The 461373-nt window shown below is 46.6% G+C and carries 466 protein-coding genes, 5 tRNA genes, 2 other RNA genes, 7 pseudogenes and 2 riboswitches (2 of these 482 only partly in view); of the genes and pseudogenes, 197 read left to right on the forward strand and 283 right to left on the reverse strand.

Features of this window, described 5'->3' with window-relative positions; all coding sequences use genetic code 11:
• From QUE65_RS07785 to fliF, 19 genes are all read right to left on the reverse strand, one after another.
• Positions 1-1476 carry the 5' portion of a flagellar hook-basal body complex protein gene (locus QUE65_RS07785; RefSeq protein ID WP_215369643.1) on the reverse strand. It extends 453 nt beyond the left edge of the window, so the window shows 1476 of its 1929 coding nt (coding positions 1-1476); the start codon lies at positions 1474-1476; its stop codon lies off the left edge, out of view.
• A gap of 28 nt (positions 1477-1504) precedes the next feature.
• Positions 1505-2197 (reverse strand): flagellar hook assembly protein FlgD, encoded by a 693-nt coding sequence (locus tag QUE65_RS07790; protein ID WP_286280476.1) that lies wholly within the window; start codon positions 2195-2197, stop codon positions 1505-1507.
• Positions 2198-2205: 8 nt separating this feature from the next.
• A complete protein-coding gene (gene flgC, locus QUE65_RS07795) occupies positions 2206-2610 on the reverse strand; it encodes a flagellar basal body rod protein FlgC (RefSeq protein ID WP_286280477.1) in 405 nt (134 codons plus the stop codon).
• Positions 2607-3026 carry a flagellar basal body rod protein FlgB gene (gene flgB / locus QUE65_RS07800; RefSeq protein WP_286280478.1) on the reverse strand — a complete coding sequence of 140 codons (420 nt, stop codon included), beginning with the start codon at positions 3024-3026 and terminating at the stop codon, positions 2607-2609. The genes flgC and flgB overlap by 4 nt, the downstream gene beginning before the upstream one ends.
• A 208-nt stretch (positions 3027-3234) precedes the next feature.
• Complete coding sequence (locus QUE65_RS07805; RefSeq protein ID WP_286280480.1) at positions 3235-4440, reverse strand: carbonic anhydrase; 1206 nt, start codon at positions 4438-4440, stop codon at positions 3235-3237.
• 53 nt (positions 4441-4493) lie between these two features.
• On the reverse strand, positions 4494-5306 hold the full coding sequence (locus tag QUE65_RS07810; protein ID WP_286280481.1) for a hypothetical protein: 813 nt from the start codon (positions 5304-5306) through the stop codon (positions 4494-4496).
• Positions 5296-6081 carry a flagellar biosynthetic protein FliR gene (locus QUE65_RS07815; protein WP_286280483.1) on the reverse strand — a complete coding sequence of 262 codons (786 nt, stop codon included), beginning with the start codon at positions 6079-6081 and terminating at the stop codon, positions 5296-5298. The genes QUE65_RS07810 and QUE65_RS07815 overlap by 11 nt, the downstream gene beginning before the upstream one ends.
• Before the next feature lie 13 nt (positions 6082-6094).
• A complete protein-coding gene (locus QUE65_RS07820; protein ID WP_215369656.1) occupies positions 6095-6364 on the reverse strand; it encodes a flagellar biosynthetic protein FliQ in 270 nt (89 codons plus the stop codon).
• A gap of 2 nt (positions 6365-6366) precedes the next feature.
• A complete protein-coding gene (fliP, locus tag QUE65_RS07825) occupies positions 6367-7110 on the reverse strand; it encodes a flagellar type III secretion system pore protein FliP (protein ID WP_286280486.1) in 744 nt (247 codons plus the stop codon).
• A complete protein-coding gene (gene fliO / locus QUE65_RS07830) occupies positions 7107-7445 on the reverse strand; it encodes a flagellar biosynthetic protein FliO (protein WP_215369658.1) in 339 nt (112 codons plus the stop codon). The genes fliP and fliO overlap by 4 nt, the downstream gene beginning before the upstream one ends.
• Before the next feature lie 7 nt (positions 7446-7452).
• Positions 7453-7830: a flagellar motor switch protein FliN gene (gene fliN / locus QUE65_RS07835; RefSeq protein WP_215369659.1), complete on the reverse strand. Its 378-nt coding sequence runs from the start codon at positions 7828-7830 to the stop codon at positions 7453-7455.
• Positions 7823-8992 carry a flagellar motor switch protein FliM gene (gene fliM / locus QUE65_RS07840; protein WP_286280488.1) on the reverse strand — a complete coding sequence of 390 codons (1170 nt, stop codon included), beginning with the start codon at positions 8990-8992 and terminating at the stop codon, positions 7823-7825. Before fliM ends, fliN begins: the two co-directional genes overlap by 8 nt.
• A 36-nt stretch (positions 8993-9028) precedes the next feature.
• Complete coding sequence (locus QUE65_RS07845) at positions 9029-9772, reverse strand: flagellar basal body-associated FliL family protein (protein WP_286280490.1); 744 nt, start codon at positions 9770-9772, stop codon at positions 9029-9031.
• Between the two features lie 24 nt (positions 9773-9796).
• Complete coding sequence (locus QUE65_RS07850; protein WP_286280492.1) at positions 9797-11305, reverse strand: flagellar hook-length control protein FliK; 1509 nt, start codon at positions 11303-11305, stop codon at positions 9797-9799.
• Between the two features lie 95 nt (positions 11306-11400).
• On the reverse strand, positions 11401-11847 hold the full coding sequence (locus QUE65_RS07855; protein WP_286280494.1) for a flagellar export protein FliJ: 447 nt from the start codon (positions 11845-11847) through the stop codon (positions 11401-11403).
• Entirely contained in the window at positions 11844-13286 is a 1443-nt protein-coding gene (locus QUE65_RS07860) for a FliI/YscN family ATPase (RefSeq protein WP_286280495.1), read from the reverse strand. The genes QUE65_RS07855 and QUE65_RS07860 overlap by 4 nt, the downstream gene beginning before the upstream one ends.
• The gene (locus QUE65_RS07865) at positions 13261-14046 is read right to left on the reverse strand and encodes a FliH/SctL family protein (RefSeq protein ID WP_286280496.1); all 786 of its coding nucleotides are present in this window, start codon (positions 14044-14046) and stop codon (positions 13261-13263) included. Before QUE65_RS07865 ends, QUE65_RS07860 begins: the two co-directional genes overlap by 26 nt.
• Entirely contained in the window at positions 14033-15130 is a 1098-nt protein-coding gene (gene fliG, locus QUE65_RS07870; protein WP_215369670.1) for a flagellar motor switch protein FliG, read from the reverse strand. Before fliG ends, QUE65_RS07865 begins: the two co-directional genes overlap by 14 nt.
• Before the next feature lie 13 nt (positions 15131-15143).
• Positions 15144-17108: a flagellar basal-body MS-ring/collar protein FliF gene (gene fliF, locus QUE65_RS07875; RefSeq protein ID WP_286280498.1), complete on the reverse strand. Its 1965-nt coding sequence runs from the start codon at positions 17106-17108 to the stop codon at positions 15144-15146.
• A gap of 223 nt (positions 17109-17331) precedes the next feature.
• Between fliF and QUE65_RS07880 the strand changes: the two genes are divergently transcribed.
• Genes QUE65_RS07880 through fliE form a run of 3 tightly spaced genes read left to right on the forward strand, consistent with a single transcriptional unit; the run spans position 17332 to position 20337 of the window.
• Positions 17332-18465, forward strand: a complete 1134-nt coding sequence (locus QUE65_RS07880) for a sensor histidine kinase (RefSeq protein ID WP_286280500.1) — start codon at positions 17332-17334, stop codon at positions 18463-18465.
• 13 nt (positions 18466-18478) lie between these two features.
• Positions 18479-19948 carry a sigma-54-dependent transcriptional regulator gene (locus QUE65_RS07885; RefSeq protein ID WP_286280501.1) on the forward strand — a complete coding sequence of 490 codons (1470 nt, stop codon included), beginning with the start codon at positions 18479-18481 and terminating at the stop codon, positions 19946-19948.
• Between the two features lie 56 nt (positions 19949-20004).
• On the forward strand, positions 20005-20337 hold the full coding sequence (gene fliE / locus QUE65_RS07890; protein WP_215369677.1) for a flagellar hook-basal body complex protein FliE: 333 nt from the start codon (positions 20005-20007) through the stop codon (positions 20335-20337).
• A 101-nt stretch (positions 20338-20438) separates the two neighbouring features.
• Here the strand turns inward: fliE and QUE65_RS07895 are convergent, their stop codons facing one another.
• The 9 genes from QUE65_RS07895 to QUE65_RS07935 form a co-directional block, all read right to left on the reverse strand.
• Positions 20439-21689 carry a type II toxin-antitoxin system HipA family toxin gene (locus QUE65_RS07895; protein ID WP_286280505.1) on the reverse strand — a complete coding sequence of 417 codons (1251 nt, stop codon included), beginning with the start codon at positions 21687-21689 and terminating at the stop codon, positions 20439-20441.
• Positions 21673-21990: a helix-turn-helix domain-containing protein gene (locus tag QUE65_RS07900; protein WP_286280506.1), complete on the reverse strand. Its 318-nt coding sequence runs from the start codon at positions 21988-21990 to the stop codon at positions 21673-21675. Before QUE65_RS07900 ends, QUE65_RS07895 begins: the two co-directional genes overlap by 17 nt.
• A 78-nt stretch (positions 21991-22068) precedes the next feature.
• The gene (locus QUE65_RS07905; RefSeq protein ID WP_286280507.1) at positions 22069-22362 is read right to left on the reverse strand and encodes an EscU/YscU/HrcU family type III secretion system export apparatus switch protein; all 294 of its coding nucleotides are present in this window, start codon (positions 22360-22362) and stop codon (positions 22069-22071) included.
• Positions 22359-23393 (reverse strand): hypothetical protein, encoded by a 1035-nt coding sequence (locus QUE65_RS07910; protein ID WP_286280509.1) that lies wholly within the window; start codon positions 23391-23393, stop codon positions 22359-22361. The genes QUE65_RS07905 and QUE65_RS07910 overlap by 4 nt, the downstream gene beginning before the upstream one ends.
• Positions 23394-23520: 127 nt before the next feature.
• Positions 23521-23958, reverse strand: coding sequence for a flagellar export chaperone FliS (locus QUE65_RS07915; protein WP_286280511.1), 438 nt, complete (start codon positions 23956-23958; stop codon positions 23521-23523).
• A gap of 12 nt (positions 23959-23970) precedes the next feature.
• Positions 23971-25389, reverse strand: coding sequence for a flagellar filament capping protein FliD (gene fliD, locus QUE65_RS07920; protein ID WP_286280512.1), 1419 nt, complete (start codon positions 25387-25389; stop codon positions 23971-23973).
• A gap of 80 nt (positions 25390-25469) precedes the next feature.
• The gene (locus QUE65_RS07925; RefSeq protein WP_286280514.1) at positions 25470-25874 is read right to left on the reverse strand and encodes a flagellar protein FlaG; all 405 of its coding nucleotides are present in this window, start codon (positions 25872-25874) and stop codon (positions 25470-25472) included.
• Between the two features lie 73 nt (positions 25875-25947).
• Complete coding sequence (locus tag QUE65_RS07930) at positions 25948-27609, reverse strand: flagellin N-terminal helical domain-containing protein (RefSeq protein WP_286280515.1); 1662 nt, start codon at positions 27607-27609, stop codon at positions 25948-25950.
• Between the two features lie 146 nt (positions 27610-27755).
• The gene (locus tag QUE65_RS07935) at positions 27756-30005 is read right to left on the reverse strand and encodes a tetratricopeptide repeat protein (RefSeq protein WP_286280516.1); all 2250 of its coding nucleotides are present in this window, start codon (positions 30003-30005) and stop codon (positions 27756-27758) included.
• A gap of 70 nt (positions 30006-30075) precedes the next feature.
• On the opposite strand from QUE65_RS07935, the gene QUE65_RS07940 reads away from it, so the two are divergent.
• A complete protein-coding gene (locus QUE65_RS07940) occupies positions 30076-32163 on the forward strand; it encodes a tetratricopeptide repeat protein (protein WP_286280517.1) in 2088 nt (695 codons plus the stop codon).
• 14 nt (positions 32164-32177) lie between these two features.
• Here the strand turns inward: QUE65_RS07940 and QUE65_RS07945 are convergent, their stop codons facing one another.
• The 3 genes from QUE65_RS07945 to QUE65_RS07955 form a co-directional block, all read right to left on the reverse strand.
• Positions 32178-33149: a glycosyltransferase family 10 domain-containing protein gene (locus QUE65_RS07945; RefSeq protein ID WP_286280519.1), complete on the reverse strand. Its 972-nt coding sequence runs from the start codon at positions 33147-33149 to the stop codon at positions 32178-32180.
• Complete coding sequence (locus tag QUE65_RS07950; protein WP_286280520.1) at positions 33112-34125, reverse strand: PH domain-containing protein; 1014 nt, start codon at positions 34123-34125, stop codon at positions 33112-33114. The genes QUE65_RS07945 and QUE65_RS07950 overlap by 38 nt, the downstream gene beginning before the upstream one ends.
• Positions 34126-34203: 78 nt before the next feature.
• Positions 34204-36420 carry a tetratricopeptide repeat protein gene (locus QUE65_RS07955; RefSeq protein WP_286280521.1) on the reverse strand — a complete coding sequence of 739 codons (2217 nt, stop codon included), beginning with the start codon at positions 36418-36420 and terminating at the stop codon, positions 34204-34206.
• Between the two features lie 520 nt (positions 36421-36940).
• Between QUE65_RS07955 and flhA the strand changes: the two genes are divergently transcribed.
• The 4 genes from flhA to QUE65_RS07975 are packed head-to-tail and all read left to right on the forward strand — an operon-like array spanning position 36941 to position 42132.
• The gene (flhA, locus tag QUE65_RS07960) at positions 36941-39031 is read left to right on the forward strand and encodes a flagellar biosynthesis protein FlhA (protein WP_286280523.1); all 2091 of its coding nucleotides are present in this window, start codon (positions 36941-36943) and stop codon (positions 39029-39031) included.
• Positions 39032-39054: 23 nt separating this feature from the next.
• Positions 39055-40569: a flagellar biosynthesis protein FlhF gene (gene flhF, locus QUE65_RS07965; RefSeq protein ID WP_286280524.1), complete on the forward strand. Its 1515-nt coding sequence runs from the start codon at positions 39055-39057 to the stop codon at positions 40567-40569.
• Positions 40569-41387: a P-loop NTPase family protein gene (locus QUE65_RS07970; protein WP_286280526.1), complete on the forward strand. Its 819-nt coding sequence runs from the start codon at positions 40569-40571 to the stop codon at positions 41385-41387. Before flhF ends, QUE65_RS07970 begins: the two co-directional genes overlap by 1 nt.
• A gap of 49 nt (positions 41388-41436) precedes the next feature.
• Positions 41437-42132 (forward strand): FliA/WhiG family RNA polymerase sigma factor, encoded by a 696-nt coding sequence (locus QUE65_RS07975; protein ID WP_286280527.1) that lies wholly within the window; start codon positions 41437-41439, stop codon positions 42130-42132.
• Between the two features lie 16 nt (positions 42133-42148).
• Here QUE65_RS07975 and QUE65_RS07980 read toward each other — a convergent pair whose 3' ends face one another.
• The 11 genes from QUE65_RS07980 to QUE65_RS08030 all read right to left on the reverse strand — a co-directional run bounded on the left by QUE65_RS07980 (position 42149) and on the right by QUE65_RS08030 (position 51855).
• On the reverse strand, positions 42149-42541 hold the full coding sequence (locus tag QUE65_RS07980) for a hypothetical protein (RefSeq protein WP_286280528.1): 393 nt from the start codon (positions 42539-42541) through the stop codon (positions 42149-42151).
• An 81-nt stretch (positions 42542-42622) separates the two neighbouring features.
• Positions 42623-42955 (reverse strand): flagellar biosynthesis anti-sigma factor FlgM, encoded by a 333-nt coding sequence (gene flgM / locus QUE65_RS07985; RefSeq protein WP_215369706.1) that lies wholly within the window; start codon positions 42953-42955, stop codon positions 42623-42625.
• 24 nt (positions 42956-42979) lie between these two features.
• Positions 42980-43735: a flagellar basal body P-ring formation chaperone FlgA gene (flgA, locus tag QUE65_RS07990; protein WP_286280533.1), complete on the reverse strand. Its 756-nt coding sequence runs from the start codon at positions 43733-43735 to the stop codon at positions 42980-42982.
• A complete protein-coding gene (locus QUE65_RS07995) occupies positions 43732-45228 on the reverse strand; it encodes a hypothetical protein (RefSeq protein WP_286280534.1) in 1497 nt (498 codons plus the stop codon). The genes flgA and QUE65_RS07995 overlap by 4 nt, the downstream gene beginning before the upstream one ends.
• The gene (locus tag QUE65_RS08000; RefSeq protein WP_286280536.1) at positions 45221-47023 is read right to left on the reverse strand and encodes a hypothetical protein; all 1803 of its coding nucleotides are present in this window, start codon (positions 47021-47023) and stop codon (positions 45221-45223) included. Before QUE65_RS08000 ends, QUE65_RS07995 begins: the two co-directional genes overlap by 8 nt.
• Positions 47024-47039: 16 nt before the next feature.
• Positions 47040-47444, reverse strand: coding sequence for a hypothetical protein (locus QUE65_RS08005; RefSeq protein WP_215369713.1), 405 nt, complete (start codon positions 47442-47444; stop codon positions 47040-47042).
• Positions 47441-48514, reverse strand: a complete 1074-nt coding sequence (locus QUE65_RS08010) for a PDZ domain-containing protein (RefSeq protein WP_286280537.1) — start codon at positions 48512-48514, stop codon at positions 47441-47443. Before QUE65_RS08010 ends, QUE65_RS08005 begins: the two co-directional genes overlap by 4 nt.
• Positions 48515-48530: 16 nt before the next feature.
• Positions 48531-49328, reverse strand: coding sequence for a hypothetical protein (locus QUE65_RS08015; RefSeq protein WP_286280538.1), 798 nt, complete (start codon positions 49326-49328; stop codon positions 48531-48533).
• Positions 49329-49438: 110 nt separating this feature from the next.
• Positions 49439-50647, reverse strand: a complete 1209-nt coding sequence (locus QUE65_RS08020) for a diguanylate cyclase domain-containing protein (protein ID WP_286282496.1) — start codon at positions 50645-50647, stop codon at positions 49439-49441.
• Between the two features lie 14 nt (positions 50648-50661).
• Positions 50662-51411, reverse strand: coding sequence for a PilZ domain-containing protein (locus tag QUE65_RS08025; protein ID WP_286280539.1), 750 nt, complete (start codon positions 51409-51411; stop codon positions 50662-50664).
• Between the two features lie 24 nt (positions 51412-51435).
• Positions 51436-51855 (reverse strand): surface-adhesin E family protein, encoded by a 420-nt coding sequence (locus QUE65_RS08030; RefSeq protein WP_286280541.1) that lies wholly within the window; start codon positions 51853-51855, stop codon positions 51436-51438.
• A 138-nt stretch (positions 51856-51993) separates the two neighbouring features.
• Between QUE65_RS08030 and QUE65_RS08035 the strand changes: the two genes are divergently transcribed.
• Positions 51994-52374: a hypothetical protein gene (locus QUE65_RS08035; RefSeq protein WP_215369724.1), complete on the forward strand. Its 381-nt coding sequence runs from the start codon at positions 51994-51996 to the stop codon at positions 52372-52374.
• Positions 52375-52402: 28 nt separating this feature from the next.
• Here QUE65_RS08035 and QUE65_RS08040 read toward each other — a convergent pair whose 3' ends face one another.
• Complete coding sequence (locus tag QUE65_RS08040; protein WP_286280543.1) at positions 52403-52666, reverse strand: hypothetical protein; 264 nt, start codon at positions 52664-52666, stop codon at positions 52403-52405.
• 289 nt (positions 52667-52955) lie between these two features.
• Here QUE65_RS08040 and QUE65_RS08045 point away from each other — a divergent pair, with 289 nt between their 5' ends.
• The 3 genes from QUE65_RS08045 to QUE65_RS08055 all read left to right on the forward strand — a co-directional run bounded on the left by QUE65_RS08045 (position 52956) and on the right by QUE65_RS08055 (position 55487).
• Positions 52956-53297: a bactofilin family protein gene (locus tag QUE65_RS08045; RefSeq protein WP_215369727.1), complete on the forward strand. Its 342-nt coding sequence runs from the start codon at positions 52956-52958 to the stop codon at positions 53295-53297.
• A gap of 109 nt (positions 53298-53406) precedes the next feature.
• Entirely contained in the window at positions 53407-54801 is a 1395-nt protein-coding gene (gene rpoN / locus QUE65_RS08050) for an RNA polymerase factor sigma-54 (RefSeq protein ID WP_286280545.1), read from the forward strand.
• A gap of 65 nt (positions 54802-54866) precedes the next feature.
• On the forward strand, positions 54867-55487 hold the full coding sequence (locus QUE65_RS08055) for a flagellar basal body-associated FliL family protein (protein ID WP_286280547.1): 621 nt from the start codon (positions 54867-54869) through the stop codon (positions 55485-55487).
• 19 nt (positions 55488-55506) lie between these two features.
• On the opposite strand, the gene QUE65_RS08060 is transcribed toward QUE65_RS08055, so the two are convergent.
• Positions 55507-55968, reverse strand: coding sequence for a hypothetical protein (locus tag QUE65_RS08060; protein WP_286280548.1), 462 nt, complete (start codon positions 55966-55968; stop codon positions 55507-55509).
• A gap of 132 nt (positions 55969-56100) precedes the next feature.
• Between QUE65_RS08060 and QUE65_RS08065 the strand changes: the two genes are divergently transcribed.
• Entirely contained in the window at positions 56101-57195 is a 1095-nt protein-coding gene (locus QUE65_RS08065; RefSeq protein WP_286280549.1) for a hypothetical protein, read from the forward strand.
• Positions 57196-57199: 4 nt separating this feature from the next.
• On the opposite strand, the gene QUE65_RS08070 is transcribed toward QUE65_RS08065, so the two are convergent.
• Positions 57200-58633, reverse strand: a complete 1434-nt coding sequence (locus QUE65_RS08070; protein ID WP_286280550.1) for a sensor histidine kinase — start codon at positions 58631-58633, stop codon at positions 57200-57202.
• 85 nt (positions 58634-58718) lie between these two features.
• Here QUE65_RS08070 and QUE65_RS08075 point away from each other — a divergent pair, with 85 nt between their 5' ends.
• Positions 58719-59561, forward strand: a complete 843-nt coding sequence (locus tag QUE65_RS08075) for a transporter (RefSeq protein ID WP_286280551.1) — start codon at positions 58719-58721, stop codon at positions 59559-59561.
• Between the two features lie 123 nt (positions 59562-59684).
• Here the strand turns inward: QUE65_RS08075 and QUE65_RS08080 are convergent.
• Positions 59685-59774: transfer RNA gene (locus QUE65_RS08080), tRNA-Ser, on the reverse strand.
• Between the two features lie 124 nt (positions 59775-59898).
• On the opposite strand from QUE65_RS08080, the gene QUE65_RS08085 reads away from it, so the two are divergent.
• A complete protein-coding gene (locus QUE65_RS08085; protein ID WP_286280552.1) occupies positions 59899-60144 on the forward strand; it encodes an AbrB/MazE/SpoVT family DNA-binding domain-containing protein in 246 nt (81 codons plus the stop codon).
• A 5-nt stretch (positions 60145-60149) separates the two neighbouring features.
• Positions 60150-60572, forward strand: a complete 423-nt coding sequence (locus tag QUE65_RS08090; RefSeq protein WP_286280554.1) for a type II toxin-antitoxin system VapC family toxin — start codon at positions 60150-60152, stop codon at positions 60570-60572.
• Here QUE65_RS08090 and serS read toward each other — a convergent pair.
• Genes serS through QUE65_RS08105 form a run of 3 tightly spaced genes read right to left on the reverse strand, consistent with a single transcriptional unit; the run spans position 60569 to position 64901 of the window.
• Positions 60569-61885, reverse strand: a complete 1317-nt coding sequence (serS, locus tag QUE65_RS08095; protein WP_286280556.1) for a serine--tRNA ligase — start codon at positions 61883-61885, stop codon at positions 60569-60571. The genes QUE65_RS08090 and serS overlap by 4 nt on opposite strands.
• 23 nt (positions 61886-61908) lie before the next feature.
• On the reverse strand, positions 61909-62577 hold the full coding sequence (locus QUE65_RS08100) for an outer membrane lipoprotein carrier protein LolA (RefSeq protein ID WP_286280558.1): 669 nt from the start codon (positions 62575-62577) through the stop codon (positions 61909-61911).
• Positions 62578-62594: 17 nt separating this feature from the next.
• Positions 62595-64901 carry a DNA translocase FtsK gene (locus QUE65_RS08105; RefSeq protein WP_286280559.1) on the reverse strand — a complete coding sequence of 769 codons (2307 nt, stop codon included), beginning with the start codon at positions 64899-64901 and terminating at the stop codon, positions 62595-62597.
• A gap of 50 nt (positions 64902-64951) precedes the next feature.
• On the opposite strand from QUE65_RS08105, the gene trxB reads away from it, so the two are divergent.
• Positions 64952-65908, forward strand: a complete 957-nt coding sequence (gene trxB, locus QUE65_RS08110) for a thioredoxin-disulfide reductase (RefSeq protein ID WP_286280560.1) — start codon at positions 64952-64954, stop codon at positions 65906-65908.
• On the opposite strand, the gene QUE65_RS08115 is transcribed toward trxB, so the two are convergent.
• From QUE65_RS08115 to QUE65_RS08125, 3 genes are all read right to left on the reverse strand, one after another.
• Entirely contained in the window at positions 65905-66243 is a 339-nt protein-coding gene (locus QUE65_RS08115; protein WP_286280561.1) for a helix-turn-helix domain-containing protein, read from the reverse strand. The genes trxB and QUE65_RS08115 overlap by 4 nt on opposite strands.
• Positions 66224-66499 (reverse strand): BrnT family toxin, encoded by a 276-nt coding sequence (locus tag QUE65_RS08120; RefSeq protein ID WP_215369756.1) that lies wholly within the window; start codon positions 66497-66499, stop codon positions 66224-66226. The genes QUE65_RS08115 and QUE65_RS08120 overlap by 20 nt, the downstream gene beginning before the upstream one ends.
• A gap of 80 nt (positions 66500-66579) precedes the next feature.
• Complete coding sequence (locus tag QUE65_RS08125; RefSeq protein WP_286280566.1) at positions 66580-68637, reverse strand: sodium-translocating pyrophosphatase; 2058 nt, start codon at positions 68635-68637, stop codon at positions 66580-66582.
• Between the two features lie 185 nt (positions 68638-68822).
• Between QUE65_RS08125 and ppa the strand changes: the two genes are divergently transcribed.
• The 3 genes from ppa to QUE65_RS08140 all read left to right on the forward strand — a co-directional run bounded on the left by ppa (position 68823) and on the right by QUE65_RS08140 (position 71421).
• Entirely contained in the window at positions 68823-69359 is a 537-nt protein-coding gene (gene ppa, locus QUE65_RS08130; RefSeq protein WP_286280567.1) for an inorganic diphosphatase, read from the forward strand.
• 25 nt (positions 69360-69384) lie between these two features.
• The gene (locus QUE65_RS08135; protein WP_286280569.1) at positions 69385-71016 is read left to right on the forward strand and encodes an NAD+ synthase; all 1632 of its coding nucleotides are present in this window, start codon (positions 69385-69387) and stop codon (positions 71014-71016) included.
• A 66-nt stretch (positions 71017-71082) separates the two neighbouring features.
• On the forward strand, positions 71083-71421 hold the full coding sequence (locus tag QUE65_RS08140; RefSeq protein WP_215369761.1) for a P-II family nitrogen regulator: 339 nt from the start codon (positions 71083-71085) through the stop codon (positions 71419-71421).
• Positions 71422-71427: 6 nt separating this feature from the next.
• On the opposite strand, the gene QUE65_RS08145 is transcribed toward QUE65_RS08140, so the two are convergent.
• Positions 71428-72357 carry a helix-turn-helix domain-containing protein gene (locus QUE65_RS08145; RefSeq protein WP_286280570.1) on the reverse strand — a complete coding sequence of 310 codons (930 nt, stop codon included), beginning with the start codon at positions 72355-72357 and terminating at the stop codon, positions 71428-71430.
• Positions 72358-72457: 100 nt separating this feature from the next.
• Positions 72458-73066, reverse strand: a complete 609-nt coding sequence (locus tag QUE65_RS08150) for a response regulator transcription factor (RefSeq protein WP_286280571.1) — start codon at positions 73064-73066, stop codon at positions 72458-72460.
• Between the two features lie 121 nt (positions 73067-73187).
• Between QUE65_RS08150 and QUE65_RS08155 the strand changes: the two genes are divergently transcribed.
• The 3 genes from QUE65_RS08155 to QUE65_RS08165 all read left to right on the forward strand — a co-directional run bounded on the left by QUE65_RS08155 (position 73188) and on the right by QUE65_RS08165 (position 75497).
• The gene (locus tag QUE65_RS08155; protein WP_215369767.1) at positions 73188-73352 is read left to right on the forward strand and encodes a rubredoxin; all 165 of its coding nucleotides are present in this window, start codon (positions 73188-73190) and stop codon (positions 73350-73352) included.
• A 63-nt stretch (positions 73353-73415) separates the two neighbouring features.
• Positions 73416-75122 carry a dihydroxy-acid dehydratase gene (gene ilvD / locus QUE65_RS08160; protein ID WP_286282497.1) on the forward strand — a complete coding sequence of 569 codons (1707 nt, stop codon included), beginning with the start codon at positions 73416-73418 and terminating at the stop codon, positions 75120-75122.
• A 3-nt stretch (positions 75123-75125) separates the two neighbouring features.
• Entirely contained in the window at positions 75126-75497 is a 372-nt protein-coding gene (locus tag QUE65_RS08165) for a hypothetical protein (RefSeq protein ID WP_286280573.1), read from the forward strand.
• Between the two features lie 7 nt (positions 75498-75504).
• On the opposite strand, the gene QUE65_RS08170 is transcribed toward QUE65_RS08165, so the two are convergent.
• The 5 genes from QUE65_RS08170 to QUE65_RS08190 all read right to left on the reverse strand — a co-directional run bounded on the left by QUE65_RS08170 (position 75505) and on the right by QUE65_RS08190 (position 76994).
• A complete protein-coding gene (locus tag QUE65_RS08170) occupies positions 75505-75855 on the reverse strand; it encodes a hypothetical protein (protein ID WP_286280574.1) in 351 nt (116 codons plus the stop codon).
• A gap of 34 nt (positions 75856-75889) precedes the next feature.
• Entirely contained in the window at positions 75890-76201 is a 312-nt protein-coding gene (locus tag QUE65_RS08175) for a hypothetical protein (RefSeq protein WP_286280575.1), read from the reverse strand.
• A gap of 13 nt (positions 76202-76214) precedes the next feature.
• Entirely contained in the window at positions 76215-76484 is a 270-nt protein-coding gene (locus QUE65_RS08180; protein WP_215369774.1) for a hypothetical protein, read from the reverse strand.
• Between the two features lie 95 nt (positions 76485-76579).
• A complete protein-coding gene (locus QUE65_RS08185) occupies positions 76580-76780 on the reverse strand; it encodes a hypothetical protein (protein WP_286280577.1) in 201 nt (66 codons plus the stop codon).
• A 25-nt stretch (positions 76781-76805) separates the two neighbouring features.
• The gene (locus QUE65_RS08190; RefSeq protein WP_286280578.1) at positions 76806-76994 is read right to left on the reverse strand and encodes a hypothetical protein; all 189 of its coding nucleotides are present in this window, start codon (positions 76992-76994) and stop codon (positions 76806-76808) included.
• Between the two features lie 89 nt (positions 76995-77083).
• Here QUE65_RS08190 and QUE65_RS08195 point away from each other — a divergent pair, with 89 nt between their 5' ends.
• Genes QUE65_RS08195 through QUE65_RS08205 form a run of 3 tightly spaced genes read left to right on the forward strand, consistent with a single transcriptional unit; the run spans position 77084 to position 79007 of the window.
• The gene (locus QUE65_RS08195) at positions 77084-77842 is read left to right on the forward strand and encodes a PilZ domain-containing protein (protein WP_286280580.1); all 759 of its coding nucleotides are present in this window, start codon (positions 77084-77086) and stop codon (positions 77840-77842) included.
• Positions 77843-77853: 11 nt separating this feature from the next.
• Positions 77854-78288 (forward strand): surface-adhesin E family protein, encoded by a 435-nt coding sequence (locus tag QUE65_RS08200; protein WP_286280581.1) that lies wholly within the window; start codon positions 77854-77856, stop codon positions 78286-78288.
• A 32-nt stretch (positions 78289-78320) separates the two neighbouring features.
• Positions 78321-79007 carry a tetratricopeptide repeat protein gene (locus QUE65_RS08205; protein ID WP_286280582.1) on the forward strand — a complete coding sequence of 229 codons (687 nt, stop codon included), beginning with the start codon at positions 78321-78323 and terminating at the stop codon, positions 79005-79007.
• 5 nt (positions 79008-79012) lie between these two features.
• Here QUE65_RS08205 and QUE65_RS08210 read toward each other — a convergent pair whose 3' ends face one another.
• The 12 genes from QUE65_RS08210 to QUE65_RS08265 form a co-directional block, all read right to left on the reverse strand.
• Positions 79013-79456: a bactofilin family protein gene (locus QUE65_RS08210; RefSeq protein ID WP_215369785.1), complete on the reverse strand. Its 444-nt coding sequence runs from the start codon at positions 79454-79456 to the stop codon at positions 79013-79015.
• 8 nt (positions 79457-79464) lie between these two features.
• Entirely contained in the window at positions 79465-79911 is a 447-nt protein-coding gene (locus QUE65_RS08215) for a bactofilin family protein (RefSeq protein ID WP_215369787.1), read from the reverse strand.
• A gap of 19 nt (positions 79912-79930) precedes the next feature.
• Entirely contained in the window at positions 79931-80257 is a 327-nt protein-coding gene (locus QUE65_RS08220; protein ID WP_286280583.1) for a bactofilin family protein, read from the reverse strand.
• 160 nt (positions 80258-80417) lie between these two features.
• A complete protein-coding gene (locus QUE65_RS08225; protein WP_286280585.1) occupies positions 80418-80909 on the reverse strand; it encodes a copper chaperone PCu(A)C in 492 nt (163 codons plus the stop codon).
• A 20-nt stretch (positions 80910-80929) separates the two neighbouring features.
• Positions 80930-81343 carry a DsrE family protein gene (locus QUE65_RS08230; protein WP_286280587.1) on the reverse strand — a complete coding sequence of 138 codons (414 nt, stop codon included), beginning with the start codon at positions 81341-81343 and terminating at the stop codon, positions 80930-80932.
• A gap of 58 nt (positions 81344-81401) precedes the next feature.
• Positions 81402-81776: a DUF2946 domain-containing protein gene (locus tag QUE65_RS08235; protein ID WP_286280589.1), complete on the reverse strand. Its 375-nt coding sequence runs from the start codon at positions 81774-81776 to the stop codon at positions 81402-81404.
• Between the two features lie 75 nt (positions 81777-81851).
• A complete protein-coding gene (locus QUE65_RS08240) occupies positions 81852-83339 on the reverse strand; it encodes a tripartite tricarboxylate transporter permease (RefSeq protein WP_286280590.1) in 1488 nt (495 codons plus the stop codon).
• A gap of 39 nt (positions 83340-83378) precedes the next feature.
• On the reverse strand, positions 83379-83894 hold the full coding sequence (locus QUE65_RS08245; RefSeq protein ID WP_215369798.1) for a tripartite tricarboxylate transporter TctB family protein: 516 nt from the start codon (positions 83892-83894) through the stop codon (positions 83379-83381).
• Positions 83895-83966: 72 nt separating this feature from the next.
• Positions 83967-84977, reverse strand: a complete 1011-nt coding sequence (locus QUE65_RS08250) for a Bug family tripartite tricarboxylate transporter substrate binding protein (protein WP_286280593.1) — start codon at positions 84975-84977, stop codon at positions 83967-83969.
• Positions 84978-85161: 184 nt separating this feature from the next.
• A tRNA-Thr gene (locus QUE65_RS08255) sits at positions 85162-85237 on the reverse strand.
• 62 nt (positions 85238-85299) lie between these two features.
• Positions 85300-87963 carry an aminopeptidase N gene (pepN, locus tag QUE65_RS08260; RefSeq protein WP_286280595.1) on the reverse strand — a complete coding sequence of 888 codons (2664 nt, stop codon included), beginning with the start codon at positions 87961-87963 and terminating at the stop codon, positions 85300-85302.
• A 32-nt stretch (positions 87964-87995) separates the two neighbouring features.
• Positions 87996-88583: a TMEM165/GDT1 family protein gene (locus tag QUE65_RS08265; RefSeq protein ID WP_286280596.1), complete on the reverse strand. Its 588-nt coding sequence runs from the start codon at positions 88581-88583 to the stop codon at positions 87996-87998.
• 114 nt (positions 88584-88697) lie between these two features.
• On the opposite strand from QUE65_RS08265, the gene QUE65_RS08270 reads away from it, so the two are divergent.
• Together QUE65_RS08270 and QUE65_RS08275 are read left to right on the forward strand one after the other, a co-directional pair.
• The gene (locus QUE65_RS08270; protein WP_286280597.1) at positions 88698-90035 is read left to right on the forward strand and encodes a heterodisulfide reductase-related iron-sulfur binding cluster; all 1338 of its coding nucleotides are present in this window, start codon (positions 88698-88700) and stop codon (positions 90033-90035) included.
• A 3-nt stretch (positions 90036-90038) separates the two neighbouring features.
• Positions 90039-90644, forward strand: coding sequence for a DUF3501 family protein (locus QUE65_RS08275; protein WP_286280598.1), 606 nt, complete (start codon positions 90039-90041; stop codon positions 90642-90644).
• Here QUE65_RS08275 and ald read toward each other — a convergent pair.
• From ald to QUE65_RS08300, 5 genes are all read right to left on the reverse strand, one after another.
• Positions 90624-91766 carry an alanine dehydrogenase gene (gene ald / locus QUE65_RS08280; protein WP_286280599.1) on the reverse strand — a complete coding sequence of 381 codons (1143 nt, stop codon included), beginning with the start codon at positions 91764-91766 and terminating at the stop codon, positions 90624-90626. The genes QUE65_RS08275 and ald overlap by 21 nt on opposite strands.
• Complete coding sequence (locus QUE65_RS08285) at positions 91763-93190, reverse strand: amino acid permease (RefSeq protein ID WP_458574752.1); 1428 nt, start codon at positions 93188-93190, stop codon at positions 91763-91765. Before QUE65_RS08285 ends, ald begins: the two co-directional genes overlap by 4 nt.
• A gap of 192 nt (positions 93191-93382) precedes the next feature.
• Positions 93383-95416: a fused MFS/spermidine synthase gene (locus QUE65_RS08290; RefSeq protein WP_286280600.1), complete on the reverse strand. Its 2034-nt coding sequence runs from the start codon at positions 95414-95416 to the stop codon at positions 93383-93385.
• Between the two features lie 162 nt (positions 95417-95578).
• Positions 95579-95722 (reverse strand): hypothetical protein, encoded by a 144-nt coding sequence (locus QUE65_RS08295; RefSeq protein WP_286280601.1) that lies wholly within the window; start codon positions 95720-95722, stop codon positions 95579-95581.
• A 175-nt stretch (positions 95723-95897) separates the two neighbouring features.
• Positions 95898-96686 carry a tRNA threonylcarbamoyladenosine dehydratase gene (locus tag QUE65_RS08300; protein ID WP_286280602.1) on the reverse strand — a complete coding sequence of 263 codons (789 nt, stop codon included), beginning with the start codon at positions 96684-96686 and terminating at the stop codon, positions 95898-95900.
• A gap of 22 nt (positions 96687-96708) precedes the next feature.
• Here QUE65_RS08300 and pdxH point away from each other — a divergent pair, with 22 nt between their 5' ends.
• Positions 96709-97356, forward strand: coding sequence for a pyridoxamine 5'-phosphate oxidase (pdxH, locus tag QUE65_RS08305; RefSeq protein ID WP_286280604.1), 648 nt, complete (start codon positions 96709-96711; stop codon positions 97354-97356).
• 10 nt (positions 97357-97366) lie between these two features.
• Here the strand turns inward: pdxH and msrA are convergent, their stop codons facing one another.
• A complete protein-coding gene (gene msrA / locus QUE65_RS08310) occupies positions 97367-97903 on the reverse strand; it encodes a peptide-methionine (S)-S-oxide reductase MsrA (protein ID WP_286282499.1) in 537 nt (178 codons plus the stop codon).
• 31 nt (positions 97904-97934) lie between these two features.
• Positions 97935-98657, reverse strand: coding sequence for a leucine efflux protein LeuE (gene leuE, locus QUE65_RS08315; RefSeq protein WP_286280605.1), 723 nt, complete (start codon positions 98655-98657; stop codon positions 97935-97937).
• A gap of 141 nt (positions 98658-98798) precedes the next feature.
• Here leuE and QUE65_RS08320 point away from each other — a divergent pair, with 141 nt between their 5' ends.
• On the forward strand, positions 98799-100121 hold the full coding sequence (locus QUE65_RS08320; RefSeq protein WP_286280608.1) for a DEAD/DEAH box helicase: 1323 nt from the start codon (positions 98799-98801) through the stop codon (positions 100119-100121).
• A gap of 12 nt (positions 100122-100133) precedes the next feature.
• Complete coding sequence (locus QUE65_RS08325) at positions 100134-100724, forward strand: chorismate--pyruvate lyase family protein (protein ID WP_286280610.1); 591 nt, start codon at positions 100134-100136, stop codon at positions 100722-100724.
• On the opposite strand, the gene QUE65_RS08330 is transcribed toward QUE65_RS08325, so the two are convergent.
• Positions 100651-101511: a uroporphyrinogen-III synthase gene (locus QUE65_RS08330; protein WP_286280611.1), complete on the reverse strand. Its 861-nt coding sequence runs from the start codon at positions 101509-101511 to the stop codon at positions 100651-100653. The two genes, QUE65_RS08325 and QUE65_RS08330, sit on opposite strands and share 74 nt — an antisense overlap.
• A gap of 4 nt (positions 101512-101515) precedes the next feature.
• On the reverse strand, positions 101516-102445 hold the full coding sequence (gene hemC / locus QUE65_RS08335) for a hydroxymethylbilane synthase (RefSeq protein WP_286280612.1): 930 nt from the start codon (positions 102443-102445) through the stop codon (positions 101516-101518).
• A 53-nt stretch (positions 102446-102498) separates the two neighbouring features.
• Here hemC and argH point away from each other — a divergent pair, with 53 nt between their 5' ends.
• Positions 102499-103926, forward strand: a complete 1428-nt coding sequence (gene argH, locus QUE65_RS08340; protein ID WP_286280614.1) for an argininosuccinate lyase — start codon at positions 102499-102501, stop codon at positions 103924-103926.
• 13 nt (positions 103927-103939) lie between these two features.
• Here argH and QUE65_RS08345 read toward each other — a convergent pair whose 3' ends face one another.
• Genes QUE65_RS08345 through QUE65_RS08355 form a run of 3 tightly spaced genes read right to left on the reverse strand, consistent with a single transcriptional unit; the run spans position 103940 to position 107662 of the window.
• Positions 103940-106192, reverse strand: coding sequence for an arginine/lysine/ornithine decarboxylase (locus QUE65_RS08345; RefSeq protein WP_286280615.1), 2253 nt, complete (start codon positions 106190-106192; stop codon positions 103940-103942).
• Between the two features lie 6 nt (positions 106193-106198).
• Positions 106199-106765: a dCTP deaminase gene (gene dcd, locus QUE65_RS08350; RefSeq protein ID WP_286280617.1), complete on the reverse strand. Its 567-nt coding sequence runs from the start codon at positions 106763-106765 to the stop codon at positions 106199-106201.
• Positions 106766-106819: 54 nt separating this feature from the next.
• Positions 106820-107662: a formate dehydrogenase accessory sulfurtransferase FdhD gene (locus QUE65_RS08355; protein ID WP_286280619.1), complete on the reverse strand. Its 843-nt coding sequence runs from the start codon at positions 107660-107662 to the stop codon at positions 106820-106822.
• A 96-nt stretch (positions 107663-107758) separates the two neighbouring features.
• On the opposite strand from QUE65_RS08355, the pseudogene metG reads away from it, so the two are divergent.
• The 4 genes and pseudogenes from metG to panC all read left to right on the forward strand — a co-directional run.
• Positions 107759-109414, forward strand: a pseudogene (gene metG, locus QUE65_RS08360) (methionine--tRNA ligase); the annotation flags it as partial.
• A gap of 70 nt (positions 109415-109484) precedes the next feature.
• Positions 109485-109673 (forward strand): DUF3460 family protein, encoded by a 189-nt coding sequence (locus QUE65_RS08365; protein ID WP_215369832.1) that lies wholly within the window; start codon positions 109485-109487, stop codon positions 109671-109673.
• Positions 109666-110520, forward strand: coding sequence for a segregation and condensation protein A (locus QUE65_RS08370; RefSeq protein ID WP_286282501.1), 855 nt, complete (start codon positions 109666-109668; stop codon positions 110518-110520). Before QUE65_RS08365 ends, QUE65_RS08370 begins: the two co-directional genes overlap by 8 nt.
• Positions 110517-111386 (forward strand): pantoate--beta-alanine ligase, encoded by an 870-nt coding sequence (gene panC, locus QUE65_RS08375; RefSeq protein ID WP_286280621.1) that lies wholly within the window; start codon positions 110517-110519, stop codon positions 111384-111386. The genes QUE65_RS08370 and panC overlap by 4 nt, the downstream gene beginning before the upstream one ends.
• On the opposite strand, the gene QUE65_RS08380 is transcribed toward panC, so the two are convergent.
• From QUE65_RS08380 to QUE65_RS08405, 6 genes and pseudogenes are all read right to left on the reverse strand, one after another.
• Positions 111387-112322, reverse strand: coding sequence for a methionyl-tRNA formyltransferase (locus tag QUE65_RS08380; RefSeq protein WP_286280622.1), 936 nt, complete (start codon positions 112320-112322; stop codon positions 111387-111389).
• Positions 112323-113572, reverse strand: a pseudogene (gene frc, locus QUE65_RS08385) (formyl-CoA transferase). It abuts the gene before it with no gap.
• Positions 113573-113675: 103 nt separating this feature from the next.
• Positions 113676-114107, reverse strand: coding sequence for a PAS domain-containing protein (locus QUE65_RS08390; protein WP_286280624.1), 432 nt, complete (start codon positions 114105-114107; stop codon positions 113676-113678).
• 66 nt (positions 114108-114173) lie between these two features.
• Positions 114174-115424, reverse strand: a complete 1251-nt coding sequence (gene frc / locus QUE65_RS08395; protein ID WP_215369840.1) for a formyl-CoA transferase — start codon at positions 115422-115424, stop codon at positions 114174-114176.
• 37 nt (positions 115425-115461) lie between these two features.
• Positions 115462-117198, reverse strand: coding sequence for an oxalyl-CoA decarboxylase (oxc, locus tag QUE65_RS08400; protein WP_286280625.1), 1737 nt, complete (start codon positions 117196-117198; stop codon positions 115462-115464).
• A gap of 183 nt (positions 117199-117381) precedes the next feature.
• The gene (locus QUE65_RS08405) at positions 117382-117999 is read right to left on the reverse strand and encodes a Crp/Fnr family transcriptional regulator (protein ID WP_215369844.1); all 618 of its coding nucleotides are present in this window, start codon (positions 117997-117999) and stop codon (positions 117382-117384) included.
• A gap of 75 nt (positions 118000-118074) precedes the next feature.
• Positions 118075-118279, forward strand: a riboswitch (cobalamin riboswitch).
• A 125-nt stretch (positions 118280-118404) separates the two neighbouring features.
• Between QUE65_RS08405 and QUE65_RS08410 the strand changes: the two genes are divergently transcribed.
• From QUE65_RS08410 to QUE65_RS08430, 6 genes and pseudogenes are all read left to right on the forward strand, one after another.
• A complete protein-coding gene (locus tag QUE65_RS08410) occupies positions 118405-120330 on the forward strand; it encodes a TonB-dependent receptor domain-containing protein (RefSeq protein WP_286280629.1) in 1926 nt (641 codons plus the stop codon).
• Between the two features lie 52 nt (positions 120331-120382).
• On the forward strand, positions 120383-120919 hold the full coding sequence (locus tag QUE65_RS08415) for a hypothetical protein (protein ID WP_286280630.1): 537 nt from the start codon (positions 120383-120385) through the stop codon (positions 120917-120919).
• A 19-nt stretch (positions 120920-120938) separates the two neighbouring features.
• On the forward strand, positions 120939-121178 hold the full coding sequence (locus QUE65_RS08420; protein WP_215369850.1) for a hypothetical protein: 240 nt from the start codon (positions 120939-120941) through the stop codon (positions 121176-121178).
• Positions 121159-121389: pseudogene (locus QUE65_RS10380) on the forward strand (cell division protein ZapA); the annotation flags it as partial. The gene QUE65_RS08420 and the pseudogene QUE65_RS10380, both read left to right, overlap by 20 nt.
• Positions 121390-121473: 84 nt before the next feature.
• Positions 121474-121689: non-coding RNA, 6S RNA (gene ssrS, locus QUE65_RS08425), on the forward strand.
• 3 nt (positions 121690-121692) lie between these two features.
• Positions 121693-122511, forward strand: coding sequence for a sulfite exporter TauE/SafE family protein (locus tag QUE65_RS08430; RefSeq protein ID WP_215369852.1), 819 nt, complete (start codon positions 121693-121695; stop codon positions 122509-122511).
• Here QUE65_RS08430 and QUE65_RS08435 read toward each other — a convergent pair.
• The 6 genes from QUE65_RS08435 to QUE65_RS08460 form a co-directional block, all read right to left on the reverse strand.
• Positions 122508-124031, reverse strand: coding sequence for a malonate--CoA ligase (locus QUE65_RS08435; RefSeq protein ID WP_286280632.1), 1524 nt, complete (start codon positions 124029-124031; stop codon positions 122508-122510). The genes QUE65_RS08430 and QUE65_RS08435 overlap by 4 nt on opposite strands.
• A 27-nt stretch (positions 124032-124058) precedes the next feature.
• A complete protein-coding gene (locus tag QUE65_RS08440) occupies positions 124059-125045 on the reverse strand; it encodes a Bug family tripartite tricarboxylate transporter substrate binding protein (RefSeq protein ID WP_286280633.1) in 987 nt (328 codons plus the stop codon).
• 128 nt (positions 125046-125173) lie between these two features.
• Positions 125174-126478, reverse strand: coding sequence for a malonyl-CoA decarboxylase (locus QUE65_RS08445; RefSeq protein WP_286280635.1), 1305 nt, complete (start codon positions 126476-126478; stop codon positions 125174-125176).
• A 60-nt stretch (positions 126479-126538) separates the two neighbouring features.
• A complete protein-coding gene (gene lgt / locus QUE65_RS08450) occupies positions 126539-127318 on the reverse strand; it encodes a prolipoprotein diacylglyceryl transferase (protein ID WP_286280636.1) in 780 nt (259 codons plus the stop codon).
• The gene (locus tag QUE65_RS08455; RefSeq protein WP_215369861.1) at positions 127318-127788 is read right to left on the reverse strand and encodes a DNA polymerase III subunit chi; all 471 of its coding nucleotides are present in this window, start codon (positions 127786-127788) and stop codon (positions 127318-127320) included. The genes lgt and QUE65_RS08455 overlap by 1 nt, the downstream gene beginning before the upstream one ends.
• An 18-nt stretch (positions 127789-127806) precedes the next feature.
• Complete coding sequence (locus tag QUE65_RS08460) at positions 127807-129354, reverse strand: leucyl aminopeptidase (RefSeq protein ID WP_458574778.1); 1548 nt, start codon at positions 129352-129354, stop codon at positions 127807-127809.
• Positions 129355-129434: 80 nt separating this feature from the next.
• On the opposite strand from QUE65_RS08460, the gene lptF reads away from it, so the two are divergent.
• The 3 genes from lptF to QUE65_RS08475 are packed head-to-tail and all read left to right on the forward strand — an operon-like array spanning position 129435 to position 132655.
• Complete coding sequence (lptF, locus tag QUE65_RS08465) at positions 129435-130550, forward strand: LPS export ABC transporter permease LptF (RefSeq protein WP_286280643.1); 1116 nt, start codon at positions 129435-129437, stop codon at positions 130548-130550.
• Positions 130547-131701 (forward strand): LPS export ABC transporter permease LptG, encoded by a 1155-nt coding sequence (gene lptG, locus QUE65_RS08470; RefSeq protein ID WP_286280645.1) that lies wholly within the window; start codon positions 130547-130549, stop codon positions 131699-131701. Before lptF ends, lptG begins: the two co-directional genes overlap by 4 nt.
• A 12-nt stretch (positions 131702-131713) precedes the next feature.
• Positions 131714-132655, forward strand: coding sequence for a CysB family HTH-type transcriptional regulator (locus tag QUE65_RS08475; protein WP_215369868.1), 942 nt, complete (start codon positions 131714-131716; stop codon positions 132653-132655).
• Here QUE65_RS08475 and QUE65_RS08480 read toward each other — a convergent pair.
• Positions 132656-132740, reverse strand: a tRNA-Leu gene (locus QUE65_RS08480).
• A gap of 94 nt (positions 132741-132834) precedes the next feature.
• The gene (locus tag QUE65_RS08485) at positions 132835-133812 is read right to left on the reverse strand and encodes a quinone oxidoreductase family protein (RefSeq protein WP_371817077.1); all 978 of its coding nucleotides are present in this window, start codon (positions 133810-133812) and stop codon (positions 132835-132837) included.
• A 149-nt stretch (positions 133813-133961) separates the two neighbouring features.
• Between QUE65_RS08485 and QUE65_RS08490 the strand changes: the two genes are divergently transcribed.
• The 8 genes and pseudogenes from QUE65_RS08490 (at position 133962) to rng (ending at position 140627) form a co-directional block, all read left to right on the forward strand.
• Positions 133962-134681 carry a YebC/PmpR family DNA-binding transcriptional regulator gene (locus tag QUE65_RS08490; protein ID WP_286280648.1) on the forward strand — a complete coding sequence of 240 codons (720 nt, stop codon included), beginning with the start codon at positions 133962-133964 and terminating at the stop codon, positions 134679-134681.
• A 21-nt stretch (positions 134682-134702) separates the two neighbouring features.
• Positions 134703-135974: a phosphoribosylamine--glycine ligase gene (gene purD / locus QUE65_RS08495; RefSeq protein ID WP_286280649.1), complete on the forward strand. Its 1272-nt coding sequence runs from the start codon at positions 134703-134705 to the stop codon at positions 135972-135974.
• Between the two features lie 28 nt (positions 135975-136002).
• Positions 136003-136932 carry an oxygen-dependent coproporphyrinogen oxidase gene (gene hemF, locus QUE65_RS08500; protein ID WP_286280651.1) on the forward strand — a complete coding sequence of 310 codons (930 nt, stop codon included), beginning with the start codon at positions 136003-136005 and terminating at the stop codon, positions 136930-136932.
• A 12-nt stretch (positions 136933-136944) separates the two neighbouring features.
• Positions 136945-137646, forward strand: coding sequence for a nicotinate-nucleotide adenylyltransferase (locus QUE65_RS08505; RefSeq protein WP_286280652.1), 702 nt, complete (start codon positions 136945-136947; stop codon positions 137644-137646).
• 14 nt (positions 137647-137660) lie between these two features.
• Positions 137661-138047 (forward strand): annotated as a pseudogene (rsfS, locus tag QUE65_RS08510) (ribosome silencing factor); the annotation flags it as partial.
• Between the two features lie 5 nt (positions 138048-138052).
• Positions 138053-138496, forward strand: a complete 444-nt coding sequence (rlmH, locus tag QUE65_RS08515) for a 23S rRNA (pseudouridine(1915)-N(3))-methyltransferase RlmH (protein ID WP_286280653.1) — start codon at positions 138053-138055, stop codon at positions 138494-138496.
• Positions 138497-138513: 17 nt separating this feature from the next.
• The gene (locus tag QUE65_RS08520) at positions 138514-139167 is read left to right on the forward strand and encodes a Maf family protein (protein ID WP_286280655.1); all 654 of its coding nucleotides are present in this window, start codon (positions 138514-138516) and stop codon (positions 139165-139167) included.
• Positions 139164-140627, forward strand: coding sequence for a ribonuclease G (gene rng, locus QUE65_RS08525; protein ID WP_286280656.1), 1464 nt, complete (start codon positions 139164-139166; stop codon positions 140625-140627). Before QUE65_RS08520 ends, rng begins: the two co-directional genes overlap by 4 nt.
• Here rng and msbA read toward each other — a convergent pair.
• Complete coding sequence (msbA, locus tag QUE65_RS08530) at positions 140624-142390, reverse strand: lipid A export permease/ATP-binding protein MsbA (RefSeq protein ID WP_286280657.1); 1767 nt, start codon at positions 142388-142390, stop codon at positions 140624-140626. The two genes, rng and msbA, sit on opposite strands and share 4 nt — an antisense overlap.
• A gap of 10 nt (positions 142391-142400) precedes the next feature.
• Here msbA and QUE65_RS08535 point away from each other — a divergent pair, with 10 nt between their 5' ends.
• From QUE65_RS08535 to QUE65_RS08545, 3 genes are read left to right on the forward strand one after another with little or no spacing between them, the layout of a single operon-like run.
• Entirely contained in the window at positions 142401-143174 is a 774-nt protein-coding gene (locus QUE65_RS08535; RefSeq protein WP_286280659.1) for a glycosyltransferase family 2 protein, read from the forward strand.
• Between the two features lie 8 nt (positions 143175-143182).
• A complete protein-coding gene (locus QUE65_RS08540) occupies positions 143183-143977 on the forward strand; it encodes a glycosyltransferase family 2 protein (protein WP_286280660.1) in 795 nt (264 codons plus the stop codon).
• Entirely contained in the window at positions 143974-145101 is a 1128-nt protein-coding gene (locus QUE65_RS08545; RefSeq protein WP_286280661.1) for a glycosyltransferase family 9 protein, read from the forward strand. Before QUE65_RS08540 ends, QUE65_RS08545 begins: the two co-directional genes overlap by 4 nt.
• On the opposite strand, the gene QUE65_RS08550 is transcribed toward QUE65_RS08545, so the two are convergent.
• A complete protein-coding gene (locus tag QUE65_RS08550; RefSeq protein ID WP_108509395.1) occupies positions 145098-145325 on the reverse strand; it encodes a sulfurtransferase TusA family protein in 228 nt (75 codons plus the stop codon). The two genes, QUE65_RS08545 and QUE65_RS08550, sit on opposite strands and share 4 nt — an antisense overlap.
• Positions 145326-145381: 56 nt before the next feature.
• A complete protein-coding gene (gene alaS, locus QUE65_RS08555; RefSeq protein WP_286280662.1) occupies positions 145382-148009 on the reverse strand; it encodes an alanine--tRNA ligase in 2628 nt (875 codons plus the stop codon).
• A 133-nt stretch (positions 148010-148142) separates the two neighbouring features.
• Between alaS and QUE65_RS08560 the strand changes: the two genes are divergently transcribed.
• The 3 genes from QUE65_RS08560 to QUE65_RS08570 all read left to right on the forward strand — a co-directional run bounded on the left by QUE65_RS08560 (position 148143) and on the right by QUE65_RS08570 (position 151992).
• Positions 148143-148601 (forward strand): tripartite tricarboxylate transporter TctB family protein, encoded by a 459-nt coding sequence (locus QUE65_RS08560; RefSeq protein ID WP_286280664.1) that lies wholly within the window; start codon positions 148143-148145, stop codon positions 148599-148601.
• Between the two features lie 20 nt (positions 148602-148621).
• Entirely contained in the window at positions 148622-150127 is a 1506-nt protein-coding gene (locus QUE65_RS08565) for a tripartite tricarboxylate transporter permease (RefSeq protein ID WP_286280666.1), read from the forward strand.
• Between the two features lie 101 nt (positions 150128-150228).
• Positions 150229-151992: a glutamine--tRNA ligase/YqeY domain fusion protein gene (locus tag QUE65_RS08570; RefSeq protein ID WP_286280668.1), complete on the forward strand. Its 1764-nt coding sequence runs from the start codon at positions 150229-150231 to the stop codon at positions 151990-151992.
• Here the strand turns inward: QUE65_RS08570 and QUE65_RS08575 are convergent, their stop codons facing one another.
• Positions 151993-152904: an SDR family oxidoreductase gene (locus QUE65_RS08575; RefSeq protein ID WP_286280670.1), complete on the reverse strand. Its 912-nt coding sequence runs from the start codon at positions 152902-152904 to the stop codon at positions 151993-151995.
• Positions 152905-152942: 38 nt separating this feature from the next.
• Between QUE65_RS08575 and QUE65_RS08580 the strand changes: the two genes are divergently transcribed.
• Together QUE65_RS08580 and QUE65_RS08585 are read left to right on the forward strand one after the other, a co-directional pair.
• On the forward strand, positions 152943-153989 hold the full coding sequence (locus tag QUE65_RS08580; RefSeq protein ID WP_286280672.1) for a CDP-6-deoxy-delta-3,4-glucoseen reductase: 1047 nt from the start codon (positions 152943-152945) through the stop codon (positions 153987-153989).
• 57 nt (positions 153990-154046) lie between these two features.
• Complete coding sequence (locus QUE65_RS08585; RefSeq protein ID WP_286280674.1) at positions 154047-155246, forward strand: acetylornithine transaminase; 1200 nt, start codon at positions 154047-154049, stop codon at positions 155244-155246.
• Here the strand turns inward: QUE65_RS08585 and QUE65_RS08590 are convergent.
• The 7 genes from QUE65_RS08590 to QUE65_RS08620 are packed head-to-tail and all read right to left on the reverse strand — an operon-like array spanning position 155243 to position 161439.
• The gene (locus tag QUE65_RS08590) at positions 155243-155992 is read right to left on the reverse strand and encodes an ABC transporter ATP-binding protein (protein ID WP_286280675.1); all 750 of its coding nucleotides are present in this window, start codon (positions 155990-155992) and stop codon (positions 155243-155245) included. The two genes, QUE65_RS08585 and QUE65_RS08590, sit on opposite strands and share 4 nt — an antisense overlap.
• Positions 155989-156756, reverse strand: a complete 768-nt coding sequence (locus QUE65_RS08595) for an ABC transporter ATP-binding protein (protein ID WP_286280677.1) — start codon at positions 156754-156756, stop codon at positions 155989-155991. Before QUE65_RS08595 ends, QUE65_RS08590 begins: the two co-directional genes overlap by 4 nt.
• A complete protein-coding gene (locus tag QUE65_RS08600) occupies positions 156753-157862 on the reverse strand; it encodes an ABC transporter permease subunit (protein ID WP_353506662.1) in 1110 nt (369 codons plus the stop codon). The genes QUE65_RS08595 and QUE65_RS08600 overlap by 4 nt, the downstream gene beginning before the upstream one ends.
• On the reverse strand, positions 157855-158790 hold the full coding sequence (locus QUE65_RS08605) for a branched-chain amino acid ABC transporter permease (protein ID WP_286280678.1): 936 nt from the start codon (positions 158788-158790) through the stop codon (positions 157855-157857). Before QUE65_RS08605 ends, QUE65_RS08600 begins: the two co-directional genes overlap by 8 nt.
• 45 nt (positions 158791-158835) lie before the next feature.
• A complete protein-coding gene (locus QUE65_RS08610) occupies positions 158836-159990 on the reverse strand; it encodes a branched-chain amino acid ABC transporter substrate-binding protein (protein ID WP_286280679.1) in 1155 nt (384 codons plus the stop codon).
• Between the two features lie 33 nt (positions 159991-160023).
• Complete coding sequence (ispH, locus tag QUE65_RS08615; protein ID WP_286280680.1) at positions 160024-160983, reverse strand: 4-hydroxy-3-methylbut-2-enyl diphosphate reductase; 960 nt, start codon at positions 160981-160983, stop codon at positions 160024-160026.
• A 9-nt stretch (positions 160984-160992) separates the two neighbouring features.
• Positions 160993-161439 carry an FKBP-type peptidyl-prolyl cis-trans isomerase gene (locus QUE65_RS08620; protein WP_286280681.1) on the reverse strand — a complete coding sequence of 149 codons (447 nt, stop codon included), beginning with the start codon at positions 161437-161439 and terminating at the stop codon, positions 160993-160995.
• On the opposite strand from QUE65_RS08620, the gene radC reads away from it, so the two are divergent.
• The 3 genes from radC (at position 161326) to rpmG (ending at position 162680) form a co-directional block, all read left to right on the forward strand.
• A complete protein-coding gene (gene radC / locus QUE65_RS08625; protein WP_286280683.1) occupies positions 161326-162171 on the forward strand; it encodes a RadC family protein in 846 nt (281 codons plus the stop codon). The two genes, QUE65_RS08620 and radC, sit on opposite strands and share 114 nt — an antisense overlap.
• A gap of 97 nt (positions 162172-162268) precedes the next feature.
• On the forward strand, positions 162269-162502 hold the full coding sequence (gene rpmB, locus QUE65_RS08630) for a 50S ribosomal protein L28 (RefSeq protein ID WP_108508948.1): 234 nt from the start codon (positions 162269-162271) through the stop codon (positions 162500-162502).
• 10 nt (positions 162503-162512) lie between these two features.
• Positions 162513-162680: a 50S ribosomal protein L33 gene (gene rpmG, locus QUE65_RS08635; protein WP_108508949.1), complete on the forward strand. Its 168-nt coding sequence runs from the start codon at positions 162513-162515 to the stop codon at positions 162678-162680.
• 46 nt (positions 162681-162726) lie between these two features.
• Here rpmG and QUE65_RS08640 read toward each other — a convergent pair whose 3' ends face one another.
• The 3 genes from QUE65_RS08640 to purN form a co-directional block, all read right to left on the reverse strand.
• Positions 162727-163914, reverse strand: coding sequence for a DesA family fatty acid desaturase (locus QUE65_RS08640; protein WP_458574779.1), 1188 nt, complete (start codon positions 163912-163914; stop codon positions 162727-162729).
• Between the two features lie 69 nt (positions 163915-163983).
• Positions 163984-165429, reverse strand: a complete 1446-nt coding sequence (locus QUE65_RS08645; RefSeq protein ID WP_286280685.1) for an RsmB/NOP family class I SAM-dependent RNA methyltransferase — start codon at positions 165427-165429, stop codon at positions 163984-163986.
• Between the two features lie 13 nt (positions 165430-165442).
• On the reverse strand, positions 165443-166075 hold the full coding sequence (gene purN / locus QUE65_RS08650) for a phosphoribosylglycinamide formyltransferase (RefSeq protein ID WP_286280686.1): 633 nt from the start codon (positions 166073-166075) through the stop codon (positions 165443-165445).
• A gap of 39 nt (positions 166076-166114) precedes the next feature.
• Here purN and QUE65_RS08655 point away from each other — a divergent pair, with 39 nt between their 5' ends.
• Genes QUE65_RS08655 through dut form a run of 5 tightly spaced genes read left to right on the forward strand, consistent with a single transcriptional unit; the run spans position 166115 to position 172120 of the window.
• Positions 166115-167068, forward strand: coding sequence for a bifunctional riboflavin kinase/FAD synthetase (locus tag QUE65_RS08655; RefSeq protein WP_286280688.1), 954 nt, complete (start codon positions 166115-166117; stop codon positions 167066-167068).
• Positions 167061-169925, forward strand: a complete 2865-nt coding sequence (gene ileS, locus QUE65_RS08660; RefSeq protein WP_286280690.1) for an isoleucine--tRNA ligase — start codon at positions 167061-167063, stop codon at positions 169923-169925. Before QUE65_RS08655 ends, ileS begins: the two co-directional genes overlap by 8 nt.
• A gap of 2 nt (positions 169926-169927) precedes the next feature.
• On the forward strand, positions 169928-170425 hold the full coding sequence (gene lspA / locus QUE65_RS08665; RefSeq protein WP_286280693.1) for a signal peptidase II: 498 nt from the start codon (positions 169928-169930) through the stop codon (positions 170423-170425).
• 25 nt (positions 170426-170450) lie between these two features.
• On the forward strand, positions 170451-171656 hold the full coding sequence (gene coaBC, locus QUE65_RS08670; protein ID WP_286280695.1) for a bifunctional phosphopantothenoylcysteine decarboxylase/phosphopantothenate--cysteine ligase CoaBC: 1206 nt from the start codon (positions 170451-170453) through the stop codon (positions 171654-171656).
• 14 nt (positions 171657-171670) lie between these two features.
• Positions 171671-172120: a dUTP diphosphatase gene (gene dut / locus QUE65_RS08675; RefSeq protein ID WP_286280697.1), complete on the forward strand. Its 450-nt coding sequence runs from the start codon at positions 171671-171673 to the stop codon at positions 172118-172120.
• Positions 172121-172140: 20 nt separating this feature from the next.
• On the opposite strand, the gene clpA is transcribed toward dut, so the two are convergent.
• Positions 172141-174450: an ATP-dependent Clp protease ATP-binding subunit ClpA gene (gene clpA, locus QUE65_RS08680; protein ID WP_286280698.1), complete on the reverse strand. Its 2310-nt coding sequence runs from the start codon at positions 174448-174450 to the stop codon at positions 172141-172143.
• Positions 174447-174794: an ATP-dependent Clp protease adapter ClpS gene (gene clpS / locus QUE65_RS08685; protein ID WP_371817053.1), complete on the reverse strand. Its 348-nt coding sequence runs from the start codon at positions 174792-174794 to the stop codon at positions 174447-174449. Before clpS ends, clpA begins: the two co-directional genes overlap by 4 nt.
• Positions 174795-175101: 307 nt before the next feature.
• Here clpS and QUE65_RS08690 point away from each other — a divergent pair, with 307 nt between their 5' ends.
• Positions 175102-175305 carry a cold-shock protein gene (locus QUE65_RS08690; RefSeq protein WP_108508961.1) on the forward strand — a complete coding sequence of 68 codons (204 nt, stop codon included), beginning with the start codon at positions 175102-175104 and terminating at the stop codon, positions 175303-175305.
• A 68-nt stretch (positions 175306-175373) separates the two neighbouring features.
• Here QUE65_RS08690 and icd read toward each other — a convergent pair whose 3' ends face one another.
• Positions 175374-176624, reverse strand: a complete 1251-nt coding sequence (icd, locus tag QUE65_RS08695; protein WP_286280699.1) for an NADP-dependent isocitrate dehydrogenase — start codon at positions 176622-176624, stop codon at positions 175374-175376.
• 91 nt (positions 176625-176715) lie between these two features.
• On the opposite strand from icd, the gene QUE65_RS08700 reads away from it, so the two are divergent.
• Positions 176716-177159, forward strand: a complete 444-nt coding sequence (locus tag QUE65_RS08700; protein ID WP_286280700.1) for a DUF192 domain-containing protein — start codon at positions 176716-176718, stop codon at positions 177157-177159.
• Between the two features lie 3 nt (positions 177160-177162).
• Here the strand turns inward: QUE65_RS08700 and ppnP are convergent, their stop codons facing one another.
• The 4 genes from ppnP to rpsT form a co-directional block, all read right to left on the reverse strand.
• Positions 177163-177468, reverse strand: coding sequence for a pyrimidine/purine nucleoside phosphorylase (ppnP, locus tag QUE65_RS08705; RefSeq protein ID WP_286280701.1), 306 nt, complete (start codon positions 177466-177468; stop codon positions 177163-177165).
• Between the two features lie 24 nt (positions 177469-177492).
• The gene (locus QUE65_RS08710; protein ID WP_215369941.1) at positions 177493-178722 is read right to left on the reverse strand and encodes an argininosuccinate synthase; all 1230 of its coding nucleotides are present in this window, start codon (positions 178720-178722) and stop codon (positions 177493-177495) included.
• Positions 178723-178775: 53 nt separating this feature from the next.
• Positions 178776-179711 (reverse strand): ornithine carbamoyltransferase, encoded by a 936-nt coding sequence (gene argF, locus QUE65_RS08715; RefSeq protein WP_286282503.1) that lies wholly within the window; start codon positions 179709-179711, stop codon positions 178776-178778.
• Positions 179712-179874: 163 nt separating this feature from the next.
• A complete protein-coding gene (gene rpsT / locus QUE65_RS08720; protein WP_108508965.1) occupies positions 179875-180138 on the reverse strand; it encodes a 30S ribosomal protein S20 in 264 nt (87 codons plus the stop codon).
• A gap of 170 nt (positions 180139-180308) precedes the next feature.
• On the opposite strand from rpsT, the gene murJ reads away from it, so the two are divergent.
• Genes murJ through miaA form a run of 3 tightly spaced genes read left to right on the forward strand, consistent with a single transcriptional unit; the run spans position 180309 to position 183699 of the window.
• A complete protein-coding gene (gene murJ, locus QUE65_RS08725) occupies positions 180309-181865 on the forward strand; it encodes a murein biosynthesis integral membrane protein MurJ (RefSeq protein WP_286280702.1) in 1557 nt (518 codons plus the stop codon).
• Between the two features lie 5 nt (positions 181866-181870).
• Complete coding sequence (locus QUE65_RS08730) at positions 181871-182713, forward strand: SirB1 family protein (RefSeq protein ID WP_286280704.1); 843 nt, start codon at positions 181871-181873, stop codon at positions 182711-182713.
• 14 nt (positions 182714-182727) lie between these two features.
• Positions 182728-183699 carry a tRNA (adenosine(37)-N6)-dimethylallyltransferase MiaA gene (gene miaA, locus QUE65_RS08735; RefSeq protein WP_286280705.1) on the forward strand — a complete coding sequence of 324 codons (972 nt, stop codon included), beginning with the start codon at positions 182728-182730 and terminating at the stop codon, positions 183697-183699.
• Here the strand turns inward: miaA and purM are convergent.
• On the reverse strand, positions 183692-184738 hold the full coding sequence (gene purM / locus QUE65_RS08740; RefSeq protein WP_286280707.1) for a phosphoribosylformylglycinamidine cyclo-ligase: 1047 nt from the start codon (positions 184736-184738) through the stop codon (positions 183692-183694). The genes miaA and purM overlap by 8 nt on opposite strands.
• Positions 184739-184821: 83 nt before the next feature.
• On the opposite strand from purM, the gene QUE65_RS08745 reads away from it, so the two are divergent.
• From QUE65_RS08745 to panB, 6 genes are read left to right on the forward strand one after another with little or no spacing between them, the layout of a single operon-like run.
• Positions 184822-185811: an AI-2E family transporter gene (locus tag QUE65_RS08745; RefSeq protein ID WP_286280709.1), complete on the forward strand. Its 990-nt coding sequence runs from the start codon at positions 184822-184824 to the stop codon at positions 185809-185811.
• Positions 185811-186572 (forward strand): DnaA regulatory inactivator Hda, encoded by a 762-nt coding sequence (hda, locus tag QUE65_RS08750; RefSeq protein ID WP_286280711.1) that lies wholly within the window; start codon positions 185811-185813, stop codon positions 186570-186572. The genes QUE65_RS08745 and hda overlap by 1 nt, the downstream gene beginning before the upstream one ends.
• Entirely contained in the window at positions 186569-187249 is a 681-nt protein-coding gene (locus QUE65_RS08755; protein WP_286280713.1) for a histidinol-phosphatase, read from the forward strand. The genes hda and QUE65_RS08755 overlap by 4 nt, the downstream gene beginning before the upstream one ends.
• 20 nt (positions 187250-187269) lie before the next feature.
• The gene (gene pcnB / locus QUE65_RS08760; RefSeq protein WP_286280714.1) at positions 187270-188697 is read left to right on the forward strand and encodes a polynucleotide adenylyltransferase PcnB; all 1428 of its coding nucleotides are present in this window, start codon (positions 187270-187272) and stop codon (positions 188695-188697) included.
• A 43-nt stretch (positions 188698-188740) separates the two neighbouring features.
• On the forward strand, positions 188741-189250 hold the full coding sequence (gene folK / locus QUE65_RS08765) for a 2-amino-4-hydroxy-6-hydroxymethyldihydropteridine diphosphokinase (protein ID WP_215369957.1): 510 nt from the start codon (positions 188741-188743) through the stop codon (positions 189248-189250).
• Between the two features lie 16 nt (positions 189251-189266).
• Complete coding sequence (gene panB / locus QUE65_RS08770; protein ID WP_286280715.1) at positions 189267-190082, forward strand: 3-methyl-2-oxobutanoate hydroxymethyltransferase; 816 nt, start codon at positions 189267-189269, stop codon at positions 190080-190082.
• Here the strand turns inward: panB and dnaJ are convergent.
• The 5 genes from dnaJ to hrcA all read right to left on the reverse strand — a co-directional run bounded on the left by dnaJ (position 190079) and on the right by hrcA (position 196032).
• Positions 190079-191197: a molecular chaperone DnaJ gene (gene dnaJ / locus QUE65_RS08775; RefSeq protein WP_286282504.1), complete on the reverse strand. Its 1119-nt coding sequence runs from the start codon at positions 191195-191197 to the stop codon at positions 190079-190081. The genes panB and dnaJ overlap by 4 nt on opposite strands.
• Positions 191198-191277: 80 nt before the next feature.
• The gene (dnaK, locus tag QUE65_RS08780; RefSeq protein WP_286280717.1) at positions 191278-193206 is read right to left on the reverse strand and encodes a molecular chaperone DnaK; all 1929 of its coding nucleotides are present in this window, start codon (positions 193204-193206) and stop codon (positions 191278-191280) included.
• A 103-nt stretch (positions 193207-193309) separates the two neighbouring features.
• On the reverse strand, positions 193310-193837 hold the full coding sequence (gene grpE / locus QUE65_RS08785) for a nucleotide exchange factor GrpE (protein WP_286280718.1): 528 nt from the start codon (positions 193835-193837) through the stop codon (positions 193310-193312).
• Between the two features lie 65 nt (positions 193838-193902).
• Positions 193903-195000, reverse strand: coding sequence for a ferrochelatase (hemH, locus tag QUE65_RS08790; protein WP_286280719.1), 1098 nt, complete (start codon positions 194998-195000; stop codon positions 193903-193905).
• A 15-nt stretch (positions 195001-195015) separates the two neighbouring features.
• On the reverse strand, positions 195016-196032 hold the full coding sequence (gene hrcA, locus QUE65_RS08795) for a heat-inducible transcriptional repressor HrcA (RefSeq protein WP_286282505.1): 1017 nt from the start codon (positions 196030-196032) through the stop codon (positions 195016-195018).
• Between the two features lie 34 nt (positions 196033-196066).
• Here hrcA and QUE65_RS08800 point away from each other — a divergent pair, with 34 nt between their 5' ends.
• Complete coding sequence (locus QUE65_RS08800) at positions 196067-196972, forward strand: NAD kinase (protein ID WP_286280720.1); 906 nt, start codon at positions 196067-196069, stop codon at positions 196970-196972.
• A 15-nt stretch (positions 196973-196987) separates the two neighbouring features.
• Entirely contained in the window at positions 196988-198652 is a 1665-nt protein-coding gene (gene recN / locus QUE65_RS08805) for a DNA repair protein RecN (RefSeq protein ID WP_286280722.1), read from the forward strand.
• Between the two features lie 6 nt (positions 198653-198658).
• On the opposite strand, the gene glnE is transcribed toward recN, so the two are convergent.
• The gene (gene glnE / locus QUE65_RS08810; RefSeq protein ID WP_286280724.1) at positions 198659-201472 is read right to left on the reverse strand and encodes a bifunctional [glutamate--ammonia ligase]-adenylyl-L-tyrosine phosphorylase/[glutamate--ammonia-ligase] adenylyltransferase; all 2814 of its coding nucleotides are present in this window, start codon (positions 201470-201472) and stop codon (positions 198659-198661) included.
• Positions 201473-201529: 57 nt separating this feature from the next.
• On the opposite strand from glnE, the gene QUE65_RS08815 reads away from it, so the two are divergent.
• Genes QUE65_RS08815 through QUE65_RS08830 form a run of 4 tightly spaced genes read left to right on the forward strand, consistent with a single transcriptional unit; the run spans position 201530 to position 209201 of the window.
• Positions 201530-205678 (forward strand): YhdP family protein, encoded by a 4149-nt coding sequence (locus QUE65_RS08815; RefSeq protein WP_286280726.1) that lies wholly within the window; start codon positions 201530-201532, stop codon positions 205676-205678.
• Between the two features lie 26 nt (positions 205679-205704).
• Positions 205705-206529: a carbon-nitrogen hydrolase family protein gene (locus QUE65_RS08820; RefSeq protein ID WP_286280727.1), complete on the forward strand. Its 825-nt coding sequence runs from the start codon at positions 205705-205707 to the stop codon at positions 206527-206529.
• Positions 206526-208022, forward strand: a complete 1497-nt coding sequence (gene tldD / locus QUE65_RS08825) for a metalloprotease TldD (protein WP_215369976.1) — start codon at positions 206526-206528, stop codon at positions 208020-208022. Before QUE65_RS08820 ends, tldD begins: the two co-directional genes overlap by 4 nt.
• Positions 208023-208079: 57 nt before the next feature.
• Entirely contained in the window at positions 208080-209201 is a 1122-nt protein-coding gene (locus QUE65_RS08830) for a 3-deoxy-7-phosphoheptulonate synthase (RefSeq protein ID WP_286280728.1), read from the forward strand.
• A gap of 45 nt (positions 209202-209246) precedes the next feature.
• Here the strand turns inward: QUE65_RS08830 and QUE65_RS08835 are convergent, their stop codons facing one another.
• Positions 209247-209819 carry a cob(I)yrinic acid a,c-diamide adenosyltransferase gene (locus tag QUE65_RS08835; RefSeq protein ID WP_286280729.1) on the reverse strand — a complete coding sequence of 191 codons (573 nt, stop codon included), beginning with the start codon at positions 209817-209819 and terminating at the stop codon, positions 209247-209249.
• A 34-nt stretch (positions 209820-209853) separates the two neighbouring features.
• Here QUE65_RS08835 and QUE65_RS08840 point away from each other — a divergent pair, with 34 nt between their 5' ends.
• The 5 genes from QUE65_RS08840 to proC are packed head-to-tail and all read left to right on the forward strand — an operon-like array spanning position 209854 to position 215318.
• On the forward strand, positions 209854-211350 hold the full coding sequence (locus QUE65_RS08840; protein ID WP_286280730.1) for an FAD-linked oxidase C-terminal domain-containing protein: 1497 nt from the start codon (positions 209854-209856) through the stop codon (positions 211348-211350).
• Between the two features lie 2 nt (positions 211351-211352).
• Positions 211353-212486 carry a glycolate oxidase subunit GlcE gene (gene glcE / locus QUE65_RS08845; RefSeq protein ID WP_286280732.1) on the forward strand — a complete coding sequence of 378 codons (1134 nt, stop codon included), beginning with the start codon at positions 211353-211355 and terminating at the stop codon, positions 212484-212486.
• A gap of 2 nt (positions 212487-212488) precedes the next feature.
• Positions 212489-213742: a glycolate oxidase subunit GlcF gene (gene glcF / locus QUE65_RS08850; protein ID WP_286280733.1), complete on the forward strand. Its 1254-nt coding sequence runs from the start codon at positions 212489-212491 to the stop codon at positions 213740-213742.
• The gene (locus QUE65_RS08855) at positions 213739-214473 is read left to right on the forward strand and encodes a YggS family pyridoxal phosphate-dependent enzyme (RefSeq protein WP_286280735.1); all 735 of its coding nucleotides are present in this window, start codon (positions 213739-213741) and stop codon (positions 214471-214473) included. Before glcF ends, QUE65_RS08855 begins: the two co-directional genes overlap by 4 nt.
• Complete coding sequence (gene proC, locus QUE65_RS08860; protein ID WP_286280736.1) at positions 214470-215318, forward strand: pyrroline-5-carboxylate reductase; 849 nt, start codon at positions 214470-214472, stop codon at positions 215316-215318. Before QUE65_RS08855 ends, proC begins: the two co-directional genes overlap by 4 nt.
• Position 215319: 1 nt before the next feature.
• Here the strand turns inward: proC and ubiA are convergent, their stop codons facing one another.
• Genes ubiA through recG form a run of 3 tightly spaced genes read right to left on the reverse strand, consistent with a single transcriptional unit; the run spans position 215320 to position 219225 of the window.
• Entirely contained in the window at positions 215320-216210 is an 891-nt protein-coding gene (ubiA, locus tag QUE65_RS08865) for a 4-hydroxybenzoate octaprenyltransferase (RefSeq protein WP_286280737.1), read from the reverse strand.
• On the reverse strand, positions 216180-217106 hold the full coding sequence (locus tag QUE65_RS08870) for a LysR substrate-binding domain-containing protein (protein WP_286280738.1): 927 nt from the start codon (positions 217104-217106) through the stop codon (positions 216180-216182). Before QUE65_RS08870 ends, ubiA begins: the two co-directional genes overlap by 31 nt.
• Before the next feature lie 10 nt (positions 217107-217116).
• Entirely contained in the window at positions 217117-219225 is a 2109-nt protein-coding gene (gene recG, locus QUE65_RS08875; protein ID WP_286280739.1) for an ATP-dependent DNA helicase RecG, read from the reverse strand.
• A 30-nt stretch (positions 219226-219255) separates the two neighbouring features.
• Between recG and queA the strand changes: the two genes are divergently transcribed.
• The 5 genes from queA (at position 219256) to secF (ending at position 224788) form a co-directional block, all read left to right on the forward strand.
• A complete protein-coding gene (gene queA, locus QUE65_RS08880) occupies positions 219256-220317 on the forward strand; it encodes a tRNA preQ1(34) S-adenosylmethionine ribosyltransferase-isomerase QueA (RefSeq protein WP_286280740.1) in 1062 nt (353 codons plus the stop codon).
• 12 nt (positions 220318-220329) lie between these two features.
• On the forward strand, positions 220330-221484 hold the full coding sequence (tgt, locus tag QUE65_RS08885; RefSeq protein ID WP_286280743.1) for a tRNA guanosine(34) transglycosylase Tgt: 1155 nt from the start codon (positions 220330-220332) through the stop codon (positions 221482-221484).
• Positions 221485-221579: 95 nt separating this feature from the next.
• Entirely contained in the window at positions 221580-221909 is a 330-nt protein-coding gene (gene yajC, locus QUE65_RS08890) for a preprotein translocase subunit YajC (protein ID WP_108508995.1), read from the forward strand.
• Positions 221910-221950: 41 nt separating this feature from the next.
• On the forward strand, positions 221951-223810 hold the full coding sequence (secD, locus tag QUE65_RS08895) for a protein translocase subunit SecD (protein WP_286280744.1): 1860 nt from the start codon (positions 221951-221953) through the stop codon (positions 223808-223810).
• A gap of 3 nt (positions 223811-223813) precedes the next feature.
• On the forward strand, positions 223814-224788 hold the full coding sequence (gene secF, locus QUE65_RS08900; protein WP_215369998.1) for a protein translocase subunit SecF: 975 nt from the start codon (positions 223814-223816) through the stop codon (positions 224786-224788).
• Here secF and QUE65_RS08905 read toward each other — a convergent pair.
• Together QUE65_RS08905 and purB are read right to left on the reverse strand one after the other, a co-directional pair.
• Positions 224766-226142 (reverse strand): 3-deoxy-D-manno-octulosonic acid transferase, encoded by a 1377-nt coding sequence (locus tag QUE65_RS08905; RefSeq protein ID WP_286280746.1) that lies wholly within the window; start codon positions 226140-226142, stop codon positions 224766-224768. The two genes, secF and QUE65_RS08905, sit on opposite strands and share 23 nt — an antisense overlap.
• Complete coding sequence (purB, locus tag QUE65_RS08910; RefSeq protein ID WP_286280747.1) at positions 226139-227524, reverse strand: adenylosuccinate lyase; 1386 nt, start codon at positions 227522-227524, stop codon at positions 226139-226141. Before purB ends, QUE65_RS08905 begins: the two co-directional genes overlap by 4 nt.
• 80 nt (positions 227525-227604) lie before the next feature.
• Here purB and QUE65_RS08915 point away from each other — a divergent pair, with 80 nt between their 5' ends.
• Positions 227605-228219, forward strand: coding sequence for a glutathione S-transferase family protein (locus QUE65_RS08915; RefSeq protein WP_215370001.1), 615 nt, complete (start codon positions 227605-227607; stop codon positions 228217-228219).
• A 3-nt stretch (positions 228220-228222) separates the two neighbouring features.
• On the opposite strand, the gene mnmA is transcribed toward QUE65_RS08915, so the two are convergent.
• The gene (mnmA, locus tag QUE65_RS08920) at positions 228223-229329 is read right to left on the reverse strand and encodes a tRNA 2-thiouridine(34) synthase MnmA (protein ID WP_286282506.1); all 1107 of its coding nucleotides are present in this window, start codon (positions 229327-229329) and stop codon (positions 228223-228225) included.
• Between the two features lie 203 nt (positions 229330-229532).
• Between mnmA and QUE65_RS08925 the strand changes: the two genes are divergently transcribed.
• From QUE65_RS08925 to QUE65_RS08935, 3 genes are read left to right on the forward strand one after another with little or no spacing between them, the layout of a single operon-like run.
• Positions 229533-230669 (forward strand): Re/Si-specific NAD(P)(+) transhydrogenase subunit alpha, encoded by a 1137-nt coding sequence (locus tag QUE65_RS08925; protein ID WP_286280748.1) that lies wholly within the window; start codon positions 229533-229535, stop codon positions 230667-230669.
• Positions 230670-230686: 17 nt separating this feature from the next.
• Positions 230687-231022 carry a proton-translocating transhydrogenase family protein gene (locus tag QUE65_RS08930; protein WP_215370005.1) on the forward strand — a complete coding sequence of 112 codons (336 nt, stop codon included), beginning with the start codon at positions 230687-230689 and terminating at the stop codon, positions 231020-231022.
• Positions 231023-231036: 14 nt separating this feature from the next.
• Complete coding sequence (locus tag QUE65_RS08935) at positions 231037-232401, forward strand: NAD(P)(+) transhydrogenase (Re/Si-specific) subunit beta (protein WP_286280750.1); 1365 nt, start codon at positions 231037-231039, stop codon at positions 232399-232401.
• A 44-nt stretch (positions 232402-232445) separates the two neighbouring features.
• On the opposite strand, the gene QUE65_RS08940 is transcribed toward QUE65_RS08935, so the two are convergent.
• The 3 genes from QUE65_RS08940 to groES all read right to left on the reverse strand — a co-directional run bounded on the left by QUE65_RS08940 (position 232446) and on the right by groES (position 234852).
• Entirely contained in the window at positions 232446-232775 is a 330-nt protein-coding gene (locus QUE65_RS08940; RefSeq protein WP_286280752.1) for a hypothetical protein, read from the reverse strand.
• 104 nt (positions 232776-232879) lie between these two features.
• Positions 232880-234535, reverse strand: a complete 1656-nt coding sequence (gene groL, locus QUE65_RS08945; RefSeq protein ID WP_215370018.1) for a chaperonin GroEL — start codon at positions 234533-234535, stop codon at positions 232880-232882.
• A 26-nt stretch (positions 234536-234561) separates the two neighbouring features.
• Positions 234562-234852: a co-chaperone GroES gene (gene groES / locus QUE65_RS08950; RefSeq protein WP_108509006.1), complete on the reverse strand. Its 291-nt coding sequence runs from the start codon at positions 234850-234852 to the stop codon at positions 234562-234564.
• A gap of 333 nt (positions 234853-235185) precedes the next feature.
• Here groES and QUE65_RS08955 point away from each other — a divergent pair, with 333 nt between their 5' ends.
• The 3 genes from QUE65_RS08955 to QUE65_RS08965 are packed head-to-tail and all read left to right on the forward strand — an operon-like array spanning position 235186 to position 239026.
• Positions 235186-236022: a diguanylate phosphodiesterase gene (locus tag QUE65_RS08955; protein ID WP_286280754.1), complete on the forward strand. Its 837-nt coding sequence runs from the start codon at positions 235186-235188 to the stop codon at positions 236020-236022.
• A gap of 23 nt (positions 236023-236045) precedes the next feature.
• A complete protein-coding gene (locus tag QUE65_RS08960; RefSeq protein ID WP_108509008.1) occupies positions 236046-236669 on the forward strand; it encodes a response regulator transcription factor in 624 nt (207 codons plus the stop codon).
• Positions 236670-236686: 17 nt separating this feature from the next.
• Positions 236687-239026 (forward strand): response regulator, encoded by a 2340-nt coding sequence (locus tag QUE65_RS08965; protein WP_286280756.1) that lies wholly within the window; start codon positions 236687-236689, stop codon positions 239024-239026.
• A gap of 41 nt (positions 239027-239067) precedes the next feature.
• Here the strand turns inward: QUE65_RS08965 and QUE65_RS08970 are convergent, their stop codons facing one another.
• The gene (locus QUE65_RS08970; protein WP_286280757.1) at positions 239068-239346 is read right to left on the reverse strand and encodes an HU family DNA-binding protein; all 279 of its coding nucleotides are present in this window, start codon (positions 239344-239346) and stop codon (positions 239068-239070) included.
• 134 nt (positions 239347-239480) lie between these two features.
• Between QUE65_RS08970 and QUE65_RS08975 the strand changes: the two genes are divergently transcribed.
• On the forward strand, positions 239481-241049 hold the full coding sequence (locus QUE65_RS08975; RefSeq protein WP_286280758.1) for a D-alanyl-D-alanine carboxypeptidase/D-alanyl-D-alanine-endopeptidase: 1569 nt from the start codon (positions 239481-239483) through the stop codon (positions 241047-241049).
• On the opposite strand, the gene QUE65_RS08980 is transcribed toward QUE65_RS08975, so the two are convergent.
• The 8 genes from QUE65_RS08980 to QUE65_RS09015 form a co-directional block, all read right to left on the reverse strand.
• Positions 240995-242071, reverse strand: coding sequence for an L-threonylcarbamoyladenylate synthase (locus tag QUE65_RS08980; RefSeq protein WP_286280760.1), 1077 nt, complete (start codon positions 242069-242071; stop codon positions 240995-240997). The genes QUE65_RS08975 and QUE65_RS08980 overlap by 55 nt on opposite strands.
• A gap of 8 nt (positions 242072-242079) precedes the next feature.
• Complete coding sequence (locus QUE65_RS08985) at positions 242080-243279, reverse strand: 5-(carboxyamino)imidazole ribonucleotide synthase (RefSeq protein ID WP_286280762.1); 1200 nt, start codon at positions 243277-243279, stop codon at positions 242080-242082.
• Positions 243280-243305: 26 nt separating this feature from the next.
• Positions 243306-243794: a 5-(carboxyamino)imidazole ribonucleotide mutase gene (gene purE, locus QUE65_RS08990; RefSeq protein WP_286280764.1), complete on the reverse strand. Its 489-nt coding sequence runs from the start codon at positions 243792-243794 to the stop codon at positions 243306-243308.
• A 60-nt stretch (positions 243795-243854) separates the two neighbouring features.
• Complete coding sequence (locus tag QUE65_RS08995; RefSeq protein ID WP_458574753.1) at positions 243855-244748, reverse strand: phosphoribosylaminoimidazolesuccinocarboxamide synthase; 894 nt, start codon at positions 244746-244748, stop codon at positions 243855-243857.
• A 2-nt stretch (positions 244749-244750) separates the two neighbouring features.
• On the reverse strand, positions 244751-246187 hold the full coding sequence (gene pyk, locus QUE65_RS09000) for a pyruvate kinase (RefSeq protein WP_286280765.1): 1437 nt from the start codon (positions 246185-246187) through the stop codon (positions 244751-244753).
• Positions 246188-246189: 2 nt separating this feature from the next.
• Positions 246190-247389: a phosphoglycerate kinase gene (locus QUE65_RS09005; protein ID WP_286282509.1), complete on the reverse strand. Its 1200-nt coding sequence runs from the start codon at positions 247387-247389 to the stop codon at positions 246190-246192.
• Between the two features lie 61 nt (positions 247390-247450).
• Positions 247451-247798, reverse strand: a complete 348-nt coding sequence (locus tag QUE65_RS09010; RefSeq protein WP_286280766.1) for an AzlD domain-containing protein — start codon at positions 247796-247798, stop codon at positions 247451-247453.
• Positions 247795-248556: an AzlC family ABC transporter permease gene (locus QUE65_RS09015; protein WP_286280767.1), complete on the reverse strand. Its 762-nt coding sequence runs from the start codon at positions 248554-248556 to the stop codon at positions 247795-247797. The genes QUE65_RS09010 and QUE65_RS09015 overlap by 4 nt, the downstream gene beginning before the upstream one ends.
• 130 nt (positions 248557-248686) lie before the next feature.
• On the opposite strand from QUE65_RS09015, the gene QUE65_RS09020 reads away from it, so the two are divergent.
• From QUE65_RS09020 to QUE65_RS09035, 4 genes are read left to right on the forward strand one after another with little or no spacing between them, the layout of a single operon-like run.
• The gene (locus QUE65_RS09020; RefSeq protein WP_286280768.1) at positions 248687-249607 is read left to right on the forward strand and encodes a branched-chain amino acid transaminase; all 921 of its coding nucleotides are present in this window, start codon (positions 248687-248689) and stop codon (positions 249605-249607) included.
• 12 nt (positions 249608-249619) lie between these two features.
• Complete coding sequence (locus tag QUE65_RS09025) at positions 249620-249817, forward strand: zinc-finger domain-containing protein (protein WP_251371842.1); 198 nt, start codon at positions 249620-249622, stop codon at positions 249815-249817.
• 25 nt (positions 249818-249842) lie between these two features.
• Positions 249843-250874, forward strand: a complete 1032-nt coding sequence (waaF, locus tag QUE65_RS09030) for a lipopolysaccharide heptosyltransferase II (protein ID WP_286280770.1) — start codon at positions 249843-249845, stop codon at positions 250872-250874.
• Between the two features lie 7 nt (positions 250875-250881).
• On the forward strand, positions 250882-251313 hold the full coding sequence (locus QUE65_RS09035; RefSeq protein ID WP_215370045.1) for a nuclear transport factor 2 family protein: 432 nt from the start codon (positions 250882-250884) through the stop codon (positions 251311-251313).
• On the opposite strand, the gene QUE65_RS09040 is transcribed toward QUE65_RS09035, so the two are convergent.
• Positions 251310-252962, reverse strand: coding sequence for a M48 family metalloprotease (locus tag QUE65_RS09040; protein WP_286280771.1), 1653 nt, complete (start codon positions 252960-252962; stop codon positions 251310-251312). The two genes, QUE65_RS09035 and QUE65_RS09040, sit on opposite strands and share 4 nt — an antisense overlap.
• Positions 252963-252985: 23 nt before the next feature.
• Between QUE65_RS09040 and moaC the strand changes: the two genes are divergently transcribed.
• On the forward strand, positions 252986-253465 hold the full coding sequence (gene moaC / locus QUE65_RS09045; RefSeq protein WP_286280772.1) for a cyclic pyranopterin monophosphate synthase MoaC: 480 nt from the start codon (positions 252986-252988) through the stop codon (positions 253463-253465).
• A gap of 365 nt (positions 253466-253830) precedes the next feature.
• Here the strand turns inward: moaC and QUE65_RS09050 are convergent, their stop codons facing one another.
• Positions 253831-254652: a hypothetical protein gene (locus QUE65_RS09050; RefSeq protein ID WP_286280773.1), complete on the reverse strand. Its 822-nt coding sequence runs from the start codon at positions 254650-254652 to the stop codon at positions 253831-253833.
• Between the two features lie 448 nt (positions 254653-255100).
• Here QUE65_RS09050 and QUE65_RS09055 point away from each other — a divergent pair.
• Positions 255101-255232 (forward strand): annotated as a pseudogene (locus QUE65_RS09055) (cyclic pyranopterin monophosphate synthase MoaC); the annotation flags it as partial.
• Between the two features lie 20 nt (positions 255233-255252).
• Here QUE65_RS09055 and QUE65_RS09060 read toward each other — a convergent pair.
• The 15 genes from QUE65_RS09060 to QUE65_RS09130 form a co-directional block, all read right to left on the reverse strand.
• Positions 255253-255756, reverse strand: a complete 504-nt coding sequence (locus QUE65_RS09060; RefSeq protein ID WP_215370050.1) for a pilin — start codon at positions 255754-255756, stop codon at positions 255253-255255.
• 96 nt (positions 255757-255852) lie between these two features.
• Entirely contained in the window at positions 255853-256557 is a 705-nt protein-coding gene (locus QUE65_RS09065) for a TerC family protein (RefSeq protein ID WP_286280775.1), read from the reverse strand.
• 78 nt (positions 256558-256635) lie between these two features.
• A complete protein-coding gene (sucD, locus tag QUE65_RS09070) occupies positions 256636-257529 on the reverse strand; it encodes a succinate--CoA ligase subunit alpha (RefSeq protein ID WP_215370053.1) in 894 nt (297 codons plus the stop codon).
• Between the two features lie 27 nt (positions 257530-257556).
• The gene (sucC, locus tag QUE65_RS09075; protein WP_215370055.1) at positions 257557-258723 is read right to left on the reverse strand and encodes an ADP-forming succinate--CoA ligase subunit beta; all 1167 of its coding nucleotides are present in this window, start codon (positions 258721-258723) and stop codon (positions 257557-257559) included.
• A gap of 152 nt (positions 258724-258875) precedes the next feature.
• Positions 258876-259373, reverse strand: coding sequence for a recombination regulator RecX (gene recX, locus QUE65_RS09080; RefSeq protein WP_286280777.1), 498 nt, complete (start codon positions 259371-259373; stop codon positions 258876-258878).
• On the reverse strand, positions 259373-260467 hold the full coding sequence (gene recA / locus QUE65_RS09085; protein WP_286280779.1) for a recombinase RecA: 1095 nt from the start codon (positions 260465-260467) through the stop codon (positions 259373-259375). The genes recX and recA overlap by 1 nt, the downstream gene beginning before the upstream one ends.
• Positions 260468-260654: 187 nt before the next feature.
• Positions 260655-261191 carry a DUF2878 domain-containing protein gene (locus tag QUE65_RS09090; protein ID WP_286280780.1) on the reverse strand — a complete coding sequence of 179 codons (537 nt, stop codon included), beginning with the start codon at positions 261189-261191 and terminating at the stop codon, positions 260655-260657.
• Positions 261192-261201: 10 nt separating this feature from the next.
• Positions 261202-261696, reverse strand: a complete 495-nt coding sequence (locus tag QUE65_RS09095) for a DUF3833 domain-containing protein (protein WP_286280781.1) — start codon at positions 261694-261696, stop codon at positions 261202-261204.
• A gap of 83 nt (positions 261697-261779) precedes the next feature.
• Entirely contained in the window at positions 261780-262349 is a 570-nt protein-coding gene (locus QUE65_RS09100; protein ID WP_286280782.1) for a chalcone isomerase family protein, read from the reverse strand.
• A gap of 109 nt (positions 262350-262458) precedes the next feature.
• Positions 262459-264603 carry a sodium:solute symporter family protein gene (locus tag QUE65_RS09105; RefSeq protein ID WP_286280783.1) on the reverse strand — a complete coding sequence of 715 codons (2145 nt, stop codon included), beginning with the start codon at positions 264601-264603 and terminating at the stop codon, positions 262459-262461.
• Positions 264604-264605: 2 nt separating this feature from the next.
• Positions 264606-264869: a DUF4212 domain-containing protein gene (locus QUE65_RS09110; RefSeq protein WP_286280784.1), complete on the reverse strand. Its 264-nt coding sequence runs from the start codon at positions 264867-264869 to the stop codon at positions 264606-264608.
• 62 nt (positions 264870-264931) lie between these two features.
• On the reverse strand, positions 264932-265498 hold the full coding sequence (locus QUE65_RS09115; RefSeq protein WP_286280785.1) for a tetratricopeptide repeat protein: 567 nt from the start codon (positions 265496-265498) through the stop codon (positions 264932-264934).
• On the reverse strand, positions 265489-265785 hold the full coding sequence (locus QUE65_RS09120; RefSeq protein WP_286280787.1) for a hypothetical protein: 297 nt from the start codon (positions 265783-265785) through the stop codon (positions 265489-265491). The genes QUE65_RS09115 and QUE65_RS09120 overlap by 10 nt, the downstream gene beginning before the upstream one ends.
• Positions 265786-265924: 139 nt before the next feature.
• Complete coding sequence (locus tag QUE65_RS09125) at positions 265925-266572, reverse strand: 3'-5' exonuclease (RefSeq protein WP_286280788.1); 648 nt, start codon at positions 266570-266572, stop codon at positions 265925-265927.
• The gene (locus tag QUE65_RS09130; protein WP_286280789.1) at positions 266562-268469 is read right to left on the reverse strand and encodes a DUF294 nucleotidyltransferase-like domain-containing protein; all 1908 of its coding nucleotides are present in this window, start codon (positions 268467-268469) and stop codon (positions 266562-266564) included. The genes QUE65_RS09125 and QUE65_RS09130 overlap by 11 nt, the downstream gene beginning before the upstream one ends.
• Before the next feature lie 127 nt (positions 268470-268596).
• Between QUE65_RS09130 and QUE65_RS09135 the strand changes: the two genes are divergently transcribed.
• A complete protein-coding gene (locus QUE65_RS09135) occupies positions 268597-269862 on the forward strand; it encodes a putative Na+/H+ antiporter (RefSeq protein ID WP_286280791.1) in 1266 nt (421 codons plus the stop codon).
• Position 269863: 1 nt separating this feature from the next.
• Positions 269864-270574, forward strand: a complete 711-nt coding sequence (locus tag QUE65_RS09140; RefSeq protein WP_286280792.1) for a haloacid dehalogenase type II — start codon at positions 269864-269866, stop codon at positions 270572-270574.
• Here the strand turns inward: QUE65_RS09140 and QUE65_RS09145 are convergent.
• Complete coding sequence (locus tag QUE65_RS09145; RefSeq protein ID WP_286280793.1) at positions 270552-270797, reverse strand: hypothetical protein; 246 nt, start codon at positions 270795-270797, stop codon at positions 270552-270554. The two genes, QUE65_RS09140 and QUE65_RS09145, sit on opposite strands and share 23 nt — an antisense overlap.
• A 70-nt stretch (positions 270798-270867) precedes the next feature.
• Between QUE65_RS09145 and QUE65_RS09150 the strand changes: the two genes are divergently transcribed.
• Together QUE65_RS09150 and QUE65_RS09155 are read left to right on the forward strand one after the other, a co-directional pair.
• Positions 270868-271515 (forward strand): VTT domain-containing protein, encoded by a 648-nt coding sequence (locus QUE65_RS09150; protein WP_458574754.1) that lies wholly within the window; start codon positions 270868-270870, stop codon positions 271513-271515.
• Between the two features lie 6 nt (positions 271516-271521).
• Positions 271522-272700, forward strand: a complete 1179-nt coding sequence (locus QUE65_RS09155) for an FAD-dependent oxidoreductase (RefSeq protein WP_286280795.1) — start codon at positions 271522-271524, stop codon at positions 272698-272700.
• On the opposite strand, the gene QUE65_RS09160 is transcribed toward QUE65_RS09155, so the two are convergent.
• Positions 272697-273113, reverse strand: a complete 417-nt coding sequence (locus QUE65_RS09160; RefSeq protein ID WP_286280796.1) for a carboxypeptidase regulatory-like domain-containing protein — start codon at positions 273111-273113, stop codon at positions 272697-272699. The genes QUE65_RS09155 and QUE65_RS09160 overlap by 4 nt on opposite strands.
• Positions 273114-273405: 292 nt before the next feature.
• Positions 273406-273765 (reverse strand): DMT family protein, encoded by a 360-nt coding sequence (locus tag QUE65_RS09165; RefSeq protein ID WP_286280797.1) that lies wholly within the window; start codon positions 273763-273765, stop codon positions 273406-273408.
• Positions 273766-273880: 115 nt separating this feature from the next.
• Here QUE65_RS09165 and QUE65_RS09170 point away from each other — a divergent pair, with 115 nt between their 5' ends.
• Positions 273881-274057 carry a hypothetical protein gene (locus QUE65_RS09170; RefSeq protein WP_286280798.1) on the forward strand — a complete coding sequence of 59 codons (177 nt, stop codon included), beginning with the start codon at positions 273881-273883 and terminating at the stop codon, positions 274055-274057.
• 41 nt (positions 274058-274098) lie between these two features.
• A complete protein-coding gene (locus QUE65_RS09175) occupies positions 274099-274362 on the forward strand; it encodes a hypothetical protein (protein WP_286280799.1) in 264 nt (87 codons plus the stop codon).
• On the opposite strand, the gene QUE65_RS09180 is transcribed toward QUE65_RS09175, so the two are convergent.
• The 4 genes from QUE65_RS09180 to QUE65_RS09195 form a co-directional block, all read right to left on the reverse strand.
• Positions 274363-274542, reverse strand: a complete 180-nt coding sequence (locus QUE65_RS09180) for a hypothetical protein (RefSeq protein WP_286280800.1) — start codon at positions 274540-274542, stop codon at positions 274363-274365. It lies immediately after the preceding gene.
• A 17-nt stretch (positions 274543-274559) separates the two neighbouring features.
• The gene (locus QUE65_RS09185; protein ID WP_286280802.1) at positions 274560-274979 is read right to left on the reverse strand and encodes a DUF2452 domain-containing protein; all 420 of its coding nucleotides are present in this window, start codon (positions 274977-274979) and stop codon (positions 274560-274562) included.
• Between the two features lie 161 nt (positions 274980-275140).
• Complete coding sequence (locus QUE65_RS09190; protein WP_215370109.1) at positions 275141-275917, reverse strand: ferredoxin--NADP reductase; 777 nt, start codon at positions 275915-275917, stop codon at positions 275141-275143.
• A gap of 54 nt (positions 275918-275971) precedes the next feature.
• On the reverse strand, positions 275972-277060 hold the full coding sequence (locus QUE65_RS09195) for an alkene reductase (RefSeq protein ID WP_286280803.1): 1089 nt from the start codon (positions 277058-277060) through the stop codon (positions 275972-275974).
• Positions 277061-277123: 63 nt separating this feature from the next.
• Here QUE65_RS09195 and QUE65_RS09200 point away from each other — a divergent pair, with 63 nt between their 5' ends.
• The 3 genes from QUE65_RS09200 to modA are packed head-to-tail and all read left to right on the forward strand — an operon-like array spanning position 277124 to position 278524.
• The gene (locus QUE65_RS09200; RefSeq protein WP_286280805.1) at positions 277124-277324 is read left to right on the forward strand and encodes a hypothetical protein; all 201 of its coding nucleotides are present in this window, start codon (positions 277124-277126) and stop codon (positions 277322-277324) included.
• 7 nt (positions 277325-277331) lie between these two features.
• Complete coding sequence (locus QUE65_RS09205; protein ID WP_286280806.1) at positions 277332-277772, forward strand: hypothetical protein; 441 nt, start codon at positions 277332-277334, stop codon at positions 277770-277772.
• Positions 277769-278524: a molybdate ABC transporter substrate-binding protein gene (gene modA / locus QUE65_RS09210; RefSeq protein ID WP_286280807.1), complete on the forward strand. Its 756-nt coding sequence runs from the start codon at positions 277769-277771 to the stop codon at positions 278522-278524. Before QUE65_RS09205 ends, modA begins: the two co-directional genes overlap by 4 nt.
• 53 nt (positions 278525-278577) lie before the next feature.
• On the opposite strand, the gene QUE65_RS09215 is transcribed toward modA, so the two are convergent.
• The 5 genes from QUE65_RS09215 to QUE65_RS09235 form a co-directional block, all read right to left on the reverse strand.
• Complete coding sequence (locus tag QUE65_RS09215) at positions 278578-278898, reverse strand: helix-turn-helix domain-containing protein (protein ID WP_286280808.1); 321 nt, start codon at positions 278896-278898, stop codon at positions 278578-278580.
• Between the two features lie 721 nt (positions 278899-279619).
• Positions 279620-280006 (reverse strand): hypothetical protein, encoded by a 387-nt coding sequence (locus QUE65_RS09220; protein WP_286280809.1) that lies wholly within the window; start codon positions 280004-280006, stop codon positions 279620-279622.
• 157 nt (positions 280007-280163) lie between these two features.
• A complete protein-coding gene (pal, locus tag QUE65_RS09225) occupies positions 280164-280649 on the reverse strand; it encodes a peptidoglycan-associated lipoprotein Pal (protein ID WP_286280811.1) in 486 nt (161 codons plus the stop codon).
• 320 nt (positions 280650-280969) lie between these two features.
• Positions 280970-281479: a hypothetical protein gene (locus tag QUE65_RS09230; protein WP_286280813.1), complete on the reverse strand. Its 510-nt coding sequence runs from the start codon at positions 281477-281479 to the stop codon at positions 280970-280972.
• Between the two features lie 54 nt (positions 281480-281533).
• The gene (locus tag QUE65_RS09235) at positions 281534-281884 is read right to left on the reverse strand and encodes a hypothetical protein (protein ID WP_286280814.1); all 351 of its coding nucleotides are present in this window, start codon (positions 281882-281884) and stop codon (positions 281534-281536) included.
• A gap of 160 nt (positions 281885-282044) precedes the next feature.
• On the opposite strand from QUE65_RS09235, the gene QUE65_RS09240 reads away from it, so the two are divergent.
• The 3 genes from QUE65_RS09240 to QUE65_RS09250 all read left to right on the forward strand — a co-directional run bounded on the left by QUE65_RS09240 (position 282045) and on the right by QUE65_RS09250 (position 284649).
• The gene (locus QUE65_RS09240) at positions 282045-282350 is read left to right on the forward strand and encodes a high-potential iron-sulfur protein (protein WP_286280815.1); all 306 of its coding nucleotides are present in this window, start codon (positions 282045-282047) and stop codon (positions 282348-282350) included.
• A 29-nt stretch (positions 282351-282379) separates the two neighbouring features.
• Positions 282380-282817: a CBS domain-containing protein gene (locus tag QUE65_RS09245; RefSeq protein ID WP_286280817.1), complete on the forward strand. Its 438-nt coding sequence runs from the start codon at positions 282380-282382 to the stop codon at positions 282815-282817.
• A 563-nt stretch (positions 282818-283380) separates the two neighbouring features.
• The gene (locus QUE65_RS09250; protein ID WP_286280819.1) at positions 283381-284649 is read left to right on the forward strand and encodes a putative Na+/H+ antiporter; all 1269 of its coding nucleotides are present in this window, start codon (positions 283381-283383) and stop codon (positions 284647-284649) included.
• A gap of 136 nt (positions 284650-284785) precedes the next feature.
• Here QUE65_RS09250 and QUE65_RS09255 read toward each other — a convergent pair whose 3' ends face one another.
• Together QUE65_RS09255 and QUE65_RS09260 are read right to left on the reverse strand one after the other, a co-directional pair.
• Positions 284786-285700, reverse strand: coding sequence for a 2-dehydropantoate 2-reductase (locus QUE65_RS09255; RefSeq protein WP_286280822.1), 915 nt, complete (start codon positions 285698-285700; stop codon positions 284786-284788).
• Positions 285701-285746: 46 nt separating this feature from the next.
• Positions 285747-286241: a DM13 domain-containing protein gene (locus tag QUE65_RS09260; RefSeq protein WP_286280823.1), complete on the reverse strand. Its 495-nt coding sequence runs from the start codon at positions 286239-286241 to the stop codon at positions 285747-285749.
• Between the two features lie 595 nt (positions 286242-286836).
• Between QUE65_RS09260 and QUE65_RS09265 the strand changes: the two genes are divergently transcribed.
• Positions 286837-286913: transfer RNA gene (locus QUE65_RS09265), tRNA-Met, on the forward strand.
• Positions 286914-286975: 62 nt separating this feature from the next.
• Positions 286976-287122: a hypothetical protein gene (locus tag QUE65_RS09270; protein WP_286280825.1), complete on the forward strand. Its 147-nt coding sequence runs from the start codon at positions 286976-286978 to the stop codon at positions 287120-287122.
• Positions 287123-287240: 118 nt separating this feature from the next.
• Here the strand turns inward: QUE65_RS09270 and QUE65_RS09275 are convergent, their stop codons facing one another.
• Genes QUE65_RS09275 through QUE65_RS09290 form a run of 4 tightly spaced genes read right to left on the reverse strand, consistent with a single transcriptional unit; the run spans position 287241 to position 291450 of the window.
• Positions 287241-288497 carry a Coenzyme F420 hydrogenase/dehydrogenase, beta subunit C-terminal domain gene (locus QUE65_RS09275; RefSeq protein WP_286280827.1) on the reverse strand — a complete coding sequence of 419 codons (1257 nt, stop codon included), beginning with the start codon at positions 288495-288497 and terminating at the stop codon, positions 287241-287243.
• On the reverse strand, positions 288487-289812 hold the full coding sequence (locus tag QUE65_RS09280) for a TRAP transporter large permease (protein ID WP_286280829.1): 1326 nt from the start codon (positions 289810-289812) through the stop codon (positions 288487-288489). The genes QUE65_RS09275 and QUE65_RS09280 overlap by 11 nt, the downstream gene beginning before the upstream one ends.
• The gene (locus QUE65_RS09285; protein WP_286280830.1) at positions 289805-290329 is read right to left on the reverse strand and encodes a TRAP transporter small permease subunit; all 525 of its coding nucleotides are present in this window, start codon (positions 290327-290329) and stop codon (positions 289805-289807) included. Before QUE65_RS09285 ends, QUE65_RS09280 begins: the two co-directional genes overlap by 8 nt.
• Positions 290330-290349: 20 nt before the next feature.
• Positions 290350-291450, reverse strand: coding sequence for a TRAP transporter substrate-binding protein (locus QUE65_RS09290; protein WP_286280831.1), 1101 nt, complete (start codon positions 291448-291450; stop codon positions 290350-290352).
• Between the two features lie 212 nt (positions 291451-291662).
• Between QUE65_RS09290 and QUE65_RS09295 the strand changes: the two genes are divergently transcribed.
• Both QUE65_RS09295 and maiA read left to right on the forward strand, forming a co-directional pair.
• Positions 291663-293261 carry a gamma-glutamyltransferase family protein gene (locus QUE65_RS09295; protein ID WP_286280832.1) on the forward strand — a complete coding sequence of 533 codons (1599 nt, stop codon included), beginning with the start codon at positions 291663-291665 and terminating at the stop codon, positions 293259-293261.
• Positions 293261-293932: a maleylacetoacetate isomerase gene (gene maiA / locus QUE65_RS09300; RefSeq protein WP_286280833.1), complete on the forward strand. Its 672-nt coding sequence runs from the start codon at positions 293261-293263 to the stop codon at positions 293930-293932. Before QUE65_RS09295 ends, maiA begins: the two co-directional genes overlap by 1 nt.
• Here maiA and QUE65_RS09305 read toward each other — a convergent pair.
• From QUE65_RS09305 to QUE65_RS09315, 3 genes are read right to left on the reverse strand one after another with little or no spacing between them, the layout of a single operon-like run.
• Positions 293925-294857 carry an AEC family transporter gene (locus QUE65_RS09305; protein ID WP_286280834.1) on the reverse strand — a complete coding sequence of 311 codons (933 nt, stop codon included), beginning with the start codon at positions 294855-294857 and terminating at the stop codon, positions 293925-293927. The genes maiA and QUE65_RS09305 overlap by 8 nt on opposite strands.
• Positions 294858-294864: 7 nt before the next feature.
• Positions 294865-295389: a gamma carbonic anhydrase family protein gene (locus QUE65_RS09310; protein WP_215370222.1), complete on the reverse strand. Its 525-nt coding sequence runs from the start codon at positions 295387-295389 to the stop codon at positions 294865-294867.
• A gap of 23 nt (positions 295390-295412) precedes the next feature.
• Entirely contained in the window at positions 295413-296615 is a 1203-nt protein-coding gene (locus QUE65_RS09315) for an ammonium transporter (RefSeq protein ID WP_286280838.1), read from the reverse strand.
• A gap of 112 nt (positions 296616-296727) precedes the next feature.
• Between QUE65_RS09315 and QUE65_RS09320 the strand changes: the two genes are divergently transcribed.
• Both QUE65_RS09320 and QUE65_RS09325 read left to right on the forward strand, forming a co-directional pair.
• Positions 296728-297081 (forward strand): Rap1a/Tai family immunity protein, encoded by a 354-nt coding sequence (locus QUE65_RS09320; protein ID WP_215370227.1) that lies wholly within the window; start codon positions 296728-296730, stop codon positions 297079-297081.
• Positions 297082-297105: 24 nt separating this feature from the next.
• Positions 297106-297411, forward strand: coding sequence for a glycine zipper domain-containing protein (locus tag QUE65_RS09325; protein WP_251371846.1), 306 nt, complete (start codon positions 297106-297108; stop codon positions 297409-297411).
• Here the strand turns inward: QUE65_RS09325 and QUE65_RS09330 are convergent.
• Together QUE65_RS09330 and htpG are read right to left on the reverse strand one after the other, a co-directional pair.
• The gene (locus tag QUE65_RS09330; RefSeq protein ID WP_286280839.1) at positions 297403-297789 is read right to left on the reverse strand and encodes an OsmC family protein; all 387 of its coding nucleotides are present in this window, start codon (positions 297787-297789) and stop codon (positions 297403-297405) included. The genes QUE65_RS09325 and QUE65_RS09330 overlap by 9 nt on opposite strands.
• A 9-nt stretch (positions 297790-297798) precedes the next feature.
• Complete coding sequence (gene htpG, locus QUE65_RS09335; protein ID WP_286280840.1) at positions 297799-299697, reverse strand: molecular chaperone HtpG; 1899 nt, start codon at positions 299695-299697, stop codon at positions 297799-297801.
• 133 nt (positions 299698-299830) lie between these two features.
• Here htpG and miaB point away from each other — a divergent pair, with 133 nt between their 5' ends.
• The 8 genes from miaB to QUE65_RS09375 all read left to right on the forward strand — a co-directional run bounded on the left by miaB (position 299831) and on the right by QUE65_RS09375 (position 308466).
• Positions 299831-301189 carry a tRNA (N6-isopentenyl adenosine(37)-C2)-methylthiotransferase MiaB gene (miaB, locus tag QUE65_RS09340; protein ID WP_286280841.1) on the forward strand — a complete coding sequence of 453 codons (1359 nt, stop codon included), beginning with the start codon at positions 299831-299833 and terminating at the stop codon, positions 301187-301189.
• Positions 301190-301197: 8 nt separating this feature from the next.
• A complete protein-coding gene (ybeY, locus tag QUE65_RS09345; protein WP_286280842.1) occupies positions 301198-301647 on the forward strand; it encodes an rRNA maturation RNase YbeY in 450 nt (149 codons plus the stop codon).
• Between the two features lie 54 nt (positions 301648-301701).
• The gene (locus tag QUE65_RS09350) at positions 301702-302547 is read left to right on the forward strand and encodes an HlyC/CorC family transporter (RefSeq protein ID WP_286280843.1); all 846 of its coding nucleotides are present in this window, start codon (positions 301702-301704) and stop codon (positions 302545-302547) included.
• A complete protein-coding gene (lnt, locus tag QUE65_RS09355) occupies positions 302548-304068 on the forward strand; it encodes an apolipoprotein N-acyltransferase (RefSeq protein WP_286280844.1) in 1521 nt (506 codons plus the stop codon).
• A 65-nt stretch (positions 304069-304133) separates the two neighbouring features.
• Positions 304134-305015, forward strand: a complete 882-nt coding sequence (gene glyQ / locus QUE65_RS09360; RefSeq protein WP_286280845.1) for a glycine--tRNA ligase subunit alpha — start codon at positions 304134-304136, stop codon at positions 305013-305015.
• A 15-nt stretch (positions 305016-305030) separates the two neighbouring features.
• Positions 305031-307160 (forward strand): glycine--tRNA ligase subunit beta, encoded by a 2130-nt coding sequence (glyS, locus tag QUE65_RS09365; protein ID WP_286280846.1) that lies wholly within the window; start codon positions 305031-305033, stop codon positions 307158-307160.
• Complete coding sequence (gene gmhB / locus QUE65_RS09370) at positions 307157-307729, forward strand: D-glycero-beta-D-manno-heptose 1,7-bisphosphate 7-phosphatase (protein ID WP_286280847.1); 573 nt, start codon at positions 307157-307159, stop codon at positions 307727-307729. The genes glyS and gmhB overlap by 4 nt, the downstream gene beginning before the upstream one ends.
• Positions 307726-308466, forward strand: coding sequence for a lysophospholipid acyltransferase family protein (locus tag QUE65_RS09375; RefSeq protein WP_286280848.1), 741 nt, complete (start codon positions 307726-307728; stop codon positions 308464-308466). Before gmhB ends, QUE65_RS09375 begins: the two co-directional genes overlap by 4 nt.
• Here the strand turns inward: QUE65_RS09375 and rsmA are convergent, their stop codons facing one another.
• From rsmA to QUE65_RS09395, 4 genes are read right to left on the reverse strand one after another with little or no spacing between them, the layout of a single operon-like run.
• Entirely contained in the window at positions 308467-309258 is a 792-nt protein-coding gene (gene rsmA / locus QUE65_RS09380) for a 16S rRNA (adenine(1518)-N(6)/adenine(1519)-N(6))-dimethyltransferase RsmA (RefSeq protein WP_286280849.1), read from the reverse strand.
• Positions 309242-310237, reverse strand: coding sequence for a 4-hydroxythreonine-4-phosphate dehydrogenase PdxA (gene pdxA / locus QUE65_RS09385; protein ID WP_286280850.1), 996 nt, complete (start codon positions 310235-310237; stop codon positions 309242-309244). The genes rsmA and pdxA overlap by 17 nt, the downstream gene beginning before the upstream one ends.
• Positions 310221-311627 (reverse strand): peptidylprolyl isomerase, encoded by a 1407-nt coding sequence (locus QUE65_RS09390; protein WP_286280851.1) that lies wholly within the window; start codon positions 311625-311627, stop codon positions 310221-310223. Before QUE65_RS09390 ends, pdxA begins: the two co-directional genes overlap by 17 nt.
• Before the next feature lie 35 nt (positions 311628-311662).
• Positions 311663-314260: an LPS-assembly protein LptD gene (locus tag QUE65_RS09395; protein ID WP_286280853.1), complete on the reverse strand. Its 2598-nt coding sequence runs from the start codon at positions 314258-314260 to the stop codon at positions 311663-311665.
• A 32-nt stretch (positions 314261-314292) separates the two neighbouring features.
• Here QUE65_RS09395 and QUE65_RS09400 point away from each other — a divergent pair, with 32 nt between their 5' ends.
• The 10 genes from QUE65_RS09400 (at position 314293) to ruvB (ending at position 323646) form a co-directional block, all read left to right on the forward strand.
• On the forward strand, positions 314293-315294 hold the full coding sequence (locus QUE65_RS09400) for an aminoglycoside phosphotransferase family protein (protein ID WP_286280855.1): 1002 nt from the start codon (positions 314293-314295) through the stop codon (positions 315292-315294).
• 14 nt (positions 315295-315308) lie between these two features.
• On the forward strand, positions 315309-316019 hold the full coding sequence (gene murU, locus QUE65_RS09405; protein ID WP_286280856.1) for an N-acetylmuramate alpha-1-phosphate uridylyltransferase MurU: 711 nt from the start codon (positions 315309-315311) through the stop codon (positions 316017-316019).
• Positions 316020-316029: 10 nt separating this feature from the next.
• Entirely contained in the window at positions 316030-317406 is a 1377-nt protein-coding gene (locus QUE65_RS09410) for an aminopeptidase P N-terminal domain-containing protein (RefSeq protein WP_286280857.1), read from the forward strand.
• Entirely contained in the window at positions 317406-318566 is a 1161-nt protein-coding gene (locus tag QUE65_RS09415) for an FAD-dependent monooxygenase (RefSeq protein ID WP_286280859.1), read from the forward strand. The genes QUE65_RS09410 and QUE65_RS09415 overlap by 1 nt, the downstream gene beginning before the upstream one ends.
• Positions 318567-318641: 75 nt before the next feature.
• Positions 318642-319658: a tRNA dihydrouridine synthase DusB gene (dusB, locus tag QUE65_RS09420; RefSeq protein WP_286280861.1), complete on the forward strand. Its 1017-nt coding sequence runs from the start codon at positions 318642-318644 to the stop codon at positions 319656-319658.
• A 9-nt stretch (positions 319659-319667) separates the two neighbouring features.
• Entirely contained in the window at positions 319668-319907 is a 240-nt protein-coding gene (locus QUE65_RS09425; RefSeq protein WP_215370283.1) for a helix-turn-helix domain-containing protein, read from the forward strand.
• Between the two features lie 2 nt (positions 319908-319909).
• Positions 319910-321493, forward strand: a complete 1584-nt coding sequence (purH, locus tag QUE65_RS09430; RefSeq protein ID WP_286280862.1) for a bifunctional phosphoribosylaminoimidazolecarboxamide formyltransferase/IMP cyclohydrolase — start codon at positions 319910-319912, stop codon at positions 321491-321493.
• Positions 321494-321495: 2 nt separating this feature from the next.
• Positions 321496-321990: a crossover junction endodeoxyribonuclease RuvC gene (gene ruvC, locus QUE65_RS09435; RefSeq protein WP_286280863.1), complete on the forward strand. Its 495-nt coding sequence runs from the start codon at positions 321496-321498 to the stop codon at positions 321988-321990.
• 9 nt (positions 321991-321999) lie between these two features.
• Entirely contained in the window at positions 322000-322581 is a 582-nt protein-coding gene (gene ruvA / locus QUE65_RS09440) for a Holliday junction branch migration protein RuvA (RefSeq protein ID WP_286280864.1), read from the forward strand.
• A gap of 3 nt (positions 322582-322584) precedes the next feature.
• Complete coding sequence (gene ruvB / locus QUE65_RS09445; RefSeq protein WP_286280865.1) at positions 322585-323646, forward strand: Holliday junction branch migration DNA helicase RuvB; 1062 nt, start codon at positions 322585-322587, stop codon at positions 323644-323646.
• 6 nt (positions 323647-323652) lie between these two features.
• Here ruvB and tyrS read toward each other — a convergent pair whose 3' ends face one another.
• Positions 323653-324879: a tyrosine--tRNA ligase gene (tyrS, locus tag QUE65_RS09450; RefSeq protein ID WP_286280866.1), complete on the reverse strand. Its 1227-nt coding sequence runs from the start codon at positions 324877-324879 to the stop codon at positions 323653-323655.
• 80 nt (positions 324880-324959) lie between these two features.
• Here tyrS and QUE65_RS09455 point away from each other — a divergent pair, with 80 nt between their 5' ends.
• On the forward strand, positions 324960-326105 hold the full coding sequence (locus QUE65_RS09455; protein WP_353506663.1) for an anhydro-N-acetylmuramic acid kinase: 1146 nt from the start codon (positions 324960-324962) through the stop codon (positions 326103-326105).
• A 6-nt stretch (positions 326106-326111) separates the two neighbouring features.
• On the opposite strand, the gene erpA is transcribed toward QUE65_RS09455, so the two are convergent.
• From erpA to rplM, 4 genes are all read right to left on the reverse strand, one after another.
• Entirely contained in the window at positions 326112-326492 is a 381-nt protein-coding gene (erpA, locus tag QUE65_RS09460) for an iron-sulfur cluster insertion protein ErpA (RefSeq protein ID WP_215370300.1), read from the reverse strand.
• Positions 326493-326559: 67 nt separating this feature from the next.
• Positions 326560-327618, reverse strand: coding sequence for an N-acetyl-gamma-glutamyl-phosphate reductase (gene argC / locus QUE65_RS09465; RefSeq protein ID WP_286280867.1), 1059 nt, complete (start codon positions 327616-327618; stop codon positions 326560-326562).
• An 88-nt stretch (positions 327619-327706) separates the two neighbouring features.
• Positions 327707-328099: a 30S ribosomal protein S9 gene (gene rpsI / locus QUE65_RS09470; protein WP_108509102.1), complete on the reverse strand. Its 393-nt coding sequence runs from the start codon at positions 328097-328099 to the stop codon at positions 327707-327709.
• A 9-nt stretch (positions 328100-328108) separates the two neighbouring features.
• Positions 328109-328537: a 50S ribosomal protein L13 gene (rplM, locus tag QUE65_RS09475; protein ID WP_286280868.1), complete on the reverse strand. Its 429-nt coding sequence runs from the start codon at positions 328535-328537 to the stop codon at positions 328109-328111.
• A gap of 418 nt (positions 328538-328955) precedes the next feature.
• Here rplM and QUE65_RS09480 point away from each other — a divergent pair, with 418 nt between their 5' ends.
• A complete protein-coding gene (locus QUE65_RS09480; RefSeq protein ID WP_286282514.1) occupies positions 328956-329378 on the forward strand; it encodes an OsmC family protein in 423 nt (140 codons plus the stop codon).
• Here QUE65_RS09480 and rnpB read toward each other — a convergent pair.
• The 13 genes from rnpB to QUE65_RS09545 all read right to left on the reverse strand — a co-directional run bounded on the left by rnpB (position 329367) and on the right by QUE65_RS09545 (position 345150).
• Positions 329367-329673: RNase P RNA component class A (gene rnpB / locus QUE65_RS09485), an RNA gene on the reverse strand. The two genes, QUE65_RS09480 and rnpB, sit on opposite strands and share 12 nt — an antisense overlap.
• Positions 329674-329715: 42 nt before the next feature.
• The gene (pyrC, locus tag QUE65_RS09490; protein ID WP_286280869.1) at positions 329716-330768 is read right to left on the reverse strand and encodes a dihydroorotase; all 1053 of its coding nucleotides are present in this window, start codon (positions 330766-330768) and stop codon (positions 329716-329718) included.
• A 2-nt stretch (positions 330769-330770) separates the two neighbouring features.
• Positions 330771-332120: a glycerate kinase type-2 family protein gene (locus QUE65_RS09495; protein WP_286280870.1), complete on the reverse strand. Its 1350-nt coding sequence runs from the start codon at positions 332118-332120 to the stop codon at positions 330771-330773.
• 15 nt (positions 332121-332135) lie between these two features.
• On the reverse strand, positions 332136-333953 hold the full coding sequence (locus QUE65_RS09500; RefSeq protein WP_286280871.1) for an ABCB family ABC transporter ATP-binding protein/permease: 1818 nt from the start codon (positions 333951-333953) through the stop codon (positions 332136-332138).
• A 33-nt stretch (positions 333954-333986) separates the two neighbouring features.
• Entirely contained in the window at positions 333987-334442 is a 456-nt protein-coding gene (nudB, locus tag QUE65_RS09505) for a dihydroneopterin triphosphate diphosphatase (RefSeq protein ID WP_286280872.1), read from the reverse strand.
• A 1-nt stretch (position 334443) separates the two neighbouring features.
• The gene (gene aspS / locus QUE65_RS09510; RefSeq protein WP_286280873.1) at positions 334444-336243 is read right to left on the reverse strand and encodes an aspartate--tRNA ligase; all 1800 of its coding nucleotides are present in this window, start codon (positions 336241-336243) and stop codon (positions 334444-334446) included.
• An 8-nt stretch (positions 336244-336251) separates the two neighbouring features.
• The gene (locus tag QUE65_RS09515; RefSeq protein ID WP_286280874.1) at positions 336252-336896 is read right to left on the reverse strand and encodes a DUF502 domain-containing protein; all 645 of its coding nucleotides are present in this window, start codon (positions 336894-336896) and stop codon (positions 336252-336254) included.
• Positions 336897-336954: 58 nt separating this feature from the next.
• A complete protein-coding gene (gene ubiB, locus QUE65_RS09520; RefSeq protein ID WP_286280875.1) occupies positions 336955-338538 on the reverse strand; it encodes a ubiquinone biosynthesis regulatory protein kinase UbiB in 1584 nt (527 codons plus the stop codon).
• A 2-nt stretch (positions 338539-338540) separates the two neighbouring features.
• Positions 338541-339152: a ubiquinone biosynthesis accessory factor UbiJ gene (locus tag QUE65_RS09525; RefSeq protein WP_286280876.1), complete on the reverse strand. Its 612-nt coding sequence runs from the start codon at positions 339150-339152 to the stop codon at positions 338541-338543.
• 52 nt (positions 339153-339204) lie between these two features.
• A complete protein-coding gene (locus tag QUE65_RS09530; protein ID WP_286280877.1) occupies positions 339205-340134 on the reverse strand; it encodes a Tim44 domain-containing protein in 930 nt (309 codons plus the stop codon).
• Positions 340135-340184: 50 nt separating this feature from the next.
• Positions 340185-340928, reverse strand: coding sequence for a bifunctional demethylmenaquinone methyltransferase/2-methoxy-6-polyprenyl-1,4-benzoquinol methylase UbiE (gene ubiE / locus QUE65_RS09535; protein ID WP_215370327.1), 744 nt, complete (start codon positions 340926-340928; stop codon positions 340185-340187).
• A gap of 2 nt (positions 340929-340930) precedes the next feature.
• Positions 340931-341314, reverse strand: coding sequence for a gamma-butyrobetaine hydroxylase family protein (locus QUE65_RS09540; protein WP_215370329.1), 384 nt, complete (start codon positions 341312-341314; stop codon positions 340931-340933).
• Positions 341314-345150 carry an FAD/FMN-binding oxidoreductase gene (locus QUE65_RS09545; protein WP_286280878.1) on the reverse strand — a complete coding sequence of 1279 codons (3837 nt, stop codon included), beginning with the start codon at positions 345148-345150 and terminating at the stop codon, positions 341314-341316. The genes QUE65_RS09540 and QUE65_RS09545 overlap by 1 nt, the downstream gene beginning before the upstream one ends.
• Positions 345151-345269: 119 nt before the next feature.
• Here QUE65_RS09545 and ilvA point away from each other — a divergent pair, with 119 nt between their 5' ends.
• From ilvA to queF, 3 genes are read left to right on the forward strand one after another with little or no spacing between them, the layout of a single operon-like run.
• Positions 345270-346790 carry a threonine ammonia-lyase, biosynthetic gene (gene ilvA, locus QUE65_RS09550; protein WP_286280879.1) on the forward strand — a complete coding sequence of 507 codons (1521 nt, stop codon included), beginning with the start codon at positions 345270-345272 and terminating at the stop codon, positions 346788-346790.
• Position 346791: 1 nt separating this feature from the next.
• On the forward strand, positions 346792-347706 hold the full coding sequence (locus QUE65_RS09555) for a 5'-nucleotidase (RefSeq protein ID WP_215370335.1): 915 nt from the start codon (positions 346792-346794) through the stop codon (positions 347704-347706).
• 8 nt (positions 347707-347714) lie between these two features.
• Complete coding sequence (gene queF / locus QUE65_RS09560) at positions 347715-348554, forward strand: NADPH-dependent 7-cyano-7-deazaguanine reductase QueF (RefSeq protein ID WP_286280880.1); 840 nt, start codon at positions 347715-347717, stop codon at positions 348552-348554.
• Between the two features lie 2 nt (positions 348555-348556).
• On the opposite strand, the gene ssb is transcribed toward queF, so the two are convergent.
• Both ssb and QUE65_RS09570 read right to left on the reverse strand, forming a co-directional pair.
• Positions 348557-348997, reverse strand: coding sequence for a single-stranded DNA-binding protein (gene ssb, locus QUE65_RS09565; protein ID WP_215370339.1), 441 nt, complete (start codon positions 348995-348997; stop codon positions 348557-348559).
• A gap of 41 nt (positions 348998-349038) precedes the next feature.
• Positions 349039-350202: an MFS transporter gene (locus tag QUE65_RS09570; RefSeq protein ID WP_286280881.1), complete on the reverse strand. Its 1164-nt coding sequence runs from the start codon at positions 350200-350202 to the stop codon at positions 349039-349041.
• Positions 350203-350239: 37 nt separating this feature from the next.
• On the opposite strand from QUE65_RS09570, the gene uvrA reads away from it, so the two are divergent.
• The 10 genes from uvrA to rapZ all read left to right on the forward strand — a co-directional run bounded on the left by uvrA (position 350240) and on the right by rapZ (position 359627).
• Positions 350240-353152, forward strand: a complete 2913-nt coding sequence (gene uvrA, locus QUE65_RS09575; RefSeq protein WP_286280882.1) for an excinuclease ABC subunit UvrA — start codon at positions 350240-350242, stop codon at positions 353150-353152.
• Between the two features lie 36 nt (positions 353153-353188).
• Entirely contained in the window at positions 353189-354178 is a 990-nt protein-coding gene (locus QUE65_RS09580; protein WP_286280883.1) for a KpsF/GutQ family sugar-phosphate isomerase, read from the forward strand.
• Positions 354179-354181: 3 nt separating this feature from the next.
• Positions 354182-354757, forward strand: coding sequence for a KdsC family phosphatase (locus tag QUE65_RS09585; protein ID WP_286280884.1), 576 nt, complete (start codon positions 354182-354184; stop codon positions 354755-354757).
• An 11-nt stretch (positions 354758-354768) separates the two neighbouring features.
• Positions 354769-355413: an LPS export ABC transporter periplasmic protein LptC gene (lptC, locus tag QUE65_RS09590; protein WP_286280885.1), complete on the forward strand. Its 645-nt coding sequence runs from the start codon at positions 354769-354771 to the stop codon at positions 355411-355413.
• On the forward strand, positions 355410-355946 hold the full coding sequence (locus tag QUE65_RS09595) for an LptA/OstA family protein (RefSeq protein ID WP_286280886.1): 537 nt from the start codon (positions 355410-355412) through the stop codon (positions 355944-355946). The genes lptC and QUE65_RS09595 overlap by 4 nt, the downstream gene beginning before the upstream one ends.
• Before the next feature lies 1 nt (position 355947).
• Positions 355948-356700 (forward strand): LPS export ABC transporter ATP-binding protein, encoded by a 753-nt coding sequence (lptB, locus tag QUE65_RS09600; RefSeq protein WP_286280887.1) that lies wholly within the window; start codon positions 355948-355950, stop codon positions 356698-356700.
• A 251-nt stretch (positions 356701-356951) separates the two neighbouring features.
• A complete protein-coding gene (gene hpf, locus QUE65_RS09605) occupies positions 356952-357275 on the forward strand; it encodes a ribosome hibernation-promoting factor, HPF/YfiA family (protein ID WP_286280888.1) in 324 nt (107 codons plus the stop codon).
• Between the two features lie 33 nt (positions 357276-357308).
• Complete coding sequence (locus tag QUE65_RS09610; protein ID WP_286280889.1) at positions 357309-357770, forward strand: PTS sugar transporter subunit IIA; 462 nt, start codon at positions 357309-357311, stop codon at positions 357768-357770.
• The gene (hprK, locus tag QUE65_RS09615) at positions 357767-358753 is read left to right on the forward strand and encodes an HPr(Ser) kinase/phosphatase (RefSeq protein WP_286280890.1); all 987 of its coding nucleotides are present in this window, start codon (positions 357767-357769) and stop codon (positions 358751-358753) included. Before QUE65_RS09610 ends, hprK begins: the two co-directional genes overlap by 4 nt.
• A 1-nt stretch (position 358754) precedes the next feature.
• The gene (gene rapZ, locus QUE65_RS09620; RefSeq protein ID WP_286280891.1) at positions 358755-359627 is read left to right on the forward strand and encodes an RNase adapter RapZ; all 873 of its coding nucleotides are present in this window, start codon (positions 358755-358757) and stop codon (positions 359625-359627) included.
• Here the strand turns inward: rapZ and mutY are convergent.
• A complete protein-coding gene (gene mutY / locus QUE65_RS09625) occupies positions 359588-360703 on the reverse strand; it encodes an A/G-specific adenine glycosylase (RefSeq protein WP_286280892.1) in 1116 nt (371 codons plus the stop codon). The two genes, rapZ and mutY, sit on opposite strands and share 40 nt — an antisense overlap.
• 2 nt (positions 360704-360705) lie before the next feature.
• Positions 360706-361542, reverse strand: a complete 837-nt coding sequence (gene mutM, locus QUE65_RS09630) for a bifunctional DNA-formamidopyrimidine glycosylase/DNA-(apurinic or apyrimidinic site) lyase (RefSeq protein WP_286280893.1) — start codon at positions 361540-361542, stop codon at positions 360706-360708.
• A 35-nt stretch (positions 361543-361577) separates the two neighbouring features.
• On the opposite strand from mutM, the gene QUE65_RS09635 reads away from it, so the two are divergent.
• From QUE65_RS09635 to pth, 6 genes are all read left to right on the forward strand, one after another.
• Positions 361578-363077, forward strand: a complete 1500-nt coding sequence (locus QUE65_RS09635; RefSeq protein WP_286280894.1) for a lipoprotein insertase outer membrane protein LolB — start codon at positions 361578-361580, stop codon at positions 363075-363077.
• Positions 363070-363948, forward strand: coding sequence for a 4-(cytidine 5'-diphospho)-2-C-methyl-D-erythritol kinase (gene ispE / locus QUE65_RS09640; RefSeq protein WP_286280895.1), 879 nt, complete (start codon positions 363070-363072; stop codon positions 363946-363948). The genes QUE65_RS09635 and ispE overlap by 8 nt, the downstream gene beginning before the upstream one ends.
• Positions 363949-363954: 6 nt before the next feature.
• Positions 363955-364031: transfer RNA gene (locus QUE65_RS09645), tRNA-Gln, on the forward strand.
• Positions 364032-364065: 34 nt separating this feature from the next.
• Positions 364066-365019 carry a ribose-phosphate pyrophosphokinase gene (locus tag QUE65_RS09650; protein ID WP_215370380.1) on the forward strand — a complete coding sequence of 318 codons (954 nt, stop codon included), beginning with the start codon at positions 364066-364068 and terminating at the stop codon, positions 365017-365019.
• Between the two features lie 104 nt (positions 365020-365123).
• Positions 365124-365777, forward strand: a complete 654-nt coding sequence (locus QUE65_RS09655; protein WP_286280896.1) for a 50S ribosomal protein L25/general stress protein Ctc — start codon at positions 365124-365126, stop codon at positions 365775-365777.
• Positions 365778-365876: 99 nt separating this feature from the next.
• Entirely contained in the window at positions 365877-366467 is a 591-nt protein-coding gene (gene pth / locus QUE65_RS09660) for an aminoacyl-tRNA hydrolase (protein WP_286280897.1), read from the forward strand.
• Between the two features lie 5 nt (positions 366468-366472).
• On the opposite strand, the gene QUE65_RS09665 is transcribed toward pth, so the two are convergent.
• From QUE65_RS09665 to QUE65_RS09685, 5 genes are read right to left on the reverse strand one after another with little or no spacing between them, the layout of a single operon-like run.
• Complete coding sequence (locus QUE65_RS09665; RefSeq protein WP_286280898.1) at positions 366473-366733, reverse strand: YfhL family 4Fe-4S dicluster ferredoxin; 261 nt, start codon at positions 366731-366733, stop codon at positions 366473-366475.
• A 32-nt stretch (positions 366734-366765) separates the two neighbouring features.
• The gene (coaD, locus tag QUE65_RS09670) at positions 366766-367257 is read right to left on the reverse strand and encodes a pantetheine-phosphate adenylyltransferase (RefSeq protein WP_215370392.1); all 492 of its coding nucleotides are present in this window, start codon (positions 367255-367257) and stop codon (positions 366766-366768) included.
• Positions 367258-367291: 34 nt separating this feature from the next.
• Complete coding sequence (gene rsmD / locus QUE65_RS09675; RefSeq protein WP_286280899.1) at positions 367292-367882, reverse strand: 16S rRNA (guanine(966)-N(2))-methyltransferase RsmD; 591 nt, start codon at positions 367880-367882, stop codon at positions 367292-367294.
• The gene (locus tag QUE65_RS09680) at positions 367883-369223 is read right to left on the reverse strand and encodes a M16 family metallopeptidase (RefSeq protein WP_286280900.1); all 1341 of its coding nucleotides are present in this window, start codon (positions 369221-369223) and stop codon (positions 367883-367885) included.
• A gap of 11 nt (positions 369224-369234) precedes the next feature.
• Complete coding sequence (locus QUE65_RS09685; RefSeq protein WP_286280901.1) at positions 369235-370653, reverse strand: M16 family metallopeptidase; 1419 nt, start codon at positions 370651-370653, stop codon at positions 369235-369237.
• Between the two features lie 49 nt (positions 370654-370702).
• On the opposite strand from QUE65_RS09685, the gene ftsY reads away from it, so the two are divergent.
• Positions 370703-371608, forward strand: coding sequence for a signal recognition particle-docking protein FtsY (ftsY, locus tag QUE65_RS09690; protein WP_286280904.1), 906 nt, complete (start codon positions 370703-370705; stop codon positions 371606-371608).
• 133 nt (positions 371609-371741) lie between these two features.
• The gene (rpoH, locus tag QUE65_RS09695; protein WP_286280906.1) at positions 371742-372632 is read left to right on the forward strand and encodes an RNA polymerase sigma factor RpoH; all 891 of its coding nucleotides are present in this window, start codon (positions 371742-371744) and stop codon (positions 372630-372632) included.
• A 3-nt stretch (positions 372633-372635) separates the two neighbouring features.
• Here rpoH and QUE65_RS09700 read toward each other — a convergent pair whose 3' ends face one another.
• The 5 genes from QUE65_RS09700 to QUE65_RS09720 are packed head-to-tail and all read right to left on the reverse strand — an operon-like array spanning position 372636 to position 376651.
• Positions 372636-373208: an SCO family protein gene (locus QUE65_RS09700; RefSeq protein WP_286280908.1), complete on the reverse strand. Its 573-nt coding sequence runs from the start codon at positions 373206-373208 to the stop codon at positions 372636-372638.
• A gap of 3 nt (positions 373209-373211) precedes the next feature.
• Positions 373212-374069: a heme o synthase gene (cyoE, locus tag QUE65_RS09705; RefSeq protein WP_215372703.1), complete on the reverse strand. Its 858-nt coding sequence runs from the start codon at positions 374067-374069 to the stop codon at positions 373212-373214.
• 26 nt (positions 374070-374095) lie between these two features.
• Complete coding sequence (locus QUE65_RS09710; protein ID WP_286280910.1) at positions 374096-375220, reverse strand: COX15/CtaA family protein; 1125 nt, start codon at positions 375218-375220, stop codon at positions 374096-374098.
• Positions 375217-375870 (reverse strand): hypothetical protein, encoded by a 654-nt coding sequence (locus tag QUE65_RS09715; RefSeq protein WP_286280911.1) that lies wholly within the window; start codon positions 375868-375870, stop codon positions 375217-375219. The genes QUE65_RS09710 and QUE65_RS09715 overlap by 4 nt, the downstream gene beginning before the upstream one ends.
• Positions 375871-375883: 13 nt before the next feature.
• Positions 375884-376651 carry an SURF1 family protein gene (locus tag QUE65_RS09720; RefSeq protein ID WP_286280912.1) on the reverse strand — a complete coding sequence of 256 codons (768 nt, stop codon included), beginning with the start codon at positions 376649-376651 and terminating at the stop codon, positions 375884-375886.
• Positions 376652-376666: 15 nt separating this feature from the next.
• On the opposite strand from QUE65_RS09720, the gene QUE65_RS09725 reads away from it, so the two are divergent.
• On the forward strand, positions 376667-376876 hold the full coding sequence (locus QUE65_RS09725) for a twin transmembrane helix small protein (protein WP_215370411.1): 210 nt from the start codon (positions 376667-376669) through the stop codon (positions 376874-376876).
• Between the two features lie 32 nt (positions 376877-376908).
• Here QUE65_RS09725 and QUE65_RS09730 read toward each other — a convergent pair whose 3' ends face one another.
• The 7 genes from QUE65_RS09730 to QUE65_RS09760 all read right to left on the reverse strand — a co-directional run bounded on the left by QUE65_RS09730 (position 376909) and on the right by QUE65_RS09760 (position 382437).
• Positions 376909-377763 (reverse strand): cytochrome c oxidase subunit 3, encoded by an 855-nt coding sequence (locus QUE65_RS09730; protein WP_286280913.1) that lies wholly within the window; start codon positions 377761-377763, stop codon positions 376909-376911.
• 21 nt (positions 377764-377784) lie between these two features.
• Positions 377785-377979, reverse strand: a complete 195-nt coding sequence (locus tag QUE65_RS09735) for a DUF2970 domain-containing protein (protein ID WP_251371854.1) — start codon at positions 377977-377979, stop codon at positions 377785-377787.
• Positions 377976-378572 (reverse strand): cytochrome c oxidase assembly protein, encoded by a 597-nt coding sequence (locus QUE65_RS09740; RefSeq protein ID WP_215370416.1) that lies wholly within the window; start codon positions 378570-378572, stop codon positions 377976-377978. Before QUE65_RS09740 ends, QUE65_RS09735 begins: the two co-directional genes overlap by 4 nt.
• A 4-nt stretch (positions 378573-378576) precedes the next feature.
• Positions 378577-378690, reverse strand: a complete 114-nt coding sequence (locus QUE65_RS09745) for a cytochrome oxidase small assembly protein (protein ID WP_286280914.1) — start codon at positions 378688-378690, stop codon at positions 378577-378579.
• A gap of 11 nt (positions 378691-378701) precedes the next feature.
• Positions 378702-380294, reverse strand: coding sequence for a cytochrome c oxidase subunit I (gene ctaD / locus QUE65_RS09750; RefSeq protein WP_286280915.1), 1593 nt, complete (start codon positions 380292-380294; stop codon positions 378702-378704).
• Positions 380295-380334: 40 nt separating this feature from the next.
• Positions 380335-381408 (reverse strand): cytochrome c oxidase subunit II, encoded by a 1074-nt coding sequence (gene coxB, locus QUE65_RS09755; RefSeq protein ID WP_286282518.1) that lies wholly within the window; start codon positions 381406-381408, stop codon positions 380335-380337.
• 267 nt (positions 381409-381675) lie between these two features.
• Positions 381676-382437 carry a methyltransferase domain-containing protein gene (locus QUE65_RS09760; protein WP_286280916.1) on the reverse strand — a complete coding sequence of 254 codons (762 nt, stop codon included), beginning with the start codon at positions 382435-382437 and terminating at the stop codon, positions 381676-381678.
• A 24-nt stretch (positions 382438-382461) separates the two neighbouring features.
• On the opposite strand from QUE65_RS09760, the gene QUE65_RS09765 reads away from it, so the two are divergent.
• Positions 382462-383187 (forward strand): ComF family protein, encoded by a 726-nt coding sequence (locus QUE65_RS09765; protein ID WP_286280918.1) that lies wholly within the window; start codon positions 382462-382464, stop codon positions 383185-383187.
• Positions 383188-383205: 18 nt separating this feature from the next.
• Complete coding sequence (locus QUE65_RS09770; protein ID WP_286280919.1) at positions 383206-383676, forward strand: tRNA (cytidine(34)-2'-O)-methyltransferase; 471 nt, start codon at positions 383206-383208, stop codon at positions 383674-383676.
• Here the strand turns inward: QUE65_RS09770 and QUE65_RS09775 are convergent.
• The 4 genes from QUE65_RS09775 to QUE65_RS09790 are packed head-to-tail and all read right to left on the reverse strand — an operon-like array spanning position 383673 to position 385907.
• A complete protein-coding gene (locus tag QUE65_RS09775; RefSeq protein ID WP_286280920.1) occupies positions 383673-384683 on the reverse strand; it encodes an NAD(P)H-dependent glycerol-3-phosphate dehydrogenase in 1011 nt (336 codons plus the stop codon). The genes QUE65_RS09770 and QUE65_RS09775 overlap by 4 nt on opposite strands.
• A complete protein-coding gene (gene secB, locus QUE65_RS09780; protein ID WP_286280921.1) occupies positions 384683-385198 on the reverse strand; it encodes a protein-export chaperone SecB in 516 nt (171 codons plus the stop codon). The genes QUE65_RS09775 and secB overlap by 1 nt, the downstream gene beginning before the upstream one ends.
• A gap of 27 nt (positions 385199-385225) precedes the next feature.
• A complete protein-coding gene (gene grxC, locus QUE65_RS09785) occupies positions 385226-385480 on the reverse strand; it encodes a glutaredoxin 3 (RefSeq protein WP_215370443.1) in 255 nt (84 codons plus the stop codon).
• A gap of 10 nt (positions 385481-385490) precedes the next feature.
• Positions 385491-385907, reverse strand: a complete 417-nt coding sequence (locus QUE65_RS09790) for a rhodanese-like domain-containing protein (RefSeq protein WP_215370446.1) — start codon at positions 385905-385907, stop codon at positions 385491-385493.
• Positions 385908-385929: 22 nt separating this feature from the next.
• Between QUE65_RS09790 and gpmA the strand changes: the two genes are divergently transcribed.
• From gpmA to QUE65_RS09805, 3 genes are read left to right on the forward strand one after another with little or no spacing between them, the layout of a single operon-like run.
• The gene (gene gpmA / locus QUE65_RS09795) at positions 385930-386625 is read left to right on the forward strand and encodes a 2,3-diphosphoglycerate-dependent phosphoglycerate mutase (protein WP_286280922.1); all 696 of its coding nucleotides are present in this window, start codon (positions 385930-385932) and stop codon (positions 386623-386625) included.
• Between the two features lie 4 nt (positions 386626-386629).
• Positions 386630-388066, forward strand: a complete 1437-nt coding sequence (locus QUE65_RS09800) for a S41 family peptidase (RefSeq protein WP_286280923.1) — start codon at positions 386630-386632, stop codon at positions 388064-388066.
• A gap of 11 nt (positions 388067-388077) precedes the next feature.
• Positions 388078-388833 (forward strand): HesA/MoeB/ThiF family protein, encoded by a 756-nt coding sequence (locus tag QUE65_RS09805; protein WP_286280925.1) that lies wholly within the window; start codon positions 388078-388080, stop codon positions 388831-388833.
• Here QUE65_RS09805 and ptsP read toward each other — a convergent pair.
• The 8 genes from ptsP to QUE65_RS09845 all read right to left on the reverse strand — a co-directional run bounded on the left by ptsP (position 388830) and on the right by QUE65_RS09845 (position 396451).
• Complete coding sequence (gene ptsP, locus QUE65_RS09810; RefSeq protein WP_286280926.1) at positions 388830-390584, reverse strand: phosphoenolpyruvate--protein phosphotransferase; 1755 nt, start codon at positions 390582-390584, stop codon at positions 388830-388832. The two genes, QUE65_RS09805 and ptsP, sit on opposite strands and share 4 nt — an antisense overlap.
• 2 nt (positions 390585-390586) lie before the next feature.
• On the reverse strand, positions 390587-390856 hold the full coding sequence (locus QUE65_RS09815) for an HPr family phosphocarrier protein (protein ID WP_286280927.1): 270 nt from the start codon (positions 390854-390856) through the stop codon (positions 390587-390589).
• On the reverse strand, positions 390843-391307 hold the full coding sequence (locus QUE65_RS09820; protein WP_286280928.1) for a PTS sugar transporter subunit IIA: 465 nt from the start codon (positions 391305-391307) through the stop codon (positions 390843-390845). The genes QUE65_RS09815 and QUE65_RS09820 overlap by 14 nt, the downstream gene beginning before the upstream one ends.
• A 1-nt stretch (position 391308) precedes the next feature.
• A complete protein-coding gene (gene gshB / locus QUE65_RS09825) occupies positions 391309-392247 on the reverse strand; it encodes a glutathione synthase (protein ID WP_215370467.1) in 939 nt (312 codons plus the stop codon).
• An 8-nt stretch (positions 392248-392255) separates the two neighbouring features.
• Positions 392256-393554 carry a glutamate--cysteine ligase gene (gshA, locus tag QUE65_RS09830; protein ID WP_286280930.1) on the reverse strand — a complete coding sequence of 433 codons (1299 nt, stop codon included), beginning with the start codon at positions 393552-393554 and terminating at the stop codon, positions 392256-392258.
• A 122-nt stretch (positions 393555-393676) separates the two neighbouring features.
• Positions 393677-395164, reverse strand: coding sequence for an ammonium transporter (locus QUE65_RS09835; protein WP_286280931.1), 1488 nt, complete (start codon positions 395162-395164; stop codon positions 393677-393679).
• A gap of 10 nt (positions 395165-395174) precedes the next feature.
• The gene (locus QUE65_RS09840; RefSeq protein ID WP_108509169.1) at positions 395175-395513 is read right to left on the reverse strand and encodes a P-II family nitrogen regulator; all 339 of its coding nucleotides are present in this window, start codon (positions 395511-395513) and stop codon (positions 395175-395177) included.
• Positions 395514-395539: 26 nt separating this feature from the next.
• The gene (locus QUE65_RS09845; protein ID WP_286280933.1) at positions 395540-396451 is read right to left on the reverse strand and encodes a TorF family putative porin; all 912 of its coding nucleotides are present in this window, start codon (positions 396449-396451) and stop codon (positions 395540-395542) included.
• A 244-nt stretch (positions 396452-396695) separates the two neighbouring features.
• Here QUE65_RS09845 and QUE65_RS09850 point away from each other — a divergent pair, with 244 nt between their 5' ends.
• Positions 396696-396953: an accessory factor UbiK family protein gene (locus QUE65_RS09850; RefSeq protein ID WP_286280934.1), complete on the forward strand. Its 258-nt coding sequence runs from the start codon at positions 396696-396698 to the stop codon at positions 396951-396953.
• A gap of 16 nt (positions 396954-396969) precedes the next feature.
• Here QUE65_RS09850 and QUE65_RS09855 read toward each other — a convergent pair whose 3' ends face one another.
• The 8 genes from QUE65_RS09855 to QUE65_RS09890 are packed head-to-tail and all read right to left on the reverse strand — an operon-like array spanning position 396970 to position 403007.
• Positions 396970-398316: an MFS transporter gene (locus tag QUE65_RS09855; protein WP_286280935.1), complete on the reverse strand. Its 1347-nt coding sequence runs from the start codon at positions 398314-398316 to the stop codon at positions 396970-396972.
• Positions 398317-398322: 6 nt separating this feature from the next.
• Entirely contained in the window at positions 398323-398886 is a 564-nt protein-coding gene (locus QUE65_RS09860; protein WP_286280936.1) for a hypothetical protein, read from the reverse strand.
• Between the two features lies 1 nt (position 398887).
• Positions 398888-399859, reverse strand: a complete 972-nt coding sequence (lipA, locus tag QUE65_RS09865) for a lipoyl synthase (RefSeq protein WP_286280938.1) — start codon at positions 399857-399859, stop codon at positions 398888-398890.
• Entirely contained in the window at positions 399859-400518 is a 660-nt protein-coding gene (lipB, locus tag QUE65_RS09870) for a lipoyl(octanoyl) transferase LipB (protein WP_286280940.1), read from the reverse strand. Before lipB ends, lipA begins: the two co-directional genes overlap by 1 nt.
• Positions 400519-400526: 8 nt before the next feature.
• The gene (locus tag QUE65_RS09875; protein ID WP_286280941.1) at positions 400527-400802 is read right to left on the reverse strand and encodes an HP0495 family protein; all 276 of its coding nucleotides are present in this window, start codon (positions 400800-400802) and stop codon (positions 400527-400529) included.
• Entirely contained in the window at positions 400799-401518 is a 720-nt protein-coding gene (locus QUE65_RS09880; protein ID WP_286280942.1) for an alpha/beta hydrolase, read from the reverse strand. The genes QUE65_RS09875 and QUE65_RS09880 overlap by 4 nt, the downstream gene beginning before the upstream one ends.
• A gap of 20 nt (positions 401519-401538) precedes the next feature.
• A complete protein-coding gene (locus tag QUE65_RS09885; RefSeq protein WP_458574755.1) occupies positions 401539-401844 on the reverse strand; it encodes a (2Fe-2S) ferredoxin domain-containing protein in 306 nt (101 codons plus the stop codon).
• A gap of 38 nt (positions 401845-401882) precedes the next feature.
• The gene (locus tag QUE65_RS09890) at positions 401883-403007 is read right to left on the reverse strand and encodes a VanZ family protein (protein WP_286280944.1); all 1125 of its coding nucleotides are present in this window, start codon (positions 403005-403007) and stop codon (positions 401883-401885) included.
• Between the two features lie 38 nt (positions 403008-403045).
• On the opposite strand from QUE65_RS09890, the gene QUE65_RS09895 reads away from it, so the two are divergent.
• Positions 403046-403846, forward strand: coding sequence for a biotin--[acetyl-CoA-carboxylase] ligase (locus QUE65_RS09895; RefSeq protein WP_286280945.1), 801 nt, complete (start codon positions 403046-403048; stop codon positions 403844-403846).
• Positions 403843-404652, forward strand: a complete 810-nt coding sequence (locus QUE65_RS09900; protein ID WP_286280946.1) for a type III pantothenate kinase — start codon at positions 403843-403845, stop codon at positions 404650-404652. The genes QUE65_RS09895 and QUE65_RS09900 overlap by 4 nt, the downstream gene beginning before the upstream one ends.
• On the opposite strand, the gene rfaE2 is transcribed toward QUE65_RS09900, so the two are convergent.
• Positions 404649-405146 carry a D-glycero-beta-D-manno-heptose 1-phosphate adenylyltransferase gene (rfaE2, locus tag QUE65_RS09905; RefSeq protein WP_286280947.1) on the reverse strand — a complete coding sequence of 166 codons (498 nt, stop codon included), beginning with the start codon at positions 405144-405146 and terminating at the stop codon, positions 404649-404651. The two genes, QUE65_RS09900 and rfaE2, sit on opposite strands and share 4 nt — an antisense overlap.
• A gap of 135 nt (positions 405147-405281) precedes the next feature.
• Between rfaE2 and QUE65_RS09910 the strand changes: the two genes are divergently transcribed.
• Genes QUE65_RS09910 through QUE65_RS09930 form a run of 5 tightly spaced genes read left to right on the forward strand, consistent with a single transcriptional unit; the run spans position 405282 to position 410083 of the window.
• Positions 405282-405857: a glutathione peroxidase gene (locus tag QUE65_RS09910; RefSeq protein ID WP_458574756.1), complete on the forward strand. Its 576-nt coding sequence runs from the start codon at positions 405282-405284 to the stop codon at positions 405855-405857.
• On the forward strand, positions 405854-407242 hold the full coding sequence (locus tag QUE65_RS09915) for an NAD(P)/FAD-dependent oxidoreductase (RefSeq protein WP_286280948.1): 1389 nt from the start codon (positions 405854-405856) through the stop codon (positions 407240-407242). The genes QUE65_RS09910 and QUE65_RS09915 overlap by 4 nt, the downstream gene beginning before the upstream one ends.
• 23 nt (positions 407243-407265) lie before the next feature.
• Positions 407266-408051, forward strand: a complete 786-nt coding sequence (locus QUE65_RS09920; protein WP_286280949.1) for a DUF1365 domain-containing protein — start codon at positions 407266-407268, stop codon at positions 408049-408051.
• The gene (locus QUE65_RS09925) at positions 408048-409298 is read left to right on the forward strand and encodes an SAM-dependent methyltransferase (protein WP_286280950.1); all 1251 of its coding nucleotides are present in this window, start codon (positions 408048-408050) and stop codon (positions 409296-409298) included. The genes QUE65_RS09920 and QUE65_RS09925 overlap by 4 nt, the downstream gene beginning before the upstream one ends.
• Positions 409299-409306: 8 nt before the next feature.
• Positions 409307-410083, forward strand: coding sequence for an SDR family NAD(P)-dependent oxidoreductase (locus tag QUE65_RS09930; RefSeq protein ID WP_286280952.1), 777 nt, complete (start codon positions 409307-409309; stop codon positions 410081-410083).
• Positions 410084-410085: 2 nt separating this feature from the next.
• Here the strand turns inward: QUE65_RS09930 and QUE65_RS09935 are convergent, their stop codons facing one another.
• The 3 genes from QUE65_RS09935 to argS all read right to left on the reverse strand — a co-directional run bounded on the left by QUE65_RS09935 (position 410086) and on the right by argS (position 413169).
• Positions 410086-410733 (reverse strand): thiol:disulfide interchange protein DsbA/DsbL, encoded by a 648-nt coding sequence (locus tag QUE65_RS09935; RefSeq protein WP_286280953.1) that lies wholly within the window; start codon positions 410731-410733, stop codon positions 410086-410088.
• Positions 410730-411362 (reverse strand): SPOR domain-containing protein, encoded by a 633-nt coding sequence (locus QUE65_RS09940; protein ID WP_215370528.1) that lies wholly within the window; start codon positions 411360-411362, stop codon positions 410730-410732. The genes QUE65_RS09935 and QUE65_RS09940 overlap by 4 nt, the downstream gene beginning before the upstream one ends.
• Before the next feature lie 61 nt (positions 411363-411423).
• The gene (argS, locus tag QUE65_RS09945; protein ID WP_286280954.1) at positions 411424-413169 is read right to left on the reverse strand and encodes an arginine--tRNA ligase; all 1746 of its coding nucleotides are present in this window, start codon (positions 413167-413169) and stop codon (positions 411424-411426) included.
• Positions 413170-413206: 37 nt separating this feature from the next.
• Between argS and QUE65_RS09950 the strand changes: the two genes are divergently transcribed.
• Positions 413207-413518, forward strand: coding sequence for a DUF1840 domain-containing protein (locus QUE65_RS09950; RefSeq protein WP_286280955.1), 312 nt, complete (start codon positions 413207-413209; stop codon positions 413516-413518).
• Between the two features lies 1 nt (position 413519).
• Here QUE65_RS09950 and metH read toward each other — a convergent pair whose 3' ends face one another.
• Positions 413520-416264 carry a methionine synthase gene (metH, locus tag QUE65_RS09955; RefSeq protein ID WP_286280956.1) on the reverse strand — a complete coding sequence of 915 codons (2745 nt, stop codon included), beginning with the start codon at positions 416262-416264 and terminating at the stop codon, positions 413520-413522.
• Positions 416261-417337: a homocysteine S-methyltransferase family protein gene (locus QUE65_RS09960; protein WP_286282521.1), complete on the reverse strand. Its 1077-nt coding sequence runs from the start codon at positions 417335-417337 to the stop codon at positions 416261-416263. Before QUE65_RS09960 ends, metH begins: the two co-directional genes overlap by 4 nt.
• 78 nt (positions 417338-417415) lie before the next feature.
• Here QUE65_RS09960 and QUE65_RS09965 point away from each other — a divergent pair, with 78 nt between their 5' ends.
• Positions 417416-417850 carry a PhaM family polyhydroxyalkanoate granule multifunctional regulatory protein gene (locus tag QUE65_RS09965; protein ID WP_286280957.1) on the forward strand — a complete coding sequence of 145 codons (435 nt, stop codon included), beginning with the start codon at positions 417416-417418 and terminating at the stop codon, positions 417848-417850.
• Here QUE65_RS09965 and QUE65_RS09970 read toward each other — a convergent pair.
• Positions 417756-418856 (reverse strand): MBL fold metallo-hydrolase, encoded by a 1101-nt coding sequence (locus QUE65_RS09970; RefSeq protein ID WP_286280958.1) that lies wholly within the window; start codon positions 418854-418856, stop codon positions 417756-417758. The two genes, QUE65_RS09965 and QUE65_RS09970, sit on opposite strands and share 95 nt — an antisense overlap.
• A gap of 37 nt (positions 418857-418893) precedes the next feature.
• Between QUE65_RS09970 and aceK the strand changes: the two genes are divergently transcribed.
• Together aceK and QUE65_RS09980 are read left to right on the forward strand one after the other, a co-directional pair.
• The gene (aceK, locus tag QUE65_RS09975; protein ID WP_286280959.1) at positions 418894-420687 is read left to right on the forward strand and encodes a bifunctional isocitrate dehydrogenase kinase/phosphatase; all 1794 of its coding nucleotides are present in this window, start codon (positions 418894-418896) and stop codon (positions 420685-420687) included.
• Positions 420684-420881: a DUF1289 domain-containing protein gene (locus QUE65_RS09980; RefSeq protein WP_215370545.1), complete on the forward strand. Its 198-nt coding sequence runs from the start codon at positions 420684-420686 to the stop codon at positions 420879-420881. Before aceK ends, QUE65_RS09980 begins: the two co-directional genes overlap by 4 nt.
• Here QUE65_RS09980 and acuI read toward each other — a convergent pair.
• Positions 420871-421855: pseudogene (gene acuI, locus QUE65_RS09985) on the reverse strand (acrylyl-CoA reductase (NADPH)). The gene QUE65_RS09980 and the pseudogene acuI overlap by 11 nt on opposite strands.
• A gap of 89 nt (positions 421856-421944) precedes the next feature.
• Between acuI and QUE65_RS09990 the strand changes: the two are divergent.
• Genes QUE65_RS09990 through QUE65_RS10000 form a run of 3 tightly spaced genes read left to right on the forward strand, consistent with a single transcriptional unit; the run spans position 421945 to position 423379 of the window.
• Entirely contained in the window at positions 421945-422223 is a 279-nt protein-coding gene (locus QUE65_RS09990; protein WP_286280960.1) for a hypothetical protein, read from the forward strand.
• An 8-nt stretch (positions 422224-422231) separates the two neighbouring features.
• Positions 422232-422735 carry a flavin reductase family protein gene (locus QUE65_RS09995; RefSeq protein ID WP_286280962.1) on the forward strand — a complete coding sequence of 168 codons (504 nt, stop codon included), beginning with the start codon at positions 422232-422234 and terminating at the stop codon, positions 422733-422735.
• Complete coding sequence (locus tag QUE65_RS10000; RefSeq protein WP_286280963.1) at positions 422732-423379, forward strand: glutathione S-transferase family protein; 648 nt, start codon at positions 422732-422734, stop codon at positions 423377-423379. The genes QUE65_RS09995 and QUE65_RS10000 overlap by 4 nt, the downstream gene beginning before the upstream one ends.
• On the opposite strand, the gene QUE65_RS10005 is transcribed toward QUE65_RS10000, so the two are convergent.
• The 8 genes from QUE65_RS10005 to QUE65_RS10040 form a co-directional block, all read right to left on the reverse strand.
• The gene (locus QUE65_RS10005) at positions 423380-426436 is read right to left on the reverse strand and encodes an efflux RND transporter permease subunit (RefSeq protein ID WP_286280964.1); all 3057 of its coding nucleotides are present in this window, start codon (positions 426434-426436) and stop codon (positions 423380-423382) included.
• Positions 426433-427575: an efflux RND transporter periplasmic adaptor subunit gene (locus QUE65_RS10010; RefSeq protein WP_286282522.1), complete on the reverse strand. Its 1143-nt coding sequence runs from the start codon at positions 427573-427575 to the stop codon at positions 426433-426435. The genes QUE65_RS10005 and QUE65_RS10010 overlap by 4 nt, the downstream gene beginning before the upstream one ends.
• A 167-nt stretch (positions 427576-427742) precedes the next feature.
• Positions 427743-429305, reverse strand: coding sequence for an efflux transporter outer membrane subunit (locus tag QUE65_RS10015; protein WP_286280966.1), 1563 nt, complete (start codon positions 429303-429305; stop codon positions 427743-427745).
• 39 nt (positions 429306-429344) lie between these two features.
• Positions 429345-431177 carry a glutamine--fructose-6-phosphate transaminase (isomerizing) gene (glmS, locus tag QUE65_RS10020; protein ID WP_286280968.1) on the reverse strand — a complete coding sequence of 611 codons (1833 nt, stop codon included), beginning with the start codon at positions 431175-431177 and terminating at the stop codon, positions 429345-429347.
• Positions 431178-431186: 9 nt separating this feature from the next.
• Positions 431187-432602, reverse strand: coding sequence for a bifunctional UDP-N-acetylglucosamine diphosphorylase/glucosamine-1-phosphate N-acetyltransferase GlmU (gene glmU / locus QUE65_RS10025; protein WP_286280969.1), 1416 nt, complete (start codon positions 432600-432602; stop codon positions 431187-431189).
• A gap of 52 nt (positions 432603-432654) precedes the next feature.
• Complete coding sequence (ttcA, locus tag QUE65_RS10030) at positions 432655-433566, reverse strand: tRNA 2-thiocytidine(32) synthetase TtcA (protein ID WP_215370568.1); 912 nt, start codon at positions 433564-433566, stop codon at positions 432655-432657.
• Positions 433567-433584: 18 nt separating this feature from the next.
• The gene (locus QUE65_RS10035) at positions 433585-433980 is read right to left on the reverse strand and encodes a dihydroneopterin aldolase (RefSeq protein WP_286280971.1); all 396 of its coding nucleotides are present in this window, start codon (positions 433978-433980) and stop codon (positions 433585-433587) included.
• Between the two features lie 8 nt (positions 433981-433988).
• Positions 433989-434783 carry an SDR family oxidoreductase gene (locus tag QUE65_RS10040; protein WP_286280972.1) on the reverse strand — a complete coding sequence of 265 codons (795 nt, stop codon included), beginning with the start codon at positions 434781-434783 and terminating at the stop codon, positions 433989-433991.
• A gap of 34 nt (positions 434784-434817) precedes the next feature.
• On the opposite strand from QUE65_RS10040, the gene QUE65_RS10045 reads away from it, so the two are divergent.
• Complete coding sequence (locus QUE65_RS10045) at positions 434818-435996, forward strand: class I SAM-dependent methyltransferase (RefSeq protein ID WP_286280973.1); 1179 nt, start codon at positions 434818-434820, stop codon at positions 435994-435996.
• A 488-nt stretch (positions 435997-436484) separates the two neighbouring features.
• Here the strand turns inward: QUE65_RS10045 and cca are convergent.
• The 3 genes and pseudogenes from cca to QUE65_RS10060 all read right to left on the reverse strand — a co-directional run.
• Positions 436485-437120, reverse strand: a pseudogene (cca, locus tag QUE65_RS10390) (multifunctional CCA addition/repair protein); the annotation flags it as partial.
• Positions 437117-438028, reverse strand: coding sequence for a complex I NDUFA9 subunit family protein (locus tag QUE65_RS10055; protein ID WP_286280974.1), 912 nt, complete (start codon positions 438026-438028; stop codon positions 437117-437119). The pseudogene cca and the gene QUE65_RS10055, both read right to left, overlap by 4 nt.
• Positions 438025-439986 (reverse strand): lytic transglycosylase domain-containing protein, encoded by a 1962-nt coding sequence (locus QUE65_RS10060; RefSeq protein ID WP_286280975.1) that lies wholly within the window; start codon positions 439984-439986, stop codon positions 438025-438027. Before QUE65_RS10060 ends, QUE65_RS10055 begins: the two co-directional genes overlap by 4 nt.
• A gap of 29 nt (positions 439987-440015) precedes the next feature.
• On the opposite strand from QUE65_RS10060, the gene QUE65_RS10065 reads away from it, so the two are divergent.
• Complete coding sequence (locus QUE65_RS10065) at positions 440016-440633, forward strand: 5-formyltetrahydrofolate cyclo-ligase (RefSeq protein ID WP_286280976.1); 618 nt, start codon at positions 440016-440018, stop codon at positions 440631-440633.
• Here the strand turns inward: QUE65_RS10065 and metF are convergent.
• The 3 genes from metF to metK form a co-directional block, all read right to left on the reverse strand.
• Complete coding sequence (gene metF / locus QUE65_RS10070) at positions 440623-441465, reverse strand: methylenetetrahydrofolate reductase [NAD(P)H] (protein ID WP_215370591.1); 843 nt, start codon at positions 441463-441465, stop codon at positions 440623-440625. The genes QUE65_RS10065 and metF overlap by 11 nt on opposite strands.
• An 18-nt stretch (positions 441466-441483) precedes the next feature.
• Complete coding sequence (gene ahcY, locus QUE65_RS10075; RefSeq protein ID WP_286280978.1) at positions 441484-442923, reverse strand: adenosylhomocysteinase; 1440 nt, start codon at positions 442921-442923, stop codon at positions 441484-441486.
• Positions 442924-442986: 63 nt separating this feature from the next.
• Positions 442987-443078, reverse strand: a riboswitch (S-adenosyl-L-homocysteine riboswitch).
• 27 nt (positions 443079-443105) lie between these two features.
• Complete coding sequence (gene metK, locus QUE65_RS10080) at positions 443106-444272, reverse strand: methionine adenosyltransferase (RefSeq protein WP_286280979.1); 1167 nt, start codon at positions 444270-444272, stop codon at positions 443106-443108.
• A 178-nt stretch (positions 444273-444450) separates the two neighbouring features.
• Between metK and QUE65_RS10085 the strand changes: the two genes are divergently transcribed.
• Genes QUE65_RS10085 through dapF form a run of 3 tightly spaced genes read left to right on the forward strand, consistent with a single transcriptional unit; the run spans position 444451 to position 447131 of the window.
• Positions 444451-445311, forward strand: coding sequence for a lysophospholipid acyltransferase family protein (locus tag QUE65_RS10085; RefSeq protein ID WP_286280981.1), 861 nt, complete (start codon positions 444451-444453; stop codon positions 445309-445311).
• Between the two features lie 8 nt (positions 445312-445319).
• Entirely contained in the window at positions 445320-446219 is a 900-nt protein-coding gene (locus QUE65_RS10090) for an LpxL/LpxP family acyltransferase (protein WP_286280984.1), read from the forward strand.
• Positions 446220-446243: 24 nt separating this feature from the next.
• On the forward strand, positions 446244-447131 hold the full coding sequence (gene dapF, locus QUE65_RS10095) for a diaminopimelate epimerase (protein WP_286280987.1): 888 nt from the start codon (positions 446244-446246) through the stop codon (positions 447129-447131).
• Here the strand turns inward: dapF and pyrE are convergent.
• Positions 447128-447799, reverse strand: a complete 672-nt coding sequence (pyrE, locus tag QUE65_RS10100; RefSeq protein WP_286280989.1) for an orotate phosphoribosyltransferase — start codon at positions 447797-447799, stop codon at positions 447128-447130. The two genes, dapF and pyrE, sit on opposite strands and share 4 nt — an antisense overlap.
• Before the next feature lie 8 nt (positions 447800-447807).
• On the opposite strand from pyrE, the gene QUE65_RS10105 reads away from it, so the two are divergent.
• Positions 447808-448590 carry an exodeoxyribonuclease III gene (locus QUE65_RS10105; RefSeq protein ID WP_286280991.1) on the forward strand — a complete coding sequence of 261 codons (783 nt, stop codon included), beginning with the start codon at positions 447808-447810 and terminating at the stop codon, positions 448588-448590.
• Here QUE65_RS10105 and QUE65_RS10110 read toward each other — a convergent pair.
• The 13 genes from QUE65_RS10110 to gatC form a co-directional block, all read right to left on the reverse strand.
• Positions 448562-449887, reverse strand: a complete 1326-nt coding sequence (locus tag QUE65_RS10110) for an AmpG family muropeptide MFS transporter (protein WP_286280992.1) — start codon at positions 449885-449887, stop codon at positions 448562-448564. The genes QUE65_RS10105 and QUE65_RS10110 overlap by 29 nt on opposite strands.
• Positions 449874-450461, reverse strand: a complete 588-nt coding sequence (gene metW, locus QUE65_RS10115) for a methionine biosynthesis protein MetW (protein WP_286280994.1) — start codon at positions 450459-450461, stop codon at positions 449874-449876. The genes QUE65_RS10110 and metW overlap by 14 nt, the downstream gene beginning before the upstream one ends.
• Positions 450452-451594 carry a homoserine O-succinyltransferase MetX gene (gene metX / locus QUE65_RS10120; protein WP_286280995.1) on the reverse strand — a complete coding sequence of 381 codons (1143 nt, stop codon included), beginning with the start codon at positions 451592-451594 and terminating at the stop codon, positions 450452-450454. The genes metW and metX overlap by 10 nt, the downstream gene beginning before the upstream one ends.
• Entirely contained in the window at positions 451591-452244 is a 654-nt protein-coding gene (slmA, locus tag QUE65_RS10125; RefSeq protein ID WP_215370615.1) for a nucleoid occlusion factor SlmA, read from the reverse strand. Before slmA ends, metX begins: the two co-directional genes overlap by 4 nt.
• 10 nt (positions 452245-452254) lie before the next feature.
• The gene (gene argB / locus QUE65_RS10130) at positions 452255-453160 is read right to left on the reverse strand and encodes an acetylglutamate kinase (RefSeq protein ID WP_215370618.1); all 906 of its coding nucleotides are present in this window, start codon (positions 453158-453160) and stop codon (positions 452255-452257) included.
• A 14-nt stretch (positions 453161-453174) separates the two neighbouring features.
• Complete coding sequence (gene dksA / locus QUE65_RS10135) at positions 453175-453660, reverse strand: RNA polymerase-binding protein DksA (RefSeq protein ID WP_215370621.1); 486 nt, start codon at positions 453658-453660, stop codon at positions 453175-453177.
• A gap of 184 nt (positions 453661-453844) precedes the next feature.
• Positions 453845-454897, reverse strand: a complete 1053-nt coding sequence (locus QUE65_RS10140; RefSeq protein WP_286280997.1) for a CobW family GTP-binding protein — start codon at positions 454895-454897, stop codon at positions 453845-453847.
• A 51-nt stretch (positions 454898-454948) separates the two neighbouring features.
• Complete coding sequence (locus tag QUE65_RS10145) at positions 454949-456154, reverse strand: class I SAM-dependent rRNA methyltransferase (protein WP_286280999.1); 1206 nt, start codon at positions 456152-456154, stop codon at positions 454949-454951.
• On the reverse strand, positions 456151-457107 hold the full coding sequence (xerC, locus tag QUE65_RS10150; protein ID WP_286281002.1) for a tyrosine recombinase XerC: 957 nt from the start codon (positions 457105-457107) through the stop codon (positions 456151-456153). Before xerC ends, QUE65_RS10145 begins: the two co-directional genes overlap by 4 nt.
• Before the next feature lie 18 nt (positions 457108-457125).
• Complete coding sequence (locus QUE65_RS10155) at positions 457126-457764, reverse strand: DUF484 family protein (protein ID WP_286281005.1); 639 nt, start codon at positions 457762-457764, stop codon at positions 457126-457128.
• A gap of 8 nt (positions 457765-457772) precedes the next feature.
• Positions 457773-459248 (reverse strand): Asp-tRNA(Asn)/Glu-tRNA(Gln) amidotransferase subunit GatB, encoded by a 1476-nt coding sequence (gene gatB / locus QUE65_RS10160; protein WP_286281006.1) that lies wholly within the window; start codon positions 459246-459248, stop codon positions 457773-457775.
• On the reverse strand, positions 459245-460756 hold the full coding sequence (gene gatA, locus QUE65_RS10165) for an Asp-tRNA(Asn)/Glu-tRNA(Gln) amidotransferase subunit GatA (protein WP_286281008.1): 1512 nt from the start codon (positions 460754-460756) through the stop codon (positions 459245-459247). The genes gatB and gatA overlap by 4 nt, the downstream gene beginning before the upstream one ends.
• Entirely contained in the window at positions 460753-461046 is a 294-nt protein-coding gene (gene gatC / locus QUE65_RS10170) for an Asp-tRNA(Asn)/Glu-tRNA(Gln) amidotransferase subunit GatC (RefSeq protein WP_215370643.1), read from the reverse strand. Before gatC ends, gatA begins: the two co-directional genes overlap by 4 nt.
• A 62-nt stretch (positions 461047-461108) precedes the next feature.
• Here gatC and QUE65_RS10175 point away from each other — a divergent pair, with 62 nt between their 5' ends.
• Positions 461109-461373, forward strand: partial view of a rod shape-determining protein gene (locus QUE65_RS10175; protein WP_286281010.1) — the start only. 779 nt of this gene lie beyond the right edge of the window; the window shows 265 of its 1044 coding nt (coding positions 1-265); the start codon lies at positions 461109-461111; its stop codon lies beyond the right edge, outside the window.

Genomic DNA, 461373 nt, shown 5'->3' on the forward strand with positions numbered 1-461373 from the left:
GCCATTTGCTGTCTTACCCCATGTATTTCCTATACTGGGCCCAGCAGTAATTGTTAATTTTGTATTGAATTGTGGCTTATCGTATGCATCGCGAGACAATGAATCTAAATTTTTACCCGCGACAAATGCCATTGTTCCCAGTGAAGTTTGTTCACTATTAGTAACTCCAGATAACTTAACCGATGTCTTACCAGTTCCAGTAATATCGGAACCAACAGGAATGCCATCAATTGTTGCAAATACTGCGTAGCGATCTGCTTGAACAACGTATGTTGAATCAGATGTACCACTAAAGTTAGATTGTTTAACAGTTAATATTGTTCCATCACTTAATTTAAGGTCATAAATTGATCCCAGCTTGCCACTTCCTGAAGCGGCTGCTGTTCTTGCGCTAACCGTTAAAGATATTGTTGCCCCATCAACAGTTGCAGATAATGAATCAGATCCGCCATAATCTTTACCTGTTTCTGTTATGACAGCGCTTGTTACACTTCCTCCAGATACAGTGAAAGTAGCTTTTGCTCCGCTTCCAAATCCACCTGACAAAGATAAATCTTTATAAATTCCGTCCTTTAGTCCGGAACCTGCACCCGAAATTGTTAAGGTTTTAACTCCATTAAGACCTTCTAAACCGCCACTGAGATAGGTTAACTTTGCATTACTAAGAGTTTGAGTAGAGCCGGTAACCGTAGAAGGTACAGCTGTTGTAGCTATTTTATCAGTCTGCTCTCCGTTTTGAGTTGTGCCAAGTGACTGCTTAACATCAAATGTAAATTTTGTTCCGGTTGATGCACTATCTGTCAGCGTGAGATCAGAGGAATTTACCTTTTTGTAATACAAGGACAATATATGCGATTTACCAAGACTATCGTATACAGTTTGTGATGTCGATTGACTGTAACTAGCAGGATCTAATGGATCAAATAATCTACCTGAAAGTGTATCCGCTCGGTTATCAATATTGATATTGATCGTTGACTCTCGAGTTGGAACTTGAGATAAGGGCTCATCATCCAGCTTTAATGTTGACTTAGTATTTGTGATGATATTACCCTTGCTATCGGCGGCATAACCAACCAAAAATAATCCGTTCTCATTCACGATCCGCTTATTCGCATCAACAGCAAACTGGCCATTACGGGTGTACTGAAATTTCTGTGGGTTCTCTGTTGGGGTTGTTCCGTCTACTTGTTTTGCTAGGATGAACATACCAGGACCGGCAATTGCGAGATCCAATGGGTTTTGCGTTCCCGAAATCGTTCCATAGGTATTGGCACGACGAATGATCATTCGTGAGGTTCCCATACCGGCGCGGTCACGGCTTTGCGGGTTTTGGGCTTTGAAGAACTGGTCAGCAAACACATACTCGGCAGATTTATAACCGACCGTTTGTCCGTTTGCGATGTTATTACTGGTAACGTCAATCGCCTCGGAGAATGCATTTAAGGCTGATAGACCGATTCCGTACTGTGCCATAGTGCTACCCTTCTTTCTTCAAAAATATTTAGTTAACCCACTGCGTAACTTCTGAGGCTTTAATGCTGCGACCATCCGCGAGCTTTAATAAAGCTTGACCTGAACTACCATCCTTCAAAATCGAGACCACAGGTGATCCAACATAAGCAGTTGGCGTCTCATTGGCACCAGCGCTGTTTTTGCCAGTAATCTCAACCCGATAAATTCCGTTTGGCATGGTTGCGCCGCTGGCGTCTTTGCCATCAAATGCAAAATTGGTCATACCGCTATTGAGATTTCCAAGGTCAGCTGTACCCACTACATTGCCACTCGCATCCTTAATGGTTGCAACCACACCTTGCAAGGGGTTAGCCAGATTGGCTCCAAGAATGACTTCGCTGCCCATGAAATTAATCGTGTTACCAGCAACCATGGGGCTGTGGCCAATTAGGGTTGCCTGATTTAAGAAGTTCGCGCTTTGCATCTGCGCCAACATCGACTGCATCGAAGTGTTCATCGTGCCCATGCTGCTCACCATATTCAGCTGGGACATCTGTGCGGTCATGGTCGACGCATCCATCGGACTCATCGGATCTTGGTTCTTAATCTGCGCAATGAGCAGTTTCAGAAAGTTTTGAGTTTGATCCGCAGCGCTCATTCCGGTATTGGGATCGGTATCCCGTGGCCGATTTGCCGCTGCTGGGTCATAGGTACGAATACCACTCATTGGGGATGTTGCCATAGCGACCTCTATTTACCTAAATCCAATGTTTTAAGCATCAATTGCCGTGAAACGTTCATGGCTTCGATGTTCATTTGATACGAGCGTTGTGCCGAGATCATGTTCACCATCTCTTCAACGGGGTTTACGTTGGGCATATCCACATAACCAGCAGCATCGGCTTTGGGGTGACCAGGGCGATACTCGCGACGAAACGGCTCACGACTTTCCCGAATCTCAGTGACTGCCACGCCTGACCCTGCTGAATTGGTACTCGGCAACACTGAGAAAACCACTTGACGGGCTCGGTATGCGCGCCCATCAGGTCCAGAAACGCTGTCCACGTTTGCGATGTTGGACGAGATCACATTCAAGCGCATCGCTTGAGCAGTTAAACCCGTCGCACCGATATCAAAGGACCCTAGAAGGCTCATGAGGCTTGTCCAGTAATTGCAGATAAGCGGCTACGAATAGTGCCGCCTAAGAAGGTCAGTGCTGCCTCGGTAAATACCGAGTTTTTCGTAAATTGACTGAGCTCGATATCGCCATCGACCGTATTACCATCCATCGATGGTTGATTGGGGACACGATAGAGCAAACCGGGATCTTCCATCGAGGGCTTAATCGCAATATGTGCCTGATGGGTCAGCGCTAAAGGGATTGAATTTGGAAAACGGCTTTTGCCAGCTAACTCGTTCTCTAGGGTTTTGGCAAAGTCGATATCCCGAGCCTTGTAGCCAGGGGTATCGGAGTTGGCTAGATTGTTGGCCAAAATCTCCTGACGCCGCGTACGCAATTTAAGCGCAGCTTCGTGAAAAACCAGCGAGTCGTATTTTGGTACAGCGTTCATCAAGCTTTCCTTCAATCTCACCTTTGGCAATGGCCAAAAGTCCAAAAGTCAGTGAGATATAAGCAAAAGCTATGCCAATATAGCTAAGATATTGTTTTGATTACTTATTTATGCTTGAATTTAAGCAAGAATTGGGTCATCAAGCCGGAATTGTTGGTCCAACAATCCCTTCCTGAATCAATCGCGGTAAATTTTGCCGGTTTGGCGTTTAACGCGACTCTTTAATCACCCGATCGCCCCGCATTTGCAGGGGTCGAGCGTTATTGGAATAAATCTGACCAAAACTATGAACCTGCTGGGCAGAAACCAATACCGGGTTTTTCATGACAATCCAGGTCACTCCCTCAGTACACGGCGGCTCGGTCAAGGAACCGATGTAAGTGAAATAGCTCTTATTTTCTGGGAGGAACTGGTTGGGATTGATGGCCACATTGGGTGGAGATACCACCTGATTCTTGACTAGAGGAACATTATTGAGAACGATCTGAAAAACGGCACTTTCTTTAGGCGGGGTGTCCCAGCGCGATTTTTTAGCCGCTTCGAATAATTTTGGGGAGGAGCTAAGCATTACGGCCACAATCACTTGGCTGCCATCGAAATGCTGATGGACAAGGTGGACCGACATCTCAAAGCGCTCGCCATTAAACGCTTCTTCACTGGGCTTATGAAAATCCAAGCTCATGAGACGGTACTGTTTCTCATTAAAGAAGATGGTGTTGCCTTCAGCGCCAATGATCTCAACGGTGCGTCCGTTATCCATAATGGATAAGAAGAAGGGGCGATACTCAAAGACCACCGGAGTCAAATCAGCCTTCACCGCATTATCAAAATTAATATTGATGGGCGACTGCATCTTGCCTTTAGAGCACAAGAGGTTTTCTTTCTTTAGATTTGCCCAATTCTCTGGGCCGCCAGGACCATCGGCATAGGTCCATGGGATCTCGGGTGCTGGAGGCGGTGGAGTTACTACCGGTTTAGCCGCTGCAGTTGGCTTTGCTTCGGGTTTGGCTTCTGGTTTAGCCGCAACCTTTTGTTCAGGTTTAACCTCAGGCTTGGGTGGATACGGGGCAGGCAAATCACTGCTTCGCAAGACAATGTCTCCGGATCCCTTATTAATCTTTTGAATCAGCGCTTCAGCCATATCCTGATCGGTGGGCGGTCCACTTTTTGGAGTCGCCGCGGTGCTCGATTTAGCTACGCTTGGAGCGGTGGGTGCGACCGGTTTAGCAACCACCGGTGGAGTTGGGGCAGCGGGTTGAGCAATCGCTGCTGCTTGAGGCTGAGATTGGGGCTGGGCCTTGGGTGCAGTTTTATCGTCAGCGGCCAAGGAGTGCGATGCACAAAAAATGATGGCGCTTAGACCACAAAGCGCTTTTGTGGAGGGGTGAGCGGTGTGATTTAAATGTCTATTCATAATGGTACTTACGGTTTTTATTCCAAAACAGTTAAATAAGTTAGTGGTTACTGTTAGTTAGAGCTCTTCTTGGCTGGGGGTTTAGCCGTTTTCGGGTTGGTGGTTGGAGTTGAGCTGGGTGGCGGAGTTAAGCTTGGCAATGGATCAATTTGTGGCGTTTTGCTGGTCGCAAACATCCACTCGCATTTCATGAGACCGGCCACGTTTTCTTGGCTATTGAGCGGAGTCGATTGTCTGATGGCCGCCTCTAGCGCCGCGTCGCTGGGAGGTGGGGTGTAATCGTTAATGTTCATCCAACGGATAAACCGGGTATAGAGACCGCCTAATTTGGGAGCCTTGCCAGGATCAGCATAAAAGTTAGCACTGCAAATTTGTAAGCGGCGCTCGATCTCACTTCCAGGAATGTAATAACCATCAATCAACAGCCTAGCGATCTTTTCATTGCAACGCGCCCAGTTGGCGAGTTCTGTTTTGGCCCCCGTGGTGGCGAAGACATCCGAGCGATCATTAATCAACTTATCAATTTCGCACTGCATGCGTTGGCCCCGAACCTCTAAGCGTTTACAGATGATGGCCCCATCCTCCGCATAGGGGTTGGATGCTTTACGCGATGCGGGCATCGGAAATTTTTGCTCACAATCAGTGGGGCCTGCTTGACCCTCGCCCAACGCTGGATCCGGTTTTGGTGCCGCAGGAGCCTCCTCATCTTGAAGGGGGATTGGCTCTGACCGAATAATGATTTTGGGTTCACTGGGGGCTGGACTGGGGCTCTGCGCTTGCGCCCCTATTGCGTGACTACTGAAAAGGCATGCGCACAGCGCATTAGTTACGTAGCGCGCGATCGAGGACGATTGACTACGGACCATTTTTTACTCCCAAACCTTGCCGAATGAGTTGCATCGGCTCCTCTAACGAACGCTTTAAAACATCGGGTAAGTCTGGGAGCACGATCACTAAGACCAAGAACGCCAAGGGAATACTAATCGCAAAGCCGACCGAGAATAAATTCATTTGCGGGCTGGTTCTTCCTAAAAACGCTTGGGTCATATTAAACATGATGTAAACCAATAATACGGGCATCGCCAAAATTAAACCCAATCGAAAGGAGCTCGTCAATATATCAATCACCCCTTGAATACTCCACTGACTTGGCCATACTCCAAAAGGGAGTGTTTTAAAACTAGAGAGCACAAGATCAAGAACGAGTAAATGAATGTTCAGAGCGAAACACAGGGCAATCATGATGAGCCCCAGAAACTGCCCGACTAATCCCGAGTCCAACATCGGATCATTAAAGAAGGTGGATGCAAAACTAAATCCCGCCTGAAACGACAGCACTTCCGCAGCCACGTCGACCGCCATCAAGCCCAAACGAATCATGAAGCCGATAAACGCTCCGGTGGCTAGTTCAATCATGACAAAGAAAAAGTTAATGCTGCCCCCGGGCGTTGGAAAATTTTCAGTACCGACAAAGGGGAAAACATAAAAAGCCAACAATAGAGTTAAGAGAACCCTAAACTGCATCGGCAATGCGCGAAATGCAAACATGGGTGCCGTCAGAAAAAGGCCAAAGATGCGAACCGAGGCCAGCATCAACACCAACATGTATTGCTCAATTTGCAAGCCGGTGATGGTGATCATGATGAACTGTGAACTAACTAATCAAACCAGGAATGCGACCGAGTAATTCTTTGATGTAATCAACAAATAAGGCAAGGGTTACTGGGCCTGCTAGTAAAACAACCAAACCAAAGACCACTAATTTGGGAACAAAGGCCACGGTTGATTCATTAATTGAGGTAGCGGCTTGCAAAATACCAAGGACCAATCCCACCACCAAGAGTGCTAGTAAGGTGGGGCCCGCCAAGAATGCGGCCATGCGCAATGCTTGGAACACGAGATCGATGATTTGTCCGCTTTCCATGGCTAATTAAAGTAACTTTGCACCAGCGATAAGGACAATAAGGTCCAACCGTCAGCTAAGGCAAACACTATTAGCTTGAGCGGAAGCGAAAACATCATGGGCGAGACCATCACCATTCCGAGCGAGGTCAAAATACTGGCCACTGCAAAGTCAATCGCTAAAAACGGTAAATAGATGACAAAGCCAATTAAAAATCCGGTTTTAATTTCTGAAATCGCAAACGCCGGAATTAAAACAGTCATCGGCACATCTTCACGGTTATCAATGGGCTTGCCATACATTTTGGCAAACAAATTGAGATCATCGCGCCGCGTTTGCTTCAACATGAACTCTTTTAACGGTACCGAGCCAATATCAACCGCTTGAGCAAAGTTAATTTTGCCTGCGGTATACGGTTGATATGCTTTTTGATAAATGCTCTCAAACACGGGGTTCATGATGAAGAGTGTCAAAAAGAAAGATAGTCCAATCAACACAATATTAGGCGGCATGGTTGTTAGTCCCAGCGCCTGCCGTAATAATGAAAACACAATCAAGATGCGAGTAAAACTCGTTAACAGAATTAACGCGGCAGGCAAAAAACTCAGAGCCGTCAGGGCTAGTACCGTCTCCACTGGAACGGCATAGACCGTACTGCCTCCTGCTGCTTTCGTGGTCACCAAAGGTAAAGATTGTGCCCATGCAAGCTCAGGAGCCAAAAGGAGTGCAAACGGACTAACTAAGAGCCAGAGCACAAAACGCCTCACGACACTTTCCTTTTAACAAACCGCTTAAGGTTGATTGAGAAATCCAAAGAATTATTTTGCTGGGTTAGGTTCGCCAAATCTTCTGGCGCTAATTCCATCAGTAAATTAATTTGATTGGGTGAATGTCCGAGTACTAATATTCGGCCAAGGACATTTACCACCAAAATACGTTCGCGCGGGCCGATGGCCTGTTGCGCAAGGATCTTAACATTTGGATTCGATGCCTTCGTCGCGGCATCCCGCTTAACGATGTATGCGACTACCCAAATTAAACCGGCGGCTAGGGCAAGCCAAAAGAAGGAAAACCAAAGCATGCCTCCAAGCGAGGGGTTCATGCTCGACTCAACGGTTAATTTTGCGTAAACGCTCTGCCGGAGTAACGATATCGGTTAGGCGAATACCGTAACGATCGTTCACAATCACGACTTCTCCCTGAGCAACGAGGCAACCATTGACAACGACCTCAAGGGGCTCGCCAGCCAGAATATCAAGCTCAATTACCGAACCATAGGTCAAGTTCAATAAATTCCGAATTTGCATCTTGGCGCGCCCAAGTTCCACAGTCACCTGAACGGGCACATCCATGACCAGATCAATTTCGTTGAAGTCCGCGCCCACTTTTGCACCATCTTCCAAATTGGAAAAATTGGCTTTTCGTAGGGAGCCAGCTAAATCTTTACTCGTCAGGGATTTAGCTAAATCATTATCATTTTCAGCCATTTGTATCCCCTTTTTGATTTCCCTCGGTTGAACCTGTTTCGACTTTAGCCGAAGACATCTCGGCCGCTGAATTGATTGTATCGCTTACTGCTGATTTCGCTAAATCCGTAGGACTTACGGTTTGTACGTCAGCACCATCGGCAAGGGGCGCTGCCCCATCCTGAAACTGTTCATACAACTCACCCTGCTCGGCTCCGCGCATCATGCTTGGCCCCAAGCGCGCACTCTCAAGCGGGCTCTTTAAAAACTCGGCAGGATGCTGAATCGTTTGAATCTTGACCGAATACCGGCCATTTTTGACCCCGTACTGGCCTCGGATCACTGGCAGACCATCAACGAAGACCGTAACCGGATCCATGATCTCAATTGGGATAATCTCACCCACCGCTAATGAGGCGACCTCGCCAAGCAACATTTGTTTTCTGGCAAGAACTGCAACGGCGGTCACGGGGGCCTCATGCACTTGATCGGATAGCAAATTAGCCCAGTGCTCGTCAGGCTCGCTCGCAAATCCTTGCATGTTGTTATAGAGAATCGACTTAACGGGCTCTAAGACCCAAAACGGAATGCACAGATCAACATCCCCAGGGCGGCCATTAATCTCAATTGTAAATTTGGAATGCAAAACCATCTCGCTTGGCGAGGTAATTTTGGCAAAGCCAAAGTTGGTTTCTTGGCGCATGAAATCAAACTTGATTTCGTAGACAGCTTTCCACGCCTTTTCATATTCGCTTAGCAACGCATCGACTAAGCGACGGATGATACGCAACTCGGTCGCAGTATATTCGCGCAAACTCAAGCGCGGCGGCAACCGTCCTTCGCCACCAAACATGTTATCAATGGCGATGTAGACCACGCCCGGGTCCACAATCCAGCAACCCACACCGCGCAATGGCCGAATCCCAACGATATTGATATTGGTGCGCTCAGGAAACTCGTTAACGAAGTTCTCGTAGCTCTTCACCACCGGCAAATGCATTTGCACCTCAATCGGTGCGCGGATCATATTAAATAGCGTCAGGCGAACAGCGCGGCTAAAGCGCTCATGAATGAGCTCCAGCGTAGGCATACGCCGACGCGCAATGATCTTGGATTTGTCGAACATCTCACGCTGATCAACAGCGTTGATGTTCATTTCAAAGTTAACGTCCTGATCTGCCATTTTTTTCCTGTGGAGTACTCCAGCAGATGAAGGTCATTACTGCATCACAAAAGAGCTAAACAAAACGGCTTGAACCGGTAAATCCATTTCGGTGACATTCCAAAACTCGGCGGCTGCACGTGCGGCCTCATTAGTAATCTTCTTACCCGTTGAGGTTTCTTTTGGAATTGCACCAATGCGTTCTAAGTTTTGCAAATCGGCGGTATTCGGCTGCTGTTGCAAGATATAGATCGCTGTTAACTGCGGTGCAATGATGGAATTAATCACCAGCGCAACCTCGCGCGCCATCATGGTTTTACCCTCGACGGTTGCCAACTCTTGCATTTGCCGTGAAGACAACACAGTGATGATCTTATCGCGGATCACTGGCATGAACTGCTTGACTTTACCTTCGGTTGAGGAATCGGCCGTACGCAAAACAATCTTGGTTTGCAAATAGTGCTCACCACCACGCCCTGGCAAGTTCACAATCATTTCATCCAAAGGGATGTAAATGGGTGGTGCATTTTGCTTGCGCTCAGTCAGTTGCTTTTTAAGAATGTTCTCGGGCTTATTGGCCTCGGCTTCGGCCGCTTTCTTGTCGGCTTCTGCTTTTTGCATGTACATATAGCCACCAGCACCGCCACCAATTAGAACAACCAACGCTCCAATAATGATGAAGAGTTTTTTCTTACTTTTGGGAGGTGGGGGTGCTTCGTCAGTAGCGGAAGCAGGTGCGGCAGCCGGTGCGGGGTTTGCGCCCGCTTCTAGCGTAGGTTCAACTTTATCTTCTTCAGCCATTGCCGATCCTCATTCATAACTGTATTAAGCATACAGATTTATACCTGAACTGCCCCCCGAAGCATCGCCAAACCAGCGAGAACTAACGGAATTTTCAGATAATAAACCAATCCCCTGTGAGGATCTATCGGTGGAATAACTAGGCTGATTGAATGCGGTTTGATTGGACCCAAATTGCTGGTTTTGGGCAAAGCGGCCTTCACCCTGGCGCAGATCCAAGGTCAGGTTTAGGCCCATTTGGGCAAATTCCTGCTTGAGTTGCTGGCCACCTTGGTCCAATCGGGCTTTGGCGGCATCATTGGCGCCCTCGACGATCAGATGGGCCCGGCCAGATTGATCGATGCGCAAATCAATTCGGATCGTACCCTGCTCAGGCGGGGTCAATTCCAGCTGAATTCTGCCACCACCGGCTTTCGCAGCGGTCATGATTTCCTGATGAAGGGGTCCGCGCACCATCGATGCGTCTTGCATACTCAATGCAATTTGCGTTGAGGTTGCAATAGGGGCTGATGCCTGAGCGGTTTGAGCTGCAGAGAGGAAGTTTCCGGATGCATCATCGACTGGTAGCAAATCAAGGTCTTTACTCGGCTTAGCGCTCGCGCCATGGATGAGATTGAAATCTTTGAGAGCATACTCATCCAAAGTGCTCTGGGCTGCAATTAATTCGCTAAGGCTACTTGCCTGCTCTACATTTTGCTCACCGAGCGCACGCGCCCCTTGGCCCAAGGTAAATTTCTGATCAAGATCCATCAACTGCTTGATTTTGAGCTCTTGAGCAAGACTTGGCTCAACAGCGAGCACACGAACCGCATCCCCCGCCTCCACCGGTAACTCGGGGTTTGCTAAGGCGACGTTTGCAACCGATGCGCCCTGAGGAGTGCTTTGCTGAGAAGTGTTGGAGTCACGTTGAGCAATAAGAGCCATAAGCGCTTTGGCATCAAGCTGACTTTGCAAACCCACCGGCATCACAGAACCGTCATTGGTTTGGGGGTTCAGGGTCGTAAGCTTTGCTAATAAACTTTGCGCCAAACGCTCTTCCATCGCTGCAATTTCTTGAGCGTTACCAGATGCCTTAGCGGTCTCTAAGCGATTTAAGAGTGCATCAAAACCGAGGTTTTGCAGCTTAGCGCGCAAGCCTTCAAGATCGAGGCCATTCATCATGCTAATTGTCTGATTAGGACCAAGAGCTTCAGCCTGAGTTCCCCATTGGCTCAAAAGAGTATTGGTTTGGTTGGGGTTTTGAAGTTGCAGTTGCTGCAAAGCGGCCAATAGATTGGCACGGGCCGTTTCCGAGTCAGCCTCACCTTGAACGGCAATATTTGCAGGATTTGGCTGCGTGCCATCCGGTTTTTGCAAAATTTGCAGTTCTGGATTGGGTTTTGATTCTTTGGTCTCGGGATTTTTCTTGATCTTGACCCGGCCCTCTTGGGCGGCATCGTCTTGGATTCGCAGGCGCAGATTGGTCGCCTGATTTAATTCATTAATAAAGTCTTCAAGCCCGCCAGGATTGGCTCTGGGCTCGTTTTTTGGCATGAGCGGTCCCTGCCCGCTTTGCAGCTGGCTTAGGCTATGCTTAGTAGGTACCGCGTTTGCAAAAGACATACGTTCTCCATAAAGGATGTCCTTTACTAAGCATTTTCCGTGCCAGAGTTGCGATTAAAGCGTGCCATATACCCATCCTCAAGCTGGGCAAGCTCTGCCCGGGCTAGCTTCTTACGGGCCTCAAGGTGGGCTTTGGCAACCAGCTTGCCAAGCCCCTGGGAGCGGAGTTTGGCCTGCATGGCGACTTTGAGGGCTTGTTCGGAGTTTACTGATAAGCCTTTGATTTGATTGCTAATTTCGGCAGAACTAAGGAGTAATTTTTCCCGAAACGCATTGGCATCCTGAATAAAAGCAACCGAGGTGCCAGTTTTTGCTCCTTCCATAATCTGGTTTTCATAGTCCTTGGCATAGTCCAAAACTTGGCGTTGAAAGCCTTGGGCTTGATTAACCTGCCCAGTCGCCCGTCTGGCATTCGCCATGGCCTGATCCTCCCGAATCTTGGCTAGTCTTAAAAGAAGTTCAAGGGTGTTCATACGCGGCGGATGTTTTGAAGGGCAGGGCTCGAATTGGGGTTGGCTGCTGGATCTACTTGGCTAGGTGCAATCGCATCGAGCTCAAGCAAGGTTTCGGGCATGGGTACACGATCATCCATATCTTGTTGCAAAAATTGCTTAATCTTGGGCCACATTTGCAATGCGGCATCGAGCTCCGGATCACTACCCGCCACATAGGCGCCCATGGAGACCAAGTCCCGACCACGCATATACCGGCTATAGAGTTGCTTCACACGTCTAGCGCTCATTAAGTGTTCGCGCGTAGACACCTTGGGCATCACCCGGGAAATTGATTTCTCAATATCAATGGCTGGATAGTGTCCGCTATCGGCTAGTTCTCTGGATAAGAAGAAATGGCCATCCAGGATTCCACGTGCGGTATCGGCCACTGGATCGTTGGTATCGTCCCCTTCAAGGAGCACTGTATAGAAGGCAGTGATGGAGCCATCGGGATTGGCGCCATTGCCGACGCGCTCAACGAGCTCTGGCATACGGGCAAAGACACTCGGTGGGTAACCCCGCGCAACTGGCGCTTCGCCAAGACTCAAACCAATTTCACGCAACGCCATGGCATACCGCGTCAATGAATCCACAATTAGCACAACGTGCTTGCCTTGATCCCGAAACCAGGTGGCCACATCGGTGGCATACGATCCACCTTTAGATCGGGCCAGTGGCGAGGCATCGGCGGGTGCTGCGACTACGACCGCACGACTAAAGGACTCGGGGCCAAGCGTCTCTTCACAAAACTCACGAACCTCACGACCACGCTCTCCCACGAGACCAATCACAATGACATCGGCCACACAGTTACGGGCGAGCATTCCAAGCAATACGCTTTTCCCCACACCCGAACCAGCAAAAATACCAACGCGTTGACCGCGACCGACCGTAAGCAACCCATTCACCGCCCGAATTCCGGTATCGAGGGGTTCATGAATGGGAGTTCGATCAAGCGGATTTAGGATGGTTCGGGATTGCCTCGTCATTTTTTGCGAAGCATCACCTTTGCCATCAATGGGTCGACCCAAACCATCGACGACCCGACCCAATAATGCTTCACCAATTGGCAGTGGTTTGGTCGCGACTTTCGTGGTGTAGCCACCCCCATAATCGACCGGAGTACTCGCTGGATAAACCAAAGCACCCGGGGCAATACCTTCGACTTGGTCAAGCGGCATCAAATAGGTAATGCCACCATTAAAGCCAATGCACTCGGCATCAAAACTCAGATCCCCTGCCTGCGACACAATCGTCGCGCTGGATCCAATACTTAATGGCAAGCCCTCCACCTCCAACACAATTCCGGAGACCCGTTTTAATTTACCTTCCCGAATTGAGCGTGGAGTGGCTGTTAAGTGCTCCCGCACATCGCTTAACTGCTCGGCAAATTCAAGAAGTTGATTGGTCATCAGCATTGGGGTTTTGTTCGCTTGCGTTGGGTGGATTCGGTGAGTTCGATGAGTTCGATGCGTTTGGCAAGCTAGGTAACTCCGCGGTCGGTGATGGTGCGCCTGCCAATCCGAGGGCGGCGCTCACTAAGGCCTTACGAGCTTCCTGACCAACATCGATTCGTGCGCCAGCGACTTCTACATAAGCATGACCAAACTGCACATCCGCATCGGGCAAGATCGAGCAGGTAAAGGGCAAGCCTGGATCGTCCACAATTTTTTTCCAGGTCGCAATTTCTTCGGGACGAATGCGCAAGAACAAACTCTCACCAGGGCGAGGCAAACGCATCAATGCTTCTTGCACGGCGGCTACAAAGGGGGCTCGTTCCATCGATTCGTTGGCAGATAAGCGTGCGCCGATCTCAAACGCCAACTGAGTTAGAGGTTGCGCCATCGCCTCAGGAAATCCGTCTAAAGTTTGGAGTAGCTCTTTGAGTGCATCGTGCAAGCGATTGGTCTCACCATGGGCATCGAGGTAGCCCTTTTGGTAACCCTCCTCATAGCCTTTGGCCTGACCTTCTTTGTATCCGCTCTCACGGCCTTCAATAAACCCCTGATTGGATCCTAGCTCATACGCCTCGTGATAAGCACTGGCTCGAATCGCTTCAACTTCTTCAACCGTGGGGTATTGAACCGGAGGATTTTTAGGTGGCTTAGGGGGTTTAGGAGGATCAAACGAGGGAACCTCCCACCGAAAAGGGATGGAATCCGGATCAGAGGAAGGCATCGCCTTGCTTACCTCGTTCCATGATCATGCGACCCTCTTCAGCAAGTGCGCGGGCCACGCGGATGATTTCCTTTTGCATCTCTTCGACTTCCTGAATCTTCACAGGTGGTCGTGTCTCAAGATCTTCACGCACGCCATCGGCAGCGCGCTTGGCCATATTCTTAAAGAGCTTCTCACGCAATTTGGGGCTGGCACCTTTGAGTGCAATCACTAAGGTATCTTGGGGAACCTCGAGCAACAAGGTTTGTAAAGAGCGGTCTTCGATTTCCAAGAAATCTTCGAACACAAACATTTTTTCTTGGATCGCATCCGCCAACTCTGCGTCGTAGTTACGAACGGTATCTAGCGCCATCTTATCGAGTCCGCCAGAGAGCATATTTAAGATCTCAGCGGTTGGCACGATGCCACCCACTGTGCTGCGACGGAAATCCGAATCAGGGCCAGCAGAGCGTGACATCACCTCGTTTAACTCCTTCAATGCAGCAGGTTGAACTTTCTCAAGCAGCGCCACGCGCAGAATCAATTCGTTACGCAACTCGTCTGGGAACAATTTTAAGACCGATGCGGCTTGCGCAGAATCTAAGAACACCATCACCGTGGCAATAATCTGCGGGTGTTCATTCTTGATCATCTCATACAAAACGTCGGATTCCATCCGCTTGAGTGTTTCAATACCCGACATGTCTAGGGTCGACTCCAAGCGACCCAAGAGATCCGAAGCTCCTTCAGCACCCATGGCTTTGGTTAGCATGTTTTGCATGAACGAGTCGGTATCAAACGCCACTTGCGCATTGTTGGCCGTGACATCTTTGAACTCGCGCAGTACTTGCAATACCAAATCACGACTGAGTGATTTCACAACCGCCATCTTGCCCGAGAGGCGTTGCACTTCAAACGGCGTCATTTGACGCAAAACGTTGGCTGCCGATTCGGCGCCGACTGCGAGCAAAATCACGGCGGCTTTGGAAGCGCCATCAAGATCGCTAAAGGTGATCGTGCCCGATTGCGACGCGCCTTTGACGCCCTCCTTCAAGGCATCGGCAATCGATAGTGTCTTCGGGGCTTCTACGTTCTCTTCTGGCATAGGGCTCTACCGATTACGCTGCGCCGCCAGCAGCAACGTTGGCTTCATTGGTTTTAGCGGCATCTTGTGCCAGCCACTCTTTAAAGATGCCGGAGACCACTTTGGGGTTGGTCTCGACAAACTCAATGGCATAGGCCAAGAGTTCATCGTACTCGGCTTTCTTCTCTTCCTCAATGCGTTTGCGAGAGTCTTCTTCGGCTTTCTTCTCGGCCTCGATTCGCATGCGCTCTTCCTCTTCCTGAATGCGTCGACGCTCACGCTCAAGCTCAACCTCCATGCGGCGCTTCTCGCGCGCAGCAGGCGACATGGTTTCCATCTCGGCTTTGATCTTCTCGTCAAACTCTTCTTCAATGCGCTGTTCTTCCAAGGCTTGGTCGATTTTCGGTGGGAACAAGAGTGGCCTCACAACACCAAAGAAGAGAATGCCCAAGGAGCCCACAATAATGAGGAACTTAAAGAGCTCTTTACTAAGTTCGATAACCCCAGGTTGTTTGTAAAACGGTGGCTCATCACTGGCCTCAGTCCGAAACAAGATATTGGCAACACTCACACTATCGCCTCTTTTTTCGTTAAAGCCAATCGCATCTTTCACTAAATTATTAATTTGCTCGAGTTCGCGGGCCGTATAGGCCACCGGCTTTTGGGGCTTGCCATCCTTATCGACCCCGCCAGGTTTGAAGTTCACGACAACGCCAGCCGATACACGACGCACTTTGCCTTTTTCACCCTTGATCCGCTGAATCGCACGATCAAGTTCGTAGTTGATGACATTGTCATTGCGGGTATTGGTCACACCACTGCCGGTATTACCGGGTGGCGCATTGAGATTTTGAGGATTATTGTTGCCAGCGGCTTGGGTATTGAGCGGTGCTTGGCCAGGTCCTGGGGGCTGATTGGTAAGCGCGCCAGGCACCCCAGATGCACCAGTGCTGCCGCTTGAGCCTTGATTACTTTGCTGACTACGAATCGACGCTTGATTGGGTGGGGTATTGCGTCCAAACGTTTCTTCCATGCGCTCGAGTTCGCCAAAATCCATATCCACGGTCACCTGCGCACGGACATTTTCTTTACCGGCCACCGGTTCTAAGATTGCTTGAACGCGCTTTGATAAAGCGCCTTCGAGTTCAGCGACGTACTTCAATTGCGTACTATCTAAACCGACTGAGCGCTGTGGATTGGGGGCGAGCAAACTTCCTTCCGAATCCACAATCGTGACGTTTGCTGGGCCAAGGTTGGGAACCGAAGAGCCCACCAAATTGGCAATCGCCGCAACTTGTTGGTTATCCAAAAATCGCCCAGGGTGCATGGTCACTACCACCGAGGCAGTGGGCTTTTCTTGCTCGCGCATAAAGGCAGTTTGCTTTGGAATCGCGAGCATCACGCGCGCTGATTTGACTTGCGAGAGGGAACTAATGCTGCGCGCCAACTCGCCTTCTAAACCGCGTTGGTAGTTCACTTGCTCAACAAACTGGCTGGTTCCCATTTTTTGGTTTTCAAGCAACTCAAAGCCAACGTTACCCGCTTTAGGTAAGCCTTGTCCGGCCAACTTCAAGCGCGTTTCATAAACCGATGACTCGGGCACTAAGATCGCCGCTCCGCCCTCAGTAAATTTGTAGGGCACATTCATTTGCTGTAAGGCAGCTACGATCGCGGCGCCATCGCGCTCATTGATGCTTGAGAACAGAACTCGGTAATCGTCTTTCCGGTTTGAGAGCGAGACAAAAATAATGGCCGCCAGGAAAAGAACTCCGGCCGCGAGAACGATTAGGCGCTGTTGGAGATTGAGGGAGCTAAAGCGGAAAATCAGTTCGCGCAGCTTAGCGGGGGTCGCCGTCTTGGCGGGAGCGTTGGCTGCCCGGGCTGCAATCGCTGCCATTCCAGTCGCAGGGGGTGCAGAAGCCGCGCTGTTGGAGCCAATATTGACTACAGCAGCATCTTTACCATCTCCCTGCAAACCTGGTACAGCTTCGTCGCTCAATGGCAGATTCCTAAATTAAATCAATCAATTACCGCTTTTTACCTAATGAAATCAGACCGTCTCCCAAGGTCGTTCATGGTTCACAGAACTGTCAAAAACGACCCAAAACAACTATATACGGAATATTTTTATCATTAAACCACTAAATGTTGATATTCTATAACATATATTGCCGATTTCTAGGAAAATTTTGCCGATTTCCCCTCCCCATTTACCCTCAAGCATGCCCGCTACAAGCCCCTCTGAGCCCACCAATGAGTCCGCTCAGATGATGCCAAACCAGTTGGCGGAGGCCTTTGCCCTTTTTTACGAAGAATCTAAGAAGCTTGAGTCGCAACAGGCTGATTTACAAGAGAAAATTAACCAGCTCACCCAAGAACTCTACGATTCGAACCATCGCCTGGGTATTTTGCTTAACGCCATCCCCGCCGGGGTTGTCTTGCTTGAGAACAACCTGGTGTCGTTGCACAACCCCTCGGTGCTGAACTTTTTACCAACCATTGTGATTGGGAAGGCGCTAACCTTGCCGCTCGATTGGCAACCCTCGATTGCGCCAGGTGAGTATTTAATTGAAAACGCCGAGGGTCGGCGCACCATTCAACTCGTGCGTATTGACGAGGGCACGCGCAGCATTGTGCAAATCCAAGACATTACTGCCAACATTCGTTTGCATCAACAGTCGCAACAAGAAAATCGTTTAGCCGCGATGGGCAAGATGGCAGCCAGCATTGCACATCAATTTCGTACTCCCTTAGCGACTGCGCTCTTGTACTCGTCGCATTTATGCGATGGCAAGATTGCTGCTGATGAGTCCCAAGAATTTGCCCAGCGCCTACGCAAACAACTCTTGGGTCTTGAAAAACTCTCGCAAGACATGTTGCGCTTTATTACCAATCGACCCCGCAAATCCGAACTTGTACCGATTACCAGTATTTTGCAAACAGCAGAGCAAGGAATTCGGCCCTTATGTGAAGAAAAAGGAGTAACGCTGCGATCGCAAATGAGCATTGCCAAAGATCAATTGGTAAATGTCGAGCAGCAAGCGATTGTGAATGCGCTCTTAGCCATTTTAGAAAATGCGCTGGAGGTCTCCGAAGCCGGTCAAACCATTTCGATCACAGCCAGTGGAAATCATCAGCGGGTCACCATCGTGATTGATGATCAAGGTCCAGGCATCCCCAACGCCATGCTGGAATCCTTGTTCGAACCCTTCTCCACCGGTCACTCCAGCGGCACGGGTCTTGGGTTAGCGATTGCTAAAAATGCTCTTGAAGCGCATCGCGGTTCGATTCATGCAGAAAACTACGACGGTGGTGCGCGCTTTACCATCACCTTACCTTCAATGAACTCCCTCTAGAATTGATGCCATCATGACTGCGCCCCATTCCGACTTTCCTGTCATTTTGGTTGAAGACGATGAAGACTTGCGTGAGGCCATTGGCGTCACTTTGCGACTCAACCATATTGAGTTTGTGACCCATCAACGCGCCGAAACCGTTTTACCCTTATTGCAACCTGGTTTGAAGACTGTGATCATCACCGATTACCGCTTACCCGGTATGAATGGGTTGGATCTTCTGAGATTAGCCACCAAAGAAATTCCGGATCTACCAGTGATCGTCATGACCGCTTTTGCTGATGCGAAGTTGGCAGTTGAGGCACTCAAAGCCGGTGCGCGTGATTTTTTAATTAAGCCTTTTGTGCCCGATCAATTAATTGAAATTATTACCCGCTATCGCGCACCTCAGCTTGCATCCGCCAAAACAGAACCCCAAGCGCTTGCACCAACTGCTAAAGAAACTCCAGAGCCCAGTCATCGTCCCGCTCCCGAAATTATTGCGGTTGACACGGCCATGATTCATACGCTTGCGCGTTGCGAGCGCGTAGCGAAGACCGATACCAGCGTGTTAATTACCGGTGGCTCGGGGGTTGGAAAAGAAATCATCGCGCATCACATTCATCTCACCTCCAAACGTGCTGCGGGTCCGTATGTGGCTCTCAACTGCGCAGCGATTCCCGATACGCTTTTAGAGTCCATTCTCTTTGGTCATGAAAAAGGCTCGTTTACTGGAGCTACCAAATCCCAATCGGGTAAGTTTGAGCAAGCCGATGGTGGCACCTTGTTTCTCGATGAGATCGGTGAAATGCCAGCTCCCTTGCAAGCGAAGCTATTGCGGGTCTTGCAGGATAAATTGGTGGAGCGCTTAGGTTCTCCGGAACCCATTAAGGTGGATGTGCGCATTATTGCGGCCACCAATCGCAACTTAGAAGAGCAAGTGAAGGAAGGACGATTTCGGGAGGATTTGTACTTTCGCTTAGCGGTCTTCCCAATTCACATTCCAGAGTTGCATAAACGCGCGGGCGATATTTTGCCCCTCGCTGAATTCTTTCTTAAACGCTATCGCTTAAACATTGGTCGCGATGATCTCGTCTTAGGGTCCACGGCATTGGCGGTCTTGCCCACCTACCACTGGCCAGGGAATGTGCGCGAGCTTGAGAACATCATCCAACGTGCGGTCCTCTTGTGCGATGGCGATGCGATCGAGGCCGAACACCTAGAAATTAGTCCCCTAGCGAGTAGCAATGCGAGTGGTTCCTCACTTCAGTCAAGGGAAAACCCGCAAAATGGCACAAATATTGCTTCTAATTCAATGACTCAGCCCAATGTAGTTGGTTCGGCAAGCGATATGAACTCGGTAGAGCGGGAACATATCCTCAAAGTGTTGGCCCAGGTGGGCGGCAGTCGCAGTAAAGCGGTCCAAATTTTAGGCATCTCTGAGCGTGCATTGCGGTACAAGCTCAAGTCCTACAAGGAGGCTGGTTTTGAGGTGGATAAGTAAGTAAATTATTTAACTAAAGTATTGATTTAATTAGTAAAGCTCGTAATAATTGGGATATGGATACAAAGAACCTTGATTCGATGATGGCAAGAATGCAGGCCATGCAAGCCGCCATGAATGGCTTGCCGGGTGCTCCTGCCTCCAACGAGGTGAAATCCGCGAACGGGGTGGATTTTCAGAACATTCTCAAAAATGCCATTGAGAATGTCAACAGTGCCCAAAATGCTGCTCAAGCCAAAGCACAGGCATTTTCTGCCGGTAATTCTGACACTTCCTTAGAAGAAGTGATCGTTTCTCTCCAAAAAGCCAATCTTTCTCTGCAAGGCATGATCGCGGTTCGTAACCGCTTGGTTGATGCCTATAAAGAAGTTACCAGTCTGCAGGTTTAATTCGTTTTGTAGGTGTTTTTGACCATGGGTGTGGTCGACAATTCATTGATCACCTCAATGCATTTGGCTGCACCGACTGTATCGGTTGAAATGGGACAGCCCTAGAGTGACGTATGAAAAGCTGCTCGCATCAACTCGATATCGCCTCGTGAAATTGCTAAATTCTTTGCCACTGCCTCCCAGGTGCGAGTAACTCCTAAGATCTCATTGGCGACTTGTTTTGCTTGGTCTTGAGTTAATTCGTAATATTGGGCTGTAGCAATAATACTTTCAAGATTTGCACGGCTATCGCCCATATCAAAATTAAGAGCATGCTCGGCTTTATCAATATTCGGATTTATATCAAACGCAGGAGAGAGGCGCCAACCCGTTGGCATCAAAATAAAGCCATGATTTCTTAGGTGGTCATCGCGATTACTAATTGCCGCATTGAATACCACTCTTCGAAACAATTGTGCTAAATCATCTTTAATCGCTCCCTTGGCGCCACGAGTCATGATGAACTCCGCAATATCAAGGTAACTTGCATCATCGCTAGACTCTTTTTTTAACATGGTCATGGCCGATGCATAATGAATCCGTTGGTCGTCAACACGATCAAATCGCTTAACAGCGAAGGTTCTATAGTGCTTGCCTAGCTTAAGCAACTTTGCTTGCGGCATTTGGATATTGGCCCGAATTGCTAACTGGTAAGACAACATCTCCCAAGCCCCAATATCTCTGTCATCATCTTTCGCTGGGAATTTAGCAATCCAAAGCGATCCATCCTTATCAGTAAAGTTGGCTTTTGGCCTTGCTCCCCCTAAAGATGCGCCAGGAGCGACTAAGACCCTGAGCCATCTTCTTAGATTATCCAAATCATCTATATTTTTATCACTCAGCTGTTGGGCAACATTCTCCAACTCCGCTAACTGAGTTACGGGAGGTGCAGATAAGTCATGTGAAGCTAAAAATACGTCTGTTTCAGGATACTTAAAACGTAATGCCCCTTGCCGAGTTTGGTCTTGGACTCCAATCAGATAATCCCATGCATAAAGCGTACGAGTCTCTCGACCCTCATCTTTGGCCTCCATTGCCTCACGTCGCTTCATTAAGGTTTGCCCCCACCGATCTGGTGAAGAATCTAAAAAAACACCAAAGTTTCCTTGCGCAGGGTTGGGATGAAAAATCGCGTTATCTAAAGATAAGTCAGGATCAATATCAAATCGTTTTGGGTGAGATAGCCATGCTTCGTTGTAATTAAAACGTACGTTACCTCGGTCATGCTTCAAATGACCAATCTTGATGGGCCTTTTTTCAATAAAGCTCACATCAATCCATACCTCTAAATCATGGTTATTCACTTCTGCCACTCTGTTTCCCTGCTTTCGATAACTCCAAATCCTGTAAGCGCCGTCCAAGCAAATCATCCTTGACGAGCAAATTAAAATCCTCTTGCAGCTGCAACGCAGCCATGATTCTGAGATAGGTACCAATCGCCACTGCTGGAAAGCCTTGCTCTGCCCGATGCAGAGTTGTTCTTGAAATAGAGGATCGCTCAGCCAGAACTTCTGCGGATATACCTCGACGCAAACGGGCAAGCCTTATGCGCTCCCCTAGTCCGGCTAGGATTTTCTGTTCCGATGGGAAAATGGGCTGTGGTTTACTTGGCATGTATCACATTGTACACAAAAAACCTATATTTGTATATAATATGATACAAAAATCCTTTAACCCAAGGTAGCGTTTATCTTAATTTTTGGGTGGTTCCGGTATAGCCTTGCCATCGATCTCGTAGGCCCAGGCGAGAACCTCTGCCACCGCAGCATATAAATCGGGTGGTACTACGTCATTGAGTTTTAATTGCATCAAGAACTCAACAAGCTCAGGCTCATTGCGAGTCGGGATTCCAAACTCTTTGGCTTTTGCCAAAATGGCTTCAGCGACGTAACCCTCGCCTTGTCCGGTCACACGGGGTGCGCTGGTATTGAGCTCATACTTGAGCGCAACCGCTTTTAGAACTTTATTGGGCTGATTAGGCGTCATGGTGCTGTCTCATCATGGATTGCCACATGGGTTTGCGATTGCACCCGCTCCCGAATCTGCTCCTCCAGCATCGTCAATTGATTGGCTAATATGGCCTTGGTCTCCGAGCTGGTCTCGATGGTGAGATTAACCACCTCGCCAAATTGAGTGCCGATTACCTTGATCTTTCCTAAATGCGGTAACTCCATCTCCATGGTGATGCGAGCGCCCTTCACCACTTGCGCAGGATCTTCTGCGCTTTGCTGCCAAGCATCCTCGCGCTCAATCCGCGCATACACATTGGGCAAGACCAAACCGTACCAAGCAAGATCCCCGCGCAAGAGGAGTTTGACTGCATCGCGTACTTGGGGTGTATCCGAGTTCATCTGGCCCAATAGGGTTGTAGCTTGTTGAACCACATCCCCATCGGGCATGGTCTCGATATCTTCTGCAATCGACAGAGCAGCGGGCATGAGTAACTTCTTAATTTGCTCGCCAGCAAAGAGCCCCGAATTTTGCAGATTTTGGTACAAGACGTTCATCGCCACTCGGGGGTCAGCGGCAAGGGCTACCTCACGATTGGTTGATGGCCAGTTCACGGTTGCCGTGTTGAGCTTATTTTTTTGTGCCAAGGTGGGATCCACCTCATCGGCATCTAAGATATTCGATAACAACTGCCCTAAGGCGGCGCTTCCAAGACTATCAAGTCGACTCAGACTCGGAGCCAGGCTTGATTTGGCATCGGCTACCACCGCGGCAGTAGCCAGGTTCATTTGTGACTGGGTCTTAGAAAGCTCAAGTAGCACCGCTTGATTAATTTCAGGCTCAGCAAGTTGACTCCCTTTGAGCACCGCATTCTGAATCGCCGATTGCATCGCCGCACCTTGGTTGGTATCCGTCACGGGCAGTGGCATGTTCAAAGCCACGCGGGGATCAATCGCTTTAAGATTGTCAATGACCGATGGGGCAGCAGGTGGGTTCACCAGATCGTTTTTGTGAAACTCCACAATTGGATTGGCTGGTATTCCGGTCGTCGGTATTTGGATTGCCATCCTGACCCCTTAGGACTCACTGCGCACTCTAAGCCGGTAATTGGCGCATACCCTTATATTACGGCTAAATTAGCCGATTGTGTTATGCACCAATTAGGCTGAGTAAATAACACCGTTTAAATGCTCTTTATACGGCGACAGTACGAACTTGTTCTCCTTGGGAAATACTAGGAAAAGCGGAAGTGGGTTCCCGTGAAGCCAGAGACATCCATGCCTCATACAGCGGAGTCAATACATCCAAAACATCTTGAATCTTCTGAGGAGAACGTGTGTTACGAGCGATGATAATTTCGCTTAAAGACCACTCATAAATAACTTTCAGATTCTTTGCAACCTCTCCCCCAGATTCATGATCTAAGCATGCCAAGAGGCCTTGCTGAATTAGATCATGTGCCTTTGTGAAAGCTTCAATTGCATATTGTTCATTTTCCAAAGAAAATTTACCGATTTTTAAATGATCAAATATTCGCTCATACAGCAAAATAATAATACTTATCGCATCAGAACTATGAGCTACCGTATGATGCTTAAGATTTTCATATGCTGATGCAGACTTCATATTCATATGTACCTCTTTCTAACTATTTCTTTGACTATTAACCAAGCCCTCAAAAGCACTCGCAAGAGAATTACTTGTATTATTTAACTGAAAAAGCAATGAATTTAATGCAGAATATTGAGCAATTAAATTATTTTGGACGCTATTTAATCGATCCTGTAAATCATTTTGTCTTATTTTTAAGTTATCTACTGCTTCTTGCTCAGAGGCAATTTGAGTTTCTAACAAACCGCCTGATTTTACATACGCAGTTAGCAAGTTCTTCAGGTTATTGGCATCACTAATGAATCCAATTTCAACACCTTTTGCAAGGATTTTTTTGATACTTCCTCCGTTTGATTGGGCAAGGTTAATATTAGTATTTGCGTAAACAATTGGATCAAATTTAACACTACCATCTAATTCAAGATTAATCCCTAACGATCCAAGGCTTAAATTTTTCGATTCACCGTTTTCAGTATATGTAATTCCCTTAACAAACATGTCTTTTATTTGATTAATAAATATGAGGGTTCCAGGTGAATTTGCAAATGTACCAACAGTATTTGAATTAGCTGCGTTTGCTGTCAAAGACTTATAGGTTTTTATCAAATCGTTGTATGAAGTAATCAACTGGTCAATTAATCCTTTCGAATTATCGTTTCCATCTGATACTGAAACAGTTGCGGTTGACGTTTTAAATAGATTTAATGTAATACCACTAATAGCATCATTAATTGAATTTGTTGCTCGAGAATAGTTTACTCCATCAATAGAAAATTCAGAATCTTGAGCTAACACTGGCGACGTGATGGGCGATGAAGCTGTATTTATACCCGTCACAGTTACAGCATTATCTTCTCCTGTTTTTGTTCCCTGAATTACTAGCGCATATTTATCTAAACTAGTAGGAACAATTGTTGCTAACACCTCGACACCCAAAGAATTAATCCAATTTTTCACGTCACTTATTGTTGGGCTTGCCTTTAATGCGTTAATCGTTGCAACAGTTCCTGATTTTATTTTTGTTCCGATTGAGTTATACGTTACTCCTCCAATTGTAATTTCAAGGCCAAGGGGATCAATTGAAATTGAGCCGTTAGCAGATGAAAAACCATCTATGGTTTCTTTCGAAGCCTGAGCTAATTGATCAATCGTCAAAGCATATGTGCCCTCTATTGCATTACTTCCTGCGCTTACATTTAGTACTGAGCTATCTGAACTTGAAGCAATAAAATTACTATAACTAGTAGGATTTTGAAATGCCTTCAGGGCATCCTGAAAAGTACTGACCTTACTTTTAATTAATCCTAAATCACTAATTACAGTAGTTCGTGTGGTAATTTTTGCCTGTATAGCATTTAGTGGACGATTTTCAATTTCCATCAATTGCTGGACGATTCCTGCTACATCAAGGCTTGCACCTGAGCTAGATGGAGAAGTTTTTGATACTGACATTTCTTATCCTAATTAAAATATTTGCTGAATTAAGATAAGCAAAATCTATGCCAAATTATTGGCATAGATTTAGTTTTATGTTAGGCTCGTTGGTTCACTAATGCTGCATTCATTTGTTCAAAGCTTTGGGCTAGACGCAAAAGCTCAGCCGAGGGCAATTGACGAACCGTTTCCCCTGTAGCAGGGTTAGTTACACGAACCACGTGATAGCCGGTAATTGAATCCACTGAAAAACTAAGATCCCTTCCCATTGCTTGAACAAACTGCTGTAAATCAGCGGCGGCTTTTTCGATAGCCTCTCGGGTTGGCTGGATTGTCTGGTTGATATTCGATGGTTTGATTTCCACGCTAACAACCTGAGCAATAATTTCTGAATCAGCCTTAACTGATTGATTAGCAGATGAACTAGAAAACGAAGGGCCAGCAGTTTGCAACGGAGTTACGTTTGTTGCAACGTTTCCATTTATATTAACTGATGAACTCATTTTAATAAACTCCCATGCTAATAATTAATTAGACATAGTATGATTTTATTATCATACTACGCCTAATCTTTTCTTACTTAAGCAAAGCCAGTACAACATTTGGCATTTGGTTAGCTTGAGCTAACATAGCAGTTGCTGCTTGTTGCATTATCTGACCACGAGTTAGCTTTGCTGTTTCTGAGGCAAAATCTGTATCAATAATCGCTGATCTTGAGTTTTGCAGATTCGTACTTTGTTCACGTAAGTTTGTTGAAACGTACGACAACCGATTCATCTGCGATCCATATGTGGCACGCTGCGTTGAAATATAGTCTATCGCATTATCTGCAGCCGCCGCAGCTCGTTGGAAAGCAGCTTGCCAATCAGCTACATCATCATTAGCTGTTAATCCTCCCAAATTACCACTAGTGGTACTAGTAATACGAGTACCAAGGGTAGTCATTTGCGATGCTGCACCAGCATAGGCTCCAGAAGTAGCAGTTTGAACGTTTACCGTGTAAATATTAATGAATGAGTCGGAAGCGGGTCCACTTTGGAACTGAAGATCGCTATTGGCACCTTTGCTAACAACAAAACTTCCAGTTACGTTAGTGCCGCTATACAAACTTTGGGAGAGCGCGTTTGCAATTTGACCCGCGGAAGCAGCCACAGCATAAGTTTTTATATCAAATTGGGCGCCAAATGAGGAAAAGTCTAAGGTAGTTGTAGTATTGGCAGCAAACGTACCCAGAGTTAAAGTTTGAGCCACGGTATTACCATTGATGGTACCAGTCATTGTTACTGTACCACTGGTCATACTTGATGATATAGCATAAGTTCCAGGACCCATTCCAGATAAACGTACATCTGAAACGGTTGATGTACTTCCATTAACTGTCAAGGTTTTAATGGCAGAACTTGCAAACGTTGAGGCAATGGTCGTTCCTGTAATTGTTCCAGTGCCAGTTACAGAAATTTGCAACCCAACCTTAACTCCAAAATCACTAAAGTCTAATGTTTGACTTTGTAGAGAAGAAGTAGATGATCCGGCCCCCACAAAATTGTTTACAACAACAGTTTGGGATGTAGCATTACCATCAATTGTTCCAGTTAATGTTAAGTTTGCTCCGCTTGAGGACAAGATAAAGGCTTGACCAGCTAGCTTATTTGTGAAACTATTTGATAGAGTTGTAGTGTACGTTCCAGAACCGCCACCCAAAGTAGCAGCATTCAAAGTTCCGCTTTGTAAGAGTCCACCGGTACTGATGCTGGTAACAGTAAAAACCATATCTTTATCAGCCTCAATTGAACTATTATTAGTATCAACTGTTGAGCCGGAAGATAGTAAATTAATTTGATTAAACTGGGTTCTCGCAGCAGTCTTATTGATCTCATCATTTAGATCCTGCATTTGCGTTACGATCGCCTGTCTTTGAATATTTGACAATGAGCCATCGTATCCTTGTGTGGCTAATTGCTTTAACTTCAAAAGCATATCTTGAATTGTTGCTAACGAATTATCAGCTACCTGCAACAGGTTTGTAGCATTATTCAAATTTTGTACAGACTGATTTGTACCATTAATCTGTGATTGCATGTTTTGAGCAATAGAGAGACCTGCAGCATCGTCTTTAGCAGAATTGATTCTTAATCCTGACGATAAACGTTGCACTGACTGCGCAAGATTGTTTTGCGCATTATTCAGACTATTCTGCGCGAACAATGACGCTAAATTTGTATTAATAACTGTAGGCATTTTTCTCTCCTGTCGTAATAAGCTCTGATGATTTCCGAAAACGGAATCACTGCCCGTACTTTTACTTACGGCATTACTACGACAAGCGTTTAGTGTTTTTTATAAATATTGAAAAAAAGAATAAATATTTTTATAACTTATTGTTTTTAAACACTTTTTATCATTTCCTGATAGGCTGCCTCTAAATCATGTGCGTATTGCTGAGTCTTAAATAAGGGGCTGATATGGCGCATTTGTGCTACTTTGGCCTTTAACTGTGTGAGTTGATTGGGATCATGGGCTATCTCTATAGCTCGCTGCTCGTACTCGGCTTGACTATGCGTAATTAATTCGGGTAGGTTCATGGCAGAAAGAAGACTCGCTGAAACCCGTCCTGCAAATGCCTCCCCAGCCCATGTTAGTAAGGGTAAACCAGCCCATAAGGCATCGCTCGCTGTTGTATGCGCATTACATGGCAAGGTATCTAAGAATAAATCGGCTTGCCGATGTCTTGCCAAATGCTCGGCTAACGGCATGCGTTGAGCAAAAATTAGGCGGCTAGGATCGCCTCCCCTGTCACGAACTGCTTGCTGTAAATTTTTGACAGCTGTCGGATTGTCTGCCAATAACCACAACACGCTCCCAGAGACGGCTCCCAATATCCGCAACCAACTATCCAAGGTGGTAGGTAAAATTTTATAATTATTATTAAAACAACAAAAAACAAAGGCTGTATCCGGTAATCCAAGTTGCTCCCGGGTATAAACCGTATTAGCAATCGGGCGCTCGTCATCGTTCACTTGGTAACTATGTGGCATATAGATTACCTTCTCACTGTAAAAATGCTCATTGCCAGGAGGCACGAGCACCCGATCGGCGACTATGTAATCAATATATGGGGCGCCCATAGTGCCAGGGTAACCCAGGTAATTAACTTGAATAGGGGCTGCACGATAGGCAAAGATACTGGTACGGGCATGTTGCGTAAAGCCCTTAAGATCTACGGCAATATCAATTTGTAATTTGCGCGACAAGGCAGCAATCTCAAGATCCGATTGGCCCCGTACATCCAAAAAATGATCAAAGGCGGCTACGGCGCGTTGCCGCATAACATCAGAAGAGTCTGGGCCAAATGAAAAAGCAAAGAGTTCAAACTGAGATCGATCGTGGCACTCAAAGAGCTTAGCCATTAAAAACATCGTGGCATGATTGTGAAAATCTGCTGAAAAGTATGCTAACCGAATCTTCGGACCCCGCACTGGTGACTGGAGTGGCGGCAAAAACGAAGATAGGCTAGATGGATGCTTATCGGCAATCCAAGTTTGCGCAATTTGTTTTTGCAAAATACCAGAATCAAGTAAGGCAATTGCATGAAATGGTGGGGCAACCTTTTGACCCAATGCTGCGCGCGTTAAAAACTGGGCAAGTTGAGGTTCGAAGTTGGACCAGTCACAAAGCCTACCTTGCAAATTCAGTAAATTGCCTATTAAATAATCGTATTCAGCATTAAGTGCATGAGCTTTTATAAAACAATCTACTGCAACTACATATTGATTTAAATCATGGGCGATTACACCTTTATGATTCCAGGCTCTGGCATCAGAAGAATTTAATTGAATTACCCTATCAATTGCCAAATCTGCTAAATTATATTGACCAAGAATATGATAAGTAACTGACAAATTTAAATATGCATCTAGATAATCTTTCTTAATATCTACTGCCTTTAAAAAACAAACAATTGCATCAGATAATTTATTCACTTGCAGAAAGATGTTCCCCTTGTTAAACCACGCTTCTGCAAAGAAAGGGTTAAGTAATAGCGCTTTATCGCATGACGCAAGGGCTTGATCAAAATCCAATAGTCCCTGCAATGCTACTGCCATATTGGACCAAACTTCAGGGTAATCATTTGATCTTAGTTGGAGCGCTTTTTTATATGCTTCAATTGATTCGGAATATTTACCCGCTGCTTGCAAAGCATTTCCAAAATTTGACCAACCAAAAGCGTTATTCACATCGACATCACATGCAACTTTGAATATATTAGATGCATCTTGAATTAAGCCAAGTCGAAATAAAACAATTCCATAATTTGTTAATCCCCAAAAAGAGTTTGGATCAAGTTTGATTGATTGCTCAAAATATGGACGTGCCTGAGAAAACTTTTGTTGTAACATCAAAATTCTACCCAAATTATAAGTAATTGATGCCGAGTTAGGTAAAATTTCGTTGGCACGCAAGAATAATGACTCACTTTCAATAAATTTATTTTGATTTGAAAATAAATTTGCTAAAACCAAAATAATATTTAAATTTTTTGGGTCCCTTTTCAAGCAATTTTTCAAAAGTTCTTCAGCTTCAAATATTTTTTCTTGCTGAATTAAGTTAACTGCTCTTTGTACAATTTTATCCATAAACCTAATTTTAAATATTTGTTTTTATGAAAAACCTAATTTAGTACTATAAAATTCATATAATACAGAGATGATTGAATTGGCTCTTGTTATAGAAAACATTCGTACACTATTAAGCTCTAACAAAATTGTTGAAGCTCAAGTACTTGCTGAAAAAGCAACAGAAAACTTTCCGCAAAATTTCGATTGCTTATTCCTTTGTGGAGCCATTCATGCTCAGCTACAAAATTACCAAAAAGCAATAAAATTTCTATTCTATGCTCTAGAAATTAATCCCAAGAGTGCTATAGCACATTTTAATTTAGGTATCATTTATGAAAAACAACATCAAAACGATGATGCACTAAAACATTACGATTTGGCAATCGAATTCCAAGCAAATTTTCTTGAGGCTTATTTTAATCGAGCAAAAGTTTATTTGAAGAAAGAACAGCATCGATCAGCAATTGAAGATCTTCAAACGGTACTATCAATTAATCCTAACTTAGCCCAAGCGTATGGACTCATAGGCAATATAAATAAGCATATTAAAATTTTTGACCAAGCTATCGATTTTTATACTAAGGCCATTGAACTCGATCCTTATCTTCTAGAAGCCTTCTTCAATCGTGGAAAAGTTTATTTTGATCAAAGAGCTTTTGATTTAGCTATAGAGGATTTTTTCAAAGTTATATCTCTTAATCAGCAATTTATAGATGCATACTATTTTCTGAGTATTTCATATAAAAATCTTCAGATATATGAAAATGCTCTTCATTATCTTAACTTAGCATTACAGCAAAATGAAAATCATACTAATTGCCTTATTGAGCGATCAAATCTCTATATTGAGCAGAAGAAATATGAACCTGCTTTAATAGATCTAACCAAGTTAATTAATCTTGACCCGATGTTAGCTGAGGCACATCACAATCACGGATTGGTACTTGAAAAACTATTTCAGTTTGATGATGCGAGGAACTCTTACTTAAAAGTTTTATCTTTAAAACCAACTTCAGCTGAAACTTATAACAATCTTGGCAATGTATCACGTGAACTTGGTAAATTTGATGAGGCGATTAGATATTTTGAAAACGCAATATCAATTCGACCAGATTATTCTGAAGCATATAATAATTTAGGTTGGACATTACATACAACTAGAAACCTCAGCCTTTCAATTGAAAATTTAATGAAGGCAATTGATCTAAATGAAAATTTATCTGAAGCTCACGTAAATCTTGCTTTATCTTATTTGGCGCAAGGTAATTATTCAAACGGCTTTTTAGAGTATGAATGGCGAAAGAGATTATCTACTGTTAATTATCGTAATTTATCTTCTCAATTATGGTTAGGTGACGAAGATATTATGAATAAAACAATTTTTGTTTATTATGAACAAGGTTTAGGTGACACCATACAATTTAGTCGGTATTGCGTAATTCTGGCAAATTTAGGTGCAAATGTAATTCTTGAGGTTCAAAGTTCGTTATTTCAATTATTTCGATCACTTAAAGGGGTAAATTATTTAGTGGCCTCTGAAAACATAATCCCCCATCATGATTTCCACATACCGATGATGAGCCTGCCATTGGCTTTAAAAACAAACCTTTCCTCCATTCCTCGCACAACCCCATACATCGAAGCCTGCCAAAGTAAGGTCAAAGAGTGGTCAAGACGATTGGGCGAGCATACAAAGCTGCGTGTTGGACTTGTATGGAGTGGCGGATATAGGCCGAATCAACCTGAATTATGGTCTGTAAACAAAAGACGAAATATTTCTTTTCAAGAAATTTCAAAAATTAATAACCTGGATATTGATTTTTATAACTTACAAAAAGGTGAGCCTGCTGAATCTGAATTAAAAACGCTAAAAAAATCTTTTTGGTCATCAGATAATTTTATTGACTTCACAAATGAATTAAATGATTTTTCAGATACTGCTGCCTTGATAATGAATCTAGATTTATTAATTTGCGTTGATACTTCTGTTGCTCATCTAGCTGGGGCTTTAAATAAACCTGTCTGGCTTCTAAATAGATTTGATACATGTTGGCGCTGGTCAAATCAAAGCCAATCATTGTGGTACCCATCAATAAAAATCTTCACCCAACAGAAGAATGGTGATTGGACTCATGTTATCAATGACGTAATTTCGGAACTCAAACTACTTAAATGAATTAAACTTTAATATTAATAAATTTCACTTTTTTTGATTAAATACTTGATTAGCTCATCACAAAAAAAAGGAAAATTAAAGTCATAAAGCATTTTTTTTCGAGATTCCTCAATTTCTTCTATTGGATTTGAATTCTCATTAAGGTGCGCATCAATGATTTTAATTGTTTCATCAAAATTTTCTATATTTATTGGAATAACAATTTTATTTGAAAAATATTGTCCTATTTCAGATGCGCCGGCATAAAAAACAATACATCTTGCTAGTAAGGGGTCTGATAATTTTTCTGTCCAATAATGCGGATAAATGGAATTTTCTATGGCAATATGATATTTATAATGAACAAGTCCATCTCTTTTATCTGGAATGGGGTTGATATCTGATCCAAACAAATCTAACTTATCACCGTAATAATCTTTTAGTTGATGAGTAAATGCAAATCTTTTTTTATGGCCCGGTAAAAATAACTTAGATGATGTTATGGTTGATATAAGTTTATTCTTTTCAGGGAACGCCTCAGATTGTATTTCATCAAAGTAAAGCCATGAATTACCTGGGGTATGGTTTTTCATTGAAATTCCGTACCACCAAAATAGTCCTGTTGTAACCGAATTAACTTGAAATCCAGAAAAGTTAGATATCGTGTAAGGAGAAACTACACAACCAAATTGATCCAGAAAGTTTGGCTCTGGACTCCAAAAATCCGGCGTCTCCATCATAAAAAATATTCTTTTTTCCTTGGGGATAGCGGTTTTTATTACTGGCGGTGGGGGTGTTAAACAAATAAGCCAGTCTCCAAGGAACTCACCGTTTATCGGGGGAATAAAAATACAATTCCCAACTTGTGAATTACCCAATGGCCATTTTCCAGGCCACTGCCGATATTCCCAGGGGGAAATTGGTTTACTTATATCTCGAGCGATACAAACTACTTGGATACTCATCTGATTAAAATTTTCCCCATGGCCGATAAATACAATTTTCATAAAAATTGATGTATTTAGGAACCAAATGTTCTGAAAACGACTCGATAACTTTAAGTATCCAACTAAGCATATTGTTAATGTCTGTTACCTGACTTCCCAATTCAATTATCGACTGCTCAGCAGGGGTAAATAAATTTTTATGTTTGTTATAGTCTTCTGCAAATGATTGCATATAACTATATAAAGAAAAAATTGCGGCTTCTTCTAATTCGCCCCTTGAAGTTGGTGATTGTCTTCTGAGAATTAAAATAAACGAATCAATTCCGAGAAAAAATTTAATAAAGTAGGCAGCTCGATCGCTAACACCGCCCTTTTCAAATAAACTTTTTATTCGATTAGATATATCTATTTCGCTGCCATTCCAATTATTGTTATCGTATACATAAATGCTTGAATGATCTACTTGAAGAATGCCTGATGATAAATATGCCAATACGATAGCCCAATCGTAATATCCGGTTTTTACAGGATGAAATTCTTGACAAAGAAAATTTATATCAAGAGAAATATCCCTTCGTATGAAGCTGTAGAGCGTATTATTGTTTCCTTTTGCAAGCTCAAAGTATTTTTGTATTCGATCTTTTGCGGTACGTTCCGTAATAGCAAAGTTACTACCAGCAGTGACACCACTATTTTTGTCCCAAACTATGATATTAGGACGCAATCCAATTGTTAATGGATTGTCAATTCTGGTCATCTGAGCTTTTGTTGAAATAATGAAATCATCATCCCCCATGAACGCAATAAATTTTCCTGAGGATAATTTGGCAGCATTTAGCCAATTTTGGGTTTCACTTAACGAATGGTCCGCGTGGTAACTAAATCTATCTGTAATTTGTTGTCCAAATTTTTCTGATTTCAACAAATCACCAGAATTATCACTTACAGAAAAATCTGTATCTTTATTTAACTTGATATAAGTTAATGCTGATTCAATAGATCGCTGAGAATTTCCCAATGGGCGATTAGAGGGCATGCATATTGACCTATAGACTTCATCCATAATTTTTACCTGCCAAATTTATGATACTTCGTAAGTATTTCAGTAAAATTTTTAAACACTTTTTATCATTTCCTGATAGGCTGCCTCTAAATCATGTGCGTATTGCTGAGTCTTAAATAAGGGGCTGATATGGCGCATTTGTGCTACTTTGGCCTTTAACTGTGTGAGTTGATTGGGATCATGGGCTATCTCTATAGCTCGCTGCTCGTACTCGGCTTGACTATGCGTAATTAATTCGGGTAGGTTCATGGCAGAAAGAAGACTCGCTGAAACCCGTCCTGCAAATGCCTCCCCAGCCCATGTTAGTAAGGGTAAACCAGCCCATAAGGCATCGCTCGCTGTTGTATGCGCATTACATGGCAAGGTATCTAAGAATAAATCGGCTTGCCGATGTCTTGCCAAATGCTCGGCTAACGGCATGCGTTGAGCAAAAATTAGGCGGCTAGGATCGCCTCCCCTGTCACGAACTGCTTGCTGTAAATTTTTGACAGCTGTCGGATTGTCTGCCAATAACCACAACACGCTCCCAGAGACGGCTCCCAATATCCGCAACCAACTATCCAAGGTGGTAGGTAAAATTTTATAATTATTATTAAAACAACAAAAAACAAAGGCTGTATCCGGTAATCCAAGTTGCTCCCGGGTATAAACCGTATTAGCAATCGGGCGCTCGTCATCGTTCACTTGGTAACTATGTGGCATATAGATTACCTTCTCACTGTAAAAATGCTCATTGCCAGGAGGCACGAGCACCCGATCGGCGACTATGTAATCAATATATGGGGCGCCCATAGTGCCAGGGTAACCCAGGTAATTAACTTGAATAGGGGCTGCACGATAGGCAAAGATACTGGTACGGGCATGTTGCGTAAAGCCCTTAAGATCTACGGCAATATCAATTTGTAATTTGCGCGACAAGGCAGCAATCTCAAGATCCGATTGGCCCCGTACATCCAAAAAATGATCAAAGGCGGCTACGGCGCGTTGCCGCATAACATCAGAAGAGTCTGGGCCAAATGAAAAAGCAAAGAGTTCAAACTGAGATCGATCGTGGCACTCAAAGAGCTTAGCCATTAAAAACATCGTGGCATGATTGTGAAAATCTGCTGAAAAGTATGCTAACCGAATCTTCGGACCCCGCACTGGTGACTGGAGTGGCGGCAAAAACGAAGATAGGCTAGATGGATGCTTATCGGCAATCCAAGTTTGCGCAATTTGTTTTTGCAAAATACCAGAATCAAGTAAGGCAATTGCATGAAATGGTGGGGCAACCTTTTGACCCAATGCTGCGCGCGTTAAAAACTGGGCAAGTTGAGGTTCGAAGTTGGACCAGTCACAAATATGTAATTGAGTGTAAAAGGCCGTTCCCTCTACGTATTCATAGGTTGGTTTTAAATCAAGGGCGCGCCGATAATTTGGCAAGGCCAGTTCGTGTTGTCCAACATTAACAAATAAATTTGCACGATTATGGTATGGTTCAGCATAAGAATCTTTTAAATCAATTGCCCGCTGAAAATCAGCTAAAGCATCATTAAATTTACCCATTTTTTCATGGACATTACCACGATTATTATACGCTTCAGCATAGTCAGCTTTAATCTCTATAGCCTTGTCTAAATCTTGCAGTGCCAAAGGATAGTGTTGGAGTAAGTAGTACAAATTACCACGATTATTAAATGGCTCTGGGAAAGTATTTTTTAATTCTATTGCTTTGTTGTAGCAATTAATTGCCTCCTGAAACTCACCAAGTTTTTGATAGGCATTTCCAAGATTATTAAATCCTTGAAAAGATTTTGGATTACCAGTTAAATACTTTTTGTATTCCTCAACAGCAAGTATTGTCTGACCTATTTCCTGATAAGAACCGGCTAAATTATAAATTGCATCTGCAAGATTTGGATTTAACTCGAGTGCTTTTTTAAAAAAATTTACAGCCTCTTCAGGCTTTCCGGATTGATGTAAAGCCATACCAAAATTACTGTAAACAACTGCTTCCGCTGGATTTACCTCTATTGCCTTTAAAAAATATGTGAATGCCTCTTTATAGTCATGGTTATCCGCAGCAACACAGCCAAGTAAATGAAGAGCATCGAAATGGTGCGGATTATCCTTAAGCGCATCAAAATAAATTTTTGCAGCATCTATTAATTTCCCTTCCACGTGAAGAGAAAAGGCTTTTTTAACTAAATCATCAGCAGAATTCGTTTTTATTTTTTTTTGAAGGCGAGAATTCTCAAGCTGTGAGAATTTTCTCTTTAAATGTTTCATTGGTAGCTTGATGTGCGTAGTTTTTATATAAATTCTGAAATCTTATAAGCTCAATCATAATCTGTAATGTTGTCTTACATAAAATTGTGTATGCATAATGATTTAATCCAAGCTGAGTAAATTTCGGACCAGTTAAGTTTGTATGCTCACACGTAGATATTAAAAAGAATAAATATCTTTTAGATTTATGGTTAGTCAATTGATTCTCTGGTAAAGCCAACGACTAATAAATTGCACCAAATTAGATCATATTGAGTACATCTAATTTTGGGAGAATGAAAGGTTATGTCATTGATATATTGACCTCAAGACTGAGGACTTCCTAACCTAGGAAGTCTTTTTCTTAGCAATTTCCCTAAGAAAATCGGTATCTTATCGGCAAATATTGCCTAAGTTGTTTACATTTTTTCCTCATATGGGTATATTTAGGGCAAATTTTGCATTTATTGGCAGATTTAGTACTTTTTTTGTTTTTTGAGGGGTCTTATTTGCGTAATTTAAGGGTTAATACCTATCTCTTATGAATATCTTAGGTATAGAGACAGCCAAACTACCTAGTCCATCTGCCCAGGGCGCTATACCTGTCCTTGTTTTACTCGTTTTAATCATGATGCTGGTGCCATTACCAGCTGTGATGCTCGATGTGCTCTTTACCTTCAACATCGCCTTATCAATCATCGTTTTATTTACTGCCATCAATATCAAATCCTTTAAGGATTTTGTGGCGTTTCCAACGGTTTTACTACTCACCACCCTATTACGACTCTCTCTCAATGTGGCTTCCACCCGAGTAGTGCTCTCCGAGGGCTATCAAGGCACCGATGCAGCCGGTAAGGTAATTGAAGCGTTTGGAGTGTTCTTAATTAGCGGTAACTTTGCAGTTGGTATCGTGATCTTCATTGTGATCACCATCATTAACTTTGTGGTGATTACTAAGGGCTCGGGGCGTGTCGCTGAAGTCTCAGCCCGTTTTGCCTTGGACTCGATGCCCGGTAAGCAGATGGCAATTGATGCGGATTTGAATGCCGGCATCATTCAGCAAAATGAGGCTAAGGCCCGCCGAGCCGAGGTTGCTCAAGAAGCTGACTTTTACGGCTCAATGGACGGTGCATCCAAATTTGTGCGCGGCGATGCGATTGCCGGCATCATGATTTTGGTGATTAATTTAGTCGGCGGTTTATTGGTTGGCGTGTTCCAACACGACATGTCATTTAGCAAAGCACTCTCTACCTTTGGTGCGCTAACCATTGGTGATGGTCTTGTAGCGCAAATTCCAGCACTCATCATCTCCACCGCTGCGGGTATTTTGGTAACCCGCGTTGCAACCGAAGACGATTTCTCGGGCCAGGTATCAAAGCAGTTCCAAGCCAATAGCAATGCGCTAGCGGTGGTGGCTGGTGTTTTTGGGGTCTTGGGTGTCATTCCTGGAATGCCCCACTTTATCTTCATTACCTTTGCCGTTCTTTTTGGGGGCTTATCTTATTTAGCGCACCAACGAACCATCAAACGGGAAGAAGAGGCTGCGGTAGCAGCTCGTGCCATACCGGTTCGTGAAGAGTTGGAATGGAAGGATGTGCCCATTGTTGAGCCTCTGTGCTTGGAGTTGGCGTATCGCTTGATACCACTGGTTGATCGCGGCGATGAGAGTGATCTCATTAAACGTATCAAAGCGATTCGTCGCAAGTTCGTAACCGAGGTTGGGTTCTTAATTCCGTCGGTGCATATCCGGGATAACTTGCAACTACCGGCTGAGAACTATCGCGTCTTACTTTATGGTGCGGAGATTGGTCGCGGCCAATGCTTACCCGATCGCCTATTAGCAATTCAACCGAGTGGTGCCGAAGTGATTAACGGTATTGCCGTCAAAGACCCAACCTTTGGCATGCCCGCGGTGTGGATTGAGCGCTCCCAACGCGATGATGCCATTACCAAAGGTTGCACCGTGGTCGAGCCTGCGGTGGTGTTAGCAACGCACTTAGATCATTTAATCCGCCAACACGCGAGCGAGTTACTCGGTCGCCAAGAGACCCAAGATCTCTTGGATCACTTCAAGTTGAGCTACCCCAAGCTGGTTGAGGATGTGATTCCGAAGGTGGTAAGTGTTGCCACCCTCCAGCGGATTTTGCAAATGCTCCTGGATGAGAACGTCCCCATTAAAGATTTGCGCACCATCATCGAGGTTGCGAGCGAGCACCCCGATAAGCTATCCAACCCCATCGATGTCATGCCCTTCATTCGCTATGCCCTGCGTCGCACCATCGTGCAAGAGACTTTGGGTGAGGGGCCCAACTACCAGGTCTTGGGGATTCAGCCGGAGTTTGAACGCCTCATTGAGCAATCGATTGGCGCTGGTGCAATCGCTCCGGATGGTGTGATTGAGCCCTCCTTGGCACGCCTATTTGGAGAGGAAGTCATTAAAGGCGTGCAAGAAATGGAAGCCAATAATTTACCGCCAGTGATTGTGAGTGGTACCCGCACCCGCATGACTTTTGCCAAGATTGCCAAACGGGTTTGCCCGCAAGCCATCGTCCTGGCACTGGGCGAACTCCCCCCCAGCGCGAATCTGAGCTTTTACCGAGTAATATGTAGTCAGGCAGGCCAAACCAACTAAAATCCCTGTATAACGGAGTACATATGGGTCCCCAAAAATTCACCGCCTCAAACACTGCAGAAGCCTTAAAAAAGGTTCGCCTCGAGATGGGTGCCGATGCCATGATTTTGTCGACAAGCGACACTGTCAATGGCGTTGAAATTGTGGCCATCACCCCCCAAGATTTAGCCAAACTCTCCTCCGGAGGATCTGGCTCAGGCGGTCGCCCCCGCGATCTCGACCCCGAAGTGGAAATTGCCCCAAGCTTTGCCCAACCCGCTAAATTAAGTGCGGCTCGCAATATCCCCAAGCCCAGCACCTTCGCCACAGCTGATCCCAGCAACAACGCTGGCTTTAAGCGCGTGGAGTTCCCCAGAATTTCCCCTTCTTCCGCCAACATCAGCTCGGGAGATAGTTTTAAGCCGGCTTTTTTTGAGTCCTCGCAGCGCATTCCTGCCAGTGAGGCTAAATTTGTAGGTGAGGGTTCGGAGGAAACGCCAGTTACGCCCAAATCATTCAATGGCAGCCATCGCAACGGCGCTGCTGAAGCAAGTCCGAACCCAAAAACCATTGCTGAGCTTGCAAACTCACCGCGTGTTGAGAAGCTCCTCTCCGAGATTGGTGAGGTGAAGAACTTATTGCAATCGCGTGTGGCTGGTAATTTTTGGGGTAATTTGCAGCAAGAGAAAGCTCACCTCACCGAGGTCATCAAGCATTTACTCAATACCGGCTTCTCCCCCCAGTTGTGCGCAGACATCACCCGTCAACTTCCAGAGACCTCGGATCTTCCCACCCTCTTACAGAATGTGCGCGATCAGATCAAGGGCATGATCAAAACCGTTGATGCCTTTGCGACCTTTGATAAAGGCGGGGTGTTTGCATTCATTGGACCCACTGGGGTCGGCAAAACCACCACGGTAGCTAAGATTGCAGCACGTTGCGTGTTGCGCTATGGACGCAATCAAGTCACCCTCTTAACGACCGATACCTATCGTATCGGCGCCCAAGAGCAGTTAAAAGTATTTGCCAAGATCTTGGGACTTACCGTGACCTCTTTGCGTGACGGCGAAGACCTCTCAACCAAACTTAAAGAACTCTCAGGGCGCAAGATTGTTTTACTCGATACTGCTGGCGTTAGTCAGCGCGACACCCTGATGCTTGAGCAATCCAAGACCTTGCAAGATGGCTCACAAAATGCGTCGCGGATCTTGGTGATGAGCTCGACAACCGATTTAAGAACGCAAGAAGAAGTGATTAAGCTACATAACCAAGCAGCTCAAAAGAATGGGGCTGGCAAGATTGATGCGGCGGTCATTACCAAGATTGATGAAGCGGCCCACGTGGCACCTGTGGTCGATAGCATTATTCGGCACGATATGCCGCTCTTATTTATCTCCAATGGTCAGCGTGTACCCGAAGATTTGAGCTTGCCTGATCTTGATTACTTAAGTCATCGCGCCGTTCAAGCACGAGCATTCTCTGAAGATCTGTCTTACAGCGATGATCAAATCCCAGCCATCTTCTCCAATAACTTGGGTGATTGGATCAAAACCTCCTAATGACTGAGAGCGTTTCACAATCAGGCGTTGATCAAGCCGAGGGCCTGCGCTCCATCTTTGGCGCTGAATCCAGTTGTGTGGTTTGCTTAGCCAGCGCCCTTGATGTCGATACGACGATTCATTTGGGGCATGGCACTGCGCATGCCCTGAAAAATGGGGGTCATAAGACTTTGCTGCTAGATGAGTTTGGCTTATCCGAGCGGCGCACCATGGCTGGTTTTTTATACCCCACTCGCTACGATCTGGCCCAAGCCTTGAGTAACGCTGTTCATCTCTTAAAAGTAGTTCGTAATGTTGAGGATCACTTTTGGTATGCCACGGCAGCTAAGATTCGAGCGCTGCACGCCCGTCGGCAAATTAAGCTACCCACTTTGGATGAGCGACTTTTGCAAGCGGGCTTGAGCATCGATTACATCTTGGTACCCACCACCGATCCGAATGCCACCATCTTGTCCTACTATGGTCATCAAATTAAACGCTTTGTAGTGAGCTCGCCCGATCACGAATCCTTGAGTCGAGCCTTAGCCATGGTGCGCGAGATGTGCGTGTTTCAGACCAATGAAAGTTATCCGGTGTTAATCATTGGTGGCGCCTCCGAAGAAGAGGGGCAAGCCGCCTTTCAAAAATTAGCCGAGGCTTCACAAACGGTCTTGCATCAAGCGCTGCACTTTGCCGGTTGGATTCGAGCGTTTATGTCAAGTCGCATTGTGGTGGATCCCGAAGATAACGAAATCAGTGTTCCGGTAGCGGGCCCCGTGAGCGAATTTGTTCTGCCCGTGGAGTTTTTCAAAACGATTTCCGCCAAAATAACGGCTTAGGTTCATTTCTGCCGTATTATTGGCCTACCGTTTTTATTACCGTATTGGCATGCCCCCACGCACTCCCACTGCCTATCAGGCGCTTGACCTCAATGAGGCCATTACCACCCATTTACCGCTGGTAAAACGCATTGCCTATCAGATTGCATCGCGCTTACCCCCGAATGTTGAAATCGATGATTTGGTGCAAGAGGGCTTAACGGGTCTACTCGATGCACTCAAGCGTTACGAACCACAACCAAATCTGAACTTTGAGGTCTATGCGCGCACCCGGATTCGGGGGGCGATTTACGATGCCTGTCGACGCAACGATATCCTGCCGCGCAACCAACGCGATGATCTCGTCCGTCTTGAAAAAACTACGCGCTCTCTTGAGCAGACCCTCGGTCGTCATCCTACCGAGATCGAAGTGGCCGATGCCTGTGAAATGAGCCTTGATCAATACCATGAGGTGATGGGGACCATGGTCAATCTCATGCCCTTGGATGATCTCTCCGAAGAAATGCTCCCCGCTGATCTAGGTTCTGATCCATTGCAAGCAGCATCGATGCGGCAGTTTGCTGATCGCATTGCATCGATTCTTGAGGGCCTACCTGAAAATGAACGGTTAGTAATGGCGCTGCATTACCAAGAAGACCTATCCTATCGCGAGATTGCACAGGTCATGAACCTAACGGCTGGGCGCATTAGCCAAATCCATACCCAAGGAATGATTCGGATTCGGGCGAAGCTGAAAATTCGCTAAGGTCTTACCTTACGCCTTAAGCCTTTCGAGATAACACCCCACCCACCGCACCAGGCACCTCGCCGTCACTGCCGTAGGTTGCTCCTGGCGCTTGTTGGGCGATGAAGGATTGCATGGCGGCACTGCGTTGCATGGCTAGACGAATCAAATCGCCATTAATTTGGTGATCGACCGATGCTTGATCGAGTAATTGATGCAAGATTTGTTTTTGCTCTTCGGGGTATTGATTGATATCGGCTTTGAGTTTCTCGGGTCCTTCGGGATAACCATTGATTAACTCCAACGCAACCCGGGTTTGCTCAAGGGCATCGGGCAATGCATCCATATTGTTGGTTTCCAGTGTTTGGCGCAGACGAGCAACGGCGGCGGCAATTTGTTGTAAAAGCGACTGGAGTTCAGCAAAGGTCATAGCGATGAAGGAATCAATGAAGTTGGCGATAGCATACGCTAAGCCATGAATGGCTTCAAGTTTTGCTTTCGCTTTAGAAAATTACTTGGCGCGAACTTTGCTACCAAGGGCAGCAATCGTATCGCCTAAGATGCCGTTGGCAATCTTTTGGTAGTCGATCTCAAATTCACCGGCATCGATCTTGGCACGGATTTTATCCAAGAGGACTTTATCCGTTGCCTTATCGGTTTTGAGCTCTTCCTTGATCTCAGCCAGTTTGGCCGTGAGACTAATATCAAGGCTGACTGCGGGGCCCTTGAGTGCCTCGGCCTTCGCATTGGGATTTTGGATACCAGGGGGCGATTTTTGAGCAACATCCACCCGGCCTGGCTCTTTGCCCGACGGAATGAGTGGTGTACTGTCGTTGATCTTCATCGCTTTCCCTTATAAGTCCGTACTTTAACGGTCTAGGGTCATTTCCACAACCCCGGGCCGTATCACCTTACCCTGCAATACCTGGCCATCGTTTAACCGAACCCGCACCATTTCGTTCATCATGCCTTGCGTTTGGGCGGTTCCGGTCCCGGTAACCTGGAAATCCCGACCTTTTAGCAAAATGGTAACCGGATCCCCTACTTTGATTACGGCAGTTTCTCGTAAATCGTTTAGCCCAATCGGCATCCCCATCTGGATGGGGCGGGTTAAGACCCGGTCGTCCGCCTCCCTGGGGCTTCGTAGAACGTCATCGGGCACCCCGGTGAGATCTCCGTTGGTGATGCGCATGTCCGAGGCCGATAAGCGGCTTCCGGCCTGTAAATAGCGGGTGGAGACCACATAATCCCCGTACACCCGGATCATCACCGGGATATTGAATAACCAGGCGGCTTTTAGGCAACGGGCCTGCACCACGCTGCGCCCCCAAAGACGCATATTGGGGGCCGATAAGACCTCAATCGTTCCTCCGGGGCAGGCTGGGAGCACCATGGAAGGCTCCAAAAAGTCCACTTCGGTCCGAAAACCAGCCACCGTCGGGCTTTTTTGGATAAAGCGCCGAATGTTGTTTTGCACCTCAAGCGGAATGCCTGGAACTTGCTGGGCAAGATTGGTAGGGGGATTGGCTTGGGATTGGGTTTGGGCTTGGGTTTGCGCGTCAGCCGCTTGGGTTCCAAAAAGGGCAAGCCCTAGGCAAAGCAATAGCGCGCGCAGACGATTCATCGTGTGAAGCGATCGATCGCTACCCAATAATGGGCTTGGCTATCGCCATCGAGTGCGATCCCGCCCAACCACGCCGGCTTCGAAATGGAACTGGGGATCTCGAGGTGGATGTTCATGGTCTGCATCCCAATAAACTCGTGGGCATAAAGCTCGTACAGTTGATTACCCACCCGCAGCTTTAGCTGAATCTTCGGTTCCTCAATCGAGCCGAGTTGATCCCAAACCGTTTTCTCGGACTCGAGAATGCGATCCGAGGAAAGGTATTGAACAGCGGGAATCGCATAGAGCTCGTGATGGCGGACCATGTTCACAATCGGCATCCGAATCAAGCTTGAGGGGCAACTCATCCGAATCCCTTGCTCCATGACCTCTATACTGCCCGCAATCGAAGCAAGCAAACCGCCAATCGCAACCACCTGGTCTTCGGTGGGAACGATGGCATCCAGATCCACAAAGATCATGGAGCCCTGCTCCACAGCAAAAATACTCGGGCATGGGGGCAAGATACTTAAGCAGGTCACAAGCGTTTGGGCAATATCGGGATCGGCATAGACCTCATCAATCAAAAGCTCATCGCTCAATCCCTCAAACCGTTTTTTGAGGGATTGCTGCCCAACCCGCACGATGTCATCTTGCTGGTCAGACAATAAATGATCGCTTTCACTGCGGCTCCAACCTTTAGCCTTTTGCGCAATCATCCGAACGGCTTGCAAACGATTTAGGGCGGCGCGACGATTAAAGCTGTATTGGCTATTTTGATCAATAAAGTTCGTAGCGATTGATTTATCAAGCGAACTCATATCGTTGATCTCCGTGGCGGCTACTGGGATAGTCAATGCAGTGTCAAGGGTAGCGATTCCATCACTTGCACTGGTCATCGGATTTAAAAAGGGTTTAAAAATGGCATCAAGGTCTTGAATGGTTTGATCCAGACGTTTATTAATGATGTCACTTTGGGTTGGGTAGTCAATGATCGGATCAACCACACTGCTTTGCGAAATTGCGCGGTGTTTAAAGGAATCCACCGCAGCGTGCGCATGGCTTAGGCTTGCATGCACCTCCGAGAGTGAATGGGCAATGCTTTGTTTGTTAAAGCGCAGCAACTGCTTCCAGAACTCCTTTTTTTGACTCTCCAGGTGCGTGAGGTCCGGAGTGTGAGTGTTCTCGCCATTTTCATCGGCCAAAACGGAGACGCTCTCGGTTTCAGCTCGCACAATCTCGACAAGATCGTGCACGAGCAGCACGAGCTCTTTACTACTTTTACTCTCGGCCTCATTTTGGGCATTACTCGGGCGATGATCTTTGAGTTGCTGACTCAGCTCGGTTGCAAAGTTCGAGAGCTCAACCATCCGCGCGCCGTCTAGGGCATTGGCTAAATCAACGCAATGCATGATGAGGCTATCAAAATTACCCAGTTCTTGCGATTGCGCAATGACCAAGCCTTCTAAGGCTCGATCAATGTCAACCAGAAACAGTGGGCGCTCTTCAGCCATGGTGATCAACCCACTTCTTCAGTGACGATACCGATTCGCCCAATTGCTCCAACTCGGCTTTCCATTCATCAAACGCAACGATCACCCGGTTTGCATCCTGCTCAAAGATTTGCAAGGAACCTGAACTTGAAATCGCAGCCTGTGATTTACGCATCCGTAAATCCAGTTCGTCATACAACTGCTTGACCAAGCCCTCAGACTGGGTGACGGTCGACTCCACTTCCTCAATTAAGCCATTCAATTTTTCGGTTTCGGCAGCCAGTTGTTTGCCAGAATGGTTATCCAAAATCGCGAGGTATAGACGAATGCCTTGTTGCTTGAGTGCATCAAAGGCTTCTTGGATTTGCTCGGGTACTGCAATGACCTCAATCGCTGATGAATCATTCTCAAGCTCTGGTGGATGCCCGACTTCGCCAGCTTGCCGACTCAGCATGGTGATCGATTGGCGCAGTTTAATTCCGAGTTCATTAACCGCATGAAATTGTTCACTAAGGCGATCTAATTCCTTATGGAGGTCATCCTTAAACGCAATCTGCTGCTTCGTGGAAATACGCTCGGCTTTCCGGTCCGATTGATTTTTGGTCCACCGTTGCGCAATCGATGATTTTGGAGTGCGATCGGTATACACCAAGGTCTTGCTTAAACGACTCACTACGGCAGCGCTAATGAGTGCCAAGAGGGATGACAGTACGCTAATGAGGAGCAAAATCGATGGCAAGTTACCGTAGTTGTCCTCGAGCGCCGTGGGTTGCAGGCCACTCTTTTGGGCGGCTAACCGAATACTGCGTGGATCTGCAGTGGCAGTACGAATCGCAATCAATTGCTTATTGAACTCTTGCAAGGCGCGCAGTGTGGGCTGAGCCTTGGTCTGCCACAAACTTGCCCTTAATTTGGTCGTCAGTTCAATGACCTTGGGATTTGGTTTGGCACCAGGCGCTGGCTTTTGCACGCTGGCATCCAACAAATTGCGCTGATCAATGGTCTCGGCAAAACTTTTATTCAGTTCGGTGAGGCTAGCGATGTCGGTGACGTTTATCTGCCACGCTTTACTGGCTTTGATAAAAGCATCGGCACTCACGGCCATCTTATAGAGCGGTGAATCCTCAGGGGTTTTTGTAAGGTCGAGGATGCCAGCAGGAGCCATAAACGGCGCTAAGGCTTGGGCCAGCACTTTAATGTTGTTGAGCTCAAGCTCTTGATTGGTGAGCGTGGTCACTGCGGCATCGACAATCGCAGCAACTGCAATCACATCGCTCGCATTCTTAAGAACCGGAATGGCTTGAGGTTCGGGTACTGCAACGATTGGCTCTTTAACCGATGGCTTGACCGACTCATCCAGCGCAGAAAAAATGGAGTGGGCTAAACCATCGAGAGCGCCAAAAAATGAGCTTGGTTTTGGCTCAACGGGAGCCTCTGAGTCTTTGGCAGCCTCTTTTGGCTTACTCACAATCTGCACTTGATCCAAAAACTGTTTAAGGTCTTTGTTGGATTTCTTAAGGCTGGCAAACCAAGCGGTTTCAAACGGATGGGGTCGATTGATTTGATCGGCAAGATCCTTTAATACAAATGGCAATTTCACGGCAATCGCTTGTTCTGCTGAGATTGCGTTGGCATAACGGTCTTCATTAACCCAATGGCGCTCTGCAAGAAAAGCAGCCATCCCCGTGAGGACCGACAAAATTAACAGGACATAGCTAAGAACGGACCATGAGCCCGAAGCTTTGGGGGCAACAAAGACCGCGTCCTTTACACCCTCATCGAGATTGGGTTTGTCCTGGGTATTGGCATTTTCCATTTCACTATCCACGCATTTAATTTGTCAGTACTTTGACAACAGAGTAATCGAAGCCACCATGGTGCACCGAGTTGCCTGACTCGCTCGCGCCCCCATGAAATGGTCCAGTAATTTTGCGCACCCTAAAGGCAGGCCCCATTCGGCCGCGATCTTTTAAAACAATCACCCAACTGGGATCTTCGCAGGCTCGTCCCCAATCCTGAAGATTGATTGAACTTTGCATGGGTTTTAAGAGGGCATGATGGGGCTTAAGGTAAACGGGCTCCCCCTCATGCACCACGATGCCATCCAAGCGTAGGGCATCAGCTGACTGCGGAGTCTGCTTACAAATGAACGTGGCATAAATCTGACGTGCAGAGATCGCACAATGCTGACCATTGATCTCGATGCCAAGCCAATACTCTATAAGAGGGCTATTCATGCTGAACTTTTATGCCTAAACGAGCGGTTATATAAGAACGATAACAGAGCAATCCCAAAGAACAATAAGGCAGCCACCAGGCCGCTAATAGCATCCCCAAAGCTACCCAAAATCTCAATCACCTTGTTTTCCAGCAAGCGGCGCTGACTGAAATAATCCTCCAGACTTTCAGACCAGCGTTTATGCTGCCATGCAATCAAATCGCTTGATTTAATCCGAATTGGCTTGGCGTTATTGAGATCAACCATTTCCGTACCTAAATTGTTGAGCTGACGTGCCATCTGCATCAAATTGTTGGCTGCATCAGTGCGCCAATCGGCGGGAATGGTGCTCATAAAATCATTTTTATATTGCTCAGCCAGTCGCTTGGCATCTTGCTCGGTAATGTAGAAAACATCCTCTGGGAGGGCAAACTTAATTCCTGTGTTGTTGCCATGAAAAATAATTCCCTTGGGGCTGCGTAAAATAATGTTTAACTCCCGCTTATCCCGCAACACTCGCAAAGAGAGTTCAGGGCTTGGCTTATCGCTAAGCGCGAGATAAAACCCCATCACGGATTCCAGCTTGGTGCCGCCCACGGTCAAAATCGTGTCGCCCACCTTGATCCCCGATTGCTCGGCCGGTGATCCGGTCTCGATCGCAGCAACCACGGGCTTAATGATCTGCAAGCTGGGCTTCGATAACTTATTTTCGTACTCCGAGAAAAACTCAAAGGTTCTCTGAATCGCAGCGTCCAGTGCAAGTGGCTGATCGGCAGGTGAATTAGCGGCCTTTGGGGGTTCGGGGGGAGCCTTCGCCGGATCGATCGGAGACTTCGCTGCCTCGGTATTTGCTTTTTGGGCAGGGTTAGCAGCCGGACGTTTGGTCGCCTTTTTCATCAGCATGTCATAGCGCTGCGGGCCAACAAAATCAGCAAAGCGGGGTTGCTTCACGGTTAAGGCATTAAATTGCATCGAGGCATCGGTTAGATCGCTAGCAGCACTGAATAAAACGCCCAGCGCAATGGCTAAGAGAAGGCTGGCAAAGCCCAAGAACCAACCATGCACTGTTTTTTTCACTTCGGTGGACATACGTCGTGACTAGTCTTTATTGTTTTTTACGAATCGCTTGATTCAAAATAAATCGGCTTTTTAAGGTCTCAACCTCACGATGCTCTGCCAAGAGTTGAACTTCCGTTTTGCGCTTATCCATTAAGAGTCGGCAACTCGCAATGTCATCAATCCAGTCGCCTGAGCGCATTTCAATGACGGCTTTCTCTAAAATCTCTCGACCTGTAGACTCATTGGCCTTGACCCGCGCAACTAATAATTTCACATCCTCGGGATCTCGCAAGATCAGTTCAACAAAATACGTTCTTGCAAATCGATAATTGATTGCACTCAGAGAGTACTGATGGTCTTGGAGCGTAAAGCGAATCAAAATACCGTCTTCAGCAACAATTGGCTCGACCGATAAATCAGTAATGCCCGCCTGACGATGCCATTCCAAATCGGTTTCTTGTGCCTCGGGTGATTTTTTAGGAAAAGCGCGGGTTTCGTAATAAATTTGATAGAGGGTCTCTGGAAACCGCTTCTCAATGGCTAAATTTTTTAAGACCTCGGCGGTGGAAGTAATGCGAAGACGCTCGGCCATCAAATCCAACTTCATATTGCTTATTTTTTGATTAATTACATCCTCTAGTTGATGGGTCTTTTGTAGACTACCCACCAACAAGGGTTCGAGTTTGACCTTTTCACTTTCCTCAGGCGAAACCGGTTTTTCTTCCTCTTCTTTTTTCTTCGTCAGTAAATCCCGCAAGAATACGATCGCGACAATGCAAAACAGGGTGGCACAAACCACCACAATCCATTTTCCAAGGGTCATATTCTGAAAGAATGCCAACATAGCGCTACCAAAACCTTTAGTTTAACGAATGCCCAATACCTGTTCAATGCTCCATAGCCCTATTCTAGACTGCGCCCATGAAAATCAATGCGAGTCCTTATAGGGTGGAGTTAAAGGCTTTTATAAGGTCCTTGGAAATATTCGCAACCCAATTCGGCTAGGGCCAATTGAATGACAGCATCATGAATGGAATTTTGTGCAATGGGGATTTGGCCCATGGTCTTAGCCAAGGCAACAATACCCTCAATCTGTGATCGGGCGCGTACGTCATCACAAATCCGATCGCATAAATGTACAGAGAGCTTAACTAAGGAAAAAAATGGTTCGCACTGACTGCCAAAACGCGATTGAGGGCGCCCATAATGATCCAAGCACAGCATAATCTCAGCCTCACTCATCGCCCGATAAAAATGATCCACCACCATCGGGCTTGACTGCAAAAATGATTCATCCATTTCGAGGCAAATCGTTTGAGCGGGAAGCGCATGATTCACGACATACGCTTGGAGCATTTGGGTAAACGATTGAATCAGTGCCATATCCTGCATAATCAAACGCTGCGGTACATCAATGGCCAAACGAAATGGCGTATGACCCGAAACGAACGATGCTGCACGGTGCAATCGTAAGCGCTCTAAGTAATGAAACCATTGCGCCAAATCCATGCACGCTGCAGGCAATCGAATTTCTGCACCAACACAACTCTGATGACTATCAATCTGCATCGCTGCCGCGAACGAAGTAGCCTGTGCACTAATGACCTCGGGCGGCAGCGCATCTGCCATCCGCAGCGCATTTCCACCGCTGCGCTTGGCTTCACGGAGTGCATCATCAGCACTCTTGATCAGTCCCTCAAAGGTGGATTGCGTATCGATTGGACAAGATCCAATACTGATTGTGATTGAATAGAGTCTCCCATCAATCCGATAGGGCTCTTGCATGCGCGCTAAGAGTCGCTCACAGATGGCTTGACCTTGCATCGAAGCATCCGCAGCGGATAGATCAGACAGAATGACGATGAACTCATCACCACCAAAACGGCATACCAAATCATGGGCCCTGAGAAGCGATGCGAGCCGTTGGGAAAATGCACTTAAGAGAGAGTCGCCAAATGCATAACTAATTTGATTGGCTTGTTTAAAGCGATCGATGTCGACAAAACAAAATAGCGCGGTTCCATCGAGTTTTTGCAGTAAGTTGGGAAGGGATTCCTCGACGTAGCGTCGATTGGGTAATTGGCTTAAGGGGTCAACATAAACCAAGCGCTCAATTTCATGTTGACTTAGCGATTGAAGCTGGGATTGACGAACCTCAATCATCGCCAATCAATCGCTTAGTCGTACCACGATGCGTTGAGGTACCAACGATTTAATTTCGAAGCGACGCGGGCATTCTCAATCGCACTGCGCGTACTTTCCATTTCCTTTAAAACCCGAGTGTTCGGTTCGTACAATTCACAACCGACCCGAATGCGATCTAGCTGAGCGCCTGGGCGATTATTCTTAATTTGTAAATCGATTGGGCCAGAGCGCGACTTTAGGCGCTCAAAATAGCAGTCATGCCAATAGCGCCCAATATCCACTTGGGTGGCATCTAAACGAATATCGAGCAGCATACCCCCAGAACTGATATCAATCACTTTGGTCAGTAACTCCTGGCCAGCGCCAAGGCTTAGAACAAAGTTAAAGTCCTCATCCGGTGGACCCAATGTACGAAACTGTTTCCGACGCTGAATCAGAATTAATTCATTGGGTATAGCTGCAATTAGCTCGCCCTTTTCATTGGCTTTGACTATTTGGGCTTTGAATTGCATCTTGCCGTTGGGACCGCATAACACCGCCATTTGCTCGCTACCGATGAATTCAGCGACGCTGCCGCCATGAAGCTTAAACATGAGACCTTGGGCCGGATCGACCCGCAAGAGCTCCATGGGCACGCCCAGATCGGTAGCGCTCGGATAAAAACCGCCATAGGGCTGACGTTCCCCCTCCCGCTCGATGGTTTTTGCGATAAAGCGTGGATCGATTTTCCAATTTGGATCGATGACAGCCGGGGTTTCGGGAGGGTATATATTAAATTTCATAACCCATTAGTTTAAACAAGCCTGCTAGGAACCGCACACAATGCCTTTAATAATTTCCATTGCCGACCCCTCGGGGACCTCGCGCTCTTTGAGGTCAAAACCGGAGTCGGTCTGCAAGAGAGGCTTGCCCAGCGCGTTAGGCTCTCCATAACGAATCAGTGCCAAAGTAGAGAACCGATTCTTGCGGCAATCAAATAGCACATTGCGACGCGTAGATAAAACGGTAAGCGGGGGCTGGTTAGGGTCTGGGTAAAAGTTCGTTAATACCCAAACCTTTTTCCAATCGGGCGGTAAGTTTTTAACCGAGCTTTTATAGATGTAAATACTATGGGTCTTGGTATCTAGGATCGGTTTTAGATCTGCCATCAATGGTTGAGCCTGTGTAGCTCCAGCCCAAAGCCATACCAAAGCAAGTAACCAATAAATTCCTTGATTGGATATCATTGAAAATGATTGCAGCGCGGTAGTATGGTTTTTGGTTAACATAGAGCAGTAATGATCAACATCCCTAGGCAAACCCCATATCCTTGATGGGCTTACGAATCTAGGCACTTAGTGTAGAGGAATTATAAGTACATCCTTATGAAGCCCGAACATTTTTCTAGGCACGAACAGTACCTAAAAACCGCTAAACAGATTGAATTGGCTCACCGTTCCTATCTGGAGGCAATGCGCGCCATCGAGGATGAAAAAGACGATGCGACGATCTATGCCCATATTAAAAAAGCCAATGCGGCAATCGAATCGGCTTTCCCTGAGAAATTTAATCCCCCTGCCAGACCACCAAGCATTAAGGCTAACGAAGAAAAAAAGAGCAAGAATCTACTCCTAATCCTTGGGGTCGCATTTGCTGTGTTGGGAGTTTTGCTACTCTTAACTCTGTTTGGCCCTACCGGCGATATGACTAAAAACTGGAATCCCGAAGACGTCCAGAAAAACACCATTTACCCGCGCTCTCAATAAAACTAATCCAGCTTGGGCAAAGTATCGATTAGGCGTTTGGCGCCGCCTCGGGGTTTTCTGCGCTTGGTGGCAATGCTGCCTCCTCGCTAGCAACCTCAGCTGCCGCTGGAGCCGCTGGAGCCGCTGGAGCCTCCTTACCATTTGAATGCAGTGGTGGAGCCTCTGAGCAGTTTTTAATCCAATACCGAGCCGCTGCAACGCTTGTCGTATAAAACTTAATCTTGCTCTCCCGCATCACGGTATAGAAGCGCTGGCTACTGATGCGAGATTCTTGAATGAGATGAGACGACATGACGATTTACCTTAATTGATCCTGGTAATTTTATATAACGGCAAAAAGCATGTCACCCATTAACCGATTCCCGGCATCAATAATTTAAAGATATGAATCAAGGAGTTACCAACATATGGATGAATTAGTTTTGCATTCATAAAGTTAGTATCCATTTACATTGCTGACTTGAAGGCCCCTTCTGATACCTATTTGGGCTGACTAATGCACATGCCAATTGATTATCCGGTGAATAATTTTGTAGAATCAAGGCATTAGCAATTTGCCCTCAAAAAAAGGAAAAGAAAAAATGGCTGAAAACATCAAACCCGGCTCACTATTCGTTGGTGAGGGTGTGGTCATTAAAGGTAATTTTGATGTGCCCGATATGGCTGCCATTGCCGGGTTGGTCGAGGGTGAGCTAACAACAAAGCAAGTCATGGTCGACTCGTCTGGGGTGATCAACGGCAAAGTGAATGCAGAAACCGTCGAGGTTCGTGGCGAAATTACGCAGGGCCTTTCAGTGACCGACCATTTAACGGTTTACGCTACCGGCAAAATTACTGGCACCATTGAGTATTCGCAAATCAGCGTAGAAAAAGGTGCGCATCTCACTGGCGATCTAAAAGTCATTAGTAAGCCGAGTTATTAACTCGCACGTGGGGCTCATCCCCCAACGCATTTACCCTGAAGTGCAAGCCATGCCATTCGGCCTTGGCCCTTAATTTGGTTACGCCATTGCTTTCTTCTAGAATAAATCCATGAAGATTGCACTCAAAACTCAATTTAGCCAGCATCTTGCGCTAACCCCGCAATTGCAGCGCTCTATTGAGTTATTGCAAATCTCATCAGCCGAATTGGAAGAGGAGCTTGCCAAAGCAGCTGAAGAAAACCCCCTCTTGGAATATGCACCACCAGATCAGCACAAAGAAGATGGGGATTTGTCTGGCAAAGCCGAAGTCATGCAAGCCAATTGGACATCAAGCGCCCCAAGCTCGCGTGACGATGATGAGGATTGGGATACTCGCCATGAGCAACAGGCGCAGACCACTTCCCTTCTGAACTATCTTGAGGAACAAATACAGTCTTTACGCCTCGATCCCGCAAAAAAAGGATTTATCTTTTATCTTGCAGGCTGCCTAGATGATCGCGGTTATTTATTGGAGTCATTAGACGATTTAGCCATCGAGATCCATCAATCCTTGCAGTTGACTCCTGCAGCAGCTTTGTCGCAATTGCAAGAGGGCTTAACCCAACTGCAGCAGCTCGACCCCGCCGGCGTCGGCGCTCGCTCGCTAAGCGAGTGCCTGAGCTTACAAATACAACGACGAATGACCACTGATCTGGAGCATAAAAATTGCCTAGAACTCGCATTTTTACTTGCCCAGAATCACCTCACCAAAATTGCACAAAAAGATTGGGGGAAACTGAGGCAACTCTTTAAACAATCCGAGTCAGCCATTCTTGAAGCGGTTGCCATTATTAAATCATTGCAACACAACCCCGGCCTGCGCTTTGATACCAATGTAGAGCAGTGGGTGACACCTGACGTGGTGGTAAAGCTAAACACCAAAGGGAAGTGGGTGGTTCATTCGAATCAAGCATTCAAACCCCGCCTGACGTTAAACCAAGAATACAGTCGGATTCTGAAAGAAAATAATTCCAAAAAGAGTAATTCTGCGTTACACCAAAAAATGTTGGAGGCCCGTTGGTTAATCAAAAATATTGAACAACGCGAAGAAACGATCCTAAAAGTTGCGCAAGCAATCGTTGAGCGCCAACAAAATTTTTTCCATCAAGGCAATATTGCGATGAAACCCATGGTTCTGCGTGAAATCGCCAGCGCAATTGGTATGCATGAGTCGACCATATCGCGTGTTACCAATAACAAATACTTAGCCTGTCCAGCAGGAATCTTTGAATTTAAATATTTCTTTAGTGCTCAATTGAGTTCAGATAAGGGTGGATCGGTCTCGGCAACTGCAGTGCAATCGTTAATTAAGCAAATCATCACGGCCGAAGCCCCTAAAAAGCCAATCTCCGATAATCAAATCACCAATTTACTGGCTTCCCAAGGTTTTACCGTGGCCCGCCGTACGGTCGCCAAGTACCGTGAGCAATTGCGGATTCCTCCAGCCCACCTTCGTAAAAACTAGATTGCGCCATAAGCCTTTAGAATAAGCTTACCCTCATGACTCGCTGAGCTATTCCACCACTTGCTATGCCAAAACTTCCATCATTAAAGCTCACCCGAAAATCGTTGATTGCGATTGGCGCGGTTTTATTGGCATTGATTGCCGTTGGTGGATTTTTAGCTTATCAAGAGAATGAGCATCAAAAGAAATTAGCCGAGATTGAAGAAAATAAATTAGAAAATAAAATTATTAAGGCGAGGAAATACCGAGAAAAGAATCCATTTGACAACCATTATGTGAAAGTCTCAAGTCATTTTTATAACCGTATTCAAGTCAACGTCAAAGACGGGAAATATCGCAGTTATGCAACGGCAGAACTGGTATTGAAAGTTCAAAATAGCTCTGTCAAAAGTGCACTAAAAGATATTCTTCCTTTAATTGAGCACAAAGCAAACACGATTCTCGGTTCAATTCCAGCCGACGAGCTTCGCACAACCGCAGGACGCAACAAGATCGCACAGCAATTGTTACTGTTTTCAAACGATCTACTTGATCCTCAGCTCACCGCGATTTATCTCAAACAAAATAATGCCGGCTCAACAAAACCCAATCCAGATGAGACTGCAGAAGATTTTCCACTTGAGATCACGGTCGAAGATCTTCCAGTGCAAGCGGTTTTATTTGAAGCATTTATGATTAATCGTTAATCAGTGCTTCAATAAATACTTACTCTAAGACTTCCCATTGACCAGCCAATTTCTTGTGATAAGGCTCGTGATAGCGCAGTAAGGCAATCTCATCGGCAATAATCCCAGTATTCAGAATTCGACCACAGACCGACGCCAATGATTGACGGTTCCATGTTTTGTCAGGTCTCTCGAGCCAAGCATTGATTCCTTTTTCAACCTTAATGAAATGATCCATTGCACCGATCATCAAGGTAATGTCTGCAGCGTAGCTTAGCAATATCCGTGCTCGGGTTGATTGATCTAGCAAGGGAACCTCAATCACTATGTAAGGAAGCGCAAATGCCAAGGCCCGATGTTTGCGGACATTGCGAAAGTAGACTTGCTTGGTAATCGCCCAAGCATCACTTGAATTAATTAATGAGTTCTGAAAAATCCATTTTTTTGACCAAAAGAACATGCATTGCGATTGCTCAAGTTCCTTGATGATGGATTTTGTCATGACTTTTTGCATGGATTTCCGATCGGACATCAATTAAAAGCTCGCTTTTTGTTATCCATTTTATAAACAGTATTTGCTATTATTACTCAGGATTTCAACAAACTTTAGCTTAATCATCCTGGAGTAATCGGTATGGAATTTATAAAACTATTAAAAGCAGGTTCCATCATTAGCGGCATTAATTGGTCGATCTACTTAATCCATGAGTGGGTCCATTTCGCAATGAATAACCCACCAGAAGTGGTTACTGAAGGTAATCCTGTCTTTTTAGGCCTCATCGCCCAATCCCTAGCGAGCCTTAGTCTCATTGGCTTTGGCATCCTCTACAAATCGAGAACCGCTAACGATGCCGATGGTTCAAAAACCATCCCCAAACCACGCTTAACTGCCCCGCCCACCAACTTTAGTAAGCCCACTGAACTGCCAGTCACTGAAATAGCCAAACCCCAAAACGCGGTTTCGCAAACTACGCCGCCCGTAACCCCTCGCATCGAGCCTGGGTTTGCAAGCCCGAAGCCAGTGATTGAACCTGTAGCCATGAGCCCCGCCCCCAAAGTAGCTAAGCCTCTAAGCGCGGAGAGCCCAAAATCCGATCATCGCTTACTCATTTTGTTGCTATTGATTGTGGGCATGATCGCCTCTGCCATTTATTTCATCAAACAAAAACCGGCTGATGAGCCCGAGGCGATTGTGAAAACTCCAACCGCTGAAGAAAAACCAAGTGACCCTCAACCTCAGGCCCAGCCCCAACCGGCTTCTAAACCAAACCTGGTTGCGAGCGAACCAATCAATAAACGCTGGCTTGGCAAATGGTTAGACACCAATAATCAAATCACCATCTCAAGTGAGGCTCTTGTCATCACGAATTTAGAGACCAAAACGGATATTTCTTTTAAATGGTTAGGTACCGAGCCTAGCGAAAATCCTCAAGAACCTATTTTCTACTACGCCAAAACGATCAAGAAGTCCGAATTAGTGAATACATATGAAAAATATGTGGGTAGCGTTGCTAGTCCAAATGAAGAACAACGAAATCAATTTGAGCAAGTAAAAAAGATGGTGGAGGGCCTAAGTGAAGGTTCATACCGCATGATTCGCTTAAAAATGAGCTGGAGCTCTAGCGTTTATCGTTCCTTTATTTTTGATCAAAATAATGTATATCGATTGGATTTTGATCCTCAAGAACGTTTAACGGCGATTGTTCGTTATCGCAAGGTTAACGAGTGATTGATTAACTTAGGCCCGGGAACTCAATTTCGAATGCTGCACCTTGATTGAAATTCTGGTCAAAATTAATCTTTCCCCCGTTACGCGTCACGATATATTGGCAAAGCCATAAACCCAAGCCCATCCCTTCGTGTTTTGTGGTTGCAAATAGATCAAAGAGACTATCTTGCCGATCGATTGGCACACCGCAACCATTATCTTCAATTCGAATAATGGATTTTTCCTCATGCCGTTTAGCAATCAGATGAATCCGTTTAGGCTCATTGCTTGAGCGCTCTAAGGCCTGTGCTGAATTATTCAATAAATTCAAAAATAGTTGCTCTGCCTCACCAAAACTTAGTGGGATTTGTAATCCCGACTGAATATCCACCTTAATTTCGATTCGCCGACGCGTAAACTCTGACTTCGATAGAATCAAGACCGAATCAATCGCATCTTGAACCGATACATTATTAGGTATTGCTGAATATTTTTCAGTAAAAATTAATTTTAGGATCTTAATAATCTGAGCAGCGCGCATATTATCGCGCTCAATCTCTTTGGCAATCTGTTTGACTTGCTCACGATCAATTTGTGGTTCCTGAATCTTTTTTTGCAAATATTCACTATTAATTTGAATGGCCCCGAGAGGTTGATTGATTTCATGCGCAATCGAGGCTGATAGGGCGCCAGTGGTAATCGTTTTATTGGCCCTCAAAAGCGAGATGATGAGCGCCTCTCGCTCTTGTAATAGATTCTTTACGTCTTCCGTTTCGCTAACCGTTAAGCGGTTCTCAAGGGCTAATTTTTCAGACCAATAGCCCCAAATCGCGATGAACGATATTGTGTTCATCAAAATTTGACCATAAGTAAAAATGATGAGTAGTTGCGGTAATTGCTCCATGGTATTAATTGGATGGTTCGAACCCAATAAAATAATAAGTCGTGGGACCAAAAAGAGTGCCTCACCAATCGCTGCATATTGAAAATAGCGCAATTGCTGCAAACCCAAATCCCGATTGACCATACGAGCTTCTCGGATCTGCCAGGCAAGAATAATTGCATAAGTCGAGACCACAAATATCGTACGCGCCTCGAATGTCCAATTCTGTCTAAGGTATTCAAAGAAAAGTCCATAACAAAGAATTGAGAGTCCTAAGGCTAACTTTAAGGTCTTGCTCACTGAATGATGAAATGAGTAAAAAAATAGACCTTGAAAAATTGCTGCCGCATAAAACAGGGTATTGGCCGGCGTGAATATGGGTGGGACTTTTTGAATATCATCGGTATTTAAAAGTCCAATCGCAAAAAATGTGAGCCCAGTTACACTCGTGATAAGAGCCAATATCCAATAGGGATTTGGTTTTGATTCGCCTTTGAGATAATGCAGGATGCCAAGCAGTAGTCCAAACTGAATGGCTGCAAAGATAAAGAAATTTAATGCTAGTAAAACTTTCATATTCGCATCGTACTTGAATTGCCTACTTAATCCACAAATGGCCAAATCAGCTAAATTTTGCCTCCTTGTATATGGAGCGCTCAGCGTGCTCAGTAGCCATGCACTCGCAATTGATCTACAGCCCAACGATATCGTGGCTCCGACCCCTGACCGAACAGCGATTTCAATCTCTTATGTCAATGCTCAAAATACCACTTTGTATGTCAATAATGTGCCTACCGGCGCATCACCCAATCTAGAATCCAACCTTGGGATCGTTCGCCTTGGTCATACCTATACCATTGGCTCATTACCTGCGGTAAGTTATGTGCAAGTGGGTGGCGGCACGTTATCTCCGGATGGATCCTTGTCAGCCTATCCAGCAAGCCAAGGCATGACTGACACCACCATTGCAACAGCAATTTGGCCTTATGCAAACCATATAACGCGCACTTATTTTGGCGTCGCAGCCTATCTATCCCTTCCTACTGGCGAGTATTCCTCGACCAAAGCCTTCAATCTTGGTAATAATCGCTATAGCCAGGCATTGCAGCTTGGTTATCAGCGGCCCATAACCAAGAGTGTGGATGGTGCATTTGCTTTTGATACGGTTTGGTACGGAGCTAATAGCCAATGTGCGGCTGCCTGCTCCTCAGCAACAAACTTGCAGTTCACTCAGAAGCCTCTCTATAGCAGCCAAATTGGTCCCATTTACCGCATTAACCAAACTTATACCGTTGCTGCAACTTATGTCTATGTCACCGGTGGAGAAACTGCGTTTAATGGCATTGAGCGAAACAATACCGTAGTGACCCAGCGCTACTTTGTAAGCGGTGTTGCTTACACCAAAATTGGACGCTTCATGCTTCAGTATGGCAACGATATCGCAACAATGAATGGCTTTATGGAGAGTCGGCGCTTAGCGTTGAGGTACACCAAATCTTTTTAAGCAGGCCGATCTTACTTCGAATGCTGCGATCCCCAGTACTTTTGCATTTCAATAAATAAAACTATGCAATCAAGCGATTGATGATCGAGGTGACGAGAAGTAGCATGGGGAACTTTTAAGTACTGGCGGAGAGGGTGGGATTCGAACCCACGGTAGGCTTGCACCTACGCCTGATTTCGAGTCAGGTACATTCGACCACTCTGCCACCTCTCCGACTCAAACTGAATTATAGCCAACCCTCTGAATTAGCTGGGATTGGCATTGACCCAAATGATGGCTGCCTTTATAATGTATCTACATTAAAAGATATACATTATTCAAATTCTAGGACCAGTTCATGAATATTCAAATCTCCAAATGGGGCAATAGTCTTGCATTGCGGATTCCCCAGCATCTCTTAAAAGAGGCAAATTTGACAGAGGGTGATTTTTTAAGCGCAAGCCTTACGCCCGATGGAACGATTGTGTTGCGCTCCAAGCACGTTGACCGTAAATCACTAATTCGTGAGCTCCATGAATTGCGTGAATCAATGCCGATTGGCAAATCGGTGATCAAGCAATTGCGCGACTCAGCTCGATACTAATTTCAATGCTTTATATCGATACGAGTGTTTTTGTTGCGCTGTGCACACGCGAAGCTAAAAGTAAGGCTGTTGAGGTTTGGTATGAGAAAGCAAGCGGTGATCTGATTAGTTCAGTCTGGACTTGTACTGAGTTTGCTAGCGCGCTGGCAATTAAAGAGCGAAATGGACAAATTACTTCCAAACAAAGTCGTAGTGCTTGGACTCTCTTTGAAAAAATTTGTTCGTATGATGTCGAGTTGCTGCCAATCAAAAGAAATGTCTTTTACTCTGCCGGGCTGTTGACTTTAGACGCAAAGTCAAACCTTCGGGCAGGCGATGCATTGCATCTTTCTGCCGCTAAAGAGATGAAGTCAAAATTGATGGTGACTTTGGATAAAGTACTTGCCAAAAACTCAGAGAAGGCGATGATTAAGGCACTGGTGCTTTAGGATATCGAACGAATCACCTCTAAGCCACCCATATAAGGCTGAAGTACCTTGGGGATCCGAATACTGCCATCGGCTTGCTGGTAGTTCTCGAGTAGTGCTACTCCCGTTCGGCCCACTGCTAATCCAGAGCCATTCAGAGTATGGAGTAACTCGGGCTTGTTCTGCCCAGTTTTATAACGCGCCTGCATCCGTCGCGCCTGGAAGTCACCCATGTTTGAGCAGGAACTAATTTCCCGATAAGCATGTTGCGAGGGAATCCATACCTCTAGATCATATGTCTTGGTACTGCCAAAGCCCATATCCCCTGTGCATAAAAGCACACGGCGATACGGCAACTCCAATAACTCCAGAATCTTTTCGGCATGCGCAGTGAGCTCCTCTAACGCTTGCATCGATTTCTCGGGATGACTGATATGAACCAACTCCACCTTATCAAACTGATGTTGTCGAATCATACCGCGCACATCGCGCCCATAACTCCCAGCCTCCGATCGAAAGCACGGAGTGTGGGCTACATACTTGATTGGCAATTGCTCACTATTAATAATTTCATCGCGCACCAAATTGGTCACGGGTACCTCAGCGGTCGGAATCAGGTAAAAGTTTTCAATCCGCTCACCTCCATCGTCTGGGTGTTCCCCGCCCATCTTGCGCGGCACTTTAAATAGATCAGCTTCGAACTTGGGAAGTTGTCCAGTCCCCTGCATCGCTTGAGCACTCACCATGTATGGTGCGTAGACTTCTTGATACCCATGCTGCTCGGTATGCACATCAAGCATGAATTGCGCTAGGGCACGGTGCAATTTCGCTGCATTTCCTTTTAACACCACAAAACGAGCGCCGCTAATTTTGGCAGCTGCATCAAAATCAAGTCCAATCGGTGCACCTAAATCGACATGGTCTTTGGGGGTGAAATCAAAGTGCGTTGGCCTTCCCCAAACCTTGATCTCTTTGTTTTCATCGGCAGTTTTACCAACCGGAACACTCGCATCGGGCAAGTTGGGAATATTAAGAACAAAATCCTTAATCTGTTCTTGCAAAATCGTTAAGCGCGCAGAATTTTTCTCAAGCGCTTGATTCACGGTGGTTGACTCCGCAAGCTCTACATCAGCATTTTCACCCTTGCCTTTTTTCATACCAATGGCTTTGGCCAATTGATTGCGCTTGGCTTGCAACTCTTCAGTGCCGGCTTGGAGCTGTTTACGCTCATTCTCGAGCTTAGTAAACAGGTCTGCATCAAGCTCGAACTTACGGGTTGCTAAGCGTGCCTTGACGGTCTCTAAATCTTTACGAAGCAGTTGGGGATCCAGCATACGATTCCTTTGGGTTCAAGCCATTAGTTTAGTCGCACGACCTCAGCGCCTTGCGGAGGTTTAAATTGAAAGCGACTGGGGTCCACGCCGGGGTTGATTTGCATTGAATTAAAAATCACCAACACCATGCTGCCAAATCCGTCGGTTAACTCCAAAGCCCTAGGTAGGCCAGAGCTCATGCCAATTGCAATTTGCGTGTATGGCAGATCGCCCTGCCCAGATTTTGCTTTTGGCTTTAAGTTCACCCACTGAAGATTAGTTTTGGTTCCCGCCTCTTCGAGATCAAATTGCTGATCGAGGACGACATCCCCAAAGAGGATAGCAGCAGGCGATGCCGCTAAGGCTTGATTGGCCGAGCGAATCGTTAACTGATTGAGGTCTTTATCCCACATCAGAAGTTGCTTGCCATCCATGATGAGTTTTTGCTCATACGGCTTTTGGGTATCCCAGACAAAACGGCCAGGGCGCTGAAATACAAATTGCCCTGACGTTTGCCGAATCATCTTTGGTTTATCTTGTGGCTCATTGGCTTTGGGTGAGCGCATTTGTTGTTGCACAAACTCGCCTTGAGCAGAGCGCACGGTCTTTACAAACTGTTTGAGCTGCTCTATTCCAGAAGGTGTTGTTGGTTGTCCATGAACAGGATTTAAGAGCACAAAGGCTAAGAGGATGGAATAAAAAACGCGCACCATGTCGTCGATTTGCTGACTTATTCGCTTGGACGAACCAGAATCTCGCGATTGCCATTACCGCCCATCTTCGAAACCAACCCAGCTTTTTCCATATCTTCTAGAAGGCGTGCTGCCCGGTTATAGCCAATCCGCAGATGCCGCTGCACAAGCGAGATGGAGGCACGTTTATTTTCGAGCACAATCGCAACAGCTTGATCATAGAGGGGATCGGCTTCGCCACCACCATTGCCACCACCATTGATCGCATCCATGGTGGACTCATCGGCACCCTCGAGCACACCCTCGATGTAATTCGCCTCACCCTTCTCTTTGAGCCATGAAACGACGCGATGCACTTCATCGTCAGAGACAAACGCGCCGTGCACCCGGATCGGCAATCCAGTACCCGGTGGCATATACAGCATATCGCCCATCCCCAATAGAGTCTCGGCACCCTGTTGGTCTAAGATGGTGCGACTGTCCACCTTACTGCTCACCTGAAACGAAATCCGAGTTGGAATATTCGCTTTAATCAGACCGGTAATCACATCCACACTAGGCCGTTGTGTTGCCAACACCAAATGAATTCCGGCGGCACGCGCTTTTTGCGCAATCCGCGCAATTAACTCCTCGATCTTCTTACCCGAGACCATCATGAGATCAGCGAGTTCATCGATGATCACCACAATAATCGGGGCCTTATAGAGTGGCTCAGGATCCTCAGGTGTTAAGCTAAATGGATTGGTGAGTTTCTCGCCCTTGGCTTCGGCTTCCATAATCTTTTTATTAAAGCCCGCCAAGTTACGCACACCAAACTTACTCATCAGTTTGTAGCGGCGCTCCATCTCATTGACCGCCCAATTCAGTGCGTTATAGGCTTGCTTCATGTCGGTAACGACTGGGCAAAGAAGATGCGGCACTTTCTCATAGACCGACATCTCAAGCATCTTGGGATCGATCATGATGAGTCGCACTTCATCGGGCTTTGCTTTAAAGAGGATCGACAAAATCATCGCGTTAATCCCAACCGACTTGCCTGCGCCAGTGGTACCAGCAACCAAGCAATGGGGCATCTTCACTAAATCTGCGACCATCGGACTACCCGAAATGTCCTTACCTAAGGCTAAAGTGAGTAAGGAGTGATTGTCGTTATAGACTTGCGAACTCAAAATCTCGGAGAGGTAAACCGACTGTCGTGCGGGATTGGGCAACTCAAGTGCCATGCAGGTTTTACCCGGGATAGTCTCGACCACTCGCAAACTCACAACACCCAATGAGCGCGATAGGTCGCGTGACAGATTGACGATTTGACTACCTTTCACACCAACCGCAGGCTCAATCTCATACCGCGTCACGACCGGTCCAGGGTAGGCCGCAATGACTTTGGCCTGCACCCCAAAATCATCGAGTTTGCGCTCAATCAATCGTGAGGTGAACTCTAGGGTCTCCGCAGAAATTGTTTCCTTCGCCTCAGGAACGGGGTCCAAAAGTGAGAGTGGTGGCAACTCCGAGTCCGGTATTTCCACAAAGAGCGGTTGTTGCTTCTCACGCTCAACCCGCTCGCTCTTCACAATCTTGAGCGGCTGGTTGAAAATTTGCACCTTCGGTGCCACCTCTTCCCGAATTCGCACTTCCTCGACATGCTCTTCACGCTCAACAGCTGCCTGCTCACCAATCTTTTGGTCCTCCTGCGCTTCGCGCTTTTCACGTAAGCGCCGCACACCAAGCTCAACATAACGCCCAACCTGCTCTGCGAGTGTTAGCCATGAGAAATGCAAAAAGAGTGAGAGTCCTACCGCCAGGCCAAAGATGAGAATCAGGGTTGCGCCAGTAAAGCCAAAGGCCATTTGCAGGGGGTCCCCGATCACTTCGCCTAAGATGCCGCCTGGGGGTCTTGGTAACTCCCATTGCAAGGAATGCATTCGAATCGATTCCAGCCCCATGCTGCAGGTCAGGGTCAAAGTAAAACCCAACCAACGCGTCCAAAAGGATTCTGGTTTAGCTTCTGGGTCAACCGGTAAGGGCACACTCCACAGCTCACGCCAACCTTGATATACCCGTCTAGCAAAGAGAATGACCCACCAAAATGCCGAGACCCCAAAAATGTAGAGCATCAAATCAGCGGTCCATGCACCGATGCGTCCACCAATATTTTTAGGAGCCTCAAAACTGGCGTGCGACCATGCAGGATCAGACTTGGTGTACGTAATTAGCACAGCAAATAAACCGAGGCAAATAGCCAGCAGGAGCATCCAGCGTACTTCAGCAATTAGGCGAGACATCTTGCCAGTGCCGCCCTCAGGAGGCAACGGGGTCTTAATCTGTGGAAGCGAGCTACGGGCCATGTTGGTCTGATTGTAAACAAGCCTTGCCTGTAGAACCCTATAATTTAGGGATGACTATAACCACCAAACACTCCAAAGTTCTAATTCTGGGCTCCGGTCCTGCCGGCTATACCGCTGCAGTCTACGCCGCCCGCGCCAACCTGAAACCCACTCTCATTACTGGGCTCGCCCAAGGCGGCCAACTCATGACCACCACCGACGTGGAGAACTGGCCAGCAGACCCCAATGGTGTTCAAGGTCCTGAGCTCATGGATCGCTTCTTAAAGCATGCGGAGCACTTTAATACCGAGATCATTTTTGATCACATCCACACAGCCGCTCTCACTGAAAAGCCTATTCGCCTGGTAGGCGACTCCGGCACCTACACCTGTGATGCACTCATCATCTCAACGGGTGCTTCTGCCCAATACCTTGGTCTGCCGAGTGAAGAGGCATTTATGGGTCGCGGAGTATCGGGTTGCGCTACCTGCGATGGCTTCTTTTATAAAGGCCAGGATGTCTGTGTGGTCGGCGGTGGCAACACGGCCGTTGAAGAAGCGCTCTACCTTACTGGTATTGCCCGAAAAGTGACGGTGATTCATCGCCGTGACAAGTTCCGTGCTGAGCCGATTCTGAATGATCGATTAATGGCAAAGGTTGCCGAAGGCAAGGTCGAACTTAAATTGAACGCCACCCTTGATGAAGTCTTGGGTGATGAAAAAGGAGTGACCGGGGTGCGCATCAAAAAACAGGATGGCAAGACAGAAGACATTGCAGTATCGGGCGCCTTCATTGCAATTGGCCATAAACCCAATACCGATTTATTCGTAGGTCAACTCGAAATGAACAATGGCTACATCAAAACGCATTCTGGCCTAGAGGGTAATGCCACCGCAACCAATATCCCTGGCGTCTTTGCTGCTGGGGATGTCCAAGATCATATCTATCGCCAAGCCATTACGAGTGCGGGCACAGGTTGTATGGCAGCACTGGATGCGCAGCGTTATTTGGAGGCACTTGACGGTTAAGCAGTAAGAGCAATTAGCGCAAGCTCGGGCGAGCGATCCAGTATGCGCAAAAGCGCTCGAGCAGCACCGGTAGGAGCGCGTTTACCTTGCTCCCAATTGCGGATTGTTTCTAGTGATACACCAATTTTTCGAGAAAACTCTAACTGGGATAAACCCATCTTCTTTCTGACTCGAGCTGCATATTTACCCGCGTCACGCATTGCCATAGCATCATCATTTTTTTTATGCCGAGCAATATCAATTTCGGTTGTAGCATCAATTAATTTTTGATTAATTCGCCCTCGAACCTTCTTCCGTGGTTTACTCAAATCAATACTAACTCGAACTTTTTTCATATTTTCTTACCTCTCTAGCATTTGCTCTTCGGGCAGAAATTATTCGAATAATATTCGATCGATGAGTAAATATAACAACGTAGCATTTTTCGTCTAATTTTCCAATTAAACGAAATCGGTCCTCACCGTAATCCCACCTATCGTCGGTTTCCACTAATCGGTAGGGATCTCGAAATACATCTATAACCGCCTCAAAATCAAACCCTCTCTGAATATAACAATCATTACTTTTTAACTCATCCCATTCGAAGTCCATTGCTTATAGTAGTTCAATGAACTACTCTTGTCAAACAAAAAACCCAGAGTAAATCTGGGTTATTTGTTTTGGTTCGCCCCCTACCGCACTACAGGTAAGAGCGGCACGATTAACAGTGCCACGATATTAATGATCTTAATGAGCGGGTTGACTGCGGGACCTGCAGTATCTTTGTAAGGGTCGCCAACGGTATCGCCAGTCACGGCAGCCTTATGAGCCTCCGATCCTTTACCGCCATGGTTACCCTCTTCAATGTATTTCTTGGCGTTATCCCACGCACCACCTCCAGTACACATCGAGATTGCGACAAAGAGGCCAGTAATAATCGTTCCCATCAAAAGGCCGCCCAGTGCAGCAGGCCCTAAGAAGAGACCCACCAGAATTGGAACCACGACCGGTAAGAGCGATGGGATGATCATTTCCTTAATCGCTGCGGAGGTCAGCATGTCGACAGCCTTACCGTACTCTGGCTTAGCAGTTCCTTCCATGATCCCAGGGATGTCTCTAAATTGACGACGCACTTCCTCTACCACGGCGCCTGCACAACGGCCTACTGCCTCCATTGCCATCGCTCCGAAGAGATAAGGAATCAAGCCGCCAATAAATAGGCCGATGATCACCATGTGGTTAGAAAGATCAAAAGTCACTTGCTGGCCGATTGCCTCTAAAGCATGGGTGTAGTCTGCGAACAGCACCAGGGATGCAAGACCCGCTGAGCCAATCGCATACCCTTTGGTCACCGCCTTGGTGGTGTTCCCCACTGCGTCCAAGGGATCGGTGATGTCGCGCACTGAATCAGGCAATCCTGCCATCTCGGCAATGCCACCAGCATTATCGGTAATGGGGCCATAGGCATCGAGTGCCACCACAATTCCGGCAAGGGAGAGCATGGCCGTTGCGGCCACTGCAATTCCATAAAGACCTGCCAAGTAATACGCAGCAAAGATCGCCATACAAACAAAAATAACGGGGTAAGCAGTTGAACGCATTGATACGCCAAGACCTGCAATGATGTTCGTACCATGCCCTTTGGTTGATGCTTCGGCAATATGCTTAACGGGCTTGTAATCAGTGCCGGTGTAATACTCCGTAATCCATACCAATCCAGCGGTCAGCAACAGACCCACAATCGATGATCCAAATAAGCGCCACTGACTGCCTGGGATGCCCAAGGCGTCATCCGGAATAATCCAATTGGTTACAAAGTAAAAACCAACCAAGGAGATCACACCTGAGATGATTAAGCCTTTATACAAAGCAGGCATCACGTTTTTCATACCAGGGCTCGCTTTGACAAACGAGCAACCAATAATTGACGCAATAATCGAAATGCCGCCGAGCACTAACGGATAAATAACCGCTGCGACTGGGGCATTCATGACCATGAGCGCTCCCAAGACCATCGTTGCAATCAGAGTCACTGCATAGGTCTCAAATAAGTCAGCGGCCATACCCGCACAGTCGCCGACGTTATCACCCACGTTATCGGCAATCACCGCTGGGTTACGTGGGTCATCCTCCGGAATACCCGCTTCGACTTTACCGACTAAATCAGCGCCTACGTCGGCACCCTTCGTGAAGATGCCACCGCCCAAACGAGCAAAGATTGAAATCAAGGAAGAGCCAAAGGCCAAACCAATCAGCGGATGCAAGACATCAGAGAGATCTTGGCCGTTATCCATCGACACGAGGAGCATAAAAAATACGCCAACACCTAAGAGGCCCAACCCCACTACGAGCATGCCAGTAATCGCGCCCCCCTTAAAGGCAACGTTTAAGGCTTGGTTCATGCCCTGAGTGGCAGCCTGCGCAGTTCGCACATTCGCACGCACTGAAACGTTCATGCCAATGAAGCCACAAGCTCCCGACAGCACAGCACCAATCACAAAACCGATCGCCGTTGCTAAATCAAGGAAGACCGCCATCAGGATAGTTAGCACCACACCGACAATGGCAATCGTTTTATATTGGCGTGCTAGATAAGCAGCCGCCCCTTGCTGAATCGCCTCAGCAATCTCGACCATCCGGGCGTTGCCGGTATCTTGCTTAAGAATCCAGGTGCGCATCACAAAGCCGTATACCACCGCGATGACACCGCACGCTAGGGCAAAGTACAGACCAAAAGTTACATCACTCATGCTAAATCACTCCTACTTGGTTGAGGATTCAATTTAATTTTGAAACGACAAGCTTGCTATTAGCCCAAAGGCTTAAAATAGTGAGCCTGCAGCTTTGAAAGTATCCAACAGAATTAGCGCTTTACCACTTTGCTAAGATCAGGGTATCTACTAAGCAGACCGTTTTTATTTAATTTGGAGCATTTATGAGTCTTGATAACGTCACCCCAGGAAAGAGGGTTCCTGAGAACTTTAACGTCATTATTGAAATCCCCATGAATGCCGACCCCATCAAGTACGAGGTCGATAAGGAAACTGGGGCAATTTTTGTAGATCGCTTTATGGGTACTGCCATGCACTACCCCTGTAACTACGGCTACATCCCCAAGACCATTGCGGGGGACGGCGATCCGGTTGACGTCTTGGTAATTACACCTTTTCCTTTAATCCCTGGAGTGGTGGTCAGTTGCCGTGCGCTTGGCGTTTTGCAAATGAACGACGAGGCTGGTGATGATGCCAAACTGCTAGCGGTTCCAGAAGATCGTATTTTATCGATCTATAGCCATTGGGAGAGCTCAGAGGATATCAACCAAATGCGTTTAAATCAGATTCAGCATTTTTTTGAGCATTACAAAGATTTAGAAAAGGGCAAATGGGTCAAAGTCAAAGGGTGGGGTTCCATTGCGGATGCCCACAAAGAGATTACCGATGGCATGACCCGCTATCAGAAAGAGAAGGCATAAGCATGAATCGTGCATGGCGTTGGTTATGAGTCAGCGTGCTCATTCCCCCATGCAGATTGCTCTAGCGCAACTCAATCCTCTGTTGGGTGATTGCATTGGTAATGCGCGGGCTATCTTTGAGGCGGCTCAAAAAGCCCATGATCATGGGGCGAGCCTCCTCCTAACTCCGGAGCTCTCCCTAACTGGCTACCCTCCAGAGGATCTTTTACTGCGTCCTGGGTTTATCAAAGAGACACAAACCGTTCTCCAATCCCTGTGTACCGAACTAGGAGCGTTACAAGGCTTAACCGTGATTGTGGGTCACCCTGCTGTATCCAATAGTGGGTTACGTAATGCAGCGTCGGTCATTGAGAATGGCAAGGTCATTGCAACCTACTTCAAAAACGAATTACCCAATCACGAAGTTTTTGATGAGAAACGCTACTTTGTTGCGGGGGAGAATGCCTGCGTTTTTGATCACCATGGTTTGAAACTGGGCGTTTTGTTATGCGAGGATGTTTGGCATCCAGAACCTGTGCTCAAAGCTCAACAAGCTGGTGCACAAATGATTGTGGTGTTAAATGCATCGCCCTACCACCTCCAAAAAGAACACACACGCTATGAGCTTCTCAAGCAGCAGAGTCAAGCCTGTGGTTTACCGATTTTTTATCTCAATATGGTGGGCGGGCAAGATGAACTCGTCTTTGATGGTGGATCATGCGCAGTCAACTCCCAAGGGGAGCTCGTTTTTGCAATGCCACAGTTCGAGGAAGAGGTCGGATTTCTTCGAATTGAAGCTTGCGAACCGCAGCGAGGAGTAATCGCCCCTGCATTAACGCTCGAGGCACAAGTCTATAAAGCACTGGTCATGGGAACGCGTGATTATGTGCACAAAAATCGCTTTCCAGGAGTTATCCTTGGGCTTTCGGGTGGGGTCGACTCCGCTTTGGTATTGGCGATTGCAGTTGATGCACTCGGATCTGATCAGGTCCGTGCGGTGATGATGCCCTCGCCCTATACCGCAGAAATTTCTTGGCTTGATGCGCGCGAACTCGCATCCAATTTGGGTGTGCAATACGATGAGATTTCGATTCAAGGTCCCGTCGGTGCTTTTGAAGATGCCCTGCAAAAACAATTTGCTGATTTACCAAGCGATACGACCGAGGAGAATATTCAGGCTCGGGCGCGTGGCACGATCTTGATGGCACTCTCAAATAAGACGGGGCGCTTAGTCCTCACCACGGGCAATAAGAGTGAAATGGCCGTTGGGTATTGCACCCTCTATGGGGATATGGCCGGGGGCTTTGCCGTGATTAAAGATATTGCCAAGACCTTGGTCTATCAACTCTGTCGCTATCGCAATCAAATAAAACCAGTGATCCCCGAGCGGATTTTGACTCGGGCACCATCGGCAGAATTGCGCCCCAATCAAACCGATCAAGATAGCCTGCCTCCCTATGAAGTTTTAGATGCCATCTTGGCTCGCTATATGGAACAGAATCAATCCAGTTCGGAAATCGTTGCAGCCGGCTTTGATTCTGCGGCGGTGCAAAAAATTACACGTCTCATTCAGATAAATGAATACAAACGCCGTCAGGCACCGCCTGGGGTTCGCATTACCGCTCGCGCCTTTGGTCGAGATTGGCGCTACCCCATTACTTCAGGGGCCAAGCTCTAGTCCTAAAAATCATGGGGAAATGAGGAAGTCACCGTCCTTGAGTATGATTGAGCTAAAGGAGACACTATGAAACTAATTACTTCAATTATTAAACCCTTCAAACTTGATGAAGTGCGCGAAGCACTAGCTGAGGTTGGTGTAACTGGCCTTACCGTTACCGAGGTGAAAGGCTTTGGTCGTCAAAAGGGTCACACCGAACTCTACCGAGGCGCTGAGTACGTGGTTGATTTTTTGCCCAAAGTGAAAGTAGAAGTGGTGGTTTCCGATAATCTGGTTGAAACCGTGACTGAGGCCATCATCAAAGCCGCACGCACTGGAAAAATTGGTGATGGGAAAATTTTTGTGAGCTCCGTAGAACAAGCGATTCGAATTCGTACTGGCGAAATCGATGACGCTGCAGTCTAGGGCTGATTAATACGGAACTTCCTCAAGAATGACACTGCTTGCATTTGGATCGTCAATCCGAACGCGATAGCCCTGAAAAAAGATATCCGCCTGAGAAAGATTGGTGGTCATTAATACAAATGGGGCTTTACCAAAAAACGAGTGTGAGCCATTGACATCCAAGGCACGTTTTTCTAATTTGCCCGTTCCATCTTTGACGCATACCACTTGCTTAATACGGCTGGAGATATAAACCATGTTTCCAGCCTTCGTGGGACTTGGGGAGCGATACGTGGTTTGATTGGCGTCGGGCGCTGGGCAGTTTTCATTGGTCGCAGTGGTTACTGCCGGGGTCGTCGTGGCAACGGGTGCTGGATTGGTTGTTGCAGCGGGCACTGGCTCTTCTTTCTTCGGAGCAGTGTCAAGCGACTCGGTAGGCATCTTAGCAAGCGGTGGCTCAACAACTTTCTCTTTCGCAGGAAAATCGATCATTAAAAAAGTAGCGGCGATTGCTGCAAAGAGCGCAAAAAATACATACTTCGTATTTGAAGTTTTCGGTTTTGGTTCATCGTCACTCAAATCAAAACGCTCTATGGTTTCAGGAATCTTTTCAACGATTGGTTTTGTTACTGGTGGCTCGCTTGATTTTTCTTCGGGGACTTCGCTCTGCTCCACCTCAGCATTTTTTTCTGCCTGTTGACTCTCTTGAACCAAATCGGGACCAAAGTCAAAAACATCGTCATAACTTAAATCTAAATAATCAGCGACTTTTTTAGCTGCAGCCACTTTAATCGCTAAGGAATAAAAATGACTGCGCTCACCACTTTCAATCTGTTCGATTTGTTTGACCGAAAAACAAAGATCCTTCGATATTTCGTGAATAGAAATGCCTTTTGACTCTCGAGTCTTTTTAATGACTTCACCCCGAATTTCGGGCAGAGGATTATGGTTTGGCATTCAGTCTCATCGATTTATTATTAATATTTATAACGATCTTAGTCATTATTTATCAGCGCAATATAGCCCAAACATCAACAAAAGTCTATTTACCTCGGGGCTAATTCATTTCAAGGTGAAAACGGACTAAGTCCTGGACCGACGCGGCGCGCATTTTTTCCATAACCCGAGCCTTATGCACCTTAATTGTTGCATCGGTTGTTCCTAGCTGCTGAGCGATTTCTTTATTCATTAAGCCACTCACCAATAGAAAAAAAACCTCCTTTTCGCGAGGCGTCAATAACAAAAAGTTTTGCTTAATTTCGCTCGTTTTTAGGATTCGCTTGAACTGCTTCCTATCATATTCAAGTGCCGTTTGAATCGCATTTAATAATTCTTCTAAATTAAATGGCTTAAATAGAAAATCCAATGCGCCTTTTTTCAACCCTTTAACAATTTGTTGGGGGTGACTTTGTCCACTCAGAAAAATAATCGGCGTTGTACTGCCATTTTTTTCGAGGCAATCCAATAACTCCAAGCCTGAGAGATCGGGCATTTGCATATCAAGCAAAATAACTGCGGGGGAAACAACACGGCTATTGCTTAAAAAAGATGTCGCACTGTTGTAATCAAATACATCGTAGCCAACATCCGCCAACATGCGGGATAAGGAACGGCGAATGGCATCATCATCATCAATTAAGTAGATGGTTCCGTTCAATGTGCTCATTGCTTTCCCCTAGTTGGCATTTTTGGAATTTACCGACCCCGATCCCGTTAGGCTATTCGCTTTATGGCTAATTTAGGTCAATATCACTAAAATAATTCTTTTAATTCAAAGTACAAACCCCATGAGAACCTATTTATGCATTGTCTGTGGCTTTATTTATGACGAGTCGGCTGGGCGCCCTGAGGATGGAATAGCCCCCGGAACGCCCTGGGACGCGGTACCAAGTGATTGGGCATGCCCAGATTGCGGCGCTGGTAAAGATAGCTTTGAAATGATGGCTATTTAGTGATTCGGTGTAGGAATACACTGACGAACTCGTTAATGATTTAATTTTTGGATGACCAAACCCATGTCAAATATCAAGACCGAAAAACGCTTAAATGAACGCTCTCGCAAGGTGACCGAGGGGGTTGCAAGGGCTCCCAATCGCTCCATGTATTACGCAATGGGTTACAAAGAATCGGATTTTGGCAAACCGATGGTGGGGGTTGCCAACGGTCATTCCACAGTGACGCCCTGCAATAGCGGCTTACAAAAACTAGCCGATGCTGCAATTGCCGCCCTTGAGTCATCCGGCGCCAAGGCCCAAGTATTTGGGACTCCAACCATTTCCGATGGTATTGGCATGGGGACCGAAGGCATGAAGTACTCATTGGTTTCACGGGAGGTCATTGCTGACAGCATCGAGGTTTGCGTCAATGGTCTTTGGCAAGACGGTGTAGTGGTTATTGGGGGTTGCGATAAAAACATGCCTGGCGGGATGATGGCACTAGCTCGAACCAATGTCCCTGGCATTTATGTTTATGGTGGAACCATCAAGCCAGGCCATTACAAAGGTAAAGAATTGAACATCGTATCGGCCTTTGAGGCGGTTGGGGAATTTACCGCCGGTCGCTTGAGCGAGGAGGATCTCAAGGGCGTTGAACAGCATGCCTGCCCAGGCAGTGGATCATGTGGCGGTATGTACACCGCAAATACGATGAGCTCGTCCTTTGAGGCGCTCGGCATGAGCCTGCCTTACTCCTCAACCATGGCAAACGAAGATCAAGAGAAGGTCGAGAGTGCCGCCCAATCCGCCCGCGTTTTAGTTGAGGCAATTAAGAAAAATATTCGTCCTCGTGATGTCATCACCAAAAAATCGATTGAGAATGCAGTAAGCGTCATCATGGCTGTTGGTGGATCAACCAATGCGGTCTTACATTTTTTAGCGATCGCCAGTGCCGCTGAGATTGATTGGACGATTGATGACTTTGAGCGGATCCGCAAAAGAGTTCCGGTCATCGCCGATATGAAACCCTCCGGAACTTTCCTGGCAACCGATTTGCACCAAGCCGGCGGAATTCCACAAATCATGAAAATTTTGCTTGATGGTGGCTTGCTCCACGGCGATTGTTTAACCATTACTGGAGAAACTGTTGCCGAGGTATTAAAAGATGTCCCAGCAAAACCAAGAAGCGATCAACGGGTAATTCGCTCACTGGATAACCCAATCTATCCTCATGGGCACTTGGCAATTCTGAAGGGCAATATATCCCCTGAGGGCTGTGTTGCAAAAATTACTGGTCTCAAAAATCCGTCCATCACCGGTCCTGCCCGGGTGTTTGACTCAGAAGACGATGCCATGGCAGCGATCCTTGCCCAGAAGATTAAGGCCGGAGATGTGGTGATTATTCGTTATGAAGGGCCCAAAGGTGGCCCTGGAATGCGCGAAATGTTAGCGCCTACTTCTGCTTTAGTTGGCCAGGGGCTTGGAGAAAGTGTTGGCCTGATTACCGACGGACGGTTTTCTGGAGGCACCTGGGGGATGGTGGTAGGACATGTAGCTCCCGAGGCTTTTGTTGGGGGAACCATCGCCCTGATTCAAGAAGGCGACTCCGTAACCATCGATGCCAATCAACTATTGATTCAGCTCAATGTCCCCGAGGAGGAGATCGCCAAGCGTCGAGCTGCCTGGAAACAACCAAAATCGCGTTATACACGGGGTTTGCTGGCAAAGTACGCTCGTCTAGCGAGTAGCGCCAGTCTTGGGGCTGTCACGGATCTGGATTTAAAATAAGGCATGCAACTTATTTGGATCGGAGGCTCAACCTCCCAAGTCAAGAAAATCAGTATCACTGGTAAGGGTCTCATCAAGCTTACCGTGATTATCTGTATTTTTTTGTTCCTGACTGGATTTGGTGTTCATTTTTTAGGCTACCGGATTGCCTTTCATGTGAACCCCGAGCTCACTCGGGCAATGGGTGGAGCGATATCGATTCAACAAAAAGAGTTGATTGAGGCCAGTTACAAAGAACAGGTGCAAAAACTGGAAGCCAATATTGCACAGGTCAATCAAAAAATTGAAGAGCTGACGGTCATTAAAGATCAATTTGCCGATATCGCTACACCTGCTCCGGTCAAAAGCAAATCCAACAACCTTAATACAAAGTAAGGGTTTCTTAAGACCCTTTAATCAGAATACGGCTCAGTGCCGCTCTGGCTTCTGGAATATCGAGATCCATCGCAATTTGCAATAACTCAATCGCTTTTGCATGATTGCCCGTGTGGTCTAACACCAATCCATAGTTATAGATGGCCCTTGGATTCTTATTCTTGAGTTCCCGCTCGAGATCATGAAACAAAAGCTCGAGCTGCTGAGGAGTTAATTGATTATTGAGGGCCATCTTGCATGGCATCAGGTATGTGCATTCGTAACTGCCGGATTCCAATGCCATAAACGCCTCAAAGGCTTGTGGATAAAGGCCTAACTTGAGGTAGCGCTCGGCCTCATAAAAATCTGAATTTTCCATAACTGACTAGATACCAATACCGATGCGCACAAACTCAGCGCTTAATTGCACTGGCTGCCTCTTCCTTGGCCTTCTTACGAGCCAATGCGGCTCGCTCCTCTTCCTCTTCTTTTAATTGCAGTATTTTGTTGCGCTCTTCGATGTAGATATCAAATGATGAAAAAGTTTCTACAAACTCAAACTGACCTGTAAATTCGTCAACGGGAATAAAGTGGAGTTCGGGTGAGCCAATAAATTTGTACTCCAAAATTTGTACGCCGGCCGGATTGGGTGCCAGAACATTATTAACAACCACCTTCATCCCCTCACCATTTACATACATATCATTGCGCTGTGGTTGTCTCACGATCCATACCCCTTTATGAGTTCTCGATCTGTTTGTAGATCTTCAAACGAGGATCATTGGGATAAACCACACTGGTTTGCAAAGAAGTTGATAAAGGGTTGATGTCAACAATGACGCCACTGGCTTTTTCAGTACCCTCAATGGCATTGGATTTGGGAACATAGCGATAATCGCCCTGGGTCTCTGGAAGGCCCAGTTTAAGCTCAGCCAAGGTCGCGCCGCTTCGCAAGTTGGAGCTGCCAACGTAGGGGGCTAATACGGAATTTATCGGGGTGTCAGCCATATGCAATATCAATCATGATGAACACATTGATTCTAGGTCAAAATTACGACAAATAAAAGTATCCAATAGCCTGGTAATTTTATAAGTACTTGATTTTATTTATTTTTATTATGTGATTTTTTATCGCTAGTACGATAACGTCGATACAAAATATTGCCAGTAATGCTAATAGCCTCTTGAGCATCGAGCGCCTCAACGGTTTCAAACTCCATTCTGCCTTCTTTATTGACATAATCAACTCGCCACCATTTACCTCGCACTTGGGTTGCTATGAGGATTTCGTAGTCTTTTTTCATAAATGGTGCAATTCAATTTGCATCATTACCTTTTGAAAATCCGCGCCCACTGAGTTTGAGCCCATGCCTGAACGCGTGGGGAGAAACTTGCTGCAAAAATGATATCAATCGCTCCCCAAATAAATGATGCTCGCGAAAGTTCGATGACGGCAAGCACAATAAATAAAAGCATCAAAAATCGCCGCAATCGATCGTCGGGAAGAAAATGATTCATGATGAATATTGATAAAGATGAATTCAATTAATGTTCTGAAACTTAGTATACAAATGATTTATCAGGCAAAATAAGATTTTTTGCCACCTTTGAGCGCTCGCATTTACCCCCCCGAACCTGGAGAGATTGCCCCTAATTACTGGGTAGACCCTCGGTTTACCTATAAAAATCTAGAGCGCATTTTTGAAGAAGACCGAATCTGTGGATTGTTCAAAAATGCATCGGATCGGGAAGGAATTAGCATCAATGTTCTAGGCGTTGAGCCCTCTGGATTACGCTTTAAGGTGATGCCTTTGGCAGACGGATCCCATCCCGCCATCATCGGCACCCGCATCTTAGTAACTTATGTGGATAGCGGTAAAGTGCAATTCAGTCTGAACAACATCCGCCTCGCGACCGATTCGTCCTACACCAGCGATCTTCCCCAAAAAATTGCAATTGTTCAACGACGCAAAAACTTTAGAACACCGGGGCCCGGTAATTTTGATCGGGATTTCAAATTACTGATTTACTTTGCCCAGGGCAAGGAAATGATTGCGCAAATTGTTGATATGTCGGAGGATGGCCTCCAGTTGGATTTGCGTGCTGATGCCACTGATATGTCAATTGGCACAATTTGGACAGGCTGCTCATTTGAGCGCCTCAAAAATCGCTCCGAGCCATTTGATCTTGTTATTCGTAACACACGTCTGAGCCAAGAATCTTCACGGATACGCATTGGCTGTCAACTTTTGGATCCCACTCCTCGCAATCGCATTGAATTTGAAAGCACGCGAAATGGAATTCATACCGCTCGTGTACAACGCCGACTCAAATTCTGGTTCCAAAATGTCTCATGGTGCTCTTAGGCGCAGTCTTTATGAAATTTTTCTCTTCCTCGCTGCCGGTGATTAACAGATTACTTCTTGTCCTTCTGATGGCCCTTTCAATGGCGGCACTTGCGCAATCAAATAGCGAGTCGTGGAAGGTATTTGGCAAGCTTTCTAACAGCACGATTTACATTCAAGAAAAATCCATTGAAAAAATTGGGCCCTTCCTAAAAGTATGGATCTTGCAAGACTACCTTGCCCAACGGATGGGACCAAATGACGAACCCTATCGCTCGGCGATCACGCTAATTCAGTTTGATTGCCAGGAAAAGAAGTCCCAAAAACTCAATGGTCAAGGCTTCATCGAGCCCATGGGCAAGGGCCGTTTTATCGACCTGACAGAGAGCGATCCGCCGTGGATTGACCTGCCGGTTGATTCCGTTGGATTTCATATTATTGAAACATTTTGCGCATCGACTAAATAACGCGCCTAGGATTAACCCTATATAATTTTAGGATGGGATATAACGCAGGCGCATTCGAATTAGGCAAACTAAATCTTGATAAAGGCAAGGTCGATATTGCCTTTGATATCTTCTTTGATCTTGCCAAAAATGATCTGGATGAAGATGCGCTTTACATGTTGACTCGGATGACTTTCGATGGTCAATTAGGTCCCGAGCAGATTGAACTCTTTTATGAATTCCAAAACTCCCATTCGTCATACGGTAATGGCTACGCCCTTTATAACGTGGGTTTAATGCACGAACGCGGTTTGGGTAAAGTGAAACAAAACTACAAAGTAGCGGTCGAGTACTACGAGAAAGCCATTAAAGAAGAAGTTCATGATGCCTATTGCAACTTAGGCAATATTTATGCGCTCGGTTTAGGTGTTGATCAGGGGGTTCCGCGCGACATATTTAGGGGTCTTGAATTACTCAGTAAGGGTGCCGAGTCGGGTAGTCGTCAGTCAGCTTTCACGATTGGCTCACTCTACGGCAAGGGTGAATTTATTCCTCAAGACAATTCCAAAGCAGCCTATTACCTAACCTTGGCGGCAATGATGGGGCATGAGCAAGCGAAACGCGTACTTGCCATCTTTGCCCATGCCCACAAAAACGAGAGCTTTGACCGCGAATTTGATGCCGCTAATGTGAAGTTTGGCGAAATCGAAAACCTACGAAAACTCTACCGCTGCATCTAAAGGGCTTAGGTAGAAGTAATTTTTTCCCAGTTTTTCTTAAATACTTGGCTGCTATCCTGAGTATCCAAGTCCTTGGATCTTGAAATCATTAAGCCATTTAAGCGAGCGCCCGGCTCAATACCAATCTGACCGTAGGTTACATCGCCATGCACGACTGAACCATTGTGAAGTTCAACGCGCTCCGTACAGTAGACATTGCCTTCGACCCGCCCCGCAATAATGACGCGATAGGCGTAAATATCACCTTGTACCAAGCCATTTTTTCCAACCGCAATACTGACGACTCCGTCTTGCGAGGTTTCCACATTGCCAATGACCTTACCGTCAATTCGCAAGCTCTCAGAGGCAACCAGACGCCCATGGATTTCAGTAGCCTCGCCAACCATGGTCTGAAATGACTCAATGGTTTGGCCAAGGGTTTTGATTGATTTGGATTTGTTGCCAAACATAATTGCAATTACTTCTTAATGAAGTGACCCTTGATCTTACCGCCACGTTGGATATGGACCGAGTCATACGATACAGAGCCATCAACCTCGGCAAGAGGGCCAATATTGAGCTCTTGGCAATTAATATCACCCAAAACCTTACCCTTCACCATCACCTGATCGGAGAAGAGTTCGCCCTCTACAAGGCCCGATGAATCAATCAAAACGGATTTGGCCGTTACCTTACCTTTGATCACACCAGAGATATTTAAAACGCCTTCGGATGTAATGGTTCCAACAAACTCAAAGCCTTCGCTAATAATGGAAGGCTTAATCGGATTTGCACGATTTACATTGTTTTCATAGCCATAGCTTTGATCCGGCTCAGCCGCTACTTCGGTTACTGGCTCTGAATACGTATTTTGAGATTCATCAGAGGGATTCTCTGGAATGTCATTGGATTTCTTTGAAAACATAGATCACCTAAATAGGAGGTTAAATAAGGTGCAGATCGCCGTGTAAGGTTCCGCCCTTTTCGATCTCAATCTCAGCGTAATGAACAGAACCGCCGACTTTACCGCTAGAGCGAATAATTAGCGATCGGGAGGCAGTTAACTGCTCGGCAACTTCTCCTCGGATATCAACCGATTCTGCGACCACTTTGCCACGAATCAAACCAGAAGCTTCAACAATCACTTGTTTGGCAGACAAATCGCCTTCCACAACACCGGAAACCGAGGCAATATCGGGCACAGCAAAATTTCCCTTCAAAATGACCCCTTCACCAACAAATAGACAACCCGATTGATTTGCATCGACCATGAAAAACCCTTAAATAGCGTGAATAATTGCTTATAAATTTAGTATTAGGCAGCCCTCTAAAGATCTGCCATAAGCTATAAATTTATCACAATTAGAAGTCAAAAAATCAATCGGGCCCACCAAAAGCGGTAATTACGGGAAAAACCCTTAGTCAAGGAAATCAGTGCTTCATCGAGCCCCCATGACCGCCGGAGATATCCCTCACTTGTAATTTAACTTCCACCTCACCCGATTTCTGAAATTTCAGCTTCACCGGAACGGTTTCGCCTGCTTTTAAGGGCGCCTTAATATCCATAAACATGAGGTGCAAGCCGCCCGGTTTTAGCTCGACAGAGCCATTAGCCGGGACGTCAATCCCCTTGACTTCACGCATTTTCATGACATTACCGTCCATCGCCATGGTGTGCAGCTGCATCTCGCCAGCCACCGGGGAGCTTGCCGCAATCAATTGATCAGCGGCGCCTTTATTTTCAATCTTCATAAACCCGCCCGCAGCTTTTTGACCTGGGGCCGTTGCTCGCGCATAGGGATTCTCGATCTTCAGTTGCCCAATCCGATAGTCGGAGCCCTTAGCATCGTTATGGGCAAGAGACCAGCCAGAAAAGCCAATTAGAGCGCTTGCGGTGATTGCATGTAGAAATTTGGTATTCATAATGATCCTTTCTGTAATCGTTACCATGTCATTGTTTTAGTGCCATCTTTAAAGAGTGCGTCGCCGGTTACTTTAGGAGAGCCCATTTTGATACCAGGCAATAGGTCGCCTGGACTTAATCCGTAATGCTTTAAACACATGGGGCACATAATGACCGTACCCCCTTTGGCAATAATCTCTTGAAGTATTTTTTGTTGATCGGCGTACTTATCAGCACCCGATTTAACACCAACAAAGACGCCTTGATCGCTTAGAAAAATACTCAAGGGATGCCCATTTTCGTTGTGATGCTTACCGAAATTGAGGGCCATCGTGACCCGATGAGGCTCCCCACTAGTTAGGCTAATAAATAGTGGGTCATTGGGTCCTGCAAATGCTGAAAAACTAAATACCGCGAGTAATGTAAGCAACCAAGAACGCATGAAGTGACTCATCACGCTTAAACTCCCATAAAAACTTCGCATTAGGGGCAACACAGCCCCGCCATTGAACTTAAGTGCGAGTATTCTGAGGTGGTCCCTGAGAGGGAAGCTTGACCCATGCAAAGAGTGTCTTTGCAGACTCTAAAAAGAGGTTTGGGATCAATGCATGCGTTGAAGGGCTAGCAAACTGAAGATTACTTAATAAACTAGGAAGTCCTACCGGTTGAGCGAGGCAATACAGGCAGTCCACAGACGCGTTCGTTACCGCATCCTCGGTATTTAGATCAAGAACCTGTTTTGTACCATCCGCCATGCAAATTTCCATTGCCAAAGCCGAGCCATTGGTTGGCATCGATACTGCATGGGTCATCGTTGGTGCCAGTGCTCCAAAAATAAACGCCAGAGTAGTTAGCCAATGAATCAGTTTTCGGTTTGGAAAATACATATACTTATTTTATCGATAAGCGTATGAAATAACAAAAAAGGGGGCTTGCGCCCCCCTTTTTTTAAGTTACCAGCATTACGCCTTCTTCTGACGCAATTTAGAAATCAGCGGCCAGAAAAGCAGGATGAGTGCCAAGGCGGTGATCGTACCAACCAGATAGTTGGAGAAGAAGATGCCCAAGCTACCCTGAGATACCAACATCGCTTGGCGGAAAGAATCTTCAGCGCGATCGCCCAATACCAAGGCAAGAACCATTGGCGCCATCGGGTAGTCGAGTTTCTTAAAGAGGTAGCCCAAGACTCCAAAGCCCAACATCAGCCATACATCAAACATCGCATTGTTCACCGTAAATGCGCCAACAGCACAAATAACAATGATCACTGGAGCAATGATTGAGAATGGGATTCTTAAGATGGAGGCAAAAATCGGTACGCAGGTCAAGACCACAAAGAGACCGGCAATATTACCCAAGTACATACTCGCGATTAAGCCCCAAACAAAATCTGGCTTCTCAACAAACAAAAGTGGTCCTGGCTGTAAACCCCAGATCAGGAGGCCGCCCAATAACACCGCAGCGGTTGGTGAGCCAGGAATACCCAAAGAGAGCATCGGTAGCAAAGCTGCGGTACCGGCAGCATGAGCTGCGGTCTCTGGAGCAACAATACCCTCCATCTCACCCTTACCAAAATTATTCCTATTTTTGGCCATTTGCTTTGCAACGCCGTAGCTCATAAATGAGGCTGGAGTTGCGCCGCCAGGAGTGATACCCATCCAGCAACCAATTAAGCAGCTGCGTAGGGATGTTGCCCAGTACTTCGGTAACTGAGCCCAAGTTTCAAAAACAACCTTTGCTTTGATCTTGGCACTTTTACCGGAGAACTTGAGACCTTCCTCCATGGATTGCAAAATTTCGCCGATACCAAATAGACCGATCACCGCAATTAAGAAATCAAAGCCGCGCATTAACTCCGACGAGCCAAAGGTTAAGCGTAATTGACCGGTAACGGTATCCATTCCCACAGCAGCTAACGCAAAACCAAGCATCATTGCTGATAAAACTTTGAACGGTGAACCTTTGTTCATGCCCACAAAACTACAGAAGGTTAATAAGTAAACCGCAAAGAATTCAGGGGGGCCGAACTGCAGAGCAAACTTTGCCACGAGCGGCGCCAAGAAGGTGATGACAACGACTGCAAAAACGGCACCAATACACGATGAGGTAAAAGCGGCTGTAAGTGCCTCGCCCGCTTTGCCATTTTGCGCCATTGGATAGCCATCAAATGTTGTCGCAACCGACCATGGCTCACCGGGAATGTTAAACAGAATGGAGGTAATCGCACCTCCGAATAAAGCACCCCAGTAAATACTGGAGAGCATGATGATCGCCGAAGTGGGCGACATGGTAAAAGTCAAGGGTAGCAAAATGGCAATGCCATTAGCCCCGCCAAGCCCAGGCAATACCCCAATAATGACTCCGAGGATCACTCCGATCAACATCAACATGACGTTGTAGGGTGACAATGCTACGGCAAAGCCTCCAAATAGCGCGTTAATTTCTTCCACGTTTGCTCCTTTTATTCAATCTTGTAGTGGATGCTTTGCTTACTGCAAACCAAATATAGCCAAGGGGTTAAACAACGAACCATGTGGCAACGGAATTTGAAACCAATACTCAAACATCATGTAAAGAACGATGCTTACACCAAGTCCAACCGCAAGGGCTTTCCAAAATACGTATTTCCCAAGCCAGACCATGAAAAAGGTAATGTAGAGGACGCCAGCAACATATATTCCGATCAGCTGAACACCCAAAACAAAGAGGGCTGCCGGAATGAGAACGGCCATCACTTGCCGAAAGGGTTCTCTCTCAACAAATGTCTCGTCAGCAAGCTCTTTAGCGCGAATCGACTGAATCAAGGTCACTGAGCTACAAATCAAAATAATCAGGCTAATGTAGAAAGGGAAATAGCCTGACTCAGGACCATCGCTGCCCCATTTAGCGCCAAGTTTTAAGCTTCCCACCATCACCACAACGCCGACGACAATAAACATGAGGGCGGTGATGATTTCCATCGTACGCATACTTACGACTGAATCATGATTTGAATTCTCTGACATTCTTCACTCTTCTCTTAATCGATTACTAAAAAAATAAGACCTCACCATGAGGTCTTATTTCACAACTACCAATTACTTCGCAATAAAGCCAGCTTCCTTCATCAGCTGAGCATGCTGAGCATCGGCTTTCTCAAGCCAGTTTGTAAACTCTTTACCGGTCATGAAGGTTTGGTTAAATGCGCCATCGGCCATGAACTTCTTCCACTCCGGTGTCTCACGAACCTTTTTGAACAAGTCAATATAGAAATCCACTTGTGCTTGAGTCACACCAGGTGGCATGAAAATACCGCGCAACATCACATAGTCAGTATTCACACCCACTTCACGGCAGGTTGGAACGTCATTCCACGATAGCGTTGGGGTAATTTTCTCCTTGTATGGCATACGCTGTGTATCAAATACGCACTGCGCAGTTAACTTACCAGCACGCCACTGAGCAACAGCTTCAATTGGATTGTTCACAGTGGAATCAACGTGATTACCAACTAACTGAACGGCTACTGCGCCGCCACCAGCAAATGGAACATAAGTGAACTTAGTACCAGTTGCTTTCTCAAGTGCTACGGTAATGATTTGGTCTTCTTGCTTCGAACCAGTTCCACCCATCTTGAACTTATTAGGACCTGCAGCTTTAGCGGCTTCCACATAGTCCTTCGCAGACTTATAGCCTTTTTCAGTATTTGTCCACAACACGAATTGATCAAGCGCCAGCATCGCGACTGGGGTCATGTCTTGCCATTTAAATGGCACACCCGTTGCACGTGGGGTTGTGAATAGATTTGAGAGGGTAATAATGATCTTATGGGGATCGCCTTTGGCTTCCTTGATTGCTAGATAGCCTTCAGCACCAGCACCAGCACCTTTATTTACTGGAATCATGGATTGCTTCATCAAATTATTTTTAGAAATAATTCCCTGAATCATCCGCGCCATTTGATCAGCGCCACCACCAGGACCGGCAGAGATAATGAATTCAACAGGTTTTGTTGGCTCCCACTTAGCCTGAGCGTGAGCGGTGGTCGTAGCTGCAAAACCAGCTACCAAGGCAACGCTCAACAACGTGGATTTGAATTTCAAACGCATGGATGCTCCTCCAATAAATTTTCAAAATTATTAATTTTGTTATGCAGCAACTTTGACGACTAATTCTTCAATAAAAGTTTTAGACAAAAATTGACAAACATCAACAAACGAAAATTTTCACATAAGTAAAACCCGTACTGACTAGTGAAAACCCTTGCTTTGGAAACTTATTTACGAGCCGAATTGGTGCCGGAAATAGGAATCGAACCTACGACCTTCGCATTACGAATGCGCTGCTCTACCAACTGAGCTATTCCGGCTTATGAGATAAAAAGACCCTGTTTGAGGCAATGATTTTAGCTCAGCACTTTGAGCAAATCGCTCATCGCGGCGCAGGCTTTGCAAGCAACGCCTTGGAAACCACTTCCCGAACGTCGGGGGAAAGACGGTTAGCGGCCGCAACCTTCTCCAATGCGACTTTCATTGACTTTTGGTAGCGCGGGGCAAACTGCCGCCAGCGGTCCAAACCTCGGGCTAGGCGTGCCGCTACTTGGGGATTGATCTCATCAAGTGCAATAACCTGCTGTGCCCAAAAAGCATACGTCACGCCCTCGGCCGCATGAAATCCACCCGGGTTGCTCAAGCAAAATGCATGAAGTAAGCTGCGCACTCGATTGGGGTTGTTCATCTGAAACGCGGGATGGCGCATGAGCTCCTGAACGTGACCAAGCACAGTATGGCCTTGAGTCTGAGGGGGTTGGGTGGCCTGCAAAGCAAACCACTTATCGACCACAAGCGGGTCTTCGGAAAAGCGCTGATAAAAATCCGCTAACGCATTCTTAGCGTGGGGGGCGCCGACAGCCACTAAAGCCTGCAATGCGGCAAAGCGATCGGTCATATTGTTTGCTAACTCGTATTGATCTTCAGCCACCTCGTACCACTGCGTATCCTTGGTTTCCAAAAGCATCATGAGTGCATCATTTTTGAGGGCGCGCCGACCCATACTCTTCGCATCTGGACTGTATTTGGCCGAGGTTTGTAATGAGCGATAGATTCTCTCCCAATCGGATTTCAGCGCATTTGCTAGGGTTGATTTAAAACCTCTACGCGCCCAATGTAATTTCTGAGGATCAACCGATTGAACCTGCTCATATAAATAGGTTTCGGCTGGTAGCGTAAAGAGAAGTTGCTTATAGGCTGGATCCAATGGTGAATCAACCAATAATCTGCGGTAGGCCTCTAAAAATTGTTGGTTGGGCTTTCGGTCGGACAAAATAAATTGTTGGGCTAACTTTTGCACAGCCTCCCAGCGGTTGAACGAGTCGGTTTCGTATGCCATCAGAGCGAGTAGCTCTGCTTCACTCTGCGGATGCTCAAGCACAATGGGTGCAGAGAAATCCCGATTAATCGACAGCACGGGTTTTGCAGGAATTTGCTTTACCACCCAGGTTTGCTCAGGCTGAGTCAGTTCCAGTAAAACTTCCTGACCAAAATAGTTGGCTTCTTTAGATGTAAGCGCTGCATTGCCGCTAAATAACAAACTCGCTTTCAATGGAATATGAAATAGCTTTTTTGTCTTTTGCCCGGGAGTGGGCGGGCAAGATTGCTTGAGGGTCAAGCGGTACTCGTGCTTGCGCGAATCAAATTGTTCCTTGACTTGAACCCGTGGGGTACCCGATTGACTGTACCAATTTTTGAACTGACTGAGATCACGCCCGTTGGCGTCTGCCATTGCCGCGATGAACTCATCGCAAGTGACCGCCATCCCATCATGTCGCTTGAAGTACAAATCCATACCGCGACGAAAGCCATCGACCCCGAGTAAGGTTTGATACATCCGTACTACTTCGGCACCCTTCTCGTAAACCGTGACCGTGTAGAAATTATTGATTTCTTGATACTCATCAGGGCGAATGGGATGCGCCATGGGTCCCGCATCCTCGGGGAACTGCATCTGGCGTAATAAACGCACATCGTCGATGCGCTTGACTGCCCTACCAGACTCGGTACCCATTTGATCGGCTGAGAACTCTTGATCCCGAAATACCGTTAAACCTTCTTTTAGTGATAACTGAAACCAATCCCGGCAAGTAACACGATTGCCAGTCCAATTATGAAAATACTCATGCGCGACCACGCTCTCTACATTGGCAAAATCCGTATCCGTGGCAGTTTGCGCATCCGCAAGCACAAACTTAGTATTAAAGATATTGAGGCCCTTGTTCTCCATCGCCCCCATGTTGAAGTCGCTCACGGCCACAATCATGAAGCGCTCTAAATCAAGTTCCAATCCAAAGCGTTCTTCATCCCAGGCGATTGATCGCTTTAAAGAATCCATCGCGTGATGGGTTTTATGCAGATCGCGGGGCTCGACCCAAATTTGCAATAGCTTTTTATCGCCACTACCAGAAGTAATGACATCCTCTAAGCAAACAAATTTGCCAGCCACTAATGCAAATAAATAAGAAGGTTTCGGAAATGGATCCTCCCAAATGGCGCTGTGCCAACCATCGGCTAAATCCTCTTTGGCAATCAAATTTCCATTCGAGAGTAAGACCGGATAATCCGCTTTGCGGGCACGCAAGGTCACCCGATAGCGCGCCATTACATCGGGGCGATCCTGGTAATAGGTAATTTTGCGAAAACCCTCTGCTTCGCACTGCGTAAAGAAGTTACCGCGTGAGACGTACAGCCCCATTAGGGAGGTATTTTTTTCAGGTATGCATGCGGTTTTGATTTTAATGACAAAATTTTGCTTACCTCGATTAGGTAAGCCATGAATCACCATTCGGCCTGGTGTTAACTCCACATGACGATGGGTTTGGCCATTGATACGCAAACTAATAAACTCAAGATCTTCACCATCCAAGATGAGGGGAACCTCGTCTTTAGCATTTTGTGTTGCCTCAGTCGGGATCACCTCAATGCGACTATGCACGAGGGTACGTTGGGGTATTAACTCAACATCAAGTTCCACCTGGCCAAATTGATAATCAGGAGCTTTGTAGTGGAGGCGCAAAAAGCGCTTGGCAGAATCAGTTCGCATGAAATGATTTTAGTTGCTTCCTAAATAAGTAATTAGGTAAGATTCCCACCCCAAAGTAGAGTAGCCATTCCTAGCAGAATAAAAATCGTGGCTGCAATGCGATGCACCCACGCAATTGGCAAGCGCTTGGTAAATTGTTGTCCAAGCCATACTGCCGGGGCATTCGCCAACATCATGCCCAGAGTGGTTCCAAGGGTTACAGATAAAACACTGTCGTACTTTGCACCGAGCGCAATCGTCGCGATTTGGGTTTTATCTCCCATTTCAGCAATGAAGAACAAGCTGGTGGTTAAGACAAAAATTGCCCAAGCCCCTTTGGCTGGTTTTGCGGCCTGGTCTTCATCCAGTTTGTCGGGAATGAGTAGCCATGCGCCCAGGGCTAAAAATCCAATCCCCAAGATCCAACGCAACAGATCAGGACTCAGTAGCCCAGCAACCCAATGCCCCACATAGGCGGCCAGGGCATGGTTGGCAAGGGTTGCCAGCAAGATCCCCCACACAATTGGCCAAGCATGTTTGGGATAGCGCGCAGCGAGCATCAAGGATAAAAGCTGGGTCTTATCCCCGATTTCCGCTAGGGCAACAACCCCAGTGGAAATCAATAATCCATAAAAATCCATATAAATCAGTTATTTAAATAAAATCTATCAATATTTTTAATTAATACAATTTGGCTATCATAGGAAAAAACCCTAAACTGCGTCCATCTTAATTTTTCTCTCGAAGGTAAACCCATGACTTTACGCGAAGGTAATCTCGAAGCCCCAACCAGACACCCCCTGGACTGGACAAATCCGGACTTCTACAACACCGAAAAGCTCGAAGCCGAGATGGAGCGGGTGTTCGATCTTTGCCATGGTTGCCGTCGCTGCGTCAACCTGTGTGGCTCATTCCCAACCCTTTTTGATCTTGTCGATGCGACCGAAGAAGGTGAAGTGGAAGGGGTAGCGAAAGCGGATTATCAAAAAGTTGTTGATCAGTGTTATCTGTGTGATGTTTGCTACATGACCAAATGCCCCTACACCCCACCTCACCCGTGGAATATTGATTTCCCTCACCTCATGTTGCGCGCCAAAGCCGTTGCCTTCAAAGAGGGTAAAACGACCTTTCGCGACAAATTGTTATCGTCTACGGACAAACTCGGTCAGTTTGCAGGCATTCCAATCGTGACCCAAGCAGTCAATGCGGTCAATAACATGGGTGTTACACGACTGGTAATGGAAGGTGCTCTAGGCGTTGATAAAAAAGCGTGGGTTCCTGAGTATGCTGCGAAGACCTTCCCGCAATTGGCGAAGGCATCGGCGGCGTTTCCAGTTAAAGATGGTCAACGCACTCCAGGCAAGGTCGCCATCTATGCAACCTGCTACATCAACTACAACGAGCCCGGTATTGGTCAAGACCTCATCAAGATTCTGAATCACAATCAGATTCCCTATGCGCTAGTTGATAAAGAGGCGTGCTGTGGAATGCCAAAACTCGAATTGGGTGACCTTGAATCTGTAAAAGAAAATAAAGATAAGAACATCCCCAAACTTGCTAAATTGGCGCGTGAGGGCTACGCCATCGTGACCCCAATTCCATCGTGCACCCTGATGTTCAAACAAGAGTTACCCCTCATGTTCCCAGATGATGCTGATGTGCAAGCGGTCAAAGAAGCCATGTGGGATCCGTTTGAGTACTTTATTGCGCGCAGTAAAGATGGCCTCCTCAATCAAGACTTCAAAGAAGAGCTTGGTCATGTGAGCTATCACGTTGCCTGCCACTCACGCGTGCAAAATGTTGGCCAGAAGACCGCTGAAGCACTCAAACTCATTCCAGGTACTGAAGTGAATGTGGTTGAACGCTGCTCGGGCCACTCAGGAACGTGGGGTGTAAAGAAAGAGTTTCATGCAATGGCGATGAAAATTGGTCGTCCAGTATTTCGCAGCATGGCCGAAGAATCGCCCAATTACATTAGCTCCGATTGCCAACTCGCTGGGCATCATATTGCTCAAGGGATGGATGAACTTGGTTTGCCGAAAACTGCCATGGCGCATCCACTAACACTAATGGCCAAAGCCTACGGACTCTAAATCATGACAACAGGATCAATTGAAATGGGAAAAATTACACGCGATAGTTTATTAAGCCTTGAGGCTTACCACAAAGCACGTCCTGACATCAGAGCGCGCGCCATTGCAGAACGCAAACTGCGCACTGTTCATTTAGGCGATCACCTTACTCTCATCTTTGAAAACGAGTTCTTAATGCGTTATCAGATTCAAGAGATGTTACGCGTTGAGAAAACCTTCGAAGACGAAGGCATTCAAGATGAGTTGGATGCATACAACCCCATGGTACCTGGTGGTTCGGACTTTAAGGTCACCATGATGATTGAGTACCCCAATGAGGCCGATCGTCGCGTCGCGCTTGCAAAGTTGGTTGGTGTTGAAGATCAGATCTTTATTGAGATTGAAGGTCAGCCACGGGTCTATGCAATTGCTGACGAAGATTTGGAGCGAGCAACGACCGAGAAAACCTCGGCCGTGCATTTCCTGCGCATTCCACTAACACCGGCCATGAAAGACGCGCTCAAGGCAGGTGCCCAGATGATGGTGGGTTGCGACCACAAGGGTTATCCCATGCATGTCGAAACCCTCCCCCATGAAACACTCGCTTCCTTAGTTACAGACCTCGACTAAATCGGGGCTTAATAACGCCTCGTCGATTGGAACGTACGACCGCTTCTGTGCCCGAGCAACGGGTGCAGAAGTGAGTTGCCCACGACAAATACTCAGCCCATTCCTTAAATGCGAGTTCAATCGCAAAGCTTCCATCACTCCAAGATTGGCAATTTGCTCAATAAAGGGATAGGTCGCATTGGTTAAACCAATCGTGGATGTCCGAGCAACCGCGCCTGGCATATTGGCCACACAGTAATGAATCACTCCATGTTCTATGTAGGTCGGCTCTGCGTGGGTGGTGGGGCGTGAGGTCTCAAAACAACCGCCTTGATCAATCGCCACATCGACCAAAACCGATCCGGCTCGCATCTGCTTGATCATGGCCGCGGTCACCAATTTAGGTGCTGAGCCACCTGGCAGCAACACTGCGCCAATCACCAAATCGCTTTCTCTCACTGCATTCTCAATACTTTGCTGATCAGAGAACAGGGTTTGCACTCGATTACCGTATAGCGCATCAATTTGCCGTAGGCGATCCAAGTCGCGATCCATGATGCTCACGTGAGCGCCCATGCCAACTGCAATTTGCAAGGCATGACGGCCTACAACTCCTGCACCCAAGATCAAGATCTTTGCAGTAGCAACACCGGGAATGCCGCCAAGCAATAATCCGGAGCCCCCTTTGGATTTCTCCAAATGTGCAGCCCCCGCCTGAATCGACATGCGGCCAGCGACCTCACTCATGGGGGCTAGTAGAGGCAATGCTCCGCTCGATGAGGTCACCGTCTCGTAAGCAATACATATTGCTTTTGACTGAATCAATGCCTCCGTTTGGACTGGATCAGGCGCCAAATGCAAATAAGTAAACAGGGTCTGATCTGCATGCAGCATGGCACACTCAATGGGCTGTGGCTCTTTCACCTTGACGATTAACTCGGCGGCGGCGAAGACCGCTTTGGCATCTTCGAGTAATGTTGCACCAGCCGCTTGATACTGCGCATCGGTAAACCCAATTTGTGCGCCAGCATTTTTTTCCACCAGCACCGAGTGGCCTTGGCGGGTAAGGCCATTGACCAGGCTAGGGGTTAGTCCAACCCGAAACTCATTATTTTTAATTTCTTTTGGAATACCAATAATCATTTCTGCTCTCCTAATTGAAGTACGTGTTTTTTATTAATTCCTAATACGAAATACAGGATCAAATAAATGGTTAATAAGATTGGCCCCACAATGAGTGCCATGCGCGCATCCTCATGAAAACTCATCAAGACAATGACCAGCGCAATAAAGGCCAAGGCAAACCAACTGGAATATGGCCACCAGGGAGCGCGGTATGACAATTGCGCAAGTTGATCCTTGCTAAGGCTTGCCCGAAAGCGGAAGTGGGTATACAAAATGGAGATCCAGACCATGAGGCCCACAAATGTGACCGCCGCCATCATGTAATGGAAAGCCTTCTCAGGAACAAAATAGTTCAGTACGACACCAACCATCGGTATACATACCGTTCCAATCACAGCACGATGCGGAACACCCGTTCGTGACAACGTAACAAAAGACTTTGGAGCATAGCCATTCGCAGATAAGGCATATAACAAGCGGCCACCACTAAACACCCCAGCATTGCAGGCGGATAGAGCTGCAGTAATCACCACAAAATTAATAATGCCAGCAGCCTCGCGTAAGCCAATGCGCTCAAACATGGCCACAAATGGACTACCTTGCTGACCGACCTCATTCCATGGAAAGATTGCCAGAATAACCATCAGCGCACCTAAGTAAAAAATGAGGATGCGCCAAATGAGTGAGTCGATGGCCATCGGAATTGTCTGTTTCGGGTTTTGTGCTTCGCCTGCAGATAGCCCAATCATTTCAATGCCGACATAGGCAAACAGCACCATATGTAATGAGAGTAAAAATCCACTAAAGCCGTTCGGAAAAAATCCGCCATGCTGCCAGAGATTACTCAGCCCCATCGGTACCCAGTCGTTAGTAAACCCAAAGAAGATCACTGAGCAACCCAATGCGATCATCAGCACGATTGCCATAATTTTGATGAGTGCAAACCAGAACTCAAACTCACCAAATACTTTGACGGCAATCAAATTGATCAGCCCCATCAAGATGATGGAAGACAATGCCCAAATCCATTGCGGTGTGTCTGGAAACCAAATCCCCATGTAAATACCCACCGCAGTCACTTCAGCAATGGCCACGACCACCCAGTAGGTCCAGTACCCCCAACCCACCATGTATCCGGCTAGTGGATTGACATAGGTATTAGCATAGGTGGCAAATGATCCCGTGACCGGTTCATGGACAGCCATTTCTCCCAGGGTTCGTAAGACCACAAATGCAACCATGCCAGCCAAGAAGTAGGCAAGCAAGATGGATGGCCCTGCAATTTGAATTGCGGTGGCGGATCCTAAAAATAATCCAACACCAATCGTAGAACCCAAAGCCATTAAGCGAATGTGCCTGACTTTGAGGTGGCGCTTTAAGCCTTCTTCATTCTTCTCCAAGAGAACTCCTTTCATGATGACGGTGGCACAACGCCACCGCATGAAAGTCTATGGAGCGAACTCGATTGAAACCAGTACTTAAAAATTACAGAAGTATCAAGAACTAAATTAGTGCTTAGACTTCTCGTAGAAACTGCTGAATAATCAAGATGAATTGCTTAAATAAAAAAGATTGCTTACAGAAGAATCAGTAAATTCTTACAGGGATAGCCCTAGGCAAATAACAGAGAATTCTTAAGAGCCACGCTTAAACAACCGTAATAAATTAATGTAGTCATCGGTAAACATCGGGAAACCAGGGCGCTTTTGAATTTCCACTGCGCCGGATTTAATCTTCTCTTGATTCAATAAATTTTGATTTCGCGTCATGATGACTTGGTCAGTATTTGCCAACCAATACTCAGGCCCGGTCTCAAAATCGGGTGAGTCGGTTACCAAAACAATCGATAAGCCATGGGCATCGGCCAAATTTTTAGCCACAGGTAATAAATCCACAAAACGGTTGGTTGCCTGAAACACGATTACGCCATTAGGCTTGAGGTGTTTCATATAAATTTCCATCGCCTCTTTGGTAATTAAATGGGTTGGAATTGAATCCCCTGAGAATGCATCCATTGCCAATACATCAAATTGTCGAGATGGCTCGCGATCGAGAGAAAGGCGACCATCGCCGATCACGATTTCATGGGTTCCTTTCATCTTTTCCAAAAAAGTGAAATCTTTTTTAGCCGCAGTGACCACCGATGGTGAGATTTCATAAAACACCCAATGATCACCAGGCTTGGCATAGACTGCTAACGCGCCCGCTCCCAAACCGATTACCCCGACAGTCTTTGGTGCGTCGGGCAAACTTGCGAAGACCCGTCCATAACCACTCGTTGGTCCATAGTAGCTCGATGGCGTCATTTGCAACTCTTCTTCAAGCAACTGTCCACCATGCGCGATCGCGCCATGAATTAAGCTTCGGAAATTCGCTCCGGTAGAGTTATCGCGGGTACGTACAACACCATAAAAATCGCGCTCCATAAATCGCACATCGAGCGTGTAGTCCCGAATTCCCTGCCATGACAACAGCCCAACGGCTAAGACAACGAGGGAAGCAACCCCCTTAGCCAACCAACGCATCCGTGAGGTTTCACCAATCGGTATAAATAGAGCAATCACCGCAGCACCAATGAGAGCGGCATAGAGCTCAAAATACCCTGCAAAGACCAAGGGTGCGATGACGGCCATGGCCAATGAGCCAAGTGCCCCACCAATCGATATGGATAGATAAAAAGTCGTTAACTTGGAAGGATGCGGCTTCAGACGAGCCAGCTCACCGTGGCACACCATACAAACCACAAATAAACCGAGTGCATAAACCGGTGTCACCATCTTGAGATTGAGGGAATCCGACAGCCACGCCATTGCTGGAACAAGCACAATCGCTAGCGGCAAAAATACTGCACGCTTATACCAGCGGGGATGATCAAAACTGATGATGAAGGTGATTAAGTAAAGCGCAAGGGGCACCACCCACAGTAATGGTGCTGATGAGATGTTTTGGGTTAAATGACTACTAACTCCCAATAGCAATGCCGAACCAATCGCCGATAAGGCCACCCAACGTAACCATTGGCCAATATGAATGGAATGAGTGGCATCATTTAAATCGGATCCACCAACCTGCTGATCGCCAACGTTTTGTGCGTTCTTAACGGTTGATAAACCAAGAGCAAAACATAAGACTGCAAAGATACAAAATAATCCGGACCATGCCCATGCGGTCTCACGGTTACCAAGCCAAGGCTCAATCAAAAATGGGTATCCGAGCAGGGCTAGGAGTGAAGCAAAATTTGAGAGGGCAAAGAGGCGATAAGGGGCTGAGGCTTGGTGGCGACGCCAATACCAAGCGCCAATTAACGGGGTAGTGCTTGCGAGTAAAAAATACGGCAACCCGATGGTTGCTAATAGTAGTCCTAGGATTCTTAAAATCGGATCCTCGTTACCAAAGGGGCGCCACGCATCGCTCGCAATGATCGGCATCGTAATGATTGCAGCTACCAAAAGAACGCCGTGCACGATGACCTGTCGCTTCATCGACAGATAACGAGTCAAGACATCGGCGTAGGCATAACCTGCGAGAAGCGCAGATTGAAAAAAAAGTAAACAGGTTCCCCACACTGCAGCAGAACCCCCAAACCACGGCAAGATTTGTTTTGCGATTAAAGGCTGAACCAGAAAAATTAGGAACGCGGAAATGAAAATAACGATGGCGTAGAACATGGTTTGGCGATAGTGGATTGTTTCAATCTAAATGGCGCGCTGATGTTTAACCAGTTTTGTATAAGACGCCATCAAAAAAGATGGGGATTGGGGAGTAATTTCAAACAGAAAATTAGATACAAAAAAACCCCAGCAAGCTGGGGTTCTTTGAGACAAAAAGGATTACTTCTTGTCAGCTGGCTTAGCAGCAGGAGCAGCAGCAGCTGGCTTAGCGTCTTTCTTCTCGTCTTTCTTAGCTGGAGCAGCTTGAGCGAAAACACCAGCGGAGAACAAACCAGCAACTAACATAGCAACGATCTTTTTCATGTAAAACTCCAAAATAAAATTAATAAACGTAGTCTCCTACGGATCTAACTGCCACCTCAACCAAAACCAATGTAGCTACGAATGGCTTTAGCCGAAGCTAGTTCATTAACGCCCCCAAAAAACAAAGCGTTGACAAACTAATTACCTGAACATCAATTTCAAGTAAATCAGGAGTTTAGCAAAAAGATTGGCCCGAGGAATTGGTGATTTGCTTAAGGCAAGCGGAAGCTGCCGCAAATCCAAATGCCGCGGTTACAGTAACCCCGGAACCATACCCTGAGCATTCCAAACCCCCACTGGCTATGCCCCTCCTGGCTTCTGATGAGTAAACCGCCTGAATTCCCATGGGTTTCTTTAAATCCCTACTAAATGAGTGGTTTTTTCGCAATTGCGCTCTGATTTTGGCCAGTAAGGGGTCTTGAATGGTCTTAGCCAGGTCGGCAATCTGAATTCGAGTGGGGTCTAACTTCCCCCCGGCACCCCCGCACATGGTTAATGGAATCTGGTGACGCTGACAAAAATTGGCAAGCGCAACCTTGGTAGATGCCTCATCGCAAGCATCGAGGACAAAAGCCGCCTTGGGAATGATGTGCTCTAGATTTCCTAACTCGGCGAATGCATCATGAACCGTGAGTTGTATCGCTGGGTTAATGGCTTGTAAACGCTCAGCCATCGCTAACACTTTCGCTTTTCCGAAATTTCCTTCAACGGCATGCAACTGACGATTAACGTTACTTAGCGCAATGTGATCAAAATCCACCAAGACCAAATGACCAACGGCTGAGCGTGCTAAAGCTTCGGCGGCCCATGACCCAACCCCGCCAAGACCGATCACTACGACCGTGGCACGGCCAAAAGCTTCAAATGCACCCTCGCCGTATAAACGGGCTACTCCAGCAAATCGTCGATCTGCAGCCGGGTTGCTTTCACAGGTGGTTTGGTCAACTGTTCTTTCGTTTGCCATAGGCTCTCTTTATACTCAATCCATGAGCACAATCAGTAAAAACTTAGCCGATCTACGCAAAAACTATACCGCAGGGCAATTATCGGAAAACGATGTGCCAGCTGATCCGGTTGTTCTATTTGAAACCTGGTTTTTACAGGCTAGTCAGGCGCAGTGCCCTGAACCGAATGCGATGGTGCTCGCTACCGCTGATGCAAGCGGTACTCCCTCGGCACGGGTGGTTTTATTAAAAGGAATCAGCCAGGGTAATTTTTGTTTCTTTACCAATTACGCCAGTCAAAAGGGGCAAGAGCTTGAAAACCGTCCACACGCAGCACTTCTTTTTCATTGGCACGAACTAGAACGTCAGGTTCGCATTAACGGCATTGTGTCGAAGCTCACCGCAGCAGAGAGTGATGACTATTTTTTTCAACGTCCTCCAGCCTCTCGTATTGGTGCTTGGGCCTCACCCCAAAGTCGAGAAATTGAGAGTCGTGCTTTTTTAGAACAGGAAGAGCTCCGCTTTAAAGAACAATTTGGAGAAAACCCTCCCCGACCAGCGCAATGGGGGGGATATCGCCTAAAGCCCGAGAAGATTGAGTTTTGGCAGGGTCGCCCCTCGCGCTTGCACGATCGCATTTTGTTTACCAAGACTCAAGAGGTATGGCGCGTTAGTCGCTTAGCGCCATAGGGCGGATACCTTAATCCTTGAGCAAGGTTGTAAAGGTTTTTTTGAACTTACTCACCTTAGGTCCAACCACAGCCATGCAATACCCTTGAAATGGATGATTGCGATAGTAATTTTGATGATAGTCTTCAGCAGGATAAAAAACTGGGGCCATGATCACCTCAGTGACGATCGGATCAGAAAAGTGTCTTTGTGCCTCAAGCTCTCTCACGAGCTCTTTAGCGGTTTGTAGTTGCTGCTCGCTTAAGGCATAAATGACCGAACGGTATTGGGTTCCAACGTCATTCCCCTGATAGTTCAATGTGGTTGGATCATGGATCACAAAAAATATTTCCAATAACTGTCGATAGGTGACGACGGTGGGATCAAATTCAATCTGAACGACCTCAGCATGACCCGTTGACTCTGAGCAGACCGCTTCATAGCTTGGATTTTCGATATGGCCCCCAGCATATCCGGAGATCACATGTTGTACGCCTTGGACGCGCTGATAGACCGCCTCGAGGCACCAGAAACACCCCCCACCCAATATCGCCTTCTCTGAAATCATTGCCACGAAGATTCTCCAATGCTGTTTGAACTTAACTTCCCATGAGTAAGCGTAATGCAAAATAAATAAACAAGATGCTGACTCCAAACCACAGCATAGCCGCCAATTGCGGGCGACGCTCAAATCCATGGGCAAGGGTTTCGCCAGCCCAAATCAGTGCCCCTAAGTAGGTGATGCTAATCACTTGCAAGATGATGGCAAGGTATAAAAAACTGAGCGCCGGGTTGGCAAATTGCGGATCCACAAACTGAGTAAAGAAGGAAATGAAGAAAAAAATCGCTTTGGGGTTGGTCAACGACAAAGCTAGAGCAGCGACAAAAGGATGCATTTGCAGAAATCGAATCGAGCCTACTTGGGCGCCACTCTGTGGAACACTTTTTTGAAAACGGTACCAAGCGGTTCGCATCAGACCCCAAGCTAGCCACAATAAATAAATCGCCCCGAGCCAGCGTAATGCAATAAAGAGGGTTGGAGAGTTTTGCAACAGCGACGCGGCACCCAAAACAATCGCCGCCATCAGGAGCGAATCGCCCACAACAATGCCAAACGATGCCCATGCTCCTGCTCTCCAACCCAATTGGGAGGTGGTCGCTAGAACATAAAGGGAGTTTGGGCCCGGCAATAAAACAATCGCAATAGTACCCAGAATAAAGGTCGGCAACTGCACAACGCCTACCTGAGTCAAATTCATCCAATCCAGCATGACTAGATCATAAACAGGAAACGTGTCATAATTAAGGGCTTTTTGAAACATCGTCCCCAGCAATTTACATTTTTCAGCGTTTTGGTTTTTACCCCGCTGCCGCTTGTCTGATGGTCGATGCCCTAGACCATCGCGCCTTTATATAAACCAGGCGCACAACCGGAGACCATCCTGTAAGAGGATGGATATTGCATGTCACATTCTGCTGAAATTACGAATCATTCATTTGCTTCACTGAACTTAGCCGCGCCCTTACTCAAAAACATTGAGGCGCTTGGCTATACCCAAGCTACCCCTGTACAGGCACAGGTCATCCCTGCGACCCTCGGGGGCGGTGATTTATTGGTGAGCAGCCAAACAGGTAGCGGTAAAACCGCTGCCTTTTTGCTACCTCTTCTTCACCAACTCGTTCTTGCCAACCCGCATGGCAGTCCTGTGCCCGGTCGTGCTCAGCCCAAGATCTTAGTCTTGTGCCCAACGCGTGAACTCGCCCAACAAGTTGCCACCGACGCAATTAATCTAGCTCGCGGCATCAAGAGTCTGCGGATTGCTACGATCATGGGCGGTATGCCCTATGGCAAGCAAATCCAAGCCATTAAGGGTGCAAGCTTAGTAGTAGCAACCCCAGGCCGTTTGCTGGATTTATTTAATTCTCGTGCCATTCGCTTAGACCAAGTTGAGTGTCTAGTCGTCGACGAGGCCGATCGCATGTTAGATCTTGGCTTTGCCGAGGATCTCGAGGCAATCGATGAGCGATGCAAGGGCCGTTCCCAAACACTGATGTTCTCAGCGACGTTCGCACCGCGCATCATGAGCCTTGCTTCCAATCTCACGAAGGATGCAAAGCGCATCGAACTGGCTCATGCCGGTGAAGCGCATGCCAACATTGCCCAAAAACTGCATTGGGCCGACAACATGGCACACAAGCATCGTCTGTTGGAGCACCTGCTCTCAGACCCCGAGCTTGACCAAGCGGTTGTCTTCGCAAGCACCCAGGTCGAAAGTGAAAAGATTGCCGACACCTTACGTGCTAATGGCTATCAGGCCAGCGCATTGCATGGCGCTATGCCACAGGCCGTTCGCAATCGTCGCCTTGATTCATTGCGCAAAGGTCAAACCCGTATTTTGGTTGCCACTGATGTCGCTGCGCGTGGAATTGATGTACCCCGCATCAGTCATGTGATCAATTTTGGCCTACCCATGAAGCCGGAAGACTATACCCACCGCATCGGTCGTACGGGTCGTGCTGGACGCAATGGCATTGCAATTACATTGGCCGAGCATCGTGACCGTGTGAAGATTAGGGCCATTGAGCGATTTACTCAGCAACCCATGGCGGCTGCTGAAATTGCTGGTCTTGAGCCCCAACAAAAACCCAGTGCACATAAACCCAATCATCGCCCTGGTCCCGCTAAGCGGAATAAACCCAAGTTTGGTGGACAAGCTCGCAAAAGTTCAGGGGCACGGTTTGGCGCCCGTACCGGTTCATTCCAAAATAGCACACGTCAGCATTAACTAGCGCTTGCTATGTTGTGGCGGAAGTCTCGCTCTCCATTCACTTGGCATCAACTTGATCATGGGGCACCCTTGGGTGCTCCATTGGCATTACATGAATGGTTAAGTGATACCGGATCGCTCACACGCAAACTCGAGAAAGCACTGCTCTACCCCGACGATCGTCACCTTGAATTGCAGATTCTTGCCGATTGCAAACAGGATTTAGTGGCATCGGAGAAAAAATTCTTTAGTCGCCCCATGAATCGTTCACGAATTCGTGAGATCTTGCTGTGCGATCAGGGTGAACCAATTGTGATGGCGCGCAGTGTATTACCGATTACGAGTTCGATCGGAAGCAATCACACGATTCTGAAATTAGGTCATAAACCTTTGGGTGCGGTTCTGTTTGCCAAAGTTCTTAAGGGACGCTTTCGCCCCATTCGGCAAATCGTTCGTTTAGACCATCACCATCCCGAGTGGAAAGTTTGTCAGCGTCGCTATGCCGATCTCCCCAAACGCGTTTGGGCCAGGCGAACTCTCTACCACCTCAATGGTCATCCTCTCTTAGTGATGGAGATCTTCTTACCTGCTCTGTTAGCCAAACTGCAGCGGACCGACTAATTGATTCATCTCGCGGCTCACAAACCAAGATATTCGTAAATCCAATCTGCCGGGCCGCGTTTGCGATGTTCGAATGACTGCAAAGCGCATGGCTATTCTTAATCATTATTTTTGGACTTCGGTTGAGCGCTTTGCAACGCTCTCCTAGATGACGAACTGCCTCAGAGGATGTTAAGGTCCATAGGGTGTGCTGTGGCTGAGTCTCGGCACACGACTGCCACAGCGGGCTTGCAGGGTCTAAAGGAATCCGGGAGTAAATCGAAACAACCTCAACCATGGCACCAACTGTACCTAATCGCTCCATTAAGGTCTCGCGACCCCCTTCACCTTTGATGATCAACACTGACTCCGTTGACCAGTCATGGATAGTGGCATGGAGCACCTTCCATAATCCATCAGAATCGGATTCATCCTGGGCAGGAACCAGGATGGACTTTTGATCAACACCGTGCCGGATGAGAGCCTCCTGACTACTCTGCCCAACTACCCCAATCCTAGCTTTAGCTGCGAGCAATTGATCCCAGGATGAGTTGCTGTCGTCAATGGCCCGCATGGTGCACTCAATCGCATTGGGGCTAACAAAAATGATCAGTGTTGCCTGTTGAAGAGCGTTACGTAATTTCGTTAAAAGCTCCAAATCATTTTTTGGAACAATCGTCAGCAAGGGAAGACTAATAATTTGCACTGATGGATAAATTGCCTGCGTAGCTGCTTGCATCAATTCAATTAAGCGCCGTGCTTGACCGGTCGGTCGGGTTACGATAATCGCCGGTTCAAACGCCTTCACAGATTTAGTGCGGCAATAAGGCTGCCGCCCCCTTCGCAATTAAATCATCGGCAATCGCCAAACCAAATGCTTCGGCCTCTTGATAATTACTGATCGCTCGCGAACCGGAAGCCAAACAAATTTGCCGACCATCGGTACTCGCGACATACGAGCGCATCGTGAGCTCCTGAGGGCTTTGCCATTGGGCATGCGCTGCTAAAGGCACCTCGCAAGAGCCGCCCAATTTACGCGATACCGCCCGCTCAGCAGTCACCGCTAAAGCGGTTGGCAAATCATTTAAAGGTGCAAGCCAAGCTTTCACATCAGAGCGTGCACTTAAGGTTTCAATACCGAGTGCGCCTTGGCCTGCAGCAGGTGTGTGGGGATCATAGGGCAATAAGGCTTTAATGCGAGAACCCATGCCTAGACGCTTTAAGCCTGCAGCAGCCAAAATAATGGCTTGGTACTCACCACGGTCAAGCTTAGCCATCCGTGTATCCAAATTACCGCGCAAGGGCTCAACCTGCAAATGCGGGTACTGACTCCGAATAATGGCTTCACGTCGCAAACTCGATGTACCAACAACCGCTCCGGCTGGTAGCGCAGCGAGGCTTGCGTATTGATTGGATACCAAGGCATCGCGCGCATCCTCTCGCACCATAATGCAGGATAGATCAAAGCCCTCTGGCATGACCATCGGCACATCTTTTAATGAATGCACAGCAAGATCAGCACGACCATCCTCAAGTGCCGTTTCTAACTCCTTCACAAATAATCCCTTACCCCCTACTTTAGAGAGGGCGCGATCTAAGATCTGGTCACCTTTGGTGGTCATTCCCAAGATGATGACCTCGCAGTTGGGATAAAGATTTTTGAGACATGCTTGAACATGCTCGGCTTGCCACATGGCAAGCCTGCTCTCACGAGAGGCAATAACTAAACGCGTTGGGCTCATAGGGCAACTTCAGAATTAAAATAAACTGTTACGACACACAATATACTGTGTTTATGAGCTCATCCAAAAATTCCTTAGCCAATAAATCCAAAGCATGGTCTGGCCGCTTTGCTGAACCCGTTGATACCCTCGTTCAGCACTACACCTCCTCGCTCGCCTTTGACCAGCGCCTAGCCCTCGTTGATATCGCTGGGTCCCTTGCCCACGCCGAGATGCTCGCTGCCCAGAAAATCATTTCGAAGGCAGATTTCATGGCCATCCAAAAGGGCATGGCACAGATCGAAAAAGAAATTATGGCCGGACGCTTTGATTGGCAATTAGCCCTTGAAGATGTTCACCTCAATATTGAGGCGAGGCTCACCAAATTGATTGGGGATGCAGGCAAACGTCTACATACCGGTCGCTCTCGCAATGATCAAGTTGCTACCGATATCCGCTTATGGCTAAGAAGTGAGATTGATTTAATCCAGGCGGATCTCACACGCTTACGCACTGCTCTTCTTCGCCTTGCTGAGGAGCACGCTAGCACCATCATGCCGGGTCATACCCATCTGCAGGTGGCGCAACCCGTCACATTTGGACATCATCTGCTGGCCTACTACGAAATGTTTACCCGTGATTCTCAGCGCTTGGCCGATTGCCGCGCCCGACTAAATCAATTACCTTTGGGTGCCGCTGCCTTAGCTGGCACAAGCTACCCAATTGATCGGGCACGCGTTGCTAAAACACTTGGGTTTGATGGGGTCTGCCAAAACTCGCTTGATGCTGTCTCTGATCGTGATTTTGCGATTGAGTTTTGCGCAAGCGCTGCAATTCTGATGATGCATATCTCAAGACTGTCTGAAGAACTGATTCTGTGGCTTAGCCCACGCTTTGGTTTTATCGATTTGCCAGACCGTTTTTGCACCGGTAGCTCGATCATGCCGCAAAAGAAAAATCCCGATGTACCAGAATTAGCCCGGGGTAAGACTGGGCGGGTGAATGGTGATTTGATTGCCCTTTTAACCCTGATGAAAGGGCAGCCTCTCGCCTATAACAAGGATAACCAAGAAGATAAAGAACCACTTTTTGATGCTGTTGATACGGTTAGTCAAACGATCCAAATTTTTGCGGATATGGTGCCGCATATCAAGGTTCATAAGACTGCTATGGAACAGGCAGCGCAGGAGGGTTTTGCGACTGCAACTGACCTCGCTGATTATTTAGTGAAGCAAGGCTTACCCTTTCGGGATGCGCATGAGGCCGTTGCCCATGCGGTCAAACACTGTGTCGATAAACATTGCGCCTTAAGCGATCTCAGTCTGACTGAACTCATCAAGGCTTGCGGTCTCAGCCCGAAGTCCAAGCTAATTACCCAAGAGGTATTTGCGGTACTAACCCCCAAGGGATCGGTCAATGCCCGCAATCATGTGGGAGGCACTGCACCCAAACAAGTGCTTGTAGCCATCAAACGTGCGCGTACTGGTCTGAGAAAGAAGTAATAACGAGGGAAAGTTAAGCGCGCACGCAATCAACGTAGTAACCGTTGTTGCCATCCGCATTTTTAACAAGCCCATGGATATCGGTTTCAAAGCCCGGAAATTGCTGATTAAAGTCGCGGGCAAAGCGTAAGTAATCCACAATCGCCTTATTAAAGCGCTCGCCTGGAATGAGCAGGGGGATACCTGGCGGGTATGGCGTCACCAGCATGGCAGTAATGCGACCCTCAAGCTCATCAATCGGCACTCGATCAATTTCCTTATGGGCCATCTTGCTCCAGGCATCGCCTGGCATCATCGCAGGCTCCATGTTCGAGAGGTACATCTCGGTGGTCATGCGAGCCACATCGCGGCTCTTATAAAACGAATGGATTTGCGCAGAAATTTCTTGCAAGCCCACGCGCTCGTAACGGGGATGTTTTGCGACAAACTCGGGCAGCACCTTCCACAGGGGTTGGTTCTTATCAAAGTGATCTTTGAACTGTTGCAACTCGGTCACGAGAGTATTCCAACGCCCCTTGGTAATACCAATCGTAAACATGATGAAGAAGGAATAAAGCCCAGTTTTTTCAACAATCACACCATGCTCGGCTAAGTATTTGGTCACAATGCTTGCCGGAATACCAATCTCACCAAAATTACCCTCAATATCGAGGCCAGGGGTGACCACCGTTGCTTTAATGGGGTCGAGCATATTGAAGTTCTTGGCTAAAGGACCAAAGTCATGCCAATAGGCGTTGGGCTCCAAAATCCAATCGTCACGCGTTCCAATCCCTTCTTCGGCCAAATGATCCGGCCCCCACACCTTAAACCACCAGTCAGAACCAAACTCCTCATCGACCTTACGCATCGCACGACGAAAATCAAGAGCTTCTGCAATCGACTCTTCAACTAAGGTTGTGCCGCCGGGCGACTCCATCATCGCTGCGGACACATCGCACGACGCAATAATGGCGTACTGGGGACTAGTCGAGGTATGCATTAAGTAGGCCTCGTTAAAACAATCCCGATCAAGTTTGCGCTCTTGGGCATCCTGCACCAAAACTTGGGAGGCTTGCGATAGGCCAGCAAGTAACTTATGGGTGGACTGGGTCGAGAACAACAAGCTCTTCTGTGGACGTTTGCGATGCTGCCCGATTGCATGCATATCTTGATAGAAGGGATGAAAGGCCGCATGCGGCAACCAAGCCTCATCGAAATGCAAGCTGTCGACCTTGCCATCGAGCATCGACTTAATCATTTCAACGTTATAGACAATCCCATCATAGGTGCTTTGGGTAATGGTTAAGACCCGTGGCACAACATTTTTATCTTTAATGAAGGGGTTGGCTGCAATTTTTTTCTGGATATTGGCCCACTCAAACTCTTCTTTTGGAATCGGTCCAATAATGCCAAGGTGATTACGTGTAGGCATCAAGAAGACCGGGATTGCACCCATCATCATGATCGAATGAATCACGGACTTATGGCAATTGCGATCCACTAAAACAACATCTCCAGGAGCAACGGTTGAATGCCAAACAATTTTGTTCGAGGTCGACGTACCATTAGTAACAAAAAATAAGTGATCCGCGTTAAAAATGCGTGCTGCATTACGTTCACTCGCCACCACGGGTCCGGTGTGATCCAGTAACTGACCCAACTCCTCAACCGCATTACAGACGTCGGCACGCAACATGTTCTCACCAAAAAATTGATGGAACATGCGACCAACGGGACTCTTCAAGAAGGCAACACCTCCTGAATGTCCTGGGCAATGCCATGAATAGGAACCTTCCGAGGCATAGTGGGTGAGCGCCCGAAAGAACGGGGGTGCCAAGGAGTCAAGATAAACCTTAGCTTCACGAATGATATGGCGCGCCACGAACTCAGGGGTATCTTCATTCATGTGAATGAAGCCATGCAACTCACGCAGAATATCGTTGGGAATATGGCGTGAGGTACGGGTCTCGCCATATAAGAAGATTGGGATATCCTCATTGCGCTTGCGTACCTCCACTACAAACGAACGCAAGTTGGTAATTGCTGGCAGGTCGCTATCTTCGGAATCTATCACTGCATCAAACTCTTCATCATCAATCGATAAGATGAAGCAGGATGCGCGAGAGGCTTGCTGCGCAAATGAGGTGAGATCACCATAACTGGTCAGTCCAATTACTTCAATTCCCTCACCCTCGATGGCAACGGCTAGGTCGCGAATGCCAGAACCGGAAATGTTTTCGGAGCGAAAGTCTTCATCAATGATGATGATCGGGAAACGGAATTTCATGATGGCTTAGGTTTTTGGCAGAGTGACGCCGTGTTGGCCTTGGTACTTACCGCCACGGTCTTTGTAGGAGGTGCCGCATACTTCATCGCTCTCAAAGAAAAGAACTTGCGCGCAACCTTCACCCGCATAAATTTTGGCTGGTAACGGAGTCGTGTTCGAAAACTCCAGAGTTACATAACCTTCCCATTCAGGCTCAAAGGGTGTGACATTAACAATGATTCCGCAACGTGCATACGTACTTTTGCCAACGCAAATCGTTAAAACATTGCGGGGGATCTTGAAATACTCCACCGTTCTCGCCAAGGCAAAGGAGTTAGGTGGAATGATGCAAACATCGCCCTTGAAATCCACGAATGATTTTTCATCAAACTGTTTTGGGTCAACAATCGTGCTATTGATGTTGGTGAAAATCTTAAACTCGTCGGCACACCGAATGTCGTAGCCATAGCTTGAGGTGCCGTAGCTCACAATTTTTTGCCCCGCAGAGTTGATTCGAATTTGGCCAGGCTCAAAGGGGCTAATCATGCCGCCTTGCGCCATCCGGCGGATCCAATGGTCAGATTTAATAGTCATGGCGGGATTGTAAGACTTTCGTGCCCAAGAGGACACAAACCCCTGGTTTAAGGTCTAGGGTGTCTGAAAAACCACACGCTCCGGGGCGTTGTAGATCTCAAAGTGCTTACCGGAGCAGCGCGATAGCAGGGTTAAGTGGGTCTTTTTAGCCAGCTCCAAGCCCATCTGGGTCACTCCGGAGCGGGTGAGCAAATAGGGAATTCCCATCTGCGCCCCTTTGATCACCATCTCCGAAGTTAGGCGGCCGGTCGTAAAAAAGATGAGGTCTTCACCATGGCGCTTGGCCAACCAGAGTAAGCCCGAAATAGAATCAACCGCATTGTGTCGCCCCACATCCTCAATCAAATGCAAGAGCTTGACGTGATCACTCCCAGCACGCTCAAATACGGCGCAAGCATGGACCGATCCGGCTTTCTTATAGATGGTTTCATGCGAGCGGATTTGCTCCAAGAGATTAATAATCGCGGCTTGATGAAGTTTGGGGCCCTCTGGTAACCGAATCTGAGCCATGTCTTCCATCAGTCCACCGAACATCGTCCCTTGACCACATCCCGTGGTCACAACTCGCTTACTGGTGATTGCATCAATATCAACAGAACTTCGTCGGGTCTTGACCGCTGCCGAATCGGTGTCCCAATCAACCTGAATACTCTCAATGTCATCAGCAGACTCAACCAATCGTTGGTTGCGAAGATATCCCAATACCAAAGCCTCGGGGGCTGCGCCCAAGGTCATCAAGGTCACAACCTCGCGCTTATCCAAATAGATCGTCAAGGAACGCTCGCCCGGAATAAAGGTGCTCTTCTGACGACCCAGCTCATCCATAATCGTTACCTCGTGAACCACGGGTACCGAGGCATTGGTCATTGCAATGGTTGTTTGTGAAGTACTGCTCATCGGTGGTTTGATCCTTAGCCATCAACGATACCCAGCGGTATCTCACCATACACTTTAACCGCAGTCTAAAATCTATGTTTAACAAGAATGATTAATATGCGTCAACTGCTGGTAACCTCTGCCCTACCCTATGCCAATGGCCAAATCCATATTGGTCATCTGGTGGAATACGTACAGACCGATATTTGGGTTCGATTCCAACGAATGCGAGGCCACGAAGTACATTACGTCGGTGCAGACGATACCCACGGTACCCCGATCATGCTACGGGCCGAAAAAGAAGGGCTTACTCCCAAGGCTCTGATTGATAAAGTGTGGCACGAACACAAGCGAGATTTTGATCACTTTCTGATCTCGTTTGATCATTACTACACCACCGATAGCCCAGAAAACGAACAGTTATCGCGCGAGATTTATCTCAAGTTACGCGATGCGGGTCTGATTGAAAAAAGAGCAATTGAACAAGCCTACGATCCGGTCAAGGAGATGTTTTTGCCTGATCGGTTTATTAAAGGCAATTGCCCAAAATGTGGTGCAGCAGATCAATATGGCGACTCTTGTGAAAAGTGTGGTGCCACCTATGCGCCCACCGATCTCAAAAATCCCTACTCTGTCGTCAGTGGCGCTACCCCGGTTCGCAAAGTATCTGATCATTATTTTTTTAAGCTCTCCGATCCGCGTTGCGAGGCATTCTTGCGCGAGTGGACACAGGTGAAAACCCCCCTACAGATTGAAGCCAAAAATAAGATGAAAGAGTGGGTGGGTACCGAAGGGGACAGCAAACTAGGCGATTGGGATATCTCGCGTGACGCACCGTACTTTGGCTTTGAAATCCCCGACGCACCAGGAAAGTATTTTTATGTTTGGCTTGATGCCCCAATTGGTTATTACGCAAGCTTCCTGAAATACTGTAAGGAGCGGGGTCTCGATTTTGCCAACTGGGTCAAGCCCGATAGCACGACTGAGCAATACCATTTCATTGGTAAAGATATTTTGTATTTTCATACGCTCTTTTGGCCGGCTACCTTGCACTTCTCAGGGTATCGCACACCCACCAATGTTTATGCTCACGGATTCTTAACCGTGGATGGCGAGAAAATGAGTAAATCGCGCGGTACGCTCATTTCTGCAAATAGCGTCATTGAAGCGGGCCTGAACCCAGAATGGTTCCGCTATTACTTTGCGACTAAGTTAAATGCAACCATGGAAGATCTTGATTTAAATCTCCACGATTTTGTGGCACGCGTTAATAGCGACCTCTTGGGAAAGTACATCAATATTGCCAGTCGGACTGCCGGATTTTTAGTCAAACGCTTTGAGGGTCGGATCTCCGATGCGGCAATGACGCATCCGTTACTCGAGTCGATAGCAAACGCAAGTGACTTGATTGCTGATTTTTATGAAAGCCGCGAATTTGCAAAAGCCGTACGCCAAATCATGGAGCTGGCTGATCTTGTGAATGCTTATGTTGATGAGAATAAGCCTTGGGAACTTGCAAAAGATCCCCAGGGCGCAGCCAAACTGCATGAAGTGTGCAGCGTCATCTTAGAATCGTTTCGCCGGTTGAGTTTGTACTTAAAGCCAGTTTTACCGAATTTGGTGGGTCAGGTTGAAGAATTTTTGTCCATTCCACCAATGCAATGGCACGATATCGGCAAATCATTAAAGAGCAATTCTGCAATTCAACCCTATCGTCATTTAATGACACGGGTCGAGCCCGCTCAGGTTGATGCGCTTCTCGAATTAAATCGCTGAGGATCCCTAAAAATCGTTAATAATGAAGGGTGTTGTAATCCATTTTATTATGTAAGTTATTGATTTTATGAAGAAATATAAATCTCAAGCCACCTTGTTTTTAGAGAAACTAAAGTCGCAAAATCCCCAACTGGAGCAAGCGCAACGTGAGGGTCGCGCTCTACTTTGGGATAAGCCTGCATTAAGTCCCGAAGAAATTCGCCGCAACCAACTCGCCAAAGTTAAGCAACGCGCATACGTTTATGGCAATGACTGAGGAGCTCGAGCCGCTCCCCAATGGCCCATCGGAAGAAAAAATTGATGGCCTAAGCTCTGCGTTTGCCAAGTTGTATGGCGAACCCTTATTTCAATTACCGAGTGATTTATACATTCCACCGGATGCGCTGGAGGTTTTTCTAGAAGCCTTTGAGGGTCCTTTAGATTTACTGCTCTACCTGATTCGTAAGCAAAACTTCAATGTCTTGGATATTCCGATGGCGGAGGTCACACAGCAGTATCTCAGCTACATCGATCAAATCCGTCATCACAATCTCGAACTTGCAGCTGAGTATTTATTAATGGCTGCAATGTTGATTGAAATTAAATCTCGAATGCTCTTGCCCATGAAAAAGGCGGACAGTGATGAGGAAGTGGAAGATCCACGCGCTGAACTGGTACGACGCCTCTTGGAATACGAGCGGATGAAATTAGCTGCACAAGAGCTCGATCGCATTCCTCAAGTCGGTCGTGATTTTCAGGTAGCGCATGGTTATGTCGATACCAGCATTGCGGTGACTTGGCCTGAGGTCAATCTCGAGGATCTGCAAATGGCATGGCGCGATGTGCTGCATCGGGCCAAACTCAATCAACACCATACGATTACCCGCGAGCAGTTATCGGTTCGCGACTTCATGACACGTATTCTGCGGCGCTTACAGAACGCCCGCTTTGTTGAGTTCAGCGAGCTGTTTGAAGATGCCATTCGCTCAGGTAATGGTGTGCCGGTGATTGTGGTGAACTTTATTGCCATGCTCGAGCTCTCACGTGAATCGTTAATTGAAATCACCCAAGCGGAGCCCTACGCGCCGATTTACGTCCGACTAGCCTATACCCCAAGCGCATGAAAATCGTTACCGATATTCAAGAGTTGCGCGATCAATTGCGTGGACAGAACCGCGCCTCCTTTGTACCCACCATGGGCAATCTGCATGAGGGGCATCTCTCCTTAATGCGCATTGCAAGACAACATGGCGATCCAGTGATAGCCAGTATTTTTGTAAATCGTCTGCAGTTTGGTCCCCATGAAGATTTTGATCAGTACCCACGAACCCTTGAGGCGGATGCCGAAAAACTTGAAAAGGAAGGGGTTTATGTATTGTTCGCTCCCTCCGAGAAAGTCCTCTACCCCGAGCCCCAAGAATACCGTGTTGATCCACCCAAGCAATTAGGCGATATTTTAGAAGGCGAGTTCCGTCCGGGATTTTTTAAGGGAGTTTGTACGGTTGTTCTGAAATTATTTTCCTGTGTTCAACCCCGTGTCGCCGTCTTTGGCAAAAAAGACTATCAGCAACTGATGATTATTCGTCAAATGGCGCATCAGTTTGCCTTACCCGTTGAGATTGTGGCGGGTGAAACGATTCGTGCCGATGATGGCTTAGCGTTATCTTCGCGCAATGCTTATTTAAGTGAGGCTGAACGCACTGAAGCCCCTCATTTACAAACAAGCCTGCAAGAGCTGCGACATGCCGTTTTGGATACCATGCATCACGCCAGCCCCATGAAGCCTCTGGATCAATCGCTACATGAGCTTGAGAAAAAGACCACTGATGCTCTGACACAACGTGGCTGGCAACCTGACTACATCGCCATTCGTAAGCGCACCGATTTATTAGCACCTAGCAATGAAGACCTGCTGGCGAAGAAAGAACTCGTCATTTTGGCGGCTGCCAAACTTGGCAAGACTCGCCTAATTGATAATCTTGAGGTCTAATTACGCGTCAAAGAATTGGCCGACCTGAATACCGGCCGCACTAGCGCACTCACCCCCGGAGACTTTCGAACCCTTTCCGGCTTTGGCTTTGAGAACCTCAATCTGACCGCCATGGCAGGCCACTCTAAATGAGTTCGAGGTAACCTCAACCACTTCGCCGGGCTTACCCTGAACGGATCCGTAGGTTGGGGTGATATGTTTGCGCACATCATAAATCTGAACTTTCTCACCATTGAGTGCAGTCCAAGCACCTGGGGCTGGATTGCATGCCCGGATCAGGTTATAAATTTGACTCACATGGTTTGACCAATGAATCCGAGCAGCAGCTTGATCAAACCAACCTTCGTAGTTCGCTTGCGACTCATCTTGCACCATTTCTTGATGCTTACCTGCCGCTACTAAATCGGCCGCCTCTAACAAGGCTGCAATTCCTAAGGGAAAGAGGTGATTAAAGTAGACCTGACCTAAGGTGTCATCTGGACCAATCGGCACTTCCTTTTGCAAAATGATTGCGCCTTCATCGAGACCATCGGAGGGCCTAAAGATCGTTAATCCAGTCTTGGTTTCACCTAAGGCAATCGACCAACCGATCGCACTGGGACCGCGGTACTTTGGTAATAAAGATGGGTGATACTGAATCGTGCCAAAGCGTGGGATCTTTACTAGATCCTGTGGCACAAATTGCAACACATAGGCCATCACACAAATATCCGCTTTACTATCGCGCATTGCATTGGCAGCCTCCGGTCCCTTAAGACTCGGAAACTGGAGCATGTTCAAACCCCGAGCCATGGCAGTCTCTTTCAAGATCTCAGGCTTAGTGGCCTTCGGATTATCGGGCGGACAAAACACTGCCACCACCTCATCCCCACGCTCCAAAAAAGCCTCAAGGGCGGCTTTACCAAAATCTTGACTGCCAATGAGTGCGATGCGCATTTAGATGACTTTCTTGTGGCGTAAATCAATCAGATCATCGATCTTAAAGCCAAGTTCTTGCAAAATCTCATCGGTATGTTCACCCAATAGGGTGTGAACGGGTCACATCGGTAGGGCTATCGGATAATTTGATCGGATTACCAACCGTCAAATACTTGCCACGAATTGGATGATCAACCTCAACCACCGTACCGGTTGCACGTAAAGCAGGCTCTTGTGCAATCTCCTTCATAGAAAGGATCGGGCCACAGGGTACATCGTACTGATTGAGCGTATTCATGACCTCAAACTTTGTCTTAGTCATGGTCCATTTCTCAATTTCTGCAAAGATCCCCATAAGTCGGGGCAAACGAGCCATGGGTGATGCGTAATCGGTATCGGTAATCCAATCCTCACGTCCAATCACTTTACAAATGGCCTCCCCACACCGCAGCTTGAACGACGATGTAAATGTAAGAATTAGGATCGGTTTCCCAACCCTTGCACTTCAGAATCCAACCGGGCTGACCACCGCCTGAGGCGTTACCAGCACGGGGAACCGCATCGCCAAAAGTACCATTTGGAAACTGGGGATACTCTTGCATCGTGCCGTTTCGATCAAGGCGCTGTTGATCACGAAGCTTAACGCGGCACAGATTGAGAACTGCATCTTGCATGGCGGCATCGACCTTCTGCCCCCGACCCGAATGCGTGCGCTGATAGAGTGCGGTCACAATCCCGAGTGCCAAATGCAAACCGGTACCACTGTCACCAATCTGAGCACCGGTCACCATCGGTGGGCCATCATCAAAGCCTGTGGTCGATGCAGAACCGCCTGCGCATTGCGCAACGTTCTCATACACCTTGCAATCCTCATAAGGCCCGGGTCCAAAGCCTTTGATCGAGGCCATGATCATGCGGGGGTTGAGTTCTTGAATCCGCTGCCAAGTAAAACCCATGCGATCTAAGGCACCCGGAGCAAAGTTCTCAACTAACACATCGCACTGCTTAATCAAGCGCTCCAGAATATCTTTACCCTCAGACGTTTTGGTGTTCACAGTTAAAGAGCGCTTGTTGTGATTTAGCATCGTGAAATACAAACTATCGGCATCCGGTATATCTTGCAATTGCTTGCGAGTCGCATCACCCTCACCCGAACGCTCGACTTTAATAACATCGGCTCCAAACCAAGCGAGCAACTGGGTGCACGTTGGCCCAGATTGAACGTGCGTAAAGTCGAGGATCTTAATCCCCTCAAGTGCTTTTGCCATAAAAGAGTCCTAAAAAGTATGAAAATTTGATGAAAGCCATTTTACCAGTGCTGGTATTGGTTAAAAATGGCGATACAAGCCCAATTTAGGGCAAACGCAGGGATCACGCGCCCGGCTTGGATTCCAGCTCGATCAAACGTTTTTTGAGCTCTTTTTCTTCGATAAATCGAGCGGTTTCATCTCGAATCACAGCAACGACACCGCCGACTTGGTGGTGTTCGTCATGGAGCATGGCAACGGTAAATGCGATCGACAGCGTATGCCCATCTTTATGAAGCGCCGGTACTCGCAAAGTTTGCTTTCCGTACTTTGTGGTGCCCGTTTCCATGGAGTGGTGATAGCCCTCCCAATGACGTGCCCGAAATCGTTCAGGTGTAATGATGTCGAGATTTTGTCCCAATGCCTCTGTAGCGGTGTATCCAAACATGTCCTCGGCAGCGCGATTCCACAAAGTGATTTTGCCCGCCACATTGGAGACAACGACAGCATCACCAATCACCTCAATGAGTTGATGAAGATCGACCTCGTTGCTCATGTTTGATGTCTCTCCCCTGAAAAGCAAATGGCGCCCGAAGGCGCCATTACTTAAGCACTATACCGATTAAACCGCTTTTGCCGCATGCAATTGAGCAATTTGCTCTTTGCTATAGCCAAGATCAGATAGAACCTCGTCAGTGTGCTCACCCAATACTGGAGATGGCTTCACTTCGACCTTCAATTCAGAGAACTTAATTGGACTACCAATCGTGAGGTACTTGCCACGTACTTTGTGATCCACTTCAACAATAGATCCGCTAGCACGCAAATCAGGTGATTCAGCGATCTCTTTCATGGAGAGGACAGGTGCGCAGGGAATATCAAACTTGCGCAAGATATCAACCGCTTCGTACTTAGTCTTATCTTTGAGCCAATCTTCAATGGTCGCGAAGATATCAAAAATCTTGTCTTGACGAGCTTGCGCAGTCATATAGGCTGGATCGGTTGCCCACTCTGGTTTGCCAAGGGCTTTGGTAATTGGCTCCCAAGCATGACCTTGGATCGTGAAATAAATATAGGCATTTGGATCGGTTTCCCAACCTTTGCACTTTAAGACCCAACCAGGCTGACCGCCGCCGCCAGCGTTACCACCACGGGGCACGACATCACTAAATTTGCCATGAGGATACTGTGGATACTCTTCGAGGTAACCAACGCGATCCAAGCGCTGTTGGTCACGCAACTTCACGCGGCAGAGATTCAATACAGCGTCTTGCATCGAGCAAGCCACCTTTTGACCTTTGCCTGTTTTTTGACGATGCATGAGAGCAGTCAAGATACCAATTGCCAAGTGCATACCCGTATTACTGTCGCCCAATGCAGCAGCGGATACAGTGGGAGGGCCGTCCCAGAAACCAGTGGTCGATGCCGCACCGCCAGCACACTGAGCGACGTTCTCATACACTTTTAAATCCTCATACGAATGACCGTCTGAGAAACCTTTGACTGAAGCCAAGATCATCTTGGGGTTCAATTCCATAATGCGATCCCATGAGAAACCCATGCGATCTAAAGCGCCTGGACCAAAGTTCTCAACCATCACATCAGAGACCTTGATTAACTTCTCGAGCACCTCTTTACCCTCTGGGGTCTTGGTATCCAAGGTTAAGGAACGCTTGTTACCGTTAAGCATCGTGAAATACAAAGCATCGGCATCGGGAATATCACGCAACTGACTACGGGTCACGTCGCCAGAGCCAGGACGCTCTACTTTAATCACGTCGGCGCCATAAAAGCCAAGCAATTGGGTGCAAGCAGGGCCTGCTTGTACGTGGGTGAAATCGATAATCCGAATTCCGTCTAGTGGTTTACTCATTTTGAATCTCCTTTGGACTCTTTATATCAATAAATGATTACTTCTTGGTTGCAGTAGAAGCTGGGTTGAGGTTGGTCAAGCGACCGCTCTCAGTACCCGCAGTTTCGTCAATCACAGCATTGATGACCGTTGGCTTACCAGAGGCGAGTGACTTGTTCAATGCATCAGTCAATTCCTCGGGAGTGGTGACGTTATAACCAACGCCGCCAAACGCCTCCATCATCTTGTCGTAACGTGCATTTTTTACAAACACGGTTGGCGCAACATCCGCACCACCGGTAGGGTTCACATCCGTACCACGGTAAACACCGTTGTTGTTAAACACGACCGTGATGATTGGCAGGTTGTAGCGGCAGATGGTTTCAAGCTCCATACCGCTAAATCCAAACGCGCTATCCCCTTCGATTGCAATGACGGGTTGCTTGCTAACAACCGCTGCACCGATGGCGTAGCCCATACCAATACCCATGATTCCCCAAGTACCGGAGTCAAAACGTTTACGGGGCTTATACATGTTGACGATGCTACGAGCATAGTCAAGAGTATTAGCCCCTTCGTTCACGATATTGACATCTGGATTGGCCTTCACCACCTCACGAATCGCACGCAATGCGCTGTGGAAGTTCATGGGGGAAGGATTTTTGGAGAGTGTCTCCTCCATTTTGGCAATGTTCTTATCTTTTTTCTCATTAATTGCATGAATCCACTCAGCGCTTGGCTTGGGAACGCTGCCAATTTGCTTCAAGATCTCGGTGACACAAGAGCCAACGTCACCAATCACCGGGGCTGCAATCGGTACGTTGCTGTCAATTTCAGTTGCTGCAATATCAATCTGAATAAATTTCTTCAAATGGTTGCCCCAAGTTTTACCTTTGCCATGGGCCAATAACCAATTCAAACGAGCACCGACCAACATCACGGTGTCCGCTTCTGCCAACACAAATGAACGAGCTGCAGATGCGCACTGCGGATGGGTATCTGGTAATAAACCTTTTGCCATTGACATTGGCAAATAAGGAATACCTGATTTCTCAACCAAATCTTTGATCTCTTGATCGGCTTGTGCATAAGCAGCGCCCTTGCCCAAAAGAATCAAAGGCCGCTTGGCGTTTTTCAAAACATCAATCGCGCGCTTGATGGCATCCGGTGCAGGAATTTGCTTAGGTGCAGCATCAATCACGCGGAATAAGGATTCTTTCCCTTTTTGAGCAGGAATACTTTGCCCCAATAACTGTGCAGGAAGATCAAGGTAGACTCCGCCTGGGCGTCCCGATACTGCGGCACGAATGGCGCGCGCAACACCAATGGCGATGTCTTCTGCCTTATTAATCCGGTAGGATGCTTTTGCGTAAGGCTTGGCAGCATTTAACTGATCCATCTCCTCATAGTCACCCTGCTGCAAATCCACAATCTCACGCTCGCTTGATCCAGAAATCAAGATCATGGGGAAGCAGTTAGTGGTTGCATTTGCTAAAGCAGTCAAACCATTTAAGAATCCGGGTGCCGACACTGTTAGGCAAATGCCGGGCTTTTGAGTCATATAACCAGCAATCGCCGCAGCATTACCCGCATGCTGTTCGTGCCGGAATCCAATAAAGCGCATTCCCTCCGCTTGGGCCAAACGCGCTAAATCAGTAATAGGGATACCAACCAGTCCAAAAATGGTATCGATATCGTTAGCCTTAAGGGCATCGATCACCAAATGGAAACCGTCGGTTAGTGGGGTATCTTCTGCAGCGACATTGGCAGAATGCTCTTTCGTAGCTGTCAACATAACGTTGTCTCTCTCCGTGGGATTGGTTGTCTTCAACTTCGCCTCCATAAAAGAGTCTCAGCTGAACTGAGACGAATCTTAGGACTCAGAGGAGGGTTCAGCATTGACTTTCGTCAATTTCCCCTAAAATCCAATAAAAACCTAGGGTTAGCGCTTACTCAATAAATCGAATAACCCTAAAATTTAGATAAATAGCTCTTTGTGTTTGCTCTTTAGGCGACTTAGAGTTTCGGGCGAAAGATTCAGGTAAGCGGCCAATTCTTTCTTGGGTAAAACCTCAAATAAGTTTTCGTATTTTCGCAAAAACCGTTCAACCCGCCCTGGGGCATCGAGCATGTGCAATGTAATCGTGTGTGCCATGATTTCACTCATGAGACGCATCACCTCAAACTCAAAACTTTCTTTAAGTTTTGGGTGGTTATCCAAAAACTCAGCCCACTTTTTAAGAGGCATCCGCGCTACCCGCGCCTTAGTGACCGAAGCAATACTGTAGGGCGCAGCGCGCTGTAAGCGCCATGCGGCATAACTGGTTTCAATATCTTTCTCAATGGCAAATCGCAGGATCATTTCTTTTGCATCAGCACTTGAAACAATACGTTTTAAGATGCCATCAAGAACAAAATATTGCTCCATTTGATAGTTGCCTTGACGTAACAAGATCTCGGATTTCTTAAGATCCGAGATCTCAAGGGAACTCTCTAATTCAGCCATGCTGCCCGGATCTAAATTACGCAAAACAATATTTTGGCTAAGCTGCAAGCGAATTAGATTTTTTTCTGGATGTCTATCTAGTATGGTCATTGAAATATTCACTCGAACTATTCATTGTAAGCCTTCCAATAAAGGAAATTCGGGTTATTCCTAGTCATAAATAGGGTAATATTGAGATGTCGTGGTGCCCATTTGTATGACATTTGGGTTAAACGGGAAACACTACTCAAACGTGTGCTGCCCCCGCAACGGTAAGTGAATGCGCCAGCTGTTCGGTGCTATGGTTTGATAAGCCACTGTGTATCAATGCATGGGAAGGCCAAATCTAAAGTTCACCAGCCCGGATACCGGCCAAGACAGGTGGAATTTCGTGAACGGGGACCTTCGCGCGCCAATAGAGGGCCCTCACACGCCCACATTGACGCTCATCCCTATTCCGAGTTCTGTATCGCCCGCTAACGGGGAGGTTGGCAGGCATTACAACTTGGATTTGTCATGCAACCTTGCCGTAATCTTTGGAAGGCCAACAACCGTTGGCGCCTATCCGCTCTTACTCTCGCATTAACCATTTCATTTAGCAACCAAACTGTCTATGCCCAAAGTGGGAATGTCTTGATTAGCACAGCCAATAACCCGATGGATCCGGTGATTGTCACTGCTACCCGCACCCCCACTCGCGCCAACGATGTATTGGCTGACTACGTTCTTATCGGCCCCGAAGAAATTGCTGATGCAGGACAAACCAGTCTTGTAGAGCTCTTACAGCGTCAAAGAGGGGTGGAGATTTCAACCATCGGCGGTCCCGGATCCGCAGCAAGCGTGTTCTTACGAGGATCAAACTCGAATCAAGCTCTTTTATTGGTTGATGGTGTGCGTAGTCAAGCTGCTGGAACGGGTGGGTTTTCGTTACAAGCTATTCCACTTGGAATTATTGATCGAATTGAAATCATTTTTGGTCCACAAAGTAGTCTTTATGGTTCGGATGCCATTGGCGGTGTCATTCAGATATTTACCAAAAAGGGTACGGGGCCGTTTCAAGCGAATGCCTCAACGGGGTATGGCGGTTATGGCACGAGCATTACGGATGCCAGCCTTTATGGCTCGTTCGGAGACACGAAGACAACAAGTTACGCCATTAGCGGATCGCAAGAAATTTCTACTGGGTTTAACTCTGTAGCTACAAATAATAGAAATGCATTAAGTCAAAATCGAACAGGCTATACCAAAAGTGGTGGTGCTGGTCGTATTGCCCAGGAATGGGATCGTGGGCAAGAGTTTGGATTTCAGTTTTTGGCTTCTCGACTCGACAATCAATACCCTGTTTCTAGTTTTTATGGGGGTGGCATTGGGAGTCAAATTAGCAATTTGGGGATCTTTTCCATATTCTCGAACAATCAAATCAACAAAGACTGGAAAAGCATGCTTCAAGTCTCCCAGTCAAATGATTACTCGCAGAATCTCTACAGCACCGGAAATCCTGTTTACAAAACAAAACAGATGATTTATTCCTGGCAAAACGATATCAAGATTGGTAGTGATCTATTGCAACTTGTTGCGGAGCGAAAAACTTTAAGCGGTTACTCCAATGATGGCGGTGTCGTCAGTCAAAATCAAAATACCAATACCGTGGCAGGTTCTTATCAGCTTAAACGTGGATCACACTTAGCAAACCTTGCACTTCGCAATGACAGTATTACTGGGTATGGGCCACAAACGACAGGCAGCGCATCGTATGGTTACTTTTTCTCCAAACAAATTCGAGGCAATATTAATTACGGTACCGGCTTTAAGGCCCCGTCATTTAATGACTTGTATTTTCCTGATTACGGTAATACCAATTTACAAGCAGAAAAAAGTAAAAATACCGAGATTGGTCTCCACTATGAGTCCAGCGGCTTGGATCTTCATTTAATTGGATTTAATAGCACCATTACCAATCTCATTCAGTACACCACGACTACCCCTCCATGCACGATTGCGCAACTTAATGGTCCTAATTACGGATGTGCTGGCAATGCTGGTGTTGCAAAAATCTCTGGCGTATCCGTTGGCGGTATCGCAAAGTTATCGAGTCTTCGCCTAAAAGCATCCTATGATCAACAAAATCCGATTGATCAAACTACTGGATTTCTGCTGGCTAAGCGTGCTCGTCAATTTGGAAACCTTGGTGCTGAGTACCGTTATCAAAAATTGAATGTGGGCGCCGAGGGAACATTTCAAGGAGGACGGTATAACTCGGGTAACTCCAGTTATATGGGCGGCTATGCCATCTTCAATTTGTATGGCAATTACGAATTTGCCAAAGACTGGTCGATCTTTGGTCGTTGGAACAATATCTTCAATAAAGATTACCAACTATCTTATGGTTACAACACCCCAGGATCGAACCTTTTTATTGGGGTTCGGTACGCCATGAAATAAAGGTTTTGTGTTAATTTAGGTCTAAAATAGCCCCATTACTCAAGGAGGAATCATGTTTAATCTTTCGACCAAACAGACCATATGGATCGCTGTGGTTTTTTCCTTGATTTTGTGGGCCACTCGAGGACAACATGTAGCCTCCCTGATGGGCTTGCCTGACGCTACCTGGGCAATTGCTTTTATAGTTGGTTTCTTATTAAGCCCAGCCCTCTTTTTGCTTGTTTTGGCTCAAGCCTTTGTAATCGATTATTTGGCTATGGGCGATTTCATTTTCAACCTTGCCTACGTGGCTTTAATCCCATCGTATTTGGTGCTCTGGATGGCCGGTCGGTGGTTGCGCCAGCACTATGAACAGAACGGGTTCAGAATTGGTCAATTTGCAATTGCCTTGGTTGCTGGGGTTGCGATTTGTGAGCTGATTTCCAGCGGGGCTTTTTATCTACAAAAGAGCGGTACATCGCTTGTGGGATTCGCTGAGGTATTTGGAACTTATTTCTTTAGTAATTTGTTCTTCACCCTCTGCTACATTGCCGTTGCCTCACTCGGGTTCTATCTAGTTACCGAAACCGCTAAAAAGAAATTAGCCTAGTTCTGATACCATTTTAGATATGTCGCAAGATTCCATTGAGCAAACGCTCCGACGTCTTTCTGAGAAGTTAAAAATGGTGAATGCCTCCGTTGAGGCATTACGACAAGATCGCGTGACCCTCGAGTCAAAAATTGAGGATGCTCAAAAGCGCATCGAGCACATCTTAAAACGCCTTCCTGAACAAAGTGATTCGCGCCAAATGAACCTGTTGGGTGATAACGCAATGATTGATAAAGACCATGACCCAACAACGCATTGAAGTTAGTCTGGCTGGCCACAAAATCACGCTTGCAACCTCAAGCGATCACGAGCTATTGCTCCGTGAGGCCTGCTCTTTGGTGGATGAACAAATCAAGTTGGCTCTTGCTAGCGGCAATAAAAGTATTGAGCGCGCAGCGATGATGGCTGCCATTAAATTAGCGGGTGACCTGATTCAATCTCAGCAATCCATTGCGCAAGCCTCTGCTACCCCTACGATTGATCCAGAACAACTAAATCTAATTGAGCAAGAAGTGAACGCACTTGAACAACAAGTCGATTCTCTAATCAAAACACTTTCCCTGCCTGGTGCGCCAAGGCCAATAGTTCCTTGAACCGATGCGTAAGCATACGGAACGGGTATTGCAGTATGGGCGCGAGCGTCTTATCGATTTACAGTGTGGGCCCGTCCGACACTCCCTGAATCATTTGATGCACCCGAAGTATTGCTACCGTACCACCTTGAACTTTAGGGTTCAGGATGACGGTCTAGCGACCAAGGCGGGGATCCTTTCATGTTTTTGACTGACATTGCAATCCTCCTAGTTTGTGGAGGATGTGCTGGGTTCTTGGCGGGCCTTCTTGGGATTGGAGGCGGGATGATTCTGGTTCCCTTCATGATCATTGTTTTTAATCACCAGGGTTTTAGCCAAGACATCATTGTTCATATGGCAATTGCCACTGGCATGACCACCATTTTGTTTACCTCGCTCTCGGCTATTCGGGCTCATCATCGCCACGGCTCAATTGATTGGAAACTGGTTGCGGGCTTTACCCCCGGAATTATTGTTGGTAGTTTTTTAGGGGGTAGCGAGTTATTTGAGGCGTTTAATACAGGCTGGCTCTCCCTTTTCTTTGCGGTCTTTATTGTGTACACCTCAATTCAGATGTTCATTAATAAAAAACCGAAGCCCGAGCGCGAACTGCCTGGGAAGCTAGGCTTGTTTTCTTATGGCGCCTTCTCTGGAGGCTTGTCGAGCCTATTGGGTGCTGGCGGTGCCTTTGTCACCGTACCATTCATGATCTGGTGCAACGTAAGTCCCCATGTGGCGATGGCAACCTCCTCGGGACTGGGTTTTCCGATTGCCCTTGCTTCAACCCTGGGTTACGTCTTTGGTAGCTTTGGACGACCCGACTTGCCCGCTGGTTCTTTTGGTTTTATCTATCTACCTGCAGTTGCTTGCATCGTAGCAACGAGTATTTTCACTGCTCCGTTAGGGGCAAAGTTAGCTCGCAAGCTCAATGTCGTTCAGCTCAAACGTGTCTTTGGGGTAATGCTGATGTTCTTGGCGCTCTTTATGTTTAATGAAGCCCATAAAGCGCTGAGTGCTTAATGACTGTACTGCTGACGCAACACGTTCTTTTGCACCTTGCCCATTGCGTTACGCGGTAATCCCTCGACTATTTCAATTCGCTTGGGAACTTTAAAGTTCGCAATCTTTGATTTCAATGCATCGATCATGGACTGGCTATTGAGTTTAGCTCCAGGCTTTGGAACCACAATCGCCATGACTGCCTCACCAAAATCTTTATGCGGAATACCAATCACCGCGCTTTCTTCAACCCCATCCATATCATCAATAAAACTCTCGATCTCTTTTGGGTAAACGTTATAACCACCCGAGATGATTAAATCCTTATTGCGGCCGACGATGCAAAGATAGTGATTGGGAACCTTGCCGGCACTGGTCTCACCACCCCAACGACCCACATCACCGGTTTTAAACCAACCATCGTTCGTGAACTCTTCAGCGGTCTTCTCTGGCATGCGCCAGTAGCCCTTAAATATATTTGGACCGCGCACTTCAATGGCACCAATCTCATTGACGCTGCATCGGGATCCAGATTCATTCACGACGCGAACCTCAACACCTGGGAGAGGCACGCCAACAGATCCGCCGACTCTCGACCCCTGATAAGGGTTAGAAACCAACATCACGGTCTCGCTCATACCATAACGCTCAAGAATGGTATGCCCAGATACCTTCTGAAAAGTATTAAAGGTCTCGGTTAACAATGGCGCTGAGCCCGATACAAACAAGCGCATGTTTTTACAAACACTCTGGTTAAAGTTTGGATCAAGCAATAAGCGAACGTAGAATGTGGGTACGCCCATCATGATGGTTGAACGCGGCAAATGCTTAATTAATTGCGCTGTATCTAAACGAGGCAACCAAATCATTTTGCTGCCATTTAATAACGCCCCATGAGCCGCAACAAACAAACCGTGAACATGGAAAATCGGCAGTGCATGCAAAAGGATGTCGCCTTTTTTCCAACCCCAAAACTCTTTTAATACCTGAGCATTGCTACCAAGATTGCCATGCGTCAGCATGGCTCCTTTACTGCGCCCGGTGGTGCCCGAGGTATACAAAATGGCTGCTAGATCATCGTCAGCCTTTTTAACGGTCTTAAACTGATCAGAACATTGTGCAGCACGATCCAATAGTGATCCGATGCGGTTTTCATCCAATGTAAATACATTTAGAGTGCCACTTTTGAATGCAATCTTCGAAATCCAAGAAAAGTTCTTGGAACTGCAAACGACAACAGCTGGCTCTGCATTCTCAAGAAAATATTCAATCTCAGACTCTTGATACGCCGTATTTAGGGGCAAATAAACATACCCAGCTTTCAAAGTAGCAAGGTATAGAAAAAGTGCTTCTGGGGATTTTTCAACTTGGACAGCAACTCGTGAGCCTTGGGGCAAATTCAGGCTCTTGAGTAAATTTGCCATCATGGCCGTGGCGCGATCTAAATCACGCCACGAGTAATACAATCCTTCTTGGGTTTCGAGTGCACAGTCCTCGCGATTTTTAGGAAAGCCAGACTCTAGTAATGCGTATAAATTCACTCAAAACCCTTAACTACGAATACAAAATTAATCGAGCTTAGCGCCTGATTTCTTAACAACTTCAGCCCAACGCGTTACGTCGGAAGCAACTTGCTTACCAAATGCCTCTCCGTATAGGTTAGGATTATCCCCACCGTTTTGTGCCCAAATCGCTTTCAACTTTGGAGAATTTAGCGCCTTTTGAACTTCAGCAGTCATCTTGTCAACGATTGGTTTTGGTGTGCCAGCAGGAGCAAACATGCCGTACCAAGTCGATACACGATAGTCAGGCAAACCAGCTTCTACAAAGGTTGGTACGTTAGGAATTGCTGGATTGCGTTTATCGGATGCAACAGCAATCGCAAATAACTTACCTGCGTTAATTTGCGGAGCAGATGTTCCCAAACCATCAAATTCCAAATCAACCTGACCGGCGAGAAGATCGCTCATGGCTGGACCAGCGCCACGGTAAGGAATATGAACAATGAAGGTACCAGTCTGAATCTTAAATAACTCGCCTGCAAGGTGATGCACGGTACCACTACCTGCGCTAGCAAAGTTGTATTTACCAGGGTTCTTCTTCATGAGCGCAATGAAGTCTTTGAGGTTACGAGCACTCACACGATTTGGATTAACAACCAATACCTGCGGAACACTTGCTAACAAAGCAATTGGAATGAAACTCTTTTGAATGTCATAGTCCAAGTTTTTGTACATGGAAGGAGCAATCGTATGATGCGACGCGCCGATGAACCATGTATAACCATCTGGTGCTGCTTTAGCAGCTACCGAAGCACCGACCGTACCGCCAGCACCTCCACGGTTATCAATAATAAATTGCTTGCCCAATTGCTCAGTTAATTGAGCAGCCAAAGGACGGGCAAATGCATCCGTTCCACCGCCCGCTGGGAATGGGTTTAAAAATGTGACCGTTTTGACTGGCCACTCTTGTGCATTGGCGGTACTTGATAAGCCGACTACAGCTAATAAGCTAAGCACGAGGCCCGCTATTTTTTTCTTTTGATTCAACACCATTATTTGTCTCCTCTTCAATTCTTATAAAGGGTAAAACGATCGCGAACATCATTCTAAAACGAACTTCAAAATCTAGGGCAAAACCCCTAAAAACCAAGCACCGAGTCTTATATAGGACTTATTCAGGCTTAAATATTCATCAACTTGCTTACAGAGCGGGAGTAAATCATTTCCCCATTCACAAAGCGCTCATGATTTTCTTCAACGCTCGATAGATCATAGAGATAATTCACCATTAACCCAGCAGATTGCCGCAAGCCATTCTTGGACAAATCCCCCGCCCAGTTAATTTGATGTAGTTTGGCCCCGTTTCCCAAGTGGAATTTTGCGACCGGATTCCCATCCCGACTTGGGGTCACGGTTGTTAGATAAATCGCAGTTAATGCCATGAATGCCGCTTTCTCGCGCTCACTGCATTGATCGGGATGCCATGCTTTACCCAGCTTATCCATCCAATTGCTGCCATTTAATTTTAGGAGTTCCAGAGCATCATCGCGCGCCTTACGAACCGCTGGCTTAATTTTGTCGGAGCTTGGCAGATCGCCCAGATGCGCCCCAGCGGTGATCCACTCCATGAGGCCTGGAATCGGCGATAAGGTCACAAAGGTTTTTAATCCTGGGAACTCGGCGTGCAGTTGCTCGGCAACGCGCTTAATTAAGAAGTTGCCCATCGAAACACCCCGTAATCCAGATTCGCAGTTACTGATGGAGTAAAAAGCGGCCACCTTGAATTGGTTGGATTGCTCTACGGGGGTGGATTTCTTATCCACCAGGGGCATGATGGCAACCGGTATCTCTGGAAGTAGAGCAACTTCCACAAAGATCAAAGGCTCATCGGGGAGTTGCGGATGGAAAAATGCAAAACAACGCCGATCGGGTTGTAAACGCCGGCGCAGATCATCCCAGCCATCAATGGCATGGACGGCCTCATGGGCAATGATCTTCTCCAAAATCTCGGCAGGTGATTTCCAGTCAACACGGTGCATCTTCAAAAAGCCGGGGTTAAACCAAGATGACAGGAGATGCCGCATGTCATAGTCCAAACCCATCAACTCTGGTTTTTTATTCAGTAAAGTCAAAAGGTCGCGACGCATCTCGACTACCGCGGCCGTGCCGCCCGGAGCGCGGTTGAGTCGCCTTAACAGCTCTTGCCGTGGGGATTCTGAAATCTTCTGTAAGCGAATGTAGTTTCTTGCATTTGGATCTGCTGCAAAACTTTGAGCGGCTTTCGTCAATTGCTCTGCATCAATATTGAATTGCTCAGCAAGCATGGCAAAGAACTTTGGTCGTTGCTCGGTATTCAGCTTGCGATAGTTTGAAATCACATCGAGAGCCATGCTGACAGCGTTTGACTCACCTCGCTCGGAGACCAATCGGCGAACTGCGCTGGTCGCTCGGGATAAAAAACGAGTTTGGGCAATTTTTTCTAGCATGCTGACAGCATAACCAGATTTTTTAACAAAGGTTTAAATCAATTGGCCAAAAATGGTTTATTAGCGCGGCTTTCGCTGCAGTAAGTAAATTCCCAAACCGATCATGGGTATCGATAGCCACTGCCCCATAGATAAACCCAAGCCTAATAAGCCCAAGAACGCATCGGGCTCCCTAGCAAACTCCACCAGAAAACGAAGCAGTCCATATCCCAGTAAAAAGAGGCCCGATACCTGCCCTACTCGTCTTGGCTGACTCGCATATAGCCATAAAATCAAAGCCAATAAAAGGCCTTCGCCTGCAAACTGATACAACTGCGACGGATGGCGAGTAACTTGATCGACCATCGGAAAGACCATTGCCCAAGGCCAATCGCTAGGCCGCCCCCACAGCTCTCCATTAATGAAATTTCCGAGACGACCAAATGCAAGTCCCAGCGGTACGAGTGGCGCTACAAAATCCGTTATCACGAAATAGGAGATCTGACGACGCTTTGCAAACCACGCTAAGGCAATTAAGACCCCTAATAAACCGCCATGAAAGGACATACCCCCTTCCCATAACTTAAAAATAGCGATTGGATTTTGCAGATAAAAACTTGGCATATAAAAAAGCACATACCCCAAGCGGCCCCCAATAATTACACCCAGTACACCCCAAAATAAAATGTCCTCAACATCTTTAAAAGTCCAACGCATCGCTTGGTAGGGTTCTTGGCGAACTCGCAGTCGCCCAAGTAACAAAAATTGAGCAAAGGCAAACAAATACATTACTCCGTACCAATGAATCGCCAATGGGCCCAGTTGGAGAGCTACTGGATCGATTTGAGGGTGTATCAACATTAAGTTGCTGCCTTGCTTTGATCAAAGTGATGGAGCTCATGCCCCAAGGCGCGGTAACCTTTAAAACGCTCACGCCCTGCTTTTAGTTCATTCTCTTGGGTCGTAACTACTTCTATCCAACGAGGAAACCGCTCAAGCAAGGCATCAAGACCAAGTGGTGCCTCCGTGTGCAAGTAAAGTAAGACATCTTGATGCGCCAATGCCTGATTATCTAACTCGGATAAGTGATGAACCAACAAAATCGGAGTCTCGTGGGCGCCCTCTTGATGCAACCAGGCGTGAGGTAAAAAATCGGTTTTACTAAAGGTCCACAATAAATCGTCAAGCCCTTTTAGGTCTTGCTCACCACCCGTAATGACGATAGTGCGCGGCAATCCCTGAGGATGGGTACTCGCTAAAATTTTACGACTTAGGCGACAGCAATAGAGTAGTTTGTCCGAAACATGACTATGGAAATCAATTCTGGCCATTCGCTGAGCACTAAGCGCTTATTGATCGAGTAAGAAATTGAGGAGAAGTGGAACTGGTCTACCCGTTGCCCCTTTAGCGGCTCCACTCTTCCATGCAGTTCCAGCAATATCCAAATGAGCCCACCGGAATTTTTCAGCAAAGCGCGATAGGAAGCAAGCGGCGGTCACGCTCCCTGCGGGACGCCCCCCAATATTGGCGAGATCTGCAAAGTTTGACTTCAATTGCTCATGGTAAGCCGCATCAAGAGGTAAACGCCATACCGTATCTAAAGATTGATGACCGGCCTTACTCAAGGCTTTCACTAAGACTTCATCATCCGAGAACAAACCACTATGCACATGGCCTAGGGCAATAATGCAAGCGCCTGTCAAAGTAGCCACATCGATCACAACATTTGGCTTAAAGCGCTCAACATACGTTAGCGCATCACACAAAATCAGGCGACCCTCAGCATCGGTATTTAAAACCTCAATGGTCTGCCCAGACATGCTCTTCACAATATCGCCTGGACGCGTTGCGCGACCTGAGGGCATGTTCTCGCAGGTTGGCACCACTCCGATCACATTCTTTTTTAATCCCAACAAAGACACCGCATACATGGTGCCAAACACGGATGCCGCACCACACATGTCGTATTTCATTTCATCCATCGCTTCGCCAGGCTTTAATGAAATGCCGCCGGTATCAAAGGTAATGCCCTTGCCAACCAAAACGATCGGATCTTCATTCGCCTTTCCACCATCATGACGCATGATGATGAACTGCGGGGGCGTGTCTGAGCCTTTAGCAACTGCTAAGAAAGAACCCATGCCAAGTGCTTCAATTTGTTGTTGATTGAGCACCTGTACCTTTAGCTTGGTTTTCTTGGGAAGGTTTAATGCAGTCTGTGCCAAAAAGCTTGGGGTACAAACATTGGGTGGCAAATTACCTAGATCTTTGGTCAAATTCATTCCCTCTACCAAAGCCGATCCCTCGTGAACAGCTGCCTTCACAAGCGATGCCTGCTTGGCACTGGAAAGCACGGTGAACTGCTGAAGAGCGTCTGGTTTTTCCAAAGGCTTCGTCTTAAACTGTTCCTGTCGAACCCCAAAGCGATAAACCTGATCACCCACAATTTGGGCTAACAAACGAATCCGTTCTACGATTGCGGTTGGACTTTGATTGGATTTTTGCTTTCCAACAAAACTGGATGTGTGCCACAGCACTGACTGAATGGAACCACCACTCACCGCCTTCAGAATCGATCGTGCAATCTTGGCAAAATCACCTAAAGACTCGTTATCGCCAAGGCCTACTAATAAAACCCGTTTGAGCTTTACGTTATTCAAGGCCCACGCCCGAGTGGAGCGTAATAAGGTGCATACTCCTGCTTTACCATCGAGGTCCCCCACTGAGCGGGCCTCTGAAATGGCCCCACCGAGAAGATCATCAAGCGCCTCTAGCTGGGAGAGTTCGTTGGCTCGGTACGCCACCACCAAACAATCGCCACTTAAGCCACAAACCGCAGCGGCGCCCTTAGGGCTTTTAAAATCATTATCGGCAAGAACTTTCGTGCTAAATTGAATCGTCATCGTCTTTCACCATTAAGGGTTTTTTTACATTATCCACCGACCGAATTAAAGGCGCAGAATTAGACCCCGTAACCATGATCTTTGAACAAGCCCTCCGCCGCGAACTCAGCATGACCACAGGTGCTGTGTTTTTGGTCTTGGTCACCATCATGATTACCACGCTCGTGATTCGAATTTTAGGATTTGCAGCGAGTGGTTCAGTAAATCCCGAAGACGCTTTAGTGTTAATTGCTCTAGCCACCCTCGGTTACTTTGCCGTTCTATTAACCGTTTCGTTGTTTATTGCCGTCCTAATTGTTCTGGTTCGTTGGTATAAAGACTCGGAAATGATCGTTTGGTTTGCGAGTGGATTGAGTATTACTAATTTAATTGGCCCAATCCTGCGATTTGCAATTCCGCTCATCCTCATTATTGCCTTACTGGCTGCTTTTGTTTGGCCATGGGCAAATCGCGAGTCGAGTGTGATTAGTCAACGCTTTCAACAACGCGACGATGTATCCATGGTTGCAGCAGGTCAATTCAAAGAATCTGCCAAGGCAGAGCGAGTCTTTTTCATCGAAGATCTTGATGTTGATAAGGGGGAAGTTAAAAATATTTTTGTGGCCGATACGCGCAATCAAAAGTTAAGTGTTGCGGTTGCCGCTACGGGTTACATTGAAAATGCCCCAAACGGCGATAAAAGTGTGGTTCTCTTAAAAGGTCGTCGCTATGAAGGTCAACCAACCCAAGCCAACTTCAGAATTTTAGAGTTTGATGAATACGAGACCAAGATCTTAAGTAAAGAAGTCAGTAAGCCACCGCCACGCGATCGAGAAAAAAATGTGATTGAGCTAATCCAGGAGTCGGATCCCAACATCCGACGCGCTAACTTTGGAGAGTTGCTCTGGCGTATTGGTCTACCCATCATGGCCCTTGGTTTAGTCTTAATTGCGATTCCCTTGGCCTATGTGAATCCCCGTTTAGGAAACTACACGGCCATGTTTTATGCCGTCCTCATTTACCTGATGTACAGCAACCTCTTAAACCTTAGCCAAAATTACGTTTCGCAAGGTCGTATCGACTTCTTCATTGGTCTATGGCCTATTCACCTGATTGCATTCGGATTGGCGTTTGTTTTGATTCGTAATCGCATTAATCCATCCGTGAAGTGGTGGCAACGACAACTCCCGAGGGCATGGCAAAGTAAATGAGTTGGCTTTTTCCCAAAATTTACGAGCGTTACTTTGCCAAGCAAATTTATGCGAGTTTTGGCTTTATTTTGTTTGCCCTTCTGGCACTCTTCTTATTTTTTGACATTCTGAGTGAACTGGGATCGGTCAATTCAAAATACACACTGCCGCTGGCACTTTTGCATGTGCTCTTGAAGGCGCCGAGTCGTATGGTTGAAATTATTCCAATCGCTGGCTTAATTGGCAGTATTTATGTCTTTGCGATGATGGCCAGTCAATCAGAGTTCACCATCTTTCGCGTGGCTGGATTAGATATCAAACAAAGCCTCTACACGCTTGCCAAAATTTCCTTACCAATCGTCGCATTGACCCTTGCGATCAGTGAGGGCTTAGGGCCATATAGTGAGAGGCTCTCGGAGCGGATTCGAATGGAAGCCTTGGGCTCGACTTTTAGCTCCCAGTTTCGATCGGGCGTTTGGCTCAAAGATCAATTACGCGATCAGGATGGAGCGGGTCCGATTAAAGCTGGGGTTCGGTATGTCAATGTTGGCTCGATTGATCAAGATGATCAAATTCGTCAAATTCGGATGTATGAATTTGATCCCAACTACCGCCTTCTTTCAATTCGTAGCGCTGCGTCCGGTCGCTTTAATAATGCGGGTATTTGGGAACTAAATGATGTTTCAGAAACCCGATTTATTGAGAAACGCAGTGGTGACCCCTTAGATGCGGTCTATACCGCCCAAACTAAAACCATTCCAAAACTGAGCTTGGAATCCCAAGTTACTCCACAGATCCTTAATGTTCTTCTGATCAGCCCCGAGAAGATGTCCATCATCAGTTTGGGCCAATTTATTTTGCACCTTCAAGAAAACAAGCAAGATGCACAACGCCATGCGATCGCCTTTTGGAAAAAAGTGGTTTACCCCTTTATTATTTTTGTGATGCTCGCTCTTGCGCTACCGTTTGCGTTCATGAAAGTACGGGCTGGAAGCGTTGGTATTAAGGTCTTTGGTGGCATCATGTTGGGCATGAGTTTTCAGCTATTTAATACCCTTTTCTCCAGCGTCGGCTTACTCGGCGCACTTCCTGCCCTGTTTACCGCAATCTTTCCACCATTGATTTATTTACTGTTAGCAATCGCTGCTCTAAAGTGGGTAGCCCGTGCGTAAGGATATTTACGGATGAACCTGCATCAACTGCGTTTTGTTCGTGAAGTGGTCCGTCAGAACTTTAATCTAACTGCGGCTGCAAAAGCGCTATTTACTTCGCAACCCGGCGTCTCCAAAGCGATCATTGAACTTGAGGATGAGTTGGGTGTTGAAATCTTTCGACGCCATGGCAAACGAATTCGTTCATTAACCGAACCCGGTAAGCGAATCTTAGTTTCGATTGAACGCCTGTTGGAGGAAGTCGAGACCTTAAAGCGAGTTGGCAATGATTACGCCAATCAAGACCAAGGTAGCTTTGTGATTGCCACGACTCATACCCAGGCCCGTTATGCTTTGCCTAAGGTCTTGAGCGAATTTACAAAGCGGTTTCCAAAAGTGCGCGTAAGCCTGTTGCAGGGTAACCCCAGTCAAATTGCCCAAATGCTGCTTGAAGATCGTGCGGATCTGGCGATTGCTACGGAGGGGCTTGCCAATACCCTTGGGGTCTTGGCTCTTCCCAGTCACCAATGGCAACATGCAGTGGTTGTGCCATCTGGTCACCCCTTACTGAATCATGAATCCATCACCCTGGAGCTCTTAAGCAAGTATCCACTCATTACCTATGCAAAAGCATTTTCTGGGCGTAGCAAAATCGATGCGGCATTTGCGCAACGCAATCTCACCCCGGACATCATTTTGGAAGCAATTGATGCGGATGTGATCAAAACCTATGTCGAGAATGGGATGGGCGTTGGGATTGTGGCAGGGGTTGCCTTAGATCCCGAACGCGATCGGCAACTGAAATCAATTTCGGTCGGACATATTTTTGGTACCAATGTCACGCACATCGGCATCAAACAAGGCGCTTACCTGCGCTCGTTTATCTTCACTTTTATTGAGCTTTTTTCACCCACGCTCACACGCAAAATTGTGGAACAAGCCATGTCGAGCGAGTCGAGTGATTATCAAATTTGATGGTGCCTCGGGTCGGACTCGAACCGACACGCCTTGCGGCACCGGATTTTGAGTCCGGCACGTCTACCAATTCCATCACCGAGGCAAGTTCGTTAACGTTGGACAGTTAACAATCATGATTGAAGCGATGATTTTAACCAATCTCATCGCCTTGTACCCAAAATGCCTAAATTAACTAATTAAGGGATGAGGATCGTTGTACCCGTCGTCTTGCGCCCCTCAAGATCGCGATGCGCCTGCACAGCATCTGCTAGAGGATATGTTTGCTTAATCTCAATCTTGATTTGACCCTGAGTCACTCGCTCAAATAAATCCTTAGCCATTGGCTCCAGTAATGCGCGGTTATGAACATAGGTCATTAAGGTAGGACGAGTTAACTTTAGCGACCCCTTGCTTGACAAGACCGCTAAATCGATCGGCGGAACTGATCCAGAGGCATTACCAAAGCTCACTGCCATGCCACGGGGCGCGATACAGTCAAGGGTCTTCATGAAAGTATCTTTGCCAACCGCATCGTAGGCAACCGCGACCCCTTTGCCATTAGTAATCTCTTTTACGCGCGTGACAAAATCTTCAGTACGGTATTCAATCACATGATCGCAACCGTAGGATTTGGCGAGCGCCGCCTTCTCAGGGCTGCCTACCGTACCAATTACCGTGGCACCAATTGCCTTTAACCATTGCAAGGCAATTAAGCCAACGCCGCCAGCAATCGCATGAAAGAGGACCGTATCACCGCGCTGTACCTTATAGGTATCGTTTAGGAGATATTGCACTGTAAGTCCTTGCAACATCATGCCAGCTCCGGTCTCAAACGAGATCGCATCGGGTAACTTCACAATCGCCTCTGCGGGCATGATGCGAGCCTGTGCATACGCTCCTGTTGGTCTACCTGCATAGGCAACGCGATCGCCTGCTTTAAGGTGCGTTACGCCTGGACCCACTTTCTCAATCATGCCCGACGCTTCCATGCCAATGCCGCCTGGCAATGGCTGGGGATAGTAGCCCGATCGAAAGTAAATATCAATGTAGTTCAAGCCACATGCTTTTTGCGCAATTAGAACCTCTCCGGGTCCTGGTTCACCTAATGAAACATCGACGTATTTCATGACCTCGGGCGGTCCAACTTCATCGATCCGAATCGCTTTTGTGTTCATGACTGACATATAGATTCTCCTGAATGTTCTTGTTCCAAATTCATCGAAATCGATGCTTGGGGTGTATTTTTTTAAGCCAAGCCCGTATTTTGCCTAAAATTATGGTTCTAAGTCGAAATTCATTTATTCATCAGAGAAGGATTGCCACCATGGCGGGTCATTCAAAATGGGCCAATATTCAACACCGCAAGGGCCGCCAGGACGAAAAGCGTGGCAAAGTTTGGACCAAACTCATTAAAGAGATTACTGTTGCGGCCCGCTTAGGGGGAGGTGATCTGAGCGCCAATCCGCGTCTGCGCCTGGCAATCGACAAGGCCAAAGATGCCAATATGCCCAACGATAATGTGCAACGTGCTATTGCTCGTGGAACGGGTGCAGCCGATGGCGTCGATTACGAAGAGATTCGGTATGAAGGCTATGGCATTAATGGCGCTGCCGTGATTGTGGATTCGATGACCGATAATCGCACTCGCACGGTAGCCGAGGTCCGCCATGCCTTTTCAAAGCATGGTGGCAATATGGGTACAGAGGGCTCCGTCGCTTTCTTATTTAAACACTGCGGCCAACTTCTTTTTGCCCCAGGTACGAATGAAGAGCAATTACTCGAGTTAGCCCTTGAGGCTGGTGCGGAGGACGTGATTACGCATGACGATGGATCACTGGAGGTGATGACCGACCCCTTTGAGTTCAGCAATATTCGAAATGCCTTGGAAGTGGCAGGTTTAAAACCCGAGTTAGCCGAGGTCACAATGCGCCCATCGACAGAGGTTGAACTCAGTGAAGAGCAAGCCGAGTCGATGCAAAAATTGTTAGATGCGCTTGAGAATTTAGATGATGTCCAGGCGGTCTATACCAACGCCAACCTTTAAGCCCGAACAAGAAAGTTCCTTATGAAAATTTTATTAATTGGCTCAGGCGGTCGCGAACATGCTCTGGCTTGGAAATTAGCGCGCTCACCGAAAGTGCAAAAAGTATTCGTGGCTCCTGGTAATGGTGGCACGGCTAATCAAAAAAATGCTGGTATTGAAAATTTACCAATCATTGAACTGGAAGAGCTTGCTGCATTTGCTAAACGTGAGCAAATTGGCCTGACCGTGGTTGGACCTGAGGCCCCCTTAGCTGCCGGAATTGTTGATGTCTTTCGCAATCAGGGCTTGCGGATTTTTGGTCCGACGCAATTGGCAGCGCAACTAGAATCGTCTAAAGATTTCTCAAAAGCATTCATGAAGCGTCATGGTATTCCAACAGCAGATTACCAAACCTTTACCAATGCAGAAGCTGCGCATGACTACATTGATCAAAAAGGTGCGCCTATTGTGATTAAAGCAGATGGTCTTGCTGCAGGTAAAGGGGTAGTTGTAGCAATGAGTCTGCCCGAAGCGCACATGGCGGTTGACATGATGCTCTCAGATAACAAATTGGGGCACGCTGGCGCACGGGTTGTAATTGAAGAATTTATTACAGGTGAGGAGGCAAGCTTTATTGTTTTGGTCGATGGTAAAAATGTCTTACCGCTTGCCAGTAGCCAAGACCATAAGCGTTTACTCGATGGCGACCAAGGCCCCAATACAGGCGGTATGGGTGCCTACTCGCCAGCCCCAGTGGTGACTCCCGAGGTGCATGCACGTGCTATGCGTGAAGTGATCATGCCGACCGTGGAGGGTATGCGCGCCGATGGGATTCCGTATACCGGCTTTCTCTATGCCGGCCTGATGATTCAGCCTAATGGTCAAATTAAAACCTTGGAGTTCAATTGCCGCATGGGCGACCCTGAAACCCAGCCGATTATGGCGCGCCTTGAGAGCGATTTAGTGCCTGCGTTGGATAAAGCCATTGACGGCAAACTTGACGAAGTCGAACTAACTTGGGATCGGCGCATTGCTCTTGGAGTGGTATTAGCAGCTGCTAACTACCCAGAAAATCCCAAAACAGGTGCTGCAATTACTGGAATACCTGTTGAAACGACTGATCAGATCACTTTTCATGCGGGTACCAAAATACAGGATGGTGAGCTCCGCACCTCGGGTGGCCGAGTATTGTGCGTTGTTGGTCTAGCGGACACCGTAAAAGGTGCACAACAAAAAGCGTATTCTGCCATTGAACAAATTCATTTTGATGGAATGCAGTACCGCAGCGATATTGGCTTTCGCGCCCTCAAGTAAATAGGTAAGAACAAGTTAAGGATATTGAATGGCAGCAACGATTGATACTCAGGCCGTCAAGGCTTATTTACTCGATTTACAAGACCGAATTACTAGCGCAACCGGCGCAGTCGATGGCAAATCATTTGCTACGGATAGCTGGGAAAAACCTAAAGATAGTAAATTGCAGGGCTCGGGGCGAACCTGCATTCTGGAAAATGGCAATGTCCTTGAAAAAGGTGGTGTCGGGTTCTCGCACGTAAGCGGAAATCAATTACCGCCAGCGGCCACCCAAAATCGTCCTGAGATTGCTGGGCGCACTTTTGAGGCAATGGGTGTTTCCTTGGTTTTTCATCCGCGCAATCCCAAGGCACCCACAACCCATATGAATGTGCGTTGCTTTATTGCCCAAGCTCCCAATCAAGATCCAGTTTGGTGGTTTGGCGGTGGCTTTGATCTAACGCCCTACTACGGAGTGGATGAAGACTGTAAGCATTTTCATCAAACTGCTAAAGACGCTCTCGATCCATTCGGTGCCGATTTGTATCCACGCTTTAAGAAATGGTGCGATGAGTATTTTTATCTTAAGCATCGCGATGAACCGCGTGGCATTGGAGGCATTTTCTTTGATGATTTCAATGAACTGGGGTTTGAAAGAAGTTTCGCCATGATGCGTTCAGTCGGGGACGCATTCATCGAGGCGTATTTACCGATTCTCAAGCGTCGTTATCAAGAACCCTATACCCAGGCAGAACGCGATTTTCAGGAATACCGTCGCGGTCGTTATGTGGAATACAACCTAATCTTTGATCGTGGAACGATCTTTGGTCTGCAATCGGGCGGGCGCTCTGAATCCATCCTCATGTCCATGCCGCCCGTTGTCACCTGGAAATACAATTGGCAGCCCCAACCGGGGACTCCTGAGGCACGCCTCTATGATCGCTATCTGAAGCCACGCGATTGGCTAACTGAGGCTTAAGGCGAATCATTCTTGAATAAAACCATCGGCATCCTGGGGGGCACATTTGACCCGCCGCATTGGGGCCATATTCATCTTGCAGCGCATTTTGCTAAACGCCTAAAGCTCGACGAACTCATGTGGTTACCTAGCGGTGAGCCATGGCAAAAGGGTGCACACATCACTCCAGCAGTTGATCGCTATGCCATGACGCTCGCAGCAGCTGAGGTTCTAGAATTCGAGCTTCAACAACTTGGCTTAGGTACTCGAGTTACTGTAAACACCATGGAAATCGATCGGGCTGGACCCAGTTATACGATCGATAGCGCCAAAGCCCTGCGACAGAACTATGGCGATCAAACTTCACTCATTTGGCTTATGGGTGCTGATAGTTTTTTACAGCTCTACACCTGGAATGACTGGCGAGACTTAATGCATTACATCCACTTAGCGGTCGCGAATCGGCCACCCTATCGGATTAAGGTGCAACTGCGTGACCATCCACCGTTACTAACTCACTATGAGGATCATCAAAGCACCAATGCATTGCAATTAGGCAAGCAATCTTGCGGTCTTATTTATTTGGATGAGGAGCTATCGATTGATTTAGCATCGAGTAGCCTTCGACCATTACTTGCCCAGCATCCCAATGCCGATGCCATTCAACAATGGCTACCAGAATCGGTCTGGGACATTATTCTAGAAAAAGGCCTCTACCAATCCAAGGTAAGATGAGTTCTTAAACCCATATGGATATCAAAAAACTACAGCGCACCATCATTGACGCCCTCGAAGATGTCAAAGCACAAGACATTCGTGTCTACGACAGCAGTAAGCTCAGCGAACTTTTTGATCGAGTCATCATTGCAACGGGCAACAGTAATCGGCAAACTCGCTCACTCGCTCTATCGGTGAAGGAAAAGGTTCTTGAAAAAGGCGGCGAAGTAATCTCGATCGAGGGCTTGGAGACGGGTGAATGGGTTCTGGTGGATTGCGGTGATATTGTGGTTCATATTTTGCAACCCATGCTCAGAGCCTACTACCAACTGGAAGGGCTTTGGGGAGATAAACCGGTTCGGGTCAAATTATCTGGCACTAAGAAACTAGTCAAAGCCAGTGAAGACGCTGGCGACGAATAAACATGCGTCTTTGGATTATTGCGGTTGGTCACAAAATGCCAGATTGGGTGTCTAAAGCATGCCAGGAATACCAAAAACGCATGCCCAGCGACTGCACCATTGAGATTAAGGAGCTAAAGCCTGATATCAGCCCTGCCAAAGAAGCGGGTAAGATCATCGCGGCGATTCCGAAGGGTGCGGTCGTTATTGCCTTGGATGAGCATGGCATCGATCTTCGAACCCAAGCGATTGCCGATCACCTCACGAAGTGGCGTACGAACGGTCAAGATGTTGCTTTCTTGATTGGGGGCGCAAATGGGCTTGACCCAAGCCTCAAAGCGAATGGAAACCACATCTGGAAACTATCAAGCCTGACACTGCCCCACGCATTTGCTCGCCTTGTGCTGATCGAACAACTCTATCGTGCCTGGTCGATCCTCCAAGGTCACCCCTATCATCGCGTGTAAATTGGTAATCATCTTGTATGAAGTACGACTTTATCTTCCTCGCCTCCCAAAGCCCACGCCGTCAAGAGCTACTCTCGCAAATTGGAGTTCGCTTTCAGTTACTGCTTCCAACCCCCGAAGAAGATGCTGAGTCTTTGGAGTTAGTCCTTAAAAACGAGCGCGCTGCCGACTACACACAACGGGTCACCATTGCTAAAAGCATCGCGGCCATCAAGCGCTGGCAGCAACAACGTCAACTCAATCGCGATTTTCTATGGGCCCCAATCGTTTGTGCAGACACCACCGTCAGTCTTCCAGACTCACCCGATCATGAAATCCTCGGAAAGCCACGCGATGAAGAAGATGCAGTAAGAATATTGCAAATCTTGAGCGGTCAGACGCATTGGGTCTACACAGCAGTTGCCATCACCCCAGAGCCAACAAGTGCCCCAGTCTGTGCATTGCAAAAATCAAGGCTACGATTTACAACATTAAGCTCTGAGCAAATTAAATCCTATGTGAGCAGTGGCGAAGCGTTTGGGAAGGCGGGTGCTTATGGTATTCAAGGGATGGCAGCATCGTTTATTGAGGAGATTTCTGGAAGCTATAGCGGTATCATGGGGCTTCCCTTATTTGAAACCGCCCAACTATTGCAAGCAGCACACGTACGTTTTGGTTTAAACCGCCCATGAGTCAAGAAATCCTCATCAACATCACCCCACAAGAAACACGAGTTGCTTTAATTGAACAAAATGCTGTTCAAGAGCTGCATATTGAACGGACACGTCAACGTGGAATTGTGGGTAATATTTATTTAGCCAAAGTGGCGCGGGTCTTACCTGGGATGCAGTCGGCATTTATCGATATTGGCCTAGAGCGTGCAGCATTTATTCACTTTAATGATTTGGGTGAACCCCAACCAGGCGGTCAAATTGAAAAGGTGTTGTTTGAAGGTCAAACACTCCTAGTGCAAGTGCTGAAGGATCCACTGGGGACTAAGGGAGCAAGGCTCACTCGCCAAATTAGTATTGCGGGGCGTAATTTGGTCTACCTGCCGCAAATTCATCGACCGCTAGGGCAAGAGATTCATATTGGAATCTCGCAAAAGATCGAGAACCCTGAGGAACGCGAAGCCCTCAAAAATCGCCTCAAGGGCCTAATTCCTGCAGATGAATCCGGGGATATCATTGTTCGCACCAGTGCTGAGTACGTTAGCGACGAAACCTTAGTTTCAGACTTGAAATATCTACGTGCCACCTGGCAGCAAATTGCTCAACGAGCAAAAGAGAAGGCGGCTCCTGCGCTTCTTCATCAGGACCTCAATTTAGCGGAGCGCGTATTGCGCGACATGGCTGGCCCTGAAACCCATCAAATTCGGATTGATTCAGCAGAAAACTTTGAGCGCCTCACTCAGTTTGCACAAACCTTTATGCCGCAGCTGAGTTCAAAGCTAACTCTCTACCGGGGTGAGCGCGCCCTTTTTGATCTCTTTGACATTGACTCTGAAATTAATAAAGCCTTGGGTCGGCGCGTAGACCTTAAATCGGGCGGCTATCTGATGATTGATCAAACCGAGTCAATGACCACGATTGATGTCAATACTGGAAGTTTCGTAGGGGCTCGTAATTTAGACGATACCGTCTTTAAAACCAATCTAGAGGCGGCACAAGCAATCGCCCGTCAATTGCGCTTACGCAATTTGGGCGGCATCATCATTATTGATTTCATCGACATGACCCAGAGCGATCATCAAGAAGCCGTTCTTAGCGAGCTCAAAAAGAATTTAGCGCGTGATCATGTGCGCACCAACGTGAATGATTTCTCATCATTAGGACTCATTGAGATGACACGCAAACGCACCCGTGAGTCTTTATCTCATATTCTTTGCGAACCTTGCTCCTCCTGCAATGGCAAGGGCGAAACTAAAACACCACAGACGATTTGCTATGAAATCTTGCGAGAGATTGTGCGTGAACACCGTCAATTTAATCCCAAGGAGTTCCGTATCGTTGCTGCACCCGATGTCATTGATTTATTTTTAGAGGAAGAAAATCAATTCTTAGCCATGCTCGGCGACTTTATTCAAAAACCAATTCGCCTCCAAGCAGAGGCTGGCTTTAAGCAAGAGCAATACGATATTGTTCTAAATTAATGCGTTTCACTAAACTGCAAGCGATGCAGGCTTGCATATAGCCCATTCTTCGTAATCAACTCACGGTGCGGGCCATATTCCACGATCTCACCATGATCAAGTACCGCAATATTATCGGCATGCTCAATGGTCGATAAACGATGTGCAATAACCAAAGTGGTTCTACCGGCCATGAGTCGATCAAGTGCCTCTTGCACTTGCCGCTCAGACTCTGAATCAAGGGCTGACGTTGCTTCATCCAAAATTAAGATTGGTGCATCTTTGTAAATCGCACGCGCAATCGCTAGGCGTTGACGCTGACCACCGGATAAGCGGTTGCCATTATCTCCAATCTGCGTATCCATTCCATTAGGTAACTCAGAAAGTAAATTAGATAAATTAGCCGCCTCAAGCGCTTCGATTACACGACCACGATCAATCGCATCACCCGTACTTGAACCATAGGCAACATTCGCTGCAATGGTGTCATTAAACAGAATGACATCTTGGCTGACAAAGGCGATTTGTTTTCGTAAATCAGTTAAAACGATTTCCTCAATCGGAATTTGATCGAGCACAATCCGACCAGATTTAGGCTGATAAAAACGAGGTAATAAATTAACCAATGTTGATTTACCGCCACCCGATGGTCCTACAAAGGCAACGACCTCACCCGGCTTAATCCCAAGGTTGATATTGCGTAAAGTATCTTTTCGGCCCCCTTCTTGATCATATGAAAAAGAAAGGTCTTCAAAGGTTATTTCACCCTTGGCCTTATCAAGCCGCTTCAAATTGGATGTTTGCGCTTTTTCTTCCTCAATCGGCTGATCAATTAACTGAAAGATCATCTCAGCAGCAGTCAGCCCCCGCTGCAAGGGTTGGTTAATGTCCGCCAAATGCTTAAGTGGTGACACAATCAATAGCATCGCTGTGATGAACGCCGCAAAACTACCAACCGTCACGCCCTGGCTCGCTGATTGCATGATGGCAATGACCAGGACTACCGATAAAGCCATCGAGGCAATCAACTGAGTGATCGGCTGATTTAGTCCACCAGCAACTGCGGCTTTGAGCGTGAACTTACGCAATTGCTCGGCTTTTTCCATAAAGCGGCGCATCTCATAATCTTCACCGCCATGCACTTTGACAATCTTATGGCCAGCTGCGGCCTCCTCAACTACATACGCTAACTCACTGGTCATGCTTTGCTGCTGGCGATTGAGACTGCGTAAGCGCTTATTGATCTTACTCATCACATACGCAATGATGGGAAAAATCACGAAGACTACTAATGTCAAGCGCCAGTTCAAATACAGCAAATACCCCATCAAACCAATCACCGTCAGTAAATCGCGTACGAGACTGATCAGCATGCCACCCATAATCGATAAGACATTATTGACCTCAAAAACTACTGCATTAATTAAGTTCGATGCTGTAGTCTTTTGGTAATAATCGGTCTTGGCACGCAAGAGCCGGGCAAACATTTGTTCGCGCAGTTTTAGCAAAATGTTGCTAATCACCTTGGTTAGCAAATAGTTAGAGAGAAATTGAGCACCGCTGCGCACAATTGCAAGCCCCACCAGAAAGACGGGGACGAGCCATAACTGATGATTCATCTTGCCAGAAAAGCCATCATCCAAGAGGGGCTTCATCAGAGCGGGTATGGAGGTCTCCGAGGCGGCTACCAGAGCCATAGCCAACAGGGAGCCAACAATCAGGCGGGTATGGGGGCGTAAATAGCCAATGAGTCGATTTAGGGCTTGACGGTCTGAAGCATTCATATAATGAATTATGCCCACCTTATCAGTCATACTCATCACTCGGAACGAGGAAGCCAATCTTGGGGATTGTTTGACCTCCTTAGACGGGCTGGCTGATCAAATTGTAGTGGTAGACACCCAAAGTACTGACAAAACCCTGGGGATTGCTAAAGCCCATGGGGCGCTAATAAGCTCCCCCGATGATTGGCCCGGCTTTGGCCCCCAAAAGAACCGGGCTCTTGACTTAGCAAACTCCGATTGGGTCCTATCGCTCGATGCTGATGAGCGACTCACTCCCGAACTTCGTGCTGAGATCAAAGCAGTTCTCAATCAACCGCAAGCCAACTGCTATGCCATTCCAAGACTATCGTGGTACTGCGGACGATTTATGCGCCATTCGGGCTGGACTCCCGATTATGTAGATCGCCTTTTTAAGCGGGGAACTGCTAGGTTCTCGTCTGACTTAGTGCATGAACGTTTAATCCCCGAGGGCTCTGTTCTGAAACTCAAAAATCAAATGCTTCATTACAGCTTTATGAACCCTGAGCAGGTTAGAGCAAAAATGGAGCGCTATTCTACCGACTCCGCTCAACAGGCATTTGCCAAAGGCAAAACAGGTAATCCAATCAAAGCCATTTTGCATGGAACCTGGTCGTTTATTCGGACCTATTTCTTACGGGCTGGTTTTTTAGATGGTCCCCAAGGCTTTTCTCTGGCATGCTCCAATGCGCAAGGAACGTATTATCGCTATATGAAGCTTTGGCGACTCCATCAAACGGCCCGCACTCAGGATCCAAAGAGCTAGGATCATTTATGTTCAAAATCTCGATCCTACTTGCCACCTATAACTGGCCTGAAGCACTGCGTTTTTGTCTCGAATCATTAGAAACCCAAACTGACCGAAACTTTGAAATCATCATCGCCGATGATGGATCCAAACCAGAGACTGCAACGCTAATCCATGCCATGATGGAGCGCTCAAAGCACTCGATCCAACATTTATGGCAAGAGGATCAGGGTTTTCGGAAAACATTGATTCTTAATCAAGCAATCCAGGCCGCCCAAGGGGAATACCTCATATTTTTAGACGGCGATTGCATTGTGCAGCCTGATTTTGTAAAGCGTCACCGTCAGCTTGCTAAGTCGCAAATGATGGTGACTGGTAGTCGCGTTCTGTTAAGTGAATCATTGACCCAAAAGATTTTAAGTTGGCCGCAATGGAACTTCGCAGCATTTAAAAGTAATTTAATTAGTTATCGCTTAAACGGTGGGATTAATAAGTTTTGGCCCATCGTGCTGAAATTCGGCCCTGGCGCATGGCGTATTTATCAAAAATTTGTTTGGCGCCGCATTAAAGGTTGCAATATGGCGTGCTGGAAAGAGGATGCGCTTGCGATTGGTGGTTTTGATGAATCCATGACTGGCTGGGGTCATGAAGATGCTGACTTTGTCTTTCGCTTGCAACATAGCGGTGTTCGACGTCAATCTGGAGCATGGTCGACGGAAGTGTTTCATCTGTTTCATCGAATCTCTGATCAGTCCAAAGCGGCTGAGAATGCCAAGCGAGTCCGTGAAAAAATTATGGCAAAGGCTGGTATTGGGGTATGACCGATCCAAGCCGGGTTCTCTTCATTGCTACGCGACAAATTGGTGATGTGCTAGTCACCACACCCCTCATTCAAGCTGCGCGCCGGATTTGGCCAGAGGCTCGATTTGATTTTCTGGGCTACCGCGGTAAGCTCGATATGCTCAAAGGCAATCCGGAGCTGCATGATCTGATTGAAACTTCGGAACATCCCAGTCTTTGGGAATATCTTAGGCTCTTCAATCGGTTATTCCAACGTTACGACTTAGCGATCATTACCCAACCAAGTGATCGAGCTTATTTTTTTGGATCCCTTGCTGCACTTCGTCGGGTTGGCGTGGTCGTACAAGATACGCCGAAGAATTATCAAAAAAGTGCATGGAAGCGTTCCATCTGCATGCATTGGGTTGCTGTCGATTATTTTGAACAGCATGTGATTGTTGAAAAACTCAAGCTTCTTGAGCCCTTTTATCGGGCTAAGGGTCTCGATCTTTTTGCAAATCCGATCTCGGTTACTCCACCCATCGGCCAAGTTCTTAACCCGGCATTACAAAGCCAGCTACGTCAACCGTATATTGTTTTACATCCAGGGCCACTCAATGGCTACAAGCGTTGGCCTTTAGGCTATTGGGCTCAATTGATTAAAGAGTTGGTCGCCATGAACTATCAAATAGTCTTGAGCGCATCCCCCGCAGAGCAGGATCTGGCCCTCAATCGAGATATTCTCTCCTTGCTCGATCATGAGGTGAGCCGATCAGTGCTCGACACCAAAGGGCATCTCAACTTACCCCAAGTCAAAACCGTGTTAGACGGTGCGGCTTTATATATCGGTGTCGATACATCAGTGACCCACCTTGCCGCTGCCTCCGAAATCCCAACGATTGCTTTATTTGGACCCACTCCACCCACTAATTTTGGGCCATGGCCTAATGGCTTTGTTGGAGAACGCCCTTATCAACTTCGGGACCGTACCCAAATCGTACAAAAGGTTTGCATTTTGCAAGGTCCTGGCGATTGTGTTCCCTGCCGAAAGGCAGGCTGCTTTGATACGGCCAATAGCAAAAGTGAGTGCCTTGACCTGCTAGAGCCCAGTCAGGTTTTAGGGGCTGCTAAAAAAATGCTGGGTCGAAGTACTGGGTTGTCTTAACGTCGCTTGACGTAAAACACCATCGTATCGCCTTCGTTGTCAGTGGCAATCAGTTCGTTGCCGGTTTGTTTGCAAAAGGCAGGAATATCATGCGTTGCGCCCGAATCAGTTGCCTTGAGCTTTAACACCTCACCAGTTTGCATCTCTGCGAGAGTTTTCTTGGTGCGCAAAATAGGCAAAGGGCAGTTCATGCCAATGGCATCCACTTCGCGATGAACCACAATCGAGCTTGCTTCACTCATTTCATTCTCCTATTTATTGCTATTTTAGCGATGAATCACTAAACCCGCTCTGCAACCCAAGCGTCAACGGCGGCAAGCGCTTTACCTAAACCACTTGGATCGCTACCACCTGCCATAGCCATTTCAGGCTTACCACCACCTTTACCGCCCACTTGCTGAGCCACAAAGTTCACGAGTTCTCCGGCTTTGATCCGATTGGTTGCATCACTCGTCACCCCAGCAATCAGGCTTACCTTGCCGTCTTGAACCCCTGCCAAAACAATGGCAGCTGACTTTAATTTAGCCTTGAGTGCATCCATCGTGTCACGCAATACCTTAGCATCGGCCGAATCCAATTGGGCGGCTAAGACCTTAATACCTTGCAGATCTTTTGCTTGACTGACTAAATCATCGCCCTGACTGGCTGCTAATTTGGCATTTACTCGTTCTAGCTCGCGTTCTAGATGCTTCAGTTGATCTTGTAACTGACTGACACGTTGGGGCAGATCATGAGGGGCTGTCTTTAACAAATGTGCGGCTTCTTGCATCTTTGATTCAAGGCCATGAACAAAATCCATCACATTCGTTCCAGTCACTGCTTCAACCCGACGAATTCCGGCGGCTACTCCGCCTTCAGAGGTAATCTTGAAACTACCTATGTCGCCCGTTCTCTTTACGTGGGTTCCACCGCATAACTCTTTGGATGAACCAATTTCAAGTACACGCACACGCTCACCATATTTTTCACCAAAGAGCATCATTGCTCCGGTCTTTTGTGCATCATCCAAGGCCATCACATTGGCAGCGGTTGCCGTATTGGTCAAAATCTCGTGATTGACCATCTGCTCAATACGAGCGATCTCTGCTTTTGTTAAGGGAGCGGTGTGAGTGAAGTCAAATCGGGTTTTATCCGCATCGACTAAGGAGCCCTTCTGTTGGACATGATCACCAAGAACTTCACGCAAGGCCTTATGGAGTAAGTGAGTCGCACTGTGATTGCGCATCGTCTTCGCACGCAAGTGTGTATCCACGCGCGCCACAACCATATCCCCGATCCTTAGCTCACCCTCTTGCAATTCGCCTTGGTGACCAAAGACATCGGCCTGAATCTTAAAGGTATCTGCTACGATGAATTGTGATTGCTCAGTTCGCAACTCGCCACGATCGCCCACTTGTCCACCGGACTCCGCATAAAACGGAGTGCGATCAAGAACAACCACTGCACTTTCACCAGCCCGAATCGAATCGACTGGACTACCATCGCGATACAGGGCAGTTACCCGCGCATCCTCAATCAATACCTGTTCGTATCCCAGGAACTTTGTAGGCTCGCCCCGGTAATCCAAACCTTGTGCCATCTTAAATTTACCAGCAGCACGCGCCTGATCACGCTGACGCTGCATAGCCGCCTCAAAGCCAGCTGAATCCACACTTACACCGCGCTCACGACAGACATCGGCCGTAAGATCAAGGGGAAATCCAAACGTATCGTGCAAACGAAACGCGGTTTCTCCATCCAAGACCGTTTGGTTGTTTTGAAGCGCAGATTCTAAGATCTCCATACCATTGGCAATGGTCTGGAAAAAACGTTCTTCCTCTTGCTTGAGGACATCCATGACTCGCTCTTGTGCTTGACGCAGCTCGGGATAGGCGTCACCCATTTCAGCAACCAAGGCGGGTACTAACTGGTGAAAGAAAGCCTGCCGTGCACCCAACTTATAGCCATGACGGATGGCGCGTCGCGCAATGCGCCGCAACACATATCCACGCCCAGCATTTCCAGGAATCACTCCATCGACCACAATAAAACTGCAAGCACGAATGTGATCAGCAATCACCTTTAGGGATGGACTACTTAGATCACAACCATTCGCTCCAGCGCGATCAACCGCATCTTTTGCTGCTTGCAGAAGATGGGTAAATAAATCGATTTCATAATTGGAATGAACGTGTTGCAAAACGGCAGCAATGCGCTCCAAGCCCATACCCGTATCGACACTAGGCTTTGGTAAGGGGTGCATTTCACCGGCCTCATCGCGATTAAATTGCATGAAGACGTTGTTCCAAATCTCAATGAAACGATCGCCATCTTCATCCGGGCTGCCCGGAGGCCCACCCGCAATTTCTGGGCCATGGTCATAAAAGATTTCAGTGCATGGCCCGCATGGTCCAGTGTCACCCATCATCCAAAAATTGTCTGATGCATATCGCGCACCCTTGTTATCGCCAATGCGCACAATACGCTCTTTCGGTACACCAATTTTTTTTGCCCAAATATCGTAGGCTTCATCATCTTCGGCATACACAGTGACCCATAATTTATCTTTGGGTAACTTAAAAACCTGGGTCAGCAGCTCCCAAGCAAATTGAATTGCATCTTCTTTGAAGTAATCACCAAATGAGAAGTTACCCAACATCTCAAAAAAGGTGTGGTGTCTTGCGGTATAACCAACGTTGTCCAAATCGTTATGCTTGCCACCGGCACGGATGCATTTTTGGGCAGTGGTTGCGCGCTGATAGGGTCGCTTATCGAACCCCAAAAAGACATCTTTAAATTGATTCATCCCGGCATTGGTAAAAAGCAGGGTAGGGTCATCTCCTGGAACCACGGGACTTGAGGTCACAATTTGGTGACCTTTGGAGGCAAAATAATCAAGGAAGGCTTGGCGGATTTCGGAGACTTTCATCTTTAGAATTATCGCATTGGCACAGAATTAGGGCAAACCCTTAAAGATGCCCATGCCCATTCCCTTACAATCACAAATCGACTAAGAATAGCCCTTTACGAAAAGGCAGCGATCGCTATAAAGGAGACGCATTTTGAATATTCGTAATAAAAAGGATTTTGGCGCCGGGATCATGTATATGGTCTTTGGTCTATTTTTTGCACTTAATGCCTTGAACTACAAAATGGGTACTGCCGCTAAGATGGGCCCAGGTTATTTTCCATTTTGGCTTGGGGCGCTATTAACTGCTCTTGGTTTTTTCGTTCTCTTGAAGTCAATGTCATCCAAAAATACGAAAGAAGATATCGGTACTTGGAATTGGAAAATTGTGATTTGGATTGCAGGCTCGGTCGTTCTTTATGGCTTGCTATTGCCCACGCTCGGTTTTATGTTATCCGTTTTTATTTTGGTGCTTGTCTCTGCTAGCGCAAGCCACGAATTTACTTGGAAAAGTACTGTTCTAAATGCGATTTTCTTAGTGACTTTCACTTACCTCGCATTCGTACAGGGATTGAATCTTCAATTTCCTTTACTCCCAACCTTTCTCGAATAACCCATTAAACGGAATAACAAATGGAATTATTAAATAATCTTTCATTGGGCTTCGAGACTGCATTTACGATGCAGAACCTCTTATATTGCTTTATTGGATGCTTACTTGGCACCCTGATTGGCGTCCTACCTGGTCTTGGCCCGATTGCAACGATTGCCATGCTTCTGCCTGCAACCTATGCCCTCCCTCCAATTGCAGCACTGATTATGTTGGCAGGGATTTATTACGGCTCGCAATACGGAGGATCAACTACGGCGATCTTGCTAAATATCCCTGGGGAAACATCCTCGGTGGTCACTGCAATTGATGGCTATCAAATGGCTAAGCGCGGTCGTGGTGGTGTAGCGCTGTTTACTGCGGGTATGGGTTCATTCTTTGCAGGTTGCGTGGCAACTTTGATTTTGGCTGGCTTTGCAGCACCTCTCGCTGAAGTGGCATTTAAATTTGGTCCCGCCGAATATTTCTCCTTAATGGTGTTAGGACTTATTGGTGCCGTTGTTCTTGCATCAGGCTCCCTAATCAAAGCCGTTGGCATGATTCTATTAGGTCTACTGCTTGGCCTCATCGGCACTGACGTGAACTCAGGCGTTGCTCGTTACTCCTTTGATATTCCGCAGTTAACCGATGGCATTGGTTTTGTATCGGTTGCAATGGGTGTTTTTGGCTTTGCTGAAATCATGCTCAATTTGGAGAAAAAGGGGGCAGGAGAATCATTCCTCAATAAGGTGACAACCCTAATTCCAGCCTGGTCCGATATCAAACGCATGGTTCCATCGATTTTGCGAGGTACGACCATTGGCTCATTACTGGGTATTCTGCCTGGAGGTGGAGCTGCTTTGGCCGCGTTTGGGGCATACACCGTTGAGAAAAAAGCCTCAAAGCATAGTGATGAATTTGGCAAAGGAGCCATTGAGGGTGTTGCTGGACCTGAAGCCGCAAATAATGCTGCAGCACAAACTTCATTCATCCCCCTATTAACGCTTGGCATTCCACCGAATGCCGTGATGGCCCTCATGGTTGGCGCCATGACGATCCATAACATTCAGCCTGGTCCTCAAGTGATGACCAGTAATCCAACCTTGTTTTGGGGTCTGATTGCGTCCATGTGGATTGGCAACATCATGTTAATTTTGCTGAACCTCCCACTGATTGGCATTTGGGTCAAGCTTTTAAAGATTCCCTATCGCATGCTCTATCCAGCAATTCTGGTCTTCTGCTGTATCGGGGTCTATACGGTCAACAACTCGATCTTTGATATTTTTATTACCGCAAGCTTTGGTGTCATTGGCTATATGTTCTTTAAGTTTGGTTGTGAACCAGCGCCATTGCTATTGGGATTTGTATTGGGTCCTATGATGGAAGAAAATTTCCGTCGCGCACTCCTACTTTCTCGCGGCGACTTTACAACCTTTGTCACTCGACCACTGTCTCTGAGCCTTCTAATTGCAGCCGCTCTTTTACTAATTATTGTGACTCTTCCGGCGATTAAAAAGAGTCGTGAAGAAGTCTTCACTGAAGAGTTATAAAACTTTCCTAAATTTACTTTGTTCTATCTATCTGGCCCGCGTTTGCGGGCCATATTTTTTGCTTCCAGAACCAGTCAATCCGTCTTCTCTACAATAGTAGGATGTCTACTCAATCTGCAAACCCAGTCGAGCCATCCAACTTCTTACGTCAAATCATTGATCATGATTTAGCCAAGGGAACCTATACCAATCGCGTTGATGCAAATGGCAAGCTCCTACCGGCTGTAGTTACCCGCTTTCCACCAGAACCTAACGGCTACTTGCATATTGGTCATGCCAAAAGTATTTGCCTCAACTACGGCTTAGCGAGGGACTATGATTCCCTGCCTTCGGGTGGTCGCTGCCATATGCGACTTGACGATACCAATCCCACCAAAGAGGATGTGGAATATGTCGATAGCATCTTAGATGCAGTGCGCTGGTTAGGATTTGATTGGCACCACCAGTGCCATGAGCACTTGTATTACGCCAGTGATTACTTTGAGCGCCTCTATGAGTTTGCGCAAATTTTGATGCGCCATGGTAAAGCCTATGTTGATAGTCAAAATGCAGAGGAAATTCATCAAAATCGTGGTAATTTTTCGACTCCAGGAGTAAACAGTCCCTATCGAGATCGTTCCACCGAAGAGAACATCGCACTTTTCCAGAAAATGCGTGCTGGTGAATTCCCTGATGGTAGTCATGTGGTGCGCCTAAAGATTGATATGACTCACCCCAATATCGTGATGCGTGATCCGGTGATTTATCGCATTCGTCATGCTCATCATCATCGCACTGGTGATCAATGGTGTATTTACCCCTTATACGATTTCACCCACTGTATTTCAGATGCGCTTGAGAATGTCTCGCACTCAATTTGTACGCTGGAGTTTGAAAACAATCGTCCTCTCTATGATTGGATTCTCAATAGTCTTAAAGAATGCGGTGTATTCAAAGGCCCACTACCTCATCAATACGAATTTGCCAGACTCAATCTCACATATACGATTACGAGCAAACGCAAACTCCTACAACTCGTTGAGGAGCAACGCGTCGACGGTTGGGATGACCCACGGATGCCAACCATTGTTGGTATCCGCCGTCGTGGTTACACACCAGAGAGTATTCGCTTATTTTGTGAACGGATTGGCGTATCAAAAGCGGATAGCTGGATTGATATGAGTGTTCTCGAACAAGCCTTAAGAGATGATTTAGATGCGCGCGCGCCTCGCGCCAGCGCAGTCCTTTCCCCGCTTAAGCTCGTGATTGAAAACTTTGATGAGGGCGCAAAGGAGCCCTGCTCTGCTCCTAAGCATCCGCATCATCCCGAATGGGGTAAGCGTGAGTTTTATTTTGGACGTGAGCTTTGGATCGAGGCCGATGATTTTCAGATGAGTCCTGAAAAAGGATTTTTTCGTCTTTTCCCACCCAAGGATGGAGCTGCTGGTGGGCGTGTACGTTTACGTCATGGCTTTGTCATCGAGTGCACAGGTGTGAACTTGGATGACCAAGGAAATGTCGTGGAAGTTCGAGCTCGCTATTTCCCTGATAGTAAGAGCGGCACACCAGACTCCAATAACTATAAGGTAAAGGGAAATATCCATTGGATCAATGCTGCGGAGGCCGTTCCCGTTGAGGTACGTCTTTACGAGCATTTATTTACCGATCCGCAACCCGATAGCGGTGATAAGAACTTTCTGAGCTTCATGAATCCAAATTCCAAAAAGGTAATTCGGGCTTATGTGGAACCCAGCATTCAGAACGCTCAACCTGAAGAACGCTTTCAATTTGAGCGGCATGGCTACTTTGTAGTTGACCGTAAAGACAGCACCCCAGGAAAACTGGTCTTCAATCGCAGCGTTGGTCTAAAAGACGGCTGGAAATAATTACAAATTTTTTAGATAGTCTTTGACGCGAGGATATTTCAGGGGGCGCTTGAGCTCGCCAAGCCGTTGATTACGAACTCGTCGTGACTCGGTCATAAATGACCACATCATGGGGCCAACCTGAGCACGCACTTCATCAGGCAGTAATCGCGGTGGCTTGGGTAAATGCAGTGCACTTGCGACCTCATCAAAATAATCACCCATTTTTTGCTCACTACCATCGCATGCATTAATTACACGCTGTGGTTTACCGATAAATAATGCGGCACAAGTGAGACGTGCAAGATCATCAGCATGGATATGATTCGAGTAAGCGTCAAATGATTCTTGTAATGCGGGGGTATTATTTTGTAGGCGCTCGATCGGTAAGCGATTGGGTCCGTAGATTCCAGGTACACGCAAAATGGTCAACACAACACCTTGCGAGGCCGCCCAATAGCGGAGTGTCTGTTCTGCATCAACGCGTCGCTTTGCCCGTGCACTAGTCGGTTGTAATTGACTGGTCTCGTCCACAAAATCACCATTACGATTTCCGTAGACCCCGGTTGTACTAATGTAGACCAGGCGTCTGACAGATCGCCCTTGCTGGGATAAAATTTGCACTAGGTTACGGGTACGTTGATCGAGCTCTCCATCTAACGGCGGTGGAGCCAGATGAACAACCGTTGTTGCCAGATGGGCAATTCGCCATAGAGTCTCTGGATGGTCAAGATTACCTTCGATAGGTGTGATCCCACACTTTCGAAGTTCGTTAAAACGCTCAGGACTTTTGCTTAATGCGAAGATCTTGGGTCGACCTTGTGATTGAGCGAGCGTATTTCCTTGTAGTTGCTGCGCAACCCGAATACCGATATCACCACATCCAATAATGAGGATGCGGGGACGACGAAATAGACTGGTTTTGGAAATCATAGAATTAACATCGTAATGATTTATTGGGAGAAGTGGAATTGCAGTACCAAGTAGAACTAAAAAAGAGTGGCAGAACATTCATGGTGGAAGAGGATGAGACTGTGCTGGAAGCGGCCATCCGCCAGGGCGTTCAACTACCCTATGGCTGCAAAAATGGTGCATGCGGATCATGTAAAGGCAAGGTTCTCGAAGGTCGAGTTGAGCATGGCGATCATAGTCAAAGCGCCCTAAGCACCCTTGATGAAACCGCAGGGGCAAGCCTTTTATGCTGTGCCCACCCTCAATCCAATCTACTCATTGATGTTCGCGAAATTCATGGCGGAGGGGATATTCCTGTTCGTAAGGTGCCATGCCGGATTCAGACCATGACGTACCCAAGTGACGATGTTGCGATTCTTGAACTGCAACTACCGGCCAGTGAGCGTTTTCAGTTTTTGGCTGGTCAGTATTTGGAGTTTTTACTCAAAGACAATAAACGCCGCGCATATTCGATTGCCAGCGCCCCACATCAAGAAGGCCCGATTGAGTTACACATTCGCCATCTACCAGGGGGCCTCTTTACCGACCCCTTGTTTGGTCAAGCCGCAGATGGCAAATCAGTGAAAGAAAAGGATATCTTGCGTTTTGAAGGCCCCCAAGGAAGTTTTTTCTTACGTGAGGACACTCAGAAACCGATTATTTTCTTAGCATCTGGTACGGGCTTTGCGCCGATCAAATCCATTCTGTTGCATATGCGTGAGAAGAAAATTGATCGTGAGGTCTATTTCTACTGGGGCGGCCGACGCCCTAAAGATCTCTACATGGATGCTCTTTGTCAGGAGTTTACGAGTACGATGCCCCATTTTCATTACATCCCAGTCATTTCTGAAGGTTGGCCAGAAGATCATTGGACCGGTCGTACGGGCTTTGTCCATCGTGCTGTGATGGAAGATTTTCCGGATCTGAGTGCATTTCAGGTCTACGCGTGTGGTGCCCCCATTGTGATTGCGTCGGCTCAAACTGACTTTATAAAACAATGTGGACTGCCCGAGGATGAGTTTTATGCGGACTCATTCACTAGCGAAGCTGATCTGGCACACGCCTAATTCCATGATTTTTGGGCTGAATTCCCTTTTTACACCGATCTTTTGTATGATTGGGGTATGAATCAACTTTCAGATCCTCGTCCTGTTGACGCCCATTCGGTGATGTATATCACCAAGCGGCCTGACATCATCATGATGGAAGGCAAAGGCTCGTGGTTGGTTGATCAAAATGGTAAGCGCTACTTGGATTTTCTCCAAGGATGGGCAGTAAATTGCCTAGGACACTGCAATCCTGGAATTATTTCAGCGCTTTATGTGCAATCCCAAAAATTGATTAACCCCAGTCCTGCGTTCTATAACGAACCCATGATTCGGCTATCTGATTTACTGACCAGCCATAGTTGCTTTAATAAGGTATTTTTTGCCAACAGTGGAGCAGAGGCTAATGAAGGTGCCATCAAGCTCGCTCGGAAATGGGGCCAGATCCACAAAGGCGGTGCCTATGAAATTATCACTTTTGATCATAGTTTTCATGGGCGGACCTTAGCAACCATGAGCGCATCGGGTAAGCCTGGCTGGGATACCCTATTTGCCCCCCAGGTGCCAGGCTTTCCTAAGGCTGATCTAAACGATATTGAATCGGTCAAGCGCTGCATCACCGATAAAACGGTTGCGGTCATGTTAGAACCAGTCCAAGGTGAAGGGGGTGTCATTCCTGCCGATGATGCCTTCATGAAAGCGCTACGCCAACTAACTAAAGAACGCAATCTGTTGCTCATCGTTGATGAAGTGCAGGCTGGTTTTGGTAGAACCGGTAAATTATTTGCCTACCAACATTTTGGGATTGAGCCTGACATCATGACGCTTGGTAAAGGCATTGGTGGTGGCGTTCCTCTTGCAGCTCTTTTATGCACGGATGCGGTAGCGTGTTTTGTACCCGGCGATCAAGGGGGCACCTACAATGGCAATGCTTTAATGACCGCCGTAGGAATTAGTGTCATTGAGCAACTCATGGCTCCTGGGTTTTTGGACTCGGTGATTGAAAAAGGAAGACTCTTACAAAGTGAGTTACTTAAACTGTGCTCTGAATTTGGTTTACAAGGTGAGCGTGGCAAGGGTCTACTTCGGGCACTGATGCTTGGACGGGATATTGGCGCATCTTTGGTCGAGCTTGCAAGAGAGCACGAACCTCAAGGCTTGTTGATCAATTCACCAAAACCCGATCTATTGCGCTTTATGCCTGCACTCAATGTCACCGAAGAGGAAATCCTGACGATGTGCACTACCCTAAGAGTTTTACTTAAAAAGCTAAGTTAAGTCGCACTCGTTTTCGCATCAACGCCCAAATACGCTTCGCGCACTCGATCGTCGTTTAACAATTCGTTCGCTGTGCCCGATAGGGTGATTACCCCGCTTTCCAAGACATACGCTCGATCTGCCATGGATAAGGCCAAACGGGCATTTTGCTCGACTAGCAAAATCGTCATGCCGTGTTGATTAAGATTTTGAATCACTCCAAAAATAGTCTCGACCATGAGTGGTGCCAAGCCCATGGAGGGCTCATCCAATAACAGAAGCTTTGGCCTAGCCATCATGGCCCGAGCGATTGCCACCATTTGTTGCTCTCCACCAGATAGAGTGCCAGCCAGTTGGGATAAGCGCTCACGCAGACGTGGAAAAGTTTCAAGCACCACTTCAAGGTCATGATCAATACTCTTCACAGAGTGAGAACCTTGACGGACGTATGCTCCCATTTGTAGATTTTCTAAAATGGTCATCCTGGCAAATACGCCCCGGCCTTCTGGCACCAATCCAACCCCAAGCGCAGCTAACTCATACGCTGGCTGACCCCCAATTGCGCTTCCTAAAAAATGGATGGATCCGGAACTGGGTTTCAAAAGACCAGCAATGACTTTCAGTGTCGTTGTTTTGCCAGCACCATTCGCACCGATCAAGGTCACCAACTCTCCAGGGTTGATATAAAAATCAATCCCCTTCACGGCAGTAATTCCGCCATACGACAATTTCAGATTCCTGACCTCTAAAAGAGGTGCGGTACTCATGCGGCTGCTCCGCCCAAATAAGCCCGAATCACTTCAGGATGCCTACGAACCTCATTGGGCAACCCATCAGCGATGACTTTGCCATAATCAAGCACGGTTAAGTAATCGCAAATACTCATCACAAGATGCACATCGTGCTCAATGAGTAATACGGTTTTGCCATCATCACGAATTTTTAAAATTAGCTCTTTTAATTCTAACTTTTCACTTGCATTCATACCGGCAGCAGGTTCATCAAGAGCTAACAAAATGGGTTCGGTGGCCAACGCACGAGCAATTTCAAGACGTCGTTGATACCCATAGGATAAATTTTTAGCCTTATGCTGTATGTAGTTTTGTAAGCCAACATACTCGAGAAAAGCAAGCGATTTTTCGCGGATCACACGTTCTTCGCGTCGATTCGATTGCGTACCTAAAATGGCGCCCAATACACCAATCGACGAGCGGCAATCGCAGCCCACCATAACATTCTCCAATGCGGTCATCTCTTTAAATAAACGAATGTTTTGGAAGGTTCTGGCAATACCAGCTTGGGTAACCTGAGAGACCGAATGAGGGGAATACGGACGACCCTGTAGTTCAAACTCACCCCGATCAGCTGGGTATAAGCCAGTAATCACATTAAAGAAAGTGGTCTTACCAGCACCGTTAGGACCAATGAGTCCTGCAATCGTCCCGGTACGGACGCGAAGACCGACATCATCAAGCGCTTGGATGCCTCCAAAGCGTTTTGATACTCCGGAAATTTTTAAGAGATCGCTCATCCGTGTGCTGCTTTCAGGGCATCCGGCTTTTGCCAAATGCCATTAGGTCGGTACAGCATGATGAGGATTAGTGCCAAGCCATAGAGTAGTTGACGAATAATTTCAGTATCAACAAGGACCGATCCAAATACAAACTGCTGTATGGGGGCTGCAATACTGCGTAATAGCTCAGGAAAAACCGCTAGCAAGATCGCCCCAAGAATCACGCCAGGGATATGTCCCATGCCGCCCATGACAACCATCGCTAGAACCACAATGGATTCCCATAAGGTGAACGACTCTGGCGATACAAAGCCCTGAAAAGCAGCAAACAATACTCCTGCGGCACCAGCAAAACTTGCGCCAATTGCAAATGCAAGCAACTTCATATTACGGGTCTCAATCCCCATCGCCTCAGCGGCCACCTCATCCTCACGGATTGCTACCCATGCACGACCAATTCGGGAATGCTCTAAACGCGAACAGACAATCGCAACCAGAACGGTGAGGATTAAGAAAAAATAGAAGAGTAAGTACAGAGAAGGGATCTGCAGACCCCAGATACTAATTGGCTTTGAGAGATTGATACCGAAGAGCTCGATTGGATGAATGCTGCCAATCCCTTTAGGCCCATTCGTGAGATTAAGGGGGCGATCTAAATTATTTAAAAAAATCCGAATAATCTCCCCAAACCCTAGGGTCACAATTGCTAAATAATCGCCCCGTAACTTAAGAGTCGGAAATCCGAGTAGCACTCCGAATATCGCAGCCAAGACAAAGGAGATGATGAGCGCGCCCCACAGTGGGAAATGAAGGCCTGTAGGAAAAATGGCGGCAATCGCAGGAAATTGGGTGGTGAGATGGGGTGAGGCGAGTAAGGCATAGCTATATGCACCTACGGCATAAAAAGCGATGTAACCCAAATCCAGTAACCCAGCAAAACCGATCACCACATTAAGGCCCAATGCAAGAACGATATAAAGCAACGCGAAGTCTAAAACCCGTACCCAATAGTTGCCACCAATCGAACCGACGACCCATGGAAGAGCTAATAATACGATCGCGCTTACGATCCAAAATCGTTGTCGGTCGCGTTGGGACGCTTGATGAAAAAGTTGCTTAAGCACGATCAGAGACCCGCTCGCCCAATAAACCCCGCGGTCTAAACACCAAGACCAAGATTAGGACCATAAAAGCAAAGATATCTTGATAGTTGGATCCCAATAGACCACCGGTCCAATCGCTGATGTATCCAGCCCCAATCGCCTCAATCAAACCAAGCAACAGTCCGCCCAACATCGCCCCTTGAATATTGCCAATCCCCCCTAATACTGCCGCAGTGAACGCTTTTAATCCTGGAATAAATCCCATCGAGAAATGGACATTACCGTAGTTAGTGGCCATCATGATGCCGGCTAGGGCCGCAAGCGCACCACCCAACATAAACGTAATGGAAATCACCCGATTGGGATTAACGCCCATTAGCGCAGCCACATTTGGCTGCTCGGCGGTTGCGCGCATTGCCCGCCCGAGTTTGGTTTTTTGCACAATCAGAAGTAATAAAGCCATTACCGAAAAGGATGTAGCAATAATCACGATTTCTTTCCCCGTGATCGTTGCCCCAGAACCAAAAAGATCGATCGGTGTTGAAGGTAATAGCTGTGGATAGGTCATGGGATTGCGCGACCAAATGATCATCGCCAAGGTCTGCAATAAAACAGAAACGCCAATTGCAGAAATTAATGGTGCCAAGCGAGGTGCATGACGCAAAGGACGATAAGCAAAACGCTCGATTAAATAGCTCACCGATGCACACACCCCCATGGTCATCAATAAAACTAGAACCAATAGTACCCATGGTGGCAAACCTAGTGGTAATTGAGTAATGAGTGTAATCAAGGTGAGCGCCACCATGGCTCCGATCATGAGAACTTCGCCATGGGCAAAATTAATGATTCCTAAAATACCGTAGACCATGGTGTAGCCTAATGCAATGAGGGCATAAATGCTGCCCAGCACTAGGCCGTTCAAAATCTGCTGCAGCAGAATATCCATCGACAATTTGTCAATAAAAAAGCACCGCGCTGGGTGCTTTTTAGATTACTGAATTTTAATAATTTCTAGGACAGACTTCGTTTTATCTTTGTAATCGTACAACGTGATCACACTCTCTTTGAGGTCGCCCTTGCCATCAAAAGCAATATTACCAATCAAACCCTTCATTTGTGTTTGTGGCATAACGGCCAAGATCTTTGCTGGCTCAACTGAATTTGCACGCTTCATCGCATCCACAATCACATAAACGGCATCATAGGAGAATGGGGCATAGATATCCACATCGATATTGAAGCGATCTTTGTATTTTTTCTGGAACTCTGGACCTGCTTCCATTTTTGCGAGAGACATAGCCGCTTCCGAGCAAACCACGTTATTAATGGCGTCGCCAGCTAGCTCAGCCAATTTGTCGGTACAAATTCCATCGCCACCCACAATCTTGGCTTTAATGCCCAACTCCTTTGCTTGCTTGGCCAAGGGGCCACCTGTTGCATCCATTCCACCGTACATAATTACATCGGGCTTACCAGCTTTTACCTTGGTGAGAATGGCTTTAAAGTCGGTTGCCTTGTCATTGGTTGCTTCGCGTGGCAATACCTTAATACCAGCAGCTTTTACGGTTTTCTCAAACTCATCTGCGAGGCCCTTGCCATACTGGGTCGAGTCATCAATAATCGCGACCACTTTGGCTTTTAAATTCTTAGCTACATAATCGGCTAACGCTGGGCCCTGTTGCGCATCGGTGGCCACTAAGCGAAAAGCGGTTTTGAAGCCCTGCTTGGTGTATTCGGGATTGGTTGCCGATGGAGAAACTTGGGTGATGCCAGCATCATGGTAAATCTTCGAAGCGGGGATCGTAGTCCCCGAATTTAAGTGGCCGACGACTGCCACGACTTTTGCATCCACTAACTTTTGTGCAACTTGAGTGGCAGTCTTCGGGTCTGCTGCATCATCTTCTGGAACTAACTTGAGCACCACCTTCTTACCGTTGATGGTTAATCCTGCCTTGTTAATTTCCTCGACCGCCAAAACAGCGCCATTCTCATTTTGCTTACCCATGTGCGCAATCGACCCAGTGAGTGGCGCTACATGTCCGATCTTCACTTCGCCATCGTTGGCCTTACCTCCACAAGCTACCAACAATCCCAATGTGGCGACTGACAGTACGCTATATGAAAACATTCTTTGATATGGTTTCATTGGCAAATCCTCCAAGTTAAATAGTAATAAGAATCAAACAGGATGCGTTAGATTTTTTGGTAAAGAAAAGGTTACGTCTTCCACAACACCGTCTAAAGATCGAATCTGCCGTGGACCAAACTCTTGAATGCGAGCCACAATTGCTTGAGCAAGAGTCTCTGGTGCCGATGCGCCTGCTGTTAAGCCAACTCGTTTCTTGCCGTCAAACCATTCGGGTCGCAGCTGTTCCGGGGCATCCACCATGTAGGCTGGTACGCCTAATTTTTCAGCCAATTCACGCAGACGATTAGAGTTCGAGCTCGCCTGACTTCCGACGACAATCACCAATTGAACTTGGGGTGCCATAAATTTCACGGCATCTTGTCGATTTTGCGTGGCATAGCAAATGTCTTGCTTCTTCGGTTGAATAATTTTGGGGAATTTTTTAGTGAGCGCATTCACAATTTCTTTGGTTTCATCGACCGAAAGGGTGGTTTGGGTCACAAACGCCAAACGCTCATCAGCAGAAAAATTAAGCTTTTCTACATCTGTCAGGTTTTCAATCAAAACAATACCGCTATCAACTTGCCCCATTGTCCCCTCAACTTCTGGGTGGCCAGCATGACCAATCATGAATACCGTAAATCCATCCTTACAGAGCTTCACCACTTCAACGTGCACTTTTGTCACCAAAGGACAAGTAGCGTCATACACTTGCAAGCCTCGCTCTGCAGCATCTTGGCGAACCTGCTGCGAAACTCCATGGGCACTATAGATCACAATCGCCCCACGGGGAATTTCCTCAATCTCATCGACGAAAATAGCGCCCTTGGCGCGGAGCTCATCAACAACATATTTGTTATGAACAATTTCGTGTCGAACATAAATCGGTGCACCAAAGCGAGTAAGAGCCTCATTCACGATATTGATGGCTCGATCGACGCCCGCACAAAATCCCCTGGGCTGCGCCAACAGGATTTCATCGGTTTCCGACGGCAATGGATTACTTTGCATGGATCTTCATTACAAAATGGCAATAATTTCTGCTTCAAAACTTAACTGCTTTCCTGCTAAAGGGTGGTTGAAATCAAACCAGGCGCCCTCTTCATTGATCGATTGCAACACACCTGCATATTGTGCACCGCTAGGTGCATTAAATTCAATCATATCGCCCGGAGCAAACTCGGGGACCTCATCGGTATTGGCCAATAAAACATCCATGCCAACCCACTGGATGAGTTCTGGTTTGTGTTCCCCAAACGCGTCTTTTGGACTTAAAACGGCCGAGCGCTTTTCGCCAACCTTCGCCCCTAATAAAACCTTTTCAAAACAGGGGGCAAATTGACCCGATCCCAATTGCATCGTCGCCGGCCGATCATCAAAGGTATTGATGTAATCCTCCCCGCCCGGAAGGGTCAATCGATAGTTGATGGTCAAGAAGGAATCAGGGGAAACAGTGGGCTCACTCATGCTGCCATTGTAGCGAGAGAGGCCCAATATCACCCGATCTCTCAGTGGCCAAAAGCACAACAGCCCCGGGAGAAACTGACTCGCCAGGGCGCTGCCTCGCTATCGGACGCCGAACTCCTTGCAATCTTTCTGCGCTCCGGTGTGAAAGGGAAAAGTGCTGTTTCATTAGCCCAAGATCTCCTGAGTCAATTTGGGGGGATGCAAGGCCTTATGAATGCCCCGCTGGCCGAAATTTACCAGTGCTATGGAATGGGACCCTCCAAATGGGCCCAAATTAAGGCAGCCTATGAACTGGTCAAACGTTGTCTTCATGAAAGCCTCTCTCAGCAAGCCATCTTCTCATCCTCAACCCAAGTCAGGGAGTTTTTGCAAACCAAGATTGCTAGACTGGAGCACGAGGTCTTTCTTTGCCTCTACTTGGATAACAGCAACCGTCTAATTGAGTGCCAGGAGCTCTTTCGGGGATCAATCGATCACACCGTAATTTACCCCCGAGAAATTATTAAAGAATGCCTTAATCGAAATGCCAGCGCCTTAGTGGTTGCTCATAACCACCCCGGTGGCAACCCGCTTCCCAGCCCAAATGATGAAGCCATAACCCAAGAACTGATCCAAGCGCTGCAATGGGTCAACATTGCCCTCCTCGACCACTGCATAGTGGCAAAACATGGTTTTTTCTCATTTGCCGACGCAGGCCTACTGGAAATAACATCCAATGAGAGTAATTACTAACTTTTTTAGATATTTCCCACCCTATTTTGCCTAAACCCTAGCGCCAAAGGGCAGATGCCTGCTACAATCGTTGTTTTTCGTAATGAAGGAGTGTGTCATGGCAAAAGTTTGCCAAGTCACTGGGAAAAAGCCGATGGTCGGCAACAATGTTTCCCATGCAAACAACAAAACAAAGCGTCGTTTTTTGCCTAATTTGCAAAATCGCCGATTCTGGGTCGAGTCCGAAAACCGTTGGGTTAGCTTACGCTTAACCAATGCTGGACTTCGTTTAATTGATAAGAATGGTATTGATTCTGTTTTGGCAGATCTTCGTGCCCGCGGACAAGTTTAAGGACTGAGTAATGGCTAAAGGCGCACGCGAGAAAATCAAGTTAGAGTCGACCGCTGGTACTGGTCACTTTTACACGACCACTAAAAATAAACGAACCAAGCCCGAGAAAATGGAAATCATGAAATTTGATCCAAAAGCTCGCAAGCATGTGGCTTATAAAGAAACCAAGATTAAGTAAACGTCTTTGTATCTAACTAAAAACCCGCTTATTAGCGGGTTTTTTATTAGGCCGGATTCGAATACCGTCGAAGACGCAGTGAGAACTCTTTAAGGGAGTGTGGGCCAGTCTCTTCGGCCCGATTGCACCATGAGCGCAGCTGGCCGAGTAATTGCTCACGGGTAGCGTTAGAGCGCCCCCAGATTGCATGCAATTCACGACGCATCTCAATCATCTTTCGTAATTGAGAATTCGTTTTCATGAGCCCCTCAAGTTTTTCTTTCTCAAGTGCCGTTAATTTGGACTCATCTTTATAGAGCCAGTCACGAGCATCTTTAAGATGGGATGCAAATTCTTGCATATGCTGAAACTCATTGGCAATGTAGCGCTTGAGCGTTTTACTGTAGCGCGCCATGATCTCATAACGATTAGCAATAATTGCCTCTAAGGTTTTATCATCGGCGGGACGCACTTCGGAGAGGATGGGCTTGGGTGGAACCTTCTTCACCTTGGCCAAACCCAGTGAGCGCAAAGCGCAAATGTAAACCCAGCCAATATCAAACTCATACCATTTGTTCGATAACTTGGCGCTCGTTGCATACGTATGGTGATTATTATGAAGCTCTTCTCCGCCAATCAAAATGCCCCAAGGCACGATATTGGTTGAGGCATCTTCACAGTCGTAGTTCCGATATCCCCAGTAGTGACCAATTCCATTGATCACACCCGCGGCAGTAATCGGAATCCAAAGCATTTGCACAGCCCACACGGTTGCGCCAATAGCACCAAATAAGAACAGATCGATAATGAGCATCAGGCCAACGCCTTGCCAGGTAAACCGTGAATAGAGCATATGTTCAATCCAGTCATCTGGTGTTCCGTGACCAAATTTTTCTAAGGTTTCTTTCTTTGCGGCTTCTACCTTATAGAGCTCCGCACCGCGCAAGAGGACAGTATCAATTCCCAAAACTTGTGGGCTATGTGGATCTTCAACAGACTCACACTTTGCATGATGCTTGCGGTGAACGGAGGCCCACTCCTTGGTTACCATCCCAGTGGTCAACCACAGCCAAAACCGGAAAAAATGGGAGGGAATGGTATGGAGATCAAGCGCTCGATGCGCCTGACAACGGTGTAAAAAAATCGTAACACTGGCAATCGTAATGTGGGTCATGACCAAGGTAAAGATCACGATCTGCCACCAAGCCCAATCCAAATAACCGTGGGCCAACCACTGAATCAATCCATCGTGCAAACTAGAAATGGTGCTTATCTCCAAACAAATCTCCCTCTTTAACTGCGATCATGCATCTATCTCCGTATTTTAAGGCTTTCGCTGCATAATTGCCCCAAAAAATCCGTCGGTTCCATGCTTTGAGGGTAAAAGTTGCCACCAAGGCTTATCGTTGCAGGTTCCGATCGGAATTCCATCATGTAAAAAATGATGGCCTAGAGCCTCCTTGGCGGATAAAAGGACAAAATCGGGGTGTTTTTCTAGAAAAAGATTTACAAGTTCTTGATTTTCTTGATCTAAAAGACTGCAGGTGGCATAAACCAGGCGACCACCCGGCTTCAGTAAGCGCGCTGCTGATTCTAAAATGGCCAGTTGGGTAGGGGCTAATTTAGCGATCTCAACGAGTGTCTGGCGCCACTTTAGGTCAGGATTGCGTCGCAAGGTCCCCAAACCACTGCAGGGGGCATCAACCAGTACGCGGTCAATTTTTCCGGCAAGGCGCTTTATTCTGGGGTCTTTCTCACTATCGATCCACATGGGGTGCACATTGGATAAACCACTGCGGGCTAGGCGCGGTTTTAAGTTCGCCAAACGCCTCTCAGAGGTGTCAAATGCGTACAGACGTCCGGTATTACGCATCATGGCACCCAAGGCCAAGGTCTTGCCACCGGCTCCGGCACAAAAATCAACCACCATCTCACCGCGCTTTGGGTCTAAGAGGTGGCACAGGATTTGGCTACCCTCATCCTGAACCTCAAACAAGCCGTCCTTCATCCAGCTCGAACTTTGTAAAGCGGGCTTTCCAAAAATACGGATTCCCTCTTGAGAGTAAGGCGTAGGGTGCGCCTCAAAGCGACTCGCACTTTGATTCATTTGCATTAGTAATTGATCGCGTGAGGTCTTTAATGTGTTCACTCGCAAATCCAATGGTGCCGGTTTCATGAGAGACTCCGCCAGGCGACTACCCTCTTCATCGCCAAGAGATCGCACCAAGGTATCCCAAAGCCACTCCGGTAAGTTATGTTTGACCAATCGCCCCAATGCATCGCGATCAACTTGACCAAAACGACTCAGCCATTCGTACTCTTCTTTTTGCACAACAAAGGCTAAATCTGCAAGTGCACTTTCTAGTCGATTTGCGGAACCAAGCCCCCCTTCGGATAAGGCTGAAACAAGGCCTAGCAAGGCCAAGCGGCGAGCTAACGAGCCAGAGCCGCTGGCCGCAAATTGAGAAAACTCTTGCTTACGACGTAATACTGAAAAGGCCGCTTCGGCAATTAAGGCGCGATCCCGATTACCCAATTTCGGATGGGCCCGAAAGTAACGACTGACAACACGATCGGCCGGTTGATCAAACTGCAATAACTCAGGCAGTAATTGTTCAAGATGGAAAACATGCTGAGGCAGTGCCTTTGCATGAGAGTAATTCTTTTGCCCCTGTGGATTAATAAGCACAGGCGCTTTCGCATCCTTGCTTTTCGCATACTGCTTTTCTCTAGTAATCCGTTTTGAAGCAGTTGGGGAGGATCGCGTCATGAAGCTGCCGTTCTTATGGAAAAGGAATGTACTGTAACTCAGGCGGATCAACCCTCACACGATTACCGGTGATTTGCAAACGTCCCTGAATAAACCATTCAACTGCTAATGGATAGATTTGATGCTCCGTCTTTAAAACACGTGCAGCTAATTCGCTTGGTGTGTCAGTGGGCAGAACGGGAACTTCACTTTGACAAATAATGGGGCCCTCATCCACACCGGCACTAACAAAGTGAACGGTGGCACCATGGACCCGATCCCCAGCTGCCAAGGCCCTTTCATGGGTATGCAAGCCAGGAAAGCGAGGCAATAAGGAGGGGTGGATGTTTATCATGCGCCCTTCATAGTGCTTGATAAATCCTGGGGTTAGGATTCTCATGAAACCAGCCAGAACAACGAGATCGGCGCTAAAGGCATCAATTTGTTGCATGAGCGCCCGATCAAATGCCTCCCGACTTGGGTAAGTCCGGTGATCAATCACTGCGGTGGGAATACCAACTGACTTTGCAAATGCGAGTCCCTTGGCCTCGAGCTGATTCGCAATTAAGCCCGTAAATCGCACATCCCAGGATTTAGCTTGAGCGGCCTTATAAATTGCCTCGAAATTAGAGCCACGCCCTGAAATTAAAGAAACGATTGAATGCATGACCAACAATATAATTCAAGGCTAGCCTGAAAGCGAACTGTGAAGGTATTTCGAAGACTTAAGCCCACCGCAACCCAGGCCCCATGCGCCCTAACCATTGGAAACTTCGATGGCGTGCATCGCGGCCACCAAGCCTTACTCCACAAGTTGGTTGAGGGTGCACACACTCGTCATTTGAATTCTTGCGTCCTAACCTTTGAACCTCACCCGCGAGAGTTTTTTTCGCCACACGATGCACCACCCCGAATTCAAAACATTCGTGACAAATTAATGGCCTTAAAGCAATACGAAGTCGATACGATTGCGATTGAAGAATTTAATCAAGCTTTCTCCCAACTCAGTCCCACTGAGTTTGTACAAGAGATATTGATTCGAAAACTGAATACCAAATGGTTACTGATTGGCGATGACTTCTGTTATGGCGCCAAACGCGCAGGTAATTTTGAGAGCTTGGTTGCCGCTGGCAAACAGTTTGGTTTTGAGGTCAGTCGCATCCCTAGCGTTCTCGAAACTGAAGAACGTATCTCGTCTTCGCTTCTTCGACAAGCCCTTGAGCATGGTGATATGAAGCGCGCAGAGCAACTGCTCGGTCGCCCCTTTTCAATTTCGGGTCACGTCTTGTATGGCAAACAATTAGGGCGCACACTTGGATTCCCCACCTTAAATTTAGCCGTTTGCACACGTCACCCAAATGGTAAGCCCGTAACCAGCGGAATTTTTGTTAGTCAGGTACATGGCTTGGGTAACCAACCCTTACCTGCCGTCTCGAGTCTGGGGGTGCGGCCTTCCGTCGAGAGTAGCGGCCAAGTTCTTTTAGAGACTCATGTCTTTGATTTCAACCAATCCGTCTATGGGCAAGTGGTTTGCGTAGAATTACTAGCTCGACTGCATGAAGAACGAAAATACCCTGATCTAATCACCCTACAAGCTGCTATTCAAGATGATGCCCAAAAGGCTCGTCAATACTTTCTAAAGAAAAATCTGTATGTCTGATAAATCCTCAAACTACCCGGTCAATTTACTCGAGACCAGCTTTCCGATGCGCGGCGATTTGCCAAAACGGGAACCAAAATGGGTAGAAGAGTGGCAACGCAATAAGGTCTATGAAGCAATACGCAAGGCTCATGCAGGGCAACCAAGTTTTATCTTGCACGACGGCCCTCCCTATGCCAATGGCGATATTCATATTGGGCATGCAGTCAATAAAATTCTCAAAGATATGATCGTTAAATCGCGTTGGCTAATGGGCTTCGACGCCGTCTATGTGCCAGGCTGGGATTGCCATGGCATGCCTATTGAGATTCAGATTGAAAAACAATTTGGCAAAAACTTACCTACCGCTGAGGTGCAAGCTAAAGCCCGTGAGTATGCACAAGCTCAAGTTGCCAAACAAAAGAAAGATTTTCAACGCTTGGGCGTCCTTGGGGAATGGGATCAGCCTTACCTGACTATGGATTTTCAGAATGAAGCGGACGAGATTCGAGCGCTTGGTGAGATCTGGAAAAAGGGGTATGTCTTTCGTGGATTAAAACCGGTGAACTGGTGCTTTGATTGCGGCTCAGCCCTAGCCGAAGCGGAAGTAGAGTATCAAGACAAAACGGATCCTGCTGTTGATGTTGGTTTTGCCTTTGATTCCAATCAGAATGCGAAACTTGCCAATGCATTCGGCCTCAAAGAACTACCCACCAAACCAGGGATGGCTGTGATTTGGACCACCACCCCATGGACCTTACCAGCGAATCAAGCCTTAAACGTTCATCCTGATCTCGAGTACGCACTAGTTGAAACTGACCAACGCTTGCTATTACTAGCCAAAGATCGTGTGAAGGATTGCTTAGAGCAATATGGTTTAGAGGGAATGGTTTTAGCAAGTTGTAAAGGGAAGGCGCTTGAGGGTATTTCCTTTTGGCATCCGTTGGCGAATTTAGACTCTGGATACAAACGCTTAGCGCCAATTTATTGCGCCGATTACGTCACGCTTGATACCGGAACTGGCTTGGTGCATTGCGCTCCAGCATATGGTGAGGATGACTTCAAGTCCTGCAAGGCTCATGGCTTAGCTGATCACGACATCATCAATCCGGTCATGGGCGATGGTGTCTATGCTTCATCTCTGCCCCTCTTTGCTGGACAGCATATTTGGAAAGCGAATCCAAATATTGTCAAAGCGCTTGATGAGGCTGGCAGCCTTTTGAAGAATAAATCCTATACGCACTCCTACATGCATTGCTGGCGACACAAGACACCAATTGTCTACCGTGCAACCTCGCAATGGTTTGCCAGCATGGATAAGAAGCCCGCCAGAGAGAAAGCCTCGCTTCGTGAAACCGCCTTGGCAGGCGTAGAGAGTACGCATTTCTATCCAGCTTGGGGTAAGCAACGCTTACACAGCATGATTGTTAATCGTCCCGATTGGACACTTTCACGTCAACGGCAATGGGGTGTGCCCATGGCCTTTTTGATTCACAAAGAAACGGGTGAGCCCCACCCGCGCACACCTGAATTACTTGAGCAAGTCGCTCAATTGGTTGAAAAGAATGGGATTGAAGCTTGGCAGAATTTGTCGATTGAAAGTTTGATTGGTGATGAAGCGAGCGACTATGAAAAAAATCGTGACACGCTCGATGTCTGGTTTGACTCAGGTACAACCCATTGGCACGTTATGCGAGGTTCACACCGCAATGCTTTGTATCGCAAAGAATCGGAGGGCGCAGAAGGTCGTTGGGCTGATCTTTATTTAGAAGGCTCTGATCAACATCGCGGTTGGTTTCATTCGTCACTCTTAACAGGTGCCATGCTCGATGGCAAACCCCCATATCGCGCCCTGTTAACCCATGGGTTTACCGTGGATGGTCAAGGTCGCAAGATGAGTAAATCGGTTGGTAATGTGATTGCTCCTCAAGAAGTAGCTGACAAGCTCGGTGCTGAAATTATTCGCCTGTGGGTTGCCTCTACTGATTACTCGGGCGAGATGTCGATCTCCGATGAGATCTTGAAACGAGTTGTTGAAAGCTATCGACGCATCCGCAACACTTTGCGCTTTCTCTTGGCAAACCTTGCGGATTTTGATCCACAAACGCACCATCTCCCCGTTTCAGATTGGCTAGAGATTGATCGCTATAGCGTTGCACTTGCAGCCAATTTACAAAATACCATTGAAGCACATTACCGCGATTATGAATTTCATCCAGCGGTCTCAAAAATATTGGCGTTTTGTTCTGAAGATTTAGGTGGCTTCTATTTGGACATTCTGAAAGATCGTCTCTACACCATGCCCGCCAATTCGGTGGGTCGGCGCTCCGCTCAAAATGCGTTATTTCATATTAGCCAACACTTACTCAAGTGGCTATCGCCCTTCCTGAGTTTCACTGCTGAAGAGGCTTGGAAATGCTACCCGCTCTTTGCCAAGTCAACCACTAGCGTATCGATCTTCGCCGAAGAATTTGGATCCTTTCCTGAAATTAAGGACGCACAAGCCTTACTTGCTAAATGGCAACGAATTCGCGAAATCCGCTCTGACATTACAAAAGCGATTGAGCTTCAGCGTGAAGCCGGAATCATTGGCTCTTCTTTACAGGCTGAGCTACTAATTCAAGTAAGCGCTGCTGATTTTGAGATGCTCCAATCGATTCTTCCTGATTTACGCTTTGTGACGATTACCTCCAAAGCGGAGATCGCAAAATCCACCGATGGCAATATTCAGATAACGGTCAAACCGAGTGTTTACCAAAAATGTGCGCGCTGCTGGCATCACTCGGCAGATGTTGGATCCGATCCAAACCATCCTGACTTATGCGGTCGCTGCATTAGCAATCTGGGTGGTGTCGGTGAACTTCGTCAGTATGCATAAATATGAACCAGACTTCATCCCAAGCAAGCTCAAGCAAATGGTATGTACTGCTAGCCCTTGGGGTATTAATTGCTGATCAAATGACTAAGTGGTGGGCTCAAATGAGTCTACCGATGGCTCAGCCAATTAAGGTCACTGATTTCCTGAACTGGTTCTTAATTTATAACCCGGGCGCTGCCTTCTCTTTCTTATCTCAAGCAGGTGGTTGGCAACGGTGGTTTTTCACTGTGATTGGAATTGTTGCCGCCATCGTGATTATTTGGCTCTTGCAAAAAAATACGCATGACCGTCCTTTTTGTCTTGCCCTTTCTCTGATTCTCGGGGGTGCAATTGGGAATGTAATAGATCGCTTGCTATATGGCGCTGTAGTTGACTTTATTGATGTGCACTATGACGGATGGCACTGGCCAGCCTTCAACGTCGCTGATAGTGCGATCTCAATTGGTGCTACATTAATTGTTATCAATGAAATACGACGGGCCATTAAAGACCGCCCCTAGAGTCAAATCGATTTGGAACCCGCGCATGACCTCGTTAGCAAATAAAAAAATTGTCTTAGGAATCTCTGGCGGCATTGCTGCGTATAAATCAGCCGAATTAGTCCGCGCCCTGATTCAAGAAGGTGCCGAGGTTCAGGTTGTGATGTCTGAATCTGCTATGCAATTCATTACACCAGTCACGATGCAAGCACTCAGCGGCAAGCCAGTCTATAGCAGTCAATGGGATGCACGCATTACCAACAATATGGCGCATATTGAACTCTCGCGAGGAGCCGATGCAATTTTGATTGCTCCAGCGAGTGCCGATCTCATGGCAAAACTGTCGCTGGGTCTAGCTGATGATCTACTAACGACGATGTGCCTAGCGCGCGATTGCCCTCTTTTGATTGCCCCAGCCATGAACCTGCAAATGTGGGGACACCCCGCAACCCAGAGAAGTCTCAAGCGACTTGAAGACGATGGCGTTATTGTCCTTGGCCCCGGAAGTGGCGACCAGGCCTGCGGTGAAGTGGGTATGGGTCGGATGCTGGAGCCCTCTGACTTGTGTGAGCAGCTGGTTGCTTTTTTTCAGCCACAAGTTTTAGGTGGAAAACGGGTATTGATTACAGCCGGTCCGACATTTGAAGCCATCGACCCAGTCCGCGGTATTACGAATCGAAGTTCCGGAAAAATGGGATTTGCGATTGCCCAAGCGGCTGTTGAAGCGGGTGCAGAAGTTCACCTGATCGCCGGGCCTTGTGATTTGCCCACTCCTTTGCAGAGCACTGGAAGAATTAAGCGGACTAATGTGATCACGGGCGAAGAGATGCATCGCGCCACGCTCGCCTCTGCAAATTGCGATGTATTTTTTGCGGTCGCTGCCGTTGCCGATTGGACGATTGCCAATCGCGCTTCACAGAAGATTAAGCGCCAAGAGCAGTCTGGGCTGCATTTAGAGTTTCGTTCGAACCCCGATATCTTGCTCGATATGGCTAAATTAGCCAAGCGTACATCAAGGCCTTACTGTGTTGGCTTTGCTGCTGAAACCGATCGGTTGGGTAAACACTCGAAAGAGAAACGAATTCGCAAGGGCATTCCCATGATTGTGGGAAATATTGGCCCAGCCACCTTTGGTCTCGATACGAATGAAATCCTCGTGGTGGACGAGAAGGGTAATCAAAACCTAGGACGTGCCAGCAAGTTAGAACTTGCCAGAAAACTCATTGCCATCGTTAGCTCTCGCTTACCTTAATAGGAATATCAATCGTGCAAGTTCTTCAAGTCAAAATTCTCGATGAGCGGATGCGCTCTCAATTGCCAAACTATGGCACCCCGGGGAGTGCTGGATTGGATTTGCGTGCTTGCATTGATAAAGCCATCGAGCTCGCACCAGGTCAAACCGAATTGGTTCCAACGGGTCTTGCCATTTACATTGAAGATCCCCGTTACGCTGCAATGATCCTGCCGCGCTCAGGACTTGGTCATAAACATGGGATTGTGTTAGGCAACTTAGTCGGATTAATTGATTCAGATTACCAAGGTCAATTGATGGTGAGCGCTTGGAACCGAGGTTCTGCCGCATTTCGGTTGGAGCCGATGGAACGGTTAGCGCAGCTCGTGATCGTACCGGTTCTCCAAGTCGAACTCAAAGTAGTTTCTGAATTTGAGAGTAGTACTCGGGGTACGGGTGGCTTTGGGAGCACTGGGCGCGGATAAATCCGCGCCCAGCGATTTCTTTAGATTTCTTCGACTGGCTCAATACTCGCCTTGCTTGATTTACTCGGTGGCTGGTTCGAGGATTGAATATCAAGCTTTACCTTACCATCGTCATCAATATCGACCACAACGGATCCGCCGTGGGCTAGGCGTCCAAAGAGCAATTCATCAGCCAAGGCTTTGCGAACTGTATCTTGAATAATTCGCTGCATGGGTCGTGCTCCCATCAAGGGATCAAAACCATGCTTGGCCAAGTAGGAACGTAAGGCAGGGCTAAAGACTGCGTCCACTTTTTTCTCGTGCAATTGCTCTTCGAGCTGCATGAGGAACTTATCCACCACGCGCATAATGATGGACTCATCCAAGGCCTTAAACGACACAATCGCATCTAAGCGGTTTCTGAACTCGGGGGTGAAGAACTTCTTGATGTCTGCCATTTCATCACCCTGCTCACGCGCATTGGTAAAGCCCATGGTCGACTTTTGCATTGCTTCCGCACCCGCATTGGTGGTCATGATGATGATGACATTACGAAAATCCGTCTTGCGTCCGTTGTTGTCCGTTAAGGTGCCGTGATCCATCACTTGCAAAAGGATATTGAAAATATCCGGATGCGCCTTCTCAATTTCGTCGAGCAATAAAACGCAATGCGGTTTCTTCGAAACGGCTTCAGTCAAAAGTCCGCCTTGATCAAAGCCAACATAGCCAGGAGGCGCTCCGATCAAACGGCTTACTGCATGACGCTCCATGTACTCTGACATATCAAAGCGGAGCAGCTCAATGCCCATAATGAAGGCTAACTGCTTGGCAACCTCAGTCTTACCGACTCCAGTGGGTCCCGAAAACAGGAAGGAACCAATGGGTCGATCAACCTTGCCCAAGCCAGCCCGCGTCATTTTGATGGCGCTCGCAAGAGCTTCAATCGCAGGATCTTGTCCAAAGACGACGCTCTTAATATCGCGATCCAAGGTTTGTAATTTACTGCGGTCATCGACCGATACCGATTGCGGTGGGATGCGCGCAATCTTCGCCACAATTTCTTCGATCTCTTGGCGACTAATGGTTTTCTTCTGCTTTGATTTAGGCAAGATCCGTTGGGCAGCACCAGCCTCATCAATGACATCGATGGCTTTATCGGGCAAATGACGATCATTAATGTAGCGAGATGACAATTCAGCGGCGGCCACAAGAGCGGCAGCGGCGTACTTGACGCCATGATGCTCTTCAAAGCGTGACTTCAAGCCACGCAGAATTTGCACGGTTTGATCGACGGTCGGCTCTACTACGTCGACTTTTTGGAAACGCCGCGATAGGGCTGCATCCTTCTCAAAGATGCCACGATACTCAGTGAAGGTGGTTGCGCCAATGCATTTAAGCGTTCCACTCGATAGCGCTGGCTTTAAAAGGTTACTCGCATCTAAGGTGCCACCGGAAGCAGCTCCGGCACCAATTAAGGTATGAATCTCATCAATAAATAGGATGCCATGTGGATTGTCTTTTAGCGACTTCAGCACGCTTTTGAGTCGTTGCTCAAAATCACCACGGTATTTTGTTCCTGCCAGCAATGCGCCCATATCAAGCGAGTAAACCGTGGCATTCGCCAAAATCTCGGGAACTTCTCCTTTCGTGATTCTCCAGGCCAGGCCCTCGGCAATTGCGGTCTTGCCGACGCCAGCCTCACCAACCAAGAGGGGATTATTTTTACGCCTGCGGCATAACACTTGAATGACCCGCTCCACTTCACCTTCACGACCAATTAATGGGTCGATCTTGCCCTGACGCGCCATAGCATTCAGGTTTTGGGTAAATTGATCAAGCGGACTTTCCTTACCGCTGCTTGCAGCCTCCTCTGTATCAGGACTCGTTTCAGCTGCTTTTGCAGGTTCGGTATTGTCTTTACGAACGCCGTGACTAATGAAGTTCACCACGTCTAAGCGAGTTACCCCTTGCTGCTGCAAGAAATACACCGCATGCGAATCTTTTTCACCAAAGATAGCCACCAACACATTAGCGCCAGTCACCTCTTTTTTGCCATTCGAGGTCGACTGCACATGCATGATGGCGCGCTGGATCACCCTCTGGAATCCAAGCGTTGGTTGGGTATCGACCTCTTCGGTTCCGGGAACCACCGGCGTATTGTCATTAATAAAATTTTTCAGCTGGGAGCGCAACTCAGCGATATTGACCGCACAGGCCTTCAGAACCTCGACCGAGGTGGCGTTATCCAATAAAGCGGATAGCAAGTGCTCAACCGTAATGAACTCGTGGCGCGCCGCGCGAGCGTCCACAAAAGCCATATGCAAACTTACTTCCAGTTCTTGAGCAATCATGCTTCCTCCATAGTGCACTGCAATGGGTGACCCGCTTCACGGGAACGTTCTATGACTTGATGGACCTTAGTCGAGGCCACATCGCGGGTATAGATGCCGCACACACCTTTTCCTGCGAGATGCACTTGCAACATGATGCGTGTTGCTGTTTCTTGATCTTTATTAAAGTATTCCTGAATCACCATCACCACAAATTCCATCGGCGTGTAGTCGTCGTTTAACAACATCACTTTATACATGGCCGGCACCTTGACCTTTTCGGCCTGCCGTTCCAATAAAACCGTGTCTTCCTTAAAGGGGGTGACTGGGTTTCCTCCGGGGGGTGTTTTGGAATTACGACTCATGAGAAACATTCTAACCACACCGCAAAACTCTGCAATAAATCCTCGCAAATCAGGTTTTCATCTGACGAAAACCGTTCAAAATCAAGGCATATTTGTCATATTGGGGTGTTTTTACGAAAAAAAAGGGTTTTTCCTAGTGATATCGAGTCATATTTCCTTGACACCCCCTCAAAAAGGGCAAACAATCAATCCTGTGGTGTTTTTCTCGTTTGAGATTTACCTGCATTAGGCGTGTTGCGGAGTAAGACTGATCAAAAGGTATTTCCCCTCTTCACGGTTGTCTTTAGATTTTTGTAATGGAGTTCGCATGGCGACCGGAGTTGTTAAGTGGTTTAATGATGCAAAAGGTTTCGGTTTTATTAAACCGGATGATGGAGAAGAAGAGTTGTTTGCACACTTCAGTGCAATCACGATGAGCGGCTTTAAAACCCTCAAAGAAGGTCAAAAAGTAACGTTTGATATTACTCAAGGCCCAAAAGGTAAACAGGCAACGAATATTCAAGCTGCCTGATCACTAGCTGATCCCAAGTAAAAACCCCAGGGTCAAACCTGGGGTTTTTCTTTTGGAGTGCTTCGTAATTACATATGATCAATCATGACCTGACCAAAACCCGAGCACGATACCTGGGTGGAGCCTGGGAGTAGGCGCGCGAAGTCATAGGTCACCTTCTTTGAAAGAATCGCTTTTTCCATCGAAGAAATAATCAGATCAGCCGCTTCAGTCCAGCCTAAATGACGCAACATCATCTCGGCAGACAAGATCTCGGAGCCGGGGTTGACGTAATCCTTGCCGGCATATTTTGGAGCTGTACCATGGGTTGCTTCAAACATAGCAATACTGTCGGACATGTTGGCACCCGGGGCAATTCCAATCCCACCAACCTGAGCAGCGAGTGCGTCCGAAATATAGTCTCCATTGAGATTTAAGGTCGCAATCACACTGTACTCATTGGGGCGCAACAAGATCTGCTGCAAAAATGCATCGGCGATGACATCTTTCACGATGATGTCCTTGCCGGTTTTGGGGTTCTTAAACTTACACCATGGGCCACCATCAACCAGTTGCGCTCCAAATTCTTTCATTGCGAGCTCATAGCCCCAATCACGGAAACCGCCCTCGGTAAATTTCATGATATTGCCCTTGTGAACCAAGGTTACCGATGGTTTGTCATTATCAATGGCATATTGAAAAGCCTTACGAACCAAACGCTGAGTGCCCTCACGTGATACAGGCTTAATACCAATACTTGAGGATTCAGGGAAACGAATCTTTTTTACCCCCATTTCTTTAATCAAGAAATCCACCATCTTTTTGGCACCATCTGTTCCGGCTTCCCACTCAATACCTGCATAAATATCTTCGGAGTTCTCACGAAAGATCACCATATCCGTCTTCTCGGGCTCACGCACGGGAGAGGGAACTCCCTTGAAATACCGCACTGGACGCAAGCAAACGTATAAATCGAGCGATTGACGTAAGGCAACGTTCAAGGATCGAATACCGCCACCAACCGGGGTGGTCAACGGGCCTTTAATGGATACAACATACTCTTTAACCGCATCAAGGGTCTCATCGGGCATCCAAACATCTGGGCCATAAACCTTGGTTGATTTCTCACCCGCATAGACCTCCATCCAGGCGATCTTGCGCTTACCGCCATAAGCCTTCTCAACTGCAGCATCAACCACCTTAATCATCACCGGGGTGATATCCATCCCAGTCCCGTCCCCCTCGATAAACGGAATAATGGGGTTATTGGGAACATTGATTGAAAAATCAGGGTTGACCGTAATTTTTTCACCAGCTGGGACTTTGATATGTTTGTACATGATGCTTTTCTCCGTTTAACGAATATGGTATTTTCGCATGAGGCATAACCGCCTATTCCTAAAAATGCACTATTTTAATTCCCCAAGCCTAATGATCTACAAATACTTGACTATTCTGGCGGCTTCTTTTTTATTCATCCTCACAGAAAATGCCGCCGCTCAAGGCCCCTCCCTGCCGATCATTGAACTCAAGGCTGGAATGTACCGGATCGAGGCCGAACTCGCCGATACGCCTGCAGCCCGACAAACTGGCTTGATGTACCGAACGTTTATGCCGACAAATACTGGGATGCTCTTCGTTTTTCCAGAAAAAGCCATTCATTGTTTTTGGATGCGCAATACAAAATTACCACTGACCATCGCTTTTATCGATGATGATGGCAAGATTGTGAATCTCTCTGATATGGAGCCAGAAACCCAAAATAATCACTGTCCTCGAGGGCCGGTCCGATTTGCTCTAGAAATGAATCAGAAATGGTTTGCACAACGAGCCCTTGGGCCCGGCACGGTGATTACAGGTTTACCAAAACGCTAGTAACTAGCCAAAGTGGCAAACGTAATGCACTGGTTGCTCCGCTCGAATCACAAAATATCCACCGGCCTCAACAATCCATGATTGACCAGTAGTAAAAGCTTTTTCAGCCTGCCCGTTGATGCTGACATGCGCTGTGCCCTCAACGACTTCCATGATCTCTTTGGTACTTAAGTCAAAGCGCAAGGTGCTGGGCAAAATCACCCCGACTGATTTACGGACCCCATCCGGTAATGTAACGGTATGGGATACACACTTGCCATCAAAATATATATTTGCTTTTTTACTAACAGAAACGCCATCAAACTGCATACCAATTCTTTCGTAATTTAAGGATTATTTTGCGCGTTTGCGTTTTGCAATTTCAGCAATTCGCATCCGCAATGCATTGAGTTTAATAAAGCCACCAGCATCAGCTTGGTTATATGCTCCACCATCATCATCAAAGGTTGCAATATTTTGATCAAATAAAGTATTGGCTGAATCGCGAGCCAACACAGAAACTGAACCTTTGTACAACTTGAGACGCACAATCCCGCTCACCGCTTTTTGAGTATGGTCAATTAAGGTCTGTAAGGCCAAACGCTCCGGCGACCACCAATAGCCGTTATAAATCAAAGCTGCATAGCGGGGCATCAAGTCATCTTTGAGATGAGCGACTTCACGGTCTAAGGTAATGCTTTCAATCGCACGATGCGCTTTAAGCAAAATGGTTCCGCCAGGGGTTTCGTAACAACCCCGACTCTTCATCCCAACAAAGCGATTCTCGACCAGATCCAGTCTGCCAATGCCGTGCGCACCACCCAAACGATTTAACTCGGCCAGCAACTCGTGTGGTTTTAGAGACTTTCCATTGATCGCGACTGGATCACCTTGCTTAAATTCGATTTCAATCACCTGCGCTTGATCAGGGGCTTTCTCAGGGGAAACGGTCCAGCGCCACATCGCTTCCTCAGCTTCTGCGTTTGGATTCTCAAGATGCCTACCCTCAAAGCTAATGTGCAATAGATTGGCATCCATCGAATAAGGCGCGCCCCCTTGCTTGTGCTTCATTTCCACAGGGATACCGTGTTTTTCAGCGTAGGCCAGTAATTTTTCTCGAGACAGTAAATCCCACTCACGCCATGGAGCAATCACTTTAATTCCAGGCTCAAGGGCGTAGTAACCAAGCTCAAAACGCACCTGGTCGTTACCTTTGCCAGTAGCGCCATGAGACACCGCATCTGCCCCTACCTGACGTGCAATCTCAATCTGGCGTTTTGCGATTAAAGGGCGGGCGATCGATGTGCCTAGCAAATATTCACCCTCGTAAATTGTGTTTGCCCGAAACATTGGAAATACAAAGTCGCGCACAAACTCCTCACGAAGATCATCAATAAAGATGTGCTCAGGCTTAATTCCAAACTGCAGCGCTTTGGCTCGCGCGGGCTCAAGCTCCTCGCCTTGACCCAAGTCGGCTGTAAAGGTGACGATCTCACAGCCATAGGTATCTTGAAGCCACTTTAGAATCACGCTGGTATCGAGGCCACCAGAATAGGCCAGTACTGCTTTTTTAATCTCAGACATAGTGTTTACGATCTCAATAGGTTAAGCAATCACTGCAATAGCGGAATCTAATTTTATAAGCGCCCACAGAGCAAGAATTCCATCAGAGCTTTTTGAACATGCAAGCGGTTTTCGGCCTCTTCCCAAACCACACTCTGCGGACCATCAATCACGCCGGCACTAACCTCTTCGCCACGGTGCGCAGGCAAGCAGTGCATGAAGAGTGCATCAGGATGGGCTAAGGCCATCAATTGCTCGTTGACCATCCAGTGCTTAAATGCTGCCATTCGGGTTGCATTCTCAGCCTCAAATCCCATGCTGGTCCAAACGTCAGTGCTCACTAAATCAGCACCCTTACACGCATCCTTTGGATCAGCACACACCACAAGATGATTAAAGGCAGAGGGTTGCAAGCGAGAGCGATCAAGCTGATACCCATCCGGGGCAGAGAAGCGAACCTCGAAATCCAGTTTTTCAGCTGCCTGAATCCAAGTGTATGCCATATTATTTGCGTCACCAACCCAGGCGACGGTTTTCCCTTGAATGGGCCCACGTGCCTCAACGAACGTAAAAATATCCGCCAATACTTGGCAAGGGTGGTATTGATTCGTTAAGCCATTGATGACAGGAACGCGCGAATTGGCAGCAAACCGCTCAATCGTCTCCTGCTCAAAGGTCCGAATCATAATGATGTCAGTCATCCGCGAAATGACTTGTGCAGCATCCTCGATCGGCTCACCCCGACCCAACTGGGTATCGCGAGTATTCATGTAAACCGCATGCCCACCCAACTGATGAACGCCTGCTTCAAAGGAGAGGCGGGTACGAGTTGAGTGCTTTTCGAAGATCATCGCCAAAGTACGATCATGCAGTGGATGCCAGGTCTCGTATCGCTTAAAACGCTCCTTTAACCATGCGGCGCGTCCAAATAAATACTCATACTCATCGCGACTAAAGTCAGAAAATTGCAAGTAATGCCTGAGCTGATCAGGAGATTGTGGCTTAGCCAGAGATTGGCCATTACCCAACTCTGCGAACTGAGTGCTTGTTGATGCGATCGAAGTGTTATGCGGCTTGTTTTGCAAAAGAACGCTCCACTAAACAAAAACCCGCTCAACATGCGAGCGGGTCAGAAAATCGGTACTTCCTTAGGCCCGCAACAGGCCTAAAAAATTAGGCCATTGCTTTAATCGCAGCAGATAGTCGTGACTTCTGGCGCGCAGCGGTATTTTTATGAGCAATCTTTTTATCGGTAATCTTGTCGATTGTTGATTGCGCAGCAACAAATACTTTCTTAGCAGCATCTTTATCGCCGGCTTCAATTGCCTTACGAACTGCCTTGATCGAGGTGCGAAGTTTGGAACGCAAACTAGCATTGTGAGCATTTAGCTTCACAGATTGACGAGCGCGCTTGCGAGCTTGTGCGGTATTAGCCATTCAATTAACCTATCTAAACAAATAATCAGAATGAAATCAGGCCCTTAAGGAAACTGGGCTTGGGTACATTCGCGTTACAAGAGACCAAATAACTGATCTCGAAAACCTGACATTCTACCTTAAAGACCCCAAAATGCCCACCCCTCCCCCAAATAAGGGAAAATCAGGCCATGAATCTCCTTTCTGCCGCAGCCAAGGTAAGCTCCCTGACCATGGTTTCCCGCATTACGGGATTGGTTCGGGAAACCTTAATTGCTAGGAGTTTTGGCGCCTCGGAGTGGACCGATGCCTTTAATGTAGCCTTCAGGCTTCCCAATCTACTGCGGAGACTCTTTGCAGAAGGGGCCTTCTCCCAGGCATTTGTGCCAATCCTGGGGGAAATCTCAAATCGCGGGGAAAAGGATCAAACTAGAGCGTTAGTCGATGCCATTGCGACTATCCTGTTTTGGACGCTCAGTCTTACGGTCATTATTGGGGTCCTCGCTGCACCGATCCTAGTTTTTATTATTGCCGCAGGCCTGAAGGATGGCGCCGCGTTTGAGACCACCGTGTTTATGACGCGTGTGATGTTTCCATACATTGGTCTGATTTCGATGGTTTCCTTATCCGCTGGCATCCTCAATACCTTTGGACGTTTTGCGGTACCCGCCTTCACCCCCGTACTCCTTAATCTTTCCTTAATTGGCGGTGCCCTCTTTATTGCGCCAGTCCTTGAGCAACCGATTTATGCCTTAAGTATTGGGGTCATGATTGGAGGCATCTTGCAACTGGCGATTCAAATTCCAGCCTTGATGCGACTGGGATTATTGCCTCGAATTGGCTTGCTACCTGGAAAGATTAAATCTGCCTGGCAAAACCCAGATGCGCGCCGCGTTCTCAAACTGATGGTGCCCGCGGTATTCGCAGTTTCCGTTGCGCAGATCTCATTAATTATTAATACCAATATTGCCTCGCATTTACAAACGGGAAGTGTCTCCTGGCTCTCCTATGCAGATCGCCTGATGGAGTTTCCAACTGCTCTACTCGGGGTTGCACTCGGAACCGTGCTGCTCCCAAGCCTTAGCAAAGCAAATGCTGCCCAAGATACCGCGCAAGCTGGCGAATTATTAATTTGGGGATTACGCTTAACCTTCTTGTTAGCAGCTCCCTGTGCAATTGCACTGTTCGCGTTTGGTACCCCGATCTCCGCTGCCTTGTATCACTATGGGCAATTTAACGCCATGGATGTGGAAATGACCCGGCAAGCACTGGCTGCGTATGGAGTGGGCCTCATCGGCCTCATTATGGTTAAGATCTTGGCCCCAGGCTTTTACTCGCGTCAGGATATTCGTACGCCCGTCAAAATCGCTTTATTGGTTCTACTGTTCACGCAGCTCGCCAATATTGGGCTTGTACCCCTATTTGCCCATGCTGGCCTCGCCCTATCGGTTGGCCTTGGCGCGTGTTTAAACGCAGCCTTATTGTGGCTTGGTCTTCGTCGACGTGGCGCTCTTCCAAGTGCGGTCGGCTGGTTTAAATATTTTGGCCAACTGCTTGTTGGTTTATTGCCACTCAGTATTGTGCTTTTTTATGGTGCACAGGCACACGATTGGCTCGCTTTGCAAGCGAGCCCCTTGATCCGCATTGGTCTTCTGGGTCTGTGGTTAACTGCTGCAGCCGTGATTTACTTTGCTAGCCTATGGCTGATTGGTTTGCGCTGGCAAAATTTTCTGCGTCATGCAAAATAAGAAATATGCCAACTCAACAACTTGACTACTTTGCCACCTTGGTTGCTGAGGATGAGCATTTTCCGTTGACGGAGGCATGCATCGCAGTTGCGCAGCATGCATTTCCAGATCTCGATGTTCAACATATCCTCGATGAGATTGATCAACTAGGCGATCGTCTTAAAAAACGAATTTCTGCAGACGCCTCTGCAGTACAGCGACTCCAACAGCTCAAGCATTTCTTTTACACCGAGCTCGGATTTGGTCCCAATCCTAATGACTTTTATGCGCCCGAGAACTCCTATTTGCATCATGTTTTACAAAGTCGTCGAGGCATTCCAATTTCCTTGGCAATCTTAATGATGGAGCTTGGCAATCAAATTGGATTAAAAATCGGTGGGGTATCGTTTCCCAATCACTTCATGCTGCGGGTTTCGTTGCCGCAAGGCGAGATCATTATGGATCCGCTCACTGGTGCTTCCCTGTCGAAGCACGAACTTCAAGAGATGCTCGATCCGTATTTAGAGGCGCGGGGATATGTTGGTGAACTGCAACTCCCACTCAATGTATTTTTACGGGTCTCTAGCTGCCGCGAGATCATCTCCCGTTTTTTGCGTAACCTCAAACTCATCTATACCGAACATGAGCGTTGGGAGCGCTTGTTAGGCGTTCAACAGCGGCTCGTAATCCTCTTACCTGATGCCATGGAGGAAATTCGGGATCGCGGCTTAATTTATGCACAATTGGAATATTTACGCCCTGCCATTGACGATATGCAGCAATACCTCACAGAAGTTCCCGATGCCTCGGATGCTGATGAGATTCGGGAGCATATTGCTACGCTTGAACATCAAGTACGTCAACATTAATTTCAGTACAGCGGATGCAGGCTAAGGTTTTATCTATTGTCGGCCCTACCGGGGTTGGTAAAAGTCATTTAGCACTTGATTTAGCCAGACAATGCCGCCTGCAAGGCCAGAATGTTGAAATCATCAGTATGGACTCCGCCCTGGTGTATCGCGGAATGGATATTGGCACTGCAAAGCCCACCACTGCAGAACAAGCCGAGGTAATTCATCACCTCATTGATATACGCGATCCAAGCGAAAGCTACTCTGCAGCACATTTTGCTAACGATGCAAAACAATTAATTGAAAAGATCCAGGCGCGGGGAAATATTCCGCTGATTGTAGGTGGAACCATGCTGTATTGGCGCGCGTGGGTTTATGGATTTTCAAAACTCCCACCCGCAGATCCAGAAACACGCAAGCGCATCGATGCCGAAGCTCTCTTGCTGGGTTGGCCCGGTATGCATGCAAAGTTAGCTCAGATTGATCCAATCACTGCATATCGACTTCAGCCTAACGACAGTCAACGAATCCAAAGGGCGCTTGAAGTCTATGCTCTAACTGGTCAACCTCTATCCCAGTTGTTTGAAGAATCCCCAAGCGCCACGGGACGTGATTCTGAACTCTCGGAGCACGCCGTTGAAGTAATTTCGCTGGAACCGAGTAACCGCGTATCTCTTCATGCGCGCCTTGAAAACCGTTTTGATCAAATGCTTGAAAATAATTTCATGGACGAGGTGCGAACTTTATTTGAGCGCGGCGATTTGCATACCAATCTACCGGCCATTCGCTCAGTGGGCTATCGGCAGGTGTGGGAATACTTGGAGGGTAAGGTGGACTACCCGACGATGAAACAAAAAGCGTACGCTGCCACACGACAGCTTAGTAAACGTCAGGTGACTTGGCTAAGAGCGATGCAGCGGCATGCATTTGACCCGTTTAGCCCAGCAGAACTTCAAGACGCAAAGACAATGGCGATGGGTATTCTTAACGCATCCTTTAAATAAGAATGGTTTGCGGCGCTCCGTGTGGACGCTGGGTGATATCTCCTAACAACCAAGCATTTAAACCCTGTTGTTCGATGCTTGCTATTACGGCTTTTGCCTCTTGCTGATCAACCACAACAACCATCCCAATGCCGCAATTGAAAACGCGTACCATTTCCGCATCAGCAACTCCGCCTTTCATTTGCAACCAGCGAAAGAGCGGTGGCATGGTCCATGAATCGCGTCGTAGTACCGCCTGGGTGTTCTCCGGTAATACGCGCGGAATGTTATCAACCAAGCCGCCGCCAGTAATATGTGCAAGCCCTTTTAAGGGATGGCGCGCCATGACATTTAAAAGTTGCTTCACGTAGATTTGGGTGGGCGCCATAACCCACTCTTGCAAGGTTTTGCCCTCGATGTTCTCACTGGGTTTTGCGCCAGCTCGCTCAATGATCTTGCGAATTAAGGAATAGCCATTTGAATGCGCACCACTTGACGCAATTCCAATGATCGCATCACCTGGACGGATACTGGAGCCATCAATAATTTTGGATTTCTCAACCACGCCAACCGCAAAACCTGCCAAATCGTATTCACCCGGTGGGTACATTCCTGGCATCTCAGCAGTTTCACCCCCGATTAAGGCACAGCCCGCCAACTCACAACCCTTAGCAATTCCTGCAATCACGGTAGTGGCCGTTTCAACCGATAGCTTCCCGCATGCGAAGTAATCAAGAAAAAAAAGGGATTCAGCGCCTTGGACCAAAATGTCATTAACGCTCATCGCCACCAAATCTTGGCCAATCGTCTCATGGGCATCCCACTCAAAGGCGAGCTTTAGCTTGGTGCCAACACCGTCCGTACCCGATACTAAAATAGGCTCTTGATAACGCTTGGGGACTTCAAATAACGCCCCAAACCCTCCAATTCCAGCCAAAACACCATCGCGCATGGTCTTTTTTGCCAATGGTTTAATACGGTCAACCAGGGCATCGCCAGCATCAATATCAACACCCGCGTCGCGGTAAGACAAGCCTGGGCTTTTTGATGGATTATTCATAGATGGGTCTTCAAAAAGGGGTAAATCCTGCGGATCAGTCATTTACATCGTTAGAATCTCTGAATTCTAGAGTATGAAGGCCTATGGCTGAAATTTTTACCCCTTTTCTATTCGCATTTATTTTGGCTTACATTCTGAGGCCGGTAGTGCTGCGCCTCCAAATTCTAGGAATGGGCAAAACCTTTGCCAGTGCCATTGGCATACTTTTCGGGCTTGGCGTTTTTCTCATCATTCTGCTTTTGCTGATTAATCTGCTGCGCTATGAAATCCCCCTCATTAAGGCCCAGCTCCCGATATGGTTTCAAAGTCTCCAAACCTGGCTAGGACCCAAATTACTGAGCCTCAATATTGAAATCGATTGGCTTGCTTTACGGGAAGCGATTACTCAAAAATTGACCGCTCATTTCTCCGCAAATGCAAACCAAATATTGGCCTCAAGTTTTGAGACCATCTTGGCTTCCGGCAGCTCCGTACTGGGCGGCCTAGTCAATATTGTCTTTATTCTTTTTGTCCTTTTTTATCTACTGATTGATTGGAAGCACTTTTTTGAATTGCTCAAGCGGTTAATTCCAGTTCGGTATCAAGCCACCGCAGAAAGACTCGCACATGAAACTGACCTGTTGCTATCGCAATACCTACGAGGGCAAATGCTGGTAATTTTGATCATGGCGGTTTTCTATAGCGCTGGATTGAGTTTGACTGGCATGCATGGAGCGCTTGGCCTTGGGGTATTTACCGCTCTAGTCATCGTGATTCCCTATATTGGGATTGCACTTGGCTTGGTCTTGGCGGTCATATCGGTCATTTTGCAATTTGGATTTGGGTCAGAACTCGTGATTGTGTTGATTGTTTTTGGAATCGGCCAAGTGCTCGAGGGATTTTTTCTAACACCCCGGTTAGTGGGTGAGCGAATTGGACTCCACCCTGTAGCTGTCTTATTTGCTTTATTAATCTTCGCTAAATTATTTGGATTTTTTGGCGTATTGCTTGCCTTACCAGCAAGTGCAGTTGTATTGGTATTGATTCGGTTTGCTTGGACACAGTACGCTCACAGTGATTGGTATCAAAAGTAATGGCCTCACCAGCGCTACCCCGCCAATTTGCCCTTGATATTAATCAAGTCCCCAAGCCCTCATTCCATAATTTTTTACCCAATGGTAATGAAGCGCTAATTGATGCGCTTCATCATTCCATTGCCGTCTGGAGTTCTCCGCCAAACACCCCCTCCCACTCCATTGAGGGTCGCTGGTTTTACTGGTGGGGAAGCGATGGTTCTGGATGCTCGCATCTCTTAAGCGCCATTGCAAATCAAGCCGAGCAACACCAAATTGGGACGATTAGGCTATTTCCGAGTCAACCAAGTGGCTGGGTTGATGCTGAATCCAAACTCGCTGCTACCGAGGGCTCTCAATCGTTAGTTTTGACCATTGATGATGTGGATCGCCTTGATGAACACCAACAAGCCAGTCTTTTTCGCATATTAAATATAGTGCACGCTAGTCCACACTCGTTTGTTTACTTGTCTGGGCACGCGCCACCTAAGCAATTAGCTTTGCGAGAGGATCTACGAACACGTATCGGCTGGGGGTTGATTTTTGAAGTTCACCCACTGTCTGATTCTGAGAAGATGGAGGCTTTATCGCGAGCCGCGAAAGAGCGAGGGTTGGTCTTATCAAATGAGGTTTTGCCTTGGTTAATCCATCATTTCTATCGCGATATGCCAAGTTTGATGGCACTCCTTGATGCGCTCGACGCCTACTCCTTGGAGACCAAACGTGCGATTACCTTGCCTTTGGTTCGTGAGCTATTGCAAATTTCCGGACACACGCCATGACTCGCTTAGCCCTATTTGATTTAGATCACACCCTACTACCGTTTGACAGCGATTATGAATGGGGACAATTTTTAGTGCGCCTAGGAGTAGTCGATGGGGAGCAATATGCCAAAGCCAATGATCAGTTTTACGCTGATTACAAAATTGGTAAGCTTGATATTGATGCATTTTTACGTTTCGCTTTAAAGCCTTTAGCAGACCATCCGCGTACGCAATTGGATCGCTGGCATCAGGCATTTATGCAAGAGAAAATTGATGGGCGCCTTCATCCACAAGCTGTGAATCTTGTACAACGCCATCTTAATGCCGGTGATTTGTGTTGTGTCGTAACCGCAACCAATAGTTTTGTGACGCGCCCCATTGTGAATGCTTTTGGGATTGAACATCTTGTTGCTACTGAGCCTGCAACTGAGAATAATCAGCCAGGTACGAACTTCACGGGTAGCATTGCAGGAATTCCAAGCTTTAAAGAAGGAAAAATTACTCGGGTTAATGATTGGCTGCATCAACTAGGCTTTAGCCTAGAGTCGATGGAGTGCAGTTATTTTTACTCGGATTCGATGAATGATTTACCTCTATTGGAAAAGGTCACAAACCCAGTTGCTACCAATCCAGATGTGCGACTACGCGCTGAAGCAGAACGACGCAATTGGCCAATTTTGGAACTATTTCATTAAATTGATTCTGACGCTTTCTCATGATCACTAAATTCCTCGATCGATTATTGCGTCGAGGCCCTCGCCCAAAATCAGATCAATCTGGCGCTACCCTAGTAGCTCATAAGGTTTCTAAGAAATCCCACCAAATTAATCCTGCCCTGCTTTCAAAAAATGCAGTCAAGGTTACTCACACCCTACAGCAAGCTGGCTATAAGGCCTATATTGTGGGCGGGGCGGTTCGTGATCTTGTTTTAGGGATCGCCCCTAAAGATTTTGATGTGGCGACTAATGCCACTCCTGAGCAAGTACAAAAATTGTTCAGGCGCTCACGTCTGATTGGTCGGCGCTTTCAAATTGTGCACGTCACTTATTTTGGTAAGGACCGCCCTGAAATTATCGAGGTCTCCACCTTTCGAGCGGTTTTAGAAAGTGTTGGCGAGCATATTGCCGAGAGCGGTCGCATTCTACGTGACAACGTTTGGGGCACGCATGCAGAAGACGCTGCCCGTCGTGACTTTACGATCAATGCAATGTATTACGATCCTAGCTCCGAAACGGTACTCGATTATCACGGTGGTATGGGCGACATCCGTTCTAAAACGATTCGTATGATTGGCAACCCAACCAAGCGATACCGCGAAGACCCAGTTCGGATGTTACGAGCTATTCGCTTTGCTGCAAAGACGGGCTTCCAGATTGAACCCAAGACCCTTGCGCCCATTCATGAACTTGGCCAATTAATCCATGATGTTCCAAGCGCGCGCTTATTTGATGAGATCTTGAAGTTACTGATGTCTGGTCATGCCTGGGCTGGAATTCAAGCCTTGCGTCATGCAAATCTGCATCACGGCCTTTTACCATTTATGGCTCGTGCCCTTGAAGATCCGCAAGCGGCTCAATTTATAGAAGAGGCGCTGCGCAATACCGATGAACGGATTCAGGTGGGTAAGTCGGTTTCCCCAGGTTTTCTATTTGCCGCCCTACTTTGGCCTGATCTGGAAAAGCAATGGCAAAGCCTCCGAAAAACGGGGATGCCAGCTTTAGCAGCACTCCACGCTGCAATCGATGCGGTAGTTGCTCCTTCGCATACTGGAATTTCCATTCAACGTCGCCATGAAGGTGATATGCGAGATATTTGGACGATGCAGCCCCGTTTTGAAAAACGCGTGGGGCGCTATCCCGATCGACTTGTGGAAGTCCCTCGCTTTCGGGCTGGCTATGACTTTATGCTTTTACGCAGCCAAACCGGATACTGCAAACCTAGTCTTGGGCAATGGTGGACTGACTTTTATCATGCGGATTTACCCCAACGTGAAGCACTGCTGGCAACTGCCAAGCTAGAGGATATAGACTCCGGCCAAACCCCAGGCAACCCAAATAGAAAAAGGCGCCGCAGGCCAAAAAAGACCAAACCAGGCCCTGAAATTCAACCCGATTCCGGGCTAAATGGCGCCAAGCAAAATTAACTGATTTTCAGTAAAGTAAGCGCATATTGATTGCGGGAAACACATGGCGCAGGCCTTTATTGGATTTGGTGGCAACATTGGCGATGCTCGACAGAGCATCACTGATGCGATCGTCTGCCTTGCACAACACATTGAAATTCAGATCGTCAATAAGAGTTGCTTTTATCAAAGCGCGCCCGTAAACGCGGTTGGTGGTGACTATATCAATGCGGTTGTGGAAATTGATACCGAACTCAATCCCTATGGACTGTTGTATGTCTGCCAATCGATTGAGCATCAGTTTGGTCGCGAACGTCCTTATGCAAATGCTCCTCGAACCCTTGACCTCGATATTTTGTTCTATGAAGGCATCGAGCAAAATCATTCTGAGCTCACCATTCCCCATCCGCGCATTGCTGAACGATCATTTGTGATCCTTCCATTACTTGAAATCTGCCCCGATTTCTTCTTACCCAATTACGGCCCCTTAAAGAATCTTTTGCCGAATATCGCGCATCAGCGTATTACCCGAATCACTTGCAAACACTGCGATTGCGAGCAACAACTGCATTAGGCTTAAAATTGGCTTTATGAGTTATTTACAAGGCGATAAGCCAATTACGATCACGAAGTTATTGGCTATGCATGCGGATGGCGAGAAGATTGCAGTATTAACTGCATACGACTCAACCATGAGTGCACTTCTCAATCGCTGCGGAGTTGAGGTCATTTTGATTGGTGACTCACTGGGTAATGTGATTCAAGGTCATAGCAGTACCACTCCAGTCACCGTAGAAGAAATGGCTTATCACACGGAATGCGTTGCCCGCGCCAATCACCATGCATTTTTAGTGGCCGACCTACCCTTTGCGAGTTACGGAGATCCGGTACAAGCATTAGAATCGGCTGCTGAGCTCATGCGCGCTGGGGCCGACATGGTAAAGCTTGAAGGCGGTAGTTGGCAGATCGATATTATTCGGTTTTTGGTAGAACGTAGCGTCCCAGTTTGTGCTCACTTGGGACTTTTGCCTCAATCCGTTCACTTGCTGGGCGGCTACAAAGTCCAGGGTAAATCAAAAGATGCCGCTACTCAGATGCTTGATCAAGCGCATGACTGCCAAGCCGCTGGGGCACAAATGCTGGTATTGGAAGCAATACCGTCAGTCCTTGGAGAAAAAATTACCCAATCACTCCACATTCCGACGATTGGGATTGGGGCAGGGCCCAACTGTTCCGGACAAGTTTTGGTTCTGCAGGATTTACTTGGAATTAGCCCCGGTAAACCCCCAAAATTTGTTAAGGACTTTATGGCCGGCAACAGCTCCATTGAGGCAGCCATTAAAACTTATGTTCGCGAAGTCAAGTCCGGAAAGTTTCCTGGACCCGAACACTGCTTTGCCTCTTAATTAAAAAAACTTTTTACACGATCAAACCAACCCTCTTGTTGGGGGCTGTGTTTTTTACCACCACTTCGAAGCGACTCATCAAATTGAGAAAGTAATGATTTTTGCTCTTCCGATAACTTTACCGGGGTCTCAAGTAAAACATGAACGTACAAATCGCCCATTAGTGCAGAGCGTAATTGTTTGATTCCTTTGCTTCGCAACCGAAAGGTTTTACCGGTTTGAGTTCCCTCAGGAATCGTTAACTCAACCCGACCCCCGAGTGTTGGAACTTCAATATCACCACCCAAAGTGGCGGTCGCAAATGAAATCGGCATTTGAATATGCAAATCGCTTCCATCGCGCTCAAATACTGGATGCTCTTTGACATGTACTTCGACATAAAGGTCGCCCGAAGGGCCGCCGTTAATACCGGGCTCGCCATTGCCGACTGAGCGCACGCGCATACCATCATCAATACCGGCTGGGATCTTAATTTCAAGGGTCTTTTGCTCTTTCAGCTTGCCACTCCCTTGGCAGGTCTTGCAAGGCTTCGGTATGTATTGACCAGTGCCACGACACTTCGGACACGTTTGTTGCATTGAGAAAAACCCCTGAGCAATCCGAACTTGGCCACGGCCATCGCAAGTTGGGCATTCCTCAATCTTTGACCCGGGCTCCGCACCAGAACCACTACAGGTTTTGCAATTACTCCAGCTGGGCACTCTTATTTGGGTGGTGTAACCCTCAGCAGCCTGCTCGAGGGTAATTTCCATGTTGTAGCGCAGGTCGGCACCTTTATAAACCTGGGGTCCAGCACTTCTTCCCTGACCAAAGATGTCACCAAAAATGTCACCAAAGGCGTCTGCAAAGCCACCAGCAGCGCCTCCAAACCCGCCCATGCTAGGGTCAACTCCGGCATGGCCGAACTGATCGTAGGCGTTGCGCTTTTGTGGGTCCGCCAGAGTCTCATAGGCTTCTTTAGCCTCCTTGAACTTTGCTTCTGCTGATGGATTATCCAGGTTGCGGTCCGGATGGTATTTCATGGCCAATTTGCGATAAGCCTTTTTAAGGTCTTCATCGCTGGCATTTTTACCAACACCGAGTACTTCATAAAAATCGCGTTTACCAGTAGCCACAACCCATTCCTTTTTCTTTGCCAAAAAGGCGAAGTCGGCACAAGGCCGACTCACCGATTTGCATCATTCTTTCTTACGTATTACTTCTTATCATTTACTTCCTTAAAGTCAGCATCAACCACTTCCGCATCGTTATTAGCCTTTTTTTCAGCGGCTGGATTTGCATTACCAGGATTAGCCTTCGCTTGCTCCGCAGCATACGCCTTCTCACCAAGCTTCTGACTGGCCTTTGCTAACACCTCAGTCTTTGCCTCAATCGCGGCCTTATCACTTCCTTTAATGGCCTCCTCGAGCTCTTTCAATGCCGATTCAATTGCACTCTTCTCGGACGCATCAAGACTCGCGCCATGCTCATCGAGCGCCTTCTTGGTAGAGTGCGCTAAGGCATCCGCTGCATTTCGGACGGTGACCAGTTCAAGTAATTTACGATCTTCCTCAGCATTGGCTTCGGCATCCTTCACCATCCGCTGAATTTCATCTTCAGAAAGACCTGAGTTTGCCTTGATCGTAATCTTGTTCTCTTTGCCAGACGCTTTATCTTTAGCAGTGACATGCAAGATTCCGTTGGCATCGATATCGAAGGTCACCTCAATTTGTGGCAAACCACGGGGTGATGGCGGAATTCCTTCCAAATTAAACTCACCAAGCAATTTATTGGCGCTGGCCATTTCGCGTTCGCCCTGGAAGCATTTAATAGTGACCGCTGGCTGATTATCTTCAGCTGTTGAAAATACTTGAGCGTGTTTCGTCGGAATCGTTGTGTTTTTAGGAATCATCTTGGTCATCACACCACCCAAGGTTTCAATACCCAGAGATAAGGGGGTCACATCAAGCAATAAGACATCCTTACGATCACCGGCTAATACAGATCCCTGAATCGCAGCGCCAACAGCAACTGCCTCGTCGGGATTTACATCTTTACGTGGTTCCTTACCAAAAATAGCTTTGACCTGCTCTTGTACTTTTGGCATGCGAGTTTGACCACCTACCAAGATGACATCATCAATATCGGACGCTGATACACCAGCATCTTTCATCGCAACCTGGCATGGGCCCATGGTACGGGTAATCAACTCTTCAACCAATGACTCTAATTTAGAGCGGGTTAGTTTCAAGTTCAAATGCTTGGGACCACTTGCATCCGCTGTTACATAAGGCAAGTTGATTTCTGTTTGTTGGGAAGAAGATAACTCGATCTTGGCTTTCTCAGCAGCATCTTTTAACCGTTGTAAAGCCAAGACATCTTTACTCAAATCAACGCCTTGCTCTTTCTTGAACTCGGCAATGATCCAGTCAATGATGCGTTGGTCAAAGTCTTCGCCGCCCAAGAAGGTATCGCCATTCGTGGACAACACTTCAAACTGTTTTTCTCCATCCACGTTCGCGATTTCAATGATCGAAACGTCGAAAGTACCACCACCTAGGTCATAGACAGCAATCTTGCGATCGGTCTTATCTTGCTTATCCAGTCCGAATGCTAATGCAGCGGCAGTTGGCTCATTGATAATCCGCTTTACTTCCAGACCAGCAATTCGGCCGGCGTCTTTCGTGGCTTGACGCTGACTGTCATTAAAGTAAGCGGGCACCGTGATTACAGCCTCGGTAACCTCTTCGCCCAGATAATCTTCGGCAGTCTTTTTCATTTTGCGCAAGACTTCAGCCGATACCTGCTGAGGGGCGATTTTCTTATCGCGTACCGATACCCAGGCATCACCGTTATCTGCAGCAATAATGCTATAGGGCATCAAACTAATATCTTTTTGAACTTCCGCATCAGTAAACTTACGACCAATTAAGCGCTTAACGGCATAGATCGTATTTTTAGGATTAGTAACGGATTGCCGCTTAGCAGGTGCGCCAACCAATACTTCCCCGTCTTCCATATACGCAATGATGGAAGGGGTCGTTCTAGCGCCCTCTGCGTTTTCAATGACCTTCGGGGCGTTGTTCTCAATCACAGCGACGCAGGAGTTTGTGGTTCCTAAGTCAATTCCAATAATCTTTCCCATAATGGCTCCAAATGATGGTGAGGGGTTGTTTCGAATAGTGAATAGATGGGGACAACTTGGGCAATTTCAAGGGCTCTAAGTCCTTGAAATGATTAGCCCTAGCTTATTTTGCTTGGCTAACAGTCACTAAAGCAGGTCTTAGTACTCGATCAGCAATCAAAAAGCCTCTTTGCAAGACCGAAACGACCGTATTGGCCTCTTGATCAGAGGGCACCATGGAGATTGCCTGATGCTGGTGCGGATCAAACTTAGCGCCAGGCGTGGGATTAATCTCGACCAAACGGCCTTTTTCAAAAGCAGCGACTAGTTGTTTAAGCGTAATTTCAAGACCTTCCTTGAACGCTTTTGCATCACCAGCCTCAGTGGCTAGAGCAGCATATAAGCTGTCACTTACGGGGATTAAGTGCTCGGCAAAATTTTCAATGGCAAATTTGTGAGCTTTTGCAATATCTTCAGCAGCGCGACGGCGAATGTTCTCAGCTTCCGCCTTAGCGCGCAAGAAGTTATCTTGCATCTCAGCAAGCTTGGTCTTAAGATCCGCTAATTCCTCCTCCATACTCTGGGGAGGTTGCTCGTTCACTTCGGTTGATGCAGTATCAGGAGCGTGTTGCTCAGATTTGTGATCACTCATAGTCGTTCCATCTTATTTACTGCATTTTATATGGGGTTCATGACCGCCCATTTCAAGGGGCTTGTTTACCCAGTGGTAATCGCGGCTTTAGCAGCCTGAGCCCGCTGATCACGCAAGTCTAGAACTGCAGGGGACTCAAGCTCTTTAGACCAACCATGCATATGCTCTAAGGCAATCGCATGCAATGCGGATATGAAATTAGTATCGTCATTTAAGCACGGGATATACCGATACTCTGCACCACCATGCTCATGAAAAATTTCCTGACCCTCCATGGCAATTTCCTCCAAAGTCTCTAGACAGTCTGCAGGAAAGCCTGGGCAAACAATATCAATTTGAGGACAACCCGCTTTTCCAAGCTCCTCAATCGTCAATGCGGTGTAGGGCTTTAACCACTCTGCGCGACCAAAACGGGACTGAAACGTCACTCGGTAATAGTCTGGCTCTAAGCCAAGTGCCTCGCCCAATAATCGACCTGACTTCAAGCATTCGCAATGGTAGGGGTCGCCTTGCATTAAATTACGTTTAGGCAAGCCATGAAACGACATAACGAGCTTCGCGCCCTTCGAAAAATCAGGTCGACCATGTTGAGACCAATACGCTTCAATCTGCTGTCGCAAAGACTCAATGTAAGAGGCATGATCATGATAGTGCTTCACGATTCGCAGTTCCGGTTGATTGCGCCAAGTTTGCAGAACTGCGAACACTGCATCAAAGCTCGAAGCGCTCGTGGTGGCTGAGTACTGAGGATACAAAGGTAATACTAATAGACGCTCCACATTGGCATCTTGAAAACGTTTAAGCACCTCAGGAATGGATGGCTTGCCATAGCGCATCGCTAGATCCACGATGACATTGGCGTCCTTGCTCTGAAAGCGATCCCGCAAACCCTGAGCCTGCGCTTGCGAATGAACCAAGAGGGGAGAGCCGTCTTTTAACCAAATCGAGGCATATTTTTTAGCGGATGCGCCACTACGAATTGGCAAGATGATGCCGTGCAAAATGAACCACCACACCACGCGTGGAATTTCAACGACCCGAGGATCCGACAAAAATTGCTTGAGGTAAGTTTTCACCGCCGCGCGCGTAGGCGCCTCTGGCGTACCAAGATTAATTAGTAAAACGCCAGTACGAGAGGGTCTTAAATGAGGGTTCGTTTTCAACAGTGATCCAAATGATCAAGGTGTGCTCAAAGCACCACTTAATAGCCTCGAAGTAATATCCACAATTGGAATCACGCGATCATACGCCATTCGAGTGGGCCCAATCACACCCAGTGTTCCGACAACTTGCCCATCCACACTGTAAGGAGCACTAATGACCGCTAGATCCTCATAGGGCAACAACTCGCTCTCGCCGCCAATAAAGATCTGTATGCCATCAGCATGGCTTGATACATCGAGCAATTGCATCAGCATGGATTTTTGCTCCAACATATCGAACATTTTCCGTAATTTACTTAAATTGGAACTCAACTCACCCACATCGAGTAAGTGGCGCTCTCCAGAAATCACCATATCCGGGTGATTTAAGCCCGTGTCACTCACACCATTGTCGAGGGCGAGCGCCATTAAACCGGCAATATCGCCGCGCAAATGGTCGAGCTCTGCCCGCAAGCGATTGCGAACCTCGGAAAAACTCTTTCCTGAAAAATGAGTATTAATGAAATTACTCGCCTCAGTAAGTTGTGCTGGACTGTAATCTTGATTGGTCGGCAAGATACGGTTTTGCACATCTCCCTCGGGGGTTACCAAAATTAACAAAATTTTGCCCTCTCCAAGGCGCAAAAACTCAATATGCTTGAAGATCTGCGAGCGCTTGGGGGTCATGACCACACCCGCAAAATGCGTCAAATTGGATAACAGCTGTGCCGCAGAACTAATCACCTTTTGAGGGGAGTCTGGATAGAGCGATTGCTCAACTTGCTTGGAGGCTAGCTCTTCGAGAGGCCGAATCGTCAACATCGTATCGACAAAGAGGCGGTAACCCCGTGGGGTTGGAATTCGTCCAGCTGAAGTATGGGGGCTAGTTACTAATCCGAGGTCCTCAAGATCGGCCATGACATTCCGAATCGTCGCTGCCGAAAGATCCAACCCTGAAAAGCGTGAAAGGGTCCGCGATCCCACTGGCTGGCCTTCCTCGATATATCTCTCGATTAAGGTTTTTAGCAGAACTTTTGAGCGATCATCCATGATTGGAGTAATTTTATGCCTATGGTTTAATCGTCATATGTTAAGCCCATCAAGCAAACCCTTGCAGAAGAAATTTAGGCGTGTAACCCTTGTGGGTAAGCACCAAGCGGAGGGCATTGGGCATCATCTTCAAGAATTAGCCCAAATCCTCACAAATCATGGTTGTGAGCTCAGTATTGAAGCTTCGACCGCCGGCCATTTATCCAGTCACAATTTGCAGGTACTTCAACTGCAGGATTTCCAGAAATCCACGGATTTAGCCGTTATTTTGGGGGGTGATGGCACCATGCTCGGTATCGGTCGACAAATTGCCGGATCGGGGGTGCCGCTCCTGGGTATCAATATGGGGCGTTTGGGTTACATGACTGATATCCCCTTTGAAGACGCCAAAACGGTTCTGCCACCCATGATTGATGGTCACTATGAGATCGATGATCGTTCACTGCTTGAGGCAAGCGTATGGCGTAACAATCAGGAGATTCATCGGGGCTTAGCCTTAAACGATGTGGTCGTCAATCGCTCAGGACTATCGGGAATGGTGGAATTGAAAGTTCATGTCAACGGCTCATTCATGTACAACCAGCGCTCTGATGGCCTAATCGTATCTACCCCAACCGGCTCAACCGCATACGCTCTTTCAGCAGGCGGTCCTATCTTGCACCCAAGAGTTCCAGGGATTGTGCTTGTACCAATCGCCCCCCACGCCCTCTCCAATCGACCCATCGTCTTAGCACAAGAGTCCCAGATTACGATCGAAGTTGCCGGCGGGCGAGAAGTCATTGTGAACTTTGATATGCAATCATTAACAAAGTTACAAATCGGCGATCGGGTTGAGGTGAAGCGTTCCGATAAATCCATCTGCCTCTTACACCCACTAGGGCACAGTGACTACCAGACCCTCAGAGAAAAGTTGCACTGGAACGAGTATCCTTCCACGTTTTAATCTGAGTCAATCAACATGCTTCAATCATTAGCATTGTGCGATTTTGTGATTGTGGATCACCTCGAGCTTGATTTTGGTTCGGGCTTTAGTGTTTTAACTGGTGAGACCGGTGCCGGTAAATCAATTTTGCTTGATGCTCTAGCCTTAGCTTTGGGGGAGCGTGCCGATACTAGTCAAATTCGCGAGGGCTGCCAACGCGCAGAGATTTCAGCAATTTTTCAGGTTGAGGAGCATTTGCAAGAGGAAATTGCTGCATGGTTACATGAAGCAGATTTTCCACTCGAAGATGACCATCGCATTGTGATCAAACGCAGCATGGATCATTCTGGACGTAGTAAGGCCTACATTAATGGTGGTGCTGCGTCTTTAAATCAATTGCGCGAGCTGGGTGATCGTCTTGTCGACATTCACGGGCAACACGCACACCAACTACTTCTCAAGACTGGTGCGCAACGAGAATTACTCGATCGACATGCCAATCTGCATGACCAAGCTGCAAAAGTGGCGCAAGCGTATCAGCTGATGAATGCTACTTCAAAGCAATTACAGCAAGCAGAAGCTGCAGGGGCCGATTTACAACGCGAACAAGAACGTCTTCAGTGGCAGCTCGATGAACTCAATGAAATTGCACCGCAAGCACACGAGTGGGGGGAAATCCAAACGTCGCATGCTCGACTCGCAAATGCCGCCAAAATTATTCAAGGGATTGAGCTTGCCATTGATCACTTGAGTGATGCTGAGAATTCGATTGAGTCACAACTCAATCGGGTACAGCATACGATTGATGATTTAGTCAAACATGACGCAAATTTAAGTGAGATCAATGAAAGCCTTAGTAACGCTCAAATTCAGATTGACGAAGCAATTCATGGATTAAATCGATATCGACAAAAAATGGATTTGGATCCAGATCGCCTTGCAGAGCTCGAAGCCCGAATGCAGGTTCTTCATACCACGGCCAGAAAATACAAAATCAACCCCGATCAGTTACCAGATCTCTGGATCAGCTCTCAAGAAAAATTAGCAGCATTCACTGCGGCACAAGATATCGAATCCCTTCGTCAGAAACTCAAGATTCAAGAGTCCGATTTTCTAAAACTTGCCAAGGATTTATCAACGCGTCGTCAGCAGGCAGCGATCGAGCTCGGTCAAGCTGTCAGCGACGCAATGCAGCGCCTAGCAATGTCGGGCGGTCAGCTACACGTGCTAGTTAGCCCAACTGAAGCGAGCCGCTATGGAATCGATCAAATTGAGTTTCTGATTGCTGCCCACAGCGGCAGTACTCCAAAGCCTTTGGCTAAAGTTGCCTCTGGTGGGGAATTAGCTCGTATTAGCTTAGCCATTAGCGTGATTACCAGTAAAGCGAGTTTCACCCCAACCCTCATCTTTGATGAAGTGGATTCCGGTATTGGAGGCGCGGTGGCTCAAACCGTTGGCGAGCTTTTGAAGCAACTGGGAGGGTCCCATCAAATCCTTTGCGTTACTCATCTAGCCCAAGTTGCGGCTCAAGGCGATCATCATTTCAAGGTTAGTAAACAACCGTTGGATGGTAAAACGCATTCGGATGTGAAAAGTTTGAGTCGCCAAGAGCGAATTGAAGAAATCGCTCGGATGCTTGGTGGCACAACGATTACTGATACCACGCGTCGACACGCGAGAGAATTACTAGGACAAACCTAAAGTCAATTAAATCGGTTGCGAGGGCGCACCAAATACCGTCTCCCAAAGTTTGGTCACAGACGCTTTCGCTTTAGCAAAATCAGGGTGCTCGTGAATAGATACTCGGATTTTTTCTGCTCCATCGAGACGCAATCGATGTTGTTGGGCCCGAAACATTCGGTAGGCATTACCAATTTCAATCGCATCCATCTCAGAAATCAACTGATGCTTTGCGGCAATTCCTAAAAGCGCAATATTACCCAGGTTGCCTAATAAATCAGGATACTGCCGTGCATATGCCAAAACCAAATACTGAACAATGAATTCAATATCGACCATCCCTCCAGGATCGTGTTTTAGATCAAAATCATCGGATGCATTCGGATGACCAGCGTGGACCTTATGGCGCATTTCAATAATTTCATGCTTGAGATCGGATTGATTTCGCTCATGGGCAAGAACTTCCTTACGAATCTCTTCAAATTGCGCCCCCACCCTTGGGTCGCCAGCAGCAAATCGTGCTCGAGAAATAGCTTGATGTTCCCACACCCAGGCAGCGTTATCACCCTCACGCAATTGATAACGTCGAAAGGAGTCAAGGCTGGTCACCAAAAATCCTGCGGCTCCATTAGGGCGCAGCCGAGTATCAATCTCAAATAAAGTTCCAGCAGCAGTCAAGGTAGTTAACCAATTAATCATACGCTTACCAAGAACCGAATAAATTTCTTGGGCAGCATAATCTGTTGGAGATGCGTCATACAAAAAGACTAGGTCGAGATCCGAGGCGTAGCCCAACTCTTTTCCGCCTAATTTGCCATAGGCAATTACTGCAAATGGTGGTTGATGTTCAGGATCGAGATTAAATTTCTCAGCAACCGCTGGCCAAACGCGCTCATACGTTGCCTGCAAAATCAAATCAGCTAGAGCTGATAAACGATCGCTCACTCGCTCAACAGTGAGGCCTTTCGGAGCGCCAATTCCCAAATCCGCCAAGAGAATCAGAAAAGTTTCTGTGTGATGCGTTACTCGCAGGATATCCATGGCATGATCTGGGCTCGCCCCATCTGCAAGGGCGTCATCTAAACGCAGATCAAGATTTACTTTTACTTTACGCCAGTAACTCTCAGGGTCATGAATCAGCTCAGATTGCGCATTGGCCGATAACAGATCGTCTAATAAATGAGGATGTCTGGCTAAGTATTGAGCGGCCCACTGTGAGGCATTGAGGAGCATCAATACTTTTTGTAGAGCATTAGAGTTTTCAGCCAGTATCGATAGATAGGCGCTGCGACGGCAAATCGCCTCGAGTAGATCAAAAAAGCGTAAGAGAGTTTGATCCGCATCGTCTGGATGATCAGCCTCAATATCATGCGCTGCTTTTTTTAATAACCCACGTATCGTTAAGCGACTTTTCTCTGGAAGAGATTTTGCACGCGAGCTCTCTTGCCACACGCTCCACCGTTCATTGGTCCTCGGAAAAGTAGTCGCGTTAGGTTGCCAAGTCGCATCATTTGCATCAATTTGTAAGCGGGTGCTCTCATCCAAAGCAAATGCCTTTTCAAAATAGCGCGCCACCTGATTTTGATGGTTAGCTAATGCGCCCATAAACTCATCAAGATTACCCTTTTGATTAGGTCCCGCCATGGCTTGTGCTACTTGGGTTCTCGCATCATCGTGTTCGGGTAAGTAGTGCGTCTGCTGATCTTCCCAAATTTGTATCCGATGCTCTAGTCGCCTTAAGAACACATATGCAGATTTGAGCGCTTCAATTTCTTCTGCGCTCATCAGTCCACCCTCTTGCAATCGATCTAAGACCTCAAGCGTTGGGCGAATTCGTAAGCGTGGATCTGTACCACCTCGCATTAACTGGAACATCTGCGCTAAGAATTCAATTTCACGAATTCCGCCACGACCCAATTTGATATCACGTGATCGCCCACTTCGTTGATTACTTCGCTTATCCGCCTCTCGCTGAATTTGTGCATGCAATTCACGAATCGCTGCAATCACACCATAATCTAAATGGCGACGATAAACAAATGGACGAATAATTTGCTCGAGCCCCCTCTCGCATCGAACATAATCAGGGTGCGAGATCGGGGGATAAATCATACGGCCCTTAATCCAAGCGTAACGCTCCCATTCACGCCCTTGGACGAACAGATACTCTTCGAGCATTTCTAGACTACAAACCAGTGGGCCAGAATCCCCATTGGGACGCAAGCGCATATCTACTCGAAATACAAATCCATAAGCATCATGCTCTGAGATGATTTTAATTAGGCGGCGACCCAGCTTTGTAAACCACTCGTGGTTTGAAATTGAGTTTGCTCCATGTTGGGTCTCACCCTCCTCCTCATACAAAAAGATCAAATCGATATCAGAGGATAGATTGAGTTCTCGACCACCTAATTTACCCATGCCAACAATTAAAAATGGAAGCTCATAATCCTCCGTCCGGGCCCAGGGCAAACCAAAGCGCGCTTGTAAATCAGCTCGAACATAGCGCACCGTAAGGCCAACTACTTGCTCGGCAAAATAACTTAGGGATTGAGTCACCTCCAATAAAGAGGCAATTCCATTGAGGTCTCGACAACCAATCCAAAGCATTAACTGTTGACGACTCAACCGGAGCTGACTCATGAGCGCTGCTTCATCGAGCGCTCCATTATCTAAATCCTGACTTATTGGCAAGAGCAGCTGATCAATCTGATTCGTATCGACCGGCGTATGGATGCGCTCCCCCAGCCAATCTCGCCAATCGGGATGGGCACTTAGCCAGCGATTTGCATAGACGGAGTTTTTCTCCAGAAAAGAAAGGGCATCTTCATTGGAAACCATGCCTTATCTTAATCGCTACTAGCCCAATCAATGAAGGGTATCGGATAATGGATCCCAATGACCGAAAAAAAGTATCCGCTGCGTTTTAAAGACCTCCTTACCATGCGGCCCGATGCCGCTTCGTGGGCACGTTGGTCGCGTCGACTAGCAATCTTAATTCTCGTTATAGGCGCTCTAATTGTTCTTGGACACCTGGTCATCCGATTTATTGTTTGGCCACAACTAGAAACCTCAAAACCGGCTGTTGAAAAGTTATTGTCCAAGCGTATTGGGGTTGAGGTCAAAATGAATGAGCTCAATGTGTACTGGGAAGGGATACGTCCAGTCTTTGATATCCGCGACCTAGAATTTTTCGTCGATGCGAATCGAAATCCGTCTGCCATTTCCGATAAACCCTATTTAAAAATTGCAGAGATCCGCGGAGAACTTAGTTGGTCATCGTTTTATCACCTTAAGCCCTATTTCACTAAATTACACGCCAGTAATGCAGTGATTCAAGTCACACGTGACTCACAAAAACGTTTATACGTAGCCGGTATTCTTGCTGGGGATGGTGGTGATGATTTCCATCTTGAAAATTGGTTATTCAAGCAAGGTGATTTAAAGCTTACCGATATCAACATTCTGTGGAAAGATTTTTCAAAGTCCAAAGCCGATACCGCTGATCTGCGGATCGAATCGATGCAGCTGCGAAATGGAATTCGACAACACGAACTCGATGCAGCACTCTACAGCCCATGGCATCAAGGCAAATTAAGCCTCTTCGGAAAATTTTCCCATCGCTTTGGTGGACAAGCAGGTTATTGGCGTGATTGGCTTGGCGATTTTCAATGGGAAGTCCAGCAACTCGATCTTGGGCAATTTAGTCGTGATTTTGAGATTCCATTTAAACAACTAAGTGGTGTTTTGGACTCCTCGGGATCCATTGCTCTAAATAAAGGTATCCCAGATGGCGGACAGTTCAAGCTTGCAATCGAGCACCCTGTTTTTCAACAATCAAAGAGTAATCAAGCACTTGAATTTGGTCGCCTCGAAATGGAAGCGAAGCAATTCACATCTGGGAAGTTTATTTCGTTGGGTGTTCAGCGGTTTGCATGGTTAAATAAGAATCAAAAGCGAGGAAGCGCAATGGAGTCCCTAGCGCCCATGACGTTCGGTTGGCAGGCTCCTAAGCGCGATGATGAGCTTGAAAAGTTTTCGTTCTCATCTGCAAAAATAAGCCTCGAAAACCTTAGCCTGTTTGCGATGAATTTGCCCATTCCCAATCGCATTCGTCAGATGTTAGAGCAGGCAGAGCCACGCGGTGAACTTCTCGATGTCGATATTACGTGGGCCGAGTCAAAATCCAATATTCCCTTAATCGGCGGTCTCTTAAGTGGCCAAGGCCCTAAATTCAATATCACGGGCGCTTTAAATCAGATCAGCGTTAAGGGTTACCGTGACATCATCCCCAGCATTAGTAATTTAAGCGGGAAAATTATCACCAATCAAAACCAAGGCAGTCTTAAGCTCAATTCACAAAACTTGGGATTGGTGATTACTGATTTTTTAGCTGAACCGCGCCTACAGTTCGATAGCGCAAGCGGAGGACTTACCTGGTCATTAAAAAATAAGCAATGGCAAATCGGATTTGATCAGCTCTCCGTTAGTAATCCTGATATCGCATTAATCGCCAATGGCAATTACCTGATCGGTAAAGAAAAAACGCCTGATACTTTGGATCTAAGCATTCAATTTCCGAGAGGGAAGGCGGGAACCATCTACCGCTATCTTCCTGCTGAAATGTCTAGGGATGCGCGCACCTATATTGAAAAGGCCTTTGTCACTGGCGACATTAACAATGGCAGCCTCAGAATTAAAGGGGACCCCAATTTAGCGCCTTATGATGCCTCAGGAACCGGTGAATTCTCATTAGATTTGCCAATCTCAAAAACAGTTTTTCGACCAGCCCCTCTCTTTCCTTCCACAAAAGGCAGTTGGCCTGAATTGACTGAAGTGAGCGGCTTGGTTTCCATGCAACAAGCCAAACTGATGGTGACCATCAAAGATGCTCGCTATCAAAATCTACAAGTTCAGAGTGTCAATGCAGAAATTCCGAACGTTTCGAGCGCAAAGGCCGTCCTCAATCTCAAAGGAAACATTTCGGGCCCGACCAATGAAATGATGGACTATCTTAGAACAACACCAGTCCTTCTATCTCGCCCAGAACTAGCAAAAAACCTGAAGTTATCCGGGCCCGCAAAACTCGATTTAGAACTTCTTTTACCCTTACAAAATACCGACGATCTCAAATTAAATGCTCTACTGAACTTAGACAATAACGTCGTCGTGTGGTCTGATTTTGCTCCTTTTAATCAGGTACGAGGGACTGTTCGCATTACTGAAGACTTGCCCCGCTTTGAACAGGTAAGCGCTGAATTTTTTGGTGGAACAGTCAACATGCGCTACAACACAGCGCAATCCCAAACCAAACAAGAACTGTATGACCTCAATGGAACGATTGATCTAGATCGTCTTGAGCGTCACTATACCAATCAAGTAGGCCGTCAATCTCAACAACTCTTAAAGGCATTAGATGGCAAGGCTGGATTTAAAGGCAGGCTTGCCATTACCAGTAAATCAACGGATCTCAATCTCAACCTAGATCTCAGCGGTTTAAGTACCACCCTCCCCGAACCTCTTAGCATCAAAAGGGGTAACAAACTAAATGGGGTTTTTCGATATCAATCTACTGCTAGCGAGGGAACATCGAAGGGGACTGCGCAATGGTCAGCACAAATTGGAAAAATAATTACCTTACAGGGGAAACAGGGTGCCGACGGCATTGTGGCGCATGGAATTGGAGTTGGGGCTACGGCCATCATTCCTGATCGAGGCCTTGGCCTCAATGTGCAAGCCAATGATCTCAATATCGATGCTTGGCACCGTCTTTTGTTTCCAAGCTTAGAAAGTAATCGCACTAATAAAACTCCTCCCATAGCTGGCTCTGAGAATAGTGCCGATGGCCTTCGCATCGTTACTGCACGCATCAATCAAGCGATTGCCATGAATCGCTCATGGCCCAATCTGAGTGTGAGCGCTAAATTAGGTAGCAATGCATGGCAGATCAATTTGAAGTCTCCCAACCTAGAGGGCGATGTTCAGTACCAAGAGAGAAAAAATGCCGATCTTTTAAAGGGTAAGTTGGTTCGTTTACATATTCCTCAAAAACGACCTAACCCAACGAACCTTAACGCCTCCAATAACAAGGAGGTGTCACTCAATGCAATTCCTGAGCTTGATCTGAGTATTGATGACTTTAGTTTCAATTTGTATAAGCCGGGCATGGTTGCAATCAAGACCCGTAACAGCACAAACCGAATTACGATTGAAAGCTTAAAAATCAACAATCCAAGTTCGTCATCAAGCGTTACTGGCGAATGGACGAGCGATGCCCAAGGCAATAATGAGCGCGTCATCATTGATACAACATCACAGATCAAGGATTTAGGGGCAGTAGTTACCTACTGGGGTAACCCCAAGGCAGTTGAGGGTGGCAAAGGAATAATTAGTGCCAAATTAGATTGGAGCGGCCCCCCTTATGATCCTTCCTTTGATACCCTCGCTGGTAATGTAAAGATCAATCTCGAAAATGGTCGTTTACTACAAGTGGACTCTGGTTTTGCCAAAATTATTGGCGTCTTTAGTTTGCAAAGCTTATTAAAATTTGCAACCTTCGACCTGCAAGGTAGCTTAGGTAATGTAGTTACTTCAGGAACAAGCTTCAATGCGCTGTCTGGTGATTTTGTTCTACGCAATGGTGTTGCCAGAACGCAAAACTTTACGATGCAACTCAATCAAGCACGCGTTGCCACGAGCGGTCTTGTGAATATTCCCAAACAAACCCAAGATTTACGAATTACCATCTTCCCCACAATTGATGCAACCGCTGGTGCCTTGGCACTCTTTGCTGTCAACCCAATTATTGGAGCTAGCGCTTTGATTGGTCAATATTTAATCAGCAATCAGTTAAATCGAACACTACAGACGGATTATCTGGTGCAGGGAAGCTGGGATAAGCCAGACGTGATCCCACTGGATCAAAATGGCCAGCCATTAGATCCCAAAGTGCTCGAGACCATTCGCTCGCGGAATCTGCTGCGCGAGCAAAAGATGCCCCCAACCCCAACAAAACCTGTCCCAAGCACTCCAGCACCTGCCAATTAGTCGCTAAAGCTTTAGTATTAGCTGGTATGGCAAAAAAATTAACAGTCGCTGCAATTCAAATGATTTCATCTGCTAATTTGGCAGACAATCTCCGTGCGGCTGAACGACTGATCAAAAATGCGTCTGACCAAGGTGCGGCGGTCGTTGCTCTTCCTGAATATTTTTGCTTAATGGGTCTTGCTGATACCGATAAAGTAAAAGTGCGGGAGTCATTTGGTGATGGTCCCATTCAAGATGCGCTGCAAAACTTTGCTCAAAAGTATCAGATCTTCTTAATTGCTGGAACCATACCGCTGGCGGCAAGCGACCCTCTAAAAGTTCTTAATGCAAGCTTGGTATTTAATCCAGAAGGTCAATACATCGCACGTTATGACAAGATTCATTTATTTGGTTTTCAGACTTCGCATGAACGCTATCAAGAATCTGAAACGATTGAAGCGGGTAGCCAACCTACAACAGTTCGCATTTTGCATGAGGGTAATGAGTGGGTATTTGGCCTAAGTATTTGCTACGATCTCCGATTTCCAGAGCTATATCGTCAGCAGGCCGAGGTTGACTGTCAGATAATTCCAGCTGCATTTACCCATACGACGGGTAAAGACCATTGGGAGATTTTGCTACGGGCTCGGGCAATTGAAAACCAATGCTACTTTTTAGCATCTGCTCAAGGGGGTCTTCACCAAAATCAACGTCGCACTTGGGGTCAATCCATGTTGGTCGATCCCTGGGGCAACATTGTTTCTGAACTTCCAACCGGGGAAGGATATGTGCTTGGCGAACTAGACTCGGCCGTACTCGAGGAAGTGCGCTCTAAGCTACCCGCCCTAAAACATCGTAAGCTTATCCGATGAACGCCATAAACTCACTCGCTATTCCACATATTGCAACATCAGCAAACCCTCAAGAGGCCCTCGATATTGCCTATTCTTTTTTGCTTAAGCCCAATGACTTGAGCACCTCTGACCTTGATCAACTTTTTGGGGTCATGCATGCGCATCGCTTAGATGATGCCGATTTGTATTTTCAACACACTCGGAGTGAGCAGTGGAGTTTAGAAGAAGGGATTGTTAAATCCGGTAGTTTTAATATTGATCAAGGTGTTGGTATTCGTGCGATCTCGGGCGACAAAACGGCATTTGCCTACTCGGATGTGATTAGTTCTGAGGCTCTACTAAAAGCTGCGCATGCCACACGCGTCATTGGCCCAAAAGGTGGCAAAGTCAAAGTCCGCACTCCTCTTTTGGCATCAGCGCATGGTATTCCATCGCTATACAGTGCCCTCAACCCCTTGGACTCTTTAACGCCTCCAGAAAAGATTGCACTGCTTGAGGGAATTGAACGGCGCGCCAAAGCGCGTGACCCACGCATCATCCAAGTCATGGCCAGTCTTGCTGGTGAATTTGATGTGGTCATGGTGGCTCGCTCCAATGGTTTATTGGCTGCCGATATTCGACCTCTTGTGCGAGTATCAATCCATGTCATTGCTGAGCAAAATGGTCGCCGAGAGTCAGGCTCTGCCGGCGGTGGGGCACGGTCTGACTACGGTTTCTTTGATCGCCACCGAATCGATCTTTGGGTTGACGAAGCAGTCGATCAAGCACTTCTTAATCTTGATTCCCGACCAGCGCCTGCTGGACCGATGACCGTTGTAATGGGACCGGGTTGGCCTGGTGTGCTGCTTCATGAGGCCATTGGCCACGGTCTTGAGGGAGACTTTAATCGCAAGGGGTCTTCGGCATTTTCTGGACGCATTGGTCAACGTGTGGCTGCCAAGGGTGTCACCGTGGTTGATGATGGGACACTCAGTGGACGACGCGGCTCACTCAATATGGATGATGAGGGCACACCCACGCAGTGCACTACTTTGATTGAAGATGGTGTTTTAAAAGGCTACATTCAAGATAGCCTCAATGCACGCTTAATGAAAATGCCGCTGACGGGCAATGGGCGACGTGAGAGCTTTGCCTCTCTTCCCCTGCCCCGCATGACCAATACCTACATGCTATCGGGTCACTATGATCCACAAGAAATTGTGGCAAGCATCGATCGAGGTCTTTATGCAGTTAACTTCGGTGGTGGGCAAGTCGACATCACAAGTGGCAAATTTGTATTTTCTGCTTCAGTGGCGTATTGGGTAGAAAAAGGCAAGATCCAATATCCCGTCAAAGGGGCAACGATTATTGGTAACGGCCCCGAATCCCTCAAACAAGTGAGCATGATCGGTAATGACCTTCGTCTGGATAGTGGAGTGGGCGTGTGCGGGAAAGAAGGACAAAGTGTCCCTGTTGGCGTAGGCCAGCCAACCTTGCGCATTGATGAAATGACCGTTGGGGGCACGGCCTAATTTGCGTTTGCTTGCATTGGCTCGCACTCACTTCTATCAGGCTTTAGAATGGAGGGTATGAGTACAAAATCCCATAACCCCCAAGAAAACTGGTACGCGAGTCTCGATAAAACCTCTGCGACCGATGATCAACGTGTTGGCAATATCACCGTTTTGCCGCCCCCTGAGCACTTGATTCGGTTTTTTCCCATTGTTGGGACGCCAACGGAAAAGTTAATTGGACGAAGCCGAGAAAAGATTCGTAATCTAATTCATGGCAAAGATGATCGTCTTTTAGTCATCATTGGCCCCTGCTCGATCCATGATCCTGCTGCAGCACTGGAGTACTGCCAACGGCTTATGAAGGAGCGTACTCGTCTAGCCGATGATCTTGAAATCGTCATGCGCGTCTATTTTGAGAAACCCCGCACTACGGTTGGCTGGAAGGGACTGATCAATGACCCTTATCTTGATGAAAGTTTTAAAATTGAAGAGGGTCTACGAATTGCGCGCCAAGTACTCATGGAGATTAATCGCCAGGGCATGCCAGCCGGCAGTGAATTTCTCGATGTAATCTCACCCCAATACATTGCCGATCTGATTTCGTGGGGTGCAATCGGCGCAAGAACCACAGAGAGTCAAGTTCACCGCGAACTCAGTTCTGGATTGTCAGCGCCAATCGGATTTAAAAATGGTACCGATGGTAATATCAAAATCGCAACGGATGCAATCCAAGCGGCTCATCGGCCACATCATTTTTTATCGGTTCATAAAAATGGTCAGGTTGCAATCGTTGAAACCAAGGGTAATAAAGACTGCCACGTGATTCTGCGCGGCGGCAAGGAACCTAATTATGAAGCAAAGTATGTTGAAGCAGCGTGCGCAGAACTAGAAGCAGCGAAGTTACCTGCCTCTTTGATGGTTGATCTATCGCATGCCAATTCGAGTAAACAGCATCAACGCCAAATTGATGTTGCAAATAACGTGGCCGAACAAATTGAGCACGGGTCCCGCAAGATTTTCGGTGTCATGATTGAAAGTCATTTAAACGCTGGCGCTCAAAAGTTCACACCCGGCAAGGATGATCCTAAGCAATTGGAATATGGCAAGAGTATTACTGATGCATGCATCAATTGGGATGATTCTGTGAAAGTACTCGAGCGTCTTGCACAGGCAGTTCGTCAGCGGCGACGTTCCTAGTCACCGTATTTAATAATAAGCGCGGCTCAAGGCCGCGTTTTTTATTTAACTATCTTGTGGTTTATTTTGATTCTTCCAAAGCACATCTTGACCACCAGCAGCCTGATTTAAAACCCGAGCAATCACAAATAGAAGATCAGATAAACGATTAACGTATTGACGAGGGGAGTCGGCTATTGGATCGACCCAACCCAATTTAACAATCGAGCGCTCAGCGCGTCGACAGACCGTTCGACAGACATGTGCCTGAGCTGCTGCACGGGTCCCTCCTGGCAAGATAAATTCTTTTAACGGAGGAAGGTTAGCGTTGTAATGCGCCAACCATGTATCCAGTTGCTCAACTTGCTCAATTTTTAATAGGGTGTAATTTGGAATGCATAGCTCCCCACCCAAATCAAATAAATCATGTTGGACTCGCAACAGCAATGCCTGAAGATCAGAAGCAATGGATGGAGGGAGCTCTTCGGTCATCAAAACCCCTATTTGTGAGTTCAGCTCATCCACATCGCCCATGGCGCAGATGCGCAAATGATCCTTTTCTACGCGGCTGCCATCCCCAAGGCCAGTCATGCCGGCATCACCGGTTCGGGTTGCAATTTTTGATAGTCGATTTCCCATGAACAGATTATAGGTAAATGGCTAAAATAGGCGAATGAATGCACCCTCTACCTCTGCGGAAATCCAATCTTTACAGGCTAAACAGGCTATTTTGGTCAATGCATTGCGGCCATTTCTAACGGACGATGCTTTACTTTGGCAGCCGGAAGACACGATTCCCTATGAGTGCGATGGCTTAGCTGCTTATCGCAAAATGCCCCTCGCCGTTGCGCTTCCTGAGAACGAAGGGCAAGTGGTCAACATTTTGAAAGCCTGCAAAGATCTGGGAATACCTGTTGTACCGCGTGGCTCGGGTACCGGTCTCTCGGGTGGCGCAATGCCAATTGAGCAAGGCTTGGTCTTATCGTTAGCAAAGTTTAAAAAGATTTTGCATATTGACCCTTTTACGCGCACGGCAGTTGTCCAACCCGGAGTCCGAAACCTTGCCATCTCGGAGGCAGTGGCAAAGCATGGCTTGTACTATGCACCTGATCCATCGTCACAAATTGCATGCTCGATTGGCGGAAATGTCAATGAGAACTCAGGTGGCGTGCACTGCCTGAAGTATGGCTTGACCCTGCACAATGTATTGCGCGTTCGCGCCGTCCTCATGAGTGGTGATGTTGTGGAATTTGGCAGCATGGCACCTGATTCACCAGGATTGGATTTACTCGCCGTATTGATTGGTAGCGAGGGAATGCTTGGCATCGTCACTGAGATCACCGTGAAACTTGTTCCCAAGCCAAAATTAGCGCGAGTCATTATGGCGAGCTTTGATGATATTGAAAAAGGTGGCAACGCAGTGGCCGCTATCATTGCTGCTGGAATTATTCCGGCTGGCTTAGAGATGATGGATAAACCAACTACGCGTGCCGTGGAAGAATTTGTGCACGCTGGTTACGATCTCAACGCAGAAGCAATCCTACTTTGCGAATCGGATGGCACGCCCGAAGAGGTCGAAGAAGAAATCGCACGCATGAATGCCGTGCTAGAAAAGCAGGGTGCAAGTCGTATTCAAGTATCCGAGAGCGAAGCGGAGCGTTTACGTTTTTGGAGTGGTCGCAAGAATGCCTTCCCAGCCGCAGGACGAATTGCAGCAGACTATTACTGCATGGATGGAACTATTCCAAGGCGCCATATTGCAACGCTTCTAAAACGCATTAAGGGCATGGAGGCTAAGTATGGTCTTGGTTGCCTCAATGTCTTTCATGCGGGCGATGGCAATATGCATCCTCTGATTTTATTTAATGGCGCCGACCCAGATGAGTGGCACCGTGCTGAAGAATTTGGTACTGAAATTCTGGAGGCCTGTGTTGAACTCGGAGGCACCATCACTGGGGAGCATGGGGTAGGCATTGAGAAGATTAATTCCATGTGTGTGCAATTTGGGGAGCAAGAGCGTGAGCGTTTTTGGGGTGTTAAAGCAGCATTTGATCCAGATCGTCTTTTAAATCCTGATAAAGCGATCCCAACCCTCAATCGTTGTGCGGAGTACGGACGGATGCGCGTAAGCGGTGGCGTATTGCCACATCCCGAGCTGGAGCGCTTCTAAGCATGAATGAAACGGTACTCTCACGGTTTCGTGAGCAAATTATTGAGGCTGGTAAACAGAATCAAACCCTATCCATACAAGGCGGCAATACAAAATCCTGGTACGGCAACCCAAGCCAAGCTTCAATAATGAATACAGTGCCATATCAAGGAATTCTGGACTACCAACCTGAAGAGCTAGTAATCACGGCATGCGCTGGCACACCCATTGCCGAGATCGAGTCAACGTTAGCAAAAAATAATCAGATCCTGCCATTTGAACCCCCTCACTTTGGTGATCATGCGACCTTCGGAGGCGTCATTGCTGCGGGTCTCGCAGGCCCCGCTCGCATTAGTGTTGGTAATTTACGAGACTTTGTTTTGGGAACCCGACTCATGGATGGTCGCGGTGAAGATCTCTCTTTTGGTGGCAAGGTCATGAAAAATGTCGCCGGTTATGATGTATCACGCCTTCTACCTGGCTCACTAGGAACGCTTGCCCTACTTTTGGAGGCCTCCGTAAAAGTGCTTCCAAAACCTGCTGCAACTGCGAGTCTTCGCTGCATGATGAGTGCTGCCAATGCATTAAAGATCCTAAATGAATGGGCTGGGCAACCATTACCGCTCAATGCCAGCGCTTGGATTGGCGATGCACGTGGTGAAGGTGAGCTAACCATTCGGTTGGCAGGGGCGAAGGCGGCGGTCATATCGGCCAGTCAAATGATGCAAGATCGAATCGGCGCTACCGCACTTGATGACTCAGAGGCTGATCTATTTTGGCGCAATCTTCGGGAGCAGCAGCTTTCTTGGTTTAACCAAATGCCAAATCACCATGCCCTTTGGCGACTCTCCTTGCCAGCCAACTGCCCAGCACTGGAGTTGCCCAAGGACTGCTCACCAAGAATCATTATGGAATGGCACGGACAAGAGCGCTGGATACAAGGTCCTGCCAATGAATCGACAGTAAAGGTATTGGAAAATCTGGCGTTGGAGCATGGCGGTCATGTGACATGCTTTCGATTAATGAGCACAGTAGCAATTGAACGGTTTACACGTTTAGAGTCAAACCCTCTCACTGCAGGTTTAGAAATGGTTCAAAAACGGTTGCGGCACTCCTTTGATCCCTTTGGAGTATTTACCACTGGGCGCTTACCTTAAGTATGGAAACAAAATTAGCCCCTGAGTTCATCAATACCGCGGACGGTATTGAAGTAAAACGTATTTTGGGCAAATGCGTGCACTGCGGTTTTTGTACAGCAACCTGTCCAACCTATCAATTATTAGGCGATGAGCTAGATGGGCCTCGTGGTCGCATTTATCTAATCAAGCAAATGGCTGAGGGTCAGGCGCCCACTGAAAAAACCAGAACCCATTTAGATCGTTGTTTAACGTGTCGAAATTGCGAAAGTACATGTCCGAGCGGTGTGGAATATGGCAAGTTAGTGGATATCGGCCGTAAATGGGCTGAAGAGAAGACGGCACCACGCCCCATTGGACAAAAATTGATACGCTGGCTGTTAAAGGAGGGGTTAACGAACAAACCTTTATTTGATTTAGCGATGCAGATAGGTCGCTTTATGCGGCCTTTAATGCCAGCCTCCATCGCTCGCAAAGTACCACAGGGCTTACCTGCCGGTCACAGACCGACTAAAGAACATTCCCGCAAAATGGTGTTGCTTGATGGGTGTGTGCAACCTGGCATGTTGCCAAACATCAACCATGCCACAGTCCGTGTATTCGATGCACTTGGCATTCAATTAATCAGTTCTACCAAAGCGGGCTGTTGTGGCGCACTCCGGTATCACCTCAATGACCAAGCTGGTGGCTTAGAGGATGCAAAGCGCAATATCGATGCTTGGTGGCCATTGATTGAGAATGGTAAGGATTCAGCCGAAGCGATTGTGATGAATGCATCGGGCTGCGGGGTCATGGTCAAAGACTACGGTCATTTGTTAGCAGATGACCCTGCCTATGCAAAGAAAGCAGAGCGCATCTCACAACTATGCAGAGATGTTTCGGAGCTCCTTCCTGAGTTTAAAGATGCATTAATAAACCAAATTGGCACGCATCCAAAGCCTGGTGTGGTTTACCACCCACCGTGTACGTTGCAACATGGTCAACAAATCCGTGGAAAAGTTGAAGGCCTTCTCGAAGGCTTAGGAATTTCAGTAAATTTGTGTGCGGACAGTCACCTATGCTGTGGCTCAGCTGGTACCTACTCAATTTTGCAAGCTGATCTTTCTGAGCAATTGCGATCGCAAAAACTACAAAATCTTGAGGCGGCTTGCACTCAATCAGGTGCGACGACGATTGTCTCTAGCAACATTGGTTGCATTAGTCATTTGCATCAAGATCATCTTCCCGTGCGCCATTGGATTGAAATCATTGATCAACTACTGTCAAAAAATCCATGAGCCGAATTACTGATCGCTTAATGGCTGTTCGGCATCGCATCGATGCAGCGGCTGAACACTTTGGTCGTGACCCGGAATTGCTTGAGTTAATTGCAGTTAGCAAAACCTTCCCGACTACTGCGATTGAGGAAGCTATGCATGCTGGTCAAAAAGCCTTTGGTGAAAATTATGTACAAGAGGCGGTTGAGAAGATTAAGCGACTTGATCAATTGCGCCCATGGCTTGAGTGGCATTTCATTGGTCCGGTACAAAGCAATAAAACGTCTGAGATTGCCGAACACTTTGATTGGATCCATACCATTGATCGCGAGAAAATTGCGCAACGCCTCTCAGATCAACGGCAAGCCCATAGTCGTCTGGGCCCTCTTCAAGCATGCGTTCAAGTCAATATCAGTCAAGAAGAAAGTAAATCGGGTGTGATGCCAAATGAAACCTTACAACTTTGCAAGGTTGTGGCCTCCCTTCCGGGTTTGGTGTTGCGTGGACTAATGGCTATCCCAGCTCCTAGCACGAATGAGACGGAGCAACGCGAGGCCTTTGCGGCCCTACGGCACCTATTTGAGGATATCCGAGTGCAAACCCAAAAAGTGCCTGGTTTTGAAGACTTTGATACCTTGTCCATGGGAATGTCGGATGATCTTGAGGCAGCAATTGCTGAGGGTGCAACGATGGTGCGCGTTGGTAGTGCAATATTTGGAGAGCGCAAACTAAGCGCTAAGATAGAGTCATGACAAATACCCAGCCGATGAGTACCGTATTTATTGGTGGTGGCAATATGGCAAGGGCCATCATTGGCGGCCTGTTGCAGCAAGGTGCCGACCCAAAGTCTATCGATGTCATTGAACCGCAAAGTCAAACTGCCAAACGGCTTGAGCACGATTTTTCGATTTCAACCTATGCTGGGATAGGCGACGCTCAGCAAATCATCAAATCAGCACACATCATCGTCTTAGCCATCAAGCCTCAAGACTTTAAGACTGTAGCCACTGAACTCGCTAAGCACTTAGAACACATCGCGCATGGTCCTGTGATTCTGAGCATAGCGGCTGGTATCCAAATTACCGATATGTCACGCTGGCTTGAATACTCCGCATGCATACGCGCCATGCCCAATACCCCTGCCCTGATTAATCAAGGAATCACCGGTTTATTTGCGCCTGCTAGCGTCAATGAGCAACAACGGCACTGCGCCCAAACCATTTGCTCTGCCGTTGGTAAAGTCATCTGGGTGCCCAATGAATCTTTGATGGATGCCGTGACCGCTTTATCAGGTAGCGGCCCAGCGTATGTATTTGCTTTCTTGGAAGCCCTTCAAGCAGGCGGAGAAAAAATGGGGCTTGCGCCAGAAATTGCTCGTGATTTGGCTTATCAAACTCTAACGGGTGCTACCGCTCTTGCTCTCCAATCTTCAGAATCCCCCATGAGCCTTCGGCAAAAAGTGACTTCCAAAGGCGGAACCACTGCTGCTGCACTTGAGGTGCTTGATCAGCAGCAGTGGGCAACTATTTTGCAAGAGGCCCTTCTTGCTGCACAAAAACGTGGAGCAGCTATGGCGAAAGAATTTGGTCAATCCTAGTCTACGGGCGTAGCGCTAGGCCCAACACAATCCCCAAAAAGAGCGCTGCACCCAACCAATTGTTATGTAAGAATGCCTTAAAGCATGCCTCACGTTGACGGGTTGCAACGAGTCGTAACTCATAGACTGCACAACCTAATGCAATAAACCAGCCCAGATAGAACCAAGGGCTTAACTGAATTATCTCGGCTACCCAAATTTGAGATGCCAATAAAAGTCCATAGCAAATCGAGATTGCCGTTACATCCAAACGCCCAAAAGTAATCGCGGAGGTTTTTAAACCTAAACGCAGATCATCATCGCGATCGACCATGGCATAAGCGGTATCGTAGGCAATCGCCCAAAATACATTACCGATGAACAAAACCCAGGCCTCTAGTGGTATTTGATTTTGTACTGCTGCAAATGCCATGGGAATACCAAAACCAAATGCTAAACCAAGGATTGCTTGTGGAATCGAGAAAAAGCGTTTCGTAAAGGGATAAATGGCTGCCAAAAGAACGGCAACTACCGAGAGTTGCTTGGTCAATCCGTTTAAAGGCTGAATTAATCCATATGACAGCAGCGCCAGAATTAAGGCAATTGCAATCGCCTCCTGATTTGAAATTTTGCCACTCGTAAGTGGGCGGTGCCGTGTCCGTTCTACATGTTTATCAAAATGACGATCAGCATAATCATTGATGGCGCAGCCAGCACTTCGCATGAATACTGTTCCAAGGCAAAAGATTAATAAAATAATGTGGTTTGGAAAGCCATCGCTTGCAATCCATAGACCCCATAGCGTTGGCCATAAGAGCAAAAGAATACCGATGGGCTTATCCAAGCGCACCAAGTAGATGTAAGACTGCAAACGCTCAGAAATCAGAGCAACCTCGCTCCAGGTAAGTCGCATGCTCGGATAGTCCGAGCAATTGCCTTCATGGCCTCTACCCGTGGATAGCCTTTTCGCCACACCAAACTAACGCGACGAGTTGGCTCCGGTGTTTCAAAAGGAATATAAAGAATCAATCCATCGCGATCATTTGGATTGCTTACTGATGTGCGCGGCAAGACCGTAATTCCGATTCCACCGGCAACCATTTGTCGGATGGTCTCTAAAGAGGATCCTTCAAAACTACGATGCTCTCCAAGGGTTAGGCCATTGCCGAAACGGTTCAGTTCAGGGCAAACGCCAAGCACATGATCCCGAAAGCAATGACCAGCACCTAATAGCAAGGTATTTTGTTCCTTCAGTTCTTTTTGGCCAATCGTTTTTCGGTCCGACCATTCATGACCTTTAGGGATCGCTACCAAGAAAGGCTCTTCATAAAGATCAACAAAATCGAGGCCAGCACTGGGAAATGGATCTGCCAAAATGGCGCAGTCGAGCTCTCCCTGGCGCAACATCTCGATGAGGCGCACTGTGAAGTTCTCTTCCAAAAATAAGGGGGCTTTTGGCAAAGTATCGCGGGCTACTCGTACAAGGCTAGGAAGTAAATAAGGGGCAACGGTATAAATCGCACCAAGTCGTAATGGTCCGGATAAGGGATCTTGTCCATGTTTAGCAAGATGCTTAAGGGCATTGGCTTCCTCTAATACCCGCTGCGCTTGCTGAATAATCACTGCGCCAAGCGTTGTGAGTGCAACATCTGAACTGGTGCGCTCAAATATTTGAGTTTGCAACTCTTCCTCTAGCTTTTTAATCGCGACTGATAAGGTAGGCTGAGATACATGACAGGCTTCAGCAGCCCGTCCAAAATGGCGCTCACGAGCAACTGCAACGATATAGCGAAGTTCGGTTAAGGTCATGGCTCTATTATCAAGCCTTTAGAAAATCCATGCGTGAGCCCAGCCAACGACCCAAATGGGCCTCGACAAGCTCTGGGTGGTTACGTAACCAATGCTCGGCGAGCTCTTGCGCAATCTGAATTAACCAGGCATCGCGTTGCAAATCAACAAACCGTAACATAGCCTCACCTGACTGCCTAGCTCCTAAAAGCTCGCCGGGGCCACGCAAAGCAAGATCGCGCTCAGCAATCACAAATCCGTCAGAAACTTCTCGGAGAGTCTGTAAGCGCTCTTTGGCAGCTAAGGATAGAGGCTCGGAATACATCAAGATGCATGCCGATTGATTAGAACCCCTCCCAACACGACCTCGTAATTGATGAATCTGCGCATAACCAAAGCGTTCGGCATGCTCAATCACCATGAGTGCAGCGTTTGGAACATCCACTCCCACCTCAATCACCGTGGTCGCAACCAACACATCAATCTGGCCCGCTTTAAAGGCAGCCATAATAGTCGCCTTCTCATCAGCCTTCAGGCGCCCATGAATTAAAGCCAGTGTGTATTCTGATAAATACTCGGATAACTCCGCGTGACTCGCAACGGCTGTTTGCAATTGCAATGCTTCGGACTCTTCAATCAGGGGGCACACCCAATAAGCCTGAAGACCCTTTTGCAACCACTGTTTCAAACCCTCAATCACCTCTTGCCGTCTTGCGTCTTTAACCAATTTGGTAGTAATCGCTTGTCGTCCAGGCGGTAACTCGTCGATAACCGAGACATCGAGATCAGCGTAATAGGTCATTGCTAGGGTTCGTGGAATCGGGGTTGCAGACATCATGAGCTGATGGCAATAGTAAGTTTCTGAGCCAATACGTTGGGTAATCTCCATGCGTTGACGAACTCCAAAGCGATGCTGCTCATCAATTACTGCTAATCCCAGGGCGGCGAATTGAACGGCGTCTTGGATTAGTGCATGGGTTCCCACAATGATTTGAGCCACACCCGATGCAATCAATTCCTGTGCGTGTTTTTTTTCTTTGCCTTTCATGCCACCCGATAGCCACACCACACGCACACCAAGTGGCTCAAACCACTCTTTAAATTTCCAATAATGCTGTTCTGCCAAAATTTCCGTTGGTGCCATGATGGCCGCTTGAAATGAGCGCTCTACCATTTGCGCGCTGGCTAAGGCTGCGATGATGGTTTTACCGCTCCCAACATCGCCCTGCAAAAGACGATTCATGGGAAATGGCTCTTTCAAATCATGAGTAATCTCCGACCATACTCTTTGCTGTGCATCGGTCAGCTCAAATGCAAGAGCGCGCATCAGTTGCGAGGGAAGATTTTTGAATTCTTTTGGCGAATGCGATTGTTTTGGCGGTGCGGGGCGCGCTCTGCGACTGGCATGCGCTTGCTTTAAAGAAATTTGCTGCGCTAGGAGTTCCTCTAATTGCACCCGACGCCAAGCAGGATGAGTCCGCTCAACAATCGATTCGGTATTGGCATCAACGGGTGGCTGATGTAAATAATGAATGGAATCACGAAGACTCCACTGCATCACGCTTTGTGCGGCAGGACTTAAAGCACTCTTTGGAATTGTCTCGGCTAAGCACTCTTCTAGACGAGAATCCTTCAAAGCATTGAGTACTGCCTTACGAATTTTGGCTTGACTCACTCCAGCAACCACCGAATACACTGGGGTTAGGCTTTTAGGAAGCGGTGCATACGGCGATACCACGCGTACCGTCGGGTGAACCATTTCTGGACCAAAATAGCCATCCCGAATATCGCCACGAACGCGTACATGCACCCCAACTGCCATTTGCTTTTGTTGACTCGGGTAAAAATTTAACCAACGAAGATTTAAGACTTCGGTATCGTCCTCGATCGCAACCAACAGTTGTCGACGGGGTCGATAAACTACCTGACTACGAATCACTCGCCCTTGCGTTTGAATAGGTCCTTGGAACCCTAATGCACAGGCCTCGTCAATCGACCACAGCTTGGTTTCATCCTCGTAACGAATGGGGAGATGGAAAGCCAATGCAACAGGCGTAGTCAGCCCCATTTTCTCGAGAGGGTCTGTAGACCCCTCACGGCTCGGTGTTTTAGGTGTTTTTGTGTTGGACTTGGTTCTCATGGTTAGAATCCCAACACCGATAGTAATGCCATGCAATTATCCGACTTCAACTACGACCTCCCGCCTGAGCTAATTGCTCAGCACCCACTTGCACAACGCTCTGCCAGCCGTCTCTTAGAACTGGGCAAAAGTGCGGGTGGAGGACCTGAGTGCATTGATCGTTCATTTACCGATATTGTCCAATTAATTGACTCAAACGATCTCCTCATTTTTAATGACACCCGCGTTATTCCGGCTCGTCTGTTTGGGCGAAAAGAAACAGGCGGTCACGTTGAAGTATTAATCGAGCGAATTACAGGGCCTAATCAAGCGATTGCTCAAATTCGCGCCTCTAAGGTTCCAAAACCCGGAGGGAAAATTCGGCTTCTCGCGCATTCGGATTTGGTCGCGCCCGAGACTCCTCCAGAACTCGTGGTCAATGGTCGAGTTAATTTAGGTGGCAATAGCGATTTTTACGAAATCATTTTTCCGGATCATGCAATGGCTGTCTTAGAACGTTATGGTGAGCTTCCATTACCCCCTTACATCAGCCACACCCCCGATGAAGAGGATGCAAACCGATACCAAACCGTCATGGCGCAAAAGCCTGGAGCCGTTGCGGCACCGACCGCGGGATTGCATTTTGACGAAGCCTTACTGAAGCGCCTACGCGATCATGGCGTGCAAATTGCAGCAATCACCTTGCATGTCGGCGCCGGGACCTTTACTCCGGTTCGGCACGAAGACTTGGCGCTGCATCAAATGCACCATGAGTGGTACTCGATCTCCAAAGATACGCTAGAGGCCATTGAACGTACCAAACAAAATCATGGCAAGGTGATCGCTGTTGGTACTACCAGCATCCGAACGCTTGAAAGTTATGCCATCAGCGGCCTTCTCGAAGGTGAAACAAATTTATTCATCACGCCCGGCTTTGAGTTCAAAATCGTCGATGCATTAATCACTAACTTTCATTTGCCAAAGTCGACTCTGCTAATGCTCGTTAGTGCATTTGCTGGAGTGGATGCCATTCGCAACGCCTACGCACATGCGATTCGCGAACGCTACCGATTCTTTAGCTATGGCGATGCCATGTTTTTGCGCCGAACCTGAGACAATACGTGCATGAGCCCACTTGAATTCACCAGCATCCAGGAGGACTCGGATAGCCATGCCCGCCTTGGAAAAATCCGCCTACCCCATGGTGAGGTTCAAACCCCTATTTTTATGCCAGTGGGAACCTATGGCACAGTAAAAGCAGTAACCCCGCGAGATCTCAAGGAAATGCAAGCCCAAATTATCTTGGGCAATACTTTTCACTTGTGGTTGCGACCCGGCCTAGATGTAATTCGTAAACATGGTGGCCTGCATCGATTTATGGGCTGGGATAAACCAATTTTGACCGACTCAGGGGGCTTCCAGGTATTTAGCTTAGGTGCTTTACGAAAAATTACGGAAGATGGCGTAACTTTCTCTTCACCGATTAATGGCGATAAATTATTCATGTCCCCAGAGGTATCCATGGAGATTCAGGCAACGCTCAATAGCGATATTGCCATGCAGTTTGATGAATGCACGCCCTATGAAACGAATGGACAGCCGACTTCCGAAAAATCCGTAAACGAATCCTTACAACTCTCCTTGAGGTGGGGTGAACGTTCGATCAAGCGCTTTCGAGAACTCGAAACCGGTAATGCCCTATTTGGAATCGTTCAGGGTGGCATGTATGAAAAACTTCGGGATGAGTCGCTTGCGGGTATAGCAAATCAGGGCTTTGATGGAATTGCAATTGGCGGCCTTTCCGTTGGCGAACCCAAGCCTGAATTTGAACGCATCTTAAGTCATACGGGACCGCGCCTACCTAAGCACTTACCGCATTACCTGATGGGAGTTGGAACCCCTGAAGATTTGGTGCTTGGGGTCAGTATGGGAATTGATATGTTTGATTGCGTGATGCCAACGCGCAACGCCCGAAATGGATGGCTATTTACCCGCTTTGGGGATCTCAAACTTCGTAATGCTGGCTATCGCGACGATGATCGACCAATTGACATGCAATGCAGCTGCTATACCTGCCGCCACTTTACCCGCTCCTATTTGCATCACCTCCAAAAAGCCAATGAAATCCTAGGGGCGCAGTTAAATACGATCCATAATCTTCATTACTACTTAGAGCTCATGGAAGGCATTCGATCTGCTCTTAAAGAGGGGGTTTTCTCCCAATTTAAAGCCTTATTCCACCATCAGCGTCAACGCGGGATTGAGCCCCACCAAGACTAAGGCTTTTTAGGAAAGCACTTCCCTCAAAATCCCAATGAATAGCCAGACGGTTTAGAATTGCGGCTTACGTGTCGTAATTAATTGGAGGCTCCAAGATGTTGATTAGTAATGCATTTGCGCAAAGTGCGCCTGCTGCCGGTGGCGATGCTGGTGGATTAATGAGTTTTATTCCTTTAATTCTGATGTTCGTGGTGCTTTATTTCATCATGATTCGTCCACAAATGAAACGCCAAAAAGAGACCAAAGCCATGCTCGAGGCCCTTGCAGCCGGTGATGAGGTCATTACCGCTGGCGGTATTTTGGGTAAAGTGACTGCAGTTAAAGATCAGTACGTAACGCTTGAATTAGTACCGGGCACCGAAGTTCAAATGCAAAAGAATGCGGTAACCAGCGTTCTTCCAAAAGGTACGATTAAATCCGTTTAATGAATCAGGGCACCATGATTGGTGCCCAGTAAGCCAGCTCTATGAATCGCTACCCCCTTTGGAAATACCTTGTCATTGGGGTAGCCCTTGCCATTGGCTTTTTGTATGCCTTACCAAACATCTTTGGCGAGGCGCCTGCCGTTCAAATCTCCGCGGCTAAACCTACGATTAAGGTCGATTTAACTACTCAATCGCGGATTGAAACACTTCTTAACGAATCGGGTATTAAAAATACTGGGATTTTTTATGAGCGAACTGGGAATGTTGGCAGCATCAAGATTCGCTTTGAAAATACCGACACGCAGCTCAAGGCGCGTGATTTAGTTAATCAAAAGCTCAATGCCGATCCCAAAGAGCCAAACTATATTGTTGCGCTCAATCTTCTCTCTAATACTCCAAACTGGTTAAGCTCAATCAATGCCCTTCCCATGCCTTTGGGCCTGGATCTTCGTGGTGGCGTCTACTTCTTGTTGCAAGTTGATATGCAAGGCGCAGTCCAAAAGAAATTAACTTCCTTGGCAACCGATATTCGGGGACAGCTGCGTGATAAAGGGATTCGTCATCAAGGCATTGAGCGTGCGGGTGACGCGATTACGATTCGCTTTGGATCGACTTCAGAAGCGGATACTGCTCGCTCGACACTGGCAGGTCCCCAAGCCGAACTCGAGTGGCTCATTGAAAAAGTGGCCGATGGTGCCAAACTGGTTGGACGGTTTAAAGCTAGTGCACTTAAAGAGGTTCAAGAAAATGCCGTCAAGCAAAACATCATCACCCTCAATAAACGAGTTAATGAATTAGCGGTCAAGGAACCAGTCATCCAGCAACAAGGGTCTGAGCGGATTGTTGTTCAACTGCCAGGCGTTCAAGATACTGCCCGCGCCAAAGACATCATTGGTCGTACCGCAACCTTAGAGTCCCGCCTCGCTGACCCGGTCGCCTCAACCATTGGCTTAAATGAGACTCCACCACCGGGAACGGATGTGTTTCGTTTTGGCGAGAACCGCCTGGGGGTCTTTAAAAAATCCGTGATTTTTACAGGCGATCGGATTACCGACGCCAGTGCAGGCTTTGATCAAAACCAGCGTCCCTCCGTCAATATCTCACTGGATGCAGCTGGCGGTCGAGTCATGCAAGAAGTAACGCGTGAGAACATCGGTAAACCCATGGGTATGATTTTGTTTGAAAAGGGTAAGGGCGAAGTACTAACCATTGCAACGATTCAAGGTGAGTTTGGCTCCAAATTTCAAATTACCGGGCAACCAACCACTGAAAGCGCAAACGATCTTGCTCTCCTACTCCGCGCCGGGTCCTTAGCTGCTCCTATGGAAATTATTGAAGAACGCACCATTGGTCCTAGCCTAGGGCTTGAAAACATTGAGAAGGGATTCAAATCTCTCATTTATGGGTTTGCCGCCATTGCGATATTCATGATTGCGTATTACTTACTGTTTGGATTTTTTTCAGTCATCGCCCTGGGCGTCAATATTGTTTTACTTATTTCCCTGCTCTCGATGCTGCAAGCTACCCTCTCTTTACCGGGAATTGCAGCAATGGCATTGGCAATTGGTATGGCGATTGACTCGAACGTTCTCATCAATGAGCGGATCCGTGAAGAACTTCGGAATGGCGCAGCTCCGCAGACGGCCATTGCCATTGGTTTTGATAAAGCCTGGGCTACGATTTTGGATTCCAATATCACTACGCTGATTGCTGGTATTGCATTACTTGCCTTTGGATCTGGTCCAGTCAAAGGCTTTGCAGTTGTCCATTGCCTCGGTATTCTGACTTCAATGTTTTCAGCAGTCTTCTTTGCCCGTGGCATCGTCAATCTTTGGTATGGGCGAAAGAAGAAATTGCCATCGATTTCAATTGGCCAAGTTTGGCGACCCGAGGGGAAATAGGTCATGGAATTTTTCAGAATCCGCAAAGATATCCCCTTCATGCGTCATGCATTGTTACTCAATGCATTTTCATTTATTACATTTCTCGCTGCGGTCTTTTTTATTTGGCAAAAGGGCTTGCACCTTTCAATTGAGTTTACTGGCGGGACCGTCATGGAGATTACTTATCCCCAAACTGCCCCACTTGACTCAATCCGTGATCAGATTGCCAAAATTGGATATACCGATACCCAAATTCAGAACTTTGGAAGCTCACGCGACATCATGATTCGTTTGCCTCTTCAGCGAGATCAAACGGGTCAGGTCATTCCTTCAGCGCAGCAAAGCAGTGCCGTGATGCAAGTACTAGAAGCGAACAATTCTGGGGCAAAACTGCAGCGTGTTGAATATGTCGGGCCACAAGTTGGTAAAGAGCTTGCTGTTGACGGAGTTAAAGCTCTTATCTTTGTTGTGATCGGCATCATGATCTACCTTGCATTCCGTTTTGAATGGAAATTTGCTGTCGCTGGTATTTTGGCCAACCTTCATGACGTCGTAATCATTTTGGGATTTTTTGCTTTTTTCCAATGGGAGTTTTCGCTCTCCGTACTGGCCGCTGTATTGGCGGTTCTTGGCTACTCGGTGAACGAGTCGGTGGTGATCTTTGATCGAATCCGCGAGAACTTTCGTAAACAGCGCAAGATGAATACCCGTGAAATTATTGATAGCGCAATTACGAGCACGATCAGCCGAACCGTAATCACCCACGGCAGCACCGAGATGATGGTGGTTGCGATGCTTATTTTTGGTGGGCCGTCCCTCTTCTATTTCGCTCTTGCGCTCACGATTGGTATTTTGTTTGGAATTTATTCATCGGTATTCGTCGCCGCTGCGATTGCAATGTGGCTTGGTATTAAGCGCGAAGACCTCATCAAAGCGGATCGCAAACCTAATGAAAATAATCGGCCTGATGACCCTAATTTTGGAGCGCAGGTTTAAGCTGATCTAAGATTCGTTGGGTTGCGCCTTGGTGTTCTGCAGCAAAATGAAGGGCGTAATCTGTGCGTTTTTTACGCTCTGCGTTATTGACCAATAGTTCCTCGATCGCTTTTGCTAAGGCGTTTATTAACTCTGAATTCAAATCACCGGTCACTCGAATCGCTGCGCCGCAAGCAATGGCATCCTCGCTGGCTTTCTGGAAATTATAAGTATGCGGCCCCAAAATCACTGGGCAACCATTTGCACATGCCTCAATGAGATTTTGTCCGCCGGTTGGCAAAAGACTACCGCCCATCACCACAAAATCACTAGCAGCGTAGTAAGCCGCCATCTCCCCCATTGAGTCACCAAGCAGAACATCGATTTTTGCCCAATGCAAGGATGGGTCTACCTCTTCACTGGAACGCGGATCACTCATGCCTGAGCGGCGTTCAAAAGCCAACCCCGATTGATAAATGAGATCAGCAACTTCAGAGAAGCGATCTGGATGGCGCGGCACCATCATGAGTAACGGTGGGCTCGTCCAGTTGTTGGTTGTCAGGATATGCTTCCAAGCTTCTAAGATAATCGCTTCTTCACCGGCTCGCGTACTTGCAGCACAAACTGCTAACCGGCCTTGGACTTGAATCGCAATTTTCCAATGCATTCCGAGAGCGAGTGTTTCTGGTTGACTGGCGATATCAAACTTCATATTACCAACGATGTGAACATTCTTGACGCCTAGAGCTTGATAGCGCTTTGCGTCATGCCCTGACTGAGCCAAAATTCCTGTAAACGATTGGAAGAGTATCTGCCCTGCCTGCCCAAAATTCTGCACACGTTTAAAGCTACGTTCAGATAGGCGAGCATTGATTAGAAAAAGGGGCATCCCGAGCTGGTGCGCCCGAAATACAAAACCTGGCCATGCCTCGGTTTCCATCAGCAATCCAAGTTGGGGTCGAAAACGCTTTAGGAAGCGCTCGATCGCCCAACAAAGATCGTAGGGTAAATAAACCTGCTGGAGTCGACCCTGCTGAATTGCTTTCCAATAAAGTGCGCTACCCGCTTCACGCCCTGTCGGAGTCATGTGCGTTAAAAGAACAGGGTGACCTTCATGGAGCAGTCTCTCAATTAAGGCTTGGGTTGCATGCGTTTCCCCCACCGAAACAGCATGAATCCATATCGGCTGAGTTTGTAATTTTTTTGCTCCATAGAATCCAAAACGTTCAGCGATATGTTGACGATAACCCCGATGGTAGCGACTACGCCACAGGAGGCGCAAAATGACAAACGGTATTAATAAATGCCAAATCGCCTCATACAAAAAATAGAGGCCAAAGGGATAATGCGCGATCGGATGTTTGGATCGACTCAACGCTTACTTGACTTCAATCGCGATGCTAACTCAGCTGCCTTGCCCGTATATGAAGCGGGGGTCATTTTTAATAAGCGTTTCTTCTCTGGCTCAGGAATCGCAAGGGTTTTAATGAAACGATGCAATACCTCACGAGTAATCGCTTTACCCCGAGTTAAATCTTTCAACTGCTCATAGGGGTTCTCAATCCCGTAACGACGCATCACGGTCTGAATAGGCTCAGCCAAAACTTCCCAGCAATTATCAAGATCAGATGCAATTGCGGCCTCATTCACTTCCAATTTAGAAAGTCCACGCAGGGCACTGTCATATGCCAACACACTATGACCAAATGCTGGGCCTAAATTACGCAAGACGGTTGAATCAGTAAGATCGCGCTGCCATCGTGAAATAGGAAGCTTTTCAGCCAAGTGGCGCAGGAGTGCATTTGCAATTCCAAGATTACCCTCAGAGTTCTCAAAATCAATCGGATTGACTTTATGGGGCATGGTGGAAGAACCAATCTCACCCGCTTTAGTTTTTTGCTTAAAGTAGCCAAGCGCAATATAAGCCCAGAAATCCCGATCGATATCTAACAAAATTGTATTGGCTCGAGCAATGGCATCGAATAACTCAGCCATACCGTCGTGGGGCTCAATCTGAATCGTATAGGGATTAAATTCCAAACCAAGACGCTTTTCAACGACTCCTTTGGCAAATTCTTCCCAGTCAAACTCAGGATAAGCCGCTAAATGGGCGTTGTAGTTACCGACCGCACCATTCATCTTGCCAAGCAGTGCGACGTGGCCAATGGTTTGAATCGCCCGCTCTAAACGTTTTGCCATATTGGCAATTTCCTTACCCAGGGTCGTGGGTGATGCTGGCTGACCATGGGTTCGAGAGAGCATTGGAGTGGTGGCATACCGAACCGCCAGCTCATTTAATGCTTTCAAAATCAATCGCAGTTGCGGAATTAATACGTGATCACGTGCGCCTCGCAGCATCAGGCCGTGCGAGGTATTGTTAATGTCTTCCGAAGTGCAGGCAAAGTGGATGAACTCACTCGCTTTTAATAATTTTGGACGTTTAGCGACCTTTTCTTTCAACCAGTACTCCACCGCTTTGACATCATGGTTGGTGATCGCCTCAATGTCTTTAATGCGCTGCGCATCTGCCTCTGAAAAATCACTGGCAAGCTGAAGGAGAAAAGCCTCATCGGCAGAGTCAATTTTAGGAATATTGGCTAACTTGGCCTCACTAAGGGCTAAAAGCCATTGGATCTCGACAACAACCCGTTGCTGCATGAAAGCTGCCTCAGATAGCCAAGGACGCAGGGCATCTAGTTTTTTTGCATACCGGCCATCCAGTGGCGATAGTGCAGTTAATGAAGTTAGCGTGGACAAGGGGTTCTCGTGACAAAGTGTTCAAAACCTGATTTTAATGGGTTTATGACGAGTCTCATAGATTGCTATACTGCGCTCTTATGAAAATTATTGGATCATTAACCAGTCCCTTTGTTCGCAAAGTCCGTATTGTTATGGCAGAAAAAAAGATTGATGCCGAGCTCGTACTTGAAAACGTTTGGGATTCGGGTACCTCCATTGCGGAATTCAACCCACTTAGCAAGGTTCCATGCTTACTCATGGACGATGGTGGGGCTATGTTTGATTCAAGGGTAATTGCTGAATACATCGATACCTTAAGCCCAGTCGGCAAACTGATCCCTGCCACTGGACGAGAGCGTGCTGCAGTGAAAACATGGGAGGCATTGGCTGACGGAATAATCGATGCTGGCATTTTGGTGCGCCTTGAAAAAACATTTCGGGGTGAGGGCGAACAAAGCGAAAAGTGGCTTGACCGACAAATGCACAAAGTGCATCAAGGTATGGCGACGATGTCAACGAGTTTAGGCAGCTCAAAATGGTGCCATGGCAATCAATTTAGCCTTGCAGATATCGCCCTCGGATGTGCCCTTGGCTGGTTTGAATTGCGGTTTCCTGAACTTGATTGGAAAACTAAATATCCAAATCTTGCAACGCATTTTGCACAATTATCGGAACGTACTTCGTTTAAACAGACTACCCCGCCAGCGCAGTAATCCTTAGCGAACAATAATTCCGCCACCCAAGCAAACGTCCCCTTGGTACAAAACGGCTGACTGACCTGGTGTGACTGCCCATTGTGCTGCCTTAAATTGCAACTCAAAAGAATTATCCTGTTCCGCTGTAATCGCGCACAGTGCATCCTCTTGTCGATAACGGGTTTTTGCACTGTATTGGCCAAGGGGTGGTTCATGGCCAGCAATCCACGAGGCATCGATTGCCGCCAACCGTTCGCTCAATAACCAAGGATGATCGTGACCTTGTGCCACATAGAGGGTGTTATTGGAGATGTCTTTACGGGCCACATACCAAGCGTCACCCGTACCGTCTTGGCTTCCGCCCAAACCAATTCCCTTGCGTTGCCCTAAAGTAAAAAATGCCAAGCCCATATGCTCACCTAAGTGCTTACCATCCACACTCAAGATCGGGCCTGGGGCTCTCGGTAAGTAGCGGTTTAAAAATTCTCGAAAGGGACGTTCCCCAATAAAACAAATCCCCGTTGAGTCTTTTTTGCGGGCATTTGGCAAACCCAAATCCGCAGCGATTTCTCGAACCTCTTTTTTCGTAATTCCGCCAAGTGGAAATAAGACTTTTGATAATTGGGCTTGCGTTAAGCGGTGTAAGAAATAGCTCTGATCTTTACTAAGATCAGTAGCTTTAAGCAATTGAACGCGATTGGCATGGCGTTCAACTCTGGCATAGTGCCCGGTGGCAATGAGATCAGCCCCCAAATTGATTGCATGATCTAAAAATGCCTTGAACTTAATCTCTGCATTACATAACACATCAGGATTGGGGGTTCGACCTGCCGCGTACTCCCTCAAGAAATCAGCAAAAACACGTTCACGATATTCTTTTGCAAAGTTCACTGCTTCAACATCGATTCCCAACAAATCAGCAACGGATACAACATCAATCCAATCTTGCCGTGCCGAACAATACTCATCTTCATCATCGTCTTCCCAGTTTTTCATGAAGAGGCCAACCACTTCGTAGCCCTGTTCTTTCAGTAACCAAGCAGCCACCGAGGAATCAACACCCCCAGACATCCCCACCACCACCTTTGGCTTGCTAGGGCTTGTTTTTTCTGGGGATTGAGCGGTCATCATGGATAAAAAATCGAATTATTAGGGGAAACCATTAAAAAGTGCGAAAATACAGAAATTGTTTCAAGCTCACATATTGTAAAAGTCTCGGCCAGCCTCTGGCCAAAGGGATATACAGGAGACTGAGCTGGCTAGCTCACAAGGCATGGCTAATTTATTAAAATGGTTCCTTTTTTAAAAATTCTTGCATTTGGAGATACGCCATGCGCATTGGAGTGCCGCTGGAAACAAGGCCCGGAGAGACCCGGGTTGCCGCGACCGCTGAGACCGTTAAAAAGCTAATTAGCCAAGGTCACCAGGTCATTATTCAATCCGGCGCGGGAGTTGGCGCCAGCTTGCCGGATGCCGCCTATAAGGCCGTTGGTGCCAGTATTGGCTCTGCAACGGATGCATTTTCCTGTGAGATTGTTCTCAAGGTTCGCGCCCCTCAAACCGATGAACTCAAGCAGATCAAATCCGGATCTGTCCTGATCGGAATGCTTGATCCCTTTGATAATGCAGGAATTTCTGCCATGGCAGCCCAGGGAATCACGGCATTTGCCCTTGAGGCCGCACCGCGGACCACCCGCGCCCAAAGTATGGATGTCCTATCCTCCCAAGCCAATATTGCTGGCTATAAGGCGGTTATGTTGGCCGCTAATGAATATCAACGCTTTATGCCAATGCTGATGACGGCTGCGGGAACCGTCAAAGCTGCCCGTATTCTGATCCTGGGCGCAGGGGTTGCTGGTTTACAGGCCATTGCGACTGCTAAACGTCTCGGCTCGGTCATTGAGGCTTCTGACGTGCGCCCTGCTGCCAAAGAGCAAATTGAATCCCTTGGCGCTAAGTTTGTCGATGTGCCCTATGAAACCGATGAGGAACGCGAGATTGCCCAAGGCGTTGGTGGTTATGCCCGTCCCATGCCAGAAGCTTGGATGAAACGTCAAGCAGCCCTAGTGGCGGAGCGCGCAGCACAAGCTGACATTGTGATCACCACTGCCTTAATTCCTGGCCGCAAACCTCCCGTTCTCTTGCATGCCGATACCGTCGGAAAGATGAAAGCTGGCTCGGTCGTGATTGATATTGCCGCTGGTCGTGGGGAGAACGGTTCGGGGAACTGCCCTCTTACGCGAGCGGATCAGGTAATCAATCACAACGGGGTAAAGATCGTTGGTTACACCAATTTACCGAGTATGGTTGCTGCCGATGCCTCAGCCCTCTATGCCAGAAATTTGCTTGATTTCATGAAGCTCATCATTAATAAGGAAGGGCAACTCGCCATTCCTGCTGCAGCCGATGACGACATTGTTGCCGCCTGCTTGATGTGCCGAGATGGCCAAGCCATTCGCACCAATTAATTATTGAAGGAACCAATATGGATGCTGCCGCTATTCAAAACCTATTAACCGTCCAAAACATCACGGTTTTTGTGTTAGCCATTTTTGTGGGCTACCACGTGGTGTGGAATGTTACGCCTGCCTTACATACCCCACTTATGTCGGTCACGAATGCAATTTCAGGAATCATTATTGTGGGTGCCATGCTGCAAACTGAAGTCATCAATGGCGATGAAATTACCTTAACGAGCTTGATTGGAGCGCTAGCTATTTTTCTAGCGTCTATCAATATCTTTGGTGGTTTTATGGTCACGCGGCGAATGCTTGAGATGTTCAAGAAAAAAGCTCCGAAGAATGAATCGGCTGGTCACTAATAAGAGAGCACATCATGTCAAACTTCACAGCCATTTCTTATCTCGTCTCATCCGTGCTATTTATTTTGGCACTTAAAGGACTCTCGTCCCCAACCACCTCGCGCCAAGGCAATGTCTACGGTATGGTTGGGATGGCACTCGCCGTCATTACCACCTTTCTAGTCCCGTCATTTAAGCCAGTCTATTGGTTAATTGGGGGAGCAATTATCGCTGGCGCCATCATCGGTTCAATTGCCGCGCAGCGCGTGCAAATGACCAAGATGCCCGAGCTTGTCGCCTTAATGCACTCTTTCGTCGGCTTGTCGGCAGTATTAATTGCGATTGCTGCGGTCTTCAATCCTGCTCAAGCCCACAGCGGAGCCCAAAAAATTGAGTTATTCATTGGCGCTTTCATTGGAGCAATTACCTTTACAGCCTCTATCATTGCGTTTGGAAAACTCTCTGGTAAGGTCAGCGGTAAACCAGTGAGCTTTTCAGGGCAGCATTTACTCAACCTGATCATGGCGATCTTGATGGTCGCTGCAGGCGTTGCGTACTTCCTCACCGATAGTCACGCCGCATTCTTAATCATGTGCGCGATTGCGTTGGTACTTGGTGTGACCTTAATTATTCCGATTGGTGGCGCTGATATGCCAGTGGTGGTCTCAATGCTCAACAGCTATTCCGGTTGGGCAGCCGCTGGTATTGGTTTTACCCTCAACAATCCAGTGCTGATTATTGCGGGCGCTTGCGTTGGATCTTCTGGTGCGATTCTGTCGTACATCATGTGTAAGGCCATGAATCGCTCGATTACCGCTGTTCTACTCGGCGGCTTCGGTGCGGAAGCTGCTGCCGGCGGTGACGATGGCGGTCCAAAGAACTACAAAACAGGTTCTGCAGAGGATGCTGCCTTCTTAATGACTAATGCCGATACGGTAATTATTGTTCCAGGATATGGCCTAGCGGTAGCACGTGCTCAGCATGCCCTTAAAGAGCTTACTGAGAAGTTAATTCATCATGGTGTAACGGTTAAATACGCCATTCACCCTGTTGCCGGTCGTATGCCAGGACATATGAACGTTCTCCTAGCGGAAGCAGAAGTTCCGTACGACCAAGTATTTGAGATGGAAGACATTAACAGTGACTTTGGACAGGCAGACGTGGTCTTGGTTCTGGGTGCAAATGACGTGGTAAATCCTGCAGCACGCACTCCCGGTAGCCCAATCTTTGGTATGCCAATTTTGGAAGCGTTCAAAGCTAAAACTATCATCGTGAACAAGCGCTCAATGGCAGCCGGCTACGCTGGTCTCGATAATGAGCTCTTCTACATGGACAAAACCATGATGGTCTTTGGTGATGCTAAGAAAGTCGTGGAGGATATGGTCAAAGCGGTGGATTGATCAATTCTTGTGAGTAATCAAAAGGCAGCCTCGGCTGCCTTTTTTTATCGAAAGCCTAAGCGATCCTTATCGGTTCGCTCTTGTCCGTCGACAAATAACTTTTTACATAAACCTGCCCCGCTACCATGAGGCGTTTTACTGGCCTCCTTTTGCATCTTAAACATCGCCTCAAAACAATCGCGGCGATGGTCATATTGACTGATAACGGTTTTGATCTCTTTACCTTTATAAAAATAGGTGAAATCAAGCGTCCAAAATTGATCGCCCAAGGGGATTGGCTCACCCTTTTTAAGAACGATCGGTTCTTGCTGCTTTACCTGTGGTGCACATCCAAACAGAAACAGTATGACTCCGATAGCTGTAATTTTATTCATTAAAAATAGTCATTCATTTTTCGTAATGTCAGCTCATAGTATCCAAAGTTTTGGGAAATAAAAAGGGCAGCCTAGGCTGCCCTCTGTTTTGGACCGAAGTCTTGTTACATCATTCCGTCCATACCGCCCATACCGCCCATACCACCCATACCGCCTGGCATACCGCCACCTGCAGATTCCTCTTTTGGAGACTCTGCAATTGCGCAGTCAGTGGTTAACAATAGTGCAGCAACGGATGCAGCATTGACCAATGCGGTTTTAGTAACCTTGGTTGGATCAATCACACCTTGTGCAACTAAGTCACCATACTCACCGGTCGCAGCGTTATAACCATGATTACCTTTGCCAGCTGCGACTGAGTTAACAACTACGCTTGCCTCATCACCAGCATTAGAAACGATGATACGCAGTGGCTCTTCCATGGCACGCAACACAATGCTAATACCAGCATTTTGATCAGGATTGTCCCCCTTGAGACCAGCAATGCCTTGCTTCGCACGAATCAGTGCAACGCCGCCGCCAGGAACAATACCCTCTTCAACGGCTGCACGAGTTGCATGCAAAGCGTCATCCACACGCGCCTTCTTCTCTTTCATTTCGACTTCGGTTGCGGCACCAACACGGATTACAGCAACGCCACCTGCTAACTTAGCAACACGCTCTTGTAATTTCTCACGGTCATAGTCACTAGTGGCTTCGTCAATCTGCACCCGAATGTTCTTAACGCGCGCTTCGATCGATTTTCCATCACCTGCACCATCAATAATGGTGGTGTTCTCTTTGCCAATCTCAACACGTTTAGCTTGTCCAAGGTGCTCAAGTGTGGTTTTCTCGAGAGTCAAACCAACTTCCTCGGCAATCACTTGGCCACCGGTCAAGATTGCAATATCTTCCAACATCGCTTTGCGACGATCACCAAAACCGGGAGCCTTTACAGCACAGGTCTTTAAGATGCCACGAATATTGTTCACGACCAAGGTTGCCAAGGCTTCACCTTCAACATCTTCAGCAACAATCATCAATGGTCGACCCGATTTAGCGACTTGCTCAAGAACTGGTAAGAGATCGCGAATATTGCTGATCTTCTTATCAAACAAGAGGATGTAAGGGCTTTCCAAAACAGCGGTTTGCTTCTCAGGCTGATTAATGAAGTATGGGGACAAGTAGCCACGGTCAAACTGCATACCCTCTACTACTTCTAACTCGTCTTCAAGTGACTTGCCATCTTCAACAGTAATCACACCCTCTTTGCCAACCTTCTCCATGGCTTCAGCGATACGCTTACCAATGCTCTCATCGCTGTTCGCTGAAATCGAACCAACTTGTGCAATTTCTTTGGTGGTGGTGCAAGGTTTGCTAATTTTTTTGAGCTCTTCAATCGCAGCCGTTACCGCTTTATCAATACCGCGCTTGAGATCCATTGGATTGTGGCCAGCAACTACATACTTCATCCCTTCACGAACAATCGATTGAGCCAATACCGTTGCCGTTGTTGTGCCGTCACCTGCGATATCAGCGGTCTTGGAAGCAACTTCTTTAACCATCTGAGCGCCCATGTTCTGAAGTTTATCTTTGAGCTCAATCTCTTTCGCTACTGTGACGCCATCCTTGGTGATGGTTGGCCCGCCAAATGAGCGCTCGATCACCACATTACGACCTTTGGGTCCAAGAGTTACCTTGACCGCATTTGCGAGGATATTGACACCCTCAACCATCTTGACGCGGGCGTTATCGCCAAACACTACATCTTTTGCTGCCATGATTAAATTCCTTTCTAAATGCCTAATTACTTCTGAACAACGGCCATGATGTCTTCTTCACGCATGACAAGAAGCTCGTCGCCATCCACTTTTACGGTCTGACCTGCATACTTTCCAAATAGCACGCGATCACCAACTTTGACATCGGGGGCATTTAATTTGCCACTGTCATCCCGCTTTCCTGGGCCAACGGCTAATACCTCGCCCTGATCAGGCTTTTCTGCTGCGTTATCTGGAATGACGATTCCAGAGGCGGTTTTTGTTTCTTGATCTAAGCGCTTAATAATCACGCGATCGTGTAAAGGACGTAAATTCATTCCCTCTCCTATGTTAGTAAGTATTAACTAATAAAATTTGCTGCCTCATTATCTCTGCACATCATGCTAAATATATGATTTATATAATTATTTTCATAGAAATGAAGTAATTTATAATCACTGTTAGCACTCTCGTGTAGTGAGTGCTGATTATATAGGTCTTCATTAGCTATTTTCAAGGGCCCGCTTTTCTCAACCCCAACGACACGGGTTTTGAATGATGAATGCCACCGTCAGGCAGCTGTAGGAGATTTCCTACACATAAATCATCTTTATGCCCTTACTTAAAACCTTTGGCATGCATAGACTCGTTGATATTCGATTGGAGAGATCATGAGCCCTAAATCACGGCTTTATAACTTGGTAATGGCATGGAAGAACAAGCCCTTCCGCCAACTGCGCGACATTGAACAGCCCTATTGGGAAAGCCCAAAGCATGAAGATCAATTTGCTCAGGCTACCCCAAGAAACGTCGTCGATCCATTGGCATATCGAGGAATTGATTTTGAGCCAATCTTTAATCGCTCTGGAAGTAGCCTAAAGGGTGTTTTATTTCGGCCCTTATTAAGCGCTTCCTCATCCGAGGTTCTGCGTTACTGCATGGAGGGGATTGATGCAATTCATTACTGGCAATGCAGTAATCGGATCATCCCCCTCATTCTGCCAATCAAAGTGACGGATCTAAAAATTGAAGCATGTGTTGATGGACTATGCGATCTGATTCTAAATTCAAGACTCCCGATTGGTTTAATCAATATTGGCTTTTTGCATCATCAAGACATCGATAACGAGTTAACCGCTGCAGTCACGAAGCTAAGGCGTTTGGGGGTGCTATTTCATGCTCTTCAATTTGATGGAAACCCCAATACCATCAAATTGATTAGTCAATTTCAGTTTGAAGCCGTGCATTTGGATGTTTCACACCTTCGTGAAACAAGCTCCTTAAGTGGAACCCAACTCATCAACCAAATTCACTTATTGAAGAAGTGGTCCTGCAAAACCTATTTCAGTAATGTCACCTTTGTTCGCGATAACGAACTTGCCTATCAACTGGGTATCGATTATTGCTACGGCAGCCTCATGCTCTCACCGGTTAATCGACATCAAATTATTCATATCCAAGATAGTCGTATTGGTAAGGCACTTTTTTCCATTCAAACATCAAAATAACTTTAACCACAAGGAGACCTGTAATGCGTAATAAAGTGATGTTGATTGATGATCATCCAGCCATGTTAATGGCGTTGAAATCAATGCTGTTAAACCAAGTACCATTTGAAGTGGTGGCCCAAGCCCAAAGTGGCGAAGAGTGCCTAAGTGTATTAAAGAATGTCCAACCCGATATTGTGATTCTCGATTTGGATATGCCCAAAACCGATGGCTTTGATGTCATTCGAAAAATTGGGATCTCATACCCAAATATTCGCATCCTCATCCTGTCAAGCCTTGATGAGCAAGTGTATGGGGGTCGAGTTCGTTCTTTGGGTGCCCATGGTTTTGTGAACAAAACGGCTAGCGCAAATATTATCTTGGCAGCTTGCGTTGCAGTTTCACAAGGCTATACCTTCTTCTCAACTGGACGTAATGGCCATGCAGCCTTATCCGATAGTGAAAAGATGGCATCAATTTCTGACCGAGAATTACAAGTCATGAAATACCTCGGCAAAGGGAAATCGAATGCAGAAATATCGGATCACCTCAATATCAGCAGTAAAACGGTTGCAACCTATAAGCATCGCTTATTTGATAAGTTAGGGATCTCAAACATTGCCGATCTGGTGCTATTTTGCCGTAATAACCACATCATTGAAGGCTGAGATTGGGGCGTAGCGCGATGTCTTCTTTAAAGTGGGTATTCGGACTAGGCATCGCGTTCTTCATGCATTGTGGTCATGCTCAAGGGGGCTTGCCTCAATTTACCCAAACAGAGCAAATGTGGATCAAAGCCCATCCAATGGTTCAATTTAGCATTCATGAAAAATATCGCCCGTACTGGGATAGTGGCATTTATCCCAAACTGTTCTCAAAATTAAAGGATTGTTCAGGTCTCGAATTTTCACCAAAGTGGCGGAGTTCTGAAGAGGTTGGTATTCATCAAATTCGTAATGGTGAAGTGAGTTTTGTGATTGACCCCAATCAGCAACTGGAATCGGCGGTTCCTGGCCGACTTACAGAACCGATTTTTTGGGGTCACGATGTGATGCTGGCAGCGCACTCAAAGAACACACTCCCATTGAGCCCGAAGATGGAAAAAACCGTCTTTTTTGATCGAGGTTATGGCTTCTCGGAGCCGATTAATGGTGGGCACCTCATCAATTCACCAGAATTAATTGCCCAACAATTGATAGCTGGTGATGCGCATTTTGCGGTTATGCCTTTGCGCTTAGCCGTTCATCTTAGTAAACAACTGAATTTTCAAGAGATGCAAATCCGACCTCTGGGTCATCAGCCTTTTGCGTATCGATGGTTTATTTCAGATCAAGACCGCATTCTTCACTCAATTGTGCAAAAGTCATTACATGCAGCAGATCCTTTCTTCATGGGTGAACTTTTAGCCATCCCATCCTTAGCATCAGATCGATCGCAGCATGTAATAAATTGGCTTTGGTTTGGAATTGCTGGCTCCTCTGGACTTATTGCAATCTTGCTTGGTTTCTTTGCTTGGCAACGTAAGAAGCAATTACGCACAGAGGCTGATCTCATGGATATTGCTCAAGAAGCACAGGACGCAAGCGAAGCAAAATCTGCGTTCTTAGCAACCGTTAGTCATGAAATTCGTACGCCAATGCATGCTGTAATCGGTGCACAGGAGCTGTTGCTAAAAAATAACGCACTGAATCAGCATCAACGGGAATTATTACAAAGCGCCCATACATCGGCTGCCTCTTTACTGGGCATGCTCAATCAAGTCCTCGACATCGCCAAAATTGAAGCAGGGAAATTTACGGTTGAGCATGAGCCAGTTGATTTAAAAAAAATTCTTTTCGAAATTAATCAGACCTTTTTTGTGTACGCCAAGAATAAAGGGCTGCATTTAGCTAGCTTTATTGATCCAAGTATTGCCGATGTCTTACTTCTTGACCCTTTACGTATTCGTCAAATTCTTCACAATCTCCTAAGTAATGCGATTAAATTTACAGAGCAAGGCTTTGTGTTTTTTGAGATTCGAATCCTAGCGAACGACCATGCTGGTCAATTATTAGAGTTTCGAATCATTGACCAAGGCATTGGAATGGCAAAAGAAGATATTGAGCGCGTACAAATGCCCTTTGAGCAAATTCGCTCCCACTTATCTGCGAATAACGAATCAGGGTCAAGTACTGGCCTTGGATTGAGCATTACCAATCACCTGATTGGATTAATGCAGAGTAAATTGATTATTGAGAGTGCGCCTAATCTAGGCACAAGTGTTCATTTTGTTGTGGCATTTTCTAGAACATGTCACTCCATTGAAAATAGCCAACACTCTCCTAATGCGCCAAGCCATCCCTTATTTAAGAACATTCGCGCCCTGATTGTTGAGGATCATCCAGCGAGTCGACATATCCTATTTTTGCAATTGCAAACCCTTGGTATTCATGTTGACCAGTGCGCCAATGGAGATGAGGCGCTTATGCGACTTCACGATGATTTGTATGACGTTATTCTGACCGATCACTCGATGCCTGGAATGCATGGTACCGAGTTAGCTCGCAAAATTCGTGCCTCAAGTCAGCGTGATATTGTCATTATCGGCATTACAGCAGACATTTATGCTAAGACCTCACAGTCTGAACTGATCAGATCGGGCATGAATGGCGTTCTGATTAAACCGATCCGCTTAGAATGCCTTGAGTCTGAGTTGTTAAAGCACTTACATCACCATTCATCGACCACCTTTATCAAACCATCCGTTAGCTCACTTTGCATGAGTCACTTAATTATGGAGGAGGTTTTAAAGGTTCAACTTGAAACCTTGAATGCTCTTAAAGAAACGCTTAGTCTTGACTCGCTGATGAGCTTGATTCATAAAATTAAAGGTGGCGCATTACTCAGTGAAGATCAATGGCTCTATGATCAATGCGTTCTCTTAGAAAAATCAGATGCTGAGCTAATAAGCCTGCAGAAATCATTCCAACGAATTCTTGATACCAGCAATGATCGCCTAAGAAAACAAATCAACGCGCCTAGTTAAGCGTAAAAGGCTTTTCTTAATCTAGGCGACTTTTATCAGAGCTAGCGTTTATTAACTGCATCCTTAAATGACTTGCCAGCCGAAAATTTGACAGTCTTGGATGCTGCAATCTTGATAGCCTCGCCGGTTTTTGGGTTACGCCCCATTCGTGCAGCGCGCGAACCCAAGGAAAAGCTTCCAAATCCGACCAGCTGTATCGTATTGCCCTTGGCAACACTCACCTTGATTGCATCGAGGGCTAAATTAAGAACCTCCTCAGCCTTGGTTTTACTTAAATCCGCTCCATCCGCAATCACATCCACTAAGTCTGCTTTTGTCATGATTTACTTCCTTTATTGAAGTGTTATTTGTCGAGGAGCGAATCGCCATTATTTGGCCAAACCAGATCTCCACGTTTATCCTAGCAAAGATATGAGGAAAATCTGTAAATACTTTTTGACAAATTAGAAAAATAATGAAATTTGATCGGCCAAATCGCAGTTTTCTAACTCAATATCTAGGGTTAGTACTAGCACTTTTTTGTTTTACCCCTTTTCTTGGTCATGGCGCTGTAGCCCAATCTTCAATTCCAATTGGCGTTGAGCAGGCGATTAAACGTAGCGGCATCCCAAAAGACTCGATCAGTATTGCCGTCAGTGAAATCCCTTCGGCAACCAATCCTAAGCCCGGATCGCGCCAGATCCTGAATTGGCGCGATGAGGTGGCAATGAATCCGGCCTCAACCATCAAATTACTCACTACGCTCGTTGCCCTAGATATTTTGGGACCAAAATATCGATGGAAAACTGAACTCTTCACCGATGGTGCGATCAAAAACGGTACCTTAAAAGGAAATATTTATTTTGTAGGTCACGGAGATCCCAAATGGATTCCAGAGGAACTGGATCGCTTAACAAAGCAATTACGCGATCTTGGCATACAACGCATTGACGGTAATTTAATCTTTGATCGAAGTGCATATGCCAAACAAGTGATGGATGAGGTAACCATTGATGGCGAAACCTTGCGCGCTTATAACGTCGCCCCTGATCCGTTGTTGTATGCATTTCGGACACTATCGTTTGAAATCAATCCCAACAAGACTGGCCAGGGATCTCAAATCAGCTACACCCCAAAGTTAGCTCGTTTTACGATTCAAAATGATATTTCGATGCGCCCTACCCCCTGCGATGGAACAAGACGCAATCTTCGGTTAGAAATTATTCCGAATCCAACTGAGATTGCAAGCTCGCAACTAAAGAACAAATCAGCAATTCAGTGGAAAGCTGTTTTTTCGGGAGAACTCTCTCAAAAATGTCGAGAAATTACCTTCAATGCGGTTAAGTTTGATCCTGATACGTTTCTGACTCTAGGGTTTACAGCTGCATGGGAAGATGCTGGGGGTCTTTGGGTTCGCCCACCTAGCGGTCAAGCTGGGTCAGTTCCTGTGTATGCGCGTCCTCTATTAAGTTTTGAGGGCCTGAGTTTGTTGGATGCTACCGAAGACATTAACAAATTATCAAATAATGTCATGGCTAGGCAGGTTTTTTTGACATTAGCACTTGAAAAAGTTGGCAAGCCCGCTGATATTGAATCGGCAAAAGGCGTGGTGCAGGCGTGGCTTAATCAACGAGGATTGGATTTTCCGGAACTAGTGATTGAAAATGGTTCGGGCTTATCTCGTAATGAAGCAATCTCGGCACGTCATCTCAATAGCCTCTTAATTTCAGCTCAAAACTTACCGATTGCAGAGGCCTTTGCCAATACCTTGCCGGCTGCAGGATCGGAGGGAACGATGCGTCACCGTTTAATTACGCAATTACGAAAATTTTTACACCTTAAGAAAAAGCCAGAGGCCCGAATTAAAACAGGCTCTCTAAATCATGTGCGCACCATCTCTGGTTATGTCTTTAGTAAATCAGGTCGGATCTATGCAGTGACCTCGTTCATCAATGACCCTAAAGCCAATCGAGGGCAAGAGGTGCACGATCAACTGCTCACATGGTTATTAGAAGATGGTCCAGATCCAAAAGATGCGCGCTGAAGCCGATCACGAACTGCATCCCATGCCTCAGTCTTTGGGGGGCTTGGGATAAAAATGCCTTGGTATTGGCCTTGATCAAGATCCCTTAAAAGACGATAAAGTTGCTTTGCAAGCAATGCGGGATCCATCGCAATCGCTATGAAGGTTATGTTTTGTGAATATGCTTTAAGTTCCTCTTGATGATGCGAATGCTCATGCTCCCAAACGATTACAGCCAATCGTAACTTGGGTTCTTGATTCATCAATCCACTGAGTTGAGATGCAATGTCAGATTCTGAATAGAGATACAGGGCGGTGTGAGGCGCATAGTGGGCCAGATGAGTACCGGATACTCGGGGTTGGTTCGCTGTACCTGAACTAGTGACTACATCGATTCCAGTACTTGCCTTAATCATGGATGGACTAATCGATCCTGGACGAAGTAATTTAGGTGGCCCTTCCCCAGAGACATCCAAGATCGTTGACTCAATCCCGTGTTCACAAGGGCCGCCATCCAAAATCAATAAATCTGGATTATTTGGAAACTCAGTCTCAACGTCCGCGGCGGAGGTTGGTGAGATACGTCCATAACGATTGGCAGATGGTGCGGCAATGCCGCCCCCAAAACGACGCAATAGCTCCTGGGTCAGTAGGTGAGCCGGTGAGCGAATCGCAACCGTGGATTGTCCTCCGGTGACACAATCCAAAACTAGTTTACTTTTCTCAAATACCAAGGTTAGGGGCCCTGGCCAAAAGTGTGCAATCAAAGTTAGAGCAGTCTCTGAGATATGCCGAGTCCAAGGATCTAAAATGGTCAACCACTCTTTTTCGGTATCTTTGCTACCCGCTAGTGGCGCTTGCACATGAATAATTAGAGGGTGATTAGCAGGTCTTCCCTTTAGTTGATAGATTTTTTGGACCGCATCGCGATTACTTGCATCAGCACCTAAGCCATATACCGTTTCGGTAGGAATGGCGACAAGCTGACCAGCACGAATCGTGTTGAGCGCGCGGTCTAATAAAAGCGAATGTAGCTCATCCATTACCAAGCTTAAGGAGCAATCGCTAAATGATTAGCAACCTCGGCACAGGCCTGCTTCGCCTCCTCAATGGTATGGCCCAAGCAATTGATATGACCCATCTTGCGTCCAAGCTTTGGACTTGCCTTGCCATATAAATGCAACTTCGCACTGGGATGATCCAGCACTTGATTCCAAGGGGGCTCTTGCACTACTCCGGAGGTAAACCACGCATCACCCAAAATATTGAGCATAGAAACATTCGTTAGCAGACGGACGTCTCCGAGAGGGAGTCGCGCCATGGCTCGGACCTGTTGCTCAAATTGACTGGTTACACAAGCGTCCATGGTGTAATGCCCTGAATTATGGGGCCTTGGCGCAATCTCATTAACGATTACCGTATGATCATCCAAAACAAAGTATTCCACACACAAAACGCCGACATAGCCCATTTCTTTGGCAATCAACTGACTAGCACCAATGATTTTAGGTGTTAAGCTCGCTTGAAGGGATGGGGACGGAACGGTACTGGTGTGCAAAATACCGTTTCGATGAACATTCTCCGAAATCGGATATGCAACAGATTGCCCATCGTGACCGCGCACAACCAATGCTGAAACTTCAAATGCCAGCGGCATCCGTTTTTCGAGCACACAATCTACGCAGCCCAAATCGCGCCAAGCCTTATCGAGCTCATTTCGTTGATGAACCGTAACCTGACCTTTGCCGTCATAACCCAAGCGCGCAGTCTTTAAGATCCCTGGAAATAGATCATCGGGCAGAGGCGCAAAATCACCCTCTGAGCGAATGACTGCATGAGGTGCAGGACCGATACCAGAAAGCTCTTGGCATTGTTTCAAAAACTGCTTTTCGACGATTCGGTCTTGTGCAATCGAAACACAGGCGCCGCGAGGCGCTACGAAAATCCCCTGCCCTTCAAAATAATCTAAGGTCTTCGCTGGAACGTTCTCAAACTCGGTACTGATGGTTGCACAAAGCGCTGCCATCTCTTTTAATGCGATAACATCATCGTAATTAGCGCAGAGGTGCTTTTCAGCAACCGCACCCCCCGGACTTAAGGGATCAGGATCCAAAACACAGACCTTGTAGCCCAAGGATTGCGCCTCATGCACAAACATTCGTCCTAATTGGCCGCCGCCCAAAATACCAAGCCATGCTGGCGGAAGAATTGCCTGTTGATGATTCAAATTCATACTTTGCGATGAACTCATGGTGAGTGCTAATTGAGATAAGTCGCTTATGGCAACTTCATTGCACTGGCGACTTGGGTTTGCTCTATCCGAAACTCATGCAATTTTTTTGCGAGCTCAGAGTCCGAATGGGCCAGCATAGCAACGATATGTAAGGCTGCGTTTGCTGCACCGGCTTCGCCAATCGCAAACGTTGCTACTGGAATTCCTTTAGGCATCTGTGCAATTGAATATAAGGAGTCTTCTCCGCGCAAATACTTACTGGGAACAGGCACCCCCCATACCGGCACAATCGTTTTGGATGCCAACATTCCAGGCAAATGAGCTGCTCCTCCTGCTCCCGCGATGATAGCTCTCAAACCTCGCACCTGGGCAGATTCAGCATAGGCAAACATTTCATCAGGCATGCGATGAGCAGACAACACTTGTTTTTCGTGGGGAACCCCAAAATGCTCTAACACATGAACCGCATGTTGCATCGTATCCCAATCGGAATTGGATCCCATCACTACACCTACGATGACCGGACTCGTCATGAACACTCCAAGAATCTCAAATTTGTATTATCGCAGTCTTTATGAGGCTCTAGGCCCCCATTACTGGGTTAGGCGTTGCCATGCCTCACGGTATTTTTCTGCGGTTTTCTGAATAATCGCATCCGGTAAATGAGGGGCGGGCGCAGACTTATTCCAAGGCCGTCCTTCGATCCTCACCGACTCGAGCCAATCGCGCAAAAATTGCTTATCAAACGAAGGGGGGTTTGAACCGAGTTGATAGGTATCGGCAGGCCAAAACCGCGAAGAGTCGGCGGTTAAGATCTCATCCATCAAAACCAACTGCCCCGAAGCGTCTAAACCAAACTCAAATTTGGTATCCGCAATAATAATTCCGCGACGTCGCGCATAGTCTGCGGCCTCGGTGTACAAACGAATACTGGTGTCTTTAATCTTTTTCGCTAACTCACCCCCAATGCGACGCTCAACCTCTGCATAAGAAATATTTTCATCATGGTGGCCCATCTCTGCTTTGGCCGCTGGAGTAAAAATAGGCTCTGGAAGTACCTGCGCATTTTGCATACCACTTGGCAATGCGATTCCACAAACTGAACCAGTTTCTTGATAGTCTTTCCAACCACTACCAGCCAAATACCCCCTCACAACTGCCTCAACCAAAATAGGTGTTAAGCGCTTTGCAACGACGGCTCGACCGCGCACTTGGTCAATCTCGGTTGGATCAACTACGGTACTAGGATCAATACCAGTTAAGTGATTTGGGATGACATGGGCCAGATGAGAAAACCAAAAATTACTCATTTGATTGAGCACCATACCCTTCTCAGGGATAGCCTCTTGCATCACCACATCAAATGCAGAGATACGATCGCTTGTAATCATCAATAAACGGTCCTGGTCGATCGCATAGACATCACGTACTTTGCCACGTGACACTAATGGCAGCGAGCGAATCGACGTGGTGTGCAAAGCATTCATGATTAACGAACTTTAATAATTTTCAAAGTGTTAGTACCGCCAGGCTGATCCATTGGCTCACCAATCGTTAAAACAATCGTGTCTCCCGATTTGACGACCCCCAACTTCTTTAAACGCTCCTCCACTTGAATTAAAGCGGATTCTCGATCGGCACCTTTGCCAATACTAAAAGGTCTAACGTTGCGATACGTACTTAAGGCGCGCTGGGTTTCCACGCGACTGGTTAAGGCAAAAATCGGTACCCGAATGTTGTGACGACTCATCCAAATCGGCGTTGAACCAGAGTCGGTTAGAGCTGCAATCGCGGTGGCATTGAGATGATGGGCCGTAAAAAGTGCACCAAGCGCAATCGCTTGATCAATCCGCTCAAATCGCTGATCCAAGAAGTCAGTATCCAAGTGAACCACTTCGGATTTTTCAGCCTCGATGCAAATAGCAGCCATCTGCTCAATGGTTTTAACCGGAAACTGCCCAGTCGCAGATTCTGCTGAAAGCATCACGGCGTCAGTACCGTCCAATACTGCATTAGCAACGTCACTCACCTCGGCACGGGTTGGTACTGGAGCACTAATCATCGACTCCATCATTTGTGTAGCGGTGATGGTAAATTTGTTCGCATCCAAAGCCATCCGAATCATGCGCTTTTGTAATGCAGGTACTGCTGGATTACCAACTTCAATTGCTAGATCACCGCGAGCAACCATAATGCCGTCGCTCTCATCAATGATGCTCTGCAGGGCTTCGGTAACGATCGCCTCAGCACGCTCAACTTTAGCAATGAGACGCGCTTTGCCTTTGCCGTGCTTCGCACTTGCTGCATCTGCGAGCTGGCGGGCATAGGCCATATCTGCGCCATCCTTTGGAAAGCTAATGGCTAAGAAGTCAACTCCCATTGAAATTGCGGCATCCAAATCAGCAATATCTTTTTCGGTGAGGGCGGGTGCCGTTAAGCCACCACCGGCACGATTAATACCCTTGTTATTCGATAAGGGGCCGCCACTCTCTACGCGCGTGTAAATCTCTCCGCCCTTGACTTGGTCGACTACCAAGACAATCAAACCGTCATTGAGTAGAAGTCGATCACCCGCTTGAACATCATTGGGTAAATTTTTATAGTCCAACCCCACCCGCTCTTCATTGCCAAGCTCACAATTGACATCTAGGATGAAGCGAGCGCCCTCTTGAAGAATGACTTTTCCATTGGCAAACTTACCCACCCGAATCTTCGGACCCTGCAAATCGGCCATGATGCCCACTTCACGATCAAGCTCTTTAGATATTTGACGAACCAGGTCATAACGCGCCCGATGGTCAGCGACGGTTCCGTGCGAGAAATTGAGACGAACCACATTAAGCCCCGCACGAATCATGTCGCGCAAGACATCGGGCTTCTCGGACGCTGGCCCTAGCGTGGCAATAATTTTAGTTGCTCGTTGCATGATTACTCCTTCGCGCGCTCTGCGAGCACAGCAAATGCAGGTAGGGTTTTACCTTCAAGAAACTCTAAAAACGCCCCGCCTCCGGTTGAAATGTAGTCCACTTGATTCTCGATGCCGTACTTCGCGATGGCGGCTAAGGTGTCTCCACCACCAGCAATCGAGAATGCGGGTGAGTGAGCAATGGCAGCTGCAATCATTTTGGTGCCACCCCCAAATTGATCAATCTCAAATACGCCTAAAGGACCATTCCAAACAATCGTACCGGCATGAGCAAGCATCATCGATAGTTTGGCGGCTGTTTTTGGGCCAACGTCTAAAATCATGTCGTCTGGGGCCACTTCATCGACGGGTACCCGATTAGCTCTGGCCAAAGGTGATAACTCATTTGCAACCACCACATCCTCAGGAATCGGAACTCGCGCCCCACGCTTTTCCATTAGCGCAATAATTTCTTTAGCCTCATTGATCAAATCTGGTTCGGCTAGCGATTTGCCAATATTGAACCCTTTGGCCAATAAAAAGGTGTTGGCGATCCCACCGCCAACAATCAACTCATCAACTTTCTCAGCGAGTGATTTCAGAATGGTTAATTTAGTTGATACCTTGGAACCCGCCACAATGGCAACAAGAGGCCTTCGGGGCTCGGCTAAAGCCCGACTCAAGGCATCGAGCTCAGCAGCCATTAGGGGACCAGCACACGCGACGTTGGCAAACCGGGCAATACCATGCGTCGTTGCCTCTGCACGATGCGCCGTGCCAAAGGCATCGTTAACATAAACATCGCACAAGGCAGCCATTTTTTTTGCTAATTCATCGGCATTTTTTTTCTCGCCGACATTGACCCGACAATTTTCCAAAAGAACCAGATCGCCCGGGGTCAGCTCAAAACCACCGTCAACCCAATTACTAATTAATGGAACTTTGCGATTTAGGATTTCAGCAATACGATGGGCAATGGGCGCCAAACTATCTTCTGCCTTAAATGCTCCTTCGCTAGGCCGACCCAAATGAGAGGTCACCATCACCGCTGCCCCGCCATCCAAACACATCTGAATCGCCGGGATCGACGCCCGAATTCGCGTATCTTCTGTAATGTTGCCTGCCTCGTCTTGAGGGACGTTCAAATCCGCACGGATAAATACCCGCTTACCTTTGAGTTGACCAGATGCTGCGAGATCACTCAGGCGCTTTACGTGAAGCAAGGTGGAAGACATAGGTTATTAAATTTGGAGAAATTAGAGTATTAAGTGTGGAAGTTCTATTTTAGAGCCAGTAGCGCACCAAACTAAACACGGTCATACCCAAAATCAGGGTTGGCAACATCTGACGCGTCCAGAAATACGCAATAAAGCCCGCGAACCCACCCCAAAGGTTAGGGGATTTCCAGTCCATTTGAGTGATTTCGGCCGCTCCTGGGGGTAAAAGCAGTTCGGGTGCCACGATACCCACAATGGCTGCTAGCGGTGCATATCGAATTGCCCGAAGAATCAGCTCAGGCACTCGAACGCGTGCGCCCAAGAACACAAAGAAAGAGCGGGTTAATAGGGTTATGAAGGCCATCCCCCCAATGAGTAAAGCAATCTCAAAAGCGCCCAAGGAGTCCGATCTCATCGCATCACCTTGGATGAGCGGTCGGCCAAGATCCCAACCACGATCGCGGCCAGAATGGCGGCCGTCAAATTAAGCTTAAGAGGCAAGCTATAAGTCAGAATGGCAACCATCGCTGCGACGACGGCTGCCCAGCGGGCTGCCCGGTGATCTAGCATTGGGACAATCACCGCAATTAGAGCTAAGGTCCCAGCAAATTCCAGCCCCCATTCATCTGGGATTTGACTTGCGCCCAAAATCCCTAAAATTGAACCGGCTTGCCAGATACCCCAGTTACCCGTAGCAAGCCCGTACATAAAGTAAGTACGGTAATAGGAATCGTTCTTACGCTCGGCCTCCGTTTGCACCTCGCCAAAGCGACTGGTGTACATCAAATACCCAAAATCCGCTGTGAAATAACCTAAGATGGCTCTTCGCCAGGCAGGTAAATGAGAAAAGTGCGCTTGGACGCCAATACTAAAAATCACAAAGCGCAAGTTCACAATCAATGCAGTAATTAAGATCGTAAAGACCGAAAATCCAGCCCCAATGAGCGGAAGGGCGGCAAGCTGAGCTGAGCCGGCAAAGACAAATAAGCTCATCGCTAGAGCTTGTTCAGTGGACAAGGATGATTTGCCCATTGCCAGTCCCGTCACCACCGCCCAACTAAAAATAGCAAGGGCTGAGCGTGACATCGTTTTTAGTCCACCACGCCAGGCCGATTGCTGTTGTTGGCTCCAACCAAAGTAAGGTAATTTAGCAGTCAGGCGTGCGCAATCCATAGATCGACTGATTATAGAAAGCCCGCCCAATTGGACGGCAGCCCGAGCGATTCCTCTGCTCTACAATAAGGTTTTGGGGCTAAATTGCATAAACAATCTGCAAGCCCACCACAACATAAAGGTGCTAATAATGTCGATGTCTGACCGTGATGGAGTTATTTGGTTCGATGGCAAACTGGTTCCCTGGCGGGATGCCAATATTCATGTGCTAACGCATAGTCTTCACTACGGCATGGGCATCTTTGAGGGCATTCGCGCCTACAAAACCGAAAACGGCACTGCGGTGTTTCGCTTAGCTGAACATGTGAAACGCCTCTTTAATGGCCTAAAGATTTTTCAGATGAAAATCGATTACAGCGAAGAGCAAATTGCACAGGCCATTCTTCAAGTCGTGCGCGATAACAAATTAGCCTCATGCTATATCCGCCCCATTATTTTTATTGGCTCGGAAAAGTTGGGAATTTCGCCAACCGGCAATAAAGTGCATACGGCAATTGCCGCCTGGCAATGGGGTGCCTACCTTGGTGAAGATGGCATTAATCAAGGGATTCGGGTTAAAACCTCATCCTTTACGCGTCACTTTGTGAACTCCTCACTCGTTCGTGCGAAAGCTTCTGGTTACTACATTAATTCAATCCTGGCGCATCAAGAAGTGGCTGCTAATGGCTATGATGAAGCCCTCTTATTGGATACCGAAGGCTATGTCTCCGAAGGTTCGGGTGAGAACATGTTCATGGTGCGCAATGGCATTGTGTTCACCCCCGATCTGGCTTCCTGCCTTGATGGTATTACTCGTGACTCCATCATCCGCATTGCCAAAGATTTAGGATTTGAGGTTCGAGAAAAACGCATCACCCGAGATGAGGTGTACTCGGCTGATGAAGCATTCTTTACTGGTACCGCAGCTGAAGTGACCCCAATTCGTGAACTCGATGACCGAGCGATTGGTGATGGTAAACGCGGCCCGATTACCAAACAAATTCAGGATGTATTTTTCGATACGGTGTATGGTCGAAACGACCGTTACCGTGCTTGGTTAACCACTGTCTAACTTTAAATTGGTATGCGTGATTTAAACGAAATGAATGCGGTCATGGTTCATGGCAATGACTTACCACTGCATTGCCCAACCAAAGATACCCCAGCCTGGAACTATCACCCACGCGTTTTTCTGGATATTTTGGCTACCGGTCAAGTTAAATGCCCGTATTGCGGCACTGAATATCACGTGATTCCTGGTACCGAACCTCACGGTCACTAAGATCGTCCCAAAACGGGGCTTCGCTATGCCACGCATCCTCGTTATCGCCCCGCATTGGATTGGGGATGCGGTTATGTCCTTGCCGCTTATTACCCTCATTCACAATCGGTTTCCCAATTCCAGTATTGATGTCTTATGCACTCCTTGGGTAGGCCCCATCTACCGTGCATGCCCTGAAATGACCTCAATCATTGAGCATGATTTTCAACACGGAGCCTTGCAGTGGGGATTGCGGCGATCAATTGCCCAGGAGCTAAAGCGGCAAGATTATGAAATGGCATTTATACTACCCAATAGTTTTAAGTCGGCACTCATCCCATGGCTTGCCAAAATCCCAAAACGGATTGGTTACCAAGGCGAGTTTCGGTTTGGGTTAATCAATCTCTCTTTACCCAATCCATCACGTCACGTACGCACACCAATGATCGAGCACTATGCAAAATTGGTGGAAGGTCTCAACCCAACAGCGGATCTAAAAAATCTTCCTCAGCCTCGCTTAGCGATTGATCCCGCACTTGTGCAATGGGCAGCAAAAAAGATCGATCAAATCGGGGGCGGGTCCTATTATGTATTTGCACCAGGTGCTGAATACGGTCCTGCAAAACGTTGGCCAACCGGTCACTTTACGAAGTTAGCAAACCAAATTTTAGAAGGCTCTCCAGACACGAAAATTATCATTCTAGGTAGCCAAGCCGATCATGTACTTGGCCAAGAAATTGTGCAAGGTTCCAATCTTTCTAAGCGGATTCATAACTGGTGTGGCACGATTCGCTTAGACCAATCAATGGCGCTGATCGCACAATGCACATCCCTCATTAGCAACGACTCGGGTCTCATGCATATTGGCGCAGCCCTTTCGATTCCACAAATTGCTATTTTTGGGTCAAGCAATCCCAAGCATACGCCGCCTTTATCCCAAAAAGCTCAGATCATTTGGTTGGGACTGGACTGCAGCCCCTGCTATCAGCGTACCTGCCCGCTAGGGCATCTCAATTGCCTCAATCAGATTGAAGCAGAACGCGTCTACAGTATGCTTACACCATTAATAACTCATTAGATCGCTTATGCCGCGCTTTGCACGACTCTTTCAGAACCCCGATGAAGTCATTGATGCTTGGCGTGAAACCTTGCGTCAAGGGGATGTCGAAGGAGCACTGGCATTGTGGCTTGATGACGACTCGATTACTTGCGTATTGCCAGAAGGGAACCGCTTAAGCGGTCATGCGGAGATCCGGATGGGGCTGGAGCGGATGCTCGCACGGCCCCTTTATTTAGAACCGATTGCTTGCATTGAACACATTACTGTGAGTGCTGCGGTGTTTGATTCTACCGAAGCAGTTTATTTTAAGAATAATCAGATTGAAGCCGACTTTATGATCAATATCACTTTAGTCCTCATGCAAGACGGTAAAGGCTGGCGCATTGCCCATTTACACGCAAGTCGCTCCCACGATGATGACTTTGAGTTTCCGAGCGACCAGCACGAGTTGCACTAGCTCTTTTTTTGCTCTTTTTGCTCTTCGCGATATTGATTCTGAAACACCCGCAGTCGCGCATCAATGACTGATCCTAAATAAAAATCATTACCCGCTGCCGAGCGCGCAATCTTAAGTTGCTCAATCGCTGATGGCCAAGCTCCTTCAGTAGCGAACTTCTCAGCAAGTGCGTAATGCCGTAAACCAATTTTTTTATCTTGATCGTAAGCGCGTGCTAGCAAATCCCACCAGATCGTCTCATTCGGCTGCGCTTTGGTCTTGGCTCGTAGTAAATTAATTGCATCATTGGTTCGACCCAAACGCAATTCCGCGTTGACCGTTGCTACAACTGCGGAGAATGAAAACGGGTCTGCCTTGGCCGCATTTTGGGCATATTGCAAAGCTTCCTCTGGCTTACCTCTGGCCAGCGCTAGTTCGGATGCGGTGTAATCAAAGGATAAGCTCTGACGCTGCACAGGTGAACCAGGTGCCAAGACATTTTGAGCCACGGCCCGAGCCTTTTGCAAAAAACCTTCAGCCTGATCAAAGCGTCCCTGGCGTTGGGCAACCAAAGCTAAGCCATAGAAACCTTCCATTTGCTTTTCAGGAGAGGCTTGTTTGCTCAAACTCTCAAATAAATTACGCAGATCAAATAATCCACTCGTGCTCCCACTTTGTTCGATGCGAGCTCGGGATTTAACTAAATAAAACTCGAGCGCACTGGGGACTCGATTTTGTGAGATCGTCCTTGCCCGATCTTGCATATCGGCAATTCGGTCGGTAGTTAAGGGATGGGTGCGTAAATACCCCGGCACACCACTATCCATAATTCCGTAAGCTTTTTGTAAGCGCTGAAAAAATGCGGGTGCGCCATTCACATCGTAACCGCTCGCTTGTAAGATCTGAAAACCAATCCGATCAGCCTCGCGCTCCGCATCCCGCGAATACGAGAGTTGATTCTGAATCGCTAAGGCCTGACCACCCGTGATCAGACCAGCAGCAGCACCAGGATTACTAGCCGCTGCTAGCGCACCAAGCACAATGCCCGCTAATGCAATGATGGAATTGGTACCTTGGCGCTCTAAAGAGCGTGCTAAGTGGCGTTGCAACACATGGCCAATCTCATGGCCCATCACCGAGGCGACCTCTGAATCAGTTTCTGCAGTAATCAAAAGTCCCGTATGAAATCCAATAAATCCACCGGGTAATGCAAATGCGTTAATTGATGGATCCTTCACCGCAAACACCTCATAGTCATACGCCGCGCTGCCTTGAGCATTCGCTCCGCCCAGTTGCAAGCGTTTTGCGGCTTGCATGAGACGCCGCTCCATCGAATTGAGGTAATCGTAAATGGGCCAATCATTGGAAAAATCCCGATCTCTACGAATTTCACGCATGATCTGTTCACCAATCTTGCGCTCATCTAAGGGGCTGAGAGCATCACCGCCAGGATCACCCATATCTGGCAATACCAAGGTAGGTTGCGATTGCAGGGTATTGCGAGAGGGTAAATTGGCTGAACGCGCCTCCGGTGACTGAATCACGCGCCCAAGGTTCTCTTTTGCGGCGCTATCTTGAGTCACCGACACCCCTGGCTGTTGGGCCAAGGAGGGGATACTCAAGATCCCGCTTAAGATCAATGCAATGATTCGTTTTGCTTGCTTACCCATGCCTATATGGTAAAACCTCTTGTATGAACAAACTGACGCATTTTGATTCCAGTGGCCAAGCGCATATGGTTGACGTTAGCGATAAAGCGTCTACCCACCGGGTAGCGATTGCGACTGGCTGTATTCAAATGAATCCTAACACCTATGAACTCATTGAGTCGGGCGGTCATAAAAAGGGGGATGTTCTTGGCATCGCCCGAATTGCGGGAATACAGGCGGCTAAGAAAACTGCTGATCTCATCCCGCTTTGCCACCCCATAGCACTCACCCACGTCAGTATTGAGTTCCGCTCTGATCAATCCAGACACACGATTTATTGTCAAGCCAGAGCCGAGACCACAGGGCCCACTGGCGTTGAAATGGAAGCACTCACCGCCACCCAAATTGCCCTGCTCACTATCTACGACATGTGTAAAGCCGTAGACCGTGGCATGGTCATGGGTGAAATAAAGCTCTTGGAAAAGAGTGGTGGCAAGTCTGGTGAGTGGAAAGCAGGTAAGTAAACGCTAACTAGCGAAACGAAAACGAGAGAATAAAAACACTCTTGGCCTAATCCTGTCCTACCAAGGAGAGGTAAATGGCAACATTTCGTAACCGCAACGGTAAGTGGCAAGCTCGAATCCAAATCAAAGGCCACGATACAAAAAGTAAAACCTTCTTTTCAAAGTCGATGCCGAGCGCTACGCAAACGGTGTAATGTTCAGATACTTAAATGACATTGGCAATCACGTAGGGCTTTTTTATAAACAACTTAAAACTCGAGGCCGCCCTGCTGCAGGTTATGTGCAGCTTGACCTAAACGACGAAGAACAACTAGCTATTGCAATACCAAATACAAAGTCAGATAAATAACTTAGCAACCAGGCCCTTATGTAAGAGCTGGAAAAAATTTTGTTAAATTATAAAATTCCCCGTCAAAAATTTTGTAATCCCCTTTGGCGTGAAACTGGGGCTCGGACTGCACGTATAAGCCTTTCGAAGTTGAAATGTTAAAAACTTTATTCCACTCAATACCGCTAAAAGGTTTTGCTACAGAAATATTGGCTTGATGAGAGTCAATATAAGAATAAAAGTCATTCAAATCCTTATCACCATCCCCCCAATGTACAGCAATACCTCGGCTTGCTTCAACCACATCCATATTCATATGCACCATCCTGCGTTCAAGAAGCCTATCCCTAGATAAATCCCTATCAAAATATCGAATATGCGCCATTGGAATATTCAAGATGGAGGGCTTGGCATTTGAGGAATGAAATCCATAGCTCCAATTGGGCATTTTTTTAAAAATAAGAGGCTTGCATTCATGAGGGTTTAATGCGCCAATAATTTGATTCGATTTATTCAAAAACACCTCGAACCCAGCAACATAAGTAACTTCATCTGCCAAAGAAGTGAAATTAACGCCTTGCAATGCTATTAATTCATCGCAGTCGGCATAAATACCAAAATCATAATAATTCAACAAACCTTGAGTAATTTTCTGAACCAAGTCAAGTCTGGCCACCTCAGAAAAAGGTCTATCCCTAGGTACATAGATACGATTAAAGCCTTCTGGTATCAAATTAACTCTTGACCCGTGGTCAATAATGAAGATATTTTCAGCTCGAAAGTACTGGCTATAGTGCCTCAAAAAAAATGGAAGCATCAAACTCTCATCATATTGCATGGTCAATAAAAAACGATTCATAGGCTCTTATGTGGTCATATTAGAACAGTTTAACTATAAACAATTAAACAATCGAAATAATTAAAAGAAGAAACTTTTTAAACTTGTACGCCAAAATTAACATAAGATGTCAATTTAAGAATTCACTATCGCTTAGGCAAAATAAGGCGAAAGGGTTATCTTGATGGGGCCCGTTTTAAAAAGGTCCTATAGGGGTGGCGTGGGGTCGACTTTTGTGAAAGGCACAAGGGGGGTATCCCCGCCCATCAGGCGGATGAAATGCATCCTTCTTTTGCCATCATAGCCATTGAGTTGCGCTTGGTTGGTATGCGAATAGACTCAGTGCTGCTTGTATCTTGTGCTATTCTTTTTTTAGGCCTAATGCCGTCCTATTTGGCCTAATATTTTAATCGACAGGTTTTAGATTAAGTTGTTTTAGTTTTTTAAGTTTGTTGTTTTTACTGGGTTTCTCACCGCAGTCCAAGTAGCTCTCCTCACCATTTACGACATGTGCAAAGCCGTAGACAGAGGCATGGTCATGAGCGACATTAAGTTACTTGAAAAGAGCGGTGGTAAATCGGGTGATTGGAAGGCGAGCTAAACACTCGCCATAACCGATACCTACTTACCTACGCGGCACTCCGCTGGCAAGAGCTTGGCGGGTAAGTTTGTTTGTTCCGATCGGCACGACCAACCACCTGACCAAGTCACCAAATTACTTTGTGAAAGATCAATTGCGCGGGGTGAGGCTACATCTGGTTCATTGGTTGGAATCAAAATCAAGCTATTTTTGCCATCAGGCGCCACCGAGGTTTGGTAATCAATTGCAATCGCCCCACTTGCCAAGATCTCAATGTCTTTCACACTTCGCGTTGGGGTAAATGAAAATGACTCTTGGGTAACCCGATCCATTGGGCTTGGCCCTTTGCTGGCATATGCCTCAGTCACTGCCAATTTAGCACTCGAGGCAAGATTTAAGCCTTCCACCACTCGTCCACGAGCAATGTAATCCTGATACTGTGGAACAGCGACGGCAACTAAGATACCTATGATAGCCACGACGACCATGACCTCAATTAATGTGAATCCGCGTTGATCGTCAGTGACTTGATGATTTGTGTGCATAAAAAATCCCCTCCTTAATGGACCTCTATCTTCGGACAGAAATCCATCGCAGAGGGGCTTATTAGTTGTCAGTAATCCTTGATTTTAATATCAGTACTATGCAGCTTTTGAATTCTTGGCACGGCGCTTCATCAATTCACCGAAGGCCATGACACCAACCGCACCAGCGATGCCAGCGATGGTCGCATAGGACTCCAATCCCTCGCCAAACTGCTTAATGAGAGCAGGATCCGTCACCATCATTCCACCTGCAATCCAGCCTAGTAACCCTGCACCTGCGGTCACAATCAATGGGAAGCGATCAATTAAATAAAGGACGATTCGGCTACCAGCAACGATGATTGGAATGGATACGATCAAACCAAAAATCACATAACCAATTTGATGAGCAGCATTGTCAACCTGACCAGCGGCACCAGCAATCGCTAGAACATTGTCTAAACTCATCACAATGTCAGCAATGATGATTGTCTTAATCGCAGCAAATAATTTGTCTGGCGCATCTAAGTTATGTTCACTTTCATCCTCTTGCACCATTAACTTATAGCCAATCCACAAGAGTAACGCGCCCCCCACAAGTTTTAAGAACGGGATTTGCAACATGACGACGGCAAATGCAACCAAGATGACGCGCAGGATAATGGCGCCAGCAGTTCCCCAAATAATGCCTTTTCTGCGTTGATTTGGATGTAGATTACGGCAAGCCAACGCAATCACAACAGCGTTATCTCCTCCGAGTAAAAGGTCGATGATGATGATTTGAATCACGACCGACCAGTCAATCATTGTGAAAAATTCCATGTCTTCCTCTAATCGTTATAACTACTTACCCAAACACTTTGTTTTTACATCGACTGCCATTACAACTGAATTCACAAACTAAATCATTGCTTTTAGTAAAGCCGCCATCTCGGAAGGGTTTTTGGTGACCTTAAAGCCACACTCTTCCATTACCGCTAATTTGGCATCCGCGGTATCGGCTCCGCCAGAAATCAATGCGCCCGCATGGCCCATCCGTTTTCCTGGTGGGGCAGTGACGCCAGCAATAAACCCAACAACCGGCTTTTTCATATTGGTCTTGCACCAACGCGCTGCCTCAACCTCATCGGGGCCACCAATCTCGCCGATCATAATGACCGCATCTGTCTCGGGGTCTTCGTTAAACATCTTCATGATGTCGATGTGCTTTAAGCCATTAATAGGATCGCCGCCGATACCCACTGCGGTTGATTGCCCAAGGCCAATTGACGATAACTGACCAACGGCTTCATACGTTAAGGTGCCTGAACGACTGACAACCCCAATACGGCCCTTACGGTGAATATGACCGGGCATGATGCCAATCTTAATTTCGTCGGGTGTGATGAGACCAGGACAGTTAGGTCCTAACAATAAAGTTTTCTTGCCTCCCTTGGCTTCTTTTTGCAACATCTTGTTACGAACCTCAAGCATGTCGCGAACCGGAATTCCCTCGGTGATGCAAATGACTAAATCGAGATCTGCTTCAACGGCTTCCCAAATTGCAGCAGCAGCCCCTGGCGGTGGAACATAGACAACCGAAACGGTCGCACCTGTTTCCTTGGCTGCATCTTTAACTGTTCCGAAAATCGGAATCCCGAAAATTGACTCGCCAGCTTTTTTGGGATTCACACCAGCCACAAAACAATTTTTACCGTTGGCATATTCCTGGCACTTCTCTGTATGAAATTGTCCGGTCTTACCTGTAATTCCTTGCGTGATCACGCGTGTATTTTTATTAATCAAGATTGACATAGTGATTTCCTCAAATTAGATGGTCGCTTACTTGCCTTGAACAGCCGCAACAACTTTCGTTGCCGCTTCGGCCATGGAATCAGCACTGATGATGGGTAATCCGGAGTCGGCCAAGATTTTCTTGCCTAACTCTTCATTGGTACCCTTCATCCGAACCACCAAAGGAACAGATAAATTCACTGCCTTACACGCTGTCACTACGCCATCGGCAATCACATCGCATCGCATGATGCCGCCAAAAATATTGACCAAAATGGCCTTCACGCTCTTGTTCTTGAGCATGATCTTGAAGGCTTCGGTTACTTTCTCTGCCGTTGCGCCACCGCCCACATCCAAAAAGTTGGCGGGCTGGCCACCAAATAATTTGATGGTATCCATCGTGGCCATTGCCAGACCCGCACCATTTACTAGGCAACCAATATTGCCATCCAAGGAAATGTAAGCGAGATCAAATTTAGATGCCTCAATCTCAGCAGCATCTTCTTCGTCGACATCGCGATAGGCCACGATTTCAGGATGGCGATACAGCGCATTTGAATCAAAGTTAAATTTCGCATCGAGAGCCTTAATCTTGCCATTGCCCTCAAGAATCAGTGGATTAATTTCGACTAGAGATGCGTCCGTATCCCAGTAGGTTTTGTAAAGATTCTTCAATACCTCACGCGCTTGAGCTTGCGAACCTTCCGGAACCCCAATACCTTTACTCAGTTGATCGCACTGCGCATCGCTTAAACCAGTTAAGGGATCTACAAACACTTTGATGATTTTCTCAGGAGTCTTTGCAGCGACCTCTTCGATATCCATGCCGCCCTCACTGGAGGCCATGACCACCACTTTCTGAGTGGCGCGATCGGTCAAAATTCCCAAGTAGTACTCTTTTTTAATATCAGCGCCGTCCTCAACGAGTAAACGACGCACTTTTTGTCCTTCAGGTCCTGTCTGATGGGTCTTTAATTGCATGCCCAGAATTGCACTGGCGTATTGCTTTACCTCATCCATGCTTTTGGCTACTTTCACGCCACCACCTTTACCGCGACCGCCCGCATGAATTTGTGCCTTTACAACCCAAACTGGTCCACCTAACTTCTTTGCTGCTTCGATGGCCTCATCAACACTAAACGCTGGAATACCATTGGGTACCGGTACATTAAATTGGCGCAGAATCTCCTTGCCTTGGTACTCATGAATTTTCATAGCAACTCCTGGAATGATTAAATTTCAACGCCAGCGTGAAAAGCTATTTTCCTTGATGAGGCCCCTGGGTCATTGACCCAAATCAAGGCAAAAAAGGCTTAATACGCCCTCAAAAGACCCATAAGTCTAACATTTTCACTGCACCAAATTGGCTATTTTGAGGGGGTCCGGCCGCTAATGAGTCGATTGACGAGCTCTGGATTAAATCCTTTTGAAACCAAGAATCGGTACTGTTTGGCACGCTCCTTTTGGTCGGAGGAAATTTCACCAAATTTACGTGCCCATAAGGCTTGGGCGCGCTCAAATTCAGAAGAGCTTAACTCATGACTTAGACTGGAAATCATATTTTGATCAATTCCAGCTCTCTGTAACTCATCGGCCACGCGACGCAAACCGTAGCGCTGACTTCGCCGTCGAACAAGGGCTTGCGCATACCGCTCATCAGATAACCAACCTTTCGCCTCAAAGTCATCCAAAATCGCAGTAATTTGCTCCTCAAAATCGACCGGCGGATTGTTATCCGTTTGACTACCTAAGCGTTGTAACTTTTGAGCGAGTTCATAACGACTGTATTCACGTCGGGATAAAAGACGCAAAGCCCGAGCTTTAAGACTCGGGCTTTGTTTAGGAACGCGATCGAAATCTGGCATTAAGCGCTCGCTGATTCAATCTCCTCATCGTCTAAGGTTTCGCTAATGAGGGTACCGCCACTCTTAACACCAAGCTTTTGTCGAATCTTGGCCTCGATCTCCTTTGCGATCTCAGGATTCTCTTTTAAGAATTCGCGCACATTATCTTTACCTTGGCCGATGCGATCACCGTTATAGCTATACCAAGCGCCTGACTTTTCAACGATCTCGGCCTCAACGCCCATATCGATAATTTCGCCTTCACGGGAGATGCCCGAGCCATACATGATGTCAAAGATTGCTTCGCGGAACGGTGGCGACACTTTGTTCTTCACGACCTTCACACGGGTCTCGTTACCGATCACATCATCACCCTTCTTGATGCTGCCAATCCTACGAATATCAAGGCGCATCGAGGCATAGAACTTAAGTGCATTACCGCCAGTCGTGGTTTCTGGCGAGCCAAACATCACACCAATCTTCATCCGAATTTGGTTAATGAATATCACCATTGAATTCGTGCGCTTGATGGTGCCAGTTAACTTACGTAAGGCTTGGCTCATCAGGCGTGCCTGCAAGCCTGGCAATGAATCACCCATATCGCCCTCAATCTCGGCTTTAGGTACTAAGGCTGCCACCGAATCAATCACAATTAAATCAATTGAGCCTGAGCGCACTAGGGCGTCGGCAATTTCCAATGCCTGCTCACCGGTATCGGGTTGGGAGATCAGTAAATTATTAACATCGACACCTAGCTTCGAGGCGTACTGCACATCAAGCGCATGTTCTGCATCGATAAATGCGCAAGTACCACCGAGCTTTTGCATTTCAGCCACAGCATGCAACGTCAATGTGGTTTTACCGGAAGACTCTGGACCGTAGATTTCGATCACACGGCCACGTGCGAGACCGCCCACGCCTAAGGCGATATCGAGGCCTAGGGAGCCACTCGATACCACTTGAATATCTTGGTTAATCTCTGCATCGCCAAGACGCATAATCGAGCCCTTACCAAACTGCTTCTCAATTTGGGCCAAGGCGGCCGTTAGTGCTTTTTGCTTCTCACCGCTCATCCCTGCAAACTCTGATGAGGCTGATTTTTTCTTGTCGTCCATGGCCATCCTTTTCTTAATTTTGGTTCGGTTTTGCTCGAATAATTACTTTATTTCATACTGTATGCTTACTGTATATAAAAACAGTATTGTTTGCAAGTAGGGATTTCTGATTTATTTGTATGAGTGGCTTGATATTGAGTTAAGTAAGTGCTTATTTACTTATAATTAATTGATTTATATGGATTAATTATTTTTCTTTGGCAAAATATAGAAATACTGGCATTGCAATGGCCCAAACCACCGCCAAGTAAATCAATGCAAAAACCCGATCCTCCGGGCTTGGCCAGGAGGCGGCACCAAGGCGCACCCCCGCTTCGTAACATAGCGGTCCCGCAATAGCCCCCAAAACGGCAGCTAAACCATTTTTACCCTGCAACCAAGCCATCGACTCTTTCAGAGTGGTCGCAAAGACCAGCCATAGTGCCCACATCCAGACCGGTGAAATGGCAGCAAATGGAAAGTCCGACTCAAACCGAATCCACCCCAACTGAACCAAAATCGTGTCCGCAATCAGGCCATAAATAAATACTTTCAGAAGTAGTTCATGTTCGCTGCGGGCATTCTGATACAACCAGAGATAAATCCCGATGCAAATAAGCGAGATGGCGAGAGCCAAGCCAATTTGATGATGAGCTGCACCTAAGATGCAAGCAAACCAACCAATCTGAAATAAAACGAAATTCCAGATCTTGCGCCAAGTACCTCGTGAAATGACTAGATTCACAATAATCAATCTAGCGTTTATAGAAAGCTAAAGTGACTTCACCTAAATAAATTCCGAACTTACTCATTTCGGCTTTATTGAGCATGACCTTATCGTCCATCAGGTACATCCAATCATTAAATTGCACATGGTAAGTTTTCCCATCCACTGGCAAAGCCAAGGTGTAGCGCCAGTTGAGCGCATTACCCGCTAATTCACCCACCGCTTCACCAATCACGTCACTGGCCGTGCCACTGTAACGACCGGGGGCCACCTCGGTGAGCGTCCAAATCCGTTTTTGCTTGGTGCCATCGGAGTAAACAAAATCTTCGTCTAACGTTCCGACACGCTTTCCATCTTTCATTTCCCATTTCGCTTTAATCAGAACCTTAAAGCGCTTAACGACTTCGCCACTTCGATCGGTAAAGATGCCATACGCATCAATTTCACCGTTAAAGTAAGTCGCTAAATCGAGCTTTGGCTGCTCCTTGCTATACATTTGCACGCTTGGACTGGAGCACGACATTACCCCTATCGATAGGAGAGAAACCAAAAAAATGGTTGTTAGACGCTTGAGTCTAGTAAACATAGTAGGTACCAAATAAAGAATTAAGGATTAGGGCAGTTTGCTGCAATTAGAGCGGGTGGACAACGACTGGCAATCAGCGCCGAGCGTAACCTTGGCGCACTGGTTCGTTCATCAAGCCAGATGCCAAAAAAGGCTTTCGCAAATGCGTCGCCAGGAACATCACCAACGGGTTTGCCGTTGTGTAAAAACAAAGTACCCCGATCGGGCAAGTGAATACCAATCAAGGTGTCCCCCGAAGCAATATCAGGAAAAATTTTCTCAAGACTTTGCAACCAAATCATTCGCTGCTTTTCAGAAACACCTAAGCGAGTCATTTCATCGATCGTGCGCTTAGCGAGATCAGCGCCCTTAAACGATCGAATGTAATGAATTTCGAGAGCAAATCCGTTTTGGCCTTTTGGATCAGCTACGTAATAGCGAGCGTCATAGACATCAAAACCCCAAAATGTAAGTCTTCCCTGACCTTGCAGGCTTGCACTCTCAATGTAGCGATAAACCGGCGATTTGCCCCCTGAGGCATTCGCAGACACCCAACTCGGCCCCAAAAGAGCAAGCAATAAACAAGTGATTCGAATATAGGTCCAGTTCATGCCGTTTAGCATAGAGGAGTTTTGTGACCCTTGCACAAAGCCATTTACTAAAGGCCTAAATAAAAAAACCCGCTCCGAAGAGCGGGTTTTAAATGCTAGAGCCTTTATATTAGTTTGCGACGGTATTCACCGTATCGCCACGTAACGTTGGATAACGAACATGGTCGATCAACTCCTGGATCTCTTTCTTAGGAGCTGGGGTTACCAAGCTTACCAAAATGAGAACCGCAAAACCGACTGGCACTCCGAAGATACCAGCCGAGATTGGCTGAATACCCCACCAGAGTTCAACTGGAGATGTCACATTAAACACGCCGCGCAACCAGGGCTGGGTCATGATCATGTAGTAACCAGTGACTGCTAAGCCGGAAACCATGCCTAGGCAAGCACCTGCTTTAGTAGCTTTCTTCCAAAAGATTCCCATTACCAAGGCGGGGAAGAAGGATGCTGCAGCAAAGGAGAACGCTGCGCCCACCAAGAACAAGATATCTGCTGGTTTTTGAGCTGCTACCCAAGCTGCCGCCAGAGCCACAACGAGCAACAAGGCTTTCGAAATCGCAACGCGACGAGCTGCAGAAGCGTTAGGATCGATCATCTTGTAGTACAAGTCATGCGACAAAGCGTTAGCGATGGTCAAGAGCAATCCGTCAGCAGTTGACAGCGCAGCAGCCAAACCACCCGCTGCCACCATGCCGGAAATCACATAAGGTAAGCCGCCAATTTCTGGGGTTGCCAACACGATGATGTCACCACCGATAGTCATCTCAGCCAATTGGAAGATACCGTCCTTATTGATATCGGCTACCGACAGAAGCGCAGGGTCAACTTTTGCCCATGCTGCAATCCACGCTGGTAACTTATCAAACGGCGTTCCAACTAGAACGTTAAAGACCTCGTATTTGACCAAGACTGCTAATGCAGGCGCAGTGAAATACAACAAGAAGATGAAGAACAATGACCAGGTCACAGACTCACGAGCTTGTTTTACCGACGGGGTCGTGTAAAAACGCATCAGAATGTGTGGCAAGGCAGCTGTACCCACCATCAAGCAGAAGATCAATGCCAAGAAGTTACGGCGTGATGTATCAAATGCGGTACGTGCTTTTTCGTCACCATTGGGATCGCCCGCAAACTGCTGAGCATGACGGGGCATATTTGCTAATGGGTTTGCACGATTATTCGCACCGGTTCGCTGGGCAGTCCAAGCTTTCTTCGCAGCTTCCGCATCTTTTGGAACGGCAGCTAGGGCTTTTTCAGCAGCAGCAATTTCAGGCGCAGGAGCATTCGCAGCTTTCAAATCAGCTACTTTCTTTTCAGCAGCTTCTTTATCGGCAGCTAATGCAGCTGGAACATCTTTTAACTTCTCTCCGAGCGCATCAGCACGTGCTTTGAAAATCGCACGAACTTCAAGCTCTTTTGGATCCTTGATGAGTTCTGCTTCACGAGCGGTCACTTTTTCAAGCTGTGAACCATAGATCAACTGAGGAATTGGGACACCGGTTTGCTTTACCGATAACCAAACCACTGGAATCATGTAAGCAATAATCAGAATGATGTACTGCGCAACCTGTGTCCAAGTTACCGCACGCATACCACCCAAGAATGAGCACACCAAGATACCAGCAAGACCCACGAAAACACCAACCTCGAAGTCAATACCGGCCAAACGTGTCGTAATCAAACCGACACCGTAAATCTGCGCAACCACGTAAACGAAGGAGCACAAAATGGCAGCTAAGATTCCGATAAAGCGCGGGAGATTGCCGTCGTAGCGTGCACCCAAAAAGTCTGGAATCGTGAACTGGCCAAATTTACGGAGATACGGAGCAAGGAATAGTGCCACTAAGCAATATCCACCCGTCCAACCCATAATGAAGGCTAAGCCGCCATAACCGGTGAGGTACAAAGTACCCGCCATACCGATAAACGATGCTGCCGACATCCAGTCTGAACCGGTTGCCATTCCGTTATAGACCGCCGGCACGCGCCGTCCTGCCACGTAGTATTCCGCAGCATCATTGGTACGACTCATCACGCCGATACCAGCGTAGAGCAATACGGTTGCGCCCAAGAAGACGTAACCAATCATGGCGCGGCCCATGCCCATTTGCTCGGCAATACCAACGAGAACAATAAATGCTAAAAAGCCAAGGGTGTAAAAACCATAGACTTTATTTAGCTGCTTTTTAAAGGCCGCATTGCTTTGGCTGGATCCGCCAAAAGCACCGCCTGAATCAGGTGTCATTCCAGCCATGATTAATCCTCCTCCACTTCGGCGCAATCGTATTCTTGATCGAGCTTATTCATGTAATGCGCGTAGTAAGCGATGATGAGAACATAAATCACTAATGCTCCTTGAGCACCAACCCAAAAGCTAAAAGGCCAGCCAAAGAAATTAAAATTTAGATCTCGCGCGTAAAAGCCAACAACAAAGGTCACAACAAACCAAATGGCTAACAAGAAACTTGTCATCCTTAGGTTCTTCGACCAATATTCTTTTTGCGATTCTGTTAACTGCATAACAGTTTCTCCTTAGGTTATTAAAAACATCTACAACAAACTTCGTACTTCAACATCATTAGCTAAGCCGTTAAACCGGTCTCCCGTTCCAACTGTTTAGCAAATTTGGGCTCAAACTCCTTTAAGTGCTTGATGATTTTTACCGCTTCTTCAGGCTCTTGGCGATCCACATAAACCCTTGCTAATTGGTACCAACCATAAGGGCTCATGGGCTGAAGTTGGGTATTTTTCTTTAAAGCCTTCACAGCATCATCAAAACGGCGCTGCTGAATTAGGGTTAGCCCTAGTCCGTACCATGCTAAATCCAGCTTTTCATCCAGCTTTAACGCCTTACGAAAACTAAATTCGGCATCTTCGACCTGCCCCGTCTCTTCTTGTAAAAATCCGAGGTTGTACCAAGTTTGGGCGTTGGCATCTGAACGCGAGACCACTTTTTTGTACATTTCAATCGCACCAAGTTTGTCGCCTTCCTGGGTCTTTAAATAGGCCAGACTTGATAACGCATATGGATCGTTTGGAAACTCAGCGAGCATTTGGTCAAAAATTTCAATTGCCTTTTGACGAAGGCCCAGAACAATAAAGACTGAGGCGTAAAAACGAAATAAATACCAACGAAGCTTTACTGACATATTTCGATCCCAATCGTAATGCAGTGCTCAATCTTAGCGAGCGTGACCGCCATATAAAGAACGGCAATAATGCAAAAGGCAACGAAAGGCGTTTGATGGTCCGCAATTTGCTTGGGCGAAATAAACCGTGCAATCTTGGTCCACGGTTTATTGATAATCTGAAAAATCTGATAAAAAAGATTGGTATCTCGCTTTTGCCCAGATAAAACAAACAACAATGCCTGGCCCATTAAAGCGAGTCCGCCAATATATAAAATTAGTTGTGCAATGTTGAGAAATAAAAGCACAGAAGCCTTTTGGGAATTGAAAAAATGCCAATGGGGATTATGGTTGGGTCACAAAAATGCCCAAATCAGTGATTTCCCTAGTAATTTAAAAATACTTGGCTAAGTGCTAAGGGCTTACCCTTAATTTGTAAAGTTTAATTTACGCTCTGGGGATCCAGGCCCCCGCTTTGGCTAGGTTTTTAAGCTCAGCAAGGCTCTTTGCCTCTTTCCGAATTGAATTCCACAGACATAAAAGCAATTCACATGTGGCAAGCGTGTCCGCTGCAGCCTGATGGCGAACGCTGCATTCAATACCAAAAAACTGTAACCAGTCATCTAAGGCTCGTGCTTTGGGATGAATGCCTGATACTGCAGCCAACGGTTCAATATCAATCCAATCATTTGCTAGCGGTGATAGGCCAAATCGTTTGTAAGCGCGGGTAATCATGCCCTGATCAAAAGGAGCATGAAATGCGAGTAAGGGGGAACTGCCCACCCAATGTCGGAAATCCTCCAACACTTCAACCGGTGGTTTGCCAGTTGTTTGTGCACCGACGCCAATATGGTGAACCAAGATATTGTCTTTATCGGACGCTAAATCTTGTTTTAAGACCGCTTCAAAACTATCCCCAATCACAATCGTAGGTTTTGTGAAGCCCGGTCCAACCTCAATCGCAATGGCCGCGATCGCAAGCAAGCGATCACGACTAGGATCCAAACCTGTTGTCTCTACATCCAACACAACCCAACGACTGGGTTCAATTCTGGATTGGCTAATTCCAAAACGGCCTAATAGATTAGCGAACATAATCGAGTTCAAGTCGTTGCTGCAGATTACGGACCTCCGAGAGCGACTCCCGCAAAATTGTCTTATCGACAGTATTCAATTTATCAACATCGACCGCATTGGGATTGCCACCAATCGCATGGCCATCAATTTGCGCAGCAAGCCGTAAGGTCTGCAAATACTCAAACGCCGCAATCCATGCAAGACTTTCGGCCTCATCCAGGTTTAATGCACGGCCAATCGCCGCTAATCGCTCACGCGTATTCACAGCACTAATACCATTCGCTAGCGAATAAATACGGGCACAGTCAACCACGATTGCGGTACCCTGTAGTTTGATATCGATGATTTGCTTACCATCGAGGTCTTTGGTTTCTAAACTACCAAACCAATTGAATGGCACTTTCCATTTCAATGAGTTTTCAACGAGTAATTTGATAAATCGTGGCGTAGCCTCGGCGCGCTTTACAACATACTCGCGCAATGGCTCGAGCAAAGACTCATTCCCCGCAAGCGCTCTAAAGTCAAAGAAGATGCTGGCATTGAGAAGATCCTCTGGATTACCCTGCTCAATCCAGCGTGCAAAACGCTCTAGCCACTCTTGTTGACTGATGCAAAGCTCTGGGTTACTTGCCATAATGTTTCCCTTGCACAAGGGATACCCGCATGCATGAAGTGCCTGATTGACATCCTTCGCAAAAGCTAAATAGTGACTCTTCTGAGAAGCTTCACTATCTATATAAATCAACGCATTGTCTTGGTCAGTGGCAATCGTTTGCTCACTACGCCCCTCAGAACCCAGTGAGATCCAGGCAAAACTCTCTAAATTTAAATGATGCTGTTTAGCAAAGAGAGTGATGAGTTGTGCGGTCAACACATCATTGAGATGACTAATGAGTGCGGTTAATTGCCTTGCCTGCACTCCCTGACCCAAAAGATTACGAGCAAATTTACGAATATTGCTTGCACAATCTTTTAAGGTGTCTACATCCTCAGCCGACCGAATCGCACTGCTAATATTATTAAGCGATAAACGTTGCAAAGAGAATAAGTCGCGTTCAGAAATGATTCCAACCAGTTCCTTGCCCCGCAATACTGGTAAATGGCGAATGTGATAACGCGACATCGTAAGACCAGCAGTCTCCGCGGTATCGTCAATCGACAAAGTTTTAACGGATCGCGACATGACCTGTGCAATCGGTGTAGTTAGGGGAACTTGAGCAAGTGTCACACGACTTAAGACATCGTAACGGGTCAAGATACCAACAATACCCCCGCCTTCGTCGACCACCAAAACCGAGCCTACCTTTTTATCATGAATCAACTGCAATGCATCTTGCAAGGAAGTATTTGGACTTACAGAGATTGGCTTTTTTAAATGAAGATCCCGCAATGGACTCTCGAGGGACTGCTCGGTTAATGCCTTAGATGCAAATGTATTTCTGAGTGCCGCTCTGGATTCCTCAAGCAGCTTGAGAATGCGATTGTTTAGAAAATCACTAAATGGCTTCGATTGACTTGCCAGTTCGTGCATCCGCTCCAATGGCAATGCCAAACAAAAACAATCATCGACCGCTACATACTTCACGGTTGTTGGAAGCCCAGCATAGCACGCACTGACTGCCAATATATCGCCAGGATCTAATTCAAATCCCGTTTCCTCAAAGCCAGGTATCAAACGCCGACCGGATACCCGTCCTTGCCGTATTAAGTACAGGGCTTTCGGAACGCCATCGGCAGGCGAAAGAATGACCTCCTGTGGGGCAAAGTACGATTCCACCGAGTAGCGAAGAAAAAAATCAACATCTTCTTCTGCCATCTGCGAAAAAGGCAAAATGCGCATCAACTGCTGGCGCAAATTCTGAACCAGGCTATACGAAATCGAAGGCTTTTTTAAACGATCACCAGATTCCATCATCTCGATTCCTCAATGTAAATCAGCGATAAAGGGTTATTTCATTATGATGACTATGGAATTCGTTATCAATACAATGACAGTATTGCGGGTATTACTGATTGTTTTAGTCAACTTCTAGGAAACAACTATGTCGATGTCGCCAACCCTGATCAATATTGTTAGCACAACAATTTTTGCCTTGGCAGTCATTCACACCTTCTCAACAAAATTTTTTGAGCATCTTGCGCACAAACAACCCAATCATGCGGGGGTATGGCATCTGTTGGGCGAGGTTGAGGCAGTCTTTGGTTTTTGGGCCATGGTCCTCGTTGCCTTCTTCTTCATGCATACCGGCAATCAGGCAACCATTCAATACCTAGAGAGTTTGAACTTTACCGAGCCTTTGTTTGTCTTTGTGATTATGGTGATTGCTGCCAGTAAACCGGTCTTAGAATTTTGCTTACTGCTCGTTAATCGCGTAGCAGCACTGATTCCAATCAAAAAATCGGTTTCATTCTTTTGGGTTACCCTCTCCCTCGTTCCTCTCCTAGGCTCGTTTATTACTGAACCGGCAGCAATGACTGTAGCCGCGTTACTTCTTCGTGACTACTATTTCTCCAAAAAGATTTCTCCAAAATTGATGTATGGTGCACTTGGTGTCTTATTTGTTAATGTCTCAATTGGCGGTACCTTAACTCCCTATGCCGCTCCTCCAATTTTGATGGTTGCCGCTAAGTGGAATTGGGATATTGTTTTCATGCTTCAGGAATTCGGCTGGCGCTCTGCATTGGCAGTATGCGTAAACTCAGCTATATTGACAGTTCTATTTAAAAAAGAATTAGCAGGATTGACAGCCAATCCGAATGAAAAACGGCTTGATGCCATTCCATTTAGCGTCATTCTCATCCATCTTCTCTTTTTGCTGGGTGTAGTTGTCTTTGTGCACCATTCAGTTATTTTCATGGGTCTTTTTCTCTTCTTTATTGGCTACACCACGGCGTACGCGCGCTATCAAAACAAACTTATTTTTAGAGAGAGTTTGATGGTGGCGTTTTTCTTGGCAGGCCTAGTGGTTCTTGGGGGGCAGCAAAAATGGTGGTTACAGCCTCTGCTAGCTAATTTAGATGCCGATACGGTCTACTACGGCGCGACTGCTCTCACCGCCATTACCGATAATGCAGCCCTCACCTATCTTGGATCATTAGTGGATGGCTTATCCGATGAGTTTAAATATGCGTTAGTGGCTGGAGCAGTTACGGGCGGAGGCTTAACCGTGATCGCAAATGCTCCTAATCCAGCTGGGTACTCCATTTTGCGACCCAGTTTTGAAGATGGCGCAATTAGTGCTCTCTACCTCTTTATTGCAGCACTACCGCCAACCCTCGTTGCGATTATCGCTTTCCGCTTTATATAAGATGCGATATCAGCTAATTGCATTTGATGCCTATGGAACCCTATTTGATGTGTACTCCATCGGCACACTTGCTGAAAAGCTATTTCCAGGTCAAGGCAAAGCGCTCTCACTGCTATGGCGCGATAAACAACTTGAATATACGCGCCTCATTTCATTGGCAGACCCCAATCCGTTAGGCAGTCAACATTACCAATCCTTTTGGGATCTGACAATTGCAGCCTTGCATTTTTCTTGTGCACAATTAAAACTGGGCCTGAGCCCAGACAACGAATCAACCCTTCTGAACCAATATGCTCAACTTGATTCTTTTCCAGAGTCTGCTGCGGTTCTCGAAAAGGTAAAAGCAACGGGTATTAAAACGTGCGTTCTCTCCAACGGTAATCATCAGATGTTATCTTGGGCAAACCAGTCAAGTGGATTGGATCAATACCTTGACCGAGTGATATCGATTGAAGAGGCCCGTCAATTCAAAATTACGCCCAGTAGTTACCAATTGGTTCTGAATTATTACCCTATCCCAAAAGATCAAATCTTATTTGTGTCGTGCAATGCTTGGGACATCATTGGTGCCAATTGGTTTGGCTTTGATACCTATTGGGTCAATCGCTACCAATTGCCGTTTGAGAAGATTGGTCATCCGCCTACTTACGTTGGCCCCAATCTTGATGCGCTGATACCCTGCCTTGGTTCTACTCCATCAGCATTGCAATAAATTCATAAATTAAGTATCCCACCCCAATTGCCAGCGTGGTGTATACAAAAGTCTGAACAAAGGTTTTCCCCAGGGCACCAAGGCGTTCGAGCAAAAAGGCTAAAAATGTGGAATCAGGGTTGGGGTCATTTCGCCAATCACGATAAGCGACTCCAAACTGATAAAGATTAAAAATCAGCCAAAGCACGAGGGCGACTTGAATGGCGATAACAATATATTGCATGCCGTCATTCTAGAGCTTTTTAAGCCCTCCCCAATATCATTACAATCGCAGCAACACATAAAGGCTGATCTTGGACTTTTCCTACCTCATCGATTTATTTCTCAATCTAGATAAAAACCTTGCGCTGATTGCCAGTGAGTGGGGTACCTGGATTTATGTTCTCCTTTTTGCAATTATTTTTATTGAAACTGGCTTAGTTGTCATGCCATTCCTCCCCGGCGACTCCTTATTATTTGTTGCCGGAGCACTCACTGCAGCAGGTGATTTGAGTTTGCCAGTTCTCATGATCTTCCTTACCAGTGCCGCCATTTTGGGTGATGCTGTCAATTACTCGGTTGGGCGATTTGTCGGCAATAAAGTCTTCTCGTGGGAAAACTCACGATGGTTTAATAAAAAAGCGTTTGACGAAGCGCATGCCTTTTATGAAAAATATGGACCCATCACGATCGTGATCGGTCGCTTTCTACCGTTTGTTAGAACCTTTGCCCCCTTTGTGGCCGGTGTAGCCCAAATGCGCTATCCCGTATTTGTTTTCTACAACATCATTGGGGGCATCATTTGGGTCTGTAGCTTAACGGGGCTAGGCTATTTGATTGGCGAGCATCCATGGGTAAAAAGTAATTTTTCGATCGTCGCATTAGCAATGATCATTATTCCTGGTCTACCTGCTCTATGGATTTTTTTGAAAGAACTAACCGCTCGCTTTCGAAAGCGTTAAAACCCTATGTCAAATCCAGCGCAACCCATTTGCATTATTGGTAGCGGCCTAGCAGCCTATACCCTCATTCGTGAGTATCGCAAGATCAATGCAGAGCACCCCATCACCCTAGTGACTCAGGAAGCTGGTGATTTTTATTCTAAGCCGATGTTATCGACTGCGATCGCTGGTCAAAAATCTGCCGAGCAACTCGTCACGAGCTCGGCAACCAAAATGGCTGAGCAATTCAATCTTGTCATTCATACTCATACAACAGTTCAGCAGATTGATCCGGCACATCAAAAAATTTCTGTGATGTCAAATAATGGGCAATCCTTTGATATTGAATACAGTCAATTGGTTTTAGCTCTGGGTGCTGATCAAATTCGCGTTCCGATGAATGGAAATGCTAATCATGAAGTTCAAACAGTCAATGATCTTCAGGATTACGCTCGTTTTCGTAAGCAACTTGATGGTAAGAAAAAAGTGGTCATTCTTGGTGCAGGTTTAATTGGCTGTGAGTTTGCAAATGATTTAGCAAGTGGTGGCTATCACGTAGAGCTCGTTGATCTTGCTAATCAAGCCCTCAGTCGTCTATTACCTAAACCGATTGCGCAAGCACTTGAACAGCGCTTATCGAGTCTTGGTGTCTTGTGGCATTTGGGAGTCAGTATTCAATCAGTATCTCGGGATGGCGATCAACTTCAAGTCATCCTGACGAATGGCGAAATAATCCAAGCTGATTTGGTCTTATCGGCTTTGGGGCTAGCCCCGAGAATTCAATTGGCGAAAGAAGCAGGCATTACTACCAATCGAGGAATTGTTGTCAATCGTCAGCTAAAAACTAATCTCCAGAATATTTATAGCCTAGGCGATTGCGCAGAGGTAGAGGGTCATGTCCTCTCATATGTGATGCCAATCATGCAAGCAGCGCGTACCTTGGCGACGGTTTTGGCTGGGCAAGAAGCTTCACTCGCCTATCCAGCGATGCCGGTGATGATTAAAACACCCGCACTCCCTTTAATTGTGTCCCCACCGCCGATCGGAAGTACTGGCTCGTGGTCAATCAACGAGTTAGAGGATGGAATTGAAGGGCTCTTTCATAACAATCAGTCTGAACTGATTGGCTTTGCCTTGGCAGGCTCAGCAACGAGTCAGCGCGCTAATCTCACCAAACTACTGCCACCGATTTTGGGATCTACTTAAGGGCGCCAGAACAAGGTTAGCTTTTGCGGGTCTCCCTCTTTAAGGACGATACCGCGCTTCAGCAACTTGCCTTGATAGCTTGCCTCAACGGTGTATTGACCTGAAGGCGCATGAAGAAGCATCAAGGGGCCATCGCATACGGTCTCTAAAAGAATTTGTTGTTTGTCGTTGAGTACACGAATATCGACACCCACAATCCAAACACCGCGCCCACTACTATCAATCTCCGACATCTCTATGAGTAATGGCCACTTTTTAGCGGCTGCAAAGATGGCACTCGACTCATCACTACCAATACCGCCCGTAATGAATGTGATATTTCCTTGCGCTTTACTAGGTGGTAGCTGAGCAAGGCTGGGGCCAGATAGAAAACCGGCACAAACAATTAGGCATTGGATTAGGAATTGACGCATCAATCATCTCCTCACGGATCGCGGCTATTTCATATTCTTTTCTAAAGTTGGTTATGAACCCACTGAATTCCAGCATTTGCACTTGATGCTAGACGATAAGGCAATCAAGAAGTAACTAATAATCCCGATGGTAAAAAGAGTTGCGTCTTGAGAATCAAAGTACATTAACAAGCCAATAATGGTTATAGCAACAGCCAGACAACTGAGTATGGTTTTAGCGAACATGACTCCTCCAATAATGAATGATTAAGTATAAAAGTGATTTAGGAATTCGAATAGGGCTCAACGATCCCTATGCCCTAAACATGAAATACACGGCACCTAATAAACACAACCCCGCCCAGAGGTAATCGGTCTTAAATGGCTCGCCCATATAAAAGATTGCAAATGGTATGAAGACACTCAATGTAATGATCTCTTGGGCAATTTTTAATTGGCCAAGGGAGAAATAGTCATAGCCAATTCGATTGGCAGGAACTTGTAAGACGTACTCAAAAAATGCGATCCCCCAACTCACAAAAACAGCGATCCACCAGGGTTTAGTACTTAGGTCTTTTAGGTGGGCATACCAAGCAAAGGTCATGAATACATTCGACAGAATTAAAAGCCCAATGAATGAAAAGGGGCCAGTTAGGGAGCTAAATGTGGGCATTGGGCAATTCTCAACGGTTAGAAAGACTTCACTTTACTAAAATCGGCTGACTTTTTGATCTAGCGCAAATTATCAAAGTTACCTCTTGCTAGACTGAGGCCAACTCGAGGTGAAAATGCGACTTCTATTATTTTGTGAGCAAACTGGTGCTCGTCTAGACCCCAAACAACCGGCTGCAGTGTGTGCCGCTGCACATCACTGCGAGCCTCTCACGAACTGCCCATTGATACCCAAGCCACGAGAGACGAATCACAAAGCAAGTTCTTTCCAGCCGACCAACACTTCCTCGTAAGATAAAACTGTTTACACTCTCTATGAACGGAGAGAGCTCAAATGCGAATGGTTTTGTATCTATTGATTGCGTTAATCCCAATTGCGATGGTTTATTCACGCCTGTTGGATCGCTCAAAATTACGGGATTTTTTTATTGCCATTTCGTATCTAAGCATGATGGCATGGGCATTTTTCTTTGCCCTTGTCTTAGAAATGCTACTTCGGATTCCAGTCAAATATTCAGTAGCCATTTTGGCAATCGTGATGGCTTATGCTCATTTTCGTACCATCACTTACTTACAGAAAAAACGGCAAGAGAACTAGTTAGTCCTTACCATCTTTATTTTCAAGCCTGATTTGCATTTCCTCGTCTTGGGGCGTTTCAAGATTTAAGGGCATGTGTACCATCTTTTCACCATCCCATTTTTGACCACACCAGCACTCTCCAGCGTCATTGATGATGCAAACACCGGATCCACAACAACGGCTATCCGACTTTGTCATAGTATCACCTCATTGATTTAGTCTTCAACCACTTCCCAGGTACTATCGCCCAACTTACGGACTACTTGGCAAAAAGACCAACCCGCTGGTACACCACAACTCCACTCGCTCGGAGAGTTCTGAACTAAACGATAGGAACCCAGGCTCTGGTCTTGGTATAGATAATATTTTTTTCCATAAACTGGATTAAAACTAAATTTGGCCGCATGAACCATTTCGGTTGCATCTAAGCGGGCTTGCAGCGCTTTTGCTTGGCGCATCAAAACCGCTGCCTGCTCCATGATGCGCTCATATTCTTGATTAGCATGCGCTCTAGCAACATTGATCGCCTTGTCTTTTTCTTCACGAATTGGAACGGGTGCAAACTTAGGTGCGCCCACTTCCATAGGGTATTCAATGGCGTTATGACGGTCTGGATCGGTATCTTCAATGCGCATAATCACTGAATTCTAGTGGTTTATCACCAAAATCACAGGGCTCAACCTAGGGTTTTTAATTACTGATAAATCTGTATAGTGAAATTGACAGTCTTACGCTTAAATAAGCACTGATTTATTTCCTTTGAATTTAAGCCCCGCAAGGGGCTTCTTTTTTGGACCTACTTCTCGACAAAGGCCCTCTCAAAGACGTAATCGCCCAACTCTCCGGAGGATGGGGAAACCTTAAACCCGCGCTGATCCAATAATTCACTGGTTTCTTTAAGCATCGCGGGGCTGCCACAGATCATGGCACGATCCACCGCAGGATTGAGCTGTGGCAATCCAATATCGGTAAATAGTTTTCCAGATTCAATCGCGGTAGTTAAGCGGCCAGTATGGGAATATGCCTCGCGTGTGACCGTGGGGTAATAAATCAGTTGATTGCGCACCAACTCCCCCAAAAACTCATCATTGGGTAATTCTTTCGTAAGGTACTCTTGGTACGCAAGCTCACTCACCACCCGCACACCGTGAACTAAAACAATCTTTTCAAACCGTTCGTAGGTCTCTGGATCGCGAATAATGCTCAAAAACGGAGCTAATCCAGTTCCCGTACTAAATAGATACAAATGCTTTCCTGGATTTAGATCATCAATCACCAATGTGCCGACGGATTTCTCACTCACGAGAATAGAGTCACCCACCTGAATGTGCTGCAGTCGTGAAGTTAATGGGCCATTGGGAACTTTGATGCTGAAGAACTCGAGGTGCTCAGCATAATTTGGGCTCACCACACTATAGGCACGAGCTAATGGCTTGCCATCGACCTCAAGACCAATCATTAGGAAATGGCCATTACGAAAACGTAATCCTCGATTTCGGGTGGTAGTAAAACTAAATAAACTTTCGTTCCAGTGTTTGACAGAGAGCACGCGCTCTGTTTGATAGGTGGCCATAACTATTCGGGTGTTCGCATATAAGAATCAATCCATCCATTGTAATGAATGGTCTTACAGCGCCGGATAGTCGGTATATCCCTTTTCATTACCGCCATAGAATGTGGCGCGTTGATAGGGGTTTAATGGAGCGTTTAATTCAAACCGTTTTGGTAAATCGGGATTGGCAATAAACAACCTACCAAAGGCAATGGCATCAGCCTCGCCATCGGCAAGCGCTTTCTCAGCGCTCTCTTGATCAAAGCCCCCAGCCAAAACCACCTTACCCGTGAACAAAGAGCGAAATAATTGACCTGTACGCGGCGCATCAGCTACTAGTTGATCATTGCCCCCAGCAGTCGTTGCGCGTGGTTCAATCAAATGCAGATAAGAAAGATTAAATGGATTGAGTGCATTGATCAGGTGAGCAAATAAACCTTTCGGGTCGGAATCGGCAATGTCGTTAAATGTGCCGTATGGTGACAAACGGATTCCTACTCGACCACTACCCCATACCGGGATGATTGCCTCGAGTATTTCTAATACCAACTTACAACGATTTGCAATTGAACCGCCATACGCATCCGTGCGCTGATTGGTACGATCTTGCAAAAACTGGTCGAGTAAATAGCCATTGGCAGCATGCAGTTCAACACCATCAAATCCGGCCGCTTTAGCCTGCTCGGCAGCGTGCACATAATCGGCCTTCAACTGCCCAATCTCTTCGAGTGTTAATGCTCTTGGGGTTTCGTACTCGGCCAAGGACCACGATGCGGTGTAAACCTTACCCGCCGGTTGAATCGCTGATGGAGCAACAGGCAATCCCTCATCCGGATGCAGTGAGGAGTGAGAAATACGTCCAACATGCCATAACTGCAAAACGATCTTGCCACCCCGCGCATGCACAGCATCGGTAACCGTCCGCCATGCCGCCACCTGCGCATCACTATAAATTCCAGGGGTTGCTGGATACCCTTTCCCCAAAGGAGAGATCTGCGTCGCTTCGCTAATAATGAGTCCTGCTGAGGCACGTTGAGCATAGTACTCGGCTGCCAAGGGTCCCGGTACTCCCTCATCACTCGCACGCATCCGAGTGAGCGGTGCCATCAAGATACGGTTTTCAAGCGTCATTAAGCCAAGTGTGACGGGGGTAAATAAATTCATTGCCAACCTTTATTAAGTTCCATGTAAAGTGTGGATTTTATAGGCTATCCATATAATTTTCTGATGAACACAACAGCAAAATTTCAGGCAGGCGACCAATTAATTCATCTCAAGTCAGGCAGCCTCTATCGCGTGATTGGCCTGGGTAAGATAGAAGCTAATCTCGAAGATGTATATATCTATGAGGCGATGCGTAACCAAACCTTATGGGTTCGGCCCAAAGCCGAAATGGAAGATGGCCGCTTTGTAAGGCAAATTGGATAACGATTCGATGTTTTTAGAAGAGCACGATTTACAAACGTTAACCAAGATCGATGACTTGGAAGCAAAATATCGAGAGATTGAAGCATTTACGCGCCTACTATTTACCGATATGGAAGAGGATGAACGAACTCGTCATGAAGCCATCAAGCGCCGCTTTGAAGAACTCAAAGTGACTCTATTTAAAAACTCAGACCACATCCTAAGTCAATCCAAACATCCCGATTCAGGGTCTGCCCAAAAGGCATTGCGCGAGGCGCAGCTCAATATGATGTTTGATTGGGAACAATTTGGGCTAACCGAGGACATGTTTTTTAAGTTGTATCAATGCCATCGTAATCAACTAACTGGTGATGCCGATCTCAATGCTCGGGCTACTTTAATTGAACAGATATTAACAATTGAGACTAATCTCACCTTGCTATTCAAGACTCGCCAAATTTCTTCATGATCATTCGTAAGCTCTTTCTTATTCTCACTTGCTGCCTAGTAACTGGAATAGCAAATGCGCAAACGACGTATGTTGTTGTAGCAGCAAATATGAAAGATGCATTTATTGAGATTCAAAATCAATTCCAGAAAGAGAATAAAAGTGATCTAAAGGTCATCTATGGCTCCTCCGGAAACTTTGCCTCGCAGATCATGAACGGCGCCCCGTTCCATTTATTTATCTCAGCCGATGAACAATACCCCCTTGAATTATTCAAAAAGGGAAAGACAGTAAACGAAGGTGCTGTCTATGCAATTGGTAAATTAGCTCTAATTGCGAGTAGAAACAAAGGTATCGCTCTTGATGACTCTAGAGAAAAAATTGCAGATGCAATTAAGAAAGCAAACAAGATTGCGCTTGCAAAACCGGAACTAGCGCCCTATGGTCGCGCTAGCGTTGAGTATCTAAAAGCCATCAATTTATGGGAACTAGCAAATACGAAGATTGTGTATGCCGATAATATTGCGATGGCAGCAATGTTTGTAACGACTGGCTCTGCGGATATTGGCTTTACAGCACTCTCCATCGCCAAATCTCCTTCAGTTACTAAGCAGGTCTCTTCCGCTGAGCTAAATGATGGTTATCAGCCAATTAAACAACGTATGGTGCTCATTAAAAATCCTACGCCTGATGCAGTTCGTCTTTATGAGTTTATGCGCACACCTAAAGCAAAAGAGATATTGCACTCTTATGGATATTCAATTTCAAATTGAAACGTGGTGGACTTGATCAATAAAGCTAGGATAAGCCGCGATGGATGTAAGTATTAAGCGCGCTTCTGTACAAATACCGGAATTGCTTCTGCGATAGAAAAGATTTTTTCATCATTAGAAAAAATGGCTTCAGAGCTGCTTTGATTAAATAAATTTATATTTAATTTGTCACCGCATTTTTTGGCTACTTCAATTAAATCGTCAATATTTTCATGAAAAGCGTAAATGTTGCCATTTTCAAGATGATTGAGTTGGTTGACAGAAAATCCGGTTAATGATGAAAGCGACTGAATGCTCAGTCCACAAGTAATCCTCGCCCTATGGACAGTGCCTCCTATTTCTTTTGCTTTGCGAATGCTTACTAACGTTGCCATGATGCGTCAAGGTATTTAATAAAATTAAATCTTCTACTTCAACAACTTAGTTGTCTATTCGCTTCTAGTCTAATAGTAATACTACTTAGATATAGTGCTTAACGACATGAAAACCACTGGTGATCGTGTTTGAAAATTAACATTATGCTGACCACTTCCCTGCACGTACCTTAAAAGACTAGAGCGTTGCTAACGAGTTAGCCTCATGAAGTCTGCAAAAAAATGTGTAGTGATTGTGCTTGAAATCTAAGTATTTCAACTATATCGTTTAAAACGACATATCCCTAAACTTCACGGATGAGATATTCCCCAGTTTGAGCTTGACCAGCTCTTGAGGCCTTTTACTTTATAATTCTCAGTTCGGCGAATTAGCTCAGCTGGTTAGAGCGACGGAATCATAAGCTCGAAGTTTCTGAAAAATCCTCAATCGTTTCAAAGACATAGCACCATCTCAAGAATTGGTGCTTTACACACTGTGTGTCACACTTGATGACACACACCTTGGAAGCCTTATGGAACGGTGCTGGCCAGTTAGACACACGGAGTCCACTAGAAATTGTGCGGTGATTGTGTGAAAAATTTCGGGTAGATTAAGTTTGACGTGTCGTTTTAAACGATAGCTCATACCAACTGATACATAAAATATTCATCACAATTCAGATAAATTAAATACTATTTTTGCGCAAGCGACCTTAAGAAGGATGCGCATGTAGTTCACAGCTTATTTTGGTAAATCATTAAAAATTGCATTAAATTGTTTTTGTAATGATTCATTTAATCCAAATCTTTTTTGATTAGCCACGCCAATAGTTAAATCCTTTGAAATAAGTCCATCATAGACCTTATCCATTTCTGCATAAAAATTAACATAGGCCTGAACCATTTCTTTAAGCGGCATTTGATAATAATAAAACCGGCATTGCCTTCGAACATCAACGTAGTTTTTGAGTATTTCCACTTGTTCCTCCGATAAGGTATCTTCGGAGTCAAATAGATACTGATATTTATTAATCTTTCCCAATGGGGCAAAGATTTGTTCATGAATTATTAAGTCATCTTGAGGCGACTTAAGCTGTTTGATGCAGCTTGAGGTAGCTTTTTTAATCATAAAAAACTGCTCCCTCAAATTTTTTTGATCGAGATTATTCAAATTTGACGCGGCAATACACGAATAGCTTGTCAACACACTCATTAGAGAAATGATTAGTCGATTCATGGCTGTCTCCAGAATAAAAAAGCCCCCTCAATGAAGAGGGGGCAAAATACTACCGGTAAACAATGTCGGCCCTTCTGTTTTCCTGCCAAGCCTTCTCCCCTGTTCCAGTATTTTTTGGCTTTTCCTCACCAAAACTGACCGCTTCGATTTGATTACCATTCACGCCAAGCGCAATAAGTGCCTTTTTTACGGCCTCTGAGCGCCGCTGACCCAGTGCGAGGTTGTACTCCGACGTGCCTCGATCATCGGTATTGCCCTCAATCACAATTCGGGATTGATTGGATTTCAAATAGTCGGCATTAGCCTTCAGGAGTGGCTGGTATGAACCCTTTACTGTGTATTCATCAAAATCGAAATAAATCGACCCCTTTTGATACAACGGTGATTTTGGGTCGCTAATGGGATCGTATTTTGCCGACTGGGAACCAACAGTAAGCGGTATTACGTTATCTGTTTTCTCATCAAGCTTTGTCGAACTACATGCCGCCAAATAACAAGTAACAAAAACTAAAAAAGTTTTTTTAATGATTGACATATCAACTCCTTTCAATTGAGTGGTGAGCGTTGCATTCTGATTCGTTTTGCCAAAAAAATGATCTACCGTACGCCCGCATTTTCGAGCTGCACTTTGGACACGAGTATCGTTTCCAGATCGATAAATAGCCTGTCTTAGAGCAATAATTACAAACCAATGATTGCTTTGTGGGATAGCCATCCTTGTCAAATTTAGTATCGATATAGTTCGATAGGTTTTGACATGCAGAGCAAATCATTGGACTCACACTAAATCGTGGCGTGATCTCGCGGGCAACACAACAGGCTACCTTGTAATCACACTTGCTACAAAGAAAACAGTCATTGTGTGGCATTGCTTTTCCTCGTGGATTCCTCGATTGCATGCCATTTAATAAATGTTTCCTCAAGTAACTTCATTTTTTTCTGATTGGCCTCACCAATCGTTATTTTCTTATCAAGAAGTTCGTCATATATTTGATCGATTTGCTGATAATATTTTTTATATATCTCAACCATACTGGGCAACGGGAATTGGCTTGACAAACTTCGGCAACGATTTACAGCTGATCGAAATGTATTCAATACCCTTACTTGGCCATCATTGAGCATTGCCCTCGATTCAAGTAACCGATTCATATTTTCATTATTAAATCGCAAGAAAATAATTTCTCGATCAACAATTTGCTGATCAATTAAATCGGCCTTGTGAGAACACTGAAGAATTTGTTGCTGCACTTTATTAGCCAGCTCCAAAGTCTCTTTGGCCCCATTTTTTATGGCTTGAGCCTCAACCCCAAGCGGCAGCGCGACAACGCACCACATGACAAAATAGCAAATACGATTTTTCATAAACTCCCCAAATTCAAGACGCGCTATAAATGGCGTCTGTTAAAAAACAATCGTTTAGGAGATTATTGTTTTTGGGGGCTTATAGATGAAGTGGGCTAAACGTTGCGCCACGAAATAGTTTGGTCTGGCATTAAAGTCATGGCTACGAACGGAATCCAATTGAAAGGCTGTTTCCTCCACCGGATAACCGATCACATGCGCCATCAAGTGAAAACTCTTAACAAACTCGCCAAGTGACTTATTTTTTTGATCGACGCACTTTTCAAGAGCTACCTTATTCAACTGTTGCTCAAACTGTGCAAACTTAATGCCATTCGTAATGTAAGTATTTGCAGCCATTACCTTAAAGGCAAATACAAACAAGCAACACAGAACAACAATGGATTTGGAATGAATTTTCACCATTTGATTCTAACAATCATTACTGCATTTGGCATTCATTTTTCGTCGGTAGAAAATCTATGCAGATGAAAAATATCAATGAATTCAGTGGTTTATAAAAACCACTTTGCTAACATAGTTTTATGTTTTAAGATGGGCGCCTCAGTACTCGAAAGGAACAATCATGCAAACTAATCGTCGCCAATTTTTAATCCTATCCGCTGCCGGTGCAGCTACTTTATCGCTATCAAACTTAGTTCAAGCGCAAGCAATGGTGGCGGAGACTGATCCGCAGGCACAAGCCTTGGGATACAAAGCCGATACCACTAAAGTCGATGCCAAAAAGTTTCCAAAGCACGCGAATGAGCAAAAATGCAGCAACTGCGCTCTATTTCAAGCCAAAGGTGGTAATGCTGGCGGTTGTAGTTTGTTTGCTGGTAAGCAAGTGGCTTCTACCGGTTGGTGCTCCGCCTGGGCGAAGAAAGCCTAATTACTGATCTAAAAATAGAAGGGTTAGAAATGCCAACTGTTCAAGAGTGTCTGGACCAGAAGCCAAAACGGATTATTTCTGTTTCATCAACGGACTCTGTATTCAAAGCTCTTGAACTCATGAAATCCAATCGGGTTCGCGCCATCCTAGTGATCGATGAAGAGGGGTTGGTAGGTATTGTGTCGCAAGGCGACTGCGCAATTCGCGCCTACTTGCGAGGGCTTAATATCAATAGCACCCCCGTTTCTGACATTATGACCAAAGAGCCATTGACCGTAAAACCCTCAGATTCCATGGATCACTGCATGGCGATCATTTCCTCGAGGGGCATTCGTCATATACCCGTGGTGGATCGAAACAAAGTAATCGGGATTGTTTCTGTGGGTGATGTGGTGAAAGAGACCATGAGTCAGCTTAGTCAGAACGCTTCATTCTTGGAGACTTTTATAAAAGGGCATAGCGGTTAAAAATTTGTCCCACCCAAAGAGAGTTGAGTGTCGTTTTAAACGACGTTCAGTTGCTTTGCTTTGAAATGTTCCAATTTGATGCTGTAATTAATTCGCAAGATAACCGCAATCAAGCATTCCGCCCTCAGTTTATAAGGGCTGGTAAATCTGCGAGTAAAAATATTCAACAATGGGTTACAGTGCATTGATTTCAGCGTCTGTCATAACACCGGTGGTCATGGAGTTGAGTGGGGTCTGATTTAGGTGGTCATGGTATCTGCAGGCGTTTGTCGGGAAAACCGACATTATTGGATCTTTTGTTTTATGGGCATTTGCCTAACAACCATGTAGTAAGAATTACCCATAAAGATTACAAGGAAATGAAACTTCGAAGAACTTTATTGAAAAAATTAAGCTACATTTCTAATTGCATTAAATAGCAACATCTTTTCATGCACTTCCACTTTGGACCACCCAACTGGGTGGTCTTTTTTTATCCAAGTCCTTAGATTTCGTACGGATACTTTTGCTCTCGCTGTGCAAGGATTGAAATTCGTTCATCATTCCTGAAAATAGATAAATCCATGAGCAACCCAACTACCATTCAATTAATTGCGACCACGCTATTTGGTATTGCAGTATTGCATACCTTTTTAGCTTTTTATTTTGAACGGCTAGCCCATCGTTCACGGCACCACGCGGGTTTATTTCATCTCTTGGGTGAGGTTGAGGCTGTATTTGGCTTTTGGGCGATGGTACTGGTTGTTTTCATGGCGTTTATTCATGGCAGCACTAAGCCGGCCATCACCTACTTAGAGTCTCGCAACTATACCGAGCCATTGTTTGTGTTTGCCATTATGGTGATTGCGGCTAGTAAACCCATTTTGTACGTTGCCAAAACCATTGTTCTCGCAATTTCAAAACTGCTTGAAAAGTCGTTCAGATTACCGGCAGCTACTGCTAACTATTTTGTGACCCTGAGCGCCGTTCCCATCTTGGGCTCGTTTATCACGGAGCCGGCTGCGATGACCTTGGCTGCCTTTTTGCTGCGCGACACCATCTTCTCAAAAACCAATTCAACGAAATTGATGTACCTCACGATTGGGGTCTTATTTGTCAACATTTCAATTGGTGGAGCTTTAACAAGTTTTGCTGCTCCTCCCATTTTGATGGTTACTTCTGCTTGGAACTGGGATACGGCGTATGTATTTCAGACTTTTGGAATCAAGGCAACCATTGCGGTTTTAGTCAATGCCCTACTCATTACACTGGTTGTTCATAAGGACCTACCAAAGACTGCCTCAGCCCATCAAGAGGATCGCATGCCCTTATGGGTGGCCTTCACTCACCTACTATTTCTGTTAGCAGTGGTTGTTTTTGCCCATCATCCGGTGGTCTTCATGGGCTTTTTGCTCTTTTTCTTGGGATATACCCACGCTTACAGTGCCTATCAATCCCGACTGATTCTCAAAGAAGCGCTCATGGTGGCATTTTTCTTAGCTGGTCTTGTGGTACTTGGCGGACTCCAACAATGGTGGCTACAACCGCTATTAAGTGGCATGAGTAATACGGCTGTGTTTTATGGAGCGACCGCTCTTACTGCGATTACTGATAATGCCGCTTTGACGTATTTAGGATCCTTGGTGGAAGGAACGACCGAAGAGTTTCGTTATGCTTTAGTGGCTGGTGCGCTTGCAGGTGGCGGCTTAACAGTGATCGCAAATGCCCCAAATCCTGCGGGTTTGGCAATCCTAAAAGATTACTTTCCACAAAAGGCGGTATCCGCTCTTAAATTGCTGTTAGCCGCTCTGCCACCAACTGCTATCGCGATACTTGCTTTTCAAGTTCTTTGAATGGCCTGCCCAGCAGGAGTCAAATGTCGTTTTAAACGACATATTCCCAAACCTCACGGATGGGATATTCCTATGGTTAAGCTTGGCCGGGACTGAGTAGCCTAGAGCCAAAGACTTTAATTCTTTGATTTCTAGGCTAGGATCCCTTCATTTGTTTAACCGCAATCTGCGTATAAGCCATTTTGAGTAACTGACACCCCACACCACTTTTCTCACCCTTGATAATCATTTTTCCCAAGATGTGATCATGTTCGGTCTTTTGACCTGAAATTAAATCCCTCAACATCGAAGCAGTAAACGGCGAGCCCTCTTTGGTAAGCATCTCAATTGCTTTACTTCTGGGCACCTCTCCGATGCCATGACCATCAGCTCTAGCAATTGAGCAGCATTCTTCATACATCGCTAACGTTAATTCTTTGCCGTAGGGAGTTGAAACAATCTCACCTACCGAACCGCGACATGATGTCGTCATGCCGGCCAAGGTGGCTAGGAAAACCCATTTATCCCATAACACCTGCTCAATGTTTTCGCTATAAGCACTATTGAAATCCGCCTGTTTACAGAGCGCAATAAATTCTTTAGCTAAGGCCACATGCTCTGGAGATCGAGGTCCAACGGTCAACATATCCAGATCGGTCAATTGCCTGACAGCACCCGTATCTGTGATCATAGCCGCGATGTGCGCCACACCGCCCATGACTCTGGCTTTACCTAATTGTTGATCCAGTGCCTCCATATGAGAAAGCCCATTTAAAAATGGTAGTAATACGCCTTGAGAACTTGCTTTGATTAGCGACTTTAACGAATCATCTAAATCAAATGCTTTGGGGGCCAAAATGATCAAATCATAGATTGGTTCCAGCTGATCAGCTGTCACCACTTTGGGATGAACTGTAAAACTACCTTTAGGAGTTTCAATGGTCAGCCCGTGTGCCTGAATTAACTGATGGCGTTTTTCTCTAAGTAAAAAGGTAATGTCTGCGCCAGCATTTATTAACTTAGCTCCAAAGTAGCCACCGATTCCACCAGCACCAACAATTAATATTTTCATGGAATACCTTTTGAGTTTTAAAAACCTTGCGAAGGAAGGATCTTACCTACCTTACTGCCGTTAAATCTGCTGAGCCAATATACTCCTTAAACTGCTTACACCATATCAGAACGCTATTGACATCCTCAGGGTTTTGGGTCTTTAGAAGATAGAAAGCGGCACCATTGGGTTTTTTAATACGGCTGACTTCAATTTGCTGGGCGCTGAACTCATCGTTATCTTTGATAGCGGGCTTACTGCTAATGTAGATATGATAGTCTGGACCAGGGCTGGATCTAAAGTCTTCGCCAGATTGTAAGAACAGTTGATTGCCAACTTTGACTAAGGTCCACTCACCAGAGGAGTTGTGTATCAAATCTTGGCCCTTGGCGTTTTTATCAATCTGCCCTCGTTTAAGGATCTCACCTTCTACTTTTTGATTACCCTCAAAGCGAGCCTTAAGATCTTGTGCGTGACCACGGATTGCGTCAAGAAGCTGGGCACTTGCTGATATTGGGAGCAGAAGTGAAACAACGAGTAGCAAAAAACCAAATTTATTCATGAAAGATTTAATAGTTGTCCTGTAATTGGTATCAATATAAATCTTTAGATAAATGTCGTTTAAAACGTCAATTCTTATACAGAGATTTGACTAACTTTCAACAACATCAAATACCTTACCTCGAATTGTTCGGAAGATTAGATACAAAGTTATCAGATGTAACACCGCTACAAGCAAATTACTAATTACCACAGGATTTGTAAAGCTGCCCACTGTGAACGGCGTTGTTAATTTGTAGAGTACTTGAACTAGTAACAATGGCGCTACCAGTAATGGCATTGGCCTGAACAAAAGTAGTATTGAGACTAATAGTATTGCGCCATAAACCGATAGCAGAATTCCTCTAGCCGGACTGTACGATCCATAAACACTTGAAATCCGGGGTAAATCCCACATAAGACCCATACAGACTGGTATTAAGACCAACACATTGACCAGCAAGGAAACTTTAATCATCCTCTTCACAAATTCCACTCCTTTATGGGTAGATGATAAAGGGAGCCTGTAGCCACAACGGTTTGAGCCGTCAGACAGAGTCAGCCACAGTGGGCACATTCACACAGCACCACAGTCAATTTGCTACAATTCACAGTTCGGCGAATTAGCTCAGCTGGTTAGAGCGACGGAATCATAATCCGCAGGTCCGGGGTTCAAATCCCTGATTCGCCACCAAATTCTGCCCTCAGCTTGTCTGGGGGCTTTGTTTTTGGATGGATTATTGGTAAGGTATATCAATGATTTCTAGAACGTGGTGGATGATCTTTGGCTTTATTGCCCTTGGTTTAGGCTTTTATATGTACATTCGGGATCGAGACCTCATTGGTATTGTGATTGCAATCTTAATTTTGTTCGGTGCCTTTTCCACTAAACCCAAAAAATAGTTTGTTATGGATCTAAAAACACAACGAGAGCGCGATGAAGCAGTGAAGCGCAAATATATTTACAAACCCGTCTTCATTATTTTTGGCATCCTCAACCTCTTAATCATTGCTCTGTTTGTTATTTCTCTTTAGTTGTATTTTTCACTTCTTCTTTGATTTCACTGGTATTTGCAACTAGGCCGTAAGGTTTAACGAGTTGCCAAACATGATTGGGCACCATGTTTTTCATCTTCTTTGGCATTTCTCTGCGTAGGTGCAATACCGTTTCGATCGCTTTCATCTCAACGCGAGCTCTTGCAAACTCCAACCCTCGAGGTCCAATCTTGGGCATGAGCCACCCGACGATCGGTCTTAACCAATTGGGCATTTGACGCAGTGGTAAACCACCAGCAGCTAACTCAACGTTTTTCATAAACCCTTTAACAGGGCTTGCGCGATTACCAGCACTCTTTGGCTCAGTAAGTTTTATTTGATTGCCCAAAAGATTGAGTAGCTCTTCTCCCCGCTCATTACGAACAATCAACCACTGCTCCCCAGAACCACCCATGTAGCCAACCGTGATGTCTGATAGAGCATTGGTGTAATCCACGCAGGTTCTGCACGTCAATGGGAAAAAATCGGGTCTGAGTTTGGATAGTGGCAGCATCAGAAATGGAATTGTTTTATTTCGTCCATCTTGATATCTCAACTCCACATGGTAATCGGCCCTGAACTCCAGATAGGTAATGTCTTCTGGGCGCTCATCAATCAGTTGTAAAAACTCATGAAAGTTCTCGGTACTGGTGTTATCTGAACACGGTGTACCAATCACATAGAGTTTTTTTAGGCTTAATTCTTTTTCTAACGCTCTTAAGGCATAGACCTGACACGGAATTCCAATGACTCCTAGCCGTTGGTAGTTTCGCTCTCTTGCTACATCAAGGAGTGCAAGTAGTGGTGCGTAGCCCATCCGCATACCTCGCGCTTGATGAAGTTCTTGAGGATCTGTGATTAGGACGGGCATTGGTCGCCAACGATCATCCGGATCTGGTGCCATGGTCAAAATGGCATCAACTAAATCATTTTTTAGGAGTTGATTAGCAATCGAAGTGGTAATTCCGGTCCACTGCGCTCCGGCTAGTGGCTCATGCATACTTGCGCGGTACATCTTGCGATAGACTCCAAAGAAGAGTTCATCGCTGTGATTTAAAGTGCGCGACTGTCCATGAATTTCCTGCTCAAGGGATTCGTATTGAGGGTCAATAAACTGACAGGCTCGACCGCAACGCTTTGGGTCGGAGGAACGCGAAATACCGCAATCCGTACAAAGCTCTCGCTCGGGCGCAAGGCCCGAGTACGAAAGCGATTCAATACCAATTACTTTTTTACCATCCAATTAACTTAGGCAACCATAGTGAGATTTGAGGGAACTGGAACACTAAGTATAGTGTCACGCCCTGCATCGCAATAAAGGGTATGGCGCCTTTGTAAAGATGCTTAATTAAGACTTCGGGTGGAGCTACCCCTTTAAGATAAAAGAGGGCCCAACCAAACGGGGGGGTTAAGAAGGAGGATTGCAAACACACCGTAATCATCATCGCTACCCAAACTGGATCAGCGCCTTGCGATAACAAAATTGGCATAAATAATGGCACAGCAATATAGCTAATCTCAATCCACTCTAAGAAGAATCCCAAGACAAAGATAAGAAGCAACATCAGCCAAATATCACTATTAACACCGCCTGGTACAACATTAAATAGTTTGGCAATCAGCTCTTCGCCATTGAGACCTCGAAAAGCCAACGAAAAGACTTGGGCACAAATCAAAATAAACATCATCAGGGCACTAATCTTGGTGGTATCAACCATGGTTGCTTTTAGGCGCTCCCAAGTTAAGCGTCCAGAGAATGCTGTTACAAGGATCGCGCCAAATGAACCCATCGCAGCGGCTTCAGTAGGTGCAGCAACACCGCCAACGATTGATCCTAGTACAGCAACCACCAACATAATCGGCGGAACGACTACTTTCCAGAATCGAACCCAAAGCTCTTTACCGGAAACCTTGCTGCGCTCCTCAATTGGAATCGGCGGCATTAGCTCGGGCTTCATCAATCCTTGAATAAACAAATAGGTAATGTAAACAAACGTTAGCAATAAACCAGGCATGACGGCGGCAGCAAACAAAGTACCGACTGATAACTGCAAAATGTCCGAGAGCAGAATGAGGATTAAACTGGGAGGGATAATTTGACCCAGGGTCCCGGACGCCATAATGGTGCCGCAAGCAATTCCCTTGTCGTAACCTCGACGTAACAAGGTCGGCAAGGTTAGAAGACCTAGCGTAATGATGGTAGCGCCCACAATTCCGGTGGTTGCACCCATTAGCGCACCAAAGAGAATGATGCCAATTGCCATACCGCCCTTCACACCCCCAGCTAAATGGCCAATCACATCGAGTAAATCATCGGCAAGCCTTGATTTCTCGAGCATGATTCCCATGAAGATAAATAGTGGGATCGCCAACCATTGATAACCGCCAACCACACCGAATACACGTGCTGGCAAAAGGTTAAAGAGAGTGTCGCCAAATCCAATAAACCCGAATACGAAACCAACGGTAGCCAAAGAAATAGCAACAGGAATACCGATCATGAGCATGATAAAAAATCCGCCCAGCATTAGAAAGGCAATAATCTCTGTATTAAACATGGCTAGCCCCTTTATTCCCGGGACGATTGAGATATACCCGTATCGCTTCCGCAGCGCCCTGAAGGGCAAGAAGAGCAAAACCTACTGGTATCAGGCCCTTAATAAACCAACGCGCTGGTATGCCACCCGGGTCAGGTGATTTTTCACCAATCGAGAATGATTGTCCAACATAACCAATCGATACTTTAATAAAGATTAAAGCAATCAATACAGTCAGAATGGCTGAGACCATATCGACAATGTATTTCTTCTGCGGAGTGTAATTGGCGTAAAACAAATCAACCCGTACATTGTCACCACGGAGTAAGGCATAACTCATACCAAATAAAATCATGGCAGCCAATAGGTGCCACTCTAATTCTTGAGCCCATACACTTCCAAGGCTCATGGAATAACGCAAGACCACATTGATCACAATTAATAAAACAATCGACAAGGTGAGCCAAGAGGCCACCTTGCCGAATAGATCAATCAAGGTCTCAATGCGCGATGCAATCACTTCTGAAGCTTTTTGCACTGATTCTCCTGACTTATTAATTAACCACGTACTTTATTGTGGTAGGTGGCCTCACTGTATACCGCCCACGCATCGTATTTCTTCTTATAAGCAAAATAAGAATCGTGGACTTTCTTCGTCATCGGATCTTTTGCAGCCTCTTCATTTAAGATCTTCGTGGTTTCATCACGCATTGCTTTGACTACGGAGTCTGGTAAAGGCAAAGCTTGAACGCCTTGATTCTTGACCAAGTCTTCCATCGCATCGGCATTATTTTTCTGACACCAGGCCTCACCAATCACATTACAAGCGGCTGAGGCATTCTTCACAACCTCTTGCAAATCTTTGGGCAACTTCATCCATGCGGCTTTATTAATCAACAACTCAGATGTGGTTGCAGGTTCGTGCCAGCCTGTGGTGTAGTAAAACTTCGCAGCCTTTTGTAATCCAAGGCGACGATCTTGGAATGGACCAACGAATTCAGCCGCATCGATCACACCGCGCTCGAGTGCTGGAAAAATCTCTCCACCTGGAAGAACCTTAACGTCAACGCCTAATTTGGCATAAACCTTACCTGCCAAGCCAGGAATACGCATTTTTAAGCCCTTCAGATCGGCAACCGTGTTGATCTTTTTCTTAAACCAACCAGTCATCTGTACGCCAGTATTACCGCAAGGCATGGCCACCATACCAAATGGTGTGTAGACCTCATTCCATAAATCAATACCACCGCCGTCGTAAAACCAGCCGTTCATCCCTTGGAAGTTCAAACCAAAAGGTACGGCGGTGAAGTACTGAGCGGCAAATGTTTTACCGGTCCAGAAATAACTATTGGCATGATTCATTTCAACGGTTCCGGCTCGAACTGCATCAAAACCTTCAAATGCAGGAATCAATTCGCCAGCTCCGAAGACCTGAATCTTCAAACGACCGCCCGACATTTCCAGAATGCGTTTAGCTAAATCAGTAGCGCTACCTGGACCATCCATATAAAACGGTGCGCCTTTTGGATAGGCACTTGTCATCTTCCAATTAAATGTTTGCGCAGATTGAGCCTTTACAATGGCAGGTGCTGCAAGAGCGGCGCCGGCAACCCCGGCTCCTATACTGGTACTTAAAAATTTGCGACGACTTGAACTCATTTGTTTCTCCTTAGTTATAAAAATCTCAAACAACATATGGCGATGAAATGAAGCACTCAATTCGAGCGATTTGCCAGAATCCATGTATCGATTTCATAAATCAATGTACAGGGAAAATACCGATGCACTTGTACACTATTCCCAAAAGTAGTGCATTGATTCGTTAATTTGGGGAATATCCTCTTCATTCTAGTTCAAAGGAAATTATTGCTATGCAACCAAAATGGGGTATCCGTGGAATGGCCGTTGCGCCCCACTCGCTCGCTTCACAATCAGCACTTGCTGTCTTGCGCGAAGGGGGTAATGCCCTTGAGGCTATGATTTCTGCAGCTGCCACCATTGCGGTTGTTTATCCACATATGAACTCAATTGGTGGCGACTCTTTTTGGGTGATTCATGCACCTGGTAAAGCAATGGGTGGCATCGACGCCTGCGGCGGTGCCGCTGGTTTGGCTACTCGCTCGTGGTATCAAGAGCAAGGAATCACGGGAGCTATTCCATTTCGCGGGCCAGTCGCAGCGAATACGGTTGCAGGCACCATTTCAGGATGGGGAGCAGCCTTTGATCTTTCCAAAAAGAGCTTGGGTGGCAGATTACCCTTATCCCGTTTACTCGAGGATGCGATTCATTATGCTGAACATGGTGTCCCAGTCACCCATAGTCAATCTGCCCTCACTGAGAAAAAACGGGTTGAGCTGAGTCCACAACCTGGATTCTCAGAAACCTTCTTAGTAAAAGGCAAGTCTCCAGCGACTGGCAGCGTGTTTTATCAAAAGCGACTTGCGAATACCTTACGTCAAATCGCCAAAAAAGGGACCAATGATTATTACCGTGGAGAGCTCGCAGAGCTAATCGCAAAAGAGCTTAAACAGTTGGGCAGTCCACTGCGCCTTGATGATCTGCAACGCCACCAAGCAAAATTGATTAACCCCCTACACCTAGCGCACAGTTTGGCAGATGTGTACAACATGACGCCTCCAACCCAAGGGGTAGTATCACTAATGATTCTAGGCATTTTGGATCAACTCAAACTCAAGCAATTTGCAGTCGACAGCCCAGAATATGTTCATCATTGTGTGGAGGCCACCAAACAGGCGTTCAAGATCCGTGATCAACATATTACGGATCCTGCCTATATGCAAAAGCATGCCCAAGAATTTTTATCGCACAGCTTTTTAAAAACACTCGCCAATCAAGTAGATCGTCAACGTGCTCTGCCTTGGGGCGCCGGTCGAGGACCCGCAGACACCATTTGGATGGGCGTAATTGATGGCGAAGGCCGGTGCGTTTCTTTCATTCAAAGTATTTATCATGAGTTCGGCTCTGGAATTGTTTTACCAAAATCAGGCATTAACTGGCAAAACCGCGGTTGTAGCTTTTCATTAGATCCTAAAGCGCTTAATACCCTATTGCCTTACCGCAAGCCATTTCATACCTTAAATCCTGCACTTGCATTATTTAAAGATGGCCGGTCTATGGTTTACGGAACGATGGGTGGTGATGGCCAACCACAAACCCAGTGCGCAGTATTTACGCGAACTGCCATCTATGGACTCGATCCTCAAGATGCGATTAGTCGTCCCCGTTGGCTTCTGGGCCGCACGTGGGGACAAACCAGTGATACGCTGAAATTGGAATCCCGTTTTGATCCAGCGCTAGTTCAACAACTTCGAGAGATGGGACATGACATTGAGATCTTGGCTGAGCTTGATGAAACGGTTGGACACGCGGGTTGCATTATTCGTGAGCCATCAGGCATCCTCAAAGGTGGCTGGGATCCAAGAAGCGATGGTGCGGTAGCATCGTTCTAATGAAACCAACTCTGTATAGCTTCTGGCGGAGCTCCGCTGCCTTTCGGGTGCGGATTGCACTCAATCTCAAAGGGATTGAATATGAGGTAATTCCGGTTCACCTTCGCAAGGGCGGTGGTGAACAGCTCCAAGAATCCTATCAAGCTCTAAACCCAAATGGTTTAGTACCGCTCTATATTGATGCAGGTGTTACCTTGCATCAATCAGCGGCCATCATTGAATTCCTCGAGGAAAAATATCCTAAACCAGCCTTATTGCCAACCAAGATCGAGGATCGAGCATGGGTTCGTGGTTTGGCTCAAGATATCGCTGCGGATATTCATCCCATCAACAATCTTCGCGTTCTACGGTATCTCGTTGGAAAACTCGGAATTAGTGATGAACAGCGTTTAACCTGGTACAACCATTGGGTCGACAAGGGGCTCGCCAGCCTTGAAAAACGGCTTTCAAAAGATCCGCGCGTTGGTCAATTTTGTTATGGCGATCAACCGACAATCGCTGACGTTTTTTTAGTACCGCAAGTCTTTAATGCCTTCGATGCCAAGATTAGTTTTAGTGGTTATCCGACCTTACACCGTATTACGCAGAATTGCATGCAGCTCCCCGCGTTTATCAATGCCTCTTGGGAGCACCAAGTGGATGCAGAAGGAAAAAATCCAGAGCCTAGCTAGGCGTCATCCACCACACCAAAATCGATAGCGTGAATAAAGAGCCTAGGGTAGTAATTAATACAACACGTGAGATCAGGGAACCGTCGGCTCGGTAATATTGAGCTAGCATGAATGGGCCTGTGCCCGTTGGTAAAGCACTCACCAAGACAGCCGCATAGACCCAAAATGTTGGCAATCCTAAGATCGGATCAGCTACCACCCAAACGATGAATGGTTGCAAGATCAGTTTTACAAACACCAGACTCCAAGTGGTCTTTGCGGGTGCGGCAGTTTTTTGAACTAAAAATAATCCAATTGAAACCAATGCACAAGGACTAGCTGCGGCTCCTAAAAAACTGACAAACTGGCGCAGTGGTCCATAGAGCTCTAAACCAGTTGTTGCCCAAAGAGCCCCACAAAAAGGTGCTACCAATAGAGGATTGGTGGCTAAGGATTTTCCAACCGTTTGAATAATTTCACCAAACGGCTTTTTGGCGTGCACACCAAGCTCAATAAAAATAATGGCTACTGCAAAGAGTGCGCACACCACAATCAAGGTTGCAATCACGGCGGGTCCAAGGCCGCTCTCACCAAAAGCGAGTAGTAGTAGCGGAATGCCCATATACCCAGTGTTCGCATACGAGCCACTCAAGCTTTGAAAACTCGCAACGGTCCAATCTTTGGTCTGAATTCGGTAATAAATCAGGAGTGCTAAGTAGACTAAGATCGCACCCGAGCTAAACGCAATAATGAATCCTGGTTGCCAAAGCTCCTGCCAATTACTGTGCGCAGTAAAGTCAAACATTTGCGCAGGCAATGCAAGCCACACGACAAACCGATTGATTTCGGTCGATGCGTTTGGACTTAATTTACCCGTTTTGCCGCAAATATATCCTGCCAAGATTAGGGCAAAGATCGGAATAATGACGTTAAGAACGTGAAGCAATGAAAACCTAGGAAATTTTCTTGAGGGTTTTACGGTAACGTGCAGCGTTCTCTACGTAATGCGAGGAGATGCGATTCATCTCAGCAATTTGCTCTGGACTTAATGATTTGACTGCTTTTGCAGGTGATCCAATAATTAAAGAACCGTCCGGGAATTCTTTTCCTTCTGTGACTAACGCACCAGCACCAACCAAGCAATTTTTACCAATCTTGGCACCGTTAAGGACAATCGCGTTAATTCCAATCAGGCTGCCATCACCAATCGTGCACCCGTGCACCATAGCCTGGTGACCAATCGAGACGTTCTCGCCCAAAGTTAGCGGCCACCCATAGTCAGAATGCAAAACTGCAGAATCTTGAACATTGGTACCGGCCCCAATCCGAATCGGCTCGTTATCGCCCCGAATCACCACACGTGGCCAGACATTGGCGTTTTTGCCGAGATGAACACGCCCAATCACCTCGGCAGAGTCCGCCACCCAGGCGCCTTCGCCTAATTCTGGAGATATCCCATCTAACTCATAAATTGCCATGCCCTAATTATAGAGAGTCTGGGCTACCAATTAGAGTCACGATCTGGGGTGGCAGAGATTTTATGAATACTCAGGTCAGCGCCGTCGTATTCATCTTCTTGAGACATCCGAATTCCAATCGTTACTTTAAGAAGTCCGTAAACCAGGAAACCCCCAAGCAGTGCAATCGTCACCCCCAATAGACTCCCGATCGTTTGGGCAAGGACATTGACTCCACCAAGTCCGCCTAACGCAGTGCTGCCAAAGATTCCTGCTGCGATTCCGCCCCATAAACCACATAAGCCATGCAACGGCCAAACGCCCAGCACATCATCGATCTTCCAACGATTTTGTACTTTAGTGAACATGTAAACAAATAAGGCACCAGCAACTAATCCGACGATGAGCGCACCCAGTGGATGCATTAAATCGGAGCCGGCACAAACCGCCACTAATCCTGCTAGCGGTCCATTGTAGGAAAATCCTGGATCATTACGTCCTACAAACCATGCTGCAAGAGTGCCGCCAACCATGGCCATTAGAGAGTTCAGGGCAACCAAACCGCTCACTTTATCAATGGTTTGCGCACTCATCACATTAAAACCAAACCAACCGACTGTTAGGATCCAAGCGCCTAATGCTAAAAATGGAATGCTTGAGGGTGGATGTGCTGCAATTTGACCCTCTTTCGAATATCGCCCACGTCGCGCACCCAATAACAAGATCGCTGGCAAAGCCAACCAACCACCAACCGCATGAACCACGATGGACCCGGCAAAATCATGGAATTCATCGCCGGTCAGCTCTTTAATCCAAGTTTGAATTCCATAATGCTGATTCCATGTAATGCCTTCAAAAAATGGGTACACAAAACCAACAATCACAAAAGTAGCAATTAATTGAGGATTAAATTTGGCACGCTCTGCGATTCCACCGGAAATGATGGCTGGAATTGCAGCAGCAAATGTCAGTAAGAAGAAAAATTTAACGAGATCAAAGCCACTTTTCTGAGCGAGCAGTTCAGCGCTGAAGAAAAAATGAACACCGTAAGCGATGCTGTACCCAATAAAGAAATAGGCAATGGTAGATACTGAAAAATCCACCAAAATCTTAATTAGGGCATTGACTTGATTTTTCTTGCGAACGGTACCAAGCTCTAAAAATGCAAAACCGGCATGCATCGCCAACACCATAATTGCGCCCAACAAAATGAATAGGACATCTGCCCCAGATTTCATTGCATCCATGAAATACCCCTACTTTTATTAATTAGTTTTGAGTATTATGTTTTGTAGTGGGGCAATTGATTCATCAATTTGCACCCATGTGGTGCAATTTTGCTTTTTTAAAGGACTAATAATGAAAAAACTGTTTTTATTGCTGGGGTTTGGCCTTGCTTTGAGTTCGCCAACAATGGCCCAAAATCAAGCCCTAAGTACGCAAGAGCTCGTGAAGTACTGTCAATTGCCCGCCAGCTCGGAATACCGATCATTTTGTGTTGGTTACTCAACGGCGATTTACGACACTTATTTAGTGACACGCCATCCCACCAATGCAAAACCTTTCATTTGTTTAAAGCAACCCGCCCCTCCGATCGATAGCGTAATCGCTGATTACGTCAATTGGGCTAAGCAAAATCAGCAGTTCGCCAATACCCCTGCAGCAGATAGCGCACTTCGATATCTTGCTGGCCGCTACCCCTGTGGCAAATAGTCATTTCTTTAGGAGAACGTGATCATGAAAAAATTTATTCCCATCATTCTTGGTTCAGCATTGCTAATCAGTGGTTGCTCCAATATGGACACTACTCAGCAGCGTACTTTATCGGGTGGCGCAATTGGCGCAACCGCAGGCGCTGTCGGTGCTGCGATTTTCCATAGCAACCCAATTTGGGGTGCGGTGGGTGGCGCAGCAGTTGGTGCAGCCTCTGGCTATGTGTATGACATGTATGAGAAAGACAAGCAAGCCCAATACAACAAAGGCTATCAAGCTGGTAAAGCAAGCTCTACCAACTCCAGTAGCTCCTCATCGGGCTCAAAGTAATTCAGTATTAATTTCAATCGTGCCAGTAAGTGCCTTATGAACAGGGCACTTATTGGCAATCTCCAGTAGACGTTGTGATTGTTCCGCGTCCACCACGCCCACCAGCTTGATGGAGCGTTTAAATTTTTCGATGTCGTTAACTCGCTCAATATCGACGGTTACGATTGCATCTTGCAGATCCCACGATTTTCTCTGGGCGTACATTTTGAGGGTCATGCCTGTGCAGGCAGCTAAAGCAGCACCTAGATACTCATGGGGCGATGGGCCTGAAGAATTACCACCCTTCGCCTCATCAATATCGGAGACAAAATGATCATTGCCGACCTCAAGGGCCTGCTGAAAATGACCGCTACCAAATCGAGATACCACTGCTCTCATAACCAATCCTTATGCTAGTAGCATTTGATTAATCCGTTTTACATATCCAGCGGGATCTTGTAACTGACCCCCTTCCGCAAGCAATGCCTGATCAAACAAAATCGTTGCCCAATCGTCAAATTGCTTATCCTCGTATTTTAGTTTTAGAACTAAGGGGTGTTGTGGATTAATTTCTAAGATCGGTTTGCTATCCGGTGCTTGCTGACCCGCAGCCTTGAGCATCCGCAATAGGTTAGCAGAAAGTTCATGCTCATCGGCGACTAAACACGCCGGTGAATCCGTCAAACGTAAGGTAACACGCACATCCTTCACCTTGCCATCGAGTGATTTTTTCATGCGCTCAATGAGATCTTTATATTGCTCTTCGGTTTCTTTTTGTTCTTTTTTCTCAGCTTCATCGGCTAAGGCACCAAGATCAAGACCACCTTTTGCAACGGATACCAAGGCTTTACCGTCAAACTCATGGAAATAGGACAACAGCCACTCATCAACCCGATCGGATAGCAATAAAACTTCTACGCCTTTTTTCTTAAAGATTTCCAAATGGGGGCTGTTTTTGGCAGCAATATAGGATTCTCCAGTGACGTAATAAATCTTATCTTGCCCCTCTTTCATACGACTGACGTAATCGGCAAGAGTTACGGTTTGCTCGGAAGAATCGGTGTGCGTACTGGCAAAGCGTGCTAGTTTTGCGATCCGCTCTTGATTGCCTACATCCTCGCCGATCCCCTCTTTAAGGACCTGACCAAACTCCTTCCAAAAATCAGCGTACTGCTCTTTTTTAGCAACATCCTCACTATTAGCCAATTCCTCGAGCATGGTTAAAACCCGCTTGGTTGAGCTCTCTCGGATACTTTTAACATCACGTGATTCTTGTAAGATTTCGCGTGAGACATTCAGTGGTAAGTCAGCAGAATCAATCACGCCAGTGACAAAACGAAGATACATTGGCATGAGCTGTTCGGCATCGTCCATGATAAAAACGCGTTTAACGTAAAGCTTGATGCCATTGCGCTTATTGCGATCCCAGAGATCAAAGTTGGCTTTCTTTGGAATGAATAAGAGCTGGGTGAATTCACTGCGCCCTTCAACCCGATTATGCGAATACGTTAATGGGTCCTCAAAGTCATGGGAGATGTGTTTATAGAACTCTTTGTACTGCTCATCAGAAATCTCTGACTTAGGTCTAGCCCACAGGGCAGTGGCTTGATTGATGGTCTCAAACTCATCTTTTGTGACCTGCTCTTTTTTTTCTTCGTCCCATTCCTCTTTATGCATTTGGATTGGCAAAGAAATATGATCCGAGTATTTGCGAATGATGGATTTCAATTTCCAAGAAGACAGTAACTCGTCTTCACCCTCGCGCAAGTGCAAGGTGATCGAAGTGCCACGCTCAGGACGATTGATGGTTTCAATCGTGAACTCTCCAGCACCCTGGGATTCCCAGCGCACACCCTCGGATGCGGGTAAGCCGGCACGTCGTGTTTCCACGATGATGTTGTCAGCCACAATAAATGCTGAATAGAAGCCAACACCAAACTGACCAATCAGGGCCGCATCCTTTTGCTGATCACCCGAGAGTTTTGTAAAAAACTCTTTCGTCCCCGATCGCGCAATGGTTCCTAAATTAGCAATCACCTCATCACGGCTCATGCCGATTCCGTTATCACTAATCGTGATGGTTCTAGCCTCTTTATTGAAGCTGATTTTGATTTTTAACTCGGGGTCTGACTCATACCAGTCAGAATGGGTCATCGCCTCAAAGCGTAACTTATCAGCGGCATCCGAGGCGTTTGAAATCAGCTCTCGCAAAAAGATTTCCTTATTCGAATACAAGGAATGGATCATCAACTGCAAAAGCTGTTTTACTTCGGCCTGAAAACCAAGGGTTTCTTTTACTGTACTCATCAATAAGTCCTTTTTAGATCTTTTTTTGAACTTTTTATATGTTGGGGCGTCTTGACCGATTTCAAGGCCTAAAATGCTTGAGAATCGCCTACAATAGAAGTCTTGCCCCCAGTTATAAACCTGAGATCGGCGTATGAAAAAGCTCTATATCAAGACATTTGGCTGCCAAATGAATGAGTATGACTCGGAAAAAATGGCCGATGTCCTTCATTCCACCCAAGGCATGGATCAAACCGATGAAATCGACGATGCCGATGTCATCTTGCTCAATACCTGCTCGATCCGAAAAAAAGCCCAAGAAAAGGTGTTCTCTGATTTGGGGCGCCTAAGGGAGCTAAAGCAGCTAAAACCCGATCTTTTAATTGGTGTGGGTGGATGCGTTGCTAGCCAAGAAGGCAAACAAATTATTAATCGTGCACCGCATGTGGATTTTGTCTTTGGTCCGCAAACCCTGCACCGTTTACCAAAATTAATTGATCAGCGACTCGCTACCGGCCAATCACAAGTGGATATCTCATTTCCAGAGATTGAAAAATTTGATCACCTACCCCGCTCACGTCAGACCAAAGGCTCCGCCTTTGTTTCCATCATGGAAGGTTGTTCCAAATATTGCAGCTACTGCGTAGTGCCCTATACCCGTGGGGAGGAGGTATCTCGTCCCTTTGAGGATGTCCTCACCGAAATTGTGGGTCTGACCGAGCAGGGCGTTAAAGAGATCACCCTTTTAGGGCAAAACGTCAATGCCTATCGTGGTCGCATGGGACAAACATCTGAGATTGCTGATTTTGCCTTGCTCCTTGAGTACATGTCTGAGATCCCAGGTCTAGAGCGCATTCGATTTACCACCAGTCACCCCAAAGAATTTACTCAGCGCCTCATTGATGTTTATGATCGCGTCCCCCAGTTAGTCAGTCATCTACACCTTCCAGTGCAGCACGCCTCGGATAAAATTTTGTCGGCCATGAAGCGGGGCTATACGAGCTTAGAGTTCAAAAGCATTATTCGTAAAATGCGTTCAGTGCGGCCCAAGCTCTCACTCTCGAGCGATTTCATTGTAGGCTTTCCAGGTGAGACAGAAGCTGACTTTGAAAAGCTGATGGATATGGTGACTGAACTTCAGTTTGATAACAGCTACTCATTCATCTTTAGCCCTAGGCCTGGTACTCCCGCAGCCAATCTGGAAGACGACACGCCCTATGAAATGAAGTTAAAACGTTTGCAGCGTTTAATCGCCCAAATTGATTCTCAAGCACTCACAGTCAGTCAGGCTATGCTTGGTAATCATGAGCGGGTGTTAATTGAGGGCTTAACGCGGGATAACGCACACCTTCTAGGACGTACCGAGAACAATCGCGTGGTTAATATCATCATCCCTGAGGGTGATTCCGATCAAAGCGCAATCGATCAATGGATTGGGCAGATGCTCGAGGTTAAAGTCACCGAGGTTCTAAAGCACACCCTACGCGGTGAAATTGTTCATTCTTTAGTCTAAATTGATTAATGCGCCGAACCCTTAGCCTTGATCTTCAGTTTGCAACGCAAGCCCTACAAAACCAGGTTTTAGCTATTGTGAGCATGGCGCAAATCCGTAAATGGGTTGGAGTCTGTTTTCAAAATAATGCAACACTTACGATTCGTTTTGTCAATAAAGCTGAGGCTCATGACCTTAATTTATTTTTTCGGGGCTTTGATAAGCCCACCAATGTCCTCACCTTTTCCTACCCAACACAAGGGAAATCGATTGAAGCAGACATTGTTTTATGTTTACCAATTCTGCGCGCAGAAGCTAAAGAACAACAAAAATCGCTCGTGGCACACCTAGCCCATCTTTTGATTCATGGCTGCTTACATGCGAAAGGCTATGATCATTTAAAGCCAAAGGATGCCAGCTGCATGGAAGCACTTGAGATCAAAATCTTACAATCGCTTGGTTATCCAAATCCCTACTAAAAATGAACATTGTGATTGACTGTCATAAAAATGTTTTATGCTGTCTATTAATTTATGTCAAATAATCTAATTGATCGCCTAAGCGCGTTTTTTTCTGACCAGTCTTCTGATCCAAAAGCGCAGCGTAAAGAGCTGATTGAAACGCTTCGTGAAGCCCAAGCCGATGGGCTCATGGATGCCGATGCGCTTTCTATGATCGAGGGAGTATTTCAGGTTGGCGAATTATCCGCTCGCGATGTGTTGTTGCCTCGGGCCCAAATTGACTGGATTGATATCAATGCACCTCTGGCACAAATCATTGCAGATGTCGTCAAAACAGGTCATTCGCGCTTCCCAGTCTATGAGGGTCATCGCGATCAAGTCATCGGCATTCTATTAGCCAAAGATCTCTTACGGCATTTCACAGAAAAAGATTTTCAAATTCGTGACTGGCTACGGCCGGCTGTTTTTATTCCTGAATCAAAACGCTTAAGCGTCCTTCTCAAAGACTTTCGTAATAATCGCAATCATCTGGCCATTGTGGTTGACGAGTACAGTGGCGTGGCTGGAATGATTACGATTGAAGATGTGATTGAGCAAATTGTTGGCGACATCGAGGATGAGCATGACATCGATGAGGAATCTGACAACATCACCGTCTTAAAAAATGGTGATTATCGAATCAAAGGTATGACCGAGCTTGAGCAGCTTAATGAAGAGCTAAAGACGGACTTTTCAGCAGAGGACGTAGAAACCGTAGCTGGGCTGGTGATTCAACATCTAGGTCGAGTGCCAAAATTTGGCGAGCGGGTTCGTATTGATGGTTTTGAATTTGAAGTACAGCGTGCCGACCCTCGTCAAGTGCATATTCTTTTGATGCGTCGCATTGCACCCTCCAACGCTTCTGCTACCGAATCGTAATTGCAAAGTAGTCGACAGGCCAATCCGATTATTTACAGCGCCTTACTTGTTTTTTTAGGGGTTCTTTTAGCGGTCGCGAGTGAGCTTCCCCTTAGTGGTTACTTTCAAATTCCTTTATTTGCTTACGCTCTATACCTATTAGACCGAAGCAGTGAATCAAGATTAGACCAAGTTTTTCGCGATGGATTCTTACTTGGTCTGGGTTATTTTGTGCCTGCTCTTTGGTGGATTTTTATTAGCCTTCACGATGTCGGTGGAATGGCAGTATGGTTATCAAGCCTTGCTGTTCTTGCCCTAGCTAGTCTAATGGCAGTCTATTTTGGATTAGCCAACCTCATTGCAAAGCAGGTCACTTATTCTGCGTGGCGATCCCTGGCGATTCCTGCGGCATGGGTACTCACCGAGTATTTGCGAGGTCAGATATTTACTGGCTTTCCGTGGATGGGGTTTGCCGAGTCGCAAGTGAATGGTCCTTTTGCAAATATCGCACCTTACTTCGGTGGCTTAGCCTGTACCTTTTTATTTATCTGGGCCGCCTCACAATTGAGTCAGCCCCGACTACGAAATATCGCTGGCGTAGTGGGAGTGGTTGCAATTGTCCAGGTTTTGGGAATTTGGTCGTTCACTAGCCCCAAAGACTTACCCATCTCAGTGCGATTGATTCAGGGGAACTTTGAACAAAACCTCAAATTTAATCCCGCTGAAATCCTAAAACAAATCCATTTTTATCGGGATCAAATTATTAAAGCCCCAGCCGATTTAATTATTGTCCCTGAGACTGCATTTCCCTGGCCTGAGACGGACATTCCCAATCAGTCAATTGAACGTATTCAAATATTTGCAAATGAGACAAATAGCCATGTATTACTTGGCTTAATTGGCAAAAGCGCAAAAGGCGATACTGCGGTTCAGTACTCCAATCGAGTCAGTGGCTTTTCGAACCAACAGCCCATCTACCACTACGATAAATATCACTTAGTTCCTTTTGGTGAATTTATACCTCCAGGCTTTCAGTGGTTTGTGGATGCATTTAAAGTGCCGATGAGTGACTTTGCAAGAGGATCGATTGATCAAGCCCCATTTTCGATCCGCCCCAGCGCCAATCCAGATCGCCCGCTTTATGCGGCCATCTCAATCTGCTATGAAGATATTTTTGGCAATGAAATCGCCACCCGAATTCGTAATAGCCGAGAACCAGTTAATCTTTTAGTGAACGTTACGAACTTGGCTTGGTTTGGCCAATCGCAAGCCCCCATGCAGCAACTGCGCCTCTCCCAATTACGCTCTCTCGAAACCGGTCTACCCAGTTTACGTGCTACCAATACCGGGATCACCGCCCTGATTGATCAGCGCGGCCGAGTTGTAGCAAGCCTTTCGCAATTTGTTCAAGGCGAACTTGATATTCGAGTGCAAGCCTTTGAAGGACAGACGCCTTATGTGATCTGGGGCAACTGGCCGATTTTGATCTTGGTTGTTTTTGCTCTGGGGATTGGTTATTGGCGCAGATCGCAACCGAACTGATTTTTTAACGAGTCCTTGGTTTGCCGAGTAAAATCAAGGTCTTATCTAAAAAATCATTGTGTCGCATGCTAACGTTTCAACAAATTATTCTCAAACTTCAAGATTATTGGGACCAACAAGGTTGTGCGCTGTTACAGCCCATCGATCTCGAAGTTGGGGCCGGCACCTCGCATACAGCCACTTTTTTACGAGCCATTGGTCCTGAACCATGGAAAGCAGCCTATGTTCAGCCCTCAAGACGTCCCAAAGATGGTCGTTATGGAGAAAACCCAAATCGTTTACAGCACTACTATCAATATCAAGTGGTTTTAAAACCAGCGCCTGCCAATATTTTGGATTTGTATTTAGGCTCTTTAAAAGCCTTGGGGCTTGATCTAAAGCAAAACGATATTCGTTTCGTGGAAGACGACTGGGAGAACCCAACCTTAGGGGCGTGGGGCCTTGGCTGGGAGGTTTGGCTCAATGGGATGGAAGTGACTCAGTTTACGTATTTTCAGCAAGTGGGTGGTTTGGATTGCAAACCGGTATTGGGTGAAATTACCTACGGAATAGAACGCTTAGCGATGTACTTGCAAAACTGCTCCAATGTGTTTGATCTAGTCTGGACAGAGGGCGTAAGCTATGGTGATGTTTATCACCAAAATGAAGTAGAGCAGTCACGCTATAACTTCGAACACTCTAATACAGACTTTCTGTTTGCAAACTTTAATCATTACGAGAGTGAAGCAAAGCGCTTAATGGAGCATGCGCTTGCACTGCCAGCGTATGAGATGGTTTTAAAAGCGGCTCATACCTTTAATCTTCTCGATGCCCGTGGGGCTATCTCCGTAACGGAACGTGCTGCCTATATTGGTCGTATTCGTAATCTGTCGCGCTTAGTCGCGCAAGCGTATTACGAGTCACGTGAACAACTAGGCTTTCCTATGTTGCAAAGTAAAGCGCATTAAGGCATTGATCTTCATATGAACCACCCTCCCTTGCTGCTCGAATTATTTACCGAAGAACTCCCACCAAAATCACTCAAACGGTTGGGCGAATCCCTTTCGCAATCAATTTACGAAAGTTTAAATAAAGCCCAGTTGCTAAGCGCCAGTAGCGCTTATCAGTCATTTGCCAGCCCAAGACGTTTAGCAGTGCTGATTAGCGATGTTTTAGATCAAGCGCCCGATTATCCGGTGCGCGAGAAACTCTTACCACTCTCCATTGCCTTTGATGCGCAAGGTAAACCCAGTCAAGCGCTTACAAAAAAGTTAGTGAGCTTAGGTCACCCCGATACCCCGCTCGATCAATTGGAACGTAGCGGTGAAGGTAAAAATGAGGCGCTCTACTTAAATACGATTGCTACAGGTGCATGCCTTGAGTCGGCCATACAACAGGCTTTGATTGCTGCCATTGATCATTTACCAATCGCAAAAATGATGCATTATCAAATCACAGTACCGTCTGGGGCGATTGAAGAGATTCAATTTGCTAGACCTGTACACCGCATTATTGCTCTTCACGGATCAAAGACACTTGCAATCCATGCTTTGGGGATTGATGCCAGTAAGCAAACCGAGGGGCATCGTTTTTTATCTTCCGGGATGATAACTATTCGTGATGCGCAGCAGTACGAGTCCCAGCTCGAAAGCGCTAAGGTGATTGCATCGTTTGGCAAGCGCCGTGCTTACATTGAGTCTGAGTTACAAAAGGCTGCCAAGGGCTTGCGGGTCCTAATGCCAGATGCTCTTTTGGATGAGGTCACCGCCTTGGTAGAGTATCCGGCGATCTACAGCTGCGAATTTGATCCCGAGTTTTTGGAAGTTCCTCAGGAATGCTTAATTTTGACAATGCAAACCAATCAGAAATACTTTGCCTTAACTAATCAAGACGGCAAGCTAAGCAATCGCTTCCTTATCGTCTCGAATATACAAACGGATCAGCCAGAGTCAATTATTTCTGGGAATGAGCGCGTTATTCGCCCCCGTTTGGCGGATGCTCGCTTCTTTTATCTTCAAGATCAGAAACGTACTTTGGAATCACGTATTCCTGATTTAGCCAAGGTGATTTATCATAATCAATTAGGAAATCAACTGCAACGCTCAGAGCGAGTCCGAGCATTGGCCAATGAAATTGCTAGCAACCTAAATCAAGCTGGATCACAGCTTAAGCTTCAGGAGGTTGACCGTGCCGCACAACTCGCTAAAGCTGATCTATTAACGGAGATGGTTGGTGAGTTCCCCGAACTACAAGGGGTCATGGGGCGTTACTACGCCTTAGCGAATCATGAAGCGCCGGATGTCGCTGCCGCGTGTTACGAACACTATCTCCCCCGATTTGCTGGGGATTCCCTACCGCAAACCTTAGTGGGAACCGTATTGGCAATCGCCGATAAGTTAGAAACCATTATTGGGATTTGGGGTGTCGGTCTTGCACCCACTGGCGATAAGGACCCCTATGCACTGCGTCGCCATGCCTTGGGAATTTGCCGTCTACTATTGGAAAAGAATCTACCGCTCAATCTGATGCAACTGATTGGGCTTGCGAAGCAGCAGTTTTCAAATCTGGCTTTGAAGGTTGAGATTGATGAAGAGGTTATCTATCAGTTTATTCTGGATCGATTAAAAGCATACTTAAAAGATCAAGTGATTGAGGGGGCTGCCTTTAGTTTCGCAGAGATTGATGCGGTACTAAGCACCCATCCAGATAGAATCAACGATCTGATTGCACGTTTGTTGGCAATTCGAGCCTTTAATCAGCTACCCCAAGCAAATTCGCTTGCCAGCGCCAATAAGCGAATTAGCAATATTCTGAAAAAAGTGGAAGGTAAACCAAATACCGATATCAACCCGAGTTTGCTTTCCATTGCAGCAGAACAGAATTTGTATGCCGCTCTTACAGAACTGCAGCCGCGCCTTGATCAACAGCTCCAAGCCCAACAGTTTTTTAATTTACTGCAAGATCTTGTTGCGCTTAGTGAACCAATTGATCAATTCTTTGCGGATGTCATGGTGATGGATGAGAACATCGGGCTTCGCAATAATCGTCTTGCCCTACTGCAACGTCTCCACCAACAAATGAATTTGGTCGCCGATATTGGCAAACTTGCATGACAGTCAGAGTCGATAAGCTCATTATTTTGGATCGTGATGGAGTGATTAATCAAGATCGTGATGATTATGTCAAATCATGCGAGGAGTGGATCCCAATACCGAATAGCCTAGAGGCGATTGCATTACTTTCTCAGGCAGGCTATACGCTAACCATTGCCACCAACCAATCGGGTATTGCACGCGGCTATTACACCTTAAGTGAATTGCATGCGATGCATCAAAAGATGATGGATTTGCTCAAACCACTGAGTGGCAAGATCGATAGTATTTTCTTTTGCCCCCATACCGATGCCGATCACTGCGATTGCCGCAAGCCTAAACCTGGCTTAATGCAGCAAATTGCGAATCGCTATTTAAAAAGTCCCGCAAACCCTACTTTGCCATTAAGCAATGTTCCGATCGTGGGCGATTCACTACGCGATCTTTTAGCTGGGACAGCCCTTGGCGCCAGTCCGCACTTGGTCTTAACAGGAAAAGGTCAAGATGTTAAGAGAACTGAGTTACCCAGTAATACCCAGATTCATGCGGATTTAATGGGTTTTGCGCAATCGATCCTAGCTCTCCCATGATTTGGCTGCGCTCTCTTCTTTTTTTTATTAGTCTAATAACGTACACGCCGTTTTATGCGGTTTTTTGCTTAATTATTTTTCCATTTATAAACGAACACACCCGCTATCGCATCATTCAGTTCTGGGGTCGAAGTATTATTTTTTTCCTGCAATTCTTTTGTGGGCTTCGGTTTGAAGTTCTAGGAAAAGAAAATATTCAAGCAGTAATTGATCAGCCTGTCGTAATTCTCAGTAAGCACCAATCGGCGTGGGAAACCATTGCGTTTTTACAGATCTTTCCTAAAGATCTTTGCTATGTTTTTAAACGCGAACTACTTTGGATTCCATTTTTTGGTTGGGTAATTGGCTTACTCAATATGATTCATATCAATCGCTCTGATGCAGGTAGCTCTGCAATATCGGTTGCCAATCAAGGAAAAAATCGTTTAAAGGCCGGTAAGTGGATGATTTTATTTCCAGAGGGTACCCGTACGCCCGTTGGATCCCATAAGCCCTATCGCAAAGGTGGAGCCCGCTTAGCCGGACTCACAGGTGCAACCGTATTACCGGTCGCACATAATGCCGGGCGCTTCTGGCCACGAAATAGCTTTTTAAAATACCCTGGACTCATTACAGTCTCAATTGGACCATCAATCCCCTCCCAGGGAAAATCTGGGGATCAATTACACGAGGCTGTAGAAACCTGGATCGAAGGTGAAATGCGGCGAATTGACCCAGCGGCTTATCAAGCCAAATAATCATTTTCCTGACAGCATCAAGGCCCACTGAATATAACGCTCCACCGAAATATCTTGAGCGCGGGCTTTTAACTCGGCATCTGTGAGATTTAATTGCTGAGAAACACTCTGTAAATTACTGCGTAGCATTTTTCGGCGCTGCGAAAAAGCCATGGCCACAACCTGACTGAGCGCATCCCATTGCGCTGATGTTAAAGAAAAATCGGCTTTAGGAATCATCCGAATCACTGCGGAATCTACTTTGGGTTGTGGCTCAAACGCAGTCGGCGGCACATCCATTAAGTAATCCACGTGGTACCTTGCTTGCAGCATGACCGATAAGCGGCTGTACTCCGAGTCACCCGCTGGTGCAGTGATACGCTCAACCACTTCAGCTTGCAACATAAAGATTTGTTCATCGACCCATGGCGCAGCTGCAATCAGATGAAATAGTAAAGGCGATGAGATGTTATATGGCAGGTTACCAATCAAGGCACATCGCTCTTTCGTTAACTTGGCTTGTTTCGCCCAGTTCGCAAAATCAAATTGAAGGGCATCCCCCTCATGAATAAGGAGTCCGTCCAGTCCCTCTCGCTGTTTTGCCTCTTGCCATGTATGAACAATGTCGCGATCAATCTCAAGAACTTCGAGTTTTTCAAGGCGCTCAAGTAAAGGTCGGGTTAAGGCGCCCAATCCTGGACCAATTTCCAAAACGTGCATGCCGGGCGTAGGATTTAAGGCATTCACAATCGCAGTAATCACTCCCTGATCCATCAGGAAGTTCTGACCAAAGCGCTTACGAGCTCGATGCATCGTGATTCAATTTCGTGAGAGCCAACTCTCTGGCGAGTCTTAGAGCGGCAAACATACTGCGCCAATCTGCCTTACTCTGTCCGGCGATATCTAAGGCCGTGCCATGATCAACGGACGTTCGGATATAGGATAGACCCAAGGTAACATTCACTCCCTCTGTAAAGCTAGCAAACTTAAAGGGGGTTAGACCTTGGTCATGGTACATCGCTAAGACTGCATCAAAAGAATGCAATCGATCAGCATGAAATAAGGTATCGGCTGGATAGGGTCCAGAAGCCAGAATTCCTTCACGTTTAGCAGCCTCAATTACAGGAATAATTACTTCAAGCTCCTCGCGACCAAGATGACCATCCTCCCCGGCATGGGGATTTAAGCCGGTCACCGCAATACGTGGCTTTGCAATACCAAAGCGCACCTGTAAATCGTGCTGCAGGATTTTAAGGGTGCTCAATAAAGACTCGAACTGGATGGCATCAGCAACTTGGGTAATGGGTAAGTGCGTGGTCGCAAGAGCGACGCGCAAGGCAATAGCCTGCCCTTTGCCAGAGAGGGCCTGGGGGATTTCGCCACAGAGCATCATGACAACTTGGCGCCGTTGATCGAGATCAGCCAAGAACTCGGTATGCCCAGTAAATGGCGATTGCGGTGTGTCTAGGATACTTTTTTGGACCGGTGCCGTAATTAATGCATGATGCTGGCCAACTCGACATGACTCGCTAGCTGCTCGAATCACTGAAAGTACGTACTGCGCATTGGCTGAATCCAGAACACCAAATTGCGGTGGATTTTTTAAAGGTGTATGCGAAATTTGGATTTGGGGCGGCAATGCCTCATGTGCAAATAACTGCTGATCGCCAAATAGGCTAATTTGCACATCCGAGTGGGCTGCGATAAAGGCTTTGGCAGCCGCTAGTGAAACTTCGGGGCCAATACCTGTGGGCTCTCCAGTACTGAGTGCGAGCTTAACGAACTTGCTCATCCAAATTCAAAATCTTGACAGTCGCCGTATCGCGCAATTGGCGTAACCAGTCTTGATAGGCTTGCTCGAACTTACGCTCTCGAATCGCAGCACGCGCAAACTCGCGCTGCTTCTCAACCGTTAATTGCGCATCGCGTCGCTCCAACACTTGAATTAAATGCCAACCAAATTCGGTTTTGACTGGATCGCTAACTTCACCAATTTGTAAGCGATTCATGGCAATCTCAAATGGGGGGACCAACTCACCAGGACCCATCCAACCTAATAAGCCACCGTTCGGGGCAGAGCCATCTTCCGAGAACTTTTTTGCCAATGCCTCAAAATCAGCGGTCTTAGCCCGAATTTGATCGCGATAACCTTGAAGGCGTCGCTCCACATCCGCGTCCTGCAATCCTTGACGCTGACGAATCAAAATATGTCGCGCTAGCGTTTGAGTAACAATCATATTTTGCGGAGTGAGATCCGCAGGATTGGTATTACTGGTTGCGGCGCGTGCGCCTGAACCACCAGCGCGTCGATCCATTACCTTCAATACATGAAAACCGGCCGGGCTTCGCACTACCGATGGTGCCACCTGGCCAGGGCCAAGATTGCGAACTGCCTCAACAAAAATTTGAGGTAAACGATCTTGGGTTCGATAGCCAAGGTCCTGAAACTTAATGCGAGAATTTTCTTTATTGGCTTGTACGCCCAGTTGCATAAAATCAGTGTCGCCACGCGCCTCTTTTAATAGGGCCTCAGCGCGTTTTCTGGCATCAGCCTGAGCACTCGGACCCGCACCCTCTTCCACAGGAACAAAGATTTGAGCAACTGCAATTTCCTCAGGACCCGATCCTGTTGCAGTAGGCTCTGATCCGCGACGCTGCATCTGCTCAATAATAAAGTTATCGATTTCTGCATCCGAGATCTTTATTTGTGAATCAACCTCTCGCTCCCGTAAGCGGGCTTTAAGAACATCTTCACGAAGCAGTTCCCGGTAGCGCTGAAAACTCACCCCCGACTTCGTCACCGCATCGCGAAACTCAGAAAAAGTTAACTTATTTCGGGTTGCAATATCTTCAATAATCTTATTGAGTTCTTTCTCATTTACCGCTAAACCGGTTTGCTCCGCTTCTTGAATTTGAATTTTCTCTAAGATCAAGTTTTCCAGCACTTGCTTGCGTAACTCATCGCCCTCTGGTAGTTTTTTTCCGCCAGCTGGTGCTTGTTTTTGAATCGAAGCAATTCGATCATCAATCTCTTTACGCGTCACAACCCCAGTATTGACAATAGCTACAACTCCATCAATATTGATGATCTTCGGTTCATTGCCAGAGGGATTGCTTTGTGCACCCAAAGACTGACTAAATAACAGCCCTAAAAACCCAAACGCCATTAAATAACTGGGCATGCTGAACTTATGGGATGAATCACAAGACAAAATCATTATTGATAATTTTCGTAGGGCGAAGGTGGCAAAGGTTTAGCGATTGGCTGGTATCCAGGAACGTTTAAGCGCATCACATCAACTGGGTTATTTCCAACGCTCGCAAAACCTCTAAATTCTAATTGAAAAAGGACTTGGGTAGTGGTGATCTGGGAGGTGTTTCGGGCTTGTGAGTATGCAAAGCGTGCGGTCCAACAGTCTGCGTCATACTGCAATCCCACAAGGGTATTTAGGGTCTTGGCAGTTAATGCATCGTATCCCCAACGGCCCAATACACGATATTTTTTAAATATTGGCCACTCGCCAAATGCATTGTATTGATCAGTCTGAGTCACTCCCGAGTTCGTACCATCGGTTGGTGGGTTCCAAACATTACGATATGCAAAATTGAGGCTACGTCCCGGGGTGGGTCGCCACCCTGCGCCAACACTGCTTTGCACAAAGCGATTGAGTTGGGTGTTGTACTGCCCAAACAAATCGACGTTGAAGTTTCCTAGCAAGCGGATCGTACTGGCACCCAGCGTATCGGAGTAACGTGTGGGGTTTTGGATCGTTCCATTTAAACCCACTCGTTGGCCAGTGAAATCCTGGCGCTGCGCCAGGGTCACTGTGGCACGCTCTGCACCCGTATTCGTTTCTAAAACACGGCTGGTCAAGCCCATCGTTAGTTTGTTATTATCTGCGACCCGGTCATTACCCACAAAGGTGTTCTCACTAAATATTTGAGTAATACCAAAGCCCGCATCTGCAGTATCAAAAAGCGGAGTCTGTGCCTGACTTTGAAATGGCGTGTACACATAAAAGGCCCGCGGCTCCATGGTCACAATCATGTCTCGTCCAAAAAAGCCTTTCATTTCGGTTGCATCACGCTCAAATGCCAAACCTGAATCCAAGCTCAGGGTTGGTAAAGCGAAGCCTTGAATTGGCTGATTAATGGATTGATTGATGGAGGTTGAAGGACTGTTTGTTAGGATCCCAGAATATTGGTTCGCTTGAAAACTAAGTTTTGGCTTTAAATAATATCCGGGGGTAATTTGTGGCATGGCGATGCTGCCTCGAATCACGGTTCGATCGGCTTGACTAAATGATCCCCCCTGAGGCATGCCGGAGGCTGGAGCATATAGATTATTGGTGTTGTATGAAAAGCGGGTGAAGTCAGCACCAAAGGTAATGTCGGGGGTTCGATTAAATCCCCCTGCAAATGAACCGGGGCTAGTCAGATTACGCTGGTTGCGATAATTTGCCGTGACTTGAGGCAAGATATTGTATGGGGATGTAACAGGTGAGGTTGGATCTGGCTGCAAGGTCTGAAAGGTCAGTGCACGTGCTGTGAAATTCCAGTTTTTGATCCCGCTATAATTTGTACCCACCTCTTGCCGAAACTGATTCGTAACAGCCCCACCAATGCCATACGAAAAATCGATCGGATAGAGACTATCCGATACCTTACTGACATTGGCGTAACCATTCCATGCTCGGCCCAACATTTGACGCTGTTGCCAATCGTACTTCCAACGATCACGTCCTAAAATTTTGTCGTAGTTCATGAACTGCCCACTTAGGGTTCCTGAGTACTTTGGATCGATGTAACGAAAATCACCACCTAGCAAAGTGCCGCGGTGGTTCATAAACCGAGGTGTGATCATCAAGTCACGATTCGGTGCAATATTGACGTAGTACGGCTGCGCAATATCTAAACCATTATTCGAGTTGTAACCAATCACGGGTGATAGTAATCCCGAACGACGTTGATTTGAAGTGGGCAGACTAAAGTAAGGTGCGTATGCAATTGGTACATCAAAAAACCGCATCACCCCATTGCGACCCGTCATCTCCTTTTGCTCTTGATCGACTTCAATTTGACTGGCCGTGAAATACCAATCCAAGTTTTCTGGACTGCAAGTGGTATAGGTTGCTTTATCAAATACAAAGACGTCGGCTGTCTCGATGGTTAATCGGTTAGCTTGTCCTCGGCCACGCACATCTCGAAGCTCGTACTTCGGTTTATCCATCTCGCCTTCGCGTGCATCGACCTTAAAGCGAGCACGCGGTCCTGAGAATTGAGTGGTTCCCTTAATTAACTCAACATTACCAATTAAATTTGCAATATCCGTATCGGGGTCATAATTAATTTCATCGGCTTTAATGACAGTGTCATTGCGCCGAATTTGAGCGCGCCCCTTCAAGTTCATTTGACGATCAACTACTCCATCGATTTCATCACTGAATGAGAAAGTCAATGCTTCACTGTCTGGAATTGGTTTACCTACTCGCAATTGGTCGTCTAACTTTAAAACCGTTACTTCGGCACGACTAGGAACTAAGATCGATGGAGGTAATGATCCGACCGGAAGTGGTCGCGGTGGCTCACCAATCGGAATGGGTGCTTGCTTTTGTAATTCCTGCTGTGTCTGATTTTGTTGTGGTGATGGCAGTAATGGTGAAATGGTATTAACAACTGGGCCTAAGTTTTGCGCCTTCAATGGCATGGCTAGCAACAAAAGACCGAGTAATAGACCCCTGCCCAGGATCACGTACGGGGTCTTTAAGGTTGCAAGATAGGCGCTGATGCCGGCGCGAAGGCGATAATGACTCATGGATCCAGACAGCCTTATTATACGAATCGATCATGCCTGACAATCGCTTAATTCAAATGAATCAATGGCTTAATAGCCTAAAAAGCCGCTGGGGGCTTCAGCCCGCTAGTTTGGCTCCCGCTTCTGCAGATGCCAGCTTTCGACGTTACTTCCGAATTTCCAGCTCCCACCCACAATACCCCAGCCTCATTGTGATGGATGCCCCACCGGATAAGGAGACAGTATTACCCTTTATTCAGGTCGCCAATCTCATGAAAGAAGCTGGACTCCATGTACCCCTTGTTCTTGAGAAAGACGAAGAAAAAGGGTTCCTACTGCTTAGCGATCTTGGAAACAAAACCTACCTGAGTGTCTTATCCCCCAGTAATGCAAAAGTACTTTATCGAGACGCTAGCCAAGCACTAATTCAAATGCAAAGCGCGAGTCGTGAGGGAGTGTTGCCCCCCTATGATGATGCAACCCTCCAGCGCGAGCTAGATCTATTTGATGCATGGTATCTGAAACGCCACCTTCAATACACGCTAAGTGATGAAGAAAGTAATCAACTGCACACAATCTTTCAGTTGATTAAAGAAAATAATCTTTCACAAACGCAAGTGTATGTTCACCGTGATTTTCATTCGCGCAATCTTATGCATTGCTCATCAAATAATCCTGGGGTTTTAGATTTTCAAGACGCTTTGTATGGGCCAATTACGTATGACATCGTTTCTTTGTTACGCGATGCATACATTGAATGGACAGAGGAGGAGGTACTTGATTTTTTAATTGAGTATTGGGAAATGGCACGCGCTGCAGGTTTGAACGTTCCTCCTGATTTTGCAGACTTCTATCGTGATTTTGAATGGATGGGTCTGCAGCGACACCTAAAAGTCTTAGGTATCTTTGCGCGCTTGTACCATCGAGACGGCAAAGCAAATTACTTAAATGACATTCCCTTAGTTCTCAAATACACGCGCTCGGTTGCGAGTCGTTACAGCTGCTTTAAGCCACTGTTGCGAATTTTGGATCAAGCACAAAGGCAATCGCCTTAAACTGTTCACTATCGATGACTGCACAGCATTTTCCTTGTCTTCTATTAGCGGCTGGTCGTGGGGAACGCATGCGGCCATTAAGCGACCATACACCGAAACCCCTATTAAAGGTGAAGGGCAAGTCATTACTAGGTTGGCATTTGGAATCGCTCCATCAGGCTGGTGTTCAAAATGTCGTGATCAATCATGCTTGGCTTGGTAATCAGATTGAGGCAGCGTTTGGGAATGGTCATGACTATGGCTTATCCATTCAGTACTCTCCGGAGGTAAGCGCCTTGGAGACAGCCGGGGGAATCTGCCAGGCACTGCCCATTCTTAATCCGAATGATTTCTTTCTAGTAATGAATGGGGATATCTTTTGTCCTAATTTTCCAGTCTCAGAATTGATTAAACGTGGCGAACAACTCCGTACTCAAGAGCAGTTTTTAGCTCATCTGATTTTGGTACCCAATCCACCGCATCACCCCACCGGCGACTTTTATCTCGATGGCAGCATCGTGCGCGGAGAAGAGAATCCGAACGCTCATTGTCCAAAACTTACTTTTTCAGGGATTGGCATTTACCATCGCCGCTTGTTTGATGGCTTAATTCGGGGGGAAAGTGCTAAATTAGCCCCCATCTTACGCAGGGCAATGCTCAATAATCAAATCTCCGGTGAAAAATATTTGGGTTCGTGGCAGGATGTAGGTAGTCCCGAACGCCTTGCTGAATTAAATCGATCCTAAGAACTTAAAAATGAATCGTCCCAACCTGCAACATTCATTGATTAGCGCCTGCCAAAAGCGCCGCGATCGCCTGGCTTCGTTGATCCAGGCTAAAACGGGGGGTGGCGTTGTCATACTGGGGACGGCTCCAGAAAAAGTTCGCAATCGGGATAGCGACTTTCCCTATCGGCATGACAGCGACTTCTATTACCTCACTGGTTTTGAGGAGCCTGCGGCTACCTTAGTGATGCTTGTTTCAAAGTCGAGCTATGAGACTCACCTCTTTTGTCGGCCCAAAGATCTCGAACGCGAGATTTGGGATGGATACCGCTTGGGCCCTCAAGAGGCACCTGCTCTTTTGCTGATGAATGCTGCCTACCCAAATTCAGAGTTAGACCAAAAACTTCCCGACTTCTTAGCAGATCAAGATGCGGTATATGTCAAACTCGCTACTGCCTCTGAAAACGATGCATCTTTACGCCATTGGATGAATACGGTCCGTTTGCGAGCCCGCACGGGTGTGAATGCCCCCGAGGTGTTTCATGACATTGAATCCGTCATTCATGAAATGCGTTTATTCAAAGATCCTGAAGAAATTGAGATCATGCGGCATGCGGCGGCAATATCTGCACAAGCCCATATTCGTGCCATGCGCTCTTGCAAGCCCGGGAAACGTGAATATCAATTGGAAGCTGAGCTGCTCTATGAGTTTCGTTACCATGGGGCAGAAAGTGTCGCCTACAACAGCATTGTGGCCGCCGGTGCAAATGCCTGCGTTCTGCATCACCGCGCAGGATCTGCTGAACTCTTCGATGGTGATTTATGTCTAATTGATGCCGGGTGTGAGCTTCATGGCTACGCCTCGGATATCACCAGAACCTTTCCAGTTAATGGACGATTTAGTAGTGCTCAACGTGCGCTCTATGACATTACACTCGCTGCCCAACAAGCGGCAGTTGCTGCGACTCGCCCCGGCTATTCGTTTATCGATCCACACCAAGCAGCGGTTCGAGTACTGACTCAGGGCTTAATCGATGAAAAGTTAATCCGAATCGATGAAGTAGGCTCGCTCGATCATGCGATTGAGACGGGAGCCTATAAACGCTTTTACATGCACCGCACCAGCCATTGGTTAGGAATGGATGTCCATGACGTTGGATCGTATCGAGAACTGGATACTGTTACTCAACCAGGTACCGAAAGACCTTGGCGCACTCTTCAAGAAAATATGGTGCTCACCATCGAACCTGGTCTTTACATTCGTCCTGCGGAGGATATTTCTGAGGCCTTCTGGAATATTGGAATTCGGATTGAGGATGACGCCCTAGTCACTGCAAATGGTTGTGAACTCATCTCCCGTGGTGTCCCGGTTGATCCGCTTGAAATTGAGTCCATCATCCGGTCTTGATGAGTGAATCCATGAAGTCATCCTTTGGAGTGGTGATTCAAGGCGGAGGTCCTGTGGGTCTCGCTTGCGCAGCGTGGCTTTTACAGAAAAACCCGCACATTAATCTGATCTTAATTGATCGCAACCCAGAGGGTGATGAGCAAATTCAATCAGGTGATCAACGTGGTATTGCTCTATCGCATGGTAGTAAATTACTACTCGATACGATTAATGCTTGGCCATCCAATTGCCCAGCGATTCATCGAATTCACGTCTCTCAGGTCGGTCGCTTTGGTCGAGCCCTCATGACGCGCGAAGAACTGGGGCAGGATGCCCTAGGTCATATTAGTCGCTATCGTGACATTCATCTAACCCTTAGAAACGCGCTGCGAGCTCTGGGGGCCCATTCACCTAATTTTGTATGGCATCACAACGCGGATGAAAACTTCAGTACGCCACCAGCAGCCTGCATCGTACATGCCGAGGGCGGATTATTTAAGCAACAGGATTGGGTCGAGTCTGGCCGCGATTACCGTCAAGCTGCTCTGGTGGGAACCGTCGATGTTGACCATCCTATTGCCCATCAAGCGTGGGAGCGCTTTACCGATGAGGGCCCGCTTGCACTGCTACCCTCGCATTTAGGTCCTCATACGCATAACCTGGTCTGGTGCGCCTCCCCAGAGTCCAGTCAACGCCGACTGGCTCTGAGTGATGATGCGTTCCTTGCGGAACTAGAGCATAGTTTTGGTCAGCGTCTAGGCCGATTTACTAACATTGCAAATCGGCGTCTCTATGATCTGGGATTGAACTATCGCAAAGACATTTGTACGGGCCATGAGGTGTGGATTGGCAATGCCGCGCAGACCTTGCATCCGGTGGCTGGCCAAGGCCTGAATCTTGGCTTACGCGACGCTTACTTGCTCGCCGAGAAACTAGCGGATCTCTTTAAGCAAACATACGCGGTAACGCCTGATGCCGTGAAGGCCCAACTGCTTGAGTATGCAAAAAGCCGCCAAGTCGATCGACGTGCGACTATTGGCATTACCGATTTCTTAGCTCGCGTGTTCACCTCGCCCTTATTACCTATTCAGGTCTCACGCGGACTTGCACTGGGTGCTCTAGCCTGGTTACCTCCGGTAAAAGTGGCTCTCGCAAAACAAATGATGTTTGGTCGGCGCTAGGTTGCCTAAAAATTAAGCAGTTGAGTAGCGGATGTGGTACAGTGATGCCTCTAGTTCTGATCCATTTCCCTCAGCATGCAAATCGGCCCCTACTCACTAGCCAACGCTCTTTTTGTTGCGCCAATGGCCGGTGTTACCGATCGTCCTTTTCGTCAATTATGTAAGAAATTAGGTGCAGGTTACGCAGTCTCTGAAATGATCGCTTCCAATGCCATGCTATGGAATAGTGAAAAAACTTTGAGGCGGGCTAACCATATTGGTGAGTTCAAACCCATCGCAGTACAAATTGCAGGAGCTGACCCAAACATGATGGCGCAAGCCGCTCGCCTAAATGTCGATCGTGGCGCTCAAATTATCGATATCAATATGGGTTGCCCTGCCAAAAAAGTATGCAATGTCGCCGCGGGTTCTGCCCTCCTAAAGGATCAACCTTTAGTGCAGCAAATTGTGGAGTCTGTGGTTCAAGCTGTTGGAATTGGGCCTGATGCTGTCCCAGTAACTCTCAAAATTAGAACTGGCTGGGACCGTGATCATAAAAACGCGTTAGAAATCGCAAAAATTGCGCAGGAGGCTGGAATTTCTATGCTCACGATTCATGGGCGAACCAGAGCGGATTTGTACCATGGTGATGCTGAATACGAAACGATTGCGGCAGTAAAGAGCCGTATTGGCATTCCAGTGGTTGCTAATGGTGATATCGACAGTCCCGAGAAAGCCAAGCAGGTTTTGCGCATCACTGGGGCAGATGCGCTCATGATTGGACGAGCAGCGCAAGGCAGGCCTTGGATTTTTCGGGAAATTAATCACTATTTAGCAAGCGGTGAAATCCTACCGGCACCGCACATTCATGAAATTCAGGCAATCCTCAATGAGCACTTGCTAGATCATTACGCCTTTTATGGAGAGTACACGGGTCTACGAACTGCCCGTAAACACATTGCCTGGTACTGCAAGGGCTTACGCAACTCGCATGCGTTTCGGCATCTCATGAATAGCGCCGAAGATTGCAAAACGCAACTACAACTTGTTAATGATTATTTTGATGAGATGAAGCTCCATTCTGATCATCTTTTATTTTTAGAAGCAGCCTAAATTACCTCCATGAAAAGTAATAAACATCCTGTTACGGAGTGCATTGAAATCAATCTGCAGCGCTATCTTGATGACCTCAAAGGCACCCCGCCCAATGATATTTATCAAATGGTACTTAGTGTGGTTGAAAAACCAATGTTAGAGCTGGTGATGGCGCATGCCAAACAAAACCAATCCCTAGCCGCTTCGTATTTAGGAATTAATCGCAACACCTTGCGTAAAAAACTAGTCGAGCACCGCTTAATCTAACTATGATTCGTACAGCCCTTCTCTCCGTATCCGATAAAACCGGTATTGTTCAGCTTGCCCAAGCGCTCCATACCCTAGGTATAAAACTGATCTCTACTGGGGGTACCGCAAAACTTTTAGCCCAAGAAGGGTTACCAGTAACCGAGGTTGCAACTCTTACCAACTTTCCTGAAATGTTAGATGGGCGAGTCAAAACCTTGCACCCAAAAGTTCATGGTGGTTTGCTGGCTCGGCGCGATTCTAAAGAACATATGGACGCTATTGCCGAGCAAGGTATTGAGACGATTGATTTATTGGTAATTAATCTGTATCCGTTTACTCAAACGATTAGTCAAGCTCACTGTAGCTTTGATGAAGCAATTGAAAACATTGATATTGGCGGACCCGCTATGCTGCGAGCAGCCGCCAAGAATCATCAGGATGTCACCGTCCTCATTTCGCCAGCTGATTACGAGCCTGTTTTAGAAGAAATGCGTCGTAATCAGAATACGGTTTCGTTTACAACCAACTTGACGCTTGCTAAAAAGGTGTTTGCCCATACCGCCCAATACGATGGAGCAATTGCGAACTACTTAAGTTCTTTGGATGACGCGCAAGATCATCGTAAGCGCCATCCTTATCCGCAGACCCTACATATCGCTTTTGAGCGTGTTCAAGAAATGCGCTACGGTGAGAACCCTCACCAATCAGCTGCGTTTTATAAAGACCTTGTAGCGCCAACCGGAAGCCTAGCCCACTACCAGCAGCTTCAAGGCAAAGAACTGTCCTTTAACAATATTGCCGACTCCGATGCCGCTTGGGAATGCGTCAAATCTATCAGCGGTGATCAGGCTGCATGTGTCATCATTAAACATGCCAACCCATGCGGCGTGGCAATTGCTGAGTCGGCTGAAAAAGCTTACCTAAAAGCATTACAAACTGATCCAACCTCTGCCTTTGGAGGAATCATTGCACTCAATCGCCCCTGCGATGAAACGTGTGCCACAGCAATTGCAAAGCAATTTGTTGAAGTGCTGATCGCGCCATCATTTACTGAATCGGCCAAGACAATTTTTGCTAATAAACAAAATGTACGCCTTTTAGAAATTCCCCTACCGGATCGGGCAAGTAATTCCCTCAATCAGTTTGACTTTAAGCGCGTTGGGGGTGGTCTTTTAGTGCAATCGAGTGATTCAAAAAATGTGCTTCCCCAAGAATTACAAGTTGTAACTAAACGTCAGCCAAGTCCCACTGAACTAGCGGATCTGATGTTTGCCTGGCGAGTGGCAAAATTTGTGAAATCCAATGCGATCGTATATTGCGCCAATGGCATGACCTTGGGGATTGGGGCTGGACAAATGAGTCGTATTGACTCCGCTCGAATTGCAAGCATAAAGGCTGAACATGCTGGCCTAAGTTTAAAAGGGTCGGCTGTTGCGAGCGATGCCTTCTTTCCATTTCGCGATGGACTCGACGTAGTTGTCGCTGCCGGTGCAACTAGCGTGATTCAACCTGGGGGCAGCATGCGCGATCCCGAAGTGATTGAGGCTGCCAATGAGCATGGTATTTCGATGGTGTTTACGAGCACTCGGCACTTTAGGCATTAATCATGCGTTGGTTAGGGATTGATCCTGGCTTACGAACCACTGGCTTTGGAGTGATTGAGCTCGAAGGTCAACAATTGCGCTACATCAGTTCAGGAATCATTGAGAGCGGTGAGGTTGCCTTGGGCTTGCCTCACCGTCTCGGTACCTTGTATCAGGGGGTCCAAGAGGTGCTCCTTCGCTATCAGCCTGATGCCGCCGCGATTGAGGAAATCTTCTTAAATGTTAATCCGCGCTCCACGCTGATGCTTGGGCAAGCACGCGGTGCCGTAATTGCCGCTCTCGTATCGACGGGTCTTTCGGTTTCTGAATACAGTGCGCGTGGCATCAAGCAAGCCATTGTTGGTACCGGTCGGGCTAACAAAACACAAATGCAAGAAATGGTAAAGCGCTTACTGAAGCTCAAAAAAAGTCCATCACCTGATGCAGCCGATGCACTTGGGGTCGCTATTTGTGCCGCTCACCATCATCAAGTTCAAATGACTAAAGCAAAGCGTTAAGATAGAGTCATGATTGGACGCATCCATGGCACACTTATTACGATTTCAGCTCCCAAATTGCTGATCGATTGCCATGGTGTTGGCTACGAAGTTGACGTACCCATGAGCACCCTTTATCAGCTCCCAGCCGTCGGTCAGTTAATTACTCTACTCACGCACTTTCATGTACGCGAAGATCAACAACAATTATTTGGTTTTGCAACGGAAGCTGAGCGTCATGCGTTTCGGTCTCTGATTAAGATCAGTGGGGTTGGGGCACGCACTGCCCTAGCAGTGCTATCGGGTATGAGTGTGAATGAGTTAATTCAAGCTATTGCAAGCCAAGATCCAGGCGCCCTCGTTCGAGTTCCCGGCATTGGCAAAAAAACGGCTGAGCGCCTTTTGTTAGAACTCAAAGGTAAATTAGCCCCCGATTTAGGAATTGCTCAGAATGCCTCCGGTAAGCCAGATGTTACTTCCGAAGTCATCCAAGCGTTAGTTTCCTTGGGCTACTCGGATAAAGAAGCGCATCTTGCGATTCGTCAAATCCCTGTCGATACCAGTGTTTCAGATGGGATTAAGATCGCCCTTAAATCCCTCTCAAAGGCTTAAGTCGTGGCGATTCATACTGATAACTTAGATACCGATGATGATGGTGACCGTATTGTCAGTCCTGGGGCTGGACAGGCCGAAGCTGTCTTTGAGAGAGCTCTTCGTCCAAAACAGCTCGATGAATACGTTGGTCAAAGTAAGGCACGCTCGCAACTCGAAATATTCATCAACGCAACGCGCAAGCGTAAAGAAGCCTTGGATCATGTTTTATTGTTTGGTCCGCCAGGTTTAGGCAAAACGACTTTAGCGCACATCATTGCCCGAGAACTGGGGGTTAATCTTCGACAAACGAGTGGTCCGGTATTGGATCGCCCTGGTGATCTTGCCGCACTTCTCACCAACCTTGAAGAAAACGATGTTCTATTTATCGATGAGATTCATCGGCTTTCACCCGTGGTCGAAGAAATTCTCTACCCAGCTCTTGAGGATTATTCGCTCGATATCATGATTGGTGAAGGTCCTGCAGCCCGCAGCGTAAAGTTAGATCTCAAGCCCTTTACCTTGATTGGGGCAACGACGCGTGCTGGAATGCTAACCAACCCCTTACGGGATCGCTTCGGGATTGTGGCAAGACTTGAGTTTTATTCTTCGGCAGAACTCACAAAGATTATTGAACGATCGGCTACTTTACTCAATGCCCAAATTGATCCCCAGGGTGCAAGCGAGATTGCGCGTCGAGCCCGCGGTACACCTCGAATTGCGAACCGTTTGCTTCGCAGGGTTCGGGACTACGCAGAAGTAAAGGGCAGCGGGGTAATAACGAAGTCAATGGCTGACGCTGCCCTAGCCATGCTAGATGTGGATCCAATGGGATTTGATGTGATGGATCGCAAGCTCCTCGAAGCAATCTTGCATAAATTTAATGGGGGTCCAGTCGGTATTGATAATTTAGCTGCGGCCATTGGCGAAGAACGCGACACTATCGAAGATGTGTTGGAACCCTTTTTGATTCAGCAAGGTTATTTGCAACGTACCTCACGCGGTCGCATTGCCACCCGTCAGTGTTATGAACATTTTGGCCTCAAGGCCCCATGTAACTCTACAAATCTCGATTTGCTGGATTAAATTCAGTTATTTTTTAAGTGTGACTTTGGCAAAGCGACGCTTGCCAACTTGGATGACGTAGGTGCCTAGCTCTACTTTCAAAGCCTTATCGCTCACTACTGCTCCGTCAATACGCACACCATGTTGCTCAATATTGCGATTGGCCTCCGAGGTCGATGGTACTAAATTGGCAGCTTTCAAAAGAGCGGCGATACCTAGCGGAGCCCCGGTTAACTCAAGCTCAGGAATATCGTCGGGTATTCCACCTTTGGCACGATGATTAAAGTCTTCGAGCGCTTTTATGGCAGCCTGCTGAGAATGAAACCGCTCCACAATCTCTTGACCCAATAACACTTTGCAATCCCGCGGATTGCGGCCCGCAGCGACTTCTTGCTTCATGAGATCAATTTCAGCCATGGGCCTAAATGACAATAATGTGAAGTAGCTCCACATAAGCTCATCGGAAATACTCATCACCTTTCCAAACATTTCATTGGCGGGCTCGTTGATACCGATGTAATTGCCCTTCGACTTACTCATCTTCTCAACCCCATCGAGGCCGACTAAGAGAGGCATCGTCAAGATGCATTGGGGCTCTTGGCCATACTCTTTTTGTAGTTCGCGACCGACGAGAAGATTGAACTTTTGGTCAGTACCGCCCAGCTCTAAATCACTTTGCAAAGCTACTGAGTCATAACCCTGCATTAATGGATACAAGAACTCATGCACTGAAATTGGTACACCACCACGATAGCGTTTTGTGAAGTCATCGCGTTCGAGCATGCGAGCGACTGTATATTTAGCAGCTAAGGTAATCATGCCTCGCGCGCCTAAGGCATCGCACCACTCGCTGTTGTAACGTACTTCCGTTTTGCTAGGATCTAAGATAATGCTCGCTTGCTGGTAATACGTTTTTGCATTCACAGCAATCTCTTCGGGGGTTAATGGCGGACGGGTACTATTGCGCCCCGAGGGATCCCCAATCATGCTGGTAAAGTCACCAATCAAGAAAATGACGGTATGACCCAGATCTTGCAACTGGCGTAGCTTATTCAAAACAACGGTATGGCCCAAATGAATATCTGGCGCGGTTGGATCCAAACCTAATTTGATTCGTAATGGCTTTTGGGTTGCCTCGCTACGTGCTAATTTTTGAAGCCAATCTGCCTCGACCAGCAACTCCTCGCAGCCACGCTTAGTGACTTCCATGGCCTCAAGAACGCGTGGGGTCACTGGATAGGATTTTGTGCTCATGCCTAATTTTTTCAGTTAAATTAAAGGTTTAATATCGTCAACGTGATATTGTCGCATTCTCAAGAAAGTTCGTTACACCTTTGAATTCTAATCAAGCAAACATACCCAGTCCCCTATTTATTGGACTCATGTCGGGAACTAGCCTAGATGGTATTGATGCGGTCTTAGCCGAGATCAATGCTGCGGGTAAAGCGCGTCTGATTCAGTCCCATAGTGTCGGCTTTGATACGAACCTGAAGTCTGAGCTTGCAGAATTACAGTTCGCGACTAATGCCGAGCTGCACCGTGAACACTTAGTTGCCAACGCGCTTGCCAAATCGTATGCAGAGTTATGCCAAGAACTATTACGAATTCAAAATATTCAACCCAGTTCGATATGTGCGATTGGCGCCCATGGGCAAACACTGCGTCATCAACCCGCATCCGATCATCTCAAAAGTTATACCCATCAGAGCCTTAATCCGGCTTTATTGGCTGAGCTCACTGGAATAAATGTCATTGCTAATTTTCGAACTCGTGACATGGCGGCTGGTGGTCAAGGCGCTCCTTTGGTCCCCGCCTTTCATCGTGAACAGTTTTACGACCCCCTAGAAAACCGTGCCATTCTAAATATTGGTGGAATTGCAAATCTGACGATTCTTCCAAGATCTGGTGAGGTATTTGGTTTTGATTGTGGGCCGGGTAATTTATTGCTTGATGCCTGGATTTATCGCCATCATGGAAAAGCATTTGATGATGACGGGCAATGGGCCAGTTCGGGCACTCCCGACTCAGAGCTCTTGTCGCGGATGCTCCAAGATCCTTACTTTACAAAGCAACCTCCTAAGAGTACGGGGCGGGATTACTTTAATTTGCGCTGGCTAGATGATTTAATGACTGGACTCTCGCTTACCCCTGAAGATGTTCAAGCCACTCTCTTACAGCTCACAATTGATAGCATCCTCAAGGCATTACGCTCCTTTGCGAGCAATACTCAGACTCTAATTGTGTGTGGAGGGGGCGTTCGAAATATTGCTTTGCTTGAGCTTCTTAAAATTCAAGCACGTGATCAAATGCCGAATTTAAAGATTGCATCATCGGCCCAATTCGGAATTGATCCTCAGCTAGTTGAAAGTCTGGCGTTTGCTTGGTTAGCCTGGGCCTTCATGCAAAAACGGCCAGCAAATGTGCCGGCCGTTACTGGAGCAAAGGGCTTACGAATCCTCGGGGCGCTTTATCCTGCCTGAAATGAATTAGGCTGAAAAAGATGAGCCGCAACCGCAGGTAGTCGTTGCATTGGGGTTTTTAATTACAAACTGTGAACCGTTGATGTCTTCTTTATAGTCAATCTCTGCGCCCACAAGATATTGAAAGCTCATTGAATCAACCAACAAGGTTACCCCATTTTTTTCAAAGCTGGTGTCATCCTCATTAACGGCATCATCAAAAGTAAACCCATACTGAAATCCAGAACATCCACCGCCTTGAACGAATACACGAAGTTTTAGTTCAGGATTTCCTTCTTCAGCAATTAAATCGGCAACCTTAGCGGCTGCGCTGTCCGTAAAAATCAAAGGGACAGGCGGCTCTGCCATTGCTGGAGCTTGTTCTATTGCGGTATTAGTAGCGGTCATGGTTACTCCTTTTAGACGTCTATACGATTGATTGTAGGCTTTAATTCCCCTATTTGCACAAGGTGAATCAAGGCATTAAAGCGATTTGTTCTAAGCCCATGGATTCAGGCAAACCAAACATTAAGTTTAGGCACTGAACACCTTGACCCGAGGCGCCTTTCACTAAGTTATCTTCGACCACCAAAATGACGAGAGTATCGCCACCGCCAGGCCGATGAATTGCGATCTTCATGCCATTACTACCCCGTACCGAGCGGGTCTCTGGATGGCTTCCCGGCGGCATGACATCCACGAAGGGCTCATTGGCATAAAAACCTTCATACAGCCCCTGAAAGTCGACCGAGCTACCCTCTGGCGTTAACTGAACATATAAGGTCGAATGGATCCCCCGAATCATCGGTGTCAGATGGGGTACAAATGTCAAGGCTACTTGATCATGGCCAGCAATTGCTTTTAGTCCCTGTGTAATCTCCGGCAAATGACGATGACCTTTCACGGCATACGCTTTGAAGTTATCGCTTGCCTCCGACAGCAAGGTAGCAATTTCGGCTTTACGGCCAGCGCCTGAAGTACCTGATTTACAGTCAGCAATGATTCGTTGAGAATCAATTAGCGGTTTTGAGTAACCATTCTTTGGCGACAACAATGGAGCAAGCCCTAGCTGCACGGAGGTTGGATAGCAGCCAGCCAAACCGACGACACGAGCTTTCTTAATTTTCTCCCGATTGATCTCTGGCAAACCATAAACCGCCTCTTTTAGGATGTCCGGGCATGCATGAGGCATACCATACCATTGCTCAAAAACCTTGGTATCTTGAAGACGAAAGTCTGCAGCAAGATCCAATAGTCTCACATTAGCCGCTAGTAATTCTTTTGCCTGCGCCATTGCAACACCGTGAGGGGTCGCAAAAAATACGGCGTCACACTCGGTAAGCTTGGCATTTTCCGGAGTAGTAAATTTCAAATCCACCCGATTACGTAAGGATGGAAACATTTCTGCAACGGCCATCCCCGCTTCGGAACGAGAAGTGATTGAATGCAGTTGGACCTGGGGATGCTGGGCTAAAAGGCGCAGCAATTCAACGCCCGTATACCCCGTGCCACCCACAATACCGACCTTAATCATGCTCTTCTCCATTGCAGCTTATCAATTCATAGATTGTATAAAAATAAAGGGCCGCATTAGCGGCCCCTTACAGACATTTCGGTGTCGCTTAACGCTTACTAAATTGCTTACGACGGCGAGCACCGTGTAAACCAACTTTCTTACGCTCAACCTCACGGGCATCGCGAGTAACCAATCCAGCTTTTGACAAAGTTGGCTTAAGTGCGGCGTCATAATCAATTAGCGCACGCGTTACACCATGACGAACGGCACCAGCTTGCCCGGTCTCACCACCGCCGCTAACGTTTACTTGAATGTCAAACGTGGTTAGATTGCTAGTTAGCGCTAGAGGCTGACGAGCAATCATGCGTGAGGTTTCACGAGCAAAATAAGCGTCAATGGGCTTGCCATTCACGGTAATCTCACCCTTGCCTGATTTAATGAAGACGCGAGCTACCGAGCTCTTGCGACGTCCTGTTCCGTAGTTCCAATTTCCGTACATATCGCTTCCTTAAATCTCTAAAAGTTTAGGCTGTTGAGCCGTGTGGGGATGCGTAGCATCGCCATAGACTTTGAGCTTCTTGATCATGGCATAGCCAAGTGGGCCTTTGGGTAACATGCCTTTTACGGCCTTCTCAAGAGCACGCGCTGGAAAGCGCTCTTGCATCTTGTCAAAGTTGGTCGAGCTTATTCCACCGGGGTAGCCACTATGACGGTAATAAATCTTATTAAGTCCCTTACTTCCAGTCACACGGAGTTTGGACGAATTAATAACGACAATGAAATCGCCAGTATCGACGTGCGGGGTAAATTCGGGTTTGTGCTTGCCGCGTAGACGGAGTGCCACTTCACTGGCGACACGACCGAGGACTTTGTCCGTAGCGTCAATCACGAACCACTCGCGCTTTACCTCATGCGGTTTTGCGGAAAAGGTTTTCATGATTACTTTCAAATTGTTTGGTCAACACACTCCAATTCAGAAATCGCACTTTGGCTCCGCTTATGATTGCAGGCTCGCAGATCTAATCCCTCAACTGGTACAACAAATTACCGCTGACCGAATCGGTAATTCAGTAAAGCATTGAATTGTATATCAAAAAAAACCCGGGAATCAATCCCGGGTTGAAATCCACCAATGTTTGGGTGGAGGAGACATCAGTAGAATGCAAACTTGATAGTAAAAAAACAACTTTTGTAAATCAAGATTGACATCAATGAAATCATTTTAAGATTAAAACTTGTGCAATGCAAGAAAAAATTTGGGTTTACCCTATCTTTTATATAAGACTTACAGGGCCATTTTTTAATCTAACACATTGATTTAAATAGAAATAATATTTTTTGAGGATTTTTATATGATGGAATGCAAAATAAACTGGTTGCCTGAAGCTGGGATGGCATTTATGGCACAGACAGGAACGGGCCATATCCTCAATATGGACGGCGCCCCTGAGGCTGGAGGGAATAATCTTGCACCCCGTCCAATGGAGTTACTACTAGCAGGTGCCGGAGGCTGTACAGCGTTTGATGTCGTTTTAATCCTACAGCGCTCCCGTCAATCGGTAAGCGCTTGTGAAGTTTCGGTACAGGCCGAGCGGGCTGAATCCGATCCTAAGGTATTCACCAAAATTAATCTGCATTTTTTGGTGAAAGGCTCGAACTTAGATCCCAGCAAAGTTGAGCGTGCCATTTCACTCTCTCACGATAAATACTGCTCAGCAACTGCAATGCTTGGCAAAACGGCTGAGATTACCTATAGCTTTGAAGTAGTGCAGAGTTAACCGATAAGCCGGATTCTGTCGCCCTAATTTGCATTAAGGGGCAATCATTCCTCTAGGCCTGCAGTTACCTACAGGCTCAAGCTCCCTACCCGCAAACTCGACGGGCCATGTCAACATTTGCTTACTTGGGATTGCTCCGAGTGGAGGTTGCCGCGTTTCACCGTAACTCAATACGCTCGTCTCTGTGGCCCTATTCCGCACGTCACCGTGGATGGCTGTTAGCCAACACCCTGCCCTATGGAGTCCGGACTTTCCTCTCCTTTCTTACGAAAGCAGCGATTGCCTGGTTAACTCTGCGATGACAGTCTAAACGAGGATATAAATTTGCACTGCAGAGTTAATTGGCAATCGACCAGCCGATGGTTTCCCCAGCACGTAAAGGCACTAGGGTTGACTTGCCCATTGGATACTCAAATGGCACGGCTTGGGGTTGGTTGACCAGAGTAATTGTCTCTGTATGTCGAGGTAAGTTGTAATAGTCGGCACCATAATGACTTGCAAATCCCTCGAGCCGATCGAGCTTCCCAACGCTATCAAATGCCTCGGCATAAAGTCCTAAAGCATTGTGCGCGGTGTAACACCCTGCGCAACCACAACTGCTCTCTTTTTCGCCTTTTGGATGGGGAGCGCTATCCGTTCCCAAGAAAAAACGTGGATTACCGCTAGTTGCCATTTCCACCAAGGCAATTCGATGCTCCTCACGCTTTAAAACCGGTAAGCAATAATGATGGGGACGAATGCCACCGGTAAATAAGCTATTTCGGTTCATCAATAAATGATGCGCTGTAATCGTTGCAGCCAAGGTATTTTTGCCATCGGTACTGGCATCACGCACATAGTGTGCAGCTTGCTTAGTCGTAATGTGCTCAAACACGATTCGTAATTCTGGAAAATCCTTTCGAATGGGGTCTAAGATGCGATCAATAAAGACTGCTTCGCGATCAAAGATATCAATTGCCTGCTCAGTGACTTCACCATGAATCAATAAGGGTACTGAGAAGCGCTGCATCGCCTCCAAAGCGGGGTATGCTTTTTTTATATCCGTGACACCGCCATCACTATTTGTGGTGGCACCTGCAGGATACAACTTAAATCCAATAATGTTGTTCTCACTTGCCTTTTTAACCTCATCAGCAGACGTATTGTCAGTGAGATATAAAGTCATAAGCGGCGAGAAATGACTAATTCCCAGTTGTTTTAATGCCTTCTGAATCCGGGCCTCGTAGGCTTTAGCTAAATCAACCGTGGTAACTGGAGGCTTTAGGTTAGGCATGATGATCGCACGCCCAAATTGAGCTGCAGTATGGGCTAAAACATCATTAAGGACCGCACCATCTCGAACATGCAAATGCCAATCGTCAGGACGCGTGATGGTGATAGTTCTGCTCATGTTTAGTCGATCAAAATCATTCGAAAATCGTTCACATTAGTTAAGGTTGGGCCAGTGTGCACCAAGGCATTCAGTTCGGCAAAGAAACCGTAGCAATCATGCGATTGCTGAAACTGACTGGCGCGTAGATTTTTTTCCATGGCGAGTAAACGCAGCTCGGGGGTAAACCAAGCGCCTGCATTTTTTTCACTACCATCAATACCATCCGTATCAGCAGCAATGGCAGATAAGGTCTTTAAATCAGAGGTTGCAGCATATAAAGAAAGTAAGAATTCGGAGCAGCGACCGCCGCGCCCCTGAGTTCCGGAGGGCAGAGTAACTGTGCACTCCCCACCAGAAATAAGCGCCACCGGTGGCTTTCCCCAACTGGCATGATGGGCTAACTCGCGAGCAATGCCCGCATGCACAAGACCAACGTCTTTAGCCTCACCAGTAATCGTATCCCCCAAAATAATTGGGGTGTATCCATGCCCTTTGCAATAGTCTGCTGCGGCTTGCAGGCTTCGATGTGCTGTAGCAATCACATGATTACGCAGAGAAAAGTGATGTTGATCAATCTCTGACTGCTTTAAGGTTTCTGGGATCTCCCCCGCTAGCCCTTTTCGTAAATGGCTCAATACCGAACCTGGAATATTTCTTTCATCCAAATGGTATTTAGCAAAAATCTGTAAAGCATCGCTATAGCTTGAATAATCCGGTGCACATGGTCCGCTTGCGATATCCGCTGGATGGTCGCCGGTCACATCTGAAATAAGCAAGGCCTCAACTCGAGCCCCTCGAGAAAGTGCGACACGCGCTAAATTACCACCTAAGATGGCTGATAAATGTTTGCGGACAATATTCATCTCTTCAATCGGCGCACCACAGTTGAGTAAAGCCTCAGTGGTTTTACGCATATCGTCGATCGTGATTCCCGGCTGCGGCAGAGTTAATAAACTCGAACCGCCACCTGATACAAGAGCAATTAGAGTATCGCCAGATTGCAAGGTATTTACCAGGCGCAAAACTTCAGCAGCACCATCCATACCGGCCTGATCCGGTACTGGATGACCCGCCTCGACAATCGTAATTCTCTGAGTAGGCGATGCATGACCATAACGCGTAATCACCAAACCATCGATTGGAGTATCTGGCCAGTGGGTTTTGGCATAGGCCTCTAAAGCACTTGCCATCGCTGCACTGGCTTTACCAGCACCAACTACGAGGCAACGACCTTGCGGTAGATTACCAGCCGGAAAAATTTTAGCGAGGTACTCTGGGACGATTTTTTTGGGATCGGCAACAGCGAGTGCCGCCGCGAACGCGCCCTCTAAATATAGCTGACGACTTGAGGAGGGCTGTGTGGTTCGCATTCGCCCATTTTAAGCCTAATTATCAATGGCTTGATCAGGGTCAATCGGTGAGTTTTCTTGCAATTGCCACATGGAAGCGTAACGACCGTTCGCCTCTAGAAGTTGATAATGCGTTCCGCGTTCGATGATTTGTCCATGCTCCATCACTAAAATTTGATCGGCATGGACCACCGTTGAAAGTCGATGAGCAATAATCAATGTCGTCCGATTCTTGGCTAAATTAAATAATTCATCCTGAAAGGCGCGTTCTGTTTTTGAATCAAGTGCCGAAGTGGCTTCATCAAAAATTAATAAGGCAGGCTTTTTCAAAAGAGTGCGTGCAATGGCAACTCGCTGTTTCTCACCGCCTGAAAGCTTAAGACCGCGTTCACCCACCGGGGTCTCATACCCTTGCGGAAGATGCTCAATAAATTGACTCATTTGTGCAGCACGCGCCGCCTCAACGATCGCCTCATGACTTGCCTGTGGATTTCCATAGGCAATGTTGTACGCAATACTGTCATTAAACAAAACAGTATCTTGGGGAACAATTCCAATCACTTTTCGCAGGCTGGCTTGCTCGACCTCTTGAATGTTTTGACCATCTAACAAGATCGCCCCTGATTGGACATCATAAAAACGAAAGAGAAGTCTTGCTAAGGTACTTTTACCAGCACCACTTTGACCAACCACTGCCGTAATTGTTCCAGCCGGAATCATAAAACTCAGGTCTTTCAAAATCTCACGCTTGTCGTTATAAGAAAAATAGACATGCTCAAACCGAACTTCGGGACCCTTGGCAAAATCCCGAATATGCAAAGGCTTAGCGTCTTTAGAGTCTTTGATTTCTTGATCTTCATTTAAAAGGGTGAACATATGATCCATATCGGTGATCGACTGCTTCATTTCACGATAAATCACCCCCAAAAAATTTAAGGGGGTATATAGCTGAATCATCAGCGTATTCACAAGCACTAAGTCACCTAAGGTCATCGATCCATCGACTACCCCCTGGGTGGCTCGCCATAAAATCAGAACCAAGCCAACTGCAATAATGGCCTGCTGACCTAAATTTAAGATGGCTAAAGATTGTTGAGAAAGAATCGCTGCGGACTGGTAATGCCTTAGATTTTCGTCATAGCGACGCGATTCAAAATGCTCATTTCCAAAATACTTCACGGTCTCAAAGTTAATCAAGGAATCAATCGCGCGTTGATTGGCTTTTGAGTCCATTTCATTCATGGTTCGCCGGTAATGGGTGCGCCATTCGGTTACCTTGATCGTATAAAAAATATAGACAATTAGTGCAACAAAGGTAATGATCGCAAACCAAATATCGTAGTTGTAGGCGAAGTATGCCAACACTAAAACGAATTCAATGATGGTTGGTAAAATACTGTAAAGCGAAAAAGAGACAAGGGTTTGAATACCGCGCGTGCCACGCTCAATATCGCGACTGACTCCCCCGGTTTGACGACCCAAATGAAACTGCAAACTCAGTGCATGCAAATGCTCAAAGACTTGGAGTGCAATCTTACGAACTGCACTTTGGGTCACTTTGGCAAAAAGTAACTCGCGCAATTCGGAAAACAACGAAGCAAGTAAGCGCAATGCGCCGTATCCCACAATCAAACCTGCTGGAACAATCAAATAACTTTGCAAAGAGCCTGGCTTAATGTTCATTGCATCAATCAGGTCTTTTAAGACAATGGGAACTCCTAAGTTAGCGAATTTAGCGGCCACTAAGCACAACATGGCAAAGAGAACTCGAAAGCGATGCTCAAATAGATATGGCAAAAGATCGTTAATGACTTGCCAGTCAGAACGATTAGCAGCTCGCTTAATTGGCAACATGCCCCCCCGATGGACGGTTCTGAGTTCCTCTCATTATTTCAATGCAGATAAATTGTCATAAAACTGCAAAATGGCATCCCGGTTTGTATGAGAAAAACATTTCTGGGCGGCCTCTTGATAGGGTAGCCAAACATACTGCAGATGCTCGCGTGGAGCCACCCGAATCGCAGCACTTGGGGGAACTTCGAGTGCAAACCAATGTTCCGTATTGCGCTCCACCCCTGGCGGATAGCGATAGCGCCAGCTAGGGTAAATCTCATACTCCACAGCATGATGAAGATTTTGTAAGGCGCCCAAAGGTAAAGCTTGAATATCAATACCAGTCTCCTCTGCCACTTCGCGAATGGCGGCCCCCTCTAGGGGCTCATCAATCTCATCAAGGCTACCAGTGACCGATTGCCAAAATCCTGGCCGATCTGCTCGTTCGAGTAAGAGAACTTCCTGATTTCTGTTATGAATAAGGACTAAAACTGAAATCGGGATTTTCAAGTTAGCTAACCGGATTGGTATTGCGTAAACGAATATGCAGTTCACGCAATTGACGCTCATCCACTGGACTTGGAGCTTGCGTCAATAAACATTGAGCGCGCTGAGTCTTGGGGAAGGCAATCACATCGCGAATTGACTCTGCTCCTGTCATCATCGTGACAATACGATCTAATCCAAATGCAATTCCTCCGTGAGGAGGGGCGCCATACTGAAGCGCATCCAATAAAAAACCAAATTTTGCTTTTGCTTCCTCCGGTCCGATCTTCAGGGCACGGAATACCTGACTTTGGACAGCCTCTTGATGAATGCGAACCGATCCGCCGCCAATTTCACTGCCATTCAATACCATGTCGTAGGCTTTTGCCAAACATTTACCAGGATCGGTTTCTAATAATTTCAGATGCTCATCTTTAGGGCTCGTAAATGGATGATGACAAGCCACCCAACGGGCTTCATCTTCATCGTAATCAAACATTGGGAAATCAACCACCCACAGTGGCTTCCAGCCTTCTGTAAAGAGACCGTGTTTCTTACCCCATTCCGAATGACCAATCCGTAGACGAAGATTTCCAATCGCATCATTAACAACTTTGGTTTTATCAGCGCCAAAAAAAATCAGGTCACCATCGTTTGCTTTCGTTCTCTCTAAAATTCCGGCAATTGCAGCATCGTGTAGATTTTTTACAATCGGTGATTGCAATCCATTGCGCCCCTCTGCAACCGAATTCACCTTAATCCATGCTAAACCCTTAGCGCCATAGATGGATACAAATTGCGTGTAATCATCGATCTCACTTCGACTGATTTCTGCTCCACCGGGAACGCATAAGGCTACAACTCGACCGCCTTCTTGATTAGCCGGGCCAGAAAATACTTTGAAATCAACGTCCCGCATTAGGTCGGTTAACTCGGTAAATTCCATCGCAACCCGCAAATCGGGTTTATCGGAGCCATACCGCGCCATCCCCTCTGAATACGGCATGATTGGGAATGGATTTGGCAGCTCCACCTTCATCACAGTTTTAAAAATATGCCGCATCATATTTTCAAAGAGAGAACGGATTTCAAGCTCATCTAAAAATGCGGTTTCACAATCAATTTGCGTAAATTCAGGTTGGCGATCAGCGCGTAAATCTTCATCACGAAAGCATTTCGTAATTTGGTAATAGCGATCAAATCCAGCCACCATCAATAACTGCTTAAACAATTGGGGCGATTGAGGTAAAGCAAAAAATTGACCATCATGCACACGTGATGGCACCAGATAATCGCGCGCACCCTCTGGAGTACTCTTAGTTAACATTGGTGTTTCAATATCAATAAAACCAGCGGCATCTAAGTAACGTCTGGTTTCCATGGCAACTTGATACCGCAGACGCAGGTTCTTTTGCATCTGCGGACGACGCAAATCTAAAACCCGATGGGTCAAACGCGTTGTTTCTGAGAGATTGTCATCATCAAGCTGAAATGGTGGGGTTACCGATGCATTTAAAACATGTAAGTTGTGGCATAGAATCTCAACTTTGCCACTAATTAAGTCTGAGTTTTCTGTTCCGGCTGGTCTTGCACGGACTAGTCCTTTAATTTGAATACAGTACTCATTGCGCACCCCTTCAGCCTCTTTAAACATATCGGGGCGATCGGGATCACAAACGACTTGCACAAAACCCTCTCGATCACGAAGATCAATAAAAATGACACCGCCATGATCACGGCGACGATTGACCCAGCCAGCGAGGGTAATTTCTTGACCAATTAAAGAATCAGTTACCTGACCACAGGTATGACTGCGCATCGACATAAGTATTCCTAATGAGGTTGATTGGGGGTCTTGGGTTGAACGATTCGAGGTGCCACCGAACCCATCGACACAATATGCTTCAATGCTTCTTGAACGCTCATATCCAGCTCGATCACATTGGCGCGCGGCACAATCATAAAAAAGCCTGAGGTAGGGTTTGGTGTCGTAGGTAAAAATACATTGACATATTCACCACCTAATTTGGTGTTTACTTCCGGAGCTGCTGTTCCGGTTTGAAAGGCAATCACCCATGACTCAAGGTGAGGATAACGAATTAGCAACGCTTTACGAAACGCTTGGTTGTTTCCAGAAAATAAAGTCGACGAAACCTGTTTTACGCTGGAGTAAATCGATCGCACAATTGGGATGCGGGTCACGGTCCGGTCCCAGAGCTTAAGCCACCATTGGCCTGCAAAATTGATGGCGAGGACGCCTGTAAATCCAATCACCGCTAATACGATCAAAATTCCAAGGCCTGGAATCTCTCGGAAATGCCGAAGCTCGCCTGAAAACTGACCAGGTGAAACCGTAATAATGGCTGACATTACCCAACCAAAGATTTGATCGATAACACCCAGACCCCATGTGATCACCCAAACAGTGACCGCCATCGGTATCCAAACCAAAATGCCAGCAATAAAGTATTTTTTCATGAGAATTTCGCCTAACCCGCTATTTTAGCGAGTTAAGACCAATTCAGGCTAAATTGGCCTAAATCGAGTGGATTCGGACCAAAACTAAGAGTGCGCCGATGAGGAAGCCACTCAGGAACAGTGTGATCCCCAGCCATTGTCGTCGTTTGCGTCGCTCATCAACTAGCAGTTGTTTGAGTAAATCAAATTCTGGGCGCTGCTCTTTCCGATGAACCTGTTCCAGATTTTCAGCAATGAGACGTGGCAGCGTGGGCAAAATTTTTGCCCAATTTGGCGCTTCTTTTTTTAGCCCCTCAATAAAACCCCGTAAACCAAGCTGTTGACTTACCCAACGTTCCAGAATGGGTTTAGCGGTTTTCCAAAGATCTAGGTCTGGATCCAATTGACGACCGAGACCCTCTACATTTAGCAAGGTCTTTTGCAACAAGGTAAGTTGCGGCTGAATCTCCACTTTAAAACGACGAGATGTTTGAAAGAGTCTCATCAACACGATACCCAAGGAAATATCTTTAAGTGGGCGATCAAAATAGGGTTCACAAACAGTACGAACGGCCCCTTCCAATTCTTCTAATCGGGTATTGGCTGGAACCCAACCCGATTCGATATGTAACTCAGCAACGCGCCGGTAGTCTCGATTAAAGAAAGCTAAGAAATTTTGTGCCAAATAATTTTTGTCAAACTCGCTCAAATTTCCAACAATCCCAAAGTCTAAAGAAATATATCGGCCAAATGTATTGGGATCCAAACTAACTAAGATATTTCCTGGATGCATATCTGCATGAAAGAACCCGTACTCAAATACTTGAGTAAAAAAGATCTCAACGCCATCGATTGCTAACTTCTTAAAATCAACACCAGCAGCAAGAAGCTCTTGGGTTTTCCCAATTGAAATACCATACATCCGCTCCATCACGATCACATTGGTGTGGCATAGATCCCAAATCATTTCAGGAATCATGAGCTTATCGGAGTTTGCAAAATTGCGTCGTAATTGGCTAGCATTGGCTGCCTCACGCATCAAATCAAGCTCGTCGTGTAAATAAGTATCAAATTCAGCGACCACTTCACGCGGCTTAAGGCGACGGCCATCCTCAGAGACTTTCTCAATAATTCGTGCGAGGTCATGCATTAATGCCAAATCACTTTCAATTACAGGCAAAATGCCAGGACGCAGTACTTTGATCGCAATTTCTTTGTCGACCCATTCAGGATGGGTCTCATTCCCACGTAAAACCCCGAAATGAACCTGTGCGACCGATGCGCTCGCCACGGGGGTTGCATCAAAGGATGAAAAAATTACTTCAATGGAATGGCCCAGGGCTTTTTCAATAATTGCTTTCGATTGCTCATTGGAGAAAGGTGGAACGCGATCTTGAAGCTTGGCCAATTCATTCGAAACATCATCGGGCAATAAGTCCCTACGTGTCGATAAAACTTGTCCAAATTTGACGAAAATAGGGCCAAGCGCTTCAAGCGCCAAGCGAATTCGCTCGCCACGCGGCAACTGACTTGGGGATGTTGATGCAATTAGTCCAAGGATGAACCGTCGTACACCAGGCTTTAAATTATCACGAATCAGCCCAAATAAATTAAAGCGCCAAGCTGTATAAAAAATAATGCTTAGGCGAATAATACGACTCACAATCAATCCCGACTTTTTTGTAAAAAGGAAATTCGCTTCTCAAGGCGATCTACTGCATCACGCACTGCTTGAATTTGTATTTTATGAGAAACAAAATCGCGTTGATGCAACAGCACTTTTTTTTCTTCACTCAAGTACTCGACCATATTTCCCTGTAAATCAAGCACAGCCTTCTCCGTCGCCTGTGCAAAGCGCTTAGCTTGTGAACAAATGAAGTGTGCGGGTGCATCACCAATAATTTTGGCTAAATCCTCCTCATACTCCCAACGTAATTGGTTTGAAAGCTTGGCAATAAGTTGGGCTAGTTGAGCATCACCAGTAATTTTGACAGCTCGCATTGCCCGATCTTTGATCGAGCCCTGAGGGGTGCTGAGCGCAGAAAAACCATCGGCATCAAGCTCTAAAACCAAATCTGGATGTGGGTGCACATCCAACAAAAGAGTCATTAAGCAATCATCTTGAATTTGCCACTGCATACTTCCAATTGGCAGTATCAGCTCAATTACTTTACCTTGATGACTCTTGAGATCACGTAAAGCCCACTCTTCATGTTTTAAGACATGATTAATCGCGCGCACTAAAGCCGTTTTTGGAAAATCAAAACGAAGGTTCATAGTGTAAAAAACCCGCACAAGGCGGGTTTTCCGGTGGGGGAAAGGTTAAAGCTTAAACCAATTGCTGGATGCCAGCTAAAACCCACCCTCCTGGGCCGTTTACAGGCTTGGATAGATTCCAAACTTCTCTAAATGGTTCGGCCGGGCCTTCTGCTTGCTCCCGAATCAGTCCCGAGAACTCAACACTGCACAGATAGGTATTTGCATCGGTCTCAACACCCAAGAGTTCCGCGTTTAAGGTAACTACATCGGTATGATTTACGCCTTCAGCGCGACCTTGTAAATCACGTTGCAGGCTTGCAAACATTTCGGGAGTTGTAAATTCACGCAAAGCCTCAAGATCACCCGCATCCCAAGCTTTTTGCAAACGAGTGAAATAGTGTTTTGCATTGGCCAAAAATGCGATTTGATCAAAGCCTTCCGGCAATTGATAAGCCGGCGCTTCCTCAATCACTGGGCTTGGCGATCCAAATCCGGCATTAACCGGATGGCTAGGAGCGAAGACAGGTTCTTGTACAGCCGTTTTCTGCATCCCATTTGAAGCGGGCACAGGACTTGGCGTATTTTTAGCACCAGCTGGCATGAAGCGACGCAATACGAATAGCAATGCAAACCCAACCAGAACAGCCAATAAAAGACCTGTCATAAATGATGCAGCAGCCTCACCTAAACCAAAATGCGATAGCAAGTAAGCAATTCCAAGACCAGCGGCAAGGCCACCCAACATACCGCCCAAGCCCGAACGCTTAGCAGCTGCGGGAGCAGCAGCTTGTGGCGGCGTGGTTGCTGCAGGTTGCTGTGCTTGCTGAGCTGGCTTTTGTTGGGCTGTTGGCTGAGCTTGCTTCTGCACTGGCGCATTCGCTGAACGACCCACATTGGATCCACCACCTAAACGCTTGGCATCAACGACAGCGATGTGTCCAACGGATAAGAATGCAAAGGAAAGTGCAAATACACTGGATTTCAAAAAGATACTTTTCATTCAATCAGTCTCCTGTCTACGATCTGTAAGTTGTACTTTACAGTGAATATTCAATATTTAATACCAATATGCAAAGCAACGATACCCCCAGTCATCCTATGGGTATGGACTTCGTCAAACCCAGCGTCCTCCATCATCGTTTTAAGGGTTTGTGCGTCTGGGTGCATGCGAATCGATTCTGCTAAGTATTGGTAGCTAGCGGCATCTTTGGCCACCTTATCCCCAAGCCATGGAAGTACCTTAAAAGAATAGAGGTCATACAGTGGGGCTATCAATGGGTCTGGCTTCGAAAACTCCAAAATTAAGACTTTGCCCCCAGGCCGAATCACACGCGCCATCTCCGATAAGGCACGCTCTTTATGCGTCATGTTCCGAAGACCAAATGCAACACTAATTACATCGAAATGGTGACTCGGAAAAGGGATATTTTCAGCGTCAAGCTGAATACACGGGATTGCAAGGCCGCGATCCAAAAGTCGATCTCGGCCCACCGATAACATCGATGCATTGATATCGCTCAACCATACTTCTGCCTCAGGATGCGTTCCCCATTGCGCGGACTGGGCAAACGCATAAGCAAGATCACCCGTTCCGCCAGCAATATCTAAGACCCGATCACCGGGTTTGACATTGGCTTGAGCGATGGTAAATTTTTTCCAAAGGCGGTGCAGGCCAGCTGACATCAAATCATTCATGATGTCGTATTTCGCGGCTACCGAATGGAAAACCTCGGCAACTTTTTCGGCCTTGATTGACTCATCAACACTTTGGTATCCAAAATGGGTTTTTGACATAACTAGTGGCCACACCCGTGGGATTTATTTGCCATCGAAGCATCACGATCTACGCCAGCAACTTTGCAGCGCTCTAGATACTCATTCCATAAAGACTCATGGTTTTCACATAACCCATACAAATAGTCCCATGAATACAAACCTGAATCATGACCATCCGAGAAGATTGGCTTAATTGCGTAATGGCCAACCGGTTCAATATTTACAATGCCAACGTCTCGCTTGCCCGTTTGCAAAACCTCTTGCCCCGGTCCATGGCCGCGCACTTCGGCTGAGGGTGAATAGACTCGTAAAAACTCGAAGGGCAAACGATAGCTCTTGCCATGTTCATATTGAAGCTCGAGAACCTTTGAGTTCTCATGCACAATTAAATTTGTTGGAATCATTACACCAGTACCCTTTCAATTCCGCCTTGGTTGGCTTTAGTCACGTAACTTTCAAGCCAATTTTCGCCCAATAAATGCTTTGCCATTTCAACGACGATGTAATCCGCCTTAGTATCGCTATCACCATCAAAACGGGATAGGCCTTGTAAACACGATGGGCAACTGGTCAATACTTTAACGTCACCAACAAAGTCTTTCCTTAAATCGTTAGCACCCTTTTCCATTTCAATTTGCTTACGATAGCGAACTTGAGTTGAAATATCGGGGCGGGTGATTGCCAACGTACCAGACTCGCCACAGCAACGCTCATTTTTTGGAATGGCTGTACCGTCCTCAAGCCTAATAAGCTCATTAACCGTTTTTAAAGGATCTTGAAGTTTCATGGGGGTATGGCAGGGGTCGTGATACATGTATCGAACACCCCCAACACCCTCAAGCCTTAAACCTTTCTCAAGAAGGTACTCATGAATATCAATAATTCGACAACCAGGGAAGATTTGATCAAATTGGTAACCCGCCAGTTGGTCGTAGCAGGTGCCACAGGAAACCACGACCGTTTTGATATCGAGATAGTTCAATGTATTGGCAACCCGATGAAATAGAACTCGGTTATCTGTAATCATTTTCTCGGCTTTATCAAAATCACCATTTCCCTTTTGCGGATAGCCACAACATAAATATCCGGGTGGCAGTACCGTTTGTACGCCTACATGCCAAAGCATTGCTTGGGTGGCTAAACCCACTTGTGAAAATAGTCGTTCTGAACCACATCCTGGGAAATAAAAAACAGCCTCTGTATCGACGCTCGTCTCCAGAGGATTCCGAATGATCGGTACGTAGTCTGCATTCTCGATATCCAAAAGCGCGCGAGCGGTCTTTTTGGGTAAATTACCAGGCATCTTCTTATTCACAAAATAAATGACCTGCTCTTTCAAAGCAGGTTTTCCAACCGTCGCTGGAGGGGATTGCGTTTGCTGAACGGCCCATTTTTTGAATAATTGATGGGCAAAGCGCTGTAAACCATAGCCCCACTCAATCATGACTTTGCGACTCATCCGAATGGTTTCTGGATTGGTTGCATTGAGGAACAGCATGGACGCGCTAGTGCCTGGGTTAAAGCGACGCTGTCCCATCTTGCGTAACAAATTGCGCATATTCATGGTGACATCGCCAAAATCGATCTTGACTGGGCACGGTGTATGGCATTTATGGCAAACCGTGCAATGTGCAGCAACGTCATCAAACATTTCCCAATGCCGAATCGATACACCGCGCCGGGTTTGCTCTTCATACAAAAAAGCTTCAATCAGCAATGAGGTGGCAAGAATTTTGTCACGTGGGCTATACAACAAATTAGCTCGAGGAACATGCGTTGCACAAACTGGCTTGCACTTACCACAGCGTAAGCAATCTTTCACGCTATCGGCAATTGCGCCAATATCGCTTTGTTGCATGATGATCGATTCGTGACCCATGAGGCCAAAACTTGGGGTATATGCCATTTGCAAACTGGCATTTGGCATCAACTTGCCTTTATTAAAGTGGCCATTTGGATCCACTCGATTTTTATAGGAACGAAATTCCTTTAGTTCCTCGTCCGTCAGATACTCTAATTTCGTAATACCAATGCCATGCTCTCCCGAAATGACACCGTCTAAAGAGCGTGCCAGTACCATAATCCGATCAACCGCACGGTGGGCATCTTGCAACATCTCATAATCGTCCGAATTGACCGGGATATTCGTGTGTACATTACCGTCTCCGGCATGCATATGCAAAGCCACAAACACGCGTTTACGCAATATTTTCTGATGAATCGATTTAATTTCTTTTAGTACCAGATCAAAAGTGGAGCCGCCAAAAATAATTTGAAGGGGCGCTAGTAACTCTTTTTTCCAAGAAGCACGTAGAGTTCCATCTTGCAGTTGTGGGAAAAACTGATCAATTTTCTGCAACCACTCGGTCCAGAGCATCCTTACCTCACGCAGAAGTGTCTGGGCCTGAATGACACGATCACCCACCATTTCCGCTTTGGAGATGTCTTCAATCTCATCATTGGCGCGAATCGGAAGCGTCGCTTGACTCAAATAATGCTCGAGGGCATCAAGCAATTGAATTTTATTTTTTAGCGATAACTCGATATTGATTTGATCAATTCCGTCGGTATATTCGCCCATTCGCTCAAGCGGAATCACCACATCCTCGTTGATCTTGAAGGCATTGGTATGCTTTGCGATCGCCGCAGTTCGGGCTCGATCCAACCAAAATTTCTTACGTGCTTCACCGCTTACTGCTACAAACCCTTCGCCCACCCGACGATTAGCCATGCGCACCACATCACTCGTTGCTGCGGCTACGGCTTCTTCATTCTCACCAGCAATATCACCAATTAGGACCATCTTGGGTAAGCCGTTGCGTTTGGATTTGGTGGAATATCCAACTGCTTTTAAATAGCGATCATCGAGGTGTTCCAGCCCTGCTAAAAGTGGTCCGCCCTTCTTACTGAGATCATCCAAGTAAGCCTTAATCTCAACAATGCTTGGAATAGCATCACGTGCTTGACCGAAAAACTCCAAACAAACAGTACGCATATGCTTTGGCATACGATGCAAAATCCAGGTCGCACTCGTAATCAGACCATCGCAACCTTCTTTTTGAATTCCAGGTAATCCAGATAAAAATTTATCTGTAACGTCTTTCCCTAAGCCTGCCTTTCTGAACTTGGCACCCTCGATCTCCAAAACCTCGGAATGCAAAACCTTTACCTGAGGCGCAGCCTTACCATCAGACCAAGTCAAACGAAAGCGGGCAAGGGCTTGATCATGTATCTTGCCAAGGTTATGGTCGAGCCGCTCAACATCCAACCAATTTCCATCGGGATCAACCATTCGCCAGGTTGCCAAATTATCGAGCGCTGTTCCCCATAAAACGGCTTTCTTACCACCCGCGTTCATTGCGATATTTCCACCAATACAACTGGCATCTGCAGAGGTTGGATCAACGGCAAAAACCAGTCCATGCTTTTCTGCTGCATCCGCTACACGACGCGTCACGACCCCAGCACCAGAAAAAATCGTTGGTACGGGATTACTTAAGCCAGGTAATACCCTGTGTGTGACATCCCCAAGATCAATTAACTTTTCCGTATTGATCACGGCCGACATTGCCACCATTGGAATGGCGCCGCCGGTATAACCCGTACCCCCACCTCGCGGAACAATCGTCAACCCCAACTCGATACATGCTCTAACTAAATTGGGAATCTCTGCTTCCGTATCTGGCTTTAGAACAACAAATGGATATTCAATTCGCCAATCGGTTGCATCGGTAACATGAGCAACGCGCGACATGCCATCAAACGCAATGTTGTCTGCATGCGTGAACTTGGAAAAAACTTTTTTGGCATGTTTTCGTAATTGCGAAACCGTTTGAAAATTATTTGCAAAGGATTCCACTGCAATGCGGGCAGCTGCTAGTAAATCGCTAACCTGCTCAGCAAAATCCCCTGAGATCCTTTTTTCAACCTCACCCAAACGATGCCACAAAGCCTGAATCAGGGCCTCACGTCGTGTGGGGTTATCCAATAAATCATCTTGCAAGTACGGGTTGCGCTCAACAACCCAGATATCGCCCAACACTTCAAACAGCATCCTCGCAGAGCGGCCAGTGCGTCGCACACTGCGTAACTGCTCCAAAATTTCCCATGCCTTGACACCCAAGAGACGAATAACGATCTCTCGATCGGAAAACGAGGTGTAGTTATACGGAATCTCACGAAGGCGATGGGATTGCGTATCAATCTCAGACAAACTATCTAAGGAGATAGGTGCGTTCATGGTGACCAGTCAATTAAAGCTCTATTTTAGATGAGCTTGATCATTTCCGTTGCCAATCAATTTGGCACAATACTGAATTAATTTAAGGACTTATATGCCAAGCATGGTACGCTTTCGTGATGAAAAATGATTATTTACACCGAATTGAGAACGCCAAGGTCTATGACGTTGCGCGAAAAACCGAACTAGAAAAAGCCCGGGATCTGAGCGCCCGCTTCCAAAACACGATTCTTTTAAAGCGCGAAGATAACCAGCCTGTGTTCTCGTTTAAGTTGCGAGGTGCGTATAACAAAATGGCTGGATTGAGCCCAGCGGCCCTAAAAAAGGGGGTAATTGCAGCTTCTGCTGGTAATCATGCTCAAGGTGTTGCTCTGGCCGCCGCCAAACTTAAGTGCAAGGCGGTGATCGTGATGCCGATTACCACCCCTCAAGTCAAAATTGATGCGGTTAAGGCGCACGGTGGCAAGTGGGTTGAACTCTTCTTAACGGGTGACTCGTACAGCGATGCTTATCAAGAAGCTCAACTACTCCAAAAAAAGAAGGGGTACACGTTTATTCATCCTTTTGATGATCCAGATGTTATTGCTGGCCAAGGTACCATCGCCAAAGAAATTCTCGATGAACACCCCGAGCCGATTGATGCGATTTTTGTAGCAATTGGTGGCGGTGGACTAATTTCTGGAATCGGCTCTTACATTAAAGCGATTAGACCCAAGATCAAAGTGATTGGTGTGCAAACGGTTGACTCGGATGCAATGAAACAGTCCTTAAAACTGGGGAAACGGATTGAACTTAAGGAAGTTGGCTTGTTTTCTGATGGCACTGCTGTAAAGCAGGTAGGTAAGGAGACCTTTAAAATCTGCCAACGGGTGATAGACGACATCGTCTTGGTGGATACCGATGAACTCTGCGCGGCAATCAACGACGTCTTTACTGACACCCGTAGTATTTTGGAGCCTGCCGGTGCGCTCGCCGTTGCCGGTCTAAAAAAATACGTGGAGAAGCATCGCCTCAAAAAGAAAACCTTGGTCGCCATTGCATGCGGCGCCAATATGAACTTTAGTCGTTTACGTTTTGTGGCTGAACGGGCCGATGTGGGTGAATTTCGTGAGGCCGTCTTTGCGGTCACCATTCCCGAAGAGCGAGGTTCATTTAAAGCCTTTTGCAAAATGCTTGGTAAACGTAATGTCACTGAATTTAATTATCGTATCGCCCATGCGGATCAGGCGCATCTTTTTGTTGGCATCGGAACTCAACGTGCCGGTGATAACAAAACGATTGCGAGTGCTTTTCGTAAAGCAGGATTTGCAACCATTGATCTAAGCCATGACGAGTTGGCAAAGACTCATCTGCGACACATGGTTGGTGGAAGTTCTGCACTAGCGAAAGACGAGTTACTCTATCGCTTTGAGTTTCCAGAACGCCCGGGGGCGCTCATGCGCTTTCTCGACAGCCTAGCCCCCAATTGGAATATCAGCTTATTTCATTACCGCAATCATGGCGCGGATTATGGACAAATCTTATTGGGCATTCAGGTCCCTAAGAATGAACAGTCCGCCTTTAAACAATTTTTGGCAACTTTGGGCTATCCTCATTGGGATGAAAGCAAGAATCCTGCATACCGCCTATTTCTAAAATAAGATGTCTTATACCCTCGCTGGAAAACTAGTCGTTGCCATTTCATCGAGAGCACTCTTTGACTTTGAGGAAGAAAACCGCCTGTTCGAGGAAAGTGACGATAGCGCCTACATGAAATTACAGCTAGAGCGTCTTGCGATCCCTGCCCAAGTGGGCGTTGCCTTTCCCCTCGTAAAGAAGTTACTGCGCTTTAATCAAGATCAACCACGCGTCGAAGTCGTGATCCTGTCGCGTAATGACCCAGTCAGCGGTTTGCGCGTTTTTCGTTCTGCTAAACACCATGGGCTTAGCATTGAACGCGGGGTCTTTACTCGGGGCAGACCGCCATATCACTACTTAAAATCATTGCAGGCCAACCTTTTTTTATCAGCCAACGAGGAAGACGTACGCGCTACCCTAGATGCCGGCTTTCCGGCAGCGCGCGTCTACCCAGAATCAACCAAAATGGCTGAGAATAATCCCAATGAAATCCGGATCGCCTTTGATGGTGATGCGGTTTTATTTTCAGATGAAGCAGAACAGGTTTTTCAGGATCAAGGCCTAAAGGCGTTTGTCGATCATGAAAGCCAGCGTGCTGCCATTCCGTTGCCGCCGGGGCCCTTTAAGCCACTGCTTGCTGCCCTTCATCAATTACAAGCCGAATCTGAGCCTAAAAATGAAATGCGGATTCGAACAGCGCTAGTCACAGCCCGCTCTGCACCAGCCCATGAGCGCGCTATTCGGACATTAATGAACTGGGGGATTGATGTGGATGAGGCAATGTTTCTTGGGGGCTTATCCAAGCGTGAGTTTCTCAAAGAGTTCGAGCCCGACTTTTTCTTTGATGACCAAACTGGTCATTGCAATGCTGCTTCCAGTGTCGCTCCAACAGGGCATGTTATCTCTGGGGTTAGCAATACCAACCGATCCAAAACCTAAATTTTTCTATGTCGGAATTTGTTCTCGGTCAGCAAAGTGCTTATCCCAATCAGTATGACCCGGGTCTACTCTTTCCCATCCCCCGCGCTCAAAATCGCAAGAAACTGGGTATTGAAGAAGGATCGCGTTTACCTTTTTTGGGAATTGATCTCTGGAATGCATTTGAACTGAGTTGGCTAAATCCCAAAGGCAAACCGCAGATCGCTCTGGCTGAATTTACGATTCCAGCAGAGTCGCCATTCATGATCGAGTCAAAATCGTTCAAACTCTATCTCAATAGCTTGAATCAACATCCTTTCGAAACTCTTGAAGCAGTCCGCGTATGTCTGCGCCATGATTTAAGTGCGGTACTTGGTAGTCCCTTGCAAATCAAGCTTCTTCAGCCTTCCGAATTACAAGACCAAAAAAAGTATCCGCTCATGCAAGAACTGGATGGCCAACTTCTCGATCGACTTGATATTGAAGTCAATCCAGCACAAATTGCTGACCCAGCCCTTCTAAGCGCTGATCAAAGCTCAGCCCCAATCACGCAAACCTTAGTGTCACATCTGCTCAAATCCAATTGCCCGGTCACAGGTCAGCCTGATTGGGCTAGCGTACAAATTCATTACCAGGGTCGACCCATCAAAGAGGAAGGTCTTTTACGCTACCTCATTGGCTTTCGTAATCTTGGGGAATTTCACGAACACTGCGTTGAAAAAATCTTTTGTGATATCAAAAATCACTGCCAACCAGAAAAGTTGTCTGTTTATGCCCGTTACACTCGACGGGGTGGCTTAGATATCAATCCATTTCGTGCCGATTTCAATGCTGCCTGGCCCAACAATATTCGTCACGCCAGGCAGTAACACTAGAACGGAATATCGTCATCCATTGCATCAAGCGCACTGGCTCCCGAGCTTGATGGACTCTCAGCCGGCTTAGAGCGGCCTGAAGATTCCTCTCCAGAGCCAGACATCCGAGCACCAAGCATTTGCATGCTGTCAGCGATAATTTCGGTGGAATACTTTTCTTGTCCACTTTGATCGGTCCACTTTCGAGTCCGCAAGCGACCCTCGACATAAACCTGTGAACCTTTTTTTAAGTATTGGCCAGCGATTTCTGCCAACTTACCGAAAAAGGCGATGCGATGCCATTCGGTATTCTCTTTCATCTCGCCCGTTTGTTTGTCTTTATAGCGATCTGAAGTGGCAACTGAAATATTGGTGACAGCGTCACCGCTGGGCATATACCGAGTTTCTGGGTCGCGCCCAACATTACCAACGATGATGACTTTATTGACTGAAGCCATTTTGTCTCCCGAAGAAAATTAAATAAAAAGTGTGGCTAAAGCTACTTTGCGGTTTGCGACGATGAAATATCACGCATTGGCCAAGCAATTATAAGCCAGGCAATAATCAAAACGGCGCCACCCATGAATACCGAAAGGTTTCCGAACAGTTGCATCATTAGTCCACCAAGCGCCGCCCCGGTAAATAATCCGACAGACTGAGTTGTGTTGTAGATACCCAATGCGGCTCCTTTTTCATCTTTGGCCCAACGCGATACCATTGAGGGCTGCAGGGCCTCGAGTAAATTAAATCCGACAAAGTAAATCAACAGTGCGCTGACAATGGCTGTTATGGAATGGGCTTGCAAAAAGATGATTTGTGCAATCAATAAGATGACAACGGCTGTAAGCAATACAAACCGTAATTTCTTTTTCTTTTCGCCATAAATAATCCCCGGCAACATCAGAAAGAATGAAACAACGACAACTGGAAAATAAACTTTCCAATGATCGTCTAATAGCAAGCCTGCTTCCACGAGTAAACGAGGAACAACAAGGAACATTGCCACTTGGGTAGCGTTTAGAACAAACACTCCCACATTAAGCCGAAATAATTCAGGTCTTAGAAAAATTTGCTTTAACGGCTGATGTTCACTCCGAATTTGCTTCGGAGGACTTGGCACCATAAGCCAAGCCACCAAAAACCCAATCAGTCCAAGTACTGCCAGTAATAAAAACATGCCATCGAGTCCAATGGCTCGATAAATCGGGGTAGCAATTACTAACGAGAGGGCAAAGGAGATGCCAATACTACCTCCCACAATTGCCATTGCTGCAGTTCTAACTTGCTCGCGGGTTAAATCCGCCACCCAAGCAGATACTGCAGCAGAGATTGCGCCTGCTCCCATCAGTCCTCGCCCGATCGCAATCCATAGCAAATCGTCTTGACTGGCTGCAATCAAGGAACCGGCAATAAACAAGCTTAATCCCCATAAAACCACGGGCTTACGACCCACCCGATCAGAGAGAATCCCCAAGGGAATATGAAAAAAGGCCTGAACAATATTAAAAATTCCCAGAGCCAGACCTACCCATAAGGCATTCTCTCCTCCGGGCAAATCCCTGGCATGTAAGGAGAAGACGGGTAAAAGCAAGAATAGGCCCAGCATCCGCAAGCCAAAGATACCGGCGAGAGCAAGGGTTGAGCGCAGTTCGGAAGAGTTCATGGGAAAAGGCTATATTAACAAGTTACGCTAAAAAATCATGAATAACGAAATCAAAATCCGTGGGGCTCGTACCCACAACCTAAAAAATATCAATCTCGATATCCCGCGTGAGAAGCTCGTGGTGTTGACCGGCTTATCCGGTTCTGGCAAAAGCTCTTTGGCCTTTGATACGCTCTACGCGGAAGGGCAACGGCGCTATGTTGAATCGCTCTCAGCGTACGCTCGCCAATTTCTACAGTTGATGGAAAAGCCCGATGTCGATGTGATTGAGGGCTTATCGCCTGCGATCTCCATCGAGCAGAAGGCAACTAGCCATAACCCGCGCTCAACGGTTGGTACTGTCACAGAGATTCATGATTATTTGCGTCTACTGTTTGCGCGTGCAGGCACCCCCTACTGCCCGGACCATGACCTTGCCCTTGAAGCCCAAAGTGTTTCGCAAATGGTTGATACCGTGATGGCAATGCCGCTTGATGCCAAGCTGATGATCTTAGCCCCAGTAGTCAGTGAGCGCAAAGGTGAGTTTGTTGACTTATTCGAAAATCTCCAAGCACAAGGATTTGTCCGCTTTCGCATTCGTTCGGGTGGTGGCACGAGTAACGCAGCTAAAGCCGAGATCGTCGAAGCCGATCATCTACCGCAACTGAAAAAAAATGATAAACACTCCATTGAAGTGGTGGTTGATCGAATTCGTGTCAAGGAGGATATTCAGCAACGACTTGCTGAATCGTTTGAAACCGCCCTGCGACTTGCTGATGGCAAGGCGATGGTGGTGAATATGGACTCGGGGGAAGAAACTATTTTCTCCAGCAAATTTGCATGCCCCATATGCTCCTACTCATTGCAAGAACTTGAGCCCCGCCTGTTTTCCTTTAACAACCCGATGGGCGCCTGCCCCAGTTGCGATGGACTCGGTCACATCTCTTTCTTTGATCCCAAACGAGTAGTGGTACATCCCGATCTATCTTTGGCTGCAGGAGCAATCAAAGGGTGGGACCGTCGTAACCAGTTTTATTTCAAGCTTTTACAAACCTTATCAAAGTTTGGCGGCTTTGATCTTGAAAAGCCCTTTGAAAAATTACCCAAAAAAGCCCAAGACTTAATCCTTTATGGGTCTGGAGACGCAAGCATCCCATTTGAGTACCTCAATGAAAAAGGTCGCTCCGTAGTACGCGAGCATCCGTTTGAAGGAATTTTGGCGAATTTTGAGCGGCGCTATCGAGAAACCGACTCAGGAGCGGTTCGTGAAGAATTAGCTCGTTATCAAAATATTCGGGCGTGCCCTGAATGCAATGGCACCCGTTTACGCAAGGAGGCCCGCTTTGTCAAAGTAGGCGATGGTCAGCAAGCCCGCGCCATTTATGAGATCAGCGCCTTGCCCCTGCGTGAAGCCCAAGACTATTTCAACAGCATTCAATTAAAGGGCGCCAAACGAGAAATTGCTGACAAAATCATTAAGGAGATCGCATCTCGTTTACGCTTTTTGAATGATGTGGGCTTGGATTATCTATCCTTAGAACGTAGTGCCGATACGCTTTCTGGTGGCGAGGCACAACGAATACGGCTTGCTTCGCAAATTGGCTCTGGACTAACCGGTGTGATGTATGTACTCGATGAACCATCGATTGGCTTGCATCAGCGTGATAACGATCGTTTAATTGCAACCCTAAAACACCTTCGCGATCTTGGTAATAGCGTTTTGGTCGTAGAGCATGACGAGGACATGATTCGGGCCTCAGACTATGTGATTGATATAGGCCCTGGTGCGGGCGTGCATGGCGGAAAGATTGTTGCGACTGGAACTCCTAGCGAAGTCGAGCAAAATTCTGCTTCACTAACCGGTGCCTACCTGTCTGGTCAGGAAAAAATTGCGGTTCCCCAAAAACGCACAGAACATGATGGACGCTTTCTAAGCATTATTGGTGCGAGTGGTAATAATCTTCAAAGTGTTGATGCACATATTCCTGTGGGCTTATTGACTTGCGTTACTGGCGTATCCGGATCTGGTAAATCGACTTTGATTAATGACACCTTGCATCATGCAGTTGCACAACATCTTTATGGCTCGAGCGCTGAACCAGCAGAGCATGATCACATCGACGGTATTGAACACTTCGACAAAGTGATCAATGTGGATCAATCGCCGATTGGCCGCACACCACGCTCCAATCCTGCAACCTATACTGGTTTATTCACTCCGATTCGAGAACTCTTTGCGGGAGTTCCAGCCGCTCGTGAACGCGGTTATGAGGCAGGTCGATTCTCTTTTAATGTCAAAGGTGGCCGCTGCGAAACCTGTGAGGGCGATGGCGTCCTCAAGGTCGAAATGCATTTCTTACCGGATGTGTATGTGCCCTGCGATGTATGTCATGGCAAACGCTACAACCGTGAGACTTTAGATATTCGCTACAAAGGCAAAAACATTCATGAGGTCTTATCGATGACGGTAGAACAAGCTCATGAATTCTTCGAAGCGGTCCCGGTTGTGAAACGTAAACTTAAAACCTTACTTGATGTTGGCTTAGGGTATGTCTGTCTTGGTCAAAGCGCCACCACTCTCTCGGGCGGAGAAGCGCAACGCGTCAAACTCTCGCTAGAGCTCTCAAAACGGGATACGGGACGGACCCTTTATATCCTTGATGAGCCAACAACGGGTTTGCATTTTCATGACATCAAACTATTACTTGAGGTCATTCATACTCTTAAAAAACAGGGAAATACTGTAGTCATCATTGAGCACAATCTGGATGTGATTAAAACGGCAGACTGGTTAATTGATCTTGGGCCCAATGGAGGCGCTGGTGGTGGTCAAATCATTGCAACTGGAACCCCCGAAGAAGTCGCAAATCACCCCGTTAGCTTCACAGGCAAATATTTAAAGCCTCTTTTAAAAAAGCAGGTTAATTCAAGCCCAATCAAGAAAAAGGATCTCGAGAAGCTTGGTCTTTAAATCCAGCAATGGGGCAGTCGGCATATACTTATCCCCATGAATGCAAAGAACCAACGCGCTCTAGAATTAGCTTGCGCCACCCTTGAATTAGAAGCGGATGCGATTCGCAAAATGCGCGACCGCTTGGCTCAAGGGGGACAATCGGCCTTGCTACTTTCGGTTGATCTTCTAGAACAATGCCGCGGTCGGATCGTTGTCTCTGGAATTGGTAAATCAGGTCACATTGCGCGTAAGGTAGCCGCTACCTTTGCATCAACAGGCTCTCCTGCATTTTTTGTGCATCCCGCCGAGGCAAGTCATGGAGATTTAGGTATGGTTACTCGTGAGGATGTATTCGTAGCGATTTCAAACTCTGGTGAAACCGAAGAATTGCTAACGATTGTTCCGATCATCAAAAGAACTGGCGCAAAGTTAATTGCATTAACGGGTGATCCCAATTCCTCACTTGCCAAATTAGCGGATGCGCATCTTGACATTAGCGTTGATAAGGAAGCGTGCCCACTCAATATGGCGCCAACTACCAGTACAACGGCAGCCTTAGCAATGGGTGATGCATTGGCTGTTTCCCTTTTAGATGCTCGCGGCTTTAAAGCTGAAGACTTTTTGCGGTCCCACCCCGGTGGAAGGCTGGGCCGAAAACTGATTGCCCATGTCTCAGAAGTCATGCGTGATCTCTCAAGCACCCCCAAAATTAATGAGAAGGCAACCTTTGCAGAAGCACTCACTGAAATGAGTCGCCAAAAAATGGGCTTAGTCGTGATTGTGAATGACGCCAATCAGGTGTTGGGTATTTTGACCGATGGCGATTTGCGACGGCTTATGGAAAAAGAGGTGAGCATGAGCTCCATCAGTTTGGTGGATGCCATGACCCCCAATCCAAGAACAATCCCGCCCGATTTAATCGCTGAAGAAGCGATTGGAATGATGGAGCAACATCGGATTAATCACTTAATCGTGGCCGATCCCAAAAAACACTTACTAGGGGCCCTCAACTTACACGACCTATTTGCAGCCAAGGTAATTTGATCGATGGCACCAACTCTTCAGACACACACAACAAACCCATTAACGCACTACCCCCAGGCTTTAGAACGGGCGGCTCAAATTCGCTTCTTGGTACTTGATGTCGATGGCGTTCTAACCAACGGTCAGGTTTTTTTCGGGCCAGACGGTAGAGAATTGGTCAAGGGGTTTGATATTCAAGATGGGTTGGGTATCAAACTGCTCCAAAGTATTGGGGTTGAATGTGCTGTCATTACTGGTCGCCACTCCAAAATGGTCCTTGGACGTTGTGATGAACTCGGGATTGCACATGTTTTTACTGGCGTTCAAGATAAAAAATCAGCGCTTGATGACTTACAAAAAAAAGTTACATGCAATCCTGCCATCGACCTAGCGGTCATGGGGGATGACTGGCCCGATCTGGCGATCATGCAGTCTGCAGCATTGCGCATTGCTCCGGCTCAGGCACATGAGGCTGTTCGTCAAATTGCGCACTACGTTACACGCGCCAAGGGTGGCTTTGGTGCTGTTCGTGAAGCATGCGATTTGATCCTTAAAGCCCAGGATCAATACGATTCACTATTAACCAAAGCTAAAGGCTGAGTAAATCCTTTATGCGACTTTCTCGATACATCATTTATCTGTGGGTCGTTCGGGGTTTACTTCGCATACTGCCCTTTTTATTGATGGGCACCCTTACCATGGCGACTTTCTGGCTAGTCAAACGTAGCACTCCACCAGAGTCACTCGCGCTTGCGCGCGTTCCTCAACACGTACCTGATTACATTCTCAAAAATGCATCCCTATCCAATCTCAATGAACAAGGACAGACAAAATACCGCGTTCTAGGGAAAAAATTGACTCACTACGAAGATGATGCATCAATTGATTTAGAACGGCCCCGGATTCGCATTTTTCAAGATCAAGGTGCGCCAGTTACGGTCCGTGCCGATCGCGGCCATGTTGATGGTGATTTAACGATTTTGGATCTATACGAAAATAGTGAAATATTTCGACCGGCTCAAGAAGCGATTGGAGATCGTAAGGCTGCCCCCCAATTACTTGCGCGGTCAAGCTACTTTCAGGTTTTAATCAATGATGATATTGTTCGAACCGATAAGCCGTTAGAGCTTCAACAGGGAATGTCAATCATGAATTCAAGTGGTGGCGGAACATTTAATAATGTCGATCACAGTGCTAGCCTCAAAGGCCAAGTTCGTGGACGAATTGAGCCGAGTGAGCAAAAGGGGCGCAATTGAGAGTTCTCATTTTTATTCTTGCTCTGAGTGCGCTGCCACTATCTGCCCAAGCAAATCAGACCGATCGGGACAAACCGCTCATTATTAATGCCGATCAAGTTGATTTTGATGATGTAAAACAAAAATACACTCTAACTGGCGATGTTCTTTTAATTCGTGGCAGCATGGTTGGTACTGGTGAGCGTGGCTTTATCCTAGTGACACCAGAGGGTTATCAAATGATTGATCTAAATGGCAAGTCCAATTTGCCAGCATCAATGCGCCAACGTCGCGAAACCTTACAAGATGAGTTTATGCAAGGCATCGCTAAAGATATTCTTTATGATGATCAAAAGGAAAAGCTCTTGCTCATTGGAAATGCCACTGTCAAGCGTCTCCTTAATATGCAAATGCTCGATCAACTCCAAGGCTGGCAAATTGAATACGAAGATGTCAAAGAAAGCTATAAGATCAAACCGCAAAAATTGGATTTAAATCGCCCCCCGGAATCAAGAGCGATCCTGTCACCCAGAAAGAAAGTTGTTATCAAATAAGATGGCTTCTGCATCTCCTTCAGTTCTTCAGGCGGTATCGCTTCAAAAACGCTATGGCTCACGCACCGTTGTTCGCGATGTGAGTATTGAAGTATCGAGTGGTGAGGTAGTTGGTTTATTGGGCCCAAATGGTGCTGGTAAAACAACCTCGTTTTATATGATCGTTGGCTTAGTTCCTCTCGATGGTGGTGATATACGCTTAAATCAGAAAAAAATTAGCCATCTCCCCATCCATCAGCGTGCCCGAATGGGCCTATCCTACTTACCTCAAGAGGCCTCTGTTTTTCGTAAACTAAACGTGGCAGAAAATATACAAGCGGTACTAGAGCTTCAAGAAACCAATGGCAAGCCGCTAAGCAAAAAGCAAATCCAGGATCGTTTAGATGAACTGCTGGGTGAATTACAAATTAGTCACTTACGCAACAATCCGGCTCTTTCCCTATCCGGTGGAGAAAGGCGACGGGTTGAAATTGCAAGAGCGCTCGCCTCTTCCCCTAAATTTATTCTGCTCGATGAGCCATTTGCTGGCGTCGACCCAATTGCCGTAGGCGAGATTCAACGGATTGTCCGCTTTCTAAGAGACCGCCAAATCGGGGTCCTAATTACCGATCACAATGTGCGAGAAACCCTTGGTATTTGCGACCACGCTTACATCATTAGCGAAGGTAGTGTCCTGGCTGCAGGTAAGCCCGATGAGATTATCCAAAATGATGCAGTTCGAAGGGTTTATTTGGGTGAAAATTTCCGCATGTAAGCTATTGCTTTTGTTGGTAAAAAACTTTACAAAAAATACTGCGCAGCAATAAATCGTACTTTCACATAAGGTTTTTATTGAATTGATTGGTTTTAAATCAAATCGCTGATAACCTAATTAAAAATCATCAAGTAAACAGTCAATTTTTTAATCCTCTTTTTTTAAAGGACTCCTACCTTCACTTAAAACCTTTTTTATCTTCATTATTTTGAATAAATCATCTTTGTAGCTTTTCACTATGGAGGTTTGTAATGAATTTACGCATCAACAGCCGTCATCTCGAAGTTACTCCAGGCATCCGCGATCACTTAGAAAATCGTCTTGAACGAATTCGAAAGCATTTTGATCATGTGATTGATGCCTCAGCATTTCTTATGGTTGATAAAGCGAAAGAAAAGGGGCTCAGACAAACGGCTGAATTAACACTGCATCTGAAGGGTAAAGAATTATTTGCTCAGGCCCACCATGAGGATTTGTATCATGCAATGGATGCGGTTATCGACAAACTGGATCGACAAGTCATCAAGCACAAAGAACGAATTCAGGACCATCATCACGATAAACATCTGCAATAACGTTTAGTGTATTGACCCCTATAATCAGGGGTCATGAACGTACTTAGTCGCCTATTCACTACTGACAGCATTCATTTGAATGCACAAGCGTCTAGTAAGACGCAAGCATTCGAAATTGCTTGTCAGTATTTCGCGACTAAACTACAAATTCCATCCGATACCCTCTTAAGTTTCCTAAGCGCCCGAGAGGCCCTAGGGTCAACCGGTCTAGGATTTGGGGTGGCCATCCCCCACGGGAGAATTAAGGGTCTACAAGAGCCCTGTGCGGCTGTCTTTAAGCTTCTGACCCCAATTGAGTTTGGATCCCCAGACGGCAAACCTGTTTCGCTTCTTATTTTTCTCCTAGTCCCTGAAAATGCAACCCAAGCGCATCTTGAAATCCTAGCGGTAATTGCCCAACTTCTCACCAATCCTCAATCACGTGACCAGTTGCAAAATGAGACCGATCCTGAGAAAGTAAGGGACTTGATTTGCGATTGGGAGGCTTTGCAATGAGCCAGCAACTTTTACTTGAAGATGTCACAGCTCAACAAATCTTTGATGAAAATATCGGGGATTTAAAACTGTCTTGGATCAGCGGTCTAGAGGGCGCAGACCGAAAATTTAACGCAGATGCTGTGCGGTCTGCCGCAGCTTCTTCGGATTTGGTTGGTCACTTGAATATGATCCATCCAAGCCGAATACAGATCTTTGGGAACCAAGAGATTGATTACCACGCCAAACTACCAAGTGCTGAGCGCCAAACCCAAATCTCCGCCTTGATTGCTAGTAACCCGCCCTGCATCATTGTGGCCGATGGCTGTAATGCGGATGAGGAATTGCAACTTTATTGCCAACGCTCCTCCACACCCCTTTTTGCTACCAATACTTCTGCTGCGGAGGTCATTGATCACCTCCGGTTCTATTTAACTAAGATTGGGGCGCCTTGCATTACGATGCACGGGGTTTTTATGGATATCTTAGGTCTCGGTGTCTTAATTACTGGCGAATCCGGCTTAGGAAAGAGCGAATTAGGTCTTGAGCTAATTTCTCGGGGTCATGGTTTGGTGGCTGACGATGCCGTTGACTTTACTCGACTGGGACCCGATTACATTGAAGGTCGATGCCCAGAAATTTTGCGGGACTTGCTCGAAGTTCGGGGTCTTGGATTATTGGACATTCGGACAATATTTGGTGAGACAGCAGTCCGCCGCAAGTTGAAATTACGCTTAATTGTGCAATTGGTTCGTCGCAATGATGGCGAATTCGAACGCTTACCGATTGAGTCTCAGTTTGTTGAGGTTCTCGATATTCCGATTCGGACAGTAAAGATTCAGGTGGCTGCCGGACGAAACTTAGCAGTTCTTGTTGAAGCAGCTGTTCGCAATACGATTTTGCAACTGAGGGGCATTGATACGCTGAAGGACTTTATTGAGCGCCAACGCAATCAAATGAATCTTGAGAGCGAAAATAATAAATCCCAAGGCCGTCTCTTATAAGATGCGTATCCAACTCATTACGGGTATCTCTGGTTCTGGAAAATCAGTCGCATTACGCGCATTTGAGGATGCTGGATACGATTGCGTTGATAACTTACCGGTATCACTGATCGAACAATTGATTGAGACAATGGAAGGTGAGCGCTGTCAGTATATTGCGATTGCAATTGATGCTAGGCGCGGTGCGTCGATATCTGAGTTACCTGCACTTCTAAAAAAGCTACGTCATCAACATCAGGTTGATGTCTTATTTTTAAATGCGGACACGAATACCTTAGTTCAGCGTTTCTCAGAAACACGCCGCCGTCACCCACTTTCCCATCCCAATCAATCGAGCACCTTAATTGATGCGATTGAAAAAGAGCGGGAGTTGCTTGCTCCTTTGTCCAATGAAGCTCAACAAATTGACACTGGACACATTCCAGCCCACACCCTTCGACATTGGATTGCCGATCAATTAAAAGAGAGGCCTATTGGTTTGGCGCTGATATTTGAGTCATTTGCATTTAAAGGGGGTGTACCCAGTGAAGCAGATATTGTTTTTGATGTTCGTTGCCTCCCAAACCCCCATTACGAAGTAGCCTTACGCGATCAAAATGGTTTAGATCAAGCGGTTGCTGATTACTTATGTCAGTTTCCTGAAGTCTCACAAATGCTGACCGATATTGAGTCGCATATCCAAAAATGGTTACCGCATTATCTAAAAGATGGTCGCAGCTATCTCACCGTAGCAATTGGTTGCACAGGCGGACAGCATCGATCAGTCTATCTCGTCCATCAGTTGCAGCAATTTTTTTCTAAGGCAGCAATCAAAGACGTGTACGTCTTAGAGCGTCATCGTGAATTAGATTCTAAAAAGGTTCGTATTGGCTGAGGCAAGCCATACTCCATCAATCGACTAGTGCAAACCCAATTGAGTGAAGCGCCTGCGCATGGCCATTTCCGCTTGAGATGAATGACCCAAGGTTGCATTTGCAGACGACGATGACTAAAAACATGCTCGATTCTATGACTCTCTTCAATTAAAGCGATCGAGTCTATATCGTTTTTGGATAGATGGTTTGCAAGGCAAGTTTGATTCAGTAAGTCTTTGACATCAATCGATTTCGGGTGAATGATCTTTTCGGCTAAAGGCTCCCAAGGGGTCTCGATCAAAGAATAAAGACCACCCCAAATCGCTTTTACAGGTCGCTTCTCAAGCAACACCTCATCGTGATGACGAATCAAAAAGATGTGGGTTGTGAATATTGGGGATGGCTTTTTCTTCTTTTTTGCTGGAATGCGATTCACCAGACCAAGTTCATATGCTTTGCACTCACTCATCATTGGGCACGACCGGTCCTGACTTAGGCATTTGGCAGTCTTCGGAGTACACCAAGTAGCACCAAAGTCCATAAGCGCTTGTGTATATAGGGGCATTTGAGACTTTGACTTAGGAAGAATGGCGCCTGCATGCTCCCAAAGTAATTGCACAGTCTTGTTCCTTTGCTGATCACTGGTAATGCCAAAGAAACGACTAATCACTCGCTTAACATTGGCATCGAGGATTGGAGCACGCTCCTCAAATGCAAAGGCAGCAATCGCACCTGCCGTGGATCGGCCAATCCCAGGTAATGTCTCAAGCTCTTCGGCTGTATTGGGAAACTTCCCTGCATACTTTGCCATGACCTCTTGTGCACAGCGATGAAGATTGCGCGCACGCGAGTAGTACCCTAATCCACTCCACAAGGCCATGACTGCATCTAAATCTGCGATTGCCAGTGCTTTAACCGTTGGAAATTGACGCATAAAAAGTGGGTATCGCTCGATCACCGTGCTAACCTGGGTCTGTTGCAACATAATCTCCGAAACCCAAATTGCATATGGGTCTTTGTGACCTTGCCAGGGCAGACCTTGACGACCATATTGCTTTGACCAACGTATCAAAGCCTGGGAGAAACGAAATCCCATACCTATCGTTTTTGGCACTGAGGGCAATAGTAGGTCGAGCGCTGATTCTGGGTAATTTGCCGAATCGGTGTTTTACAGACCCGACAAGGTTCATTAGCTCGATCGTAAACTTTAGTTTGCATCATGAAGTAACCCGGTTCACCATGCGCATCCACAAAATCGCGCAGGCTACTTCCACCGGCTGCAATGGCTCTCTTTAAAATGGTTCGGACAGCATGGGCCAACCGCTCACATTGAGCTTTGGTTAACTTACCAGCGGATACGCCCGGGTGAATCCCCGCTTCAAACAAGGATTCCGAGCAATAAATGTTGCCGACGCCAACCACCGCTTGGCCAGCCAACAAAAACGCTTTTACTGAAATACTCCGCTTACGAGAATACTGATGTAAACGTGTCGCACCCAATTGCCCAGCAAACTCCTCGGCAAGCGGCTCCGGCCCTAATTTTTGAATTAGAGGGTGATGCAGTACATCGCCCTTGGTGGCTGGGTGCCATAAGACAGCGCCAAATTTTCGGGGGTCGTGGAGTCGTAAAGTAAGTTGATCGAAATGAATCACGACCCGATCGTGTGGCTTTAGGGGATCCTTGTGCGCTAGCACACGCAGTACCCCGGTCATACCCAAGTGAATGATCAAGTAGCCATTGGTCATTTTGAGTAATAAATACTTACCTCGGCGTTCGATCACATCAAGCCGTTGGCCCTTCAGAATTTTTGGCAAGCCCCTAGGAACAGGCCAACGCAGTCGCCCATCAATTACATCCACATGAGTGATCTGGCGCCCCTCTAGGTGTGGCTTGATTCCCAAGCGAGTGACTTCGACCTCTGGTAATTCTGGCATCGGTATATTGTAGTTTCGGGGATTAGAATGTGCTGATGGGTAACCGATTTACTTTCATTTTGGCAAAACTGCGTCTGAAGCATCTATTGCTTTGGGCTGCTTGGTGCTGCTCTTTGGGTTTTATCCCACTCACTTCAGCACAGACCAAAGGGGCCACGAGTGAGCAGGTGTTTGAAATACTTGCTTCTGAAATTGCTCTACAACGTGGTGAGGCTGGATTGGCCTATCAGACCTACTTAAGTCTGGCACGCCAAACCGCCGATCCCGCCTTAGCTCAACGCGCGATGGAGATTGCAATTGCAGCAAATGCGGCGGATCTTGCTTTAATCGCTGCACAAACTTGGGATCAATTATCAAAGCCTGGTCAAAGTAAGCCTAAAGAAGTATTGGTCACTCTGCTAATGCTCAATCAACGGTGGTCTGATGCTGTAGCACCAGCGATCGCCCTTCTAAAGGCACAAAGCCTTAAAGAGCGTGAACAAATTTTGCAACAGTGGCAGAGCTTATTGAGTCGGGCTCAAGATGAGGGTGCAGCTTTAAACGCGTATTACAGAATTGTTGCGGCCCTGGTTCCGCCCCCTACCAATCCACAAATTTTATATACCTATGCTCTAGCAGCCGAAAAGTCTGGTCAGTTTGAGGTGATGGAAAAAACGTTACGAACCATCATCGAGCGCAATCCAAATGATATTCAAGCACTCAATGCGCTTGGGTACTCCTTAGCCGACCGAAACATCCGACTTAAAAATGCCTATGAGCTTATCCTTAAAGCCCATAACCTAGATCCCAAAGATCCCTTTATTTTAGATAGTTTGGGTTGGGTTAATTTTCGCTTAGGCAATAAAGAACTTGCCTTAAAACAGCTTCAAGACGCATTTCGGATTAAACCTGAGGCAGATATTGCTGCCCATCTTGGCGAAGTGCTGTGGATCCTAAATCGCCCCATTGAAGCAGAGGAAGCTTGGCGACAAGGCGAGCTAATCGATGCGAATAATGCCACCCTCCTGGAGACCTTAAAGCGCCTAAAACCATCTTGGGCAATCTCCATGGATATCGTCGCCAGTCAATGGGATGGTCGTTTTGCAGTGAGAGCAAGTGATCGACCTACTAACAATAATCAAGGCGGATCGGGTAGCTTTACTCTCACCAAAAATGGCTTAAGCGACACCCTAGAAATTCGAGGGCCAATGGGCGGCGCAATTGCCAAAATTACAATTAACCCCGGTGAAGCGATCCTAGAACGGGATGGCAAAAAAGTGAGTGCCATTGATGCAGATACCTTAATTCAGAATACCTTAGGGTTACCACTTCCTGCGCGGGGTTTATCCAATTGGCTCAATGGACAATTACGTGCCGGCAGCCCGGCGCGACTTGAACGTGATAATCAGGGTCAAGTAAAGCGTATCTCCCAAGATGGATGGGATTTGGCCTACGTGTGGAATGAAAACAAGAAGATCGAGCGCCTCACCATGATCAGAAATACGAATACTGGCTCGATTGATGTGCGCTTAATTTTTGATCAAGTGAATGAGTAATCACCTCGAGCTTCTTGCTCCAGCCAAAATTAATTTATTTCTTCATGTAACTGGTCGACGTCCAAACGGATATCACGAACTTCAATCGGTGTTTCAGTTGGTAGATTGGTGTGATCGACTGTGTTTTAGTACGATCGATCGAAACACAATTATTCGACATGGCGGCAACCCAACTATTCCCCCTGAAAAAGATTTGGTAGTGCGTGCTGCCCAGTTACTGAAAAGCCACACGAACTATCCATACGGAGTTGAAATTCATCTTGAAAAAAACATTCCGATTGGGGCAGGCTTAGGTGGAGGATCATCCGATGCGGCCACCGTGTTGATTGCTTTGAACCAACTCTGGAACCTTCATCTCCCTAAAACTGAATTGAGTGAACTTGGATTGCAGTTAGGTGCCGATGTGCCATTCTTTTTATTTGGTCACAATGCATTTGTACAGGGAATTGGCGAGCAACTTGAATGCATTGATTTACCAAATCAAGAGTTCCTAATCATTTTTCCAGGACAGTCCGTGTCAACCCAAACCGTCTTTCAATCCGATCGATTGACCCGAAATCATGCTCCGATTACAATGATGGATTTTCTCGCAAATACTGGTGTTGTTGGGCAATTCACAAACGACCTACAACCAGTAGCTTGTGAGCTCTGCCCTGAAGTAAATCGAGCATTAAATTGGTTAGCTCAAACGCTCCCAGATGCTACTCGTCGAATGTCTGGATCGGGTAGTAGTGTGTTTGCCGTCCTACCAGAATCGATCAAGCGATACGATCTGGAACAAAAGATGCTCAATCTTCCCTCAGGGTGGGTGGGTCGGCTTGTTCGGGGACTAAAACAAAATCCCGCTTACAATTCGGTTTTATCAGTATGAGGCAGTAGGGGAGTCGCCAAGTTGGTCAAGGCACCGGATTTTGATTCCGGCATGCGAGGGTTCGAGTCCTTCCTCCCCTGCCACTGTTATGCTGGTTAACCAATACTAGTTAAGACCATGAACTCTGACGCGCTCACCATCTTCACTGGCAACGCCAATCCCACCCTTGCAGAGGCAGTTGCTAGCCAGATGCAATTACAGCTCGGAAAGGCCTTTGTTGGTCGGTTTTCCGATGGTGAGATCCAGGTTGAAATCCAGGAAAATGTTCGCGGCAAGAATGTCGTTGTAATCCAGTCGACCTGTGATCCCACCAACGACAACCTGATGGAACTCATGATCATGATTGATGCCCTTAAAAGGGCATCAGCCAACCGAATTACCGCTGTTATTCCCTACTTTGGCTATGCGCGCCAAGACCGCCGTCCACGCTCTGCACGGGTTGCGATTTCAGCCAGAATTGTTGCCAATATGCTGCAATCCGTTGCTGGCGTTGAACGCGTGCTCACCATGGACTTGCATGCAGACCAGATCCAAGGATTTTTTGATATCCCAGTCGATAATATCTATGCATCTCCCGTTCTTTTAGGGGATCTACGAGCAAAAAATCAGCCCGATCTCACGGTAGTATCCCCAGACATTGGCGGTGTGGTGCGCGCTAGAGCCTTTGCTAAGCAATTAAGCTGTGATTTGGCAATTATTGATAAACGTAGACCAAAGCCCAACGTCTCTGAAGTAATGCATTTAATTGGTGAGGTGGAAAACCGCCACTGCGTCATCATGGACGACATTATTGACACAGGCGGCACCCTGTGTAAGGCGGCTGAGGTTCTTAAAGAACGCGGCGCTAAGAGCGTTACAGCCTATTGCACCCACCCAGTTCTGTCCGGTGGTGCTGCCGCCCGTATTGCAGAATCTGAAATTGATGAGTTAGTGGTTACTGACACAATTCCACTAAATCAAGATACAAAATCAGTCAATAAAATCAGGCAGTTAAGTGTTGCCCCTCTCCTCGCAGAGACCATTTTGCGAATCACCAAAGGCGATTCTGTCATGTCGCTTTTTGCTGAATAGCTACGTAAGCAACTGATTCCTACCGAATTTTTACTCTTTCAAGCTATAATTTAAGGCTTTCCGTTTGGTCGCGGACGGAAATTAACCCTTAATTTGGAGTCATCATGAAAGTAGTTGCATTTGAACGTAGCGTACAGGGCACTGGTGCGAGCCGCCGCCTGCGCAATTCTGGGAAAACCCCCGGAATTATCTATGGCGGAAAGCAAGAATCTCCCTGCGCAATCGAGTTAGACCACAACGCTTTATTTCACGCTTTGCGTAAAGAGGCTTTCCACTCATCCATTTTGGATATCGAATTAAACGGTAAATCACAAAAAGCCTTATTGCGTGATTACCAGATGCATCCATTTAAACCATTGGTTTTGCACGTTGATTTCCAACGCGTATCCGCCACTGAGAAAATTCATATGCGCGTTCCCCTGCACTTCAAGGGCGCCGAAGAATCAGAGGCAGTCAAGTTTGGTGGCGCAGTTGTCAGCCACGTTGCCAATGAAATCGAAATCACATGTTTACCAGGCGATCTTCCTGAATTCTTGGAAGTTGATCTTAGCAAAATCGTTGTCGGCCAATCGATTCATGCCAAAGAAGTTACTCTGCCCAAAGGCGTGAGCTTAGTTCTTCATGTAGAGCAAGAAAATCCGGTGATTGCGAATGCTCGTATACCAGCCGTTAAAGCGGAACCCGAACCAGCCGCAGCCGAAGCTGCACCAGCTGCTGAGGCCGCCGCTCCAGCTGCTGAGAAAGAAGCAAAAAGCTAAATTGTTTTACTCCCAGAAAAACCCGCTTCATGCGGGTTTTTTATTGCCCAATTGAAGTCGTTTATAGTTGGATCACCTAGCTTCAATCTACTGATAAAAATGATTCGTTTAATTGTTGGACTTGGAAATCCTGGATCAAAGCATGAGGCCGATCGTCATAATGCAGGATTTTGGTTTGTCGACCGTCTTGCGGCTCAATGCAAACAATCTCTTCAAGCTGAAAAGCGATTTAATGGACGAGTCGCAAAAATCCAAATTAAGGGTCATGATATTTACTTACTAGAGCCAGATACCTTCATGAATCTTAGCGGTGAAGCGGTGGGTCCCTTGTGTCGCTTTCATAAGATCGGGGCCAAGGAAGTTCTGGTAGTTCATGATGAGCTCGACCTCAAACCTGGAACAGCTCGTCTTAAGCAAGGCGGGGGTAATGGCGGTCATAACGGCCTTAAAGATATCCAACAGCATTTATCAAGCCCTCAATTTTGGCGGCTTCGTTTTGGGATTGGTCACCCACGCGATCTACCCGGAAATCTAGCAAAAATGGATGTTGCCGACTACGTACTGAAAAAACCAAGTTCAGAAGAGCAAGATAAGTTGGATGCAGCCATCACGAAGGCAATTGGTATTCTGCCCCTCCTTCTTGAGGGAAATACGCAAGATGCCATGCAGATTCTGCACGGCCCAAATTAAATGATTTAGTTTGCCTGTTTGAGGTTGCTCAAGAGTTTATATTTTTCGAGTAATTGCTCTTGCGTTTCGGAATAATTAGGATTAAGTGGAATGCAATCGACTGGGCATACCTGACGGCATTGCGGGGCATCAAAATGCCCAACGCACTCGGTGCATTTATTGGGATCGATTTCATAAATCTCAATCCCCATATAAATCGCATCGTTTGGGCATTCTGGTTCACAGACATCGCAATTAATGCATTCGTCTGTAATCATTAATGCCATATTAATGTCCCCATAAGAGTGATCAGAATAGCTTAAGTGGATTTAATTTGCGCATTCTTCTTGTGCAACCATTTTTCCACTGAGGGAAAAACAAACTTACTCACATCGCCGCCCATGAGTGCAATTTCACGGACAAACGTACCAGAAATGAATTGATACTGATCCGATGGGGTCAAGAATAAAGTCTCCACATCTGGCAGTAAGTACCGATTCATACCGGCCATTTGAAACTCATACTCAAAATCCGATACAGCACGCAAGCCACGAACAATCACGCGAGCAGAATGCTCTCGAGCAAAGTCTTTCAATAACCCAGAAAATCCGGCAATCTCAACATTTGGGTAATGACTCAACACCTCTTTGGCGATTTCAATGCGTTCTTCGAGTGTAAAGATAGGACGCTTATTTTTACTATCGGCCACACCAACAATCAGCTTGGTGAAAATACTCGAAGCACGCCGAACCAAATCCTCATGGCCGCGGGTAAATGGATCAAAGGTTCCTGGATAGACAGCAACGGTCATGAAGACCCCCTTATTAGTAGAGATAAACAGGAGTTTAGCTCGAACTGCGGCGAAACAATACCGCTTTTACTTGAGCCGTTTCCATCGATTTAATCAGGGTCCAATTAGGCAATAAGGTGCTCAACTCCCTTAGATTGAAGTCATTAGGGCATTCAATATAAATTCCGCCCCGCCCTTGGTCGTCGCATACACGGCCTGCTTCTTGTGCTGCACTAAGCAGCAAGTTTGGCTTATTAAATGGGGGGTCCAAAAAAATCAACTGAACCGACCGATCATCAGCACGCTGTAAATAAGAAATCCCATCTCCAAGAATGATTTTTACTTCCCCATGAATTGGATAAGAATTAAGAAGCTGGTGCTGCATCAATAGCTGGTTATGGATTCGTTTATCTTTTTCAATTATTACTACCTCATCAACCGATCGAGAAGCAGTCTCAAAACCCAAAGCACCAGAACCAGCAAATACGTCAATCGCTTTTAGGCCACTAAGGTCAGGGCCCAACCAATTAAATAGTGTTTCACGAACCCGATCAGAGCTAGGGCGCAAATCCTGTTGATCTAGAACCTGAATCTGCCGGCTACGCCATACACCGCCAATAATCCGAATTCGATGGCTAAGTGCCAATTATGGTGCGCTCCCAACAAGAACACTGATCATTCTGCGCATATCTAAATGACGTTTGAATGCATTGCGTACATCGTCTTTTTTTACGGCCGCAACGTGTTGTGTCCAAATATCGAGGGTATTAAGTGGCAACTGATTCCAGGTAATTGCCGAAAGGTTATCAAGTAATTTACGATTACTATCGAGTCGCAGTGGATAGCCATTGATTAAATTTGCTTTTGCAGCCGCTAATTCTGCTTCGCTTGGGCCATCTTCAATAAAGCGTGCAACCGTTTCTTGCAACACTTTTAGGGCTTGATCCGCTTGATCATTACGGGTTTGCAAACCCGCCTCAAACGTTCCAGTATCACGCCCAGGCTGAAAATAACTAAACACGCTATAGGCAAATCCACGCTTATCCCGAACCTCACCAACCAAGCGAGATACAAAACCGCCACCGCCTAATACATAATTTCCAACGAGCAGCGGGAAATAGTCAGGGTTATCGCGCGGGATGGCAGTCATGCCCATTGCAATGTGGGTTTGTTGGGTTTGAAAAGGAATACGTATTACACGCTGCGATTCAGGTTCAATCAGTGAGCGCTCTAATGGTGGCAAAACAGGAATGGTTGGTCCCTTCGCGGGTAGTGCCCCGATAATTTGCTCCGCAATTTGTTTTGCTCCGGCGTGATCAATGTTCCCTACCAGGTTTACGATCACTCGATCTTGGCGATAGAAGTCTTGATGAAATCGCTTGAGGTCGCCCTCCTGTATCGCTGCAATCGATTCAATACTCGGAGATCGTGCTAAGGGGTAATTTCCAAATATTGCTTGGCGAAACCGTTTTTGAAGCACCACTTCTGGTTTTGTATCGCCCTCCTGTATTGCTGAGCTAACGCGTTGCTTTTCACGTATCAAAATCGATTGATCAAAGATGGGTTTGGAAACACTAGCCACCAATAGTTGAAGTAATGGGTTAAATAATTCCGGCTTACTCAATGACCGGGCACGCACGATGGTTCTTTCACCCGAGGCTGACGCACTAATACTAGCCCCCAACTCTGCAATCGCATCGGCTTGTTGAGCCTCATTTAGAGTGCCGCTCTGCCATGAAATTCCGCGGGTTAGCATTGCAGCAGTCAGTGCTGCTAAGCCACTTTGATTTTTTGGGTCATATCGGCTTCCAGCATCGATACTAATTTCAATATCGATCATGGGTAAAGCATTGGTCTGGATCAAATACGCTTTCGTACCATTGCTCAACGAAATCTCTTGGATTGGTAATACTGCGTAGGCCTGAGCTGCCAACAGCATGCCAATCGAGCTAACCAAGGCTTTGCAGATGATATGAATACGATGCATAGTCTTCCCTTTTAATGACGCAAACTACCTGACATGCCACGCGGCTTTGCAAGCATTGAACGCGGCTGGGGATCTAGGGTCACGATGGTTAAACCATCGTTAATAAAATATGTCTTAATTGCCTGTTGGATTTGATTGGATTGAATCAACTGAATTCGCTCAATCATGCGATCTAAATCACGCCAGGAGACGCCGGCCATTTCTGAGCTTCCAATCTCCATGGCTTGAGCAAAAATGGAGTCGCGTTTATAGATTTGTGAAGCAAGCAACTGTGCCTTTATGCGCTTTAGCTCGGCCTCAGTTACCCCTTGGTTTGCAATATCTTGCAAGGTCTGCAAAATGCCCTTTTCCAAATTCTGAACCGTTTGACCCTTAGCCGCCGTTGCACCAATCTCAAATAGCTCTGGTCCGCGACTAGTTAGTTCATAGCTTGCCCCGGCACTATTTGCAAGACGTTGATTACGAACTAACTCTCGATTTAATCGCGAGTTATCGTGACCACTTAGAACGGCAGACAAAACGAGCAAGGCATAAGGATCTACTTCATCCATTTTTTTTGGATCCAGTTTGGGAACTTTCCATGCCATCATGATTTGTGGACTCTCAGCAGGCGCCTTCAAAACTGCGCGTTTTTCCCCTTTTTGTTCAGGCTCCACCTGTGGCTTACGCTCTGGCAGTTTTTTTGCCTGAATTGGTCCATAGTACTTTTCAACCAATGCTTTCACTGCCAGTGGATTAACATCGCCTGCTACAACAACCACTGCATTATTGGGTGCATACCAGTCGCGATACCATTGCCGCGCATCAGCGGGCTTCATATTCTGTAAATCACTCATCCAACCAATAATGGGGTGGCGATAGGGGGAGCTAATAAATGCGGTTGCCATCAGTAATTCGCGCATCAAACTCGTTGGGTTATCCTCAGTTCGTAAGCGTCGCTCCTCCATGACTACTTGCAGCTCTCGCCCGAACTCCTCATCAGAAAATTGAACATTAGCCATCCGATCGGCTTCAAGCCTCATCACCTCTTCCAGCTTTGATTTCTCAATCTGCTGAAAATATCCTGTGAAATCTCGGGCTGTAAATGCATTCTCGCGTCCACCGACTGCAGCAACCATCCGTGAGAACTCACCTGATTTCACCTTTTTAGTTCCCTTAAACATCATGTGTTCAAGAACATGGGCAACGCCTGTTTTACCATTCACCTCATCCATCGATCCTGCGCGATACCACACCATATGAACGACTGTGGGTGCACGATGATCTTCACGAACGATCAAACGCAAACCGTTCTTGAGTTGATACTCATGCGTATCCGTTTGGACAGAAAATGCATTCCCTGAAACGAGGAAACAGAGAGCAGCTAAGGCACTCAATGCCCTGGCCATAGTTCTTGCTGCTGGATTGCTAAACTGTAACTTCGCTATCATGGTTGCATGGTTTGACTAGTTAAGATGACTCTTTTGGATTGTATCGACAATGTTTGGTTTGCGTAAAACACTTAGTTCACTTTTTACTCGTCACCGTGTTGATGAGGCCTGGTTTGACCATTTAGAAGAATTACTAATTAAAGCCGATGTCGGGGTTGCGACATCGACATTCCTAATCACTAGTCTACGCAAATCTGCAAAAGAACATGCCATTACAAATTCTGAGGATTTAAAAGCCGATCTTGTAAGTGAACTAAGCCATCACTTGAGCGACTTGGAGTCCCCTGAAAACCCCCTAAATCCCTCTGCGATCCATGCAAAGCCTGAAGTTTGGCTGATCGTAGGGGTCAATGGTGCTGGCAAAACCACATCCATTGGAAAACTATGCCACCACTTCCAAGCTCAAGGAAAATCGGTACTGCTTGCTGCCGGTGATACATTCCGAGCAGCGGCTCGCAATCAACTCAAAGAATGGGGTGAGCGCAATCAAGTTCAAGTGCTTAGTCAAGAAAGCGGTGATGCGGGCGCTATTGCACATGATGCAATCCAGGCTGCGCTATCAAGGCAAGTGGATATCGTATTAATTGATACGGCTGGTCGACTGGCCACTCAGACTAACCTCATGGAAGAATTAAAGAAGGTTAAGCGAGTCATTTCGAAGTTGATTCCGGATGCCCCACATCAAATGGTGTTGGTCCTTGATGGAAATACAGGACAAAATGGAATTGCCCAGGTTTTGGCCTTTCGGAACGCGATAGGACTGCACGGTTTAATCGTTACTAAATTAGATGGCACCGCTAAGGGCGGGGTAATTTGTGCGCTTCGCAATGAATTAGAAAACGCCCCCAAAAACCAGGGTCCTAAAACCTATGTCTACGCCCTTGGCAAGGGTGAGCAATTAGGTGATTTGGAGCCCTTTTCAGCCCAAGCCTATGCTAAAGAGCTCGTAGAATAGTTATATAAATCAAGTATTTATAGTTTATTATCGTAATTAGCACTCTATTGACATGAGTGCTAAAATGTAGCAATCTAAACTCAAATTAATCAATTCAATGATGACTTTGAAAACTATGACGAATACACAAAAAATGGGTACCTCTAGCATCGCACTTGCAATGCCGGCACTACCTGCTCTTGGGGTCGGCACGATTGATGCGTACTTAGCACACATTAACCGCTTGCCGATGTTAAGTGCTGCCCAGGAATATACCTTGGCGCAAGAATATCGCCGCTCTGAAAATTTAGATGCTGCACGTCAGTTGGTTTTATCGCACTTACGACTTGTGGCATCAGTTGCTCGCCAATACCTTGGTTATGGTATTCCACATGCCGACCTCATCCAGGAAGGTAACATTGGTCTAATGAAAGCGGTTAAGCGCTATGATCCCAATCAAGGGGTGCGACTCGTTTCTTACGCAATTCATTGGATCAAAGCAGAAATCCATGAGTACATCTTAAAAAACTGGCGCTTAGTCAAGGTGGCAACCACCAAAGCTCAGCGTAAGCTTTTTTTCAACCTACGAAGCAATAAACTGTCGGCCAATGCCTTGAGCAATGATGAAATTGAGTCATTGGCAAAAGCGCTTGATGTTCGTGGTGCCGATGTAAAAGAAATGGAAATTCGTCTTGCGGGGGGTGATATCTCAATCGAGGGCGATAGCGATGATGAAGAAAGCTTTGCTCCCATTCAATGGCTTACTGATGAGAGTCAAGAGCCAACTGCTGTTCTTGAGCAAAATGAAACGTATTCTTTGCAAGGCCCAAAACTGATGCAAGCACTTCATGCCTTAGATGAGCGAAGTCGTGCCATCGTTGAAAGCCGTTGGTTAGCAGTTAATGCTGAGGGGCAGGGTGGTAAAACTTTGCATGATCTTGCCAAGGAGTATGGTATCTCCGCTGAACGTGTCCGTCAAATTGAGGTTGCAGCTTTTAAAAAGCTGCGTACCCTCCTAAAAGACGAAAATCTCACGCTCCACTAAAACTTATTGAAGCAGTATCTTTAAGTCATGGGCAATGGGTTGTGCACCCTGCCCATGCTTAATGTATAGGCGTAAATTACCGCTAGGATCAAAAACATAACTCCCGGCTGTGTGATCCATCGTATAGTTTTTAGAGTTGCTACCAGGAACCTTGTTGTAATACATCTTAAAATCCTTTGCGAGCTTAGCGAGAGCCTCATCATTGGCAGGGCGTAAGCCTATAAATCGAGGATCAAATGCGGGGGGATATTGCGCCATTAACTCTGCAGTATCTCGTTGGGGATCAACGGTAATAAAGATTACTTGCACCCGATCGGATAAGGGACCTAAGGCTTTCATGACCTCTTGCATTTCAATCAATGTCGCTGGGCAAACATCTGGGCAGTGGGTGTAGCCAAAGAAAATCAATGCCGCTTTGCCTTTGAAATCAGCCATTGTTTTCACCTGACCGTTTGGATCCAAAAGCTCAAAATTAGAGCCAAATGATTTGCTGCCGGTAATATCAACGTTCTTAAAGCTAGGCTTTGAACAAGCAGCTAATAAAAATACGGCAAATAAAAGAACAATTTTTTTCATGGGCTATAAGTAATGGTCAATCAAGATAGCAGCAAACAAAAGCGCCAAATAACTAATGGAATACTTAAATGTCTTGCGGGCTAATTGGTCGCTATAGTCTTTGTATAGACGAATGGCATAGATCACAAAAATACCGCTAAGTATCAGAGCACAAATTAAATAAAACAAGCCACTCATTCCGTAGACATAAGGAAGAATCGATGCCGCTAATAAAATTAACGTATAGAGCAAGATATTCAGTAAGGTAAAACGCTCACCATGGGTTACTGGCAGCATTGGTAAGCCTGCTTGAACGTAATCTTCACGGCGATACAGTGCCAATGCCCAAAAATGCGGCGGTGTCCACACAAAAATAATTAAGACCAATAACCATGCCTCCGCTGATAGTTGATTGGTAACCGCAACCCAACCTAAAGCCGGCGGCATGGCACCAGAGAGCCCGCCTATCACAATATTTTGAGGTGTTGCTGGCTTTAAGAACCAGGTATAAATGACAGCGTAGCCAACAAATGTTGCAAAGGTAAGCCACATCGTTAGTGGATTGGTATAAATCCACAAAACTGCCATACCCGCAGCCCCCAAGATGCAAGAGAAAATAATAATTTGCCACGGGGTAATCTCGCCGGTTGCAGAAGGGCGCCATGCGGTGCGGCGCATTTTGGCATCAACCGCTTGTTCAATCAAACAGTTCACTGCAAATGCTGCGCCTGCTAGCAACCAAATACCAATCGAGCCGCCAATGAGGACCGACCAAGAAACCATCCCCGGCGTCGCCAAAAACATACCAATAATTGCGCAAAACACAGCAAGCTGAGTAACTCTTGGCTTTGTTAGCACCCAATACTGTCTCCAGCGAGGCATCGGAGGGCGGACAAAATCAGTATTGCTCACACAGACCCTTGTTGTAACGATTTGCCGGATAAAAAATAACTGTTACTCCATGCACTCAAACGCACTAAGCAAAATAAGATAGCTGCGGCACCGCCGGTATGCAATAGCGCGGCAACTAATGGCCATTGAAATACGACATTAGATATACCGGTTGCAATTTGCAATGCCAATAATGCGATGATTGCTTTACCCCAAAATTGAACCTTAGACTCTGGGTAACGAACTGCTTTTACAGCGACGTATAACAAAACTGCCGAAGCAATAATTGCACCAACGCGATGGGTCCAATGTATGGTAACCAATGCTGCCATTGGGATAATTCCACCTGATTTAGCCTCACCTAAGTCGCGCCATAAGAAAAATGCATTTTGCCAATCCATGTTGGGATACCAAGCACCCATACAGGTTGGGAAATCAGGACAAGCCAAAACGGCATAGTTAGTACTAACCCATGCTCCTAGAAAAATTTGTCCAAAGAGGGCTAAGATGGCAATGAGTACAAGTCCGCCAGATAGGCTTGAGATCGTTTTGGAATCATTTAAATTATGTAGATCATTGCGCTGTGCGAACCACACCATGCTGGCAAATAACACCAAAGCCAGAATCAGATGCATGCTCACAATCATTGGCTGAAGTTTCAGGGTGACTGTCCAAGCCCCAAATGCGCCTTGCAAGCACACCAATACCAGCAAAAACAAACTACCCCTAATTGCTAAAGAGCGTCTTGGGTTTGGCTGCTTAAATGCCGCAATTACTTGGATGATGATTAAAAAACCAACACTCATCGCTAAATAGCGATGAATCATTTCAACCCAGGCTTTAAATACTGTCACCGGGCCCGTTGGCATTGCAGCCTCCGCCGCACGTATCTCTTCAATTGCACGAAAAGGATTGGATGTACCATAGCAACCTGGCCAATCCGGACATCCCAGACCCGAATCACTCAAGCGGGTAAACGCACCAAACAAAATGAGATCAAAGGTCAAAAATACGATGGTCCAGTTGAGCTTTTGAAATAAGCCCATTCCTTTTTTAAAATAAAGAAATGCCAATGGTAAGCCAGCAATTAGGAAGGCAATTCCAGCAAGCTCCAAGACCATCAGAGCCGTTTCAGACATCATATCTTCTCACCCTTACGATTTAACTTTAGAAGACGCTCAATATCTTTACGGATCTTCACAAAGTCATTCGAGCTAGTTTTGTCTGGAAAGACCATCATCTTCTCGCCACTTGGATCGATTAGAGCAATTCCTTGGCCTAGATTTTGAGTGTTCATCCATGCTTGCCAAGCTGCTTCTTTTTTAGGATCCGGAGCAGGAATAATGTAAAACCCTGCATTCTCTTGATCGTAGGCTTTCTGAATATCGACTTCAACAGGTCCACGATCACTCACAACCCAAACTAATTGCAAACGATTTTTATGTTTACCTAGCGCCAACCGAACCTGACGCATCAAATACAAAACCTCAACGCACGCATCGTTACCTTTTTTACATTCACTCGCAGGCCTTGCCACCATGAGGGTCCACTTACCATTGAATGGAATTTCAAACCAAGTTGGATTAATTGGCTGTGGGGGTACAACCAAAGTGCCATAGTTAGTTTTTCCACCTTCAGGCTTAAAAACGTAATAGGCTAAATACGATGCGATGACTGGGGCTGCACATGCTAATAAAACCAATATCATCTGAATCCGACCGCGACGGGTTCGGGCATCCAGTGCTTTTTTATCAAGCTGACTTGCTGGAATTAATAAATCTTGATCACTCACCGTCACATAACCCCTATGAACTCGATTTACCTTGGTTGCGATATCGCATAAATCCAGTTGTAAACCAAAATGCTAGCGCTGCCGCGCCCAAAGAAAACCATTGGAAAGCATAAGCATAATGGCGATCGACTCCCGTCGTTGCAACAGGCCAAATTCGTGATAATCCATCAACCGCATCCGGGTCATTTTGACGAATGATGAAAGGAGATTGAGGATACGTGAATCGGCTTGCCTCATAAGCCAAATCTAAATTTTGCTGAATCCGAGGTGTGCGCTCGCTATTGGGCTGGTTACCAAGCTCTAATACCTTTCCTGGACCCGATAATGCAATACCCTCAATCATTACCGAAGCCTCTGGAGTTTTAATACTTGGCAATATCAATCGATCCTGATTGTTTCTGGGAGCCCAGCCTCGATTGACCCAGACAATCCGTTTCTCTTGACCGTCGAGTAAAAATGGCATCAGCACATAGAAACCCGATTGGGTCTGACCTGCTTGCGGTTTTGGGTTCGGCCGATTATCAAGCCAAATTACTTCATTGACTAAAAAGCGGCCTCGGGCCCGCACTGGTCTAAACTGAGTCTCAAGAAGCGTCCAATTTTTGGCATTCAGATCAATTTGCTCTCGATCTGCCATAGCCGTAATTTGGTTAGCAAGGATTATTTTCTGGTCGGCACGACTAAGCTGCCAGCGACCCGCTAAAACGCCAATTGCCAGAACTACCAACATTGCAACCGTTGCGACTCTTCGCTCTACAATAAGAACTCGAAATAAACTCAAGGGTTCGTTACCAATATGAAATGGCTAATTGTTTTTATTCTGTTGGTCATCATTGCTAGTCTTGGATCAGCCCTCTACTTCATGATGAAAGACAAGGGCAATAGTTCCAGAATGGTTCACTCGCTGATGCTCAGAATTGGTTTATCGATTGCACTATTCATTGGCATTTGGATTGCCCATTACTTTGGACTCATTGAGTCCACTGGCCTGAAAGTACCTCAATAAGCAGCAACGAAAGTTGCTGCTTATTACTACCATTACATCCAATAAACGACGATGTAGAGGCCTAGCCAGACGACGTCAACGAAGTGCCAATACCATGCGGCGCCTTCAAAACCAAAATGATTCTCAGCAGTGAAATCGCCACGAATCATGCGTCGCAAAACAATGGTCAACATCAAGCCGCCCAAAAATACATGGAATCCATGGAAACCCGTCAACATAAAGAAAGTTGATCCATAAATACCAGAAGTAAGCTTCAGGTTTAAGTCGCTATAAGCATGGATGTACTCGTAGGCCTGGAAACCCAAGAAAATAAGCCCCAAAGAAACGGTGGCAAATAAACCATAAATGGCATGCTGACGATTGCCCTCGCGCAAAGCATGATGCGCCCATGTCACCGTTACCCCTGAACTTAGTAGCAACAGGGTATTAATTGTTGGAATCGGCCAAGGACCAATCGTGCTAAATTTTTCCACTAGATTTGCTGGACCAACAGTAGGCCACGATGCCACAAAGTCAGGCCATAAAAGTTTGTTATCTACGTCACTAAGCCAAGGTACGGTAATACTGCGGGCGTAAAAAAGCGCAGCAAAGAAAGCTGCAAAAAACATGATCTCAGAAAAGATGAACCAGCTCATCGACCAGCGATAAGACACATCCACATTCACACCGTTTTTACCGGTATTGGACTCGGAGATTGCAGTACCAAACCAACCATAAAGCACAAACAGTACATAAATGACGGCCGCCAAGACCAGTGGTCCTCCCCATGACAGGCCATTCACCCAAGCCGACATACCGCCACCAAATCCAAGCAGGCCAATGCTTGCGAGGACAGGGTATTTCGAGGGGGCCGGAACAAAGTAATACGGTGTGGAGTTTGATGACATCGCGCTCTTTCTAACTAAAAATTAATTGGCTACTACTAAATTCACAATCAATAAAAGGATCGCCATAAATAATACGGCGCCCAATACACCAGCAATGATGATGTGCACAAAACTTAAGCTTGCAACATCATTTTTTAATCCTGCTTTATTACGAATTCCAAGAAATGCCCACAAAACTGCGCGCATTGAACCAACGAAGCTGGGTTGCTTGTTCATGATGACGCTTTCTTCTTAGACTCTTTGCTATCAGCAACAGGCTTTGGTATACCAGTCTCAAAAAAGGTATATGACAACGTAATTGTTTTAACGTCTTTAGGAAGATTGGGATCAACAATAAATACCACGGGCATTTGCCGAATTTGATGCGGAGTCAGCGCTTGCTCTTGAAAACAAAAACACTCGATCTTCGTGAAGAACTCAGTGGCCGTCTTAGGCGCATAACTCGGAATCGCTTGAGCAGCCACTGGCCGATCCAAGGTGTTGACTACTTCATAAACAATCTCATGCATCTCACCTGGATGAACTTCAAGAAAGTTCTTTACGGGCTTAAAGGCGAATGGTCCGCGGCTATTGGAGTCAAACTCAATCGTGATTGTTCGACTGTAATCAACCTGGGTATTACCAGGCTTACTTGCTCCATAAGCTCGCACACCATAATTATTTTTACTGGTTACAACATTAATACCAGTTACCTCGCACAGCGCTTTGTACAAAGGCACTAAGGCATAACCAAATCCGAACATTAGTACGGCAAGCAAAAGAAGCTTGAGAAGGATTTGCTTATTGAGAGTGCCTAGATTGTGTGCCATGCGACTAACCCAAGAACCAATACTTCAGCACGATACCCAAGAAAAAAGTCAAAACAATCGATAGCAAGACCGCCGCTAGGCGGCGGTTGCTCATCAATGGATTTGATCGCTCGATCACGTAAGGCGCCATTAACTAACTTTGGGTGGCTGCTCAAAGGTATGGAACGGAGCAGGTGATGGAACTGTCCACTCTAAGGTATTAGCTGTCTCCCATGGACTATCTGGAGCCTTCTTGCCATGACCACGGTATGCGGGCAACACCACATACAGTAAGAAATAAACCTGCATTAAACCAAAACCTAAGCCACCGATTGATGCAATTAAATTGAAGTCAGCAAATTGAGTTGGGTAATCTGCATACCGACGTGGCATACCGGCTAAGCCCAAAAAGTGCATCGGGAAAAAGGTGAGGTTAAAGAAGAACATCGATCCCCAAAAATGAATCTTGCCACGGAACTCATCGGCCATACGACCCGTCCATTTCGGACACCAGTAATAAAAGCCTGCAAACATTGCAAAGAGTGAGCCCGCCACCAATACATAGTGGAAGTGGGCAACCACGTAGTAAGTGTCTTGTAGGCCAATATCAATTGGGGCCATCGCTAAAACAAGTCCAGTAAAGCCGCCAATTGTGAATACAAAGATGAATCCGATCGCCCATAGCATGGCGGTTTCAAAGGTCATTGAACCTTTCCACATCGTTGCAACCCAGTTAAAAATCTTCACACCGGTTGGTACGGCAATCAACATCGTGGCGTACATAAAGAAGAGTTGTCCAGTCACTGGCATACCTGTGGTGAACATATGATGCGCCCAAACAATAAATGACAAGATTGCAATGGATGATGTGGCATAAACCATTGATTCGTAGCCAAACAAGCGTTTTCTAGCAAAAACAGGAACAACCTCGCTGATAATGCCAAAGGCTGGCAAGATCATGATGTAAACCTCAGGGTGGCCAAAGAACCAGAAAATATGCTGGTACATCACAGGGTCGCCACCGCCGGCTGCGGAGAAGAAGCTAGTACCAAAGTGGCGGTCGGTTAGAACCATGGTGATTGCGCCTGCTAGTACAGGCATCACTGCAATTAATAAATATGCAGTAATCAACCAAGTCCAGCAAAACATTGGCATTTTCATGAGCGTCATGCCTGGTGCGCGCATGTTCAAAATGGTCACAATGATGTTAATCGAACCCATAATCGAAGAAGCGCCTAAAAGGTGCAATGCGAAGATAGCCATATCCATTCCTGGCCCCATTTGCAAGGTCAATGGTGCATATAAGGTCCAGCCACCCGACGGCGCACCGCCTGGCACTAAGAATGAGCCAAACAACAACAAGGCAGCAACCGGCAAAATCCAGAAACTAAAGTTGTTCATCCGTGCGAAAGCCATATCCGATGCGCCAATTTGCAAAGGAATCATCCAGTTTGCAAAGCCGACGAAAGCCGGCATGATGGCACCGAATACCATCACTAGGCCATGCATGGTGGTTAACTGATTAAAAAATTCTGGGCGCAAATACTGCAACCCGGGCTGAAAAAGCTCCAAACGTATACCAAGCGCCATGACGCCACCAGCCAAGAGGCTCACGAATGCAAAAATCAAATACATCGTGCCGATGTCTTTGTGATTGGTTGCGAATAACCAGCGGCGCCATCCGTGCGGATGATCGTGTGCGTGATCGTGTGCGTGATCGTGGGTTGTGGATATGGTGCTCATGATTTGCTCCGGTTTAATTCAATTCGTTATATAAGTTCAATTATTTTCCAGCACGAACAGCTGCAAACTCTTGAGTTTGTACTACTTCACCTGTCTTGTTACCCCATGCGTTACGGTAATAGGTCATTACGGCTGCCAGGTCACCATCGGATAAAACACCGCCCCATTTGGGCATGGCGCCCTTACCGTTAATCAAAATTGTGAAGTTACCTGCCTTTGGACCAAGCGCAACTTTGCTGCCATCCAATGCGGGGAAGGCGCCGGCGCCCTTACCGTTGGGTTGATGGCAAGCAGCGCAATTGGTAGCGTATACCTTCGCACCACGATCCATTTGCTCTGCCAAGGTATAGACCTTGCTAGGATCATCCGCGTTTGCAGCCATTTCTTTTTTCTTTTCTGCAACCCATTTGGTGTAGTCCTCATCAGAAACCACCCTAACAACGATCGGCATGAAAGCGTGCTGAGCGCCACAAAGCTCTGAACATTGTCCACGGAAGGTGCCAATTTTTTCAGCACGAAACCACGTGTCTCGTACAAAACCAGGGATTGCGTCTTGCTTTACGCCAAAGGCGGGTACGGTCCACGCATGGATGACATCATTTGCTGTGGTAATTAAACGAATCTTTTTATTCACGGGCACAACCATTTCTTGATCAACTTCCATCAAATAGGTTGGGCTCTTTGGGGCAAGATTATTGATTGCTTCGCGTGAAGTAGACAGGGTGGAAAGAAAGCTGATGCCTTCGCCTTCACCTTTAATGTAGTCATAGCCCCACTTCCACTGATACCCAGTGGTTTTAATGGTGATGTCGGCATTGGTTGTGTCCTTCATTGCCACGACGGTTTTGGTAGCAGGAAGGGCCATACCAATCACGATTAACAGCGGGATCACGGTCCAAATAATTTCAACCGAAGTGCTCTCATGAAATGATGCGGGCTGCGCGCCCTTTGATTTGCGATGTTTGTAAATGGAGTAGAACATCACCGAGAAAACGCCGATAAAAATCAACAAGCAAATGATCATCATGAACCAATGCAACCAATGAATTTCTTCCATGATCTTGGTAGCCGGTGCAGGAAAGTTCAGTTGATTAACTTTGGGGCCACCAGGCATATCTTGCGCTGCAACAGTAACGCTCCAAATTCCAAAACCTAGGACAAACCAAATTTTTGTCAGCAATTTACGAATATTCATTTTTTTCTCAAATTTAAGTGGAGCGTACCCAGTAAACCACGGCCACTTTTCCACCCACTAATCAATAATTAGACACTGAATTATAGGATGATTTGCTTGACAGAAGTCATTTTGTGATTTCCTTTGGTGCAAACCCTATATGTAGATAATTAAATGTAAGTACTTACTTATAAAAGAGCTCCGCAACTATTTACGTTTAATTGCGTCTACGCGAATATATGCCGTTTTAGTATCTCCGCTACTGCGATTTTTAGCTAAAACCCAGGCATGCCCATAAACGATTTCCAGTGTCAGTTTTAGGGGGCTGGGTGCGCACAGCCGATCAAGTTGTGCATCTGGAGAAATGAGCCCAAGGGCCAAACCATCCTTGTAAAGGGCCTGTTCGGTCTCGTACTCCAAATAAAGGTATTCCATATCCATGACCGGGTCTGAATAGCGGTTTTGAACTAAGGCATCCCCAATATCGTGCATATCAAGGGCGCCCGGTAGGGCTTGTAAGTGCCCAGCCTCTAAATTGGCATTCCGAAGTTCCTTACCCGTATCGGGGCCTAAATAGGCAAATGAAATAAGACCGCCTTCAGTCAGGTGTTGATGACAATTTGCTAACCAGGCTCCTGGATTGCTGCGACTTTGCAACGATAAATTACTAAGGATCAAGTCATAGGATGCGTCGGCTGGAATCCCCTGATCCAATAACCGGCCAGAGTTCGGCAAGATTCGGCTAAGTGCCTGTTGAAGTTTGATTCGGAATGGCGTGGCTCCCTGAATTTGAGAATCGGCAATGCTGTCAACCTGCGCACCAGGAAAACGCCTAATAAATGCCCTGCGATTTAAGCCTGAAAAATCGGGTTCAAGCAGGATTCGTTTTGGAGATAACTTGATGGGCTCTAACTTATTGAGTATCCGCTCTTGAATTTCTGCACGAAGCCATGAAAGAGAAGTGGTCATCGAATCAGTATACTCAGCGCCCCAATGCGTTGGATTAGTACAGTAACCCAATATCTAATACCCACACTGTGCATGGTGTGCGAAAACCCACAAGCGAAAATTGTTTGTCACGCATGCCGCAAGCGAATTGCTATAAATCGCTCGCAAATTGGTCCATCATGCGCGGTTTGTGCTTTACCAATTAAACCGCATCAATCAATCTGCACCCAATGTGAAAAGGAGAGGCCGGCATTTGATCGCGTGGTTTATCTCGACCTTTATCAAGAACCATTGCGCCACCCACTTCATCTTCTGAAGTACCAAAAAAGATTAGCATGCGCTTCTGGGTTTGCTCTGTTGTGGAATACATTTCATCAAAATGCTCTCAACTCCTGCGATGCAGATGTTTTGATTCCAGTGCCCCTTAGCCAAGCAAAATTAGCGGCACGGGGGTTTAATCAAGCCTGGGAAATCGCTAAACAACTTGATCTCCCAAACTCTGTCAAACGAGCTCCAAACTTAGTGATCTGCCAAAGGGCGAATGCCGCACAGGCGAGTCTTAGCCGCGCCAATCGAACGGCGTCCATGCAAGAACGTTTTATCTTAAAGGCGGACGCAGTAACTGTCATCAGGAACCGGCATATTTTGATTGTTGATGATGTGTTGACCACCGGCTCGACCATTCACTCACTCGCAACCACTCTCAAGCAATCCGGAGCAAAACGAGTAACGGCATGGACTATGTTTCGGACGCCACCTTGGAGGGCTTAGGTGCAATATGATGCTGCTATGTTTAATGTTGTTTTATTTGAACCCGAAATTCCGCCCAATACAGGAAATATCATCCGTTTATGCGCCAATACCGGTGCGCAATTGCATTTAATCAAACCGCTTGGTTTTCCTCTTGAACACGCCAAATTAAAGAGGGCGGGTTTGGACTACCACGAGTTTGCCAGTCTCAAGCTCTATGAAAACTGGTCAGATTTTTTGGCAATCACCAAGGCTGATCTTAAGCGCGTATTTGCTCTCACAACCAAAGGTCAGCGCTCTCTACTTCATGCGGAATTTCATCCAAACGATTACTTTGTATTCGGATCGGAGACCAAAGGAATCAGTGATCAGGTACGCGCTAGCATTCCACGTGAAAATCACCTACGACTTGCAATGCTGGCCAACAGTCGCAGCTTAAATCTCTCAAACTCAGTGGCGATCGTTGTTTATGAAGCGTGGCGCCAGCACCAATTCCAGGGTGGTACTTAATTTTCCGATTTAGGCTCGCGACCCATTAGGGCCCGAACGGCCGCCTCAGGACTTAACTGACCATTCAACACCTGACTAACCGTTGTACAAATTGGCATTTCAGCGTGATGTTTTTTAGCCAAATCACTCACGGCTTGAGCGCACAAGACGCCCTCAGCCACATGACCAAGGGCAGCCAACACTCGATCTAAAGACTCACCAGCAGCAAGCGATAGACCCACCCGGCGGTTACGCGATAAATCACCGGTTGCGGTCAGGATGAGATCACCCAATCCAGTAAGGCCCATGCAGGTTTCACTTTTTCCACCAACGGCTTTCACTAAGCGCATCATTTCTGCCAAGCCTCGCGTCAATAATGCGGCGCGAGCATTCATGCCTAATCCCAGACCATCGCTAATTCCGGCGGCGATCGCCAACACATTTTTCACTGCGCCACCAAGCTCAACGCCAATCAGATCGTCACTTGCATAGACTCGAATATTTCCATGATGAAACGCAGTTTGTACTTGCTGACCAAATTCAAAGGTGGCGCTAGCTACTGTCAGGGCACAAGGCAAGCCTTCACCAACTTCGCGCGCAAAGCTAGGGCCCGATAACACACCAACTGCATGCGCATGAGTGGCATACCGTTCTTGTTCGCGCTGAACAACTTGATGCGGCAGGAGTGAAGTTTCGGGCTCGAGACCTTTGCAAAGCCACAAAACATTAAAAGGGTGTTGCGCCAATTTAAATACATCGGCTACCGTACTTGCTAAACCAGCCATTGGCGTGGCTATGACTAACAAGTCATCAGATCCTAAGCGGCCAACGGCCCTCTCAAAATCTGATTCGATTGCTAATGAATTGGGTAGAGTAACGGCCGGTAAATACTGCTTATTTTCATGATCCCGACGCATGACTTCAGCTGCATTTGGGTTACGCGCCCATAAACAAACCGAATGGTGACTAGCAGCGGATATAGCAATGGCTGTACCCCATGCTCCTGCTCCTAGAACCGAGATATTCATTAGTTAGGCAAAATAATCTTACTCTCTGCGTCACCATTGCCAGCTTGGGCGCCTTGAGCTGCTTGAGCCTGAGCCAAGCGGTGCTCATACATGCCATGAAAGTTAATGTCAGCGAGATGAATGGGCTGAAAACCAGCACGACTAATGATGTCAGCAACGTTCGAACGCAAATAAGGAAAGATGATTGTTGGGCAAGTGATGCCAAGCATTGGATCAATTTGCTCGGGTGGAATATTTTTGAACTCGAAAATACCAGCTTGTTTCGCTTCGACCAAAAACATGACCTTGCCCTCGACACGCGCAGTAACGGTGCTCAAAAGAGCAACCTCAAATAACTCATCACTTAAACGATCCACCGCAATATCCAACTCCACCTGAATTTGTGGTTCGCTAGCAACCAACAAAATACCGGGGGCATTGGGCTGCTCGAGCGATAAGTCTTTTAAATACACTCGTTGAATAACAAACGAAGGATCGTTTGAACCCGTTGCTGAATTCGTTGCAGCATCACTCATAAAAACCCTCTTTCGTATTAGAAACGTTTAGGCTAAAAGCGGATCAAGACCGCCTGCACGATCCAATGCTGCCAGATCATCGTAACCGCCAATATGACGATCGCCAATATAAATTTGTGGAACAGTTCGACGACCCGTGCGTGACATCATCTCTTCTCGCCTCGCCGGATCAACATCAATCAAAATCTTTTGCAAATTCTGAACACCCTTCTTTTGCAAAAGTTTTTCTGCCATGACACAGTACGGACAAACACGAGTGCTATACATCAAAACGTCTGGCATGGCTTCCCCATTACGATTTAACAAGTGGCAATCCAGAAGTTTGCCAAGCGCCAATACCGCCATCTAAAACACCCACTTCGGTATAGCCAAGATTGCGCAGTTCTTTGGCTGCTTTCTGAGAATGAGCCGGACCCCGTCCGATCACCACAACGGGATACTTTTGATCAATTTTCATTGTTTTCAGACTAGAGCCCAAACTCTCCAGGGCGATATTTTTGGCATTTGGTAAATGACCTAATTTAAAATCCTCCTCGGCTCGCAAATCGATCACACTGGCTTTGCGACGGTTAATCCAAATGGTGGCATCGGTGGGCGTTAAGCCCTTGCCACTAATTAGGGTTGATAATGTTGGCATGAATAAAGCGGTGCCCGAAATGATGATTAAGGCGGCCAATACGAGGTTGTCAGTTTGAGCTAAGAAGTCCATTGTCAGATTATAGAATGCATCTATGAAACAACTCATCCTAGTCCGTCACGGACAATCCGCCTGGAATCTTGAAAATCGGTTTACTGGATGGGCCGATATTGATCTCACCCCAACCGGTGTTGAGCAATCCCAGCAAGCTGGTCAACTATTAAAGGCCGCTGGCTATGACTTTGATATTGCTTACACCTCGGTTTTGAAACGTGCCATCCGGACCCTCTGGAATATCCAAGACGCAATGGATTTGATGTGGGTGCCCGTGGTCCACAGCTGGCGATTAAATGAACGTCACTATGGTGCATTAACTGGACTTAATAAGGCAGAAACTGCAGCAAAATTTGGGGACGAACAGGTGCATATCTGGCGACGTTCTTATGCAATCGCCCCGCCGCCGCTAAGCCCTGAGCAGCGCTCTGAGCTGGCCAAGGATCCCCGCTATACCAAGCTAAAGCACGAGGATATTCCCCTCGGTGAGTGCCTTAAAGACACGGTGAGTCGGGTTCTACCTCTATGGAATGAGTCGATCGCCCCAGCTCTAAAACTTGGAAAACGCGTTATCTTAGTTGCCCATGGCAACAGCATCCGCGCCCTGATAAAGCATATAGATCAGGCATCCGATGAGGCAATCATGGAAGTCAACGTGCCCAACGGCAATCCCCTCGTTTATGAACTGGATGACGAACTTCGCCCAATACAACATTTCTATTTACAGGCAAAATAGCTAAATGCGTCAGTTATTTAGAAATATCGTCCTAATTAGTATTGGTTTAATTGCCGGAATTGCGGCAACTATCCAGTTCTCTGCAACCGCCCAGCAGGGTACAAGCACTCTGCCGCTCGATGAATTGCGCACGCTCTCAAATGTTTTTGGGCAAATTAAGCGTGAGTATGTGGAGCCCATTGATGACAAGCAGCTGCTCACCGATGCCGTCAAGGGAATGGTCAGTAGTCTTGATCCGCACTCTGCCTATCTCGACAAAAAAGACTTTGCCGAAATGCAAGAACAAACCGCTGGTAAATTCGCTGGCCTAGGTATTGAGATCACCTCTGAGGATGGTTTAGTTAAAGTTCTTAATCCCATCGAGGGGTCACCGGCCGCTAAAGCTGGTCTTCAAGCCGGCGATCTGATTACCCGTCTTGACGATAAACCGGTGCGCGGTATGTCACTTGATAAAGCCGTTCGTACCATGCGCGGTACACCAGGCACCAAAATTACTTTAACGATTTTCAGAAAAAGTGAAGAGCGTACTTTTCCGGTCACCATCACACGTGCTGAAATTAAAGTGCAATCGATTCGAGCAAAAGTTGTCGATAACAATATTGCATGGATCCGGATCACTAGCTTTCAAGAACGTACCATTCCCGATCTTGCAAAAAAATTAGCAGAGCTTGCCGCTAAAGATCCGAACTTAAAAGGCCTGGTATTGGATTTACGCAATAACGGTGGCGGCCTCCTCCAAGGTGCGGTTGGGGTAGCGGCTGCTTTCTTGCCTCCAGGTGCTGTGATTGTGTCGACCAAAGGTCAGGCCCCTGACTCACGGCAGGTATTTAATGCGGTTCCTGCGATGTATAAATTGAACGAATCAAATGATCCCCTTGATGAGGTTCCGCCTCTCTTTAAGAAAATTCCAATGGTAGTACTCGTCAATGCATACTCGGCATCCGCTTCTGAGATCGTTGCGGGTGCTTTACAAGATTACAAGCGGGCCACCATTCTTGGAAAAACTACTTTTGGTAAGGGATCGGTTCAAACCGTTCGCCCACTCAGTAGCGACTCAGCACTCAAAATCACTACTGCTTATTACTACACTCCCAATGGTCGCTCAATTCAAGCATTTGGGATTAAACCCGATATCCCAGTTGATCAGAATAAAGACGGTGACCCCGAAGATGTATTGATTACCCGAGAAATTGACAGTGAGAAGCACTTACGCAACAAACAATCGTCTGAAGAGGCTTTAATCAAAGATCGTGAGAAGCGTCGCCTCCAAGAATTGCAGCTCATTGAAGAGCGTAACGCGAAGAAGACTCCTGAAGAGCGTGAGAAAGAAAAAAATCGTCGTCCACCTGAGTTTGGCAGTAATGATGACTTCATGTTGCAACAAGCGATTGCCTTCCTAAACGGTCAAACGGTCAAACGCTCGGCTTCTAAACTCGAGTAATTTATTTGCTCATGAATGACGAGCAGCTTCTTCGCTATTCGCGCCACCTACTGCTCGATGAAATTGATATTACTGGCCAAGAACGGCTGTTAAATTCTCATGTTCTCGTTATAGGTGCTGGTGGTTTAGGCTGTGCGTGCGCGCCCTATCTAGCCGCAGCTGGGATTGGAAAAATTACTCTGATTGACCATGATCATGTTGATCTCACCAATCTTCAGCGACAGATCATGCATCAAATGGATAGTATTGGCATGAGTAAAGTGGCATCAGGTAAGCGTTTTCTGAAAAACCTAAATCCCACCTGTCAGGTTCAAGCACTTGAAAAGAAGATTGATGAACCTTTACTTGAAGAGCTCATCCAAAATGTTGATGTAGTCGTTGACTGCACCGATAACTTTCTAACCCGACATTTAATTAATCGGGTGTGTGTAAACCATAAAAAAGTATTAGTCTCTGGAGCTGCATTACGCTTTGATGGTCAAGTGAGCGTATTTGATCTTCGTAATTCGAGCTCACCGTGCTATGCCTGCGTCTTTCCACCAGACCCAAATTATGTTGAAACCAACTGTGCCAGCATGGGAGTATTTGCACCTTTGGTGGGCATTATTGGAACTATTGCGGCGGCGCAAACTCTGCAAGTAATTATTGGTTTTGGAGAACCATTACTGGGACGTTTGTTGATCTGGAATGCCCGAACGACCCAGGTAGATGAAATTAATCTCGCACGCCATCATGCCTGTCCGGCATGCGGATCAGGCAAACCTTAATGAATTGAGTTGAGACGATTCAATAGAACGCCTTGCTCAACTGGCTCGTAAGCCGCTAATAGCTCATGAATATGCATCTTTAACTTGCGAGTATCGGCTTGCATAATCTCACGCTTAACCAGTAAAAGCTGACTAAAGTGCATTGAGAAATCGGTCAGGCCCATCGCCAGCAATAGCTTTGTCAAAGCAGGGTCGCCAGCCATCTCACCGCATACTGCAATGGGTACATTAGCTCGATTTGCTTCACGGATAATCCCCGCAATTAAGTTCAGCACCGCTGGATTTAATGGGTCATACAAATGAGCTACAGCGTGATCGGCGCGATCAATTGCCAAGGTGTACTGGATCAGATCGTTCGTACCAATTGAAAGGTAATCAAAGTGTTTTACAAAAAGCGGCATCATTAAGGCAGCTGCAGGTATTTCAATCATTGCCCCCACCTGAATATCTGGATTAAATGCCTGACCCCGCTCTTGCAATTGCTGCTTTGCCTTATCAATGAGTCGCAAACTTTCATGAATCTCTTGAGCATGAGCTAACATCGGCAATAACAGTCGAACCTGACCATGAGCCGATGCACGCAAGATTGCGCGCAATTGGGTTAAAAAAATCTCAGGCTCAGATAAAGACCAACGTATGGCCCGCAATCCGAGCGGGGAGGTTCCAGTAGTTCCAGTCTCTGTTCCCGCTACCGCTTTATCGGAACCAATGTCAATCGTACGAATATTCACTGGTAAGCCAAACATTGCCTCAACGGCACGCGTGTATTCCTGATATTGCTTCTCTTCATCTGGAAGACCATGTTCTTGGTTCATAAACAAGAACTCAGACCGAAATAGGCCAATACCGACTGCCCCCAAATCTAGGGCATGCTTTGCATCCTCTGGTAATTCAATATTGGCAAATAACTCGATCTCAACACCATCTTTAGTGCGGGTTGGGCTGTACTTGAGCTCCTGTAGCTTTTCTGACTCGATGCGTTGCTCAGCCTGAAGGCCCCGATATTGACTTAAGAGCATTTCGTCTGGAGCAACTACCACAATCCCGCGGTCGCCATCAATCACAATCCAATCGCCGTGCTCAATCATATCGCTCGCGTGCCGAATACCAACAACTGCAGGTATTTCTAGGCTGCGAGCCACAATGGCGGTATGTGAAGTCTTGCCACCTAAATCAGTCACAAATCCACCTAATGCGTTCTCTTTAAAACGCAACATGTCATGAGGTGCAATATCATGCGCCACCACGATCGCGTCATCATCAAAGTGTCCGGTAATCAGACCCTCACCACCAATGACAGTCTGACGGTTATTTGACTGTAACGCCTTCAAAACACGCTCGGCGACCTGCCGAATATCGTTGCCACGTTCCTTTAAATACGGATCATCCATTTCAGCAAATTGCTCAAGCAAATCATTGAGCTCCGTCGTCAACGCCCAAGCAGCGTTTAGCCGTTTTTCCCGAATTAGGGCTAAAGGCTTTTCGGCTAAGGTGGGATCCGATAGGATTAGTTGATGAACATCTAAAAATGCTGCCATCTCCTGTGGAGCATCTTTATGCAAAGCCGCTTTCAGAGTATTGAGCTCTTGGCGGACGCAATCAAATGCTTCGAGTAATTTTTTAGCTTCCGCCTCTTCAGTCCCGGGCTCAATTAAATAATGACTAACTTCAAGGGCTGCTCTCGAAATTAATACTGCCTTACCAATGGCAATACCTTTGGAAACAGCAATCCCATGAAGAGCAAAGGTCATAACTACTCGCCCTCACCAAATCGATCTTGAATCAATTCACAAATTTTCTTTAAGGCGTCGTCTTCTTTTTCGCCAACGGTCTCAATGGTAACGATGCTTCCGATACCAGCGGCTAACATCATCACGCCCATAATACTTTTGGCATTGATGCGTCGGCCGTTCTTGCTCATAAAAACCTCGCACGGATACTCACTAGCGAGTTGCGATAATTTTGCTGAGGCACGTGCATGCAGACCAAGCTTATTAATAATTTCAATATCAACTTTTGGCATCGCTCGTTCCTGCATTCTGATTCAAGATAAGCTCAGTCTCTGTCATCGAAGAGGGCGCCCCTAACCGAATAATTCCGTTTTGACCCCCTTGCATTGCTTTTAGGGCAACCGATTCAACCCCGGTACCCCGATAAGAAATTGCCCGCATCAGCATTGGCAAATTCACACCGGCTAGAACAATCACCTTGCACTGGAAAAGGTCTGACCTTGCAAGCCGGGTAGCAACGTTTGCCGGCGTAGCACCCATGACGTCCGTTAATACCAATATTCCATATTCACTTTGGACCTGGGTTGCCGCTTCATAAACACGATCAAAGCTGACTTTGGTATCCTCATACGGAGGAATATCAACTGCAGCCATACGAACCGGCACCTTGCCATAGGTATGCTCAACAAAGCCAAGCATGGATCCAGCAATCGGTGTGTGGGCAACAATTAGGATTCCTGGCACTTTAAATTAGCTCCTTTTCAAGCAATGTAAGCCATTTTTGAGCAATATCCAAATTGGTTTGTTGAGTAATTTCCACAAAGCAGGTTGGACTAGTCACATTAATCTCGGTTAAGTAGCCGCCGATCATGTCAAGTCCAACTAAGAACAAACCACGCTTAGCCAAAATGGGGGCTAAATGATTTGCAATTTCCTCTTCGCGCGCTGTCAGGGCCATCGCCAGACCTTTTCCACCCACAGCTAAGTTCCCACGAATCTCCGAGCCCTGCGGAATACGGGCTAAGGCATAGGGCATGACTTCACCACCAATTAATAAAACGCGCTTATCCCCGGCAGTAATTTCGGGTAAGTAACGTTGTGCCATTAATGTGCGTGCGCCATTCTCACCCAGCGTTTCAACAATACTTGCTAAATTGAGGCCATCGGGCCCGACCCGAAATACACCCATGCCTCCCATACCATCGAGCGGCTTAATCACGATATCGTGATGCAGCTGATGAAAATCACGAATTGCATGAATATCACGCGTCACCAAGCTTGGAGGAATAAATTGTGGGAACTCCGTAATCGAGAGTTTCTCAGAATGATTGCGAACTGCATCTGGCGAATTAAATACCCGCGCCCCTTGCAAAACCGCAGCCGATAAGATCCAGGTACTCGTCAAATACTCCACCGTGAAAGGTGGATCTTGGCGCATCAATACCGCTGAAAAATATTCCAGCGGATGCTCCTCAAATGAGCCTAACGCATACCAATGCTCACCATCTAAAAGTTCAATCGCTTGGCAACGTGCTCTGGCCTTGCCTTCACCCCACAGTAAATCATGGCTTTGGGTATACCAAATCGCATGACCTGCAGCCGATGCAGCGCGCATCATGGCCAAGGTGCTATCTTTCTCGACCTTGAATGAATCGAGGGGATCGGCAATAAAAAGGAATTTCATGGCCAGACTTAAGCGGCCTCGGCATCCGGATCGGTGCGCTCAAGCTCAAGCGATGCGGCGAGCAGGGCCAAGCGCGCAACAACGCCGTACATATAAAAACGGTTTGGTGCTGCGCTGCCTGGCTTTGCTTTCATATCGGGCATGGCGTTTTGTTCAAACGCAAGGGGTACAAAATGCATTCCGGGCGCATTCAGATTCTCATCCGGCCCACGATCGGTATGAACCCGATAAAACCCACCAACTACGTAACGATCAATCATATAAACCACGGGTTCGGCCACTGCCTCATTAACCTTTTCAAAGGTGTAGACACCTTCTTGAACAATCACGTCGTTTACTTCAAGACCTTCCTTAACAACACTCATCTTGTTACGATCACGGCGATTTAAGTTCTTTAGATCATTGGGGTCATGCGCAACCATCACACCCATTCCATAGGTTCCAGCATCGGGCTTCACGACCACATAGGGTTTGTCTTTAATCCCATACTCGCGGTATTTTTTAGCGGTCTTCTTGAGCACTTGATCAACTGCGGCAAGTAATTGCTCTTCACCCTTTTGTTCATGAAAATCCATACCCGTGCAGCGGGCGTAATAGGGATTGATCATCCAGGGATCAATATTGATTAGTTTGGCAAATTTCTTTGCTAACTCTTCATAGGCTTGAAAGTGATTGGATTTGCGACGACTGGGCCAACCCGCATGCAATCCTGGTAATAAATATTGCTCATAGACGTTCTCGAGTATTGGTGGAATACCGGCGGATAAATCATTGTTTAGCAAAATTGAGCAAGGGTCAAAATCTTTGAGGCCCAAACGAGTCTTACGTAAGCCTAATCGTGTAAGGGGTTCTAAAACTAGTTTTCCGCCCTCAGGTAGTTCAATGGCGGTCGGCTTTTTAATCTCCTCCGATAAGGTACCCAAACGGACATTTAATCCAGCTTGCCGCAGAATTGATGATAGGCAGGCAATATTCTGTAAATAAAAGGTGTTGCGTGTGTGTCGCTCTGGGATCAATAATAAATTTTTAGCCTCTGGGCAAATTTTCTCGATCGCCGCCATCGCAGCCTGAACAGCCAAGGGCAACATTTCTGGAGACAGGTTATTAAACCCGCCTGGGAATAGATTGGTATCAACCGGAGAGAGCTTAAATCCGGAGTTACGTAGATCAACCGAGCAATAAAACGGTGGAGTATGCTCCTGCCATTCCAAGCGAAACCAGCGCTCAATCGTTGGGGTTGCTTCGAGGACTTTCGACTCGAGCTCTAAGAGGGGGCCACTTAAGGCGGTAATAAGATGCGGGACCATATCCGCATTGTAAGTTTTTTGAAAGAAAGACGCGGAATCTTGCGATTCCGCGCTTAAAAACTAGGCAACCAACCAGTGCCGCCTAGTGAGGGGTAAACAACTAATCACTATTGCAAATCAAGTTAAGACTCGTAAGCAGCCTCGCCATGGGAAGTAATGTCGAGTCCCTCGCGCTCTTCCTCTTCCTTGACACGCAGTCCAAACACCATATCCGCAATCTTGAAAGCAATGAACGCAACAACACCAGACCAAATCAGAGTCACCACCACACCCTGAGCCTGAATGAACACTTGACTACCAATTGAATATTCAGTAGCAACTGCATTGGCAACATAGTCATAAATACCAGCTCCACCTAAGGCAGGATCAGCAAATACACCGGTCAAAATTGCACCAACAATGCCGCCTACGCCATGAACACCAAATACGTCGAGGCTATCATCGGCACCGAGCATGCGCTTAAGGCCTGATACACCCCATAAGCACAGAACTCCAGCAATAAAGCCAATGATGATGGCACCCATTGGACCAACAAAACCTGCTGCGGGGGTAATTGCGACTAAGCCTGCAACACAGCCAGAGGCAGCGCCCAACATCGAGGGCTTGCCTTTAGTCATCCATTCAGCAATGGTCCAACCAAGAACAGCGGCAGCGGTAGCTAACAAAGTGGTTACCAACGCAAGCACTGCGCTGCCGTTTGCCTCAAGAGCAGAGCCGGCGTTAAAGCCAAACCAGCCAAACCACAAGAGTGATGCACCGACCATGGTGTAAGCCAAGTTATGGGGCTTCATCGCTTCTTTACCATAGCCAATGCGCTTACCAATTACGTAAGATCCCACTAAACCAGCGATTGCTGCATTAATGTGGACTACAGTACCGCCAGCAAAATCAAGCATGCCTTTTTGCCACAACCAACCAGCGCTAGCAGTGACTGCTTCGAGACTTGCAGCGTCCTTGATTGCATCTGGGCCGGCCCAGAACCAAACCATGTGAGCAATTGGCAGATAGCTAAACGTAAACCAGATGATCATGAATAACAAGATTGCAGAAAACTTCGCGCGCTCAGCAAATGCACCGATGATCAGGCAGCAGGTGATGCATGCAAAGGTGGCTTGGAACGCCATGAACGAGTATTCATAAATCACAATACCTTTACTAAAGGTTGCGCCTGTACTCTCTGGAGTCATGCCCGACAAAAATAGTCGATCTAAGCCGCCAAAGAACGCGTTGCCCTCTGTAAATGCAAAGCTATATCCGTAAATGGCCCATAACACTGCCACTAAGGAGAACACCACCATACATTGCATTAAAACGGAGAGTACGTTTTTACTGCGGGTTAAGCCACCGTAGAACAATGCAAGGCCAGGAAGTGTCATCAACATCACTAAGGCTGTTGATACCATCATCCAAGTCGTATCTGCTTTATTCGGCGTTGGAGCAGGATCGGCTGATGGAGCAGCAGCTGGGGCTCCAGGAGCTGCGGCAGGCGCGGTCACTGCGGGTTTTTTATCATCGGCAGCATACGCTGGAGAAACTAGCGCACCTGTCGTTGTGGTCACAGCAAGTGCCATAGCACTAGCAGCAACGAGACGTTTCATCCAATTCAACATGGTTAACCCCTTATAGTGCTGAGGTACCGGTTTCACCGGTACGAATACGAACGACATGTTCGATGGAAGAGACAAAAATCTTGCCATCACCAATCTTGCCTGTGCGTGCTGATTTCTCAATTGCCTCAATGGCGCGATCGAGAATGCCATCTTCTACCGCAGCTTCAATGCGAACCTTAGGTAAAAAATCAACGACATATTCAGCACCACGATACAACTCGGTGTGACCCTTTTGTCGACCAAAACCTTTCACTTCCGAGACGGTGATGCCTGAAACCCCAACTTCTGAGAGGGCTTCACGCACCTCGTCAAGCTTGAAAGGCTTGATGATTGCGGTAATCATTTTCATGCATATCTCCTAGATAGTGAGAGGAATTAGAAAGTTTTGGTGAGGGAAATGAGGCCACCACCCTTACCTGCTGAATTGTTGTTCAACGATGAGCCATTGGTGGTTGGTGTGTACCATAAATAATTACCGCCAGCCTTTGGTTGAGATGTGGCAACATATGAAATGTTTGCAGATAATCCGCCACCAAAATCTTTTGTTATGCCAAGTTTCCAGTCCGTATAACTGTAATCATATTTCACTCCGGAAACGGTTTGAGAGTTAGATACGTATTGATATCCAATATGGCCATTTAAAGTTAATCCGAAGATTCCAGTGTCGTAATTAACTGTAAGATCAGGGTAATAAGAGCCCGCACTGTTATAAATTCCAAAGATATTAGTTAATGAGTAATTAACTTTCACAAATCCATTAACAGGCCCAAATGCAAAATTTTGCGCCAAATATAGCTCCGTAGTATTTGGTACTGTTCCGCAACCATTTCTTGATGTTCCAGAGCAGTTTGAAGTATTTTGAGGTAATGTTCTGAGTCCAGAAGTTGGATAGTAATACTGTAAAACGCCAATATCAGTGGCAAATCCCTCGCCAATTAATTCTTTTTTAAATCCGGCATAAAAGTCCATTTCAACCGGCGCTGATACCGATCGACCATAACTTACAGAACCATTTGCAGGGTACCCATCGCTAATCCAAGAAATTGAAGAGTTCCAGTTGCCAACATAGAACCCGCTCTCATGAGCGTAATCAAAACCACCTTGAATAGCAGGTTTAAAATTTGATTGTGTCATTCCACGATAACGGTAGTCATTCACTACGGTAACGTTCGCAGTAATAGGACTCTTTTCTGGGGCTGGAGCGGGTGCTGGTGCCGATTGCGCCATTACGCCACCTGCCAATGCAGAGATCGCTAGAGCAAGTGTGGTTTTCTTAAAAGTGTTCATAAATACTCCCTTCTGGTTGAATGAAAAAATGCACTACAGACCTACTGATGCAATTAGCATGCCAACCTTGAAATATCGTTTATAATCAATTACTTATGGTCTTTAAGATGGATTTTTATTCTTAATTTACGTTTCAACTTGGTGAAACTCTGTTGAATAACGGGCTTTTGCACCAAAAGAATGCACTGTAATTTGCACTTATTTTGTGCATGCAAGGTCTTTGGCTTCGCCCTACAATTTATCTATGCAAAAACCCAGTCAACTATTCGAGCAAATGCAGGCCATCGCGGTCGATATGCAAAACAAGATCGGCGAGGTCATTCGCAACTCACCCGCTAAAGACATTGAAAAAAATGTCAGGGCCATGATGAACCAAGGCTTTCAACGCATGGATTTGGTTACCCGCGAAGAGTTTGATATTCAGTCGAAGGTCTTGGCTAAGACCCGTGAAAAGTTAGAAGCGCTTGAAGCAAAAGTAGCGGCACTCGAAAACAAATCCTAATACTCTAGGTTCCACACTAGGTCGTCACTGGAGTATTTTCTTCTTCATCGTCATCGCGAAAGAATGCGGCAGGATAGTATTTGGGTGCAATCAAGAACCATATAAAACCAGCAATTTGCACGATTAGAAATACGGCTAACGCCAAATCATAAGCGCTGGTTTTATTCCATCCCATGGCAATTCCGAAATCCAATAGATGGCCAATACCCCATTGCACAATAAAGGCGCCAATAAAGAGTGTGAGGTTGTATGTAGTGCTAACTCTTCCTGAATAGTGCTTCGGAAAATACAAAACAATAATGCTTTGTGCCAACACAAAGGAAGCGCAGGTAATAGCAAATAAATACCACCAGATCCATACCAAGGGTGTTTGCCAAAAATACGCACAGGCTTGCATGACCATTGAAGCGCCGACCATCCAAGTCATATAACGCATGGTATCAATCCCGCGCTTTGCTAACTTTGGTAGGATCCATGCGTTAAAAAGATAAGCAACTAGAAGTACGGTATTAAATCCGAATACGATTTGTGCAGCAGTACTGGGTTGATACTCCATGACCTCAATGAGCCAAGGACCAAACCATAGGGTTTGAATCGCGATAAACCCGCCATAACAGAATGTTCCAAGCGGCAAAATCCGCCAAAAAAATGGGTTGGTCAAAATTGGCTGATAACTCTGCCACGACAAATTAGCGTGTGAGCTTGGTGGTTCGTGATTCGTTTGTTGATGTTGCTGGTATTGCTTTCTCACTGGTAAACCAAAATACAAAATCAGGATTGCCAAAAACGATAAGCCGGCGAGCAATAAAAAGACCCCGCGCCAACCGATATAGGGTGTGACCAGATGCACTGGCCAGGTGCTAGCTAATGCACCACTGGTTCCAAATACCAACATGGCTGAGGCAAGTTGCCCTTGCTGGGAAGGGGCGTACCACGCTCTAAAGCCCGAGAATGCTGCCATCAGACATGCAGATACCCCCATTCCAATTAAGATCCGCGCGATGACAAGCGTATTGAAGTTCTCGGCCAAGGCAAAAATAATGGCACCAATTACAGCAAGGGTCATCACCCATGCTTCAGTAATCCGTGGACCAAAGCGATCAAGCGCTAAACCCAGTGGGATTTGAGTCATTCCAAAACCGACAAAATAAGCTGATGACAAAAGGCCTAAATCGGCATTACTAATTTGGAGGTCACGCACAAGATCAGGGGCGATCACCACATTAATCGTGCGAAATGCGTACGACATGAAGTAGGCCATCGCAAAGCATAAGAAAATACGCAATGCAAACCCGCCCTCGACCGGTAGCTTTAAACGATCATTGGGCCTGCCATACCAATGGGAGTAATGCATTCGACTCATTAGTACTTAGTTCGGTCGAAACTCATCAAAAAAAATGCTGATGTTTTCTTGGTTAAGGAGCGGCTCGAGTTGACTCGACTGACCCGTCCGAATCACACTAATCTGATAGAGGTTCACAGAATCATTTGCTGCTGGCCTAATCAGCCACCGTACGCGCATCACCTTCTTATTATGCGCAAGATCTAAATAAAAATCCTGAGCCACCTGTTTAGTTTGAGCTGCTGACCCAATTCGGCTAGTGGCATCTTTAACCAGATTAAATTGGGTTGTATTTGCTTGTCGCAATAGGGTATTTTGCAACATCTTTTCAACCATTGTGACCTGGGTCGCAATCGTTGCCGGTATTTGTGTAGTCATTACCGCAAACACATCTTCATTCACTTTAGCAAACTCCAACGTTTGCTTTAGGGAAGTCTGCTGGTAATTGATACTGCGCTCAATCAATTGAGGTTTACTTGGAAACATCGCCGAATAGCCCTGAGCATCATTTTTAATGGTGCGCCAATCGAACTGGGGGCTACACGCTACGATCAGAATACCAAGGGTAACTAGCCCAAATCTGCGCAACACTCTATACAACGCCAGCCTCATGGGCTTGTTGATCGGCGTGATAACTTGAACGGACCATCGCACCAACTGCTGCATGGCTAAAGCCCATCGCATAGGCTCTTTGCTCAAAATCTTTAAAGGTATCGGGATGTACGTACCGCAATACGGGTAGATGATGATTTGATGGGGCAAGATACTGACCAATGGTGAGCATATCAATATGATGCGCACGCATATCCTGCATTACCTCCAAAATCTCTTCATCGGTCTCGCCTAAACCAACCATTAATCCACTCTTGGTTGGTATCTGCGGAAAGCGCGCCTTAAAGTCCATCAATAACTTCAATGAGTGCGCATAGTCTGACCCTGGTCGGGCTTGTTTATACAAACGCGGTACGGTCTCAAGGTTATGGTTCATGACATCGGGCAAACCTTGTGGATCGCTAGCAAAAATATCGAGAGCCTTCTCAAGACGACCACGAAAATCAGGTACCAAAACCTCAATGCGCGTTGAAGGTGAGAGTTCTTTGGTGCGACGAATGCAATCGACAAAATGCTGTGCACCTCCGTCTCGCAGGTCATCGCGATCCACACTCGTAATTACGACATAAGATAGTTTGAGTGCAGCAATTGTTTTGGCCAGATTAATTGGTTCTTGTAAATCCAGAGGATCGGGTCTGCCATGACCCACATCACAAAACGGACAGCGGCGAGTGCATTTATCGCCCATGATCATAAATGTGGCCGTACCTTTGCCAAAGCATTCACCAATATTTGGGCAGCTCGCCTCTTCGCATACTGTGACTAACTGGTTCTCACGCAAAATCTGTTTGATCTCTGTAAATCGTGAACTACTCGATGCGGCTTTCACCCGAATCCAATCTGGCTTTTTTAGAGTCTCGGCTAGAGGCACGATCTTGATCGGAATCCGCGCGGTCTTATCTGCTGACTTTTGTTTTTGCAGGGGATCGTATTCTTTTTTTAAATCGCTCATCAAACAGGTTCCAGTTGCAATTGCTGTTGTAGGTGATTCAATAAAGTTCCTGCAACGGTATCGATATTCTCGCAAATTCCCAACGATTTGAGATCAACGGTTCGTAAGCCCTCATAGCCACAGGGGTGGATAGCATCAAAGGGCGATAAGTCCATATCAATATTCAGTGCCAAACCATGGTAACTGCATTGTTTGGTAATTTTAAGCCCTAGGGCTGCAATCTTCGCACCCCAAAGAGACTCTTCCACCTCAGACTGGTTACTAAGATAAATGCCAGGGGCTCCTGGTTTGCGTTCAGCAATCACCTTGTAAGCTCTGAGCGTCTGGATCACCGCTTCCTCGATACTTCGAACGAACTCTTTCACAAAAAGCTTCTTACGCCTAAGATCCAGTAATAAATAAATCACGATTTGCCCTGGCCCGTGATAAGTAATCTCACCACCACGGTCAACCTCAATAAGCGGAATCGAATCAATCGGAGTATGTAAATTATTTGGCTCTCCAGCCAAACCCAAGGTAAAGACTGGAGGGTGCTGCAACACCCAAATCTCATCTGCCGTTGTTGCAGAACGATCCTGCGTAAACCGTTTCATGGCATCAAAGGCTTTCTGGTAATCCACCATGCCCAAGAAGCGAATTTGCACTGGGCTAGCCTGCATATCAGTCACTAGAGTACGACGCTCACCAAGGGATGTGTAGATAAGGTTCGATAGATTTCATCGAGCTGCTCCCGGCTCGTTACATGCACCGTGATTGTTAGACCGAGGTAATTACCATCACGCGATGGCCGCTCTTCAATACTTGTCTCCTGAAAATCAGGGTCAAATTGCTTAGCAACATGAATCACCGCGGGCAAGAACTCGGGGGTGGCTTTACCCATTACTTTGATTGGAAAGTCACAGGGATACTGTATCAAGGACTCCGCTGGAGTGTTGGTGTTCATGATGATGTTCTCGGAAAGCCCAACCAGTTAGACAAAATGATATTGCGAATACAGTGCAGCTTGCGATGAAAAAAATGATCCGCTCCTGGCACAACATGAACCGTTAATTCTTGAGGCCTGGTCCAATCGAATACAGCACTCAATGGAATGGTCTCATCATTTTCTCCATGAATCACAATCGTATCGGCTGGAACACGTTCGGCTAACTCCCATTTACCCGCTGCGCTACCAACCATCACAAAACGTTCTACCGGTCGACCAAGCTCAGCCAATTTTTGTACTAAATGCGTACCCACATAACTTCCAAAAGAGAAGCCGGCCAACACCAAGGGTAATTGATTGACCTGAGTAATCCATGGCTGCTCATTGGCATTAGACAGGCTTTGCAACCAAGCTCCTGGGGTGCGCATCCAAACGCTAATAACAATTAGATCATCGAGCTCACCGCGCCCCTCATCATGAATGCCTTCTGATAAACCAACGCCACGAAAGTTTGGGCGCACGCACACATAATCGAGCTGATTAAAGGTTCTTGCTAAGGTCTGCACTACCTTGTTATCCATCGTTCCCCCAAGAAGCGGGTGGGGATGCGCAATCAAGGCCAGCCCTCGCAGCACAGTATGGGGATTTTGCTTAAGGCTTTCTGGTAAATCAATGGAGAGCTGAATCAGACCTGCTGGGCCTTGGATCGTAATGGTTTGGGTCCGACTATTCATGCGATGCGCCAATCGCTCAACTAAATCATTAAACGTTCGACAGGCTTACCTTGCACCAAATGAGAGTCGATGATTTCTGCCACATCCTCAGTATCGATCATGGAATACCATATGCCCTGCGGATAAACCACCATGACCGGACCATTCGCACAATGGTCTAAGCAGCCGGCTTTATTCACGCGCACCTTACCTGCACCGTTAAGCCCTAGCTCCTTAACCCGTTTTTTAGTGTAATCAAATAACGCTTGGGCATTGTGTCGAGCACAGCAATCATCGCCATTACTTCGCTCGTTTAAACAAAAAAATAGATGGTATTGATAGCTCATTCTCAAATTATATCGATGGATAGCGCTTCTAGCCGAACTCAGTTATTTGCCCGGCGCGCAAAATAAATAAGCCAAATAAATGCTACTGGTAACCATAACCAAGATAGCCATTGCATTAAATCATTGAGATGTGCCAAGCGGCTGTGATTCCATCGCGGCAGGCTGATGGTGAAGTATGGATTATCTGGAAAATAGTTCACCAAAATCATGAGAGCCACTAGGGCGCTGATACAAGCAATGAGGCGAATACTAGTTGAAAAGCGCATAAAGATACCAGCCAAGAGACTACTGAGCACCATCCCCCAAATGGCACCCGCACTTAACCATACAAAGCCAAACTCCGATCCAAACTGTAGAGATGTGAATAAGGATTTAATAATGATTGTGATTGCCAATAATCCTGCCAATAGAGTTAATTTTGGAATATTGGCGCGTAATGCAAGGGAAAAAAATAAGCAAACGCCAAACCAACTAAGGCTGGTCACCAAGGCTTCATAAATGGTGTGATGAATTCCTCCCAACCCCCAATTGGCTATTGGATTAACGCCGAGACCCAAAAAGCCCATGCCCAGCCATGCACTTTGGGGATAAATTTGTGCAAACGGAAACAAAATAAACAGGGCGACGCTTAGCCAGCGTGTGCCAAACCAATAATCAAAACGCTTACGTAGCGCCGTTCCAGATAACCAGTGTGGCCCTAAGGGTTGAGCTAACAATGCGCCAATAAAAGCACCCATTAGATTAGCAATCCAATCAATTTGTGTAGGCACTCGAGTGGGCAGCCAACTTTGTGCACTTTCGATCAATCCCGATAGAAAGGCGCTAAATACTAAGGTGATAGTAATCGCTTGAAATCCTTGCCAGCGAGGATAAAGTGCAAAGACCAAAATAAAACCTAAAGGAATGTATCCCAAGATATTGATCGTGACATCAAATAAGGTAATGTATTTTGGTAGGGGACCAGTCCACCACGCAAATGGATCTAAACCAAACTTCCAATCCACATTAAAAGGGTTTAAGCAGCCATAGCCAATCAGGAAAACATAGATAATCGCGATCGCTCGAGCCAGCGGCATCGCCTGTAAAGGCCAATGAATACGCTGTGGCACTCTTGGGGTATCAGCGCGTTCCTGGATAAGGTCTTTTTCGTCTTTACCTGACATAAGTACCCATTCTAGCGAGACCTTTCTACAATAGACAAATGAACTGGAATTGCATTCTTGAGCGCGTCGCCCAAACTGAATCAACCAACGATGACCTGATGGCGCGCTGGCGCTCAAGGGAACTTATCGATCCTGTCTCTCGCTTAGCCAAACACCAAACCAAGGGCAAAGGGCGAGCAGGGCGACAATGGTTTGCCGAGCCAAACTCGTCCTTATCGTTCTCGCTTGCTTATCCATTTAATCAACCACAGCAATTTCTACACGGGCTAAGTCTTGTTTGTGGACTGGCTGTTATCCAGGGTATTTCCAAGAGTCTTGGGCTTGATGAAATGAGCTTGCGACAGCACGGCCTCTCGCTGAAGTGGCCCAATGATCTTCTCATTAACGAACGTAAATTAGGAGGGATTCTGATTGAAGGGGGGAAACTTTCAAGCTCGAATGCGAATGAACGAGTCTGGATGATTATTGGGATTGGCATGAACTTAACTCATTCCAAGGCTATAGAAAATGCCACCCAATTACCCATTAGCGCTCTGTCGGAGCTCAATCAAAAACACATGCCAATGGAAGCCGATTTAGTTTGGCTCGCCATTCTCAACGCCCTTGGTGATTATTTAGAGCTATTTGCCACTAAAGGATTTGTACCGTTTCGCTCGCAGTGGGATTTTTGGGACGCCTACCGAAATCAGCCCGTGAGCATTTCTGAATCTGGCTTAATTAAGCAAACAGGGATTGCGCATGGTATCAATGAAGAAGGGGCATTCTTACTGCAAGAGTTTGGTAAGGCTGAGCTAACAACGATTTATGCCGGCGACGTATCCCTCCGAAGGCACGCATGAGCTCATTCCTATTGATTGATATTGGTAACTCTCGCTTAAAGTGGGCTAGCGTTGATGGTAAACGTAACCCCATTGAGCGGGATAAAAAATTATGGGATCACTCCGGTGCCATTGATACGAAGTTGCTAGGTTCAAAAGAACACCGTGATGAACTGGCTCACTATATTTTCAATACCATCCCAGCCCCAAGTGCGATTGGGCTTTGCAGTGTGGCAGCTGAATCTGCAGTACAACAATTGCGTGAGCTACTTCAACCCTGGCGACACTGCCCACAATTTCGTCTAGTAGGTAATTCATCGTATCCATCCCTACGGACCCAATACCAAAACACCCATACTCTGGGCGCTGATCGCTGGGCCGCTTTGATTGCCGCTCGTCATTTATCCAATGACAACACCTTAGTAATTAGTGCTGGTACCGCTACGACCATTGATTTTCTGGGTGGCAACGGTATGCACTATGGCGGCTGGATTCTGCCCGGTTTGGGTCTAATGCGACAAAGTCTATTGCAACATACTGCCGGTCTTGATGTGGCCAGCCTTCATCAACAATCGTCCGGTATTGGATTAGATACTGCGAGCGCTATTGACGAAGGATCCCGACTAGCGCATTTGGGGGCAATTCAAGAGGCGATGAATTTTGCTAGGCAACACCATCAAATAATTACCCGGGTATGGATCGATGGCGGCAATACGAATATCGTGTTTGATGATTTGATTCGAAAGCAAATCCCTGTAGAAAAAATGCCGGGTTTAGTACTTCGTGGACTTTGGGCCTGGCTCAACACCCAGGTCACAGCGAACTAAGAACGAATCTTACCTAGCAGATTTGTGGTGGAACGCTCGTAAATAAAAGGGATTGCAAATGCTTTTCCACCCCAAGCCTGCACGACTTTGGTTTCCTCTAAAGACTCAATCGCATAGTCTCCGCCTTTGACATAAATATCTGGGCGGATCCGACGAATCAATTCGACTGGAGTTTGTTCTGAGAACAGTACGACCAAATCAACGCTCTCTAATGCGGCGAGAAGGGCCATTCGATCTTCCTGACCATTAATCGGACGATCTGAACCCTTTCCTAACATGCGTACCGATGCATCGGAGTTGACGCCAACGACAAGGCTCATTCCTAGCTGGCGGGCTTGTGCCAAATAACTTACATGGCCCCGGTGCAAGAGATCGAACACCCCATTTGTGAAAACCATGGGGCGAGCTAAAGTATTTAACTTGGTGTCCAAATCTCCATCAATGTCACATAGTTTTGCTTCAAAGGCAGGGGGCTTCAGAATTGGCTGGACCATAGTTCGAATTCTAGATGATTCCCAACCTAAAAATGCTGCCTTACCCTGAAAATAAGGGGAAATTTTCTCCAAAACACAAAAGGTGGCGGAAGACGGTAGACTTCAAGGTTTCTAGGTTAAAAGTGAGGTCTCCGAATGAAATGGCTAATCATGATTTCCCTATTTGGTACTGTGACTATGCTTAATCCAAATGATGCGCACGCAAACTCGTCGGCTAATAAGTGCAGCCCAACGCTTTCACATACCTTTCTGAGGCTTCAAGATGAAATCCCACAAAATCTTTGCCAATACCAAGGCAAGGTCATTATGGTGGTCAACACCGCTAGTTTTTGTGGTTTTACAAGCCAGTATGAATCCCTTGAGAAAATTTATGCGCGCTATAAAGATCGTGGTTTTGTGATTTTAGGTTTCCCATCCAATGATTTTGGGCAACAAGAGCCCGGATCAAATAAAGAAATCGCAGAGTTTTGTAAAAATACCTACGATGTAAAATTTCCAATGTTTGCTAAAAGCTCCGTTAGTGGCAAAGAAGCGAATCCTTTATTTAAGATGTTGATTACCAAAACGGGTACCACGCCCAAGTGGAATTTTTACAAGTACTTAATTGATCGTGACGGCAATATTATTGATTCCTTTAATAGCCTAACGAAACCGGATAGCAAATCGATAACCTCTGAAATTGAAAAACTACTAAAGCCCAAAGCCTCGTGAACCTGCACCCCCATTCTTCACCCCAAAAAAAAGTTGCAATTGTTGGCGCTGGCATTTCTGGCTTAGGCTGTGCCTATGCATTACAAAAGAATGCTGGGGTCCATGTCACCTTATTTGAGGAAGCTTCGCATATTGGAGGACACAGCAATACCGTTGATATTGAAATTGCGGATCGCAATGGCGTGGTTAAGTGTGGGGTGGATACTGGATTTTTAGTCTTTAACCGAAAAACCTATCCGCGATTGACGCGATTATTCGAGGAATTGCAGGTACCAATTGCCTTATCGGAAATGACTTTTTCGGTCTCAATTGATCGCTCTCTCGAATGGTCAGGCGATAACCTAAATACCCTATTTGGGCAACGAACGAATCTACTACGTCCAGCATTTTGGAGAATGGTTACGGATATCGTGCGGTTTAATCGCCTAGCGACCGCGCTAGCAACCAAACAGGTAAATGCTGGACACAGCACCGATCCCAAGCAGTTGCAATCGATCGCGTCATTTCTTGATGAACATGGTTTTAGTCGACCATTTCGGGAGTGGTATTTTTTACCGATGATTGGTGCGATATGGTCCTGCCCCACCCAACAAATGCTGGAGTTTCCAATCGAAACCATGGTGCGGTTTTGTCATAACCATGGGCTTTTACAAGTAAATAACCGCCCTCAATGGTTAACGGTTAGGGGTGGGTCAAAAGAGTACGTAGCAAGACTAATCAACGCCATGCATCCCGAGCGATTTAAGTTAATTCGTGAGGCCGTCAAAAAAGTGAATGTGCCCGATCCGCAAAGTCCTGATAAACGCGTTGAATTGATTAGTGCTCAAGGTATCCATTATTTTGATGAGATCGTTATGGCCTGTCATAGCGATGAGAGCCTGAAGCTACTTTATGGGATTGATGAATTTGATCGATCTCTCTTGGCAGCTATCCCCTATCAATCAAATCGCGCAGTGTTGCATCGAGATGCCAACCTCTTGCCCCGTACAAAACGCTGCTGGGCAGCCTGGAACTACAAAACAAATTACTCCAATAATCAAATCCAAGCGGTGAGTGTTGACTATCTCATCAACAAGCTCCAACCCTTACCAGCTGCATTGCAGCATGAGCCAATTATTGTTAGTCTTAACCCCTTAGTTGAGCCAAAGCCTGATTTAGTTTTTAAGGAAATTGCCTACTCACACCCTATCTTTGATTCGAAGGCCATTTCGGCACAAAAAAATCTTTCATTAATTCAGGGTAAGGGGGGCATTTGGTTCTGTGGCGCCTGGACTGGATACGGTTTTCATGAAGATGGTCTTCGCTCGGGGGAGTTGGTGGCAGCGGATCTTGCAACCTCCCTGCATGCGCCTCTCAAGCGCCCACCTCTTCAATCAGCAAACTAAACAAAGCTTTTGCATTCCAAGCGATGGTTAATCCACTCATTAATTATAGTCAAGTCAAGCACAGCCGCTTAAGACCGGTGAGCAATCGCTTCAGTTATGGGGTCTTCACATTAAAGATCCCGATGCGAGAGCGCAATCGCAATCCCAATCTTCTCAAGCAATTCGGCGTTGGTGATAACCGCTGGGCTTTTTACTCTTTTTATGACCATGATCATGGTCAAGGCACAGAAAACAGCCTGGAATGGGCGGAATCTATTTTTACCCAAGAGGGCATTTCAATCCCCGAAGGTGAAATCTGGTTGCAAACATTTCCAAGAGTACTGGGTTACGTTTTCAATCCAGTCAGCTTTTGGATCTACACTGATGCACATCGCGCTGTACGAGCGATCTTAGCCGAAGTAAATAATACCTTTGGTGAGCGGCATTGTTACCTACTTCATAAAAGAGATGGATCAGAGTTACATTCCGGTGAGACACTTATTAGTCAGAAGATTTTTCATGTATCGCCATTTTGTGACGTTTCTGGCGAGTATCGGTTTCGCTTTCTGTTTTCCAAAGATAGTCAACGCAAAATTGATTCGGTATGTCGTATTGAGCTGTACACCGACAATCAGCCACTGATCTATACCAGCATTAGTGGTCAAGATTTTCCCCTATCCCGTTCTGCTTTAAACCGTGCAAAGCTTCGCTACCCAATGATGACCTTTGGGGTCATAGCACGCATTCATTGGCAAGCGCTCAAACTTTGGCTAAAGGGGGTACCATTTCATTCAAAACCAACACCTCCCAGAATTGAAGTGAGTTCATGATTCGGCCCGGACAATCCCTGCTTCATAAATTATCACCTTCGCAAACGGAGAAATTGCCAGCGGATGGAAAACTTACTCTTGCAGCGAGGACCATTGAACGCCTTTTAAAGCAATTATCGGCTGGCTACTTGGTGATGACCTTTCCCAATGGTGAGCAACGTGAATTTGGAGCCCGATCCGATTCTTTGCATGCTGAGATTCGATTTCATCGCTGGTCAGCATTTCAGGATATTTTGCGACACGGTGATATCGGTTTTGCTGAAGGGTATATCCGCGGCGATTGGGACAGTCCTCATCTTGAGAAACTGCTCGATTTAGCAGTCAAAAATCGCAATATTCTTGAGCGCGCCATTTATGGCAATTGGTTTGGATCCTTGGTATATCGATTTCGTCATTTTCTAAATCGTAACAATAAGACGGGTAGCAAAAAAAATATTCATGCGCATTACGACTTGGGAAATGCTTTTTATCGCTTATGGCTTGATCCAAGCATGACCTACTCAAGCGCTTGGTTTCAGGCCGATCCCAATACCAGTTTAGAGCTTGCGCAACGGGCAAAATATCAAAACATCCTGAAGTCTCTAGCACTTCAACCAAATAGCAAGGTTCTTGAGATTGGTTGTGGTTGGGGTGGATTTATGGAGGAAGCCGCGCTTGTCGGTCACCAGGTCACCGGTCTTACCTTGTCAACTGAACAGCAGTCATTTGCGATTGATCGTTTGAATCACCAATGGCCCAATCGTCATGAAGTACGACTGCAAGACTATCGAGATTGTAAGGATCAATTTGATGGGATTGCTTCTATTGAAATGTTTGAGGCCGTTGGTGAGCAATATTGGCCAATGTATTTTGAGACAATTTCTCGCTGTCTTAAGAAAAATGGTAAAGCATGCATCCAAACAATCGTGATCGCAGAAAATTTGTTTGACCGCTATCGCAAAAGTACAGACTTTATTCAGCAATATATTTTTCCAGGTGGGATGCTACCCTCTAGAGAAGCTTTTAAACACTATGCGCAGCAAGCGGGTCTACAGATCGAGTGTGAATTTGCATTTGGTCATGACTATGCCAAAACCCTTTGCATCTGGTATGAGCACTTTAATCATAAACTCCCTGAAATCCGAGAACTTGGTTTTGATGAGCCCTTCATCCGGCTATGGAACTTTTATTTGCTGTATTGTGCAGCTGGCTTCAAACAGCAAAATATTGACGTCGTTCAATTTACACTTAGCCACCAACCTAAATAAGGTAATCGATGAATCAGCCAGCGATTTCTAACTTTAAGCAACAACGTGTATGGGTGATTGGGGCATCAAGTGGTATCGGTGAGGCTTGCGTGAGGGCTCTTTTTCAAAAGGGTGCGCGAGTTGCATTGTCAAGCCGTCGCGTTGATCGACTCGAAGCAATCGCGCAAGGCTACCCAAAAGAAGATCATTTAATCTTACCCGTTGATGTCATGCGTGAGGCTGATGTTCAAGATGCTTATCAAAAGATAGAAAAAGAGTGGGGCGGTGTTGATCTGCTTCTCTTTGTTTCTGGTATTTATATCCCGATGCGGGCAGACACTTTCAATATGGCTAATGCCCAAAAAACGGTGGATTCGAATATCTTAGGGCCGATGCGTGCAGTTGCTACTGTATTGCCGGCCATGCTCAATCGCAGTAGCGGGCATATTGCAATCGTTGGTAGTGTTGCAGGCTACAGCGGTTTGCCGAAGGCGCTGGCTTATGGACCGACAAAGGCAGCAATGATTAATTTCTGTGAAACCTTGTTTTATGACCTGCAGCCAAAAGGTATCGGGGTTCATATGATCTCCCCCGGATTTGTAGAAACTGAAGCGACTGCTCAAAATGACTTTGAAATGCCAGCCTTGATCTCAGCGACAACCGCAGCCAATGAAATCTTAGATGGCATTGCGCGTGGAGAATTTGATATTCATTTTCCGAAGCGCTTTTCAGGCTTTTTAAAGTTCTTACGCCTTTTGCCCTACCCAATCTATTTTTGGATATTACGCAAGTTTGTGAAGATCTAAATTTATTTGTAGCCGTCTTTACGAACTTTATTTACTAAAAAATCCATGACCTGAATCGACTTGGCGCGCGAACCAGCAATCGATGGCGATGTAATGTATTTACCCTGGATTGCAACCGTTGGCACGCCATCAATGCGGTAGGAGTTACCCAACTGATTTGCTGCACGTGCTTTTGAGAGAACAGCAAACGAACGATAGGCCGCTAAGAATGCATTGCGATCAACGCCCTGTGCTGCCACCCAGTCAGCAATATCATTTTCATTAAGAAGTCGCTTGTTCTCGCGATGCATTGCATACATCACCTTGTCATTAAGTGCCTCGCCCTTTCCCAATGACTCAAGGGCATAAAACAACAGGCTATGAGGCATTAATTCGTCACGAAAAGCAATTGGTACTTTTTTGAAAACCACATCTTTATTCTGGCGCTTTAACCAAGCCTTTAGATCAGGCTCAAACTCAAAGCAATGTGGGCAACCATACCAAAAGAATTCAATAACCTCAACCTTGCCTTTTACATCGATTGGCTGAGCGATCGGTAAAACGCGGTAATCAAAGCCCTCTTCAACCTTAATGGGGGCTTGGGCGAATGCCAGTGATTGAAGACCAAACAGAGTCAGGATTAGAACAAAAGTTTTGAATACAGCTTTCATGATCGATTCACACGAATAACGGTTGGTTTAATTCCAAGAATAGTTAATTTACTGCGCACTGAGGTCGTATCTTCAATACTACCGAAAGGTCCGATTCGAACCCGCCAAACTGAATTGCCATCGACGGCACTCTCGCTCAATTGCGCTTGGATGCCCTGCATCGCTAAATTTGCTTTTTGGGCATCTGCTTCTGCGCGTTGGCTAAATACTCCGGTCTGTACAAAAAATAAAGTGTCAGCTTTTGCCTCGTTCTTTGTTTCTGGGGTCTTGCCCGCTGCAATATCAGCAATCGGATCGCGCGCTGGATCGACGCCACCAATACCTGGAACTTTGGTTTGTAGAGACTTATTCAGATCAAGCTGAGGCGGTGCTATGGTAGTTTCTTCCTCGGTCTCTTTGTCCGATTTTGGCGGCATTGGCTTCATAAATGCTGGGGCATTTGGAGCCCGAACACCAGGCTTTTCTTGTGGCTGAGATTTCATTAAATACCAGGCCACAATCAGCGCTAATCCAACCCCAACAAAAACGCCAATTAGAACACCCATAATCATTCCGCCAGACTCGGAGGAGCCTAGAAGATAGCTTGCAGATTGCTTTTCTGGTGTTCTAGATGATTTAAAGTCAGCCATGCCCTCTATCTTAACCGCTGCTCAAAAATACGAGCTTTAGAGAGTAATTACATCTGAGTAATTACATCTTTTTCGGGGCACTAACCCCTAAAATTTTTAGGCCATTTTCCAAGACTTGCCGTGTAGCAGCTAGCAACGCTAACCGCGCTAATTTGAGTTGCTCATTGTCCACCAAGACGCGATCCGCGTTGTAGAAAGCATGGAAATCCCCTGCGAGCTCACGCAGATAGAAGGCGACCGCATGCGGAGCCAAGTCATGGGCGGCATTGGCTAGTACCTCTGGATACTCCGATAATCGCCGCAATAAGTGATCGGCTGCTTTGCTATCTAGCAAACTTAAATTTGCATTCTCTAGGGCGCTGGGCTCGCCACCCCATTGCTGGAGAATGGAACAAATTCGTGCATGGGCATATTGCACATAAAAGACGGGATTCTCATCATTTTGCTGCAACGCTAGATTTACATCGAATACAAATTCGGTATCCGCCTTGCGAGAGATTAAGAAAAAGCGGACTGCATCGCGCCCACGCTGTAAGGCTAGATTGCGTTCTGCATCGCTCATTTGCGCATGAACGCCACCAGACCATTCGACCAAATCCCGCAAAGTCACATACGAGCCGACGCGTTTGGAGAGCTTGACCTCCTCACCATCGCGAATGACAGTCACCATCTTATGTAACACATAATCGGGATAGGTTGTCGGAATCGGCCAATCGCGTTTTTGTGCAACCCCCTGAATTCCAGAACGGACTCGAGCAATGGTGCCGTGGTGATCGCTGCCTTGGACGTTAATCACTTTCTCAAAACCGCGGCTCCATTTATTAATGTGATAAGCAACATCTGGCACAAAATAGGTATACGTACTATCGGACTTGCGCATCACACGATCTTTGTCGTCCCCATCTAGGGTGGTCTTTAGCCATAAAGCGCCCTCTGCCTCATAGGTTTTATCAACCGCTTGAAGATCACTAATAATTTGTTCAACACTTCCATCGGTGTACAAAGAGGATTCCAAATAAAATTGGTCGAATTGAACACCAAAGGTCTTGAGGTCAATGTCTTGTTCTTTACGCAAATAGGCGACTGAATATTGACGGATTTGCTCCAAATCCGATAAATCGTGACCACTACTTTGATAGGACTGAGCAATCTCAGCAATGTATTCGCCGTTATAAGCATCCTTAGGCCAATTAGCGCTTTTGGGATTCAAGCCCTGCAAGCGAGCCTGAACGGATACTGCCAGATTATGAATCTGAACGCCGGCATCGTTGTAATAAAACTCCCGATGAACATCGGTATTTTGACTGTCTAAAAGATTGGCTAATGCGTCACCGAGCGCAGCTTGACGGCCGTGCCCGACATGCAAGGGTCCTGTGGGATTAGCAGATACAAATTCAATCATGGCCCGCTTTGGCAGGCTTGGGTCTGGAGCCCCCGTGCTATCCCGACGGCCAAAACGGGAACCTTGACGCAATATAAGCTCCACCACTGCCGATTTTGCCGCTAGACTTAAACGAAAATTAATGAATCCCGGCCCAGCAATTTCAGCACTTGCAATCAACTGACCGTATTCAGGAATTTGATTTAAGTGATCAAGAATGGCTTGTGCTAGCTCGCGCGGATTAGACTTCCAAGCCTTTGCAATCTGCAATGCAATATTGCATGCAATATCACCATGGTCAGCAACTTTTGGCCGCTCCAAATGCGGAATCGGAAATTCTCCAGCCAAAAGTCCACGCTCTTGAGCTAGGGCGTTGAGAGCATTGGTAATGGATTGTGTGAGCTGAGTTTTTTGACTAGACAACATAGAAGTGAAAGTTTATCAGTGATGGTAAGCTAAACATATGATTCATCAATTTCAGACCAAAAATGCAGCCCCTGTCATCATGCTTGATGATCTGACCCATCGCATCTTTAATGCGATTGGTCGCCCTTTTGAGAATCAAGGTATTTTTCTTCCAGAGCAGATTCCGGGATATATCGAACGACTGCAAGCGGCAATTAATGCTGAACAAAATAGTGCAACGAGTTCAAGCGCTAGCGATGATGACGATCAATCGGCTGGTCTTAGCCCTTTGGGAAGAAGAGCTTATCCATTTCTTGAGCTTTTACGTCGCGCTCAGGAAAGCCAAGAACCTGTTATCTGGGGTACCTGAATCACCAATCTAAAGAGCTTGCTAACGATCGCTTAATTTGATCAAACGATTGACCGCTTCGCTTGGCTAAGTCTTCTGCCTGATCCACTCCGATCTTCCCAACATTAAAGTATTGGGCATTTGGGTGAGCCAAATAAAAACCGCTAACACTCGATGCAGGATTCATGGCCAATGACTCTGTCAGACTCATACCAATTTCATCGGCCTTCAGAGCAGCAAACATCGCTTGCTTTACATCATGCTGGGGGCAAGCTGGATAGCCAGGAGCCGGACGAATACCTTGATATTTTTCATCGATTAAGTCCTCTGGGGTTAATTCTTCATTCGCGACATATCCCCAAAGATCGGTTCGCACCCGCCAATGCATCAGTTCAGCAAATGCCTCAGCTAAACGATCTGCTAGGGCTTTAAGCATGATGGCACTGTAGTCATCATGCTTAGCCATAAATTGGGCGACTTTTTCATCAACTCCATGACCTGTCGTAACAGCAAAACACCCTGCGTAATCTTGAACGCCACTGCCTTTACTTGCAACATAGTCTGCTAAACAACGATTAGGACGCATCACGCCATCGACAACCGGGCGCTCTGCTTGCTGTCTTAAGTTATGCCACACAAGAAATGGTTGTGAGCGCTCCTCATCGGCATATAACAAAATATCATCTCCATCGCTGTTAGCAGGGAAAAGACCAATAATTGCATCAGCCTGAAGCCATTGGCCTTTAATGAGCTTTTCAAGCATGGCTTGTGCATCCTGATAGACCCGACGAGCCTCAACCCCAACAACTTCATCATCCAAAATTGCAGGGAATTTACCTGCGAGATCCCAGGTCTGAAAAAATGGAGTCCAATCAATGAACTTCGCAATCTCGGCTAAGGAATAGTTTTTAAATACCCGGCGACCAATGAATTTTGGCTTGCTAGGTTGAGTATTCACCCAATCAATTTGCTCACAATTAGCCCGAGCAGCTTGTAGGCTAATTAACGGCGTACTCTTTCGATTCGCATGCTGATGACGAATACGCTCATAATCGGCCAATAAATCCTGTACAAACTTTTTAGCTCCCTCGTCGGATAGCAGACTGGCTGCGACTGAAACTGATCGCGATGCATCCGGAACGTAAACCACTGGGCCTTCATAGTGGGGAGCAATCTTAACGGCTGTGTGAACACGTGAAGTCGTTGCGCCTCCGATTAATAATGGGGTTTTTCGATCCCTAAAGTATGCATCCCGTTGCATTTCTTGAGCAACATAGGTCATCTCTTCGAGCGAAGGCGTAATTAATCCAGACAGGCCAACAATATCAGCGTTTTCTTCCTTGGCCTTCTTCAAAATTTGATCGCAAGGAACCATCACCCCCATATTGACCACTTCGAAGTTATTGCATTGCAAAACCACCGTCACAATATTCTTTCCGATATCGTGTACGTCGCCTTTAACGGTTGCAATCACGATTTTGCCCTTGGCTTTACTCTCTCCGCCAGCCGCAACCAATTGCTTCTTTTCTTCTTCGATATACGGTATTAAATGAGCCACGGCTTGCTTCATCACCCGCGCACTCTTCACCACCTGAGGTAAAAACATTTTGCCGGCACCAAACAAATCGCCGACCACATTCATACCATCCATGAGCGGCCCCTCAATGACCTCAATGGGTCTCCCACCTGAACCCATTATTTCGGCACGCAGCTCCTCAGTATCGTCAACAATAAAATTAGTAATGCCATGGACAAGTGCATGGGTTAAGCGCTCGCGTACTGGAGCCTCGCGCCACACTAAGTTCTCTTCTTGCTTAATGCCTCCGCCCTTGTATTGATCGGCAATCGCTAATAAACGCTCAGTAGGTGTTTGCCCCTCTTTTTCTTTAAAACGATTTAGGACCACATCCTCAACACGCTCCCGTAACTCAGGGTCGAGGTCAGCATATACGCCAAGTTGCCCGGCATTCACAATTCCCATATCCATACCTGCCTGGATGGCATGGTATAAAAAGACCGTATGAATAGCTTCACGAACCCGATCATTGCCCCGAAACGAGAAGCTCACATTGGATACACCGCCGCTTACTTTGGCTCCTGGTAAGCACTCTTTAATCCAGCGGGTGGCATTGATAAAGTCCACAGCGTAGTTATCGTGCTCTTCGATTCCGGTAGCTATTGCAAAAATATTCGGATCAAAAATAATATCTTCGGGAGGAAAATATAATTCCTCAACCAAAATCTTGTACGAGCGTTGGCAAATTTCTATTTTTCGTTGATAGGTATCGGCCTGACCTTTTTCATCAAATGCCATCACGACCGTTGCCGCTCCGTAGCGTTTAATTAGCTTTGCCTGCTGCCTAAATTGCTCCTCACCCTCTTTCAGAGAGATCGAATTAACGATCGGCTTGCCCTGAATGCATTTCAGACCGGCTTCGATGACCGTCCATTTCGATGAATCAATCATGATGGGAACCCGAGCAATATCGGGTTCTGAAGCAATCAGATTCAGAAAGCGCACCATGGCTGTCTCAGAATCCAACATGGCTTCATCCATATTGATATCAATCATTTGCGCACCATTCTCTACCTGCTGCCGAGCAACTGCTAGTGCTTCATCAAACTGATTATTTAAAATCATGCGTGAGAAGGCTTTTGAACCAGTTACATTAGTCCGCTCACCAATATTCACAAACCCAATCTGGGGAGAAATATTGCAAGGCTCAAGTCCGGATAGGCGCATTGGCCGCATCATCGCTTTGCTCATGCCATTTCCTCAGCCCGGTCGCTATGAAAAGGTCTAGGCTTTCGCTTGGTCATCGCCTTTGCAATTTGACGGATATGGTCTGGGGTTGTTCCACAACATCCACCAACTAGATTCACTAATCCATCGCGAGCAAATTCATCAACAAGCCCTGAGGTCACTTCGGGGGTTTCATCAAAACCCGTATCGCTCATTGGATTTGGCAAGCCAGCATTTGGATAGCAGGAAACCGCCGTATCGCATACCCGTGCTAATTCAGCAATGTACGGTCGCATTAGCGCAGCACCAAGCGCACAATTCAAGCCAAATGTTAGGGGCTTAATATGGCGCAAACTATTCCAAAATGCCTCGACCGTTTGCCCTGAAAGAATTCGGCCGGATGCATCGGTGACCGTCCCCGAGATCATGACCGGTAATCGCTCACCAGATTTCTCAAAAAACTCATCAATGGCAAATAATGCGGCTTTGGCGTTGAGCGTATCAAAAATGGTTTCCACTAACAGCAAGTCGACGCCACCCTCAAAAAGGCCTTCAACCTGTTCGCGATAAGCAGCCCGCAAACTATCAAAATTTACATTTCGAGCACCCGGATCATTCACATCTGGCGAAATACTCGCAGTCTTGGGAGTCGGACCAATTGCGCCAGCCACAAAACGAGGTTTATCCGATGTTGAGTATTGATCACATGCCTGCCTTGCCAGCTTAGCTGCCTGCACATTCATCTCGTGTGCTAGTTCTGGCATTTTGTAATCCTCTTGCGCAATTGAAGTGGCACCAAAGGTGTTCGTCTCAATTAAGTCAGCGCCTGCCTCAAGGTATTGCCGATGAATATCCAAGATGGCCTCTGGTTGAGTAATCACAAGTAGTTCATTATTTCCTTTGAGATCAACTGGATGATTCGCAAAACGCGAAGTAGTTTTTAAACCCCGATAATCCTCTTCGGTAAACTTTTTCTGCTGGATCATGGTTCCCATCGCCCCATCCAGAATTAAGATTCTCTCTTTTAACAAAGCAGGCAGGGTAGCGCCTCGGGTATATGGCGAAATGGACTTCGATGGACTTTCCTGGGATTGCATTGGCGCAGAACTCGTATTAATCTTCATTGACCCATCATTTTATCGATAATGTGATTATTTAGCCCGCGAGGAGAGAATATGTTTGGTGCGATACCCGACTTTAACCAGAGCCTAGAAATGTTCAAAACGATGTGGGGTCAGAATGGCGCTGGGGCTCCTGGAACTTCTTTTATGCCAGACATGAGTGGGGGCATGTCAGGCTTTAATGGCGCAATGCCAACCTTTGATATTGAGGAATTGGATAAGCGTATCAAAGACCTCAAAAGCGTTGAGTCTTGGCTGAGCATGAACCTCAATGTTCTAAAGTCAACCATTCAGACCCTTGAAGTGCAGCGTGCCACCCTCATGGCGATCAAATCATTTAGCGAGGCGATGGCCAATCCTCCTAGTCCATCGAGCACCGAAGGTTCCTCAGAATCTAAGTCGAAAGAGCGCAAAAGCGCCAAATCCCGTCCGCGCCCAAAGAGCGCTGCAAAATCCTCTGGTGCCACAGATAGTTCAGGTGAGCAATAGCCTCGCCCATCGCAAAACTGAGCTGATGGTTGTCGAGCGGTCGTCGAAATAGAACTGGAATAATCTCATAGGCAGTTCGCGGCTCTTTACAGGCCATCACGGTCTCACTCAACCGAGCGCGGTGATGCTCATGCAACTGCTCGATTCGCTGATGTAACCCCTGAAATGGTTTGCCATGCGATGGCAAAACGAAAGTATCGGCAGGTAATGAGCGCCAACGATCGATTGATCGTAAATAAAGATCTAATGGGTTTGCATCGGGATCTGCATCATAGACACTGACATTGGTAGAGATACGGGGCAAGACCATATCGCCCGAGATAAAGATTCCTAGGTATGCGCAATATAGCGTGGCATGCTCAGGTGCATGCCCATACCCCATTTCTACTACCCAATCATGCTCACCTATTTGAATTCGATCGGCATCCATGATGCGGTGATAGCGTTTAGGTACTTCAGGGACTAAACGGCTGTAATAGTCTGCACGACTTCGAATCCGCTCAAGATCTTCAGCATGCTGCAAGCCATGGCGCGCATAGTGATCGGCCGTTCCGCCATTACCTGGGGTTGAACCAATGGCGGCGCCACCTTCTTTGCTGCTTAACCATTGAGCCATCAAAAAATCACTCATGGAAATCCATAGCCCAACCTTCCAACGCTCACACAGATAATGGGCCAATCCAATATGGTCCGGATGCATATGCGTAACCAATACTCGTAAAACAGGAAGGCCTTGAAGATGATTGGCAAAGATGGATTCCCAGCAAGACTTCGTCTGGTCATTGGTAATCCCGCAATCCACAATGGTCCAGCCTGGCTGACCATCCAATTCATCGCGCAAGAGCCACAAATTAATGTGATCGAGGGCAAATGGCAGCGGCATTCGTATCCAATACACGCCGGAGGCAACTTCCATCGTAGCTCCCTGTGCCACTAGGGTCTCCCCATATGGATAGACCAATTGGTTTATTGCATGATTATTACCTGCAGGTCCTGACTGGGTCATCTTTGAATCCTAATTAATTGCTAGATACACTCTTGGTATGAACAATCCGTTTCCAAAACTATTATCGTCGCAAGTCGCTTTTGATATGGCCCAAACCCTTCTTCAGGGGTTTATGCGCCATTACAGCATTTTTAGAGACGCTGGCCGCTTAGCCAAAGAAGCTTTTGAAAATCAAGACTGGCATGGCATTCGCCAACTATTACGTGATCGGATCACCTTTTATGACCAACGGGTAATTGAAACAGCTCACCATCTTGAAGAAGAGTTTGATGCGCATGCCCTATCCGATGAAATTTGGCAACAGGTGAAATTGCATTACATCGGACTTCTATCCAATCTTCATCAACCCGAGTTAGCGGAAACATTTTTTAACTCGGTTACAACACGAATTCTTGCAAGCAAATATTTCAATAACAAATTCATTTTTGTCCGCCCCACGATATCAACCGAATATTTAGAAAATGATGAGGCGCCCTCAAAGCCATCGTACCGGGCGTACTACCCTGGAGATACTCAGGGCCTTCAATCTGTTCTAAAAAGCTTAATTGCGAGTTTTGATCTTAAAAATCCCTTTGAAAATTTAGATCGTGATCTTGATTTAACAACTAAACTAATCAAAGAGTCTCTCTCGAGCACCACAAGCTCAACGGATTTTCAAATTCATGCGCTAAGCACAATTTTCTTTCGCAATAAAACTGCTTACATCATGGGACGCATCATCAATGGGGAAAGGATTTCTCCATTGGTGTTGGCCCTGATGCATAACTCTAAAGGTGAGCTAGTCATTGATGGCATTTTGCTTTCAGAGGTTCATCTACGTCTTATTTTTAGCTTCACCCATAGTTATTTTCTAGTTGATATGGAAGTCCCATCAGCCTATGTAACTTTTATGCGCAGTCTATTGCCGCATAAGCCTCGGGCCGAGCTCTACAACATGATTGGACTGCAAAAACATGGCAAGAACCTCTTCTACCGCGACTTTCAGCATCACCTAATGCATTCCACTGATCAGTTTCGGATTGCGCCTGGAATTCGAGGCTTAGTCATGCTGGTATTTGACCTGCCAAGCTACCCCTATGTATTTAAGCTTATTAAGGATTACTTTCCACCGCCTAAAGAGACCTCACGCGATCAGATTATGGCGAAATACCAATTGGTTAAGCAGCATGATCGGGTTGGACGAATGGCTGACTCTCTGGAATTTTCCAATGTGGCCTTTCCATTAAATCGATTTACCCCAGAATTACTAGCCGAGCTTGAAGAACACTGTGCATCACTGCTTGAGTTCAGCGGTGGCAATTATCCCAATGCTGAATTGGTGATTAAACATCTTTATATCGAACGACGTATGACCCCGCTCAATATTCGTCTTCAAGAGGGATCGCCTGCAGAAATTGAAGATGGGGTGATTCAATATGGCGAGGCAATTAAAAATCTAATAGCAGCCAATATCTTTCCAGGCGATTTGCTGTATAAAAACTTTGGTGTTACACGCTATGGGCGAGTTGCTTTTTATGACTACGATGAAATTGAATACTTAACGGATTGTGAAATTCGAGAAGTGCCTGCGCCACGCAATGAAGATGATGAGATGGCAAGCGAGCCCTGGTATCGCATCGGCCCTAAAGACATTTTTCCAGAGACTTATAAAACATTTTTGCTTGGCAATGATCAAATCCGTGATCTTTTGCTTAAACACCATGCTGATTTATTTCAACCTACAATGTGGCAGTCTTATAAGAACCGATTACTTGCAGGTGAAATTCCTGACTTCATTGAATACGATCAGTCACTACGATTAAGAAATATTTTCCCGGATAATTACCGATGATTCGAAACTTAGATGGCAGTATTGGCTCACCATGCATTAATTGGTGCGAAATGAATCCAAAGTCGAACTACTGCTTTGGATGCTTTCGCAGCATTGACGAAATTGCAAGCTGGTCTGATTTGAGTGAAGCCGATAAAGAAGCAGTGTGGTTAACTCTTGCCTTACGACAAGCGACTGCAAACTCTAGCGATTAACGTCCACAATAACCCGACCACGAACTTTGCCCTCGATCAGATTCTCGGCGCACTGAATACTCTCACCAAGAGAAATTTCCTTGGCGATCGTCATTAATTGGTCAGGCTTACACAAGGATGCAAGCTGGTCCCAAGCCTCAATGCGCTGTTGTTTTGGTTGAGTAACGCTATTGATTCCGTAAAGTGTGATGCCTCGCAAAATGAATGGGGCAACCGTCGCCGGAAAATCCATGCCCTGTGCTAAACCACATGCGGCAACTGCACCATTCGCCTTGGTTGCGGCGCACGCATTGGCTAAGGTATGGCTTCCCACCGAATCAATCACTCCAGCCCAGCGCTCTTTGGCTAGCGGCTTACCAGGCTGTGAAAGGCTGGCACGATCGATCACCTCAGTTGCTCCAAGCGATTTTAAATAAGGAGCCTCTTCAGGACGACCGCTGCTAGCAACAACGGTGAAACCAAGTTGATGCATTAGGCTAATTGCAAAACTTCCTACTCCGCCAGCTGCCCCAGTTACCAAAATCTCACCATTTGAGGATTTAAGTCCATGTCTTTGTAGCGCCATAATGCACAGCATGGCGGTATAACCTGCTGGTACCAATTGCTAAGGATTGTTTAGGTGTAAAGGCTTTAGGTAAAGGTATCAGCCATTCAGACTTTACGCTTGCCAACTGAGCCAACCCACCCCAATGAGACTCCCCCACACCCCAACCATTCAATATCACTAAATCGCCGATCTTAAACTCAGGACTTTTGCTTTCAATCACCTCGCCAGTTAGGTCAATCCCCGGGATCATGGGAAATTGGCGAACAATTGGCCCCTTGCCCGTAATTGCCAAACCATCTTTGTAATTTAATGTAGAGTAATGGACCTTAACCCGGACATCCCCATCTGGTAAGGCGCTTTCATCAACATCACTTAATTGAGCGCGATAACCTTGATCATCTTTATTAATTAAAATGGCTTTAAACATGGCGGGTTCCAAAATAGATTAAAAATTGAATGCGTGTACTTTATAAAACCGTTTATCCTATTGGTTCAGGATCGATTATGGGGCTTTTCATGAAACGTATTGTATTAATTGTTGCAACCCCTCTTATTTTAAGTGCTTGCGCTTCAACTGAGCTGACTATGTCGCTTGGAAATATGCGTCTAATTAACTCAAGCGCCGATCCTCAGCGCGTGATGGATTTTGCAAATAAAGTCTGCAAAGATGACTTTTACATCGGTGCTAGTTTTATTTCGAAGGCGGGCAAGGATTATCGATTTAAATGCGTCAGAGCCGATGAAAATGAAGCATTAATTCCCATTCCAACTACTAAAATTAATTCCTCTAAGTAAAGTTTTCATTGCAAACTCAATTCTCTTCCCTCGAGCTAAGGCAGGCATTCTCTAGCTTTCCCACAGGAGTCACGGTAATTACTGGGCTTCATTCTGATATGAAGCCAGTCGGGATTACGGTAAGCTCGTTTAATACCGTATCCCTATCGCCGCCACTTATTTTATGGAGCATTGGCAAACAGTCGGATCTAAAAAGCTGCTTTAGCGTTGGGCAGCGACAACTGATTCATGTTCTTGAGGCTAGTCAAAAAGATCTGGCTTTGATTTTTGCCAAACAAATCAAGAAAGATATTTTTGATTTAAATCACAGCATCAACAGCAGTGGCTTATATCGACTGGCAAACTGTGCCGCCTACTACGAATGTGAAACCGTTGCAGTTCATGAAGGTGGCGATCATCAAATTATCGTAGCTCGCGTTTTGGCGATTGAATACGATCCAGAGCTACAGCCATTACTGTTTGCGCATAGTCAATTTACGCAACTTGCATTTGATCCAGCAGGGAGTCTATGATGATGACGCTTTGGGGCAGAAAATCATCCATTAATGTTCAAAAAGTATTGTGGATACTTGCAGAGTTAGGTCTTCATGAAGGCCGCGATTTTGAACGAATCGATGCGGGCCTGCAATTCGGGGTTAATAAAACCCCTGAATTTTTAGCGCTTAATCCGAATGGATTAGTACCAACTTTGCGCGATGGAGAGTTAGTTCTTTGGGAGTCAAATTCCATCCTGCGCTACTTAGCTCATAAGTACGCCGATCGAAATCGCTTTTCGGTAGATATAGTAGCCATGGCAGCCTCCGATAAATGGCTCGATTGGCAATTGTCGACCTTGTGGCCAGCACTACGAATTCCGTTCCTAGGCTTAACTCGTGTTCCCGAGGCTGAACGAGACTATTTGGCAATCCATAAGGCGTTTCAAGAATCCAATGGATTACTCGGAATTTTAGATGCCGTCTTGAGCAAACAATCGTATTGTTCAGGGTCTAATTTTCATTTGGGCGACATCGCTCTCACGCTATGCGTAAAACGCTGGTACATGCTCAGCGATCAATACCCCGATAAAACTGGCCCGCGTGCTGAGTTACACCATATTGCCCGTTGGTACGATCAAATTTGTAAATCAACCCAATTGACCAAAGCGGTTGAGTCGTAATTAAACCTGTTTAAATTTCTTTTGCTGATGATCGGCGCCAATGTAAAGATACATCGCCGGCACCACGAATAAAGTAAATAGAGTGCCAATTGCAAGGCCAGTAAAAATAACGATCCCCATCGATTGGCGTCCAGCAGCCCCGGCTCCTGATGCAATTACAAGTGGAATAACGCCTAATACCATCGCGGCGGTCGTCATCAAAATTGGACGCAAACGAACACTGCTAGCCTCAATAATCGCCTCAAGCTTGGATCGTCCTGCCTCTTGAAGTTCGTTAGCAAACTCCACCATCAGGATTCCGTGTTTACTAATTAATCCCATTAAGGTTACTAATCCCACTTGGGTGTAGACGTTTAAGGTAGTAAATCCAAGGTTGATAAAGATTAATGCCCCAAATAATGCCAATGGCACAGAGACCAAAATAACCAAGGGATCACGGAAACTCTCAAACTGAGCGGCAAGAACTAAAAACACAATCAATACAGCAAACATCATGGTTACTAAAAATCCCCCTGACTCAGCCTTAAACTGACGCGATGGGCCTGCATAATCAATCGAATAGCCTGATGGTGCAGCTTCTTTAATGGCTTGCTCCAGAAAATCCAAGACCTCTTCTTGCGATACAAATGGAGTGCTTACACCACTAATCGTGGCTGAATTTAACTGCTGAAAGCGATTAATGGATTGGGGTACGACTCGACTTTGTATGGTTGCAATCGTTCTTACCTGAATCATGGCGCCGGTTGGCGTTTTAATGAAGTAGTCCAAAATCTGATCCGGATTTAAGCGATCTGCTTGCTTCACCTGAGGAATGACTCGATACGAGCGACCTGCGACTGAGAAATAATTAACAAAGCCGCCTCCTAAGGCAGCGGATAAGGCATTACCAACATCGCGCTGAGTCATTCCCAAAGCAGCTACTTTCTCACGATCAATTTGCAAGACGTCTTGTGGCTTATCAATCTTTAAATCTGAATCAACAAAGAAAAACATGCCGCTTTGCCTTGCTTTATCAAGAACTGCTTGCGATACCTCATTTAGATTGGCATAAGGCTCTGTCGTATTAATGACTACTTGGACTGGAAAGCCTTGGGCGCCTGGCAAGGCTGGGAATTGAAATGCAGCAATCCGTGTTCCTGCAATGCTATTCCATTTATTTTGCAGATCTTCCTGGAATTTGCTGGCACTACGGCTGCGCTCATCCCAGTCTTTCATAATCACACCACCAAAGCTTGAATTTGGACTGGTGATCTGAAACATTTGCTTATATTCAGGCTCTTTACTAGCAATCTGAAAAACCTGATCAGCATACCCTTGCATTTGATTCACTGTCGAATTCGGCGGACCAACGGCCGAAACCAGAACGATGCCCTGATCTTCTGTAGGCGCAAGTTCTGAACGTGCAGTTGCATAAAGGTACACAACGCCAATGAACAATAAAATTCCCATCACGATGATGACCTGCCAGGTTGATAGTAAGTCTCGTAATGTGTTTTGGTATGAATGTCGAACGCCTTCAAATACTCGATCAATCTTTTGCACAAACGAAGACATCTCCTCCTCTTGCGAAAAGAGTCGAGAGCACATCATTGGTGATAGTGTTAAGGCAACTACCCCCGAAACGGCTACAGCACCTGCTAGGGTAAATGCAAACTCAGTGAATAAGGCACCCGTTAATCCACCTTGAAAACCAATTGGAATGTAAACCGCAATCAGCACAATCGTCATTGCCAAAATGGGATTACCGAGCTCACGTGCTGCGATCAACGACGCTTCTAGCGGTGACTTCCCCTCTTTCATATGGCGATCGACGTTTTCAACCACAATGATGGCATCATCCACGACCAACCCAATTGCCAATACCAAAGCCAGTAGAGTTAATAGATTGATGGAATAGCCAAGGACTTGCATCATGAAAAATGTGCCAATTAATGACAATGGCATTGCCAACACCGGAACCGCAACTGCACGATAACTACCTAAAAAGAGATAGATAACAACCGTCACAATAATTAATGCTTCTAGAAGTGTTTGGACGACTTCTTGAATGGAGGTATTAATGAAATCAGTTGAGTCATACACAATCTTGGCATTTAAACCAGTTGGTAATTGCTTCTGAATATCAGGAAATGCATCACGAACTCGTTTAGCTACATCTAATAAGTTTGCATCGGGCGCAACTTTAATACCAATAAAGACCGATTGCTTGCCATTAAACGCGACATTGTTGTTGTAATCCTCAGATCCCAAAGTAACCGTTGCAACTTGGTCTAGATACACAATGTCTGCGCCATTGCGTTTAATGATTAATTTACGAAATTCATCTAAGGAGTGAAGGTCGGTATTGGCAACTAAATCGACCGAAACCATTTGACCCTTCGTGCTTCCTACAGGGGCTAAATAATTATTTGCTGCCATGGCTGCGTATACATCATCTGGAGCAACACCAAGTCCCGCCATTCGGTCCCGATCAAGCCACGCACGTAAGGCAAATTTACGACCACCTAAGATTTCGGCATTCTGCACGCCATTAATTGAATCCAACTTAGGCTTAACGACGCGTAATAGATAGTCTGTAATACTATTATTGGCAATATCGTCACTGTAAAAACCCATATACATTGCCGCAGTGGTTTGGCCGACCTGCACGGTCAAAATGGGTTGTTGCGCCTGGGGTGGCAATTGGTTCCGCACGGAACTAATTTGCGTATTAATTTGAGTTAGCGCTTGGTTCGCATCGTAGTTGAGGCGCAGGGTGGCAGTTATTGTAGAAATACCGCTAATGCTAATTGAAGATAAGTAATCAATGCCTTGGGCTTGAGCAATGGCCCCCTCCAAAGGTTGGGTGATGAACCCAGCAATCGTCTCGGGATCCGCCCCAAAATAGGTGGTGGTAATCGTTACCACCGCATTTTGAGTTTGTGGATATTGATTGACAGGCAATGACCCAACTGCTTTCAAGCCCAGTAACAAAATAAGCAAGCTCACCACGATTGCAAGTACTGGGCGACGAATAAACAAATCCGTCCATTGATGGCGCTGAAAATCTTGGCTCATTGCTCTTGTGGTTTTGGATCTGGTGAATTAGATGGCAAGACGCTGTTATTAACAATTAACGGTGTACCATTCTTTAATTTCAACTGTCCGCTGGTGACAACGGTCATGCCAGGCTCCAAACCTTTAAGAATCGCAACCTGATCACCTCGAGTTGCTCCCGTGGTTACAAATACCTGCTGGGCCTCTAGAATTGGAACCTTTTTCTTATCTAGGCGATTGGTTTTCTTGGCAATAAATACGGTACTACCATATGGGTTGTAGGTAACGGCGGTTTGGGGCAAAGTCAATAATTCAACCTTATCGCCTAAATTAATATTGACGTTTGCAAACATACCAGGCAACAGCTTTTTATCTGGGTTACTAATTTGGGCTTCAATTTGAATATTGCGTGTATTGAGCTCCACCTTAGGACTAACTGCCGTAATCTTTCCCAGAAATGCCACTTCTTTAAACGCATCGGTCTGTAATTCAATCGTTTGGCCAACTGCGATGATTCCAGCTGAGCTTTGGGGTAGAGTGAAATCCACAAAAATAGGGTCAATAGTTTGGAGCGTTAGCAGCTTATCGCCTGGATTAATGTATTGACCAGGATTAATGGTAACAATTCCAACTCGCCCACTAAATGGGGCTTTAAGATTCTTTTTGGCGATCAAAGCAATTTGCTGATCCACTTGCGCTTGTTTGGCCTTCATGTCGGCAGTACTAGTGTCATACACGTTCTTACTAATCGCCTGAATAGCTAATTGCGCCTTGTCTCGCTCATTAATGACCTTGGCTAAATCGGCCATCGCTTTTAAAGAATTCAATTGAGCAAGGTCTGCGGAGTCATTGAGCTTAATCAGTAATGAGCCCTCTTTAACATCCATACCAGACTTAACAGGAACCTCCACCACTAGTCCACCAACTTCGGTGCTTAAATCAACCCCTCGGAATGCACGAACGTTACCAACACTATTCATGCGAGGCTGCCATTCTTGCTTTTCAATCACTATGGTCGTTACCGAAGCGGGGGGAATACCCATACCAGCCATAAACTGGTTAAACATAAATGTTTTTAATTGGTTAAACGCAAAGATTAAGCCTAGTAAGATAAATACCCCGAATAGCATCACAACCATGCGACGCTTTAAGGGGGGCATTTGCATGAGGGCAGCATATGCTTTGGTCTTTTTAAAACGCTCACGTGGTCGCAAACGTGCCCCAATCCATGCAAATTTAGCCCAAATTAGCTTGAGCGTTTTTTCTGTAAAAAGCGTGTTTTTTATCCAAGCAACGAATTGATGAAATTGATTCATGAGCCGATCTCTTAATGACTTTGTTTAGGCGAGCCCACTTGCTCACCGGCCTGCGCCTGAAAAGCTGGACCGCTGCGATTCCACCATCCGCCACCAAGCGCAGCAAATAATGCGGCGGTATTAGCAAAACGACTTGCTTGAACATCAATCAAACGAAATTTGGTTTGCTGATATTGACGCTGAGCAATTAATACAGCAAGGTAACTTCCAGTACCCAGCTTATATTGTTCTTCTAATAAATTGAGATACTCCAAGGCATTACTTTCGGCTTCTGAGGCCGCTCTAAGAGCTAAGGCATCACTTTCAAGCGCTTGTAAGGCATTTGCTACTTCTTGAAATGCATTGAGGACAGTGGCTTGATATTGATACACTGCGGATTCATAAGTGGCAAGCGCGCTGCGTCGCTGTGCAAGCAATGCTCCACCTTGGAATAAAGGTTGAAATACTCCGCCAGCCACAGACCAAATTGCAGCATTAGGTCCAAATAAGGCCCCAGTCGTTAAGGCTTGCGATCCCATCGCACCACTCAAAGTAATTTGCGGCAAAAGATTAGCGGTTGCCACGCCCACAAGTGCATTGGTCGACTTGATGTACGCCTCCGCTGCACGAATATCTGGGCGCTGACGAACGAGCTCTGATGGAATCGAAAGCGGAATGCGTTCTGGTAAATTGAGTTTGGCTAAATCAAACTTTGCTAGCTGTGCATTACCAGGAAAATCGCCCACATAGACTGCTAGTTGATTACGAGTAAATGAAAGATTTTTATCAATATTTAATAAATCAATTTGAGAGCTAGCCGCAAGCGAAACCTGAGACGTTAAATCAACTCGAGATACCGTACCAATTTCCAATTGCTTGCGAATAATATCGGCCAAATTTTTCTGGGCCTCATAGATCTCTAAATTGGATTGGTATTGGGCACGAAGTGCTGCCTCTCGAATTGCGGTTGTAACAATATTTGCTGTCAAGCTTAGGTAGGCGCTCTCAAGTTGAAATCCAGAAATTTCTGCTTGGGCCTGAGCACTCTGGACTGCACGTCGAGCACCACCAAACACATCCAAGTTGTAATTCACGGAAACCGATGTGTTGTAAAGATTGAAGATATTTGGGTTTCCTGAACTTAATCCAAAGCTCGAAGGCGTAATTTGTTGTCGCGTTGCTGAAGCTCCCAAACCAATACTTGGAAATAAAAGGGATCCAAACGCAGCATTTGCATTTTCTTGAGCTGCACGCAAGGTCGCATCAGCCGAGGCTAAAGTTGGGTTCCGTTTTAGAGCCTGCTTAATGAGTGCATCTAATTCGGGGGAGCGATACAAGGACCACCATTCTGCAGGAATGTCAGCAGCGGGATCGAATGTCTGTTTGGTCCCCCCGATACTCGGGGCTGTTGCCAATTCTGAAGAAACTGGCTTTTCGGTATAGACACCAACTTTTGGTGCATCAGGCTTTTTAAAATCTGGCCCTACAGCGCAAGCCGTTAAACCAAGGCAAACCAGAAGACTAAAGCCGTACTTGAGTGGATTTAGTGAAATGGAATGATGGAGGGAAGATTGAGAATCAAAATGGCTCTTCACATCCATTATTTGACCACAATGAGACTGCTTTTGGATGAATTACTCGACCGTAACACTTTTAGCTAAATTACGTGGTTTATCAACATCCGTACCAAGGGCTACTGCGGTGTGATAAGCCAAGAGTTGTAATGGGATCACGTGTAAAAGAGGTGACAAATTTCCGTAATGCTCTGGTAGCCGGATCACCTGAATACCGTCTTCACTTTTAATTTCTGTACCCTGATCAGCAAAGACATAAAGACGCCCGCCGCGTGCCTTGACCTCTTGCATATTTGATTTCAACTTTTCAAGCAGCACATCATTGGGAGCTACGGTAACAACCGGCATGGCCTCGGTTACCAAGGCAAGCGGTCCATGCTTTAACTCGCCTGCTGGATAGGCTTCTGCATGAATATAAGAGATCTCTTTTAACTTCAAGGCCCCCTCGAGAGCGATCGGAAAATGTAAGCCGCGCCCCAAGAAAAGTGCGTTTTGACAGTTCGCAAAGGATCGACTCCAAGCAATAATTTGTGGCTCTAATGCTAATACAGCATGGATTGCTTGCGGCAAATGGCGCAAATCTTCAAGAACTTTTTTCTCAGCAGGTAGTGATAAGTGTTTTGAGCGTTTTGCAATCGTATTAGCCAATAAGTACAAAGCAACCAATTGAGTGGTAAACGCTTTGGTAGACGCTACTCCAACTTCAGTGCCGGCGTGTGTCAAAAAGTGCCATTTAGTTTCTCGTACCATGGCACTCGAAGCTACATTGCAAATCGATAAGCTTAAGGGGTGTCCGAGCTGTTTAGCATGGCGCAAGGCTGAGAGAGTATCAGCCGTTTCTCCCGATTGAGAGACAACAACAATTAAAGATCGAGGGTTTGGAATCGATTGTCGATACCGATATTCGCTAGCAATTTCAACCTGGGTTGGAATCTTTGCAATGTCTTCAAACCAATACTTAGCTACGCATGCAGAGTAATAACTTGTTCCGCAAGCAAGGATCAATACCTGATCAAACTCCTGCCATTCCTTAGAATCTGCAGCAAATAATGCGGGACTAAGTTCGTCAATGTTTGCAATCGTGTCTGAGACCGCACGCGCTTGCTCGAATATCTCTTTTTGCATGAAATGTTGATAGGGCCCTAACTCCACTGCTTGGGCCTGAACAGGCATCGGCTTAACTTCTCGCTCAATGGCCTGACCGACCTGGTCCCAAACCGTAAAGCCATTGACGGTTAATGTGACAAGATCGCCTTCCTCAAGATAAACCATTGTTTTGGCTTTACCAGATAAAGCAAGTGCATCTGAGGATAAATAATGACCATCATCGCCGATTGCAATAATAAGTGGCGAACCTGCTCGTGCCCCCACCATGAGATGGGGCTCTGCTTGAGCAATGACAGCAATCGCATAAGCGCCTTTTAGTTGCTTGGTGGCTTGTGTCACAGCAATTTTTAGATCTGGCTTATCGAGCTTAATGAACTCCTGATGAACTAAATGGGCAATGACCTCGGTATCGGTCTCAGACTCAAACACATATCCAGAAATTTTTAACTGATTACGTAATGCCTCATAGTTTTCAATAATGCCGTTATGAACAACAGCAATTTGGCCATTGGAAATGTGTGGGTGAGCATTATGCGTATCGGGCCTGCCATGCGTCGCCCAACGCGTATGTGCAATCCCGACCTGTCCGCAAAAGTCTTGCGCCTGCTTTGCTAAATCAGCTACACGATCAGTGGTTCGAGCGCGCCTAATGGGATGAGATCCTTGCTGACTATCAATGACAGCGAAGCCACAGGAGTCATAACCCCGATACTCCAAGCGTCGTAATCCTTCAATTAAGGTATCGACGATATTCGTTTTGGCAACTGCTCCAACGATTCCACACATAAAAGGGATTTACTTTCGAGAGGTCTTTTTTATCTTTGGCGATCCGCTTTTTGCTTTTGTGGGTCGCTGCCAATCAATGGAAATTTGTTTTGCTCTCGATACGGTTAATTTGCCTGATGGCGCATCTTTGGTCAGCGTCGTTCCTGCCCCTAGCGTTGCACCTTTACCTACTTTTACGGGAGCAACTAACTGCGTATCCGATCCTATAAACACATCGTCTTCAATTACGGTTTGATGCTTATTAACACCATCATAATTACAAGTAATTGTTCCCGCGCCGATATTGACTCGTGATCCGACAATTGAATCTCCCACATACGCGAGATGATTGGCTTTGGTCTGTGCAGCAATTCGGCTATTCTTTACTTCCACAAAATTTCCAATGTGCACTTCGCTTCCTAATTCAGCGCCTGGTCGAATCCGCGCATAAGGACCAATGCGATTGGCTGGACCGATCTTAGCCCCATCTAAATGGCTAAATGCTTCGATCGCTGCACCCTCTCCAATCTGTGTATCTTTAATGACACAATAGGGTCCGATGCGAACCTTATCGGCCAAAGTCACGGCTCCTTCAAAAATACATCCAACGTCAATCCAAACATCTTTTCCACAATTGAGCTCACCACGTACATCAATTCGATGAGGATCAAAAAGTGTGACGCCATTCTCTAAAAGCGCATGCGCAAGCTGATGCTGTAGAACACGCTCTAACTCCGCCAATTGCGAACGACTGTTAACTCCTAAAATTTCATAATCATTAGCCGCTTGAGCAGAGCGAACGGGAACCCCTGCTCTAACCGCCATTGCTATCACATCCGTTAAATAGTATTCACCTTGCGCATTTTTAGCTTTGATGTCTTTTAGCCATTTGCCTAACTCTTCGGTAGGCAAAACCATGATGCCGGTATTAATTTCTTGAATCGAGCGAATGGCCAGATTGGCATCTTTTTCCTCAACAATTGCATCAATATTGCCATCGATATCGCGAACGATTCGTCCATATCCATGCGGATTTTGCATACGATGGGTCAGTAAGCCAACGGCCCCATCACTCAAGCGGACAAGCTTTTTCAAAGTTTCTTTAGAACACAGCGGTACATCGCCATACAAAACAAGTGTGGGTAATAAACGATTTAGCTTTGGTAAAGCCTGTAAGAGCGCGTGACCTGTACCTTTTTGCTCTTTTTGTAAGACCGTTTTTACATTTCTAAAGCGCACTTCTAAGCTGGCCAAATGAACTAAAAATGATTGAACCTGCTCCGCCCCATGTCCAATGACAACAATCGGCTCGGCCTTGGGCGCAAGTGCTAATGCTGTTTCAAGCACATGCTGAAGTAACGGCTTTCCCGCTAAGGGCTGCAAGACCTTTGGTAAGGCCGATTTCATGCGCTTGCCTTGCCCAGCAGCCAAGATGACGATATTCATATGACTAATTATAGAGCTTAGAACCATCTAGATTTATTTGAATAGGAACTAATTAATCTTTGTTAATCCATGTCAGTGAAGACCACGAAGGTTCAATTGATTCACAGGCATCAATGCCTTCGTCGATAGCGCGGTCGCCCTCGTACGATTTACTTAAATGAGCTAAATCAGAATGAATAGTTAGATTCTGAAAATCAAAAGCATCCTGATCTAATAAATGGGAAGGAACAATGTGATGTAAGGAACGAAATAGATTTTCAATTCGTCCAGGAAAATCCCTCTCCCAATCACGTAATAATTTTTTCATCGCAGATCGTTGTAAGTTGGGCTGACTTCCACATAAGTCACACGGAATAATTGGAAATTCCATTGATTGTGCATAGCGTTCAATCAACTTTTCTGGAACATAGGCTAATGGCCGAATCACTAAATGGCGGCCATCATCTGAACGCAACTTCGGAGGCATTGCTTTGAGCTTGCCGCCATAAAACATATTTAGTAATAATGTTTCTAAGATGTCCTCGCGATGGTGACCTAAAGCAATCTTCGTTGCGCCAAGCTCATCCGCTACTCGATACAAAATCCCACGGCGTAAACGGGAACATAAACCACAAGTTGTTTTCCCCTCAGGAATCACGCGCTTCACAATGCTATAGGTATCCTGCTCTTCAATATGAAACGGGATATTAAGTTGACGCAAGTAATTAGGTAGCGTATCGCTTGGAAAGTTGGGCTGTTTTTGGTCTAAGTTGACAGCAACCAAATCAAATGAAATGGGGGCTCGCTCACGTAACTTCAGCAAAATATCTAGTAGGGTGTAGCTGTCTTTACCGCCAGATAAACACACCATCACTTTATCCCCATCGGCAATCATGCCAAAATCACCGATGGCCTGACCAACCAGACGACATAGTTTTTTATCTAGCTTATTTTCTTCAAATGCTTGCTTGCGAGGGTCTACCATCTGCGGCTCCAATTAGCCTTACGGTTGCTTCATCTTAAAGACTTCGACGCCAACTGCCTCACAATCCGGATAGACATCGGGCTTTGCAGTACTAACTCGAACTGCCATCACATTTGGATGCTCAAGAATTGCAGCAACAATTTCATCGCAGAGGGTCTCTTGTAAATGGATGTGCCCACGTTTGACGCGCTCAACAATTGTTTTACGAATGAAATCATAATCAAGTACCTCCTCTAAGCGATCCTGCTTCGGAGTATTTAGTTCCAAAGGAACATAAATCTCGACATTGAATATCACCCTCTGTTCAGCGCGCTTTTCAAAATCATGAACACCAATATTGATATAAACCTCGTAATCTTTTAAAAAAAGACGTCGACAATGTATCAGGCTTGGATGGGAAAGTAATGAGTACATAGAACCTATTATTTAATTTTGAACATCACATCACGGTCGGATGCCAATAAATGTTGCCCGCCATCAACATACAGTGTAGTGCCAGTAATGGACTTGGCGTTGGCCAAGAAAAATGCGGCGCTAGCTATGTCATGGGCGCTTGAAGAGAATCCCATCGGAGTTACTTGGTGGGCTTTCTCAAACTCGGACTGACTTTGATCGCCCGATGGTAAGGTAATTCCTGGGGCTAAACCAACCGAGCGCATATACGGCGCAAAATCACGAGCCATCATTTCAGTAGCAGTCAGCAATGCACTCTTAGAGAGCGTATAAGAAAAATAATCGGGATTTAAATTAATTAGTTTTTGATCCAAAAGCTGAATCGTTGCAGGAACAAAATCTTTGTTAATTGGCTGAGTCTTGAGGTGACGAAACATTGCTTGAGCCAAAATAATTGGTGCCGCTAGATTAATTTGTGTATGCCGCTCAATGAGGTCGGCGCTTACGGGATGATCAGTTTGGCTAGGACGATCGTATTCAAAAATCGCAGCGCTATTGATTAAACAATCAATTCTTGAGAAATGATCAATGCTTTTTAAGATCAGCGACTCTGCTTCTTTTTGATAGGCGAGATTTGCCTGTACTGCAATCGCCTCTACTCCCAATGCCCGAATCTCATCAAGTACAGCTTCAGCCTCTTGGGCGGATTGGCCATAATGAATAATGACATTCCAGCCCTGGTTGGCAAAATGCAAGGCGATTTCCCGACCAAGACGCTTGGCTGCGCCGGTGACCAAAACTGTCCGATCTACCATTGTTTTCATAGGCTGTAGAAAAACTCACTTAGACTAGCGAGCTATGGATATTAACCTGACCAAGGCCGAAGCGGAGCATTTAAAAGCTGTCCTGACCAAAATTTCCCAAGAAATTGAGGAAAAAGGTGGCTGGATTCCTTTTTCACGCTACATGGAAATTGCTTTGTATCAGCCAAATCTTGGTTATTACACAAGCGCCCTTGAGAAATTTGGACGCTTTGGTGATTTCTTAACAGCTCCAGAAATTAGTCCATTTTTTGGTCAAACCATCGTCAATACAATTCTGCCAGTCCTCGATAAATTAAGAATCTATGGGCACCCGACCCGGGTGATCGAAATCGGTGCCGGTACTGGGCAACTTGCCAAAACGATCCTATTAGACCTGCATCGACGTGGCTTTACCTTAGATGAATATCACATCATTGACGTATCACCCAACTTAATTGAGCGTCAACACGAATTATTATTTGATGTATGTCAAAGTCACGGGATTCAAACACGTTGCCAGTGGCATTCAGAGTTTTTACCAAGCTTTCATGGTGTCATTCTGGCCAATGAAGTGCTCGACGCGATTCCATGTGAACGCATTGTCTACCAAGATCATGCTTGGTACTACGCTGGAGTTGGACTCGGATCTAAGCCGGACCAACCCCTTACATCGGCACCTGGAGCACAACTAGAGATCCAGCCATCAATTGACAACGTTGCTGATGGATACATTACCGAAATCCATCCTCAGGCAGAGGCATGGTTTAAACAGCTAATCAATCGATTTGAACAAGGTCTCTTATTGATGATTGACTATGGCTTTCATCATCATGAATATTATCACCCCCAACGAAATACTGGAACGCTGATGGCGCATTACCGTCATCAAGCACTAACTAATGTTCTTACTCTTCCAGGAATATCGGATATCACTTGCCATATTAATTTTTCAAGCCTTTTGCATTCAATTGAAGATGCAGAGAATAGTCAGTCATTTTTTTCTAGCCAAGCAACTTATTTATTAGATGCTGGCATTACCGATCTGGTATTGCAGCAATCTGACCCGAATGATCCTCAGCAAATGATCGCAATATCCAACGGGATTCAGAAACTAATCTCAGAGGCAGAAATGGGCGAACTATTCAAAGTATTGGCTTTTGGGAAAAACTTGGGCAGTCTTGATTTAGACCTCCATGCACTCCCTGGCTTTAGAGGTCGTAATCGTGTTTATTGAGATAAGGTCTCTTGAATCAGTAAGAGGCGCGCCTTCTCAAGCTCCGCATGAATTGCTTTACCTAGCTCATTAACATTAGAACGTTGGCTCACAGACGCAGCAATTTGTCCGGCATCAATACCCATCAATTGATTGACAAGCGTTACCCAAATAGCAGTATCAACTCCTAGCGCCTCATAAAGAACCAGTAATTCGCTAATGCGATTTGGCTTACGCCACAAATCCGCTCGATTAAAAAATGCCAGCATATCCTTGGCGATTAATTTGGTATGCACGACCTCAAAATCAGCAACAATCTGGCAATAATCGGTAATCTCATTAGGCCACTTTGAACCCTTGGCCCATTCCTGGATCTCTGTTGATGAAATGAATCTTAATAAACATGCCATACGTTGATTTAATCGTGGGCTTACTCGGTCGATTAATTGCATTGCTTGCCGAATACGCTCTTGAGCTGCCTCTTGATGCCACTGTTTCTCAAAGCTGGCTGGCAAAACATCGGATAGGGCATTGCAGTGATTGAGTGTTTCGATAAAGCGGAGCGGCTCTGTTTCTTCCATGGCGCGCGATAACTCTTGCCAGATGCGCTCCCTGGATAAGGTTTCTAGCTCTAGTGCCTCAACCATTTGCCTCATGTGAAGAAGTGTCTCGGGGGCGATATGAAAATCTCCAAAACGTGCTGCAAAGCGGGCGACGCGCAATACCCTTAAAGGGTCCTCCAAAAAGGCCTTCGAGACGTGTCGCAATACGCCGGCCTTTAGATCAGCCTGACCACCGTAGGGATCGACGATCTCACCAACCGGCTCACCAATCTCATTTACTTCTTGGGCCATGGCATTCATTGTCAAATCACGGCGCTGCAGATCCTCTTCTAAGGTCACAGTAGGATCTGCATGGAATATAAAACCTTGGTGACCTGGAGCTGTTTTGCGCTCCGTCCTAGCTAGGGCATATTCATGATTCGTGACGGGATGCAAAAACACTGGGAAATGACTTCCTACTGGCCGAAATCCCTTTTCTATCATTTGATCGGCTGTACTGCCAACCACCACATAATCGATATCATGAACCGCTTTTCCAAGCAAACGGTCCCGCACCGCACCGCCAACTTGATAAATCTTCAAGTCAGCAAACTCTCAATGCGCTGTTTGGTGATCTTAAAATCTTCGACCAAAGCATCTTTTGCACCCACAGCCAATACATTGGGGATACTCATGGAGGCAATATTGTCACGTGACATTAATGTTGGGCCTGGACTAAGCTCAAATGCCAGTGCTTGCAAGTATCCAACCCAATTCGGCAATGAAATAACTAGACGGTCTTTGCCTGCTTTACGAGCCGCAAATTCAACCAACTGTTTCATCGTAAAGACCTGAGGACCAACCAAATCATAGGACTGATGAATGGTGTGCGGATGCGTTAGTGCCATTACAAATGCACTGGCAACATCGTTGACGCTCACCGGCTGGAATTGAGCACTTGAATATGCCAATGGAATGATTGGGAATATTCTCGCTAAGCTAGCAAAGGTATTAATGAATTGATCTTGCTCTCCAAAAATGACCGATGGCCTAAAAATGGTCCAATCTAAATCACTAGCTCGAACACGATTTTCACCGTCACCTTTACTACGTTGGTACATTGAAGGGCCATTTGAATCCGCGCCCAGCGCGCTCATATGCAAATAGCGCTTGAGTTGCTTGCTTTTCATGGCCGCAATGATTGCTTGGGGCAAGTCCACATGGGCTCTCTTAAAACCCGGACCATATGGTTTTGCTTCGTGATCTTGCAAAATACCGACTAAATTAATGACTGCCCCTTGTGGTTTCACATCTTCACACAGGCGCTCAATCACTTCTGGCTGATTCACATCCGCCTCAACCAATGTCACACTAGGCAATAGTCGAAGGTCTCGCATTGCGCTATATCGACGCGATGGGACCAAGACGGAGTAGCCTTTACTTTGAAGTTTCTGGCCAATGGTTTTACCAACAAAGCCGCTACCACCAATTAATAAAATGTCATGTTTCATGGTAACTCACTCAATACAGCAGTTTTAGGTGCAATCACTCCAAGCCTCTGTTTCATGGGGGTCGTTTGACCATCCATCAAAATCGAATAGTAGCTCGCATTTGCAAGCACATTCTTAACGTACGTCCGAGTCTCATTAAAGGGGATGGATTCCACAAAAATTGCCCCCTCAGTGGTTTGATTTAACTTTTCTCGCCATGATTTGGGACGAGAAGGTCCAGCATTGTATGCGGCGGATGCCAGGACCCAAGAATCATCGAGATCTTTAAGAACCATATTTAGATAATGACTACCCAAGGTTAAATTAACTTGCGTTTCTTTAAGACGCTCATTGGTATACGAACTCATACCAATTTTCTTAGCAACATACTTAGCAGTATTGGGCATCACCTGCATCAACCCCGAAGCACCCACTGACGATGATGCATTGGTAATAAACCGAGACTCTTGACGAATCAGGCCATAAGCCCAGGCTAAATTCAAATCGATGGTTTTAGCAATCGGGCTAAGTTGATCCTTAAAAGGGGTTGGATAACGAAGAGCAAAATCATGCTCCCCTTTTGTGCGATCAGCCGTATTAACCGTTCGATCATATAAATGGATTCGTTTAGCATATTCAGCGGCGGCTAATAATTGGCGATCGCTCATACCGCGCAACTCCCAGTTCCATTCACGATTGCCTTCAAAGCGGAGATTCATGGCATAAAAACGCTCAGCCCGATTAAATCCCGGGCGTTTACCCATCTCCTTAATTTCAGCATCACCAACTCTCACTTTTGGTGGGATAACGATTGGTTTAGCTAATTCCTCCCGTGCCAACTGACCATAAAAATTAAACTGGTCTTCCAGTAAATGAAACTGGGCATTGGCTTTTTCAGAATCTCCCAATTCTTTGAATGATCTTCCGTACCAATAGGTCCACGCAGGATCGCGTTGACGAACTACCGGATTCATCGATTCAATCGAGTCACGTACTAGCTGCCAATCATAAGCACGTAAAGCGGTGCGTACTTTCCATTCCTGTGTTTCTGCGGATAGCAAGGGATTAAAACCAAGTTGCTGTTGACGTCGATACGCATCGTATGCATTTCGATCTAAGCGTTTTGCTAAAAATTGACCAATCACACCCCATGCCATCGCTTGATCTTCTTTGTTATAGCGTAAATTGGATTGTGAAAAGTCGCGGTATGTTTTACTGGGATCCGCCCTTGCGCTACGCACAATGCTAGCAATCGGATCATCACCGCCAATGCGTCGCCCTGCTGTTTCAAAATTCATTTCGGCAGCCGCTCGTCCAAGTGCTCTAGCCTGAGCACTCGTTAAGCCATTTGCTTGCACTAATGCGGGTACGAGCTCCTGACAGGCAGATCCAAAATGACGTGGATCAATCATCACTTTTAATGCATCCTGCCCAACAAGCTTTGCATCCTCCTGCTTCATAAGTCGCGATTGAAGTGCATAACACTTCACATTGGTGTCATCATCTAAGACAAATTTTGGGTATTCCCGGTCAAATTGAGACCAATCTTTTCGTTTACCAAGAACCAACAACCAATCGTTGCGCATCCGATCACCAATTGCGGTTCCCTCATAGGTTTTTAAGAATGCACCAACTTCCTCGTCGACCGAGGAATCAGCGCGCGCCTCATTCCCCTTATCGAACATTTGGGGCTTAATCCGAAAATACCGCACATAATCCGTATCTGGATAGCTGTTTAATTGTGCGGAGAGCTGTTGGGTTTTTGGTACATCATTACGCCGCGCAGCATCCCGCAGCTCAATAAATAATTTATCAGCCTCTGTGAGCTCGTAGGCGGCGGGCTGGCTCGCAGAGGATTTGCTCACGTTTGGTTTTTTTGCAAAACCACTGTTCCAAGCGCCCATGCAAAGCACCAGAACCGCCGATAAAAGAAAGGGGGCAGTCGGGCCTTTTGGCTTAAAAGTAAAGTTTTGGCTCATCGTGCTATTTTCACCCGATAATAAGTGCCATGCATACCCCTATTCAGCAAATTCGGCAGGATCTCTTAAATCAGCGCTCGTCATTTGCCCAGTCATCCGAATTTGATTCCTCATATGCTCTTTTTTTATCCCAATTTCGTCAATTTCTTCTCCAAGAAGGAAAGGGATACCGGTCAATTGCATTTTGCTGGCCTTACCGCGACGAACTTGATCTGCGGGAACCCCTGCGAGAGTGGCAATCCTCGAACTCGGATCGATGCCTCCTGTTACCTAAAGTTAGAGCCGATCGGCAATTGAGTTTTTATACTTGGTCGGACTCAGACCCACTAGTTCACAATACCTATGGGATTGCGGAACCCGATCCGACAGCAAGCGGTGTACAAACCGAGAACCCCGACTGCATCCTAATCCCCTGCCTTGGCTGGCTGAACTATCAAAACCAGTTTTGGCGACTCGGATATGGCGGGGGATATTTTGATCGAACTATAGCTTCCTTAAAGCTTACAGGGCATCGATTTATAACGGCTGGTATCGCTTTTGACTGGCAAGCACTGGATCACCATCGCTGGACCCCTCAGGTCCATGACCAAGCCCTTGATCTTATGATTACTAACTCCGGGATCCACCAAAATACGTCTATGGCTTAGCGGCGTTGTCCAATTGTAAATTTTGAACGATACGGATTACGGGATCTGCTTGATTAAGTGAGTAAAAATGCAGACCGGGCACTCCAGCAACGATGAGTTGTTCGCATAGTGCACTGACTACGTCCTCACCAAATGCCTTAATTGAAGCGCTGTCATCGCCATAAGCCAAAAGACGCAAACGAATCCAACGCGGAATTTCTGCGCCGCATGCATCTGAAAACCGGAGTAATTGGGTACTGCTTGTAATTGGCATAATGCCGGCAACCACAGGAACGTCAACGCCCAGTTGATAAGCGTCGTCCACAAACCGAAAATACGCATCGCTATTAAAGAAGTATTGGGTAATCGCTGAGTTGGCACCGGCCTTAATTTTTTGAGCAAAGTATGCAATATCTTTGCTTGGGGATTGGGCTTGAGGATGCGTCTCTGGATAAGCTGCTACCTCGATATGAAACCAATCACCGGTCTGTTGGCGAATGAATTCAACGAGTTGGTTGGCATGCTGTAACTCGCCGTATTGGCCCATGCCAGATGGCAAATCACCACGCAACGCCACAATTCGTTTGATGCCCAATGCCTTATATTGCGAGAGAAGCTGCGTAATCAATTCTTTGGAACTGCCCACACACGATAAATGGGGCGCAACGAGCTCTCCGGCCCGATGAATGGCCTCAACCGTCTGCAAGGTTCCTGATTGAGTCGATCCGCCCGCACCAAAGGTTACTGAGTAAAAGGCGGGCTTTAATGCTGCTGAAATTCGCTCCCGCGTTTGCAGCAAGCGCGCCTCCCCCTCCGGGGTTTTGGGGGGGAAGAACTCGACGCTTAACTCCATAGCAGACCCTTTAAGCTTTTAATAACGATAGGTTTCAGGCTTAAAGGGGCCTTCCTTCTGAACCCCAATATAGGCGGCCTGCTGATCTGATAGCTCAGTGAGCTGCGCATTCAATTTCTTAAGCTGCAAACGGGCAACTTTTTCGTCTAAGTGCTTAGGCAAGGTATAGACCCCTACAGGGTATTTATTGGTTCCTGCCGCTCCCCAGAGTTCGATCTGCGCAATCACTTGATTTGCGAACGAAGAGCTCATGACATACGAGGGATGCCCTGTGCCGCAACCTAAATTGACTAATCGGCCCTTGGCCAAAATAATAAGGCGCTTTTCAGGAAGACCATTTGCCGCTGGGAAAATGACATGATCAACTTGGGGCTTAATTTCTTCCCATTGGTATTTTTCAATACTGGCAATATCAATTTCATTATCAAAATGGCCAATATTGCAAACAATCGCCTGGTCTTTCATTTTCTTCATGTGATCATGCGTTATGACATGATAGTTACCTGTCGCTGTAACAAAGATATCGGCTTTATCAGCGGCGTACTCCATTGTCACCACACGATACCCTTCCATCGCGGCCTGTAATGCACAGATCGGGTCAACTTCGGTCACCCATACTTGAGCGGAAAGTGCACGTAATGCTTGGGCTGAACCTTTACCTACATCACCATAACCAGCCACAACGGCTACCTTACCGGCAATCATGACATCGGTCGCACGCTTAATCGCATCCACTAAAGATTCGCGGCAGCCATATAAGTTATCAAATTTACTCTTGGTTACGGAGTCGTTGACGTTAATAGCCGGGAAATGCAGCTCGCCCTTTGCATGCATTTGATAGAGGCGATGCACACCCGTCGTTGTCTCTTCAGTGACGCCGTTAACTTTGGCTAATCGCGTTGAATACCATGTTGAATCAATCGCCAATTTACTTTTAATTGCCGCAAAAAGAATCCGCTCTTCTTCGCTGGTTGGATGATTGAGAACAGCTAGATCTTTTTCAGCCTTAGTACCTAAATGCAGCAATAAGGTTGCGTCGCCACCATCATCCAAGATCATATTGCTATAACCACCGTCTGCCCATTCAAAGATCTTGTGGGTGAAATCCCAATACTGCTCAAGAGTCTCGCCTTTAATCGCAAATACGGGGGTGCCATTCGCAGCGATTGCGGCGGCGGCATGATCTTGTGTTGAATAAATATTGCACGACGCCCAACGGACTTCGGCACCTAAGGCTTCAAGGGTCTCAATGAGAACGGCGGTCTGAATGGTCATGTGTAACGATCCGGTAATGCGTGCGCCTCGTAAGGGTTGCTTGGCGGCAAACTCTTCGCGGATAGCCATCAAACCGGGCATCTCGGTTTCAGCAATTTTGATTTCTTTACGACCAAAATCGGCCAAACCAATATCGGCAATTGCAAAATCGCCATTTAGCTTTAAATCAGCAACAGTATTCATGAAATAGCTCCAGCTAAAGAATGCCAGTGGAGCCAGTATTGACTCGCTAACCGCTAGCATTCGGGTTAGCGAGCGCAGTTGCAATGAAGTTACTAAGTAACTCCCCTTCAAGCCTGGGGGGCGAAAATACGCCCCTTGCAACGCTCCTTGAAGGAATTGCCTAAATTGTAATCAATTTCGGGCTAAAGGCCTGCCGCACCCTTCAAAGTAGCCGCTTTATCCTTGCGCTCCCAAGTGAATTCAGGCTCCTCACGGCCAAAATGGCCATATGCAGCGGTCTTTTTGTAAATGGGTCGCAAAAGATCAAGCATTTTCACAATACCTTTCGGACGAAGATCAAAATGCTCCGATACTAATTTTGCAATCTGCTCGTCGGCAATCTTGCCCGTACCAAAGGTGCTAACCATGACCGATGTGGGACGGGCGACCCCAATCGCATACGAAATTTGGATGAGGCATTTGCTTGCCAAACCAGCGGCAACCACGTTCTTCGCTACATAGCGGCCAGCATAGGCAGCGGATCGATCAACCTTCGATGGATCTTTTCCAGAAAATGCACCGCCGCCATGAGGAGCGGCACCGCCATAGGTATCCACAATAATTTTGCGACCTGTAAGACCACAATCGCCTTGCGGACCTCCAATTACAAAGCGACCGGTTGGATTCACTAAATATTTAATATCCCCTTTAATTAAATGCTTTGGTAAAACCGGTTTGATAATTTCTTCAATCACTGCTTCACGCAATTTCTCCAAAGGAATATCAGCAGCATGCTGAGTCGATAACACCACGGTATCGATCGAGTCTGGTTTTCCATTCACATAGCGTAAGGTCACTTGGGATTTTGCATCGGGGCGCAACCAATTTAGGCGTCCATCACGACGCAATTGAGATTGACGCTCCACTAGGCGGTGCGACAAATAAATGGGTAAAGGCATTAGCTCAGGAGTCTCATCACAGGCATAACCAAACATTAATCCCTGATCACCAGCACCCTGATCCAAACCATCATCGTGTGCCTTATCAACCCCCTGAGCAATGTCTGGACTCTGTTTGTCATAGGCTACTAAAACTGCGCACCCTTTGTAATCGATGCCATATTCTGTGTTGTCGTACCCGATCTCGCGCAAAGTATTGCGTGCGACTTGAATGTAATCAACATTGGCGTTAGTTGTAATTTCGCCGGCAAGAACCACTAAGCCAGTGTTGCAAAGGGTCTCGGCAGCAACACGTGCCTTCGGGTCCTGCGCCAAAATGGCATCTAGGATTGAATCCGAGATTTGGTCTGCAACTTTATCGGGATGTCCTTCAGAAACAGATTCTGAGGTAAAGAAATAATCGTTAGCCATTCTATTCTCCATTTGTTTAAGCACTGACAACGCCACGTGCCGGGGAATACAACGGCGACGCTTTAGCAGATTTTTTTAATTCGCCCCGCAAGTTGTCTTTAACTCGGCGAATAATAAGATTCTATCTTATTTAACGACTGGTCGCTAAACCCCATTTTGAATTGAATATCATTAGCACATGTCACATTGGGCGTTGCATTTCATTCTAAAAAGTGTCGCCAGTCTCCCTTTGGGTTTGGCCCAAATTCTGGGTGGCTTCGGCGGGATTGTGGCCTTCACCTTTTTTCCTCATTTTCGGAGCTTATTTCAAGAAAATTACCACCACGCTATGCAACTGCATGGCAAGACAATCCATCCGCTGAAAGCAGCAGCAGCCTCGGGAATGCTATTTATCGACAGTCTTTGGATCTGGCATAACCCCCAAAAGGCCCTTGAACGGGCTAACGTTCAAGACTGGAGCCCAGTCGACCAAGCGGTTCAAGAGGGCAAGGGCTTAGTGATGCTCACACCCCACTTAGGGGGCTTTGAAATCATCCCTCGGATACTGGCTACTCATTTCCCGGCAACCATTTTGTATCGACCGGCTCGTCAAGAATGGTTAAATAACCTAATTGAGGAGCAGCGCGCCTATCCGAACATGCATTTTGTACCTACAAACCTCCAGGGAGTTCGCAAAATGGTTAAAGCCCTTCAGGAGGGCGAGGCAATTGGCATTCTTCCAGATCAAGTTCCAAGTGGTGGCGATGGGGTGTGGGTGAAGTTTTTTAATCGCTACGCCTACACCACACCCCTGCCGGCTCGCCTGGCCAATCGTAACCAAACCCCGGTCATTCTGTTCTCAGCAATTCGTAAATCACTCGGCCAGGGCTGGACGATTAAAGCCCATCGCTTGGCATCATTTTCTGATGATGCGCATCATGCGGCTACGCAAATGAACCAAGCCATCGAGGCGGTCATTCTTGAGGCTCCAGAACAATTCATTTGGTCATACAACCGCTATAAACACCCGGAGGGTGCAGAACTTCCACCCCAAGAGTAAATGATTTGATGAGCTGGCTGCATACCTTCTTGAATTACATTGGCCTAAGTATTCTGAGGCTTTTTGCTTTCTTGCCCTACGCCTGGACGGTTCAAATCGGGTATGCCCTCGGATACTTATTTGGACGACTTCCCCATCAACGCAAATATGTGGTGCTTCGAAATTTACAACTCTGTTTTCCAAATCTTACCTCCCATCAAATACAAAGATTGGCTAACGAACATTGGCGACTCTTAGGGCGCGCCGTAATTGAAAGAAGCCGTGTTTGGCTTGGTAGTGCAAAACAAATTTTTTCCTTGGTTGATATTGAAAGTGAAATTCCTCTGGGCGATAACAAGCCCAGGATTTTGGTGATTCCGCACTTTGTCGGTTTTGAATGCGGATTTATGGCACTTTCTGCCCTTGGGGAAAAAAATGGCTGGCAGCGCGGCGCGGGACTATATCAAAACATGAAAAATCCATTTTTCAATCAAAAAATCATCGAATGGCGCAACCGATTTGGTGCTAAATCGATTAATCGTCAGAATCGGCTCTTTGATTTAATTCGGGAGATTCGGAAGGGTAATTTTGTCGTGATTGCACCTGATATCGATTTAGGACCGAAAGACTCGGCGTTTGTACCCTTTTTTGGAATTCAAACCAATACGATTACTGCCATTTCACGTCTAGCTAAAGCATGTGGAGCAGAAGTGTGTTTAATGATCACAACACTCAATCCGGATAAGAGTAAGTACATTTGCAAAATCCACAAAGCATTGCCTAATTTTCCAAGCGATGATCCAGTAGCTGATACCGCTCGACTAAATCAATACTTTGAAGAAGAAATTCGTCAACGCCCTGCTGAGTATTATTGGGTTCATAAGCGCTTCAAATATCGACCTCCGGGCGAAGCAAGCTTGTATGATTAGGCTCACACAGACCAACAGCATGTTATGACCCGATTACGCTTTACCAAAATGCATGGTGCCGGTAATGACTTTATTGTCATTGATGGAACTCGCCAAGATATTCGATCAATTACTCCAGCGATATGGCGCAAGCTAGCACATCGTCAACTTGGTGTCGGAGCCGATCAAATTTTGATCGTTGAACCAAGCAACCTGCCTAATGTCGACTTCAGATACCGCATATTTAATGCCGATGGTGGTGAAGTAGAGCAATGCGGAAATGGCTCGAGATGCTTTGTGCGTTTTGTGCATGAAGAGGGCTTAAGCACTAAAAATGAAGTTCGAGTTGAAGTCAGCAACGGCCTTCTAACTCTTAAACGCCTAGCCAATGGCTCTGTAGAGGTTGATATGGGTAGGCCGATTTTTAACCCTCCTGAAATACCTTTCAATCCATCAGGCCTTACAAGTAAACAAGAATTACACGAAACCCTTTATGCGCTCCCTCTCAGTCGCAATAGCGGCGCGCATGCCGATTGGATTGCTGCCTTATCGATGGGGAACCCCCACGCCGTTCAGGTCGTTGAAGATATTGAAAGTGCGCCAGTGTTGATCGATGGACCTTTAATTGAGTCGCATCCTGCCTTCCCAAATCGAGTCAATGCCGGTTTTATGCAGATTCTTAATCGCCATTCCATTCGATTGCGAGTCTATGAGCGCGGTGCGGGTGAGACCCTATCGTGTGGTACCGGTGCATGCGCTGCAGCTGTATCGGGCATTCGCCGTGGACTACTAGACTCACCAGTCAATGTAAGCACCCGCGGCGGAGAACTTGAGATTATGTGGGATGGTTTTAAGAATCCCAACGCGGTAGTATTAATGCGTGGGCCTACGCAAACGGTGTACCGTGGCGAAATCGATTTAGATACGCTTTAAATTCCGTATCGATTTCGGTAATCTTGAACTGCTGGAAGAAAGGTTTGCAATTGCTGGTCATGCGATTGCTGTAAATAATGCATTAAACCCTCTAAATTGGCGATTGCAATCACCGGCAATCCAAATTCTTGTCCAACACTTTGCACCGCAGAGTATTGACCAACCTTGAGCGCGTCTCCTGATTTTTCCATTCGATCGAGTGCAATTAATACTGCACAAGGCTTAGCACCAGCTCGAACAATTAAATCAACTGACTCACGCACCGAGGTGCCCGCTGAAATCACATCATCAATAATGACAACTCGGCCACGAACGGGGGCGCCAATTAAGGTTCCGCCTTCACCATGATCTTTCACCTCTTTGCGGTTATAGGCAAAAGGGGTATTGCGTCCAGAACGTGCTAGTGCAATTGCCGTACTCGCTGCCAAAGTAATCCCTTTATATGCGGGCCCAAAGAGCATATCAAAATCAATGTTTGATCCAAGCAGTGCTTGCGCGTAAAACTCACCAAGCTTTCCCAGTTGCGCGCCATCGTTAAAGAGCCCGGCATTAAAAAAATAGGGGGACAATCGCCCGGCCTTCGTTTTAAACTCGCCAAAGGACAATACTTTTGCTTCAAGCGCGAATTGAATAAAGTCCGACTGATTTTTTTCTGGATTTACACTCATAGGTCTGTATGTTACGCATCATTTCTGCCAATCTCAATGGCATTCGCTCCGCGGCCAAAAAAGGCTTTATGGAGTGGATGCACGATCAACATGCTGATTTTATCTGCGTACAAGAACTCAAAGCGCAAGAGTCTGACCTAGAGCCAGCAATTCGATCTCCCAACGGACTAAATTCGTATTTTCATTACGCTGAGAAAAAAGGGTATAGCGGTGCGGGAATCTACACCCCCCACCCCATTGATGATCTGCAAATTGGATTTGGTAATCCCGAATTCGATGCCGAGGGGCGTTATGTCGAAATCTCGATCGGTTCCCTTTCAGTGGTCTCAGTTTATATGCCATCCGGCTCAAGCTCACCTGAACGCCAAGAAGCTAAATTTCGCTTTCTGGATACCTTTTTACCCCATCTCATCAAACTCAAACAAAAAGGTCGGCAGGTTGTGTTGTGCGGTGACGTCAATATTGCACATCAAGAAATTGATTTGAAGAACTGGAAAGGGAATCTAAAGAATTCAGGGTTCTTACCCGAAGAGCGCGCTTGGTTAACCAGGCTTTTTGCGAAGGAGGGTTACATGGATGTTTATCGATATCTCGAGCCTCATGCAAGCGATAGCTGCTATACCTGGTGGAGTCAACGAGGCCAAGCGTATGCCAAGAATATAGGGTGGCGTATTGATTATCAAATCGCCACGCCAGAGTTTGGCAAGTCCGCTAAGAAGGCTGGTGTTTATAAAAAGCAGCGCTTCTCAGACCATGCGCCGCTTATGATTGAGTACGACTGGGCGCTTTAACCTGCATCCGGATTGCAATCCCAATCAAGATAAGCACCGGGATACCAATGAGTGCGGTCGAGATAAAAAAGCTCTCGTAGCCAAAGCGGTCAACATATACTCCAGAAAATCCGGCCATCCATTTTGGTAGCAATACCATCATTGAACTAAATAATGCATATTGCGTTGCTGAGTACTGCACATTTGTTAATGAAGATAGATAAGCAATAAAAGCAGCCGAGGCGATACCAGAGCTCAGATTATCCGCTGAGATCACCCAAATTAAACCCGTCAAATCATGACCGCGTGTACTAAGCCAAGCAAAAAGAAGATTACTGGCTGCTGAGAGAATGGCTCCCAAAAATAAAATACGCATGACACCAAAACGTAATGCCAGAATCCCACCAATAAATGCACCCAATAAGGTCATGATGACCCCGAATACTTTTGTGACTGCCGCTACCTCATCCTTGGTATAGCCCATATCGACATAAAACGGGTTCGCCATAATCCCCATCACAACATCACTAATGCGGTAGACAGCTATGAGCGCCAGGATTAAAAAAGCATGCCAACGATAGCGACCGATAAAATCCGCAAAGGGCTGAATAAGAGTTTGCAAAAGCCATTCACCCGCAGAGCGTGCCTTGGGTAGTTGGATAATTTGGGGTTCCGGACTGAGTAACGTTGTTATTACACCAATACTCATCGATAACGCCATCACCAAATAGGCAAATTGCCAGGCGTTCGTAAAGTACAAGCTGGTGCTTTCTTCAGCACGAGCAGCAAGCCACAATGCCCCGGCTCCCGCCCAAATCATCGCCAAGCGATACCCTGTTTGATAGCTGGCTGCCAATGCTGCTTGATACTCGGCTTTGGCCGACTCAATCCGAAAAGCATCAAGCGCAATATCTTGGGTGGCTGAAGCAAAGGCGACTAATAATGCAAACCAAATAATGACTTGTAAGTCTTGTTTGGGATCGCTCATCGCCATGCCGACTAAGCCGACCATAATCAGCGCTTGAGCAAGTAACAGCCAACTACGCCGACGCCCTAGACGTTTTGTGATTCCGGGAATTGGCACTCGGTCTACCAACGGCGCCCAAAGCCACTTCCCGGCATAAAACAGGCCAACCCACGATAAATAGCCAATGGTACTGCGATCAATACCGAGCTCTCTGAGACGAAAACTTAAGGTACCTAATACCAAAAGAAGCGGAAGTCCGGCTGAGAATCCTAAAAAGAAAATACGAATGCTGGGCCATTCAAAATAGACCCGTAAATCATTGAACCAAGAGCGAATGCTATTTAGCTCCACACACGCGATAGATTGCTAAGCTGCCAAATAAATTAGGTAGCCAGTGGACTGTCTTGCCGTGATGCAAAACAACCCGTCCCAAAATCTCAATTCCTAATTTGTGTGCCAAGGCTTCAAAATCAGCAATGGTCAGAACCCGGACGTTGGGCGTATTAAACCACTCATATGGTAACGATTTCGAAACGGGCATGCGACCCAGAGCAACCGCATAACGGTGCGACCAGTGTCCAAAGTTTGGAAACGATACAACGCATTGTTTTCCGACACGTACAACTTCTCGCAAAATACGCTCCGTTTGATGAATCGTCTGCAAGGTCTGCGATAACACGACGGTATCAAAACTTTGATCCTTGAAAAGCGCTAAACCGCCTTCCAAATCCTGCTGGATTACATTTAGGCCCTTTTCCACACAAGCCAATACAGCAGTATCGGTAATTTCAACACCATAAGTGATTGCCTTGCGCTTTGCACGAATGAACTCGAGGAACGAGCCGTCACCACAACCTAAATCCAGCAAGGAGCTGTTCGTTTCAACCCAATTCGCGATCGCATCAAAATCGGATCTTAATTGCATTTTGCCTCCGCCATCGTCGCAAAATAGGCCCGCACTAACCGGTGATAGCGTTCATCATCCAGTAAAAATGCATCGTGTCCATGCGGTGCATCAATTTCGGCATAACTTACATCGGTTTTATTGTTGAGCAAGGCTTGCACAATTTCACGACTGCGATCGGGCGAAAATCGCCAATCCGTTGAAAAGCTGATGACCAAAAATTTAGCACGGACATTCGCTAGCGCTTGACTCAAGTCACCCTGGTAGCGCTTTGCTGGATCAAAATAGTCCAAGGCCCGCGTAATCAATAAATAGGTATTGGCATCAAAATAGCCGGAGAACTTATCGCCTTGATGCCGTAAATAGCTCTCAACGGCAAATTCCACATCAAAACTAAATCGATACTCGTCTGGCGCGCCAGCTAAGCGCTGTAAATCACGTCCAAACTTTTCAGCCATATCATCATCCGATAGATATGTGATATGGCCCACCATCCGCGCTAAGCGTAAACCACGTTTTGGAACGACGCCATGTTTGTAGTAATCGCCGCCATAAAAATCAGGGTCTGACAAAATTGCATTACGGGCAACCTCATTAAAGGCAATATTCTGAGCGCTGAGCTTTGGCGTCGAGGCAATCACCACACAATGGGCGACGCGCTCTGGATATTGAGTGGCCCACGACATCGCCTGCATACCACCCAAACTTCCGCCCATCACAGCCGCAAATTTTCTAATGCCCATTTGATCAGCTAAGCGCGCTTGAGCATTGACCCAATCCTCAACGGTGAGCACTGGAAAGCGAGCTCCATAGGGCTCATTGGTTTGTGGGTTAATGCTCATGGGCCCTGTTGAGCCAAAACACGAACCTAGATTATTCACCCCAATCACAAAAAAATGATTGGTATCGACTGGCTTACCAGGTCCAACCATGTTGTCCCACCAGCCCAACTCATTTGAATTATCAAGATCAATGCCCGCTACATGATGCGATGCATTCAGCGCGTGGCAAATCAGAACCGCATTGCTCGCATTTGCATTGAGCTGTCCGTAGGTTTCGACAACTAAATTATATTGATCAATGCTAGCGCCACTTTGAAGCCTCAGGGGCGCATCAAAATGATAAGTTTTCTTTGAAAGATGCAGCTCATTCATGCAGTAAGCAGAATTCGTAGGCTTGGTTCAATTCCTTCGCTAGGCAACTTTCTAAAGCCACTTCGAGCAAAGCGATGCCAACGACCAACCACATAACTCATCAAAAGTGCAGACTGTAAACCGGCCGTATCCGAAGCTGCGCCATCCTGATGTTGACTTTGTGCAATACGCAATGATTGCTTAAGGGATGTTTCCACACGATCTAAAACTTGATTAATACGTTCCTGAAGGCGCTCATCCTCCTGCAGCAATGCGTCGCCCAGTAAAACACGCACCATGCCAGGATTTTTCTCAGCAAAAACTAATAGCATTTGCACCATCCCTTTCACTTGCGCAATGCCTAGTTCCTCTTTTTGATTAATCTGATTAATAAGCCCAAAAATTGTTTGCTCGATGAATGCGATTAAGCCTTCAAACATTTGTGCTTTACTTGCAAAATGCCGATAGAGAGCAGCCTCTGAAACACCGATCTTGGCAGCTAAAGCAGCCGTTGTGACTCGATCACCACTTGGGTTTTGTAGCATCTCGGCCAAAATCTGCAGAATCTGTAAGCGACGCTCACCTGGGCGTGGGCGCTTGCGAGTCTTAGTCTCGCCCCCGCTAATCTCAGAAGCTGATTCTTGATGAAGAGGGCTACCGCTGCTGTTCATGATTATTTTTTTATCTAGAACGTATCATGGTACCAAAAGCTTGTTCCGTCAGGATTTCTAAGAGAAGAGAGTGCTCAATTCGGCCATCAATAATGTGCACCGAGTTCACCCCACTCTTGGCAGCATCTAAGGCAGACGAAATTTTGGGGAGCATCCCGCCAGAAATCGTTCCGTCTGCAAATAACGCATCAATCTCGCGCGCACTTAAATCCGTCAAGAGTTTGCCTGCCTTATCCATGACGCCCGGTATATTAGTCATCATCACTAATTTTTCGGCCTTCAAGATTTCAGCCATTTTGCCGGCAACTAAATCAGCGTTGATGTTGTAGGCTTGGCCTTCTTCACTAAAGCCAATCGGTGAAATTACTGGAATAAACGCATCGTCTTGCAAAGCTTTCACTACGGCTGGATTGATTGATTCAATTTCACCCACAAAACCGAGATCAATCGGTGCGCCTGAGGGAATTTGTTCATTAGGAACCATCATTTTCTTAGCATGGATTAAGCCACCATCTTTGCCGGTTAAGCCAACTGCCTGACCGCCAAAATGATTGATTAGCATCACGATGTCTTGCTGAACCTCGCCACCCAATACCCACTCAACCACTTCCATCGTCTCTTCATCGGTAACCCGCATTCCCTGAATAAAAGTGCCGGTCTTACCAATTTTCTTAAGGGCCTCATCAATTTGTGGGCCGCCACCATGAACAACAACAGGGTTCATGCCAACAAGCTTTAGCAAAATGACATCGCGCGCAAAGCTCTCTTTAAGGCGCTCCTCAACCATGGCATTGCCGCCATACTTAATCACAATGGTTTTGCCATGGTATTGCCGAATATAGGGCAAAGCCTCGGCCAGAATCTCGGCCTTCAATAATGGTGGGATGTCAGCGAGTGTTGGTACTGCTTTAGTCATGATGAATAGAAATCCTATTCACCAAATAACTTCTGACGCAGCTCACGGCGCTCTTGTGCCTCGAGCGAAAGATTAGCGGTTGGACGGGCGATCAGGCGGGACAAGCCAATCGGCTCACCGGTTTCTTCGCACCAACCATAATCACCCGAGTCAATCCTGGACAAAGCTTGCTCAACCTTTTTTAAGAGCTTTCGCTCGCGATCTCGGGTTCGGAGCTCTAACGCGTGCTCCTCTTCAATCGTCGCCCGATCCGCGGGATCAGGTACCAGTATGTTTTCACGCAGATGCTCGGTCGTTTCACTGGCGTGCTTCAAGATATCCTCTTTGAGCGTCTGCAATTTGGTGCGGAAGAACTCTAACTGAGCAGCGTTCATATAGTCTTTTTCAGACATCTTCAGCAATTCAGCCTCAGTGAGTGGGGCGCCTTTAGCGGACGACCCAGAAGCTTTCTTACTGGACTCAGCAGATTTAGCTTTCGTACTAGCTTCTTTTGTCGTCATCATTTTTCCTTCGTTCCAAATAGTCAACACCTTAAACCCTGGGGCAAAATCGCCAATCAGGGTTACTACTAAAAGTCGCTTAATTGCACTTTCAAGGGAGCATTATTACGCTTTCTATAAAAGTTTCAATGGCTATTTAATTGCAACCGTGGCGGCGCATTGTACAGTAATTCAATTAATTCAATTAGTTAGCTAAGCAGCCTTCTAATCCAGCCAGCAAAGTATCTTTTGGCAAGTCAATCCCAATGAACACCATACGAGTTTGCTTGGGCTCCGCCCCCCATGGACCCGCCAAATCACTACCCATCATTTCATGAACGCCTTGGAGGACCACCTTGCGAGCCGAGCCCTTCACGTACAGAACGCCTTTGTAGCGCAACATCTTCTCCCCGAATACAGATAAAACGCCACCTAAAAAATCCTCTAGTTTGCGGTGATCAAAGGGTTTATCGCTCTTAAATACAAATGACTGAATTCGATCGGTGTGTCCATGGTGGTTGTGATGATTGTGGCCATGGTCATGGTGATGCTCATGATCGTGGTGGTGATCATGACCGCACTCACTGTGGTCGTGATCATCCTCCTCCAAAAAATGGGGGTCAATATCAAGCTTCGCGTTTAAATTAAATCCCCGTAAATCCAAGACAGAATCAAGCGGTACTACCCCCTTTGTAATTGTTTGGATGGGCGCCCTTGGGTTCATATGCATCAACCGATTCTTTAAAGTCGCAATTTCTTCTGGGCTCACAAGATCCGTTTTGGTAATAAAGATGCGATCGGCAAAGCCAACTTGGCGTTGAACCTCCTCGTGCTCATTCAGTTGCTTTTGTCCATGCTTCGCGTCCACAAGCGTAACAACGGCGTCTAACACGTAATGATTTGCTATGTCGTCATCTATAAAAAACGTTTGCGCAACTGGACCAGGATTTGCCACACCGGTTGTTTCAATGACCACGTGATCAAACTGAATTTTTTTATTTTTGCGCTGCTCCCACAGTTGATTTAACGCCTCAACCAAATCGCCGCGAATCGAGCAACAGACGCAGCCATTACTCATTTGCACAATTTGCTCTTGGGTATCTTGAACCAAGATATCGTTATCGATATTCTCTTCACCAAATTCGTTTTCAATTACAGCAATTTTTTTACCGTGCTCACCAGTCAAAATATGTTTTAACAAAGTGGTCTTGCCGCTGCCCAAAAATCCCGTGAGAATTGTTACTGGTATTAATGCCATCGTGGTGTGATTTCTTAAAAAGAGTGAATAAAGAAAGTATCTTACCGATTATTAAGTTCGCTGGAGTAACAAACCTTTGAGGTACTCCCCTTCCGGAAAACTCGCCAAAACTGGGTGGTCTAACCCTGCCGCCAAACGCTGCATAACGCGATAATTCGTTGCCTCGTCTTGCATGTGTCCCAAGGCCTCGCTAACGGATGAGGCAATCATTTGCTCAAAATGCTGGGGGCTTACAGCGCCCGAACAGGAGAATGTAAATAATAGACCGCCTGGATTAAGTAATTGCAATGCGGCACGGTTAATCTCTTTATAAGCCTTTAGGGCACGCTCAAGATGTTGGGCTGAAGGCGCAAACTTTGGTGGATCTAAAACGATTAAATCAAACTTTTCCTGAGCGCCCCGCAGTTCTCGAAGGGTAGCAAAAGCATCAGCATCATGCCAGGTCGCCAATTCTGGAGAATAGCCATTCATAATCATTTGACGCTGTGCCAATGCCAACGCATCGCCAGATGAATCAACCGACATGACGCTCTTTGCCCCTCCTTGCAAAGCCGCCAAAGAGAATCCACCGGTGTAGCAAAACATATTGAGCACCCGGCGATCTTTTGAGAGCTCAGATACCATGCGGCGATTATCCCGCTGATCAATATAAAAACCCGTCTTATGACCCCCGAGCACATCGATTCCATACTGAACCCCATGCTCATTGACCGAAATGGGCTCGCCATCATGCTCGCCAAACAAAATACCACTCTGCTCCGCCAATCCCTCGCGAGCTCGCACAGCAGCATCGGAGCGTTCAACCATTAAGGTGCACCGGGTTTGCTCTAGCAAAGCACCAATGATGGCATCACGCCAATACTCCACGCCCGCGCTCAGAAACTGGCAAACAATCACACGGTCATACTGGTCAACGATTAGACCGGGCAATCCATCGGCCTCCCCAGCGATTAATCGAATCGCATTTGTACCCCTAACCCATTGCTGTCGGTGCTGTATTGCTGTACTAATTTTGCGCTTAAAGAAAGCGTGGTCGATGGCTTCGCTTTCGCTCCATGACCAAACGCGAACGCGGATTTTAGATAAAGGGCTATAGGCTCCTTTGGCAATCCAGCGACCATCCTGACTCAGGATCTGAACCGTTGCACCTGCTTTAGGCTGTCCATCAACTCGCTTGATCGCAGTCGCATACACCCAGGGGTGCCTACGCACAATGGGGCGCTCTTTACTTGCCTCAAGAGTAATGCTGCAATTCACGATTTATTACCCTTTACTTTTGCACGCGGGTGAGCACTGTCATAGGCTTTTGCTAGATGCTGAAAATCCAATGCGGTATAAATTTGTGTACTTGCAATGCTCGCGTGACCCAACATCTCTTGCACCGCTCGTAAATCATGAGACGATTGCAAAACATGGCTCGCGAAACTGTGCCGCATCATGTGTGGATGCACATGGGTGGGTAAACCGGCGCGGATGGCCATCGATCGCAAACGGGCCTGAACAGTTCGTGGCCCAAGACGTTTACCCTGAATGGACACAAACAATGCGCGCTGATCCTTTAGTGGCAATAAAGCGCGCTGCGTTTTCCAGTGCTGTAATGCCAGCATGGCGGGCTTACCAACTGGAATAGTTCTGCGCTTATTACCCTTGCCAAGAACTGATACCTCGCCTTCACTCCAATCAATCCAACCTAAAGAATCTCGACTTGGTTCACTATCTAACCCTAACAATTCCGATAAGCGCAAACCCGATGAATACAAAAGTTCGATCAGGGCATGGTCCCGATTGAGCTCCCATTCATCTTTTTCAGTCGCCTCCTTAGCGGCGAACTCAATTAACGCCAATGCCTGCTCAACCGATAACGCCTTTGGTAACAACTTACTTCGCTTGGGTGCTTTGATATCGGCGACAGGGTTTGATCCTAGACCGAGTTGATCTTTACTTTCTAATAAGAGCCAGTCATAAAAACCGCGCCATGCAGATAAAACTCGAGCAATCGATCGCGCAGACAGTCCCTTAGCGTGCAGCGTTGCAGTCCAACGGCGAATGCGTACATGGTTTATTTGATCAATCGCACACTTTTCAGCTTGCGCATTCTCACTCAGTATTTTTAAATCGGCACGATACGCTTTAATCGTATGGGCTGACAATTGCCGCACAACATGCAAGTTATTGAGGTAGGCCTCGATCTTTGCCGAGAGAGTATCCACAATCGTTCTAGGATGGACTTAGCTAGCAACTCGCCGTAACGCTGCTGCAGCTAAACCAGCAATTTGTCTTAAATAGAACACGCCCATATCCTCTGTAAAGCGCTCCCCATCTTTACTAAGAAGGACTAGGCCGGCAAAGCGACTCTGATCCAATGGGATTGCCAATATGGCTAAGCTTTCCCATTCATTATTCGCTTGCAAATGCCCTAGCTTCTCTTTAAATACATCAGGGCAGTTTGCAAATGCTTGGCAAATCGGACGATCTAATAATTTTTCAAATATGGGGTCCACTGGCAAAACCTTACAAACCTCAACCTCAAAGACAGAGGAGAGGCCACTTTCAAGCGCGCTGTTTACTTCATTGATATCTTTTGCTTCAATGAGTTTTTGTAACCAAGCAACCATCGCTACTTGGGTCTTGTCATTACGACTACCAAAACGTAGCATCTCGTTTAAACGTAAATTGAGTTCTTGATTTTGTGAGCGCAACAGGTGCATTTGTCGCTCTTGCAAAGAAATGGCTCGATCACTATTGGGGTCTTTTAGGCGAACCTCTTGCAATACTTCTGCGTGGCGCTCAAAAAATCCTGGGCACGCTTTCAGCCATTGGACTACCAAGGCTTCTTGCTCATCCTGACTAAGCTCTGGGGCGCTCATCTCATTTCCTATCCACTTTGTAATTTCTTGCGCAGTAACTCATTGAGCTGCTGAGGATTTGCCTTGCCTTGCGAGGCTTTCATCACCTGCCCAATCAAGGCATTAAAGGCCTTCTCTTTACCAGACTTAAACTCCTCAACGGATTTTGCATTGGCCTGTAACACCCCATCAACAAGGGCTTCTAGGGCACCGATATCGGTAATTTGCTTTAATCCGCGTTGCTCAATAATCTCATCAATTGGTATAGCCGGCTTATTAGCCAGCGCGTCCTCCCAAATCAAAATGAATAGCTCTTTTGCAATCTTGTTGGAAATCGTTCCGTCTATAGAACGATTAAGTAGTGCCTCAATCTGAGCAATATCAATTGGTAATTCATGGGCGGATAAATTCGAGCGATTTAAAGACGAGGCTAAATCACCGGCAATGAAGTTCGCAACGGTCTTGGCATATTTTGCGCCTAAACGGCGGACCAGCTCCATGAATAAATCAGCTGTCGCACGATCTTGGCTGAGGATCTGACTATCGTAAGGGCTAAGTCCGTATTCAGATTGCCACCGCGCGCGTAGCGTCGCTGGTAATGCAGGCATAGCACTGCGAATTTCTTCAATCCAATCCGAATGAATGACTAGCGGTAATAAATCAGGGTCTGGAAAATACCGATAATCCTGTGCATCTTCTTTACTGCGCATGCTGCGCGTTTCTTGAAGATCAGGATCGTATAGGCGCGTTTCTTGAACGACCGTACCGCCATCCTCAATCAATTCAATTTGGCGACGCACTTCATACTGAATAGCCTCTTCTAAGAATCGAAATGAATTTAGATTCTTAATCTCGCAGCGAGTCCCGAACTCAGTCTGCCCCATGGGTCGCACTGATACATTCGCATCGCAGCGAAAAGAGCCCTCTTGCATATTGCCATCGCATACCCCTAGCCACACTACAAGACTATGAAGGGCTTTGGCATAAGCAACTGCCTCGGCAGCACTGCGCATTACCGGCTCAGTGACAATCTCTAAAAGAGGAGTCCCAGCTCGATTTAAATCAATTCCACTTGCCGGTTCGCCATGGGGGCCAGTAAAATTTTCATGAACGGATTTGCCAGCATCTTCTTCTAAGTGGGCCCGCGTTAGCTCTACAACCTTTGTCTGTCCATCGACAACGATTTCAATTTGCCCCCCAACCACCACTGGTATCTCGTATTGACTAATTTGGTAGCCTTTGGGCAAATCAGGATAAAAATAATTTTTACGGGCAAAAATACTGCGCGGAGAAATCTGGGCTCCAATCGCCAAACCAAAACGGATTGCGTGCTCAACCGCTTGACGATTTAGAACTGGTAACACACCTGGTAAAGCCAAATCGACTGCGCATGCTTGGGTATTTGGCTGGGCGCCAAATTGCGTACTCGCCCCACTGAATATTTTGGACTGTGTTAACAATTGCGTATGCGTCTCAAGTCCGATGACAACTTCCCACTTCATCATGCCATCCCTTCGGGTCTGCGCAGATGCCAGTCGCTGACTTGCTGATACTGGTGTGCAACTTGTAATAGGCGGGCCTCAGAAAAGTAATTTCCGATCAACTGCATGCCAATCGGTAATCCATCACCCGAAAATCCGCAGGGAGCGCTCATTGCTGGCAGGCCTGCCAAATTCGCTGACAAGGTATAAATATCCTCTAAGTACATCTGCAATGGATCTTTGGTCTTATCTCCCAGCCCCCACGCAACATCCGGGGCCACTGGTCCTAAAATCACATCGCACTGAGTGAAAGCTTGGGCAAAATCTGCAGCAATAATGCGACGAATTTTCTGGGCTTGCAGATAATAAGCATCGTAGTAGCCATGCGATAAAACATAGCTGCCAATCAAAATCCGTCGTTTAACTTCGGCACCAAAACCCTCGCTACGAGAACGTTGATACATCTCCATCAAATCAGAATAATTACTCGCACGATGCCCATACCGAACTCCATCGTAACGACTCAAATTGCTCGATGCTTCCGCCGGAGCCAAGACGTAATACACCGGGATCGATAGCTGGGTTTTGGGAAGGCTCACTTCGGTAATGAATGCGCCCAAGGCCTGAAGTTGCTCTTTAGCGGCCAATACTGCTTGGGCAACATCATGTGCGAGGCCTTCGGCAAAAAATTCCTTTGGCAAACCGATGCGTAAGCCCGCCAATGGTTTTTTTACATCTCCTTCTGACCACGGCTGATTCAAATAACGTCCATAGTCCTCGCCGCTATCAGCAAGCGATGTTGAGTCACGCGGGTCATGAATCGACATTGCACTTAGTAAGAGAGCGCAATCCTCGGCCGTTTTTCCAATTGGGCCCGCCTGATCCAATGAGGAAGCGTAAGCAATCATGCCGTATCGAGAGACCCGTCCATAGGTCGGCTTAATCCCAGTTAGCCCACAAAACGCTGCTGGCTGCCGAATCGATCCGCCAGTATCGGTCCCCGTAGCAATCGGTGCTAAACCAGCTGCGACGGCGACGGCTGACCCTCCTGAGGAGCCTCCCGAGACCCGCCGGATATCCCATGGATTAAGAGCAGGCCCAAAAGCCGAGTTTTCATTGGACGAGCCCATTGCAAACTCATCCATATTGGTTTTGCCCAGGCATACCATGCCCGCAGCCTGCGGCTGATCGTCGTCTGGGATTCCTAAAGCCGCCACCACAGTCGCATTAAAAGGGCTTTTATAGCCAGCCAGCATGTTGGAAGCGGCGGTCGTCACCCACTCTTTGGTTACAAAAACGTCTTTGTGAGCAATCGGAATCCCTGTTAAGGGGCCAGCAAGCCCTTGGGATCTCAGGTGATCAGCCCGTCTAGCCTGCTCTCGGGTCTGATTTGGCAAAACATCCAGATAGGCATTTAAATGCTGGTGCCTTGTCATTCTCTCCAAAAAGAATTCACACAATTCTAAACTAGATATTTCTTTATTAATCAATGAGTTAGACAGATTACGCAAGGTTTGATGCTGCCAATTCATTCGATCACCCTTGGCACCAAAAAATAACCCTCGGCTTGGGCGGGCGCATTGGCCATATTCTGTTCGCGCGCATTGCTCTCCGTACATGCGTCGACCCGCAAAGGTTCTGCCAAATCCTCAATAAACAAAATGGGGTGGGACAAAGGCTCAATCTGATCGGTGTTGACTGCTTGCATTTGTTCAACCAATGCAAAGACAGCCTCTAATTGTGGCAGTACCGCGACGGCCTCGGAGGCACTTAATTCCAAGCGAGAGAGCTTCGCTATACGGTGAACTTCATTTATATCCATGAGGTGCTAGAGTATCATTTCACTTTTGTATTTAATAATTTTTCTATTTTCTCACTTACATTATGTTTGGTCTCTTTCGTAGTTATTTTTCCAACGACCTAGCGATTGATCTAGGGACTGCCAATACCTTAATTTATATGCGCGATCGAGGGATTGTTCTCGACGAGCCCTCTGTGGTTGCTATTCGCCAAGAGGGTGGGCCTAATGGCAAAAAAACAATCTTAGCCGTTGGTCGAGAGGCCAAAAGCATGCTGGGCCGAGTCCCCGGAAATATTGAAGCAATCCGTCCGATGAAAGATGGTGTGATTGCCGACTTCACCATCACCG

The organism is Polynucleobacter sp. HIN8, from assembly GCF_030297615.1.
In the GTDB taxonomy this organism is placed as follows: Bacteria; Pseudomonadota; Gammaproteobacteria; order Burkholderiales; family Burkholderiaceae; genus Polynucleobacter.

What these genes read in the sequence shown, in the direction of transcription:
- QUE65_RS07790 (WP_286280476.1), bottom strand. Translation starts at nt 2,197, where the DNA reads ATGGCAACATCCCCAATGAGTGGTATTCGTACCTATGACCCAGCAGCG.
- flgC (WP_286280477.1), bottom strand. Translation starts at nt 2,610, where the DNA reads ATGAGCCTTCTAGGGTCCTTTGATATCGGTGCGACGGGTTTAACTGCT.
- flgB (WP_286280478.1), bottom strand. Translation starts at nt 3,026, where the DNA reads ATGAACGCTGTACCAAAATACGACTCGCTGGTTTTTCACGAAGCTGCG.
- QUE65_RS07805 (WP_286280480.1), bottom strand. Translation starts at nt 4,440, where the DNA reads ATGAATAGACATTTAAATCACACCGCTCACCCCTCCACAAAAGCGCTT.
- QUE65_RS07810 (WP_286280481.1), bottom strand. Translation starts at nt 5,306, where the DNA reads ATGGTCCGTAGTCAATCGTCCTCGATCGCGCGCTACGTAACTAATGCG.
- QUE65_RS07815 (WP_286280483.1), bottom strand. Translation starts at nt 6,081, where the DNA reads ATGATCACCATCACCGGCTTGCAAATTGAGCAATACATGTTGGTGTTG.
- QUE65_RS07820 (WP_215369656.1), bottom strand. Translation starts at nt 6,364, where the DNA reads ATGGAAAGCGGACAAATCATCGATCTCGTGTTCCAAGCATTGCGCATG.
- fliO (WP_215369658.1), bottom strand. Translation starts at nt 7,445, where the DNA reads ATGAACCCCTCGCTTGGAGGCATGCTTTGGTTTTCCTTCTTTTGGCTT.
- fliN (WP_215369659.1), bottom strand. Translation starts at nt 7,830, where the DNA reads ATGGCTGAAAATGATAATGATTTAGCTAAATCCCTGACGAGTAAAGAT.
- fliM (WP_286280488.1), bottom strand. Translation starts at nt 8,992, where the DNA reads ATGGCAGATCAGGACGTTAACTTTGAAATGAACATCAACGCTGTTGAT.
- QUE65_RS07845 (WP_286280490.1), bottom strand. Translation starts at nt 9,772, where the DNA reads ATGGCTGAAGAAGATAAAGTTGAACCTACGCTAGAAGCGGGCGCAAAC.
- QUE65_RS07850 (WP_286280492.1), bottom strand. Translation starts at nt 11,305, where the DNA reads ATGCCAAAAAACGAGCCCAGAGCCAATCCTGGCGGGCTTGAAGACTTT.
- QUE65_RS07855 (WP_286280494.1), bottom strand. Translation starts at nt 11,847, where the DNA reads ATGAACACCCTTGAACTTCTTTTAAGACTAGCCAAGATTCGGGAGGAT.
- QUE65_RS07860 (WP_286280495.1), bottom strand. Translation starts at nt 13,286, where the DNA reads ATGCTGATGACCAATCAACTTCTTGAATTTGCCGAGCAGTTAAGCGAT.
- QUE65_RS07865 (WP_286280496.1), bottom strand. Translation starts at nt 14,046, where the DNA reads ATGCCTTCCTCTGATCCGGATTCCATCCCTTTTCGGTGGGAGGTTCCC.
- fliG (WP_215369670.1), bottom strand. Translation starts at nt 15,130, where the DNA reads ATGCCAGAAGAGAACGTAGAAGCCCCGAAGACACTATCGATTGCCGAT.
- QUE65_RS07880 (WP_286280500.1), top strand. Translation starts at nt 17,332, where the DNA reads ATGCCCGCTACAAGCCCCTCTGAGCCCACCAATGAGTCCGCTCAGATG.
- QUE65_RS07885 (WP_286280501.1), top strand. Translation starts at nt 18,479, where the DNA reads ATGACTGCGCCCCATTCCGACTTTCCTGTCATTTTGGTTGAAGACGAT.
- fliE (WP_215369677.1), top strand. Translation starts at nt 20,005, where the DNA reads ATGGATACAAAGAACCTTGATTCGATGATGGCAAGAATGCAGGCCATG.
- QUE65_RS07900 (WP_286280506.1), bottom strand. Translation starts at nt 21,990, where the DNA reads ATGCCAAGTAAACCACAGCCCATTTTCCCATCGGAACAGAAAATCCTA.
- QUE65_RS07905 (WP_286280507.1), bottom strand. Translation starts at nt 22,362, where the DNA reads ATGACGCCTAATCAGCCCAATAAAGTTCTAAAAGCGGTTGCGCTCAAG.
- QUE65_RS07910 (WP_286280509.1), bottom strand. Translation starts at nt 23,393, where the DNA reads ATGGCAATCCAAATACCGACGACCGGAATACCAGCCAATCCAATTGTG.
- QUE65_RS07915 (WP_286280511.1), bottom strand. Translation starts at nt 23,958, where the DNA reads ATGAATATGAAGTCTGCATCAGCATATGAAAATCTTAAGCATCATACG.
- fliD (WP_286280512.1), bottom strand. Translation starts at nt 25,389, where the DNA reads ATGTCAGTATCAAAAACTTCTCCATCTAGCTCAGGTGCAAGCCTTGAT.
- QUE65_RS07925 (WP_286280514.1), bottom strand. Translation starts at nt 25,874, where the DNA reads ATGAGTTCATCAGTTAATATAAATGGAAACGTTGCAACAAACGTAACT.
- QUE65_RS07930 (WP_286280515.1), bottom strand. Translation starts at nt 27,609, where the DNA reads ATGCCTACAGTTATTAATACAAATTTAGCGTCATTGTTCGCGCAGAAT.
- QUE65_RS07935 (WP_286280516.1), bottom strand. Translation starts at nt 30,005, where the DNA reads ATGGATAAAATTGTACAAAGAGCAGTTAACTTAATTCAGCAAGAAAAA.
- QUE65_RS07940 (WP_286280517.1), top strand. Translation starts at nt 30,076, where the DNA reads ATGATTGAATTGGCTCTTGTTATAGAAAACATTCGTACACTATTAAGC.
- QUE65_RS07945 (WP_286280519.1), bottom strand. Translation starts at nt 33,149, where the DNA reads ATGAAAATTGTATTTATCGGCCATGGGGAAAATTTTAATCAGATGAGT.
- QUE65_RS07950 (WP_286280520.1), bottom strand. Translation starts at nt 34,125, where the DNA reads ATGCCCTCTAATCGCCCATTGGGAAATTCTCAGCGATCTATTGAATCA.
- QUE65_RS07955 (WP_286280521.1), bottom strand. Translation starts at nt 36,420, where the DNA reads ATGAAACATTTAAAGAGAAAATTCTCACAGCTTGAGAATTCTCGCCTT.
- flhA (WP_286280523.1), top strand. Translation starts at nt 36,941, where the DNA reads ATGAATATCTTAGGTATAGAGACAGCCAAACTACCTAGTCCATCTGCC.
- flhF (WP_286280524.1), top strand. Translation starts at nt 39,055, where the DNA reads ATGGGTCCCCAAAAATTCACCGCCTCAAACACTGCAGAAGCCTTAAAA.
- QUE65_RS07970 (WP_286280526.1), top strand. Translation starts at nt 40,569, where the DNA reads ATGACTGAGAGCGTTTCACAATCAGGCGTTGATCAAGCCGAGGGCCTG.
- QUE65_RS07975 (WP_286280527.1), top strand. Translation starts at nt 41,437, where the DNA reads ATGCCCCCACGCACTCCCACTGCCTATCAGGCGCTTGACCTCAATGAG.
- QUE65_RS07980 (WP_286280528.1), bottom strand. Translation starts at nt 42,541, where the DNA reads ATGACCTTTGCTGAACTCCAGTCGCTTTTACAACAAATTGCCGCCGCC.
- flgM (WP_215369706.1), bottom strand. Translation starts at nt 42,955, where the DNA reads ATGAAGATCAACGACAGTACACCACTCATTCCGTCGGGCAAAGAGCCA.
- flgA (WP_286280533.1), bottom strand. Translation starts at nt 43,735, where the DNA reads ATGAATCGTCTGCGCGCGCTATTGCTTTGCCTAGGGCTTGCCCTTTTT.
- QUE65_RS07995 (WP_286280534.1), bottom strand. Translation starts at nt 45,228, where the DNA reads ATGGCTGAAGAGCGCCCACTGTTTCTGGTTGACATTGATCGAGCCTTA.
- QUE65_RS08000 (WP_286280536.1), bottom strand. Translation starts at nt 47,023, where the DNA reads ATGGAAAATGCCAATACCCAGGACAAACCCAATCTCGATGAGGGTGTA.
- QUE65_RS08005 (WP_215369713.1), bottom strand. Translation starts at nt 47,444, where the DNA reads ATGAATAGCCCTCTTATAGAGTATTGGCTTGGCATCGAGATCAATGGT.
- QUE65_RS08010 (WP_286280537.1), bottom strand. Translation starts at nt 48,514, where the DNA reads ATGTCCACCGAAGTGAAAAAAACAGTGCATGGTTGGTTCTTGGGCTTT.
- QUE65_RS08015 (WP_286280538.1), bottom strand. Translation starts at nt 49,328, where the DNA reads ATGTTGGCATTCTTTCAGAATATGACCCTTGGAAAATGGATTGTGGTG.
- QUE65_RS08020 (WP_286282496.1), bottom strand. Translation starts at nt 50,647, where the DNA reads ATGATTGAGGTTCGTCAATCCCAGCTTCAATCGCTAAGTCAACATGAA.
- QUE65_RS08025 (WP_286280539.1), bottom strand. Translation starts at nt 51,411, where the DNA reads ATGAAATTTAATATATACCCTCCCGAAACCCCGGCTGTCATCGATCCA.
- QUE65_RS08030 (WP_286280541.1), bottom strand. Translation starts at nt 51,855, where the DNA reads ATGATATCCAATCAAGGAATTTATTGGTTACTTGCTTTGGTATGGCTT.
- QUE65_RS08035 (WP_215369724.1), top strand. Translation starts at nt 51,994, where the DNA reads ATGAAGCCCGAACATTTTTCTAGGCACGAACAGTACCTAAAAACCGCT.
- QUE65_RS08040 (WP_286280543.1), bottom strand. Translation starts at nt 52,666, where the DNA reads ATGTCGTCTCATCTCATTCAAGAATCTCGCATCAGTAGCCAGCGCTTC.
- QUE65_RS08045 (WP_215369727.1), top strand. Translation starts at nt 52,956, where the DNA reads ATGGCTGAAAACATCAAACCCGGCTCACTATTCGTTGGTGAGGGTGTG.
- rpoN (WP_286280545.1), top strand. Translation starts at nt 53,407, where the DNA reads ATGAAGATTGCACTCAAAACTCAATTTAGCCAGCATCTTGCGCTAACC.
- QUE65_RS08055 (WP_286280547.1), top strand. Translation starts at nt 54,867, where the DNA reads ATGCCAAAACTTCCATCATTAAAGCTCACCCGAAAATCGTTGATTGCG.
- QUE65_RS08060 (WP_286280548.1), bottom strand. Translation starts at nt 55,968, where the DNA reads ATGACAAAATCCATCATCAAGGAACTTGAGCAATCGCAATGCATGTTC.
- QUE65_RS08065 (WP_286280549.1), top strand. Translation starts at nt 56,101, where the DNA reads ATGGAATTTATAAAACTATTAAAAGCAGGTTCCATCATTAGCGGCATT.
- QUE65_RS08070 (WP_286280550.1), bottom strand. Translation starts at nt 58,633, where the DNA reads ATGAAAGTTTTACTAGCATTAAATTTCTTTATCTTTGCAGCCATTCAG.
- QUE65_RS08085 (WP_286280552.1), top strand. Translation starts at nt 59,899, where the DNA reads ATGAATATTCAAATCTCCAAATGGGGCAATAGTCTTGCATTGCGGATT.
- QUE65_RS08090 (WP_286280554.1), top strand. Translation starts at nt 60,150, where the DNA reads ATGCTTTATATCGATACGAGTGTTTTTGTTGCGCTGTGCACACGCGAA.
- serS (WP_286280556.1), bottom strand. Translation starts at nt 61,885, where the DNA reads ATGCTGGATCCCCAACTGCTTCGTAAAGATTTAGAGACCGTCAAGGCA.
- QUE65_RS08100 (WP_286280558.1), bottom strand. Translation starts at nt 62,577, where the DNA reads ATGGTGCGCGTTTTTTATTCCATCCTCTTAGCCTTTGTGCTCTTAAAT.
- QUE65_RS08105 (WP_286280559.1), bottom strand. Translation starts at nt 64,901, where the DNA reads ATGGCCCGTAGCTCGCTTCCACAGATTAAGACCCCGTTGCCTCCTGAG.
- trxB (WP_286280560.1), top strand. Translation starts at nt 64,952, where the DNA reads ATGACTATAACCACCAAACACTCCAAAGTTCTAATTCTGGGCTCCGGT.
- QUE65_RS08115 (WP_286280561.1), bottom strand. Translation starts at nt 66,243, where the DNA reads ATGAAAAAAGTTCGAGTTAGTATTGATTTGAGTAAACCACGGAAGAAG.
- QUE65_RS08120 (WP_215369756.1), bottom strand. Translation starts at nt 66,499, where the DNA reads ATGGACTTCGAATGGGATGAGTTAAAAAGTAATGATTGTTATATTCAG.
- QUE65_RS08125 (WP_286280566.1), bottom strand. Translation starts at nt 68,637, where the DNA reads ATGAGTGATGTAACTTTTGGTCTGTACTTTGCCCTAGCGTGCGGTGTC.
- ppa (WP_286280567.1), top strand. Translation starts at nt 68,823, where the DNA reads ATGAGTCTTGATAACGTCACCCCAGGAAAGAGGGTTCCTGAGAACTTT.
- QUE65_RS08135 (WP_286280569.1), top strand. Translation starts at nt 69,385, where the DNA reads ATGAGTCAGCGTGCTCATTCCCCCATGCAGATTGCTCTAGCGCAACTC.
- QUE65_RS08140 (WP_215369761.1), top strand. Translation starts at nt 71,083, where the DNA reads ATGAAACTAATTACTTCAATTATTAAACCCTTCAAACTTGATGAAGTG.
- QUE65_RS08145 (WP_286280570.1), bottom strand. Translation starts at nt 72,357, where the DNA reads ATGCCAAACCATAATCCTCTGCCCGAAATTCGGGGTGAAGTCATTAAA.
- QUE65_RS08150 (WP_286280571.1), bottom strand. Translation starts at nt 73,066, where the DNA reads ATGAGCACATTGAACGGAACCATCTACTTAATTGATGATGATGATGCC.
- QUE65_RS08155 (WP_215369767.1), top strand. Translation starts at nt 73,188, where the DNA reads ATGAGAACCTATTTATGCATTGTCTGTGGCTTTATTTATGACGAGTCG.
- ilvD (WP_286282497.1), top strand. Translation starts at nt 73,416, where the DNA reads ATGTCAAATATCAAGACCGAAAAACGCTTAAATGAACGCTCTCGCAAG.
- QUE65_RS08165 (WP_286280573.1), top strand. Translation starts at nt 75,126, where the DNA reads ATGCAACTTATTTGGATCGGAGGCTCAACCTCCCAAGTCAAGAAAATC.
- QUE65_RS08170 (WP_286280574.1), bottom strand. Translation starts at nt 75,855, where the DNA reads ATGGAAAATTCAGATTTTTATGAGGCCGAGCGCTACCTCAAGTTAGGC.
- QUE65_RS08180 (WP_215369774.1), bottom strand. Translation starts at nt 76,484, where the DNA reads ATGGCTGACACCCCGATAAATTCCGTATTAGCCCCCTACGTTGGCAGC.
- QUE65_RS08185 (WP_286280577.1), bottom strand. Translation starts at nt 76,780, where the DNA reads ATGAAAAAAGACTACGAAATCCTCATAGCAACCCAAGTGCGAGGTAAA.
- QUE65_RS08190 (WP_286280578.1), bottom strand. Translation starts at nt 76,994, where the DNA reads ATGAATCATTTTCTTCCCGACGATCGATTGCGGCGATTTTTGATGCTT.
- QUE65_RS08200 (WP_286280581.1), top strand. Translation starts at nt 77,854, where the DNA reads ATGAAATTTTTCTCTTCCTCGCTGCCGGTGATTAACAGATTACTTCTT.
- QUE65_RS08205 (WP_286280582.1), top strand. Translation starts at nt 78,321, where the DNA reads ATGGGATATAACGCAGGCGCATTCGAATTAGGCAAACTAAATCTTGAT.
- QUE65_RS08210 (WP_215369785.1), bottom strand. Translation starts at nt 79,456, where the DNA reads ATGTTTGGCAACAAATCCAAATCAATCAAAACCCTTGGCCAAACCATT.
- QUE65_RS08215 (WP_215369787.1), bottom strand. Translation starts at nt 79,911, where the DNA reads ATGTTTTCAAAGAAATCCAATGACATTCCAGAGAATCCCTCTGATGAA.
- QUE65_RS08220 (WP_286280583.1), bottom strand. Translation starts at nt 80,257, where the DNA reads ATGGTCGATGCAAATCAATCGGGTTGTCTATTTGTTGGTGAAGGGGTC.
- QUE65_RS08225 (WP_286280585.1), bottom strand. Translation starts at nt 80,909, where the DNA reads ATGAATACCAAATTTCTACATGCAATCACCGCAAGCGCTCTAATTGGC.
- QUE65_RS08230 (WP_286280587.1), bottom strand. Translation starts at nt 81,343, where the DNA reads ATGAGTCACTTCATGCGTTCTTGGTTGCTTACATTACTCGCGGTATTT.
- QUE65_RS08235 (WP_286280589.1), bottom strand. Translation starts at nt 81,776, where the DNA reads ATGTATTTTCCAAACCGAAAACTGATTCATTGGCTAACTACTCTGGCG.
- QUE65_RS08245 (WP_215369798.1), bottom strand. Translation starts at nt 83,894, where the DNA reads ATGTCAGAGAATTCAAATCATGATTCAGTCGTAAGTATGCGTACGATG.
- QUE65_RS08250 (WP_286280593.1), bottom strand. Translation starts at nt 84,977, where the DNA reads ATGCGTTTGAAATTCAAATCCACGTTGTTGAGCGTTGCCTTGGTAGCT.
- pepN (WP_286280595.1), bottom strand. Translation starts at nt 87,963, where the DNA reads ATGCGAACTGATTCTGCCAAGCGCTTTTTGCGCCTCCACTACAAAGCT.
- QUE65_RS08265 (WP_286280596.1), bottom strand. Translation starts at nt 88,583, where the DNA reads ATGGATTTTTATGGATTATTGATTTCCACTGGGGTTGTTGCCCTAGCG.
- QUE65_RS08270 (WP_286280597.1), top strand. Translation starts at nt 88,698, where the DNA reads ATGACTTTACGCGAAGGTAATCTCGAAGCCCCAACCAGACACCCCCTG.
- QUE65_RS08275 (WP_286280598.1), top strand. Translation starts at nt 90,039, where the DNA reads ATGACAACAGGATCAATTGAAATGGGAAAAATTACACGCGATAGTTTA.
- ald (WP_286280599.1), bottom strand. Translation starts at nt 91,766, where the DNA reads ATGATTATTGGTATTCCAAAAGAAATTAAAAATAATGAGTTTCGGGTT.
- QUE65_RS08285 (WP_458574752.1), bottom strand. Translation starts at nt 93,190, where the DNA reads ATGCGGTGGCGTTGTGCCACCGTCATCATGAAAGGAGTTCTCTTGGAG.
- QUE65_RS08290 (WP_286280600.1), bottom strand. Translation starts at nt 95,416, where the DNA reads ATGTTCTACGCCATCGTTATTTTCATTTCCGCGTTCCTAATTTTTCTG.
- QUE65_RS08295 (WP_286280601.1), bottom strand. Translation starts at nt 95,722, where the DNA reads ATGAAAAAGATCGTTGCTATGTTAGTTGCTGGTTTGTTCTCCGCTGGT.
- QUE65_RS08300 (WP_286280602.1), bottom strand. Translation starts at nt 96,686, where the DNA reads ATGGCAAACGAAAGAACAGTTGACCAAACCACCTGTGAAAGCAACCCG.
- pdxH (WP_286280604.1), top strand. Translation starts at nt 96,709, where the DNA reads ATGAGCACAATCAGTAAAAACTTAGCCGATCTACGCAAAAACTATACC.
- msrA (WP_286282499.1), bottom strand. Translation starts at nt 97,903, where the DNA reads ATGATTTCAGAGAAGGCGATATTGGGTGGGGGGTGTTTCTGGTGCCTC.
- leuE (WP_286280605.1), bottom strand. Translation starts at nt 98,657, where the DNA reads ATGTTTCAAAAAGCCCTTAATTATGACACGTTTCCTGTTTATGATCTA.
- QUE65_RS08320 (WP_286280608.1), top strand. Translation starts at nt 98,799, where the DNA reads ATGTCACATTCTGCTGAAATTACGAATCATTCATTTGCTTCACTGAAC.
- QUE65_RS08325 (WP_286280610.1), top strand. Translation starts at nt 100,134, where the DNA reads ATGTTGTGGCGGAAGTCTCGCTCTCCATTCACTTGGCATCAACTTGAT.
- hemC (WP_286280612.1), bottom strand. Translation starts at nt 102,445, where the DNA reads ATGAGCCCAACGCGTTTAGTTATTGCCTCTCGTGAGAGCAGGCTTGCC.
- argH (WP_286280614.1), top strand. Translation starts at nt 102,499, where the DNA reads ATGAGCTCATCCAAAAATTCCTTAGCCAATAAATCCAAAGCATGGTCT.
- QUE65_RS08345 (WP_286280615.1), bottom strand. Translation starts at nt 106,192, where the DNA reads ATGAAATTCCGTTTCCCGATCATCATCATTGATGAAGACTTTCGCTCC.
- dcd (WP_286280617.1), bottom strand. Translation starts at nt 106,765, where the DNA reads ATGACTATTAAATCTGACCATTGGATCCGCCGGATGGCGCAAGGCGGC.
- QUE65_RS08355 (WP_286280619.1), bottom strand. Translation starts at nt 107,662, where the DNA reads ATGAGCAGTACTTCACAAACAACCATTGCAATGACCAATGCCTCGGTA.
- QUE65_RS08365 (WP_215369832.1), top strand. Translation starts at nt 109,485, where the DNA reads ATGAAGAAATATAAATCTCAAGCCACCTTGTTTTTAGAGAAACTAAAG.
- QUE65_RS08370 (WP_286282501.1), top strand. Translation starts at nt 109,666, where the DNA reads ATGACTGAGGAGCTCGAGCCGCTCCCCAATGGCCCATCGGAAGAAAAA.
- panC (WP_286280621.1), top strand. Translation starts at nt 110,517, where the DNA reads ATGAAAATCGTTACCGATATTCAAGAGTTGCGCGATCAATTGCGTGGA.
- QUE65_RS08380 (WP_286280622.1), bottom strand. Translation starts at nt 112,322, where the DNA reads ATGCGCATCGCACTCATTGGCAGTCAAGATTTTGGTAAAGCCGCCCTT.
- QUE65_RS08390 (WP_286280624.1), bottom strand. Translation starts at nt 114,107, where the DNA reads ATGAGCAACGAGGTCGATCTTCATCAACTCATTGAGGTGATTGGTGAT.
- frc (WP_215369840.1), bottom strand. Translation starts at nt 115,424, where the DNA reads ATGAGTAAACCACTAGACGGAATTCGGATTATCGATTTCACCCACGTA.
- oxc (WP_286280625.1), bottom strand. Translation starts at nt 117,198, where the DNA reads ATGTTGACAGCTACGAAAGAGCATTCTGCCAATGTCGCTGCAGAAGAT.
- QUE65_RS08405 (WP_215369844.1), bottom strand. Translation starts at nt 117,999, where the DNA reads ATGACCATACTAGATAGACATCCAGAAAAAAATCTAATTCGCTTGCAG.
- QUE65_RS08410 (WP_286280629.1), top strand. Translation starts at nt 118,405, where the DNA reads ATGCAACCTTGCCGTAATCTTTGGAAGGCCAACAACCGTTGGCGCCTA.
- QUE65_RS08415 (WP_286280630.1), top strand. Translation starts at nt 120,383, where the DNA reads ATGTTTAATCTTTCGACCAAACAGACCATATGGATCGCTGTGGTTTTT.
- QUE65_RS08420 (WP_215369850.1), top strand. Translation starts at nt 120,939, where the DNA reads ATGTCGCAAGATTCCATTGAGCAAACGCTCCGACGTCTTTCTGAGAAG.
- QUE65_RS08430 (WP_215369852.1), top strand. Translation starts at nt 121,693, where the DNA reads ATGTTTTTGACTGACATTGCAATCCTCCTAGTTTGTGGAGGATGTGCT.
- QUE65_RS08440 (WP_286280633.1), bottom strand. Translation starts at nt 125,045, where the DNA reads ATGGTGTTGAATCAAAAGAAAAAAATAGCGGGCCTCGTGCTTAGCTTA.
- QUE65_RS08445 (WP_286280635.1), bottom strand. Translation starts at nt 126,478, where the DNA reads ATGCTAGAAAAAATTGCCCAAACTCGTTTTTTATCCCGAGCGACCAGC.
- lgt (WP_286280636.1), bottom strand. Translation starts at nt 127,318, where the DNA reads ATGTTGATACACCCTCAAATCGATCCAGTAGCTCTCCAACTGGGCCCA.
- QUE65_RS08455 (WP_215369861.1), bottom strand. Translation starts at nt 127,788, where the DNA reads ATGGCCAGAATTGATTTCCATAGTCATGTTTCGGACAAACTACTCTAT.
- lptF (WP_286280643.1), top strand. Translation starts at nt 129,435, where the DNA reads ATGATCTTTGAACAAGCCCTCCGCCGCGAACTCAGCATGACCACAGGT.
- lptG (WP_286280645.1), top strand. Translation starts at nt 130,547, where the DNA reads ATGAGTTGGCTTTTTCCCAAAATTTACGAGCGTTACTTTGCCAAGCAA.
- QUE65_RS08475 (WP_215369868.1), top strand. Translation starts at nt 131,714, where the DNA reads ATGAACCTGCATCAACTGCGTTTTGTTCGTGAAGTGGTCCGTCAGAAC.
- QUE65_RS08485 (WP_371817077.1), bottom strand. Translation starts at nt 133,812, where the DNA reads ATGAACACAAAAGCGATTCGGATCGATGAAGTTGGACCGCCCGAGGTC.
- QUE65_RS08490 (WP_286280648.1), top strand. Translation starts at nt 133,962, where the DNA reads ATGGCGGGTCATTCAAAATGGGCCAATATTCAACACCGCAAGGGCCGC.
- purD (WP_286280649.1), top strand. Translation starts at nt 134,703, where the DNA reads ATGAAAATTTTATTAATTGGCTCAGGCGGTCGCGAACATGCTCTGGCT.
- hemF (WP_286280651.1), top strand. Translation starts at nt 136,003, where the DNA reads ATGGCAGCAACGATTGATACTCAGGCCGTCAAGGCTTATTTACTCGAT.
- rlmH (WP_286280653.1), top strand. Translation starts at nt 138,053, where the DNA reads ATGCGTCTTTGGATTATTGCGGTTGGTCACAAAATGCCAGATTGGGTG.
- QUE65_RS08520 (WP_286280655.1), top strand. Translation starts at nt 138,514, where the DNA reads ATGAAGTACGACTTTATCTTCCTCGCCTCCCAAAGCCCACGCCGTCAA.
- rng (WP_286280656.1), top strand. Translation starts at nt 139,164, where the DNA reads ATGAGTCAAGAAATCCTCATCAACATCACCCCACAAGAAACACGAGTT.
- msbA (WP_286280657.1), bottom strand. Translation starts at nt 142,390, where the DNA reads ATGAATGCTTCAGACCGTCAAGCCCTAAATCGACTCATTGGCTATTTA.
- QUE65_RS08535 (WP_286280659.1), top strand. Translation starts at nt 142,401, where the DNA reads ATGCCCACCTTATCAGTCATACTCATCACTCGGAACGAGGAAGCCAAT.
- QUE65_RS08540 (WP_286280660.1), top strand. Translation starts at nt 143,183, where the DNA reads ATGTTCAAAATCTCGATCCTACTTGCCACCTATAACTGGCCTGAAGCA.
- QUE65_RS08545 (WP_286280661.1), top strand. Translation starts at nt 143,974, where the DNA reads ATGACCGATCCAAGCCGGGTTCTCTTCATTGCTACGCGACAAATTGGT.
- alaS (WP_286280662.1), bottom strand. Translation starts at nt 148,009, where the DNA reads ATGAAAGTCTCCGAAATCCGCCAAGCCTTCCTTGATTATTTTGCCTCC.
- QUE65_RS08565 (WP_286280666.1), top strand. Translation starts at nt 148,622, where the DNA reads ATGGAATTATTAAATAATCTTTCATTGGGCTTCGAGACTGCATTTACG.
- QUE65_RS08570 (WP_286280668.1), top strand. Translation starts at nt 150,229, where the DNA reads ATGTCTACTCAATCTGCAAACCCAGTCGAGCCATCCAACTTCTTACGT.
- QUE65_RS08575 (WP_286280670.1), bottom strand. Translation starts at nt 152,904, where the DNA reads ATGATTTCCAAAACCAGTCTATTTCGTCGTCCCCGCATCCTCATTATT.
- QUE65_RS08585 (WP_286280674.1), top strand. Translation starts at nt 154,047, where the DNA reads ATGAATCAACTTTCAGATCCTCGTCCTGTTGACGCCCATTCGGTGATG.
- QUE65_RS08590 (WP_286280675.1), bottom strand. Translation starts at nt 155,992, where the DNA reads ATGAGTACCGCACCTCTTTTAGAGGTCAGGAATCTGAAATTGTCGTAT.
- QUE65_RS08595 (WP_286280677.1), bottom strand. Translation starts at nt 156,756, where the DNA reads ATGAGCGATCTCTTAAAAATTTCCGGAGTATCAAAACGCTTTGGAGGC.
- QUE65_RS08605 (WP_286280678.1), bottom strand. Translation starts at nt 158,790, where the DNA reads ATGGATATTCTGCTGCAGCAGATTTTGAACGGCCTAGTGCTGGGCAGC.
- QUE65_RS08610 (WP_286280679.1), bottom strand. Translation starts at nt 159,990, where the DNA reads ATGAAACCATATCAAAGAATGTTTTCATATAGCGTACTGTCAGTCGCC.
- ispH (WP_286280680.1), bottom strand. Translation starts at nt 160,983, where the DNA reads ATGCAAAGTAATCCATTGCCGTCGGAAACCGATGAAATCCTGTTGGCG.
- QUE65_RS08620 (WP_286280681.1), bottom strand. Translation starts at nt 161,439, where the DNA reads ATGAGTGAGCCCACTGTTTCCCCTGATTCCTTCTTGACCATCAACTAT.
- rpmB (WP_108508948.1), top strand. Translation starts at nt 162,269, where the DNA reads ATGGCAAAAGTTTGCCAAGTCACTGGGAAAAAGCCGATGGTCGGCAAC.
- rpmG (WP_108508949.1), top strand. Translation starts at nt 162,513, where the DNA reads ATGGCTAAAGGCGCACGCGAGAAAATCAAGTTAGAGTCGACCGCTGGT.
- QUE65_RS08645 (WP_286280685.1), bottom strand. Translation starts at nt 165,429, where the DNA reads ATGACGCGATCCTCCCCAACTGCTTCAAAACGGATTACTAGAGAAAAG.
- purN (WP_286280686.1), bottom strand. Translation starts at nt 166,075, where the DNA reads ATGCATTCAATCGTTTCTTTAATTTCAGGGCGTGGCTCTAATTTCGAG.
- ileS (WP_286280690.1), top strand. Translation starts at nt 167,061, where the DNA reads ATGTCTGATAAATCCTCAAACTACCCGGTCAATTTACTCGAGACCAGC.
- lspA (WP_286280693.1), top strand. Translation starts at nt 169,928, where the DNA reads ATGAACCAGACTTCATCCCAAGCAAGCTCAAGCAAATGGTATGTACTG.
- coaBC (WP_286280695.1), top strand. Translation starts at nt 170,451, where the DNA reads ATGACCTCGTTAGCAAATAAAAAAATTGTCTTAGGAATCTCTGGCGGC.
- clpA (WP_286280698.1), bottom strand. Translation starts at nt 174,450, where the DNA reads ATGATTGCTCAAGAACTGGAAGTAAGTTTGCATATGGCTTTTGTGGAC.
- clpS (WP_371817053.1), bottom strand. Translation starts at nt 174,794, where the DNA reads ATGAGTCGTAATTCCAAAACACCCCCCGGAGGAAACCCAGTCACCCCC.
- QUE65_RS08690 (WP_108508961.1), top strand. Translation starts at nt 175,102, where the DNA reads ATGGCGACCGGAGTTGTTAAGTGGTTTAATGATGCAAAAGGTTTCGGT.
- icd (WP_286280699.1), bottom strand. Translation starts at nt 176,624, where the DNA reads ATGTACAAACATATCAAAGTCCCAGCTGGTGAAAAAATTACGGTCAAC.
- QUE65_RS08700 (WP_286280700.1), top strand. Translation starts at nt 176,716, where the DNA reads ATGATCTACAAATACTTGACTATTCTGGCGGCTTCTTTTTTATTCATC.
- ppnP (WP_286280701.1), bottom strand. Translation starts at nt 177,468, where the DNA reads ATGCAGTTTGATGGCGTTTCTGTTAGTAAAAAAGCAAATATATATTTT.
- QUE65_RS08710 (WP_215369941.1), bottom strand. Translation starts at nt 178,722, where the DNA reads ATGTCTGAGATTAAAAAAGCAGTACTGGCCTATTCTGGTGGCCTCGAT.
- rpsT (WP_108508965.1), bottom strand. Translation starts at nt 180,138, where the DNA reads ATGGCTAATACCGCACAAGCTCGCAAGCGCGCTCGTCAATCTGTGAAG.
- murJ (WP_286280702.1), top strand. Translation starts at nt 180,309, where the DNA reads ATGAATCTCCTTTCTGCCGCAGCCAAGGTAAGCTCCCTGACCATGGTT.
- QUE65_RS08730 (WP_286280704.1), top strand. Translation starts at nt 181,871, where the DNA reads ATGCCAACTCAACAACTTGACTACTTTGCCACCTTGGTTGCTGAGGAT.
- miaA (WP_286280705.1), top strand. Translation starts at nt 182,728, where the DNA reads ATGCAGGCTAAGGTTTTATCTATTGTCGGCCCTACCGGGGTTGGTAAA.
- purM (WP_286280707.1), bottom strand. Translation starts at nt 184,738, where the DNA reads ATGAATAATCCATCAAAAAGCCCAGGCTTGTCTTACCGCGACGCGGGT.
- QUE65_RS08745 (WP_286280709.1), top strand. Translation starts at nt 184,822, where the DNA reads ATGGCTGAAATTTTTACCCCTTTTCTATTCGCATTTATTTTGGCTTAC.
- hda (WP_286280711.1), top strand. Translation starts at nt 185,811, where the DNA reads ATGGCCTCACCAGCGCTACCCCGCCAATTTGCCCTTGATATTAATCAA.
- QUE65_RS08755 (WP_286280713.1), top strand. Translation starts at nt 186,569, where the DNA reads ATGACTCGCTTAGCCCTATTTGATTTAGATCACACCCTACTACCGTTT.
- pcnB (WP_286280714.1), top strand. Translation starts at nt 187,270, where the DNA reads ATGATCACTAAATTCCTCGATCGATTATTGCGTCGAGGCCCTCGCCCA.
- folK (WP_215369957.1), top strand. Translation starts at nt 188,741, where the DNA reads ATGGCGCAGGCCTTTATTGGATTTGGTGGCAACATTGGCGATGCTCGA.
- panB (WP_286280715.1), top strand. Translation starts at nt 189,267, where the DNA reads ATGAGTTATTTACAAGGCGATAAGCCAATTACGATCACGAAGTTATTG.
- dnaK (WP_286280717.1), bottom strand. Translation starts at nt 193,206, where the DNA reads ATGGGAAAGATTATTGGAATTGACTTAGGAACCACAAACTCCTGCGTC.
- grpE (WP_286280718.1), bottom strand. Translation starts at nt 193,837, where the DNA reads ATGAGTGATCACAAATCTGAGCAACACGCTCCTGATACTGCATCAACC.
- QUE65_RS08800 (WP_286280720.1), top strand. Translation starts at nt 196,067, where the DNA reads ATGTTAAGCCCATCAAGCAAACCCTTGCAGAAGAAATTTAGGCGTGTA.
- recN (WP_286280722.1), top strand. Translation starts at nt 196,988, where the DNA reads ATGCTTCAATCATTAGCATTGTGCGATTTTGTGATTGTGGATCACCTC.
- glnE (WP_286280724.1), bottom strand. Translation starts at nt 201,472, where the DNA reads ATGGTTTCCAATGAAGATGCCCTTTCTTTTCTGGAGAAAAACTCCGTC.
- QUE65_RS08815 (WP_286280726.1), top strand. Translation starts at nt 201,530, where the DNA reads ATGACCGAAAAAAAGTATCCGCTGCGTTTTAAAGACCTCCTTACCATG.
- QUE65_RS08820 (WP_286280727.1), top strand. Translation starts at nt 205,705, where the DNA reads ATGGCAAAAAAATTAACAGTCGCTGCAATTCAAATGATTTCATCTGCT.
- tldD (WP_215369976.1), top strand. Translation starts at nt 206,526, where the DNA reads ATGAACGCCATAAACTCACTCGCTATTCCACATATTGCAACATCAGCA.
- QUE65_RS08830 (WP_286280728.1), top strand. Translation starts at nt 208,080, where the DNA reads ATGAGTACAAAATCCCATAACCCCCAAGAAAACTGGTACGCGAGTCTC.
- QUE65_RS08835 (WP_286280729.1), bottom strand. Translation starts at nt 209,819, where the DNA reads ATGGGAAATCGACTATCAAAAATTGCAACCCGAACCGGTGATGCCGGC.
- QUE65_RS08840 (WP_286280730.1), top strand. Translation starts at nt 209,854, where the DNA reads ATGAATGCACCCTCTACCTCTGCGGAAATCCAATCTTTACAGGCTAAA.
- glcE (WP_286280732.1), top strand. Translation starts at nt 211,353, where the DNA reads ATGAATGAAACGGTACTCTCACGGTTTCGTGAGCAAATTATTGAGGCT.
- glcF (WP_286280733.1), top strand. Translation starts at nt 212,489, where the DNA reads ATGGAAACAAAATTAGCCCCTGAGTTCATCAATACCGCGGACGGTATT.
- QUE65_RS08855 (WP_286280735.1), top strand. Translation starts at nt 213,739, where the DNA reads ATGAGCCGAATTACTGATCGCTTAATGGCTGTTCGGCATCGCATCGAT.
- proC (WP_286280736.1), top strand. Translation starts at nt 214,470, where the DNA reads ATGACAAATACCCAGCCGATGAGTACCGTATTTATTGGTGGTGGCAAT.
- ubiA (WP_286280737.1), bottom strand. Translation starts at nt 216,210, where the DNA reads ATGCGACTTACCTGGAGCGAGGTTGCTCTGATTTCTGAGCGTTTGCAG.
- QUE65_RS08870 (WP_286280738.1), bottom strand. Translation starts at nt 217,106, where the DNA reads ATGACCTTAACCGAACTTCGCTATATCGTTGCAGTTGCTCGTGAGCGC.
- recG (WP_286280739.1), bottom strand. Translation starts at nt 219,225, where the DNA reads ATGAGAACCAAGTCCAACACAAAAACACCTAAAACACCGAGCCGTGAG.
- queA (WP_286280740.1), top strand. Translation starts at nt 219,256, where the DNA reads ATGCAATTATCCGACTTCAACTACGACCTCCCGCCTGAGCTAATTGCT.
- tgt (WP_286280743.1), top strand. Translation starts at nt 220,330, where the DNA reads ATGAGCCCACTTGAATTCACCAGCATCCAGGAGGACTCGGATAGCCAT.
- yajC (WP_108508995.1), top strand. Translation starts at nt 221,580, where the DNA reads ATGTTGATTAGTAATGCATTTGCGCAAAGTGCGCCTGCTGCCGGTGGC.
- secD (WP_286280744.1), top strand. Translation starts at nt 221,951, where the DNA reads ATGAATCGCTACCCCCTTTGGAAATACCTTGTCATTGGGGTAGCCCTT.
- secF (WP_215369998.1), top strand. Translation starts at nt 223,814, where the DNA reads ATGGAATTTTTCAGAATCCGCAAAGATATCCCCTTCATGCGTCATGCA.
- QUE65_RS08915 (WP_215370001.1), top strand. Translation starts at nt 227,605, where the DNA reads ATGAAAATTATTGGATCATTAACCAGTCCCTTTGTTCGCAAAGTCCGT.
- mnmA (WP_286282506.1), bottom strand. Translation starts at nt 229,329, where the DNA reads ATGACCGCTCAATCCCCAGAAAAAACAAGCCCTAGCAAGCCAAAGGTG.
- QUE65_RS08925 (WP_286280748.1), top strand. Translation starts at nt 229,533, where the DNA reads ATGCGCATTGGAGTGCCGCTGGAAACAAGGCCCGGAGAGACCCGGGTT.
- QUE65_RS08930 (WP_215370005.1), top strand. Translation starts at nt 230,687, where the DNA reads ATGGATGCTGCCGCTATTCAAAACCTATTAACCGTCCAAAACATCACG.
- QUE65_RS08935 (WP_286280750.1), top strand. Translation starts at nt 231,037, where the DNA reads ATGTCAAACTTCACAGCCATTTCTTATCTCGTCTCATCCGTGCTATTT.
- QUE65_RS08940 (WP_286280752.1), bottom strand. Translation starts at nt 232,775, where the DNA reads ATGAATAAAATTACAGCTATCGGAGTCATACTGTTTCTGTTTGGATGT.
- groL (WP_215370018.1), bottom strand. Translation starts at nt 234,535, where the DNA reads ATGGCAGCAAAAGATGTAGTGTTTGGCGATAACGCCCGCGTCAAGATG.
- groES (WP_108509006.1), bottom strand. Translation starts at nt 234,852, where the DNA reads ATGAATTTACGTCCTTTACACGATCGCGTGATTATTAAGCGCTTAGAT.
- QUE65_RS08955 (WP_286280754.1), top strand. Translation starts at nt 235,186, where the DNA reads ATGAGCCCTAAATCACGGCTTTATAACTTGGTAATGGCATGGAAGAAC.
- QUE65_RS08960 (WP_108509008.1), top strand. Translation starts at nt 236,046, where the DNA reads ATGCGTAATAAAGTGATGTTGATTGATGATCATCCAGCCATGTTAATG.
- QUE65_RS08965 (WP_286280756.1), top strand. Translation starts at nt 236,687, where the DNA reads ATGTCTTCTTTAAAGTGGGTATTCGGACTAGGCATCGCGTTCTTCATG.
- QUE65_RS08970 (WP_286280757.1), bottom strand. Translation starts at nt 239,346, where the DNA reads ATGACAAAAGCAGACTTAGTGGATGTGATTGCGGATGGAGCGGATTTA.
- QUE65_RS08975 (WP_286280758.1), top strand. Translation starts at nt 239,481, where the DNA reads ATGAAATTTGATCGGCCAAATCGCAGTTTTCTAACTCAATATCTAGGG.
- QUE65_RS08980 (WP_286280760.1), bottom strand. Translation starts at nt 242,071, where the DNA reads ATGGATGAGCTACATTCGCTTTTATTAGACCGCGCGCTCAACACGATT.
- QUE65_RS08985 (WP_286280762.1), bottom strand. Translation starts at nt 243,279, where the DNA reads ATGAGTTCATCGCAAAGTATGAATTTGAATCATCAACAGGCAATTCTT.
- purE (WP_286280764.1), bottom strand. Translation starts at nt 243,794, where the DNA reads ATGACGAGTCCGGTCATCGTAGGTGTAGTGATGGGATCCAATTCCGAT.
- QUE65_RS08995 (WP_458574753.1), bottom strand. Translation starts at nt 244,748, where the DNA reads ATGAATGCTTTGCACACCACGTCGATTCGCTCGCTGCCATTAGTGTCA.
- pyk (WP_286280765.1), bottom strand. Translation starts at nt 246,187, where the DNA reads ATGCAACGAGCAACTAAAATTATTGCCACGCTAGGGCCAGCGTCCGAG.
- QUE65_RS09010 (WP_286280766.1), bottom strand. Translation starts at nt 247,798, where the DNA reads ATGAGATCGGACTCCTTGGGCGCTTTTGAGATTGCTTTACTCATTGGG.
- QUE65_RS09015 (WP_286280767.1), bottom strand. Translation starts at nt 248,556, where the DNA reads ATGGATTGCGCACGCCTGACTGCTAAATTACCTTACTTTGGTTGGAGC.
- QUE65_RS09020 (WP_286280768.1), top strand. Translation starts at nt 248,687, where the DNA reads ATGTCGATGTCTGACCGTGATGGAGTTATTTGGTTCGATGGCAAACTG.
- QUE65_RS09025 (WP_251371842.1), top strand. Translation starts at nt 249,620, where the DNA reads ATGCGTGATTTAAACGAAATGAATGCGGTCATGGTTCATGGCAATGAC.
- waaF (WP_286280770.1), top strand. Translation starts at nt 249,843, where the DNA reads ATGCCACGCATCCTCGTTATCGCCCCGCATTGGATTGGGGATGCGGTT.
- QUE65_RS09035 (WP_215370045.1), top strand. Translation starts at nt 250,882, where the DNA reads ATGCCGCGCTTTGCACGACTCTTTCAGAACCCCGATGAAGTCATTGAT.
- QUE65_RS09040 (WP_286280771.1), bottom strand. Translation starts at nt 252,962, where the DNA reads ATGGGTAAGCAAGCAAAACGAATCATTGCATTGATCTTAAGCGGGATC.
- moaC (WP_286280772.1), top strand. Translation starts at nt 252,986, where the DNA reads ATGAACAAACTGACGCATTTTGATTCCAGTGGCCAAGCGCATATGGTT.
- QUE65_RS09050 (WP_286280773.1), bottom strand. Translation starts at nt 254,652, where the DNA reads ATGAATCGTTTTTTATTGACCATGCAATATGATGAGAGTTTGATGCTT.
- QUE65_RS09060 (WP_215370050.1), bottom strand. Translation starts at nt 255,756, where the DNA reads ATGCACACAAATCATCAAGTCACTGACGATCAACGCGGATTCACATTA.
- QUE65_RS09065 (WP_286280775.1), bottom strand. Translation starts at nt 256,557, where the DNA reads ATGGAATTTTTCACAATGATTGACTGGTCGGTCGTGATTCAAATCATC.
- sucD (WP_215370053.1), bottom strand. Translation starts at nt 257,529, where the DNA reads ATGTCAATCTTGATTAATAAAAATACACGCGTGATCACGCAAGGAATT.
- sucC (WP_215370055.1), bottom strand. Translation starts at nt 258,723, where the DNA reads ATGAAAATTCATGAGTACCAAGGCAAGGAGATTCTGCGCCAATTTAAT.
- recX (WP_286280777.1), bottom strand. Translation starts at nt 259,373, where the DNA reads ATGCCAGATTTCGATCGCGTTCCTAAACAAAGCCCGAGTCTTAAAGCT.
- recA (WP_286280779.1), bottom strand. Translation starts at nt 260,467, where the DNA reads ATGGACGACAAGAAAAAATCAGCCTCATCAGAGTTTGCAGGGATGAGC.
- QUE65_RS09095 (WP_286280781.1), bottom strand. Translation starts at nt 261,696, where the DNA reads ATGTCGTGCTCCAGTCCAAGCGTGCAAATGTATAGCAAGGAGCAGCCA.
- QUE65_RS09100 (WP_286280782.1), bottom strand. Translation starts at nt 262,349, where the DNA reads ATGAACTGGACCTATATTCGAATCACTTGTTTATTGCTTGCTCTTTTG.
- QUE65_RS09105 (WP_286280783.1), bottom strand. Translation starts at nt 264,603, where the DNA reads ATGGCTGGAATGACACCTGATTCAGGCGGTGCTTTTGGCGGATCCAGC.
- QUE65_RS09110 (WP_286280784.1), bottom strand. Translation starts at nt 264,869, where the DNA reads ATGCAGTTAACAGAATCGCAAAAAGAATATTGGTCGAAGAACCTAAGG.
- QUE65_RS09115 (WP_286280785.1), bottom strand. Translation starts at nt 265,498, where the DNA reads ATGTCAGTAAAGCTTCGTTGGTATTTATTTCGTTTTTACGCCTCAGTC.
- QUE65_RS09125 (WP_286280788.1), bottom strand. Translation starts at nt 266,572, where the DNA reads ATGTTCGCTAATCTATTAGGCCGTTTTGGAATTAGCCAATCCAGAATT.
- QUE65_RS09130 (WP_286280789.1), bottom strand. Translation starts at nt 268,469, where the DNA reads ATGATGGAATCTGGTGATCGTTTAAAAAAGCCTTCGATTTCGTATAGC.
- QUE65_RS09135 (WP_286280791.1), top strand. Translation starts at nt 268,597, where the DNA reads ATGTCGATGTCGCCAACCCTGATCAATATTGTTAGCACAACAATTTTT.
- QUE65_RS09140 (WP_286280792.1), top strand. Translation starts at nt 269,864, where the DNA reads ATGCGATATCAGCTAATTGCATTTGATGCCTATGGAACCCTATTTGAT.
- QUE65_RS09145 (WP_286280793.1), bottom strand. Translation starts at nt 270,797, where the DNA reads ATGCAATATATTGTTATCGCCATTCAAGTCGCCCTCGTGCTTTGGCTG.
- QUE65_RS09155 (WP_286280795.1), top strand. Translation starts at nt 271,522, where the DNA reads ATGTCAAATCCAGCGCAACCCATTTGCATTATTGGTAGCGGCCTAGCA.
- QUE65_RS09160 (WP_286280796.1), bottom strand. Translation starts at nt 273,113, where the DNA reads ATGCGTCAATTCCTAATCCAATGCCTAATTGTTTGTGCCGGTTTTCTA.
- QUE65_RS09165 (WP_286280797.1), bottom strand. Translation starts at nt 273,765, where the DNA reads ATGCCCACATTTAGCTCCCTAACTGGCCCCTTTTCATTCATTGGGCTT.
- QUE65_RS09170 (WP_286280798.1), top strand. Translation starts at nt 273,881, where the DNA reads ATGCGACTTCTATTATTTTGTGAGCAAACTGGTGCTCGTCTAGACCCC.
- QUE65_RS09175 (WP_286280799.1), top strand. Translation starts at nt 274,099, where the DNA reads ATGCGAATGGTTTTGTATCTATTGATTGCGTTAATCCCAATTGCGATG.
- QUE65_RS09180 (WP_286280800.1), bottom strand. Translation starts at nt 274,542, where the DNA reads ATGACAAAGTCGGATAGCCGTTGTTGTGGATCCGGTGTTTGCATCATC.
- QUE65_RS09185 (WP_286280802.1), bottom strand. Translation starts at nt 274,979, where the DNA reads ATGCGCATTGAAGATACCGATCCAGACCGTCATAACGCCATTGAATAC.
- QUE65_RS09190 (WP_215370109.1), bottom strand. Translation starts at nt 275,917, where the DNA reads ATGGCCACCTATCAAACAGAGCGCGTGCTCTCTGTCAAACACTGGAAC.
- QUE65_RS09195 (WP_286280803.1), bottom strand. Translation starts at nt 277,060, where the DNA reads ATGAATTTATTTACCCCCGTCACACTTGGCTTAATGACGCTTGAAAAC.
- QUE65_RS09200 (WP_286280805.1), top strand. Translation starts at nt 277,124, where the DNA reads ATGAACACAACAGCAAAATTTCAGGCAGGCGACCAATTAATTCATCTC.
- QUE65_RS09205 (WP_286280806.1), top strand. Translation starts at nt 277,332, where the DNA reads ATGTTTTTAGAAGAGCACGATTTACAAACGTTAACCAAGATCGATGAC.
- modA (WP_286280807.1), top strand. Translation starts at nt 277,769, where the DNA reads ATGATCATTCGTAAGCTCTTTCTTATTCTCACTTGCTGCCTAGTAACT.
- QUE65_RS09215 (WP_286280808.1), bottom strand. Translation starts at nt 278,898, where the DNA reads ATGGCAACGTTAGTAAGCATTCGCAAAGCAAAAGAAATAGGAGGCACT.
- QUE65_RS09220 (WP_286280809.1), bottom strand. Translation starts at nt 280,006, where the DNA reads ATGATTAAAAAAGCTACCTCAAGCTGCATCAAACAGCTTAAGTCGCCT.
- pal (WP_286280811.1), bottom strand. Translation starts at nt 280,649, where the DNA reads ATGTCAATCATTAAAAAAACTTTTTTAGTTTTTGTTACTTGTTATTTG.
- QUE65_RS09230 (WP_286280813.1), bottom strand. Translation starts at nt 281,479, where the DNA reads ATGAAAAATCGTATTTGCTATTTTGTCATGTGGTGCGTTGTCGCGCTG.
- QUE65_RS09235 (WP_286280814.1), bottom strand. Translation starts at nt 281,884, where the DNA reads ATGGTGAAAATTCATTCCAAATCCATTGTTGTTCTGTGTTGCTTGTTT.
- QUE65_RS09240 (WP_286280815.1), top strand. Translation starts at nt 282,045, where the DNA reads ATGCAAACTAATCGTCGCCAATTTTTAATCCTATCCGCTGCCGGTGCA.
- QUE65_RS09245 (WP_286280817.1), top strand. Translation starts at nt 282,380, where the DNA reads ATGCCAACTGTTCAAGAGTGTCTGGACCAGAAGCCAAAACGGATTATT.
- QUE65_RS09250 (WP_286280819.1), top strand. Translation starts at nt 283,381, where the DNA reads ATGAGCAACCCAACTACCATTCAATTAATTGCGACCACGCTATTTGGT.
- QUE65_RS09255 (WP_286280822.1), bottom strand. Translation starts at nt 285,700, where the DNA reads ATGAAAATATTAATTGTTGGTGCTGGTGGAATCGGTGGCTACTTTGGA.
- QUE65_RS09260 (WP_286280823.1), bottom strand. Translation starts at nt 286,241, where the DNA reads ATGAATAAATTTGGTTTTTTGCTACTCGTTGTTTCACTTCTGCTCCCA.
- QUE65_RS09270 (WP_286280825.1), top strand. Translation starts at nt 286,976, where the DNA reads ATGATTTCTAGAACGTGGTGGATGATCTTTGGCTTTATTGCCCTTGGT.
- QUE65_RS09280 (WP_286280829.1), bottom strand. Translation starts at nt 289,812, where the DNA reads ATGTTTAATACAGAGATTATTGCCTTTCTAATGCTGGGCGGATTTTTT.
- QUE65_RS09290 (WP_286280831.1), bottom strand. Translation starts at nt 291,450, where the DNA reads ATGAGTTCAAGTCGTCGCAAATTTTTAAGTACCAGTATAGGAGCCGGG.
- QUE65_RS09295 (WP_286280832.1), top strand. Translation starts at nt 291,663, where the DNA reads ATGCAACCAAAATGGGGTATCCGTGGAATGGCCGTTGCGCCCCACTCG.
- maiA (WP_286280833.1), top strand. Translation starts at nt 293,261, where the DNA reads ATGAAACCAACTCTGTATAGCTTCTGGCGGAGCTCCGCTGCCTTTCGG.
- QUE65_RS09310 (WP_215370222.1), bottom strand. Translation starts at nt 295,389, where the DNA reads ATGGCAATTTATGAGTTAGATGGGATATCTCCAGAATTAGGCGAAGGC.
- QUE65_RS09315 (WP_286280838.1), bottom strand. Translation starts at nt 296,615, where the DNA reads ATGGATGCAATGAAATCTGGGGCAGATGTCCTATTCATTTTGTTGGGC.
- QUE65_RS09320 (WP_215370227.1), top strand. Translation starts at nt 296,728, where the DNA reads ATGAAAAAACTGTTTTTATTGCTGGGGTTTGGCCTTGCTTTGAGTTCG.
- QUE65_RS09325 (WP_251371846.1), top strand. Translation starts at nt 297,106, where the DNA reads ATGAAAAAATTTATTCCCATCATTCTTGGTTCAGCATTGCTAATCAGT.
- QUE65_RS09330 (WP_286280839.1), bottom strand. Translation starts at nt 297,789, where the DNA reads ATGAGAGCAGTGGTATCTCGATTTGGTAGCGGTCATTTTCAGCAGGCC.
- htpG (WP_286280840.1), bottom strand. Translation starts at nt 299,697, where the DNA reads ATGAGTACAGTAAAAGAAACCCTTGGTTTTCAGGCCGAAGTAAAACAG.
- miaB (WP_286280841.1), top strand. Translation starts at nt 299,831, where the DNA reads ATGAAAAAGCTCTATATCAAGACATTTGGCTGCCAAATGAATGAGTAT.
- ybeY (WP_286280842.1), top strand. Translation starts at nt 301,198, where the DNA reads ATGCGCCGAACCCTTAGCCTTGATCTTCAGTTTGCAACGCAAGCCCTA.
- QUE65_RS09350 (WP_286280843.1), top strand. Translation starts at nt 301,702, where the DNA reads ATGTCAAATAATCTAATTGATCGCCTAAGCGCGTTTTTTTCTGACCAG.
- glyQ (WP_286280845.1), top strand. Translation starts at nt 304,134, where the DNA reads ATGCTAACGTTTCAACAAATTATTCTCAAACTTCAAGATTATTGGGAC.
- glyS (WP_286280846.1), top strand. Translation starts at nt 305,031, where the DNA reads ATGAACCACCCTCCCTTGCTGCTCGAATTATTTACCGAAGAACTCCCA.
- gmhB (WP_286280847.1), top strand. Translation starts at nt 307,157, where the DNA reads ATGACAGTCAGAGTCGATAAGCTCATTATTTTGGATCGTGATGGAGTG.
- QUE65_RS09375 (WP_286280848.1), top strand. Translation starts at nt 307,726, where the DNA reads ATGATTTGGCTGCGCTCTCTTCTTTTTTTTATTAGTCTAATAACGTAC.
- rsmA (WP_286280849.1), bottom strand. Translation starts at nt 309,258, where the DNA reads ATGCATCGAGCTCGTAAGCGCTTTGGTCAGAACTTCCTGATGGATCAG.
- pdxA (WP_286280850.1), bottom strand. Translation starts at nt 310,237, where the DNA reads ATGAGCAAGTTCGTTAAGCTCGCACTCAGTACTGGAGAGCCCACAGGT.
- QUE65_RS09390 (WP_286280851.1), bottom strand. Translation starts at nt 311,627, where the DNA reads ATGCCCAGTTATTTAATGGCGTTTGGGTTTTTAGGGCTGTTATTTAGT.
- QUE65_RS09395 (WP_286280853.1), bottom strand. Translation starts at nt 314,260, where the DNA reads ATGAGTCATTATCGCCTTCGCGCCGGCATCAGCGCCTATCTTGCAACC.
- QUE65_RS09400 (WP_286280855.1), top strand. Translation starts at nt 314,293, where the DNA reads ATGCCTGACAATCGCTTAATTCAAATGAATCAATGGCTTAATAGCCTA.
- murU (WP_286280856.1), top strand. Translation starts at nt 315,309, where the DNA reads ATGACTGCACAGCATTTTCCTTGTCTTCTATTAGCGGCTGGTCGTGGG.
- QUE65_RS09410 (WP_286280857.1), top strand. Translation starts at nt 316,030, where the DNA reads ATGAATCGTCCCAACCTGCAACATTCATTGATTAGCGCCTGCCAAAAG.
- QUE65_RS09415 (WP_286280859.1), top strand. Translation starts at nt 317,406, where the DNA reads ATGAGTGAATCCATGAAGTCATCCTTTGGAGTGGTGATTCAAGGCGGA.
- dusB (WP_286280861.1), top strand. Translation starts at nt 318,642, where the DNA reads ATGCAAATCGGCCCCTACTCACTAGCCAACGCTCTTTTTGTTGCGCCA.
- QUE65_RS09425 (WP_215370283.1), top strand. Translation starts at nt 319,668, where the DNA reads ATGAAAAGTAATAAACATCCTGTTACGGAGTGCATTGAAATCAATCTG.
- purH (WP_286280862.1), top strand. Translation starts at nt 319,910, where the DNA reads ATGATTCGTACAGCCCTTCTCTCCGTATCCGATAAAACCGGTATTGTT.
- ruvC (WP_286280863.1), top strand. Translation starts at nt 321,496, where the DNA reads ATGCGTTGGTTAGGGATTGATCCTGGCTTACGAACCACTGGCTTTGGA.
- ruvA (WP_286280864.1), top strand. Translation starts at nt 322,000, where the DNA reads ATGATTGGACGCATCCATGGCACACTTATTACGATTTCAGCTCCCAAA.
- tyrS (WP_286280866.1), bottom strand. Translation starts at nt 324,879, where the DNA reads ATGAGCACAAAATCCTATCCAGTGACCCCACGCGTTCTTGAGGCCATG.
- erpA (WP_215370300.1), bottom strand. Translation starts at nt 326,492, where the DNA reads ATGACCGCTACTAATACCGCAATAGAACAAGCTCCAGCAATGGCAGAG.
- argC (WP_286280867.1), bottom strand. Translation starts at nt 327,618, where the DNA reads ATGATTAAGGTCGGTATTGTGGGTGGCACGGGGTATACGGGCGTTGAA.
- rpsI (WP_108509102.1), bottom strand. Translation starts at nt 328,099, where the DNA reads ATGTACGGAAATTGGAACTACGGAACAGGACGTCGCAAGAGCTCGGTA.
- rplM (WP_286280868.1), bottom strand. Translation starts at nt 328,537, where the DNA reads ATGAAAACCTTTTCCGCAAAACCGCATGAGGTAAAGCGCGAGTGGTTC.
- QUE65_RS09480 (WP_286282514.1), top strand. Translation starts at nt 328,956, where the DNA reads ATGGAATGCAAAATAAACTGGTTGCCTGAAGCTGGGATGGCATTTATG.
- pyrC (WP_286280869.1), bottom strand. Translation starts at nt 330,768, where the DNA reads ATGAGCAGAACTATCACCATCACGCGTCCTGACGATTGGCATTTGCAT.
- QUE65_RS09495 (WP_286280870.1), bottom strand. Translation starts at nt 332,120, where the DNA reads ATGCGAACCACACAGCCCTCCTCAAGTCGTCAGCTATATTTAGAGGGC.
- QUE65_RS09500 (WP_286280871.1), bottom strand. Translation starts at nt 333,953, where the DNA reads ATGTTGCCAATTAAGCGAGCTGCTAATCGTTCTGACTGGCAAGTCATT.
- aspS (WP_286280873.1), bottom strand. Translation starts at nt 336,243, where the DNA reads ATGTCGATGCGCAGTCATACCTGTGGTCAGGTAACTGATTCTTTAATT.
- QUE65_RS09515 (WP_286280874.1), bottom strand. Translation starts at nt 336,896, where the DNA reads ATGAAAAAATACTTTATTGCTGGCATTTTGGTTTGGATACCGATGGCG.
- QUE65_RS09525 (WP_286280876.1), bottom strand. Translation starts at nt 339,152, where the DNA reads ATGAACCTTCGTTTTGATTTTCCAAAAACGGCTTTAGTGCGCGCGATT.
- QUE65_RS09530 (WP_286280877.1), bottom strand. Translation starts at nt 340,134, where the DNA reads ATGAAAAGTATCTTTTTGAAATCCAGTGTATTTGCACTTTCCTTTGCA.
- ubiE (WP_215370327.1), bottom strand. Translation starts at nt 340,928, where the DNA reads ATGTCAAAAACCCATTTTGGATACCAAAGTGTTGATGAGTCAATCAAG.
- QUE65_RS09540 (WP_215370329.1), bottom strand. Translation starts at nt 341,314, where the DNA reads ATGATTCCAACAAATTTAATTGTGCATGAGAACTCAAAGGTTCTCGAG.
- QUE65_RS09545 (WP_286280878.1), bottom strand. Translation starts at nt 345,150, where the DNA reads ATGAACGCACCTATCTCCTTAGATAGTTTGTCTGAGATTGATACGCAA.
- ilvA (WP_286280879.1), top strand. Translation starts at nt 345,270, where the DNA reads ATGAAAAATGATTATTTACACCGAATTGAGAACGCCAAGGTCTATGAC.
- QUE65_RS09555 (WP_215370335.1), top strand. Translation starts at nt 346,792, where the DNA reads ATGTCTTATACCCTCGCTGGAAAACTAGTCGTTGCCATTTCATCGAGA.
- queF (WP_286280880.1), top strand. Translation starts at nt 347,715, where the DNA reads ATGTCGGAATTTGTTCTCGGTCAGCAAAGTGCTTATCCCAATCAGTAT.
- ssb (WP_215370339.1), bottom strand. Translation starts at nt 348,997, where the DNA reads ATGGCTTCAGTCAATAAAGTCATCATCGTTGGTAATGTTGGGCGCGAC.
- QUE65_RS09570 (WP_286280881.1), bottom strand. Translation starts at nt 350,202, where the DNA reads ATGAACTCTTCCGAACTGCGCTCAACCCTTGCTCTCGCCGGTATCTTT.
- uvrA (WP_286280882.1), top strand. Translation starts at nt 350,240, where the DNA reads ATGAATAACGAAATCAAAATCCGTGGGGCTCGTACCCACAACCTAAAA.
- QUE65_RS09580 (WP_286280883.1), top strand. Translation starts at nt 353,189, where the DNA reads ATGAATGCAAAGAACCAACGCGCTCTAGAATTAGCTTGCGCCACCCTT.
- QUE65_RS09585 (WP_286280884.1), top strand. Translation starts at nt 354,182, where the DNA reads ATGGCACCAACTCTTCAGACACACACAACAAACCCATTAACGCACTAC.
- lptC (WP_286280885.1), top strand. Translation starts at nt 354,769, where the DNA reads ATGCGACTTTCTCGATACATCATTTATCTGTGGGTCGTTCGGGGTTTA.
- lptB (WP_286280887.1), top strand. Translation starts at nt 355,948, where the DNA reads ATGGCTTCTGCATCTCCTTCAGTTCTTCAGGCGGTATCGCTTCAAAAA.
- hpf (WP_286280888.1), top strand. Translation starts at nt 356,952, where the DNA reads ATGAATTTACGCATCAACAGCCGTCATCTCGAAGTTACTCCAGGCATC.
- QUE65_RS09610 (WP_286280889.1), top strand. Translation starts at nt 357,309, where the DNA reads ATGAACGTACTTAGTCGCCTATTCACTACTGACAGCATTCATTTGAAT.
- hprK (WP_286280890.1), top strand. Translation starts at nt 357,767, where the DNA reads ATGAGCCAGCAACTTTTACTTGAAGATGTCACAGCTCAACAAATCTTT.
- rapZ (WP_286280891.1), top strand. Translation starts at nt 358,755, where the DNA reads ATGCGTATCCAACTCATTACGGGTATCTCTGGTTCTGGAAAATCAGTC.
- mutY (WP_286280892.1), bottom strand. Translation starts at nt 360,703, where the DNA reads ATGGGATTTCGTTTCTCCCAGGCTTTGATACGTTGGTCAAAGCAATAT.
- mutM (WP_286280893.1), bottom strand. Translation starts at nt 361,542, where the DNA reads ATGCCAGAATTACCAGAGGTCGAAGTCACTCGCTTGGGAATCAAGCCA.
- QUE65_RS09635 (WP_286280894.1), top strand. Translation starts at nt 361,578, where the DNA reads ATGGGTAACCGATTTACTTTCATTTTGGCAAAACTGCGTCTGAAGCAT.
- ispE (WP_286280895.1), top strand. Translation starts at nt 363,070, where the DNA reads ATGAGTAATCACCTCGAGCTTCTTGCTCCAGCCAAAATTAATTTATTT.
- QUE65_RS09650 (WP_215370380.1), top strand. Translation starts at nt 364,066, where the DNA reads ATGAACTCTGACGCGCTCACCATCTTCACTGGCAACGCCAATCCCACC.
- QUE65_RS09655 (WP_286280896.1), top strand. Translation starts at nt 365,124, where the DNA reads ATGAAAGTAGTTGCATTTGAACGTAGCGTACAGGGCACTGGTGCGAGC.
- pth (WP_286280897.1), top strand. Translation starts at nt 365,877, where the DNA reads ATGATTCGTTTAATTGTTGGACTTGGAAATCCTGGATCAAAGCATGAG.
- QUE65_RS09665 (WP_286280898.1), bottom strand. Translation starts at nt 366,733, where the DNA reads ATGGCATTAATGATTACAGACGAATGCATTAATTGCGATGTCTGTGAA.
- coaD (WP_215370392.1), bottom strand. Translation starts at nt 367,257, where the DNA reads ATGACCGTTGCTGTCTATCCAGGAACCTTTGATCCATTTACCCGCGGC.
- QUE65_RS09680 (WP_286280900.1), bottom strand. Translation starts at nt 369,223, where the DNA reads ATGCATCGTATTCATATCATCTGCAAAGCCTTGGTTAGCTCGATTGGC.
- QUE65_RS09685 (WP_286280901.1), bottom strand. Translation starts at nt 370,653, where the DNA reads ATGATAGCGAAGTTACAGTTTAGCAATCCAGCAGCAAGAACTATGGCC.
- ftsY (WP_286280904.1), top strand. Translation starts at nt 370,703, where the DNA reads ATGTTTGGTTTGCGTAAAACACTTAGTTCACTTTTTACTCGTCACCGT.
- rpoH (WP_286280906.1), top strand. Translation starts at nt 371,742, where the DNA reads ATGGGTACCTCTAGCATCGCACTTGCAATGCCGGCACTACCTGCTCTT.
- QUE65_RS09700 (WP_286280908.1), bottom strand. Translation starts at nt 373,208, where the DNA reads ATGAAAAAAATTGTTCTTTTATTTGCCGTATTTTTATTAGCTGCTTGT.
- cyoE (WP_215372703.1), bottom strand. Translation starts at nt 374,069, where the DNA reads ATGCCTCGCTGGAGACAGTATTGGGTGCTAACAAAGCCAAGAGTTACT.
- QUE65_RS09710 (WP_286280910.1), bottom strand. Translation starts at nt 375,220, where the DNA reads ATGATGTCTGAAACGGCTCTGATGGTCTTGGAGCTTGCTGGAATTGCC.
- QUE65_RS09725 (WP_215370411.1), top strand. Translation starts at nt 376,667, where the DNA reads ATGAAATGGCTAATTGTTTTTATTCTGTTGGTCATCATTGCTAGTCTT.
- QUE65_RS09730 (WP_286280913.1), bottom strand. Translation starts at nt 377,763, where the DNA reads ATGTCATCAAACTCCACACCGTATTACTTTGTTCCGGCCCCCTCGAAA.
- QUE65_RS09735 (WP_251371854.1), bottom strand. Translation starts at nt 377,979, where the DNA reads ATGAACAAGCAACCCAGCTTCGTTGGTTCAATGCGCGCAGTTTTGTGG.
- QUE65_RS09740 (WP_215370416.1), bottom strand. Translation starts at nt 378,572, where the DNA reads ATGGCACACAATCTAGGCACTCTCAATAAGCAAATCCTTCTCAAGCTT.
- ctaD (WP_286280915.1), bottom strand. Translation starts at nt 380,294, where the DNA reads ATGAGCACCATATCCACAACCCACGATCACGCACACGATCACGCACAC.
- coxB (WP_286282518.1), bottom strand. Translation starts at nt 381,408, where the DNA reads ATGCCTGGTGGCCCCAAAGTTAATCAACTGAACTTTCCTGCACCGGCT.
- QUE65_RS09760 (WP_286280916.1), bottom strand. Translation starts at nt 382,437, where the DNA reads ATGACCACTTCTCTTTCATGGCTTCGTGCAGAAATTCAAGAGCGGATA.
- QUE65_RS09765 (WP_286280918.1), top strand. Translation starts at nt 382,462, where the DNA reads ATGCGTTGGATTAGTACAGTAACCCAATATCTAATACCCACACTGTGC.
- QUE65_RS09770 (WP_286280919.1), top strand. Translation starts at nt 383,206, where the DNA reads ATGTTTAATGTTGTTTTATTTGAACCCGAAATTCCGCCCAATACAGGA.
- QUE65_RS09775 (WP_286280920.1), bottom strand. Translation starts at nt 384,683, where the DNA reads ATGAATATCTCGGTTCTAGGAGCAGGAGCATGGGGTACAGCCATTGCT.
- secB (WP_286280921.1), bottom strand. Translation starts at nt 385,198, where the DNA reads ATGAGTGATGCTGCAACGAATTCAGCAACGGGTTCAAACGATCCTTCG.
- grxC (WP_215370443.1), bottom strand. Translation starts at nt 385,480, where the DNA reads ATGCCAGACGTTTTGATGTATAGCACTCGTGTTTGTCCGTACTGTGTC.
- QUE65_RS09790 (WP_215370446.1), bottom strand. Translation starts at nt 385,907, where the DNA reads ATGGACTTCTTAGCTCAAACTGACAACCTCGTATTGGCCGCCTTAATC.
- gpmA (WP_286280922.1), top strand. Translation starts at nt 385,930, where the DNA reads ATGAAACAACTCATCCTAGTCCGTCACGGACAATCCGCCTGGAATCTT.
- QUE65_RS09800 (WP_286280923.1), top strand. Translation starts at nt 386,630, where the DNA reads ATGCGTCAGTTATTTAGAAATATCGTCCTAATTAGTATTGGTTTAATT.
- QUE65_RS09805 (WP_286280925.1), top strand. Translation starts at nt 388,078, where the DNA reads ATGAATGACGAGCAGCTTCTTCGCTATTCGCGCCACCTACTGCTCGAT.
- ptsP (WP_286280926.1), bottom strand. Translation starts at nt 390,584, where the DNA reads ATGACCTTTGCTCTTCATGGGATTGCTGTTTCCAAAGGTATTGCCATT.
- QUE65_RS09815 (WP_286280927.1), bottom strand. Translation starts at nt 390,856, where the DNA reads ATGCCAAAAGTTGATATTGAAATTATTAATAAGCTTGGTCTGCATGCA.
- gshB (WP_215370467.1), bottom strand. Translation starts at nt 392,247, where the DNA reads ATGAAATTCCTTTTTATTGCCGATCCCCTCGATTCATTCAAGGTCGAG.
- gshA (WP_286280930.1), bottom strand. Translation starts at nt 393,554, where the DNA reads ATGGTCCCGCATCTTATTACCGCCTTAAGTGGCCCCCTCTTAGAGCTC.
- QUE65_RS09835 (WP_286280931.1), bottom strand. Translation starts at nt 395,164, where the DNA reads ATGTTGAATTGGATGAAACGTCTCGTTGCTGCTAGTGCTATGGCACTT.
- QUE65_RS09840 (WP_108509169.1), bottom strand. Translation starts at nt 395,513, where the DNA reads ATGAAAATGATTACCGCAATCATCAAGCCTTTCAAGCTTGACGAGGTG.
- QUE65_RS09845 (WP_286280933.1), bottom strand. Translation starts at nt 396,451, where the DNA reads ATGAACACTTTTAAGAAAACCACACTTGCTCTAGCGATCTCTGCATTG.
- QUE65_RS09850 (WP_286280934.1), top strand. Translation starts at nt 396,696, where the DNA reads ATGCAAAAACCCAGTCAACTATTCGAGCAAATGCAGGCCATCGCGGTC.
- QUE65_RS09855 (WP_286280935.1), bottom strand. Translation starts at nt 398,316, where the DNA reads ATGAGTCGAATGCATTACTCCCATTGGTATGGCAGGCCCAATGATCGT.
- lipA (WP_286280938.1), bottom strand. Translation starts at nt 399,859, where the DNA reads ATGAGCGATTTAAAAAAAGAATACGATCCCCTGCAAAAACAAAAGTCA.
- lipB (WP_286280940.1), bottom strand. Translation starts at nt 400,518, where the DNA reads ATGCAGGCTAGCCCAGTGCAAATTCGCTTCTTGGGCATGGTGGATTAC.
- QUE65_RS09875 (WP_286280941.1), bottom strand. Translation starts at nt 400,802, where the DNA reads ATGAACACCAACACTCCAGCGGAGTCCTTGATACAGTATCCCTGTGAC.
- QUE65_RS09880 (WP_286280942.1), bottom strand. Translation starts at nt 401,518, where the DNA reads ATGAATAGTCGGACCCAAACCATTACGATCCAAGGCCCAGCAGGTCTG.
- QUE65_RS09885 (WP_458574755.1), bottom strand. Translation starts at nt 401,844, where the DNA reads ATGAGCTATCAATACCATCTATTTTTTTGTTTAAACGAGCGAAGTAAT.
- QUE65_RS09890 (WP_286280944.1), bottom strand. Translation starts at nt 403,007, where the DNA reads ATGTCAGGTAAAGACGAAAAAGACCTTATCCAGGAACGCGCTGATACC.
- QUE65_RS09895 (WP_286280945.1), top strand. Translation starts at nt 403,046, where the DNA reads ATGAACTGGAATTGCATTCTTGAGCGCGTCGCCCAAACTGAATCAACC.
- QUE65_RS09900 (WP_286280946.1), top strand. Translation starts at nt 403,843, where the DNA reads ATGAGCTCATTCCTATTGATTGATATTGGTAACTCTCGCTTAAAGTGG.
- rfaE2 (WP_286280947.1), bottom strand. Translation starts at nt 405,146, where the DNA reads ATGGTCCAGCCAATTCTGAAGCCCCCTGCCTTTGAAGCAAAACTATGT.
- QUE65_RS09910 (WP_458574756.1), top strand. Translation starts at nt 405,282, where the DNA reads ATGAAATGGCTAATCATGATTTCCCTATTTGGTACTGTGACTATGCTT.
- QUE65_RS09920 (WP_286280949.1), top strand. Translation starts at nt 407,266, where the DNA reads ATGGTTAATCCACTCATTAATTATAGTCAAGTCAAGCACAGCCGCTTA.
- QUE65_RS09925 (WP_286280950.1), top strand. Translation starts at nt 408,048, where the DNA reads ATGATTCGGCCCGGACAATCCCTGCTTCATAAATTATCACCTTCGCAA.
- QUE65_RS09930 (WP_286280952.1), top strand. Translation starts at nt 409,307, where the DNA reads ATGAATCAGCCAGCGATTTCTAACTTTAAGCAACAACGTGTATGGGTG.
- QUE65_RS09935 (WP_286280953.1), bottom strand. Translation starts at nt 410,733, where the DNA reads ATGAAAGCTGTATTCAAAACTTTTGTTCTAATCCTGACTCTGTTTGGT.
- QUE65_RS09940 (WP_215370528.1), bottom strand. Translation starts at nt 411,362, where the DNA reads ATGGCTGACTTTAAATCATCTAGAACACCAGAAAAGCAATCTGCAAGC.
- argS (WP_286280954.1), bottom strand. Translation starts at nt 413,169, where the DNA reads ATGTTGTCTAGTCAAAAAACTCAGCTCACACAATCCATTACCAATGCT.
- QUE65_RS09950 (WP_286280955.1), top strand. Translation starts at nt 413,207, where the DNA reads ATGATTCATCAATTTCAGACCAAAAATGCAGCCCCTGTCATCATGCTT.
- metH (WP_286280956.1), bottom strand. Translation starts at nt 416,264, where the DNA reads ATGAGCAAAGCGATGATGCGGCCAATGCGCCTATCCGGACTTGAGCCT.
- QUE65_RS09960 (WP_286282521.1), bottom strand. Translation starts at nt 417,337, where the DNA reads ATGCAATCCCAGGAAAGTCCATCGAAGTCCATTTCGCCATATACCCGA.
- QUE65_RS09965 (WP_286280957.1), top strand. Translation starts at nt 417,416, where the DNA reads ATGTTTGGTGCGATACCCGACTTTAACCAGAGCCTAGAAATGTTCAAA.
- QUE65_RS09970 (WP_286280958.1), bottom strand. Translation starts at nt 418,856, where the DNA reads ATGACCCAGTCAGGACCTGCAGGTAATAATCATGCAATAAACCAATTG.
- aceK (WP_286280959.1), top strand. Translation starts at nt 418,894, where the DNA reads ATGAACAATCCGTTTCCAAAACTATTATCGTCGCAAGTCGCTTTTGAT.
- QUE65_RS09980 (WP_215370545.1), top strand. Translation starts at nt 420,684, where the DNA reads ATGATTCGAAACTTAGATGGCAGTATTGGCTCACCATGCATTAATTGG.
- QUE65_RS09990 (WP_286280960.1), top strand. Translation starts at nt 421,945, where the DNA reads ATGAAACGTATTGTATTAATTGTTGCAACCCCTCTTATTTTAAGTGCT.
- QUE65_RS10000 (WP_286280963.1), top strand. Translation starts at nt 422,732, where the DNA reads ATGATGATGACGCTTTGGGGCAGAAAATCATCCATTAATGTTCAAAAA.
- QUE65_RS10005 (WP_286280964.1), bottom strand. Translation starts at nt 426,436, where the DNA reads ATGAGCCAAGATTTTCAGCGCCATCAATGGACGGATTTGTTTATTCGT.
- QUE65_RS10010 (WP_286282522.1), bottom strand. Translation starts at nt 427,575, where the DNA reads ATGCCCCCCTTAAAGCGTCGCATGGTTGTGATGCTATTCGGGGTATTT.
- glmS (WP_286280968.1), bottom strand. Translation starts at nt 431,177, where the DNA reads ATGTGTGGAATCGTTGGAGCAGTTGCCAAAACGAATATCGTCGATACC.
- glmU (WP_286280969.1), bottom strand. Translation starts at nt 432,602, where the DNA reads ATGAATATCGTCATCTTGGCTGCTGGGCAAGGCAAGCGCATGAAATCG.
- ttcA (WP_215370568.1), bottom strand. Translation starts at nt 433,566, where the DNA reads ATGGTAGACCCTCGCAAGCAAGCATTTGAAGAAAATAAGCTAGATAAA.
- QUE65_RS10035 (WP_286280971.1), bottom strand. Translation starts at nt 433,980, where the DNA reads ATGTACTCATTACTTTCCCATCCAAGCCTGATACATTGTCGACGTCTT.
- QUE65_RS10040 (WP_286280972.1), bottom strand. Translation starts at nt 434,783, where the DNA reads ATGAAAACAATGGTAGATCGGACAGTTTTGGTCACCGGCGCAGCCAAG.
- QUE65_RS10045 (WP_286280973.1), top strand. Translation starts at nt 434,818, where the DNA reads ATGGATATTAACCTGACCAAGGCCGAAGCGGAGCATTTAAAAGCTGTC.
- QUE65_RS10055 (WP_286280974.1), bottom strand. Translation starts at nt 438,028, where the DNA reads ATGAAACATGACATTTTATTAATTGGTGGTAGCGGCTTTGTTGGTAAA.
- QUE65_RS10060 (WP_286280975.1), bottom strand. Translation starts at nt 439,986, where the DNA reads ATGAGCCAAAACTTTACTTTTAAGCCAAAAGGCCCGACTGCCCCCTTT.
- QUE65_RS10065 (WP_286280976.1), top strand. Translation starts at nt 440,016, where the DNA reads ATGCATACCCCTATTCAGCAAATTCGGCAGGATCTCTTAAATCAGCGC.
- metF (WP_215370591.1), bottom strand. Translation starts at nt 441,465, where the DNA reads ATGGAGTTAAGCGTCGAGTTCTTCCCCCCCAAAACCCCGGAGGGGGAG.
- ahcY (WP_286280978.1), bottom strand. Translation starts at nt 442,923, where the DNA reads ATGAATACTGTTGCTGATTTAAAGCTAAATGGCGATTTTGCAATTGCC.
- metK (WP_286280979.1), bottom strand. Translation starts at nt 444,272, where the DNA reads ATGGCTAACGATTATTTCTTTACCTCAGAATCTGTTTCTGAAGGACAT.
- QUE65_RS10085 (WP_286280981.1), top strand. Translation starts at nt 444,451, where the DNA reads ATGTCACATTGGGCGTTGCATTTCATTCTAAAAAGTGTCGCCAGTCTC.
- QUE65_RS10090 (WP_286280984.1), top strand. Translation starts at nt 445,320, where the DNA reads ATGAGCTGGCTGCATACCTTCTTGAATTACATTGGCCTAAGTATTCTG.
- dapF (WP_286280987.1), top strand. Translation starts at nt 446,244, where the DNA reads ATGACCCGATTACGCTTTACCAAAATGCATGGTGCCGGTAATGACTTT.
- pyrE (WP_286280989.1), bottom strand. Translation starts at nt 447,799, where the DNA reads ATGAGTGTAAATCCAGAAAAAAATCAGTCGGACTTTATTCAATTCGCG.
- QUE65_RS10105 (WP_286280991.1), top strand. Translation starts at nt 447,808, where the DNA reads ATGTTACGCATCATTTCTGCCAATCTCAATGGCATTCGCTCCGCGGCC.
- metW (WP_286280994.1), bottom strand. Translation starts at nt 450,461, where the DNA reads ATGCAATTAAGATCCGATTTTGATGCGATCGCGAATTGGGTTGAAACG.
- metX (WP_286280995.1), bottom strand. Translation starts at nt 451,594, where the DNA reads ATGAATGAGCTGCATCTTTCAAAGAAAACTTATCATTTTGATGCGCCC.
- slmA (WP_215370615.1), bottom strand. Translation starts at nt 452,244, where the DNA reads ATGAACAGCAGCGGTAGCCCTCTTCATCAAGAATCAGCTTCTGAGATT.
- argB (WP_215370618.1), bottom strand. Translation starts at nt 453,160, where the DNA reads ATGACTAAAGCAGTACCAACACTCGCTGACATCCCACCATTATTGAAG.
- dksA (WP_215370621.1), bottom strand. Translation starts at nt 453,660, where the DNA reads ATGACGACAAAAGAAGCTAGTACGAAAGCTAAATCTGCTGAGTCCAGT.
- QUE65_RS10140 (WP_286280997.1), bottom strand. Translation starts at nt 454,897, where the DNA reads ATGGCATTAATACCAGTAACAATTCTCACGGGATTTTTGGGCAGCGGC.
- QUE65_RS10155 (WP_286281005.1), bottom strand. Translation starts at nt 457,764, where the DNA reads ATGAGCGCCCCAGAGCTTAGTCAGGATGAGCAAGAAGCCTTGGTAGTC.
- gatB (WP_286281006.1), bottom strand. Translation starts at nt 459,248, where the DNA reads ATGATGAAGTGGGAAGTTGTCATCGGACTTGAGACGCATACGCAATTG.
- gatA (WP_286281008.1), bottom strand. Translation starts at nt 460,756, where the DNA reads ATGAATTGGCAGCATCAAACCTTGCGTAATCTGTCTAACTCATTGATT.
- gatC (WP_215370643.1), bottom strand. Translation starts at nt 461,046, where the DNA reads ATGGATATAAATGAAGTTCACCGTATAGCGAAGCTCTCTCGCTTGGAA.